Below are 461,373 nucleotides of genomic sequence, written 5' to 3' on the forward strand. Positions count from 1 at the left end.
CGTTAATTCAGTATCAACAATCTTCACCATTGTCGTTGGTGTGCGTCTGTCGTGCAACACGATAGTCAAGCGTTTTTTGTCGTTATAGGTCGTTGGTTTTTGATATAATAAACAAGCAACATGATAGAAAGTGAGGCAAGAAAATGTGTGGTTTTATTGGTTTGATACGCAATGACCCTGCGGTACCCAATGAGGAAGAGAAAAAATCGTTTAAACAGCAGAATAACGTAATGACACATAGAGGCCCTGACGATGAAGGGTATTATCATGATGCTTACGTTTCGTTTGGGTTCCGGCGATTAAGCATTATCGATCCTGACAGCGGTCAGCAGCCTTTAAGCTATGATGATGATACCATCTTAATCGTCTTCAATGGTGAAATCTATAATTATGTTGAACTTCGTCGTGATTTGACTGCAGAAGGTTATACGTTTACTACGGAGTCGGACACAGAAGTTATTGCAGCTTTGTTCAAAAAATATAAAGAAAAGGCATTTGCCCATTTGCGCGGCATGTTTTCCATTCTTATTTGGGACAAAGAACAGGAAACACTGTACGGCGCACGTGATCCATTTGGCATTAAACCGTTATTTTATCGGGAAACGGACGAGGAAATGGTTTTCGCTTCTGAGAAGAAAAGCATTCTCTCCATGTATGAACATGACGATGTCAACCTGGAGGCATTGCAGCATTATTTGAGTTTCCAATTTGTACCGGAGCCAATGACCATGACAACGAGCATTCAAAAAATGGAACCCGGACATTACTTTATAAAACGGCCGTCTGAAAAGATGACGCAGCATCGCTATTGGCAGGCGTCATTCTCCCCGGTATTGATGGACAAGCAGGATTGGATAAAACGTATCCGGGATGTCATGTCTGATTCGGTTAAGATGCATATGCGCAGCGATGTTCCGGTCGGATCGTTTCTATCCGGCGGTATTGATTCAACGATTATTGCCGCCATAGCAAAAGAAATAAATCCGGACATCAAGACATTTTCCGTTGGCTTTGAACGCGAAGGCTATTCCGAAGTTGATGTTGCTAAAGAAACAGCAGACAAACTCGGAGTGGAAAACATAGCTTATCGAATCACCCCGGAGGAATATGTGGCCAATCTCCCGAAAATCATGTGGCATATGGATGACCCGCTTGCTGATCCAGCTTGTGTGCCGCTATACTTTGTGGCACGCGAGGCACGGAAGCATGTCGCCGTCGTTTTGTCCGGTGAGGGCGCTGATGAACTGTTCGGCGGTTACAATATTTATCGTGAACCCGAATCATTGAAACTGTTTGACTCTATCCCGGCTCCCGCTAAACACCTGCTGCGCCGAGTCGCTGATGTCATGCCGGAAGGGGTACGCGGCAAAAGCTTCCTCCAGCGGGGAACCACCCCATTGCGGGATCGCTACATCGGCAATGCTAAAATGTTTGAAGATGATGAAAAGCAAACGTTCCTGAAGTCATTCCGGGATGACTTATCCTATCGGAAAATAACGGAGCCATTATATGATCAGATGAGCGATGGTCCGCTCATTAATCAAATGCAGTATATTGACATTCATACGTGGATGCGCGGGGATATTTTGTTAAAAGCGGATCGGACGACGATGGCTCATTCTCTGGAGCTTCGTGTACCTTTTTTGGATAAAGAGGTATTCCGAGTGGCAAGTCAACTGCCACCTCAATTAAAAACAGCCAATGGCACGACGAAAAGCATATTGCGTGAAGCGTCACGCGGTATAATACCAGATCATGTGCTCGATCGGAAAAAGCTTGGGTTTCCTGTTCCTATCCGCCATTGGTTAAAGAATGAATTGTATGATTGGGCAAAACAGTTGATTCATGACAGTTCCACAGATCATTTGCTGCATAAATCATACATCCTTGAACTGCTTGACGCTCATTGTCAAGACAAGGGGGATTACAGCCGCAAAATTTGGACAGTTCTCATGTTTATGTTATGGCATCAGATTTTTGTGGAGAATAAATATGATTTGAACGCATTGTCCCTGAGTGAACAAGATGTTGGAACTGTCGAAAAGACCGGATGAAATAATGTATATTAAAAACAGGCGGTTACGTTCGCTAACGATCGTAGCCGCCTGATTTATGTTCAATGAACTATTGATGAAAGATAAAAAACCGATAATTGACGTTTTACGTTATAAGAAGCTGTATGGTTAAAACGATTGGCCGGTATTGGTGTGATGTTTATAATACCGCCCTTTGTCAACATAGGATTTTCCAACGCGCGCCATTTCGTCATAGTCTTCTTTGGTCAATGCGCGAACAACCTTGGCTGGTCGTCCTAATGCAAGCGAATAGGGAGGTATGGTTTTGCCAGGTGGAACGAGACTTCCCGCACCGATAAAGGCATATTCTCCGATTTCGGCATCGTCCAGAATAAGGGACCCCATGCCAATCAGGGCATTGTTCCTGACTGTGCATGCATGCAGTGTGACTTGGTGGCCGATCGTTACATCATCCTCAATCGTTATCGGCAAGTCAGGGCTTTGATGGAGCAGCGACAGATCCTGGATATTAACTCTGGAACCGATTCTTGTCGGTGCCACATCGCCACGGATAACGGTTTTGAACCAGACACTGGAATCTTCCTGAATAGTAACGTCTCCGATTACGTCGGCATCGTGTGCAATGAAAACAGATGGATGAATCGTGGGTTCGGTTTGCTTAAAGTGGTCTATCATTTGAATCCGCCTCCAAAATATGGTGATATTAGTAGTATAGTGTTTGTGAAAGAAGGAGACAAACCGGATGTTTTAACAAATGCCAAAGTCCCTTGTCACTGAAGAAGGGGCTGAACTGTTGTCGAAGCTATTGGAGGGAATGGGTTGGGTTACAGCGTACCGAGAACACCTATGACATTAATGACTGCGGTGTATAGATACATCTTCCCAGCAGTCCGTCACGAATTAACACATTGGCAAACGCGTGCGGAACAAATACCGGATAATGAATTGCGGGATCAGGCCCTGGCAAGCATGGGTTCAAAGCGGTTTCATTGTATGGGTGGAGCTGTTTATGCTTTACTTGCCGGCTATCGATGGCATGAGGCGGTGCGTTTCATCGTTGCCTATCAGACGATAAGTGATTATTTGGATAATCTGTGTGATCGGAGCACGTCGATGGATCCGGACGATTTCCGGCAACTGCATCAAGCCATGACCGATGCATTGACTCAAGATAATCCCATTAAAAATTACTATGCATTTCATGATGAGCAGGATGATGGCGAATACTTGGCCGATTTAGTCCGGGAGTGTCAAAAAACGATGCGGAACATGGCCAACTACGGTATTATCCAGGAACACTTATCCGAATTGGAACATCTATACAGTGATTTGCAAGTCCATAAACATGTCAGGATGGATGAGCGAATCAGCCGGTTAACGGCCTGGTTCCATAACCACGAAGGCCCATCCTATTCGTTATACTGGCATGAGTTTGCGGCTGCTGCCGGTTCAACCCTGGGTGTATTCTGTCTCGTTTCCTATACCATGTGCGGCCGAATGAACGAAAACATGGCCACACGTATCATGGAAAGTTATTTCCCTTATATGCAAGGGTTGCATATTCTCTTAGATTATTATATTGACCAAAAGGAAGATACGCTTGAAGGTGATTTGAATTTCTGCCGTTATTATGAAAGCGTTGATCAGATGAAAGAACGATTCTGCTATTTTATCAGGCAGGCAGATCGTTATGTTCAACAGCTGATGGATAGACCCTTCCATAAAATGGTATATCAAGGCCTTATTGGGCTATATCTGGGCGACCCGAAAGTGAACAACCTAAACAACGGTAGGGATATGAAAACACTATTGTTTCGCGAAAGTGGCCATTCTTCATCCTTTTTTCACTGGAATGCGAAAGCTTATCATTGGTTCTGTAAAACAAAGGCCCGTTTTCCGGTAGGCCAAAAGGCAGCGAACCGGAAAAGCAGCAGGGAAAATTAATCGTTTATTCCGCATATAACGAACAGCAATCGTTTGTTATGGGCGTTTTCCTTTAATGTCTTTTTTGAATGGCCAGTATGAAGGGAGGCTCGTTTTTCTGATTGATAAAACCATAATATAAAACATGGTAGTATGTTTGATCGAGCAGACTTACATAATGCAGAAGGTGCTCTTTTTCCTGGTCCCCGCCTTTATGACCGTGATAAATAACAAGTACGATGAGTCCGTTTTGCTTTAAGTGGGACAGAATACCTTCCATCGCCAGAATCGTTGTTTCACTATTCGTAATAACGGTTTTGTCACTTCCGGGAAGATAACCAAGATTAAAAATAGCTCCGCCGAGACGGGTGAGACGGTCAACCGGAATGTGGTGGATAAAGTTGCTATGACTGTCGTGAATAATGGTTGCGTTAGTCAATTGTTCCCGAGCAAGGCGATCCCTGGTATGAATGATGGCCTGCTCCTGAATGTCGAAACCGTAAACATGTCCGTTAGTGCCGACAGTCTTGCTAAGAAAAACGGTGTCGTTGCCATTGCCGCATGTGGCATCGATAACGGTATCTCCCCCGGTAATCGATTCACTCAGCAAATGATGTGCATACTTGAGAATTCCCTTTATCATGAATGTTTGTACTCCTTTATGTAACGTGCTATGATTAGTTTAGCATGAAATAGAAACAATGGAAACGTTACACACTCGATAACATTTGACAAAGATTGGTGCATTAGCTAGAATGCGTTATACATAGCTGACCGTTGAAGAAAAGGAGCCGTAATGAATCGTTCCGGGTAAAGCAAGGCAGTAGCTAGTGTTATCTGTCCCCTGGGGGTTTGTGAACGCACCTTTAAGCTGCACGGACGAATCATCCATCAGTCGTCTTGTGCCGTCCATCTGCGTTAAGGAATAAGTGAACGCCAGTGCTGCGTTAATTTGGGTGGTACCGCGGGAGAAGCTTCTCGTCCCTTACAAGAGGGATGAGTGGCTTTTTTATTAAAAAATGACTGATGCAGACAAGCCCGTATGGAAATGCTGCTTGCCGTCCGTAAAAAAGAATAAGGGAGGACACGTGATGAGCTTCAATCATCAAGAAATCGAAAAGAAATGGCAGAATTATTGGGCTGAACATAAAACATTTAAAGCCGATACATTTTCGAATAAGGAAAAAGTGTATGCACTGGATATGTTCCCTTATCCATCGGGGGCCGGATTGCATGTTGGACATCCGGAAGGCTATACCGCAACGGATATTTACTCCCGGATGAAACGGATGCAGGGCTATGAAGTGCTTCATCCAATGGGCTGGGATGCGTTTGGCTTGCCGGCGGAACAGCATGCGATTGATACAGGCAACAGTCCGGCAGCATTCACAAACGAAAATATTGCGACGTTCAAACGGCAAATTAAAGAACTCGGCTTTTCCTACGACTGGGATCGTGAAATCAATACGACCGATCCGAATTATTATAAATGGACACAATGGATCTTCCTTAAATTGTATGAACATGGATTGGCTTATATGGATGAAATTCCAGTCAATTGGTGCCCGGCGCTTGGTACCGTCCTTGCCAATGAAGAAGTGATCGACGGTAAGAGTGAACGTGGCGGTCATCCAGTTGTGCGCAAACCGATGAAACAATGGATGCTGCGGATCACCTCCTATGCAGACCGTCTTCTGGATGATCTCGACGATGTTGACTGGCCGGATAGCATTAAAGAGATGCAACGAAACTGGATTGGCCGATCCGAGGGTGCTGAGGTGACATTTTCTATCGATGGTCAAACAGATGCATTCACGGCCTTTACAACCAGACCGGATACATTGTTTGGCGCAACGTATGCTGTCTTTGCACCGGAGCATCCGCTTGTAGAGAAAATCGTGACACCTCAGCAACAAGCAAAAGTGGATGCGTATCTAAAGGAGATAGAAACGAAGTCAGAACTGGAGCGAACCGACCTGGCTAAAGAAAAAACCGGTGTCTTTACAGGTGCTTACGCCATTAATCCGGTTAATAACGAAAAAATGCCAATCTGGATTGCCGATTATGTATTGATGGGTTATGGAAGTGGTGCCATTATGGCGGTTCCTGGCCATGACGAGCGCGACTACGCATTTGCTCAGCAATTTGAATTGCCGATTAAAGAAGTGGTTGCCGGTGGAGATCTTTCTGAAGATGCTTATACCGAAGACGGGGAACACGTTAATTCCGATTTCCTTAACGGTCTGTATACCGATGATGCCATTGCTAAAATGATTGAATGGTTGGAAACGAATGACATCGGAACACGAAAAGTGACCTATCGACTTAGAGATTGGCTGTTTTCCAGACAGCGTTATTGGGGAGAGCCGATTCCCATCATTCACTGGGAAGATGGCTCTATGAGTGCTGTCCCAGAGAATGAATTGCCGCTTGAATTGCCGGAAATGGATGAAATAAAGCCATCCGGAACCGGGGAGTCGCCACTGGCAACGAGTCCTTGGGTCCAAGTTCAGGATCCCGAAACAGGTATGAAAGGCCGGCGTGAAACGAACACTATGCCGCAATGGGCCGGAAGTTGCTGGTATTTCTTGCGGTTTATCGATCCAAATAACCCGGACGGATTAGCGGATCCTGACGCTTTAAAAGAATGGCTCCCGGTTGATATTTATATCGGTGGTGCTGAACACGCCGTGCTTCACCTTTTGTATGCGCGATTCTGGCATAAGTTTTTGTATGACATTGGTGTCGTACCGACGAAAGAGCCATTCATGAAGCTCTTCAATCAAGGAATGATCCTTGGTGAAGGCAACGAAAAAATGAGTAAATCCAAAGGTAATGTCATTAACCCGGATGATATCATTTCAACACATGGTGCCGATACATTACGGCTGTATGAAATGTTCATGGGTCCTTTGGAGGCAGCCGTTGCCTGGTCGACAAATGGTTTGGACGGAGCGCGCCGCTTTTTGGATCGCGTATGGCGCCTATTTGTGAATGAGCAGGGCGGGTTGTCTGAAAAGATTGCTGACACGGACGATGCTTCCCCGCTGGACAAGGTGTATCATGAAACCGTTAAAAAGGTAACCGAGGATTTTGAAAATCTACATTTCAATACCGGCATTTCACAGCTGATGGTGTTTATCAACGAAGGGTACAAAGCCGAAACGATTCCGAAAAAGTATGTGGAAGGATTTGTTAAATTGCTTTCCCCGGTTGCTCCCCATTTGTCTGAAGAAATGTGGGAGGTTCTGGGGTATCCGGAAACCATCAGTTATGCGGAATGGCCCGGGTACGACGAAAACAAACTTGTCGAGGATGAAGTGGAAGTTGTTCTGCAGGTGATGGGCAAAGTACGAGCCAAAATGACCGCACCAAAAGATATATCGAAAGAAGAACTGGAAAAACAAGCGCTTCAGCATGAAAAAATTCAGGAGTTTCTGGAAGGAAAAACGGTGCGCAAAGTAATTGTCGTGCCAGGGAAGCTTGTTAATATCGTGGCCAATTAACGTGATTTCGTTTATCAAAAGGATCTCGCCCAGTGTATGGGAGGAGATCCTTTTTTAATAATGGATTATTGCGGGTCAGTCGTCATAAAGCAGAAAGGGAGGACGTGATATTAATTGCTTGGTACCCATTCCGTCTTTAAAATAATCCATTGATCTTTTTCAAAATACCATAAGGTTTCCACCGTTCCGAGTTGATCACTGCGGAACGCGCCACTGATTCGTTGTTTACTTTTTAATCCATATCCTTTTTGCTTATTGATTTTAACTGGTTTAAAGGACGCAATCGGCTCAATCATGGGGGCGTTTTCTTCAATTAACTCTCCATTTTGATCATAAATACCGAGTTCAATGTAACGGGAATCTCGATCACTAATATCCACGATAGAGGGATCTTTATCAGGCGCAATTTTTACTTCCACTTGAAAATCATCTTTGAACATGGCTTGAATAAATGTTTGCTTTGGAAGCGGTATTTGTTTAAGTTGGTTTTTTTGTACGGTATGCAGTTGATAGTCATACAAATTGGCCTTTTTGTTAGATAAACTCTGATACAGAATATCCTTTACACCGTCATGATTTAAATCATGGAAATGCATTTGCGGTTCATAGCCGCCATCATACTGGATTTCCCATTCGCCTCCATCTTTAGAAGATAGGAAAGCCCAGGTATCCATGTAGTATTTTGTATCGTCTGCAAATGATACTCCTTTTAATGTAATGGTTTCCTTCTCCGTATCACCGGTTACATCGTTGTTATAGGAAGCAAGGTGTTTGGGAGCCGGTTTATTATTTTCTTCTGCCATCACCGTAAATGGAATCAGTAATAACGCAAACACTAGTAATCGAATACCATTTTTCATTTATATCACCTCGGACTGTCTGGTTGGATTACTTTGTTCCATTTTCATGCATATTATGTATGGTGTTTATTCAGGAAAAAATTCATTGAATTTCTTTGTTGTATACCATTGACTTTTTTCTTGTGAGGTAGTAATATAACTCTTGCTGCTTAAAAACAGCACACATTTAATTCACTCATTCATTCCATTGATCAATTTTATTTAAAAAAGTATTGACAGTCGGTTATGACGGTGATATAATAATTTTTGCTGTCGGGGAAAGACAGCGACAGACAATTCGTTGCTCCTTGAAAACTGAACAAAACAGCCAGTATGACAGATGGATGTCAGAGGCAGGAAGTCGGAATGCTGATGTGTATATCGGCTGAATGACTTACCCCTTGAAATCCACAAAAATAAGCGAAGCCAATGAACGGCTGATCGGTGTCAGTCGTATCCCAAACTTTTTTGGAGAGTTTGATCTTGGCTCAGGACGAACGCTGGCGGCGTGCCTAATACATGCAAGTCGAGCGCGGGAAGCAGACAATCGCCCTTCGGGGCGTGCGTCTGTGGAACGAGCGGCGGACGGGTGAGTAACACGTGGGCAACCTGCCCGAAAGACCGGGATAACTTGCGGAAACGTGAGCTAATACCGGATAATGCCTTTCCCCGCATGGGGGATGGCTGAAAGACGGCCTTTGTGCTGTCACTTACGGATGGGCCCGCGGCGCATTAGTTAGTTGGTGAGGTAAGAGCTCACCAAGGCGACGATGCGTAGCCGACCTGAGAGGGTGATCGGCCACACTGGGACTGAGACACGGCCCAGACTCCTACGGGAGGCAGCAGTAGGGAATCTTCCGCAATGGACGAAAGTCTGACGGAGCAACGCCGCGTGAGTGATGAAGGTCTTCGGATCGTAAAACTCTGTTGTCAGGGAAGAACAGGCGTGGTTCGAACAGGGCCATGGTTTGACGGTACCTGACCAGAAAGCCCCGGCAAACTACGTGCCAGCAGCCGCGGTAATACGTAGGGGGCGAGCGTTGTCCGGAATTATTGGGCGTAAAGGGCGCGCAGGCGGTCTTTTAAGTCTGATGTGACATCTCGCGGCTCAACCGCGAGCGGTCATTGGAAACTGGGAGACTTGAGTACAGAAGAGGAGAGTGGAATTCCACGTGTAGCGGTGAAATGCGTAGAGATGTGGAGGAACACCAGTGGCGAAGGCGACTCTCTGGTCTGTTACTGACGCTGAGGCGCGAAAGCGTGGGTAGCGAACAGGATTAGATACCCTGGTAGTCCACGCCGTAAACGTTGAGTGCTAGGTGTTAGGGGGTTTCCGCCCCTTTGTGCTGAAGTTAACGCATTAAGCACTCCGCCTGGGGAGTACGGCCGCAAGGCTGAAACTCAAAAGAATTGACGGGGGCCCGCACAAGCGGTGGAGCATGTGGTTTAATTCGAAGCAACGCGAAGAACCTTACCAGGTCTTGACATCCTCTGACAGCGGCAGAGATGCCGTGTTCCCTTCGGGGACAGAGTGACAGGTGGTGCATGGTTGTCGTCAGCTCGTGTCGTGAGATGTTGGGTTAAGTCCCGTAACGAGCGCAACCCTTAATCTTAGTTGCCAGCATTAAGTTGGGCACTCTAAGGTGACTGCCGGTGACAAACCGGAGGAAGGCGGGGATGACGTCAAATCATCATGCCCCTTATGACCTGGGCTACACACGTGCTACAATGGATGGAACAAAGGGACGCGAAGCGGCGACGTGATAGCCAATCCCACAAAACCATTCCCAGTTCGGATTGCAGGCTGCAACTCGCCTGTATGAAGCCGGAATCGCTAGTAATCGCGGATCAGAATGCCGCGGTGAATACGTTCCCGGGCCTTGTACACACCGCCCGTCACACCACGAGAGTTGGCAACACCCGAAGTCGGTGAGGCAACCATTTTGGAGCCAGCCGCCGAAGGTGGGGCCAATGATTGGGGTGAAGTCGTAACAAGGTAGCCGTATCGGAAGGTGCGGCTGGATCACCTCCTTTCTAAGGACGAATGAGAAAACGGATGTCATACATGGCTGTTTGGTTCAGTTTTGAGGGAGCAACCCTCATGAATCAGCCACCTTTGGTGGTTGTTGCACCTTGAAAACGGAATAAGAGCCATCCATTTCAATGATTAATAATGAAACAATGGTTAAGTGACCAAGGGCGCACGGTGGATGCCTTGGCACCGGGAGCCGATGAAGGACGGGACCAACACCGATATGCCCTGGGGAGTCGTAAGCAGACGTTGATCCGGGGATTTCCGAATGGGGGAACCCGCTGTCCGTAATGGGACAGCATGCGTATCTGAATTCATAGGATGCGCACGGCACACCCGGGGAACTGAAACATCTCAGTACCCGGAGGAAAAGAAAGCAAACGCGATTTCCCGAGTAGCGGCGAGCGAAACGGAACCAGCCCAAACCGGAAAGATAGCTTTCCGGGGTTGATAGGACACTCCATGGGAGTCATCAAGAAATGGCTTAGACGAAACGGTCTGGAATGACCGGCCGGAGAAGGTAAAAGCCCTGTAGTCGACAAGCCATTTCCTCCGGAGTGGATCCTGAGTACGGCGGAACACGAGAAATTCCGTCGGAATCTGGGAGGACCATCTCCCAAGGCTAAATACTCCCCGGTGACCGATAGTGAACCAGTACCGTGAGGGAAAGGTGAAAAGCACCCCGGAAGGGGAGTGAAAAAGACCCTGAAACCGTGTGCCTACAAGTAGTCGGAGCCCGTTAATGGGTGACGGCGTACCTTTTGTAGAATGGACCGGCGAGTTGCGTTCGTATGCAAGGTTAAGTGGCCAACACGGAGCCGTAGCGAAAGCGAGTCTGAAGCAGGGCGCATAAGTATACGGGCGCAGACCCGAAACCGTGTGATCTACCCATGTCCAGGGTGAAGGTCAGGTAACACTGACAGGAGGCCCGAACCCACGTATGTTGAAAAATGCGGGGATGAGGTGTGGGTAGAGGTGAAATGCCAATCGAACACGGAGATAGCTGGTTCTCTCCGAAATAGCTTTAGGGCTAGCCTCAAGGCATGCGTTCCGGAGGTAGAGCACTGATTGAACGAGGGGCCCTCATCGGGTTACCGAATTCAGTCAAACTCCGAATGCCGGCAACGTAACACCTTGGGAGTCAGACCATGGGTGATAAGGTTCATGGTCGAGAGGGAAACAGCCCAGACCGCCAGCTAAGGTCCCCAAGTATACGTTAAGTGGAAAAGGATGTGGCGTTGCCCGGACAACCAGTATGTTGGCTTAGAAGCAGCCATCATTTAAAGAGTGCGTAATAGCTCACTGGTCGAGTGACGCTGCGCCGATAATGTAGCGGGGCTAAACGTATCACCGAAGCTGCGGATTGTTCATGCGAACAATGGTAGGAGAGCGTTCCGGATGCTGCGAAGTCGGACCGTGAGGACCGGTAGAGCGTCTGGAAGTGAGAATGCCGGTATGAGTAGCGAAAAAAGAGTGAGAATCTCTTTCACCGAATGCCTAAGGGTTCCTGAGGAAGGTTCGTCCGCTCAGGGTAAGTCGGGACCTAAGCCGAGGCCGAAAGGCGTAGGCGATGGCTAACAGGTCGATAATCCTGTACCACCTCGTGAGCGTTGGAACGATGGGGGGACGCAGAAGGATACGGAAAGCGCACCGATGGATGTGTGCGTCCAAGCAGCAAGGGTGTTGGGCAGGCAAATCCGCTCAACGCATCCTGAGCTGTGACGGGGAGGGAAATCAAGTACCGAAGTTCCGGATTTCACACTGCCGAGAAAAGCCTCTAGTGAGTTCACAGGTGCCCGTACCGCAAACCGACACAGGTAGGCACGGAGAGTATCCGAAGGTGTTCGGGAGACCTCTCGTTAAGGAACTCGGCAAAATGACCCCGTAACCTCGGGAGAAGGGGTGCTCACTTACGTGAGCCGCAGTGACCAGGCCCAAGCGACTGTTTACCAAAAACACAGGTCTCTGCAAAGCCGAAAGGCGATGTATAGGGACTGACACCTGCCCGGTGCTGGAAGGTTAAGGGGATGCGTTAGCGCGCTCGGCGCGCGAAGCGTTGAACCGAAGCCCCAGTAAACGGCGGCCGTAACTATAACGGTCCTAAGGTAGCGAAATTCCTTGTCGGGTAAGTTCCGACCCGCACGAAAGGTGCAACGACTTGGGCACTGTCTCAACGAGAGACCCGGTGAAATTATACTATGCGTGAAGATGCGCATTACCCGCGACAGGACGGAAAGACCCCGTGGAGCTTTACTGCATCTTGATATTGAATGTTGGTGCAGCTTGTACAGGATAGGTGGGAGCCGTCGAAGCGTGAGCGCCAGCTTACGTGGAGGCATCCGTGGGATACCACCCCGGCTGTACGAACATTCTAACCCAGGGCCGTGATCCGGTCCGGAGACAGTGTCAGGCAGGCAGTTTGACTGGGGCGGTCGCCTCCCAAAAGGTAACGGAGGCGCCCAAAGGTTCCCTCCGAATGGTTGGAAATCATTCACAGCGTGCAAAGGCATAAGGGAGCTTGACTGCGAGACTGACACGTCGAGCAGGGACGAAAGTCGGGCTTAGTGATCCGGTGGTTCCGCATGGAAGGGCCATCGCTCAACGGATAAAAGCTACCCCGGGGATAACAGGCTTATCTCCCCCAAGAGTTCACATCGACGGGGAGGTTTGGCACCTCGATGTCGGCTCATCGCATCCTGGGGCTGTAGTCGGTCCCAAGGGTTGGGCTGTTCGCCCATTAAAGCGGTACGCGAGCTGGGTTCAGAACGTCGTGAGACAGTTCGGTCCCTATCCGTCGTGGGCGCTGGAAGTTTGAGAGGAGCTGTCCTTAGTACGAGAGGACCGGGATGGACACACCGCTGGTGCACCAGTTGTTCCGCCAGGAGCACGGCTGGGTGGCTACGTGTGGTCAGGATAAGTGCTGAAAGCATCTAAGCATGAAGCCCCCCTCAAGATGAAACTTCCCATCACGTTCAGTGAGTAAGATCCCTCCAAGACGAGGAGGTAGATAGGTCCGGGGTGGAAGCGTGGCAACACGTGAAGCTGACGGATACTAATCGATCGAGGACTTAACCACACATTTCACATTGGAATGGCCTAATGTTCTTATTCCGTTTTCAGGGTGCAATTGAAAAAAACCCTTGCATTTTTCGACGATAACGGCTATAATGATCCTTGGCCTTGATAAATATCGGGTTTGGGTATCCATTATCGTTGATTGTCACAACTTAGGTCTGGCGGTATTAGCGGAGAGGACACACCTGTTCCCATGCCGAACACAGCCGTTAAGCTCTCCAGCGCCGATGGTAGTCGGGGCCTTGCCCCCGCGAGAGTAGGACACCGCCAGGCAAACTGAAAAGTCAGTGTATCGAATATTTTCGAATACGCTGGCTTTTTTTATTTAGTAAATCATTGACCTTAAAAAGACCGTTAACGAAATCGGTAAACTTGCGCAGTTCTGCGGAAAGTTGCGCATTCAAGGATCAAGTCGCGCAATAATCGGTTAATTCGCGCAGCTTTGGATGAAGGTCACGCAGTTCAGAGCGAAAGTCGCGCGATAATAGGGTGAGGTTGCGCAGTTCGAGGCGAAACTCGCGCGATAACCACACAACTCGTGCGGTCATGGGGTAAGGTCGCGCAACTCAAAGCAAAATTCGAGCGACTATGATGAAAACTCACGCAGCTCAATCCACGCTATCCATAAAAAGCGCACCTATAGCTGATAGGTGCGCGAAAATAAATAATGGGAATCGATCCAGTTAAAACGGCTGACTTTTATTCATTTGAGAAACGACGGGAATCATTTGCTGCATGGCTTGTCCGAAATTACGATTGCTTCTCGTCATGCTATAATAAGTTGCCGCTCCAACACCGACCGATGCAACTAGGGGAAGCCACATATTATTGTTCTGCTGCATGATTGTTCCTTCCTTTCTGTTGGTTAAAAGTCCCCTTACATACTTAGTATGGTTGAAATAACAGAAAAGATGCCCGGAATCAACTGCCAAGAGAGGAAGCTTCCAATGCGGCATTCATCCCTGCGATACGTCCGGTTACCAAGGCGGATGTAATGTTATAACCGCCTGTATATCCGTGGATGTCGAGGATCTCACCACAAAAATACAGTCCATGCATAATTTTGGATTGCATCGTGTTGGGTACGATTTCTTTTATGGAGATACCGCCGCCGGTTACAAATGCTTTACGAAGTGGAAGAGAGCCATGAACATCAAAACGAAATTTCTTCAAATGCTGAACAAGGCTGCGAATCACATTATGAGCGACGCCAGCTGCTTTCTGATCACCGTCCACGTTATTTTGAGCAAGCATATGATCCAGCAGTTTTTCAGGGATCACATGTTTCAAAACATTTCGAATGGATTTTTTAGGGTTGTTTGTTATCGCTGTTATCATGGACTGGAATAATTGCTGTTCGGACTCATCAGGGAACACATCAAGCTGCATGGGAACAGCTTCCCGTCCTTTCATCAGCTCTTTGACAACGAATTGAGAACACCGCAGGACAGCTGGACCGGAAATACCAAAATGGGTGAAGATCATGTCCAGCTGGTGGGTGATCATTGGTTTATGTTTTTTATTCAGTACAGACAGTGCGACATTTCGTAATGACAATCCTTGTAAGTGTTTTTGCTTGATGAATGGTTCGTCTGAGGTTAAGGCTACTTCGGTCGGATAAAGTTCCGTCACTGTATGACCAGCTTTTTTTGCCCATTCATAGCCATCTCCGGTTGACCCGGTGTGGGGGACAGCTTTTCCACCCACAGCGATAATTACTGATGATGCCTGGATTTTTTCACCGGATTCAAGGATAATCGTATGTTCCTGCTCCCCGTAGTGAATGGCTTTCACCGGGGTGTTCATGCGAATGTCAATATTTTGTTCGCTGAGTTTGTTGATGAGTGCATTGACCACGGATTTGGCTGAATTAGATACAGGGAACATGCGTCCATTGTCTTCTTCCTTTAGATGGACACCCATATTCTCAAAGTAATCAATGATATCGTAATTATTGAAAACGGCAAAGGGACTGTACAGAAATTTTCCATTACCTGGGATGTGTCGAATCACTTCTTCTTCGGGAAGTCGATTCGTCACGTTGCAGCGTCCCCCGCCAGAGATGGCCAATTTGGTCCCCAGTTTTTTTCCTTTTTCAATTAAAATTGCTTTGGATCCGTGCTCGGCGGCAGCTATTGACGCCATTAATCCGGATGGTCCGCCACCGATGACTGCTGTATCGTAAGACAATAGGCTTCATTCCTTTCGTTGGCATTTTAGCACGGATTACGGCAAAAAACGACTGGATGTACATAAATTTATCTTTGGTATTATTCCACATTTGCAGGCTAATAAAGACCATTCCCAAAATGATATTCTCTTTATAATGATTTTTGTATGATGTATGCTAAAATAGCGAATGTGTAACTTATACGTGATGCAGGTGAAAACATGTCAAATATTATTAAAGGAACAATGATGCTTACCAGTGCAACATTTTTATCGAAATTATTAGGAATGATTTACGTTATTCCGTTTAATGCGCTCGTTGGGAAATCTGGTGGGACATTGTTCCAGTTTGCCTATACGCCTTATACGATTTTAATCAGTTTCTCGACCATCGGTGTACCAATGGCTGTTTCCAAATTTGTTTCAAAATATAATGCGCTTGGTGATTATGAAACAGGCATGCGTATGTTCAAAGCAGGCATGATGTTAATGGCGGCAACGGGTATCATTGCTTTTCTCATCATGTTTTCCAGTGCTAATCTTTTGGCTGAGCAAATGATTACCAATGAAAAGGAAGGAAGCATAGCTGCATCGGATGTCGCTATGGTGATCCGGATGGTAAGTATAGCGCTGTTGGTTATACCGTCCATGAGCATTGTTCGCGGATTTTTCCAAGGGTATGAATCCATGGAGCCAACAGCAGTTTCGCAAGTTGTGGAACAAATTATCCGGATTGGTTTTATTCTAAGCGCTGCATTTGTTATTACGGTGCTGCTCGACGGATCCAAGATTACTGCGGTGGGATTTTCCGCTTTTGCGGCATTCATCGGTGCGCTGGCCTCTAGTGCTGTTCTGTGGTGGTTTTGGCGGCGACGCAAAACACAAATATACGCCCAAATAAATAAACAAAACTACACGTATGATTTGTCGATGAAAAGGTTATTTGCCGAATTGTTTCGCTATGCTGGTCCGTTTGTCGTAGTTGGTGTTGCTGTTCCAATGTATCAATTGATTGACCAGTTCACATTTGAGCGGGCAATGACAGCTATTGGCAAAAAGGACCTGTTTGAAACAGCGAATGCGGCTATCAATTTTTACGGTCATAAACTGGTTATTATTCCGGTAACGATTGCGACCGGCCTGTCTTTGGCTATTATTCCAGCATTGACGAAAACATTCACACAAAAAGACCGGGCTTTAATGAATCAGCAAATCCATCAGGCATTACAAATTGTACTTGTTCTCGTTGTTCCGGCTGTTGCCGGCTTATCAATGTTGTCTGACGTTGCATATGGTTCGTTGTATGGCATGGATCAAATTGGGTATACCGGCAGCTTGCTTGGTTGGTATGCACCGGTCGGGTTATTGTTTGCCCTGTTCACCGTTACATCGTCCATCCTGCAGGGAATTAATGAACAACGATTTGCTATTATCAGTTTAGCCGGGGGTTTGTTGGTCAAAATGCTTTTAAATATCCAGCTGATTCATATGTTTGGTGCCAAAGGTGTGATCTTAGGCACGATGCTGGCTACAGGTACAGCGGTTGCTCTGAATTTATGGCGCATTCGCAAGGCTATTCGATTTCCGTTCAGACAGACCTATAAACGTTTTTTGCTTATTGGTATTTTCACCGCCATGATGTGCTTGGTTATTTGGATTGTCAAAGCGGTATTCGGAATGTTTTTGGCGTATGAAACGAAGCAGTTATCGGCTGTCATTGTACTTATTGCAGGTGTTGGCATCGGAGGCGGTATCTATCTTTGGTTCAGTTATCAGTCCACTTTGCTTGAACGGGTGCTGGGAGATCGTGTGAAGGTACTCGACCATTTATTTCGCAAATGAAGGAGGCTATCGAAATGCGCCTGGATAAATTGTTGGCAAACATGGGCTATGGAAGTCGAAAAGATGTGAAAGCACTGATTAAGAAAAAACAGGTGACCATTAATGGGAGAGCAGTCAAGAACACAGCACAGCAGTTAAATCCTGAAAAAGATACAACTGCTGTGAATGGAGAACCGATCATCTACCGGAAGTATGTTTATATTATGATGAATAAACCATCAGGCTATGTTTCAGCAACGGTGGATAATCGAGATCAAACGGTTGTTGACCTGTTGCCTGATGATTATTATGTTTTTGCTCCTTTTCCTGTCGGCAGACTCGATAAGGATACAGAGGGGTTGTTGCTTATAACGAATGACGGAGATTTGGCCCACAGGCTCACGTCTCCCCGAAAAAATATAGAAAAAACGTATTACGTAACAATTAGTGGGCCCGTGACCGAGGAAGATAAGCAGATGTTTGCCGATGGAATAACTTTGGAGGATGGCTATCAAACCAAACCGGCCGCGTTGACCATTCTGAGGACAGGGGGAACATCGGAAGCCGAAATAACGATCACGGAGGGAAAATATCACCAAATCAAACGAATGGTCGCAGCGGCCGGAAAAAAAGTGCTTTTTTTAAAACGGATCCGAATGGGGCCTTTAACATTGGATCCGGCTTTGGAATCCGGTAGCTTCCGTGAATTAACAGCAGGTGAAGTAGAAAAGTTGCAAAATGAAAATTGAAGCCGATAAGAGATATGTCAGCTAAAGACGGCTGGATATTCGAAACAGAACGCTCAGCCGAATAACACCCGCTGCTGGAAGGATACAATCGCTGAAATCGACTCAGGATATATGGACAGGTTTATCTGTTATTGTCCATTTACCGCGCACAGGACTTTCAACAAGTCCATTATGGGTTAAAATGTGTAAATCCCGTTGCACGGTCCGATCCGTCGTCCCAAATTCGTCGGCAATGTCACTGGTGGAAACAGTCCCTTTTTCTCTGATATAAAGGTAGACAGCTTTCACTCTTGTCAGCATACGCGATGTTGTTTGATTCAAAAAACCACTCCCTAATGAATGTCATTATCTCGTGGTGCTCGTGAATCGTTCTTGTTTACATTTTACACTTAATTTGGTAAAGACTAAAGTGAAAAGTAATTGTGTTGCGAAAACTTTTTCATTTTTAATAAAGTATACGATACATAATAGAAAAAAATGAGGGCTAATTATGAATTTATCTCATTATTTTATAGCCATTCCTCTATCAGAGCAGTGGAAGCAGTGGTTGGCTGTAAGACAGTCTGAGATCAAGAGACAACTACCGTATAAACAGTGGACACACCGTGACGATCTGCATGTGACCATGAAATTTCTCGGTCCCGTTGCCGACAGCGATCTTGATATGCTTCTGGAACAGTTACACGGGCTCGAAACAATATTTGCATTTCATGTTCATGCCGGGGAATTGGGAACATTCGGAAACCCTTCTGCACCGCGCGTGTTATGGACTGGTGTGGAAAAAACACCCGATTTGATTAACCTGCATCAGTGTGTGGAAGCAGCGGCCGCTGATGCGGGGTTCCAACCGGAAAAACGACCATTTAAGCCTCATATCACCCTGGCTAAGAAATGGAACGGGTCAAAAATGGACATGAAGCCGTGGCAAGAACGTTATAGTACGCAGCATGTGTTCACAGTTGACCAAGTGACTGTTTATCGCATTTTTCCGGCCCAGCTGCCTAAGTATCAATCGATCCGTACGTTTGATTTGCTAAAGGGTAACCATTAAGGGGGCAATTGATCAAGCAGCTAGACAACATCCGTGAAGCGTTCGAAATGAAAAAATGATGAATGTATGTGACACAGGGAAATAGGAAAAACTTCTTGGCGAAATGGGAATTTTGCTTGAAAATGCCCGGCATTTCCGATAATCTATTTTCATGTGTCTGTTTATGATTACAAACTTTGAATGATTTGAGGTATGTGCGGTGAATTGGCTTCAACAAGCAGTAGGAAAAGAATGGAATATTCATCCTGCCGGTGGACTGACAGGTGATGCGTATGTAGCGAAAAAAAATGAACAGCGTCTTTTCCTGAAGCGAAATTCCTCTCCATTTCTTGCTGTTCTGTCAGCCGTAGGGATTGTTCCCAAGCTTGTATGGACAAAACGCATGGAAAACGGGGATGTCATTACGGCTCAAGAATGGCTGGAGGGCCGGGAACTACATCCGGAAGAAATGCAGCATTACCGAGTTGCCGCGCTGTTGGCCAAAATCCACCAGTCGTCCGAGTTATTGCACATGCTCATGCGACTCGGCAAAAAACCGGCGACAGCAGATGACCGTTTTACAGAAATGATTGGGTACTTAAAAACAAATGGACTCATTGATTTGCATAAAGAAATCCGTGAGTCCATTGAGTATTTGCATCGTCTTTTGCCTGTCACGCGTAACCAACAGAAAGTTGTCTGTCATTGTGATTTGAATCATCATAATATGATTTGGACCAAGCAGGATCAGCTGTACCTTGTGGATTGGGATAATGCCATGATCGCGGATCCGGCGATGGATTATGGGTTTATATTAAAATGGTATATACCACGGGAAAACTGGAATGATTGGCTTTATCGATATGGCATCACGCATGATAATCAGTTGATTGAACGCATTCACTGGTATTTGATAATGGATTCGCTGTATTATTTAAACTGGCATTATGAACGGAATGAAATCCGGAAAGCGCATGAACGCTTGTCTGATCTGCGTGATTTGAACCATCATGTCAGAACCATTATTTTAGACTGATTCCGCTGATGGCGTTCACCCAACGATCGATATTTTCCTTGTTGGCATGGACGTGTTCTTCGTCATTATGGGCATTTTCACCTTGCCGGCCGTAGTTGTAAATCTCCGGTAAAAATTGAAGGAGCTGTTCGTCTGAGATACAATTATCAGCCATCATCGACTGAACCAGCCGTTTAATTTGTTGATACTCAGATATAGCGCCACAGCAATCCTCTGTTTGTTCTGTCAAAATGTCATGAAGAAGCTGCAATTGATTGTTTACCGTCAACGTCATTGGAATTCACCTCAACATACAGTATGGACAAATTTGGGATATTTATGCTTAGGAATAAAGGGAGGTGCATATGGAATGAGGCAACGCCATCGAGCTTGGGCGGATGACTTTCTGAGGAATAACACGAATTTGGTTATCCCAGAACCGGAAAAACAAAAAGGCCATTGGAGAGAGTTGTTTGCCCGGGACCTGCCTATTCATTTAGAAATCGGAACAGGGAAGGGTCAGTTTATCAATGGCATGGCTGAGCGCCATCCGGATGTTAATTTTATTGGCATTGAACTGGCGAAAAGCATTATCGTCATGGCGGGTTCCAAAATAAAAAATTCCGGTCGGACAAACGCTCTTTTAATCCATGCGGATGCATCTGACTTAACAGAATTATTCGCTGAAAATGAGATTGCTTCTATTTATTTGAATTTTTCCGATCCATGGCCAAAAAAACGCCATGCGAAGAGACGGCTGACGTTTCATACATTTTTACAACAATATCAACACATTTTGCAGCCCGGCGGGGAAATGACTTTGAAAACGGATAACCAAGGGCTGTTTGAATATTCCCTTGTCAGCTTCTCTTCGTTTGGACTCGAACTGAAAGACGTGTTTCTCGACCTGCACGATGCCAATGACCCGGAAAATGTTATGACCGAATACGAAGAGAAATTTGCTGCACAAGGCCAACCCATCTACTGCTGCCGCGCTCAATTTACATAACTTTTCTATCAAAGTTTATTGTTGCAATGGTTCTTATCGTTGACATAGTAAGCGGTATTCAAGAAAATGTTTAATCCGTGGGCATTTTAATTCCCACGGATGGGTTGTGGAGAACATTATTAATTGATGACGTTCTATTTCTCGCCTTTACGCCACTGATTGGTCCACATTCAGAGGCAAAACTATTATTCATTGGTTCATGCGTGATAAACTGACGATAGAGGTAAAGGAGGAGTTATATGGAATCATTGCAAATTGGGCGGGCTGAATTGACGTGGTTGAACGGCGGTGTTAACTTCCTTGACGGCGGGGCCATGTTTGGTGTTGTTCCGAAAGCACTTTGGGGAAAAAAGTACCCCTATAATGAGAAAAATCAGATTGAATTGCGGACAGATCCGATTCTCCTGCAGATTGATGGGAAAAATTATATCATTGATTCGGGAATGGGCAACGGAAAATTAACGGACAAACAAATTCGCAATTTTGGTGTCCGTGAAGAGTCATACATTGATCAGTCATTGGCTGAATTAGAGCTGTCAACCGATGATATCGATGCGATGTTGATGACGCATTTGCATTTTGATCATGCTTGCGGGCTTACGAAACCAACAGATAACGGCTATGAATCTGTTTTTAAAAATGCTGATATCTATGTTTCCCGGGTGGAATGGGATGAAATGCGCAACCCTAATATTCGATCGGCCAACACATATTGGGAGATGAACTGGAAATCTATACAGGGGCAAGTACAGCCATTTGAACAGGAATGGACGGTGACAGACGGTTTGAAGATGATTCACACGGGCGGTCACAGCGACGGTCATTCTATATTGCTGTTTGAAGATGGGGGCGAAACGTGGATTCATATGGCGGATATCATGCCGACGAACGCACATCAGAATAAACTGTGGGCGCTTGCTTATGATGATTACCCGGTAACGTCCGTTCACCAAAAAGAAAAGTGGATGGACTACGGGTATAAAAACCAAGCATGGTATACCTTTTATCATGATGCTTATTTCCGGGCCATTCAATTTAATGAATCCGGTAATAGGGTGAAGGCAGTGGAACGACAACGGCATGACTATGAGTGAGATGATCCAACCAACCGTCTGCTTACGAGTTCCACAGGGGATCGGTTCATGATGTTACCCTATTTTCCGACACCTGCCTAAACGGGAAAAAGCCATCTGCATGGCAAATGGCTTTTTCATAACGTTATGTCGTCTCAACAGCGTCGATGACGACTCCTGAGTCCGCATCAATGTAGAACTCATACTGTTTGTGTTCTCCATCAATGGTCCGGGTGATACCACCGCGGTAAGCGTTATACAGAAGATCGTGTTTTTCATATTGTTCCGGTTTCATGTAAATCCATGAACCACTGATGGGTCCTTGTTGTTTAAAAGTTTCTTTTGCTTTCTTAAGTGCTTTCTCCGGTGTCACTGTCTGGTAGCGATCCAGCTGCTGTTTTACCGTGTATCCTGCCGCAATGCCAGCAACAGCCGCAATAACGATATTTCTTTTCTTCATGTAACTATCACCTCTGGAATTTTTCAAGTACTTTTTCAATATATTTTTAGTATAACGGAAAATAGGAAAAATAAAAACCAATAGAATAATGTCGGTGGAAAGACGATATCTCTTTCCGTTATACTTGTTTTACTACATACACGTACTGTATAAGGAGGAACCATTCATGAATCAAGAAACCAAGGATTTGTTCAAACGTCTGACTGAATTGCCAGGTGCTCCAGGAGATGAGAACGCTGTACGGTCATTTATGCGTGGCGAATTGGAAAAATATGCTGATGACGTCATCCAGGATAATCTGGGCGGTGTTTTTGGAGTCAGAAATGGCGGCGGTCCGCGGATAATGGTTGCCGGCCATATGGATGAAGTAGGTTTCATGGTTACCCAGATCACCCAAAATGGCATGATCCGCTTTCAAACGCTTGGCGGTTGGTGGAGCCAGGTGATGTTAGCGCAGCGTGTGCAAATCATGACCGATGAAGGACGAGTCACGGGTGTCATTGGTTCGACACCACCGCATAATTTGACTCCTGAACAAAAGAAAAAGCCAGTGGATCCCCAAGACATGCTGATAGACATTGGCGCTGATGACCGTGACGACGCTGAGACAATTGGTATCCGTCCCGGCCAGTCGGTTGTTCCGATTTGTCCATTTACACCGATGGCCAATGAAAAAAAGATTCTTGCCAAAGCGTGGGATAATCGGTACGGTTGTGGGCTATCAGTAGAGCTGATGAAAGAACTTCAAGGTCAGTCCATTCCGAATACCCTGTATTCCGGTGCAACGGTGCAGGAAGAGGTAGGATTGCGGGGTGCCAAAGTTGCCGCCAATATGATTCAGCCGGATCTTTTCTTCGCACTTGATGCCTCTCCTGCTAATGATATGACTGGTGATGGCGAGGCATTCGGTCAACTTGGTAAGGGGGCGTTATTGCGGATCTTTGACCGGACGATGATCACTCATCGCGGCATGCGGGAATTTATACTCGACACAGCAGAGTCCAGCGATATCCCGTATCAATATTTCCTATCACAGGGCGGAACGGATGCCGGAAGTGTTCACACCGCTAACGATGGCATTCCATCGGCCGTTGTTGGTATATGTTCCCGTTATATTCATACGTCATCCTCAATCATTCATGTGGACGATTACCAGGCGGCAAAAGACTTGCTGGTGAAATTAATTCAATCGACGGATCAAAACACGGTGGAAACCATTAAATCGAAATAAGGTGACATGATGAAGATTGCAGTTGGTTCAACAAATCCTGCTAAAATAGCGGCGGTTCAGGACGTTTTTTTCTCAGACAGCGTCGTGGCCAACAATGTTCCGTCATTGGTAAACAACCAGCCGTTTTCAGACGCGGAAACAAGACAGGGTGCTATCAACCGAGCATCCGAATGCATGAAAACGACGTCGTCTGCTGATGTCGGGATTGGATTGGAAGGTGGTGTCATGACTGTCGGTGGTGTGCTGCATTTGTGCAATTGGGGCGCGCTCGTCACTGCTGAACATACCGTTTTCACTGCCAGTGGAGCTCGGATTCCGTTGCCTGAACATATAAAGAATGAACTCACAGCCGGAAGAGAACTTGGTGATGTGATGGACAGCTATGCCCAGCGGCAGAACGTGCGTCATGAGGAAGGTGCCATAGGAATTTTCACCAATGAGCATATGGAACGCAAAGACATGTTTGTTCACGTTATCAGGCTGTTAAATGGTCAGTGGGACTATTGGAAGTGAGATACTTCTTTTCTAGAGAAGCTTACTGACCTATTGCCATAAAGCATTCAATTGCTTTTCCCACTTTTGTGTTAACACGGAGCTGGGACAAAAGATGTTTAGTAAAATAAAAATCCGAACTATAATCCAAAAAAGTCTGAATCGGTTCGGATTTTTCGTTTAGCGTAGGAAAAACACGAAGACTCCTGCGGGATGAAAAGCCTAGATAAGACCCCGCAGTGCGACGAGCACGAGGAGGCTTATCAGCGCCCGCGGAAAGCGTAGTGTTTTTCCGGAGCGGTGACTACGTCTTAACTATATTGTTCGTGTTTAGAAGTGAGTTGTTTAGTCTTGTCCCAGTCCCGTTTTTTAATCGTACAAATAGTCAAGAACCTTAAGAGCTTGATCGATCGTTTCTACGGTGACATTTGCTTTATTGGACAATTCTTTCAGCGGATGGACTAACGAATCAGGTCGCACAATAATGGTTGGTTTGTTCATGGTGATGGCAGTGCTGGCATCCATGGCCGTGTTCCACTGTTTATAGTTTTCTCCGAATAGAGCAATAACGATGTCCGCTTTCTGCATCATCACCTCTGTGCGAAAGTTATTAATGGCGGATGCTGCATCGTCTCTGTACATATTTCCCGGCTGTTTTCCCAATATGTCCTCACCGATATTGTCGGATCGTTCGTGATTGGTCTGTGGGGCAACAAACGTTAATGGGAGCTTTTTTTCCGCAGCCTTTGATTTCAGCTGTTCTCGCCAGTCATCGTGAATCTGGCCTGCCAGATAGACCATCAGTTCCAAGAAAATCGCCTCCTTTTATCCTATCTTCCTCCATCTTAACTGGTTTTCTGAACAATGCAATCAAAAGAGGGATTCATGGAAATTTATCACCTTGCCAAATTAAAAAATCGTAGTATCATAAGATGAGGATAAGAAATGGACTTGGAGGCAAAACATTGCGAACAGTATATGTAATCCTGATCATCATAGGAAGTGTTCTTCTGTTGACAGGGTGTAATTTCATGCAATCGGAAAAGGAAGCTGTCAAAAATGCAGGGGAGGAAGCGAAAGAGCTATTTCATGCGGATAGTGATATTGAGAATAATCAAAAATTGGATACATTATCCATGTATGTACCATCTGGTTTAAACGTTGTCAAAGAAGAGGAAAATAATATTATTTTAAAAGATGGCGATCAAACATATATTGTTTTTTATAATAAGCTTGAAGGATCAAAAAGCAAACAGAGTTATAATGCAGCAAAAGCGAAATCAGATGAGGCATTGCTTCTGGATTCCTTTAGCGATAAAAAGAAATTCGGCTATATTCGAATTATGCCTGCTAATGACGATGATCAATATGAACTGCAAACAGGCATTGGTGGCGTTAAAATAACAACTCACACGCCGAAAAGAACGCTTCAAAGCGATGCTGAATCCATGATGAAAATGGCACGATCCATAGCTTTGAGCAACAATCAAAGTGAGTAACTATTTTTTAACAAACGGTGGAGCAAGCATCTTTCTGTCTTTTTTATTTGAATGTATCGGGAATGATTGCCATCAGGACGATTGAATCAGACGGGAATCTTGGATATGATGGGAATGGCAATGGAGGTGGATGGAAATGAAAACATTGGAATCAATGGAACAATTTCAATATTATATTGATAGCAAACACGTTGTTGCTGTATTTTCTGCTGATTGGTGCCCGGACTGCCGTGTTATTGAACCAATATTACCGGAAATTGAAGAAACTTACACTGATTATACGTTTCTTTTAGTCGACCGCGATCGGTTTATCAATCTGTGCCAGACGTATGATGTTTTCGGCATACCAAGCTTTATCGCGTTTCGTAACGGTAAAGAAGCAGGCCGGTTTGTCAGTAAAGATCGAAAAACAAAAGAAGAAATCGAATCCTTTATGGAGGAAGTGAACGGATGAACGGAGGTGCTAGCAGATGGCAAAGATGACCAGCCTAAAGATGAAAAAAATGATGGAAGCACGCCTTGCGAAGCCGGAATTTCGTACGTCATACAATCGCGACAAGGATACCTTCCGCATTGAATGGCAAGATACAGGGCAAGGAATAACGATCACCCTTCCCAATGTTGTCTCTAAATATAATGAGCGTGGCGAGGCTGCTGTTGACGATCTTGAGGAACATGTTATCGAAGCATTAAAAATCATGCATGAAGAGCATGACTTGTCGGGCAAAGAAAAACAGATTTATCCTGTCATTCGTGCAACATCTTTCCCGACGGAAACCAATGCTGGCTCCACGCTTGTTTTTAGAGAGCATACGGCGGAGACGCGTGTTTTTTATGCGTTGGATCTCGGTAAATCTTATCGGCTCATTGATGAAGCCTTGCTGGAGGAAGAAAATTGGTCTTACAGCTGGATTGATGAAATAGCTTCATTTAATGTACGGTCGCTGGACAACGATTTCAAAAAGGATACGGTGGCCGAAAATGATTTTTATTTTGTTGCGAAGCAGGATGGCTATGATGCGAGCCGAATTTTAAATGAAGCATTTTTGGAAGAAATGCTGGCCGATGCCAAAGGGGAACTTGCGGTGGCTGTTCCGCATCAGGATGTGCTCATTTTGGCGGATATACAAAATAAGGCCGGTTACGATATACTGGCACAAATGACGATGAAATTTTTTGCAGAAGGTCGGATCCCTATCACATCATTGCCGTTTATTTATGAAGACAAAACATTGGAGCCTGTCTTCATACTGGCCAAAAACCGACCGGAAAAGAATGAAAAAGAATGATATACGAATGGGAGTTTTTTAGACCCAAAATGCTGCCTGATTTCATGAACAACCTGTGTCTTTTGAGGCAAGGGTTGTTTTTTTGTACTCCCATTCGAGACAAAATATTGTTAAACTAAACATAGTGCTATTTTGATAGAAATGAGTGAAAATATATGTGGGATCGATGGAAAAAGAAAATCAGCAGCCTTTTATTTGCGGAAAACGAAGATAAACATGATACAACTTCAGCGGAATGGGAAGAAAGCAAACAGGAACTCCACACGAAAATGACATACCAATACCCTGCTAGAAAGCCATTTCGCTTTCCTGTCATCCCTGATCATCCATCCAGAGAGGAACCGAATAACACAGAACGACCAGCATACACTCGAAAACAATCAAACGAAACGGATTCGACTCAACAGCAGTCTGAACCGTTAGCAGAGCAAGATAGGAAAATCTATAAGCCGGATAATAGCGAGCCATTTGAACCGAGTGATGTTCCCTCTCCTATTTTTGGGTTTCAGCAACGTGAACAACCGGAAGAAAAAGATATCGATATTCCAGCCTATCAGCGGAAACAGGATGGCTACCAGGAACCTGAATTCAAGACAGCGCAGTCGGAGAACAACATAGCTGAAGACAGAATGGATCAAGCAGCTGCAACCGTTGAGCCGTCTCTTCCTGAAGAAAAAGAAGAAGAAAAAGAAGAAGAAAAACCAAAACATGTTGAAGACAAGACTGAAAACGAGCAGCATGAACCGGTGCAACAACCACAACCACAACAGCGAAAAACGGACCGGAACAAAAGTCGTTCTGCAAATAAAAAAGATAAACAACAAACGAATCAGCAGACTTTACCATTTAATGTCATGATGTCAACCAATGATAAGAGGAAGTCCCAAAGTCGGCCAAAGCCACAACCTTCCCGTGCGTCTGAACCGAATAAGGAAGCAGAAAAAGCTAGCGTTGTGCCGTACTATTTACTTGATGATCCTGAGCCTGAAAGTGTGCAGGATGAACAATGGTTAACCAGCGAAAAGGAACTTCTTGAACAAACGCTAGATCATTTTCATATACGGGCAAAAGTCGTTCGCACCACCCAAGGGCCATCGGTGACACGATTTGAAATACAGCCGGAGCCGGGTGTTAAAGTAAGCAAAATCAAAAATTTGAGTGATGATTTAAAAATGAATATGGCAGCGAAAGATATTCGAATGGAAGCGCCTATTCCCGGGAAAAATACAATTGGTATTGAAATTCCCAACCAGCATGCTCAAAAAGTGGGACTGCAGGAAATTTTCGACTCAGAGCCTTTTCAATCAAGTAAGTCCCCTTTAACAGTTGCTCTTGGACAAAGCATTGAGGGCGCTGTAAAGGTTACGGACATTCAAAAAATGCCGCATGGAATGATAGCGGGGGCAACCGGATCGGGCAAAAGTGTTTGTATCAATTCCATTTTAATCAGCCTTTTATATAAAGCGCATCATGATGACGTGAAATTTTTAATGATTGATCCAAAAATGGTTGAATTAGCACCGTTCAATGGTATCCCGCATCTTATATCACCGGTGATTACGGACGTTAAAGCAGCGACAGCAGCCTTGAAATGGGCGGTCAATGAAATGGAGGAGCGCTATGATGCCTTTGTTCGGGAAGGCGTCCGGGATATGGAACGATTCAATAACAAAATGGCTCGCGAGCACCGCCAGGACGAACGAATACCGTTTATCGTTATCGTTATTGATGAGCTTGCTGACTTAATGATGGCCGCGCCACAGGATGTGGAGGATGCTATTAGCCGGATTGCTCAAAAAGCGCGAGCTTGTGGTATTCATTTGTTACTAGCCACACAGCGTCCGTCTGTTGATGTTATTACCGGTCTGATTAAGGCAAATATCCCTACACGAATCGCTTTCAGTGTATCGTCACAAGTCGATTCAAGAACCATTCTCGATAACGGCGGCGCTGAAAAGTTGCTCGGTAACGGAGACATGTTGTTCACCGAAAATGGAGCGGGTAAGAGTGTGCGTATCCAAGGTGCTTTTGTTTCTGATGATGAAATTGATCGGGTCACTGATTACGCAAGGTCCATTGCCGAACCGGTATATCAATTTGAACAGGAGCAGCTGTTGGCTCAGGTCACCAACGATGATGAAACGGATGATTTGCTTGATGATGTCATTGACTTTGTTGTGCAGAACAATAGTGCGAGTACATCACTGTTACAGCGGCATTTCAAAATTGGTTATAACCGAGCTGCAAGATTGATGGATGCTATGGAAAACCAGGGTATTATTGCACAACAAAACGGGAGCAAGCCGCGCGATGTATTGGTGACAGCTGACCAAATAGAAAGCTATTAATTCATTTGTATGTTTTCGTATGATTGATATATCATAGCGTGTATGAAATAGTATTGATGATAGCCGGCTCGTATTAGCAGTTTTAAATTTTGGCAGAAAAAATCAACAGAAAATTGGCAAGAAGAACATTCGTGGTCACTAATGTATATAATGTGGTAAAGCGACCAGTTCTTCAGGGAAACAGAAACCGGTTATGTTTATCATGTAATAAATGGTTTCCTCCCGCAAAGAGATACAGAATAATAGGAAACTGGAATTACAGTCAATTACATGGTCCATATTTCATTCTGAGAAACATTTTGCTATAATTGCTGAATAGCTGTCGGCTAGCGGTCAGCGTTGGTTATTACGGCATTTGTTTCAGACATATTTTTGGAGGTTCTTTTTATGACAACTTACCATTTTATTGGTATTAAGGGAACCGGAATGAGCGCTCTTGCCCATATTCTTTATGACTCCGGCGAGAAGGTACAGGGCTCTGATGTGGAAAAACGATTTTTTACACAAAAAGCACTTGAGGAAAAAAACATTCCAATCTTCCCTTTTTCAGAAACGAACATCAATGATGGCTGCATCGTCATCGCGGGTAATGCTTTTTCTGAAAATCATCCTGAAATATTGGAAGCACGTCGAAAAGGTTTGACGTTCTATCGTTATCATGAATTTTTAGGGGAGTGGTTGGAACAATTTTTAAGTATTGCTGTGACAGGTGCTCACGGGAAAACATCGACGACAGGTTTGCTAGCTCATGTTCTTGATGCATCCTTTCCGACGTCTTATTTAATCGGTGACGGAACTGGAAAAGGGCATGTGAACAGCAAATATTTTGTGTTTGAGGCATGTGAATACCGCCGTCATTTTCTCAGCTATAAACCAGATTATGCGATCATGACAAATATAGATTTTGACCATCCGGATTATTTTACGAGTATAGATGACGTTTTTCAAGCTTTCCAAATGATGGCTGATCAAGTGAAAAAGGGAATCATTGCATGCGGGGATGATAAACAGCTGCAACAGATACAAACCAAGGTGCCGGTTATCCATTATGGGTTCTCGGGCACAAATGATTTTCAGGCACAACATGTAACGGAAACAGCACAAGGCACAGCATTTGATGTATTTGTTCGTGATACGTATTATGACACGTTCGAAATCCCGATGTTTGGGAATCATAACGTTCTGAACGCATTGTCTGTCATTGCTATTTGTCATTATGAAGACATGAAGACCGAAACGATCAAACATCTTCAAAACTTCACGGGTGTCAAACGACGATTCACAGAAAAACAAATAGGCCATCAAATCCTTGTGGATGATTATGCCCATCATCCAAAAGAGATTACCGCTACTATCGATGCGGCCCGGAGGAAATTCCCAAATAAAGACATCACTGCTATTTTTCAACCGCACACATTCACTCGTACAAAAACGTTTTTGCAAGAATTCGCCGACAGCCTAAATCTGGCTGATCAAGTCTATTTATGCGATATTTTTGGATCCGCAAGGGAAGACAGCGGAAAACTCACCATTTATGATCTGCAGAAGCGTATTGATGGCAGCACTATCCTAAATTTGTACAATACAGATTTGCTTTCGTGTCAAGAAAACAGTGTTCTTCTTTTTATGGGAGCAGGGGATATCCAGAAGTTTCAAGAAGCGTATGAGAACTATCTCACGTCTTTTATGAGTGGCCAAATGAATGCTTGAAAAAAGTGCCTGTGTGAAGCAGGCCTTTTTAATTTTTGTAATAAATTTCAGCATATTTATCGAAATTGAAGAAAAAATTCGTTATAGTAAGAGTGAGTGGTTGTGTGGAATGATGGTACGACTGGTATGTTTAAATTATTGGATGAAGGGAATGGGTTATTAGATTCTTTTCTTTCCTGAACAGCCAGTGTCGTCAGTCTGGACGTAAATACCCGATCATGCATCCAACTGACTGCTGAATGGAAGGAGCTGATTACAAAATGGAATTATTGCTGTATATTGCTGTACTTATTGCTGCTGTTGCATTTGCAGTACTTGTCATCTACACAGTCATGACATTGAAATCCATGCAGCGTACCATGATGAATGCTACGCAGACATTGGAAAATCTGGAAAGTCAGATGGAGGGGGTCACAACAGAAACATCAGAACTGCTGGAAAAGACGAATAAACTGGCCGATGATGTTAATCAAAAATCGGAGAAGTTAAATGGTTTATTTGACAGTGCGCAAGGAATTGGAAAAACAGCCAGTGACCTTAACGGATCCCTGCAGAAATGGTCTGACAGTGTTTCCAAAGCAGCTGCCTATGATCAGGACAAGGCTTCGGAAGCATTAAAGTGGGGAAATGCCGTTGTGGATTTTTGGAGAAAGAAAAAGAATAAATAAAAAATGAAAGCCAAAGGAGGAGAAATAATTATGGGGAACAATGAAGAAGAAGGATTTAACGGGAATGAATTTGCTCTTGGTGCTATGATTGGTGCTATTGGGGGTGCTCTTACAGCACTTCTGCTCGCTCCGAAGTCCGGCAATGAACTTCGTGATGACATAAATTCCGGAGCGTCGGATCTAAAGGTTCGTGCTGGCGATTGGAAAGGTAAAGCATATGAAAAAGGAACAGAAATAAAAGATACAGCCGTCAACAAAGGATCTGAATGGAAAGATAAAGCCTATGAGAAAGGCGCTGAGTTGAAGGAAAAAGCAGTCGATTCCAAAACGAAATTGACAGAGAAAGCACAAGCGATGACATCATCAAAAGACGGGGAAAACCAAAACAATGATGATGCACAGAGTGAAACAGCTGCAACAGATGAAGGAACAGAGCATACATTAACGTAAACACCCATCACTCGGGAGTTAACACAAAATACTATATGTGCAAATAAACATAGGAAGGCCGGTGAATGGTTCCCGGCCTTCATTTTGTCGGAATAAAATAATAACTCTTTCGTTAAAGTGTTAAACCGTGATAAAAGTATGAAATTTAAATGAAGGGATGACAATGAAAAAGCTATGCTATATAATTGTCTCTAATTATTCCAATCTAAATTATTTTCAGATCAACCATATAGTAGGAGGGTAATATCATGAGTAATGATTTGGAACAGCTCCGACAGCAATTAGACAGCATAAATGGACAACTGTTGGAATTGATCAGCCAACGTGCTGAAATTGCTCAAGAAATTGGCGAAGTGAAAAATAAACAAAGTATCAACCGATTTGATCCGGTTAGGGAACGCAAAATGCTGGATGAACTCAAATCGAAAAATGAAGGTCCATTTGAAGACTCAACCATTGAACATATTTTTAAAGAAATATTCAAAGCAAGCCTTGAGTTGCAGGAAGATGATCATCGTAAAGCATTGCTTGTCTCCCGCAAGAAAAAACCTGAAAATACCGTAATTAATATAAGGGGAGAGCAAGTAGGCGATGGCAATCTGCACCATGTTATGGGGCCTTGCTCCGTTGAAAGCTATGACCAGGTAATGGACGTTGCCAAAGCAGTCAAACGTAAAGGAATTAATTTACTGCGTGGCGGCGCATTTAAACCGAGAACATCGCCATATGATTTCCAGGGACTCGGGATCGAAGGACTTCAAATCTTGAAAAAAGTTGCCGATGAAATGGACATGGCTGTGGTCAGTGAAATTGTCAATCCTGCAGATATTGAAAAGGCTGTTGACTACCTTGACGTTATTCAAATCGGTGCCAGAAACATGCAAAACTTCGAGTTGCTTAAAAAAGCCGGCGAAGTGAGCAAACCTGTTCTTCTGAAACGCGGTATGTCTGCGACCATTTCTGAGTTTTTGAATGCAGCGGAGTATATCATTTCAAAAGGGAACGGTAACATCATCCTTTGTGAACGTGGTATACGGACTTATGAAAAAGCAACACGAAATACACTGGATATTTCAGCCGTACCTATTTTGAAACAAGAAACACACTTGCCTGTTATGGTGGATGTGACCCATTCCACAGGCCGGCGCGATCTGTTGCTTCCGACGGCGAAAGCTGCTTTGGCCATTGGTGCTGACGGGGTTATGGCAGAGGTTCACCCGGATCCAGCGGTAGCCTTGTCTGATTCGGCACAACAAATTGACATTCCGACATTCGAACAATTTATAGATGAACTGCAGGCGTATGCCAAACGCTGAACCGACTAATCGTTTTGCAATAAAAAGATTCACGGAATGACGACATCTGTCCCTCAAATATGACAGATGTCGTTTTTATGGTGAAAAGGCCATGAATACGGGGTTCAGTCTTTAAATTTTTTGTGTTTTACGGTAATATAGCGTATCATATTAGCAAAAGGAATCGAAATGGTAAACTGGCTAGGAGGAAAATCATGACTGTAACGATATACGATGTGGCAAGAGAAGCGAACGTATCTATGGCAACGGTTTCGCGAGTTGTCAATGGAAACCCGAACGTTAAACCGGTGACACGCAAAAAAGTTCTAACAACGATACAAGAGCTTGGCTATCGCCCGAATGCGGTGGCCCGCGGATTGGCGAGCAAAAAAACAACAACGGTCGGCGCCATTATCCCGGATATTTCCAGCATCTTTTTTGCTGAATTGGCACGTGGCATTGAAGATATTGCGACAATGTATAAATACAATATTATACTGAGTAATTCTGATCAAAATAAAGATAAAGAATTGCACTTGATCAATGCTATGTTGGAAAAGCAGGTGGACGGTATTTTATTTATGGGCGGTGATATATCAGAAGATCATGTGGAGCAGTTTCAAAGTTCATCGGTGCCGGTTGTTCTAGCAGCCACATACGACGAAACAAACAAAATTCCATCGGTGAACATCGACTATGAAGCTGCCGCATTTGAAGCAACAATGTATTTGCTGACCAAAGGAAATGATCGGGTTGCCTTTATTTCAGGTGTTGATGATACGTTGATTAATAGACAAAAATACAATGGCTATATGAGGGCGTTGGAGGAACAATCCATCTCTCCTGATGATGCATATATTCTCAAAGGTGACTATTCCTATGATTCAGGAATGGAAGCGGCAGAACAGCTTTTAACGAAAGAAGATCCGCCTGCTGCTGTATTTGTAGCATCCGATGAAATGGCACTGGGCGTTATTCATGGGGCACAGGATAAAGGCTATTGCGTGCCGAATGACCTTGAAGTTGTTGGGTTTGACAATACAAGACTGGCAACGATGGTCCGTCCAACGTTATCTACCATTGTCCAGCCAATGTATGATATTGGCGCTGTTGCCATGCGTCTGCTAACGAAATATATGAATAATGAAGAAGTCGAGGAGAATAAAGTCGTTCTTCCGCATCGGATTGTTGAAAGGGATTCAACAAACGAGTAAAAAGGCCGATATAAGAAAAGATGAAATGACCTTATGGCGGTTGCAACAGGTTATGGGTTGGAGAAATGCAAGGCAAGTGCCGGATAATGGAGAGCGACACTTGCCTTTCTACATGTTAATGGGGTTTTGTCGGGCGTATTTCATTGCACCTTGCATAATCTGCTCATTTTTTTCTGTTATTTCGGGTTCTCTTGGGATGTTTGGTACGATATGTTTTGAATCATGCCACATGTCTGGCAAAGTCACTGGTGATTCAGCTTGCCATTTCTTCAGCCACGGTTCCGGCAGCGCCCCTTGTTGAATGGTTCCCGTTTTCATGACATTCCAAATTTGAGCCCAAGTACGCGGTATGACTCGCCACATGTCGTACCCTCCCCCTCCGAGAGCTATCCAGCGTCCATTGCAGTATTCATGGGCTAATTCATGGGCAATCATCGGAATATGTTCAAATGTTGCGGTTGTAGCACATAAATGGGTGAGCGGATCGTATACATGAGCATCAGCCCCATTTTGTGTCAATATCACATCTGGTTTAAAAAACGCCGCCACATTTCGGAAGGCTGATTCGTAAACCGACAGAAAAGAATGATCTTCGGTGAAAGCATCAATGGGAATGTTGAATGAAAATCCATGCCCCTTTTTGATGCCGCGCTCATTAATACTTCCTGTTCCCGGAAATAGGTAGCGTCCGGTTTCATGGATGGAAAGCGTGCATACATTGGGATCATCATAGAAGGCTGATTGCACCCCATCACCATGATGAGCATCCGTATCCACATACAGCACTTTCAAATCATATTTTTCTCGAATGTATTGAATGGCAATGGCTCCGTCATTATAAATACAGAAACCGCTTGCTTTCTGTTTGAATCCGTGATGAAGACCACCGCCTAAATTCAATGCATGACACGATTCTCCTTGAAGAACTGTGTTCACAGCGGTCAATGTACCACCGACAAGATAACTGGATGCGTTATGCATATCGGAAAACATCGGCGTGTCCTCTGTTCCCAAACCGTATGCCATTCCTTGTTCCTCAGACAGTTGGCCAGTCCCTGCCTTTTTAACGGCATCAATGTATTCAGGTGTATGAAATAGCGCGATTTCATCGTCTGTTGCCTTTCGTGGTTCAATGATTTCTTGTGCTGTCAGTAAATCGCTAGCCTCCAGTAGATCCTTTGTCAAGGCGACCCGTTGTTGATTAAATGGATGATCTGAGTGAAAATGATACTTTATAAACTGATCTGTATAAATGAAAGCAGCAGTGCGGCATGTCATAGTTTGGGCTCCGCTATATTGTTCGGCCACATTAATTCGTAACCAGCATCACGCAAATCCTGTATTAACGGAACGGGGTTCATGGTTTGAACGCGAAAGACAAGTATTTTGTAATTAGGATCATCATTGAACGGGTACATGAGGACAGATGTTATATTTGTTTTGCGCTGTCCGAAAACGGCTGCCACTTCCGGTAGAATTCCGGGTTTGTGCGGAACTTTTACGTCGATCTGGGAACTTTGTACATTCGTTCCGGTTAATTGAATCATCGTATACAACATCTCTTTTTCTGTAACGATTCCTGTCAGCGTATCGTTGCTGACAACGGGGAGACAGGCAATGGCCTCATCATAGAAAACTTTGGCGATTTCTTCTACAAAATCCAATGGGTGGACGGTGATAACTGGTTGACTCATTATCGATTGCAGTTCATTTTTTAACAGGTGATGGTTGTTTTCCTCCATAAAAATAGATGGGGACGCCTCTTTAACATCACGGTCTGATACCAATCCGATCAATTGTTCATTATCATTAACTATAGGAATATGCCGGATATGATTTTCTCTTAACGTGTTTAAACCATCAGCTATTGTTGCTGTCGGGGGAAGCGTTATCACTTCTGTTTTCATAATCTTCTCAACGAGCATCTATAGAGCCTCCCTCATGTCATGGTATTGACTCCGTTGCAAAAATCGCAGTTCATCAAATTGGCTCACGGATGTTTCGGAAACGCGGGTGCCGATTCGAACCATCAAACAATTCGCCGGGTGAGAAATGATTTCCGGATCGTCGGTCGGTGCAGGAAGCAGACCGCCCGAGGCCATCATTTTTTCCATCACTTTCCGATAGTCCCATACACTCAGTCTCGTGCCATCAAGGTCCCAGTGCCAATAGTATTCGGTGGAAATAATGATATAGTTTTCCATGTATTCATCCATCATGGAGACGTCCAGCAGTCCTAAAGCTATCTTCGCACCTCGGTATTTAGGGATGACTTCTATGGCTCCCAATTCCATCAAATCTTCCATGTTGTATTCCGACCAACGTTCCATTGGATCAGGATGCAAATACGTAACATAACCTATGATGGTCCCCTCTGTTCTAGCAATAATAATCCTTCCTTCCGGGCAATCGGCGATGCTCTGGATGGCTTCAAATTGGTTGGGAGCCGGACGGAAAGCAACCAGATGTTCATGGAAATGGTACGTTCCTAATTCCGCTGATGAAAGTGGTCCTTCAATGACAATCGGACCATCAGGCGTATCGCGTATGTCGTAATGATATGTTTTCTCGTGCTTCAATGGTTCACCACCTTGTTTTTAACTGATCCTTCCTGTTTCTGGTTTCCATTATACAGAATAATAGTTTTATTTTTTAGTGTTGAAAAAATAAAAATGAAGAAAAAACGAAGAGGCATAGCGTTCCTCTTCGTTCATCAGTTGCTGTTTTAGTGCTAATCATTGGTCTCGTCATTATTTTTTTGACTGTCATCATTGTTATTCCCGTCTTTTTCATCATCGCCGCTTTTCTGTTCCTTACCAGGCTCAGAGACATTACCGGCAATGACGTCGTTGGATGTTTGTGATTCCAGCCCGAAATAATCAACGGCTTTAACACGGAACACCCCCTTTTGACCGGAAAACGTGAATGATGTTTCTGTTGTGTTACCAACAAGCTGAAAAGAATCGCCAGGCTTGCTGGCACGATAAATGCGATAACCGACAACGTCATTACTATTTGAATCCTGCCATGTCAGCTTGTTGCCGGAAATGGAAACGGAACCAGGTGCGGACGGGTTCTGACCATCATCCTCGATTGTTTTGCTGCTGACATCTGAGGGCGGTAGTCCAATCTTTTTCCAAGCATCTTGATTGGTGCTTGGATATAGCGCAGAAAGGTCATTGAGTTGGTCATACCCTTTCCTTTCCAGAAAATCGGGATTAAAGGTAATACCATCGCCTTCCACAAATTCATTAGGAGTATTGGCTCCGGCAATGACGGCTTTGCCATCCATCATGACAAAAGAGCCTCTCATCAGGCTGTCATCTTTCTCGGTTGGTACATATTTGGCATTAAATATATCAGTTTGGATCAATCCAGTTTCTTCACATAATTTGGATGGACGTTTCCCCGAAATGGCGCAGTAACTGCGGGAGACAATTCCACCCGGGCGTTCAAAGCTTTGATCAGGTGCCACCAGATCCGGATTGATATCCGATGCTGCATTGATCAATTTTGCCCACAGTTTTTCGTTTCTTTGGCTGTAACTTAATGAACACGAACGACATCGAATACTTTTTTCTTCGCTGTAGCCAGTCCAAACCCCCATGGAGACATTTGGATTCACTCCGACGAACCAAGCATCTTTATAATTTTGTGAGGTACCAGTTTTGCCGGCCCAATCAACACCATTATATTTTAGTTGTGATTGTAGATACGTCCCTGTTCCCCGGTCGATAACATCCCGCATGACATCCAACGTTAAGTACGCTGTCTGCGGTGAAAATACATCAACTGGATTTGGTTTATGCTCAAAAATGGTGTTGCCTTCCTGATCTGTTATCGTTTCAATGACATGCGCATCCACAAACTTTCCTTGGTTGGCAAAGGTTGCAAAGGCATTGACATTTTCTTCAACGGTAACGCCTGTATTTGTCCCCCCAATACTGAGCGACAGATGTTTGTATTCCTCATCACCAATGGTAGTAATCCCCATTGGATTCAGGAATTCATTGACCGGATCCTGATCTCTAATGCGATCATAGGTTTTCACCGCCGGGATGTTATATGAGTTGTAGAGAGCCTTTCTTGCTGGAACAATGCCGTGATAGCCACCGGCATAGTTTTGCGGTGTATAAGGCCCTGCTGATGTCGAATAGGTTGTCGGGATATCAGCAATCGGTGTTCCCGGTTGGACAATCCCTTTTTCAAATGCCGGTGCATAGGTGAGAATTGGCTTCATGGTACTTCCGTTTGATCGTTCACCCTGAAAGGCAAAATTGAAAGAACTGTTTTTATCAAAATTCCGTCCACCGACAAAGCTGATAATCCGACCGGTTTTATTTTCGATCAGAATACCGCCTGTCTGGATCTGCTGAGTGATTTTTTTTCGTTCGCCGGTTTCATCGTCCGTTATATACCCCGTCCAATCTGGGCCGTAATAATTATAGTTTTTAGCTGTTTTTTGAAAGGCGTCTTGCATATTTTGATTAATGGTTGTTTGAATGTCGTATCCATTTTGTCGAAGCGCCCGGTCAGCACGCGTGGCGTATTCTTCCATTAATTTATCATCATTCTTCAGATCCTGCATCGTATAACCATCATCTTTGGCCAATTTTTCCTGAATAATTTCTTTGGCACGCTTCTGTGCCAATTGGGTCAGGTATGGATACGCTTCAGCAGGTGTTGATGATTTTTCGGTAAAATCGTTTACAATGTCATAATTTCGTGCTTGGTTGTATTGTTTTTTCGTAATAAAGTCTGCATCATACATTCTTTTCAATACAGTATTCATCCGGTTGATTCCAGGCTGAATCCCTTTTTTGCTTTTTAGCCCGCCTTTGTTTTGAAAGGGTGTGTAGTAGGAAGGACTTTGCGGCAAACCAGCAAGATAAGCCGCTTGTGCCAGATTAATATCCGAAGCGTCTACACCGAATATGCCCTTTGCGGCAGTCTGAATGCCAGCAATATTGTCACCCGAAGCATTACGACCATAAGGAACAACATTTAAATAGGCTTCCAGGATGTCATCTTTGTCGAAGAAGCGCTCCAGGCGCATGGCAATTAAAATTTCTTTTGCTTTACGTTCAAAAGACACCTCGTTGGTCAGTATCTGATTTTTGACGAGCTGCTGGGTGATTGTGCTTCCACCTGATTGCGTTGAAGCACTTGTCACTTGTTGAACGAGGGCACGTACGATGGCTTTTGGCACCACGCCATCATGTTCGTAAAAATATTTATCTTCGGTGGCAATGACAGCATGTTGTAAAACGTCTGGCACTTGCTCCAGTGACGTTTCCTCACGGTACAAATCATTGCGTATATCCCCAATATATGTATTATCGGCAAAGTAAAGAGATGACGTTTCTTCATAGTTGTAAATGTTTTGTTCCATGCTGTCGTACGCCCGTACAGGTTCGTCTTTAACAAGGGATGCGAAATAGCCTGCACCGACACCGCCGACAAAAAATACACTTATAATTATAATCATTAGGAAAAATAAAATAATATTCCAAACGACATCATAACTAATGCGTGATGTTTGTTGAATTCGGCCTGATTGCCAGACGGATTGCGCTTTTTCTGTATAACGATGTGAACGAATTCTGTCCCATGTTGTTTGAAGTTTTTTTATATATTTTTGCCATGATTGCTTGATGTTCACTATAAAACCTCCCCTGAATCAAACCTATTATAGCATAGCAGCATCATCCGTTGTATATTAAGTTGCTGCAGAAATATTGCATTTATATGACAGATATGGTAAGAATGAATGGATAATAATAAATCATAAGCACTGAAAGATCGGAGTAGCTGTGCAAATCCCTTTTCAGAGAGCTGACGGGTGGTGGAAGTCAGTATATATTTGCAAGTGAATTACAATCTGGAGCTTTTCTTTTTTAGGAATAGGTATATATCTCGTTTGTTTGATTATGCCTTGTCCTTGAGAAGACGGCGTCAACACCGTTATGAATCCTGAAGTGGCACAACGATTCATGTGCAACAAGGGTGGTACCGCGAGTACAATACTCGTCCCTTAGCTTATGCAAGGGGCGTTTTTTTATTTTCGGTGAAGTGAAATGATGCGAGATTTGACAAAGTGGAGGTATAAAAATGGATATTCTACATGACCTTGAAGAACGTGGGCTTGTTCAACAGACAACAGACAGAGAAGCTTTAAGAACCCATTTAAACGAGAATCAGGTAACCTTGTACTGTGGATTTGATCCGACGGGCGACAGTTTGCATATTGGCCATTTGTTACCGATTATTATGCTGAAACGCTTCCAACGGGCCGGCCACAAGCCAATTGCTTTAATTGGTGGGGGAACGGGAATGATAGGCGATCCGAGCGGCCGGTCATCCGAGCGTTCTTTGAATGAAGCATCGGTAGTACTTAGGTATTCGGAAAACATTAAGCAGCAACTGGGCCGATTGCTTAACTTTGACAGTGGGACCAATGCAGCACGTGCTCGGAATAATCATGACTGGCTCAGCAATATGACGATTATTGATTTTCTCCGTGACGCGGGTAAACACTTTGGCATTAATTATATGCTAGGCAAAGAATCGGTGTCAGCCCGAATTGAAGAAGGGATTTCGTATACCGAATTCAGCTACATGATTCTCCAGTCGCTTGATTATCTGAAATTGTACCAAGAAGAAAACTGCAGCCTGCAAATTGGTGGCAGTGATCAATGGGGCAATATTACAGCTGGCATGGAACTGATCCGTCGTTCCCGGGAATCGGAAGAAGAAGACGCGGATGTATTTGGGTTGACCGTCCCGCTGATTACCAAAGCGGATGGCAGTAAATTTGGCAAGACAGCAGGCGGGGCCATTTGGCTTGATCCGCAAAAAACAACACCATATGAATTTTACCAGTTTTGGATCAATACGGATGACCGTGATGTCATGAAGTTTTTGCATTATTTTACATTCGTGGAGCAGGATGAATTGGATGAATTGCAGAAGGAACTGGACAACCGTCCGGAACAACGGTTAGCACAAAAACGGCTGGCTGAAGAAATGACCATAATGGTCCATAGTGATGAAGATATGCACCAAGCCCAAAAAATAACCGATTCTTTGTTCAGTGGTAATTTAAAAGATTTATCTGTGGATGATATTCAGCAAGGGTTCAAGGATGTACCGACCTATGACATGGCGAAGGAGGATATCGGTTTGATTGATTTGCTTGTAAATGCGTCCATTGCCTCATCTAAACGCCAGGCACGGGAAGATATCCAAAATGGAGCCATCTACATTAACGGCGAACGACGGCAGGATTTACAATATGTTGTGGGCGACTCCGACCGCATTGGAGGCCAATTTTCGATTATCCGGCGTGGCAAGAAAAAATACTTTTTAGTCCATTTCATCTAGAGCAACAACAGGATGCCTGAATTGGTTTCGAAAATAAAAACCCTGAACCTTCTTCGGAAAGGTTTCAGGGTTTTTATTTACTGAATTTGTTACATTAACGAGAGTAGAATTCAACGATAAGCGCTTCGTTAATTTCGGCAGGAAGCTCGGAACGTTCAGGATAACGGGTATAGCTCCCTTCCTTTTTATCCTCATCAAATGTCAGATAGTCCGGTACAAAGTTATTCACTTCGATGGCTTCATCAACGATGTCCAAGTTTTGAGAACGTTCACGAAGACTGATGACCTGACCAGGTTTTGTGCTGTAGGATGGGATATCAACACGTCCGCCATCCACTTTAATATGGCCATGGTTTACCATTTGGCGTGCCTGACGGCGTGTACGGGCAAGGCCAAGACGGTATACAAGGTTGTCCAGGCGGGATTCAAGGAGAATCATGAAATTTTCGCCATGAACACCTTTCATTTTTCCGGCTTTCATAAACAGGCTGAGGAATTGACGTTCATTCAGCCCATACATGAAGCGAAGTTTTTGTTTTTCTTGCAGTTGCAACCCATATTCAGACATTTTTTTGCGCTGATTAGGTCCATGCTCACCTGGAGCATAAGGGCGTTTTTCAAGTTCTTTGCCGGTTCCGGTTAATGAAATGCCGAGGCGGCGGGATTTTTTCCAGTCAGATCCCTTAATTGGTGCCATAGGACATTTCCTCCTTTGTTATTGGTTTATTTGCATAAAATAAACGACCGTGTTCCTGATCATTGTCCATTTTGTTTTCATGTACCATCGCTCCAGCAGCAGAGAGTTACGTGATACACCTCTTTCATAAATGGATTGATTCCGTATGTTATGCAGTGTCTGAGTCGTTTTTTGTTCCGTTTGCCATAGTTTATTTGCAAGAGGAACAAAATGGGGGCAATGCCGGTTCACATAGGCTACTTTTTTATTTTACACAACCAATAGTATATAACCTATAAATCGGGAAGTCAACCATTGTACTTTCTTTTTCGATTCCGCTATTCAAAGGTTCTGTATGGGCACTTTTAACAGAATGTCTTTACAATGAAAGCCGGTCAATAAAGTAAGGTGTTCTATTTTTCTGTGATAAATTGTTTTAACTCCGCTGTAAATGTCTCCAGATAAAATTGATCAGTTTCGTCAAAGCGATTGATGTTCGGACTGTCGATATCAAGAACACCAAAGATCTGACCATTCATAAAAAGTGGTACAACTATTTCCGACTGGCTGGCACTGTCACAGGCGATATGGCCGGGAAATGCTGCAACATCAGGAACCCTTTTTGTCACCTGTTCCTTAATGGCCGTGCCACAGACACCTTTTCCATAAGCGATCCGTATACATGCTGGAAGTCCCTGGAATGGGCCGAGAACCAATTCGCTGTCATGGTCATTCCAGATATAGAATCCGACCCAATTCACTTCATCAAGAAATTGGTTTAACAGTGCAGAGGCGTTCGATAACAAAGCAATTGTATCTGTTTCATCTTCGGATAGTGCCTGTAATTGGTTGATAAGACGTTTGTAATCGTTTGTTCGGTCACCTGAGTAAGAATCCCTTTGAAACATAATCATTTCCTTTCTAGTACCCATATCGTTTTATTGTTCGACAGGAAGATGATAATTGTCGAGCGATTATGGGAGGATTTTTGCTTATTTCGTCGTAAGAAGCAGGTAAGGAGTTGAATAGGCATGAAAAAGAATCCAACGAAACAAAACGTTATTGATGCAGCATCGTCGTTATTTTTTCAGCACGGTTTTCACGGAACATCCGTCAGAGATATTGCGGCCAAAGCCAATGTCAATGTGTCTTTAATCAGCTACTATTTCAACAGCAAGCAAGGGCTTCTCGAATATGCCGTCACCCAATATTATGAAACGTACTTGGAAACCATTGAGGCAAGCATGCAGCAAAATAAGTCACTGGCGCCCCTTCATCAGTTGAAGAATATAGTTGCAGATATCATACAGTACAAACAGGAGAACTATCAATTATCATGCTTTATACACCGTGAACTGTCACTTGACTCCGTATTTGTTCGAGAAGTGACCGTCACCTACTTGGCGAAAGAAAATTACTTGATCAGCCATGCGTTTTATGCCATTTTTGACGGGAAGAAGAGACACCAGCAAAAACAATTCTTTCTGATGCAATTAAAAGGGATGCTGGTGACTCCGTACGTCATGCGAAATGAATGGAAGGATCAGGTCATTGGTGACTTCTCTCACCAACAGTTTGTAAAACATTATACGCAAACAGTGGAGAAATGGCTTGATTTTGTCGTCTGGCAAGAAAACACGCAGAGTATTAAATAAAATGATTGTCAGAACGTGTGCAAAAAAGTTGTCGAATCAATTATTTTTTTGGATTTTTTTAGCCAAAAATGCTGTTGACGTGGTATTATTGCATTACTACTATTCTCGGTTTCAGAAAAAGAACTAAATTATTTTTATATTGAAAAATTCCTCTATCTGCTGGAATACGGTCAGGAGGCATTTTTATGGCATATGTCATAGGAATAATTGTATTAGCAGTCATTGCACTTATTATTGGATTGATTATGCGAAAACGTATTTATGATGTCGTTGATCGCCTTGAAACATGGAAGATGGATATTATGAATCGGAACATTGCCGCGGAACTGGGCCGCATTAAACGTTTGAATTTGTCCGGTGAAACACAGGATAAATTCGAGTCATGGAAAGCCCACTGGGAGCAGATTATCGCCAAAGACCTTCCTGATATTGAAGAATATTTTTTTGATGCGGAAGAAGCAGCGGACAAATATCGGTTTTCCAAGGCCAAAAAAACATTGCGGCATGCGGAGCAAACATTGGAAACGATTGAAAACGATATAGAAAAAATGCTTGGGGAACTTGAACATCTTATGAGCTCAGAGGAATCCGCACGCAAAGAGGCTGAAAAAATAGAACCAGATATAAAAGAATTGCGGAAATACCTAATTCAGAATCGGTTCTCATTCGGTGGAGCGGAGACAAGTTTTGAAGTGACACTGGACGAACTTGAAGACGAATTCAAACAATATTATGATCTTACCGAGGCAGGGAATTATTCTGAAGCCAGGGACCTTGCTGAACATGTAAAACAAAAATTGGATTCCCTTCATACTGAGATGGAGCAATTTCCTATTACCTACAAAAAATGCAAATATGACCTGCCGGAACAACTTGATGAGCTGTACAAAGGATTACGAGAGATGAAAAATGATGGCTACCGGATAGATCATCTCGATTTTGAAAAAGAATTATATGATTATCAGCACAGACTTACGGCATGCATGAAAGCTTTAGATAAAGGCGACACACAAGAAGCAAATAACATTATACCTGAAGTGGAAGAACGCATAGATGATATGTATCAGCTGCTTGAAAAGGAAGCACTCGCCAAAAATTATGTGGAAACGAAGATAAACAATTTCCGTGATCTGTTGCAATCCCTGGATAATGAATTCCAAATGACCAAAGAAGAAATAGAAACTTTGAAGCAAAGTTATTACGTTGAAGATAGTGATATGGAGAAATTTATCGCCTTGGATAGGTCCATAGCGCAACTGAAAAACCAGCTGGAAGAGATAACAAATGGATTGAAGCAGGAAAGTGCGGCGCATTCAGAATTACGGGATGAACTTGAACAGGGGTTTCAAGAGATAGAGGGGCTTCAGAAGACGCATGAATTATTAAAAGAAGGTATTCATAATCTGCGAAAGGATGAGATGGAAGCCAGGAAAAAGCTGGGGGAAATGAAAGATGAACTCTTTCATGTGAAGCGTAAATTAAAGAAAAGCAATATACCGGGGGTTCCGAGTTATATTTGGAATAAAGTGGAACATGCTGTTCAAAAAAATACACATGTATTTGACATCCTTGAAAAACAACCGCTTGATATGACAGAAGTGCAACAAGCTTTGTCCGAAGCGCAATCAGTTATTGGTGATGTCACAGAACAAACGGATACGATGCTTGATAAAGCCCATTTGACCGAACAGGTTATCCAATATGCCAATCGGTATCGAAGTCAAAATTCATCGTTGGCTTCTAAACTGTCGGAAGCAGAACGGCTGTTTCGTTCCTACGAATATGAACTCGCTCTAGAACAGGCTGCCAAAGCTGTTGAAGAGGCCGATCCAGGGTCGTTAAAACGAATCGAAGCATTTCAAAAGACTGCCAATTAACATGCCGTTTAAATAATGGTTCATTCCCCGGGTTATCCCGAAGTCATCAACTTAGATATAACGATAAGGAGTTATGCACATGATTTATTTGGACAATAGCGCAACGACGAGACCTGATCCTTCAGTTTTACACAGTTTTCAGCAAGTTTCTGAACATTTTTTTGCTAACCCCTCCAGTATCCATCCATTCGGCGGAGAAGCAGAGAAATTACTGCAGCGGTCAAAGGAACAGGCAGCCGAACTTTTGCAAGTGCAGCCGGATGAAATGATCTTTACTGCTGGAGGAACGGAGGGCAATAATCTTGCTGTTAAAGGAATTGCGTTGGAACACCGGAACCGGGGGAGCCATATCATTACAACGGAGGTGGAACATCCTTCTGTTCATGAAGCTTTTCACGGATTAGAGCGATTGGGGTTCACAGTTACGTATTTGCCGGTTGATGCTCAAGGTGTCGTATCTACTGATGATGTGCAGGACGCGATCACCGATGACACCATTTTAATCAGTGTCATGCATGTGAACAATGAAATTGGTTCTGTACAACCTGTTAAACAAATTGGAGAGGTCGCCAAACAGTATCCAAAGTTATTTTTCCATGTTGATAATGTGCAGGGAGTGGGCAAAGTGCCTTTGGATCTTGCTGAAAGTGGAATTGACTTATGCACGATTTCTGGACACAAATTGCATGGATTAAAAGGAACAGGCCTTCTTTATGTAAAAAATGGCACGACTCTTTTCCCGCTTTTTCATGGGGGTGGCCAGGAGAAGTCATTCCGGTCGGGAACAGAAAATGTCGCCGGTGCCGTATCATTGGTCAAAGCATTGCGACTGACCATTGAACGTCGAGAAGTCGGCATCCGGCATATGTCACAATTACAGGCACAGCTACGGGATAAGCTTTACACAATGGAAGATGTGCTGGTTAACACGCCTGAGCAAAAGGCAGCACCACATATTATGAACATATCGATTCCAGGTCTGAAACCGGAAGTTCTGATTCATATGCTTGGTGAGAAGGGCATTTATGTATCAACCAAATCAGCGTGTTCATCGAAAAGGGAAGACGAAAGCAAAATACTTGCAGCGTGTGGATATGGTCGGGATCGTTCCACATCGGCATTGCGCGTCAGTTTCTCGTATGATACAACAGAAGACGAAATAAATACCTTTTTTCAAGAGCTTAAAGAAGCCATCGGTCGATTTAAGGCAGTAATGGAGTAGATAGCAATGGAATACGATCATATATTAATACGCTATGGAGAAATGGCACTAAAAGGCAAAAATAGAAAAAGTTTTATACTTCAGCTGCAGAACAATTTAAAACAACAGCTGGAAGATTTCCCACATGCGGTGGTGAAACGGACTCAAGGAAGAATGTTTGTATTGTTGAATGGTCATGACTCGGAAGCAATCATTCACAAGTGTAAACAAGTATTTGGAATTCATAGCCTAAGCCCGGCTATTCAAGTCAGCAACGATGAAGATGAAATAAAGGCTGCTGCGCTTTGGGCATTACAACACGAACGTGATGTCCGCACGTTCAAAGTAACCGTAAAACGTATTGATAAAAACTTTCCAATCCGGTCACAGCAAATGAACCAAATACTGGGTGCTCATCTGCTCAGTTCTACCTCTGGTTTCTCGGTTGATGTCCATGAGCCTGATATGGAACTGAAGGTTGAAATCCGTAAAGAAGCAACGTATATCACGTCACGCATTATCCCCGGCCTAGGTGGGCTGCCAGTTGGCACATCCGGTAAAACGCTTCTGCTTTTATCCGGTGGAATCGACAGCCCAGTTGCAGGTTTTCTAACGATGAAACGCGGGGTCGAAATAGAGGCTGTTCATTTTCATTCTCCACCGTTCACAAGCGAACGTGCGAAACAAAAAGTGTTGGATTTGGCGGAAAAACTGACACACTATGGCAATACCATAAAGGTTCATATTGTTCCGTTCACCGATGTGCAGCAGCATATCCACCGTGAAATGCCTGAAAAATATGCTATGACAATTATGCGACGGATGATGATGCGTATCAGTGAGCAAATTTGCAAAAGAGAGTCGATTTTATCCATGTCTACCGGTGAAAGTCTGGGGCAAGTGGCAAGCCAGACGATGGAGAGCATGAATACCATCAATGAAGTGACGAATTACCCTGTTTTACGCCCGCTCGTTGCGATGGATAAAGATGACATCGTTAAGATTTCCAAGACCATTGCAACGTTTGATATTTCCATTCGTCCTTATGAAGATTGTTGTACCATTTTTGTTCCCAAGTCACCAAAAACAAGGCCTTCAAGAGAAAAGGTTAATGAGATTGAGGATCAGGCTGATTTTTCAGAACTACTGCGAAAAGCCGTTGATCACACCGATGTCGTCACATTAACCGGAAAAACAGGAACCGAAGATGTGTTTCACGATTTGTTTTAAATACAAAAAATAATTAACAGAAACTACCAGTTTAAAAAAGCCTCCCAGTACACAATATAGGGGTACAAGGAGGTGAAAAGACATGCCAAGTAATAACAGTTCAAATCAATTAGTCGTACCTGGTGCAGAACAGGCACTGAATCAAATGAAGACAGAAATTGCACAGGAATTTGGCGTTCAACTTGGTGCTGATACAACATCCCGTGGAAATGGATCTGTTGGCGGTGAGATCACAAAGCGCCTTGTGAACACTGCTGAACAACAATTTGGCGGCAACATGCCGCAATAACAACGATATAACAATGGCTGCGGGCTGTCCTTTGAAGGGCAGCCCGCTTTTAATGGTCACAAAAATGTGCGCTTCACGCGGTCCCAGTAAGAATTATGTTTCAATTTGACCGTTTTAACGACACTGTTACTTAATGTAATGGTCAAGTTTTGGATATTACGAATGGAATAGGCCTCGTTATCTAAACCGATAATCGGGTAATCATTGCCATCCTGAACCACGTCCAATGTCAATGTTCGGTCTTTGTTTAATATAAACGATGATCCAAGCGTCCGATATCGGTTGTTGTTAAGCGAGGCAATTTCAGAAACTTGGAAACAAGACAGTTTCGGGTCGACAACCGCACCGCGAGTGGATTTATTGTAGCCGGTGCTTCCTGTTGGCGTAGCGACAATAAGCCCATCACCACGAAACGTTTCAAAATGAATATGGTCGATATAGACATCCATAACCATTGTTTTAATTATGGTTGAGCGTATGCTTACTTCATTAAGGCATTGAAAAGTTGTTTCACCGTTCACTTGTACATCAATGGTCGGAAAACGGCGAACTTCCAATGCCTTATGCTGGATGGTATGCAACATGGTATCAAAATTATCGATATCAAAGTCGCAATACAGCCCGGATTCATCAGATTCGGTAATGCCGGTATATAAACAATCCTGGCGAAATCCGGTTGTGCGTACTGCCTGCAAAAAAGCTCCGTCACCACCTACGCTAACAATGATATTGGCATGCTTGGGATCGTCCACAATATGAAAATGGTTATCCCGGGCCAGTTTAAACAGCGGCTTCAGCTTTTGATCCAGTTGTCCATCTCGTCGATAGTAAAAATAAATATAATTTCGTTCCCACATGGCCGATCCTCTCTCTCCTATTTTAGTATGGTCACCCTACATTAGAGTGTACCATGTCTCTGTTCCCAATTGGCAATATATCAAACTGTATAAAAAAGGAAGGCAATGCTCATCATATTTATAAAGAGGTGATCGTTATTTATGGTCATTGGTTTAATCATCGCAATCATCATTAGCGGCATCGTATTCTTGCTTTGCTCAAGATTAAAAGCAGTATGCACTGTCACACTTAATCAGGAAGAGCAAATCCTTTACATAGCTGTTTATTTTTATCGGATACGGTTATTTTATCGTTCAGTTGATCTAATGGAAGAGCCTGCCGAGGAGCAATCCTTTCAGGAAACACTTTCATTATTGCATCAACTCGGCCATGGAGCCAGGCAAAAATGGAATCATTTGCGTACCATTATCTTGTTTGTATTAAAACATATTCGGGTTGATAACGTCAGCTGGACAACCGAAGCAGGAACTGGGAAAGCGGATACGACGGGAACGATTACGGGTGGAATATGGGCAATCAAAGGTATGGTGATGGGGCCGATCATGACCAATGGCACATTTGTTCACAAACCATCTGTTACGGTGACACCATTTTTTCAACAGCAAACATTTAGTTCTGTCTTTCATTGCATGATATCTATTCGCGCGGGGCAGGCTATGTATGTATTCTGGAGAGTGATTCGTAAGTTTCCTGTCAAACGAGAAGCAATGACATAGAAGGAGGATCAATCATGGATGACCATCCGATTCAAGGTTTAATGACGACGGCAATGGAAAACTTGAAAGATATGATTGAGGTTAATACGATTATTGGTGATCCGGTGGAATCTCCGGATGGAAGCGTAATTATTCCGGTTTCCAAATTGGGATTCGGTTTTGCAGCAGGCGGTAGTGAGTTCACAGCTGCTGATGATCAGAGCGATTCAAGCGGCGGATCTATGCCTTTTGGCGGGGGAAGTGGCGGCGGTGTCTCCATTACACCGATTGCGTTCTTAGTCATCAGTCAACAAGGTGTAAAAATGATTCATCTGGATGAAAGTACGCACATATACGAAAAGATGATGGAAGTCGCTCCGAAAGCTGTCGATAAAATGCAGCAGCTGTTAAAGGAATCCGGCCTTCAGGACAAAATGAACCAGCAATCTAAGCACAATAGTAACAATGACGAACAGAAGAAAGATAAATCGAAGCAAAAAAAGCAAGACTCCGACTCCGAACAGTCGGAAGATGATTCGTCGCAAGAATAATTTTCATCATACAAAATCAATGTAAATAATGAATTATTGGACAAATAGTGTAAGACGATTCATAATAAATTGAGAATCCAAATACATGGAGGTTTGATTTTTATTATGGCAAATGTCACATTTAATCAGGATCCCGTAACCCTTGCAGGAAATGAAATCAGTGTTGGTGATCAGGCACCTGATTTCACGGTGTTGTCCAATGATTTGAAAGAGGTTTCTTTAAATGACTATAAAGGCAAAGTAAAGTTAATTGCTGCTGTTCCATCCGTTGATACGGGGGTTTGCGCTGAAGAAACGCGACGCTTCAACGAAGAGGCTGATAAGCTTGATAATGTTCATGTCTTGACTATAAGTATGGACCTGCCTTTTGCTCAGTCACGTTGGTGTGCGGCAAACGGAATCAAAAATCTGGATACATTGTCTGATCATCGCGATGCTGACTTTGGCGAGAAATACGGTACATTGATCAAGGAACTCCGGCTTTTGGCACGGGCTGTTTTCGTCGTTGATTCGAATGATAACGTTACGTATGTGGAGTATGTGAACGAGGTAACCAACCATCCGGACTATGACCGGGCTCTTGAAGAAGCAAAGAAAGCTGAATAATGCCCTGCCATATACTCTCCTGCTTTGATCGCAGGGGAGATTTTTATCCGGTTCATATACAATACGACCGGTCCTTTGATACAATAAATATGCTTTTAGACCATGAATCGGAGGATTGGCACGATGGAAAAAACAGATGTGGAAATATTATATGAACAAATCGATGACACAACGGAATCCGTTCAGCAACATCGAAATGAAACATATTTGGACAGTCTCGCTGTAACGCTTGGGACTTTATTGGATCAACAAACACCCGAGGAGATGGAAGCTCCGTTAAAAAAGGAATTTCAAAAAACGATGGAGCGATTGGATGTAACATCTTATGAAACGACCGATGTCCGTAAAGCCATTCAACTCGCCATTCTTAAAGGGATGAAAGGTGCCACTCAGGAGCAGCATTTAATGACACCGGAGACGGTAGCCTTGTTTGTTGGTTATTTAGCCGGGAAATTGACGAGCGGCCTGGAACACATCCGCTTGTTTGACCCGACGAGCGGAACAGGCAATTTGTTAATGGCTGTTTTGGATCAGTTGGATAAAGCTGCTTCGGTTTATGCAAGCGAAGTGGATCCTACCCTCATTCGTTTGGCTATGCTTAATGCCAACATGCAGAAGAAGGAAGTCGAGTTTTTTCATCAGGATAGTCTGCGTCCATTTCTTTTGGATCCAGTCGATTTGGTTATCAGTGATCTTCCGGTCGGTTATTACCCGGACGATGTTCGATCTGAGGACTTTGAGCTGAAAGCAGATGAAGGGCATTCTTATTCCCATCATTTGCTGATCGAACAAGCCATGCGTTATACGGCTCCTGGAGGCTATTTAATTTTTGTTATTCCGGAATTTTTGTTTGACAGTGATCAATCCGATAAGCTGCATGCTTATCTTCAGGAGTACGCCCATATAATCGGTGTCCTGCAGCTTCCGGAGACGGCATTTAAGTCAGAAAAGAACAGAAAAAGCCTTCTCATTCTTCAAAAAAGAGGTCCGGATACCTCCAGTATCAAACAGCCACTGCTCGTCCAGGTTCCATCTTTTAAAAACACAAAAGCTATGGATGACATTCTTACACAAATGAATGCTTGGTTTGCAGAAAATATGAATATCTAAGGCTTGGGAGGGGGCCGAAACGTATATGTCCAATATTTTGGCAATTAATGCTGGAAGTTCGTCTTTAAAGTTTCAACTGATCCGGATGCCCGAAGAAGTGGTCGAGGCAAAAGGGTTGACGGAACGAATCGGCCTTTCAGGGACTGAATTCACTTTTGAAATGGGGGACAAAGAAGCGAAAAACGTTATCGATCTGTCTGACCACGAAACGGCCGTGAAGCATTTGCTTGATAAGCTAACCTCATCGGGTGTCATTCAATCCATGGATGATGTGGATGCTGTTGGACACAGGGTTGTCCATGGCGGTGAACGTTTTAGTGATTCGGCCGTGATTAATGATGACGTCATCCGGAATATTGAAGATGTGTCTGATCTGGCACCCTTGCACAATCCTGCTAATTTGACAGGTATACGTGCATTCCGGGAGAAGTTGCCGGGTGTGCCGATGGTGGCTGTATTTGATACGGCGTTCCACCAGACTATGCCTGAGAAGTCTTATCTGTATAGTCTTCCATACGAGTATTATGAACAATATGGTATTCGTAAATATGGGTTTCACGGTACATCCCATAAATATGTGTCCCGCCGTGCAGCTCAATTGCTAGGAATACCACTTGAGCAGTTGCGTCTCATCTCCTGTCATTTAGGGAATGGAGCAAGTATAGCGGCTATTGATAAGGGACAGTCCATTGATACATCGATGGGATTCACCCCCCTTGCCGGAATAACCATGGGAACGCGATCGGGCGATATCGACCCGGCTCTTATTCCGTTTATTATGGAGAAAACTGGTAAAACTGCTGAAGACGTTGTTCACATTTTAAATAAAAAAAGTGGAATGCTCGCCTTGTCCGGTTTTTCCAGTGACTTGCGCGATATAGAACAACAAGCGGATAAAAACGATCGGGCTGAATTGGCGCTGGATGTATTTGCGGCACGCATACACAAATACCTCGGTTCCTATGCAGCAAGAATGTCGGGTGTGGATGCCATTATCTTCACAGCCGGTGTTGGTGAAAATAGCACCGTTGTACGGGAAAAAGTACTAACGGGACTGGAATTTATGGGTGTATACTGGGATTCTTCGCGCAATGATATTCGAGGACAGGAAGCTTTTATTAATTATCCGCATTCGCCGGTGAAAGTGCTTGTCATACCAACGAATGAAGAAGTGGTTATCGCTAGAGATACCGTCCGCCTTACTGGACAGGATTAGGAGGGATTCATGTGTCTGTGGAAGAGCATAAAGACAGCAATACGTCCGTTCATTGCATGGTCGTGACGGTAAGTGATACACGAACGGATGCATCGGATAAAAGCGGCGATCTTATGGTTCGTTTGCTGAAAGAAGCAGGCCATTACAACGTGGTTAAGGAAATGGTCCCGGATGAAAGCAGCGCTATTGCCAATAAAATTTCTGCCGGGTGCACGAATCCAGACATTGACGTTATTTTATTGAACGGCGGTACCGGCATCGCCTATCGCGATGTAACAATTGAAACGGTTACGCCGATGCTGGATAAGGAAATGTCGGGCTTCGGTGAGCTTTTCCGGATGCTCAGTTATACGGACGATATCGGCTCAGCGGCGATTCTTTCCAGGGCAATTGGAGGTGTCATTGGTGATACTGCGGTTTTTGCCGTACCTGGGTCATCAGGGGCGGTGATGTTAGCGATGAATCGATTAATTGTTCCGGAGTTGGCCCACGTCGCCGGTGAATTGAAAAAAGACGGTCAAGCATTTGATGAAACAGGTTCATTCAGCAGTGATAAATCGTAAAGCAGGCGCGATCCATTGCTCGCGCCCGCCCCACGTCGGCCTCTGCATGATTTTAGCGGACGACCAGCACATCGCATTCGGCATGCCGAGTGATGCTTTCCGAAACACTGCCGATGAGAAACCGTTCAACCGCGCCCATTCCGGTTGCTCCACAAATAATCAAATCCGCTTCAAAGTTTTCCGCGACGTCTTTGGCGATTTTAACTTTTGGCGACCCGTACTCTACGCATCGTACTAAATTCGTTATCCCCGCACTGTTGGCATTTTCAACATAGCTGTCCACCAATTCTTTGGCATATTCTTCTGCACGTTCCGCCAGTGTCCGGTCATAGGCTTCCGCGGTTGCAAATGTCCGTGAATCAACGACATTAGCAATAATTAACCGGGCATCATTCCGCCGGACGATATCCAGCGATTTCTTGAATGCGTGTTCCGAAGCTTCTGAACCATCCACTGCAACAATAATGTTTTCATACTCAAAATCCATGTTATCACCCTTCCCTTTTGTACTATTGTAATCGCTTTTTGGTTAGCTGGCAATCACATTTACCGAAATTGGCAACGACAAAAATGGGATGATTCTCCTGTCTGTGAGCATACTAAGCATGGAGGTGATAGCAATGGGAAAGAAAAACCATCCATTCACTGAAGATAAAAAAGGTGTCGAAGCTGTTCAAAATCAATTATTTGAAAGTTATCAGAAGGGCGTTATTGAAGATAAAGAAAAGCTTTCCAATAACCGTAGTATTCACACGTATAATAATCAGAAGAAATGATCCAGGCAAAATCCACCCGCCACAGGGTGGATTTTGCTTATGAACGAACGCTACATATGTTAAAATAAAAGCTATGCTGTGTCGTCAAACGCATGAAAGGGGGAGGAACGATTTATGGGACATGCTTTAATAACAGCAGGAACGTCCGGTCTGGGAAGGCAAGTAACGGAAAAGTTTCTGATGGCAGGGCATCGGGTGACAGCTACATACCATCGTGACGGTGAAAAAGCTCAGGCTGTCAAAACGGAGCTGGCTCCTTATCGTGATTTGCTACATACGGAACAGGTTGATGTAACCGACAAACAGGATTTGACTCGTTTGACCGAACAAGCCGTAAATGTGCATGGTGGAATCGATTATTTGGTTAATAATGCCGGCCCGTTTATTTTCAACCATAAGAAACTTCTTGATTATACCGATGGGGAATGGCAAGAAATGGTCAATGGCAATCTTGATGCGGCTTTTCATCTGCTGCAATTAACGGTTCCGCATATGCGCCAACAACAATTTGGCCGAATTATTAACTATGGCTTTCAAGGGGCGAACCATGCTTCCGGCTGGCCGTACCGTTCCGCCTTTGCTGCAGCCAAAAGCGGTTTGGCTTCATTGACAAAAACCGTCGCCGCTGAAGAAGCACCCAATCGGATTACCGCCAACATGGTGTGCCCTGGGGATATTACCGGCGATATGAAAGAAGCGGGCATCGATGCCAGCAGGAATGTGCATGATGATACAACCCCCATTGGCCGACCAGGAACAGGGGAAGATATAGCCAGGACTATCATGTATCTTTGTGATCAGGATTCCGACATGATTACCGGTGCCATAATGGACATTACCGGCGGAGTTGATGTTAAACGTTAGCTTGTTTGGTACCGATTGGCCAGTATTGTTTATAGGTAGAAATATAAATCAATGGACGTTTATCTTTCAGTGTCAGAGGAATGAACGGGTTGTTCAATCCTTATCGTTAGGATGCGGCTGGAAGTTGGGATTAACGCCCTTTGAATACGTGAACAATGTCTCTCATTTGCTTGGGAGGCATTTTTTATTGACGTTCGTTTGAAAAGCATTTATATTAAGTATGTAGATCAGTGCATTACATAACTAATTCACTGGACTCCAAAGGAAGGAGCTCATGCCCAATGGTTGAGATGGAAGGGTCCAAACCGATCTATATCCAGATAGCCGAATGGCTGGAAAACCAAATGCTGAGTGGGTATTTTCAACCACATGATAAAGTCCATTCCCAATATACGTTAGCGGATTTGTTTAATATTAACCCAGCCACAGCAGCTAAAGGACTGAACATGTTGCATGACGAACATATTTTATACAATAAACGGGGGTTGGGAAAATTTGTAACCGGTGACGCGGTAGCCATCATTCGTAAAAAACGAAAGAACGATACATTAAAACGCATGCTCCGGGACGTGGTAACAGAAGCAACTCACTTGCAAATGGATGATGCGGAACTAATGGAAATGCTTAGAGATGCGATTCACGAACGGGGGGAGGATCAAGCATGAATGTTATTGAAGCGACGGACTTGACAAAGACATATAAAGGCGTGCCTGCTGTCGATGGCTTAACAGTAACCATAAAATCCGATGCCATTACCGGTATCATTGGCAGAAACGGGGCGGGCAAAACAACATTGTTAAAAATGCTCGTCGGTTTTATAAAGGAAACATCAGGTGAGATGAACGTGTTTTCCGAACATCCGTTTAACAGTTTGCATGTGTCGGCCAATAGTATTTTTATTGATGATCACATGCTTTTCCCCGATGCATTGACTCTTGGTGAACTTCTGAAGGAGGGGGAACGTTTTTATACTAATTGGGATATGACGTTTGCGAAGACGTTGTTCGACTATTTTTCGTTTCACCCGGATCAACACCACAACCAACTGTCAAAAGGGAAAAAAACGACATTCAACATGATATTTGGGTTGGCCACCCGATCGGAACTGACGATTTTCGATGAGCCAACGACCGGCATGGACGCTGCGGTCAGAAACGATTTTTACCGGGTGCTGTTAAAGGATTACTTGGCTCATCCGCGCACGATTTTAATCTCGAGTCATCATTTGGATGAGTTCGACCATCTATTGGAGGATGTGCTCTTAATGGATGAGGGGCAGCAGGTGCTGCATATGCCGATGGATGATTTAAAGGAATATGCTGTTAGTCTCACCGGTCCCGATGCTGTAGTCGGTCAATGGCTGTATGATAAAACAGTGCTTGCTAAAAAACAGTCTGCTCCCGGGATGATGCAAGCCGTGGTGAAACAGGACTTTGCCATTGAACAGGCAGAGAGATTGGGTATGAAAGCCACACCTGTCGCTGCGAGCGATGTATGTATTTACTTGACCGCCAAAACGAAAGGAGGAATTGATGATGTCCTTTAACAACGTGCCGATCACGCAAATTGTTCTCAAACAATACCGTTATAAACTCAGGGCGTACTATCAAGTATTCACATCGCTTGTTGTGATGCAGCTACTCGCATTGTTATTTTCTTCCGGGGGAATTATGACAAGCGGAGGCGGAAGTTATGGCGTTAATGCGCATCTAAACACATATACTGGTGATCTTATCATTATATTTACTTTCCTGTGGGGATTCATCAATGCAATAACCATTACAACAAAAGCCTACAGGGAAGACGACTTTCTATTTGTCACCAACCGGCAAAGTCAGCATCTTTCCAATATGCTTTTTTTGGCTACAGCGAGCGTCATTGGTGGGTTAACAGCAACATTGGCCGGTTATTTGCTTCGGGTTATTATTTATTGGACGTCAGATGAAGCAACATTTGCCGGTATGATCGATGACCCCACAACGTTTATCGATCCGTTGATCAGCATTGTTACAGTCGCTTTATATGTGGTAATGTTTTGTGCGTTTGGTTACTTGATCGGCAATATCATTCAACTGCACCGGTTATTCATGGTGATCATTCCCGTTTTGGTTGTGGGGGGATTGCTGTTCGATCCACCTATAACGTTAAAGATATATGCGTTTTTTGTCGGTGAAACGAATATACTGCTCTTTCTGTTGAAAACAGTGGTTACAACGGTGTTTCTATTCGCTTGTTCGTTTGTTCCACTTCGGCAAAAGGAGGTTCGACCATGAGTAACGTTTTGATTGGCATTATGCCTATTTTACTCTTGTTAGCTGTAATTGGCTTGTTGTTCGCTGTAGGCATGCGTCTTTTAAAATCCACTAAGCTATCAGGAATCGTCAGACGCTGGTTATTCCCGGGTTATTTGCTCATTCTTGTCATCGCATTTGGATTATCATTTGTTTTACCCCTTGAGGGTGATTCAGGTGCGTCGGGCGATCGGACGTTTCATAAGAAAAAGCTGCCCGACTTGTTCATGATCCCGCAAAATACCGGATCGATTGACATGCTTGATGACTATCTTGTGAATACATGGAAGTTGGAGACGGACGAGGAGACATTGCATCTTGTCATTCGAGGGCAAGAAAACTTAAACAATATTGCTGTAAAGCGAAAAAAAGCGGCTGATGGCGTTGTGGAAGCAGAACTTTATGTTACGCCATATGTCATTGATGGCATCGATATGACGACCGGGTTCCTTCCAAAGACACATATGGAAGTGCATGGACGTACCTTAGCTGTTGAAACACCGGATCGTAAGCGAGTTGATATATCGGTGTTCCAAAAGAACGTTTCTGTCCGTCAGTTCACACAAAAGGGATGGCTCAGTTCATTGGATGAAAGGGGAGGATTTGGTGTTTCAACCAGTGAAACAACCGGAAATAAGGCATCCTCGCCATGGGAATATAAAAACAATGGGCGTTTGCACAGTACGGAATTGCTTTATCTGGAAATACCGGCGGATGTAGAAATTGAAGGCAGAAACAATAAGAACATTTATATGGTTGGAAATGGGCGATAGGATGCGGTCTTTTTCGTAAAGGATTTAATGTAGTATGAAAAGGGGGGATCATTCCCCTCCTCATTCCCGCATTTGCGGTGGCCTCGCGGGCGGCTTGGTCGTTATCCCTGACAGCTGTTTCCACGCTCGATGCATCAATAGCTTTGTTTTTCGCGGTCAGCTTCTCGGCGAAGGGAATACTCGTGACGGTTTTTATCCTTTTAAATGAGCAAGTATGTCCTGTCCGGGTATTCAAAAGGGCCATTTTTTCACATATTCAGTTCCTCCCCCGAAAAGGAAGCAAATCGCTCCATTATATTTTTAAGATGTTGATAGTCCATCGAGGAAAGGCTATTTATATCTACGGCTTCTAACACATATTTAGTGAAACGCCATACTTCTTTTTGAATGGATTCCTCACTAACGATAGCAACTTTATATAACGTGTCTACGATACTATATACAACAGAGATGTCGTCTTTCCCGTAATGTTTAATTTGGTAAAAACTTTTAAATAAATAGTCTCTAAATTTCTTTTGTTCCATGATCAACCTTAAATTCCCATTATTATCGGAATAGTACGTGACAGAACGGTAATTGCCGCCTAACTCTGTAAGCAAACCACCAATGCGATGTATACAATTAATCGCTGTATTTGGATCATTCATACTGGGGGATAATGCCTTTACAGCAATTTCCACCAATTTTTCTATTGAAAATGGAATATCCTGAAGATCAGAACGTTCATCACCGATTGCTAAAAAATAGTCGTGCTTGGCTATTTCAACGTTAGTGTCACCTAAAGACCAATAATAAAATACCGGCATTCCTTTAGGAACATAATCACCGACTTGAAACGTTGCCTCTAATACCATATCGTTGTTAGCTGCCCAGTTAATCAAATAATTATAATCGACTTGTTGAATATAGCCTGATCGTCTGGCTTCTATTGTTTTTCTTTCTCTTTTTCTTATACTTTCCGTTTGCGAATGATCCCAATGTTGATGTTCACCGTACGATCTTTCTTGAAATGTTTCTTTAATTAAATTTGATGTTTTGTTTCGTATGACCCCAATCAAAAAGTTTACTTGTGCCCAGCGCGCCGAATAATGGATAAATAAAACAAAAAAGCCAAGCGAGATAATCGTGAAAATAACAGTGAAAAAGGGACTGAGCAAGTCTTTTTGTTTTGTTTCGGTTAATAGCCATAAATTGATTAGTACAAAAATAAAACCAAACGTGAAAACACCTAGCACGTGTTGTGTGAGTTTACTCTGCATAAAGTCCTGCAGTGCCCGAGGAGAAAACTGAGATGAGTACGTTGTTAGCATAACCATAATCGTCGAAAAGCTTATCGTTGTCATTGTTAGCATTGCTGTTATTAAAGCGGCATAAAGTTGTTTTGCTATACTTTGTCCTGTAAGAAGAATGCTTGGAATACCGCTGGATATTTTGGGAACAAGCCAAACATCCAAGGCTGTTATAGCCAATGCTGTAATGATTGAACATAGCCCATAAACGATGGGGAGAAACCAGAAACTATCACGAACGGTTGACCATTTGGTTTGATTCATGCTACCCCTCTTTTCTTAATTATAATGGCTCTATACCCTTCTGCAACTATATAAAAACTTAAGAGGACTGTATATTAAAAGAGCATCTTATATTTTTAGCCGAACGACGTATTACTATGAATAGGAATTTTTTAAAACGATGCATAAAAAAATGATAAAACGGGTAAAGGACTTATTGGGGCATTTATTGAAGGATAAAAGTGCACATCATTTAACAAAAGGAGCGATAAACATGGACGTATCTTATCATGGCCATTCTGTTGTTCGGGTGAAAACAGATAACCATACCATTTTGATTGACCCGTTTATTTCCGGTAATGAGACGTGTGACTTGGACGCCGGAACAGTTGAAACAGATGTTATTCTGTTGACGCATGGACACAATGATCATTACGGGGATACAGAAGAAATTGCAAAACGGAATGATGCATTCATCGTTGCCCCGAATGAATTGGCTGAGTATTTGGGCGGAAAAGGGTTCAATACGCACCCGATGCATATTGGAGGTGCACATGAATTTAATTTCGGCAAAGTGAAATTAACGCAAGCTTTTCATGGTTCTTCCTTTACAGAAGAAGACGGCACCATTATTTACACAGGGATGCCCGCAGGAATTCTACTGACAATTAATGGTCAAACGATTTATCACATGGGTGATACGGGGCTGTTCAGTGATTTGAAACTGATTGGTGATATGAATGATATTGATCTAGCCTTCGTACCAATTGGAGACAATTTTACGATGGGTCCTGACGACGCCTTGATCGCAACGGATTGGATAAAATCTGAAACGGTTGTTCCGATACATTATAATACGTTCCCTTTGATTGAACAGGACGGGAATCAATTTGCATCCAGCGTAAAAACCGGAAAAGGGCTGGCGATGAACATAGGCGATTCTGTAGAATTATAAGAAATCGAAAAAACGTGAGCGGGGCTGCTCACGTTTTTTTAAACTAAAATGAGTGTCTGCTTTTTTATGATTTAGAGAAAAATAATTCAACATATCCGATAACATGCTATAATGGAAGAAATATGCTTCTGTTGCCTTGCAGCGGATCCGTTTTTAATGTATTCTAAATTTTGGACAAGGAGTCAGACCTATGGACATTCTGTTGCTACTATGTTTCTTCCTGCTCGGCCTCGTTTTCGGCTCATTCTTTTATGTTGTTGGATTACGTGTACCTCAGAAACAGCCCTTCGCTAATGACCGTTCCATTTGTCCGCATTGCCGTCATACACTTACATGGTATGAACTCATCCCCATTTTATCTTACATAATGCAACGTGGGAGATGTCGGAGCTGCGGGCAACGTATAGCCATCACTTATCCCGTTGTTGAACTGGCGAGTGGTGGATTATTTGCTCTCAGTTATGCAGAGATCGGCTTTCAGGCGGAGCTTTTAACAGCCCTCTTGCTGATGGCAATGGTCGTCATTTTATTTATTTCTGATATCGTCTATATGCTTATTCCAAATACGATTTTATTATTTTTTTTGCCGCTATTTATTATCATGCGGGTGATACAGCCGCTTGATCCTTGGTGGTCATCCATCGTCGGGGTTCTTTTTGGAACTGGACTATTGGCACTGATTATTCTCATCAGCCGGGGTGGAATGGGTGCGGGGGATATGAAACTGTTCGGTGTGCTCGGAGTCGTTTTTGGGCTTGAAAAGATCATTCTTACATTTTTCCTGGCAACGATGATCGGAGCAGTGATTGGGTTGCTGATGCTTTTGCTTCAGAGGACACAACGTGGACAGGCTATTCCATTCGGTCCGTATATTGTTGTAGCTGCTGTGCTTGCTTACTTTTTTGGTGATGGTCTTCTGAATTGGTATCTTGGTATATTGAGTTAGGATCTTCTCTGTTCTTACAGGCTGTCCGTTATCATAGAATAATTGATAAAGGAGGGATATATGTGCGCCATTATGCTATATTACGACTATTGCTGGCGAGTTTTTTTCTTTATGTTGCCTGGCCGGTTATTCCGGAGGCTGTAACAACAGAAGCGACCCTGTTCTGGGGCTTGTGGCTGGGTTTTTTCCTGCTGGTGGCCGGTTCCAACTTCGCTTCCCTATTACAGATGGTCACACCCCCGGTAATGGAACAGGAAAATATCCAACGTCGTCAACGTGCTTAACTGTTGAGGTGTGACTGATTCAACTGTATAATAACACATGAGAAGAATGATTAGTACAGTTGAAAGTCGGTGAACGCAATGGCGACCAAGCACGAACAAATTATGCAACATATTTTGTCATTGGAAATTGGTCATAAAATTTCCGTCAGGCGGATTGCTAAATCATTGAATGTCAGTGAAGGTACGGCTTATCGTGCTATTAAAGATGCAGAAACACGTGGTATTGTCAGCACAATCGAGCGTGTGGGAACCGTGCGTATTGAAGAGAAAAAGAAAGATAACTTTGAACAACTGACATTTGCTGAAGTCATCAAAATTGTTGATGGGCAAGTTTTGGGCGGACGAACAGGATTGCATAAGACGCTCAGCAAATTTGTTATTGGAGCCATGCAACTTAACGCAATGATGCAATATACAGAAGCCGGGTCATTGCTTATTGTCGGAAACCGTGTGGAAGCACATGAGCTGGCATTGTATGAAGGTGCGGCTGTCCTTATAACAGGCGGGTTCGATACGGCTGAAGATGTTAAACGATTGGCTGATGAAATTCAGCTTCCGGTTATGTCCACAAGTTATGATACGTTTACAGTTGCCACCATGATCAACAGAGCCATTTATGATCAGCTAATCAAAAGAGAAATCGTTTCTGTTGGAGATATTTATACACCATACGATCATTCTTATTATTTGTACACGAAAGACAAATTGGGTCGATGGTATGAATTGAACGAACAATCAACCCATACCCGTTATCCGGTTGTGGATGAAAAAGGACGTGTAGCCGGCATTGTTACGTCCAAAGATGTTATTGGCAAAAATAAAGACATCTCCATTGAGAAACTTATGACAAAAAATCCGATGGTTGTCCAGGATAAATCATCACTTGCTAATGTTGCCCACATGATGGTTTGGGAAGGCATTGAGCTTGTTCCCGTTGCTGATGAATCGGACAGGCTGAAAGGTGTTATCTCGCGTCAGGATGTATTAAAAGCGCTCCAGGAAAGCCAGCGTCAGCCGCAAATGGGTCAAACGATCGATGATATTATTGCAAGCAGTTTGGTTCAGGAAGAAAGTGACACTACTATGTTTCGTGCTCAAGTTTCCCCGCAAATGTCAAACCAACTCGGAACATTATCCAATGGCGTTTACACGTCGCTGATGACAGAGGCAGCCGGCCGGTTGCTTCGCTATTCCCAAAAGGGGGATCTTGTCGTCGAGAATCTTACTGTCTACTTTTTGAAACCAGTGCAAATTGATGCAAACCTGCTTATTAAACCAGTCATATTGGATGCGGGGCGTAGTTATGCCAAGGTGGATGTGGAAGTGTTTAACGGACAAAAAATGGTTGGAAAAGGGATTCTAATGGCACAGTTAATGAACAGGTGAACAGGATCGGTAAGAGAAGGGATCCCATATGTTGTATTCATCGATCCTGTTTTAGCTGTTTTTTCATTTACGCCCTTAAAGCCTGGAACGGGAGTTAAGCACGCAGGCGCCTCCATTCATTTCTGTAATGCCTTGCTTCTTTCATCCCGACATATAGATGTAATCCGCCAAAGAAGAGGAAAACAATTCCAATGAACAGGGAGAGGCGGGTTTCATAGAACATATACTGGTTAATACCAAAGAAGAAAATGAGTGATCCGAGACAAACGCGGGATTTTGCGTTAAAATATTCCTTGGTCAGTCCGTCACCGCTTTTCAGAATGGCGACTTTGTAATAAATCCAGAAAACAGCGGAAAGCACAATAATAATAGGGAAAATGACCATATGAATCTGCTCCTAAATAGCTGAATTAAAATAACCGGATATACGGTTGCGTGTTGTTCCGTTGCCCCGGTTGAGGTACTGATATGCAATGGCGTCTGGGCATCGTTTATGTACCTTCAACCATTGTAGCTTGTTTTGATTCATGAGGAAAGTGAAAAATGTGACAAAGTAGGGAGAATATGATGCAACATATCCAATCAATTATTGAAGCCATTAAAGCATATGAAACGATTATTATTCACAGACATGTACGGCCGGATCCGGATGCATTTGGGTCTCAAGCGGCTTTGAAAGACATTATAAGCGAGTCCTTTCCGTCTAAATATGTCTTCATCACTGGAGAAGATGATCCATCACTTGAATTTTTAACGGTTATGGATGATGTTGATGATGAAACATATCAAAATGCATTGGTTATTGTATGTGATACAGCAAATGCTGAACGAATCAGTGATCAACGGTATCATCTCGGCCAGCAATTGATCAAAATTGACCATCATCCTAACGTAGGTCCATATGGAGATATATTATGGGTTGATACAGAGGCCAGTTCAACGAGTGAGATGATTTACGATTTGTATCTTTTCGGCAAGGATGACGGTTTGGTGATGACTGATGAATCAGCGCGCCTCATATATGCCGGTATTGTCGGTGACACAGGACGATTTCTGTTTCCGAGCAGCACGAAAAAAACATTCCAACATGCGGCTGAGTTGGTTGCCTATAATTTTGACCGTTCCAGACTTTATGATGGCCTTTACCGTATGAAAGATAATATTGCCAGACTGCGCGGCTATGTGCTGCAACATTTCACACGTTCGGCATCAGGCATGAGTACCGTAGTGCTGACTAAGGATATGCTCGACAGCTACGGTGTCCTTCCGATGGAAACAGGGCAGCTTGTTGGCGTTTTGGGTGATATTCAAGGTGTAAAAGCCTGGGCGTTTTTTATCGAAGAAGACGACTTAATACGGGTTCGTCTGCGTTCCAATGGGCCGGTCGTCAATGGTATTGCTTCTGCCTATAACGGTGGCGGCCACCCGATGGCGGCAGGTGCTTCGATAAGCACATGGGAACAAATGGAACACATCATGAGCGATCTGGATAATGCCTGCCAATCCTATACCGATGAATAAAACACTCATAAAGTGACATGTCCATTAGTGGGCGATAAAAAAAGAACTATTCCCGCAGTTGTTGTCGAGGTTATAGTTCTTTTGAATTTTTGGCCCATGGTATTAATACAACGGAATAAACCAGCAGCCTACATTGGTTTCATCATCATGTACAAGCAAATTTTCCCGTTCAATGCCGCGCTTCATCAGCCGAATTAATTCAGCTGATTCGGCGTATGCGGTTGTGCCTGCCTTCAGCTGTGCCATCTTTTCGTCTCGTAGTCGACGCTGATCCATTACATGCATGGTGAACAATCCTTTCTTGTTTAGTCATGTCAGCTTATGCATTATAGTATATGGAAAAGTGGGCTTTTGTGATGCTCATTTATCTCATTTTTTCGTAGAAATTTAACAATAAAGGACAATTGATTCAAGGCCCGCTGTATGATTCCGCTTTGACGGAAAGCTTTACGGTTGGGGTGATAATGAGCTTCCGTACTGTACATGTAAATGTAAAATCATCGATGGTAAATTCTTTGTTTTCAATGGTGGCCTCCAGCAATTCATCGCTTTCGGAAATGACGGACACCTCTTTTCCGACAATATGGTTAATTTCATCTTTTATTAACTCCTCCAATTCATGGGTGATAAGTCTATCCGGCAAATCGTCATCGTTGGTAATGGTTATGGTGATCGAGCCCACTTTCGCAGATTCTTTCGTTTTCTCATTAAGATCTTTTTTGTCATCAAGCAATGCGTCGTTTTCGTTTTTTAGTTCGGTCACCTCGGATTTTAACTCACGGTTTTCTTCAAGCATTTGCCCGTACATGGAGCCATACATATAAACGAATATCAAATAGCCAATAATCGAACCGGCAAATGCTCCCGCTAGAAACCTCTGCCATGTTGTTTTTTTATAGTAAGGGGGTATATGCATTATTCAACATCCTCCTGTATGACCCACCCAATAATTAATAGAGCTGTTTTAACACCGCCCATGGCAGACACAATGAGCATAATCTGTTTAAACAGGTCATAGGTGGAACCGGTAAAAATCCCTTTTTCAAAATTAGCAATGGCATCAAACGTACCACCGATGGCAGCAACAATTGCCCAAATCCGTAGACTAAGCGAAATACGTTTCATTTGGGTGAAGGGCGCATCTCCAGTGGCAAAAGCGCCGATGCTTCCGATAATAGTGCCACCTATAACGACACCAAATGCTATAAAAAAGCAATGAATGAATTGAGCTAGAAACCGTTCTTCCATGATTTTGGCCCCTTATGTGTGTACTGGTTCATTTTATGATAGCAATGGACAGGATATGTTATGATGCTCGATGTAATCATTGGAGACGCAGATGCTTATTGAGTAAAATAGGAGGCATGCATACATGGCAAAAGGAGGGGCAAGATGTCATTTACACATTTGCAGGTTCGTAGCGGTTACAGTTTCATGAAAAGCACCATGACAGTGGATAGACTGGTTTCCAAGGCACGCGAATTGCAGTTTGGCGCTTTGGCCCTTACGGATGAGGATGTTTTGCATGGCGTCATTCCTTTTTACAAAGCATGCAGACAAAACGGAATCAAACCTATCATCGGTATGAGTGTTACGGTTAATAATGCTGAGGATGGGAGTGACATGTGTGTTATTTTGGCGAAAAATAACGATGGGTATAAAAACCTCGTCAAAATTAGCACCCATGTGCAGATGTCGGGAGAAAATGGTATCAGCAAAGAGGATTTGGAACCGATGAGTGATGATTTAATCTGTATTCTGGTGACAGCAGTGTCCGACATCGGATCCTTACTACAACATGAAACGTATGACCGCGTAAAAACATATTTGAATGACGAATGGCGTATGTTCTATTCAGAGGACTTGTATTTGGGTGTACAGGATCATGGTGCTGAAACGGAGCGACGTGTGAACCAGTCTGTGCAGGCGTTCTGTGACAAATATTCGTTTCCCGCTGTGCTATTACAGGATGTGCGGTACCTCCATGAAAACGATGATTTTGCTTATGACTGCTTGCAAGCTATTGCAAAAGGACAAACATGGCAGATGAAAATAACAGATTCGTCCGTTCAAAATCGCCATATGCGTTCACAGGAAGAAATGAAGGAGGGAATTGGAGGCTCTTGGCCGGAAGTGATCCATGAAACGGAGCGGATTACGGAACGATGTAACGTTACGTTTGATTTCAACCGTAACATGTTGCCCTCGTACCCGGTTCCGGAACCAATGCATACGCATACATACTTAAAAGAGGTCTGCTGGGAAAACGTATTTGCGACGTATGATTCTGTTACGCATACAGTGAAAGAACGGCTAGCGCATGAACTGGAAGTCATTGAATCGATGGAATTCAGTGATTACTTTTTAATTGTTTGGGATTTTATCACCTATGCCAAAAAGAAGCGGATTTTTGTAGGTCCAGGGCGTGGATCAGCTGCCGGGTCGATCGTGGCCTATGTGCTTGGCATTACCGACGTGGATCCGATCAGCCATGGCTTATTATTTGAACGTTTCCTGAATCCAGAGCGAACGTCCATGCCTGATATAGATATTGATTTTTCCGATCACCGGCGTGATGAAGTCATCGATTATGTACGCTCCAAGTATGGAAGTAACCATGTTGCACAAATTATTACGTTCGGCACCTTTTCGGCAAGGGCGCTTTTAAGGGAATTGATAAAAACAATGCAAGTTGAATCACACGATGCCCGGTTTCTTTTGCAAGCGATTCCTGTACAGGCGAATCACACCATAGCAACATACGTACGATCCTCCAACGACTTGCAACAGTATATCAAACAGTCGGAAAAACTGAAAATGTTAGTTGCCGTTGCAACAAAGCTGGAAGGCATTCCAAGACATATGTCCACCCATGCCGCCGGTGTCGTTATCAGTGATGCTCCGTTAATGGAGACAGTTCCCTTAACGGCCGGCACGAATCACACTAATCTGACACAGTTTGCGATGAATGACCTGGAAGCACTTGGTCTCTTGAAAATGGACTTTCTCGGCTTGCGGAATCTAACATTGATGGAACGAATTACTCGTACCATCCGTTATACAGAAGGTGATAATGTATCATTGGCATCGATTCCTGACGACGACCCCGAGACGTATACGTTGCTTCAGCAAGGACGGACAAATGGCGTTTTTCAACTGGAATCCCAAGGAATGAAAGAAGTACTCAGGCGTCTGAAGCCGACCGTGTTTGAAGAAATAGCAGCGGTCAATGCGCTTTACCGGCCAGGGCCGATGGAACAGATTCCGGTTTATATTAATCGAAAACATGGGACAGAACAAGTGACTTATCCGCATCCGGATTTGGAACCGATTCTAAAGAAGACGTACGGTGTGCTTATTTATCAGGAACAAATCATGCAAATAGCGCACCGGATTGCCAACCTTTCGATGGGTCATGCTGATCTTCTCCGGCGAGCAGTCAGTAAGAAGGATGAGCAGCTGATGAATCAACAGCGCGTAGCTTTTATACAAGGGTGTCTGGATAACGGGTACTCGCAACAGGTTGCTGACGAAATATTCGAGTGGATTGTCCAGTTTTCGAACTATGGGTTCAACAAAAGCCACGCTGTTGCTTATAGTAAAATATCGTATCAGCTTGCCTATTTGAAAGCACACTATCCAGCAAGTTTTTTTGCGGAATTGCTGACGTCTGTCTCTTCTCAACAGGATAAAGTGACCATGTACAGAAAAGAGCTGGAAACACTGGGCATGCCATTGCTTCCGCCTTCAATCAATAAAAGTTTTGGAAAATACGTCGTGGAAGGATCAGGTATCCGAATGGGATTTTTGTCAATCAAGGGCATTGGTCATCAGGCAGGTAAAGAGATTATTCAAGTGAGAAAGCAGGGCCAATTCAAAAGTCTGTTTGATTTTTGCATGCGTGTGTCGCAGCAAACTGTCAACAGACAGGTTCTGGAAACATTAGTGATGGCAGGAGCGTTTGATGATGTTTACCCGAACCGGGCGGGTTTGCTTGCATCCATCGATCACGCACTGGAACAGGGCGAGTTGTTTAAAGAGTTCAGCGATCAATCGAATCTTTTTCAGGATACCATTCAATTAGAAGAAACCTATGTGAATATAGAAGATTTCAGTCTGATGCGTAAGCTACAGGATGAAAAAGAATTGCTTGGGTTCTATATGTCCAGTCACCCATTAAAAAAATTCCGCCGAGCACTGCAACAAGCCGGCTACACCTCGTTGAGTAGGGCCAAACATATGCCTCCCGGAGCGCGTAATCTATCCGGTGCAGCGGTTGTTCACACTATGAAAGTCATTCGTACCAAGCGCGGAGATACGATGGCATTTATGACAGTCGGAGATGAGACGGATGAAATAGAGACGGTTGTTTTTCCACCATTGTATCGCCAAGTGAATCGTTGGCTGTCTGAGGAAATGGTGATTACGTTCAACGGAAAAGTGGAAGATCGAAATGGGCAGCGTCAGTGGATAATGAATGATGTACAGCCGTTTAGCCAGACAGAGTGGGAACAAAAGCAACATCAGCGACTGTTTATCCAATTGACAGACACGAATGATAGCGAGGCATTAGCGACTATACGCAGTGTGGCAAAAGACTATCCGGGAAACACGCCGATTATCATTTATCAACAGACGGAAAAAAAGGCCTATCAACTGTCAGGAGAATACGGGGTTGATCCTCAGGCCCGTTGTTTACAGATGCTGCGTGATCGTTTCGGAAGTCAGAATGTGGCGCTGGATGAACGGAAAACAACCGGGTGATGGAAAGAGTGTCGTTCCAGTTGGGGCTTGTCTTAAGCCTCGTCGTCCCCGGAGATGTGATAACAATCTCATAAATGTACTCACTGAATGACGCTTTATGTTTAACTTTACAGATGATCTCCATCTGTTATAATGAATCCATTAATTGGTCAGACCACCTTCCGGGAGACATCTAATACATAAAAGGGAGTGACTATTTTGTCAAGACTGCGTGATGAAGCGTTGCATATGCATAAAGTGAACAGGGGGAAGCTTTCCACAGAGTCAAAAGTGAAAGTGCGGAATGCCAAGGATTTGAGTCTTGCCTATTCACCGGGTGTGGCCGAGCCCTGTAAAGAAATTTATGATAATAAAGAAACCGTTTACGACTACACGATGAAGGGGAACATGGTGGGCGTCGTCAGTAATGGTTCAGCGGTGTTGGGACTCGGCAATATTGGAGCGGAAGCTTCGTTGCCTGTGATGGAAGGAAAATCAGTATTATTCAAAAGTTTCTCGGGCATTGATTCTTTTCCAATTTGTCTGGATTCCTACGATATAGATGGAATTGTACAGACGGTGAAGATGATGGAACCAACGTTTGGTGGGATTAATCTGGAGGATATTGCTGCTCCAGACTGTTTTGTCATTGAAGAGCGTCTAAAAAAGGAAACCAGTATCCCGATTTTTCACGATGATCAGCACGGCACTGCTATCGTAACCGTTGCCGGATTGATCAATGCGTTGAAATTGAGCGGCAAGGCATTTTCGGATATTAAAGTCGTAGCCAATGGTGCGGGCGCAGCAGGTATTGCCATTATTCAATTATTGTATCATGTTGGTGTCCGCGATATGATTATGTGTGATTCAAAAGGGGCAATCTTTGAAGGCCGGTCGTATGGTATGAATGACGTCAAAGAGGAAGTCGCCAAAATGACCAACAAAGATAAAAAAGAAGGCGGCCTGGAAGATATGCTGGAAGACGCGGACGTTTTCATCGGTGTCTCTGTCGGCGGCCTGTTAAGCAAGGAAATGATTGAAAAAATGACAGATGACCCAATTATTTTTGCGATGGCCAATCCAGATCCGGAAATTATGCCGGAAGATGCCAAAGAGGCCAATGTGAAAGTGATCGGTACCGGGCGCTCGGACTTTCCGAACCAAGTCAATAACGTTCTGGCATTTCCTGGTATTTTCCGGGGGGCTCTCGATGTCCGGGCCACCAGGATTAATGAAGAGATGAAAATAGCCGCGGCCGAAGCGATCGCATCCTTGATTGCAGATGACGAGCTGCGTGACGACTATGTTATTCCTGCTCCGTTCGATCCGAGAGTGGCGCCGCTAGTTGCATCCCATGTCGCCAAGGCAGCGATGGAATCCGGTGTGGCCCGAATGGATACCGATCCGGAAAAGGTGGCCGAGAAAACAAGACGATTGACACGGATTGATGAGGACTGATGTACAATACTACCCATGTGCCGGCTGAGCGAGTTTGTCTCGCCGATCCGGCCATCTGTACACCGTATAACCTATAAAAGGGGTGACTCCGGCTGTGTCCATGCTACCAAAACAAAAAGTATACCATGGTATTTTACAGGAGCTTCGGAACTATATTGAAGCGAATCATCTGCAGCCAGGGGATAAACTTCCATCGGAACGTGTGCTCTCTGAGCAGCTGCAGGCGGGACGGTCATCCATCCGCGAAGCATTGCGTGCAATGGAGCTTTTGGGATTGATTGAAACCAGACATGGGGAAGGCACTTTTTTAAGCACATATCGGCCGTACCATACGGTAGAGGTGCTTTCCTCATTTATTTTGCAAAGAAATAGCACAAAAAATGATCTCTTAATTGCAAAAAGAATCATTGAAAAAGAAGCTGCAAAGATTGCCTATGATGATATGCAGGGTGAAGATATCGGTCAATTGATTGACATCGTCTGGGATCAATCACTCAACGAAAATGCCAAACATGTCGCCTTCTTTCAATACTTATTTTATAAGACAGAAAATTTGCTGCTTGCCAAAGTGTGGCAGCTCATGGATGAATTTTCGTATACCATTTCCAGCCTATCATACGATGAGTCCTTTTATTTGCGACTCATCGATCTTTATCAGGGCAACCACTACGCTTCCATCGAGGAATTGTTTCACGATTTGCCGGTGAAAAATAATTGATGTCTTCGATGATTGGTGTGTCCGACTGTTTAAAGCAGACAGTAACGGTCCGGGTTTGTTAGGAAAAGGAGGAATTCCCTTGCTAAAGGATTTTTTCAGCAAAAAAAGAAAATATGCTACCATTCCCAATGAAGATAGTAAAATTGATATTCCCGAAGGTTTAATGAAAAAATGTCATCATTGCAATAAAATATACTATCGAAAAGAAATGAATAAGAATATGAACGTCTGTCCGAACTGTGACTATCACCATCCGTTGAGAGCATGGGATCGGATAGGCAGTTTATTTGATGAGGAGACGTTGGAGGAATGGGATAGAGATCTAACGACGACTAACCCGCTTGAATTTCCCGGATACGAGGAAAAAGTGGACAAAGATCGCCAAAAAACCGGTCTCCAGGAAGGTGTTGTCACCGGCAAAGGTGTGATGAATGGACAGGAAACTGCTTTCAGTGTAATGGATTCCAGTTTTCGTATGGGAAGCATGGGATCGGTCGTTGGTGAAAAAATCACCCGTGCTATCGAGAATGCCAAAAATGAATCATTGCCATTTATCATTTTTACTGCTTCCGGCGGTGCCAGGATGCAGGAAGGTGTGCTCAGTCTCATGCAAATGGCCAAAACATCCGTTGCAGTGAAACGGTTTTCTGAAGCCGGTGGTTTAATGATCTCTGTTATGACGCATCCGACGACTGGCGGGGTTACCGCGAGTTTTGCATCCATCGGTGACTACAATCTGGCTGAGCCTGGGGCCATGATCGGCTTTGCTGGCCGAAGGGTGATTGAACAAACCATCCGTGAAAAACTGCCGGAAGATTTTCAGACATCGGAATTTCTTCTAAAGCACGGTCAGCTTGATAAAGTGGTACACCGTCATGATCTGAAGAACCTCCTGACCGTTCTTCTTTCCATGCATGCACAAGGGAGGGAGAATGCATGAATCAAGTGCTTGATTTTGAAAAGCCGATTGTCGATTTAAAAGAGAAAATTGCTGAGTTAAAATCGTTTACAAACGACAGCAATATTGATCTGGAAACGGAAATAGCAACACTGGAAAAACGGCTGGAAAAATTGGAGAACGATATTTACGGCAATCTGCAACCATGGCATCGAGTGCAAATGGCACGTCACCAAAAACGTCCGACAACAATGGATTATATCGAAGCATTGTTCACGAATTTCATTGAATTCCACGGTGATCGCTCGTTTGGAGATGATGAAGCCATCGTTGCTGGTATTGCTTTTTATCATGATCGACCAGTGACCGTTATTGGCCATCAACGTGGGAAAGAGACGAAGGAAAATATTCGACGAAACTTTGGCATGCCGCATCCGGAAGGCTACCGGAAAGCACTGAGACATATGCACCAGGCGGAAAAGTTCAATCGTCCCATCGTCTGTTTCATTGATACGAAAGGGGCTTATCCAGGCAAGGCTGCTGAAGAACGAGGTCAAAGTGAAGCTATTGCCCATAACCTCGTGGAGATGGCCGGACTTTCAGTGCCCATCATTTGCATCGTCATTGGTGAAGGTGGAAGCGGTGGTGCATTGGGATTGGGTATCGGGGACCATATTCATATGCTTGAGAATTCCACCTATTCCGTTATTTCACCGGAAGGAGCTGCAGCATTGTTATGGAAAGATTCGACTTTGGCCAGGAAAGCTGCTGAAACGATGAAAATCACCGCCTATGATCTGAAGGAATTAGATATTGTTGATGAAATTATTAGCGAGCCAAGAGGTGGTGCTCATCAGGACACGTATCAGCAAGCACAAAATGTGGATGCTGTATTGGCAAAATCCCTTGATGAATTGATAGCTAAGCCTGTTGATGAATTGCTTGAAATGCGATGGGAAAAATATAAGCAAATCGGTGAATACCAGGAAATGTAATATTCTGTATGTTTATAGATGCAGTGATAAAAGAGGTTGACAAACGTCAGCCTCTTTCACTTTATCATCCCCATCAGTATGGATCCGGCAACTGAAATGATTGATATTTTTTCGATTTACATATATCTTGTAGGGAGATAACAGTGTTTAAGTATGAGGTGAAACAATGAGGAAAGTTGGCATTTTGACAAGCGGTGGAGATGCACCTGGCATGAACGCGGCCATTCGTGCTGTTGTGCGTAAAGCTATCTATCATGGCATTGACGTTTATGGTGTGAAAAATGGCTTCCAGGGTCTTATTGATGGTTATATAGAGAAGATGGATATTGGTTCTGTTGGCGACATTATTCAGCGCGGTGGCACCATCCTCCACTCAGCCAGAAGTGAGGATTTCAAACACGATGAAGGGCAGCAAAAAGGGATGGAACAAATGGAGAAATATGGCCTTGAAGGATTGATTATCATTGGTGGGGACGGTAGTTTTCGCGGTGCGGAAAAACTGACAAAAAAGGGATATCCATGCATTGGAATTCCCGGAACGATTGACAACGATATTGCTGGTACGGACTTCACGATTGGCTTTGATACAGCGTTAAACACCGTTATTGACGCCATTGACAAAATTCGCGATACAGCATCGTCACATGAACGATCATTCATCATTGAAGTGATGGGCAGAAACGCTGGTGACTTGGCACTATGGGCTGGTCTTGCTGATGGGGCCGAGAGCATTTTGATACCGGAAAAACAAGATGAACTCCAAGAAATTGTCGATCGTCTCAATCGCGGACAAAACCGCGGGAAAAAACATAGCATTATTATCCTTGCTGAAGGTGTTGGAAGTGCGTTTGGCTATGCCGATAAAATAAAAGAACAGGCTGATTTGGAAACGCGTGTTACCGTTCTCGGCCATATTCAACGTGGCGGCTCCCCGACAGCCTCGGATAGGGTGCTTGCCAGCCGGCTTGGAGCACAATCCATCGAGTTGCTTTTAAACGGTGAAGCCGGGAAGATGGCAGGTATTCAAAACAATAGGCTGGTTGCCCATACGTTCGCGGATGTATTGGCACAAAAACACACCATTGATTTCAGCATGTACCAATTATCAAAAGAGCTGTCGATTTAAGGAGGCTGGAAAATGCGAAAAACAAAAATTGTGTGTACCATCGGACCATCATCGGAATCTGTTGAGACGTTGACACAATTGATAGATGCGGGAATGAACGTAGCGAGGCTGAATTTTTCCCATGGGAATTATGACGAGCATAAAATGCGGATTAACCAAATCCGGGAGGCAGCAGCCAAAACAGGAAAAACAGTTGCCATTCTTTTGGATACAAAAGGGCCGGAGATAAGGACGGGCTCGTTTATTAACGGAGAAGCCGACATTCTGAAGGATAGCATTGTTTATGTGACCATGGATGACATCGAAGGAACCGCCGAACGATTTTCCATCACGTACAGTGGACTCATTGATGATGTCCATCCGGGATCGAAAATTTTACTGGATGATGGATTGATTGAACTGGAAGTGCTGGAAATTGACCATGAAAGACGGGAACTGAAAACTAAAGCCTTGAATGAAGGTACTATAAAAAATAAAAAAGGTGTCAATGTGCCGAATGTTAGAATCAATTTGCCCGGAATCACTGATAAAGATGCGGCAGATATTAAATTTGGCATCGAGCAGGGTGTGGATTTTATCGCAGCATCCTTCGTTAGGCGCCCGTCCGATATACTGGAAATCCAGGAATTGCTTGAAGCATACGATGCCACTCATCTAAATGTCATTCCTAAAATCGAAAATCAGGAAGGTATTGACAATATTGAATCCATTTTGGAAGTCAGTGACGGTCTGATGGTGGCCCGCGGCGACCTTGGCGTGGAGACCCCCGCACAGGATGTACCGCTTGTACAAAAAGAACTGATTGCACAATGCAATACAGTTGGTAAGCCGGTTATCATTGCCACTCAGATGCTTGATTCCATGGAGCGAAATCCACGCCCGACAAGAGCGGAGGCCTCGGATGTAGCAAATGCTATTTTTGACGGAACGGATGCAATCATGCTCTCCGGCGAAACAGCTGCGGGAGATTATCCAATTGAATCGGTTCAAACGATGAATGCTATCGCGAGGAAAACCGAGACGGCTCTGGATCACACATTGATACTGAGCAACCGATCCAAGTCTTCCCATATGACAATCACCGATGCCATCAGTCAATCAGTAACTCATACGGCGATGAATTTATCTGTTAGTGCCATCATTACACCAACAGAAAGCGGACATACCGCCAGAATGATTTCCAAATATCGCCCGAAGGTACCAATAGTAGCTGTTACATTTTCCGAAGTAGTCAACAGGCAATTGGGGTTGGTCTGGGGTGTGCATGCTATAATGGGCAACAAAGCGCGTTCAACCGATGAAATGCTGGACATATCCATTGACCAAAGTTTGAGCACTGACTTGTTTGAACGAGGAAGCAGGGTGATTATTACAGCAGGTGTTCCAGTCGGCGAAAGCGGCACAACCAATTTGATGAAAGTTCATGTCATAGGAGATGTAATGGCTAAAGGTCAAGGAATAGGCCGCGGAAGTGCATATGGCAGAGCGGTTACTGCCCGGAATGCTGAAGATGCGCTCGCAAAGGTCGAAGAAAATGATATTCTTGTGACGTATGGAACAGATCGTGATATGATGGAGTCCGTTAAAAAAGCAGCCGGTATCGTTACCGAAGAAGGTGGATTGACGTCTCATGCAGCGGTCGTCGGTTTAAGTCTCGGAATTCCTGTTGTTGTTGGGGTGAAGGACGTGTTCACTCATATGGAAGACGGAATGGACATCACCATTGATGGTGCAAAAGGTGATATTTACCGAGGACATGCCAGTGTATTATAGAATGCCAATTCCGACTGAGCCATTGGCGTCACGATGTTTCATAACGGGGGAACCGTTTACTTTTTATCATAAATGTTATGAAAGCCGAAAAAACTAAAAGGGTGATAGCGTGCGTTGGCTGTTATTAGCTTTACTGATTATACCCGCTTTGGAAATAGGTGTTTTTATTTGGGCGGGCAACATCATCGGTCCCTGGTGGGTTGTCGCATTAATTATTTTAACCGGGGTTGCCGGTGTTTCCCTTGCTAAAAAACAGGGAACTGAGACGTGGCAGAGGGCTCAACGATCCATGAATAGCGGGCAGGTGCCTGCCGATGCTTTAATTGATGGCATCTGCATCTTTATTGGCGGTGTATTTCTGTTCTCCCCGGGATTCATAACTGATGCGGTCGGCTTTATGCTCGTGATCCCAATTACAAGACGTCCTTTCAAACGTATGGTCCAGCACCTATTACGGCACATGATGAATAACAGTAACATTATATACCGTCGATGGTAGACATGGATCAAGCCCCTTTTATGAAATGGGCCAACCAGTGGAAAGCGCCTGCTTGATAGAGAACTTTACCGACAACAGCTATGAATGGTCCTGCCAGCAGTCCGCCTGCACCCCATAATTGAAAACCGGCAAACATTGCCGTCAGTGTCGCCAGGGGGCTGAGTCCCACGTAGTTCGATAACAATTTTGGCTCAAGCAGTTCTCGTTGTACAACGACGATCGCATACAGGATCACCAGCTTAATTGTTATGGAATGATCGCCTGTCATAAATACGTAAATGATCCATGGGATGAAAACAATGCCTGTACCAATAAATGGCAGTATATCCAAACCTGTCGCAAGCAGCGCGATGGTCAGGGCATGATTGATACCGGCTGCCGAAAGCCCTATATAGATTGTCGCTGCTGTTATCGTAAGCAGTACTATTTGAGCTTTGATAAATCCGCATACAGCTCGTCTCAATTGAACCCAGATAGTGCTGCAGATGGTACGGACGGTTGCCGGAACCTTTTTATTCCAGGTGTGGGTCAAAGCATACCAATCGCTTGTCATGAAAAAAGCAGCCATGACAATAAACAGAAAAACGGCTACATAGCCAGGGAGTTTGGCTAATACTGCCGGGATTTGCATGAGAACATTCCGCAATACAACAGCAACGTCATTCGCCCATTGGCTGATCAGTTTATTGACGTGATCATAAATGGTGGTTTGCTGGTCGGAGCTCAATGAATGGAAAAAGGAGCTAAACTTTTCAAATAATGGAAACAGTTTGTCGTCGAACACATCACTTATAATAATCAGCAAATGCTCAAAATAAGCCGGGACGCGCTCAGCTAAATAAGTGGTTCCGTGAACCATTTCGGCCGTAATAAAATAAAGCGAGAACGCAGCCATAACGATAATCGCTGCCATCACAAAGAAAGCAGCCGGAGCGCGCGGCAGCCGAGCTTTATTTTCCAAAAATGTGACGATGGGATTAAGAACTATCGAAAGCAATATAGCAAGCAAAAAAGGGTATATGTAAGGCAATGTATGCTTCAACACTATGTACCCTGCTATAAAAACACCTATAACAACGCATGCGCGCAGCACTGGAAACAACTTTTCTTTGTACAATACCGCCCCTCCAAGTGCCCATTAGACTTGTACTATTTTACATATGATAAACAACGGCGAAATAGACGTCATCCAGCATTATTACATGATGAAAGACATAACTTTTTGTAAGAAGCTTCTTCTTAATGTAGAAATATTGCTGGTTTTAATCAGTTTTCATTCACATTAGTTGTATAATACTTTATAATTGGGCTTGGGGATGGCAATCACTTTGTAATAATCACGGTTACTTGAACTTGATGAATGAACCATTCATAGAAAAGGAGAGGGTTTGTTATGTCAACAGCAAAAGGGTTGGAAGGAATTGTGGCAACACAGTCGTCCGTCAGTTCCATTATTAATGATCAGCTCACCTATGCTGGTTATACGATTGATGATTTGGCTGAGAATTCAAGTTTTGAAGAAGTCGTCTTTTTATTGTGGAATTTACGGCTCCCGAATCAGTCAGAGCTCGATCAGTTTAAACATGATCTGTCTATCAACATGACATTGCCGGAAGCGGTTATTGACCATTTACATTCATATGATCTATCAACAGTTCATCCAATGGCTGCTCTCCGCTCTGCTGTATCAATATTGGGGTTGCATGACGATGAAGCTGATGTGATGGAACAAGCGTCCAATAAGCGAAAAGCGGTGCGCCTGCAGGCTAAAATTGCAACGATCGTAACGGCTTTTGCCCGCATCCGCAAAGGCAAAGAACCCATCCAACCAAAGGAAAATCTGAGCTTTGCGGCCAATTTCCTGTATATGTTGAATGGCGAGAAACCGAAAGACATCGAGGAAGAAGCCATCAATAAGGCGTTAATATTGCATGCGGATCATGAATTGAATGCATCCACATTTACAGCGCGCGTGTGTGTTGCAACACTGTCGGATATTTATTCCGGTGTGACCGCGGCTATCGGGGCATTAAAGGGACCGCTGCACGGCGGAGCCAATGAGCGTGTGATGGAGATGCTCACAGACATTGGTGACGAAGACAGGGCGATTCCATACGTCAAAGAGAAAATGGCCAATCAAGAAAAGATTATGGGAATGGGCCACCGGGTGTATAAAAATGGTGACCCACGTGCGAAATACTTAAAACGAATGTCGAAGGAGTTAACAAAAATTACTGAACAACCGAAATGGTATAACATGTCGGTTTCGATCGAAGACTACATCAAAGAAGAAAAAGGATTGCCGGCAAATGTTGACTTCTATTCCGCATCGGTTTATCACAGTTTGGGTATTGATCACGACCTGTTTACACCTATTTTTGCAACAAGCCGTGTATCCGGCTGGCTGGCTCATATACTGGAACAATACGATAATAATCGCCTGATCCGTCCGCGTTCTGAATATGTCGGACCAGAAACACAGACCTATATTCCCATTGAAAATCGCTGAAACCTTTGAGAACTTAATCATACAGCGCCGGGCTGATGCCATATCAAAAAAGCCCGGCTATTGTATGGCCAATCCGTTTGGTATATCAAGGTTTTACCGTGATACCTGACATTATGGTAAAATGAACGTGTATGAAATTAAACAGGAGGTAATCTTAATGACACAAGGTGAAAAAATTACTGTTGAAAACGGTGAAATGAATGTTCCCAACCACCCGGTTATTCCTTTTATCGAAGGTGACGGCACCGGTCCGGATATTTGGGCAGCGGCACGCCGCGTGATTGAGGCAGCCGTTGAAAAAGCTTATAACGGTGAAAAGCAGATTGAATGGAAAGAAGTCTATGCCGGTCAAAAATCGTATGATCGAACCGGTGAATGGCTTCCGGATGAAACCCTTCAAACCATTGATGACTATAAAATTGCTATTAAAGGACCACTCACAACACCAATCGGCGGTGGCATCCGTTCGTTGAACGTTGCGCTTCGCCAGGAATTGGATTTGTTTACATGCTTGCGTCCGGTACAGTATTTCAGTGGTGTTCCATCCCCGGTTAAACATCCAGAAGACGTAGACATGGCCATTTTCCGTGAAAATACAGAAGATATTTACGCTGGCATCGAATGGCAAAAAGGCACTGAAGATGTAGAAAAAGTAGTCCGTTTTCTGCAGGATGATATGGGTGTTGATAGTATCCGTTTTCCTGAAACATCCGGCATTGGTATTAAACCGGTATCCGAAGACGGATCAAAGCGCCTGATTCGTGCTGCCATTGATTACGCCATTAAGGAAGGTCGCCGAAATGTCACCTTGGTACATAAAGGCAATATTATGAAATTCACGGAAGGATCCTTTAAATCATGGGGTTATGAAGTTGCCGAACAAGAATATGGTGACAAAGTCTTTACATGGGCAGAGTATGACCGGATTGTTGAAAAAGAAGGCAAAGAAGCAGCCAACAAGGCGGAAGATGAAGCAGTTGCTGCCGGCAAATTGGTTGTAAAAGACGCCATTGCCGATATCTTTTTGCAGCAAATTCTGACCCGTCCAAAAGAATTTGATGTTGTTGCAACGATGAACCTAAATGGGGATTATATTTCCGATGCACTGGCTGCACAAGTCGGCGGTATAGGTATTGCGCCGGGAGCGAATATCAACTATGATACCGGTCATGCCATTTTTGAAGCAACCCACGGCACAGCTCCTAAATATGCCGGCATGGACAAAGTGAACCCATCTTCCGTCATTTTGTCAGCGGTATTGATGCTTGAACATCTGGAGTGGAGAGAAGCAGCCAACTTGATTTCAAAAGCGATGGACAAGACCATTGCTTCCAAAGTGGTTACTTATGACTTTGCACGTATGATGGATGGGGCTACTGAAGTGAAAACAAGTGGATTCGCTGATGAACTCATCAAAAATATGAATTGACTGTCAAATCCGGAGCACTCGGCATACTACATTTTCTTATTGGAAGGTGAAAGACTATGTCTATTAGACGCAAGAAAATAACTGTCATCGGTTCTGGATCCACTGGCGCCACCACTGCCCTGATGATGGCACAAAAAGAATTTGGTGATGTTGTATTAGTGGATATTCCGGATAAGGAAGACCCAACAAAGGGAAAAGCGCTGGATATGAAAGAAGCAAGTCCTGTTCAAGGATTTGATGCCAACATTATCGGAACGGCGGATTATAAAGATACAGCAGGTTCCGATCTGGTTATCATTACAGCCGGTATCGCGCGAAAACCCGGAATGAGTCGTGACGACTTGGTTAACACAAATGCCAAAATCATGAAATCCGTCACGCAGGACATTGTTGCTCATTCACCGGAGACGACTATTATTGTTTTGACTAACCCGGTGGATGCTATGACTTATACGGTATTTAAAGAATCCGGACTTCCGAAAGAACGGGTGATCGGTCAATCCGGCATATTGGATACAGCGCGGTTCCGCACGTTTATTGCAGAGGAATTAAACCTGTCCGTAAAAGACATCTCTGGTTTTGTCCTTGGCGGTCATGGCGATGACATGGTTCCATTGATTCGCTATTCCCATGCAGGCGGTATTCCGCTCGACAAGCTGATTTCTCAAGACCGCCTTGATGCCATTGTTGAGCGCACACGCAAAGGTGGCGGAGAAATCGTCGGTCTATTGGGCAATAGCAGTGCTTATTACGCACCGGCCGCTTCCCTCACCGTTATGGCTGAAGCCATTTTGAAAGATCAGCGGCGCGTCCTTCCATCCATTGCCTATCTCGAAGGGGAGTATGGTTATCGTGACATTTATCTCGGTGTGCCAACAGTTATTGGCGGGAATGGTCTGGAAGATATCATTGAATTGGATCTGACCGATGATGAAACAGCAGCGTTGGACCGGTCAGCCGAAACCGTAAAAAATGTACTTGATGTGCTTCGTTCATGACAATAATAGGAAAAGCTTCTCCTACCTTCTTCAAAGTAGAGAGAAGCTTTTTCTATATACCGAATGCAACCATTCATCACTAGCATAACCATGGCTTTTCTGTTACGATCTATTCACATCATTTCCTGTTCATTGTAAGATGAAAACAACTAAGCTGATGGGGAACGGAGAATGTGTCATGAAAAAACGGATTTTGGTTGTTGATGATGAATCATCCATTGTCACGCTTTTGACATTCAACCTGGAACAGTCAGGATTTGAAACGGATACGGCATATGACGGAAAAGAAGCAGTCCGAAAAACAGAAAAAGAAACCTATCATTTAATCATACTTGATCTGATGCTTCCGGAAATGGACGGGAGGGAAGTATGCAGACATTTGCGTTACAAACAGATTGACACACCGATTCTGATGTTGACGGCCAAAGATGATGAATTTGATAAAGTTCTCGGTTTAGAGCTTGGCGCAGATGATTATTTGACCAAGCCTTTCAGTGTGAAAGAAGTCACTGCACGGACGAAAGCGATATTAAGACGGACTGAAAAGACTGACAAAATTTCCGGCGCTTCATTGAACATAGGCAGTCTTGTTATTTTTCCAAATCGGTATGAAGCGGAAATGAATGGAAAACTTCTAACGTTTACCAAAAAGGAGTTTGAGTTATTACATTATCTTGTATTACATAAAGGAAATGTCTTATCACGTGAGCAGCTTTTACGTGCAGTCTGGAATTATGATTTCGCAGGTGATACCCGTATCGTTGATGTCCATATCAGCCGTTTGCGGGAAAAAATTGAACCGAATACCAGAAAACCAATCTATATTAAAACCATAAGGGGACTGGGGTATAAATTGGAGGAACCAACATAATGCGATTGCGTCCATTATTCACAAAACCATTGGCCGCCTATCATGCGAGTATTTTTATACTATTGATTGCAACAGGTGCGATCATCAGCCTACTGACAAACGAGTATATTATTCTCGGATCAATTTTGATTGTGGAATACGTAGGCTTGCTTATAATCATGCTACACGTTTATGAAAAATATATGAAACCCATCAAAAAAACTACAAAAGCTGTGAATGAATTCCTTAAAGGAAATTATCGAACCCGTATTCAACATACAGAAAGCGGTAATATTGGTGAATTAAATAACAAATTAAATGAACTGGCACGGAATTTAAGTGAATTTCGGATGCAAGAACAAATGAAGGAAGAGCAATTGTCCACGGTAATTGATAACACACAGAGCGGACTTGTTTTACTGGATGGAAAAGGGTATATCCATTTGGTGAATCGGAAATTTCTATCTATGTTCGGTGGCGAATCCGGGGATTACCGCAGTTTTTTATACTATGATGTGCTGGAAAATGAAACGATTCATGAAACTGTTCAACAAACGTTTCTGTATGAAAGAAATATTATTGAATCGTTTACACAAGTCATTGACGTCGATAAAAGGTATATTGAGATCATTGGTGCGCCCATTTTTAATGAACGGAATATGCTGAAAGGCGCCGTGTTGCTGCTTTATGACATCACCCATCTGAAGAAACTTGAATTGATGCGAAAAGATTTTGTAGCCAACGTATCGCATGAACTGAAGACACCGATCACCTCCATTACAGGATTTGCCGAAACATTGCTGAATGGGGCGATGAATGATAAAAAAACACTGCATAGTTTTCTAACCATCATCTATGACGAAAGCTATCGTCTGCAAGGGTTAATTGAAGACCTGCTGACGTTATCCGAATTGGAAAAAGATAATTTCAAACTTGCCAAAACAACGGTGCATATGGATAAATTGACAGGAGAGATTATTCCAATTATTCAACATCGTGCTGAACAAAAAGGGATTAACATGGAGATGAATGTTCAGGAAGGGATTACGTTGCAAGGCGATAGGGAGCGAATCAAACAGGTGGTTATCAACTTACTGACCAATGCTATCAATTATTCACCAGAAAATGGCGAGGTGATACTAACCGTGTTTGATGAAACGGAATATGTTCATGTGTCCGTGTCCGATAATGGCATTGGCATTGACCAGGCAGTAATCCCGAGAATTTTTGAACGATTTTATCGAGTGGATAAGGCCCGCAGCCGGAATACAGGTGGAACGGGACTCGGTTTGGCTATTGTAAAACATATTGTGGAAGTTCATGATGGCCATATATCCGTTGAAAGTGAACCGGATAACGGGTCAACGTTTCATGTTTACTTGCCCAAATAAAACAAAGCGGGGCTGGGACAAGACTGAACAAATTGCTTCTAAATACGAACGATATATTTAAGGTGTGGCCATCGCTCCGGAAAAACACTGCGCTTTCACCTTACCAGGCACAAGCGCGACATCTGTTCAAGCTTTCTTTGGTCGCTTTCACAGTGTCTTCTTTGCCGCGGGCGCTGATAAGCCTCCTCGTGCTCGTCGCGTTGCAAGCTTATTCGTCGAAGCCTACGCTCCTCGCAGGTCGAAGCCTACTCATGGAAGCTTTGCTTTGTGCTTATCGCACTGCGGGGTCTTATCTAGGCTTTTCATCCCGCAGGAATCTCCGTGTTTTTCCTACGCTAAACGAAAAATCCGAACTGATTCAGGTTTTTTCGAATCATAGTTCGGATTTTTATTTGACTAAACGTTTTTTGTCCCAGCCTCGTTTCTGTTTTTTGTAAATGATTTCTTTTACTGGTCTGAAAACCGGGAGATAATCTTTTGAATCAGGCATGGATAATGATAAACTATATTTACCAGGCAGACACGGATCGGAGGATTTGACGTATGTCGAACAAACTTGTATTGATTGATGGCAACAGTGTGATTTACCGGGCATTTTTTGCACTGCCGCTGTTAAATAACGAAAAAGGTGTCTATACCAATGCCGTGTATGGTTTTACGAATATGCTTCTAAAAATATTGGAGGACGAACAGCCGACTCACTTGCTTGTCGCTTTCGATGCTGGAAAAACCACATTTCGTCATGAAACCTATAAGGAATATAAAGGAGGACGTCAAAAGACACCACCGGAGCTGTCGGAACAAATTCCACTTCTGAAAGAAGTCTTGGATGCATTTCACGTAGCTCACTATCAGCTTCAACTATATGAAGCGGACGACATTATCGGTACACTCTCAAACCAGGCCCAGGAAAAAGGATGGGATATCACGGTCATTTCCGGAGACAGAGATCTGCTTCAGCTTGTATCGGAGCATGTCACCGTTCATTTAACCAAAAAAGGAATCAGTGACGTTGAACCGTATACCCCTGCTTTTATGAAAGAAAAAATGGACATTACCCCACATCAACTTATCGACCTTAAGGCATTGATGGGGGATAATTCGGACAATATCCCAGGTGTTCCTGGTATTGGTGAGAAAACAGCCACCAAACTTCTGAAACAATTTCATTCAGTCGATAACGTGTATGACCGGCTGGATGAGGTGAGCGGTGCCAAATTAAAAGAAAAATTGGATGATTATAAAGAAGAAGCTTTTATGAGCAAACAGCTTGTCACCATCGATCAATATTCCCCCATTGACGTGACGATAGATGATATTGCGTATAGTGGCTATGCGCAGGCGGATGTCCGAGCCATCTTTAAGGACTTGGGATTCCAGTCGCTTTTGAGCCGGATAAATAGTGAGCAGGCGGTTGAAGAAGACGACGAACAAACAGAACTCCGCGCTATTTCTTACGTGATTGCTGATGATGTTACTGAAGACATGCTTGGCGATAAATCGGCGCTGGTACTGGAGATGCTTGAAGACAATTACCATTATGCTGAGATAGAAGGCATCGGGATTGTGAATGCGACAAATGCTTTTTTTATTCCTACACAAACTGCTTTGAATTCCCATTTGTTTCAGACATGGGTCGAGGACAGCAGCAAACAGAAAATTGTTTTTGATGCTAAAAAAACGTTGGTTGCTTTACTAAACCGAGGCATTCACATCCAGGGAATTGTCTTTGATATGTTGCTGACGTCTTACTTGCTTAATCCCGCTGATAACAATCATGATATTCCAACCATTGCCCGTCGGTTGGGGGAAACCGATGTATTATTTGACGAAGAAGTGTACGGGAAAGGCGCCAAAATGAACGTACCTGAACAGGCTGAATTAAGCGACCATATCGTTCGTAAAGCGAGCCTTCTTTTCCGGTTAAAAGAGGATATGGAAACGCAGCTGAAAGACAATGAACAATATGAATTATTAAAGACACTGGAGTTGCCCCTTGCTCTTATTTTGGGTGAAATGGAATATACCGGAGTGTTAGTCGACACCGAACGCCTGCGGGAAATGGACAACAGTCTGAAGGAGCGTTTGCAGGATCTTGAAGAAGACATTCATCATTTGGCTGGTGAAGAATTCAATCTCAATTCACCAAAACAGCTCGGTCCGATTTTGTTTGAAAAGTTAGGGTTACCAGTCATTAAAAAGACGAAGACCGGCTACTCGACCGCCGCTGACGTTCTGGAGCAGCTGCAGCATGAGCATGACATTATTCCGAAACTCTTGCTGTACAGACAGCTCAGTAAGCTGCAGTCTACCTATCTGACTGGATTGCTACGGGTGGTGGATGCGAACACTCAAAAAATCCATACCCGTTTCAATCAGGCACTGACTCAGACCGGTCGGTTAAGCTCGATTGATCCCAATTTGCAAAACATTCCCATCCGGCTGGAGGAAGGACGCAAAATACGTCAGGCGTTTATTCCTTCCCAAACGGACTGGATCATGTTTGCAGCAGACTATTCGCAAATCGAACTGCGTGTTCTAGCGCATATAGCAAACGACAGTAAATTGGTAGAGGCATTCAGGAATAACTTGGATATCCACACCAGGACGGCCATGGACGTGTTTCACGTTGATAAAGATAATGTAACAGACAATATGCGTCGTCAGGCTAAGGCAGTCAACTTCGGGATTGTATATGGCATTAGTGATTTCGGTTTATCCCAAAGTCTTGGGATTACACGCAAAGAAGCGAAGCAGTTCATTGATCGTTATTTTGAAAGTTATCCGGATGTTAAACGATATATGGATGATATTGTTCAACAAGCCAAACATCAAGGATATGTGACGACGTTGATGAAACGAAGACGTTATTTGCCGGATATCACAAGCAGGAATTTCAACCGGCGTTCTTTTGCCGAGCGGACGGCTATGAATACCCCTGTCCAAGGAAGTGCTGCCGATATTATTAAAAGAGCCATGATCGATTTGAATCACACATTAAAAGATGAAAACATGCACGCACGTATGCTTTTGCAAGTGCACGACGAATTAATTCTTGAAGCACCGAAAGAAGAAATTGACTCTCTGAAGACAATGGTACCAGCTGTCATGGAATCCACCGTAGATTTGGATGTACCATTGGAAGTTGAATACGAATATGGCGACAGTTGGTTTGATGCCAAATAAGGGGAAGATAACATGCCGGAACTGCCCGAAGTTGAAACCATCAAAGAAACATTAAAACAGCTTTGTATTCATAAAACGATTGCTGACGTAACTGTTCATTGGTCTAATATCGTTAAGTGTCCGGATGATACCGATCAGTTTAAGTATCAGCTCATTGGGCAGACCATCCGGGATATCACCCGGAAAGGTAAATTTCTTCTATTTCAGCTGGACGATGTGGTGCTAGTCTCCCATTTGCGGATGGAAGGCAAATTCGGTGTTCACCCTGCACATAAACCGGTTCCCAAGCATACCCATGTCATTTTTGCGTTTAACAATGGGGAGGAGCTGCGTTATAACGACGTGCGCAAATTTGGAACGATGCATCTATTTGCTAAAGGGGATGAATGGGGCCATAAGCCGCTGAACCAATTGGGGCCGGATCCGTTCGATGCAACATTCACACCGGAATATCTGTATCAGCGGCTGAAAAAAACGGAAAGAGTTGTAAAAACGGTATTGTTGGATCAAACGGTTGTTGCCGGTCTCGGCAATATTTATGTTGATGAAACATTGTTTAAAGCCAATATCCACCCGTTGCATAAAGCGAACAAACTAAAGAAAAAGGAATCAAAAGCCATCTGGGAAGCGTCTATAGCAACATTGCGGGAGGCTGTTGATCAAGGTGGAACGACTATTCGCTCCTATGTTAATTCACAGGGGGATATAGGAATGTTTCAACAGCGTTTGTTTGTATATGGCCGGGATGGTGACCCTTGCAAAATGTGCGGCAGGGCAATCGTCAAAATGAAAATCGGTGACCGCGGGACACACGTTTGTGTTTCCTGCCAAAAAATGAAATGAGGGGCTTACAAATGACGTTGACAGTCGGACTTACCGGTAGTATTGCCAGTGGCAAGAGCACTGTTTCGTTAATGTTTGACGATTTCGGTATTCCAGTTATTGATGCAGATAAATTATCCAGAGATGTTGTGATGCCTGGAGAAAAAGCGTATGATCAGATTGTGGAAACATTCGGGGAGAGAATTCTCCGGAAAGACCAAACCATTAACCGCGACGAATTAGGCGCGATTGTTTTTGCTGATGAAGAAAAACGCCAACAGTTAAATCGTATGGTGCATCCCGCTGTACGAGAAAAAATGCTTGAAAAAAGAGATGTTGAAATCGCATCGGGGGCAACATGTGTTGTTTTGGATATCCCATTGTTGTTTGAAAGCAAATTGACTCATTATGTGGATAAGACCGTTGTTGTCTATGTTGATGAGCACGTACAATTAAACCGTCTTATGGAACGTGACGGTTATTCTGAAAAAGAGGCGTATCAGCGAATACATTCCCAAATGCCGGTCAGCGAAAAAGCAGCGTTGGCCGATGCTGTTATTGATAATAACAAAACGAAACAAGCATCCTTCGAGCAGATGGAAGCATTGCTTCAATCATGGGAAATCATATAATCCATGTAAATGAATTCGAAAAAAGTTGTCACATTCACCCTTAATTATGTTATACTATTTAATATAAAGCACTGATAAGTATAACATAATAGGAGGATCGTACATGAATAAGACCCGGATTGCAATTAATGGTTTTGGCCGCATCGGACGAATGGTTTTCCGTCAAGCGGTAACGGATGATAAATTAGAGGTTGTGGCAATAAATGCAAACTACCCTCCTGAAACGTTAGCACATCTTATTAAATATGACAGCGTTCATGGTATTTTTGGCAGGGAAGTGAAAGCGCTTGACGACAGCCTTGAGATAGACGGAAAAGACATCGCTATCGTCCATTCGCGTGAACCTGAAAAACTCCCATGGAACGATTATAATATTGATATTGTGATCGAAGCGACGGGCAAATTTAAAACAAAAGAAGACGCAGGCCGTCACATTCAAGCAGGTGCACAAAAAGTTGTTATTACTGCGCCTGGGAAAGACATTGATAAAACCATTGTTATGGGTGTTAATGATGATATGTATGACCCTGAAACCGATGATGTTATTTCCAACGCATCGTGTACAACGAACTGTCTTGCTCCAGTTGTCAAGGTTCTGGATGAAAACTTAACCATTATCAATGGGCTTATGACGACGGTTCATTCATTCACGAACGATCAAAAGAATCTGGATAACCCTCACAAGGACTTGCGCCGTGCCCGTGGTTGCACACAATCAATTATACCGACATCCACTGGTGCAGCGAAAGCACTTGGAGACGTCATGCCGCATTTAAATGGGAAAATCCACGGCTCAGCACTGCGGGTTCCAACACCAAACGTATCACTTGTTGATTTGGTTATGGATGTGGAAGAATCCGTCTCAGAAGAAATGGTTAATGATTTGTTCCGGAACGCCTCGAAGAATGGAATGAATGGCATTATCCAATACAGCGATGAACCACTCGTTTCCATTGATTACACGACGACGGAGTATTCTGCCATCATTGATGGTTTGTCAACCATGATTATGGATGACCGTAAAATAAAAATATTGGCTTGGTATGATAATGAATGGGGTTATTCCAGACGGGTGACGGACCTTGCCAGACATGTCGGAAGCCACATTTGTCATGATCAAATGGAAGTTAGCCGCTGATAATGGACTTCATAGTAGATTGACTGCTTTTATGAAAGAGCGTGTCAATCTTTTTTATTGGATCAATAATCAGTGTGAAATAAAAAACGACGTTTCACTTTATTTACTTCAACCATGATCATCATGTTATAATATAGTAATATAATAGAGAATCAAAACAATTGATCATAATATATATTTGAATGGTGTTATACGAAACGAATGTGACTGCTTATGAAGGTTCGTAGCAGTCTGCTCAACGATGATAGGAGTCAAACAACATGCGATGCTCAAACTGCCAGAACAAAAATACAAAAGTGTTGGATTCAAGGCCAATTGAAGAAGGACAGTCCATTCGACGGCGTAGGGAATGTGAACGGTGCGGATATCGGTTTACCACGTTTGAGCGTATTGAAGAGGTACCGCTTATTATTGTGAAAAAGGATGGCACCAGACAGGAATACAGCCGTGAAAAAGTGATACGTGGGCTTATTAAAGCATGCGAAAAACGACCGGTTCCGCTTGAATCCATTGAAGAAATAGCCCTGGAAGTTGAAAAAGAACTGCGCGACGAAGGCATTTCAGAAGTGGAAAGCAATGAAGTGGGTGAAATGGTTATGACGCAGCTCTCAACCATTGATGAAGTGGCATATGTTCGCTTTGCTTCCGTTTACAGACAATTTAAGGATATCTCTGTTTTTTTGGACGAATTAAAAGATCTTATCAAAACGGACAGAGAACAAAATAATCAATAACAACAGGGAATACGGTTAATATAGGGAAAGGGTTTGTGCCATGTATGATATTGGAAAAATAGTACCCATTGATGGGTATCGGGTGATACTCGAGAAAGAATTGCCGGCCGATTTTTCAAATGCACTGACCCATTTATACCAGCCGCTTATCGGCATCAGGGCAATGGCATTATATATGACGCTGTTAAATGACATCGAAATGCATCTGGATTCAACAGTGCAGACGCATCATACATTGATGAATTATATGAATATGCCGCTGGATGACCTTTACCGGGCAAGATTAAAACTAGAAGGAATTGGTTTATTAAAAACATTCCAGGAACAGATGGACGACTATAACACGTATACGTATGAGCTACACCCACCGTTTGCTCCGTCCCGATTTTTTGCAGATGATATGCTTGCGCAACTCTTGTATCATCACATCGGACAAGCCAAATTTGACAAGTTGAAAGATCATTATGTCAAACGTCCGTATAATAATAAGGGTGTTAATATGACAGCTTCGTTTCACGATGTTTTTCAAACCATTACTCCGGACAGTAAGACGCAGGGATCGGAACCGGACGCGTTAAATGAAGAGTCATCTGATTGGGTTGGAGAACCGGACTTTTCATGGATGGAACAAATGCTGCAACAACGTATGATTCCGAAAGATCAAGTGTTGACCCAGTCGAACCGGCAATTGATTGCACAAATGATGAGTGTGTATGATTTACCGGACTATGAGGTGGAAAAAGCTGTGCTATGGGCGCTGACTGAAGACAACAAACTTAATCGCAGCGAATTCAAAGACGCATGCCATGATTTGTTCAAAAATCATCAGGGAACTGTCAGGCTGACGGAAAAACAACCGGACACCACCTCCGCTGAAACGGTACAACAATTTGAAACAAAAGAGGATCAGTTAATTGCGGAATTGGAACGGATAACGCCGAAACAGCTTCTTGAGGATTTATCTAATGGGGGTCAGGCCTCTAGTCAAGATCTGAAAGTGATCCGGGAGGTGATGACAACTCAAGGATTGCCGTCTCCGGTCATGAATGTATTAATCCATTATGTATTGCTTCAATCCAACATGAAATTGTCCAAAGCCTATATGGAAACGATCGCCAGCCACTGGTCACGTGCGAATTTGCAGACAGCAAAAGAAGCCATGCGCTTTGCAAAACATGAAAAAATGCAACATCAGGAACGTAAGAACAGAAAAAAATCCGGGCGGAAATCAACATCCAATGATGTGGTCCCCGACTGGTTCACCGAAAGGAAAAAGAAACAGCAAGATACCGGATCGGAAACTGTCCAGCAGCATACCACTTCTGACGACGAGTGGCATGAAACAGAGCAGCTGTTGAAAAAGTTTTCCGGAAAAAGGAATAGTCAATCATAAGGATGATTCACATGAAGCCAGTACAATCCGAACTAAAAAAATGGATGCAGCAAAATAAAAACTTTAAGGAAAATTATCAGCGTGTGCGGGAGGAAGTGCTCAATAACCCGGAGATACAGACATTTTTGTCACAAAACTCCCAGCTCACACAGCAGGCAGTGGATAAACATCTTATTAAGCTTCATGAATATAAGACACAGTCCAAGCAGTGTGACAAATGTGCTTCATTTGGGCAGTGTGTGAACATGCTGCAAGGGTATTCCCCGGTTCTTCAAGCGGAAAACGGTGACATCAATCTAGTATATGAAAAATGTCATAATAGGATCGATATGGAAAAACAGTGGGAACAGCAACGCTTAATTCAAAGTCTGTACATGCCAAAAGAAATATTGAACGCGACGATAAGTGATATTGACCATGATGCGGAGCGCGGAGAAGGTATTCGTCAGTTGCTTCTATTTCTTAATAAAATCAGCGATGAATTGCCGGCAAAGGGCATTTATTTTCACGGCGCATTCGGGGTTGGTAAAACATATATGATGGGGGCACTAGCTAACGCGTTGAAAGAGTATAACTTATCATCCATGCTCATTTATATGCCTGAATTGGTACGGGAAATGAAAAGCTCTATTAAAGATGACTCAATCAATGAAAAAATCAGCTACTTTAAAGAGGCTGATGTGCTCATGCTTGATGATATCGGAGCTGAAACTCAGTCACCCTGGTTCCGGGATGAAATACTAGGCTCGATTCTGCAATACCGAATGATGGAAAATAAACCCGTGTTTTTTACCTCCAACTACAGTTTGAGTCAGCTTGAACAACAAATGGAAACGACGAACCGCGGCGGCAATGAAACGGTGAAAGCGGGACGGATTATCGAACGGATTAAGCAGGTTAGTATGGACGTCAAACTTGCCGGTAAAAACCGACGTGATCAATAACACGCCTTTACAACCCCTCCTTGATCATTTGGACAATACTCGTTACTAGTTTTCATGGATTATACATGATTCTGTAGTGATGTCCATATAATGTAACAGTTTGGTCTTGGATGAGGGTGATGTATTTGCTTGAAGTGTATTTTGAATCGGATAAAGAAGCCATCCGTTTTTGTGAGTATCTTTTTCAAATCAACAAAAAGATTGAACTTCACTGGAAAAACAATAGGGAATGGGGGAATCATTTACAGCTGGATTATCAAGTTCCCGGCAGTGATCTGATGGAAACAATCGCCGAGGCAATGGTCGGTGTGTTTGTATCGCACCGGCTGACGGCTATGCTCAACGGCATCATCAAAGATTATTATTATTATACAGATATGGATGAAACCGAACGTATCATGGATTTGTCCTACCGTATTGTCACGGGAGATATTGACGATGATCAGATCATAAGAAATAACAAGGATCCATGTCGACTGCTTTATGCGCTTTTTTTTGCCAACATTAAAAACTCCGGAGCGGTTCACTTTGATTCCATTGTCAACTTTCAATCAAAAATGTTTAAAGATCAGTTGGCTGATTATGTGGGACTTGCCATAGATGAATTTAAACGTGAAGAAGATCACCAAGCGTTTATTGACATGCTGCGTCACCATATCGGAAAATGCCATTCAATGTACCATGAAGTCCACGTTCTCCAGGGTGAGCCATTTTCATTTTACAAGCCGGAAGGAAAACGGTTTTCAACGATGGAATTACGGACTATCATGCAAAAGAAGCCGCTTTATATGGTCGGTCTTGATGAAAATGAATGGAATCTGGCGCCACTCATTGCCATGTGTCCCGATACGATCAATATCTACGGAGACAGCCCGTCGGATGCCAAAACAATGTCCATTATTAATATCTTTCAGGAGCGGGTCAAATTTCAACCAATGAGCCGTTTTCCATTTCCATATTCATTAACGTAAACATAATATAGAACTTGATTTAAGCCGGAATGGACGCTATAATATAATCAATAATGATGTTACCCCCAATAAAAAGTGACGATAAGGACACGATCATTTGCCTCCGGCAGCAAAGAGAAGGAGGTCATTGGCTGGAAGCTTCCACTGACCGGATAAATGATCACCCCCTTTGAACTCTGTTGTGGAACCTATGCAGTAAACAGCAGCGTGTGATCTGCGTTAATGATCAATGAGCCGTAATATTTATTGCGGAAAATAGGGTGGAACCACGTGACGTGAGCGCTCGTCCCTTTGCTTCAATGATGCAGAGGGACGGGTGCTTTTTTACGTGTGATGCATGATACTCATGAGAAATGGAAGGAGTATGAACGATGGAACAAGTAATGATTACGTTTCCGGACGGAACGACAAAACCGTTTCCGGCAGGGACAACAGGAGAGGATATCGCCGCTTCTATTTCACCGGGATTGAAAAAACAAGCCCTTGCCATTAAATTGGACGATACGTTAATGGATCTCCGGCGGGAATTGCCCCATGGTGGCACAATTGCGATTGTTACCTATGGGGATAGAGAAGGAGTGGACATCTTGCGCCACTCTACTGCACATCTGTTGGCACAGGCTGTCACTAGACTGTACGGCAATGTTAACTTCGGTGTCGGACCGGTGATTGAAGAAGGTTTTTACTACGATATGGATATGGACCATTCTGTGACGCCGGAAGACTTGCCTAAGATTGAAAAAGAAATGAAAAAGATTATCGACGAAAGCTTGGAAATAGAACGTGTGGAAGTTACACGCAACGAGGCTAAGGAAATGTTTCGGAAGATTGGCGATGAATTAAAAATAGAGCTTATTGACGATATTCCGGAAGATGAACAGGTAACCATTTATCAACAGGGAGAGTTTTTTGACCTGTGTCGCGGTGTTCATGTTCCATCCACAAGCAAAATAAAAGCATTCAAGCTGTTGAGTGTATCCGGGGCTTATTGGCGTGGGGACAGCAATAACAAACAGCTGCAGCGCATTTATGGCACCGCCTTTGAAAAGAAGGGGCAACTTGACGAGCATCTGCGTATTCTAGAAGAACGAAAAGAACGCGATCACCGCAAGCTTGGCAAGGAACTAGAAATATTTGACGTTTCTCAAAAAGTCGGACAAGGCCTGCCGCTGTGGCTGCCAAAAGGAGCGACCATTCGTCGCACGATTGAACGATACATTGTTGATCTGGAAGAACGCTTGGGCTATGATCATGTGTATACTCCGGTACTTGGCAGTGTCGACCTTTACAAAACAAGCGGTCATTGGGATCATTACCAGGACGATATGTTCCCGGCAATGGAAATGGATAACGAAGATTTGGTGTTGCGACCGATGAACTGCCCGCATCACATGATGGTTTACAAAAATCAACTTTGGAGTTATCGTAATCTTCCACTGCGAATTGCCGAACTTGGCACCATGCACCGCTATGAAATGTCCGGCGCACTGGCCGGGCTGCAGCGGGTTCGTGCTATGACTCTGAATGACGCACATATCTTTGCCCGTCCCGATCAACTGAAGGATGAATTTGTTCGGGTAGTAGAGCTTATGCAAAAAGTATACAATGATTTTGGAATTAATGATTACTATTTCCGCCTATCCTATCGCGATCCAGAAGATAAAGAGAAATATATTGACAACGATGACATGTGGGATAAAGCACAAGCCATGCTTAAGGAAACGATGGAAGAAATGAATGTTGACTATATCGAAGCAGTAGGAGAGGCCGCTTTTTATGGACCGAAACTTGATGTGCAAGTAAAAACAGCGCTGGGCAAAGATGAAACCCTGTCCACCGTTCAACTGGATTACCAGTTGCCGGAACGGTTTGACTTGACTTATATCGGGGAAGACGGCAACCAACATCGCCCCGTTGTCATTCATCGCGGTGTTGTATCCACCATGGAACGTTTTGTGGCATTTTTGATTGAGGAATACAAGGGAGCATTCCCGACATGGCTGGCACCTGTTCAGGTAAAAGTCATTCCGGTCGCCCCTCAGGCTCATTTGGATTATGCGTCAAAAGTTGCTGATCAATTGCGATACCAAGGTGTTCGCGTTGCAGTTGATGAACGTGATGAGAAGATTGGTTATAAGATCAGAGAAGCGCAGACGCAAAAAGTTCCATTTTCATTAGTGATAGGGGATAATGAAATCGATAATGACGCCGTAAACGTGCGTCGATATGGAGAGAACGATTCGAAGACATTACCATATGAGGACTTTGAACGATTGATTAAAAAAGAGATTGATCAAAAGGCACTTTACAAACAATAATAGACTGTTTCTTATTGTAGTGAAATGGGCGGTTTCTAAGATCTTCTGTTACGTAAACGTGCAGTTATTCTTGAAAAAACAGGCATTCAGATTTAATATATAATGACATAATTTTGTATGCCTGTCCCTGCCTATTTTCACACCTTGATTTAAGCACATGCCGAACTCAAAACATTACGACATCACGGCTTTCCGGTTATTGTGCGATTAAGACGTATCACCTGTATGAAAATACGTATGTAACGCATATAAAGGCAATTATAAAATACTAGCCGGAAAGGAAAGTGAACCTATGGCGAAAGTCAAAGCTGGCATAGTTGGCCCGGAAGATACCGCGAATGTCATCATGAATATATTGAAAGAATTTGAAGAAAGCATCGAACCGTCATTATTCACGTACACAACGGCGGAAGAAACCGTAGAGATTGTGGAAAAGAATCAATACATGGTTGATATGTGGTTGTTTTCAGGATTAACCCCTTATTCCCATGCAAAAAAAAGTAGCGTCCAACAACCTTTTTTCTACCTCGAATTAAATGGCACAAGCTTGACGAGTGTACTGGCTAAAATGCACTATCATGATCATCACGACATTAGCCGTGTAAGCATTGATATGATAAGACAGCGTGATGTTTATGAGGCGTATGATGACTTGCACCTTTCTGTTAATGATATATTTTTTCACGAATACCCAGGATATACAAATTTGGATGAAGTTTTAAACTTTCATCAACAATTATATAATGAAAACAAAGTAAATGTTTGTATGACTTGTTTACGTTATGTTTATGAAGAACTAAAAAAACAGAATATACCGGTCTATCGGGTGACACCGACAAAATCAAATATACGCTCGACGATAGAAACGTCTCTTCAACGGTGGGAAACCATGCAATTTAAACATTCGCAAATTGCGGTCATGCTTGTAAGAACGGGAAATATGGATAGTGGCCAAGACAAACATATTATATCTTATGATTCTCATCGTTTAAATTTGCAGCTTCAATCGGCCATTGTTGATTACGCAGAAGCGATTACCGGCTCGTTTGTCTCATTGGGAATTGGAGAATTTATCGTTTTTTCAACGAGAGGGTCAATCGAACAACACGTGTCCGAAGATTATACGCTTTTGGAGCGACTCGCTTTGATAACCGATCATCCTTCCCATATAGGAATAGGCTACGGAGATACAGCATTAACGGCTGAAGCCAATGCTCGTTTAGCAGTCTATCATGCACAAAACTATGATGAATTCTGTGCTTTTCTGGTTGATCATAATGGAACGATAGAAGGGCCTTTGCAAGAGAGGGAAAGTATTACGTATGGGTATCGTACCGATGATCAGGAAATGAACGAAAAGTTGGAAAATGCTGGTGTTAGTATCATGACATATAAAAAAATGTTATCCGTGCAAAGAAACAGTGGTAACCACAGTTTAACAGCTTTGATTGTATCGGAATGGTTAAAAATGACCGAACGTAATGCCCGGCGTATTTTGAATAGTTTAGTGAACCATGATCTGGCAGAAATTATTGGGAAAGAAACAGCGCAGGCAGGACGTCCAAGACAAATATATCGGATTCGTATCGACACTTAAATGTGTTGCATGAAAGGTACGCTAATCCAGGGGGAACAGTTATGAAAGTACGGGCTGGTATAGTGGGAGCTGATAACTCGGTGAAACGAGTCAGTCATCTGTCTGAATCAGAAGATGGGTTAATCATCATTCCACTTCCTTATCAACATAGTCAAGAGACAGTTGATATAATAAGACGATATGAACATACGGTTGACATTTGGGTGTTTACAGGGATTGTTCCTTATTTGCATGCTGTAAATCATGGCACAAGCCGTCTTTCCTTTTATTTAAAACTTGATTATTCGAGTCTTAAGCAGACGATGCTTGAAATGAGTTATCACCATAAAATGCCTCTGGAAAACGTTAGCTTTGATACCATCACTAAGGACTCGGTAACAAGTGTATATGAAGAATTAAACCTTCCAACCAATCAAATTTTTATCAAAGAATTATCCCACGACGTGAGAGGAATCAATGACATCATTCGTTTTCACGAAAATCTGTATAACAATGATGATGTGAACAGTTGTGTTACAAGTATCAAATCCGTTTATGATTCATTAACAGAAAAAAAGATTCCTGTCTTTAGAATCACACCATCCAAACAAACAATTAAGGAAACATTAACGTCTGCTTCGTTACACTTTCAAACACAGCAATTTAAAAAGTCACAAATCGCTATTATGTACATAAGCTTAGCAGACGATCGGGAGTATTGGTCTTCTCAAATTGATGTTGATAGTTACGACGCTTATCGGTTAAACCTGAGGATAAAAAAAGAAATACTGAATTATTCCGAATCGGTATCCGGAATTTATTATGCTGTGAACATGAATCAATTTATCATCTTTTCAACTAGGGAAAGTTTTCAAAACCCTGGAAAAATGGGGCGTCCTCTTCTTCAAACTATTACTGACATAACACATGCCATGGTCTTTATTGGCATCGGGTACGGCGATACAGCAAGTCATGCTAATCATAAAGCGGCGTTAGCCCTGCAATACGCAGAAGATCATCAGGCATCGTGTATTTTTTTGGGAGATGAAACAAATACGGTGGAAGGCCCCTTGGAAAAAAATCAATCCATTTCTTTCAGTTTTCACACCGATGACCCAAAGGTGATGGAAAAATTGAAGAAAAGTGGTGTGTCCGTGTCTTCTTATAATAAAATCATTTCTGTTCAGAAACAAAGCAAAGAACAAAGTGTAACGGCGTCTCAGCTTGCCACGTGGTTAAACATGACGCAACGCAATGCCAGACGGATATTAAATGGTCTTTTAAATGAAGGTCTTGCTGAGATAGCGGGAGAAGAAGTGCCGACTTCCAAAGGACGACCCAGAAAAATATATAGAATCCTGTGAGAGACATGCCAGTCTATAAATCAATGAATATATAAGTTTAAAATAATCAAAATATTATTGACAGTCTTAATGAGGGAATGTATACTTTTTTTAAGAACATTTAAGGATAATGTCTTTAATGAATTTGGGCCTTTAAAAAGGAGGGAGACTGGGGAACAGATATTTTAAAAACATTGTTATGTATGCGTTTACATTTGTGTTGGATACTAAAAACCGATTTTGGAACGAATTCAGCTAACAGACGAATATTAGTAAAAGAGATTGAAAGTGAGGTGTTGTTGAACGATGAGACCTTTAAAAGCGCTGATGATTATCCTTATCTTGGATATACTGATGTTGGTGGTTCCATTTCTTGCAGGATCCAGTATAACTGTGTTTCATTTACCTCTTAATGTATTTGTGCTATGGGTTTTATATTTAAGTGTTATCCCTACTGTATGGATTTTAATCCATAAAGTTAAAACTTAAAAAAGATAGTCTCGTTGATTAAAAAAGTATTTTTATGCAGGGGGATCACAGATGAATTCAATTATAGTCATTGTTATTCTTTATTTAGCAGCCATGATTTTCATTGGTTTTCTTTACAGAAACAAAGCATCAAAAGATGGGGAAAATTTTTTGGTTGCAGATAGAAGTATGGGACCACGACTTGGAGGTGGCGCACTAGCGTCTACGTATGCCAGTACGTCGAGCTTTCTTGGAACGTTGGGAGCCATGTACGCTTTCGGAGTAGCATTTGGTTTATGGCAAAATGCAGGTGTTATCATAGGGTTTGCATTGGCCACTATATTTATTGCTCCTAAATTTAGAAGTTATGGTGCCCTTAGTTTTTCGCAATTTTTTGAGATGCGCTATAATAAGAAAGTTCGTTTTGTAAGTGCGATTGTCACGATTGTCGCCATGTTTGTTTATATACTAGCGCAATTACAGGGCGGAGCATATGCGGTACAATATGTATTAGGAATCGATTATTGGATAGGAGTTCTTGTCATCGGTGCTGTTTTCATTACGTATGTGGTCATGGGAGGCAGCCACTCATCCATCATGGCGAGTTTTATACAGTTTATAATGATGGCGGTGTCAATGATTACCGTAGCTATCGTTGTGTTGAATGCAGAACCTTGGGGCAGCTCCACGGCACAAGCTCTTCAGAATAAGCCATTAGTATTTGATTTAAAAGGTGAAGAAGGGCTGTTATATGCAATCAGTTGTTTTATCATGATGACGTTGGGAGCCATGAGTGCTCCGTATGTCTATCTCATGTACATGTTTTCAAAATCTAACAAATCAGCACAAACGACTTCTGCATTAGCTACAACATACTTGAGTATATTTTATTTTGTCCTTTTGATTGTTGGGGTTTATATAATAGCTAATTTTCCGAATTTGGATAACCCGGATATGGGGTATTTCCATACACTTGACTTGCTTCCAACAATTGTAGCTGGAATTTTTGTAGCTGCTGTTTTAGCGGCTGCTATGTCCTCAACCGATGCGATGCTGCTCAATGCTACCTCGGCTATTACGAATGATATTTACAGTATTATTGCAGGGAAACATTTGTCTAGTGATGTTGTTGTTTTTGTCAATCGAATTGTCGCGGTGATCATTGGTGTTATTGCTGTTTTAGTAACGTTGAATCCACCTGATTTGATTTTGCTCGTAATGGCCTTGGCGCAATCCTTGATGATCGGAGCATTTTTGGTTCCGCTCGTCCTTGGTTTATGGTGGGAAAAAGCCACATCCCAGGGTGCGCTTGCAGGCATGATTGGCGGTTTTGCGGTGACGGTTATCGCACAGATTGTTCCTATGCCCACTCCTTTTATCGGAGGCCCTTTGGGAGCGATCACGTCACTGATTCTTATGGTAATTATCAGTATGAGAGATTCGCAAAATAAGGTCGGGTATGACAGCCAGACGATTAATCAATCGCAATAATATCGTTATGTTTCAAGTAATAATAATTCTTTTCTTACCTTATTTTTGAATCAGTGTTTCGATTAAATATGCATTAAAATGATGGTTTATTGGGGAGATTTCCTTTCTATGAATACAGTTGACGCATAATAGTCATAGAACAAGGATCTCCTTTTTTAGTTACGCTCCAACTATTGATTTGGTGTAAATAACTTTACACATTTGACGCTATCTTTCAAATTAAAAAAATAGTAGAAATAATATTGAAAGTTACACTTCTCCGCTGTATAATGCTGATAACAGAATAAATAAGGATATTTTCCGTTAATGGGCATATAGAAAGGAGATAACAACCTACGTCGTTGATTAATGTCATGAAGAATCGTAATATGTGAAGAGGAAGAAGTATATGGAGGTGGAAGGTTGAAAACGGGTTATATTTTTGACGAAAGCTATTTTTGGCATGATACAGGAAGCGGCACACTTTATTTAGCGTCAGGCGGATATTTGGAAAAGGATGAGTTTATTGAAGCTCCATCGACAAAACGCAGAGTGAATAATTTATTGGAAAGATCCAGATTTATGGATGAATTGGTGAACCTACGTCCGCGTTCTGCAACCAGAAGCGACATAGAATCCTGTCACACAGGTGCATACATCGATAAAGTGCATCATTTAAGCGATACAACAGGTGGCGATGCAGGGGATCACGCCATTGTAGGCAAAGGTTCGTATGAAATTGCATTGCTTTCCGCAGGAGGTGCGATGACGGCAGTTGATGCGGTAATGGAAGGACGTACGGAAAATGTGTATGCGCTTACCAGGCCGCCTGGTCATCATGCAGAAGCCGACTTCGGTATGGGTTTTTGTATTTTTAACAATGTAGCTATCGCTGCAAAGTATGCCAGAAAACACTATGGGTTAAATAGAGTATTGGTTTTAGATTGGGATGTGCATCACGGAAATGGTATTGAAAAAGCATTTTATAACGATCCGAGCACATTATATGTCTCCATACACCAGCATTTAAGTTTCCCAGAAGGCTCCGGTTATGCAGAAAATATTGGCGAAGAAGAAGGAGAAGGGTACAACGTTAACATACCTTTACCGCCAGGAACAGGAAATGCCGGTTACTTAACGGTTTTAGATTCTATTGTTCAACCATTGGCAGAGGAGTTCCAACCGGAGTTAATACTCGTCGCCGCTGGACAAGATCCAAGTATGTTTGATCCTTTGGGCCGGATGACCGTTACAGCAGAAGGGTTTGGAAAAATGACTACTAAAATGAAAACGATTGCTGAAAATGTGTGTGGTGGAAAATTGGCTGTATGTCATGAAGGCGGATACAGTAATGGATATGTTCCATTTTGCACACTCAGGGTGATAGAAGCGTTGAAAGAAAAGAGAAGCGACGTTGAAGACCCATTTGCGCCAGGAGAAAACGGTTATCCTGATAAAGTCTACCCGAATCAGCAAGAAGCGATCGACGACGTTATCAAAATTCAATCGGTATTTTGGAAAAGTCTAGTACGGCAAGAAGTTAGATAGTAGAACAAAACATACCAGTGTAATAACCCCCCTTCGTTTTGTTCATTTATTAGGAAAACATAACGCTTTTCTAATAGAAACAAAGGGGGACTCTCGTATAATTCCGGTTCGCAATTATTTCATGCTAATTAAGACCGTTCGAATGGAAATCAAGAGATATAGCTAAAAGGTATCCGATAAATGGAGGCGTTTACAATTTCGGGCAATACGAATACATCAATTGAAAGTAAAAGTTATGAGTATATACCATTGGAGCAAAGAGAGGGCAGTCCAAAGCAATTCTTTTTCACTTGGTTTGCTGCTAGCACGGTCTCAACAACGCTTGTAACTGGTGCATTGGCAATTATTGTAGGCTTAAATTTTTGGTGGGGAAGTCTTGCATTAATTCTTGGAAATGGAGTTGGAGCGGGCATCATGGCCGCACACTCTGCACAGGGTCCAAAGACAGGTACGCCACAAATGATACAAAGTAGGGTGCAGTTTGGCTATTTCGGTGTCATTCTTCCCATGGTTATTGCATTTATTATGTACTTGGGCTATGGGTCTGTAAATACCGTATTAGTAGGGCAGGGTATTAATGAAACATTAGGAATAAATCTTAATCTAGTTATTATTTTCAGTATAATTCCTATGGTGTTGTTAGCTATATATGGTCAAGGAATAATTGAACGATCAATGAAATTATATACCATTTTCTTTGCCGCTGTATTTATCGTCCTAAGTATACTTGTTATTAGCCAACTGTCAATGAAGTTATTAAATGAAGGAAGTTTTTCTTTCGCTCAATTTTTACTAGTAGTTTCCACTGGAATCACGTGGCAGCTGACCTATGGACCTTATGTTTCAGATCATTCAAGATATATGCATCCGGATAACGCAAAAAAGACATTTTTATATACTTATTTGGGAAGTTATATCAGCTCCACATGGTTAATGATTTTGGGTGCAGCGATTGCAACAATGACGATTAATGGAGAAGTCATGTCACAGATAAAAGATTTAGGGTTTGGTATCGGGCCTATTATAGCCTTTCTATTATCACTCGGCCTAATAGTGGTTAATTCGTTAAACATTTATGGTGCGGGGATTATTGCATTATCAATTGTCAGTAATTTTGTTAACTTCAAAACTACCATCAGGCTAAGGACTATTACATCTTCTGTAATAGGTTTATTGGTGGTGATGACTTCTTTATTTGGAGCTAATAATTTCATGGCTAATTTCCAAGTATATTTAGGCTTTATTTTGTTCTTCATCATTCCTTGGAGCGTCATTACATTAACTGATTTTTACATCTTAAAAAACACCAATTACGATCCTAGAGAATTAATGAAGAAAAATGGAATATTTGGAAAGATCAACATAAAGACCGTTTCAGTTTATATTGTAACGATAATATGTCAAATCCCTTTTATAAATACTGAAATTTATCAAGGGCCTATCTCCGAAGCATTCGAAGGACTGGATTTAGCTTGGCTGGTAGGAATCATTATGTCGTTCTTTTTGTATTATGCAGTTTCAAGAACAAGTAATACCCTAACATTTACCCAACAATCAGGAGATAAAGAAATGCAACGAGGAGGCTGATTAATGAGTAAACAAATGAAACGAACGGTGGGGTTATGGGGAGGTATTGCAACAGCAGTTGGAATTGTCGTTAGTTCAAGTGCCATGGTCTCTCTGGGAGAAGGATTTGGCTTAGGTGGATCCGGTTTTATTATCGCAATTGGGCTTGCGCTCATATTGAATCTTTTTGTAGCGTTATCGTTTTCTGAACTATCGGGCATCGTTCCCCGTGCAGGCGGACTCAATCATTACACACTTCCCGCAATGGGGCCATTAGTTGGAAATATTGCGGTTATTAGTGGCTATGTGCTGGTCACTGTTTTTTCCGGAAGCGCGGAGGCCGCTATTATCGGTAATGTGTTCACAGATGTGTTTTCCTTGAATGTTAGTCCACTTATTATATCGTTGTTAGCGGTGGCACTCTTAGGCTTCACAAATTTATTCGGAGTAAAAGTTTTCAGTTCCATTCAAGTAGTTCTGACAACTTTCTTAATTTCTTCTACTATTATTTTAGGAATCATTGCCATAACTGGGTCTGGGACCGGTGAAACAGTTTCAACAAATCTTGAATTTAACCCCATGGGTTGGAGTGTGTTAAGTTTAACAGCGCTTGCGTTTTGGCTTTTTGTAGGAGTGGAATTTGTAACGCCGCTTGCTGAAGAAATAAAAAGACCGAATATGTTCATTCCATTATCCATGGTGTTGGGATTGGTTATTATTTTCATAGCGCATACTCTTTTTGGTTTTGGGGCAATTAAATATGCTCCGTTGGATAATCTGGCTGAATCAGGATCGCCGCATGTCGTTGCAGCAGAAGCCATTCTTGGCCAAACAGGATACTTCTGGATGGGAATTGTTACAGTCCTGGCCACAACGAGCACATTAAACACATTGATTAATGCTATTGCGCGAATGATTTACGACATGGGTAGAGAAGGTCAAATGCCTAAAGTGTTTGGAAAGCTTAACCGATGGGGGACTCCATCAGCAGCTATTCTTTTCATGTCGTTTCTGTTTGTGTTTTTTCTAATAATCGGGTTTACTGAAGGAACATCCATCACCACATTTATATTGGCGGGTAGTTTATGTTGGATGATTGCCTACATTATCGCACATTTGAATGTCATTATTTTGCGTTTTAGGTATCCGGCGGCAAAAAGAGGATTTAAATCACCGTTCGGTGTAACATTCCAAATAATAGGTATAGTGGGGCTAATTTACATTATTTTTAATATTTCATCAGACCCAAGTCAAGCCGCTGATGTTTACAAATATTCGTTGATATTTCTGGGATTATCCGTCATTTACTCATATATATGGGTGAAATACGTAATGAAAAGACCTGTTTTTCAGCCGGTTCCGTTGGATGAACTAACCAACCATCGACAGCATTCAACTGAAGAACATTCCATAGACGATAAAGAAGATATAAGTAATGTATAAATGTCTCAGAAAAGATTATATACTGTTGACAAAAATTTAAATATTTATTAAAGTTAAAAATAGAGAATTTTTCTTTAAAGGTTCTTTAACCTTCATTAAAGATACATTATGGTGGTTCAGTGAATGAATAACCAAATTATACGATGTGCGGACAATTGGATGAAGGCGTTGAGACTTATTTGTATAAAGGAATATTTAAGGATTTTTTCCTTAATAGGTATACTGACACTTAAACGTGAGTGAATCAGGAAAGAAATTAGTTGATTTTGTTAATTGTAAAATGAAAGGGGGAGATTATAAAGAAGCTGTTATGTATACGTTTCCCTTAAACTCATCGTCAGTCCAAGGTAGACTGCATATGATTGAGTACACTTGAACCAATCAAAAACTCAAGGAGGTTATTATAATGAGTGATCTTTCACAAGGAATTTCAAAAGAACAAGAAATAGCTGAACTGGATAAAAAATATTATATACATCCAACAACTGTACCTAAAACATTTGTAGAGCAAGGTCCAAAGCTGGTTTTTGCTGAAGGCAATGGTATGAACGTAAAAGATGTAAACGGAGATACTTACATTGACGGCGTATCAATGCTCTGGAATGTTAATTTAGGTCATGGCAATCAAGAACTTGCTAAAGCTGCTTATGATCAAATGACCAATATTGCTTATAGTTCATCTTTCTATGGCTTTTCGAATGAACGGGCTGTTCGATTAGCTGAAAAAATCGTATCTCTTGCTCCGGGGGATTTAAATGCTGTTTATTTCACTTCAGGTGGTTCCGAAGCAAATGAAACCGCTTTTAAACTGGCAAGATTCTATTGGAGCCTAAAGGGACAAGATAAGAAGAGAAAAATTATTTCGGTTTCAAATGGCTATCATGGTGCAACTTCAGCTGCCGGAACAGCGACAGGGATCGATGCCTTTCATAGTTTCGCAGGATCAGAAGACACTAATATATTAAATGCGAAAGCCCATCTTACAAACTGTGAGGCCGGGGATAGAAATGATCCAAATTACGAAGGAAGTATACGTGATATCATTGAAAAGGAAGGTCCTGAAAATGTTGCGGCTGTCATAGTCGAGCCTGTTCAAGGTGCAGGTGGCATTCATATCTCACCCGACGGTTATTTGAAAGCTGTCAGAGATTTGTGTGATGAACATAACGTGCTGCTCATTTCTGATGAGGTTATTTGCGGATTCGGACGAACAGGAAAAATGTTCGGTGTGGATAACTGGGATGTTGTTCCTGATTTTATGAGCCTGGCAAAAGGCATTACGAGTGGGTATACACAATTGGGTGGCGTCCTGATGAGTCAAGAAATAAGAGATACCTTGGTGGAATACGATAAGATTCTTGGGCATGGATTTACGTATAGCGGCCATCCGACAGCATGTGCCATAGGTTTGAAAAATCTTGAGATTCTTGAACGAGATGGCCTTGTTCAAAATGCAAAGAATATGGAAGTTGAAATGAAAAGAGGCTTTGAATATTTAGAGGATAAACACCCACATGTTACAAAAACAAGAGCGCTTGGTTTGCTTGCCGGATTTGAATTACAACAAGATCCAAGTACAAATACGCCGTTTGATGACTCGGTAGGTGCTGCTGGTATTGTTGACGATGAATGCTTCAAACGCAATTTAATTTTACGTACAGCTGATTTTGAAAAAGGCGTGAATATTCTCGCTATTGCACCGCCATTAATCGTAAATAAGGAAGATATAGATAAAATCTTTAATATTATAGATGAAGCTCTGACAGCGTTTGAAAAGAAAATAAAGTAAAATGTGTCAGCTACAACTAACAGTTGATAAACAAGAGTTTTAACTTTTGTTTATCAACTTACATGAGTACAAAGGAGGAAACATAATGGAAACAAAAACAACTGAATTATACCCTAAGGTAAATAAGTTTTTGAATGATAAGAAGAAACTATATATAAATGGAGAATTTGTTGATTCCGACTCTAAATCAACTTTCAACACGCTTGACCCTGCTACTGGAGATGTTTTAGCTAAAGTAAGTGAGGCTGGTCAATCGGATATAGATAAAGCCGTAAATGCAGCCAGAAAAGCCTTTGAAGAAGGAGCCTGGCCAAAAATGAGTGCAGCTGAAAGAGGAAAATTAATGTTCCGATTGGCAGATCTCATGGAAGAGCATATTGATGAAATAGCTCAACTAGATACATTGGATAATGGTAAACCAATTAATGAAACACGTTATGTGGACATTCCCAATGCGATTGAACAGTTCCGTTATTTTGGTGGATGGACGACAAAACTTTTTGGTCAAACGATACCTATTTCCAATTCCTATTTTAATTATACTTACCATGAACCGGTAGGCGTGGCTGGACAAATTATACCGTGGAATTTTCCTGCTATGATGGCGGCTTGGAAGATCGCGCCTGCCTTAGCTACTGGGTGTACCGTTGTATTGAAACCAGCTGAACAGACACCACTCTCTGTTCTGTATCTTGCAGAACTTATCGAAGAAGCAGGATTTCCTCCAGGTGTTGTTAATTTTGTTCCTGGTTTCGGAGAGTCTGCTGGCGAAGAACTTGTGAAACATCCGGAGGTTAATAAAATAGCGTTTACAGGGTCCACAGCTATTGGAAAAAGGATCATGAAAATAGCAGCTGACACAATGAAACGAGTTACTTTGGAATTGGGAGGAAAATCTCCAAACGTTGTCCTTCCCGATGCAGATTTATCAAAGGCAACACCAGGTGTTTTCTCAGGAATAATGGCTAACCAAGGAGAAATTTGCAGCGCAGGATCAAGAGTTTATATTCCGAAAAATAACTTTGATAATGTTGTGTCCGATCTTGTTTCCTATGCTAAAAATGTTAAGCAAGGTAATGGATTAGATAGAGATACGGAGATGGGACCGCTTGTTTCAAAAGAACAACAGGATCGCGTCGTTAGTTATCTTGATAAAGGAAAGAACGAAGGCGCCGAAATTTTAGCTGGTGGGAACCATACTGATAAAGGTTATTTTGTTGAGCCAACCGTCTTCACCGATGTAGAAGACAAAATGTCGATTGCGCAAGAGGAAATTTTTGGACCAGTTGTTGTTGCAATGCCGTATGATAATATAGATGAAATTATTAATCGGGCAAATGATTCACCATATGGGCTTGCTGCTGGTGTGTGGACCGAGAATCTTAAAAATGCACATTATGTTGCAAGTAAATTAAAGGCTGGATCAGTATGGGTGAATTGTTATAGTGTCATCGATCCAGCTTCTCCGTTTGGCGGGTATAAACAGTCAGGATTTGGACGTGAAATGGGATCTTATGCCTTACAGAATTATACGGAAGTTAAAAATGTTTGGATTAATATGGATTAAGTTGTTTGATTAAATGTTAAATTTATATATCTAACGAAAACACTGCTTCCTGGGCTTTTTTCAGGTCTTTAGTGACTTGGCCTGGCTCGGGAAGCTATTAAAGGCATTCTGGGTCAATGCGGTGCTTAGTAGCACAACGTTCTCATTTTTTAAAAATTAAAATGGATAAGAGTCTGATATTTCAATAATTATATAGAGGGAGGAAACAGATTGACAGACATGAAATATTCAGAGAAAGCAGGGTTAGTATGACAACACCAAACATTAACATCGATGCACGTTTGGAGTATGATTTTTTAGGATCAAAGGAAGTGCCTGTTGATGCATACTACGGCATTCAGACATTGCGCGCAACAGAAAACTTTCCCATTACAGGGTATCATGTTCATGAAGAATTAATTAAAGCGATAGCGATTGTTAAAAAAGCTTCTGCCTTGGCAAATATGGAAGCGTCACGATTGGATCCGTCCAAAGGCAATGCGATTGTGCAGGCGGCTGAAGAAATCGTTGAAGGAAAATGGCATGACCAGTTTCTTGTTGACCCGATCCAGGGTGGGGCAGGAACGTCACTGAATATGAATGCAAATGAGGTCATTGCTAATCGGACACTTGAGTTACTCGGTAATGAAAAAGGGAATTATGACTATTTAAGTCCAAACAGCCATGTCAATATGTCTCAATCAACGAATGATGTATTTCCAACATCCATTCACATTGCAGCATTGTCCCTCTTGGAACAATTGTTGGAAACTATGACATCCATGCATGAGGTGCTAAATAAGAAAGCGGAAGAATTTGATTCTGTTATAAAAATGGGACGAACACACCTGCAAGATGCTGTTCCAATTCGGCTTGGCCAAGAATTTCAAGCATATAGCCGGGCTCTGCAGCGTGATATCAAACGCATTCAAGATTCACGTCAACATTTATATGAAGTGAACATGGGTGCAACAGCTGTTGGAACTGGGTTGAACGCTGATCCGGATTATATCGAAAGTGTTGTAAGGAACTTGGCAGATATAAGTGGATTTCCTCTGAGTGGTGCTGAACATCTTGTGGACGCTACGCAAAATACAGATGCGTATACGGAAGTTTCGGCTGCATTAAAAGTTTGCATGATGAACATGTCGAAAGTAACGAATGATTTAAGACTTATGGCTTCCGGTCCTCGGGCTGGATTAGGTGAAATATCATTGCCGTCACGACAACCCGGTTCGTCGATTATGCCTGGAAAAGTGAATCCTGTGATGGCTGAAGTTATAAATCAAGTAGCATTTCAGGTGATCGGGAATGATCATACCATTTGTCAAGCATCTGAAGCGGGGCAATTGGAATTAAATGTTATGGAGCCTGTTTTGGTTTTTAACCTGCTGCAATCAATCAGTGTGATGAACAATGGCTTTCAAGTATTTACGGATTACTGTTTATCGGGAATTACTGCTCATGAAGTCACATTAAAAGATTATGTTGAAAAGAGTGTCGGTACCATTACAGCTGTTAACCCTCATATCGGTTATGAAACGGCTGCCGGTATAGCCAGAGAAGCAGTAGATAATGGGCAATCAGTCCGTGAATTATGTTTAAAATATGGTGTTTTGAATGAAGAGGAATTGGACCTTATTTTAGACCCTTATGAAATGACACATCCCGGAATTTCCGGCGAACAACTGCTTAATAATAACGATTGACATGATAACCGTGTTTAATTGTTTGAAATAAATTAATAGTGAATAAAAAATGTATTGCAATATTGACAAATATTCGAAATCCATTTAGAATCGTAATTAAGGAACATTTAAAGACAATATCCTTAAATAAAAGGAGGAAGGGTTCCATGAGTGCTGAATTTACTGAAGTTGATTCCAATGGAAAACAATTTGTAGATCGTGACCTATATCGTGATGTCATTGGGCATTTTGCAAGCGGTGTCACAATTATTACAACCAGAAAAGATGAGACGGACTTTGGTATTACTGCGAGTGCAGTTGCTTCATTATCGATGGATCCACCGATGTTGATTGTGTGTGTTAATAAACAGACTGGAACATGTAATGCCATCTCTGAATCAAAAAAATTCGGTGTCAACATTCTTCATGAAGATCAGAGTGAATTGGCAAAACAGTTTGCGCGGGCCAATACAGATAAATTCCAAGGTGTAGATACCACATACGGTGAAATGGGAGAGCCTTTACTAAACGATGTACTTGCACATCTGGAATGCCGTGTGGCTGAAGAAGTAACAGGGGGAACACATTCTGTATTTTTGGCGGAGGTCCAGAATGCACAAGCCGAACAAGGGATGCCACTGGCCTATTTCCGTGGTAAATTCGGACATTTTCAAGATGCGAATGATGAACGGGTGTTCAGGGAAATTCGCAAAATGGTACTTGAACGTAATTTTCAACCAGACCAAACATTAAACATTAATGATCTCGCTTATCAGTTTGATGTACCACGTCAAGCCGTTTACTATGCAATGATACGGTTGGAATCAAATGGACTTATTAACCGTATGGAAGAAGATCATTATCGTGTGAGTCCACTTGATACCAAAACACTGAATGAGGCTCTGGATACTCGATCAGCCTTGGAAATTGCTGCTGTCGAGCAGACGGTGGGTCATCTGTCAGATCAGCAACTTGATGATTTGAAAAAACGCATGAAAGACACATTGCCGAAAAACGACGGTTCATTTTTATCAGCTGACCAATACACCGAGGCTAACCAATCTTTTCATGATTTCACAGTAGCCATAGCCGAAAACACCACGCTATTGAACTCATATCGTCAGGTAACAGCGGAAGAGGTGATGGCCAGCGCCATACGTGCTGCTTTGTTGGCCAATGATCAGACGGCTCACAATGAGTTGACCAGTCTTGCTGATGATCATATTGCATTGGTGGAAGCGTTTGAAGCTGGCGATAAAGAAAAAGCTATAAGCGCTATTAAACAACACACGGAAAATGCTAAACGTTTAGGACATTATTTGATTGACAGTGCCGGGGGCCATATCTAGAAACATGATATTTAAGTTAATTATAAATACTAAGGAGGAAAAATAATGGCTTTGATGACAGGCGAAGAATATAAAAAATCTCTTAATGATGGACGTGAAGTGTACATTGATGGCGAACAGATAACGAATGTTGCAGAACATCCTTCTTTCAAGCCCATTGTGGACGCAAAGGCGCGTATGTATGATTTGAATCATAAACCGGAACTGAAAGATAAAATGACAACAACACTTCCGGATGGGGAAGAAATTTGCCGAGCATATAAGCTGCCCACATCAAAAGAAGATTTAGAAGCGATTCGTACGTATGTTGAAACGGTTTTGGATGATTTAGGTGGAGTCGTCTACCGTATGGGTGATGAAACCATCGGAGAGATGTGGTCTTTATATGACGCACAAGATCAATTGAATGATGTTGATCCAAGATTTGCTAGAAATATAGAATATCACGTGGACCGGGTTGCACGGGAAGACTTATTTCACGTATCGGCTAACACGGATCCAAAAGGAGATCGGAGCAAACTTTTTGGCGGAAAAGATGGCGGCAAGCTTCTTCATGTAGTGGAAGAAAATGATGAAGGTATTGTTGTAAGAGGAGCTAAGTTTGAAACGGCAGCTGCTTATGCACACCAAGCATTTGTTAAGCCAACAATTCTTGATTGGCAAGCTAGTGAAGAAAGCATGGCCCCATTTGCTTGCGGATTCATTTGTGACATGGGTGCTCCTGGTTTAAAGCATATTTGCCGCAGTTCCTTTGGCGTTGATAAAAACGAAACGGATTATCCTATTTCAACCAATTTTGATGAAATTGATACACTATTAGTTTTTGATGATGTGCTCATTCCTTGGGATAATGTATTATTCCATCGTTCCCGGGAGTCTGCCGGTTATATCCGCAACACGCTGCACCGTTATTCAGCGTTTAATTATACACTTCGGATTCTGCGCAGAGCGGACTATTTAATCGGTACAGCTTTGTTGAATGCAGAACAAACAGGCTTAACGAAAATACAGCCTGTTAAAGAAAAGCTTTCAGAATTAATTACCTATCGTGAAGGAATTAACGCCCATTTAACGGCTGCCGTCAGCAACGCCGAAGAAAGTCCAGGTGGGTTGATGATGCCAAATCAATCACTGCTTTATACAGGTCGTATTTATGCTATTCAAAACTTTCCGGCTATGCAACATTTAACACGCGAACTGGTAGGTGGGCAATTGGCAATAACGCCTGACTCAGCAGCTCTGTTAAATCCGGATACGAAAGAGTATATAGACAAATATTATACTGTTGGTGAAGATGCTGGTGAAGTATGGACACCAGAAGAAAGGGCAAAACTCTTATATTTTGCTCGTGATCTATTAAATTCTTCATATGCAGGCCATCGTACAACGTTTGAACTGTTTGCCCAAAGTCCACCGTTTGCACAGCATATGGCAGCTTATAACAGTTTTGATATGGAAAAACAGCGTGAATTGGTGCGCAAAGGTGCTAACCTTTCCAGCAAAGAATATGCTAAGTAAATAATAATTTTCTTCCGATAAAGGATGGGAGTGGTTTTATGAAAGTCCATAGTGCTGATACCTTACAATTGCCGGAATCCTTAGTTACCATTGGAGCTTTCGATGGCGTGCATGTCGGTCATCAAACGCTTATAAAAAATGCACGTTTGCAAGCGAAGGCTTATAACGTTCCGTTGGTTGTATATACATTCGACCCTCCGCCTAAGGTTTATTTTCAGCATGCAATACTCCTTACACCTTTATCGGAGAAATTGAAAAAGCTGGAGAAATTAGGTGTGGATCACGTTATCACAGCGTCTTTTGATGCGGCTTTTTTATCAAGAGGTACAGATATGTTTATAAATGAATTGAAAGAGTTAAATCCAATAGAAATATGGGAAGGCCCTGATTTCCGGTTCGGCAGGGATCGGAATGGAGATATAAACACACTGAAAGAGTACTTTTCAGTTGAGGTTTTTGAACCGATTCATTGCGATGAAGGCGAAGTCATTTCTTCAACACGCATTCGTACTCTCCTCTTAAATAATCAAATTAAAGATGCACAACAACTGTTGTTGTTATCTCTGGACCGTACAGGTTCATAGTTGTTACTTATTTGATTCATAGAAATCTAATAAACAATGTCCGAATATAACATAAAAAGGAGATTTTAATAATGAAGATTGAACGAATCAGAACGTTTAAAACCAAAAACTATTATCCTAGTGATTTGGGGAAGCCTGAACATCACATCGATAATGAATTAAGTATGGCCGTAAAAGCTGGCAACAGAATTTTCTTGCGAGGTCAAACCGGTTTTGATTTTGAAGGCAATTTTCATGGTAAAGGTGATGTAGCCAAGCAAGCGGATAATGCATGCCACTGTGTTAAGCAATTAATTGAAGAAGCTGGCGGTACTGTTAATGATATCTGCAAAATGACTGTTTATCTTCTCAGTCGCGATGATAGAAGCAAGGTTTATCCTGTCATAGCTGAACATTTTGAAGATGTTTATCCGTGCAGTACAGGTTTGATTGTAAATGGTCTTGCGGTACCGGAAATGTTGATGGAAATCGATGTGGAAGCCGTAATAAGTGATGATGAATAACCAATTATCTTATAAATTTTACTACTGAATCTATGGAGGGAATTGTGGAATGGAAGCTACGAATACGTTTTCCGTTGCAGGCCGGTGTCCGGAAACTGGAGCATTGGGAGTCATTGTAACATCGAGCAGCCCAGCTGTTGGCTCTAGATGTGCTTGGGGGAAAAACGATGTGGGCGTTATTCTTCCCCAGAATGTAACGGATCCAAGACTTGCCACTGTTGGTCTTACAGCAATGGAACAAGGATATAATGCGGACGCAGCAATTCGGACAATGAAAGAAGCAAGTGATTACCCAGAATACCGTCAGCTCGCGGTCGTTGATAAAAACGGTGAATCTGCCGTTTTCACCGGTGACAAAGCACTGGGTGTATCGGGAGAATTTTGCTCAGATAATGTCGCCAGTATCGGAAATTTATTGAAAGACCCGGATATCCCACAGGCTATGGGAGAAAAATTTCTGCAAGAAAACAATCTTTCCTTGTCTGAACGGTTGATTTCAGCAATCGATACCGGTTTTGAGATGGGAGGAGAATTGGATCAAGAGCATTCCATTGCGCTCCTTGTGTATAAAGATGTCCCATTTCCATATGTGGATTTGCGAGTGGATTATAGTGAGGATCCACTTAATGACTTAAAGAACTTATGGGAAATTTATAAGCCACAAGCTGAAGATTACAAAGTTAGAGCACTTAACCCTGTAAAAGCGCCATCTTATGGTGTTAAAGGCGATGAATAGCGTTTCTCTTGATCGATCCCAAGCAGCATGCTGCTTGGGATCGATCGTTGATTATAAAAAAATGAATGGTAATTAGAATGAAAACAATATAATCAGTATTGAACCTCGGCACTCCACTTATCCGGCACTAACCTCAAAAAGAAACCCCGCTTTTTCGTGCGATGCACCACTGTCGAGGTTTTCTTGTCCAAAATTTTGAAATTGCCGTTAAATAGTTTTTAATAAATTTAAAAAATTACAATTTTTATTGACAATTATAAGAAAGATGTATACAATCTGAAATAAGGAATCATTAAGGAATTATTCCAATAGTATAGTAAAAAAGAGGAGGTTTTATAAGTTAATGATCATCAGAATTATTTCTTAATGTTGTTTTAAGCAAAATGACACCGCTTTCAATTTAGTGAGATTTTATCTTTCGGAAATGCTGTCGGGATATTCACTTCTCATACTTTTGGAACTCAATAGATAATAAAGAAATAAAAGCTATGCCTTGAAGTCAAGTTTGTTATGTCGATGATTTATAATTTTAGTCAGGAGGTACAAAATGAGCCAATTAAAACGAACAATAGGCTTATGGGGAGCAACGGCTATTGGAGTAGGCATTGTTGTCAGTTCAAGCGCATTAGTTTCGCTTGGACAGGGATTTGGAGCAGGAGGAACAGGCTTTATATTTGCCATGTTAGCAGCATTAATTCTTATGGTATTTGCTTATGCTTCCTTTACAGAACTATCGAGTATTATGCCCGTAGCTGGGGGGATCAATCATTATACATTACCTGCTATGGGTCCTTTTGTAGGAATAATTGCTGTCATTAGCGGGTATGTTTTAGTTAGTATTTTTTCTGGTGCTGCCGAAGCTGCTGTTGCAGGAATCATTTTTACTGATGTTTTTGCGCCGGGACTTGATCCCGTAATTGTATCAGTTACGATAACAGTGATTATTGCGTTAATCAACGTGCTTGGAGTAAAGGCGTTTAGTTCATTCCAAGTAGCATTAACAACCCTCTTAATAGGATCAACTGTTATTCTTGGAATATTAGGTATCTCTGGAATTGAACTTCCGGGAGAACCGGTACAGTATTCAATGAATATGGCAAGTGAGACTGGGTGGGGTGTTCTAGGATTAACCGCACTTGCTATTTGGCTTTTTATAGGTATTGAATTTATCACACCAATGGCTGAAGAAACTAAAAGACCTAATTTTACGATTCCTATAGCGATAGGAATCGGATTAACCGTTATATTTATTGCGAATATGTTATTTGGACTTGCTTCAATAAAGTTTGTATCGCTTGATATATTGGCAAATTCAGCATCTCCTCACGTTGAGGCTGCAAGTGCCATGTTAGGGAGAACGGGACAAATATGGATGGGTGTAGCTGCTATTTTTGCAACAGCAAGTACAATGAATACAATTATCGGTTCAGTTGCCCGAATGCTGTATGGAATGGGACAACGAGGTCAATTACCTAAAGTTTTTGGAAGTTTGAATAGGTTCGGAGCACCTTGGGTAGGTGTCGTATTTTTAAGTGCGCTTTTTCTGATTTTAGTATTATCCGGAACTGCCAATGGCGAAACGGTCGGTATACTTATTTTAGCTGGTTGTTTTTGTTGGTTAGTGACGTACTGTATAGCTCATATAGATGTTATGATTTTAAGATTTAAATATCCTGATGTTAAAAGAGGATTTAAATCCCCATTTGGTATAACGTTTCAGATATTAGGGCTGTTAGGGATGATTTATGTAATGTTTAATATGAGTCCAGATCCTGATGAAGCGAGACAAATATATAAATATTCGTTAATATTCTTAGGGATAACCGTTATTTTTGCTGCTTGGTGGGTAAAGTTTAAGATGAAAAAATCATTATTTGAGACGGTATCTTTAGAAAAAATAACAAATGACCCACACAATGAAGATGAAACTGCATAAAGCACACAATTATACGTATACATCATCTGAGTGGCAAAATGTCCGTTAACTAGATAGAAAATTAAGTAATTCCTGTCTCCGTATCTTAAAATTATTTACGCTTCTAGATACGTTGACAGGAATTATTCTAAAAAGTCAATAAAGTAGATGTTGTAATCAAATTTGCCGATATGATTTCATGTATGCAGTCAGGATAATTTAGCATCTGCACTGATAAGCGACTGTAATAGAACCTTTCCGGCAGCCTCTATATCATCCGGTCTGGTGTATTCCTCAGGACAGTGACTTTTGCCATCGATACTTTTAACAAAAAGCATAACGGATTTCGTGACCGATGACATATGCGCTGCATCGTGTACAGCCATGCTTGTTAATGTTAAGTGAGGTTCATTAACTTGTTCGGCCGATTGATTGAGAACATCGATCAAATCGTTGTCAAGCGGAATCGGATCCTGGTTAATAATAACATCCTCTTCCATTGTAATACCTCGCTTGCTTGCAATGTCTTTGCACTGCGACAGAATTTCCGATATGACGTAGTGAAACATTTCTTTATTGGTTTGACCGCGGACTTCAAATAAGAATTCAACTTCTCCAGGGACAATATTGGTGGCATTCGGATAAACATTTGCCTTTCCAACGGTACCGACGACATCGTTCTTATGTTCCTGGCAGACGTTTTCCACTTGAAGAATCATTTCGGAGGCAGCCGTTAGAGCGTCGGTACGTGAATCCATTGTTGTCGTGCCTGAATGATTTGATTCTCCTATTAATTTAATGTTATTCCTATAAACGCCAGCCATACGGTCAACGGATGCAACAGAGATATTTTGACTTTCCAGACGTTTGCCCTGTTCGATATGAAGTTCGAAAAATGCTTTTTTGTCCTCATATTGGCGGTACATTTCCGGATAAGAATCCAGATTTCCGTCCACTTCCAACAATGCATCTGTCAGTTTTGTACCTGTGCTGTCCGTTACATCTTTCAATTTTTCAAGAGGCAGTTTTCCTGTAAATGAACGACTTCCAAATGTCGATAGATTGAAATCATTGGATTCTTCCGCTGTGAAGCTTACAATCTCTAAATCATGGTCTAACTGTATATTGTGTTCTTCCAATGAAATGAGTAATTCTTTGGCCATTAAAACACCTAAAGGGCCATCAAATTTTCCTCCATTTGGAACAGAGTCAAGGTGAGAACCCACGACAATGGCTCCTGTTTTCATGCCGGTTCCTTTTTTTCTGGCCCATATGTTGGCAGCTCCATCCACGGTAATTTCCAAACCTAAATCCTTTAGTTCATTAATAAATTTATTCCTGACTTTTTTATCCTCTTCTGAAAAACTAGGGCGCGTAATTCCGCCATATTCATTTTTCCCATATTGAGCGTAGTCTTCTATGTTGCTCATTAATCGATCAATATCAATTCCGTGTAATTTGGATAAGGTCAATTATATCACTCCTTTATTAGGCTATAAAATTAATTTATGGAATTAATCCTTATATGTTCCTTAAATAAAATTATAATGAAAAATTGTCTGAATTACAAGTTATTTTAGATCAATTGCACTAATGATACACGCTTATCGAATGTTAAATGTCATGCGGTTCTGGATGTTGACAAAAAACGTGGACCATGCTACACTTTAAAAGTTAAACTTTATATGATCTGAGACAAGCAGAAGCACCCGCTTCTCACCTGATTGACGCATAAGATGCTGTTGACTGGTTTTCCTACTTTAAAGCAAACGACGGATACGTGTGGGTGCATAGTGTGCCCGCACGTTTTTGTTTGGATAGAAGGACCACTTGTCAATGACGGATCAACCAAACCAAAAATGGAGGTGGCTGGGAATTAGCAAAGAAATGAACGTCAATGAAAAAATTCGTGCCAAAGAGGTGCGTCTGATCGATTCGAACGGCGATCAGCTGGGAGTGAAATCACGGAACGAAGCGCTCGATGTTGCTCAAACGCAGAACCTTGATCTAGTTATGGTGGCACCGAACGCTAAACCACCAGTATGCCGGATTATGAATTACGGGAAATACCGTTATGAGCAACAAAAGAAAGAAAAGGAAGCACGCAAAAACCAAAAAGTCATTAATGTTAAAGAAGTGCGTTTCACTCCCGGAATTGGCGAACATGATTTCAAAACCAAATTGAACAACGCCAGGAAGTTTTTGTCCAAGGGTGATAAGGTGAAGGCATCGGTCCGTTTCCGGGGACGTGCCATCACACACAAAGACCTTGGGCGCGAAGTACTCAACCGTATGGCAAATGAAACAAATGATGTAGCAACAGTTGAGTCCAAGCCGAAGATGGAAGGCCGCAATATGTTTATGATGCTTGCACCAATTAAAGAAAAATAAAGCTTAGGCACAAGGAGGATACCAGTATGCCAAAAATGAAATCTCATAAAGGTTCACAGAAACGATTCAGCAAAACAGGCACAGGTAAATTAAAACGCGGACATGCGTACACAAGCCACTTGTTTGCGAATAAATCACCAAAACAGAAGCGCAACCTGCGTAAAACAACGACTGTTTCCAAAGGTGACTTCAGACGTATTAAAACAATGCTTCCTTATTAATAAGCATTGAACTGATTTTGCATAAAAACGACTATTTAATAGTACTCAGGAGGGATTGACTATGCCACGTGTAAAAGGTGGACCAGTAACACGACAGCGTCGCAAACGCGTATTAAAACTGGCAAAAGGATATTATGGTTCGAAACGGACGTTATTTAAACAAGCAAAACAACAAGTGATGAAATCCGGTCAATATGCTTATCGTGACCGCAGGCAGAAAAAACGCAATTTCCGCAAACTCTGGATTGCACGCATCAATGCTGCAGCACGCATGAATGATCTTTCATACAGCCGAATGATGCACGGGCTTAAACAGGCCGGTGTGGATGTTAACCGTAAAATGCTGTCCGATTTGGCCGTCAATGATGAGCAAGCGTTTGCTCAACTCGCTGATCAGGCAAAAGCGGCATTAAAATAAGATCATTTTTCGCGTTTCTCTCCAGCGTCAAAAGAGGTCAAATCCTTTAAACGGGTTTGGCTCTTTTTTTATTTGAAAGGGGAATATCGGAGTGGATAATACAAGCCTGATTATATGGTCTATAATAGGTGTCAACATTGTTTCATTTTTATTAATGGCAATTGATAAACGAAAGGCAAAAAAACATGCCTGGCGCATATCGGAGCGGACGTTTTGGATGATTTCGATTTTTGGTGGTGCGATCGGCACGTTTTTAGGAATGAAACAGTATCGTCATAAAACGAAACACTGGTCGTTCACCATTGGTATTCCTATGCTGATTATTCTGCAAGGAGCTTTTCTCCTCGCTGTGGCATTTCTGTCATAAAGGCTCGTCTATTGTCATATGGATATAGCGATGGTTGGAAAACAGAACAATATGTAGGAGGGAAGATATGGAGCCTTTTGGAAATTATTTGCTGGTATTTATTGAAAATGGCGGTCTGTTCGCACCGGTCTTATTTATCAGTTTTCATTTGTTGCGGCCGCTTTTTTTCTTGCCGGTTGTATTCATATGTATTTCAGGCGGCATTCTTTTTGGACCAGCAGCTGGAACACTGTATTCAGTTATAGGCATAACGCTGTCTAGCATGATGTTTTACGGACTTGTTCATCGGATGCCCCGAACCTTTGCAAAATTTAGCGGATTGAAACAGCGTCTCGTTGGCAGTCATGCCGCTTTTACGACGTCTCAAATTGCGATACTGCGGCTTGTTCCCTTTATCCATTTTCATTTATTGTCTTTGTGTCTTATTGAGATTTCGACAAACTTCCGTGACTATACCAAATCGTCACTTCTGACCAACATACCATTAGCATTTATTTATACCTCTGTCGGACAATGGATGTCACAATTGTCCCCTTTTCATACCCTCTTGTTTTTGTTCGCTCTCTTACCTTTTATCTATTTCCTGCGAAGAAAAGAAATGATTATTAAATGGGATGATTTTTTTCAAGTCAGCACATAAATGCACAATGCACATCCGTCCATACGGGTGTGCATGATTTTTTCACGCGGACAGAGACAACATGTTAAAATGAAGAAAAAGAGAAATGAGGAATATGCCATGGAATGGTCATCGTTATATGTTATGCAAAATCAATTGGATGAATATATTGCATCGCAGCACTACTTACAAAAAGAGGATTTGTTTCATAAAAAGTATCTCGCTCTGTTGACCGAATTAGGAGAATTGGCCAATGAGACACGTTGCTTCAAATTTTGGAGTACGAAATCAAGGAATGAACAGTCCATCATTTTAGAGGAATATGTTGATGGTATTCATTTCATCCTTTCATTAGGGCTGGAAAAAGGCTATCGAAATGAACCGGGTACGATTAACACCGAGTCTCCTAACGAACTCGAGCAATTTATCCGCGTTTATGATGCATGTAATGCTTTTTACCATCATCCATCCGAACAGCATTATCAGGAATTGTTTGGCGAGTATGTAAGGCTTGGGGAATTGCTTGGATTTGATGAACAGGCCATCATTGGTGCGTACCGGGAAAAAAATAATATTAATTATCAGCGTCAAGATGAGGGATACTAGTAGGGGCACTGCTTGTCATTGCCGCTGAAAGCGTTATAATGTAAGAGGATACTATGAGGAGGTTTGCATATGGCGAATTTAGATGAAACCAATACGATGCTGAAAGATTTGACCGATGCTAGAGGAATTCCAGGCAATGAAAAAGAACCAAGGGACGTGATGGAAACATATATTGCCCCGTATGCCGATGACATGTATACGGACAACCTTGGAAGTTTGGTTGCAAAGAAAACCGGAAAAATCGATGGACCGAAAATTATGGTGGCCGGTCATTTGGACGAAGTAGGTTTTATGGTGACCCGAATCGATGATAACGGATTTGTTTACTTCCAGACCGTTGGCGGCTGGTGGAGCCAGGTTATGCTCGCTCAGCGTGTCACCATCATGACTGCTAAAGGGGATGTTACGGGTCTTATTGGTTCTAAACCACCGCATGTTCTCTCCAGTGAAGAACGCAAAAAACCAGTTAAAATAGAGGACATGTTCATAGACATAGGTGCGGCGGACAAAGAGGAAGCGCAGGAATTTGGTGTACGGCCTGGTGACTCAATTGTCCCCTATTTTGAATTTACACAGATGATGAACGAGAAAATGCTGATGGCAAAAGCATGGGATAACCGGATTGGTTGTGCCATAGCGATTGAAGTGCTGAAACAGTTGCGAGAGGAAGATCATCCAAATACTGTTTATGGTGTCGGCACTATTCAGGAGGAAGTCGGTCTCCGCGGTGCACGCACATCCGCTCATGCCATTAAACCGGATATCGGCTTTGGCGTGGATGTCGGTATTGCAGGGGATATGCCTGGTGTTTCGGATAAGGAAGCGGATAGCAAACTTGGGAAAGGTCCGCAAATTATCATTTATGATGCATCGATGGTTCCGAGTAAGGGTGTCCGTGATTTGGTCGTTGATACAGCCGATGAAAAACACATACCATATCAGTACGCATCGTTAGCTCGTGGCGGTACGGATTCAGGATCCATTCATTTAACGGCAGATGGCGTCCCATCATTATCTATCACCATCGCGACCCGCTACATTCACTCGCATGCAGCGATTCTGCATCGTGATGATTTCGAAAATGCGGTGAAATTGGTAGTTGAGACCATTAAAAAGCTCGACAATGATAAGGTGAAGGAAATAAAACTGGGTTAAACAATATTCCGTTAGCATGTGACAATCACTAACTATTTCACATGCTAACGTTCTATCAGAACTTAAAAAAGGAGCTGGGACAAGAGACGTTTAGTTAAATAAAAACCCGAACTATTATTCGAAAAAAATTGAATAAGTTCGGATTTTTCGTTTAGCGTAGGAAAAACACGAAGACTCCTGCGGGATGAAAAGCCTAGATAAGACCCCACAGTGCGATAAGCACAAAGCAAAGCTTCCATGCGTAGGCTTCGACGAATAAGCTTGCAACGCGACGAGCACGAGGAGGCTTATCAGCGCCCGCGGCAAAGAAGACACTGTGAAAGCGACCAAAGGAAGCTTGAACAGATGTCGCGCTTGTGCCTGGCAAGGTGAAAGCGTAGTGTTTTTCCGGAGCGGTGACTACGTCTTAACTATATTGTTCGTGTTTAGAAGTGATTTGTTTAATTATGTCCCAGCCCCTTATGTGGAACTGGACTGCTTGACTCCCTGTTCCAGTGCCTCAATCATGTCCTGTCTATCCTGTTCGTCCGACTGTGTCCAAATTAATTCGAACAGCACGCCCAGACCGGGAAGCATTTTTTCTTCGCCTGCTTGAATGGCATCAACAATCGTTGCTTCCAGTTGTTCTTGATCATTGGTTGCAATATTGGATAAAATCGCTTTGCGTAAATTCAAATCCATATGAAACACCTCTTCTGAATGATAACGTTAGGGATAGTTTGACCTGTAAGGCTAGGAATATGTATGATAAGAGGGAAAAACGATCGCGTGGGATGAAGCATGATAGTGACATCACTGCAAAATGACAAAGTGAAACAATGGGTGAAACTGCATAAACGCAAAGGTCGGTCAAAAGCCGGCATGTTTCTTGCTGAAGGGTTTCATGTGGTGGAAGAAGCTTATGAAAACGGGTGGAATATAGTTGAAATCATTTTGCAGGAAGGGATTGACTGTCCGGGCTGGTGTCAATATTTACCGGTAACTTTCATCAGCAAAAGTGTGATGCAGCATGTTGCTCAGACAGAAACACCACAAGGCATTGCCGCCACTGTAACGATCAAAGAGTCGGAAAAAATCGATGGCGATACAGTGATCTTGCTGGACGGCTTGCAGGATCCCGGCAACGTGGGCACGATTATCCGGACAGCGGATGCTGCCGGTTTTGATAGTGTCGTGCTTGGAGAAGGTACTGTGGATTTGTATAATGATAAAGTCATCCGATCAACACAAGGGTCGCTGTTCCATTTACCGGTTGTACAGGCTGACCTGAAGGAAACCATTTCTTCGTTACAGCAGGAAGGATTTACGGTGTGGGCTGCCTCGGTTCAAAATGCCACGTCGTATGAACAACTGCCGACAACTTCGAAAACGGCGCTCATCGTCGGCAACGAGGGGGCTGGCATTCGTGAGGAGATCATTCGGATGAGTGATCAATCTGTCCGAATCCCAATCCGTGGAAAAGCGGAATCGTTGAATGTCAGCATTGCAGCCGGCGTGTTGATGTACTACATTAACAACTGATGCTTGCAAATTTAATGTAAACTATTTATAATTAAAGAGATTTCTTCGCATATGTTAGAAAGGCTTGGAAAGAGACGGGCTGTAAAACATTGCGCCAGCTAAAGGGAAAAGGTGTCACGGACTGAAAGCACCTTTGTGGGCATTTATAGTCATTTCACTCTGGAGCCGGCACTCGGACCGTTTAAAAAGTAAAGGTGCACCGGATGAGGAATCCGTTATCAAACAGAGCTGGACACTAAAGATGTGTGTCAATAAGGGTGGTACCGCGTTAATATAGCCTCGTCCCTTTTTTTATGGGACGGGGCTTTTTATATGGTCTGAGAAGGCTGGAAAGCAGGATAAGGAGGCATCGTGATGAAAGAACAATTAGAAGCAATTCGCCAGGAAGCACTCGATAACATCGAGGAAGCGTCTGATTTAAAGGCGCTTCAGGATATACGAGTGACTTATCTTGGAAAAAAGGGATCACTCACCAGTGTGTTGCGCGGCATGGGCAGTTTACCTGAAGAAGAAAGACCCGCCATAGGAGAAATGGCTAACGAAATTCGTAAAGCTATTACTGATGAAATTGCGAAAAAAATCGATGTGCTTGAACAAGAAGCTTTGGAGGAAAAACTGGAACAAGAAGCGATTGATGTGACATTGCCGGGCCGGCCGGTTCAGGTGGGCGGGGCCCATCTACTTACAGGTATCATCGAGGAAATAGAGGACTTGTTCATCGGTATGGGATTTGAAGTGCGGGAAGGTCCGGAAGTGGAAACCGATTACTTTAATTTTGAGGCCATGAATATGCCAAAAGGTCACCCGGCACGTGATATGCAAGATACGTTTTACCTAACCGATGAGTTGCTGCTACGTACACATACATCACCGGTACAGGCAAGAACGATGCAACAATATAGTGGATCGAAGGCCGTGAAAATGATTTGCCCGGGCAAAGTCTTCCGTCGGGATACAGATGATGCAACCCACTCCCATCAATTTACACAGATTGAAGGGCTTTATGTTGACGAACATGTCCGGATGAGTGATCTGAAAGGTGTTCTTAACGAATTTGCCAAACGTATATTTGGTGAAGATCGACGTATTCGTTTGCGGCCAAGTTTTTTCCCATTCACTGAACCATCGGTTGAAATGGATATTTCTTGTAAAGTATGCCAGGGAGATGGTTGTTCAGTCTGCAAGTACTCCGGATGGATTGAAATACTCGGAGCGGGAATGGTGCATCCGAACGTTCTGGAAAAGGCTGGTTATGATCCGGAAATCTATACTGGTTTTGCATTTGGCATGGGACCGGACCGTATCGCCATGCTGAAATATGGAATTGATGATATACGAAATTTTTATACCAATGACAAACGTTTTCTCACGCAATATCATTATGCAAAAGGAGGAACTTTATAGTGCTTGTGTCGGTAAACTGGTTGAATAATTATCTTGATACCGGTTCGGTAACTCCTGAAGAACTTGCCGATTTAGTAACCAGGACCGGTATCGAAGTGGACGGACTTCATAATATTGCCGATCATGCCAGCGATCTTGTTGTCGGCTATGTTGAGACATGCGAGCAGCATCCGAATGCTGATAAATTGCATCTTTGCCAGGTTGATATGGGGGATGAGAAACAGCAAATTATTTGCGGGGCACCGAATGTCAAGCAAGGACAAAAGGTGGCGGTCGCCAAACCGGGTTCCCGGCTTCCGGGCAATGTCAAAATAAAGAAAACAAAACTGCGCGGAGTGGAATCCAATGGCATGATTTGCTCTTTGCAGGAACTGGGCATTGCGGAAAAATATATTCCGAAAAATGCTGCGGATGGCATTTTTGTTTTTCCTGATGATACAGAAGTTGGAGCAGATGCCGGGAGACTTTTGAATCTGGATGACACCATTTTGGAATTCGATCTGACGCCAAACCGTGCCGATGCATTAAGCATGCTTGGCGTTGCGTATGAAGCCGCAGCGATATTAGATGTGCCATTAACCTTGCCAGACGAACAGATTCATCCGGACGCCAGGCAGACGACGACCGATTATATATCAGTCGATGTGGAGGCACCTGATTTAAATCCATACTACGGAGCATTTATCGTGAAAGATATCGATATAAAACCGTCGCCGCTATGGATGCGCAATGCTTTAATGGCAGCCGGAATCCGACCAATTAATAATGTCGTTGATATTACCAATTACGTGCTGCTGGAATATGGGCAGCCGCTCCATGCATTTGATTACGACCGTTTTGGCTCCACTAGCGTCGTCGTCCGCCGTGCGGGTGATGGTGAGCATATGGTCACACTGGATGGCGAAGACCGGGAGTTATCGAGTGATCATCTTGTTATTACAAATGGACAGGAGCCGGTTGCACTTGCCGGTGTTATGGGTGGTGCGGACACGGAGGTTAAGGAAGATACGACCACCATCCTGCTCGAAGCTGCCTATTTCGATCCACAGACTGTACGTACGGCTGTCAATGACACTGGATTGCGGAGTGACTCCAGTGTGCGTTTCGAAAAAGGGGTGGACCCCAATCGGGTGGAACGTGCTGGTTTCCGTGCATGCCACTTGTTTGAAAAATATGCGGGTGCAACGGTTCTGAGCGGATCTGCCGCTTTTGATGAACTTGATCGTTCCGAAAAGACGGTTAAAGTAAGTCAACAAGCGATCAATCATCGGCTTGGCACAGAAATAACATCAGCTGAAATGGAAACGATACTGAACAAGCTGCAATTTCCATTTGAGAAAACAGGCGATTGGTTTACGATAACCGTGCCGACACGGCGTGGGGATATTGCAATATTTGAGGATATGTTGGAAGAATTTGCTCGTATGTATGGGTATGATCATCTGCCTTATACATTGCCTGAAGGATCGTCGCAAGCAGGTGGATTAACTGCACGACAACAGCTGAAACGGGAGATAAGCGGCTATTTGCAGAGTGCCGGATTGATGGAAACGATCACGTATTCGTTGACGGATGAGTCTTCTGTGGGGCGGCTGATGAGTCCGGAATTGCGTGAGAAAGAGCCAGAACCTATAAAGCTTCCCATGCCAATGAGTGCGGATCATAATTATTTGCGCTTGACCATGCTTCCGGAACTGTTGAAATCATTAGCGTATAATCAGGCGCGAAATCAAATGGACATTCGTTATTTTGAAATGGGTAACGTGTTTGTTACGAGCGAACGAACACTTTCACAACTGCCGGAGGAAAATTTGCGGCTTGCAGGTGCCGTGACAGGCAAATGGGTGCATCATCCGTGGCAACATGAACAAAAGCAGGTGGATTTTTATCTTGTAAAAGGCATTATTGAAGGGTTGTTTGCCTATTTAAATATCCCGATTTCCCTTGAACAAACGCGCTTGCCTGAGATGCACCCGGGTCGCTGTGCTACCATTTTGACAGAAGGACGTGTGATCGGATTTCTGGGTGAGACACATCCGAATTTGGAGAAGGAAATGGATCTAAAAGAAACCTTTGTATTTGATCTTGATCTTGATCAAATAATTGAACGTTGCACGAATACAACTGGCTATCAACCGATTCCGAAATATCCATCGATTGCCAGAGATATTGCATTTATCGTTGATGAAGCTGTACAGGCTGGAGATATCAAGAAACAAATTGAAACAGAAGGCACACCGCTCGTTAAAAATGTTTATATTTTCGATGTGTATAGAGGGGATAACGTACCTGAGGGCAAGAAGTCTGTTGCGTTCAGTCTGTTCTATCAGGATCCGGAAAAAACATTGCAGGATGATGAAGTGGAAGAGTCCTATCAACAAATCATAGCATCCATTAATGAGACGTTTGATGCCTATGTGCGGACATGATCCGTGCATGATTTGTGTAGAAAGCAGTCACCTATTTGGTGGCTGCTTTTTGTGTATGGTATGAATGCAAAAATACATTTGCATTTCCTTGGTGGCAGTCTTTGTGTTACGATAAATGCGATCATTTTCGTTGATAGGGAGGGCCCTTGGTGACCCAGAATGATAAAACACGCGAAACTGTTGAAATATATAATCGCCATTATACCGTTATTGGTCATGAAAGCTCCAACCACGTCCGTTTAGTTGCGAGTCAGGTTGATTCGAAAATGCGTGACATTCATAACTCCAACCAGCAACTTACATCGACAGAGCTGGCCGTGCTTACAGCCGTGAACACGATGAGCGATTACATGAAGTTAAAAGAAGAATATGCTTCACTATTAGGGTCAATAAACAAGAAAGAGGATAACCGGCATGGTTGATTTCATTCTCATTGCTTTATTAGTATTTGGATTTTTTATGGGCTTGAAACGAGGATTCATCCTTCAGGCATTTCATCTAATAGGATTTATCGCTGCGTTTATTCTTGCCGCTCTTTACTATGATAAACTGGCACCGAAACTGACGTTGTTCATACCATACCCGGATTTGGAAAACGGCGGTGAATGGGCAGATTTCCTTCAATCTGTGCCACTTGAAGGTACGTTTTATAATGCCATTGCGTTTGCTGTTATCTTTTTTGCAACAAAAATGCTTTTGCAAATCGTTGCCTCCATGCTTGATTTTGTAGCGGAACTGCCGATACTGCATGCCGTTAATCGTTGGTTAGGTGCTGTGCTTGGATTTGCAGAAATTTATCTGCTGATCTTTATTGTTTTATACATATTAGCATTGGCACCTGTTCAGCAGATCCAGACTTGGATCAATGATTCGTCTGTTGCACTGATTATCCTGGAAAACACACCGATTTTATCTGAACAAATAAAATCGATGTGGTTCATGCATATGGACGATCTGATGAACATGTAGCTGTGAACTGGTAGCCATAGTGCAACAAGAACGTGATAAAAAGGGGAGAGCCATGACGGTTAATAAAAAAGATGTTATTAAGCTGCTCGAAAGAATAGCTCTTTATTTGGAACTGAAAGGGGACAACCCGTATAAAATTTCAGCATATCAGAAAGCTGCACAGGCACTTGAACGCGATGATCGATCTATTGCAGATATCGATGACGTCACCAAAATTAAAGGAATTGGTAAAGGAACAGGCGCTGTTATAGCAGCCTATATTGAAAATGGGACATCCGAAACATTAACGGAATTGGAAAAAGAAATTCCGGAAGGGCTATTGCCACTATTGAACGTTCCCGGTTTGGGCGGCAAAAAATTGTCAAAAATCTATCATAAACTCGAGGTGACCGATGCAGACTCACTTAAACAAGCTTGTGAAAACGGGCAAATAGAGTCCCTTGAAGGGTTCGGCAAAAAATCAGCTGAAAAAATAATAGCTGCACTGGATGAAGTCAATAAACGTCCAGAACGACTGCCCATTGCTTATATGCTGCCACTTGCTGAACGTGTAGAACAATATCTGGATACCATACATGACATAAGCGACTATTCGCGTGCAGGAAGTTTACGACGTTTTCGGGAAACAGTGCGGGATATCGACTTTATCATTGCTTCCGAACACCCTGCATCTGTCCGTGATCAACTTCTGGAACTGGATCGGATAAAAGAAGTGATAGCCAACGGAGAAACAAAGGTATCGCTCGTTCTTGCCGATGCCTATGATGTCAACGTGGATTTTCGGATTGTTGCCCCTGAGGAATTTGCAACGACGCTTCATCACTTTACTGGATCCAAAGACCATAATGTCGCTATGAGACAACTCGCCAAATCGAATGGAGAAAAGATTAATGAATATGGTGTTGAATCCGAAGAAAGCGGGGACGTAGTGACTTTTGTCAGTGAGGAGCAATTGTTCCGTCATTTGGGATTGCATTATATTCCGCCTGAATTACGGGAAAATACGGGTGAGGTGGAGTCTTTCCATGAATCTGTATCGTTGCTTGAACAGCGTGATATCCTTGGCGATTTGCATATGCATACCACATGGAGTGATGGTGGTCAATCAATTGAAGAAATGGTGAACCGTGCCCGCAATAAGCAATATCACCATATCGCGATCACCGATCATTCCAAGTTTCTTCGTGTGGCCAACGGCTTAAATGAAACAAGGCTTCGCAGACAACGGGAAGAAATAAATAGACTGAACGATAAATATGATGATATCCATATCTTTGCAGGAGTCGAAATGGATATATTGCCTGATGGATCGCTGGATTTTGATGACGCTTTTTTACAGGAGATGGATTTTGTCATTGGTGCCATTCATTCAAGCTTCCAGCAGTCTCAAGATGAGATTATGAACAGGTTGTTTGCTGCATTGGAAAATCCCAATGTATCACTTATCGCCCATCCGACTGGAAGACTTATCGGTCGGCGTCAAGGTTATCATGTTGACATCGACCGACTTATAGAGCGAGCGGCTGAGACAGGTACAGCTCTGGAAATCAATGCCAACCCAAATCGTCTCGATCTTTCGAGTCAATGGACTCGTCGCGCGCAAGAAGCTGGTACTAAGATTGCTATCAATACCGACGCCCATGATTATGATATGCTGGATCACATGACATACGGTGTAAGTACAGCCCGAAAAGGGTGGCTGAATAAGGAAACGGTTTTGAACACATGGTCCGTGGAAAAGCTAAAGGCGTTCATGAATCGTGATGGTCGGTGATTTAGCACAAGGGTTTTCTTTCAATCCTGCAAATTGGATTACGTGCAAAAGGGGATCGTTCTGATGAATGAACAAATATTGGAAACGTTAGAATTTAATAAAATACGGGATCTGTTGAAAAGCCAAGCCGCAACATCCAGAGGAAAAGAACGTGCAGCTAGTTTGCAACCATCAGTTGATATTGAAAAGGTCAATCAATTGCAGGCAGAGACGGATGAAGCACGTCATATTCTTCGACTTAACATGGATATACCGTTGGGTGGTGTTACCGACATTCGCGCAAGCGTTAATCGAAGTGTTATAGGCGGGACACTGACAGCCGAGGAGTGTCTTGATGTTTCTCAAACTCTTTATGCTGTCCGGCGGCTGAAGACGTTTTTTAATCAGTTAAACATTTCTTTACCGATATTGAACGATCTCAGCGAACAGCTTATCACCATACGTCAACTAGAAACCACCATAAACAGCTGCATTGATGACAACGGCCATATTATGGACAGTGCATCCGTCAAACTTCGTGGGATACGCTCATCCATCCGCAGCAATGAAAGCAGGGTCCGCGACAAACTCGATCATTACACAAAATCAAAAAGCAAGATGCTGTCTGATGCCATTATTACTATCCGCAACGACCGGTATGTCCTGCCGGTGAAACAGGAATACCGTGGATCGGTAGGTGGAATTGTGCATGATCAGTCTACATCCGGGGCTACCTTGTTTATGGAGCCGCAAGCAGTTGTTGATCTTAATAACCAGCTGCAAGAATCCAGGGCGAACGAGAAACAGGAAATGGACCGAATCCTTCATGAATTAAGCAATGATATAGCTGACCATGAAACATCTCTTATGGAAAATGTGCGTTTGCTTGCCGATATTGATTTTATCGCCGCACGGGGGAAATGGAGCCGGGATATGCATGCTGCTATGCCGGTGATGAATGATGATGGATGGATTAACATGAAACAAGTCCGCCATCCGCTTATCCCGCGGGAGGATGTTGTGCCGAATGATGTAGAACTTGGCCGGGAGTACACATCGATTGTTATCACGGGTCCAAATACGGGTGGTAAAACAGTGGCACTGAAAACGATTGGTCTGTGTACCCTCATGGCACAGTCTGGCCTTCAAATCCCAGCAGATGATGGTTGTGAAATGGCTGTTTTCACGGATGTCTTCGCTGATATAGGGGATGAACAGTCAATTGAACAAAATTTAAGCACGTTTTCCTCCCATATGAACAACATTGTATCCATTTTGGGGCAAATGGGTTCGAATGCATTGGTGCTGTTTGACGAACTTGGTGCCGGAACAGATCCACAGGAAGGTGCTGCCTTGGCTATGTCCATACTCGATGAAGTCATAGAACGTGGTGCGCGGGTTGTGGCAACGACACATTATCCGGAACTGAAAGCATATGGATTTAATCGTGACAACGCCATTAATGCTTCTGTGGAATTCGATGTGGAATCATTCAAGCCAACTTATCGTTTACTTATTGGCCTGCCGGGACGTAGCAATGCGTTTGATATTTCTGCCAAACTTGGTCTGAATGCATCGATAATCGAGGAAGCAAAAAATAAAATCGGAACCGATTCCCGGAATGTTGAGAATATGATTGCTTCTCTTGAAGAATCGCATCACCAAGCGGAAGCGGCTTATGAAGAAGCTCAAAACGTTCTTGAAGAAAGTGAACAGCTGCATGATGAACTGAAAAAAGCATGGAAACAATTTGAAAATCAGCGAGAAACCCTTTATAAAAAAGCAGAAGAAAAAGCTGAAAAGGCATTGACAAATGCGCGTGAAGAAGCAGAAACCATTGTTAATGAAATACGGAATATGAAAACAGAGGCAGAGTTGAAAGACCATGAATGGATTGAAGCAAAGAAAATGTTGGAAGAAGCAAAGCCTGATTTGTCATCCAAATCATCGCAAACCGTAAACAAACGGTCTGAACCGAATCGCGAACTTCATCCAGGCGATGATGTGATGCTTCTGTCAGCCAATCAGCAAGGAACAATTATCGAAAAAGTTAATGCAAAAGAGTATTACGTTCAAGTTGGTATGATGAAAATAAAAGTAAAAAGAAACGACTTGCAATTTATACAGAAACAGCCAACGGTGCAGGAAAAGCCGGTGACAGCAGTCAAAGGCTTCGGTCATCACGTAAAAACAGAGCTCGATTTACGTGGGGAACGCTACGAAGATGCAGTAAAAAAGTTGGAAAAATATATTGATGACGCACTGCTGGCCGGTTATACATCCGTTTCCATCATCCACGGTAAAGGAACCGGTGCGCTCCGGAAAGCAGTTAATGATGCTGCCGCTGGACACTCGCGTATTGCCTCCGCAAGGCCTGGAAAAGCTGGTGAAGGCGGGAACGGCGTCACCGTTTTACAATTGACGTAGAGCATCGGTCGATCGTTACAACCGAAAATCTTTTGTCAACAGCTGTGCGATGAAGCACAGCTGTTATTTTCATAATATAATTAAGGGGGGAGCAACGTGTTTCTTGATAAATTGGCAAAATACTTGATGGTAGTTGCTGTTGTATTCTTTCTGATTGGAATCATCTATTTGTTGTAATTTTTAATAGCTTTTTTTCGTAAAAAAATTCAAAAATAATAAAAATTCCGGTATAATGGGAGTATGCAGGATTAAAGGAGGTATAGGATGGCAGGGATAAAACGCTGGCACACCCATTATCCGGATGAGATTCCTTTGTCAATGTCGTATGATGAGAAGCCATTGCATACGTTCCTGGAATTATCTGCAGAAATATTCCCAAAAAGGAAAGCGCTTCACTTTATGGGGAAGGAAATGTCTTATGCAGATGTTTTGAGTGAGGTTAAACACATGGCAGGTTATCTTCAATCCATTGGTCTTCAAAAGGGAGACCGGGTCGCTATTATGTTGCCGAATTGTCCTCAGTCGGTTATCAGTTATTACGCAGTATTGATGGCTGGTGGCATCGTTGTGCAGACCAACCCTTTGTATAAGGAACGGGAACTCAGTTATCAGTTAAACGATTCTGGTGCTTTGTTCATCGTTTGTTTGGATGTGCTTTTTCCCGTGGTTGCCAAAGTACGCCGGAATACGGCTTTAGAACATGTTATAGTAACCGGTATCAAGGATTACTTGCCATTACCGAAGAACCTTATTTATCCTTTTATTCAACGAAAAGAGTATAAACAAATTGTAGACGTAGAACCATCAGGTGATACACACGACTGGAAGACGATGAGAAACAACAGTCATAACTATTTTACACAGGTTACCGTTGACCCAAATGATGATCTGGCCCTTCTGCAGTATACGGGTGGTACAACCGGGCGTCCTAAAGGCGTGATGCTTACTCATTTTAATTTAGTGGCGAATGGTCAAATGTGTCGTCTATGGTTTCATCATGCCACACCGGGTGAAGAGACAGTTATGGGGGTTTTACCGTTTTTCCATGTTTATGGAATGACAGCTGTTATGAATATGTCCATTATGTATGGTTACAAGATGATTCTCATGCCTAAATTTGATCCCGGCGAAGTATTGAAAACCATTCACAAACAAAAGCCCACTATGTTCCCGGGAGCGCCGACGATTTATATCGGACTGCTGCACCATCCCGATTTAAACAAGTATGACCTATCATCCATTGATGCATGCATAAGTGGTTCTGCCCCCTTGCCGAGTGACGTTCAGAGCCGTTTTGAACACGTAACAAACGGTAAGCTTGTGGAAGGGTATGGTTTGACCGAAACGTCACCGGTCACACATGCCAATTTTGTTTGGCATAAACGTATAACCGGCAGCATTGGCGTTCCCTGGCCTGATACCGATGCCAAAATCATGGATGTGTCATCTGGAAACGAAGCGGCTATTGGCGACATGGGAGAACTAGCTGTGAAAGGACCACAAGTGATGCATGGTTATTGGAATAATCAGGAGGAAACAGATCGTGTGATGAAAGATGGTTGGTTTTACACCGGCGATATGGGATATATGGACCAGAATGGTTTTTTCTACATTGCCGATCGTAAAAAAGATATCATCATCGCTGGCGGTTTTAATATTTATCCGAGGGAAGTGGAAGAAGTTCTTTATGAGCATGAATCGGTGCAGGAAGCTGTTGTAGCGGGGATACCGGATTCTTATCGTGGAGAAACAGTAAAAGCATATATCGTCTTAAAATCCGGAAGTGACGATGTGAACGAAGGTGCTTTGGATAGATTTTGCCGGGACCGGCTTGCCTCGTTTAAAGTGCCGCGAGTGTATGAGTTTCGCAGTGAGCTGCCGAAAACAGCAGTGGGAAAAATATTACGCCGAAAATTGGTGGAGGAAGATGAAAAACATGTTAATACGAGCACTCATGGTTGATACGTCTATTATTTGGAAAAGTGTGTCATTGACAACAATTGGTACTGGCTGTAAACTGATGGCATGAATGATTATTCATTCATGTACGGAATGATGTTGAGGGGATAGCCATGAAGAAACAAAGGTTAAAGTATAAACAGATTATCGAAGCAGCAGTGGAAGTCATAGCTGAAAATGGCTACCATGCGTCACAGGTTTCCAAAATTGCCAAAAAGGCCGGAGTAGCTGACGGAACCATTTATCTTTACTTCAAAAATAAAGAAGACATTCTTATATCTGTTTTCGAGGAAAAAATGGGACAGTTTATTGAACAGATTGCCAGCAGCATCCGCCATCAAAACAGAGCCGATGACAAACTGGAAACATTGATTGATAAGCATTTCCGTCAGCTTGCGGCCGATCATAACCTGGCTATCGTCACACAGTTGGAATTGCGCCAGTCGAATTCCGAAATCCGTCAAAAAATTAATCAGGTTTTAAAGCCTTATTTGGTCGTTATGGATGATATCATTACAGAAGGAATGGAGCAGAGGGTCTTTCGAGATGAATTGAATATCCCGCTTGTACGACAGATGATATTTGGTACTCTGGATGAAATTGTGACAAATTGGGTCATGAAAGAGCAAAAGTATAACCTCGTTGACCAGGTGCCACTTGTGCATGGATTCATCACGAACGGCCTTTCCGCCCAACAGGAGAGAGGAGGAGCAAATTGACGAAAATCGGTTATGATGTCAATAATCATATTGCGACACTGTCAATTGAAAGTCCGCCCGCTAATGCATTATCTGTTAATCTATTGAACTATATTAATGACACGCTTGATGAAATAGAAAATGATAACACTTTGAAAGTTGTTGTGATGAAAGGGGAAGGCAAATTTTTTTCAGCTGGTGCTGATATTAACGAATTCACTTCCTTGCAGGACTCGTCTGACTATAAGTCTCTGTCAGAAAAAGGACAGAAACTTTTTGACAGAATTGAGCATTTTCCGATTCCGGTCATTGCTGCGATTCATGGTGCCGCGTTAGGCGGTGGACTTGAACTGGCCATGGCATGCCATATTCGTATTGGTGCCGTCAATGCCAAGCTAGGACTTCCCGAAACAACACTCGGCATTATACCCGGTTTTGCCGGAACTCAACGCTTACCTCGTTTTGTCGGAACAGCAAAGGCGTATGAAATGATTTTAACCGGCCAGCCGATCACCGGAGAAGAGGCTGAAGCCAAAGGACTTCTGAACCAAGCTGTTGACGAGGAGTCTGTTTTGGATACGGCACATAATCTTGCCGAAACCATTGCAGCGAAAAGCAGGGTTTCGATAACATCCGTTATGGAATTGATTCCATATGCCAAAACGGAAACATTTCAACAAGGCCTCCAGAAAGAAGCGGCATCGTTTGCGGCTATTTTCGGCTCTGAGGATGCACAGGAAGGCATGCGGGCTTTTCTTGAAAAACGTAAACCGGATTTCAAAGATAAATAGTATCTACCGGCGTATTGATCCATATAATAGACTGGTACAATAAGCAAAGGAGGATGACATATGAACATTTATGTATTACTGAAACGAACATTTGATACTGAAGAAAAAATTTCAATATCGGATGGTCAAATTGAGGATGAGGGTGCTGAATACATTATTAATCCGTATGACGAATACGCTGTTGAAGAAGCGATTAACCAGCGTGATGCACACGGCGGGGAAGTAACCGTTGTCACTGTTGGTGACGAGGAATCGGAAAAACAGTTGCGGACAGCTTTGGCAATGGGGGCCGATCAAGCTGTTTTGATTAATACGGAAGATGACTTGGAAGATGGGGATTCGTTTACAACAGCTAAGATTCTTGACGCTTATTTTGGAGATAAGGAAGCCGATCTGATTCTAGCTGGGAACGTAGCGATTGATGAAGCAAGCGGTCAAGTTGGACCAAGGCTTGCTGAAAGACTGGGGATAAACGCTATTACCACCATCACGGCTTTGGAAATTGATGGAGAAACAGCAAACATAGATAAAGACGTGGAAGGCGATGTCGAAAAGGTTGAAACAAGCTTGCCTTTGTTGGTCACATGTCAGCAAGGATTGAATGATCCGAGATATCCATCGTTGCCTGGTATTATGAAAGCGAAGAAAAAACCACTGGAAGAGTTGGAACTTGATGATTTGGATCTTGATGAAAATGATGTTGAAGCCAAAACGGAAACGACGACTGTTTTCCTTCCGCCTGAAAAAGAAGCTGGTCGTATACTGGAAGGAGACGTTGATGAACAGGTTAAGGAACTGGTCTCTTTGCTGAAAGATGATAAAAAAGTACTGTAATCTTTGTATCAGAAAGGAGAAAAAGGATGGGCAATAAATCACTTGTGATAGGCGAAGCAAAAGCTGGCGCATTGCGTAATGTAACATTGGAAGCTATCGCTGCTGCTAAACAAATGGACGAGGACGCGGAAATAGTGGGCATGCTGTGTGGCGAGAGCGGTATCGGCGACCAGGCGCAGGAAATGATTTATCACGGCGCCGATCGTGTTGTAACGGTCGAGCATAACAATTTGCAAACTTATACACCGGAAGGATACGGTCAGGCGATCATGGCTGTGGCGGACGAAGAATCTCCTGATGCTATTGTAATGGGACATACAGCTATCGGCAAGGACATAACACCTAAAATAGCCAGTAAACTGGATTCAGGTTTAATTTCCGATGCTATTGGTATTGAACACGAAGACGGTGAAACGGTGTTCACCCGACCAATTTATTCTGGAAAAGCATTTGAAAAAAAGGTGATCAGAAGTGGAAGGACGTTTGTGACCATACGACCGAACAATATTAAACCTCTCGAACGTGATTCATCACAGTCAGGAACCGTGTCAACCAAAGATGTGGATGTAAAAGATATCCACACAGTGATTAAAGATGTTATCCGTAAAGGTTCGGAAGGTGTTGATTTATCGGAAGCCAATGTCATTGTTGCCGGTGGACGCGGTGTCAAAAGTGAAGAAGGATTTAAGCCGTTGTATGACCTGGCAGACGCTCTCGGTGGGGCAGTGGGCGCTTCCCGTGGTGCATGTGATGCCGAATACTGCGACTATTCATTGCAAATTGGACAGACCGGCAAAGTTGTCACACCTGACCTGTATATTGCTGTTGGCGTGTCCGGAGCGATCCAGCATCTTGCGGGTATGTCAAATTCAAAAGTCATTGTAGCCATAAATAAGGATGCGGAATCAAATATTTTTAACGTAGCTGATTATGGTATTGTCGGAGACCTGTTTGAGATTATTCCAACCTTGACAGAAGAAGTAAAGAAAATAAAATCATAACTGAAAAACCCGTGATTAACGTAGATGAATCCCGGCCAATCAACGAATACATTGCATAAGCATAGTGTTAGCGAGCACATACTAATGATGATATACTGAGCATAGTTTGATGAAAGAGGAGGGAAATGAAAATGGCAATTGAACATGTCACTGATCAAAGTTTCACTCAGCAGGTTTCCGAGGGGTTAGTGTTGGCCGATTTCTGGGCACCCTGGTGCGGACCTTGTAAAATGATTGCACCGGTATTGGAGGAAATTGACGGTGAAATGGAAGATAAAGTACAAATTGTAAAACTTGATGTGGATGAAAATCAAGAGACTGCTGGTAACTATGGTGTAATGAGCATCCCAACACTGCTATTATTCAAAGACGGTGAGGTTGTCGATCAGGTTGTCGGTTTCCAATCCAAGGAATCACTGGTTGAACTGATTAACAAACATGCAGCCTGACTTCATAACCCAATAACAATGTTTATCCAATCCCTTGTTACACAATGTGACAAGGGATTCTCTATCGAAGGGAAATTTGGTTCGGGGGATGAAATTGAGCATGAATCAGCAAATTAATGAAAAACTAGCCGTTCTTCCATCACAGCCTGGATGCTATTTAATGAAAGACAAGCACGATACTGTGATTTATGTTGGCAAGTCCAAAAAACTAAAAAACAGGGTCCGGTCGTATTTCACTGGGGCGAATGATAAAAAGACGCAGCGGCTCGTACTACAAATTTCAGACTTTGAGTATATTGTTACCACATCAGAGATAGAAGCGCTTATTTTAGAAATGAATCTGATTAAAAAGTATGATCCGAAGTATAATGTTTTGTTAAAAGATGACAAATCCTACCCGTATTTGAAAATAACGTCTGAACGTCATCCGAGACTGCTGATCACGCGCAATGTTAAAAAAGATAAAGGCAAATATTTCGGACCTTATCCGAATGTGCTGGCAGCTAAGGAAACGAAGCGGCTACTTGATAAATTATATCCACTGCGCAAATGCAACAACCCCCGGGGACGTGTCTGCTTGTATTACCATATGGGTCAGTGCTTGGCGTGCAGCACAGAACCTGCATCGAAGGAAACATATAAGGAAATCATTCAAAACATAACGTCCTTCCTGCAGGGAGGGCACAAAACCATTAAGAAAGATTTAACGGACAAAATGCATGAAGCGAGTGAGACACTTAACTTCGAGCGGGCAAAAGAACTTCGCGACATGATTCAGCATATTGAATCCGTGATGGAACAGCAGCGGATGACCATGAATGATCAAACCGATCGTGACATGTTCGGTTACAGTTATGACAAAGGTTGGATGTGTGTTCAAGTTTTTTTTGTTCGTCAAGGTAAATTGATGGAGCGGGATGTCTCGGTATTTCCGTTTTTTGATGACCCGGAGGAAACGTTTTTAAGCTATGTCGGTCGATTTTATTTACATCAGCACCATTTGAAACCAAAAGAAATTCTTGTGCCGATTGGATCGGAGACGACATTGTTGAAAGATCTTCTGGACGTCCAAGTGTACACACCATTCCGAGGCCAAAAAAAACAGCTGGTTGATTTAGCTGTTAAAAACGCTTCTATCGCTCTTGAGGAGAAATTCTCTCTGATTGAACGGGATGAAGAAAGGACAATCCAAGCAGTGGAAAAGTTGGGCGATGTGCTCCACATCGAAGTTCCGCACCGGATTGAAGCATTTGATAATTCAAACATCCAGGGAGCGGATCCAGTTTCAGCCATGGTTGTTTTTACAGATGGCCGTCCCGATAAAAAGGAATACCGGAAATATAAAATTCGCAACGTCGATGGACCGGATGATTATGAAACCATGCGGGAAGTGATTCGGCGTCGTTATAAACGTGTGTTGAAAGAGGAACACCCGCTTCCGGATTTAATTATCGTTGACGGAGGCAAGGGGCAGATGAGTGCTGCTTTGGATGTTCTGGAGAATGAACTTGGTCTGGATATCCCGTTGTGTGGTCTTTCCAAAGATGAAAAGCATAAAACAAGTGAGTTATTGTATGGCACACCGCCAGTGACAATTAATTTGCAGCGGAAATCTCAAGAATTCCATCTCGTTCAGCGTATTCAAGATGAGGTTCATCGTTTTGCTATTTCCTTTCACAGACAGCTGCGCGGAAAAAGCATGTTCCGATCAGAATTGGATAAAATACCTGGAGTCGGTGAAAAACGGAGACAGCTTCTGCTGCAGCATTTCACATCTGTTAATGATATACGAAAGGCCGCCATTGGAGATATAACGAAATTGGGTATCCCACACAATGTAGCGGAGACGATACTGGCTCAATTAAGCGATGAAAAAAGTGCCGAATGATGTTCCGCCGTTTTGTTGAAACGGCGGAACAGGAATTTCTCCAGATTTCCCCTGAATGTCACTTATTATTTTCAATCCGTGAAAATGGTTGTAAATTCTATCTGATGGATTTTTTTATGGATTTCCTCCCGGCATTCACACGGTCTTTGTTTAATGAGGCTAACACATTCGCTCAGGAATCCTGCTTCTAGACGGAACTCCGTGTCCAATGACGAATGCAACCGGTGAACGACAGAATCAGCCATCAGGTGAAACGTAAGTTCCTTCTTTGTTTCCTTTATCAGTTCTAAAAGACCGGTGAAAAACTATATTTTCTATCCATCGAAGATGTAATCAAAGACACGAATTTTTCTCGGATTCCCTTAAATATAAGGGAAATAAAGTGATTGTTGTGGTTTTTTTCATTCCGTTTTTTCGTTTCAGCGCATGCTGAAACACCGGTCCCGGGTCTTTTTCCTTTGAACCGGCTTAACTTCTTTAGATTCTGAACGATGGCGGTACAGAGTGCCTGCTCCTGCATGCAGTCGAGTTCTCTGCTTCTGGCACGATCCAGCCCATGCACTGTCTTGGCTTCAGCGAAGCCATGTTCACACTGGACACGCTTGTTTTGGATGTTCTGGTATTTGCCGTCAATCTGGATTTGCTTTGCTTGATTTTTGGCCTTGACGTTATTGACCTTTTCCTGCCGTTTTCTTTGGTGCTCAGGGTTATGGGTTTTCCTCTGCCAAGTCGGGGTCTCTTCCAATTCATGGTCTCGCAAAGAAATCAAAGGAATGATGCCTTGAGAAAATAGATAGGCCAAATATGCTGGTGTGCCATAGGCCTTGTCACCCGATAACGTCCGAATATGGATCTGCGGGTGCTGAAAACGAACAGCTGCCAGCTGTTGTTGGCTTATTTCTCTTTCCGCTTTACCGGAAGCAATGCTTGCATTGGTCTTTAAAATAACGCCTGACTCAACATCTGCCAGGTTGTGCACAAGGTAACGCGGATAGGCCTCCTGTCCTTTGCTCTTTTTGTACAGACGGGCATCCGGGTCTGTCGTACTCCGGTGGGTTTGATTGGAAAACGTTTTGCCGTGAAAGTCTTCATGGCTGGCATTTTCCTGAAGCTGATCCGATTTATTATTTTCCTTTGATTTCGGAGGCCGAGGGTTTTGGTCATCATCGTCGCTGTTCGGATTACCTGATGGTCTTAAAGACGCTTCATCACGTTGCTTTTTAACTTCCAGGTAAGCTTCAATGGTTTGAACCGGGGCCAGCTCTATTTCTTCCAGACTATGAATGGACGCGTTTGCATGCACTTGTGTGCCATCCACACCGGCATGAACGTCTGGGCGAACGAGGCCGGAAGCAATGCACTGATTAACGACATGCATCATGATATCATCAAAAATACCATGGCGACGCCAAAGCGCTCTTGTTTTAACAAGTGTTGTTCGATCAGGAAGTGACGACTCAAAATCCAGGCCGCAAAACCACAGGTAGCCTGCATGCATGGGGAGCGTTTCAAACAGTTCCCGTTCCGAGTGATTAAATAGATACTCAAGTACAACCAGCCGCACGACCAATTCAGCATTCGTAGATGGCCGGCCTGTCTTTTCGGAGTAGAGAGGTTTCACCCGATCGTGGACAGCTGAAAAGTCAATAGCATCTTTCACCCTTCTCAGGATATGGTGTCCGGGAACGAGATCCTCCATATCAATATATTGAAACATGTTAGGTTGAATGTGATTTTGCTTTGGCGAATGCATAAATGAATCACCCTTTTATAAGTGTTCTATAGACTATATTCGACATAAAGCAATGAAATTCCTAGTACAATTTGACTTTTTCACCGGACTTCTAAATATCCCCATCCTAATTTATCAAAGGCATAGACGATATCGGAAACAGACTGAAATACGAATTTTCTAGCTATGTTTTTTCCCATAAAGTAGAGCAATGTATTTGCTTGATGACCGAATACATCGGGCAGTCCGATATAGCGGACGATATCATAACCAGCCCCAACTGTATGAAATTCCTCGAGCGTTGTAATCGGCAGTGGAGTTTCATGATTTTTTGACATGGGTGTCATCCTTTCCAAAGTGAGCATGAATCTTTGTCGTATGTTTTCATCATTATTATCAATGGAAATCAACGTGCGTGCAACTGCTTTTTTCTCGGAAGGATATATTTATCACATCGTTTTCTTGACGGGTCTCATAGATAGAAGTACAATAAATATGTCATAAATGATACATTTTTTGGGCAATGACTAATAGAAGGCTTTGTCGAAAGGGTGTACCGTATCCAATTAACATATCATTTTTGAGGGGGGTAACGCATGGTCGAGCACCGCGAGTTTTTTTACCGCAGGCTCCATTCTTTGTTGGGAGTTATTCCAATTGGAATCTTTCTCATTCAGCATTTGGTTGTGAACCATTTTGCTGTTTATGGTGAAGAAAGCTTTAACAAAGCGGCATCATTTATGCACGATTTGCCGTTTAGGTTGGCATTGGAAATAATTGTTATCTTTTTGCCGATTTTATTTCATGCCATTCTCGGGGTTTACATTGTCTTTGTGACTAAAAGTAACACAAAACGTTATGGTTATTTCCGTAATTGGATGTTTGTACTTCAACGGATAACCGGTATCATCACCTTCGTATTTATTGCATGGCATATTTGGGAAACACGTGTGCAGATCGGCTTAGGAACGGAGGACCTGAATTATAATCTGATGGAAGATATTCTATCCAACACATTTATGTTCTGGTTTTATATTGTCGGTGTTATTTCAACAACGTTCCACTTTGCGAATGGACTTTGGAGCTTCATGGTAACATGGGGCATTACACAGTCACCGAAGTCGCAAAAAGTTGCTACATACGCCACACTGATTGTTTTCTTGGCCCTTAGCTATATCGGTGTACGGGCACTAATACAATTTGCTTACGGAGTTTAATATAACAATAAGGAGTGAGCATTTCATATGAGTAATCGAAAAATCATTGTTGTCGGCGGCGGGTTAGCCGGTTTGATGGCAACAATAAAGGCTGCAGAAGCAGGCGTGGAAGTTGACCTGTTTTCCATTGTACCGGTAAAACGTTCTCACTCTGTTTGCGCTCAAGGTGGTATTAATGGTGCGGTCGATACTAAGGGCGAAGGAGACTCACCATGGATTCATTTTGACGACACGATTTATGGCGGAGATTTTCTTGCCAACCAGCCACCGGTAAAGGCTATGTGTGAGGCTGCGCCAAAGATTATTCATCTATTGGACCGGATGGGAGTCATGTTCAACCGGACACCGGAAGGACTGCTCGATTTCCGACGTTTTGGCGGGACACAGCATCACCGTACAGCATATGCTGGCTCCACAACAGGCCAACAAATGCTGTATGCACTGGATGAGCAAGTTCGTCGCCATGAAGTCGAGGGTCTTGTTAATAAATATGAGAATTGGGAATTTATTGGTGCTATTACCGATGAGGATCAGGTTGGACGCGGGATTGTCGCTCAGGATATTCGGTCCCATGATATTAAATCTTTCCCGGCCGATGCTGTTATCCTGGCTACCGGCGGACCGGGAATTATTTTTGGAAAATCAACCAATTCGATGATTAACACCGGCTCAGCATCAAGTATTCTCTATAATCAAGGTGCTAAGTATGCGAATGGCGAATTTATTCAAATTCATCCCACAGCAATACCGGGCGATGACAAACTACGCTTGATGAGTGAGTCCGCGCGTGGCGAAGGCGGTCGTGTTTGGACTTATAAAGATGGTGAACCATGGTATTTTCTTGAAGAAAAATATCCGGCATACGGAAATTTGGTGCCGCGTGATGTGGCAACACGCGAAATTTTTGATGTTTGTGTTAATCAAAAACTCGGTATCGATGGAAAAAACCAGGTTTATCTTGATTTGTCCCATAAAGATCCAAAAGAACTTAACGTTAAACTGGGCGGCATTATGGAAATTTATGAAAAGTTCGTTGGTGATGATCCACGCAAAGTACCAATGAAGATTTTCCCTGCTGTTCACTATTCAATGGGTGGCATCTGGGTTGATTATGATCAGATGACAAGCATCCCGGGAATCTTTGCTGCCGGCGAATGCGACTATACACAACACGGTGCAAACCGCCTTGGGGCCAATTCACTGCTTTCATCGATTTATGGTGGATCCGTTGCCGGACCAAGTGCTATCAATTATATTGAAGGATTGGACAAACATGTGGATGACATGCCGTCCAAATTATTTGATGACCGCGAGAAAGAAGAGCAGGAACGTTTTGAAAACCTGATGAAAATGGATGGAGACGAAAACGCCTATCAAATTCATAAAGAATTAGGCGAATGGATGACTGATAACGTAACCGTTGTACGTCACAACGATAAGTTGAAACAAACAGATGAAAAAATTAAAGAATTGATGGAGCGATGGAATAATATTAATATCAATGACACGTCCCGGTGGAATAATCAAGGTGTCATGTTCACACGTCAGTTGGAAAGTATGCTTCATCTGGCACGGGTTATAACGAATGGCGCCCTTAATCGAAATGAAACGCGCGGTGCTCATTACAAGCCCGAATTTCCGGAACGTGATGACGAGAATTTCTTAAAAACAACCATTGCTCAACTGGATAAATCGAATGAACCGCATATTACGTATGACGATGTGGATGTTTCTCACATTCAGCCACGCAAACGTGATTACAGCAAAAACAAGTGAAGGGAGTAAGTGATGATGGCTGAACAAAGCACTGTTACATTTATTATCACCCGTCAGGACAGTCCGGAATCTTCTCCTTATCAAGAGACATTTAACATTCCGTATAAAAGAAATATGAACGTTATTTCCGGATTGATGGAAATACGTCAAAACCCTGTCAATGCAAATGGAGAAAAGACCTCACCCGTCCAGTGGGATATGAACTGTTTGGAGGAAGTTTGCGGAGCCTGTTCCATGGTCATCAATGGAACAGCGCGGCAATCTTGTGCGGCGCTTATTGATGAACTTGAGCAACCCGTTCGACTTAAGCCAATGAATACATTCCCGGTTGTCCGGGACTTATTCGTTGACCGTGAGCAAATGTTTGATTCGTTGAAGCAAATTAAGGCCTGGATTCCGATTGATGGAACGTATGATCTTGGTGAAGGACCACGGATGCCAGAGAAAAAACGGCAATGGGCATATGAATTGTCAAAATGCATGTCATGCGGTGTTTGTCTGGAAGCTTGTCCAAACGTCAATGACAAGTCAGACTTTATTGGACCGGCCGCTTTGTCACAGGCCCGTCTGTTTAATGCTCATCCCACAGGTGAAATGAATAAGAGTGAACGATTGGAAGGACTCATGGAAGATGGAGGAATCTCCGGCTGCGGTAATGCACAAAACTGCGTACAAGTTTGTCCTAAGGGTATCCCGTTGACGACATCTATTGCTGCTATGAATCGTGCAACTAACATTCAATCATTTAAGAATTTCTTTGGTAGTGATCATGCGCATTAAACTAGCAATCTATGAAAGAAAGGCCCTTGCCCCATGGTAAGGGTCTTTCTTATTTTGGGTGTCAATGGTGATAATAAATTATGCTTGACGGGTGGGGGACTAATGGTGAATCTGGATGCGGATTTCGGAAAACCTGTGCCATTATCGGAACAGGCAAAAAACAATCTTCTTTACTATTAAACGTAAATAAATAGTGTGGGAAGACTCCCACACTATTTGGAAGCTGTACCTCACCTAGAGTTGTAACTCCCCCATGCGAAGCAATTCCACTACAGCTTGTGAGCGCCCCTTAACACCTAACTTCTGCATTGAGTTGGAAATATGGTTTCGAACAGTTTTTTCAGATATAAACAGTTCCTGGGCAATTTCTTTTGTTGTTTTATCTTGTACTAGAAGATCAAATACTTCTTTTTCACGTTTTGTGAGCAGTTGCTTTGGTTTGTAGTTGCTGTCCTTCAAATGATAACCCCTCCTTGCTATCAAAGAGCTGCATATGAAGGGTGAATTATTTAGTCACTATAGTTTATGACATCACATGTAAACGGTGAGCACATTTTTCGATCATTATTAATAATATAACAATGCCACCAATTACGTGTTTAGGATCTGAAATTTATGTATACCTCTACAAACCAATAGTTATTAAATTATGATAAAGTGTTACTGTACAGAAAAAATGGGTCGAGCGTCCATAAAAATGATGATGCGACAAAGATCAAGAACAAACAGCGGGGAAGAGGCGATAGATTTGAACAAAGCAATTGGGGTTATTGATTCTGGTGTTGGCGGTCTTACAGTGGCTTATGAACTGATGCGGCAGCTTCCAAAGGAACAATTGATTTACTTGGGGGATACCGCACGATGCCCGTATGGACCAAGGGTCAATGATGAAGTGAGAACATTCACCTGGGAAATGGTTGACTTTTTAATGAAAAAAGATATAAAAATGCTTATCGTTGCGTGTAATACAGCTACGGCTTTTACATTAAATGAACTGAAGTCGAATATGTCTATTCCGGTGATCGGCGTTATTAAGCCGGGGGCACGTGCAGCGATCAACGAGACAAAAACGAATCATATAGGTGTTATTGGGACAGAAGGAACCATCAGGAGTAATGCTTATACAAAAGCATTGAACGACATTCATGCCGGCCTCCAAGTTCAATCCCTTGCTTGTCCATCATTTGTTCCTATGGTCGAGCAGGGAATGCTCAATGGTGAGCAAGCGGAAGCAATGGTTACACGCTCGCTTTATTCATTGACACAGCAGGAGGAATTGGACACGTTGATTCTCGGATGCACCCACTATCCTCTTATCAAACATACGATTCAGCACGTTATGGGAAGAGACGTTGCCATTATATCATCAAGTGAGGAGACTGCCCGAGAGGCAAGTACTATTCTGGAATTTCGCAATCTCTTATATAAAGGCCATAACACCCCATTTCATCAATTTTACTCGACGGGTCAGATGGAGGTATTTGCGACGATTACAGAAGAGATTTTCAAAGAATTTATTGATCATTTTCACTCGGTAACCATTGAAAAAGCTATTCTCTAATTGAAATCGAATCAGATTGCAATTTTTTTAGAAAGGTTGGTCTAAATCTTTGCTGCGCTCGTATATATAATAGTACAAACCATCGTAGGAGGGAAAATCATGCGAAAGCGCAGTCTATTGATTATTAGCCTGGCAATAACGCTTGCTGTTATGTTAACCGGGTGTTTTCAGGGCGGACAATCCCTGAATAATGAAGAAGAAATTGATCCGCCGAAAGATGCTGAAGCGGTCCACCATAACGATTCTACCGGTGAACAAAATAGTGACGAGGGTGAAGAAAAAGCAGATATATCCTCCGATACAGTGGAAAGACAATTGTATTTAATGGATGCGGATGGCATGATAGCACCACAAACATTGGAATTGCCACAACCGGAATCAAAAGAGGTGGCTTCCCAGGCATTGGAGTATCTTGTTAAGGATGGTCCGGTCACGTCGCTTTTGCCGAATGGGTTCCAGGCGGTGCTGCCTGTCGGGACAGAAATACTTGGTTTGAACCCAACGGATAATGGGCAAATGGTTGTCAATGTGTCTGACGAGTTTACAAATTATCAGAAAGAAAATGAATTAAAAATATTGCAGGCGATGACACACACGTTGACACAATTTAAACAGGTGGACGGCATGAAGCTGCAAATTGATGGACAACCTCAGGATACGATGCCTGTCAATGGCACACCAATTGGAAAAGGTGTTTCGCGGACAGATGGTATTAACCTTTTACAGCCGGACAGTGTGGATTTGATGAAGAGTGAACCGGTTACTTTGTATTATCCTTCTGTCCAGGGCGATAACCAGTACTTTGTTCCGGTTACGCAATACGTAGATGTAAGCGATCAAAATATTTATGGTTCGATGATTAACGCTTTATTGGATGGCCCCGATTTCAAAACCAATCTACAGCATGTCTTCAATAGCCAGACTAAGCTGGCGAACAATCCTAGCCTGCGAGATGGTGTTCTGGAAGTGATGTTCAGCCAGGATGTGCTTCAAGACAGTAAAAAACAGGATGGAAATAAACCTGTTATTTCCGACAAAGTGATGGAATCAGTTGTCCGGACATTAACACAGGACGAAGCAGTGGAAGCTGTAGAAGTGAAAGTGGAAAATATTGAAACACTTTTTAATGAGAATGGAAAACCATACAACGAACCGGTGACAAAGCAGAAATTCATGGAAACAGAGAAGCTTTAGATAAAAGAACAAATTGATTTAAATATGAGAACACGTTTGTTTTACTAAAATATCGGTATTATGTTAAATGGTGAATGCTGCCAGAACTGCTGTATTCTCGTACGAGACTGTTCCATACAGTCTTTTTTGTGTCAGATGATAAAACATGTGTCACTGGTTAAAATATGTTAAGATGAGCTTGGATGTATTGTGGGCTGTCATACCTTCCCGACTGTGCATGATGATAAGGGGGTGAACAGCCCTTTATTTCTTAATTTATTTCACTAAGTGGGAGGAAGCCCCTTCATTAAATAATGCTCACCTTATCATAAGGAGGTTTAAAGTCATTGCGAAAGGACAATCGAAAAACGAACGAATTACGGTCCATTTTAATGACATTGGATTACATAAAATACCCTGAGGGTTCGGTACTGATTGAATTTGGGGATACAAAGGTGATATGCAATGCCAGTATTGAAGATCGTGTTCCGCCATTTATGCGGGGACAGGGAAAAGGCTGGATAGCAGCTGAGTATGCAATGCTTCCACGGGCGACAGAAAAACGGAATATACGCGAGTCCTCCAAAGGTAAAGTGGGCGGCCGAACAATGGAAATACAGCGGTTAATCGGGCGAGCACTGCGCTCTGTGGTTGATTTGAACCGAATCGGAGAACGGACCGTTTGGGTCGACTGTGACGTTCTTCAGGCGGATGGCGGGACACGAACGGCTTCCATAACAGGGGCATTTGTAGCCGTCGTGCTGGCATTTGATCAATTAATAAAAGCAGGAAAGATAAAAAAGATGCCTGTCACCGATTTTTTGGCAGCGATTTCGGTTGGTATTTCCTCAAATGGCACCGAACTACTTGATTTAAACTATGGCGAAGACTCTGAGGCCTATGTTGATATGAATATTGTTATGACAGGTGAAGGTGAATTCGTTGAAATACAGGGAACAGGGGAAGAAGCAACATTTACCACCAATCAGCTGCAGGCTATGCTTGGACTCGCTTCTGACGGGCTGAAACGAATTAATGATATACAAAAAGATGCTCTTGGTCAGGCTGCCGGTAGCATCGGTGAGACGAAAAAAACAAAGGAAGACACACCATGAAAGAAATGATTATTGCTACGAAAAATGCCGGCAAAGCCAATGAATTTAAGACGTTTTTAGCTGACTATCAAATAGGCGCGATATCACTACTTGATTTGGATAGAGACGTGGATGATATCGACGAAACAGGGATTACCTTTGAAGAAAATGCGGCTATAAAAGTTGAACACATAGCAAACATGATGCAACGGCCGGTTTTGGCGGATGACTCCGGGATCGAGATTGATGCATTGCACGGCAGACCCGGTGTTTTTTCGGCACGCTATGCTGGTGAACCGAAAGATGATCAGGCGAACGTAGAAAAGGTATTACAGGAATTGGAAGGGTTGGAAGCATCGGAACGAACAGCACGGTTTGTCTGTGTATTAGCGGTGGCTATTCCAGGCGAAGAGACCATATTTAAGCGAGGCACTTGCGAAGGAGTTATTGCTTTTTTACAAGCAGGTGCGAATGGATTTGGTTACGACCCTATTTTTGTGCCAAGCGGTTACGACAGAACTATGGCCCAGCTTTCGTCGGATGAAAAAAATGGAATCAGTCACCGAAAAGATGCGATCATTCAGTTGGGTGAATGGTTGAAAAATTGGAAACAAATGGGGGGGGCGTATGCCGGAAGTACTGATTATAAGTGACAGTCATGGTTCGACGAAAGAGCTTAACGCGATTAAAGAGCGTCATTCACCGGAATTGATGATTCACTGCGGTGATTCCGAATTAGATATGGATGCTCCGGAATTGGACGGATTTATTAAAGTGGCAGGCAATTGTGATATGGATACAAGATTCCCTGAAGAACAAACAAGCACTGTCAACAGTCTCAATTTTTTTATTGCGCACGGTCATTTGCATCAAGTTAAAACCAATCCGATGGTGATTGCATACCGGGCAGAAGAGGTGGGAGCTAACGTCGTATGCTTTGGGCATACTCACACAGCAGGGGCCGAAAAATTGGGTCAACAATTATTGATTAACCCCGGCAGTGTCCTTCTGCCGCGCGGTCGCACTGAAAAAACATATGCCATTATGACATGGGATACGTTAGATGCCATTTGTGTCAACTTTTTCACTGTTGATGGTAATCACATAGAGAAATTGTCACGGCAAATATCTTTATCGTAAAATGAGTAGGCAGGGAAATCGGAATCACAGCCGATTTCCTGATCCCTTAGAAAAATATCTAAAGGTTGACAAATGATGATAAAGTAGATATAATTATTTTTGTCCGTCTATTAACATAGAAAAATGCGGGTGTAGTTTAGTGGTAAAACCTCAGCCTTCCAAGCTGATGTCGTGGGTTCGATTCCCATCACCCGCTCCATACATACCTATGTCCCAGTAGCTCAGTAGGATAGAGCAACAGCCTTCTAAGCTGTAGGTCGCAGGTTCGAATCCTGCCTGGGACACTCAGTTGAGAAACCTGTTTGACAGTAAATAGGTTTCTTTTTTCTTATTAAATGTAAAACGGAAGGGAAAAACGGGTTATATTCCCCTTGTCCCGGGAATTATGATAAGTAAACTGACGTTCAACTATAAAATGTAGTTTTTATCCTCGCCTTCATGTTGATGCCTGCGGTGGGGGTATGATAGCTCATTAATGTGTTTAAAAGGAGTGAGCAAATGGCCGAGAATTCCGAAAACGTCATTCTCTTTCCAAAGTGGCGGGCAACGCTAGAGGAAGAAAGTCTTCAAGCATTAAAAGAAACGCGATTCGACGAAGCACTTGTAAAACTGAATCAATTGCTTGATTACGGTGTACGCGATCATGAAATTATGATAGGCCGGCTCATATGCCTTATGGAACTGAATCGGTATCATGAAGCCCAGGATTTTTGTGAAGAGTTGCTTCTCGCTCCCGACGAGCATTATTATCAATATGTACATATGTATTTAACGGTTTTATTTCATACCAGTCAGTATCAACTGTTGATGGAACAAATTGAAAAGGAACTCGCCTCACATACGATTCCAAAAGAGATGGAAGACCCATTCACGCAGCTTTATGATATGAGTCGGAATCTACAAAAACAATTACGAGTGGAAAAGTCATCCGAATACATCGATGAATTGTTAAGATCTGTAAATGAACAGGATCACCGGAAACAGTACAGGTTGATTGAATACATGCGTACTATAAAAACCAATCCAACCCAGGATCTGCTTTCGCTATTACGTGACGACCAGGTTCATCCAGTGGTTAAAACGGCGCTATTGATATGGTATGAGGAACAGGAAATAAATGATAAAATGATGATCCATAAGTTAGGGGTGCAAATGGAGGTGAATCCATCAGAGCTGACACCGCTTGATTCGCATCCGGTGCTCAAACAGACCCGTCTTATCATTGGTGATCTGGAACAGGAAAACCCATCGTTGCACACATTAATCGATGAACTTATGTATCACTACTTTTATGTGAGGTATCCGATCATTCCGGGGGTTGCGCATGTTGAACACATAGCCCAGGCATTGATTAATATCGGTGAGGATTGTTTGAATATACATATGCGAAAGACAACAGAAGGTAATCAGTTAATAACAACTTATATGGAAGACATCAACATGTGCAAGGCATTATACGCAACCATAATGGATGCATAACCATAAGACGGGAGTGCCCGAAATGCTTGAAAGGCACAGTATATATGTTATAATGAGTTGGTTGCAAATTTGATCTTTATATGTATAAATTATTGTAGAAATTTCAAAACGAATTATAGATTTTGGAGGGTGTTTTATGTCTGCACAATGGGAAAAACAAGAGGGCAACCAAGGGATTCTGACAATACAAGTTGATGCTGAAGAATTTGATCGTGCTTTGGACCAAGCTTTTAAAAAAGTTGTAAAGGATGTTCAGATTCCAGGATTCCGCAAAGGGAAAGTTCCGCGTAAAATCTTTGAAAACCGTTTCGGTGTGGAGTCACTGTATCAGGATGCTGTTGATATCGTGCTGCCGGATGCTTATTCCAAGGCTGTCCAGGAAACAGGGATAGAGCCGATTGAACAGCCGGACGTTGACATTGAGGAGATTGAGAAAGGAAAAGATCTCATTTTTAAAGCAACCGTCAATGTTAAGCCTGAGGTTGACCTTGGTGATTACAAAGGTTTGGAAGTGGAAGAGCAGTCCGTTGAGGTAACGAATGAAGATGTTGACCAAGAACTTGAAAATCTGCGCGAACAGCATGCGGAATTGGTTGTAAAAGAAAGTGGTACAGTCGAAGAAGGCGACACCATTGTATTGGACTTTGAAGGATTTATTAACGGAGAAGCATTTGAAGGCGGTAAAGCGGAAGATCATTCGCTTGAAATTGGATCCGGCCAGTTTATCCCGGGTTTTGAAGAAAAATTGATCGGCATGTCAGCAGGAGAAGAAGCTGAAATTGAAATCACGTTCCCTGAAGATTATCATGCAGAGCATTTATCCGGACAACAGGCTGTTTTTGAAGTGACAATTCATGATATTAAAACAAAAGAAATGCCTGAATGGGACGATGAATTTGCCAAAGACGCTGATGAAGAAGTCGAAACCCTTCAGGAATTAAAAGAAAAGAAAAAAGATGAATTGCAAAAGCAACAGGAACAGGATGCGGAAAATCAAAAGCGGGAAACATTGATTGAAAAAGCATCGGAAAATGCAGAGGTTACGATTCCGGATGCCATGGTAGAGAGTGAACTTGATCGTATGCTGCAAGAATTCGAACAGCAACTGCAAATGCAGGGAATGACCTTGGATATGTATTATCAATTCTCCGGTCAGGACAAGGATGCGCTAAAGGATCAAATGCGGCAGGATGCAGAAAAACGCGTTAAAACGAACTTGACGCTGGAGGCCATTTATTATGCTGAGAATCTGGAAGTGACAGATGAAGATGTGGATCATGAACTCAGCAATATGGCGTCCATGTATGGTGTGGATGTCGATCAACTGAAACAAATGCTCGGCGGGAACACCGATGCCTTGAAAGAAGAGCTGAAAACGCGTAAGTCCATTGAATTTCTGGAGGAACACAGCACAGCTGTTGAATCCGAATCTGCATAACCGAACCATTGTCAACGGGAATGGTTTTAACCATGAAGAAACGAACGTCAAACAAGGTGCCAAATTAGCACCTTGTTTTGCATTATCCCATCCTTTACTTTAATACCACACCCTGTGCCCATCATTAATTTTAAGTTATGTATCCAGTTCAACTGTCATAAACTGATTGAAGAAACATCTGTCTGCTATTACATGATACATAACGTTAAGAAGCTGTTGCGTTAAAAGCAGCCACAATAAATCAAATGGATAACAAGAGTTATTGTTTTGTTTTCTCGATTTGATTTGATATGATGACGTTAAGTTGAAAAGTGTAGGGGAACTACTGGCAAGCAGATTTGACCTTTTAGGAGTGAATATCATGTTTAAATTTAGTGAGGAAAAGGGACAGCTGAAATGCTCATTTTGCGGCAAAAGTCAGGATCAAGTCCGCAAATTGGTTGCCGGGCCGGGCGTATATATATGTGATGAATGTATCGAACTTTGTACAGAAATCGTGGAAGAAGAGCTTGGTACGGAAGAGGAAACAGAATTCACAGAACTTCCGAAACCGAAAGAAATCAATGAAACGTTGAATGATTATGTCATTGGCCAAGATACAGCCAAGAAGAATCTTTCAGTAGCCGTTTATAATCATTATAAACGCATAAATGCACCGAAGAAAAATTCCGACGATGTTGAATTGGCTAAAAGTAACATTGCCATGCTTGGACCAACAGGATCCGGTAAAACGCTTCTTGCTCAAACACTGGCCAGAATACTGAATGTTCCATTTACCATGGCGGATGCAACGTCATTGACCGAAGCCGGTTATGTCGGCGAAGATGTGGAAAACATTTTGTTGAAACTGATTCAAGCCGCTGATTATGATGTGGAAAAAGCGGAAAAGGGTATTATTTACATTGATGAAATCGATAAAGTTGCCCGTAAGTCAGAAAATACGTCAATCACTCGCGATGTGTCAGGTGAAGGTGTACAACAGGCATTATTGAAAATCCTTGAGGGAACTGTTGCGAGTGTGCCTCCACAGGGAGGACGCAAACATCCGCACCAGGAATTCATTCAAATTGATACAACAAACGTATTGTTTATTGTCGGCGGCGCATTCGATGGTATCGATCAGATTGTGAAGCGCCGGTTGGGCAAAAAAGTTATTGGATTTGGTTCCGAGGACAAACAAGAGGATTTGGATGAAAGCGACTTGCTTGAAAAAGTGCTTCCCGAAGATCTTCTTCGCTATGGGCTGATTCCTGAATTCATTGGAAGGATCCCGGTCATTGGCAGTTTGACACCGCTGGATGAGGATGCACTTGTTGATATCTTAACTCGACCGAAAAACGCATTGGTGAAACAGTATGAAAAACTGTTTGACATTGATGAGGTCGAACTCGAATTTGAGGAAGGAGCACTTCGGGCAATTGCTCATGAAGCCATTGAACGAAAAACCGGAGCGCGCGGTCTGCGGTCCATTATTGAAAGTACCATGTTAGATGTCATGTTTGATCTTCCTTCCCGCGAGGACATTGATAAGTGCATTATTACCAATGAGACAGTCGAAAATGAAAATGGAAAGCCGAAACTGGTGTTCCAGGACGGCACTGTTCAGGATGAAAATGAAAAAATACCCAAAGAAAGTGCTTAACGAATTAGATTGAAATAAGTGTTCCGGGACTGACATTACATTTGACTCCTTATTTACCGTGAACGTAGATGGAGCTGTCCAAATGTTGATGTCAGTCTCTTTCTGTATTATCTGCAAAATCAGTCAGCAAACCTTCACAGAATACGTTTTACTTTATCTTCTGTGAGTAGTATTGTTATATGAGGCAATACTAAAAAAGCTATTGATATTTACAAGCATATCTTTTTTCTATAAACTTTACAGAATGAACACCTGCTGTACAGAAATTCCAGTAACAATGGAGGTACATATCGTTATGGCAACAGAATCTACCCAATTTCCTCTCCTTCCATTGCGCGGATTACTTGTTTTTCCATCGATGGTTCTGCATTTAGATGTGGGCCGGGATAAATCCGTAGCTGCCTTGGAAAAAGCCATGATGGATGAAGAGACCATATTCCTTGTCTCTCAAAAAGAAGTGAGCATGGAAAACCCTGAACCCTCAGACATTTACAGGGTGGGAACCGTGGCCAATGTCAAACAGATGCTCAATCTTCCGAATGGCACCATGCGTGTTTTGGTTGAAGGACTTTATCGGGGAGAAATCACCGAATTTATTGATGAAAACGAAGCATTTACAGTTGAAATTAAGCAGCTGGAAGAGGAACACGCTGAACAGGATGAAGAAGAAGCACTAATGCGTTCATTGCTCAAACAATTTGAACAGTACATAAATGTCTCAAGTAAAATTAATCAGGAGACACTATCAACCGTTTCTGATATTGAAGAACCAAGTAGGTTTGCGGATATCGTTGCATCCCACTTGTCCCTTAAAATTAAGGATAAGCAAGACCTATTGGAAATTGCCAATGTCAAAGACCGTCTGCAACATTTGCTCCATCTCATGTCCAATGAGAAAAAAGTGTTAGATTTGGAGCAAAAGATTGGTCAACGTGTCAAAAATTCCATGGAAAAAACACAAAAAGAATATTATCTACGGGAGCAATTGAAAGCTATCCAGAAAGAATTGGGAGAAAAAGACGGAACATCCGGTGAAGCGCAGCAACTGCGTCAAAAAGTACAGGCCTCCACTATGCCCGAGAATGTCGCTGAGACGGCTAAAAAGGAACTGGATCGGTTTGAGAAAGTGCCGCAAAGTTCTGCTGAGAGTTCCGTCATCCGCAATTACATTGAGTGGCTTCTCGCACTTCCATGGACTGAAGAAACACAGGACAGAATAGAAATTAACAAAGCCGAAGACATTTTGGAAGAAGACCATTATGGCCTTGAAAAAGTAAAGGAACGTATCATTGAGTATTTAGCGGTTCAAAAACTAACCGAATCCATTAAAGGCCCCATTCTTTGTCTTGTCGGGCCGCCTGGTGTTGGAAAGACGTCATTGGCAAAGTCTATTGCCCGTTCTGTTAATCGTCATTTTGTCCGTATCTCTCTTGGTGGTGTTCGTGACGAAGCTGAAATTCGTGGTCATCGTCGCACATATATCGGAGCTATGCCTGGTCGAATTATACAGGGAATGAAAAAAGCAGAAACAGTCAATCCGGTGTTTCTTCTGGATGAAGTGGATAAAATGGCCAGCGATCTCCGCGGTGATCCATCAGCAGCTATGTTGGAAGTGCTGGATCCTGAACAGAACAGTCAATTCAGTGATCACTACATTGAAGAGACATACGACCTGTCGAACGTGCTGTTCATTGCCACAGCTAATTACGTTCAAAACATCCCCGGACCATTGCTTGACCGTATGGAACTTTTAACAATTGCAGGTTATACCGAAGTAGAAAAGCAGCATATTGCTAAAGAACATTTAATCCCAAAGCAATTGAGGGAGAATGGTTTGAAAAAAGCCAATCTGCAAATTCGTGACGATGCCTTAATGAAACTGATCCGAACGTATACACGGGAAGCTGGCGTGCGCAATTTGGAACGACAATTGGCAACGTTGTGCAGGAAAGCAGCTAAGAAGATTATTTCCGGTGAGAAAAAACGGGTCATTGTAACAGAAAAAAGCTTGGAAGAACTGCTCGGAAAGCCGCTTTACCGTTACGGGCAAATGGAAGATGAAAATCAGGTTGGTGCTGCAACCGGTCTTGCTTACACAGCTGCCGGAGGCGATACATTGTCAATAGAGGTTTCTCATTATCCGGGTAAAGGAAAACTGACGCTTACTGGCAAACTCGGTGATGTCATGCAGGAATCGGCTCAGGCTGCCTTCAGCTATATTCGCTCAAGGGCAGAGGAGTTAAAGGTGAATCCAGACTTCCATGAAACCTATGATATTCATATTCATATCCCGGAAGGCGCTACACCGAAGGATGGCCCTTCAGCAGGCATAACAATGGCGACGGCTCTTGTTTCCGCATTAACCGGAAGAGCAGTTCGAAACGATGTCGGCATGACCGGCGAAATGACACTGCGGGGCCGTGTGCTTCCTATCGGCGGACTGAAAGAAAAATCGCTCAGTGCGCACCGGGCAGGAATTACAACGATTATTATACCGCAAGAAAATGAAAAAGATATAGAAGATATTCCAGAAAGTGTTCGGGACGGTTTGACGTTTATAAAAGTGACTCATTTGGATCAAGTGCTCGAACACGCATTAACGGAGGAGAAACATGAAAGTAACGGAAGCTGAACTGGTTATAAGTGCCGTCGGTCAAGATCAATATCCGAATGACGATTTGCCGGAGATCGCGCTTGCCGGTCGTTCCAATGTTGGAAAATCATCTTTTATTAATCAGCTTATCCAACGGAAGAGTCTGGCCAGAACATCATCCAAGCCAGGAAAGACACAGACAATCAATTTTTATAAAATAAATAACATGTTTTATTTTGTTGATGTACCAGGCTATGGGTATGCTCAAGTGTCCAAAACGGAACGGGAAAAATGGGGTGTCATGATGGAAGAATACTTTGACACACGACAATCCTTGAAAGCATGCGCGATGATTACCGACCTACGTCATCCACCAACAAAAGACGATGTTCAGATGTATGCCTTTTTGAAACATTATGAACTTCCGGTCGTTGTGATAGGGACGAAAATGGATAAAATCGCCAAGGGCAAGCGGGCCAGCCATTTGCAGCAAACCATCCGGACGCTGCAAGTGGGGACGGATGATACGGTTATTCCTTTTTCCGCTGAAACCGGAGAAGGAAAAAAAGAAGCCTGGCGGATGCTTAGCCAATATATGAACCATTAATAATATCCCCTTCCCGTCGTAGGGAGGGGTATTTATTGATATACTATAACTATGTATAAAACATACATTGCAATAATAACAAGGACATTTTCTGACTGAAACAACGATAAAGGGCAATCTGATTCCGCAGTCAAAAAGAAATACTGGTGCCAATCCGATTCACGAGGCTGGATGATTGAACTCAGTCTGAGGCATGTGATACGTTGCCAACAGTTTAAATGCGATCGTTACGAAGATCATTATCCGGACAGATGTTAAATGATGTTCACAAATCGATGCAAATCTGTTGGCAATCTGTGTTACACTAGAGGCAATTGACGTTTCATAGCGTTTTGGGGGTAATAACTGTGCATATTCTTAAAGTTGGCTTTCATTATCAGTCAGCCCCTTTGGAATTGAGGGAACAATTTACTTTTTCCGAAAATACGGCCGATCAGGCAATGGTGACATTGAAAGAGCAAAAGAGCGTTCTTGAAAATGTTATTGTATCGACGTGCAATCGTACAGAAGTTTATGCTGTTGTCGATCAGCTTCACACAGGACGACATTATATCAAACAATTTCTTGCTGATTGGTTTCAAGTGGATAAAGGGGCCTTCTCACCATATTTGCAAATCAGTGAAGGGGATAGTGCCGTTGAACATTTGCTGCGTGTATCCGCCGGAATTGATTCCATGATTCTTGGAGAGACACAAATACTCGGCCAGGTGAAACAAGCGTTTACGACAGCGCAGGAAAAGGAGACAACCGGCACAATTTTTAACGAATTGTTTAAACAGGCGATTACGTTTGCAAAGAAATCACATAAAGAAACATCCATTGGTGAGCATGCCGTATCGGTCAGTTATGCAGCTGTACAACTTGCTGAAAAAATCTTTGGGCAATTGCGGAGTAAAAAAGTGCTTGTTCTAGGTGCCGGAAAAATGGGCGAGTTGGCAGCGCAAAATATTGTGGACGCAGGTGCTTCTGATATAACGGTGATGAATCGTACATTGGAGAAAGCACAGACAATGGCTGAAAAATTTTATGCACGGGCCGAGTCCATTAGCCAATTGAATGCTCAGCTTCAGGACGCGGATATTTTGTTCAGCTCAACCGGTTCGCAGACAGCTGTATTAACAAAAGAAGATGTTGCGTCCATACAGAAGAAACGAAAAGGCAGACCGATTTTCCTGGTTGACATCGCTGTTCCCAGGGACTTGGACGCATCCATTGGCGATTTGGATAATGTGTTCTTATATGATATTGATGATTTGCAGCATATTGTTGATGAAAATTTAGCTGCTCGAAAAACAGCAGCAGAAAAGATCGAAATAATGATTGAGTCAGAAATTGTCGCTTTTGACGAATGGGTACAGACATTGGGTGTTGTTCCGGTTATATCTGCGTTACGCAAGAAGGCACTTGGCATACAATCGGAAACCATGAAAAGCATTGAGCGGAAAATGCCTGATTTAACCGCCCGTGAAAAGAAAGTGCTCAATAAACACACCAAAAGTATTGTTAATCAACTTCTCAAAGAGCCTATAACTCAAGCTAAAGAACTTGCTGCCCTTGATCGTAAAGAAGAAGCGTTGGAATTGTTTGTTGATATTTTCGGAATTGAAGATGAGGTACGTGAGGAATTGAGTAAACAGGTGAAACAAAATAATGAAACAGGAAAAACAGATGAAACGTTATCTTTTCCCTTTGTGAATAATAATCCATCCACCACTCAATAAGAAGAAAGGGTCACCACTATGGATGAAGCAAAATGGTTTTATGAATTGATTCTTATTACGTATGGGCTGAGTCTGGTGGGGTATTTCCTTGATTTTATACAACATAACCGGAGGGCAAACCGAGTCGCCTTCTGGTTACTTTGTATGGTTTGGCTTATGCAAACCACTTTTTTATTAAAACAGTGGCTCATTACCGAGAGCTTTCCTGTTATAACATTGTATGACGGCCTGTCATTTTATGCTTGGGTGCTCATGACGTTTTCGTTAATCCTCAGTAAATGGTTCCGAATACAATCTATGTTATTTTTTATGAACTTATTGGGATTTTTTATTTTATTACTTTATATTTCAGGCAAAGCCAAAGAAGACATGCACATACAGGGTGTGGAGTTCGTTCATGAAATGCTGATCGCACACATATCACTGGCTTTGATATCATATGGTTTTTTCACTGTTTCTTTCCTTCTTTCCCTTATGTATCTCGTACAATATAAGTTTCTAAAGGAAAAAAAGGGATTCCACTGGATATGGAGGCTCGGGGATTTAAACCTCCTGGATGCGATTTCATTCAGGGCTGTCACACTTGGTGTCCCTTTATTGACCATGTCTATTATACTGGGGGTAGTTTGGGCGTATGTGGCCAACGCCGAATTTTACTGGTTTGATTTGAAAACAATCGGCTCGATCCTTATGCTGATTGTCTATATCATTTACTTACTGCTTCGTTTAGGAAAAGGATATCTCGGAAAATCCATCTCCATTTATAATTCAGCGGCGTTTTTATTGTTGCTGATTAATTTCTTTTTGTTCAGCATGCTATCCAATTTTCATTTACAATAGAATTATTGAGGAGGACGCTTGAATGCGCAAAATTGTTGTTGGTTCCAGAAGGAGCAACCTTGCTCTGACACAGACCGATTGGGTGATTGACCGATTAAAGAAGGCTGGGGCAAGCAATGAATTTGAAGTAAAAAAAATTGTTACAACAGGGGATCAAATTCTGAACGTAACCTTGTCCAAAGTTGGCGGAAAACGATTGTTTGTTAAAGAAATTGAAAAGGCCATGTATGAAAAAGAAATTGATCTTGCTGTACACAGCATGAAGGATATGCCTTCAGAAATGCCGGAAGGTCTTGCCATTACGACTATTCCTGTCAGGGAAGATCATCGGGATGCCTATATCGCGAAAAATAATATTCTATTGAAGGATTTGCCCGCCGGAGCTGTTGTTGGCACAAGCAGTCTTAGGCGTAAGTCGCAAATTTTGGCGACGCGGCCCGACCTTGAGATACAATGGATTCGTGGAAATATTGAATCACGCATCCGAAAACTGCATGAAGAGAATTATGATGCCATTATTTTGGCTGTATCTGGTTTGAAACGTGTTGGCTTAAGTGAAGAGCTTATTACCGAGTACTTGGAATCTGATGTGTGTGTACCATCGGCCGGACAGGGTGCTCTAGCCATTGAGTGCCGTGACGATGATAATGACTTGCACGCATTGTTGCAACAGATTAATGATCCCGATACAGAAAAAACGGTGACGGCTGAACGGACGTTTCTTCAACTTCTGGAAGGAAGTTGTTCGGTACCCATCGGTGCGTATGCGCATCTCGAACATAACGCTATTATCATTACTGCCTTTGTTGGAACACCTGATGGTCAAACCATCCTAAAGGAAACTGTCAGAGGAACTGATCCAGAGGCCGTTGGGTCGGAAGTAGCTGAAAAGCTGATCAGCCAGGGTGCCAAAGACATTATTGAAAACGTGAAACAGGAGCTTGATCTTTGATGCCTCCCAAGCTGTATGGAAGAAACATTCTCATTACCCGGGAAAAACAACAGGCGCAGATCTTTTCCGATAAGGTGCTCGAGCGTGGTGGTAACCCCAGCGTTGTACCTCTGTTAACCATTTCATGCAAAAACCATCAGGACGTTATGAAACCTCTTCAGGAGAATACGTATTTTAGCTGGCTGTTTTTCACAAGTGTCAATGGTGTTCACTGTTTTTTTCAGCTTCTAAATTTTTACAACATAGATAAAGCGGTGCTAGCAGAAAGCAAGCTTGCTGCTGTTGGCCAAAAAACGGCCAAAGCATTGGATGAATACGGTTATCAGGTTGATTTTATCCCGTCTGTTTACAATGCGGAAACAATGCGAAATGAATTCAACTATTCGAATACACACACTGATGAACACATTCTTCTTATTAAAGGCAACCGGTCGCGTCGTGTTCTGCCGGATTGGTTCAAAGAGCAAGGGATTCCATTCGAACAAATGGAAGTGTACGAAACAGCCCGCAATGACGCCTCGAAAGACGAACTGAACAGACAATTGCGGTACAATCATCCGGATATTATTACATTTACCAGCCCATCATCAGTTGACGCATTTATGACCTTGAAAGAGACGGCGATATCGGTGAATGCCACTATTGCCTGTATCGGGACAACAACAGGGGAACGGGCACTTGATTTCGGTTTTCGTTGTCCCGTGGTCCCCAATGAATTTACGATTGATGGAATGCTGGACCAAATAGGCCAATATATTGAACAGAAAGGATGGATGGATGATGAGTGAATCATTTAAACGGCATCGCCGACTTCGTTCGTCAGCAGCCATGCGTTCGATTGTACGTGAGAATGAATTAAAGATGGACGATTTTATTTATCCGCTTTTCGTCATGGAAGGAAACGATATAAAAAATGAAGTGCCATCTATGCCAGGCGTTTATCAACTGTCACTTGACAACCTAAAAGAAGAGGCGGATGAATTGCTGTCACTTGGCATCAAAGCTATCATGCTGTTTGGAATTCCCAGTGAAAAAGATGAACAAGGGACAGGCGCTTTCAAGGAAAACGGCATTGTACAACAAGCAACCCGTCTTATGAAAAAAGAGGCTCCGGAATTGCTTATTGTTGCTGACACGTGTTTGTGTGAATACACATCACACGGCCATTGCGGTGTCATTCACCATGAAGATGTGGACAATGATGAATCGCTGAAACTGTTGGCAAAAACAGCTGTGTCACAAGCTGAAGCCGGTGCGGATATCATTGCGCCGTCAAACATGATGGACGGATTTGTTGCTGTCATTCGCGAGGCACTGGATGAAGCAGGATATAACAATATTCCCATTATGTCCTATGCCGTTAAATATGCATCAGCTTTTTACGGCCCATTTCGTGATGCGGCTGACAGCTCACCACAGTTTGGTGACCGCAAGACGTATCAGATGGATCCATCCAATCGACTGGAGGCACTGCGGGAAACAGAATCCGATATTGAGGAAGGTGCGGACTTCCTGATCGTTAAACCGGCCATGTCATTTTTGGATATTGTCCGAGATGTGCGGAATCATTCGAACACCCCGGTCGTTGCGTATAATGTAAGCGGTGAATATTCGATGGTGAAAGCCGCTGCGTTGAATGGATGGATTGACGAGAAAGAACTAGTGCTTGAAAAGTTGACGGCTATGAAACGGGCTGGTGCGGATTTAATTATTTCCTATTTTGCTAAAGATGTTGCAAAGTGGTTATAACCGATTAACACATTTTTCATTGAGGTGATAAACGATGGGAAACATTGATAAGTCCAAACAGGAATATGAAAAAGCAGTCGATCTGATGCCCGGTGGTGTCAATTCCCCTGTACGCGCGTTTAAATCGGTCGGTATGTCCCCGATTTTTATGGATCACGGGAAAGGCTCAAAGATTACGGATATTGATGGCAACGAGTACATTGATTATGTGATGAGCTGGGGGCCGTTAATCCTTGGTCACGCCGATGAACGAGTCGTTTCCAAACTGAAAGAAGCAGCTGAAGGCGGGACCAGCCTTGGTACATCCACTGTTCAGGAAAATAAAGTGGCACAAATGATCATTGACCGTGTTCCGTCCATTGAAATGGTCCGCATGGTCAACTCCGGCACAGAAGCAGGCATGAGTGCATTGCGTGTTGCCCGCGGCTATACCGGACGAAACAAGATCCTGAAGTTTGAAGGTAATTTTCATGGTCATAGTGATTCACTGCTTATCAAAGCCGGTTCCGGTGTTGCAACTCTTGGCTTACCTGATAGCCCGGGTGTTCCGTCGTCCATTGTGGAAAACACCATAACCGTTCCGTATAATGATTCGGAAAGTGTTCGGTATGCCTTTGAAGAATATGGTGATGACATCGCTGCAGTCATTGTTGAACCTGTATCCGGGAATATGGGAGTCGTTCCATCCACAGAAGATTTTCTGCAGGAATTGCGGAGGGTAACGAATGATTATGGCTCCCTTTTGATATTTGACGAAGTGATGACAGGATTTCGAGTCGGTTATAACTGTGCGCAAGGCTATTTTGGTGTCACCCCTGATATAACTTGTCTTGGAAAAGTCATTGGAGGTGGCCTGCCGGTCGGAGCGTATGGTGGTAAACGGGAGATCATTGAACAGGTTGCACCGACGGGTCCTGTTTATCAAGCCGGTACGTTATCCGGCAATCCATTGGCTATGACGGCCGGATACGAAACATTGAATGCTTTGGATGAATCAACCTATGAGGAATTAATCCGGAAAGTGGATCGATTAGTGGAAGGGTATAAACAAGCTTCCATAGATTATGACATTCCGTTGCAGATTAATCGGGCAGGAGCCATGTTTGGTTTCTTTTTCACCAATGAGCCCGTCTTTAATTTTGAAACAGCTCAAAATGCAGATCTCGACTACTTTGCTCAGTATTATCGAGCCATGATTGACGAAGGCATTTTTCTGGCGCCATCACAATTTGAAGCTGTATTCATGTCAACAGCTCATACGGATGAGGATATTGACAAAACCATTCAAGCCGTACGTACGGCCTTTTCCAAAATCGAAACAAAATAGGTTTTCAGTAAAAAAGCTGTTCTGCAAAAGCCAGGGCAGCTTTTTTATAGCTTCGCCGAGAAAAATAGCAGCATGTTTTGTTTCCGTAGGCATATACCATAGGCACCAGACATATAGTTGCAATGAGACATATAAGCATAAGGATTATCGATTGAGGGGAGGAAGACCGTTGGAAAATGATCGTAATGTTTTTCGTTTTGAATTAAACGAATCCCTCTTTTTTGCCAGAGGACAGGAAGTCAGTGACATGATGGGGGTCTCATTGGACCCGGAAATTTCCATAGATTCATTTAGTGATTACATTTCCATCCGGGGTGTGATCGAGCTCAACGGTACGTATCAAAAAGAAACGATAGATGTTGACGAAACAGAAGATCCTTATGATGTAGATGATGATCACGCCCGTAAATACATGGAAAGAGTGAATGATATTGATGATAACCAGGCTGAATTCACACACCGTTTTCCAGTCGAAATTTCGGTGCCTGCCAACCGTGTAACAGATTTGGACGACGTAACCGTTGGTATTGAATCGTTGGATTATGAAATACCGGATGAACAGCAGCTAAAGTTAAATGCAGTTATCGGGATACATGGTATTGCTGATGAGGTCGACGTTACAGATGGAGCATCTTCAGAGGTGGATTCATCGTCACCTCCGAGGGATGATGAAACATTTGCATTTGATATAAAAATGGAAAACGAAGAGGAGAACACCTCAGAAACGCTTCATGATTCGGAAACGGCGCCGATATGGCCTGAGGGATCTGTTGAAGAAAGTAATCAGGAATCAGTCGTGGAAGATATCGGAAACGATGTTCAGGGTACCGCAGATGACGTTCAGGATAACGAGGACAACGCCCAAGATACCGGAGACGACACAGTTAAGAAAGACGATGACACACCAAATGAGAAAGATCGTTGGAAAGGGAAAAAAACACAAACACTGGCTGAATTTTTTGGAACAGAAAACAAGAAAACGTCCGGAGATGACAGTGTGGAAGCTGATGAAACGGATGGACAGGATGATAATCAGGAAAATGTGGATGAATCACCATCCTTAGCAACGATTTCCGAGACAGCTGATGTGGACGAACAAGGCGAAAGCACGGATGCAATCGTGTCTGATGCAGAAGATGTTCGCTATTTGGCGGATATGTTCCGACGTGACGAGGAAGAATCATTCGCTAAAATGCGGCTGTGCATCGTTCAGGAAACCGATACCGTCGAATCGATTGCCGAACGTTACGGTATATCCGCCCTGCAACTGCTGAGACAAAATCATCTGGGAGAGGAAAGTTTGGAAGAAGGACAATTATTATATATCCCGTCGTAAACAGAAACATAAGGCAAAACGTCAAACAGTGGATGTTTTAATCGTTCGCAAATTGGTTGTGGAAATTGACCACTGTTTATTTCCCGCCCACACATGGATTGCTCCACGTTTAGAGTAGGTATAACGTCCTTTTATGCATGAAAGAAACCTTTCTCTGCTCATTCACTGGAGCCATCCGTTATGTGTCTAACTGCGTGGGCATCGTTCTATCTGATCGGCAAGGTGGTGACCTTACTGGTGACAATGATTGAAAAAGTAGCCAACATGTATGGTATCTATCCCCGTTATATGGAGCAAATATCACCTCGTTTATTCAAGGTGAACGACGGGCGCTATGATTACGCATTGAAAAAAAGCAAGCTGACCGAGGAAACGATTCCATTGTGGGAGCATGTATTCCATCAAGCGTATAAGTTGTCATTGAGAGGTGTTTTGCCTGTTTATTTAACGAAGGAATCCAATCTGTATGCATCGGTCGATGGCGTTTGTTATTATATGATGCCGTGGATGCAGCGCTCCGATTTGAATCATGAGCAGCATCTACGCGAATCTTTTAATATGATTGGGGAAATTCATGCTGAAACGAGACAGGCACAGTCACCGAATGCCACCTTGGTCGATGAGAGATTTCGAGATTATCGCAGCCAATGTCAAAACCAGCAGCAAACATTGCTTGACTTTGTACAGCAATTTGAGCAGAACCGATTCATGTCTCCGTTTGAATTGCAAGTGTGCACGGATTATCATGTACTAACCCATGCACTGACAGAGTTGGATAGGCAGATCGACCGTTTCCTGGATGCCTGGGAAGAGGATCATCATTGGAATGTCAATTTGTGTCACGGGCATTTGCAATCTGACCATATTCTTGGTCGGGAGCGTCTCTGCATCGTCAATTGGGAAGATGCTCACTATGATCATGCTGTTACTGATTTAGTCCCATTGTTACAGGAACAGGTTCGTTACTACGATCAGTCGACCGAGAAATTAGCGCAATTATTTTCTTCGTATGAGCAGAAAAACCCATTAACAACTAAGGAATGGCATTTTTTGATGATTCATTTGCTGGATGTTTCCCGATACATACAGCTTGTTACAGACTATCGTTCCGCGCAGTCCAGACACTCTATGATTATGCAGCAACAAAAGCTTTTGCACACCCGACGTCAATTGCAACTTGGTTTGGATTGGTCTCTTTCTGCAAATAACGATAGTGCGGATGATCAAGAATATCCCGATGAATCTTAAATCCATTCGAAATAAAAAGCAAAGAAAAGACCGGCGAAAAACCCTGTCAAAAATACATCCAGTGATGTTGGGAATAATAATGTACGAATCAATTGAAAAACCAATATGGGCAGAGTTATTTTTTCAATAACAATGATGCAGCGTCTTGCCCACGGTGGTAGTCGGTAGCGGTAAAAACGTGCCATATTTTCTTCACCTCTTCCATTTTGTATCATTGTATGCATAACTGGATGGCTTTTGTGCTTATGTGCAATGAGTGACATAACAGTTGATTTTACCGATTATAAACGGTAAAATGTAATAACATAAACGACATAGCACAAATGCAGCAATAAGGAATAGTAGGCAATGACTGCCCAGAAGAGAGGGAATGCTGGTGGGATTTTCCCGGGAATGGTCATTTCTGAAGTCGCCCTTTAAGCAGCTTCTCTGAAAGAAAGTAGGAGAATGCCGGTATCACCGTTAACGATCAACGAGTGCATAAATAATGATTGTTTATGAACAAAGGTGGAACCACGGAAAGCAAATCCTTTTCGTCCTTATAACAGGACGGAGAGGATTTTTTATTGGTGAAACAGTTTAATGGAGGAGGCATATGCCATGGAAGAAGAGAACAAAACCGTTATGTCATCCAAATATGACTCAGCTAAGGTGGAACGGGACCGTTACCGATTTTGGGTGGACGGGAATTTTTTTGAAGCGGATTGCGATAAAGAAAAAGAACCATTTACCATTGTGATTCCCCCGCCTAATGTCACCGGCAAGCTGCACTTGGGTCATGCGTGGGATACGACGATGCAGGACACCATTGCCAGAATGAAACGCATGCAGGGGTATGATGTGCTGTGGCTGCCGGGTATGGACCATGCGGGCATTGCTACACAAGCGAAAATCGAGGCGAGGCTGAAAGAACAGGGGCAAAGCCGACATGAACTTGGACGTGAAAAGTTTCTCGAAGCTGCCTGGGACTGGAAAGAGGAATATGCTGATTTCATACGATCCCAGTGGGAAAAACTCGGTCTTGGCTTGGATTATTCCCGGGAACGCTTCACTATGGATGACGGATTATCAGCGGCGGTCCGGGAAGTTTTCGTCACAATGTATGAGAAAGGGCTGATTTACCGCGGACAATATATCATCAACTGGGATCCTGTGACACAGACAGCTCTTTCTGATATTGAAGTTGAGTACGAGGAAGTCGAAGGTAAATTTTACCATATGCGCTACCCCATAAAAGGCAGCAATGAGACGATTGATATTGCCACAACGCGTCCGGAAACGATGCTTGGTGATACAGCGGTGGCTGTTCATCCTGACGATGTTCGGTATAAACATTTGATTGGTCAAACGGTTATTTTGCCGCTTGTCGGTCGGGAACTCACGATTGTTGCGGATTGGTATGTCGATATGGAAATGGGATCAGGGGCTGTGAAAATAACGCCCGCTCATGATCCGAATGACTTTGAAATCGGCAATCGACACAATCTTGAGCGAATCCTTGTCATGCATGAAGACGGGAGTATGAATGAAAACGCGCTGGATTATCAAGGGCTTGACCGGTTTGATTGCCGAAAACAACTTGTGCAGGACCTTCAGGAACAAGGATTTTTGTTAAAAATTGAAGATCACGTGCATCAGGTTGGGCATTCGGAACGCAGTGGCGCGGTGGTGGAACCCTATTTGTCCACGCAATGGTTTGTCTATATGAAGCCACTTGCAGATGATGCCATTGCCTTGCAGCAGCAGGATGACGAAAAGGTTCATTTTGTTCCGGACCGATTTGAGCGCACGTATCTGCACTGGATGGAAAATATTAGAGACTGGTGCGTTTCTCGCCAGCTTTGGTGGGGACACCGTATTCCGGCATGGTATCACAAAAAAACAGGTGACATGTATGTAGGAAGAGAAGCTCCCGATGACCTTGAAAACTGGGAACAGGATGACGATGTGCTGGATACCTGGTTTTCATCGGCATTATGGCCATTTTCAACGATGGGTTGGCCTGATGACGATGCAGAAGACTTGAACCGTTATTTCCCGACTGACGTCCTTGTCACCGGCTATGATATTATCTTCTTTTGGGTAGCACGGATGATATTCCAGTCGAAACAGTTCACCGGCAAACGGCCCTTTAGAGATGTCCTGATACATGGGCTGATCAGAGATGCGGAAGGACAGAAAATGAGCAAATCACTCGGCAATGGCGTTGATCCGATGGATGTTATTGATCAGTATGGTGCCGATTCATTGCGTTACTTTCTCCTGACAGGGTCAACCCCTGGACAAGATTTACGTTTTCATTGGGAAAAAGTGGAGGCTACTTGGAATTTCGCCAATAAGGTTTGGAACGCATCCCGATTTTCTTTAATGAATATGGACAACTTTAGATATGAAGACATTGATTTGAGTGGGGACAAATCACTGGCGGATAAATGGATATTGACACGACTGAATGAAACAATTGAACATGTCACCAGGAATACGGATAAATATGAATTTGGTGAAGCAGGACGCCATTTATACAATTTCATATGGGATGAGTTGTGTGATTGGTATATTGAAATGGCCAAGTTGCCGTTATATGGAGATGATGAACACGCCAAAAAGACAACCCGATCGGTACTGGCGTATGTGCTTGACCGAACAATGCGCATGCTGCATCCTTATATGCCGTTCATTACCGAGGAGATTTGGCAACAGCTTCCGCACAAAGGAGACTCCATAACGGTTGCTAAATGGCCGGAGCCCATAGCGTCTTTCCATGATGAGGCAGCGGCAGATGAAATGAAGCGGCTTGTCGCTATCATCAAATCGGTGCGCAATAGTCGCGCAGAAGTGGACACGCCTATTTCCAAACCGGTTCAATTATATATTAAGGCTGAATCCGAAGCTATCGTTCAGGAGCTTGAATATAACCGCGGCTATTTGGAACGCTTCTGCAATCCAAGTGAATTAGTCATAGATACCGACTTAAAAGCACCGGAAAAAGCCATGTCTGCGGTTGTCACAGGAGCAGAATTGTTTCTGCCGCTGGAAGGGCTGATTGACGTCGATAAAGAAATCAACCGGCTGGAAAAAGAATTGGCTAAATGGACAGATGAAGTGGATCGTGTCCAGAAAAAGCTGGCTAATGAAGGGTTCACCAGCAAAGCACCGCAGAAAGTTGTTGATGAGGAACGGCAAAAAGAAGCCGATTATCTGGAAAAGCAAGCCAAAGTGAAAGCACGACTGGACGAACTCCAATCATCCTAAACAGCCATCCGATGAGCGGAAACACCTATCAATAGGCGTTTCCGCTTTTAATATAGGCCAGGAAGTCTCGGACGATATTCTTATCCGATACGGCGCTAAGTGTACGGGAACCGACGACGTCCTCGATTTCGTTGAACAGCAAACCGCCTTCTGTATCGAGAAGAAAATCGATTCCAGCCATGCCAAACCGGAAATAGTCAGTCATTTGATTGATCCGTTTTTTATCTTTCTCCCGCAGCACATACCAGGAAGCCGAGCCTCCAAGCTTATAATTAGCTCGGAAGTCTGTTTCGTTTTCCCGAAGCACGGCACCAATAATGTGTTTCCCTATGACAAACACTCGTACATCTTTTCCAAGTTGTACGTTTTTGGCGGACTGAAAAATAAAGTCACTTCCGGTCGGCCATTGCTCCTGTAATTGGTTCCATGATGAACTATCTTTCACCAATTTGACCTGCTTTCCACCCCGTCCGCCAGTATCTTTTATAACGAAGGGGAATGTCAGAGGGGGCTCATCCGGCAAACTGTCTGTATTGGCTGCAAAAATGGTATCCGCTGTCGGTATCCCTAATTTGCTCACATGAAAATGGGTTTGTGCTTTGTTATTGCAAATTGCCGCTGTTTCAGACGGGTTATAAACGGTAACACCCAGGGACTCTAGTTGCATACTTAGCATCGGATCAATCGTTCGTACAACAGCAAAATCAGGCCATTCAGCCGGTTTATTCTGAAAAAGAATCGTTCGTTTGTTCTTGAAAACACCTACTGTCATGTCTTCTCTGCGAATGAAATGCAGGTTGATACGCTGCAACCGTGCTTCTTTCAAAAACCATTCGATAAATGATTTGTTCTGTTTTGCATCAGCGTCATTGTAGATTAGCCACCCTTGCAAAGCAGCACCTCATTTCATTTTTTTGCGGATGTCATCAATCATGAAATCAGCAATATTAATTCCCGTACAGTCGTACATACTCCGAATATGAGCGTTGGAATTGACTTCGCAAATAATCGGCCGGTCTTGCTCGCCAAACAACAAATCCACCCCGGCAAAATCGGCACCTATCGCTTTCGTTGCTGCAATGGCGAGCTGTTGTTCGTTTTCGGATGGATGATATGGCTGCATCGTCCCCCCGGCGGTGACGTTTGCTCGGAAGTGATTGAATGCCTGTCGTTTCATGGCTGCAGCAACATGATCACCGACAACATGCAACCGCATATCCTTGCCATAACTGGACGCGACAAATTCCTGCAGCATAAACGGTTTTCCCTGCATGTCATGTATTTTGGCAAAAAGTTCTGCTTCGGTGGATACCATATGAACTTGTTCCCCGAATGATCCGAATGCTTCCTTTACAATCATAGGTAGTCCCAGCTGTTCAATTGCCGCCTTATAGTCCGTTGCGCTTATATCTGTTGTACGATGAAACGCCTTTGGTGCAGCAATCGTTTTAGGAATGGATAATCCGTTGACAGCAAACCTTTGGTACGAGGCGATTTTATCGTCGCTGCGGGCGATCGCCTCTGCACTGTTAAAAAGCCGGACTCCCAACCACTCGAGCTGCCTTGCCAAATAAATATCTTTATCCGCAAACACTGCGAAATGCGGTAATTCAGCTTGTTTGATGTGGAGCAATCCTATGGAATCGGTCTCCATAACGCTAAGCAATTCATCATTGCGGTATATGTCTATGGAAATGTGTTGTTCAGCGGCAGCCTGCTGTATTGTTTCAGCAAAATCTAGAAACTTATTTCCTTCCAGGTACCCGTTATAAATGACCCAGCCATGCAGATTCAATTGCTTTCGTCCTTTCTTTAATTTAATCATTGCTGCTATAATAAACACATTGCCAACACAATTGCGGCTAGTAAGGTAATACATCAATTTAGAAAAAGCGGTGTCAATATGTTCAGTTATTATTATCAAGTGGAGACCTTTTTCCATGATCGTAAACAACTTGGAATGAAACCCGGCCTGGACCGAACTCAGCAATTGCTTCAATATCTCGGCAACCCGCAAAAGCAGGTCGAAGCGGTTCACGTTGCAGGAACAAATGGCAAAGGGTCAACGGTACAGTATATCAAAAGCGGATTAATGGCAAACAACGTCCGTGTTGGGGTGTTTCAGTCGCCAAGCATGGATGGGATCAAAGGTCATATTTCGTTGGGTCATCATTATATTCCGGAAGAAACCATCATATCATTAATGAATCAGTTATATCCATGTATTAAGCAGATGGATCAGAAGCACCATGCACCAACGATGTTTGAAATTATAACCGCAATCGCTTTTGTTTATTTTAAAGATCATGCCGATATTGCGATCATCGAGGCTGGCATGGGCGGCCGCTATGATACAACGAATTGTTTTCAACCACTTATAGCCATTATAACAAATGTTGAAAAAGATCATACGGCATTTTTAGGAGATACGATAGAAAAGATAGCGTGGCATAAGGCAGGAATCATCCAGGAAAACAAACCGATTATTACCGGGGAAATAACGGAAGAAGCATATAACAGCATCGTTGCAGAGGCGCAACAGAAGAATGCCCCTATGCTGTCGGCCGGACAAGCATTTCAGACGGAAACAATATATGCTGATAAGCATAACTGGACCTTTCGGTGGAAGGCCGCGCATGAAGGTGTGCTGAATGTCTCTATTAAAGCAAGCGGCAGTCATCAGATCAATAATGCATCTCTTGCCATGATGACACTGTCCATTATGAGACGACGTGGTTTTCAGCTTAATTGGGGTAAAACGTTGCAAGGGTTGGCCACCGCTGTCATCCCAGGGCGGTTTGAATATGTTTGTCAAGACCCCGTTGTTATTGTCGACAGTGCTCATAATCCGGCAGGCGCTCAAGCATTAACAAACACCCTCGCCGTTCAATGTGCCGGTATGAATTGCCACCTTATTTTTGCTGCGTTCAGAGATAAAGACATAAAAGAAATGCTTCGCAGACTGGAGAATCAGTTTGCCACGGTTACACTGACAACCTTTGTTCATCCCCGTGCCGCAAGCACCACAGAGCTGTGTCAATACAGTCAGCGCTCGGACGTTCGACTGATAGATGATTGGAAACAAGCTGTCGACAATGTATATCAATTACAACAAAACAGTTGCTATGTTATAACCGGATCGCTACATTTTATTGCCAGTGTAAGGAAATATTTTGAAGGATGAGCTGATAGGAGATTAATGTAGTTTAAAAGGAATGGTTGTGTGATTTCCGCTTATCATCCAGGATAGCCGGTATTTTTCGTGAATGGAAATAGCACTGTTATATTATGTTGAAAGATTTTTTGAGAGTTTGACAATAATCGCCTTACTTTTTGTTTTGCCTGTGCTAGGCTTGACCAAACTGATGCATAGGAGGAAATCGGTTTGGTCAAAAAGAACCTATTTGTTTGGATGGATGGTCAAAAAGCTAGACTGAAGAACAAACATGCCAGTCCGGATAAAAAATATACCATTAAAGAATTTAACAGGGAACAAGCAGCATCGATTGACGACTCCGATATCCCCGAGTTGGTAAAACGAAAAGGTGTTGATGGGAACGATAGTTATTATTCTAGCCGCAAATCCAAGCTGAAGCCATTCAAGCCTCTATTGCTTGCGTCCATATCAGCTATTATCATCGGGTCATTCCTCGGTATTGTTATGCTGCAATTGTTCGTGGACATTGATAAAAGAATGAGTCAGCAAAACGCCTCCATACCAATGGCTGATGATAATGATAAGAAAAATGAAACAGAACAGATGGAAACAGCAACAATAGAATCGCAAACCGCATTTGTATTGCAGGCAGGGAAATTCACTGAAAAACCAAATGCGGATAAAATGGCAAAAGCGTTTCAGCAGGCAGGATTTGCAGCTATGATCTGGAAAAAAAACGACTCCTTTTTTGTGCTCTCAGGCATCGCTGAAACGGAAGAGCATGCTTCTCATCTGGCTGATACGATGACCGATAAAGGTTTGAAAGTATATGTGAAACCATGGAAGACATCCGAAAAAGAAACGCGCCTGCAGCAAGCTGAAAAGAAATGGTTGCAGACGTATCGCACGCAATGGAACAAGGCGCTGGAAACCGTCAGCAAAGGAAATAATGTAGCCGCTGAAGGATGGAAAGGCGTCGTTGGAGCCATCCCCGAAAAACAGGAACATATTAAAGATCTCACATCTTCAGTAAAAAAAGCATATGAAAACATGAAAAAGACGGATAAATGGAAGGATCATGCGCAGGTGCTGCGATTATGGAAACAGTTTCATCAAACCGTTACAAACTAATTATACGGAAGGCGGAAAAACAAACATTAAGGTATTTTTCAAAATAGATGGTTGCTTAAAATGCATTATCAGCTGGGTGAAAAATAACTTTTTGTTTGTTTCAATTGGTCAAAACGATTTTTTTGCCATTTGTTCCCCCGAAGCGAAATGGGTACGATGGACGTATCATAGCTAAGGGAGGACCGTGTATGGAACCTACGTCTATTATGATCAAAGATGTTCCAAAAGAAGATAGGCCGCGTGAACGATTGGTGTCAGTTGGCCCTGGTCATTTATCTAATCAAGAACTTCTGGCAATACTAATTGCAAGTGGTACGAAAGATGAGTCAGTTATGGTGTTGGCTAACCGGGTATTAATGCATTTTGAAGGAATTAATTTGCTTAAAGATGCAACCATTGAAGAATTGACAGCGATCAAAGGCATAGGCGGAGCAAAAGCTGTTTTGCTTCTTGCTGCCATGGAATTGGGACGCCGTATGAATCGATTGCAACCGAATGAACGATATGTTGTTCATTCCCCGGAAGATGGGGCGGATTATATCATGGAGGAAATGCGCGGATTGAATCAGGAACATTTTGTTGTACTGTTTCTCAATACAAAAAATCAAATTATCCATAGACAGACAATGTTTATTGGAAGTCTGAATGCTTCAATCGTACATCCACGTGAGATATTCCGGGAGGCTGTTAAACGATCGGCTGCTTCCATCATTTGTGCGCATAACCATCCTTCAGGCGACCCCGCTCCTTCCCAGGAAGATGTTCATGTGACAAGACGGCTGGTTGAGTCCGGGAAAATGATCGGCATTGATCTTTTAGACCATTTGGTTATTGGAGATAGAAAATTTGTCTCATTGAAAGAAAAGGGGTATCTATAACACTATCTATGGATGCGATAACTCTTAATAAGATAAAAACATCAAAATATGATACTTCAATCACTATCCAATTTTGGATTTTTACCGTATAATTAAATAGACATTGTCCATAAGCGCCAGTTTTCAGCCTGTGATTGAAATTGGCGCTTTCTACTTTGGTATACATACCATTATTTACTTTGCTGTGGAAGATGGTAAAATAGCTGACGACATAGAGACTGCTTCAGCGAATGGTGGAAAGCCATTGCCATAAATGAATTGCTGCTTGGAAAGGAAGATTGTTTTGGGAAAAATCAGCTTGTCGCAAGATTTAGGAATCGATTTAGGAACCGCAAACACCCTTGTTTTTGTTAATGGTAAGGGAGTCGTTGTGCGGGAGCCGACAGTTGTGGCGAAAAATATCCAAACAGATGACGTGGAGGCTGTGGGCAGTTCAGCACATAATATGATCGGACGAACACCGGGGAATATTTCCGTGGTGCGTCCATTAAAAGATGGCGTTATTGCCGATTACGACACCACCGCCATTATGATGAAATATTTTATTAAAAAAGCCATGCGCATCAGGTCCTTTTTAGCCAGAAAACCGAATGTGATGATTTGCGTCCCATCCGGAATTACTATGGTAGAAGAACGGGCAGTTGTGGATGCGACGAAACAAGCTGGCGCGAAAGAAGCCTTTCCAATTGCGGAACCGTTCTCAGCGGCTATCGGTGCCGGACTTCCAGTATGGGAACCAACAGGCAGTATGATTGTTGATATTGGCGGGGGAACAACAGAGGTGGCAGTTATTTCCCTGGGCGGCGTTGTGACAAGCAAATCGGTTCGTACAGCCGGTGATGAAATGGATGACTCCATTACAAATTATATTCGAAGACACTATAATCTGATGATTGGTGAACGTTCCGCGGAATCCATTAAAATGGATATCGGTGTTGCTGGCGAAGTTGTGGAAAATGTCGAAATAGATATTAGAGGTCGTGATTTGTTGACAGGACTGCCGAAAACCATCACCATTACATCCGGAGAGATTGCAGTTTCATTGCGAGATACGGTTGAATCGATTGTTGAAGCTGTCAAAGACACTTTGGAAAAAACACCACCGGAGTTGGCTGCTGACATCATGGATCGCGGAATTGTCTTATCCGGCGGAGGGGCCTTGTTGCAAAATTTGGACAAGGTCATTAGTGAGGAAACAGAAATGCCCGTATTTGTAACGGATGATCCACTCGAAAGTGTTGCAAACGGAACAGGTAAATCATTGGAATATATCCAACATTTTCGGTCCCATCCGAATGTTTCCTCCCAGTCGATGTTCGAATAAGTAGGTGTACCTATGCCATTTTTTCATAAAAAAAGATTGTTTATATTTTTAATAGGATTTATTATTCTCGTTGCCTTGATTGGATTTTCTCTGCGTGATAGAGAAAATCCGACTAGTGTCGAACAATTTGTAAAAGACGCTGTTGGATGGACTCAAGGTCTTGTGCATGCCCCGATTGATTATGTTACAACTGTTTTTGACAATATAGACGATCTTCAGGACACTTTTCACGAAAACCAGGTGCTGAGAGAAAAGATAGCGGAATACAAAGGATTGTTTTATGACGTGCAGAAGCTGGAAGAGGAAAATGCTGAACTTCGTGACTTATTGGAAAAAGCCAATTCCATTCGATCTTACATACCAATTCAAGCCTCGGTTATTTCCAGATCACCGGAGCAGTGGATGGAAAAAGTAACGATTAATAAAGGAAATCAGGATGGTATTAAAAAAAACATGGCTGTTATTACAGCGAAGGGTATGATTGGTAAAATAGAAACACGTTCGAAATTCACGTCGACAGTGAAGTTACTGACGGGATTTGATCAATTCAATAGAATTTCTGCAACAATCGCCCGCGAAGATGACAGTGATATACACGGCATGATTGAAGGGTATAATCAAACATCAGAAAAACTTGTGTTTAAAATTATAGAGTCATCTGATTCAGACTTGAAAAAAGGTGAATTGGTGTCTTCCTCCGGTATGGGCGGATTATTTCCTTCAGGGCTGCCCATAGGAAAAGTGACAGACGTGAAACCGGATCAGTATGGACTGACACGAACCGCGTTTGTGGAGCCTGTAGCGGATATGTACGAAATTGATCATGTCATTGTTGTAGACCGTGAGCATGATACAGGTAACCAAAGCGGCTCCGGAAAGGATGTAACATCATGAGAAGAATCGTGATTCCAATCTTGCTTTTCCTCTTACTTGTATTGGAAGGCGTGGCACTTGATCTTCTCCCCGCATCGCTTGTCCGTCACGAATGGCAGCTTGTTCCACATTGGGTGTTGATTTTTTTAACCCTGAAAATCATGTTGTTCGACAAGGAAGACACCAATATATCTGTCATCCACGGGCTTATCTTCGGTCTTCTAATTGATGTCGTTTATACGGGGATACTGGGTGTTTATATGTTCAGCTACGGGATCGTTGTTTATTTGCTTTACGGACTGTCACGACTATTGCATGCCAACGTTTATACAACCATTCTGCTCAGTGTCATCGGAGTGGCTGTTGCTGATATGGTGATTAATATTCTATTTTCAGCTTCAGGGATAACGGATTTAATCTGGGGCCAATATTTGCTGTACCGTATGCTACCGACAGTTTTAGCCAACGTATTCTTTTTGTTAGTGTTGTACCCATTATTAGCCAAATGGCTGGAAAAATGGAAAGCGGAACGTTTCTCCAAAAGTTCCGCCTATTTTTAATGGTAATGTCAATGGAATGATTGGGGGAAACATCGTGCTTGATTCGAAACAGATGATTACAATTAAAGGAACAAAGGAAGGATTGACATTATTTATTGATGATCACAGTTCATTTGAGGATGTACTGAGCGAACTCAGTGATAAACTCTCGGAATACAGGCCCAAAAAAGATGAGCCTGTTGTTCCCGTTACCGTTAAACTGGGCGATCGCTATTTGAGTGATGATCAAAAAAGACAAATAAGTGAACAGTTAAGTTCCAAAAACAGCTTTGTTATCCAATCATTTGATTCTAATGTTGTCCACCGCGACGAAGCCTTAACATGGAAAAAGGAAAGTGATATCAAAGTTGTCAATCGAATTGTGCGTTCCGGTCAAGTGTTTGAATATGTCGGTGATTTATTATTGGTGGGCGATATTAATCCTGGGGGCAAGGTTATTGCAACAGGAAATGTTTTTATTATGGGGAGTTTGCATGGTATTGCCCACGCCGGATCGAACGGTGATCGTGATGCGGTGATTGCTGCATCATTTATGAAACCGAATCAACTCCGAATTGCCGACTATATCAGCCGCGCTCCGGACTATGATGCAGAAGGCATTTATATGGAATGCGGACTTATTGACGAAAAAGAGGATAAAATCGTGATTGACCGGTTGCAAGTTCTTTCACATAAACGGAAGGATATAAACGGGTTCGAAAGGAGAATGCTTAATGGGTGAAGCCATTGTGATCACTTCTGGTAAAGGAGGCGTAGGCAAAACGACGACAACTGCAAATATTGGTACTGCTCTCGCCTTGATGGAGAAAAAGGTTTGCCTGATCGATACAGATATAGGCCTCCGAAATCTTGATGTCATTATGGGGCTTGAAAATCGGATTATTTACGATATCGTCGACGTTATGGAACAACGTTGCAAACTCAAACAAGCATTGATCAAGGATAAACGATTTGATGACTTGGCGCTTCTGCCCGCTGCACAGACGAGTGAAAAGACGTCTATCACTATGGATGGAATGATGGCCATCATCAGTGAATTGAAACAAGACTATGACTATATTATTATTGATTGTCCCGCCGGTATCGAACAAGGGTTCCAAAATGCTGTGGCAGGGGCCGACAAAGCGATGGTTATAACAACACCGGAAAAGTCGAGTGTCCGGGATGCCGATCGTATTGTCGGATTATTGGAAAATGAATCGATTGACCCGCCAAAACTGGTTATCAACCGGATCCGGAATCATATGATGAAAAATGGGGACATGATGGATATAGATGATATTATTCAAATTCTCTCCATTGATCTTATTGGCATTGTCATGGATGACGATGAAGTGATCAAGGCTTCGAACAATGGTGAACCTATTGCACTTGAAGGAAATTTAAAAGTATCTATTGCCTATAGAAACATAGCCCGGCGAATATTGGGGGAGACAGTACCATTACAATCCTTGGAAGAAGACAAAGGAATGTTGAAAAAGGTTAAGCATTTTCTGGGCATACGGTCTTGAGCGACAAGTAAAAAGTACAGCAGAGTTCGGTTGAATGCTAATGAATCATTCGCTCGTCCATCATAGTTCGCAAACTTATCTCATATACTCGTACAAACGTGTGATAAGGGTTGTGAGATAAATGAGTAAAGGGATCAACAAAGTCAGAAAATCTATTAACCGCCGTAAAAGATTGCGGGGACCAACGTCTGATGAACGGGCGGATAAACAGTTATTATCGACGTCCTTTCCACAAGAAGAGGAAAAACACGGTTATTTTCCTGTGTTCACAGATCGTTCATCATTATCTCCGAAAAACAAAGACCGCAATATTTCCGGCATTGTCCTGAAAGGCATGCTGTCGGTGATGCTTTTCTTTGCTGCGGCTTTATTATTCGGAACAGACCATCCTATGCTGTCTAAACCGAAACAATGGACGGAAAATGCATTGACGGAAGAATTTCCATTTGCACGCGTGAATCAATGGTACCAGGAAACATTCGGTGCACCGTTGGCATTAACACCTGACGGTAACCAGACAAAGGATCAAGAACAAGCACTCGCATTTCCGGTTAACGGAAGTGTTTCTGAAACGTTCCAGGCGAATGGCACAGGCGTTATGCTGTCACCTGAGACGACATCTAAAGTTTCCGCATTACAGGGCGGTGTCGTTATATTCGCTGGAAATGATAAACAAAAAGGGAAAAAAGTTATCGTTCAGCATGCTGACAACAGTCAAACAGTTTACGGTCATTTAAATGCTATCGATGTTCATTTGTACCAATTTATTAAGGACGGACAAGCCCTGGGGACTTTTAATCCCAATAACGGCAGCAAAAATGTTTATTTTGCCATTGAAAAAGAAGACGCATATGTGGATCCTGTTCAGGTGATTAAAGTTGACGACGCTTCGTAAACTGCTGCCGTCCATTCATATACATCCTGTGCTGCTCGTGTTTATTATCATTTCTTTTTTAACAGGAACATTTGTGGAATTAATGACAATATTAAGCATTGTTGTTGTTCATGAATTCGGTCATTTTATCATGGCAAGCATCTTTCGCTGGCGGATACGAGGTATTATTTTGTGGATATTCGGTGGAGTGATGGATACAGACGAACATGGAACAAGACCGCTTCATGAGGAAGTGTTGGTTACCATTGCAGGCCCAATGCAGCACGTATGGATTTATATCATTCTGTTTCTGCTCTCCGGTAATCAGTTCGTTCCTGCTGGAATGATAGATATCGCTTTCTTTTACAATACGGTTATATTGCTGTTTAATTTGTTACCAATATGGCCACTCGATGGAGGGAAACTGGTCTTTCTGATTATGTCGGCGTTTTTCCCTTATCGCCAGGCGTATTATTCCATTATTTTATTTTCGTTGTGTTTGAATGTTTTGCTTATCGTTTTGCTATTGTCGGCTGTTCCGTTTACATTGAGTGCATTTTTGTTGTTTTCCTTTCTGACCATGGATAACCGAAAAAACTGGAAGGAACGATCGTATGTGTTTATGCGATTCCTTCTGCGCAGGTATCAAGGTGACATAAATGTAACACACACCGGTTTTATAGAAGTCTCTTGCTACGGCTTATTGATGGATGTGTTCCATAAGTTTTACCGGGATAAACAGCATACGATTCATGTCATATTTCCTGGGGGTATCCGTCAATCCATTAATGAAATGGATTGTTTACACAACTATTTCTATAAACGTCAGTACGATAAGCCAATGGGGGAAATCATGCGCCATATATCATGATGATTTATGTGCCGTTTATTGACACAGCCACCCGATCATGATATTATCTACACGTTATTTATCGTAGCACCAATGCTACAACCGCTCAGCAACAGGCTCATAAATCCTTGTCTGTACGGGGATGCCTGTGATGGCGAGTCTTGGTCATTAGGGAGGTGCAAGTATGTACGCAATCATTGAAACAGGCGGTAAACAAGTAAAGGTTACCGAGGGACAAGAAGTTTATATCGAAAAAATGAACGCAGACGCTGACGAATCTGTTACATTTGATAACGTCCTTCTTATCGGTGGGGACGATGTGAAAGTCGGTTCTCCATATGTTGATGGCGCTTCGGTTACAGCGAAAGTGGAAAAACATGGACGTCAAAAGAAGATTAATGTATTCAAGTACAAGCCGAAGAAAAACTATCAGCGTAAACAAGGACATCGCCAGCCGTATACCAAAGTAGTCATTGATCAAATCAATGGATAAGCAGGTATCGGTATGATTTATGTCGATATATATCGTCAACATAGTCAAATAAAACAGTTTACAGTAACCGGTCATGCCAAAAGCGGACCATATGGCTATGATTTAGTCTGTGCTGGAGTTTCAGCCGTAACATTTGGTTCTGTGAACGCGATAATGGAGTTGGGTGAAATGGACTTGCCAATCGAGCAGGGTGGTGAAGGTGGCTTTCTTCGCGTTACCGTTCCACAGAAAGTAACCGTTGATGCGATGAAAAAAGCCCAAACTTTGTTGGAAGGAATGGTTATTTCACTCAAGACAATTGAAAAAGAATACGGCGAGAATATTTATATTCACGACTAAAAAGGAGGTGCAATAGGATGCTACGTCTCGATTTGCAGTTTTTTGCTCAGAAAAAAGGTACTGGAAGCACGAAAAACGGCCGTGACTCAGAATCAAAACGCTTGGGTGCCAAGCTTGCAGATGGTCAGTTTGCAACTGGTGGATCGATTATTTTTCGTCAACGCGGTACGAAAATATATCCAGGAATGAACGTGGGTCGCGGAGGCGATGATACGTTATTCTCCAAAATTGACGGAGTTGTTAAATTCGAACGCATGGGCCGCCATCGTAAAAAAGTAAGTGTTTATCCGGTTGCTAAAGAAGCATAAGCTTAATAAGCGGAAAGAACAGACTCCAGTCATGTTTGGCTGGGGTTTTTGTATGATATTGGGACGGTTTTGGTATCATTTTTTCGTTGGTGGTTTTGTTTGCAAACAACTGGACCCATGAGTATGAGTCATGAGTCGAAGGGGGAAACCATGGAGGAACAGGATGTCATACAGTTGCTGCGACGGTATCGGCATGATGTATTGAATCAGCTCCAGGTTGTGGATGGCTATTTGAGTATGGAGAAATTGGAAAAAGCGAGAGCGAAACTAAAGGATTACACCCAACAATTACAGGAAGAAAGCAAACTGGTAAACTTGAATGCTCCTTTTTTTGCCTTATATGTTTTTCAATGGGATACATTTCATCCCAACTTTCGTTTAACCTATTCGATACATACGAAAAACAGGGATTTACAGTATATGGATTCGTTGCTGGTGAAATGGTGTAACGCTATCATGCACTCGGCAGAAAGCAAGGCTGATGTTTCGAAACTGTATGACATACATGTGCTTATTGATGACAACGATGAAGATATGCTGCAATTGAGATGGCTGATAACCGGCACATTTGCGGATTTACCGGCATTAAAGGATATGTTAAATAATATCGGACAAACGGTAAAAGCCATTGAACACGACAATGGCTTATTATGCACCGCAGACATTCCGTGTAAATGAGGTGACAAAATGTTTGTAGATCAGGTTAGTGTTTACGTAAAAGCGGGAGATGGCGGTGACGGACTTGCCGCTTACAGACGGGAGATATATGTTCCTAAGGGTGGTCCGGCCGGTGGAGATGGTGGTCATGGCGGTGATGTTATTTTTAAAGTTGATGAAGGCTTGAATACGCTGATGGATTTTCGTTATAACCGTCATTTCAAAGCCAAGCGTGGAGAAAATGGCATGAGCAAAAATAAGCATGGAAAAAATTCAGATCCACTTGTCGTCGCCGTTCCCCCTGGTACGACTGTAATGGATTCTGAAACAGATGACGTGCTGGCTGATCTGACGACGCATCAGCAAGAAGCGGTCATTGCCAAAGGCGGTCGGGGCGGACGTGGGAATACACGGTTCGCAACACCCAGAAATCCTGCTCCAGAATTGTCTGAAAACGGAGAGCCCGGTCAAGAACGGACAATTAAAGTGGAATTGAAAGTAATAGCAGATGTTGGCTTGGTTGGTTTTCCAAGTGTCGGCAAGTCCACCCTTTTATCCACTATAAGTGCAGCAAAACCTAAAATCGCTGATTACCATTTTACAACGTTGGCGCCCAATCTCGGGGTCATTGATACACAAGATCAGCGAAGTTTTGTTATTGCTGATTTACCCGGCTTGATGGAAGGTGCGCATGAAGGCGTCGGTCTTGGTTATCAATTTTTGCGTCATATTGAACGGACAAGAGTTATTTTGCATGTTGTGGACATGGCCGGTACTGAAGAACGTGACCCGTATGCTGATTGGGTGAAAATAAATCAGGAACTGGAAGCATATGATCCTAAGCTGATGGAACGGCCGCAAATTATCGCTGCCAATAAAATGGATATGCCCGGTGCTGAGGAGAACCTTCAAAAATTTAAGGCGACATTACGAAACAATGATTCGGTATATCCGATCTCTGCCGTGACAAAACAAGGACTGCAGGACATGCTGTATGCCATTGCTGATACGCTTGATGATATGCCGGCGCATGCATCCGAACCGGAGGAAGATGCAGATAAGGAGGTTGTCTACCGTTATCATAAGGAGGAAACTCCGTTCACGGTTACAAAGGATCCGGATGGTGCATTTGTTTTATCAGGTCCGCGAGTCGAGAAATTATATAAAATGACCGATTTTACACAGGATGAAGCTGTACAGCGTTTTGCACGACAACTGCGGAAGATAGGTGTGGATGATGAGCTGCGCCAGCGTGGTGCCCAGGACGGGGATATTATACGATTGCTCGAGACAGAGTTTGAATTTATGGATTAACCACAACAGGATTGATCGCAGAGGAGGACGAATTGATGGTGAAAATTGGCTACTTAGGTCCGCGTGGGACATTTACCAAATTGGCCGTTGATACAGCTTTTAATGGGGAAAATAAACAGAGCTTCGGAGCGATTCCGGAGTGCATTGACGCCGTAAATGACCGTCAAATCGATATTGGTGTGGTACCGCTTGAGAATGCCATTGAGGGAACGGTGCAATTAACTGTGGACTATCTGGTTCACCAGGTACGGCTTCCGATTGTTGCCGAGATTGTTGTCCCCATCGAGCAACATCTGCTTGTTACATCCGGTTTCAATGGGGACTTGTCATCTGTTGGTCATGTTTATTCCCATAGCCATGCTATTGCACAATGTCATCAATTTTTGCATGCACACATGCCGGATGCGGAGCTGCATTTCACATCTTCAACCGGGAAAGCAGCCGAAATGGTCAGTCACAGCGATGGTGGTATTGCTGCCATTGGCAACAAACTTGCTGCCAGTGAATACGGGTTGACTATCTATCAGGAAAACATTCATGATTACACAAATAACCATACTAGGTTTGCCGTACTAGCCAGTGATCAAGAAAAGGTTTTCATTGACCATGAGGTGCAGACAGAGAAGACAAGCCTACTGATCACACTTCCGAGTGACTATGCAGGAGCATTATATCAGGTGTTGGCTGCTTTTGCATGGCGAAATATGAATCTTTCCAAAATTGAATCGCGCCCCATGAAAACAGGCCTCGGCAATTATTTTTTCATTGTTGATGTCAATGAATCCTATGACGATGTATTGTTTCCGGGTGTGATCGCTGAGTTGGAAGCACTTGGATGTAATGTCACCATACTTGGTACATATCCGGTTTATCATATGGACATTTAGGCATTTCGTAAATGAAGCATCCATATTAACGGGTGCTTCTTTTTTATGTTTTATTACAGTTCAACTTTTGCCGCTTTGCTGCATATGCTGATAACGTGTGATTAGCCCAAATAGAAATGACAGGGAAAGGAGCCGGAATGGATTTGAAAATTCACATTGTCCAAAAAGGTGACACGTTATGGGAAATAGCGAAGGAGTATGATGTAGATTTTGAACAGGTGAAGAATATGAACCCGCAGCTTTCAAGTCCAGATATGATTATGCCGGGCATGAAGATTAAAATACCCGGTTCATCAAAGCCGGTTAAGACGCATGATACGGACCAGAAACACAAACAAAAACCAACGGAGAAACCATATAAAGATACATCTCCAAAGCCAACGCCTATCATGAAGGAAGATGATGATAAAAAACCAAGCTCCGTCCAACCTCAAGTGCCGAAGCAACAGACAGTGCAAGTGCCTATCATGGAACAAAGCACGGAGCAAGAACAAGACATGGATCAGGAAATAAATCATTACACAACCATTAATCTTCCACAGGTGCCAGCTTATAAAACACCGGAGAAAGCACCGGGGTCACCATCTAAAAAACAAGAAACCATGCCGTATCATCACCCATCACAGCCAGTGCCACAAATGCCGCCACAGCCACAACCGTTTCATGGTCAACCGTTTCCAGGTCCCCCCGCAACCGGAATGGGACCATATACTGGCCAACCCGACTGTGGATGCGGCGGCGCCAAACCAATGTATCACCACCCAGTGTATAAACCGATGCAGCAACCAATGCCGCATAAACCCGTCCATCAGCCTCAACCGAATTATCCCGGTATGCATCATCCCCAACCATATCAACCGATGATGGCCCCGTCAGCAAGCATGGGAATGCCGGCAAAACCAATGCATCATCCGATGACGGCCTATCAAACACATCAACCGCCATGTCCGCCAGCGCAACCAGGTATGAATTTTGGTATTCATGAACCCAAGCCACAGCTCACTTATCCATGTGCGCCGGATACGCATTATCAGCAACCGATGCCGCCAGGTTATAGAGACCCCCAATATGCTGCCTATGGCGATGATGGTGAATCACAGGGGCATGCGTAACTAAAACACAAAGGTACCATTAGTCGGCTTATAATGATTTAATCATCCGGAAAAAATATACGTCTTCAGTGTGAAAAAGCGGGTAAGACGTCACCATTCTTTTTAAATAATACAGTAAACATGATATGATTAACACAGAAACGAACCAAACAAGGGTGATGATTGTGGAAAAAATGATTGATGATATCGTGCAATGGCTGCGATCGGCTGTATATGATGCCGGTGTCAACGGTTTGGTGATCGGTGTGAGCGGCGGACTCGACTCAGCTGTTATTGCTCATCTTATCCAACGGGCTTTTCCGGATGATTCATTAGCTATTATAATGCCGCTTAACAATCATTCCGAGGATGTACAACATGCGGAAAGAGTGATCGAAACAAGTGGCATCAACCATTTGACTGTTGATCTGACGGAGACACACCAGATAATGTATGGTCACATACAGGAAAAATTGCAACAAAAAGAGGCTTTCCGATCTGAGCGTGACCAGATGTCCGATGCGAATTTGCGTGCGCGCCTGCGGATGAGCACCCTTTATACGGTTGCCTCCCATTACGGATATTTGGTTACAGGTACTGACAACGCTGCGGAATGGTATACAGGTTATTTCACCAAATATGGGGATGGCGGTGTGGATATATTGCCCCTTGTTGAATTTTTGAAGCGTGAAGTAAAAGAAATGGGGCAGTATTTGGGCGTGCCGCAGGAAATTCTGGCAAAACAGCCGAGCGCTGACCTTTGGGAAGGGCAAACGGATGAAAAGGAAATGGGGACAACGTATGCAACCATTGATGCTTATCTGAACGGGGAAGCCATCCCGGATAAGGATAAGCACATCATCGAGCGCATGCATCGCCGGACAGCGCATAAACGGAATCCGGCGAAACAGTTCCATCGTACGTTCTAAATTCCTTTAATTAACGGTTGTAAAAATATCTCCTTTATCCAAGCTAAGGATAAGGGAGGAATTCCATGCGAGGAATGAATTGGGTGGTAATACCACTAATGTCGTTCGTTTTGATTGGCTGCGGTACGGACGATGATCGTCAACAAACTCAGGATAACAATGATACACAGCCAATCAATTATGAAACAGAACAGGAACGAAAAGATCGGCAGGGCGTGGAAGATGAAAATATCGGTGAACGTGGCGGATATCCTCAGACGGAACAAAAGAGGCTGAATGATGGCGATGAAAATGCACAAAGCGATTCGTTCACCAATGAAATGTCCATGTCGATTGCTGATCAATTAAAACAAAAGCGTAAAGTGAAACAAGCGCAAGTGGCTGTCGCTGATGACCGTATCGTTGTCGGCGTTATGATCAATGCCTCTGCTCCACCGGATATGCGAGAACGTTTGGAAAAAGAAGTACAGAATATGGTCCCTGAGAAAGAGGTTTATGTCTATACGGATGATATCTTTTGGGATCGTATGCGCAATAAAGATTCCAAGCCGGATCAGTTGAATGGCGATATGGAAGAATTTATGCGAGAGTTTTTCAATCGGGACAGGAAAGAAGAAGATTTTTAACAACCGGAAAAATACCCATATGATTAAAGTGTCATGCGTATGGCACTTTTTTTGTACTGTCCTTTGCAGGAATTTCTTTATCCACAAGGCTATATTTGATATAGTGAAAAAGGAAATTCCGGAGAGAGGAGATTGTCCAATGGCTGGTCATTCCAAATGGAACAATATAAAAAAGCGCAAAAATGCACAGGATGCAAAAAAAGGGAAAATTTTTATGCGTCATGCCAAAGAAATCTATACGGCAGCCAAAGAAGGCGATGGGAATCCTGATACCAATGCATCACTGAGACTTGCTGTCGATAAAGCTCGTGCAGATAATATGCCGAATGACAATATTGATCGTGCCATTAAGAAAGCAACCGGTGGCTTGGACGGTGTTCATTATGAGGAAATTACCTATGAAGGATACGGCCCCGGCGGTGTTGCCATTATCGTCCATGTGTTGACCGACAGTAAAAATCGCACTGCGGGGGAAATCCGGCATGCTTTCAAGAAAAATGGCGGCAACCTTGGGGAAAATGGCAGTGTGTCATTTATGTTTGATCGGAAGGGCTACATCGTTGTTGAAGATACGAATGGCACAATTAATGAGGAAGAGATGACGCTTGAAGCCATTGAAGCAGGCGCAGAAGATATCGCTCTGGTGGAAGAGGCTTATGAAATTTATACAGCTCCTGAAGATTTTCAAGATGTGCGCGATTATTTGCGGGAGCATCAATATGAGCTTGCTGAGGCTGAAGTGACCATGTTTCCGCAAACATACGCAAATCCTAATGAAGAAGATATGGAAAAAATGATTCATCTGATTGATATGCTTGAGGACAACGAAGATACACAGGATATCCATCATAACATGGCAACGACAGAGTGACGCTATATACAACGGTTAAAGCATGTGAAACTTCTATTTCCGGCTGAAACAGGAAATGGAAGTTTCTTTCTTTCGTCGAACGGCAATTGTGTTAAAATAGGTAAAAGGGGAAGGTCGAATGATAGCGTATATTCATGGGATGCTTATCAGCGTTCAAACGGAAACGGTGATTGTGGATGTTCAAGGGATAGGTTACGAAATTGTCTGCACGAATCCATTCGCTTTTCAGGCTCACATTAACCAGCCGGTAACGATCAGTACATATCATTATGTTCGCGAAGATACACAAATTCTCTATGGTTTTCAAAACAATGAAGAAAAACAGTTATTCACAAAGCTGATAACCGTCTCGGGTATTGGTCCAAAGGGGGCATTGGCCATCCTTGGAAGCACAGATGCCGGTGGACTTGTGAATGCCATTGAGCGGGAAGATGACTCTTTTTTGGTACGCTTGCCCGGTGTTGGCAAAAAATCAGCCAGGCAAATCATCCTTGACTTGAAAGGGAAAATGCCTGTCATTACAGCGAGTGCCGACAATCATTCGAAGGCAGCGGAAGATGAACATGCTGCGCCGGAGACACTTCAGGAAACGGAAGAAGTCCTGCAATCGCTTGGTTATACGGACAGGGAGATCAGAGCGGTTGCGCCTAGGTTGCGTGAAGAAAACATCACCAATACGGATGAACTGGTGCGCAAAGCATTGGCATTACTAATGGAATAGTGATAAGGTGGGATAATGATGGAAGAACGGATGGTGACAGGGGAGCTGCAGCATGACGAAGACTCGGATGAACGGAGTCTCCGTCCCGCCAATTTGAGCCAGTATATTGGTCAACAAAAGGTGAAAGAAAATCTGAGCATCTTCATTCAAGCGGCCAGAATGCGAGAAGAGGCGCTGGACCATGTGCTCTTATACGGACCTCCGGGACTGGGAAAGACCACCTTGGCATCGATCATTGCCAATGAAATGGGTGTACAGTTCCGTTCGACGTCAGGTCCGGCCATTGAACGCTCCGGTGATCTGGCTGCGATTTTGTCCTCATTGGAACCTGGTGATGTTCTTTTTATTGATGAAATTCATCGGCTACCGAGGTCTGTTGAAGAAATTTTGTATCCGGCCATGGAGGATTTCTTTTTGGATATAGTCATTGGAACCGGTCCGAGTGCACGTTCCGTCCGGATTGATCTGCCGCCGTTCACGCTTGTTGGAGCAACAACAAGAGCCGGTTTGCTATCAGCGCCGCTAAGAGATCGTTTTGGGGTTATGAGCCGCTTGGACTTCTATGATCCGGATGCTTTGTGTGAAATTGTGGGACGCACTGCTGCTATTTTTGAAACAGCCATTACGAATGACGCCTCCGCTGAAATCGCTCGGCGCTCACGTGGGACCCCCCGTATTGCCAACAGGCTTCTGAAACGGGTTCGCGATATTTCCCAAGTAAAAGGTGAGCATCAAGTCAGCCTGTCGACGACAACGCATGCACTGGGAATGCTCCAGGTTGATGAGCAAGGTTTGGATCATATCGATCACATGCTGTTAACAGGCATCATTGATGGTTTTCAAGGAGGCCCGGTTGGGTTGGATACGATTGCTGCAACCATCGGGGAAGAGTCACAGACAATCGAGGACGTTTACGAACCCTATTTGCTGCAGATTGGCTTTATTCAGCGCACACCCAGAGGACGACTGGCAACATCGAAAGCGTACCAGCATCTTGGGTTAAAAAAGGATGACGGCTGAAATGGGAAAAATGTTTATCGTTATTGGCGTTATTTTCATCGCCATTGGCTTGATTTGGTCCCTCGTCGGGAAGCTTCCGGGAGATATTGTTATAAAAAAAGAAAATGTCTCCTTTCATTTTCCTATCATGACATCGATTGTTGTCAGCATTATTTTGTCCCTTATCTTTTATATTGTGGGGAAATTTCGTTAAAATAGTTAGGAGAACATCATGAACACAGAAGACTTCGATTTTGATTTGCCAGAAGAACTGATTGCCCAAACACCGCTGAAAAACCGGGATGCTTCCCGTCTGCTCGTGCTTGATCGAAATAAAAACGAACTGGAGCATAAACCATTTACTGCTATCACAGACTATTTGCAAAAGGGCGACTGTCTTGTTTTAAATGACACCCGTGTGCTTCCTGCCAGACTTTTAGGCATAAAGGATGATACCGGTGCGAACGTGGAAATGCTTCTGCTTCACCAGCAGGAAGCGGATCAATGGGAAGTGTTGGTTAAACCGGCGAAAAAAATAAAAATCGGGACTGTTTTATCGTTCGGCGATGGACAACTCCGTGCCAGGTGCACAGGCATGAAGGACCATGGCGGCCGTGTGATGCAGTTAGAGTATGAGGGGATACTTTATGAAATATTGGATGAGCTTGGTGAAATGCCGCTTCCTCCGTATATAAAAGAGCAATTATCAGAAAGAGAACGTTATCAGACGGTGTATGCCAAAGAAGAAGGGTCGGCGGCAGCACCGACCGCTGGATTGCATTTTACCACTGGGCTGCTTGATGAGATCCGGGCAAAGGGCGTCACCATTGCATTCATTACTCTCCATGTTGGTCTTGGTACGTTCAGACCGGTGAGTGTGGAGTCCGTTGATGATCATACCATGCACGCTGAATTTTATCACATGTCGAGGGAAACAGCAGCGATCCTATCCAATACAAGAGCAGCCAATGGTCGGATTATTGCCGTTGGGACAACGTCAACCAGAACACTGGAAACAATTGTCCGGGATAATGATGGCGAGTTCAAAGAGTCCAGTGGCTGGACAGATATATTCATTTATCCGCCATATCAGTTTCGTGCCATTGATGGATTGATCACTAATTTTCATTTGCCTAAATCGACGCTTATTATGATGGTGAGTGCGTTTGCGGGAAGAGAGCGGATTTTAAGCGCCTATCGGGAAGCAGTTGACAAACGTTACCGGTTTTTTAGCTTTGGAGATGCCATGCTGCTTCTGTAAGATATGACGAGCGGTCACCGAATATGGGACAGCCAGCAAGATTTAAAGACATCGTCAGCAAATGGGTTTGGTGGGTGTCTTAATAGATAGTGAAGGATCGGGTGACTATGACAGCTATTACGTACGAACATATAAAAACATGCAACCAGACAGGAGCCAGACTGGGACGGGTTCATACCCCGCATGGTTCGTTTGACACACCGGCATTTATGCCTGTTGGGACATTGGCCACTGTTAAAACAATGAGTCCGGAAGAGTTAGACGAGATGAACGCAGGTATTATCCTATCCAACACCTACCATTTATGGCTTCGACCGGGTGAAGATATCATCCGGGAAGCCGGTGGTCTGCACCGGTTTATGAACTGGGATAGTGCCATATTGACGGATTCAGGCGGATTCCAGGTTTTCAGCCTGAGTGATCGGCGTGATATCAAAGAGGAAGGTGTTCATTTCCGCAATCATCTGAACGGAGAGAAACTGTTCTTGTCACCGGAAAAAGCCATGACTATTCAAAATGCGCTTGGATCCGACGTCATGATGGCATTTGATGAATGTCCACCATACCCAGCTTCGCATGCGTATATGAAGGCTTCTGTGGAACGGACATCACGATGGGCGGAACGTTGTTTACAAGCGCATAAACATCCGGATGACCAAGGACTGTTTGGCATCATCCAAGGTGGTGAGCATGAAGACTTAAGAAAACAGAGCGCCCGGGACTTGGTTTCCCTTGATTTTCCGGGTTATGCCATTGGCGGTTTATCCGTTGGGGAACCGAAAAATGTCATGAACCGGATGCTAGAATTTACAACACCGCTAATGCCCTTCCATAAACCGCGCTATTTAATGGGAGTCGGGTCGCCGGATTCTTTAATTGACGGAGCTATACGCGGCATAGATATGTTTGACTGTGTGCTGCCGACGCGGATTGCCCGCAACGGTACCTGCATGACATCCTTCGGCAGACTGGTTGTCCGCAATGCTAAGTACGCCCGTGATTTTGGTCCGCTGGATGACCATTGTGATTGTTATGTATGCCGGAATTATTCAAGAGCTTACATTCGCCATTTAGTCAAATGCAATGAAACATTCGGATTTAGACTTACTACTTACCATAATCTTTATTTTCTGTTAGAATTAATGAAACAAGTGCGAACTGCGATAAGCGGGGATCGACTTGAAGATTTTAAGGAAGCATTCTTTGAACAATACGGTTTTCATGAAAAGGATGCAAAGAATTTCTAATAAAGGAGGGAATGGAAAATGGAGTCGTCATTATTAACGTTCTTGCCGCTCATTTTGATATTTGTGATCTTTTATTTCCTGCTCATTCGTCCGCAGCAAAAACGGCAAAAGCAGGTCAAACAGATGCAGGCGGATTTACAAAAAGGAGATAAAGTGGTAACTATTGGCGGGTTGCATGGATCGATTCATGCGCTTGATGAAAATACGGTTGTGTTGCAGGAAGAAAATGGTCCGAAGCTGACATTTGACCGTTCTGCCATTCGTGAAGTTAAAAACAGTGATCAATAATACTTTATGCATGTGTACATAAAGCCAATAAAAAAGCCGTCCCATCTGGATCGGCTTTTTTATTTGGTATTAGGATTGTTCGCCTTTGACCATATTGACACCGATAACGCCTCCAACAAGAGCAGCCAGGATAAATCCGGCATGGTTGATCGACTGTGCAGTGGAAAACGTCTGCTGATAGCCAAGAAATTGGATTAGAAATATGAACAATGTAAATCCAAGGCCCGTTGCGGCACCAATCGCCCAGCCTTTTTCTTTTCCTTTGACACCTGCTGTTATTCCTCCAATAAATAAAATAATCAATCCGGCGGTGAGTGTCACCCACGACAGCACATTTTGATCCATGGCTGTCAACTGAAAAAGCAAAGCAATAACGATGCTCGTTACGAACATTAATCCTAGGACTGCAATCCACCCGTACAGCAACGCGGTGAATGATTGTTTATGCATGCCATCCGTTCCCCCTTCTTCCTGATCATTTGTAGTACTACCATCCTATTCAGACAACCTCTGAAATAGACGGAAAATAATTATTGTTTTTGCATCATATAGTGTTACAAGGACGATTTTTAACAAAGGAAGAGGATGACGTATGGATGTCTTGTTGGCAGCAGTCATTTTCGTTGTCAGTTATCTGTTTATTATGATGGAAAAAATAAACCGTGCCATTGTCGCCCTTGCTGGTGGAATGCTTCTGCTATTGACGGGTGTGTATGATGTGAATGACGTGTTTTTTCAATATATTGACTGGAACACCATCGCATTATTATTTTCAATGATGGTACTTATTTCCATTACAGAGAGGACGGGCTTATTTTCATTTATTGCGGTTCGCTTAGCCCAGCAGGTCGGAGGGTCCCCCATTCCGTTAATGGCAGGTGTGTGTGGGTTGACTGCGCTGGGATCGGCATTACTGGATAATGTCACAACGGTTCTTATACTGGTACCGATTGTGCTGAAAATTACCAAGCAACTCCAACTTCCTGTATTCCCGTATTTGCTGGCTGTCATTTTCAGTTCCAATATTGGCGGTACTGCTACTCTTATCGGAGACCCGCCCAATATTATGATCGGACAAGCTGTAGAGCATTTTACATTTTTATCATTTGTTATTCATTTGGCTCCCGTTGCGGTCATTATGTTTATGATTATGATCCTTATGCTCGTGCCGATGTTTCGAAAAAAATTGCAGACGAAGGAAGCAAATAAGAAGCAACTGATGGAGATGGATGCATCACTCTATCTCGTTCATAGTCCGATGCTGTACCAGTCCATTACCGTCCTTTTGATGACATTGACAGGTTTTGTCCTTCATGCATTTCTTCACATTGATTTGACGGTTGTGGCACTCTGTGGAGCTATTCTTTTGCTATTACTGACCGAAAAAGAAATACCGACGGAACAAGTCTTTTCGCGTGTGGAATGGGTGACCCTGTTTTTCTTTGTCGGCTTGTTCGCATTGGTTGGCGGTTTGCAGGAAGCAGGCATTATTGATGAGCTGGCCAGAGGAATCGTACGATGGACGGACGGGGATTACGTCGGTACAGCCATTCTCATTTTATGGATGTCCGGATTGTTTTCCGGTATTGTGGACAACATTCCGTTTGTTGCGGCAATGATCCCCATTATTGAAGAATTTGAAAGCTATGGGATGGTCTATCTCGATCCGATATGGTGGGCACTGGCACTTGGTGCTTGTTTGGGAGGAAATGCAACCTTAATCGGTGCTTCAGCCAATGTCGTCGTTGCCGGTTTAGCAGAAGGAAATGGTGAAAAACTATCGTTTCTGCGATTCATGCTCTACGGTGTTCCCTTTGTTTTGCTGTCTCTTGGTGTCGCTACCCTTTATTTGTATGTCCGTTATTTAATTCCATATATGGGATAGAGATAAGTTTTCAATAAAAAACATAACGCCGAATCATGGCGTTATGTTTTTTAATGTATCCATTTTTGTAAAAACGGTATTTGTCTTAATTCTTCTTTGGTTATGAACCGTAATGCCAGCAACAATACAACATAGATGCAGGATAGAAAAAAGATGATAAGAATGAGAGCAAACAAATTTGATTCAAAACCTGTAAAGATATTTTTTAAATAGTGACCACATAACCATGTTGCGATCACTAGTACCATCATTTTTAAGAGATCATTCCATGGTATAAAGAACTTAATTTCCTTGTAAAGGCTTGCCAAGTGAAGTAAGGTGACGAGAATGACTCCGGCGGACATAGCGATGGCAACCCCATTGATTCCGAACGCCGGATTGGATGCAAGCAGGAAAAGCACTGATAGTTTCATAGCTGCCCCAATCAGGCTGTTCCACATGGCAGGCCGGGCTAAGTCCATTGCTTGCAGGGCCGCCTGCAGCGGAGACTGGATGTATAAAAGAAGAAAAAACGGCGCCATTAACACTAAAAAATGGCTTGCATCAGCGGTTCCATACATGAATGTCAAGATAGGGCTAGCAAACAATGTAAGAACAACCGTTGCTAATCCACCGGAGGCAAAGGAAATACGAATGGCCTGGCGAATACGATAATGGATAGTGTGTGTATGTTTATGGGCATCTGCTTCGGAAATGGTTGGAACAAGAGCAATTGATAATGAATTGGTAATAAACGTAGGCAAAAACAGCAATGGCAAAACATATCCGGTCAATTCCCCGTATTGTTTTGTTGCCATCGAACTGGAAATGCCTGCAAGTGCCAGACTTTGTGCTACAAGAATGGGTTCGAGAAAATGCGATATGTTTCCAATTAATCGGCTTCCCGTACTTGGCAGGGCAATCGAAAAAAGCTCCTTTATCGTTTGTTTGCTAGACGTGATATATTGGAAAAAACGATGTCTGATTCGTACGATTTTTTTTCGTTTAAACAACCAGATCAGAAACATCAGTGACGCAAACTCACCGAGGATTACACTAAACATAGCTCCTGCCGCCGCAAATTCCACCCCATAAGGAAGAAGTAAATGAATAAAAAACGCCACAAACGTAATTCGAACAGCTTGTTCAATAACGAGTGAATAACTCTGTGGTGTCATGTTTCGCCGACCCTGAAAATACCCCTTCAGAATCGATGATAGGGCAATAATAGGAACAATGGGACTAATGGCAATTAACGGATAGACTGTTCGTTCATCGGTGAGAAGGGTTGTCGCAATCAATGGTGCAGCGAGGATCATACCTGCCGTAAAAATAACACTCGCTATACTAGTCAAAACAAGGGATATGACTAGTATCTGCTTCACTTTGGCATGATTGTATCTAGCTTCCGCCTCGGCCACCCGTTTGGATATGGCGACAGGGAGTCCCAGCTGTGTCAAGGTAATGACAAGGAATAATGTTGGCAGTGCCATCATATAAAGGCCAACGCCTTCTTCTCCCATAACCCTGGCCACAACAAGTCGATTAATAAAGCCAAGTAATCTGGTTATCATACCTGCGATAATCAGGATTAATGTTCCCTGCAGAAATGTTTGTTTGGTCAATGTGGTCGACCTACCTTCTCAAAAAATAAAATTTCAGATACAATAATGTATATGCATTTGAGTGGGCCAAGCATGACAAGCATTCCAAAAGCGGATAAGGTCATAAAAAGGGAGAGAATTTTTGTGGGAACAATTAAAACGGTTCACGAATGGAAAACGGACGTAATGCCCGCACTGGAAAGCAAAGCAAATGAACTGCGGCTTTTGGGGTATCATCACGTAACGTCGGGCGATGTGTGGGAATGTTTAAACGAAAAGGTTTGGAAAAATAATCCAACTAAACGACTGTATGAAATTGTACAGGATATTTTTCAGTTGTCATCCAATACGTATATGAGTTACTTGACAATAAATGCCCATCAGGATGATAATTTAATGGCTTCCATTGCTGCACTGACCGAAAGCAATGCACATGAAACAGAATGATTATACATAATTGAATTGACGCAATTAAGGGAGGCTACCATTGGATGAAAAACAGAGGCAGAATTGTTGCCTTTTTTCTGATTGTATTACTGCTTGCAGGCACGATCGGAACAACGGTGACAGGAATTACAAAGAATGTTAACTTAGGGCTTAGTTTGCAGGGCGGCTTTGAGATTTTATATAAAGTGGAACCTGTGGAAAATAGTGGGGAAATTGACAGAGAATCACTTGAATCAACGGTCCGGATACTGAACGAACGCGTGAACCGTCTGGGAATCAGTGAATCGAATATTAACATAGAAGGGGACGACCGGATTCGCGTTCAGCTTGCCGGTATCGATAACCCGGAAGAAGCGCGGGAAATTTTATCGACGTCGGCACGAGTCTCGTTCCGAAATGTCAACGATAAAAAACTGATGGATGGAAGCAATTTGGTTAAGAATGGAGCGCAGCAGGACTTCAATTCTAAAACGAATCAGCCGATTGTTACATTAACGTTGAAAGACGCTTCGAAGTTCCGGGATATTACCAGTAAGCTGGCGAAGAAATATAAACCTGGTATCCCATTCCCGCAGCGCAAGGATCTCCTCGTCATTTGGATGGATTATCAAAAAGGCGATTCCTTCCAGGAAGAAGTGAAGAAAGAAGATCCAAAATATGTTTCCGCAGCCGGTGTTGATGAACCGTTGAATACAACGGATGTCATGATTACAGGCGATTTCACCGTTGAATCGGCACAGCGGTTGGCTGACATCATAAATGCCGGTTCACTGCCGGTTAATATGGAAGAGTTATATTCCAATACCGTAGGAGCACAGTTCGGCGAACAAGCACTCGATAAAACAGTGTTTGCAGGAATCATTGGTATCAGCCTCATCTTTTTATTCATTATGGCGGTGTATCGTTTTCCAGGTGTTATTGCTGCCATCAACTTAAGTGTATACATCTACTTGATTTTACTGGTCTTTAATCTGATGAATGGTGTGCTGACACTCCAGGGGATAGCCGCACTGATTCTTGGTGTTGGTATGGCTGTTGACGCCAACGTTATCACCTTTGAGCGGATCAAAGAGGAGCTTCGGGAAGGCAAATCCATTTTTGCATCGTTTAAGGCTGGTTCGAAAAACTCCTTAAGAGCCATTGTTGATGCCAACATTACGACGTTGTTGGCTGCTGTGGTATTGTTTACCTTTGGTACCAGCTCTGTTAAAGGATTTGCAACAATGCTTATTCTAAGTATTGTTATCAGTTTCGTGACCGCAGTATATGGTACTCGTTTACTGATGGGTCTGTGGGTCAGGAGCAAGTTTTTGCGGAATCGTCCGGGCTGGTTTGCTGTAAAACAGAGGGATATAAAGGATATATCCGACACTGCCGAATACGAACCGAAAATATTTAATAGAAAGCCGGATGTTGTTCCGCACCGAAAGAAATTTTTCATAGCTTCAGCAATTATGGTTGTTCTTGGCGGTGTTTCACTCGGTATCTTTCAGCTGAATCCGGGTATCGATTTCACTCACGGATCACGCATCCAGCTGGCAGCAGAGGACAGTCTCAGTACAGAGGAAATAAAAAATGGACTCGAAGAACTTGAGCTGCAGGCCAATTCCGTTGTCCTGACCGGCAATAATCAAGAAGGTGCTGTCCTCCGCTACGACCGAGTGATTGATGAGGACAGAATCGCTGATGTACAAGCGTATTTCAAGAAAAATTTTGATGCAGACACCAGTGTCAGTGTTGTCTCTCCAATCGTTGCAGAAGAATTGGTTAAAAATGCGCTTTATGCTGTGGCCATTGCATCGATTGGTATTGTTCTATACGTCACACTGCGATTTGAGCTGTTTTTTGCAATGACAGCCATTATCGCACTGGTCCACGATGCCTTTTTCATACTGGCTATTTTCAGTTTGACTCAGATTGAGTTTGATGTAACGATTGTTGCGGCCATACTCACCATCATCGGGTACTCGATTAACGATACGATTGTTACGTTTGATCGAATACGGGAGAATTTGCGATTAAAACAGCGGGTCAGATCGTTTAAAGAACTTGCCGGTGTTGTCAACAAAAGTCTGGTGCAGACGATGACCAGGAGTATCAATACAACCATTACAACCATGATTGCCGTTTTGGCTTTTCTGTTCCTTGGTGCACAGTCCATTACCGGTTTTGCTATTGCATTGTTCGTCGGGATGCTGGCAGGTACGTATTCCTCTCTGTTTTTGGCATCCCAACTGTGGCTCGTCTGGCGGGGCAGAAACATTAAAGACAAACCGGTTGACTTCAGTGAAAAGAAACGTACGGAAGGTCCCCAAGTATAATGGAACGAGGATGGACACAACCCCTGAAACAATTGTTTTGGGGGTTTCTTCAAGGTTGTACGATAACCAAGATGGAAAAATTCTGAAAATAACAACCTTATGATCAGGAGGAAAATCGATGAAGGGACAAAGCTATATCATTCTTTCCATTTTATTTGTCATTATCGTTTCAGCATTTTCAGTGGCCAACGTCGATTTAGTGGAAATCAATTATCTGTTTGGAACTGGAGAAGTACCACTGATTTTCGTTATTTTGTTTTCAGTATTAATGGGAGGATTAATTACCGTCTCAGCAGGTGCTGTGAAGCTATTTCAGCTGCAACGAAAATTGAAATCATTGCAGGCGGAACGGGATCAAATGGAGACGACGTTGTCAGAACATGGCCTCGAAGATATTGCGGCAGCCGGGACAGATGATCATCGTTCGACGGAAGAATAATGTACCAGGAAACGTCATTGATCCCGGTCATTATCTCTTGTATACTGTATTGGTCAGGAGTGACGACATGTTACAAAGCAAAATGAAATGGATGTTTCCGGATTCAAAAACAAAGACGGCACATTTGGATGCCGATAAATTCTCACCCCTTACCAGGGAATTATTAATACAACGGGGCATCACATCAACCGAAGAAGCTGATAAATTTTTATCGCCTGATCGGGCGGGTTTGTATCGTGCTGAACGGTTATCTGATATGAACAAAGCCGTTGATCGTGTACATAAAGCCATTGCAGACGGTGAAAAAATTCTTGTATACGGGGATTATGATGCAGATGGCGTCTGCTCAACAGCTGTTCTGATGGAAACTCTTCAGGAACTTGAGGCTGATTGTGACTATTATATCCCCAACCGTTTTACTGAAGGATATGGCCCAAATGAAGCAGCTTTCCGTACCGCTTATGACAACGATGTTCGGGTGATTTTAACGGTGGATACAGGCATTGCTTCTGTTCATGAAGCAATGATTGCCAAGCAACTCAATATGGACTTGATTGTTACCGATCACCATGAAGTGCAGACAGATGTGCCGGATGCGTTTGCCATCATTCATCCCAAACGATCACCGGATTATCCATTCAAAGAACTGGCAGGGGTCGGCGTAGCGCTTAAACTGTCGGAAGGTCTTCTGGGCCGTTTTCCCGAGCATCTGCTTGATTTAGCAGCTATTGGAACAATTGCTGACATGGTTCCATTAATCGACGAAAACCGAATCATTGCTCATGATGGATTAGAGCAGCTATCCAACACATCCAGACCCGGTTTGGAAGCTCTTAAGTACGTGTGTGGCTTGGACGCCCGTATTAATGAAGAAGATGTCGGTTTCTCGATAGGTCCCAGACTTAACGCAGTAGGCAGACTGCAGGATGCTACGCTGGCTGTTCAATTGTTGCTCTGTAAGCTGTCGGATGAAGCAGCTGAAAAAGCCCAATATATGGAAACCATTAACCAACAACGCAAAAAAATCGTCAATGACATAGTGAAAGAAGCCGAGGAGATGGCACATCCGGTTGACCGTCAAGGTGTCATTGTAGTTGCTAAAGAAGGCTGGAATGAAGGTGTGCTCGGCATTGTAGCGTCCAACCTGGTCCGGAAATACGATCGCCCGGCCATCGTCTTATCCCTTTTTCCGGAAAAAGGGGAAGTAAAAGGATCAGCCAGAAGTATCCCCGCTTTTGATTTGTTTGCAAACTGTATGAAAATAAGAGATGTTTTCACGCATTTTGGTGGACATGCTCAGGCAGCCGGCATGACACTGGCTTATGAAAACATCGAGCGTTTGAAACAGGAACTGGACTCTATGATCTTTCAGCAGCTTTCAGACGAAGACTTTATACAGGAATTGGAAGTATCGAAAACCATCACTGTCCCTGAGATAGATGACGAACTGGTGGCGGAAATTAATCAATTGGCGCCATTTGGCATCGCTAATCCAAAGCCGATATTCCATGTTAAAGATATGCCATCTGCCAAACGTCAGATTGGCAATGGAAAGAATCATTTAAAGATGCAATTTCAGAAAAACGATCGAGAACTGGATGGAATCGGATTTGGACTGGGTTACCTCTATCATCAGTTGTCACCGCAAACCCCCGTTTCAGTCGCTGGTGAGCTTGGTATCAACGAATGGAATGGTTTCCGAAAAGTTCAAATGATCATTCGCGATATGCAAATCGATGAATGGCAGTTGTTTGATCATCGAGGAGCAAACAGATTGGATATGTTGTGTTCGACACATAATACGATAGGAAAAGCAGCTGTTTTTCAACAGCTTCCCGATGAAGAACAAATTCCCGATCATGTTGTATGTTTGACCTACGACACCGACGTCAGCAGTTTGGAAGGGGTTCATACGTTGTACTTGTACGATATGCCTTCCAGCTTGCAACGACTGGAAGCCTTGGTGAAAGAACTCCATCCTGATACGATTCATGCGTGCTTTTATCTAAGGGATAGCGCGTTTTTGAAGGTTTTTCCGGCAAGGGAAGATTTTAAATGGTTGTATGCCTTGTTGAGCAAACGGCAAACAATTGACTTGCAAGATGACTTGCCGTTGATTGTGGATGCTAAGGGTTGGACAAATGATATGGTGATGTTTATGGTTAACGTGTTTTTTGAACTGAATTTTGTTAAAATAGAAGATAACATCATGCAATTGAACAGCAATCCATCACAAAAGGATTTACATGAATCATCTCTGTATCAGGAACGTCTGAACAGAACAGACATCGAAAAAACGCTTTACTATTCGCCCTATCACGAATTAAAAGCATGGTTTTCCCGCTGTCTGGAACAAAGGATGGAGCCCGAGGAGGAAATGATTGATGGATTATAAACAATATATAAAAATCGTTGAGGACTGGCCGCAAGAAGGTATTCAGTTTAAAGATATTACCCCATTAATGGATGATGGGAACGTTTTTAAATCAGCTGTTGATGACATCGTAACCTATGCACATAAGAAGAACATTGATCTTGTTGTTGGACCGGAAGCACGAGGCTTTATTATTGGTTGTCCGGTTTCCTATGCATTATCAGTTGGCTTTGCACCTGTGCGGAAGGAAGGTAAACTTCCGCGCGATGTGGTGAAGGTTGATTACGGATCGGAATATAGCGAAAATGTTCTAACTATCCATAAAGATGCTATCAAACCTGGACAACGCATACTGATCACCGATGACTTACTGGCCACCGGTGGTACGATTGAAGCAACGATTCAATTAGTAGAAGGATTGGGTGGCATTGTGGCCGGTTGTGCATTTTTGGTTGAACTGTCTTATCTGAACGGAGCGGATAAACTGAAAGGTTATGACATTTTAACGCTCACAAGTTTTGAATAATGATTCAAAGGGTCTGATCGATTGGTAGATCAGTCTTGTTGTTATTAAAGGAATCCGGCGAACACAACAGCTTAATGTTTGAGTTTATCTTTTTCAAATGTTTTTTAATACGATAGGGAAAAGATTGATGACGATTTTCCGAACGAACCACGGCTATGCAGTATAAGAATAGACAGCTTAGTATCCCGGGAAACCATCTTTTCCAACTGAATTCAGGTGATTGTTTATGGCAAAAGAAGAAATACTGACAAGTGAAGAAGTAATTGATCGGGCTCGTCAGTATTTGACAGAAGAAGATGCTGATTTCCTTCGGCAGGTATATGCATTCGCCAGGGACGCACACGATGAACAGTATCGGAAATCCGGCGAGCCTTATATTGTACATCCCGTCCAGGTTGCTGGAATACTTGTTGAACTCGGAATGGATCCGGTGACTATCGCGGGCGGCTTTCTGCACGATGTTGTGGAAGATACCGATGTGACACTGGAAGATCTGGAAGCGTATTTTGACCGGGACGTGGCGATGCTTGTCGATGGCGTCACCAAGCTCGGAAAAATTAAATATAAATCAAAAGAAGCTATTCAGGCTGAAAACCATCGGAAAATGTTTGTTGCAATGGCCAGGGATATCCGGGTTATCCTGATTAAACTTGCTGATCGATTACACAACATGCGAACGTTAAAACATTTGCCGCCGGATAAACAACGTCGTATATCGAATGAAACCTTGGAAATATTTGCACCGCTTGCCCATCGTTTGGGGATTTCCACAATAAAATGGGAGCTGGAGGATACAGCCCTGCGTTATTTAAATCCGCAACAATACTACCGAATTGTCCAATTAATGAGACAAAAGCGGAATCAGCGGGAATCCTATATTGATGAAGTTATCCAGGGAGTGGAAAAACAACTGGACGATGTAAATATTGAAGCGGATATTTCAGGACGACCAAAGCACTTATATAGCATATATCGAAAAATGGTTAAACAGAACAAACAATTTAATGAAATTTACGATTTGCTGGCCGTCCGTATTATCGTCAACAGTATTAAAGATTGTTACGCTGTTCTTGGGATTATTCATACATGTTGGAAGCCGATGCCCGGCCGATTTAAAGATTATATTGCCATGCCAAAACCAAATCTGTACCAATCCTTGCATACAACGGTTATCGGTCCAAAAGGGGATCCGCTTGAAGTGCAAATCCGGACCAAAGATATGCATGACATCGCAGAATACGGCATTGCAGCACACTGGGCTTATAAGGAAGGAAAGCGCACGTCGAAAGATAATCAATCATTTGAAGAAAAATTGACATGGTTCCGGGAAATACTCGATTGGCAAAGTGAGACGCATGACGCGGAAGAATTCATGGAAACGCTGAAAGTGGATCTGTTTTCGGATATGGTATATGTTTTCACGCCTAAAGGCGATGTTATTGAATTGCCTTCCGGATCGGTGCCCATCGATTTTGCTTACCGGATTCATACGGAAGTCGGGAATAAGACGATCGGTTCCAAAGTGAATGGAAAGATGGAACCACTTGATTATAAACTTAAAAATGGTGATATTGTAGAAGTCATGACGTCCCAACATTCATACGGTCCGTCTCAGGATTGGCTGTCCATCAGTCAGACATCTCAGGCGAAAAGCAAGATCAAGCAATTTTTCAAAAGACAGCGTCGCGAAGAGAACATCAGCAAAGGGAAAGAAGCCGTTGAAAAAGAAATTCGGACAATGGGTATTGAACCGAAAGACGCACTGACACAAACAAATATGAAACGTGTTTTTGAGAAATTTAATTTTGCCAATGAAGATGATATGTATGCCGCTGTTGGGTATCAAGGAATAACCGCCGCCTTGATTGCGACTCGTCTGACGGAAAAAATTCGTCAAACAAAGGAAAAAGAACAGAATCTTGAAGACACACTGGAAACAGTAAAAAGCGAGACAGCACCGAAAAAAGTTCAAAAGCGTGATTCCGGTGTCAAAGTGGAAGGCGTTGACAATTTACTGGTTCGTCTGTCCAAATGCTGTAATCCTGTTCCGGGTGATCCCATTACTGGTTATATAACAAAAGGCCGGGGTGTATCCGTACATAGGAAGGATTGTCCCAATGTTCAGTCAGATGGAGCTGAGAATCGGTTCCTGCATGTGGAGTGGGAAGAGAATCAAACGGAAAAAAAGCAATTCCATGTAGATCTCGAAATAACCGGATATGACCGGCGCGGCTTCCTGAATGAAATTTTGCAGGCGGTCAATGAAACGAAAACAAATATTACGCATGTCAATGGCCGATCTGACCGAAATAAAATGGCTGTTATTAATATTACCATTCTGATTCATAATACAGGTCATTTAAAGAAGGTGGTCGGACGTATTAAACAGATAAAAGATGTCTATTCCGTTCAACGGACGATTCAATAATGTATAGTTGAAGGAGCCATGAGACCATGAAAGCAGTCACCCAACGAGTGGAGAATGCCAATGTAACCATCAACGCCACAGAGTTCGGCGCCATCGAACAAGGTATGATGGTTCTGGTCGGGGTAACCCATGAGGACACAGAAGAGGATGCGGACTATTTGGCTAATAAATTGGTTCATTTGCGTATATTTGACGATGAAAATGGAAAAATGAATGATTCTTTAAAGGATATTGATGGTCACGTTTTGTCTATTTCCCAATTCACCCTTTACGCTGATACACGAAAGGGGAGGAGACCCAGCTATATGCAAGCGGCCAGCCCCGAACAGGCTAAAAGCCTATACCGTTATTTTAACCATCGTCTCGAACAGCAAAATATCAAAGTGGAAACGGGTCAGTTCGGTGAAATGATGAACGTTCAGCTTGTCAATTCAGGGCCTGTTACCATTATAATTGACAGCAAGGATCGATAAACATACGCATTGGCTTGAAAAGATGTTGCTTTCATCTTACCCCCCTTTTTATAAAATTTCTCCTTCACGGAAAAACTGAAAAGGAGTGAAGGAGGGATAGGGATGCGTGTGAACGAAAAACAATGGAACGCTGTTGTTTCTAAGAGTATATATGGTGCTGACTTTCATCGTTTCATGGAGATGGAAGACCAATCTCATCATATGGACATCGCCGAAGAACTTGGCATTAACCTTGGTGAGGTGAAACGACTGAAGAAAAAAATCACCCGCTCTTGACAACAGACGTAGGAAACATTAAGATAAGAATTATTCCAAGCGACGACGTTCATCACCAATGAGGGAAACAGTAGTCAGATCGCACATGCACAGAGAAAAATGTCAACGGCTGAAAACATTTGGCATGTTGCTCTGATGAATAACATTCCTTAGGTTCTATATCGAATTAACAAACGTAGATATAGACGTTCACAGGCGTTAACTGTGCAGAGTGGATGTTATCAAATGACATCAACCAGGGTGGCAACGCGGGCAGACTCCCGTCCCTTTTATCAAGGGATGGGAGTCTTTTTTATTTGTAGATTGATCCAAGGGGGTATACAGGATGAGCAGTATGAAAGCGCCACGCGGTACTGTTGACTTATTGCCGGAAGAAACGGCTAAGTGGCAATATGTAGAGAAAATGCTGAAAGATATTTGCAATAACTATCATTTTTATGAAATACGAACACCTTTATTTGAACATACAGAAGTTTTTCAGCGAGGGGTCGGTGATTCAACGGATATTGTCCAGAAAGAAATGTATACATTTGAGGATCGCGGCGGAAGGAGTTTGACACTCCGGCCGGAAGGAACAGCATCTGTTGTGCGTTCGTTTGTCGAACATAAGATGCATGGCTATGCTGATCAGCCGGTGAAACTTTATTACTTTGCACCGATGTTCCGGTATGAGCGCCCACAAAAAGGAAGAATGCGGCAATTGAATCAGTTCGGTGTCGAAGTTCTGGGCAGTTCTGACCCGGCCGTGGACGCGGAAGTGATTGATCTGGCGATGTCTTGTTATCAGGAGCTCGGCTTGAACTCACTGAAATTGATTATCAATTCACTTGGTGATCAAGAAAGTCGTGAAAGTCATCGCCAAGCATTGGTGGATCATTTTATGCCATATAAGGATGAATTATGCAGTGATTGTCGGGTGCGTTTGGAACAAAATCCAATGCGCATCCTGGATTGCAAAACAGACAAAGATCATGCAGCAATGGATACCGCTCCATCAGTTCTTGATCATTTAAATGCTTATTCCGAAGACTATTTCGAAAAAGTAAAAAACTATCTTACGTTAATGGGGATCGACTTTGAAGTGGATGCCAATCTTGTCCGAGGCCTTGACTATTATAACCACACTGCTTTTGAAATTATGAGTGAAGCGGAAGGTTTTGGTGCCATTACAACCCTTACCGGCGGTGGAAGATACAATGGTTTGACTGAAGAACTTGGAGGTCCTGCGACACCGGGAATTGGCTTTGGCATGGGCATGGAACGTCTGGTTATGGCATTGGAGGCGGAGCACGTAGCCATCCCTTCAGAAAACGAATTGGATTGTTTTCTTGTGGCAGTGGGTGATGAAGCAGATAAGGCATCTGTCCGGCTTATTCACGATTTACGAAAAAATGGCATTCAAATTGACAGAGACTATCAGGGACGGAAGATGAAAGCTCAGCTAAAAGCGGCTGACCGCTATCGTGCCAAATATGTTCTCATTTTGGGCGAGAATGAAGTGGACCAGCAATTGGTCAATGTGAAAGAAATGAAAACCGGCAATCAAGAAGAAGTGCCATTGAACCAAGCAGTGGCGTATATGCAGGAAAAACTGTCTGGAGGAAATAGCAATGAATGAACGAATAATGGCTGGAACGCTGAGTAAGAAAAATGTTGATCAGGAAATACAGTTGAAAGGTTGGGTACAGCGACGCCGGGATTTGGGTGGTCTAATTTTTATTGATTTGCGTGACAAGTCAGGTTTGGTGCAAATTGTTTTTAATCCAGATCATTCATCAAATGCGCTCAAAGTGGCGGAAACAGTACGAAATGAATACGTCATCGAAGTGCACGGCAAAGTCGTCGAGCGTGATCCGAATACAGTTAATCCGGAAATTGGAACCGGGACCATTGAAGTTCTTGCATCTGACGCCATCATTTGGAACAAAGCCAAAACCCCGCCTTTTATGATTCAGGAAGACACCGATGTGGCTGAGGATTTGCGTCTGAAGTACCGGTATATTGATTTGCGGCGACAAAACCTTCAGGAAACATTTAAGATGCGGCATCACATAACTCAGGCTATAAGAGTTTTTTTAAATGATGATGGGTTTATAGAAATGGAAACGCCCATGTTGACAAAGAGCACACCGGAAGGGGCACGGGACTATCTTGTACCGAGTCGTGTGCATCAAGGGGAATTTTACGCATTGCCACAATCCCCGCAGTTGTTCAAACAACTCATTATGATGAGTGGGTTTGAAAAGTATTATCAAATTGCGCGCTGTTTCCGTGATGAGGATTTAAGGGCTGATCGTCAGCCGGAATTCACTCAAGTGGATATTGAAACCTCTTTTATGACAGGTGAACAGATTATGACGATGACAGAAAAAATGATGAACCATGTCATGAAAAAGGTGAAAGACATCGATTTGCCCCCGTTTCCGAAAATATCCTACGATGAAGCCATGCAACGTTTTGGTTCCGATAAACCGGATACACGATTTGGCATGGAACTGATACACGTTTCAGACGTGGTTACGGATTCCTCGTTTAAGGTATTCAGGGAAGCGATTGAAACCGGTGGAAAAGTCGCTCTTCTTAATGTAAAAAATGAAGCGCAGACCTATTCACGCAAAGATATCGATCAGTTGACTGAATTTGTGAAGATTTACGGTGCAAAAGGAATGCCGTGGCTGAAAGTTCAGGACGGCGATCTCAGCGGCCCAATTGTTAAATTTCTGACTGATGAGGAAAAAGACGGTATCATGAAACGTGCAGAGGCGGAAAATGGTGATTTGTTATTGTTTGCCGCTGATAAATCATCTGTTGTTTTTGACAGCCTAGGTGCCCTGCGGCTGAAACTCGGGAAAGAATTAGGTCTAATTGATTCGGATAAGTTTCATTTCTTATGGGTGACGGATTGGCCATTGTTGGAATACGATGACGATCTCGAACGATATGTTGCAGCACACCATCCGTTCACAAGTCCGGTTGACGAAGACCTGGAAAAATTGGATACAAATCCGGGTGACGTACGTGCCAACGCATATGATTTGGTTTTAAATGGTTACGAGTTGGGCGGTGGATCCCTGCGTAACTATAAAAAAGAACAACAGGACAAAATGTTTGACGTACTCGGTTTTTCAAAAGAAGCAGCCGAAGAACAATTCGGATTTCTCTTGGAAGCATTGGAATATGGAACACCTCCGCATGGCGGAATTGCCTTAGGGCTTGATCGTATTGTCATGCTTTTTACCGGTCGGTCGAACTTAAGAGATACGATTCTATTTCCGAAAACCGCTTCAGCTTCCGACTTGTTGACGAATGCACCAAGCCATGTAAGCGGCGAACAATTAGATGAACTTTCCATTAACGTCGAAGAAAAAGAAACATGAGCAACCCAATCATTCAATAGGGATTCCTTTCCTCTATTAATGGTGTCATGCATTAACGTTTTGTGCGTGTGTTGACGCTACTGTTGATGAACGATTTATTTTTTTAAATTATATATTGCCTAGCCCCTAGGTGTATGTTATATTGAATACACAATAAAAGATTATGAGCCATGGCAATCCTGATGTGTACGTCTGGAGCATTCGTTTTGACCGAACAATTTTTATGAAAGGGAGTCCGCATAGGTTTTCATGTTGCGTGCATGCCTATATCTAGGAAGTGCAATAAACATGGAACAGGACACCCACCTGCCAAGAGCGGGATCAAAACTGAAAGCAGACGGCACTATTGGGATTGTTTATTGCATAAGGTAGAAAAAATCGGCTATTCGCCGATTTTTTTGCTATCTCTTATTGATGGGAAGACCCATCTGAAACCTGCTGAAGATTCCCGTTCTTATCCATTCGGAATGATGGAGCCTGTAAGGAATGTTGGTCTTCAAAAACAGTCATTTTACGGGCTCTGTCCATAATCTGCATAAAAACGTGATAGTCTTCCCGCAGCGATTCTAGTTGTTGTTCGGTTTTGGATAACTGTTCTTTCAGGTAGCCTACATCTTGTTTAAGTGTCTGATTCTCTCCTTCCAATTGCTCAACCGATGCTTTTGATTGATTAGAAGCATGATAGTCTGTTTCCACTTGTTTCAAAAACCGAATGACGTCATCCATCGTAAGTGTTGATGCCTTGTCTGTATTCGCCACTGGTTCAGTATTCGCGGTTGTCTTTTCTTTTTCAGGCATTTCAGGCATTTCAGGCATTTGTTCAACTGTTTCAGGTGTTGATTCTTTTTCAACAGGATTTTCATCCGGGGTCATTTGCGGCATGTTTACGATTGGTTGTTTCGCATTGACCGCATTTGCACGTTTCTTTTCTTTGCGTTGGCGTTTGGCCAATTCGATCGCATCCGTATATGTGTTTCTTACTTCGGCATTCCATCGAAAACCACAAGCGGCAGATGTCCGGTTCAGTTTGTCACCAACTTCCTCAAAAGCATTTAATTGGGTACTGCCCTCCCGGATATGCCGCAGAACAGTCTCCGCCAATAACAGATCATCTTCATGTGACCAAGCATCTTGTCTTATTTTAGCCAATTTGTTCAACTCCTTTTTCCATAACGGTAACGGCGATTGGTATAACAGTTTTAAAGGTTACAACGATCACGCAACTCTTTCCGTGTGAACACGTTTATTCATAGATTTTATCGTTATTGATTAGTGTGGCCGTTTGGAAAAGGGTTTATACGTCTATCATCTAGTATTATTTTTTTCAGTCTTTATATTATCGTGTACCTGTTTCAGAGCTTGCTCAAATTTACCGGTGTTTTTTGGCTCATAATAGTGACTGTTTTTTAAAGCGTCCGGTAAGTATTGCTGGTTCACCCATCCTTCTGTATAGTGATGAGGGTATTGATAGGTGATCCCTCGGCCCATTTCTTTGGCTCCCTGGTAGTGTGTATCTTTTAAATGTGCCGGCACATCACCACTTTTTCCGCTGCGTATATCGGAAAGTGCACCATCAAGCGCTTTATATGCTGAATTCGATTTAGGGGAAAGGGCAAGCTCGACAATAGCATTAGCCAGTGGTATGCGGGCTTCAGGAAATCCGAGACGATGAGCAGCATCAGCAGCGGCTACGGCACGTGGTCCTGCCTGCGGGTTTGCCAGGCCGATATCTTCATAGGCACAGACAATCATACGTCGCTCGATGCTGTCCAAATCACCGGCTTCAATCAATCTTCCTAAATAGTGAAGGGCTGCATCAACGTCACTACCTCTGATGGATTTTTGAAACGCAGAAAGAACATCATAGTGCGCATCCCCATCTTTATCATGTGTAAAACTTTTTTTCTGCATACATTCTTCAGCAGCATCCAATGTTATCGTAATAATGCCGCTTTCATCGGCTGGTGTCGATGAAACGGCCAGTTCCAATCCATTCAGTGCCGAACGCATGTCGCCGTTGGAAGCTAGAGCAAAGTGATCCAGTGCGTCATCCGTCAACCTTATTTTCTGGTCACCAAGTCCTTTTTCGTCATCCTGGGCCGCCCTATGCACAGCGGTTTTCATATGTTCTTCCGTCAGGCGGTGCAGTTCAAATAAATGGCATCTGCTGCGGATCGCGGGATTGATAGAATGATAAGGGTTGCTTGTCGTGGAGCCGATCAATATCACACGGTTGCTTTCAATGTGTGGCAACAAAAAATCCTGTTTTGACTTATCAAGCCTGTGCACTTCATCAAGCACGAGCACCACCTGACCGCTCATTTTAGCTTCTTCGGCAACAACTTCCATGTCTTTTTTCTTATCAACAACAGCGTTCAATTTTTTTACTGGAATGTCGAGACTTCTTGCCAAAGCAAATGCCAAAGATGTCTTGCCTGTTCCGGGTGGACCGAATAAAATCATGGATACAAGTCTTTTTGCCTGAATCATGCGATTGAGTATTTTCCCTTCATTTACCAGATGTTCTTGGCCAATAATATCGTCAATATGTTGTGGGCGCATGCGAAATGCAAGTGGTTGTTGGTCCATTGTGATCGTCCTTTATATAAGAATAGGTTATGTATAAAGCGTAATGGCGATTATGTTAAAATGCAAGAAACAGGCGATTCATGCTATAATGAGCTGTATTGTTATTTTAAGGAATGATGAACTGTTTATAGAGGTGTTGGGAATGAAAATATCGACAAAAGGACGATACGGGCTGACCATCATGCTGGCGCTTGCCAGAAAGCATGGGGAAGGTCCATTATCATTAAAAGCGATAGCACGGGAAAACGATTTATCCGATCATTATTTGGAGCAACTGGCGTCACCGTTGCGTAATGCCGGTTTGATTAAAAGCATTAGGGGAGCATACGGAGGCTATGTTTTGGCTAAGGATCCCGATGAGATCAAAGCCGGGGATATCATTCGTGTTTTGGAAGGACCTATTTCTCCTGTGGAAGGAATGGAAAATGAAGAACCGGCTAAACAAGCATTGTGGATTCGTATCCGGGATGCTGTAAAAGATGTCCTTGATACGACAACGCTTGAAGATTTACGACGTCATGAACATGATGGGTATCAGGATGCCTACATGTTTTATATATAGAACAACAGAAAATAGAAAGGATTGTAACCATGGAACGTATTTATATGGATCATGCCGCAACCACTCCAATGGACAAGCGTGTTGCTGAAGCGATGACTCCCATATTCACTGAAGTTTTTGGGAATCCGTCCAGTGTCCATGCGTTTGGACGATTGGCACGTCAGTATCTTGATTCGGCCAGACGTACCTTGGCCAGGAGTATCCAAGCACGTGAAAAAGAAATGATTTTCACAAGTGGTGGAACGGAAGCGGATAATCTGGCTATTATTGGAACAGCCATGGCGAACAGAGATAAAGGAAATCATATTATTACGACAATGCAGGAACATCATGCTGTTTTGGATGCGGTACAATATCTTGAGGAGCAGGGTTTTCATGTGACATATTTGCCGGTTAATGAAACCGGGATTGTTTCCGTGGATAAACTGAAAGAAGCATTGACCGATGAAACGATTGTTGTGTCCGTTATGTATGTCAATAATGAAACAGGTGTTATTCAGCCGATCGAGGCCATAGGTTCATTATTAAAAGATCATCAGGCTATGTTTCATACGGACGCTGTGCAAGCATTTGGATTATTGGATATTGACGTGAACCGAGAGGGCATTGATATGCTAAGTGCTTCTGCCCACAAAATCAACGGCCCCAATGGCATTGGTGTTTTGTATGCCGGTGATGACATAGCCATGGCATCGATGCAATTTGGTGGGGAACAGGAACGAAAACGCCGACCGGGTACGGAAAATATTCCGGCTGCCGTTGGATTTAAAAGGGCCTTGGAATTGGCCATGGAATATAAATTAGTAAGAAATGATGTGTACGAACAGTACAAACAAACGTTCTTAGAAGCACTTGCCAACCATAACATTCGTTATTACGTGAATGGTGACGCGGAACAAACGGTCCCATCGATTGTTAATATCAGTTTTCCCGGAACGAATGTGGAAACACTCTTAACAAACTTTGATCTGGATGGTGTTGCAGCATCCAGCGGCAGTGCATGCACTGCAGGCTCGGTGGAACCATCCCATGTTCTTGCTGCCATGTTCGGGCGAGGGGATGAACGGATCACGAATTCAATCCGGTTCAGTTTTGGTGCGTTTAATACGATTGACAATGTGTCTGAGGCTGCGGACAGAGTGGCTGAAATTATCAAGCGGCTGACCAATGAAAGGAGGCAGGAAACATGAAACGAAATGAAGATACACGCGTCGTTGTTGGCATGAGCGGCGGTGTCGATTCGTCTGTGGCCGCCTTGCTATTAAAAGAACAAGGCTATGATGTCGTTGGCATTTTCATGAAAAACTGGGATGATACGGATGACAACGGTGTCTGTACGGCAACAGAGGATTTTGATGATGTTGTACGGGTGTGCAATCAACTGGATATTCCGTATTTCGCTGTCAATTTTGAAAAGGAATATTGGGACAACGTATTCACGTACTTTTTGAATGAGTATCAATCTGGACGAACGCCAAATCCGGATGTTATGTGTAATAAGGAAATTAAATTCAAAGCATTTTTGAACCATGCCCTATCCCTTGGTGCCGATTATTTAGCTACCGGCCATTATGCACAAGTCCGGAATACAGGGTCATCTTTTGAGATGCTGCGCGGAGCAGACAACAACAAGGACCAGACGTATTTCCTGAATCAGCTGACATCGGATGTATTGGCCGAAGTCATGTTTCCTCTGGGCCATATGACAAAACAGGATGTGCGTGCCATTGCCAAAGAACGGGATCTAGTGACAGCATCTAAAAAAGACAGTACCGGCATTTGTTTTATCGGTGAAAAGAACTTCAAATCCTTTCTCCGTGAATATCTTCCGGCACAGCCCGGTTTGATGAAAACAATGGATGGTACGGAAAAAGGATGGCATGAAGGCTTGATGTACTATACGATCGGTCAGCGTCAAGGACTTGGAATCGGTGGATCCGGAGAACCATGGTTTGTGCTTGGCAAAAATTTGAAAGATAACATCTTATACGTTGGTCAAGGGTTTGATAATGATAAGTTGTACTCAGATGGATTAATCGCATCGGATGTTAATTGGATTAATAACATGACAGAAAAAACATTCACCTGTACGGCTAAGTTCCGTTACCGGCAAAAAGACAGTGGCGTCACTGTCACACAGATGGAGGACGGATGTGTCCGTGTGGCATTTCATGAAAAGCAGCGGGCCATAACTCCGGGCCAGGCCGTCGTGTTTTATGATGGACAGGTCTGTTTGGGCGGCGCCACTATTGATACGGTGCTAAAAGAAGGGGAAACGCTCGCTTATGTCGGATGATTCATCGGAAAGGAGCAAAACAATGGATAAGAATCAGCAGGCGATTGAACGGATGAAAGAACAGAAGTACGACGAAGCAGCGTCGTTGTTTAATGAGATTATCGAAGAAAACCCAAGTGATCCGGTTGGTTATATTAACTTTGGCAATCTGCTTTTGCATGTCCATGATGCAGAGCGGGCAGAACGGTTTTTCCAACGCGCATTGGAACTCGATGAAAAAGCTGCAACAGCCTATTATGGACTCGGAAGCCTTTGTTATGAAAAGGAGGACTACGCGAAGGCACAAGAACATTTTCAAAAAGCTATTGATATCGGTCTTGACGAAGCGGATGTGTATTTTTTGCTCGGGATGACATTCATTCATCAGGAGCATTATAAGCTTGCATTGCCATATCTCATGCGTGCATCGGAAGTGGCCCCCGATGATTCGGAGTATATGTTCCAGTATGGGCTGGCTCTGGCCCAGAGCGACTATACAACCGAAGCAAAGCCTATTTTTCAGCAGGTACTGGCTATTGATGAGCAGCATAGTGACGCCTACTACAATCTTGGTGTTATTGCGTTGTATAACGATGACCTTTCCACTGCCATGGGCCATTTTGACCAAGCGTTGACCATACAGCCAGAGCATGTTCTGGCAGCCAATGCCAAAAAACAGATCACGGATGCCATGAATTCGGACAATAGCTGAATGAGATAAGCGAGGTTGGTTGCAATGACGTCGGATAAACCATCCAACAACGACTGGACTTTTATAAAAGGCGAGCTTCTGTACACGATTTTTCGGAACGAGCAGGAGTATTTCACGATCGCTAAAATTAAGATACACGAAACAGACGAAGACTATCACGAGAATGAGATTGTGATCAAAGGCTATTTGGCGGATTTGCAGGAGTCCACTATTTATTCGTTTTATGGGACAATGGAATACCATGCGAAATTCGGGATGCAATATAAAGTCCATTCCTATCAGACATTTATCCCTGACACCAAAGACGGTCTCGTAAGCTACTTATCCAGTGATTTGTTTCACGGCGTTGGCAAAAAAACAGCCGAAAAAATTGTCACTCATCTCGGCACAAGCGCCATTACAAAAATCGCAAACGATCCGGATGTTTTGAATGAGGTGCCCGGTTTGAAAAAAGATAAAAAGGACCTCATTTCCAAAGCGGTGATGGAAAATCAAGGGTTTGAGCAAGTAGCCATCCATTTATCCAAATACGGCATTGGGTTGAAACTGGCCCAAACCATTTACCGCGAGTATAAAGAAGAAGCAATGGACGTGCTTCAAGATGACCCTTATCGGTTCGTATTTGATATTAACGGTTTCGGGTTTCAGACAGCCGATCAAATAGCCCGGCAAAATGGGCTCTCCCCTACGCACCCTAACCGGCTTGGGGCCGGATGTATTTATGTTTTGCAAAAAAATATACAGAACGGACACGTTTACTTGCCTGTTGATATGTGCATAAGCGAAGCAATGGCCATTTTGTCTGAACCGGATGGTATATTGACTAAGGATGTTTTAAATGAACGGTTGGAAGCGTTGAACAAGGAAAAACAGCTGATTATGATCGATGACAAGGTTTATCTGCCATCGCTGTATTATGCGGAAGATGGATTTGCTGCCCATGTCAACCGGCTTATAGCGAAACCTGTTGAGTATGAGATTCCCATTGCAGAGCTTATGAAAATTATTGGTGATATGGAAGAGCAAGAAACGATCAGCTATGGAAAAGAGCAATTTGAATCAATTAAGCAGGCATTGAATTCCAGACTTATGGTGGTGACCGGCGGGCCGGGAACCGGGAAGACAACCGTCATTAAAGGTATCCTCCACGCCTATGCAGCGGTGAACGCTATCAAAGCAAGTCCTGATGCTTATGATTCAGAAGCAGATTATCCGTTTATTTTGGCTGCACCGACAGGGAGAGCTGCGAAACGATTGAGTGAATCGACCGGTCTTCCGGCAGTGACGATTCATCGCTTATTAGGATGGGATGGGAAGACAGGTTTTGACAAAGACGATCAGGAACCGCTATCAGGTAAATATTTGATTGTTGATGAATTCTCCATGGTTGACATCTGGCTTGCTAACAGTCTATTTAAAGCAATTCCCGGAGACATGCAAGTACTCTTGGTTGGGGATGAGGATCAGTTGCCGTCGGTGGGGCCGGGACAAGTGCTGGCCGATTTGCTTGGAAGCGGACGTATTCCGTTTGTAAGCCTTCACGATGTCTACCGGCAGAAGGAAGGCTCCAAAATTATTGAATTGGCCCATTTGATAAAAAGGGATCGATGTGGACCGGATGCGCTTACAAATGATCAGGATTTCAGTTTTATCCCTTGTCATGAATCGCAGCTTCTGGATGCTCTGATGACTGTATTCCATAAAGCAGAAGCAAAAGGCATCGATCGGAAAGATATTCAGGTACTTGCACCCATGTACCGATCACAAACAGGAATACACACTATCAATAAACAATTGCAAAAACTCGTTAACCCCGAATCTCCCTCCAAACGAGAAGTGTTGACCAATGATGCCATCCATCGGGTGGGAGATAAAGTACTGCAGCTTGTTAATCAGCCCGAAGATGGCATTTATAATGGGGACATAGGGGAAATCGTCGCTATCTTTCGGTCCAATGAGACGGTTGATAAAACAGAACAGCTTGTCGTTTCCTTTGAAGGAAGGGAAGTTGTTTATGAAAGAAACGATTATATCAATATTATGCATGCATATTGTATTTCCATTCATAAATCTCAGGGGAGTGAATTTCCGATTGTTATTATGCCGGTTCTCCCTGCATACCGGCGGATGCTCAAAAAAAATTTGCTGTATACCGCTATTACGCGCAGCAAACAATCCTTGCTTATTTGTGGTGATCAGGACGCATTTTTACGCGGGGTACAGACACATGATTCCAATCAGCGTTACACCACCCTGCAGGAACATCTTCTCGATCGAGACCACGATACCAATCCAGAAGTTTCAACACATTCGGACGACAGTGGCATAACCCCTTATGACTTTTTATAACCAAGACGTATATTTTTATGCATTTGGGCAATCATAAATAAATAAAAAGGAGTATACGGGGTATGCTGATTTGTCCGAATTGCAATGAGAAAGACATAGGAAAAATAGGCACACATCAATTTTATTGTTGGAATTGCTTAATTGAGTTGGCCATATGGGAAGATACATTGACGATTCATGAAGTGGAAGCGGATGGATCATTGAGTTCATTGGATGATTTATTCACAGAAGAAGAACGGAAAATTCAATGGTAATGCATTGGTCATCTATTATCTTTCCCTCGAATTTCCCTCGAAGAAAGGATGCGGGACATGTTTCAAAACAGTAAGCCGTTAAACTTTCTTTTTTGGACGGCAGCAGGGATTCTTGTCTTTTTATTTTTCTATCTTCTCGTTAAGTTATTTCCGATGTATGATGCTGTCGTTTCGTTTCTATGGCATTTGCTCCTTCCTTTTTTAATTGCTGCTTTTATTGCTTATCTACTATACCCAGTCGTTGAAAAGATGCATCAGTGGAACATTCCGAAAAGCTTGGCCATTCTCCTCATCTATCTTATTTTCTTCGGCGGGGGCATCTATTTGCTTTATCGGGTTTATCCAACCGTTTTGCACCAATTAAGTGATCTTCGTGAGCAGTTGCCGCAACTTATAGAAATGTATCGCAATTTAATTTACAGCCTTTATGAGTATACATCGTTTTTACCGGAAACCGTCCACGATAATATGGATGATCTCATATCTGAATTTGAGGCATATATGGAAAATTTGCTGTCCGATATCGTCCGAGGATTTACTAAGATCGTCGATATGATTATCATTATCACCGTTATCCCGGTGCTTGTTTTTTATTTTTTAAAGGATTTCCGTGTGATAAAAACGTATGTTAAGAAATGGATTCCTCATAAGTATCACGAACGTGCAAGTGCTTTGTGCCACGCTATCAATGAAGGACTTGGCAATTATATCAGGGGGCAGTTGGTTGTTTGTCTGTTTGTCAGTCTTGCTGCTCTGATTGTGTTTCGCACTTTGGACATTCCTTATGGTCTGTTGCTGGCGATAATTATGGGGGTGACCAATATCATACCTTACTTTGGTCCGATTTTGGGTGCGGTTCCGGCAATAGCGATTACCGCGACAACTTCCGGCAAATTGGTGTTGATGGTCGTTATCAGTATTTTTATCATTCAAGTGATTGACGGCAATTTGTTATCGCCGTATATTGTTGGCAAAAGTGTTAAAATACATCCCATCGCTATTATATTTGCTTTATTACTGGGTGGGCAGTTAGTCGGCATTGCTGGTATGATTCTGGCGGTTCCGATTTTGGCCGTTTTGAATGTAGCCGTTCCACATATTTTAGCACTCAGACAACACAATTGACATTTTAAATAAGGTTGTCTATAATAATTTCATATATCAATCGCACCGTACTGGAAGGCTATATGTAAAAACAATGAAGGTTCCGAGTACATGTATCTCGATCATGCAGAGAGGGATTTCCACAGGCTGGAAGAAATCCCGGATGTTGAGCCATGGAATGCTAAGCTGGAGTATGGGTTAATACCTGTCGGTTTCAAACCGTTATCATGTGAAGCGATGAATGGACATCCATTCATAATTAGGGTGGTACCGCGGAGTGATCCCGTCTCTAACAATCATATGGAGAGGGGATTTTTTAATTGGTGTAATACATATTGGAATAGGATAATCGTCATGGAGGTAAAACATGGAACAGTTTACATCCGCACAAATACGTCAAATGTTTCTCAACTTTTTTAAGGATAAAGAGCATCGAGTGGAACCTGGTGCATCGCTTATACCACGCGAAGATCCAACACTTCTCTGGATTAACAGCGGTGTCGCAACGTTAAAAAAATACTTTGATGGCCGGGTGATTCCAGACAACCCGCGAATCGTCAATGTTCAAAAATCAATCAGGACGAATGATATTGAAAATGTCGGGTTTACGGCACGACATCATACGTTTTTTGAAATGCTCGGGAATTTTTCTATTGGTGATTATTTCAAAAAAGAGGCTATTGCATGGGCATGGGAGTTTCTGACAGATGATCGTTGGATTGGATTTGACCCGGATCGGCTTGCCGTTACTGTCCACCCGGAGGACGATGAAGCTTATCATATTTGGTTGAATGATATACAGCTTCCGAAAGAGCGAATAATCCGCTTGGAGGAAAACTTTTGGGATATTGGAGAAGGACCAAGTGGGCCGAATACCGAAATATTTTACGATCGGGGAGAGGACTACGGCAACAACGAGAATGATCCTGAACTCTATCCCGGTGGTGAAAATGAACGCTATTTGGAAATTTGGAATCTGGTGTTTTCCCAGTTTAATCATAATCCTGATGACACCTATACACCACTGCCAAAGAAAAACATCGATACCGGTATGGGACTCGAACGAATCGTTTCCGTCATTCAGGACGTGCCGACCAATTTTGAAACGGATTTATTCATGCCGATCATTCGGGAAACCGAAGCCATATCGGGAAAAACCTATGGTGAGACGCAAAACGATGATACCGCATTTAAAGTGATTGCCGATCACATCCGAACGGTGACCTTTGCTGTCGGTGACAAAGCTCTGCCTTCCAATGAAGGGAGAGGGTATGTTCTTCGCAGGCTCTTGCGCCGTTCCATACGGTTTTCCAAACAGCTTGGTATTGATGAACCGTTCATGTATAAGCTGGTACCGGTTGTTGGTGACATCATGCAAGAATTCTATCCGGAGGTTGTGAAGAGCCATGACCATATCAGTCAAGTTATACGATCAGAGGAAGAACGTTTCCATGAAACATTGAATGATGGATTGGAAATTCTCAGTAAAATCATTGACAAAGAAAAGCGTTCGGGAAGAGACGTTTTTCCAGGCCAAGAGGTATTCCGACTCTACGATACGTACGGTTTTCCAAAAGAACTGACGGAAGAGTACGTTCAGGAGCATGGATTCTCAATAGATGAACAAGGTTTTAATGAAGAAATGGAGAAGCAGAGACAACGAGCACGGAATGCTCAGCAACAGTCTGATTCCATGCAGGTGCAGGAAGGTGTGCTTAGGGATTTCACCTTGGAAAGCACCTTCGTCGGTTATGATAAACTTCAAACGGAAACCGTAGTGCAAGCCATTGTGGATGGAAAAGAATGGACAAATATTGCCCAGGCAGGTCAGGACGTGTTTGTCTTCTTAGAGGAGACACCATTTTATGCCGAAAGCGGGGGACAGATAGCAGATAAAGGCTGGTTGTACACGGAGACAGCCTCAGCATATGTTGGTGATGTGCAGTTGGCTCCACATAGTCAGCATGTGCACAAAATACATGTTCATGAAGGGGAAATCCGGACAGGTGATTCAATAAAGACATTGGTGGAAACGGACTTCCGCACTCACATCGTCAAGAATCACACAGCTACTCACCTGTTGCACCAAGCATTAAAAGATGTGCTGGGCGAGCATGTGAACCAAGCTGGTTCGCTTGTTGAACCCGAGAGACTCCGTTTTGATTTCACCCACTTCGGGTCAGTGAGTGAAACTGAACTGGAGCGGATTGAACAGCTCGTTAATGAAAAAATTTGGGCATCCATTCCGGTAACTGTTAACTATAAAACAATGGATGAGGCCAAAGAAATCGGAGCCACGGCATTATTCGGCGATAAATACGGTGATATTGTCAGGGTGGTTGAAATCAATGATTACAGTATTGAATTATGTGGTGGTTGTCATGTCCGGAATACGGCCGAAATTGGCATGTTCAAAATTGTGTCTGAGTCCGGTATCGGAGCCGGATCCCGTCGGATTGAAGCTGTCTCAAGCAAACAGGCGTATATGCATGTCAACGAAAAATTGCACATGTTGCAATCAGTTGCTCACATGTTGAAAACAAGCGATGATCAAGTGCCGGAACGAGTTGAGCACCTGTTTCAGGAAATAAAAGATTTGCAGAAAACAAATGAATCGTTGAGTGCTAAATTAACCAATGCAGAAGCTTCATCGATGACGGAACAAACAGAGACCATTAATGGTGTGCCCGTTATTACACAAAATGTTCATGTTAAAGATATGAATCAGCTTCGTCATATGGTGGATGAGTTAAAACAGAAATTGGGGTCTGGCGTTATTTTATTGGCTGCGGAAATAAATGAAAAGGTTCAGTTTGCAGCTGGCATGACACAGGATTGGACAGAAAGTGGTCTGCACGCGGGCCATCTCGTCAAACAAGCTGCTGAACGCTGCGGCGGTAGTGGAGGCGGTCGGCCGGATATGGCACAGGCCGGCGGCAAAAATCCCAGCAATATTAACGACGCACTTCTCGCGGCTAAGGAATACATTGAAACAGTAACAAGGAAATAAATGCGATTTTATCATTAAAAGAAAAACATGCACGAAGCAAGACAAGCATGTTAAAATGATAGATAAAGGCAATATATGGAATGGGGTGTCACGATGAGTTCTGATAAAACAATGAAATTTAACTTTTCAGAGGACCCTTTTGATCAAAATATTAAAGAAATTCTGTTGACCGTTCACAAAGCCTTGAAGGAAAAAGGGTATAATCCGAACAATCAGATTGTCGGTTATTTATTGTCTGGTGACCCTGCTTATATTCCTCGGTATAATGATGCACGGAGTTTGATGCGCAAAGTGGAACGGGATGAGGTTATCGAAGAACTTGTCAAATTCTACCTCAACGAACAGCAAGAAGGGAATTAGATGAAAATAATTGGTTTAGACGTCGGTTCAAAAACGATTGGAGTGGCTGTCAGTGACGCGTTTGGCTGGACGGCCCAAGGCATTAAAACGATTAAATGGGATGAAAACGACATTTTTTCGGCAGACAAGGAGCTGCAGGAAATAATAGATGACCATGAAATTGGGAAGGCTGTAATAGGATTCCCGAAAAACATGAATGGAACAGTCGGCGAACGTGGAAAGGCTTCGGAAACATACGCTAAGCATGTGGAAGACGTTTTTGGCATACCGACCGCTTTGTGGGATGAACGATTATCGACTGTCGCTGCTGAACGTGTATTGCTTGAGGCGGATGTAAGCAGAAAAAAAAGAAAAAAAGTGATCGATAAAATGGCAGCTGTAATGATTTTACAGGGTTATCTCGATCAGGAAAATCAAAAAGGAGTGTAGGCATGGCACTTGAAGAAAAAGAACGGATTATTATCCCCGATGAAAACGGAGAGGAACATCTCTTCGAAGTATTATTTACGTTTGATGTTGATAAAACAGGTTATTCCTATATTGCGGTAATGCCGGTTGATCAGCAAGAAAATGAAGAAGTGGAAGTGTATGCATTCCGGTATGAGGAACAGGAAAAAGATGATGATCTTTCTTTGTTCCCAATTGAATCGGATGAAGAATGGGAAATGGTGGAAGAAATGCTTAACACTTTGATTGATGAGGACCACGATGATCAGTAGCGTGCTTTGATTGGGGAAGCTGGTATCTCGGTGGGATACCAGCTTATTCCTTGATTGAGTGCAACGTGACACTGGGCATTGGGAAATCAGTTGTATCGGTTAATTATCATTTGACTTATCTTTACGGTGTTTGTCTTTAACGATTGGATTTATGTGGCTAATCCCGTTCTTTTTTAGTATAATATTCGTCGTGAAGGAGGGAAGCTGCATGTCCGATAAGAAAACACCGAATAATGATAAGGACAATCCGGTAACTAAACGTGACGATGCCGGAATCGTACGGCGGATTGCAGCGTTCATTATAATTGCATTCATACTTATTTTTATCATCTGTGGCATATCAGGGTTATGGTATATAAAATCGGCGCTTGAGCCGGTTGATCCTGAAAGCGATAAGGATGTATCAGTGGATATTCCGTTGGGTTCCTCTACATCAGACATAGCCTCACTTCTTGAAGAGAAAGGAATTATAAAGAACAGTACCATTTTTCGCTTTTATTTAAAGTTTAAAAATGAATCAGAATTTCAAGCCGGTGACTATACCCTTTCACCGTCTATGGAAATAGATGAATTAGTGAAAGTACTGAAAAAGGGGAAAGTACTGAAAGAACCCATGTACTCTGTTACGATCCCTGAAGGGAAAACCATCAAGGAAATGGCCTCGATTTATGCTGCTGCTTTGCCGTTCAGTAAAGAGGCATTTTTAAATAAGGTGAATGATCCACATTATATGGATAATCTTATCAATACGCACCCTGACATTTTATCCAATGCGATTTTAGATCCACAAATAAGAACACCATTGGAAGGTTATCTGTTTGCAGCGACATATAATTTTTACAGCAAAGAGCCGGGTGTTGAGAAGGTTGTCTCTAAAATGCTTGAAAAAACAGCCAAGGTTGTCAAGCCACGGCTGGACGACATAGCCTCACGGGACTTAACAGTGCACAAAGCGCTTACGATGGCTTCGATTGTGCAGAAAGAAGCACGTTCCAAAAAGCAACGACGAAAAATTGCGGGAGTATTTTATAACCGGTTGGAAAAAGATATGCCGCTGCAGACTGATCCAACCGTTTTGTATGCGCTGGGCGAACATAAAGAAAAAGTGTTACTGGAAGATCTGGAAGTAGAATCCCCCTACAATACGTATCATGTGGACACACTTCCTGCAGGTCCCATAGCTAACTTTTCTAAAACATCTTTTAATGCAGCGATCAATCCGGAAAATACAGACTATATATATTTCTTGCATGATGATAAAGGCAATATTCATTATGCAAAAACCCGAAAGAAACACAAACAGTTAAAGGCACAATATATTGATTAACGTTACTTTCGCAGGGATTAATCCGTTGTCATTTCTGTATTTGGTAAGACACGTCTACTGCATAACTTTTTAAATGAGGCTGATACGTATGTCTGATACCTTGACCCATTATTTAATGGCGTCGCTTGACGAACGAACAGATGAAATCAAAACGTTAGAGAGGCAAGCAAAAAATGACGGAATTCCTATTATGGATCCATTGGGAATGAACTTTGTCGTACAAATGATCCGGCTGACGAAACCAGAGCGTATATTGGAAATCGGTACTGCTATTGGTTACTCGGCTTTGCGTATGGCTCAGGCTCGCCCTGAAGCTTCGATTGTAACGATTGAACAAGATGGCGAGCGATACAGGTGTGCGTTGGAAAATATTCGCCATATGGGAAAACAGCATGCCATTGATGTGATTCCGGGTGATGCTGCAGAAGAACTGCCCAGGATGGCTGATAACACATTTGATATGGTACTTATTGACGCCTCAAAAGGGATGTATAAGGAATTTTTTCAGCAAGCAGAGCCGCTGTTATCATCCGGTGGCATCGTGCTGACCGATAATGTATTATTTAAAGGATATGTTGCCGATGCCAGCAAATCGCATCCAAGATATCAAAAGATTGCCGGAAAGATTAGAGAATATAACGACTGGCTTTTACAACGTCCGGACTTCACAACAACTATTATACCAATCGGGGACGGCATCGCCATCAGTCACAGAATGTAGGGAGAAGGCGAGTCGTCGAATGAGAAAAATTGCTGGGAAAAGTATTGAAAATTTAAACGCAATCTGCCATAGTGGTTTCTAAGTTATTTGAATTAAAAAGCATAAATATTTGTTATGAGTATGTTATCGTCATTTAATGAGGATAAAAGGAGTGTGTGTGAAGAATGGCAACAGAGAAAAGTTTTTATATGACACAAGAGGGAAAAGAGAAACTCGAAGAGGAGTTGCACTATTTAAAAACGGAGCGTAGGCAGGAAGTCGTGGAACGGATTAAAGTAGCGCGAAGTTTTGGAGACCTTTCCGAAAACTCCGAGTATGATGCTGCCAAAGAGGAACAGGCTTTTGTTGAATCGCGTATATCGCAAGTGGAACAAATGATCCGGAATGCCGTTATTATTGAAGACGATAACCAGAACCCGGACGTTGTGTCGCTCGGCAGGACTGTCACTTTTAAGGAAATGCCTGACGGCGATACGGAATCGTATACAATTGTCGGCAGTGCCGAAGCGGACCCATTCGAAGGGAAAATATCAAATGATTCTCCTATGGCCAGGAGTCTGCTCGGTAAGGAAATCGGGGCGGAAGTATCTGTAACAACTCCGGGTGGCGATTTGTTTGTACGTATTGAAAATGTCGAATGACTATACCATATTTTCCATTTGAAATCACATATATGCGCATCAAAAGGGGAGAGGCTGATGGGCTTCTCTTTTTTTGTAATCAAGATCTATTTGCCATAAATGTGCTTCTAATGGCATATAACGTTGATGAAAAAATATGATATTATCATAGAGAGATACGATTGGAGGGGTGAATCAGTGTCTGACGATGATCATTTATCAAGAATCAATAAATATGAAAAACGGCGAAAAAATACTAGATCGCTGTCTGTATTCATCGTGCTGGGAAGTATACTTCTAATCGCATTGGTGTTGGTTCTTATCTTCAGTGGAGGTGATGAATCGAACACCGGGACAGATGAATCATCAACATCGTCAAACAACGATACGGAGCAAAAGGAAGCGGAGCAACATGATGAAACCGGTCAGTCTCAGTCATCCAATGATCGTGTTGATTCCGAAAACAGTATGGATAAGCCTGCGAATAACAACAGCACGAACGACCAAACGGATGGAGATGACAGCGGCGATAACAACGACAATAATGATTCTATGGACAGTGTCGATACCGAGCAAGTGTCCCCATCCGATGACAATGTCATTAAGGCCTATACCGGAGATTGGAAACCGGTCGGTACTGACCAGTCGGGGCCGCACACTACTGACTATAATGAAGGATCGCAGGATAGAGAGGAAATGCGCGAAGCAGTTGCAGCTGCTACAGGCTTAAATGTGGATACATTTACTATGTGGTATGTTTCCAGAAATGGTGACCAGCAAGTTCTGACAACTGTTTCCAGTAACGATGAATCGACTGTTTATCGAGTTTATTTGTCTTGGATCAAACATAAAGGGTGGAAACCGACCAAAGTGGAACGATTAAAAGAAAACGATCAGAAATGGCGCTACGAATAATGGATATTGATCAGGAGGAAAAATGATGACGGTTGGTATCATTGGAGCAATGGATGAAGAAATAAATGCAGTAAGAGAAAACATGACAAACACTACTGAGGAAACAGTTGCAGGCTGCCTATTGATACATGGCAAACTTTTTGGACATGATGCCGTATTATTAAAGTCAGGGATCGGAAAAGTGAATGCAGCCATGGCAGCAACGGTCATGTTTGAACGGTTTCGCCCTTCACGGGTCATTAACACCGGTTCGGCCGGTGGATTCACGAAAGAACTGGATGTTGGGGATGTCGTTATTTCAACCAGCATTGTTCACCATGATGTGGATGCAACAGCATTTGCTTATACGTATGGACAAGTCCCTGGAATGCCATCCATGTATACAGCAAATTATGAACTGGTTGAGAAAGCGGAACAGGCTATACAACAGTTGGGGTTGACCTGGAAAAAAGGACTGATTGCAACTGGTGATTCGTTCATGGACAACGCCGATCGAATTGCGTTTGTCCGTGAACGATTTCCTGACCTGCTAGCTGCAGAAATGGAGGCAGCAGCGATTGCACAAGTGAGTTACCAGTATCAGACACCATTTGTAGTGATTCGAGCGTTATCGGATGTTGCCGGAAAACAGTCATCCGTATCTTTCGACGCATTCCTTGAAACAGCAGCTGAAAATGCAGCATCTTTAATTATGGCGATGACCGAATCGTTGCATTAGTAAACAACCACGATTTACCTCCGACCGCGAGTCGTTTTATATGTTATGATACGTCGTGGAAGGGGGAAAATGTATATGAAGCACCATAAGGAGAAACTGGCGCTTAAACTGCAGGATTTTCGTCGTTTTACGGCCACGCTGTTTATTCTAGCGATCTATTTATATATGGGAACGATTATCAACACGTATATCGATTACTCTCCTAACGGAAAAGGACTTGCATTATTGACGATGGCTGTCACTGTTGCTGCCGGCCTGTTTATAATACAGTCTCACCGTTTAAAGATTAAAATGTCTGAGGATGAGGGCTCAGAATAAAAATGAGCGCCTTCATTCTCTGCCTCTTTCTTTCCGATAGTATTCATGAAATACCTTCATTAACGCTCTTTTTTCAATTCTTGATACGTAACTCCTTGAAATATCCAGCATTTTCGCAATTTCCCGCTGTGTCATTTCCTTGTAATTATTCAGTCCGTAACGATACATCACCACTTCTTTTTCTCTGCTGTCCAGAACAGCTAAATACTCATTCATTTTTTCAATTTCCATATTCAGTTGAATGTATTCAATAATATTTTGGTTTTCAGCCTCCATAATATCCATCAAACTAATTTCGTTCCCTTCTTTGTCCTGACCAATTGGATCTTGAAGGGAAACGTCTTTCTTTACTTTTTTCAGAGATCGCAAGTGCATTAAGATCTCGTTTTCAATACAACGAGCTGCATACGTAGCCAATTTTGTCCCCTTATCTGAAGAATAACTTTCTATTCCTTTAATCAGTCCAATGGTCCCGATGGAGATGAGGTCCTCCATATCTTCTCCGGTGTTTTCAAATTTTTTTACAATATGTGCTACCAGTCGCAAATTGTGTTCAATAAGCTTATTTCTGGCGTCTTGGTCACCTTCCTGCATTTGTTGGATGTATCTCGCTTCTTCTTCAGGTGGAAGCGGTTGGGGGAATGCATGATTTTTCACATAGGAGACAAAAAAGAGTGTTTCTTTAATAAGTAAAGCCAAAAAACTTAAAATACTTGACACACAAATGCACCTCCTTCTTGTGGCCCGGGCTATTGCCTATATCATCATGTGTATGAAGAAGATGACGTTTTTGTGTCTGTCCCGATTGAAAAAGAAAATGGTGATTTTCATTTTCCGAGCGAAGAAAGGCAAAAATAGGGAGTAAAGGAAAAAGGTGCAAGTGCACAGTAAAAAAAGTGACCCGCTTGTGCAGCTGGCGTCACTTTTGTTTTTGCATATGTTGGTTTATCGTTCGTTCGTATTCATCGGATCGGTTCTTGACAACAGGCTTCACACCATTACGGTGCGCGGCGCGTGAAATCATATGTCCGGATACGGGTGCGGTTAGCAACGTGAAAATAATAGCGAGAAGCAATTTTCCACTGGCGATTCCGTGGGAGACATACATAAATAGAAAGGCACCGATCAATAAGCCGGCAATACCGAGTGTGGCAGCTTTTGTGGCTGCATGGAGCCGGGTATAAACATCTGGAAAGCGGACAATGCCAATGGAACTGGACAGAATGAAAAATGTGCCTGATAGCAAAAAAAACGCAACAACAATGTTCAGGATGATTTCAATCCATGTTTCGATCAATAATAACACCCCTTTCCAGATATTTGGCGACCGCTATTGTTCCAATAAATAAAAGGATTCCAATCAGTAGGATAATGTCATTGAATTTTGTTGTAACTATCAATATGGCCATCAGAGCGGCTAGTCCCATCAGATTCATACCAATGGAATCAAGTGCCACCGCACGATCGGCGTTGGTAGGTCCTATGATAATACGGTACACAAGCAGGAGTAAGGATACCGAAATCCCTGCAAGACTGACGAGCGTTGCAACATACAGAATCGTTTCAGTAAGAGAAAGAAAACTGTTCATTGTGTCACCTCTAAAATGGCTTTTTCAAATGTATTTTTAATGGAATGAATCGACCCATCGATATCATCAATATCCATTGCATGAATATAAATATAGGCATTATCGTGTGAAATGGCGACAGATAATGTTCCAGGTGTAAGAGAGATTAAATTTGCTAGAAGCGTCATTTCCCAGTCGGTCGTTAGATCAGTCGGCATTGCAAAAATACCGGGTTCAAATGTCGTATCTCGCTTATAAACCAACCGGACGATATCGATGTTCGATTGCACAAGCTCTTTAATAAACAAAAAGATCAATTTCATTATCTTCCAAACACGGCGCAAATAAAACGTCCCCGGTATGAATCGATTCAACAAAAGCAGCAACAGGATACCCAGTATGTAGCCGGAGAGAAAACTGGCAAGGGTATAGGTTTCACTTAAAAACATCCACATGACCGCTATGATCAAGTTAATAACAATTTGAAAGGTCATCATATATTACTCCTTCAAGATAGCATCGATATAGATTTCCGGCTGAAGCAAATCAGCGGATACGGATTCAATAAATGGGTAGATAAACTCCGCGCCTATTCCGAGGAAGACGGACAGCGCCAAGAGAATAACAATAGGAGCTATCCGCCCCTTTAACGAAATCGGTTGAATGGATTCGTCTTTTTCGCCCCAAAAGCTGTTGATGAAAATCTTCATAATGGAATAAAGAATTAAAAGACTCGCAAGCAGTCCAATAATAACAATGGCTATTTCTCTACTTGCCAAAGCACCTTTTAGCAACAGTAGTTTACCAATAAATCCACTGAATGGCGGGATACCCGCAAGGATAAACCCTGATAGGAATAACAGCCAGCCGAGAACCGGATAATAATGAATCAGCCCACTAACCTTTCGCAAATCGGACGTGCCGGCGGCATAAACGACCGTTCCCGCAAGCAAGAATAAACTGGATTTTATAAACATGTCATGAATCAAATAGTAGATGGACCCACTTAGCGCAAATTGATTAAAAACACCAATCCCCATTAAAATGAAGCCGATAGCAGGAATAATATTGTAAGCAATAATTAATTTAATATTATTTGTCGACAAAGCACCAATAATACCGAAAATCATGGAGAGTCCTGCGATCCAGATAAACATGTCATGTGTCAGTTCAACGTTATGTACGAAAATTAAAGAAAATACACGGATGATGGAATAGATGCCCACCTTGGTTAACAGGGCTCCAAATAATGCTGAAATAACCGGATTGGGTACGGCATAAGAGTTGGGCATCCAATAATACAAAGGAAATAGCGCAGCCTTGACGGCAAAGACAAAAAACATGAGGATGCCAATGGTTGTCAGAATCCCCTGTTGATCGACCTCATGTACACGCTGGGCAATCTGAGCCATATTAACAGTGCCGACGGTGCCGTAAACGAAGGCGACCGCTGTTACAAACAGCATAGACGAAAATAGGTTAATGAATACATATTTAATGGATTCGCGCAACTGTACCTTATCCCCGCCAAGAACGATCAGGGCATAAGACGCCATTAACAACACTTCATAGAAAACAAACATGTTGAATAAATCGCCGGTCAGAAAGGCGCCGGAAACACCGGATATTAAAAAGAAAAAGAACGAATAAAAATAGTACGTTTCTTTTCTATCTGTTAATGAGTGGGGGGCGTAGAACGAACAGGCTGCTGCAACAATATTTGTTGTAAAAACAAGAAGTGCAGCCAGTTTATCGGCAACCAGAACAATGCCGTATGGCGCCTTCCAGTCTCCGGTTTCCAAAATAGTGGTACCATTGGTGAAGACAACCCATACTAAGGCACCGGCTAAGATTAAATTGAAAAGGATAAAAAGCTTGGACAGCGGACGGACCCATTGCAATTTCTTTGGAAAAAACGCCAGGATAATGCCCGCAATCAGTGGTGTAATGATAGGCAAAACAACAAGATTATTCATTTTCGTTACCCCTTAATTGTTCCATATTATCTGTATCGTTTTCGTTTGCTGTCCGGTATGCAAGCACGAGGAGCAGGCTGGTAATCCCAAAACTGATCACAATTGATGTCAGTATGAGCGCCTGTGGCAACGGATCGGTATAGGGGCCGCCTTCTTCTGTTAATATTGGTGGCGCTCCCCGTTTTAATTTTCCCATGGTCAGGATGAATAAGTGGGCACCATGACTCAGCAGGACCGTTCCAATGATGACCCGCAACAGCTGTTTTTGTAACAAATTATAAATGGCTGTGCTAAATAAAACACCAGCCAAAATGGATATGATAAACTCCATTTATTTTGCCCCCCTATTGTTTTTCAGTTTGATGAGGCTGTAGATGGCAAGTGCTGCAATACCGAGAACCGTTATTTCAAATAGGGTGTCAAGGCCACGCATATCCACAAGAATAACGTTGACAACATTATCGCCGCCACCGAGAGAGTGTGATGTTTCCAAAAAGTAATCGGAAATAGAACTGAACCAGTCGCTGCTGTGGGCGGAGATGCCGATCAGTGTCATCAGAGCACCGAAACCGATGGACACAGTGCCGTTGATCCATCGTGTACGCACCTGTGGCTTTTCGTTACGCAGTTTCGGCAAATGATAAAAGCACAATAAAAAAAGTGCTACGGAAATGGTCTCAACCACAAGCTGAGTCAACGCCAAATCAGGTGCCCGGTAGATAACAAATAAGAGGGAAACTCCATACCCGACAACACCGGCAACCAATATAGCCCCTAGGTTATGTTTTGTAAAAATGGTTCCAACGGCAGCAGCAATAATGACAAGAACGACAGCTATTTCAGTGATGGTGACATCGGCGAGGTTGCTGAAATCGATGGTGAATCCACCTGTTGCCAGCATGAACCCAAACGTGATTAAAAATACAGTGCCCAGAATAATAGCCATATAACGACGCAGTGACCCTGTCATAATAAACGTATTAATATGTCGCGATCCGTTGTCCAATTGGGCGATGGCAGCGTCGTAAATATGGTTGGCACTTGCCCGGCCGGGAACAAAACTATAAATCATGCTCCACTTCCGTCTGGTTGAAACGAGAAGAATACCAGCGGCCACAACCACAAGCGACATTTGAAAGGCAGTGGAACCAAAGCCATGCCAAAAGGTGATTTCTTTGATAACCTCCGTTCCGGCGACGGATTCTGCTGCATGGGCAATAAATGCTCCATTGAATGCGTTGGGAAACAGCCCAATGATAATAACGCCCAGTACCAGAACAAGGGGTGCTATCAGCATTCCGACAGGGGCCTCATGCGGACGTTTAGGCAGTTTGTCCAGCTGCTTTTGGCCCCCAAACGTGCCAAACAGAAAATAGAGCGAATAGACAAACGTAAAGATACTGCCAAACACGGCCAGATACGGAATAACTTCCACAAGAAAGGTCGTTATAACATGCGTCCCTTCTGGAAGTTTCAGTGTAGATTTGAAAAACAGTTCTTTACTGTAAAAACCGTTAAGAAATGGCAGAGGAATACCTGCCATGGAAAACGTTCCAAAAAGGGCTAGTGCCGCGGACATTGGCATAAGCGTCATAAGTCCGCCAAGATTGCGTATATCACGTGTTCCTGCTTCATGATCGACTATACCTGCCACCATAAACAGACTGCCCTTAAACGTGGCATGGCAGAGGATATGAAACACAGCAGCAAAAATGGCCAACTTTGTACCGAAGCCGAGCATAGCCATGATCATACCCAGTTGGCTGATGGTTGAAAAGGCCAAAATAGCTTTCAAGTCTGTCTGATGGACGGCCATGTATGACCCCCAACATAATGTGACAATCCCTGCGATACTGACGATAATAAAAAACCATTCGAAACCGGCAAAAATGGGTGAAAACCGCGCCACCAAAAAAAGTCCCGCCTTCACCATGGTGGCCGAATGCAGGTAGGCGCTTACAGGCGTCGGTGCTTCCATCGCGTCTGGGAGCCAAATATGAAACGGGAATTGAGCTGATTTGGTAAATGCGCCCAGCAATATAAAGCCTAGGGCAAGCGGCATGTAAGGACTGTTCATAATAACTTCTGCATTTTGAATCATGATTTGAATACTCGATGTTCCTGTCATGACCGAGAGCAGAATAAATCCGCCAAACATGCTTAGTCCGCCCAAAACTGTTATAAGTAGGGATTTCAACGCACCGTATCTAGATTTTTCGTTAAAATGCCAATAACCGATCAGTAGAAATGATGAAATGGATGTCAATTCCCAAAACGTGTACAGCACAAAGATATTATCGGATAACACGATTCCAAGCATTGCTGACATAAACATCAACAAATAAACATAAAAATGACCGAGCCGCTCCTGACTATCCAGATAGTAAATGGAATATAAAACCACTAGGGCGCCGATTCCGCTGATAAGCAGTGCAAATAAAAGACTCAAACCATCAAGGTAAAAGTCAAAATTGATGCCGAGAGACGGTATCCAGTTGTACGATTGTCGCATAGGCTCAAAATTTGTACCAACAAAGCGGATAAAGTAAATAAAGATAGCTGATGGGATAAGGAGTACGGGAATACCTGTATGTATGTTATGTTTCATTTTGCTGATGAAAGGTATAAGACAGGCTAATAAAAGTGGTATAAGTACGACGTATAGCATTCGGTAAAAATCCTCCTCAAGAATAAAGGCAGTTTGTCTATTGTATATGTAGTTTAAGCCAGTGTTTTTGTCAGCATCATGGTCAGCTTATCATACTCCTGTCATGGAGAAAACAAAAAACTCCTGTCGATTTGATGACAAGGGAATTGGCGTCGATGTTGGTCAGTTGTACAATTTCATTTTATGCGTCAAATTCCTTCTGCTGATTTCTCTCTCAATAAGGTATATAAAGTCGGGGCTTAAGTTTAATTCGTTCGCTTTGTAATAGGCTTCCAAAAGCAGTTCATCTGACAAGTATTCCATGAACAGACCCCTCCTAATGAGTTGAACGGTTGCTGTAAGTCGTGATGATAGTTAACAATTTATCACGAAATAATAAACAGAACAAGCATTCTGTTATCCACATATGGATGTAGATAACTTGTGAACAAACATGAGAGGTGGGCGAAAAATGTTGATATATCAATGTGGATAATGTGTATGCAACTATCCACAACGCGAAACATGCGCGAAATTGTCGAACGTTTTTAAGCATAGGAGCTACTTGGTATAAAAATTGAAGGATAAAAAAGAGTTCTCTATATGGAAAGGTACCATTAATATACGTTATAATAGGCAAATGTTGTATGTTTTATTACAATTAAATGAAGAATGAACGTTTTTCAAAAAGGAAACATACCATTTGAAATAGAATCCATAAGAGGTGTGAATGGGTTGTTTAAATTACTATTGCCGAATCAGCACGTCAACAGTATTTTTGATATTCATCCGGCTGAACTGCAAAAAAACGGAATTAAAGGGATTATTACGGATTTGGACAATACGCTTGTCGCATGGGACGTTAAAGATGCAACACCGGAAATAACAGAATGGTTCAGACGGATGGATGACCATAATATAAAGGTGACAATTATATCTAATAATAAAATGGAACGGGTGAAGATATTTTCTGAACCGCTTGGAACACCATTTGTATTCAGTGCAAGAAAGCCGCTCAGCCACGCATACAAACGTACAACCCAAGAAATGGAATTATCGAAAGACGCGGTTGTCGTTATTGGAGATCAGATTCTAACGGATATTCTCGGCGGTAACCTTGCCGGATTTTATACCATCCTTGTAACACCTATTGTACAGACGGATGGGAAGGTTACCCGGTTTAACCGGAAAATTGAGCGTAAAATTTTAAGTTATATGCGCAGGAAGGGTAAAATAACCTGGGAGGAGTAACTATGGAAAAAAAGACTTGTCAGGGCTGTGGCGTTTCGATTCAGACAACCGACCCGGATCAGGACGGCTACACACCGGAAAGTGCACTCGAAAGGGATACGGTTTTATGCCAGCGTTGTTTTCGGCTGAAGCATTATAATGATATACAGAATGTGTCCCTGTCTGACGATGATTTTTTGGGAATGATCCATGAAATGAAGAAACAGGAAGGACTTGTCGTTCATTTGATCGATATTTTTGACGTGCAAGGGACAATTATAAAGAATTTGCCACAGATGATTGGTGACAAGCCGATTATATTGGCGGGGAATAAAATGGATTTACTCCCGAAATCGACCAATCGTCGAAAATTAACCCAATGGCTGAGGTCAGAAGCCAAAAAAGCGGGTGTACCGGTTAAAGATGTTTTTTTAATCTCATCTGTCAAAGGGCATGGTCTGGCTGATTTAACAGAGGCTATTGAGAATCGCCGCAACCGGAAAGATGTATACATTGTAGGAACGACGAATGTGGGAAAATCGACGTTTATTAATAAACTGATTGAGAAAACAACCGGTACAGATAATGCGATTACAACGTCTTATTTTCCTGGAACAACACTGGGTTTTATTGAAATTCCGCTTGATGAGACGTCATCGTTTATCGATACACCGGGTGTTGTCAATAAAGAACAAATGGCTCATTATGTTTCCGGCAATGATCTAAAAGTGATCACACCAAAAAAAGAAGTCAAACCCAGAGTTTATCAGTTAAACAGCCAACAAACTCTTTTCATTGGGGGATTGGCACGGCTTGATTTTCTTCAGGGCGAACGCCAGTCATTTGTTTGTTATTTCTCCAATGAACTGGCCATCCATCGAACAAAACTGCAAAAGGCGGATGATATTTATCAAAAGCACCTTGGGGAGCTTCTATCGCCACCTGACCATGAGACACTGGCTTCTCTTCCGGATATGCATGAACAATCATTCCGCCTGGATAATGAAAAGAATGATATTGTATTTCCCGGGCTCGGATGGATTACAGTGCCAGGAGACAATGTGATGGTATCTGCACACAGCCCGGAAGGCGTGCGGGTGTCCGTAAGAAAATCATTTACGTAGGAGGTTGCTAAATGCAATTACAACTCGGTCTCATCGGTTATCCTGTTCAACATTCCCTCTCACCCTGGATTCATAACCAATTTCTTGAAAAAGCAGGGACAAGCGGAACTTATTCGTTGTTTGAAATTAATCCTGATTCATTTGAAGAAGAAATAAAGACGTTGAAAACGAGAGAACTGAACGGGTTTAACGTAACGGTTCCGTTTAAGCAGCAGATTATTCCCTATCTTGATGAATTGGACCGAAAGGCGGAAATGACAGGTGCGGTCAACACGGTTGTCAAACGTGGCGGCAGATGGATAGGATACAACACGGATGGAGCGGGTTATGTATTTGGACTGACAGAAACGTATCCAACTGTTTCCAAACACACCGTGGACAGCATATTAATTATTGGAGCAGGCGGTGCTGCACGTGGCATATATCAAGCGTTGGCTGATGAGGGATTTGCTCATATAGACATAGCCAACCGGACGCGGTCCAGTGCGGAGGCAATTGCTGCATCAGGCCCTGACAGTGTTCGTACAACCGTCTTGGATTTGACAAAAGCCGAGGAAAACGTTGCTGATTATGACCTGATTATTCAAACAACCGCTGTTGGTATGAAGCCAAATACGCACGATCAGATTATGTCACTGGAGCGTTTGCGCGCAGACAGCATTGTCAGTGACATTATTTATCAGCCGATCACTACCCGATTTCTGCAGGAAGCACAGGAAAAGGGGGCATCGATTCAACAAGGGCACACGATGCTTTTATATCAAGCGCAATACGCATTTCAATTATGGACCTCGGAAAATGTTCCGATCGATGATATGGAAAATCAATTAAAAGAGAAATTGGAAGGAAGATAATATGCTGACCGGAAAACAAAGACGATACTTGCGTTCCTTGGCACACCACGAAAAGCCTATTTTTCAAGTGGGCAAATCAGGTGTGAATGATCATATGACAACTCAAATTAGCGAAGCTCTTGAAAAACGGGAACTTTTAAAGGTGGGTCTTCTGCAGAATTGTATGGAGGATAAGCATACTGTTGCCCACAAACTTTCCAATGGTACCGGAAGTGACATTGTCCAGATTATTGGACATAATATTATCCTTTACAAGGAGTCACAGGACAACAAGCACATTCATCTGCCATCAAGGAGCCAGCCATGAAGTATGTTGGACTATTGGGCGGTACATTCGATCCCCCGCACATTGGCCATTTGATCGTCGCTCAGGAAGTTCGGGAAACGTTGGGGCTTGACGAGGTATGGTTTATGCCGTCACAGCAGCCTCCTCATAAACAGCGTGCGGCTGCTAAAGCCCCGGATCGTGCAGAGATGGTCAGACGAGCCATTGCTGGCAATGGTTATTTTCACATAAGTACCGTTGAAATGGACCGTACAGGCAAATCATTCACATATGATACAATTATATTGCTGATGGAAAAACATCCTAATGTTTGTTTTTATTTTGTTATCGGAGCCGATATGGTGGAATATTTGCCGAATTGGAAACATATTGACAAGCTGATGGAAATGGTACAATTTGTAGGCGTGAAACGAAACGGATTTAATATAAAAAGCACTTATACGGTGACGGAGGTGGACACGCCGTTGATCAATATTTCGTCAACGGATATAAAAATGCGTATTGGCCGCGGGCAATCCATCCGATATTTGGTTCCGGAAGGTGTAAAGAACTATATAAAGGAGAACCATTTATATGAAGAAAGATGAAGCCATTGATATTGTAAGACCTCACCTTAAACAGGAACGCTTGGAACATACATTGCGCGTGACTGACACGGCTGTACAATTGGCGGAGAAATACGATGAGGATTCGGAAAAGATAGAATTGGCAGCCATTCTGCATGATTACGCCAAATATTTTCCACTTGAGGATATGAAACAGCTCATTAAAGAAAATGATCCAGCCAATGATTTGTTGGACTATCATCATGAATTATGGCATGGACCGGCAGCATCGGTTTTAGTCGAACAGCGACATGGTATAACCGATAAGGATATACGAAATGCCATATATTATCATACAACTGGAAGAGCCGACATGAGTCAGATGGAGACCATTCTGTTTGTGGCTGACTACATTGAACCAGGGCGGTCTTTTCCAGGGGTTGATGATGTAAGGGAAACGGCGCAGACAAACTTATACCGAGCAGCCTGGATGGCACTCAGAAATACCATTCAATTTTTGGTTGGTAAACATAATACCGTTTATCCCGATACATTCTATGCATACAATGATTTAACAAAACGTCTAAATGCTGGAGGTAGCGACATTTCATGAACAGTAAAGAAGTTATTCACCAATTGGCACAAACGTGCGATGATAAACAAGCAAAGAATATAACAGCGTTGGATATGCGCGATGTTTCCCTCGTAGCTGATTATTTTCTCATCTGTCATGGCAATAACGAGCGACAGGTTCAGGCCATTGCCAGATCGATTAAGGATGTAAGAGACGACATGGATTTGCCATTGAAACGAATGGAAGGGTTTGAACAGGGACGCTGGATTCTAGTCGATCTGGACGATGTCGTTTGTCACATTTTCCATAAAGATGATCGGTTGCATTATAATTTGGAACGATTATGGGGGGATGCGGAACGGATTGAGCTTTCCGTCAACAATGCAGGCGATAGCTATGACCTATGAGCAGATGGCGTATTATTATGATCTTTTAATGACGGAAGCCCCATACGATCAATGGAAATCATTCACTGAAGCCATGATCGAACAGACGAAAACATCGGTTTCTTCGATTATTGACTTAGGATGCGGGACCGGGCAGATTACGACTCGTCTAGCCGAATCGGGTTATCATATGACAGGTGTGGATTATTCCAGTGATATGCTTACGGTAGCCAAACAGCGCGCGGACAGCGAGCGGGTGCCAATACAGTTTATTCAGCAGGATTTACGAATGCTGGAAGGATTCCCCCTATATGATGCGGCCGTCAGTTATTGCGACGTCTTAAATTACATAACCGATGAAGAAGAGCTTCGTACCGTCTTTCAACGTGTGGCCGGTTTACTGCGCACAGGGGGGTTATTCATTTTTGATGTCCATTCGCTTCAACACGTACATAATTATTACAAGAACCAAACGTTTGCGGATGTTGATGATGACGTCGCGTATATATGGTTTTGTACACCTGGTGAAAGGGAAGGCGAAATGCATCATGACGTAACTTTTTTTGCCTGGGACCATAGCAGCGGCCATTACATTCGATTTGATGAATACCATCATCAACGAACATATTCCATTCATTTTTACAGGCAATTGTTGGATGAAGCGGGTTTTACAATACGTCATGTATCCAGCGATTTTTTAGAAGAAAATAATGCCATTGACGCGGAATCCGAGAGACTATTTATCACTGCTGCGAAACGGCCGGATGATTAACAACGTCCGGTCGTTTTAAAACGTTCACAAAAAATCAAAATAAAAAAGGATTTTGGCGGGTGATGTCGAATAGGATGAGTATACCTCTTTTTTGACTATCCTCAAACTCTTCAAAGGACGTGATGCCTCTTGTTCCATCCGCTAAAAAAATATCTATTTCCCATCATTCTTGTGTTGGCTGTTGCCGTCTTTTTATTCTGGAACATGGATAAGACCGGCGACGTAGATGTGGAAAAGCATACGGATGCTACTGAAAACGACACGGATATGACTGTGGACGGTAAAAAAGATGATCAACCTACTGCGATCATCGTGGACATAAAGGGTGAAGTCGTTGATCCCGGTGTTTACGACGTTAAGCCGGATTCCCGTGTTCATGATGTGATTCAAATGGCCGGCGGTTTCACCAAACAAGCTGACCGGACCACTGTCAATCTTGCCCAAAAAGTCCAGGACGAGATGGTTATTATGGTTTCAAGTAAGGCAAACAACAATCAAGTATCCCCATCGTCCCCTGAATCCGCCTCTGATAAAGTTCGCATCAATAATGCAGACCAAGCAACTATGGAAACGTTAAATGGAATCGGCCCCTCAAAAGCACAGGCTATCATTCAGTATCGTGACGACAATGGATTATTTAAAAAAGCTGATGATCTCCTAGACGTATCAGGCATTGGTGAAAAAACGTTGGAAGCATTAAAAGATGATATTCAAGTTCCTTAGTCAACCGTTTGCAACTGCTGTTTTACCTGCAACGAGCGTTATTGACGAATGGAAAAAAGCAGTTGTAAACTGACGATATAGTGAAAAGGTGGTAAACAATATGAAACGAATTTCATGGGATCAATATTTCATGGCACAAAGCCACTTGTTGGCTATGCGCAGTACCTGTACCAGGCTGATGGTCGGCGCTACCATTGTCAGGGATAAACGAATCATTGCCGGAGGATATAATGGCAGTGTCTCCGGTGGTGTCCATTGTATTGATGAAGGGTGTTATATTATTGATGGTCATTGTGTCCGGACCGTTCATGCCGAGGCAAATGCCCTGTTGCAATGTGCCAAATTTGGAGTACCGACGGACGGTGCAGAGATATATGTGACTCATTTTCCGTGTCTTCAGTGTTGCAAACAAATTATTCAAAGTGGTATCAAGGCCGTTTACTATGCCAACGATTATAAAAATCACCCATATGCGCTTGAATTGTTCGATGATGCTGGCATACATACAAAAAAAGTGGCGTTGACAGAGTTGTCAATCGATGAAAATTATCGAGAGAAAGAAACCTATATACAGAAGCTCTTAAAGGAATTGGAGAGGCAGACAGATGATCAGGAAAATTTGCAGACCTTGAAAGCCGAGGCTGACGCTCTTTTCCGATTATAGGTGCCCCTTATGCGAGGTTATTGGTATATTCCCGCATTGGGCATAATCAGCAGTTTATTGTCTATTTTATTCCAACATGTATGGATTATTGGGATATTCACCCTTTGGATCATCTGGCTCTATGCCCGCAAAAAGCTGGGGAAATGGCTCCTTATTATTTCTCTGGCCGCCTCCCTGCTCGCCTTTTTCTATCTTCCTGATCTTAATGACCCGCCACCGGACCTACCGTACAGCCAACAGCAGCCTATTACAGGACAGATAACAAGTCCAGTGAATAAAACAGAGACGACGGTTGACTTTACTTTGACTGATAATGGCACTGGAAAGGATTTTTTAATTACTTATTTCGGTGATGAGCTTGTGGATGAATCTGTGAAATTCGGAGCTTCATGCACCATTGAAGGTACACCGGAGCTTCCCGAAACAGGCAGGAATCCCGGACAGTTCGATTATCGTAATTACTTAGCTTCCCAAGGAGTATATTATCAGGTGATGCTTGATTCACCGGATGCTGTTACATGCAGTGGAGGGTCGATCATAGAGCCTATTTACCAGCTGCGGTCCGACTTAACGGAATATATCCATCAAAAGGTAAGTCCGAAGACAGCCATATGGCTCAATGCTCTTGTGTTGGGTGATGACAGTGGAATCAGCGATGAAACAAAAGAACGTTTCCAGCGCTGGAACTTAACTCATCTCTTAGCTATTTCCGGTTTGCATGTTGGACTGATTGTCGGTTTTCTTTATCTTTTGCTGGTGACCTATGCAGGTATGACAAAGGAAAAAGCACAATGGACGGTCATGATGTTTTTGCCGATTTACGCATTTCTCGCTGGCGGTGAACCATCCGTCTGGCGTGCCAGTACGATGGTGCTTTTATTCATACTGGCGCGCAAGCTTCATTGGCGAAGCAGTACATTGGATGTGCTGAGTATTGTTTTTATTGCGCTCATTTGCCTTGATAAATACATCGTGTACCAAATAGGTTTTCAATTATCATTCTGCGTTACGTTTGGACTGCTTTTATCAAAGGATTGGATAGCTGCGACGACGAATTCCTTTTTCTCTATTCTTAAAATAAGCTTTATTTCACAAATGATGATTCTTCCACTTCAAGCAGCGTATTTCTTCACCTTCCAACCTTTATCCATTCTAGTGAATACGGTTATCGTTCCTTATTTTACCCTGTTTGTTATCCCGTTAATGTTTGCTGTTTTGTTGCTTGCTCCCGTTGCAGGATTCCTTCTTCCGTTATTGGATGGTCTATTCGTTCAGATTCATGATTGGTTCCTTCTGTTTATGCAGTTGGTTGACCAGGTGGCGTATAAACCTCTGATTATTGGGTCGATTCCGCTCGCAGGTACCGTGTTATACTACATTATTTTCGTCTCGTTTATGATGAAAGCAGAAGCGGCCCGTCACAAAGCAGCGTTTGCGTGGGGATGCAGCTTGACACTTCTGCTCATCATCATTGTCAGTAAACCATATGTATCCCCTGATGGGAAGGTGACCATGCTTGATATTGGTCAAGGGGATGCCATCGTTGTTGAGCTCCCTTATCGGAAAAGTGTTGTTCTTATCGATGCTGGAGCAACAACCGATTATGATACAGGAGAGCCCTCTGAAAATGTTTACAAACAAAGGATTAAGCCCTATTTGCTGTCACAAGGCATTGGTAAATTGGATGCAATTTTTGTTTCGCATGGGGATATGGATCATGTAGGAAGTTTGCCGTATATAACTGCTGACTTCCCAGTCCAATACATTATTACTAGCCATTATGATTCGCTGGACGATTCGGTGCATGAAACGGTAAGAGGTACTGAGACAGACATCGTCCGAGTTGAATCCGGGGACGTTTTGACCATTAGTGGTCATGAGTTTAAAGTTTTGTCGCCGGATGAGGACAATGGATCTCCTAATGAAAATTCGCTTGTTCTATATTCGGAATTGGGTGGAAAGACATGGCTTTTTACGGGGGATATAGGAACAGAAACGGAAAGTGGCATCATCCGTGACTATCCAGGTTTACAGTCTGACGTTTTGAAGGTGGCTCATCACGGAAGCGGAACATCGACAGATTCAGCTTTTCTCAAAGAAATTCAACCCGCTTACGGGCTTCTATCCGTGGGCGAAAATAATATGTACGGTCATCCGGATGCTGACGTCATTCGTTTATTGAAGAAGGAAAACGTACAAAAGCTCAGAACGGATGAAGACGGAGCGATACAGTATCACTTCAGGGGGAAGGAAGGAACATTTTCCACGTTTTTGCCATAGGCTATAAGTGGCTGATGAAAAAAAGACTGCCGGCAGCAGTCTCTTTTCATCGGATAATACAGTCAACCTAGGGTGATCATGTGTGTCGTGTCGCATTCCGGAGATGGTACCAATGGCCAATCATGACCCTAAAACATTGAATATAACACCGATAGCAAAAATCAGTACAAAGAAAATAAATGAAAATCCAAACCCTTTAATGGAATCAACGACATCATTATTTTTTGATTGCACGTCCTGCTCAAATTCGTTCATATCCATCCCTCCTATACAGTTAACAGTTTAAATTAAATACATAAAAAAATCCACTTGTAATCAATAATGTCACAAAAATAAATGGCTTCATTAGAAAGACTTAACAACCATATTTTTAGTAAAAACGGTCAACCTAAAAGTACAAATCCCGTTTAGTATTCAGTTCCTAGGGCTGAACGCTAAACGTTTATATAGATTCAAGGGGGGGATGAAGGGCTTATGTCCCCCTTTGCCTGTATTGAAAATGATCCTGCCATGTCCTTTTTATGGCAGGATATGTCCATATAAAAATGCTTGCGACTTAGATGAATCCATTTTACCATATACCATACGGGGTGAAAAGTATGACATATATGGATGTTTTGCAGCAAGTAAAGAAAAAACAATTGGAATCGGTGTATTTATTATATGGTACCGAATCGTATTTCATACAAAAAATAACAACAGCGATTAAAACGGCCGTGCTATCCAATGATGCCAATTCGGATGAACACTTTACTATTTATGATCTGGAAGAAACGCCCGTGCAGGACGTAATCGCAGACGCAGAAACGTATCCATTGTTCGGTGGAATGAAATTAATTATCGCTACTAACCCAAGTTTTTTAAAAACAAAACCGGATAAATTACCATTTGAACATGACCTTGATAGGCTTACCTGGTATCTTCAAGAGCCTGTTGATTATTCCATCATCATATTTACTGCACCATATGAAAAAATCGATGAACGAAAAAAAGTGGCCAAGCTTTTGAAACAAAATGGTACTACTGCCGAATGCAATCCCATCAAAGAATATGATTTGCGCAGCTGGATTTCGAATTTCGCCAGCAGTATGGGGCTGTCCATACAAGATGATGTCTATGAATTACTCGAATCAGAATTGACGGCTGATTTGCATTTGCTGCGCAATGAATTGTACAAACTCAAACTGTATGTTGGTGAAAATGGTACAGTCACCAGGGAAATAGCGGAAAAGCTCGTTGCTTATACGGGAAACAGCACCTCGTTACGTCTCGTTGATGCCGTTATTGACCGGGACTTGCACCGGGCCATTTTGATCTATAAAGATTTGGAAAAAATAAACGAAGAACCAGTAGGTCTGGTAGCTCTTCTTGCATTCCAATTCCGTGCCATTCTTCGTGTGAAATTGTTGAACAGGAAAGGGTACAGTCAATCACAGATGCAAAAACAGCTAGGAACACATCCCTATGTCATCAAAATGGCCTTGCAGCGGGAAAAGAAATTCACTGCCACCCGTTTACAGGATATAATGGATAAGCTGGCGGAAACCGATCATGCCATGAAAGACGGGAGCATGGAGAAAGAGCTCGCTTTCGAATTATTACTGTATCATCTCGTTCAATAACGTATCATTTTCTCACTGTTGGTTACATATGAGCCATTAAAAAACGATCCTTGCACAAGGATCGTTTTTATTATAGGAATGGCTTATTTAAGCGCTCAAATTATTGACTTCTTCAGCCAGACGGGATTTTTCCCGGTTGCCATTGTTCTTGTGGACGCCGCCTTTTTGAACAGCTTTGTCGATCTTTTTGAATGTAACTGGCAAAGCCGCCTTTGCTTCCTCAGCGTCATTGGCTGCGATCATTTTTTCTAAACGCTTAATATGTGTGCGCATTTCGGTTTTGAAGTCTATATTTTCAGCGCGTTTCTTTTGGTTTACGCCCACACGTTTTTTTGCTGATTTAATATTTGGCATGTGTTTCACCTCCGTTGTCATCAATGCTATAGATTATTGGTAAGTTGCCTGATGTAGTTCAGCAAACTTCATTTTACCAAACGTTCATCTCCTTTTCAACAACTGGGCCCGCATTCTGTATGATTCGGGATGAAAACGTACAGTCTAGAGAATAAATGCATTGATCAATAAGGAGGATCAGAATGAACGACGAGGACCAGCGCTATCATGTACGGACTGATCTTGCTGTCGAAGCAAAGGATATGGTTGTGGAAAAGAATGAAAACAAGACAAAAAACGATATAGAGGGTGTGACTGTTCAAGAAAAACAAGAAGGAGATATTGCCATAACGTATGTGGATATTGATGGAAAGGGTGAAAAACAGATCGGCAAAAAACAAGGGTCGTATATCACGATCTATGCCGATGGTGTCAAAAATCAGGATACAGTCAGTCAAAAAGAGGCGGCGAAGGTTTTTAGCAAGGAATTGAAGGTACTTATGCAAAAAAATGGAATTTCACCGAGTGGCACCGGCTTGATCGTGGGTCTTGGAAATTGGAATGTAACCCCCGATGCACTTGGTCCTATGGCTATTGAAAAAACACTTGTGACCAGCCATTTATTTGCACTGGAACATGAATCTGTTTCCGAGGGGTATCGTTCGGTTGCTGCTGTTACACCGGGCGTTATGGGAGTGACTGGTATAGAAACGAGCAACATTATTTTTGGTATCACTGAAAAATTCAATCCTGATTTTGTCATTGCCATTGATGCACTTGCATCGCGGTCCGTTGAACGGGTCAATGAAACCATTCAAATGTCGGATGCTGGCATTCATCCCGGTTCAGGTGTCGGTAATAAACGGAAAGAGTTAAGTAAGGAAACACTTGGGGTGCCGGTTCTGGCTATCGGTTGTCCCACGGTCGTTGACGCGGTTACTATCACAAGCGATACGATTGATTTTATGCTGAAACACTTGGGAAAAGAGTGGCGTGAAAAAGATAGCCCTTCCAAATCGCTGACGCCAGCTGGATTATCGTTCGGCAGCAAAGAATTAAAAGATGAGGATTTGCCGAATGACGAGCAGCGCAAAACCTTTTTCGGAATGGTTGGAGGCCTGTCCGAGGAGGAGAAAAAGTCATTGATTAAAGAGGTTCTTACACCGCTTGGACACAATCTGATGGTCACGCCAAAAGAGGTGGATGGATTAATGAATGATATGGCTTTTCTGATCTCAACCGGTTTGAATGCTGCGCTGCATGAACGGGTGACAGTGGACAATGCTGCTTCTTATACACGGTAATACTATTTCTTCTCTATTACGGCGCCTGTAGAATCATGGATGGTTCTATTTTACCGCTTCCATTCATAGATTAAACAGAAAGCACATATAGAGGAGGAGGGAAAACGATGCGTTCCCTTATTGTTCTTTTACTGCTAATTTTGTTTTTTTTAACCGGTCTGATCGCAGGAATGGATCGTGGCAGTCATGATGCAGACACGGGTGAAGACGGTACTGTTGAAGGGACTGCAACGAAAGAAACCATCGAAATAACTACGGATAAACATAAGGATAAGACACATCATGAAGCCATAAAACCGGATGCGTCGGATCATTTTATTCAAAAAGCAGCTTCTTTTCTGGAAGCTTGTGTAACCGGGGTTTATGAAGGGATCGTCCGTATAGCATACCAGTTGGCAAACGTTTTTTTCTGATGTCGCTAGTCATGATCAGCACGTTCTTACTTGAAATGTTTGCTGTTCAATTGCTATAATCCACACTGGTGACAAATGTTGAAAATTGGCCTTTTACTGGTTGAATATCGGTAGGCATGTCAGGAGTGGACATCTTTTATGATAAGGAACCAAGCAAACGTACGTAATTTCTCCATTATAGCGCATATAGATCACGGTAAATCCACACTTGCCGATCGCATTTTGGAGAAGACACAAGCGTTGTCGCAACGTGAAATGAAAGAACAATTTCTGGATGGGATGGAACTGGAACGTGAACGTGGCATTACAATCAAGCTTAATGCGGTACGGTTGAGCTATACGGATAAACACAATGACGATTATTTGTTTCACTTGATTGACACACCTGGTCACGTCGATTTTACATATGAAGTTTCGAGAAGCCTTGCAGCCTGCGAAGGTGCTATTCTCATTGTGGATGCTGCGCAAGGAATTGAAGCGCAGACACTGGCCAATGTTTATTTAGCTCTGGATAATGATTTGGAGCTCATACCGGTTATTAATAAAATAGATTTGCCTAATGCTGATACCGATCGAGTGGCTCGGGAATTAGAAGATGTGATTGGTATTGATAGGGATGATGTGATTCTGGCGTCGGCAAAAGATGACATCGGCGTTGATGAGACGCTTGAGCGGATAGTATCGGATATCCCTTCTCCGGCCGGCAGTTCCGAAAACCCACTTCAAGCGCTTATATTCGATTCGCTGTATGACCCGTATCGTGGTGCTATTGCGTATATTTGTGTTCGCGAAGGCTCCGTCAAACTTGGTGACAAAATCAGATTGATGGCGAATGGAAAGGAATTTGAAATTAATGAAATTGGTGTATTTGCTCCAAATCCGGAAAAACGAGACGAATTGACTGTTGGGGATGTTGGTTATTTGACGGCATCCATAAAAAACGTCGGCGATACCCGTGTTGGTGATACGATAACCCATGCTAAAAACCCTGCTGAAAATCCGCTTCCGGGTTATAAACAATTGAATCCGATGGTGTTCTGCGGACTATTTCCGGTTAATTCCGGTCAATATAATGATTTGCGCGAGGCGTTGGAACGGCTTGAGCTGAACGATTCGTCTCTTCAGTATGAAGCGGAGAGCTCGCAAGCCCTTGGATTCGGATTTCGTTGCGGTTTTCTGGGATTACTGCACATGGAAATCATTCAGGAACGATTAGAGCGGGAGTTTAATATCAGTCTGATAACGACAGCGCCATCTGTCATTTATGAAGTGGAAAAAACGGATGATGAAACGATTGAAGTTGAGAATCCATCGGCTATGCCGGATGCGCAGCTCATTAAGGACGTTCGTGAGCCTTTTGTAAAAGCGACTATAATGGTACCGAATGACTATGTCGGATCAGTTATGGAAATTGCCCAGAAAAAACGTGGCGAATTTATCACTATGGAGTATCTTGATGAAGTCCGGGTGAATATTACGTATTATATTCCGCTTTCGGAAATAGTATTTGACTTTTTTAATCAGTTAAAATCTCGGACAAAGGGGTACGCCTCATTTGATTATGATATCTCCGGGTATCGTTCATCCAATCTTGTCAAGATGGATATATTACTGAATGGGGAAACGATTGATGCTCTGTCATTTATTGTTCACCGTGATTTTGCTTATGAACGGGGGAAGCATATAGTCGACAAATTGAAAGATCTGATACCGAGACAGCAATTTGAGGTTCCAGTTCAAGCGGCGATTGGAAATAAAGTTATTGCCAGATCAACAATTAAAGCCATGAAAAAGAACGTGCTTTCCAAGTGTTACGGTGGCGATATTTCACGAAAACGTAAATTACTGGAAAAGCAAAAAGAAGGTAAAAAACGAATGAAAATGGTCGGGTCTGTGGAAGTACCGCAAGAAGCGTTTATGGCCATACTTGAGATGGATGATGATTAATTAATTGTTGAAATGGGAAACATTTGCCAGACGCTTAAGTTATCCCTTTTCTTCGTATAGGAGCGAACATAATGAAAGCACAATCCGTTTATATCCACATTCCGTTCTGTCAGCAGATTTGTCATTATTGTGATTTTACCAAGTTTTTTTATGATGAGCAGTCTGCAGATGAATATATAGAAGCCTTGAAACATGAGGTGAATACTGCTATAGATGGTGAAAAGAACAGCGTGGAAACGATTTTTATTGGTGGTGGAACACCAACGGCTTTAACATTTCAACAGCTGAAATCCCTAATGCAGCTAATTGATACAAAATTTGATATTGCTGGGACTGTGGAATTTTCCATAGAGGCGAATCCTGGTGACTTTGACGGAGAAAAAGCAAAGTTGTTAAACAGTTATGGCGTGAATCGAGTCTCGCTTGGTGTGCAGGTATTTGATAATGCGATGCTCGAACAGTTGGGTAGGATCCATGAAGTGAAAGATGTTTATCATACCGTTGAATTGCTGAAAAAAAATCATTTTTATAATATCAGTCTCGATCTCATTTATGCCTTGCCGAACCAAACGTTGGACCATTTCCGCCAAACACTTAATGAGGCTGTTGCTTTTGATCTTCCGCATTACTCAGCCTACGCACTGCAGATTGAACCTAAAACCATTTTTTATCAGCGGTATAAGAAAGGCACATTACATAGACCTCCTGAAGAAGAGGAGGTATCCATGTATGAGCTGTTAAAGGATACTATGCGAAAAAATGGTTTGAATCACTATGAAATAAGCAATTTTGCCAAACACGGTTTCGAAAGCAGACACAACCTCACGTACTGGAATAATCAGCATTATTATGGTTTTGGAGCTGGCGCTCATGGATATTTGTCCGGGGTTCGCATGGGAAATATCCGACCTCTTCCACAATATGTGCAACAGGCAAAGGAAACTGGCAAACCGGTTTTGCATACAGAAGAAATTAGTAAGCGTGAAATGATCGAAGAAGAAATGTTTTTGGGACTTAGAAAGATGGAAGGAATTAATAAAGAGCAGTTTAAGGCAAAATATGGATTCCCTTATGACGATTTGTATGGGGATGTCATTAACGCACTTACGCAAAAGGGATGGATTGAGGATAGTGGAAAACAGCTCCGTCTGACTGATGAAGGTATGTTGTTTGGAAACGAGGTTTTTGCACAATTCTTATTGGAAGAGCATGACTTGAATCTTGTGCGTTGACAATAAATCACCAATCTGATAATTTAACAATAGCATTAGCACTCATTAGCTAAGAGTGCTAACAGAGGTGGTCATCATGTTAACGGAAAGACAATTATTGATTCTGCAAGTGATTATTGATGATTTCATCGAAACGGCGCAACCGGTTGGGTCACGTTCCATTGCAAAAAAAGAAACCATTAGGTACAGTCCAGCCACTGTGCGCAATGATATGGCCGATTTGGAAGACATGGGGTTTCTTGAAAAAACCCATTCATCATCCGGCCGCATCCCATCTGAGAAAGGTTATCGCTATTACGTCGATCATCTGGTGTCACTCAAAGAAACAATGAACAACATTAAAATTGTTGAAAACGTGATGCAGGAAGGTTTATTCGAATTTGAACAAATTGTTCAACACTCTGCGGAGATACTATCCGAGATCACAAACTATACATCGATCATCCTCGGTCCGGAAGTGTTTGAAACGCAATTGAAACAACTGCAGATGGTAACACTGTCACCATATACCGCTGTAGCCATATTAATTACCAATACTGGTCATGTTGAACACCGGTCATTTTCGGTTCCGGAGGAGATTGACACCTCAGATTTGGAGAAAATAGTGAATATCTTGAATGATCGCCTTTATGGCGTTCCGCTTATTCATTTGCATGAGAAACTCAACACGGAAGTTATCAATCTTATGGGATCGTATGTCAATGATTTTGAGAAGTCGTTTCAATACTTGAAGGCGGCGTTTTTTTCGGATAATCCCGTTAAGCTTTACTTTGGTGGCAAAACGAATATATTGATGCAACCAGAATTCAATGACATTGAAAAAGTGCGCTCATTTTACTCCATGATCGAAAACGAAGATCGATTAGCGGACTTGCTGAAAAACAATGCTGGCGGCATCAATGTTAGAATTGGGCACGAAAATCAAGCGGATGCCATAAAGGAATGTACGCTGATATCAGCAACGTATGAGTGGGATGAGGAACAGATGGGTACGATTGCATTGCTCGGGCCTACCAGGATGGAATATCGGAAAGTTATTGCTTTATTAAACGGCTTATCCAATGAGATGTCGAATGTGTTATATAAATGGCATAAAAATAGCTGACGGGGTCACTCCACAGCTTTTATGTATATTCATTTATTTACTGCAGAAATCATGTTATAGTCTTTCGTGACAATTTGATATTGGAGGTGGCAGGAGTGGCAGATCAAAAAGAAGAACATAACGTTGATGAAGAACAAAATCAACAGCAGAAGGATGCGGACGTTCATGAAGAAACAATAACAGAAGTCATGGATGCCGACGATCAGGTCGAAACTGAAGAAGGGGATACGGAAACAAAAGCAGAGAATTCGTCTTCGTTGCAGGCACAACTGGATAAGGAAAAGCAGGAAAAAGAGGAAATGCACCAACAAGTGCTTCGTGTCCAAGCAGAATTTGACAATTTTAAAAAACGGACGCAAAAAGAAAAAGAAGCGAATCAAAAATATAAAGCTGAAGAAATGGTGCAAGATTTGCTACCTGTAATGGATAACTTTGAACGTGCCTTACAGGTTGACGTTAATGAGGAGACTAAAAGCTTTGCAGATGGGATAACAATGGTCTATCGCCAACTGAAAGAAGCCTTGGCAAAACATGGTGTGGAGGAAATGGAGACAGTTGGAAAATCGTTTGATCCGAATATTCATCATGCCGTGATGCAGGTGGAAGATGATGAAGCGGAATCAGAAACAGTCGTTGAAGAAATGCAGAAAGGCTATTATCTAAAAGACCGCGTAATTAGACCAGCAATGGTCAAAGTAAATAAATAATCAATTGGATCAGCAGTGAAGGAGGAATTTGATTATGGGTAAAACAATTGGAATCGACTTAGGGACAACAAACTCTTGCGTAGCAGTGATGGAAGGTGGCGAATCGGTTGTTATACCAACACCGGAAGGCAACCGCACGACACCATCTGTGGTCGCGTTTAAAAACGGTGAGCGTCAAGTCGGTGAAGTAGCTAAGCGCCAGGCTATCACGAACCCGGATACCATTCAGTCCATCAAACGTCACATGGGCACGGAATACAAAGTAACAATCGGTGAGAAAGAATATACACCACAAGAAATCTCAGCGATTATTCTGCAGCATATCAAATCTTATTCCGAAGAATACCTTGAGGATACAGTGGATAAAGCTGTTATTACGGTTCCTGCTTACTTTAATGATGCGGAACGTCAAGCTACCAAGGACGCGGGCAAAATAGCCGGGCTGGAAGTTGAACGTATCATTAATGAACCAACAGCAGCATCGCTGGCCTATGGCATTGATAAAGAAGACCAGGATCAAACCATTCTTGTTTATGACCTTGGTGGGGGAACATTTGACGTTTCCATCCTGGATATTGGCGATGGTACGTTCGAAGTTATCGCAACAGCCGGTGACAACCGTCTTGGCGGTGATGATTTCGACGAAGTTATCATCGACCATATGGTTAAGGAATTCAAAAAAGAAAATGGCATTGATCTTTCCCAAGACAAAATGGCAAAACAGCGCTTGAAAGACGCTGCGGAGAAAGCTAAAAAAGAACTTTCCGGTGTTAGCCAGACTCAAATCTCATTGCCGTTTATTACAGCTGGGGAAAATGGTCCAATGCACTTGGAAATGAATCTCACACGTGCCAAGTTTGAGGAACTTTCATCCGACCTGGTGGAACGCACGATGGGGCCAACTCGCAAAGCCCTTCAAGATGCGGGTATGGCTGCTAAGGATATTAACAGAGTTATTCTGGTCGGCGGTTCAACACGAATTCCTGCCGTACAGGATGCGATTAAGAATAATATCGGCAAAGACCCGTCAAAAGGCGTTAATCCGGATGAAGTGGTAGCTGTTGGTGCAGCCATCCAGGCTGGTGTCCTTCAGGGCGATGTAAAAGATGTTGTTCTGCTTGATGTTACACCATTGTCACTGGGAATTGAAACGATGGGCAGTGTCACAACTAAGCTGATTGAACGTAACACAACCATTCCAACAAGCGAATCGCAAGTATTTTCCACTGCGGCTGACAATCAGACGGCTGTCGATATTCATGTCCTGCAGGGTGAGCGTGAAATGGCTTCCGACAACAAAACACTTGGCCGTTTCCAATTGACGGATATTCCGCCGGCACCGCGCGGAGTTCCACAAATTGAAGTGACTTTTGATATTGACGCCAACGGTATTGTCAACGTAAGCGCAAAAGATAAAGGCACAAACAAAGAGCAATCGATTACGATTAAATCCTCTTCAGGCCTGTCAGAGGACGAAGTGGAACAAATGGTTAAAGAAGCGGAAGAGAACGCTGAGGAAGACAAAAAACGCCGTGAAGAAGCTGACTTGCGCAATGAAGCCGATCAACTTGTTTTCACAACGGATAAAACTATTAATGACCTTGGTGACAACATCACCGAGGAAGAAAAGCAAAAAGCTGAAGAAGCAAAAGATGCATTGCAGCAAGCCATTGATGCGGATGATTTGGAACAGATCCGGGAGAAGAAAGATGCACTGCAAGAACAAGTGCAGCAGCTTTCCGTGAAAATGTATGAGCAAATGGCGCAAGAGCAGCAGGGTTCAGAAGACCAGCAGGGCGGATCTCAAGGTTCTGATGAAGACGTCGTCGATGCGGATTATAAAGAAGTTGATGACGAAGAAGATAAGGAAGATAAAAAGCAATAAACCGGTAGGACATGAAGGAAAAGTCAAAGTCAGGACTCTCTTGACTTTGACTTTTTTTCACTGAAAAAATAGCGTCTAAATCATGCTTGGTTGCTAGTAGAACACAACTAATGGTATGATAAAATGAATGCAATAGTGTCGGGAGAGTGATGCGAACGTGAGTAAACGCGATTATTATGACGTACTTGGTGTTGATCAAGATGCTTCCAAAGATGATATAAAAAAAGCTTACCGGAAACTGGCACGGAAATATCATCCCGATGTCAGTGAAGAAGAGAACGCATCTGACAAGTTTAAGGAAGCCAAAGAAGCGTATGAAGTGTTAAGCGACGAACAAAAACGTGCCCAATATGATCAGTTTGGTCATGCCGGAGCGCAAAGTCAAGGGTTTGGCGGTGCGCAGGATTTTGGTGATTTCGGTGGCTTCGGTGATATATTTGATATGTTTTTCGGAGGTGGCAGAAGACGGGATCCGAATGCACCGCAGCAGGGTGCTGATTTACAATATACGATGACATTGGACTTTGAGGAAGCCATTTTCGGCAAAGAAACCGATGTCAATATACCGACTGATGAAGAATGTGATACATGTCATGGGTCCGGTGCCAAACCCGGAACGAAAACTGAAACATGTTCTTATTGTAAAGGATCCGGCCAATTGAACATGGAACAGAACACGCCATTTGGACGTGTTGTGAACCGGCGAGTGTGCCACCATTGTGATGGAAGCGGAAAAATTATTCCGGAGAAGTGCCGTACATGCGGTGGAGCCGGTAAGGTGAAACAGAACAAATCCATTCATATTTCTATTCCTAAAGGGATTGATGAAGGTCATCAGATCCGTGTATCCGGAAAAGGTGAAGCGGGTGTCAATGGTGGCCCTCCTGGAGACTTATTTGTCGTTATTAAAGTCAGACCGCACGAATTCTTTGAACGGGATGGCGATCAAATATACTGCGAATTGCCTATAACGTTTGCTCAAGCCGCTCTTGGCGACGAAGTGGAAGTGCCGACGGTTCATGGTAAAGTCATGCTGACAATACCTGCTGGAACACAAGCAGGAAAAACCTTCAGACTTAAAGGAAAAGGGGCACCCAATGTACGCGGATACGGACATGGGGACCAGCAAGTGCAGACGAAAGTAATTACTCCAAACAATTTGACTGAACGACAAAAAGAATTGCTGCGCGAATTCAATGAAATCGGAGGCAATGAATCAACGGATGAACAAGGGTCATTGTTCCAACGTTTCAAAAACGCCTTTAAAAGCTAACGAAACGGACGACTGTGGTAACTTCTGCATGGCCCACTAAACGTGGGTTTTAGCAGAAGTTCTTTCATAGTATCTATTTAGTTATGATGAGCTCCACCATTCAAATCCCAAGCCACTATTTTTGAAGAAACGGGTGAACAACGTGATATGGTCTGAAATTTGTATTCAAACAACAAATGAAGCTATCGACCCAATCTCTAATATTTTGCATGAACATGGAACCAACGGTATTGCCATCGAGGATCCTGCTGATTTGAGTAAAGAACGGGAAACATTTTTTGGTGAGGTTTATGACTTGGATCCGGCAGATTATCCGGCTGATGGGGTTTATATCAAAGCCTATCTTTCAGAGAACACTTATCTGGATAAAACCGTGGATGCCATAAAGCGGGCGATTAACCAACTGCAGCAATACGGTATTGACCTGGGACGAAATCAAGTGACGATTAGTGACATCAATGAAGAGGATTGGGCTACGGCATGGAAAAAGTATTATAAGCCTGTTAAAATTTCCGATAAGATAACCATTATTCCGACATGGGAATCGTATCAACCTACTTCAGGGGATGAAGTAATTATCGAGTTGGATCCCGGCATGGCTTTCGGAACGGGGACCCATGCTACGACGGTCCAGAGTATACAGGCGATTGAACAATACATACGGAAACAGGATGTTGTTCTGGATGTCGGATGCGGTTCTGGCGTGCTGAGTATTGCAGCAGGACTGCTTGGAGCAGGAGACGTACATGCTTTTGACTTGGATGATGTCGCTGTGAAAAGCACAAAAATCAATGCAGAATTAAACCAAATAAATAACAAGATAACCGCGTCACAAAACCATTTGCTGCATGACGTAGCGTTACGAGCCGATATGGTTGTTGCAAATATTTTGGCGGATATCATTGTACGGTTAGCCGGTGATGCTTGGAATGTTCTGAAATCGGATGGGATTTTCATTGCGTCGGGCATTATTAAAGACAAGCAACAACTGGTGCAGGATACATTGCAAGATACAGGTTTTCGTATTCTTGAGGTGAATAAGATGGAAGACTGGATTTCCATTGTGGCTAAAAAGACTCCGAATGAAAGTGGTGCCTGATTTGCAGCGTTATTTCGTACCATCCGAAAACTGGGATGACCACAACGTTTATATTAAAGGTGATGACTTGCATCATATTAGCCGGGTTATGCGGTTCCGGACAGGCCATGACATTATCTGTAATCATCCGGATGGACAAGCGGCAATTTGTGAAATCACCGGGATGGATGAGCACCATATCAGTGCAGAGATCCGGGAATGGCTTCAGGAATCAACCGAAATGCCTATATCCGTGACCGTTGCCCAAGCGCTGGCAAAAGGTGATAAATTCGACCACGTTCTGCAAAAAGGAACAGAGCTCGGTGCATCAGCTTTTATCCCGATTCAGGCGGAACGGTCCGTCGTTCGGTGGGATGATAAGAAAGCAACCAAAAAAATGACCCGCTATTCCAGGATTGTGAAGGAAGCCAGTGAACAATGTCACCGCAATAAAGTTCCTCACCTGCATCCAGCGCAGACGATCTCGGATGTGCTGGCACAGAGTGATGATTTTGACCATAAGCTGTTTGCCTATGAAGAAGAAGCAAAAACAGACGCGTTTCAAACGTTTGCACAATCAGTGGGACGAATGACCTCAGGTGAGAGGGTGCTTTTGGTCATTGGGCCGGAAGGTGGTTTCTCACCGAAAGAGGTTGTGCTGATGAAACAGGAAGGGGTTACCCCTGTCCGTTTGGGCCCGCGCATACTAAGAACAGAAACGGCTGCCATGTATGCACTTGCAAGTATTTCCTATCATTTTGAAGAATGGGAGTGTACCTAAATGACAACAGTTGCGTTTCATACGTTGGGTTGCAAAGTGAATCAATATGAAACAGAAGGCATTTGGAACATATTTAAAGAAAACGGGTATGAACGGGTTGACTTTGATCGTCAATCGGATGTCTATGTCATTAATACGTGTACCGTTACTAATACCGGAGATAAGAAAAGTCGGCAAGTCATTCGAAAAGCCATCCGTAAAAATCCGGATGCGGTTGTTTGTGTGACGGGATGCTATGCTCAGACATCACCAGGTGAAATTATGGAAATACCGGGTGTTGATGTCATTGTTGGAACACAAAACAGAAAGAAAATGATCGATTATATTGAGGAACATAAAAAGACACGCGAACCGGTTAATGGTGTTTCCAACATTATGAGAACCCGTGTATTTGAAGAGATGGATGTACCGGCATTTACCGACCGTACGCGCGCATCTTTAAAAATTCAGGAAGGATGCAATAACTTTTGTACATTTTGTATTATTCCCTGGTCACGGGGGCTGCTGCGCTCCAGGGATCCCGAAAACGTACTGGAACAGGCGCAAAATCTGGTGAATGCCGGCTATAAAGAGATTGTGTTGACAGGTATTCATACGGCTGGGTATGGAGAAGACATGAACGATTACAATTTTGCGCGGCTTTTGCAGGACTTGGAGACAAAGGTTGATGGCCTGAAACGGATTCGGATCTCCTCAATTGAGGCAAGTCAGGTCACCGATGACGTCATCGATGTACTGGATAAGTCCGAAAAAATTGTCCGTCATCTTCATATCCCATTACAGGCTGGATCGGATAGCGTGTTGCATCGTATGCGCCGCAAATATTCCACGGACTTTTACAAACAAAAGATTGATAAAATTCGACAGGCCCTTCCGGGTCTTGCCATTACGTCGGATGTCATCGTCGGTTTTCCGGGTGAAACGGAAGAAGAGTTTTTGGAAACCTATCAATTTGTCCGTGATCTCGGATACTCGGAACTTCATGTGTTTCCATTCTCCAAACGAACCGGTACGCCTGCATCCCGTATGAATAATCAAGTCGATGACGATGTGAAAAACGAACGGGTCAATCAGATGATTGAGCTATCCAATCAGCTAGCTAAAACCTATGCCTCCCGGTATGAAAATGAGGTACTTGAAGTCATACCGGAAGAACAATCCGATGAGGATCCCAGCCTTCTGCAAGGATATACGGATAACTATTTGAAAGTTAAATTCAGTGGATCCCCTGATTTAATCGGCAGTATTGTACGCGTGAAAATAACGGAATCAGGCTATCCGTACAACAAAGGTGTTTTTGTTCGGGTCATGGATGACGCTGTCAAAACCATAACAACATCAGGATGACGGGACACATAGTCATTTGCGAAAGGGAGGTCACCCATGGACCAGGAACTGGCAGCGTATATTGATCATACGCAATTGAAACCGGAAACTAGTAAATTTACGATGAGAAACATTATTCAGGAAGCTCGTGATTACGGGTTTGCATCCGTCTGTGTAAATCCGTATTGGGTTACGTTTTGTCATGAAAACCTGAAAAACACAGATGTCAAAGTATGTACAGTCATCGGTTTCCCGCTTGGTGCAACAAGCTCGGCAACCAAAGCATTTGAAACCAGGCAGGCACTTGATAATGGGGCATCGGAAGTGGATATGGTGCTGAATATCGGTGAATTAAAAGCATCGAATGAATCTTTGGTAAAGAAAGATATGGAAGCAGTTATTGAAACGGCGGATGGAATGGCACTTACAAAAGTTATTATTGAGACATCGTTGCTGACGGATGAAGAAAAAATTCGTGCGTGTCAACTTGCCAATGCAGCGGGGGCGGATTTTGTAAAGACGTCCACTGGTTTTTCCGGAGGTGGTGCAACGGTTGACGATGTGCAGCTTATGCGCCGATCCGTCAGTGACGACATGGGTGTGAAAGCATCAGGCGGTATCCGGGACAGGAAAACTGCCTTGACAATGATTGAAGCTGGCGCAACCAGAATAGGTGCCAGCGCCAGTGTATCCATTGTTCATGAAAAAAATGGGTCGTCATCCTATTAATATGACTTATTTCCAATCATAGAACTATTTTTAAGTTGACCTTGGCATACGAATATATTATAATATGCATTAATATGTGGTGAGGTATCGCATATAGTCTTATTTTTGTTTTTGCTTCGGAGGGAGGGAAATTAGCATGTCAAATACAACTCGCGTTCGTAAAAACGAGTCTCTTGAAGATGCTCTTCGTCGCTTTAAACGCAACGTATCCAAAAGCGGTACATTGCAGGAATACCGTAAGCGTGAACATTATGAAAAGCCAAGCGAGCGACGTAAGAAAAAGTCTGAGGCTGCCAGGAAACGCAAGTAAAAAAGAAGGTGCAGGCATATGCCGCTAGTTGAACAGTTGAATGAGGACATGAAACATGCAATGAAGAACAAAGAAAAAGAAAAACTTGCTGTCATACGAATGATAAAAGCTTCATTGCAAAATGAAACCATTAAACTTGGTAAGAATAATCTTTCTGAAGACGAAGAGTTGACGGTTCTTTCAAAAGAATTGAAACAAAGGAAGGATTCCCTCCAGGAATTTGAATCAGCCGGACGCGATGATCTTGTCAGCAAGATTAATACGGAAATTCATGTAATAGAATCTTATATGCCATCTCAGCTCACTGATGAAGAGCTTGAGGAGATGGTTACATCAACCATTCAGGAAGTTAATGCATCTTCCAAAAAAGATATGGGAACAGTGATGAATACCATTATGCCCAAAGTAAAGGGCAGAGCTGACGGTGCGCGGATTAATAAACTTGTTCAAAAACATCTGAATGCCTGAGTAAGAGGCCCTGTCAAACTGGCAGGGCCTCTTTTCCATATGAGATGGTTTTAAAGAAGATATTCATTGTATATTCGGTCACATATTTTAACGAGCAGAAGAGATGGATTGGCAAGGGGGTTGGCGTGTGAGACGCTACATCATTTGTATAATGGCTTTTATGATAATAGGTATTTTTGTCTTTGGCTCTGTTTCAACTGCTCAAACAGGTGCGAAGAGTGGCAATGGCGATCTTGTATATATAATACCTATTGAAAAAGAAGTGGAAATGGGGCTAAAATCATTTCTCCAGCGCACAACTAGTGAAGCGGAAGAAAATGGTGCCGATCATATTATATTTGAAATTGATACGCCGGGAGGGGCTGTTGCGGCTGCTGAACAAATAGGAGAACTTATGCAGGGACTTAAGACAGAAACAACAGCCTATATCGTCAACAGAGCGCTTTCAGCCGGCTCTTACATCGCGCTCAATGCCGATCAAATCTATATGAGGCCAAATGCGACAATGGGAGCAAGTGGTGTGATTAATCAGGATGGAACGGCCGCGAATAAGAAAGCACAGTCGGCTTGGCTGTCGGCCATGAAAAGTGCTGCGCAATCCAAAGGAAGGAATCCAAGGTATGCGGCTGCCATGGCCGATCCGAGCATTAAACTCCCGAAATATGATGCGGGGAAAGGGAAATTTCTCACTCTTGGACCAAGAAACGCCAAAGAAGTCGGTTATTCGCTTGGCACGGTTGAAAATCGGAAATCGCTTCTGAAAAAGTTGGGATTAAGCGATGCTGAACGTGTTGAAAAAAGCCTGACTGTTTCGGAACATATTGCACGCTTTATCACAAATCCGGTTGTTGTCCCCATTCTTTTATCAATAGCTAGTCTTGGACTTATTACCGAATTGTTTTCACCAGGTTTTGGAATTCCGGGGGGGATAGGAATAGCCGCTTTGGTTCTGTTTTTTTACGGTCATGCTATTGCCGGACTGGCAGGAATGGAAGAAATCGTTTTATTGATTATCGGTATCGGCTTGATTGTTGCTGAATTCTTTCTGCCTGGGGGGATAGCAGGGCTCCTTGGATCAGGGGCCATAGTCTGGTCTCTGCTTCTTTCCGGTCAGGATTTGAGTTATATGGTAATGAGTATTAGCATTGCTTTTATTATCACGTTTATTGCTGCTATGATAATGATTAAGAAGATGGGAATGCGCAAAGGATTTTTTCGATATCTCATCCTTGAAGACCAGACATCATCGGAAAAGGGGTATGTGTCATCAGAAAGTCGACGGGACCTCATTGGTCTTGAAGGCAAAACGATTACCCCTTTGCGCCCGGCAGGTACTGCAGTGTTTCAGGATGAACGTTTGGATGTCGTAACGGAGGGGGGATATATCGGAAAGGATAAACGTGTCAACGTGATACGCGTCGAAGGTGTTCGTGTTGTCGTAAGAGAAGCGGAATAAGTATTATAGATAGGAGGAATCGATATGGAATTGGAATGGATGCCAATTATCATAGCATTAATCATTCTGATCGCATTGGCCATATTATTTACTTTCATACCGGTGATGCTATGGATCAGTGCGCTGGCGGCGGGTGTTAAAGTAGGAATTTTCACCCTTGTTGGAATGCGTTTGCGACGGGTTATACCGTCCAGAGTGATTAATCCGTTAATCAAGGCGCATAAAGCCGGATTGGATGTAACAACGAATGAATTGGAAAGTCATTATTTGGCGGGGGGTAATGTTGACCGAGTGGTAAACGCTTTAATTGCCGCCCAGCGAGCGAATATTGAATTGTCATTTGAGCGTACGGCAGCCATTGATTTGGCCGGACGTGATGTGCTTGATGCCGTTCAAATGAGTGTTAATCCCAAAGTGATTGAAACACCATTTATAGCTGGTATTGCGATGGACGGGATTGAAGTGAAAGCAAAAGCGCGTATCACCGTCCGGGCCAATATTGACCGTTTAGTCGGCGGTGCCGGTGAAGATACGGTTATTGCCCGTGTCGGCGAAGGTGTTGTCAGCACCATCGGAAGCTCACAAGCTCATACGAAAGTTTTGGAAAATCCGGATGCTATTTCGCATAATGTTCTTGGCAGTGGGTTGGACGCCGGAACAGCATTTGAGATTTTGTCCATTGATATTGCCGATGTGGATGTTGGCAAGAACATTGGTGCTACGCTGCAGACAGATCAAGCAGAAGCGGATAAGAATATTGCACAGGCGAAAGCAGAAGAGCGGCGTGCGATGGCTGTCGCTCAGGAACAGGAAATGGATGCCCGCGTTTCTGAAATGCGCGCAAAAGTTGTAGAAGCAGAAGCAGATGTGCCGCGCGCGTTGGCTGAAGCATTGCGATCAGGCAACATGGGTGTTATGGACTATATGAACTATAAGAATATCAATGCTGATACAGACATGCGTGACACCATCGGGAAATTGACCGAAGATCAGGATAATGAAGATAATCAGGATGACAAATAAGACATCACTATCTTTGAGCAAGGAGGGATATAGTGGAAATAATTCTAGTTATCCTTGCCATCATAGGAGCAATATCCGGCCTTTTTAAAGACCGGTCTGAATCCAGCGATCCCATTCCGAAACAAAATGATCGCACGCAGGAAACAGCGCCAAAAACTATGAACGATACCGACACGGATACTAATACTGACAACGACAGCCAGTCAACGGTTTCACCTGTTTCGATTGAAGAAATGCAACAGCAGCAGCGTGAGGACCTGGAGAAACGTATGAATCATGCCGAGACTGTTAATGAAGACACGGAACAGCGCCATGATGCAAATCTTAGTCATCATCCAAGACAGCCGGCCAATGATACGTCGGTTGAACGGCAAAGATTGAAAAAGCGTATGGTGACTAATTTGAACCGGAATGGTTTAGTCAATGGCGTCGTCATGTCGGAAGTGCTTGGCCAGCCGCGGGCACTTAAACCTTACCGCAGTATAATTGCCCAGCGGAAAAAATAAACCAATACGATTTTTAACGGTATATAGTTGCAGCACCATTATCGAGCATACCAAACGGTTGCTTGATAATGGTGTTTTTTTGTTCTTATTTCACAGACAAAATCATAAATATGGTGATGAGAGGGGGCTGCATCCGTGAGGAAATGGCAACAACAGATCGCTCCATGGCTTACCAAATATTTTTCACTTCCTTCTGACGCCATGATGGAACTTCCAAGGATTACCATTATTGGCGAATTGCATGTTTATATTGAGAATCATCAGGGATTGGCTGTGTATTCAGAAAATGAACTGACGTTAAAGACCAATAAAGGTTATGTACAAATAACGGGCTCATCATTTGTGCTGAAAATGATGCTCCCTGAAGAAATATTGCTGGAAGGAACAATTAAGGAAGTAACGTTCATCGCCGAATAACATTTGTCTGGGGGAAGATGGCATGAAACATATACAAGGTTCCTTCATCACTGGATCCGTTACTGTCCGGGTTGAGGGGTTGCGTCCGGAATTATTTTTTCAACAATGCACAAACAAAGGTATCGCTGTCTGGAATATTACAAAGAAATCGGACGATGTTTGCACCGGAAATATCAAATTGCAGGATGTTTCCGGATTACGAAAATTAAAACGAGGGACAAACTATAAACTGACATTTACGAAAAAGCGGGGGATCCCATTTCTCACGGGAAAGTTCTTCAGAAAAAAAGAACTCGTACTCGCTCTTTCCCTCAGTATACTGCTTATTTTTTGTCTTTCAAATATCATATGGGATGTCCGTATCACCAATGTCCCCAAAGATCTGGAGAAAAAAATAAGCGAACAGCTTGATGAATATGGTATTCGTCGCGGTTCATGGACATTTACGTTGGATTCGCCGAGCGATGTTCAACAACGATTAATGAATGATATTCCTGAATTGTTGTGGATTGGTGTGCAACAAAAAGGGACAACCTATGTGCTCGAAGGGGTGGAAAAAACGATTGTGGAAGAGGAGGAAGAACATGTTGATGGACCAAGAAATTTGATTGCAACCAAAAAAGGTGTCATTGAAAAAATGTATGTTTCCAAGGGACAACCCAAAGTTCGCGTCAATGACTACGTGAGTAAAGGCGATGTTCTTGTATCGGGCAAATTGCCGTTATCCGATGAAGAAGCCGCTGAAACGGATGATGACGAGGAAGATAAGGAAAAGAAGCATGAATTAACAAAAGCTGAGGGTGAAGTCATTGCAAAGACGTGGTATGAAACAGACGTAACGGTCCCTCTAAAAGCTAGTACGGAATTGCTGACGGGTGAACGGAAAACAAAATATCATTTAAAAATCGGCTCGTTTCAGTTGCCGATTTGGGGATTTGGCGATTCGAACTATAAAAACATTCACCGCGATAACACCGTAAAGGATTTATATTTTTTCAAATGGAAGCTGCCCTTAAATTTAAAAGAAACCATTATAAGTGAGAAAAAACAAAAAGCGAAAGAACGTAGTGTGGAGGAGGCGGTGGATATCGGAATCAAACAAGCGAAAAAAGAACTTCAATTAAAACTTGGTCCGGAGGCAAAAATTAAATCCGAAAATATTTTGCAACAATCCACCGAGAATGGTAAAGTAAAATTAATCTTGTATATGGTTGCTGAAGAAGATATTGTCAGACAGGAACCAATTGACCAAGGAGATTGATTATGGCCGAAAACTTGAAAACCATCGAGCTTCAACTTGCAAATTCCAATGAAGCACTAGCTTTATTCGGAACAAATGATAAGCACTTAAAACAGCTTGAACACTTACTGGATGTGTCCATCATAACAAGAGGAGAAGATGTGAGTGTTTCAGGCGCAAACGAAAACATTGCACTTGTGGAAGATATCCTGTTGACAGTACTGCCTATTATACAGAAAGGCATCGATATAACAGAACGGGATATCGTTTATGCTGTTGATTTAGCTAAAAAAGGCAAAATAAATCAGTTTGAAACATTATTTGAAGATGAAATAACGAAAAATGCGAAAGGAAAATCCATTCGTGTTAAGACACTGGGGCAAAAGCGCTATATCGCTGCCATGAAAACAAATGACCTTGTGTTCGGGATTGGACCGGCCGGAACCGGAAAAACGTATCTTGCGGTAGTTATGGCTATCCGTTCCTTAAAAAAAGGAGAAGTAAAGCGTGTGGTTTTAACACGTCCGGCCGTGGAAGCAGGAGAAAGCCTTGGGTTTTTGCCGGGAGACTTAAAGGAAAAAGTTGATCCCTATTTGCGTCCACTATATGATGCATTGCATGATGTACTGGGAACTGAGCATACGATGCGTCTGATCGAACGTGATACCATCGAAATTGCACCGCTTGCCTATATGCGGGGGCGAACACTTGACGATGCTTATGTCATTTTGGATGAGGCGCAAAATACGACGTCGGAACAGATGAAAATGTTTTTGACCCGTCTCGGTTTTGGATCGAAAATGATTATTACCGGGGACATTACCCAAGTTGATCTTCCAAATGGTGTTCGGTCCGGATTACGTGTAGCTGGCGACATCTTGGCATCAGTGGAAGGCATATCATTTATTTATTTAAATCAAACGGATGTTGTCCGGCACCCATTGGTTCAAAAAATTATTGATGCTTATGACGGAACGGAATGAGCTGCCGGTTTGGTATAAATGTGATCCATGTGGTTCATAAGCTGTAATATCAGCATACCGGCTCCAACAGAACTTCCGGAACATATATCCTTATGAAGGAGGCAGCATCATGCATATAGACTTTCAGGATGAAACACAGTCCGTCCACGCCGATAATATTGATCTGTTGCAGCGTCTTTTAACGTTCACAGCGGAAAAAGAGGTCATTGCCAGTGGCGCGGAGGTTTCTGTTATATTTGTGAACGATAAAGATATCCGTGAAATCAACCGAAATTATCGTCAACAGGACAAACCGACCGATGTCATTTCGTTTGCGATGCAGGAAACATCAGAGGATGAGACGGCTATTGTTGGTGCTGATTTACCGCTTATGCTCGGTGATATCGTTATTTCTATTGATAGAGCGAGGGAGCAAGCGGAGGAGTACGAGCATTCATTGGAAAGGGAACTTGGGTTTCTGACGGTGCATGGTTTTCTTCATTTGCTCGGTTATGATCATATGAACGATGATGATGAGGCACGCATGTTCTCAAAACAGGATTGGGTGCTAGGTGCGTTTGGCCTTGAACGATAACTCTAAAAAAAGAAGGATTGGCTTTGTTTATGCTTGGCAGGGCCTGAAAACAGCAATCAGAACAGAACGGAATTTCAGACTTCATGTGGTTGCTGCTTTCCTTGTCATAGCCACTGGCTGTGCTTTCCGGTTGGAAGCCCTTCAGTGGTCAATTTTGATGCTTGCCTCGGGAATGGTGTTGACTGCTGAGCTGATTAACACAGCTGTTGAAAAAATGATGGATCACCTGACCCCTGAATTCCACCCTTGTACGAAAGTCGTTAAAGATATGGCAGCAGCTGCTGTGCTTGTATCAGCCGTCTTTGCAGCTGCTGCCGGACTGTTTATCTTTCTCCCAGAACTATATGCACGAATAACTTAAGCCTTCCACTTGTGAAGGCTATTGCTTCAACCATTATTTGTCACTTCCTGTCGAAATAATGGTTGTTTTTAAAGGTTTTGTCCATACACATGAAATGGACAAGCTTTTATAGTATGATAAAACATAAGCAGATGCTTCGGAGGCAATAAATCATGCATAACACATTTAAATCAGGATTTATAGCAATTATTGGCAGGCCGAATACAGGAAAATCGACTTTTTTGAATTACGTGATCGGTCAAAAGATTGCCATTATGAGTGAAAAGCGACAGACGACCCGAAACAGGATTCAAGGTGTGATGACCAATGCGGATTCCCAACTCGTTTTTATTGATACACCAGGCATTCATAAACCGAAGCACCGTTTAGGAGACTTCATGGTGAAATCGGCTGAAGATACGTTGAATGAAGTAGACGCTATCCTGTTTATGGTAAATGCTGAAGAAGGATATGGAAAGGGCGATCAGTATATTATGGATCTTCTGCAAAAAGTTAATCGCCCAGTTTTTCTTGTTATCAATAAAATCGATCGTGTCCACCCGGATGAACTCCTTCCGTTCATAGATACGTACAGGGACAAGTATCACTTTGAAGCTATTTTTCCTATCTCGGCATTATACGGGAATAATGTCACCCATTTGATTGAAGAGCTGCAAAGTCATATGCCGGAAGGACCGCAATACTATCCCGATGACTATGTGACAGATCACCCGGAACGATTTATTATAAGCGAATTAATCCGCGAAAAAGTTCTGCAGCTGACATCAGAAGAGGTGCCTCATTCCATTGCCGTTGTTATTGAAAATTTGGAAGAGCGGGACTCCGGAGCCGTCTTTGTTCAAGCATCGATTATGACTGAACGGAAGACACAAAAAGGAATTATTATCGGAAACCAGGGAACCATGCTGAAAAACATCGGCCAAAGAGCCCGGGAAGATATCGAAGCACTGCTCGGATCCAAAGTTTATCTGGATCTGTGGGTAAAAGTTCAGAAAGACTGGCGTAACAGGCAATCGCAGCTTCAGGAACTCGGCTATCGCAGTGACGAATATTAGACTTGGTAAATTTTAATACTTATGGTTTCACCATGCATGGAAAACATAATACTGCAAGACGCTATCAACATGTAAAAGAAAGGCGGGTTTCTTGTGATCGACTTTACGTGGAAGATATTCAGTCAAACGGGAAATATTGAAACCTATTTATTGATGAAAGAACTGGAGAAACATCATTCCATTGCAAATAAGGCCGATCAGCAGGAAAAATCGAAAACATCGTCGGATATTTAAGATGGTCGGTATAGTCCATAGAAGGTGAACGATTTGCTTGAAAAAATGCAGGGTATTGTCATAAAGACACAAGATTATGGAGAAACGCATAAAATTGTCACATTGTTTAGCAATAAATGGGGGAAGATCGCTGCTATTGCCCGAGGCGCTAAAAAACCTAAAAGCCGAATGGCTGCTGTTACGCAGCCATTCATTAATGGTGAGTTTTTCATCTATGTCAACTCAGGATTGAGCACCATACAGCAAGGCGAGGTCCTGGACTCCAACAGGTGGATCCGTGAAGATATCATCAAAACGGCTTATGCTTCCTATGTTGCTGAATTGACGGATAAGTTAACGGATTCCCGACTCCCTGACCTGAATCTTTATAACCAGTTGCAAGGGACATTGAATTGGATAGGAGAACAGGACGATATGGATGTTCCCATTATGATGTATGAATTAAAACTATTTGCCAGAGCTGGCATTACCCCAGTTCTTGACAAATGCGTGCTTTGCGGTGAGGAAACAGGGCCATTTGCTTTTTCCATTGCGGAAGGTGGTTTTCTCTGTGAGCAATGTCAATATAATGACCGACAAACGTTTCCGCTTTCTCTCAAACAGACACAATTATTGCGACTATTTGCAGGAGTGGAATTGGAACGGGTTGGAACCATTTCTGTCAAAGACGAAAACAAACAGTGGCTCCGTAAACTCATCGATGCGTATTATGATGCTCATGGTGGGTACTATTTGAAATCAAAACGGTTTCTTCGGCAAATGGATCAATTGCGTTAGCACGGCGTTCTTGACAAACCAGACACTTTACGGTTATATTTTATACATAATGAAATGATACGCGCAAGGCGGGAGAATAGTACTTATTGAATCCTGTTACGAGCGAGTCCGGGGATGGTGCAAGCCGGATAACAGGCCTTTAAGGAATGGCGCTCCCAAGCGATTATGTGAAAGTGGCTCTTATCAAAAGGGCAAATAGGGTGGAACCGCGGATTGAACCCGTCCCTATGCCGTCGTATCGGCATAGGGACGGGTATTTATATGCACAGGAAGTGGAGGAAAAACTATGACCATACAGGAAGTCATTTTAACACTACAAAAACATTGGTCGGATCAGAATTGCGTCCTTATGCAAGCGTATGATGTTGAAAAAGGCGCCGGTACCATGTCACCGATGACGCTTTTACGCAGTTTGGGACCCGAACCGTGGAATGTCGCTTATGTAGAGCCATCAAGACGACCGGCGGATGGCCGCTACGGTCAAAACCCGAACCGCCTCTATCAACATCATCAATTCCAGGTTATTATGAAGCCATCACCGGACAATATACAGGATTTGTATCTGGATTCATTGAAAGCATTAGGGATCGATCCACTGCATCATGATATTCGTTTTGTAGAAGATAATTGGGAAAATCCAACCTTGGGGGCTTCAGGACTTGGTTGGGAAGTGTGGCTGGACGGAATGGAGATAACGCAATTCACCTACTTTCAGCAAATAGGTGGACTGGAGGCAAGTCCGGTTTCTGTCGAGCTCACCTATGGAATTGAACGGATAGCATCGTTTATTCAAGATAAGGAGAATGTCTTTGACCTGGAATGGACAGACGGTGTTACGTTCAATGACATCTTTTTTCAGCCGGAGTACGAACACTCCAAGTATACATTTGAAGAATCCGACACAGATATGTTGTTTGATTTATTTGCCAAATACGAAAAAGAAGCAGCATCTGCGATGGAAAAAGGGCTTGTTTTTCCGGCGTATGATTATGTGTTGAAATGCTCTCATACATTTAATTTGCTTGATGCCAAAGGCGTTATTTCTGTCACCGAGCGAACAGGCTATATTTCCAGAATACGCAGTCTGGCACGAAGCATTTCCAAGGAATATGTAAAAGAGCGGGAACGGCTAGGTTTTCCCATGCTGAAAGAGGAGGCAGAATGATGGCTGAAGATATATTGGTGGAAATTGGACTGGAAGAACTACCGGCACGATTTATTGATGATGCGGAAAAGCAATTTCTACAAAAGTCGCAACGATGGCTTGACGAACAGCGTATTGCCTATGATTCCATTACATCATTTTCAACACCGCGCAGGCTGGCTGTCATGGTAAACGGAGCCAGTGACTCCCAGACATCGATTCGGGAAGAGGTGAAAGGACCGTCAGAAAAGATTGCCAAAGATGAGAATGGTGACTGGACGAAAGCAGCTATTGGTTTTTCCAAAGGACAAGGAAAAACGGTTGATGACATCTATACAAAAGATGTCAATGGATCCAATTATATTTTTGTTGAAAAACAGATCATCGGTAAAGAAACACGGGATTTGTTGCCAGCGTTCAAAGATATTATAGAGTCGATTTCGTTCCCGAAAAACATGCGCTGGGCGGAGCAATCACTGCGTTATGCGCGTCCTGTCCGCTGGCTCGTGGCGCTCTTTGGTCGTGACGTTATTCCATTTGAAGTGGCGGATGTTCATACAGGTAACCATACATACGGTCACCGTTTCCTTGGCAACGACATAACATTGACATCCCCTACCGAATATGAGAAAGCTTTGCAGGAACAGTACGTTATTGCAAATCCGCAAAAGCGCCAACAGTTAATTGCCAACGGGATGACACAGCTTGAGTCAGATCATGGATTTCATATTCCGGAAGATGACGAACTGCTGCAGGAAGTGCGCAATCTGGTGGAGTACCCGACTGTTTTCACTGGTTCGTTTGATAACAATTATTTAAAGCTGCCGGAAGATGTGCTTATCACATCCATGAAGGAGCATCAGCGTTATTTCCCTGTCAAAGATAGCAATGGAGACCTGCTTCCATATTTTATAAGTGTGCGAAACGGCGATGATTATAAACTTGACACGGTAAGAAAAGGAAATGAAAAAGTGCTCCAGGCACGATTATCCGATGCGCAATTCTTTTTTGAAGAAGATCAAAAACAATCCATTGATTACTACTTAAACAAATTGGAACGCATTGTTTTCCAGGAGAAATTAGGAACTATTGGTGACAAAGTAAGACGCGTGCGGAAAATAACCGAACAGCTGTCACAGAGGCTCGCATTGGATGAACAGACACAAGCCAATGCCCTCAGAGCTGCCGACATCTGTAAATTTGATTTGCCGACACATATGGTCGATGAATTTTCCAATCTGCAGGGAATCATCGGAGAAACGTATGCGCGGAATGCCGGCGAAAACGAATCTGTAGCTAAAGCCATAGCGGACCATTATCTTCCTTCTCAAGCTGATGGAAAGTTGCCGGATACACTTGAAGGAGCCATGGTCAGCGTGGCGGATAAGCTGGACACGGTTGTCGGTTGTATGGAAGCAGGGCTGATACCCAGTGGGTCGCATGATCCATACGGTTTAAGACGGCAGGCTACAGGCTTGTTACGAATACTGCATGAACGGCATTGGGATATAACCGTTGAATCGTTACTGGAATTGGGGCAAAAGCTCTACCTGGATATTGGTATGGAACAAGTCGACCATGAAAAAGCAGCGTCAGAGCTGGATCAGTTCTTGAAACAGCGTGCTGCTTATCTGTTGCAAAACGTTGCATCCGGGCAGGATATCACCCAAGCTTTGTTGCATGATGATATCGGGGTGATGCCTTATACGATGGCCAAAGCGAAAGAATTATCATGGCAACGGAACAATTCAGCATTCACACCTGTTCATGAAGCCCTTGTCCGTACTCTTAATTTAGCCGGGAAAACCAATCGACAAAATGTGGATCCGGATGTTTTCCAAACAGCCTCTGAAAGCGACCTGTTCGCAGTACTTCAACAAGCTGAAAACATGTTTGCGTCTGCAAATTCTCGGCAAAATGCTCATCAGGCGTTACAAGAATTGGCACGACTCGCACAACCCATACATGCTTTCTTTGAACACAATATGGTCATGTCCGATGATGCGATTATTCGTGACAACCGTTTGTCCCTCGTAAACCGTATAGCTGCTTTGGTCTACAGTTATGCGGATCTGTCGGCAATTGAATGGAAACAGCAGTTTGAATCAGTATGACCAGCCTTTTCCTTTTCACCATGAATAGGCTATAATATTAATGAGTAGTATGACATATTGAAAGCACGGGTGGTGAATAAGGTGGAATTATCCAATCGACAGGAACAAATTATTGAAATCGTCAAAGAAAATGGTCCAATCACCGGGGAACATATAGCAGAGCGACTGCATCTGACACGAGCTACATTGCGTCCGGATTTGGCCATATTGACCATGGCAGGTTTTTTGGAGGCACGCCCCCGCGTGGGATATTTTTACACAGGCAAGACCGGAACCGAATTATTGACCGAAAAGATCAAACAATTCAAGGTGCATGAATATCAATCCGTTCCAATCGTCGTGAAAGAAGAAGCTTCCGTTTATGATGCTATATCCACAATGTTTCTTGAAGATGTAGGAACATTATTTGTCGTGAATGCACAAGCGGGCCTAACCGGTGTTTTGTCCCGGAAAGATTTGCTCCGGGCCAGTATCGGCAATCAGGAATTGGACGCGATTCCGGTTCATATCATTATGTCTAGAATGCCAAACATCACCATCTGTTACCGAGATGATTTAATAATTGATGCCGCCAAAAAACTGATTAATAATCAAATTGACGGATTGCCAGTAGTCAAGGAAACAGATAATGGAAAAGAGATTGTCGGAAGGATTACTAAAACAACGATTACCAAAGCGTTTGTGGAATTAATTATGGATGAGCATTAATAAGAGAGGAGCATATCCATGGATGATAAGCCACTTATTTACGTCCTGTCTGATTCGGTCGGCGAAACAGCAGAACTGGTTATAAAAGCAGGATTAAGCCAATTTAATAATGGGAACTATCGCGTGCAACGAGTTCCTTATGTGGATGATAGAAAAACCATTGATGATGCATTGCAGCTGGCAATGGAAGAACAGGCGCTCATTGGTTTTACGCTTGTCGATCCGGAACTGCGGACGTATCTGAATGAACAAGCTGCCGTTAAAAATCTAGAAGCGATTGATATTATGGGCCCGATGCTTAATGCCATGGAACGGGTTTTTCATCGGAATCCGCATATGCAGCCGGGTCTTGTTCATAAATTGGATGAAGATTACTTCAGACGTGTGGAAGCCATTGAGTTTGCAGTAAAATATGATGATGGCAGGGATCCACGTGGGATTGCCCGGGCCGACCTTATTCTCATCGGTGTTTCTCGTACATCCAAAACGCCATTGTCGCAACATTTGGCGCTTAAGCGATTGAAAGTCGCCAATGTTCCGATTGTTCCAGAAGTTGCCCCTCCGGAAGAATTGTTTAACGTTAACCCTGATAAATGCATCGGTCTGCGGATAAATGCTGAAAAATTAAATGATATACGGAAGGAAAGACTGAAAGCATTAGGACTGGACGATCACGCTACTTACGCAAACATGGAACGAATTCATCAGGAAATTGACTATTTCGATGATGTTGTACAAAAGATCGGCTGTAACGTTATTGATGTTTCCCATAAAGCAGTGGAGGAAACAGCTAATACTATTATGCGCATGATGAAATAATGTTGGTGAAAACATTCTGTTCGAAGCAGAATGTTTTCATTTGTTATTAACAATAAAAGAGTTTTTTACTGGTTTTTTTAAGTTGTTTGTATTATAATAGTTGTTTCTGTAAATATATATAATAAAGTGGTGTTACAAAGGGGCAATCACAAAAATGATTAAAACAATAAATCGTGACATTCATGCAGGAAAAACACGTCCGTTGTCGAATATATCTTGTACAAGATGTTAGAGGAGTATGTTTATCGAGGTGATTCAAGAGGTACAATAGTATATGTGTGGTAAATGATTGTTCTTTTTTTGTAAAACACTGTTTTGGTTTGGAAGGATTTTTTCTCGAGGTGATTAAAAAACTTGTCGAAATATGGAGGATTTTTATCTTCCATATCGAAATATGAAACATGGTGGTCCAAATGGCTGATCAACAATTTGATGAAGCAATCGAACAGGTGCGCACGTCTCATGATATTGTTGATATCATCGGAGAATATATTCAGCTGAAAAAACAGGGACGGAATTATTTTGGACTTTGTCCGTTCCATGGTGAAAAGACCCCCTCGTTTTCGGTGACACAGGATAAACAGATTTTCCATTGCTTCGGCTGCGGAAAAGGCGGAAACGTTATAACATTTGTCATGGAGATGGAAGGTTATACATTTTACGAAGCTTTGCAATTTCTCGCAGATAAGAGTGGAACAGATCTACCGGAGTCGTTTGGGCAAAAAGAGTCATCCGTATCTTCGGAAAACCAGCAAATACTTGCTGCCTCTGAATGGGTTGTGAAACTTTATCATCATTTGCTGCGTTTTACAAAAGATGGGAAAAAAGGTTATCAATACTTGAAAGACCGCGGAATAACAGATGAGACGATTGACGCATTCCAACTTGGCTTTGCGCCGGAAGCAAAGGATTTCACGGCTTCATTTCTTGATAAGAAGGGCTTTCATCAGCAGACGCTCATTAAATCAGGTCTCTTATCACAGCGTGATGATAACGGTGTGAGCGATCGATTCCGGGGAAGGGTCATTTTTCCAATCCGCAACCATCTGGGCAAGCCTATCGCTTTTGGAGGCCGGACATTAACGAATCAGGAGCCCAAGTATTTGAACAGTCCTGAAAGCGAACTATTTCAGAAAGGTCGGATGCTTTACAATTTTGATCTCGCCAAAAAACATATACGCAAGCAGGGAGAGGCCATTCTATTTGAAGGGTATATGGATGTCATTTCCGCTTACCAAGCTGGTGTCCAGCATGGTGTTGCAACACTGGGGACCTCGCTAACGGAAACACAGGCGCGACTTCTCAAGCGCTATGTTGACACGGTCATTATTTGCTATGACGCGGATGAGTCAGGCCATGATGCGACATACAAGGCCGCGGGGACACTGCAAAAGGCCGGATGTTCTGTGAAAGTCGCCAACTTAACGGACAACATGGACCCGGATCATTATATTGCAGAATTCGGCGGGGAATCCTTTTGGAATGATGTTATCACGTCCAGCCTAACATTTACAAGTTTTTACATGCGGTATCTTAAAAAAGACTTTAATCTTACTTTGGAAGGTGACCGCATAAACTATATAGAAAAGGTTCTCGAGCATCTCGCCATGATTGACAGTGCGGTGGAACGGGAATATTATTTGAAAGAGCTGAGCAATGACTATGATATTTCCATGGAGTCACTGACACAACAAATTCAATTCCATCGGCAGCAGAAACGGCTTGGCGGGGATAAAAGCAATAAGAACAGTCATACTAATCATGCACCCGGGATTCAACAGTCGAAAAGGCTATTGCCCGCTTTTCATAATGCGGAACGGCATCTGCTTGCATATATGTTGCAAGACCTGTCCATCATTGATAGAGTGCAGGAGGAAATAGGTGCATCCTTTACCATTGATGAGCATAAGATTATTGCTACGCACTTGTATGCTTTTTATGAGGAAAATAATGAAGCAGATGTAAGCAAATTTATCGAGATGGTGAATGACGACCAGGTTAAGAAGCTAGTTACAGAGCTTGCTATGATTTCTGTCCAAGACCATATGACGGATGATGTCATAAATGATTATATACGAATCATCCAAGCTGAAAATCATAAAAAACAAAACATCTATTCATTAAAAGAAGAACAAAAAATGGCTGAACAGCAAAACAATCCCATTAAAGCGGCTGAAATTGCTAAGCGAATTATGGATATGGAGAAACAACGGAAGAATATAAATTGAATGGAGTTGGAAGGAGGGGGACTCATGGCTGAAAACAAACCTTCACAAACAAAAGAGAATAATAACAATAATAATGAGCTTACACTTGACCAAGCAAAAGAACAATTGCTTGAAATGGGCAAAAAACGTGGTGTTTTGGCTTATGAAGAAGTTGCTGAGCGTCTGTCCAGTTTCGCTATTGAATCGGAACAGATGGATGAATTTTATGAGTACCTGACAGATCAGGGTGTAGAAGTAATTGGGGACTCTGAGGAAGACCCAAAAATGCAGGAAATCGCAAAAGAAGAAGAGTTCGACCTGAATGATCTGAGTGTTCCTCTCGGTATTAAGATAAACGATCCTGTTCGCATGTATTTGAAAGAAATCGGTCGAGTGGATTTATTGTCCGCTGCTGAGGAGATCGATCTTGCCCACCGGATTGAAAATGGTGAAGAAGAAGCGAAGCGACGTTTGTCGGAATCCAATTTACGCTTGGTTGTCAGTATTGCTAAACGGTATGTCGGGCGCGGCATGTTATTCCTTGATCTGATTCAGGAAGGCAATATGGGCTTAATAAAAGCGGTGGAAAAATTTGATTACCGCAAAGGATTTAAGTTCAGTACGTATGCCACATGGTGGATTCGTCAAGCCATCACGCGCGCTATTGCGGATCAAGCACGGACTATCCGCATACCCGTGCACATGGTGGAAACCATTAATAAGCTAATCAGAGTGCAGCGTCAGCTTCTTCAGGATTATGGACGCGAGCCAACACCTGAAGAAATCGGTGAAGAAATGGAGTTGCCACCGGATAAAGTAAGAGAAATTCTTAAAATTGCACAAGAACCGGTTTCTCTTGAAACGCCGATCGGTGAAGAAGACGATTCCCATCTTGGTGACTTTATTGAAGATCAAGAGGCTGTTTCACCGTCCGATCACGCATCTTATGAGTTGTTGAAAGAACAGTTGGAAAATGTTCTCGATACACTGACAGATCGTGAAGAAAATGTATTGCGCCTGCGGTTTGGCCTTGACGATGGACGGACACGAACATTGGAAGAGGTTGGAACAGTGTTTGGTGTGACCCGGGAACGTATTCGTCAAATTGAAGCAAAGGCACTCAGAAAGCTGAGACATCCTAGCCGCAGTAAACGATTGAAAGATTTTCTCGAATAGTATGTGTGCAGTCATTGAGCACCATTTTTTTGTGTGCAATGACTGTTCATACATATACAATCGGTTGAGATCTTATAGACCACTTCAATATAAATATCGTAACATAAAAAATGTCATAGTTCGATGATTGACCTTATAAAGTCAAACATCGTTTTTGTGAGGGTCTCCCTTCCTTCCCTTTGGAATGCTTGGATAATTGCGGAATGTAAGACGATATGCGACTGGACAAAGATAGTTACAATGGCGACATAGTTGTATTGTCAAGGGCGTGGCGTATGATTGCTAAAATGTTTTGTTTCCTGACCTCCTCTGTGGATTGATCCAACGTTTGTAAGCGGGAGTATGACAGGTTCGTTCGGTAATGTATGATAAACATGGTTGTTTTATAAATGTCACATCTTTTCCTTTAAAGTTAATAGCTTTTCAAGTAAAATAAAAGTATCGTCAACTTTTATCATAAAAGGGAATACATAAGGAGGAACAGCTATGAAGAAAAATCCAATCATGGCCTATGGTTTAATCGCCGGTCTCGGCATTGTTTTAGTTATTATTGTGTCGGTTGTCGGACTTAATCAGCAGCAAGCTAAGGATGAGCAAAATGGCGAGGAAAAACAAGGAGAGGAACAACAGCAGGACGAGTCCCAGGATAACGGTTCTGGTGGCGGCGGTGAAACAACTGCCAACGGTGAAGAAATTTTCAAGAGTAATTGTGCGTCCTGTCATGGAAGCGATTTGTCCGGTGGCATGGGGCCTTCCTTGAAAACCGTCGGCAATAAATATTCCAAAGATGAAATTAAGCAAGTTATTAAAGACGGCTTTCCTGACGCCGGGATGCAGCCGGGAATTGTTAAAGGCAAAGAGGCTGATGCTGTAGCTGAATTTCTTTCCAAACAAAAATAAGAGTGATTATGCCAGCGCAGGAAAGAGTAAGCTTACTGATATGATGCAGCAAGCTTGCTCTTTTGTACTTAGAAACTGTTAATAGATGAGGAGAACGAGATGGAACCTAGCACTAAACTTTCCAAACGCTTGAAAAAGGTTGCTTCATTTGTACTGCCGGGATCACGATTTGCTGATATTGGGTCTGATCATGCTTACCTTCCTTGCTATGTTTGCTTAAGGGATCCTTCGGCATATGCGATAGTTGGAGAATTGAATAAAGGGCCACTTCAGCGTGCACGACAGACCGTTTCATGGAATGGGTTAACGGATAGGATTGATGTTCGTTCAGGCGATGGTCTGGCTGTTTTCCATCGTGGTGAAGTGAACACAGTAGTGATAGCAGGAATGGGCGGTTCCCTTATCCATACCATTCTAAGCGATGGAGAGGCTCACTTGATGGGACTGGAGCGAATCATTGTTCAACCGAATACGGATGAACGGAATGTTCGTCAATGGTTTTCAACTCATGGTTACAGTATTATCGGTGAATCAATGGTGGAAGACAACGGACGTATATATGAAATTATTGTCGCTGATAAAATGGCTGGTTCACAACAATTGACAGGGAAACAACTACTGTTTGGCCCACATCTTTTGAAGCAGAAACCGGATTTGTTTTATCGAAAATGGGAAAAAGAACATATGAAGCAAAGACACATTATCGATCAGATGACGTATGCAAAATATCCTGATAATCCTAAAATTGCAATGATTGAAAAAGAAACAAAGTGGATAAAGGAGGAATTGGGTCATGACTGTCCGTAATATGGATGTATTCAACTCAATGGAAGCATGGGCACCAAAATGGCTAGCGTATGACTGGGATAATGTCGGGCTTCAGATTGGGTCTTATCAAACATCGGTGAATAAGGTAATGGTTACATTGGATGTTCTTGAGTCCACAGTTGATGAGGCGATTGCCAATAACGTTAATTTGATTATTGCCCATCACCCTTTGTTGTTTAAGCCGCTCAAGCAGCTGGATACTGATTCTCCGAAAGGTCGGGTTATTCGGAAATTGATCGCATGGGACATATCTGTATACGCCGCTCATACGAATCTGGATATGGCCAATGGTGGCGTCAATGATATGCTTTGTGATCGGATCGGCATTTATCATCGAGATATTCTTTCAGTCAACTATACGGAAAAAATGATCAAAATGGTGGTGTTCGTTCCTGAATCCCATGCTGATGAAGTAAGGGAAGCTATGAGTGAACAAGGCGCGGGTCATATTGGTGATTACAGTCATTGCACGTTTCAATCGGCGGGGCAAGGAACGTTTAAACCACTTGAAGGCACAGACCCCTATATCGGATCACAGGACACTCTAGCGTTTGTCGATGAAGTAAAAATGGAAACAATTATTCCACAGTACAAGCTTTCCTCTGTTGTGGATGCAATGATGGCAGCACATCCATACGAAGAGGCTGCCTATGATCTGTATCCAGTGGAAAATAGCGGTCCTTCCTATGGGTTGGGAAGAATAGGTGTTATGGATGAATCCATGTCCTTGAATGAACTGAGCGATAGGATCAAAAAAACGCTAAATATTTCTCGTGTGCGGGTTACCGGTGATTTGTCTGCAACGGTAAAACGCATAGCAGTTTTGGGTGGAAGCGGGGAAAAATATCTGCACGAAGCAAAAAAGGCGGGAGCTGATGTATATATAACCGGAGATATGACACTCCACCCCGCGCAGGATGCACAGGAAATGGGGCTTTCAATGATTGACCCAGGCCATTATGCGGAAAAAGTCATGAAAGATGATACAAAAGCCTATCTGGACAAAGAATTCTCTAAAGACGTATTGAACGTCATAGTATCCCAAGCCAATACTGATCCATTTCAAATCGTTTGATTGAGTTTACGCATAAAAAGGAGTAATCGATCATGACTGAACATTTCAGCCAATTTAATTTTCTGCCTGTCCTGACTGACGTTATTGACAAACTGCAATTTAAGCAGCCAACCTCTATCCAACAGCAAGTGATACCTGCCGTACTTGAAGGCAGGAGTGTCATTGCCCGTTCTCAGACAGGGTCCGGGAAAACACATGCCTACCTACTTCCGCTAATAAATGAACTTGATCCAGATAAACAAGAAGTACAACTGGTGCTGACAGCTCCGACTCGGGAGTTGGCATCGCAAATATACGATGAAGTGAAGACGATTATTGACTATGCCGGTAAGGGTGACGTATGGAAGGCCAAGCTACTCGTCGGAGGAACGGATAAACAACGAATGATGGAAAAACTGAAAGAACCACCTCATATTATTGTCGGTACTCCGGGGCGAATGTTGGATTTGGTAAGCGACCAAAGCCTTTCCATTTTTACGGCATCGGCATTTGTGATTGATGAAGCCGATCTCATGCTGGAACTCGGGTTTATCGAGGACATTGATCAATTGTTGGTCCGCACCCGTCAAAATGTCCAAATTCTCGCATTTTCTGCGACGATTCCTCAACAGCTTGAACAGTTTTACCATAAATATTTGGAAAATCCGCTGCATGTTAAAATAGATGATTCAATGGCACCAGAAACGTTGGAACATCGGTTCATTCCTTTGAAAAACAGGACGGAAACAGATGTGATTGTTTCCATCTCGAAAATGATTCAACCGTATTTGGCCATCATTTTCACGAACGGAAAGGAAGAAGCTGATGCATTGGCTGTTTCTTTGCAACAAAATGGGCTCTCTACCGGTCTTATCCATGGCGGCTTGGCATCAAGGGAGCGCAAGCGGGTACTGAAGGAAATTCAGAATCTCCGTTATCAGTATGTTGTAGCAACCGACCTTGCTTCTCGCGGCATGGATATTAAAGGTGTCAGCCATATTATCAATGCGCAACTTCCAAAAGAAACGGACTTTTATGTACATCGCGCGGGCCGGACTGCACGGGCTGGCATGGAAGGAATGGTTATAAGCCTTTATAAGGATGAAGACGTGCGGTTGTTGGAAAAGTTAAAACAAAAAGACATACCTGTTCCTTTTTGGGATATTAAAGATGGTGATTGGAAACCTGTCCATTATCGAAGTCAACGAAAAAAAGATAATACAGCTGATCATGATATGGATTCGTTAGCGTGGAATCAAGTCAAAAAATATAAAAAAGTTAAACCTGGCTATAAGAAAAAAATGAAAAAACAAAAGGAAAAAGTGAAAGATCAATTAAAGAAACAACCAAACCAAAAACGAAAATGATGTTGGGGTGAGGAAATGTTAAAAATAGGATCACACGTATCCATGAGTGGAAAGAAAATGCTGAAGGGATCGAGTGAACAGGCAGCATCATACGGATCCAATGTCTTTATGATTTATACCGGTGCGCCGCAAAACACAAAACGAAAACCCATTGATGAATTGAATATTGATGCCGGAAGACAACATATGGAAGCGAACGGAATCGTTGATGTTGTTGTACATGCTCCTTATATCATCAATATCGGCAATACCGTTAAGAAAGAAACGTTTGAACTCGGTGTGGAATTTTTACAAAATGAGATTGATCGTACAGCAGCGATTGGTGCCGAACAGATTGTATTGCATCCTGGCTCCCATGTGGGACAGGGAGCTGACAAAGGAATTGCGAAAATTGTGGAAGGTCTCAATGAAGTGCTTGATAAACATCAAGACGTCCAGATAGCACTCGAGACAATGGCCGGTAAAGGATCGGAAATTGGACGCACATTTGAAGAATTAGCTTCCATTATGGATGGTGTAACCCATAATGAAAAACTGTCCGTGTGTCTCGATACGTGCCACATTCACGATGCAGGGTATGATGTTGTTCATGATTTTGATGGTGTGCTTGATGAATTTGACCGCGTTGTTGGGCTTGATCGTCTGCAAGTTGTTCATGTGAATGATAGCAAAAACGTGCAAGGTGCTCGGAAAGACCGGCACGAAAATATTGGTTTTGGTCATATTGGATTTGAAGCGTTGAACCATGTTATTAAGCATCCAAAATTGGAAAACCTTCCTAAAATTTTAGAGACACCATTTGTAGGGGAAGATAAGAAGGATAAAAAGCCGCCGTACCAATTTGAGATAAATATGATTCGAAATGACTCGTTTGAACCGGATTTGAAGGAAAAAATTATAAAGCAATAAAAAAACAGGAATATCGCTTTGTGCACGATTCCTGTTAGGCATGGGGTTGATGCTCACTGAAATAAATGTTCCAGACCGTACGATTGGATCATTTTCTCAAACAGCTTCTGAGCTTTGTCTGCCGTGTGCTGATCCGTTATGCGGGCAAGCTCCTGAAGCATTTTTTCCCGGCTGTGTGGACTGAAAGGATCAACAGTATGCTCTTGTAAATAGTCAGTAATAGCTTCAGCCTGATTTCGCGTCACTGAAAAATGATAGTTGTGTGCGTATTGAAGAATCTCATCAGTCGTTAACCGCTTGAGTTTATTACGCACCACTTGTCTAATGAATGTTGACATACGCCTCTCCCCCTTAAAAAAGTGATCTGTTTTACTGTATGCACCAATTATAAAAACTTTCTTATTTACCCACCCTTTTTAACAATATGTACCAGTATATATGCATCCATCGTTCATAAACTATACATACACCTCGAAAGGAAAGAGAGGTCTTGACGATGGATGAAACGAACCGCAGAGCCAACAATTCAGAAAATGGTTCAAAGCTTGATGAACAATCGGATACGGGCGATATAGTCGAAACCAATTTTAACGATGGTAAACGGGACATGGATGAGGTTCAAAGTAGACGTGATGAGGAATTTGCCGCAGAAATAACCGCGGATGACGCAGAAGCTAAAAAAGATGATGATACCGATGCGACAAGTATTTATGGTTGGGTAGCTGTAGCATTGTCCATCATTTCTTATTTTCTGATGCCAATTATTCTTGGCGGTGCCGGGGTTATCCTTGGATTTATTTCTCGAAACAGGGGTTCAGAAACACTGGGTAATACTGCGATTGTAGCTGGTGGCATTTCCATCCTGATACGCTTATTTATACTGCCATATGTATAAACAAAAGGGGCTGATTCTAATCGGCCCCTTTTTTGTACAATGGAAAAAAATAATACTCACCTGATTTGACATGAAATGGATCAGTATCTGGGTTTATTGATCGAAAGTCATCCAGTATCTTTGAAACAGCCACTTGGTTATTTAGTTCATTGATACTTTCCACAATCGATAAAACGGTATCTCCTTTTCCTGCTTTCACCCGAACGACAGTCAATTTCTCCGTTTCATGTGTATTATCAGTGGTCAATTTCGATGACGTATCGGGGAGTATACCTGTTGTCATATCTTTATAAATGCTGATGACCAATAATATAATGAACATATATAGAATAAATCGTTTCATTACGTCATCACCCTTCACTCTACTTCCCTTTAATATAGTATGATCAACCATTCTGATTTATTACTGTTGGAAATGGTGTGGGTTGTGAAAAAGTGGAATGTAAACTTTATGTTAATTTTTCTAGATTTGCTTTACAAATCATGTCGAATTCTTTAATAATAGGGAAGGTATGTGACAGTTTTCAATAAGAAGGGTGGCGTTTTTTTGGATATCGATGTGCAGACACTGATATTTCAATTTATAGGCGGACTCGGTATTTTCCTGATCGGTATTAAATATATGGGAGAAGGCCTGCAGAAATCAGCGGGAGATCGTCTGCGAGATGTGCTTGATAAAACGACAAGTAACCCATTTCTTGGTGTGCTTTCAGGAATTGTTGTGACAATCCTTATTCAAAGCAGTTCAGGGACGACGGTATTAACTGTCGGCCTTGTCAATGCTGGATTTATGACTCTCCGGCAGGCCATTGGTGTCATAATGGGTGCCAATGTCGGTACAACGGTAACGGCATTCATTATTGGGGTTGATCTGGAAACGTATGCGCTGCCGATAATAGCAGTAGGCTGCTTACTCTTATTCTTCTTTAAAAACCAAAAAGTCCAGAATATAGGACAAGCCATTTTCGGCTTTGGTGCCTTGTTTTTGGGTCTCAGGTTCATGGGAGAGGCAATGGCGCCGCTGGAAAATGTTCAGGCATTCCATGATTTGACCTTAAGTATGAGTGAAAATCCTGTTTTAGGGGTTGTTATTGGAACAGTATTTACAGTTGTTGTTCAAAGCTCGAGTGCAACGATTGGTATTTTGCAGGGATTGTTTTCTGAGGGTGCGATTAATCTGAAGGCTTCATTGCCTGTTTTATTTGGTGACAACATTGGTACAACGCTCACAGCATTGCTGGCATCTATTGGAACCTCAATCGCAGCAAGACGCGCTGCTTTGGTTCACGTAGCATTTAACTTGCTTGGCACAACGCTAGGGTTATTACTGCTCGGCTTCTTCACGCAGTATGCTCTATATCTGCAGTCATCGTTACAATTGAATCCAGAGATGACCATTGCATTTGCTCATGGCAGCTTTAATATCGCAAATCTAATTATACAATTTCCATTTATTGGAGCGCTTGCGTGGTTAGTAACCAAGCTTGTTCCGGGCGATGACACCGTTGTTGAATACAAACCAAAACATTTGGACCCGATTTTTATTCAGCAATCATCCACATTGGCACTCGATCAGGCGAAAGCAGAAATTATTCGCATGGGCGAGTACTCGTACAAAGGACTTGAGGAAACCAATCTGTATTTAACAACGAAAAGTCAGAAGCATTCGGAAATGTCCATGCAAATCGAAGGCGCACTCAATAACCTCGATCGAAGGATAACGGAATATTTAGTGGAATTATCCGGTGAATATATGTCCGAATTGAATAGTGCCAAACATACGCTGCTGATGGACTCTGTACGTGACATTGAACGAATTGGTGATCATTTTGAAAACATTATTGAACTGATTGATTATAAAATAACCAACAAAGTCCATTTAACGGAAAAAGCACAAGAAGATTTAAATAATATGTTTGATTTAACCGTTATGACAGTAAAAGAATCCGTTGAAGCACTGGATAGCACCGACCGTGAAAAAGCATTGGGAGTTGTGCAGAAAGAGGATCAGATTGACAAGATGGAACGTGACTATCGGAAAAAACACATTATTCGTATGAATGAGGGTGTATGTACAGGATCAGCAGGCATCGTCTATGTTGACATCATCAGCAATTTAGAGCGTATTGCTGATCATGCGGTGAATATTGCTGAAGCTGTTTTGGACGAATAGAGAATATCGGCACTGAATTTATCAGCAGTTGCCGGTATTTTATCTGTTTTTGTTTTGGATATATGATGATTTTTTTGGATATTGTGTTTCTTGTTGAAAATAGGGGTTGAACATGCTATAGTTACTAATGTTGTTAATTCTTGCAGCGATATCAGTATCGTACATAATATCCCGGAATAGAGGGTTGACTAATTCCGGGAAGGGTGATAGAATGTATATCGTCGCTGTTGGGAAACAGGAAATAGAATTACTGATTATTCCACAGTAGCTCAGCGGTAGATCTATCGGAAGTTAACCGATCGATCGCAGGTTCGAATCCTGCCTGTGAAGTCATGTGGCGGTGTAGCTCAGCTGGCGAGAGCATACGGTTCATACCCGTAAGGTCGTGGGTTCGAACCCCTCCACCGCTATTCATTTTCTGATGGCGGCCGTGGCGAAGTGGTTAACGCACCGGATTGTGGCTCCGGCATGCGTGGGTTCGATCCCCACCGGTCGCCCCATATAAATAAAGCCAAGGACCCTTAGCTCAGCTGGTCAGAGCTATCGGCTCATAACCGATCGGTCGCAGGTTCGAATCCTGCAGGGTCCACCACTGACATTCGGAGGTATACCCAAGTGGCTGAAGGGATCGGTCTTGAAAACCGACAGGCGGGTCAAACCGCGCGGGGGTTCGAATCCCTCTACCTCCTCCATACATAACGTTGGCAACAACTATAACAAGATCATGTTATAAACGGCTCGATAGCTCAGTCGGTAGAGCAACGGACTGAAAATCCGTGTGTCGGCGGTTCGATTCCGTCTCGAGCCATCTTTTTAAAACAAGCATACATGCTTGTTTTTTTTATACCAAATAACGAGCATAGCTTTAGGTATTAGGAGAAATTGCGTATTGTTTGCAACAGTTTAAGTACTTTGATATATTAAAATTAAAAGGATGATACATAATCCTTTTAACAAATAAAGACAGGAAGGATGGATATAATGGCTCCATTTGAACTACCAGAACTACCATATGCATATGATGCTTTGGAACCGACGATTGACAAAGAAACCATGAATATTCACCACACAAAGCATCACAATACTTATGTCACCAAATTGAATGCCGCGCTGGAAGGTAAATCAGATCTACAGCAAAAATCACTTAACGATTTAATTGGCAATCTTGATGCTGTACCGGAGGATATTCGGACAGCTGTTCGCAACAATGGCGGTGGACATGCCAACCATAGCTTGTTCTGGAAGGTCATGTCACCCAATGGTGGGGGCGAACCAACTGGTGAACTTGCTGACAAAATTAAATCGACATTCGGCAGTTTTGACCAATTCAAAGAAGATTTTGAAACAGCCGCAAAAGGCCGCTTTGGTTCAGGCTGGGCATGGCTGATTGTTAATAATGGTAAACTGGAAATTACTAGCACACCGAATCAGGACTCCCCAATCATGGACGGTCAAACACCGATTTTAGGACTTGACGTATGGGAGCATGCTTACTACCTGAAATATCAGAACCGTCGTCCTGAATATGTCTCTGCATTTTGGAATGTTGTTAATTGGGACGAGGTTGCGAAAAACTATAACGAAGCTAAATAAGTAGCTTTAAAAACACGGGGTTAGCCTCCGTGTTTTTTTAATATAACTGGAAAATATCACTGTTGTAAGCCATCTTTTTCCCATGTTTGTTATTACATATCCGTGCTCTCATTTGTTTACACTATGAATGAACAAAAAGGAGCAATGGATATGCGTAACTATTTACAAGCCTTTACAGGAAAAATGGATATTAACCGGGATCTTATTTTGCTGCTTGTTATAGGCGGCTTGTACTCGTTGAGTATTTTTCTTTCCAATACTTTTGTGAACATATATTTATGGCGTCAGGCCGGTGATTACAGCACCATTGCCTTTTATAATCTGGCCATTTATCTGTTTCAGCCGCTCACCTTTATTCTTGCAGGAAAAATTGCTAAAAAAATTGACCGTGTTATTGTTTTACGTCTTGGTGTTATTGCTTTATCGCTCTTTTTCCTGAGTGTACTGCTTATTGCAGATAAAGCAGCAACGTACAACTTTGTGCTTGGCAGTGTGCTGGGAATAGGATTTGGATTTTACTGGTTGGCTTTTAATGTGCTTACATTTGAAATTACTGAACCTGAGTCAAGAGACTTTTTTAATGGGTTTTTAGGTGTTTTACAGTCATTAGCTGGTATGATTGGTCCGGTCCTCGCAGGGGCCATCATCGCCAGAATGGACGAGACGATTGGGTATACGGTTATTTTTTCAATTTCATTCTGCCTGTTTATTGGTGCGGTTGTATTGAGTTTTTTTCTGAAACGGCGTCAGGCAGAAGGGCGTTTTTATTTCAGGCGTGTCTTATCTGAATGGAAAGGCAATAAAAACTGGCGAAAAATATTGAATGCTCACATATCTCAAGGACTTCGGGAAGGTATTTTTTTATTTGTCATTTCCATATGGGTCTTTCTTGCCACAGGAAGTGAATTTTCGCTTGGGATCTTTAATTTGTTTCTTTCGGGATTATCTTTCGTTTTTTATTTCATCGTAACAAGATGGGTGAAACCGTACATGCGGAAAAAATTTGTACTCATAGGAGCACTGATCTTGTATTTCTCGATTTATATTATTTTGTTTGAGACTGGGTATGTGCAGCTGATGATTTATGCGGCACTCATAGGCACGGCTTATCCAATTGTCAACGTTCCTTACTTTTCCATGACATTTGACGTCATTGGAAAGGCATGGAAAGCAAAAGAATTAAGAGTGGAGTATATTGTCGTCCGTGAAGTATTTGCCAATATCGGTAGAGTGACGGCTATAGTCGTATTTCTTATTGCCATATCCATTTTTTCGGCGGAAACCATTATTCCATATCTGCTCGCCTTTTTCGGACTGGGTCATATTGTTATTTATATGTTTATTAAAGGTGTTCATTTGAAAACAAACACTAAAAACGAATCCATCACCACGGAATCTGTCACTGATGAAAAAAATCGGTGATCCCTGTTAGAAACAGCCGGAAAAAATGGTATAATAAAAACATACTATTTCCAAGGTGAAGGAGAGACATATGGCAGACGCGAAAAAGAAGAAAAAGAAAAAGGCGCAGTTGCCCTTTCGTTTAAATATATTGTTTTTTGTTGTTTTTTTGTTGTTTTCAATACTGATTCTGCAACTTGGCGTTGTCCAAATTCTAAATGGGAAAACGTTTCAAGCGGAAATCGACCGCACGTCCAATGATTACACGGAAATTTCTGTTCCCCGCGGTAAAATGTATGATCGGAATGGCGATTTAATTGTTGGCAATAATGCAGAATACGCTATCACGTATACACCGGACAAAGGCACACGGGCGAAAAAACGACTGGATGTTGCGGAAAGATTGGCCACTTATATCTCTATGGATGAAGGCGACGATGGAGATTACGGTGTTACGGAACGAAATCGGAAAGACTACTGGTATCTTAAAAACACGGAAGAAGCAAAAAGCAGGCTGACAGACAAAGAAGAAAATAACATGGATAACAGTGAGCAATACAGTACGATGATAGAACGAATTACGGATGAAGAAATTGCTCTAAGTAACTTTACCGATCAACAGCTTGAAGTGATGGCAATCAAGAAGGAAATGGACAAAGCAATGGCGCTGACGCCGCAAACAATCACAAAAGGCAATGACGTAACTCCCAGGGAATTTGCACGTGTTGCCGAACATTTGGATAAATTGTCAGGGGTGAACGCGACAACGGATTGGAACCGTAAATACCCATACGATAATACATTCCAGGCTTTTACCGGGCAACTGACATCGGAATCAGAGGGGATATTGGCTGAAAAAAAAGAATACTACTTGACAAGAGGTTACAACCGTAATGACCGTGTGGGCAGGAGTGGTCTTGAACAGGAATATGAGAGCATTTTAAGGGGACGCAAAGAAAAAATCCAATATACAACCAATAAGGAGGATACAGTAGTTGACTCTGATGTTGCTGTTGAAGGACAGCGTGGAAAGGACCTTGTTCTTTCCATTGATATGGAATTGCAGAAACAAGTGAATTCGATTCTTCGTAAGGAATTGAAGACCGCCATCCAAAATCAACCTTATGAGAATAAAGAAATGGACAGAGCTCTTGCGGTAATGATGGACCCACAGACAGGAGACATTCTCGCGGCCGGCGGGCAATATTACAACCGAAAGGAAAAGGAATTTCAAAATTCCGGGCTCAGCACCATACACAATGCATACAGCTTTGGTTCAGCGGTGAAAGGTGCAACGGTGCTGTCCGGTTATGAATCAGGGGTTATTAAGCCGGGGCGCTCCTTTTACGATGCACCAATCAAAATAAAAGGCACACCTGTGAAAAAATCTTATCATAACTTAGGGCAGGTCAACGATTTGGATGCACTAAGACTGTCATCCAACGTTTACATGTTCTACATTGCAATGCGCATGGGTGGAGATTTTAACTACCAGCCGAATGAACCGCTTAATTTTGACCCGGAGGCTTTTACGGAGATGCGCAGTTATTTCAGTCAATTCGGGCTTGGCATTTCAACCGGTATTGATTTTCCGTCGGAATCGACTGGATATGAGGGCAGTGACCCGCGCGCAGGAAATTTGCTTGACTTTGCGATTGGGCAGTATGATACGTATACAACGATGCAAATGGTCCAATATATTTCAACCATTGCCAATAACGGATACCGCGTGCAACCACATTTTTTGAAGTCCATACGCAACCCTGTGCCACACAGCGAGGAACTTGGTCCAGTATATAAAAACAATAATACCGAGATTATCAATAGGGTGGAGATGGATCAGAACTATATCGACCGTGTTCAGGAAGGGTTTCGTCAAGTGTTCCAGGAACCCGGCGGAACGGCTGAACGTTATTTTTCTGATCAGCCATATCAAGCGGCCGGTAAAACGGGTACCGCTGAAGCCGATGTTTATAAAAACGGGGAAAAAGTGCATGATGCGGAGAATTTAGCTCTTATAGGCTATGCGCCTTATGATGACCCGGAAGTAGCGTTTGCACTCATTGTACCCCAAGCAGGAACTGGAAACAAACACCCGATCAGCTATAAAATCGGTCAAGGGATTTTGGATGCGTATTTTAAATTAAATAATAAAAAAGATGAAGAGTAAAATGGTTATACCAGCCTGAGCACTCGTGCAGTGTTCAGGTTTTTTTATTTGCGCTATTCATAGGGGCGCGATTATTTACAGTATTTTTACATTCAATTCATAGGCAGTTAAAACTGTTTCGTTAATATGGGAACTGCAGAGAGGAAACCATCCTTTCTTCCTGACAAAAACAGAAACAGGAGGTTTTTAACATGAGGTCAATGTTTTTACTTGTGACCATTGCTATGTCATTGCTATTAGCTGCATGCGGCAATGCGGAAGAAAGCGCAAATGAACAGGGAAATGGCGGAGACAACAAAAATGCAGGAGACGGGTCGTCCGAAGTAATCGTGGATGGATCGTCCACCGTCTTTCCAATCATGGAAGCCATAGCTGAAGACTATCAGAAACAAAATCCTGATGCCCGGGTTAATATTGGTGTTTCCGGAAGCGGTGGTGGATTTGAAAAGTTTGCGGCAGGTGAAACCCATATTTCCAACGCTTCCCGGCCAATTAAAGAAGCAGAAAAGCAGACACTTCAGGATGCGGGTATTGACTACACCGAATTCGAAATAGCGCTTGATGGTCTTTCGATTGTTGTTAATAAAGAAAACAACTGGGTTAATAAATTGACGGTTGAACAGCTGAAAAAAATGTGGTCTAAGGATGGCGGTGTGGAAACGTGGGCCGATGTGAAAAAAGGTTGGCCTGAGGAAAAAATTGAGTTTTATAGCCCTGGAGCGGATTCCGGCACATTCGATTATTTCAGCGAAGTTGTTCTTGGAGATGCTCAGATTCGTAAAGATGCGTCATTATCAGAAGATGACAATGTCCTTGTGCAGGGGGTAATGGGCTCTCCTAATGGAATCAGTTACTTTGGATATGCTTATTACGCTGAGAACAAGGAAAACTTAAAAGCAGTACCGATTGTGAATAATGATGGGGAAGCCATTAAACCAAGCAAAGAAACCATTCAATCGGGTGCATATAATCCATTTTCACGACCACTATTCTTCTATGTAAAAAATGAAGCACTAAAAAAAGACGCTGTTTATAATTTCACCACATATGCTCTTAAAAATGCCGGTAAAATGGCAGAAACAGTCGGTTATGTCGGAAAACCGGAAAGTGCATATGAAGAAGCACTGCAAAAGGTTGATAAAATAGCCGGTAAATAGGCGAGAGGGATATGTGAGAAAAGTTTTTCTGCTTTTCTTACTTCCTGCGTTTGCCGTGACATATAGGTTATTCAATACAGAGGAGTTTTTGCATGACGGTAAATGTAAAAAACATGATCAGAAAGAAACAAACAAACCGTTTTTTCTTGCGTTTTACGGAAAAGGCTGCACCTGTATTCTTTCTATTGTGTGCGGCAATATCGGTGCTTACGACAGTTGGGATTATTCTGACATTGTTTGTGGAAACCATCACTTTTTTCAACAAGGTTTCTTTTATAGAGTTTATTACAGGAACACAGTGGTGGCCATTTGGCAGGAATCCAAGTTACGGCATTCTACCGCTTGTATCCGGAACTATGCTGATTACGATTATTGCCAGTGCGGTTGCCCTTCCCATCGGTCTTGCATCAGCTATTTATTTAAGTGAATTTGCCGGGGAACGGACACGGAAAGTGGTGAAACCGGTACTGGAAGTTTTGGCTGGAATTCCAACCATCGTTTACGGTTTCTTCGCTCTCACATTTGTGACGCCTGTTCTTGAAATGATTATTCCGGATTTGCCTGTTTTTAATGCGCTCAGTCCAGGGATTGTCGTCGGTGTAATGATTATTCCAATGATTGCGTCGCTGTCTGAAGATGCTCTCCACTCCGTCCCCATTTCGATGAGAGAAGGTGCTTTGGCCATAGGGTCCACACGTCTGGAAATGGCCATGAAAGTCGTTGTCCCTTCAGCATTATCGGGAATTATATCGTCATTTGTTCTTGGAATATCACGTGCCATTGGCGAGACGATGATTGTTGCGGTAGCTGCCGGTGCCACACCAAAGCTGACGTGGGATGTTACAGAATCCATCCAGACGATGACGGGCTATATTGTTCAGGTTAGTCTTGGGGATGTATCGTACGGATCCACAGCCTACTACAGTATTTATGCAGTGGGAATGACGTTATTTGTGTTCACATTAATTATGAATATTATATCGCATTATATTTCCCGTCGCTTTAAGGAGGATTACTAAAGATGAACCTCGTCGATAAACAGATTGTCCAAAAAAGCATGGGCAGGCGAATCCTCAAAAACCAATTGGGTAGAACAGTATTTTTCCTTGCTTCCGTTTTTGGCATTGCGATTTTGGCAGTATTGTTCTATCGTATTTTGTCAGAAGGAATGGGATATTTGGATTGGAACTTTTTAACCAATTTTGCTTCAAGATTTCCGGAAGAAGCAGGTATTAAAGCAGCCATTATAGGCTCGTTATGGCTGATGGCGGTTACGGCTCCCGTATCATTGCTGCTTGGTGTTGGAACAGCTATTTATCTGGAAGAGTATGCGAAAGACAATAAAATGACTCGGTTTATTCAAATGAATATTTCCAATCTTGCCGGGGTTCCATCTGTTGTCTTTGGTCTTTTGGGTCTTACCGTTTTTGTGCGGCTGATGGAGATGGGCAGAAGCATTATGGCGGGCGGATTGACGATGAGTCTGCTGATTCTGCCGATTATTGTTGTATCTTCCCAAGAAGCGATACGGGCTATCCCTAAAAATCAATATGAAGCATCTTTTGCGATGGGAGCAACGAAATGGCAGACGGTACTACGTGTCGTGCTGCCCGCTGCCATTCCTGGTATTCTGACAGGCGGTATTCTTGCCTTGTCACGGGCCATTGGTGAAACAGCGCCCCTTTTGATGATTGGTGCCCTGTCCTTTATTGCCTATTTGCCGGAAAATGTATGGTCCGGATTCACCGTACTGCCGATTCAAATATTTCATTGGACTGGGAGACCACAGGAGGAATTCCATTTGGTGGCTTCTGCAGGCATCATCGTACTGCTGGTTCTATTACTGCTGATGAATTCGATTGCGGTATTTATACGAAACAAGTTTTCCAAACGATCTTAATGGGAGGTTTTTTATGAGTCTGGCTGTAACGAATAAACGTACCTTTTCTGCTAATGCAGTTGAAAATAAAACGGAATTTGCAGCAAAAACGATTTATGACGTTGATAATTTTAACCTCTGGTATGGAAATGATCAGGCACTTTATGACGTCAATCTTGCTATACCAGAAAACCAGGTAACAGCGATCATCGGACCGTCTGGCTGCGGAAAATCAACTTTCATTAAGTCGCTTAATCGGATGGTGGAACTGATTCCATCGGTCAAGATAAGCGGAAATATCCGTTACGCCGGTGGTGATATATTCAGTCCTGGTTATAAAGTGGAACAATTACGAACCGATGTCGGTATGGTCTTTCAAAATCCGAACCCGTTTCCGAAATCCATTTATGAGAATATCGCCTATGGTCCGAAAATTCACGGCATTCGGAAGAAGAACGTACTTGATGAAATCGTTGCGAAAAGTCTTAAAGGGGCAGCACTATGGGATGAAGTGAAAGACCGTGTACAAGAAAATGCGTTTGGATTATCCGGCGGTCAGCAGCAGCGGTTATGTCTTGCCAGGTGCCTGGCTATTGAGCCGGATGTCATTTTAATGGACGAACCGACATCCTCCCTCGATCCAATAGCGACAGCTAAAGTGGAAGAACTTGTGCAAAGCCTGAAACGGGATTACAGTATTGTCATTGTCACCCACAATATGCAGCAGGCGGCTCGGATATCGGATAAAACAGCCTTTTTTCTTAATGGTGACGTAATCGAATTCTCGAGGACGGATAAACTTTTTTCCAACCCGGAAGACAAGCGGACTGAAGATTATATTGATGGCCGTTTCGGCTGATGGGGCGAAAGTGGGCTGGAAACATCCTATATCTTAAATCCCATAATCTTTATTGATAAATGATAAATAAAAGCTGTATTGCACGTGCAATACAGCTTAGCTTGTAATAGCCTCAGCAATTTCATTATGGCTCATATCACTATTCAATTCGAATGTTCCGAGCTGAACCAATTTGCTGTATCCTTCATTTTCCATGTATGTTGAGAATGCATCGGCATTTTCAATAATATTATGTTCTTGTAAAGTGTTACTAATGGTGGATGAAGCTGTGCCGGATTCAATGGTCAAGGTGTAAGTGTTTGTCTGGTTCGATTTAGACTCGTTTTCTTGACTGTCTTTATCGTTTGTATTGTCATCCTGGTTATTGCCGGCATTCGTACCGTTTTTGTTGTTTTCGTCCGATCGTACTGAAGCTGATATATATTCTGATTCGGTCATTACATGATATCCATTTGATTCGATTTTTTGAATCAATGCTTCTGTTGAACGCGCTGGATTATTTGGCTTATCATTTGAGAAATAAAAAACAGCAAGCATAATGATTCCGGCCGTCAACAAACCAAGTGCGAAAAAACGAATTGGTTGTTTCATCTTGTTCTCCTATCTTTCTGTTAATTGTTATTTTAGTCGCGATTTATGGTGCCTTCCGAACATTCATTTGTCGGCAGTTCTTCTTCAAGAGCTTTGATCTTTTGCTTCATTTGATAGTTTTCCTGCATGGTCGAAGTCGATATTTGTTCCAGTTCGCTTTCCAGTTGATCAAATTTATCATTCATGAAAAACGACAGGATCAATAGAACGACGGCAATGACAATAACGGTAATGATTACATAAAAAATCACGGTAGCCACCTCCCCCAATCATTTATCAATACTGTTATAACATATCATGTTGAAAAGAGAAATAATCAATTTTTAACAGCCACTTCTTGAATATTCTCCGGACATCTGCTATCATGATTAAGTCTGAAACGTCATAATAAACGTCTTTGAACAGCAAATTACCATGTTTGGAGGGAAAATAAATGCGCGTAAATATTACACTTGCTTGTACTGAAACAGGCGACCGCAACTATATTTCGACAAAAAATAAGCGGAACAATCCAGAACGTTTGGAGATTAGGAAATATAGCCCGCGTTTGAAGAAACATACACTTCATCGGGAAACCAAATAGTTCGAATCCTTTAGCTCTTGCCTTATTGCGGCAAGAGCTTTATTATAACATTAGGGTGATTTACACGTGTTCAGGAGTGTTTTCATTGCAAAAAAGAAACATGCGAAAAGACGCAAAGGACGAATTAAAAAAACTTTCGGATGCACATCGGATGCAAATCGAAAAAAAGCTTAAACAGAATCTCGTTTCTTCGGATGTGTGGAAACGTGCAGACAGAATCGGTATCACGGTGTCAAAAGGGATGGAGTGGGATACCAACCCCATTATCGAGGCGGCTTGGCAGGAAGGCAAAACCGTCGCTGTTCCGAAATGTTATCCGGATGAACGGAAACTGACTTTTTTTGATTTTCATACATATGACCAGCTCGAAACCGTTTACTATAATCTTTTGGAACCAAACCCCAACAAGACCGACAACGTTAACAAGGAGACTATTGATTTGCTTATTGTTCCTGGTCTTCTTTTTGATCAAGGAGGTTTTCGGATCGGTTTTGGCGGCGGGTATTATGACCGTTTCCTGGCTGACTTCCCGAACCGGACACTGTCACTTGCAGCAGACTTTCAGGTTGTGGAAAAGCTTCCGTCCGATTCGTATGATGTTCCCGTAGACAGTCTCATTACCGAACATGGCATGCTGGACCAAGGAGGTATGTAACGTGGATCTGGCACGGTATTCAAGACAAATGCTATTTGGTCCCATTCAAGAAACAGGGCAGAAAAAACTGACAGAAAGTTCGGTGCTCGTCATTGGTGCGGGTGCCTTGGGTAGTGTCATTTGCAACCAGCTCGTCCGGGCAGGGGTCGGTACCATTCGGCTTATTGACCGGGACTATGTGGAATGGAGCAACTTGCAGCGGCAAATGCTGTTTGATGAAGATGATGCCGTCAACGTTGTGCCAAAAGCGATTGCAGCTAAACAAAAACTCGAAAAAATGAACAGTCATGTGACGGTGGAAGCCATTGTTGGCAATGTGGCAGTAGCCAATATACGGGAACTGCTGGAAGGCATGGATGTTGTTCTGGATGGGACGGATAATTTTTCAACACGCTATTTGTTGAATGATGCCTGTTTTCAGAAGGGAATCCCATTTTCCTATGGCGGAGTGGTTAGTTCACGGGGAATGCAAGCTTTTTTTACACCGGGGGTGACCCCATGCCTGCGCTGTATGGCAAAAGGAGAAGCAGCGAGTGGTCAGACATGTGATACAGCGGGAGTTATTTCGCCCGCGGTCAATATGGTTGCATCCCATCAAGTGACTGAGACGTTGAAGTATTTAACCGGGAATCAGGATGCATTGCGGCAAACATTGAAAACGTTCGATCTCTGGCTGAATAATGGGTATGATATGAGACTATCAGCTTCTGCTCCCGACTGCCCGGTATGTCAGAACGAAGATTATCCATCTTTGAGAAAATCGGCTCAGAATGAGGAAACGGTTTTGTGCGGACGTGATACGGTTCAAATCCATCGTGAGACAAGCAGGGATTTGGAACAATGGGAAACCATACTCACTCCAACAGCTGCTTTGCAGCGCACCCCCTTTTTACTGAAAGCGGTATTCAATGATGACATTCAATTTGTTCTATTCCAGGACGGCCGTGTGCTCGTTCAAGGGACGGAAGATCCTGTTCAGGCACGGATTTTGTATGACCGTTATATCGGTTCCTAGTGCATAATTTCATATTAATGACGGATAACTAAGGACACCATATCATAAGAAAAGGGTGTCCGTTATGAGAGTATTTACTTTATTGACACTTATGGTAACCATAGCAGGGTTACTGTTCAAGTGGCGTTATCGTATTATGAACACACTTCTCGCCATTAGTTTTTTAAGACGTGCAGCAGTGATATTATCCATGAATATGCCAGTGATCCGCCAAAAGCTATTACCCGGTCTTTTTCAACGTTCAACCGAATAATGTATGTCAAAGCTGTCATTCAGGCAGCTTTTTTATGTGTGAAATGCCGTTCGCCTATATTAGGAAATTCCAGTCGGTTCGGGAACAAAAATAAGCACACGTCTGATATGATGGCCAAGAGGAGGAAGGTGCAATGGATCTGAAAGAGAAACACCGGATGTATCACTTGGCATATCATCTGGTCAGCATAGCGGGTTTTGATGTTATTGATTACAACGACGATGACATATGGATGGTAAGACATCATGGAAAAATATCCCAGATTGCCCGTCTATCTCATGGTGGTTTTGACTGGGCGAATCACTTAAAAAGAGATATAGCACACGTTTTTCAACGAGCAAAAACGATGAGACGGGATTTGCAAGGGAAATATATTGAAATACATAATGTTTACATTGCCGATCATGAGCCAGTGGATGATTGGAATATATTAAAAAAGCCAATGCAGTTGCAGGAACGGCATCCGATAAATATGTATGTATATTATTTGTCGAATACGAACAAGGAAGAAGAATTACAACGTCTGCAGTATGTATATGAAGACGCATTTCAGGATAACTCAGCCGACCTTTCGGAATCAGATTTGTCAGAACAGATCTCCTCTTATCAGAAAAAAATAGCCGAACAAATGAAATGGAAGCAACAGGATATGGAGAATTTATTTACAAAAGGCAAGCCGTTTATCACCTATGTGTTGTTGGCTGTCAATGTTTTTTTGTTTCTGCTGCTTGCTATAAATGGAGGCAGCACATCGACGGAAACATTAATCCGCTTTGGGGCGAAGTATAATCCGGCTATTCTGGAACAAGGAGAATGGTGGCGGATTGTCACATCGATGTTTTTGCATATCGGTATCGTGCATTTGGCTATGAATATGCTGGCTGTTTTTTACTTGGGATCGGCTGTGGAGAGCATATACGGGTCGGTGCGATTTGTTATGATTTATTTTCTGGCAGGTATCGGTGGTGGGCTTGCGAGCTTTGCATTTACAGCAAACATATCAGCTGGTGCCTCCGGTGCCTTATTTGGACTTTTTGGTGCGCTGTTATTTTTCGGTGTGATGCATAAGCAGGTCTTTTTTCGGACCATGGGGATGAATGTGATCCTGTTGGTTGGTATTAATATCATCTTCGGCCTCAGTGTGCCGCAAATTGACAATGGTGCCCATATGGGCGGGTTAATAGCCGGGTTTATGGCTTCGGCTGCAGTCCAGCTGCCCGGAAAAAAATGGCCCGGAATACAAATACCTGCATGGATTCTGTATGGATTGCTTGCGGTTGGATTGATTGTTTATGGAGTGGCAGCCAATACGTAGTCATGTTTCCGGTACCACCGCCCTTTTGCATGAGAGAAGTTTTGAAGGGGCTGGGACAAGACTGAACAAATCTTTTCTAAATACGAACGATATATTTAAGGCGTGGCCATCGCTCCGGAAAAACACTGCGCGTTCACCTTGCTAGGCACAAGCGCGACATCTGTTCAAGCTTCCTTTGGTCGCTTTCACAGTGTCTTCTTTGCCGCGGGCGCTGATAAGCCTCCTCGTGCTCGTCGCGTTGCAAGCTTATTCGTCGAAGCCTACGCTCCTCGCAGGTCGAAGCCTACTCATGGAAGCTTTGCTTTGTGCTTATCGCACTGCGGGGTCTTATCTAGGCTTTTCATCCCGCAGGAGTCTCCGTGTTTTTCCTACGCTAAACGAAAAATCCGAACTGATTCAGGTTTTTTGCGAATCATAGTTCGGATTTTTATTTGACTAAACGTTTTTTGTCCCAGCCTCGCCGGATCAAAAATCAGGGTACTGCTGGATGAGTTTTTTCTTCTCCCCGTTTATTTCAAAAAGGACTATCAGATGGGTCTTTTGTTTATCAAATAAAATAACCGGCACGAAGCTTGTCCATGTTTCGGATCTCGATTCTGTTGTGATGAACGGAATGACATAATTTTTGTATATTCCTTCCCACAATTGCCCGATAATTTGGTTGGTTTGTTGTTGCGTGAACGATGGGAGCGGTTCTTGATTGAATTGTTCCAGTTCAGTCAAGCCAACCGTTTTGTAAGAGTTCTTGTCAATCCCGTAATGATCCATTAGCTGATTCCATGAATAAGATAATTGTTGTTCGGTTGTATGCTCTAGTAAATGGGCCCAATCACGCTCATAATCGGTTGCAGCATGCTTGAATGAATGAGTTTCCGTGTTTGGGGAGTCAATCACATACAACTGATCGTCCGTCATTTCCTGGATACTGGTGATCGCTTCATTGGGATGGTGGATCTCACCGTGATGATACGATATCGCTTGGTAGTAGTTGCTGTCTTCTCCCGTAATCGATTCTTTCATTGCTATGGTATTCGTCTGTTCTTTCCATTTCGTTTTTACGCCACGCAATATGCCATTATGAAACAATAAGGTTGCGTCCTGCCGCAAATATAAGTCGTCTTTACTTTCTGATTGACTTTTCCACATGATGTCATAAGAGTCCTTGGTTTTTTGCGAAGCTAATTGCAGCGTGGTATCCGCTTGACGAAAATTTGCTCTTGGATCCTCCTTGAAATACGTGATGGCTGGAGCTGAGTTGGATGGCCATAAATACATAAAAACAATCGTGCACAGAGAAAGGGTTATTAACAGTACAGTCAGTTGCTTTTTCATCCTATCATCCTTAAAAAGATCTCTTGGTCTACAACAGTGGACACGCTTACGTCAACGCCATTGTATGATGGCACACGTAGGATTATGTATAGAAGGCCATATCCGGCGCACACTATGGGTCAGACTAAAATTGACAGGTGATAGGATGGAAAAAGACAAACAACCCTTATTTTCGTCATACAAACAAAACGTTGCTTACATGAAAGAACGACTGGCTGTCGATAAAAGTTTCGATGTTATTCATTTGGATCTCGAATATGCCGGCAGAAACATGGCGTTATTTTTAATTGATGGATTTGCCAAGGACGAAATATTGCACTATATTATGAAGCTTTTGGCCGATCTTGAACCGGAGCAGTTAGAACCAGATCCATTGGAAAAGCTGTTCAAAACCTATATCCCATATATTGAAGTTGATCATGTAAAGGATTTGAATCAGGCGTCTGACTTGGTTCTCGGAGGACCTGCAGCCTTAGTTGTGGAGGGCATTGATGAAATCATTATGATTGATGCCCGGACATATCCAGTTCGATCACCGGCTGAACCGGATTTGGAACGGGTTACCCGCGGACCAAGGGATGGCTTTGTCGAAACGATTGTGTTCAATACTGCCTTAACAAGAAGGCGAGTAAGGGACCGGTCACTTCGCATGGAATATTTACAAATTGGCCGCCGATCAATGACCGATGTTGCCGTATGTTATTTAGAGGATATTGCTGATCAGGAACGGGTGGACAATCTGAAAGGCGCTTTGAAGGATATCGATACAGATGGCTTGCCCATGGCTGAGAAGACGGTTGAAGAATATATCGGCGGCCGTCACTGGAACCCGTATCCGACAGTGCGCTACACGGAAAGGCCGGATGTGGCTGCTTCTCATTTATATGAAGGACATATACTCGTTATTATTGATGGTTCGCCAAGTGTTATGATTACCCCAGCAACTTACTGGCACCATTTGCAGCACGCTGAGGAATATCGGCAAAAACCAATTGTGGGAGCATACTTACGATTGGTGCGCTATATTGCCGTTTTTGCCTCAATTTTCCTTTTGCCGTTGTATTACTTGTTATCCACTAATCCGGACTTTCTTCCAGGTACGATTTCGTTTATAGGTCCTAGTGAAGAAGGGACCATTCCGCTTCTTCTGCAATTTCTTCTGGCCGAGCTGGGAATTGATATACTCAGAATGGCAGCTGTACACATACCATCATCACTGGCCACGGCTCTTGGACTTGTCGCTGCTATCCTGATTGGACAGGTCGCTGTTGAGGTCGGGCTGTTTTCAAATGAGGTTATCCTTTATCTAGCCATTGCTGCGATTGGAACCTATGCGACACCAAGTTATGAATTGAGTTTGGCAAACAGGCTTGTTCGGCTCTTTCTTCTAATGGTTACTGGGATGTTTGGTGCTATAGGTTATATGGTGGGAATCACACTCTGGCTGTTGTATCTCGTCCGCATGACGTCATTTCAGACAGCCTATTTTTGGCCGTTGATGCCATTTTCCTACCGTGCCTTTCGGGGTATGTTTATTCGTGCTCCAGTCCCGCTTAAAAACCGCAGACCTGTATTTTTAAACCCGAAAGATCCGGATCGTTGATAAACGTGATCCGGATCTTTATATTCCTTTTCTTATCATTCTTTGGTATAATATGATTTGGTGATTGATATGGAAACGATTTATGATGTAAGACAATTGTTAAAGCGATTTGGAACAGTTATTTATGTTGGTAACAGGTTGGCTGATATGGAATTGATGGAAGATGAAATCAAAGAATTGTATCAATCCCAATGTATTGACATAGAAACGTATCAAATGGCACTGCTCCTTTTACGTGGTGAAATGTCACGTCTTCGTGATGAAAAAGGAGCGAATGATCAATGACGATTTGGAAACGGTGGCAGTCGTACAAAAAAGCTGATCCATTGCTATCGGATCAGCTTTTACATTTATCACGCATGAAGGGCTTGTCATACCCATCTCCAAACATGAGTGAACCAATATTGTGATTGTATAAATTGGCGTCTGAGTAAAAGAAAAACGAACATAGCTTGTTCGTTTTATATAATGCCTAATTCCGTTATAATCGTTGCAATGGAGAAAAATCCGAATACCAGTACGGAAACTGCTGAGAAGCCAAGAGCAAATAAGTTTTTAATCCGCATTTGCCGTATAACGGACACAACGGCTAACAACGTAACAAGCAAAAAGATAACACCTAAAGTCATCGTTTAATATCCTCCTTGTCAATGAAAATGCAATACGTTTATTCGTAATATTATGTATCTAACCGTTTCCTATACTTATTTTATAGTATAAAATGGATTTTGTCGAGTTAAATTCATGGCAATTTCTTTTAACAAATTAAGAGGAGGAACTGTAATGAATGTTCATTGTATACCTGCCGGCCCATTGGGGACAAATTGCTATATCGTAAGGAACGGGACGGATGCGCTCATCATAGATCCCGGTGGCGATGAAGACCATATCATTCAATATTTAACAGATGCGGGCGTGACACCCAGGGCGATTTTTTTAACCCATGCACACTTTGATCATATCGGGGCTGTCAGTGCATTGCGATTTTACTATGACATCGACGTCCATATTCACGTCAATGAACAACATTGGTTAGACGACCCGGAAAAGAATGGGTCAAGCCTGTTTTTGGGACGTGGTATCAAAACGGAGCAAGCGGAACACGTTCTTGTTCCCGGTCGTCTTCAGGAAGGTTCCATGTCATTTGATGTTATTCATACACCGGGGCACTCGCCAGGAAGTGTCAGCTTTCTGTTTCATGATGAGCAGGTGATCATCAGTGGGGATGTGTTATTTAATGGTGGGATTGGACGGACAGATTTGCCGGGTGGAGACATACAGCAATTAGAGAGGAGCATACGCACGTCGCTTTATGGACTGCCGGATTCCTATGTTGTTTATCCAGGTCATGGACCGGAAACAACAATTGGCCAAGAGAAGCAACAAAACCCATTTTTTACAATTTAATCATATATGCGCGCATGTTGCGCGGGAAATCGCACAAAACTGCCAACCATCAATGCTGGCTGGCAGTTTTAAGGGGGATGTGCTCTTATCTTGTATTGGTTCAAAATAAAACGTTATTCTAAATTTAGATTATAAAGTCATGTGAACCATCTGTCAATAGTTAATTCAAGCGTGAATAAAAAACCCCAGACTGTTATGACATGCACAGTGGGGTTGTTTATTCAGCCAACCATACACATTCCTCAGAATCCCGGTACTAATATGAATTCCGAATACCAGGTAAAACCAATGAAAAACAGGGTGCAATAAGCTCCGAACAAATACATATACATGCGTTCAGATAATTTCAGATAGCCTATTGTCAGGAAAAATAACGTCTGAATCAGAAACAGTACAGCCGTCTTATTCATTTCCCCAATATAAAACATGACGGTGAAAATACCTGTCCAAAAGGCAAGGACACGAAACATCCGATCCATGTTTTCCTCCTCCTTTATGTAACCTTATCAAGGCTATTATAAACGACGAATCATATAATGTAAATGAATGATGTTGAACGGTTATTGAACATTTTTCCAAATACGTACCATTCACACCGTGAGACAATGTCCGATTTCCACTTAACCCAACTCGTTTATAAAGTTGGTAACATATCGCTTCAAAAAACATTTTCATACCATTTAGGTTAACCCTCAGAAACCATTTTATTCACTAGGTCGTTCAAGCTTAGGTATTTTAAGCCGGTTCCGTATGTTGTACTCAGCCCCTTTGTCGGTTTTGAGAAATAAAAACAGACGGTACTCGTTTTGTAATTTGGCATAGTGTACGACTGCATGGCCATATGGAAACGGATAGCGGACCGGATTCGGAATGTCTTTGTCATACGTTATATCATTTTTAAGTTGTACCCGGCTCATTTGCAATAATGTTTCCAGTTTCACCTGTTCATCATGGTCTTCAGCAATGCTCAATTCATCATGATACAATTGGGTACTGGCCGTAATGCTAATCAATGCAATTGCTATAAAGAAAAGAACAAAGGGGAGAATAAACCCTTTTTGATTATCGATATATAATGATATCTTTTTCATACGTATCCCCATCCGTCATGGTAATTGAAACGCGGAAACCGTGTTTTATGGTTTTAAAATGCACGTCCTGCACATCTTGAAGATAAATTTCAAACCCTGTCCGGTCCACTTTCCGAACGACCCTATTTCCGTGTTTTTCAATAGATGCTATGCTGCCATCCTGTTGTTTAAGATAGATTGTCGAGGATGCCACTGATATATCAGTGGAACGGACGACATCATCGCGTAAAAAATAAAAAAATTGCTGCACTGATAAATCATTGTAATTTGAAGAAAATGAGGTTCCTTTCGCAAGATATCCCATAAAGGGAAGCATCATCACCAAGATGCTCATGGTCAGAAGAACCTCTGCAAATGAAAATCCTTTATTATTGGTCCGGATAGCCGTATAGACAACTTGTATCGCCTCTTTTTTGCGCATTAGTCCATGTCACACATCCTTTAATAAGTTGTGCCTCCTTGGTGAAGGAAAAGATAGCCTCGGTTCCTTTTATACGTTTCGTTGATTCATTGGGAAGGGGTGGGTGATTGCCATTCCATAAATACGTTTGAAGTTCGCTGTGCAATTCATTAACAATGCTGCGTTTTTGTTGCTGTACCATGCGTTCTTTCATCAAAAGATCGGTAGCGGGAATGAGAGAAGTTATGATCATCATGAGAAGACTCGCCGCAACGACCGTTTCAATCAGAGTAAATCCGTTACTTTTCCGCAATGTAGCATCGTCCTTTCCCTAATGGACAAACAATGTTGTAGGTGCTTGATGATGTTTGAATGGAAAACGTGCCTGATTTACGAATCGTTCCTCTCTCGTTGAATGAAATGGCGGGCAATGTCCGTGGCTGAACATTCCATCCATCAGGCACCGTGCGGGTGACCACGATTTCACCACTGGAAGCAAATGTGACATCCTTAATGACGTAATGATGGTCATCAGGAAACGTTAAGCTATAGGTCGTGTCCGCATCATTATAAGACAGACTTTGTGTGTACAATAAATCCATTTGTAACGTTTCTAAAAAGTGTTTTTCTGTTTGTTTTTCCAGTACTGGCAATGGCATAGGGGCCACTAAAAGCAAAATGACCGACCAGACAGCAAGAACGATCAACATTTCAATCAGTGTAAAACCATCTTCATGATGACCATTCATGAGGAAGCATCCGTACCCGTATCTTTATATACCGTATTATTTTCATTAATCTTCAATGTCGTTTCGTCATCCGGGCATGTCGTTTGTTCTTCAGTAATATATCCATTTTCTTTTAATTCCTTGACCGTTTCCGGATAACTATTCATTTCAATATAGTACGCATCAGCCTGGGATTGGACGACACTAATAAGCGCTTCGCAGCCTTTTTTATTGATTTCCTCGCTTTTGTCACCCAGATTTGGTATAAGCAGCATGACCATTACCGATATAATCATCAGAACGACCAGCATTTCGATTAATGTGAACGCCTTTTGGTTTTTAAACATGGATTACATCTCCTTTTAAATGGTTAGTGACTAATTGAAGCATTGGACATAGAAAGGTAAAGCTTAGCCAAAAATAAGCTTCTGCATCCGCACACTAGGAATTCAGCGCCAAGGGCAATACAAAATAGTATGATAGATCGTCCTTCAAAAATCCATGACTAACATTGTCAGCCTGTTGAGACTGTCTAAGTAAGTCCTGAAAAAAGGTCGAGAAAAGAAGGGATGACTGAGCGTTGGATCTGGTCTTTCATTACCATCTCAATAAGCGATGGATTATATCTCTTAAGTGTTTGCCGTGCAAGATATACGATCAACAAGGCATCAGTAAACATAATGATCTAGTTCATACTAAAAGCGGGCTAAGTTTAGTTTGATATACAATCGCTACTTTTTTGTTTACCTGAACCTGCAATATGTCATTAACATCCTTTTCACTCTGATTTTATAGACTGACTACACTGCACGATCTTTCCTACAGAATTGTTTGCAACATTATGTAGAAAAGTGTGGTTTTTCCACTGTGGATGGGTCCTATAAACAGAATAATTCCGTTGCATTTTGTGATTCATTCCTTCTGTTATTAGCTGGTTTGGAAAAAAGAAAAAGCTTATAAAGGGTAATGTTTTTTGCGGAAGAACACGGGTTGCCGGGCCCTCTGTTTGATTGACCGGAAGTGTGGATAAATGAAGTGTGCTATGATTTTGCAGCTGTTCACGGCTAATTGTTCCCATTTTGCGGTTTTCAAAATTCACCTCTGTCCATTTCAGAATATAAACTTATAAATTATAATAAGTAATCAGTAATGGGTATTGGCTAATGAAATCAACTGATGGTGACTTTTTCCCAAGTACTCGAGAGTGGATATCTGCGTGATTGGAGAAAGGATAGAAGTGAATATCCGAAGCATTGGCATTAATAGCATATTGCAGAAGCTGTTCTGAGATTTTTGGAAGCTGTGTCCAAAGAAAATTTCACCTCCTTTGTTAAACTATATTCGACATGTTTTGCCAAACTCCTTCTTTTTTATAAAGAATTTCATAAAATTTTTAAAAGCAGGGAAAATGTGAAATCACTTTATTTAATAGTGGATTGGAAAAGCACTGTAGAGCCTCTTATGTTCTGTTGTATTCGTTTTTAGGCGAATCATTTGGGAATAAAACCCTGAATAAGCTTTGTGCACAACTTTGCTCATACAACAATAAAGTTGATACCACAATAAAAGTCATTTTTCATGGATTCTATGTATTTCCTAATACGAAATGTTTTCTAAAAGAAATGTACGATGTTTGGTTTTAAGATAAAAGTTTTTTCGGTTAAATGGTGCATTCGTAGAATAAGATCTGCGCCATTTATTGATTTATTGGGCCATTTTAGAATTGATTTTGCTACAGAATTTACACAAAATAATTCAAAGCCATTTGTCGAGGTAATAAACTATAAACATAAAGATTTAAAAACGTTAATAACTAATTAGAGGCTGCTGAGTATGAACCAACAAACCGCTGGGCAAGGATTATCTAGCAGTTTCCAAGCAAAAGCAACCGGGGCATAAAAACGTTCGACAAGCCGTTTGCAAACAGCTGGATTACGTTCAGAGAAACTTAAAGCATATCCCGTTCCTTGTGCAGAATATAGGCCTGTTATCCCTGGACAAGCCGCAATATCGTGAATTATTGGTCATACAGGAACTAACCCGTCAACAGCAGAACATGTGTGACCATAAGACACATCAAATATCAAATCGACCATCGCATTTTCAGTATCACCAGCCTTATGTATGTCCGATTGTACGTGGTAAAACAGATGCCAATGTTGAGTTCGGGGCCAAAAGCTCCGTAAGCATGATCAATGGTTATACCACACTGAATAAACTGTCATGAGACGCCTATCATGAAGGTGTCTATCTTCAGAAATCCATTGAAGCCTATCGCAGACGGAGGGGAAACAGTATTCAGCTTTAAGAAGAAATTCAATGGCCTGTGTAGCCCTTCCAACGTGCGGTTTGGCGATGGCTGAATCGCAACGGTATCTTCCTTCTTTAATTGACAAGATTGAAGTGATTTTGGAGGAAGTAGGTCTTATGGAAGAAGAAATTGTAATTCGCATGTCCGGCTGCCCAAATGGATGTTCACGTCCGGATCTGGCAGAAATAGCCTTTATCGGAAAAGCTCCCGGAAAATATAATATGTATCTCGGAGGCGGATTTACCGGAGATCGACTTAATAAACTTTATCGTGAAAATATAGGAGAAAAAGAAATACTGGAAACGTTAAAGCCGATTTTTAAACATTATGCAAAGGAACGTTTGGAAGGCGAACATTTTGGAGACTTCGTAATACGAGCCGGTTATGTCGAAGAAGTGCATTCAGGTCTGGATTTCCATGCAAAATAGAATGGTAGAAGAATAGATATACCGGCAGAAGCACCAGGATATCAGCACATGTAACTATTTAAATGATCAGAAATGGGGTTGAAATAATGGGAAAGGTTTATTTGGTGGGAGCGGGTCCCGGTGATGCGGATTTAATTACTGTTAAAGGGTTGAAAACGATTCAGCGTTCCGATGTTATTTTGTATGACCGTTTAGTTAATGAAGAATTACTGGATTACGCCCCTAAACGAACGGAATTGATTTTTTGCGGAAAGCACCCGGATCATCATGCGCTGACACAGCATGAGATTAATAACTTGCTTTGTGATTTCGCAAAAAAGGAAAGGTTGTTATAAGGTTAAAAGGCGGTGACCCTTTTATTTTTGGAAGGGGTGGCGAGGAAGCTGAAGTACTAAGCAAAAAAGGGATTGACTTTGAAATTATTCCGGGCATTATTTCCGGTTCTGCTGCGCCTGCTTATGCAGGGATTCCGTTAACGCACCGGAATTACAGTTCTTCTGTTGCTTTTGTCTCTGGAGTAAACAAAACAGAAGAAAGCAATGAAAAATACTGGGAGCACCTTGCCAAAGGTCCTAAGACCCTTTGTTTTTATATGGGGGTCAAAAACCTTGCAGCTATTTGTGAAAAGCTTGTTCGATATGGCCGTGATATTAATACGCCAATCGCTATAGTTCAATGGGGTACAACGGCAAAACAACAAACCGTAACAGGCACATTGGAAACGATTATGGATAAATCGTCTGCTGTAAAAAATCCAACGATAATTATTGTTGGGGAAGTTGTACGGCTAAGGGAAAAGCTTCATTGGTTTGCGCAGGAGTCTGATGAAAAAGCGATTGCTGTTTTAAGCAATTTTGCCTGATTCGGAGGGTGAGTATGTGCAAGGGATTTTATATATAAGCCTACACCATTAGCAGCCCGCGGCAGCAAAACAATGAAATGGTTTAAAAAACATGACCTGTCTGCAGCGTTTGTCTCAGAAGACGGTACGATAGACAATTTACTGAAATCGGTGGAAGACTCAAATGCTTTTGGAAACCATGTTTTTTTACAGGCTTACAATCAGGATGATGCATTATTAGAGCAAAGACTCCAGGAGTTGGGCTATACCGTTTATCTATCTAAACCTTATCAATACAGGGAACCGGACAAAAATACCTTTACCAATTTAATACAGGAAATTATCAATCAATCATTAGATGCTGTTATCTTTACAAGCAAAACACAGGTGCAAAATCTGTTTCATAACACCAGCGATGCAAAAGCTCTAACGGAGTCCTTTGATAACCATGTTTTAGCGGTTGCAGTCGGGAAAGTGACCGCTAGTGAACTTACAAATAACGGCGTATCAAATGTATGGTATCCGCGGGAACCAAAAATGGAGGCAATGGTTGTCAAACTAAGGAATTATATTTTGTATTATTCAAGGGAAAAAGCTGGACGTTGAATAAAATAGTTATCACAAATTCCTTGGTCGGATTAGTATGATGAGGTCTAAAATCAGTTGTCAGCAGACTGTTAAGATACAGTAAGGGGTAGGTTGATGATCAAGGAAAATTGGGGCTCAGTGATGAAGAAACCGTACTTGCCATCACGGAAAATCCATATCTGCAGTACTCATTTGTCTGCATTCGTTTCAGGAAAAAACGACATTTGACGCTTCTTCGATGACACATTTCCGCAAACGTTTTAACGCTGATTTTGTCAACGACCTCAATGAACATATCGTTGAATTGCGACGGAAAACAAAATCACAAAAGCAATCGAAATGTGATCCATCGGGGCATGATGATGGCCCTCTTTCCGCAAACGGAAATGAATCAAACAAGCCAGAAGTGAATCAAACAGGATGAGTTTGTTTCTAACTCACTTGTGTGGTTCATATGCCACGCATTTAGGCCCTATTGCTTTAAAAACAGCTGTTTCAGAAAAAATCAATCCGAAACAGCTGTTTTTTTAATATAAACTAAGTCTAATCCCGATTTATTCACAGCTCCAAATTAGAAATCGTTAGATTGAGCTCTTCTCATTATCAGAGCTTTTAGGTTCTGAAAGTCGAGTAAAACATGAATTCATGAATTCAAAAACGAAAATAGCTACTTATCATCAACAAACTCGCTGTTTTGGATACACAAAGCTGGATGCAAGCTTAAATGAAGGACCGTCCCGATCTAACCAGTTTTACTAGCCACTTTGACGTGCTTTGTACGAATGGTCTGTACCTGCATATTCTGGTGACCATTAGGGAAACAAAGTGTCCGCAGCTAGGTGGTAAGATTATACGTCAATAGACTCAACATCATTCGCACTTGGTTGGTTTAAAAGCATGACTACTCATACGATCCAGATAGAAGCCATTTTTCGCTTCCTGATATAATTTTCCACCGTGCTAATCAATGGTTATTGCGTTAAGCCAAATCAAAGGTTCGTAAATCTAGACGTAAGACCAGGCATAGGGACACAAACGTTGCCCATGCATTAGTGGGTTGATCCTTTACACTGTTGTTTCGAAGAGATGGGCAAAAAATATCTGTGATGTAACATGTGCTAGTAAACAAAAAGCTCGGCATGCTACGCAGGCGCTTTTCTTGTCTTTCCACTCGACAGCAAATAGCGATGAACCATGTACTCAGCAATCCCAATGATGATGGATGTTAACACTGCGCCCCAAAAGGTGACATTTGAATCATTAAATATGTTTGATATCACCCAGATTAATATAACTGCAACAACAAAATCTGAAATAACACTTGTCCATAATGAGCCTTTTTTAAGAAGCATGTATTCCATGGCTACGCCTACAATCGCAAGGATCACTCCGAGTACAACGGGGTGCCATATTGCGCCATAACCAACATTGTCGAATAGATACATTGCTAAAATAAGAATCAGCGGAAGTGCGATGATTTTAATTATAAAGCTTGTCATTTCATTTTTCACCTCCCTTTTCCCTGAGTATTTGTAGAAAGTATAAAACTATACCATGGAAAAATCTTGGTGTTGATTTAAAAATAAAGTCTAACCGTTAAAAAATGCTTCATTTGCTCAGACCCGAAGAATAGGTTCGAATGATGATGTAAGTAGTCGACTCTGCTCTGATCAAGTTGTATTATTGTTACCTTATGACGTAAAAACCTCCACCAATCAGATGGGGATCATCTTTGCTAAACAGTTCCCGAACAATATTTATTTTTATATGGATAGTAAGAATGAATTTTGTTAAGGGACTAGTGTGAAAGGAACTCCCTTAATATAGTAATCATTAAAACGATTATTTCATTAAAGCTGAAGGACAGCTTTATTTCACCTTTAACTGTAGGGTGAATTCTGCTGAATTCTTATCAATCGCTAAGATGTATCCCTTAATACGAAGGGCGCGATTGTGGAATAAAAAAATAAATATATTATAAAAAACTGCTTAATCGATATGAGCGGTTTTTTCGAGTTTTTACATGAACAAGAGATAAAAGCAAAGGGCTCTCAGTCAGCAGGAGCCCTTGTCTAATATAGGAAAACATGTTGAATATAAATAACATAACGCTTGAAATTTGCGAATTATAATTTATCTTGCTTGTTATATTTTTCTTTTCTTATCTTTGGATCATCATTGGAAAACAACCAAATAAAGTCAACATATTGCATTATGGCTGCTCAAATTTGGTCACTAAAAGTTTATAAACACATAAATCTGTGTAGTATTAAAAATTTCCATAAACGCTAAAAACATTAATATGAAGGTGGTTTATAGTGATTAGGAAAAACTAAAATGCTTAAATATGAAAGGGGCAGCATGATGTAATAAATGTTTGAAATTTCATTTAAAATTTGTATGCCACTTTCCACCTCTAATTATTTATGTAATAAATATCGTAACGGAAGCTTTCTCCCGCAGTAAATGGGAATGAATGAGGGTTCACCCCCAAAGCACCCCCGAAATACCCCCAAAATTTTAATAAACCTTAAACATGCATAAAATCAATTTTTACCGAAGTGCGGTTGTATCAAGGTTTTTAAAGTGATTTAAAATCGGATGAAGGCAAGGTACAGAATCCGCACTACTGTACAACTTTGAGAAAATTATAATGATCATAAGTGTGGCGATAAATTGACACCCACATTCGCTCACAAAGGATCGCTATAAATTTATAGAAGAGTATTTTTTATATAATGAGACTTTTGACAAGGTAGAGAACATTGTTGATGTGAAGCATAATGTAATTAAAAATAATCAAACCATTTGTTCTAAGATTAAAATTAAAAAAAGCAATAAGACCGTCTATAATGTATAGTGAGACGGTCGATTTTTAAAGAACATTCTTGTTTTTACGCCATGGGTAATTGCCTATAGATTAATGTGAACCCTTTTTGATTGTTGATCATCAAATTCATCTCTTTCTATGGTTAAATCGTTTTGATTAGCTGAAACATCGGCCACATAAGTGATGCATAAATGGCAACGATCATTCCACCGAGCATGATAAAAAAGACAGGCTGTATATAAGTGATGGTTTTCATGATTTTACGATGTGTTTCTTCTGTTTGTAATTCACTGTAAATGGACAAGTCCTTTTCCAATGCTTTTACGTCTGTATGTCTTTGGAATATGCTAGATAATTGTTTGTCAATGAGTGGCAATTGGGTTAATAAATGGGTCATATAAATACCCCTGGATAATTCGTCCGTGAGCAGAGAGGCATAATGGGCGAGTATAGGTTGTTTTTTCTGCCTGGCCATATTGATAAGGATGTCTTTCATGGAAAGGCCGCTCATTAATAAAGAACTGATGTGGACAGCAAAAAGAAATGATATTTGTGTTTGTTTGTACTGCCGGTAGATAGGGATTCTATTGTAAATGTTAATGCGCTTACTGATGTTGATCCTATTTCTGCTGAAACGCCATACAATCCATGCTATGCCGAGAATGATAAGAATCCCAAGAAGGAAGTAGCCTACCATATCAATGACTGCAACAGTGAGCATAACAGTCGGTGCCGTTTCTGTTGTCCCCTGGAAAAGTTTCAAAAATGAAGGGAGGATGGACTGTTTGATAAAGTATAGCAGGAACATAAAGATGACGAAGAGAATGATTGGGTACCGTGCCGTTTCATAAAATTTTTTTAAGTAAGTCAGTCGTTGTTCATACATAACTGCACATTTTTCTAAATTGGTCTCAAGGTCACCGTTATGACGGACGAAATAAAGGTAGGATGTAATGACTGGGTTGAAATGTATATGGTCTAATGCTTCATCCAATGGTTTGCCGTCTTTGAGAGAGTCAATGATGGCAGAGGCAATGGGTTTCAGTTGATCATCCCATTGCATCATATCAAGTGCTTCAACGATGGTGCAGCCATTTTTAAGCAACCTGGCCAACCGGTGCAAAAAACGCAGCTGTAGTTCTTTGCGCGGTGGTTTATGGTTAGTGTCCGGAAGACGATAGCGTATCTTCTGTAATAAACCCATATGCAAAGGCCTTCTTTCGTAAATGATGGAATGTGTCGAAGTGATCTGTCGCCTGTAGGCTGTCATTATTCAGAGTATGTTCAAGGGTTTGCCCGTCCAACATCTCCATAATAGCAGCACGCTCAGTATGATCCTTCAATTTGATTGGTAGCAACTCCAGCGCCGCAACTGCAATGAGCGACTGTTGCATATCGATGGTGCCGATGCCCATTTCCCATAACCGCTGGATGGTTCCTTCAGCACTGCCGGCATGGAGTGTACTGAGCACAAGATGTCCGGTCAGGGACGCATCAAATGCAAACTGTGCTGTAAAACGATCCCGGATTTCGCCAATCATAATGATATCCGGATCATGGCGCAAAGCCGCTTTTAACCCTGTCTGATAAGTGATGCCTGCTTTCTCATTTACCTGTACCTGCAGAATGTCGTGAATATCTTTTTCAACCGGATCCTCAAGCGTGATGGTTTGGTAGGACTTTTCGGCAAGAATGGTCTGCAGCAGAGTATACAGCGTTGTGGTTTTGCCACTGCCTGTGGGCCCTGTGAACAATATGATTCCATTACGGTTTTTTATCCAGCTTTTCAATTTTTTTAGTTGAAATTGGAAAAGGAAAAGTTTTTCAAGAGAATGGTGCTGATCCTGTGGGAGAATCCGAATGGCAAGGCTTTCTGTGCGGTTAAGCGGCAAGGTTGATAAGCGGAGTGCGCAGCGGTTGCCCTCAAGCTCATGAATAATGGTTCCATCTTGGGGTTTTCGTACTTCACCTATATCCATTCCTGATGTAAACTTGTAGTAGGTAAGCAACACGTCATATTGGCTGATGGGAATAGTTTTGTGATGAATACGGCCACCAAGCACCCGAAAATGGATCGTTGCATGGTCTGCAAAAGGAAAAAAATGCACATCTGAAGCGTTCGAGCTGATGGCTTCATGAAGAAGCTGTTCTGCGATTTTGGAAGCTGTGTCCAATGAATGATTCACCTCCTTACACAAGACTATATTCGACATGGTTTGCTGAACTCCTTCTTTTTTTATAAAATTATTTTAAAATTTCTCAAAGGCAGGGAATCATATGAAGCCTATTTATTTAATCGGATTCATGGGAAGTGGAAAAAGTACCATAGGAGAACGGTTGTGCACCAAATTGGATGTTCCGTTGGTAGATACCGATCAGATGATTGTGGATAAATACGGACCGATAACAACCATATTTCAGGAACATGGGGAACAAATCTTCCGTAAGTATGAAACCGAAATGCTTAAGCGCACCGGGGGAATGGAACAAATTGTTTCAACAGGTGGCGGCATGGTTGAACGAGAGGAAAACGTTGCGTTTATGACGCATCATGGCCTGGTTGTTCATTTGAACGCCTCTATGAATGCTATTGCTTCTCGATTGGGTGAAGACCCCAACAGACCGCTTTGGGGAAAAGACTCCAGCGAAAGGGTTCGTTTATACAATCGTCGCAAGGATCTGTACACAGAAGCGGCGGATGCGACTGTGTTGACTGATAACAAATCCATAGAGGCTATCGCAGAGGAAATAGCTGACCTCCAGGCATAAAATCGAGTACCATCGGTATAAAGTATGTGGCAGCAGTTGATAATAATGATACAAATAAGCGAAAGAGGTGTGGGCATTGTCTTTCAATGAGTATGTTAAGTACATGGTTCAGCGGTTCACCAAGTTGCTGGATACACCGGCAGAAGAAAGACAGTCACGCAAAACAGATCCCTCTGATGAGCCGAATCAGGCCATTTATACAACCCGATGGCTAGGGTTGCTGCCATTTGCGTGGAAAGTATTTTTCAATAAGGCTGATTGACAAGCCCCTGGCGTTAAGGGGCTTGTCTCATTTTTTAGCTTGCGTCTTCCGTCAGATAAAAAAGTCCTCCATTAACCACACTGAAATGAATGCATGGATAATAGCGTCTTTTAATTTCATCCATTTCCTTTCTTATGTCACTCTCCTGATCCTCTCCTTTATAAAAATGTCGCAGGAGACTTATTTCTTCCTCCATGGTTTCCAATGAACGTTCCGCCCAATCATGCTGTTGATTACGAATATAATCCTCGAGTACACGTTCGATACGTTTATATCCGCTCGACAAGGTAATCATCGGCGTCATGGTATAGCAGTAATCGGAGATGGATGCTTGTATCGTTTTGTTGCGCAATTCGTCCATCATATTCGCTTTCATCGTTCCGTTGATCAAGTGGAGCCCTATGGAGACCATTTCATCCATTTTTTGTTTTCCTTCATAACTGATTTTTACATTGGTGACCAACCATGGGAAAAGAGCGGTTTTCTGATTGGTATTTATTCGTTCAAATAGTTTTGTGTAGGTTTCATTGTCGTGTAAATGATTCAAAATCTGATGAAGACGTGGACTGCCAAAATGAATCCATTCATGTTTTCCATCGCGTTTTTCGGGATCTGTTATCAAGGTCAGTTGTTTTGGATCACCGGCATATCCCATTTTCTTGATATAATGCCAATAGAACGGACGATTCATTAACGCCCGATCCATAGCTTCCGTCAATTGAATCGTGAGCATACCTTCGTCATTATGTACAATGCTGCACTGATGGGCCGTGAAATACGATTCAAGAAAATGGTGCAAATCTTTAATGGCCATAGTGTTCCACCTCCTCGTGTATTGCGTCGTCATGTGTCTTTTGAATGATCGATGACAGATTATCCAGTTTTATTTTTGCTTCTCCGGTTGATGCGGATTCCGAAAAAATGGTTTGAATTTTGGATTCAATATCTTCAATATCTAACTCGGCCAGAATGCTGTCCAAATTGCCGATAATTTGTTCAAAAAGATTAATTTTTTCATACAGCAGTGTCATAATGTGCTCTTCCACTGTGCCACGGGTAGCCAAATTATATATGTGCACATCTCTCTCTTGACCATACCGGTGGATTCTTCCAATACGTTGTTCCAGACGCATTGGGTTCCATGGCAGATCATAATTAATTAAATGGTTGCAGAACTGAAGGTTAATGCCTTCTCCACCGGCTTCTGTGGCGATCAGCACTTGGGCATGATTTTCAAACAACTGTCGCATCCAATCTTTTTTACCTTTGTTAAAACCGCCACGGTATGGCACCGACGTGATTCCACTTTCCTTTAAATACCATTGCAAATAAAACTGTGTCGCCCGGTATTCGGTGAATACAATTACTTTTTCGCCACCGGCATTATTAATGAGATCGACCATTTTGGCTGCCTTCACATGGTGTGGAAGCTGTTCAATTTGTTCGGTGATCGGACGGATCCATTTGTCGTTTTCTTCCGTATCCATCATTTTTTGAAGGGATAGGTAACAGGCTTCTCTTGACGAACATAACTCTCGCAGCAACGTGACTTTTGAAAAGGCGGGAAGAGTTTCCACTGTGTTTTCCAATTGTTTGTAAACCCTCTGTTCATCTTCGGTAAAGTTTACCCAGACTGTTTCAATATGTCGCTTGATTTGATTAAATCGGGCGTTCTGTCGTGTGTTTCGAATCATTACTTTTTGGATGAGCTGCTTGAGATACCCGTCCTGACCAATCGTTTTCCGATCCTTGCCATATTGATTTAAAAATGTATCATAATCGCCGAGGTGTCCCGGCTTCAGGATGGATACGAGGTTAAATATTTCGGAAAGACGGTTTTGAACAGGTGTTGCTGTCAGCAGTAGGCAATACGTTTTCTTCAATTTCGTAATGAATTCGTAATTTTTTGTTTTGTTGTTTTTCAGTTTATGTGCCTCGTCCACTAATAAAAAATCATAGTCCTGCTCCAAAATGTGCTCGCGGTGCGGGGACCGTTTTGCCGTATCAATAGATGTAATGATAACGTCATACTGATCCCAAGGGTGGGTTTTCCTGAATGTCACCGCAGGGATGTAAAACTTTTCATTCAGTTCCTTGGCCCATTGGTTGACCAACGATGCCGGTACGATAATAAGGGCTTTTTTGACGAGACCACGAAGCATATATTCTTTTAAAATCAAACCTGCTTCAATCGTTTTCCCCAACCCCACTTCATCAGCCAAAATAGCACGTCCGTTCATCTCTTCCATCACTTGTTTGGCACAGGAAAGTTGATGATCCATAAATTCCATTTGCGGGAGATATTCCAGTGCTTTTAACCCATCAAATGATGGCGACATGGTTGTCAGAGCTGCCTCATAATTCATTTGGAACAGATTCCATGGGGCGAAAGGACCTTCTTGTCTCAGGGTCGTTTCCAATCCATCCACAAAATGAGGATCATATGATATATCCATCTGATTCATGTTATACTTCCTTTTTCAAAAAGTTGTGATCATCCCTATTTTTGTGAAGGGACCTATGGTATAATGCATTTAATTACATACTTGAGACGTATATTATCTAATACATAGTGTAACCAAAAAAATGCATATCATGATGCGAATGAATACAAGGGGAGAGCTTACTGTGTACAGTAACGCCGAAGGAGCAAACATATTACGTGAATCTCTCAGGCAAAAAGACTCTTGTAGGACGCGACTCTGGAGAGTGTCCGCCAATAGTATGGTGGACCACCCACGAAGCAAGCATTTTTGTTTTGACAAAAATGTACAACTTTCTGGTTGAAGGACAGAGATTTCCCCGGTGACGGGAGAAATCTCTGTTTTTTATGTAAAAACATAAATGTCTGCCGGGGAAAAGCCCATCAAGTGGGGTTTATTCATTTGATTTGTTGGAATAGTTTGTCTTTTATTTAACATGTTTATAAGGAGTGAAAGACATGAGCGCGTTAAAACAAACACCGCTTTTTCCAGAGTATGCCAAACTAGGTGGCAAAACCGTTGATTTCGGCGGATGGGAACTGCCTGTTCAATTCAGCGGCATCAAACAGGAACACCATACGACGAGAACGCAGGCCGGACTGTTTGATGTGTCGCATATGGGAGAGATTCTGATTGAAGGTCCGGACAGTGAGGCGTTTTTGCAATATGTTGTGACCAATGACATCTCCCGATTGACTCCAAACCGCGCCCAGTACACGTTTATGTGTTATGAGGATGGCGGCACAACAGATGACTTTCTCATTTACATGCTTGATGATGATCAATACCTGCTTGTTGTCAATGCGGCCAATACCCAAAAAGACTTTGAATGGCTGACCGGTCAAAAAGACAAGAGCCAGAACGTATCGATTGAAAACGTCTCAGCCGATTATGCCCAGCTTGCCCTGCAGGGACCATTGGCTGAAACCATCCTCCAAAAGCTGACGGAAACGGATTTGAGTCACATTAAATTTTTCCGCTTTGACAATCCGGTATATTTTTCGGCTATTGATGCCGAAGCCATTGTCTCGCGTACCGGCTATACGGGAGAAGATGGTTTTGAAATATATCTTGATGCAGCTAAAGCTCGTGATTTATGGAACATGATTCTTGAAGCGGGCAACGAATACGGCATAGTGCCAGCAGGCCTCGGGGCAAGGGACACGTTGCGATTTGAGGTGAATCTGCCATTATACGGCCAGGAACTTTCGGAAACAATTACACCGGTGGAAGCAGGCATGTCCTTTGCCGTTAAAGTCAATAAAGAAGCAGATTTTATCGGAAAAGACACGTTGAAAAAGCAAATAGAACAGGGGCCGGCAAGAGGATTAGTCGGAATTGAGATGATCGATAAGGGCATCCCCCGAACAGGGTATACCGTGCTGGATGGGGACAGAACAATTGGCTTTGTAACGACAGGAACTCAGTCGCCGACTTTGAAAAAAAATATCGGACTGATTCTCGTGGAAAGCACTTACACTCAACTTGGAACAGAAGTGTTTGTGCAAGTGCGCAATCGAAAATGCAAAGCTGTTGTTGTTAAAACACCGTTCTATCAACGGGATGAATAAAAGGGAGGTTTCCAAATGGAATTTCGCTATTTGCCTATGACCGAAACAGATAAGCAGGAAATGCTCGATGTTATCGGGGTCGATTCAACAGATGCACTATTTGCTGATATTCCCGAGAAAGTAAGGTTTTCCGGTGATTTAAATCTGAAAAAGCCGGCCAATGAACATTCGTTAAAAAAAGAACTCGCCGGAATGGCTGCCAAAAATGCCAATTTAAGCGAATACAGCTGTTTCCTTGGAGCCGGGGTATATGATCATGGCATCCCATCCGTTGTGGATCATGTTATTTCACGATCAGAATTTTATACAGCATATACACCATACCAGCCAGAAATGTCTCAAGGTGAACTTCAAGCCATATTTGAATTTCAGACCATGATATGCGAGCTTACCGGCATGGATGTGGCCAACTCCTCTGTATATGATGGAGGGACAGCGTTGGCTGAGGCAGTCACCTTGAGTGCCGGACAGACCAAACGAAAAAAAATCGTTGTATCAAAAACCGTTCATCCGGAGTCAAGAGACGTCATTCACACGTACGCAAAAGGGCACAATCTGAATGTTGTCGAAATTGATTATACTGGCGGACAAACGAATATCGAGCAATTGGAAAATGAAGTGGATGACCATACAGCCGGGGTTGTCGTTCAATATCCCAACTTTTTCGGTCAAATGGAACCTATGCAGGACATCAATGCCATCATTCGCCAGCAGCAAAAGACGATGTTTATCACTTCCAGTAACCCACTTGCACTGGGATACCTAACACCTCCGGGGGACTTTGGTGCGGACATTGCTGTCGGTGATACACAAGTGTTCGGAATCCCAGCGCAGTTTGGCGGACCGCATTGCGGTTATTTTGCAACAACCGATAAATTAAAACGTAAAATCCCCGGGCGTTTGGTTGGTCAAACGACGGATGAAGAGGGGGAACGTGGTTTTGTCCTCACATTGCAAGCAAGAGAACAGCACATCCGGCGTGATAAGGCAACATCCAATATTTGTTCCAACCAGGCACTGAACGCCCTTGCCAGTTCGGTCGCAATGACATCAATCGGAAAACATGGTCTTGGACACATGGCTGTTTTGAATATGCAAAAGGCTCGCTATTTAAAACGAAAATTGGAGGATATAGGACTATCAGCTGCTTTTGACGGACCATTCTTTAATGAATTGGTTGTCAAATTGCCGGAAAATGTCACCAATGTTAATGAAAAACTTTTTCAACATGGTATCATCGGTGGCTATGATCTGGAGAAGGCCTACCCGGAACTTCAGAATCATATGTTGATTGCGGTCACAGAAATCCGTACAAAAGCGGAGATAGACACGTTTGTAAATGAATTGGGGGATATTCATGGCTAATAAAGACTTTCCTTTGATTTTTGAACGCGGCCAGGAAGGAAGAACCAGTTATAGTTTACCAATGCTTGACGTACCGGAAACAGATTTGGACAGCGAATTTCAGGATGTCTATATCCGGACAGAAGCACCCGATTTGCCTGAAGTGAGTGAACTGGAGATTATGCGTCATTACACCGCGCTCTCGAATCGAAATTACGGGGTTGATTCCGGTTTTTACCCGCTTGGCTCCTGCACTATGAAATACAATCCGAAAATAAATGAGGACGTGGCAGGACTTAATGGCTTTAGTCAACTACATCCATACCAGGATCCGAAAACCGTTCAGGGAGCCATGGAAATGATGTATGATTTGCAAACGTCTCTGGCAGAGTTAACGGGCATGGATGCTGTTTCTCTACAACCGTCAGCAGGTGCACAGGGTGAATGGACCGGACTGATGATGATCAGGGCTTTCCATGAAGCTAATGGCGACTATAATCGGACAAAAGTGATTGTTCCGGATTCTGCTCATGGAACCAATCCTGCCTCCGTTGCGGTTGCCGGGTTTGATGTGGCAACTGTCCAAACAAATGAACACGGATTGGTTGATCTGGATGATTTAAAACGTGTGGTTGATGAAAAGACAGCCGCATTCATGCTTACCAATCCAAACACGCTTGGCTTGTTTGAAACAGATATTGTGGAAATGGCTGAGATTGTTCATGGTGCAGGAGGACGGTTGTATTATGACGGGGCTAATTTGAATGCCATTATGGGTTATACACGGCCGAAAGATATGGGTTTTGATGTTGTGCATTTAAATTTGCACAAAACATTCACCGGACCTCATGGCGGCGGAGGGCCGGGATCAGGCCCTGTCGGCGTGACAAGCGAACTTGCACCGTACCTGCCAAAACCACTGCTTGTCGAACAAAATGGTGAATACTTCTTTGATTATGACCGTCCGTCGTCCATAGGCCGAATTAAACCATACTATGGAAATTTTGGAATAAACCTACGGGCTTATACCTATATTCGTACCATGGGAGCTGAGGGTCTTAAAAAGGTTAGTGAGTATGCCGTTTTGAACGCAAACTACCTCATGCGTATGCTGGAAAACGAATATGCCATGCCATATCCGCAGCATTGTAAGCATGAATTTGTAATGTCGGGAAAAAATCAGAAAAAATTGGGGGTCCGGACATTGGATATAGCCAAACGCTTGCTGGATTATGGCTATCATCCACCGACGATTTATTTCCCGCTTAATGTGGAAGAGGCGATGATGACTGAACCGACGGAGACCGAATCAAAAGACATGCTGGATAGTTTCATTGATGCCATGTATACTATTTCTGAAGAGGCGAAAAATAGCCCTGAATCGGTTCAGGAAGCACCGTTCCATACATCTGTTAAACGATTGGACGAAACGACAGCAGCGCGTAAACCAATATTGCGTTATTAACCTAATACATGCGGTCTGCATCGCTTAGATCAAACAAAAAAGGACGGGATCTTGTCCCCCGTCCTTTTTTGTTTGTTTAAAACCAAACTGACTGGTTCTGCGTTTATTCGATCATTTCACTTTCCCGGTCCATTTTTTAAAACCGCCTTTTAGCTGGCTTAAATCCTGATATCCTTTTTTGTGAAGTAGCTGAGCAGCTCTGGCCGACCTTGTTCCGCTTTGACAGTAAAGATAGACCGGCTTATCTTTGCGGAGCTCTACAAGCCGCTGTTTCATCTGTGTCAACGGAATATTTCGGGCGCCGAGTATATGCCCTTTTTTAAACTCATTTGGTTCACGCACGTCGATAAGTTGCGCTTTACGGTAACCTTGTCGGAATTGATCTTCAGTCAAGGTTTTTAAAAAATTTCGTTGCCTGAAAAAGCGGAACATGATAAAAGCTAAAAGTGCAACAGCTATTATAATCAAATACTCCATAATCGATCCTCCGTCATTACCATACTTTCAAGTCCATTATAGGCTTTATTCGGTAGTTTTTCAAAGTCTTTTTTGCGTAAGGTCAGGTGCAAAAAAAAGACGAAAGATCATGAAAATGGTTTTCTTGTCGAAATAAGCTTGCTTACCCTTTTATCATCTTGATATACTTATTCTTTCATACCTTTGGCATACCTATTATCATCGTTCTTTTTTATCAATATATTGTATATATTTTTTGTTTAAACACTACATATTGTTTTTTGAGATTGGAGTATGATATGTTGAATGTAATAGCATGATAAAGCACTCATGACGAACAACCATATAAAGGAGTGATTTCATTTATGTCGACTGCTGCTGATTTTCAGCAAACCATCGATGTGCCATCACTAAATAATGATATAGAGCTATTTCCGCAAGTATATCCGGTTACCAACGATATGACCTTGACTCACGAAGGTGTTTCCAGACTCGTTATGCTGGATCGGTATGCATTTAAAGATACGGGTAAGCGGACACTGAAAGCTGGGGATTTTGTTGTTCTCACCGTTAAAGCGGATCCTAAGTTTCCGGCGCGCGGTCTGGGCTTTGTTCAATCCATCGATTGGGACAATTATAAAGCTGATATTCATGTGACCCCGGAATTTCATTCGGCTCTTGACGATGACGAAGAAGCATCCACAGGTGTTGTGCGGCGCTTTTTTGATGTGATTGATAAACCATTGGAGATTTATTATGAACAGATTGCCAAACGAAATGCAAAAGGATTGGCAGAAGTGGAAACATCGAAAAACAAACAGGACGAGTGGTTTGAAGCATTTAACCAGCAATTGAAATCCATGAATTTCATCCCTGCCGGACGCGTTCTTTATGGTGCCGGTGCGGATACGGATGTCACGTATTTCAATTGTTATGTCATGCCATATATAAAAGACTCCCGTGAAGGCATTTCGGACCATCGCAAGCAAGTCATGGAGATTATGTCCCGGGGAGGGGGTGTCGGTACGAATGGTTCCACCCTCAGACCCCGAAACACACTGGCCAGAGGGGTGAATGGCAAGTCATCCGGATCGGTATCCTGGCTCGATGATATCGCTAAATTAACACATCTCGTGGAGCAGGGCGGATCAAGACGTGGAGCCCAAATGATTATGCTTGTTGATTCTCATCCGGATATTATTGAATTTATTATTTCCAAGATGCAAAACCCGAGAATTTTGCGGTATCTTATTGAAAATACAGACGATGAGCATATTAAGAAATTGGCTCAAGAAAAGCTTAAATTTACACCGCTGACTGAAACAGAAGCCGATTTGTATCAGGGTATCGTCAATTATCGGTCCATGCCTGGGCAGGGTGGTTTCACCCAAGCGGCCATTCGTGAAGCGGAAGAGAAACTGTTGACCGGTGGAACGTATACGGTTCATAATCCTGAATTCCTCACTGGCGCCAATATTTCGGTTTGCATTACAAAAGATTTTATGGATGCCGTGGAAAATGATGAGGACCATGAACTTCGTTTTCCGGATGTTGAAAATTATACGGCCGAGGAAATGCGTGATTATAACGAACATTGGCATGACGTCGGTGATGTCCGAAAGTGGGAAGCAATGGGTTATGGTGTTCGTGTTTATCGCCGTATAAAGGCTAAGGAACTCTGGAATCTGATTAATATTTGTGCAACCTATTCAGCTGAACCGGGTATTTTCTTTATTGATAATGCCAATGAACTGACTAACGCTCAAGCCTATGGTGATCAAGTGGTAGCCACCAACCCATGTGGTGAACAACCGCTTGCACCTTATTCGGTCTGTAATCTGGCTGCGGTCAATCTGGCTGAAATGGCGGATAAACAAACGAAAACAGTGGATTTTGACAAGTTGAAACAAACAGTAAGGACTGGTGTGCGGCTTCAGGACAACGTTATTGATGCAACGCCATATTTTCTTAGAGAAAATAAAAAGCAAGCGCTTGGTGAACGGCGTGTCGGACTTGGTGTGATGGGTCTCCATGATCTCTTGATTTATTGTGAAACAAAATATGGTTCAGCGGAAGGCAACGCCCTTGCTGAAAGTATTTTTGAGGCCATTGCAACAACCGCCTATCGGGAGTCCATTGAACTGGCAAAAGAAAAAGGCAGCTTTCCGTTTCTTGTCGGTGAAACAGATAAAGAAACCGACGAATTGCGTGAAGCATTTGTCAATACAGGATACATGCAAAAAATGCCGGAGGATATTAAAGAAGCCATCCGCACCCATGGAATCCGCAATTCTCATTTGCTTACTGTTGCACCAACCGGAAGCACTGGAACTATGGCGGGTGTAAGCACCGGACTGGAACCATATTTCTCCTTTTCGTATTATAGAAGCGGCCGTTTAGGGAAATTTATCGAGGTAAAAGCGGATATTGTACAAGAGTACTTTGATGAACATCCTGAACGGGAATCGGATGAACTGCCGGAATGGTTTGTATCCGCCATGGATTTGACGCCTGAAGAACATGCGGATGCCCAATGTGTCATTCAACGTTGGGTGGATAGTTCCATTTCCAAAACGGTCAACGCGCCGAAAGGGTATACGGTTGATCAAGTGGAAAACGTATACCAGCGATTATATAACGGTGGTGCAAAAGGCGGAACGGTCTATGTTGATGGCAGCCGTGATACACAAGTACTCACATTGAAAGCTGAGGAAAAAACGACAACGGAACAAACCGAACTTTTTGACGATGAAAAGCCAAAAGTGGTTCTTATGGATACGATCCAGGAATTGGATAAAACGAATGTCACTATTGGATCCGACGTTGGTGATACGTGTCCGGTGTGCCGGAGTGGCACCATTGAAGAAATAGGCGGTTGCAACAGTTGTACGAGCTGTGGCGCTCAGTTGAAATGTGGTTTATAACGTTATAGAAAAAAGGATCGGTATAACAGCCGATCCTTTTTTCTGCATAAAAGCTTGTCTAATATGCGCCGATCATGTATGCTTTATACAGAAACAATGTTGCATAAAATAAAAAATATTCCCATGAAATGAGTGATTTAATGCCTACGCCGAGCATGGAGGATTATGTCGAACAAATTCATAATTTAATGCAATCAAAAGGATATGCCCGCGTATCCGATATAGCTGAAGCATTGGAGGTTCATCCGTCATCCGTAACGAAAATGGTGCAAAAACTAGATAAAGACGGCTATCTCAACTACGAAAAATACCGGGGCTTCATTTTAACAGCCAAAGGACAAAAATTGGGCAAACGTTTGGTTTATCGACATGAATTGCTTGAGGAATTTCTTGAGATAATCGGGGTCGACAGTGATAAAATCTATGATGATGTAGAAGGAATTGAACATCATCTTAGCTGGAACTCGATCGATCGCATTGGTGATCTCATTCAATATTTTAAAGCGGACAGTATACGAGTGGATCATCTGAGAGAAACCAATGAGGAAAGTGAAGCATAGCTATACCATCGACTAATCTGTCATGGCACCATCCATTTCCCGCACATTTTCCCATATATAAACATAGGAATAGATGAAGAGCATAAATGTTCCAAAAGAGTGGCGGGAGATGACAATATGAAAATTGATGGTGTGTTCTCCGGTGGCGGTGTCAAAGCATACGCCCTTGTCGGTGCTATAAGGCAAGTGTCCGAACATAATCACACCTTTGAACGAGTGGCTGGATCATCGGCAGGGGCCCTGATGGCTTCTCTGCTGGCATCCGGATTCAGCATTGATGAGATTGAGCAAATCGTTGAGGAACTGGATTTGCAGGAATTACTGGACCCACCGGCTTGGACTCTTTTCATTCCGTTTTCCAAATGGTTAAACCTTTATTTCCGGCTTGGTCTGTATAAAGGCAAAAAACTGGAACAATGGATTGACCATTTGCTGGCTCAAAAAGGTGTGTATACGTTCCGTGATATCAAGCCAGGTTATCTGAAAGTTGTTGTAAGTGATATTTCACTAGGGAAATTAGTAGTTATTCCGGATGATCTGCAACGTATATATGGTATGGATCCGAACCGATTTCCGATTGCTAAAGCTATTCGGATGAGTGCAGGTTTTCCATATTTTTTTATGCCGGAAAAACTTCAAGGTGATAAAAAACGAAAAAGTTTGATGGTTGATGGGGGATTGTTGAGTAATTTTCCATTATGGATATTCGAAAATGGAAGAGAACGGAAGGAACGACCGGTGTTAGGGATGAAACTGAGCGGTTATCCCGATGGATGTGAACCTCATAATATCGGGAACGGACTGGATATGTTTCATGCCTTGTTCAGCACGATGCTTGAGGCTCATGATGCTCGGTATGTTTCCAAATCGGATCAGCATCAGATTATTTTTATTCCTGTTGACCATATTCATGCAACCGAGTTTGCTTTGCCGGATGAAACCAAGAAACAATTGATAGAGACAGGAACAGAAGAAGCTCGTCTGTTTCTGAAACGGTGGCCAAATTAAAACCGGTCCAGTTTAAAAGCTGGCCCGGTTTTTTCGTTTCGACTTATTGCCATCGATGACTCTCAAGTGAGATGCGCGTTTATTCGTTTTTTTCTTTGTTGTGGGGGATTGCTGCTTGGATGTTGTATCATTTGGCTTGGGTTGTTTCTGGCTGTATTTTGATTTGGATTGTTTCACGGCCTGTTTATATTTTTTGGCGTCACTGGAAGAAGCACTGCTCTTCCGGAAAAAGATAAAGTAAACAAACGCAAAAACGACAACCGCAAGTCCAATCATGGTGAGTATACTCATCAGAAAGGAAGCAGTATTGGTGAACAGCTGTGTGATGATGCCAATAATGGCAAGACCAATAATCGCATAAACCACCAAAGAAAATTTACCGCGTATCACGTGAATTCCCCCTTTCATTAAAGCACTGCTTATTCATTGTATACCACGATTCAGCAATAAATATCAGCTGCGCCAGAAATATTATCAACAATATTTCCAATTCATTCGTCTGCTACCATTGTTGCCTGTCTGTTATAAAATATTCATTAGCTATCTAATTTCTATTTTACTAAAAAATCTTCCGGAAGACTAATTTTATTTCTTCACCGATTATTTTCAACAGGGATGATTGGATCTCTCTGCCATTGGTCACACTAAGCGTGGAGGTGTTATGAATTGGGAAATCAAGATAAACAACTGGAACAGAATAAAGAAGAGGAACCACGCTCACTGTTGTCCCGCTCACTGCTGACGGGGTTTATTGGAGGCGTGGTATTTGGGTTTTTTGGGATCGTCCTTTATTATTTCAATTTTTCGGAAGTGACACCGAGGAGCTATCTGCTGCGTTCATGGACATCCGAGGAATGGACAGAACGTTGGCATGGCTACGCATTGACGATCGTCTTAACCGGGTTGTTATCCATAGGGGTGGCGTTTATTTATTATGTCTTCTTTAAAAAAATGGAAACATTCGTAATGGGCGCTGTATATGGGTTGATATTGTGGGGAATTGTTTTTTATTTACTGCAGCCTATTTTCTCAAATGTTCCGCCTTTGGTTGACCTTAATGTGTACACGATTGTTTCGACTATCTGTTTATATATCATATATGGCACCTTTATCGGATATTCCATCTCGTATGACTACAATGATACATTGCACCAATTAAAAGCGAGTAAAGGGGAGCAAGGTTAGACATCGCCATTACCATTAGTCATCTGTCATTAGTGGTTTTTAAGCGTTACTATTATTCAAACGGTTCTGTTTATGATAAACTGTAACAGTCCACAGTTACTCAGAAATGGTAAAGGAATGAGTGCAATGAACCGCCTTTTACTTATGAATGGTCCTAATATTAATTTACTTGGAAAACGAGAAAAAGACGTTTACGGAGAGTTTACGCTGCAGACCATCGAGAAAGAACTGATAGATCTGGCACATCAATACGGGGGCGAAATGGATAGTTTTCAGTCCAATCATGAAGGTGATTTAACGGATTGCCTTCATGAAGCGAACGGTCAATATTATGGGATTTTGTTCAATCCAGCTGCTTACACTCATACGAGCATTGCCTTGCGTGATGCTATTGCGGCTATTGATACACCTGTTATTGAAGTTCATATATCCAATGTGCATGGGCGGGAAGCTTTTCGGCACCAGTCCATGCTGGCAGCTGAATGTTATGGGCAGATTGTTGGTTTTGGGAAAGACAGCTACAGACTGGCTGCATTGGCCTTTTTGGAAAAAATGGAAAGGACTGATTGAATGGGGAAAATAAACGATCTTCGTATAAAATTGGAGGAATCCGGTATTGACGCCATATTGGTGAAGAGTCCGGTGAACAGAAGATACTTGAGCGGATTTACTGGTACGGCAGGAGCGGTCATTGTCAGTCAACATGACGCGCGGCTGATCACCGATTTCCGTTACATAGAACAAGCAAACGAACAGGCAGTCGGATTTACTGTTGTGAAACAAACCAACCCGATTCATCAGGACATCGATTCTCAATTAAAACAGATGAATGTGAATCATCTCGGGTTTGAAAAAGATCATGTCACCTATTCGGATTATGAACTTTATCAGGAAACATTCATGGCTGAACTATCCGGGGTGAGTGGGTTAGTCGAAGATTTGCGTCTGATTAAAACCGAAGATGAGCTGAATGTTCTGAAACAGGCGGCTAACATTGCTGATCATGCCTTTGACCATATCCGGAATTATATTAAGCCGGGTGTTAAAGAAATCGATATTTCCAATGAACTGGAATTTTTCATGCGACAACAAGGTGCCGATTCGTCCAGTTTTGATATTATTGTAGCTTCCGGTTATCGTGGCGCCCTTCCGCACGGTGTCGCATCGGATAAAAAGATTCAATCCGGTGAACTTGTTACTATGGATTATGGTGCTTTATTCCAAGGTTATTGCTCGGATATTACGAGAACGGTTGCTGTTGGTGATATTTCAGCAGATCTGGCGGCTATTTATGACACTGTGTTGCAAGCGCAATTGCGCGGTGTTGATGGTGTGAAACCGGAGATGACCGGCAAGCAGGCCGATGCACTGACAAGGGATTATATTAATGACCAGGGGTATGGTGACTATTTTGGCCACTCCACTGGGCATGGGCTCGGTATGGAAGTGCATGAGGCCCCTGGCTTATCATTCCGTTCGGATAAGACATTGGAACCAGGCATGGTTGTGACGGTTGAACCCGGCATTTACATTCCCGATGTTGGCGGCTGCCGCATTGAAGATGACATCGTTATCACCGATTCCGGCAATGAACGTCTGACCGAAGCACCAAAAGAACGACTTCAAGTAGGTTGAAGGAGGATGTCGATATGATATCAGTGAATGATTTTAAAACGGGATTAACTATTGAAGTGGATAATGATATTTGGCAGGTTATTGATTTTCAGCATGTCAAACCAGGCAAAGGCGCTGCATTTGTCAGATCCAAACTTCGGAATTTACGGAGCGGAAATATTCAGGATAAGACGTTCCGGGCGGGTGAGAAAGTGAATCGTGCTCATATTGAAAGCAGCAAGATGCAATATCTGTATGCATCAGGCGATACGCATGCCTTTATGGATACCGACACGTATGAGCAGTTGGAACTGCAAACCAGTCAAATCGAAGACGAACTCCAGTTTATGAAGGAAAACATGGAAGTGACGGTCACCTCATATGAAGGGGAAATTATCGGTGTTGATCTTCCGAAAAACGTGGAATTAACGGTGGCTGAAACAGAGCCGGGTGTCAAAGGTGATACAGCAAGTGGTGGAACGAAGCCGGCCACCCTTGAGACGGGGTATGTTGTACAGGTCCCATTTTTCATTAATCAGGGCGATGTATTGCTCATCAGCACGTCCGAAGGCAAATACGTATCCAGAGCTTAATACTCTGTAAAGAGAACGGTCCTCAAAACAAAGGGCCGTTTTTTTTATGATGGTACAAAGTCATAATTCAAAGGAGCAGTCATATATTTGAGTAATAAGCTATTGTTAAAGCGAGGACATGCTATGGAAGAAATATTACGATTGTTTCCCGAACGAATAAGACAGGCCATCGATCATAAAGCCGCAAACCAATGGGGCTTTATTCAGGAAATACGTTTTCGGATTCAACAGCCTGTGGAACTGATTTTTGATGATCACACCGAGTGGATAGGGCACGTGCGACCGGACCGGAAAGACAGTTTATTTGTTGTGAATCAACTTAGTGAGTTTTCCTTATACCGCATGGAAGATGAACTCCGGGAAGGTTATGTAACGATTGAAGGTGGTCACCGTGTCGGACTATCAGGTAAAGTAAATACGATGCATGGACAGGTGAAAGCTATCCAGCATATTGCTTCCTTTAATATCCGGATTGCCAAACAAAAAATTGGTGCTGCCAAATCATTTATCCCATATCTGTACCGGAATCATTACGTCAATACGCTTCTGATCGGCCCGCCGCAAACAGGAAAAACGACGCTTATTCGTGATATATCTCGTCTGATCGGAACGGGATGGGGGAATGCCCGTGCTCGAAAAGTCTGCATCGTGGACGAGCGTTCGGAAATTGCCGGATCCAAAAAAGGCATTCCACAGCATGAGTTGGGCGTACGGACCGACGTTATGGATGCCTGTCCTAAAAAGGAAGGCATGATGATGATGATCCGATCGATGTCACCAGAAATTTTGATTGTTGATGAAATAGGAAGTACATCTGATGCCCAGGCGCTTATGGAGGCTGTTAATGCCGGCGTAACAGTAATCTGCACTATTCACGGAGAATCATTGATGGAATTGAAAAAACGTCCCTCACTTCAACCATTATTTGAATACGACGTCTTTGAGCGGTTTGTCTTGTTGAATAGAGATAAACGACCCGGAGATATCCATCGTATTTATAATCAAAAGGAAGAGAACCTGTTGACGAAATCGGGGGGCTTCAAAGATGAAGTGGATTGGCGCGCTTCTTTTTATCGCCACAACAACGCTGATCGGATTTGAAATCAGTCGAACATTCCATGAAAGGCCCAAACAAATACGACAAATGAAAAATGCTTTGCAAATTTTGGAGGCCGAAATTTTATACAGTCAGCTGCCTCTGCCGGAAGCTTTTGAAACGATATCTAAGCAAATACCGGAGCCCATAAGCACGTTTTTTTATAACATGCACATTTCCGTGCATGAGGCAGGGATGGACTTATATAACGTCTGGGACCGATGTGTTAATGATTTGCTGGAAACATCATCGCTGTCTGCCATTGAAGGGGAAATTATCAAGCAGTTTGGAAGAACACTCGGTCAGCATGACTTCGATCACCAGCAAAAGCAGATTCATTTAACCATCAATCATTTGGACCGGCAATTGGAAGAGGCGAGAGAAAATCAATTCAAATACGGAAAAATGGCGAAAAGCTTGGGCGTATTGTGTGGTTTATTTGTCGTGTTGCTGTTGATTTAGATGGGAAAGGAGCACACTTAATGTCTATTGATGCATCCATACTATTTCAAATTGCTGGCATAGGGATAATTGTTGCATTTATTCACACCATTTTGAAACAAATGGGAAAAGAAGACATGGCCCATTTTGCAACCGTTGTAGGTTTTGTCATTGTCATGGTCATGGTTGTTCAACAACTGGCAGACCTGTTTCAGCAGATAAAATCGGTATTCCTTTTCCAGGGGTAGTGCGTAATGGATATCATACAAATTGTCATCATTGGTATCATTGCGAGCATTCTTTATATAATCCTGAAAGATATTAATGCGTCCTACGCTTTTTTATTGGTCGTTATTACCGGAATTATGATTTTTCTTGTTGTCATTAAGGAAATCGGAGCGATTTTTCGGCTGATTGAATCGCTCGGTACGAAAGCAAACGTTGATGGAATGTATATGAAGACCATTCTAAAAATCATTGGCATTGCCTACATTGCTGAGCTTGGGGCAAATTTGACCAAGGATGCCGGGCTTGCTTCTGTGGCAGCAAAAATTGAAATGGCTGGAAAAATATTTATTCTGCTGTTGGCTATACCGATCATCAGTGCGCTGGCCGAAGCAATTATGCGCTTTGTCTCATCCGTATAGGCGTTGTCCGGAAAAGAGGTGATGTGCTCTGTGAAACAGACGAAATGGGCGATAAGTGTCTTGTTTATTTTGTTGGTATTCCTGATTGGACAACCAGTTTCAGCCGAAAAGAATCAGAGTGAAAAAAAGCCCTCTGAGATGGAGGATACACTGTTAAACGATATTTCTCTTGATGGAATTCGGTCGTTCTGGAACACGCTTGAACATGAGTATGGCGGCTATGTCCCCGAACTAGAAAAGACAAGCATTTATGAGTTCATTAAGCAGGATGGTTCGTTTTCCATTAAAAGTATATTATGGGGCTTTGTTGAGTTTTTGCTGCACGAGCTTTTTTTGAACGGAAAGCTCCTCGGCAAATTGTTAATACTAACGTTGTTTTCTGTTATTTTACAAACCATTCATACAGCTTTTGAACAAACTACTGTCAGTAAAATAGCGTACTATATTGTCTATATTGTTTTGATTTTCCTCGCGTTGAACAGTTTTTACGTAGTTGTTTCTTATGCCAGTGATGCCGTTAATACCATGAGTAGTTTCATGATAGCCCTTCTTCCTTTGATGTTAAGCATTATGGCAACGCTTGGAAATGTCGTGACGGTGGCTTTTTTTCAGCCAGTTATTGTATCGCTTATTCATTTGAGCGGGGTTCTCGTATCAAAGTTTATACTGCCTTTATTGTTTTTATCCGCCTTGTTGCTGATTGTCAGCACGTTAAATGATAACTACAGCGTATCCAAACTCGCGAATTTGATGAAACAGGTTGCCATGGGCACACTCGGCATTTTTTTAACGATCTTTGTCGGTGTCATGTCTGTTCAGGGAGCAACCAGTGCTGTACAGGATGGCGTGGCGATGAAAACGACCAAATTTATTACTGGAAACTTTATCCCCGTTGTCGGTCGAGCGTTTACTGATGCAGCTGATACGATTTTAAGCGCTTCACTACTTTTGAAAAATGCTGTTGGTATGGCTGGTGTGCTCATTATAGTTTTTATTGCTATATTCCCGGCAATCAAAATTTTTGCCATCGCACTTATCTATAAACTGGCGGCGGCTATATTGCAGCCCGTCGGGGATGGGCCGGTCATTTCCATTATGGATACGATCAGCAAGTATATAGTGTTTATTCTCGCATCGTTACTGGTTGTAACATTCATGTTTTTCCTTGCCATCGTTATCTTGGTGGCCGCAAGCAATATAACCATTCTGCTGCGTTAGGGGGCGTAACAATGGGCGCTTTGGTTGATTGGGTTACACAGATTATCCTGTTTTTACTGTTAGCATCTGTGGTCGACCTTATGATTCCGGCAACATCGATGAAGAAATACATCAAATTGATTGTTGGGCTGATCTTGATTCTTATTTTTTTGAAACCTGTATTCTATTTGTTTGATATGGACGTTAAACGTGCCCTGCAAGCCTCTTATACGGAAATGATGAATGAACAGCCGGAAAAAAAAGATCTTGAAAACACGATGGAAATGAAAAAAAGTGAAATACAAACCTCTCAGCGTGCATATATTGGTAAACAAATGGCTGTCCAATTAAAACAATTGGCGAATGAGCCCCTTGAGAAAAATTATGAGCAGCAAATTGCGTCTATTGACCCTCAATTTGCGAAAGAGGTGGATGATACGGATGAAGCCATGAAAAAGAAAATTGAACACATAACGGTTTATCTGAAAAAACCACAAACAGAAGAAGAGGAAGGGGAAGGGGGAGTCGCAGTTGTTGAAAATGTTGTCATAGATGGGGATAAACCGGAATCAGATGAAAACGGCATCGACACGAATGGAATTAAGAATTTATTACACGATGTATGGGGCATAGACAAGGAAAAAATGACCATCGCAAGGGAGGGAGAGCCATCGTGAAGAAATACTTGCAAAAGCTTCTCGGAATGTCAGGGGGCACAGGCAAACCTTCCAAAAAAGCCGGATATATCCTTGTTATTGGTTTAATTGGACTGCTGCTGCTTATTGTAGGAAATGTATTTTCCTCAACATCAAAACAAGACCCGTCCATTAGTGAAGAAATTCCGGGAGAGGTGAAAGAGGAGTCCACGGATGAAACAATGCTGGACAAGTCCAAGTCGTCCAGTTCCGGCGTCAAAGAAATTGAAACAAATTATGAGGAGGATCTCCGTGAACTGCTGAATAAGATACAAGGTGTTTCAGAGGCCGAAGTCATGGTCAATTTGAACTCCAGCAAGGTCAAGGTTTACGAAAAAAATCTGATCAAAAGTCAGCAATCAACCGAGGAAACAGATACAAACGGCGGTGAGAGAGATATAGAAGAAAATTCTGAGGAAACAGAAACTGTTCTGGTGCGACAAGGAGATAAAGAAGTGCCGCTCCTTATCCAGACAAAAAAGCCGGATGTCAGGGGGGTGTTTGTTGTTGCGAAGGGAGTTGATCATAAAAGTGTTGAAAAATGGGTGATGGAAGCTGTTTCCCGGGTGCTCGGTGTACCTGCACATAGAGTATCGGTAATGCCAAAAAATTAGGAGGGTGTAACGATGTTAAAAAAACAAACGGTATGGCTTTTAACAATGCTGAGTTTAATGATTGTGTTGAGTGTCTACTATATGACCTCCCCAAGCAGTGGCGATCTCGCTTACTTGCCTGAAGACGATGATTCCGCGGAGGAAACAGCCTCCGATGCGTCAGAAAATGATGACACAGACAAAAACGATAGTGGCGCCAATGTTGATGACATCTCCAACCTGGAAGAAAATCAGCTTTTCACATCGATTCGTATGGAAATCCGGGAAGAGCGCAGTGCGGCTAAAGAGCGGCTGGATGACGTCGTTGCTTCGAGTTCCGCAAGTATGGACGAGAAAAACGAGGCAAAAAACAAAATAAATAGGATGGAGGAAATATCCAGAAAAGAAAAAATGCTTGAACAATCAATTATTGCCTCTGCTGACTACAACGATGTGCTTGTACGTCATGAAGACGACCAAGTTTTCGTTCACGTAAAAGATAAAGAAAACCTTTCCAATTCTGAAGTGGTCAATATGATGCAAATGGTTCGCGATGAATTCGGAAACATTGAAGTGAAGGTGGATAATCAAGCAATGAATAAATGATGGCATGAATGATAACCGGGTGTATACAGACGCCCGGTTATTTTAATGAGAACAGGGACAAGAGACCGATTTGCCCAGATGTCCATAATTGTCTATTATCATACCGAAAGTCGTTCCGTTCTGGTTGCAGTATGGAATAAAGTTATCGTAAAATGTTAAGAGAAGTTAACAGTATCTATTATCAAACTGTTGTAAACGAAAGGGTGCCAGTAATGCTGAAGATACAAGAATTGCGTGAATTAATAAAAATCGTTGACGAGTCGGCCATTGACGAATTTTCTTATGAAGAAGAAGGAACCTCCGTTACCCTGAAAAAATCTGGTAACGGGACAACTGTTCCAACGGAGCCTACATCACCGGTGGAATACCGTGCTGAACCGATCAAACAGACCGCGCCTGAAACAGATGCTATGTCGGAAGAGCGTCCGGTAAAAGAACAATCGGATGCAGACAATAAGACGGATGATTCTGACCATGAAATTGTTTCTCCCATGGTGGGAACGTTTTATGCGTCACCGAATCCGGAAAGCGATTCTTACGTAACAACCGGTTCCGAGGTTAAAAACGATACCGTTGTCTGCATTGTAGAGGCAATGAAACTGTTTAATGAAATTGAAGCAGAAACAACAGGTGACATTACAGAAATTCTTGCAGAAGATGGTGAGTTGGTTGAATATGGACAACCGCTATTTCGAGTGAAGAAAAAGTAAGGGGATGTTTCGGGTGATCAATAAACTTCTGATTGCAAATAGGGGCGAAATTGCGGTGCGGATAATCCGCGCATGTCAAGAGATGGGCATTTCGACAGTAGCGGTCTATTCGGAGGCGGATAAAGACGCACTTCACGTGCAAATGGCAGATGACGCCTACTGTATAGGCCCCGCACTGAGCAAAGAGAGCTACTTGAATTTCACAAACATCATGAGTGTTGCCACATTGACCGAAGTTGATGCCATTCATCCCGGTTATGGTTTTTTGGCAGAAAACGCTGATTTTGCTGAGATATGTAAGGCATGCAATATTACGTTTGTGGGCCCTGCTGCGGAGTCCATTCAAAAAATGGGTGTGAAAGATGTGGCTCGTGAAACGATGAAAAAGGCAGGTGTTCCGACTGTACCCGGCTCGGAAGGGATTATTGAAAATGAGGAAGAGGCGATCAGACTTGCCGGGGAAATCGGGTATCCGGTTATTATCAAAGCGACTGCAGGTGGTGGCGGAAAGGGCATCCGTGTTGCCAAAAACCAGGATGAGTTAATAAAAGGCATTCGTGTGACCCAGGAAGAAGCTGAAAAATCGTTCGGTAATCCTGGCGTCTATTTGGAAAAATTCATCGAGGATTTCCGTCATGTGGAAATACAGGTTCTGGCCGACAAATATGGCCATGTTCTACACTTGGGTGAACGCGATTGTACCATCCAACGACGGTTGCAAAAATTAATTGAGGAAGCACCCTCACCAGCCATAACACCGGAGACTCGTGAAAAAATGGGCGAAGCAGCTGTAAAAGCCGCCAAAGCGGTTGATTATGTCGGTGCCGGCACCATCGAATTTATTTTTGACAGAAAAACCGCGGATTTTTATTTTATGGAAATGAATACACGAATACAGGTTGAACATCCGGTAACTGAAATCATCACCGGTATTGATTTGATTAAAGAACAGATAAACGTCGCAAACAATGAACCGTTGCCATTTCAACAGAACGATATTAACGTTAGTGGGTGGGCCGTGGAATGCCGTATCAACGCGGAGGATCCGTTTAAAGATTTCATGCCATCACCCGGGAATATAACGATGTACCTTGCTCCCGGTGGTCCCGGTGTCCGCAATGACTCAGCAGCATATCCGGGTTATCGCATTCCCCCGTTTTACGATTCCATGGTTGCGAAACTTATTGCGTACGGAGAAAATCGTGAAGAAGCTATCCAAAGAATGAAACGTGCACTCGATGAATTTGTTGTTGAAGGGGTTCACACAACGATTGCTTTCCACCGGGAAATTATGGATCATCCCGTTTTTGTGGATGGCGACTTCAACACCAATTTTCTGCAAGATAATCCCATACTGAAAAAGGATGATGGAGACTATGAGTGAACAGCCTTTGTTAAACGTCAGTGACGATGAAAGTTTGGGAACGGTCGAGATTGCACCGGAAGTGATTGAAGTCATAACAGGTATTGCTGCGTCTGAGGTGAAAGGTGTCTCGGAAATGCGCGGCAATTTTGCAACCGGTGTTGTGGAGCGATTCGGAAAAAAATCACATGGTAAAGGCGTTAAGGTAGACCTTACGGAAAATGGCATTTTGATTGATTTATTCGTGGTTCTGAATTTCGGTGTGTCCATCCCAAAAACAGCACAGGAATTGCAGGAAAATATTCGACACACATTAAAAACAATGACGGCGCTGGAAATGGATGAGATTAATGTTCACGTCGTTGGTATCCAAATGGAGAACACAAACGAGGGTGAATGAGTTCATGTGCCAAAAAGGAGGATGGGATAAGTAATTTGTTTTGTTTTTTCCCATCCTCCTTTGCTTGTGTCTAGCTTTTCCGCTTAAAGCCGTGTTATGATTTCATCAAGATACGAATTCAAAGGAGTTATGGATGATGAACCGGCATGCAGCAAGAGAGAACGCATTTCAAATACTGTTTCAGCTGGATATGAATGATAAGCAACCTGAACAGGCAATGAAAGACTACTTGGAGACATTGGAGATCGATCCATTTATCCATACGCTCGTCGAAGGAGTGGCAGCGAACAAACAGGCCGTCGATGATATCATTGCCGCCAAATTGGAACATTGGTCTATTGAACGAATTGCTTCGGTGGAGCGAGCCGTATTACGTATTGCTGTTTACGAAATCCGTTGGCAGGAAGATGTTCCTGTTAATGTATCGATTAACGAAGCCGTGGAACTGGCCAACGTGTATGGCGATGACAAGTCCGGAAAGTTCGTCAATGGGGTTCTTTCCAAACTTACAGTATAAACGACTGAAGGAAAGGAGATGGGGTTTATGACCGCCATTGAAATGAATGGAAAAGATCTGTCGCAAAAAGTCAGGTCGGATATAGCTGAGGACGTGCAGCAACTGAAAGAAAAAGGTATCACGCCACATTTAACGGTAATTATTATTGGTGACGACCCGGCTTCCAAATCTTACGTGCGGGGTAAAGAAAAAGCTTGTTCAGAAACAGGTATGTCCTCTGATATCATTGAATTGCCATCCTCTACGACGGAAAAGGACCTTCTGACCCGGATAGATGGACTTAACAAGGATGAAACGGTACACGGTATTTTGGTACAACTTCCGCTTCCCGACCATATCAATGAGCAAAACGTGATTGAATCCATCAGCCCGACAAAAGATGTGGACGGTTTTCATCCCATTAATGTTGGCAAATTAATGACCGGACAAAGCACTTTTCTGCCATGTACACCATATGGCATTATAACGATGCTCAACGCCTATGATGTGACGATAGAGGGTAAGCATGCTGTGGTGCTCGGGCGAAGCAATATTGTCGGAAAACCTGTCGGCCAGTTACTCCTGAATGACAATGCCACGGTAACGTACTGCCATTCAAGAACGAAAAACGTGACGGCCTTTACGCAGGAAGCTGACATCCTTATTTTAGCAACGGGACGAGCCAATAGTATTCGCGGCGAACATGTCAAAAGCGGTGCAGTCGTCGTTGATGTCGGTATTAACCGAATGGAGGACGGTACCCTGTCAGGAGATGCCGATTTTCCGTCGGTGGCTGAGAAAGCATCACTGATTACACCTGTTCCCCGGGGCGTGGGACCGATGACTATTACGATGTTGCTAAAAAATACCATTACGGCTGCTGAAGGATTGGATGCAGTTGGTAAATAGTTACTTAACCGTCACTGCGCTTACGAAATATATCAAACGGAAATTCGAATCAGACGCTCATTTGAAAGATATTTGGCTTCAAGGCGAAATATCCAATTTTAAACATCATAGTCGAGGGCATATGTATTTGACGATTAAAGATGATAACGCACGCATACAAGCTGTCATGTTTGCCGGGAATAACCGTCGTCTCAAATTCACACCCGAAAATGGCATGAAAGTGTTGATTAAAGGAGAAATCGGTGTATTCGAACCATTTGGCCAGTATCAATTGTATATACAGCAAATGGAACCGGATGGCCTTGGATCTCTCTATATGGCGTATGAGCAGCTGAAGGAAAAGCTACATAAACTGGGTTATTTTGATGAGACATACAAACAACCAATCCCCGCCTATCCACGGCATATTGGAATTATGACATCTCCAACAGGTGCTGCCGTACGTGACATAATTACGACTCTAAAACGACGGTACCCCATTGCTCAAACAACCGTCGTCCCGGTGCTTGTCCAGGGTTCCAATGCAACGGAATCGATTGCTGATGCGATTAAACGAGCAAATGAAAAAGATGTGTTCGACCTCCTGATAGTTGGGAGAGGAGGTGGATCTATCGAAGAATTGTGGGCTTTCAATGAAGAAATAACAGCCCAAGCGATTTTTAATTCGTCCATTCCGGTCATATCTGCTGTTGGACATGAAACCGACACGACCATCAGTGATTATGTGGCTGATGTCCGAGCCCCCACCCCGACAGGTGCAGCCGAAATAGCTGTGCCTTCCCAACTTGAACTTATCGAAAAACTGGATAATTCGCGGCGGTATTTAACCAACATGATGAATCAATGGATATCCCATGCTGGACAACATTTAAACCGGGTAAAGCAATCTTACGCATTCCGTTATCCAGAGCAACTGATGAAACAGAAAGAACAGGAACTGGATAAACAGGTTGATCGACTGGAAAAAATGGCGGATATGAAATGGCGGTTAAAGCGGGATGCTTTTGTGCAGATGAATACAAGATTAGCGGCGTCCCATCCGAAACAACAATTGTCCTATGCAGAAAAAGAGTTGGGGCAGTATCAGAAACAGCTGAAAGATCGGATGAACAGCTATTTGGAAAAAAATACGGATAGACTTCAAACAGCTATTGAAAAATTATCCCTGCTAAGCCCATTGGAGACGATGAAACGTGGCTATGCTATTACGTATCATTCGGCCGGCGGGCTGGTCAAGTCTGTCGATCACGTATCGTTGAACGATCATATTGCCGTGAAACTCGCGGATGGGTCACTCGATTGTCATGTAATGGATAAAAAGGAGGAGACCGATGGAGCAGGAGAATAAACTCTCATTTGAAGAGGCCATGCTTGAGCTTGAAAAAATTGTGGAAAAGCTCGAGAAGGGTGATGTGCCGTTAGAAAAAGCAATCACTTATTATCAGGAAGGGATGAAACTTTCCAAGGTGTGCAGCGATAAATTGACCGATGTACAGAAAAAAATGACACAAATCATGAATGATCAAGGCGAACTGGAAACCTTTAATATACAAGGGGATGAATAAGGGTGCAACAGGAGCTGAACGATTTCATGGATGAACAAAAAATAGCTATTGAACAGGAATTGCATTACCGATTGACCAATCTGGATATCCCGGAACGACTGAAAGATTCGATGCTTTATTCGGTTGAAGCCGGTGGAAAGCGACTCCGGCCTGTCCTTTTGCTCGCAGCTCATCGAGCATACAGCCATGGATCGGACGCACCATTCGGGCCGGCCATTGCTCTGGAAATGGTTCACACGTATTCACTTATACATGATGATCTGCCCGCTATGGACAATGACGATGTGCGGCGCGGACAGTCGACAAATCATAAGAAGTATGATGAAGCGACAGCAATTTTAGCTGGAGATGCATTGCTGACATATAGTTTTGAAATGATTGCCGGTGACCCGGGACTGACGGATAACCAAAAAGCGTCTATAACAACGTCCTTTACACAAGCAAGCGGTCCAAAAGGAATGGTGGCCGGGCAAATACTTGATATGAAAGCTGAGGACAGGGAAATCACCCTGGATGAGTTAGAACACATTCACATACTGAAAACAGGAGCACTGCTTCGTTTTGCCGTCAGTACTGGAGCTTATCTTGGCGGTGCCGATTCTGGGCAAATAAGACACCTTGACACATTTGCCTACTATCTTGGCTTAATATTTCAAGTGCAGGATGACATTTTGGATGTGACTGGTGAAGCGGAGAAACTTGGAAAGCCGGTCGGGAGCGATGCAGTTAATGATAAGAATACGTATCCCAAAATTCTTGGTTTGGACGGTGCCATTCGGAAAAAATTCGACTACGTGAAACAGGCGAAAGAAGCCTTAAATCAAGCCGGGGCCAAATCTACTTATCTTTCTATGCTCACCGATTATTTCAGTACAAGAGATTATTAATCGATCGTAGCCATCTTTTATTTTTTATGGTATAATACAATTATAAATGGAGTGGTGCAGTATTCTAGTCGGTCCTCCGTTCCTGAAGGCGGGCCTAAAAATCCGCCAAAGGGCATATCGATGAAGTTCCTTGTGCTGGCTTGAGGCGCCCAGCCTTGGGTCAGTGCTGGGAGTTAAGGTTTTCGGGCGATCCACAAAGGCATGTGGGCGTTGACCCGATTACCGTGGAGGCCCATATCTGTAATGGAGTCTAAGCCTAGGCTCCGTTATGGAATGGGGTATGAACCTGTATAATAGGGTGTGGGAGCCTTATTTGCAGCGTAGCCTGCCTTGAGTGGTGGTGAGGGGATTAGAGCACACACCATGGCTTTATCCGGGCGGCCACCGGTTAGGTTATGTATTCTCTATGAAATCATCACTGCAAAAGAGGCTAAGGAACGGTCAAAGGCTGTCGAGGAAAACTCCTAGACTGCTCAAAGGACATTTGAAAGGGATTATAGTGCGGACTCAGTGGTAATCCAGTCCGACTTTCCGGTGACGGGGTCGAGATGGATTTAAAGGGGAACCGCCTCTATGGCAACATGGGGTATCCATCTGGGAAAACCTACTGGACCTAAGCCGCAGTTTTTACCTTTCAAATGACCATTCCTTCTCTACATATTTTTAAAAATCCGAGGTTAATATGAAACCGCAAACTAAAAAATCGCTTCATTTCAGTGTTACTATAGCCGTTATCACGTTCGTGTTAGCGGCTATTTTTTCAGTGGTGTCCGAATCCATTTTAAGCAATGTGATTTGGGTATTGGGACTGGTCATTGTTTTTATCATTGTATGCATTGGTGTTACGTTTGATATGCTTGGAATTGCTGCTACTGCCGCTAATGAAAAGCCTTTTCATGCCATGGCTGCTGAAAAGATTACCGGTGCCAAGGAGTCTGTTAAAATTATCCGCAACGCTGATAAATTTGCTAGTTTTTGTAATGACGTAATCGGTGACATATCAGGTGTTGTTAGTGGTACTGCATCAGCAACTGTCGTCCTGCAGCTTGCAGAAATTTTTGGAAAGGGTGAGGGATCCGAACTTCAAATTATTTTGTCAGTTGTGCTTACCAGCTTGGTTGCTGCTTTAACAGTGGGTGGAAAAGCAGTCGGGAAGTACGCTGCGATCAATAGCTCCACATCCCTTATTTTCTTTGCAGGAAAAATGGTTGCATTTTTGGAAGGACGTTTGAAAATAAGAGTTCTCCCGAATAATAATAATAAAACTGGAAGAAACAAATAATTTCCGTTATTTTACAGAAGAAAAGGAAATAAAAATGAGCAAAAAACGTTTAGATGTGTTGTTGGTAGAGCGGGGGTTCATTGATACAAGAGAAAAAGCAAAACGAATGATTATGGCTGGCCTCGTTTTCTCCAATCAAACCCGTTTGGACAAGCCGGGCATAAAAGTAAATGAATCCATGTCTTTGACAATAAAAGGAAAAAGCATCCCTTACGTGGGACGAGGTGGGTTAAAACTTGAAAAAGCCATCGACCAATTTTCATTATCGCTAAAAAACAGCATTTTTATGGATATTGGGTCATCGACTGGCGGGTTTACGGATTGCGCCCTTCAGAATGGTGCCCAGTTAAGCTATGCTATTGATGTTGGCTACAACCAATTGGATTGGAAATTACGCAATGATGACCGGGTTATCGTCATGGAACGGACCAATTTCAGGTATGTTACACTGGACATGCTTAATAATGGGAAACCGGATATGGTAGCCATTGATGTTTCATTTATTTCGTTGAGACTTATCCTCCCTGTATTGAAGCTGCTTTTGCCACCGGGAAGCGATATTATAGCACTCATTAAACCGCAATTTGAAGCCGGGCGGGAACAGGTAGCGAAAAAAGGCATTGTTCATGATAAAAACGTGCATTTGGACGTTCTTAAAAACATAACGGATTATGCCCGCCGGGAAGGTTACCAGTTGATCGATTTGACGTATTCACCGGTAACCGGCGGTGATGGAAATATCGAATTTTTAGTCCATTTTGGATGGGATAAAATGGAAGACATGACTAAAATAACGCCCGACTTAAATAATATGGTGGAGGATGCCCACTGTGATCTCAGGGAGAATCGACAGCCAGAGACGAAAAAGGAATAACCTCAGGGAATCCATTTTTAATGGAGGTTTTTATGAGCAAACTTCAGCGCCATATTAAAATACGTGAATTGATAACAGAAAAAGAAATTGAAACGCAGGATGAACTGGCCGATCAGCTCCGGTCCGCTGGTTATGATGTAACACAGGCAACCGTTTCACGCGACATAAAGGAACTTCATCTGGTTAAGGTTCCATCGCTCACTGGAAATTATAAGTACAGTCTGCCGGCGGATAATCGTTTCCATCCGCTTGATAAATTAAAACGCTTAATCCGGGATGTTTTTGTCAAAATGGAGTATACAAGTCATTTTATTGTATTAAAGACCTTGCCTGGCAATGCGCATGCCCTCGGTGCTCTTATCGACAATTTGGAATGGGATGAAATTATGGGAACGATCTGCGGAGATGACACGTGTTTGATTATTTGCAGAAAACCGGAAGATCCGGCCATTGTCCATGACCGTTTTTTAGATATGCTGTGAACAGTGAGGTGACGCATGTGCTGACAGAACTGTCGATACAGGATTTTGCCATTATTGACGAAATATCCATTACATTTGATGAAGGATTAACGGTCCTTACTGGTGAAACAGGAGCAGGAAAATCGATTATCATCGACGCCCTTAAACTGTTGGCCGGCGGAAGAGGGTCAGTGGAATATGTCCGGCATGGAACAAACAAGGCTCAAATGGAAGGGTTGTTTACGCTGGACGACAATCATGGAACATTGTACGATATCGCCGATCAGTATGGAATTGACATCCAGGATAATATGATGGTATTGAACCGAGTGATTACGTCAGGCGGTAAAAGTATCTGCAGAGTGAACGGTAAATTAGTCACCCTTGCGATTTTAAGGGAGTTTGGAAAGCGCCTGATTGATATACATAGCCAGCATGAAACTCAATCATTGATGGAACCGGATAATCATATCCGATTGCTTGATATGTACAGTGAAAACCAACTCACACCAACAAAGCATGAATATGCTCGCTTATATGAAAAATTGTCATCACTGCAAAGCCGGTATAAAGAACTGAGTGCCAATGAGCAAGAAATGTCACAGCGATTAGATTTATTGCAATTTCAACAGAATGAAATTAAGCAGGCGAATCTGGTTCCTGACGAGGATATACAACTTGAAGAGGAACGGAGCCAACTTGCGAATTTTGAACGTATCTATAATGGTCTGCTGGATGCTTATAATGCTCTTTACGGTGAAGAGAGAGGTACTGAATGGTTGAACACGGCAAGTCAGGCGCTTCAGAATAGCAAAGACTATGACACGTTTATTGCTGAAAAAGCTGAAGAATTATCCAATCATTATTTCTTGGTGGAGGAACTGATGTATGATATCCGTAATTATGCAGATTCCCTGCATTATGATCCGGAACGTCTGAATGAAGTTGAATCCAGGTTAAATGAAATCGATCGGTTGAAAAAAAAGTACGGTTCTTCGGTAAATGATATTTTGGAGTACCTTGCTCATATTGAAGAAGAAATTGAGCAGCTTACTGACAAGGATACACATTTGGCAAAATTGGAAGAACAAATAAGGGAAACATATCAGGATGCTTATCTGGAAGCCAAAGAGCTCCATGATTTGCGTCAAAAATTAGCACAGTCCTTAACCACTCAGATACATGAAGAATTGGCGGATCTTTATTTGGAAAAAACGTACTTTTCCATCGCCTTTGAGGTTAAACCCGATACAGAATCAGGAAATGACGTTAAATTGCATCAAAATGGATTTGATTACGTTCAGTTTCTTATCTCCGCCAATCCCGGAGAACCACTTAAACAACTGCATAAAGTCGCTTCCGGTGGTGAATTGTCACGGATGATGCTAGCTTTAAAAAAACTTTTCGCCAAACATCAAGGTGTCACTAGTGTTATTTTTGATGAAGTTGACACCGGTGTCAGTGGACGAGTTGCGCAGGCCATTGCCGAAAAAATTTATCAAATTTCACGGCAATCACAAGTGCTATGCATCACCCATTTGCCTCAAGTGGCAGCCATGGCCGACATTCACAAGCTGATTGAAAAGCATGAAAAAGACGACCGAACAGCCACTGTCGTCGACGAACTGAATGAATATGGAAAAATGGACGAGTTGAGCCGGATGATTACCGGAACGGAATTAACAGAAACAACGAAAGAACATGCTAAAGAAATGCTTGAATTGGCTTCCAAATATAAACGGAAAAATTGAATTGGTTTGCAAAAAACCGACACATGAAAAGCTGGTGTTTTTTTGAAAGGAAAAGATACACAGCTTTTCTTTTTTTTCACCAGTTTAAAACAGGTACGGTTCGGTCAAATTAGAAGTACAAAGAAAAAATAATGGTTTGGGGTTGGCCGAGGAGAGTGAATTGGGTGAAGCAGCAACACAGTAACATTCGAATATGGCTAGGCATTTTTCTTTTAACAGCTGTATTGGCACTGCCTTTTATAAAACCAGTTCAGCAGTACCTTTCCATTCCGGACAAGGTTGTCACATTTTCTGACACCGCATCACCTTTGGATATACCTGCACTCGGCACCAATGTAACGATTAATTCCTCTGGAGACAGCGTCCAAGCAACGGATTCATCTGTATTTTATCCGGATAAGCAAGGAAATAGTCAACTTATGTATGAAGCAGCTGGAATTCCGCTTAAAAAAGTGGATGTTTCTGTCCTTGAAGATATTCGGGTTGTGCCCGGCGGACAGTCCATTGGTGTACAACTTCATACATTAGGGGTGTTAGTCGTTGGACATCATCAAGTTAAAAGTGAGGATGGCGAGAAGTCTCCTGGCGAGGAAGCCGATATACAGGTGGGGGATGTCATTTTAAAAATAAATGGTGAAAAAATAAAAGATATGAACGATGTCAAGCCTTTGGTTAAAGAAGCCGGAAAGAACAACGAAGAGCTTGAACTGACCATTAAGCGGGATAATGAGAAAAAGGAAACGACTTTGGATCCCATCAAAAATGAAAAAACAGATAGGTTTCAAATTGGATTGTATATACGTGATTCAGCAGCTGGTATTGGCACGATGACATTTTATGATCCGGAGACGAAAAATTATGGAGCACTTGGCCATGTGATATCGGATATGGATACACAAAAGCCAATTGAAATCCATAATGGATCTATTGTCCGTTCTGATGTGACGTCGATTGAAAAGGGCAATAACGGAACACCAGGAGAGAAGCAGGCAAAGTTCTCTGTAAATGATAAAGAAATCGGAAATATTACGAAGAACAGCCCCTTTGGTATTTTCGGGAAACTGAATAAACCGATTAAGAAAAATGGCGAATACGACAAACCAATGCCAATTGCATTATCGAACCAGGTGGAAGAAGGACCCGCTAAGATACTGACCGTGCTCGATGGAGAAAAAGTGGAAGCGTTTGATGTGAAGGTTGTCAGCAGCGTTCCACAAAAGTTTCCCGCTAAAAAAGGAATGGTTATTCAAATCACCGATGAGCGCCTTCTGAATGAAACAGGAGGTATTGTGCAAGGCATGAGTGGCAGTCCGATCATTCAGGACGACAAAATCATTGGTGCGGTCACACACGTTTTTGTTAATGATCCGACGAGTGGTTACGGTGTTCATATTGAATGGATGTTGCAGGAAGCCGGAATTGAAGTCAAAAGCCCGTCGGAGAAGGATAAAGATAAAGCAAGTTAAACAAAGCTTGTTATAGGGAGCTGTATTCCTATAACAAGCTTTTTTAATGACATTGAACCCATTTCGACAAAAAATGTCAAAAATGATCGAATCAACATAAAAATTGAAGAAAAAATGATCTAATCTAAGCAAAAGTAAAAAAATATAAAGTTTTTCAAATAAAAAAAGGATATTTGGAACTTGTGTCGAATATAGTGCATAAGAAAAATCGAATTTTTAAGGAGGAAACAACGTGGATAAAGATAAAATTTCAGTTTGCTTAGTTGATGATAACAGAGAACTCATTCAATTAATGGAAGAATACTTTGAAGATCAGGCAGACATCGATGTCACAGGGATTGCCCATGATGGACGGGAGTGTCTGGAAATGCTTGAGGAAAAAGAGCCTGATGTTCTTATTTTGGATATTATAATGCCTCATATTGATGGCCTCGGTGTATTAAATACGATTCGTGGAAGTGAAAATAACAATGATCTGAATGTCATTATGCTGACGGCTTTTGGTCAGGAAGAAGTTATGAAAAAAGCGGTTGATCTTGGCGTGTCCTATTTTATTCTTAAGCCATTTGAATTGGATAATCTGGCCGAGCAAATACGGCAAGTTTCCGGAGAAGGGGTGAATTCAGTTCATCCGCCGGCGTCAAAGAAACCCGCAGGCAAAGAACGCAAAAAGAAGGATTTGGAAGCAAGCATTACGAATATTATTCATGAAATTGGCGTACCGGCACATATCAAAGGTTATATGTACTTACGAGAAGCCATTACGATGGTTTATAATGATATTGAGTTGCTTGGTTCCATTACGAAGGTTCTTTATCCGGACATAGCTAAAAAGTACAATACGACGTCTTCCCGTGTAGAGCGTGCCATTCGTCATGCCATTGAGGTAGCCTGGAGTCGTGGAAATATTGAATCCATCTCAGCTTTGTTCGGATATACTGTAAATATTTCAAAGGCAAAACCGACCAATTCTGAATTCATAGCCATGGTGGCCGACCATCTTCGGCTGGAACATAAAGCAAGTTAATAAAAAACTGTATGTGCTGTTTGCACATACAGTTTTTTTATCCGAAATATGTCTCGTATAATGATTGTATCGCTTGATGAAGTTTGTTGGCTTTTATGCCAAACATCATGGAAACTTCGGAAGACCCCTGATTAATCATTTCAATATTAACATTGGCACCTGACAATGCTGAAGCTGCCTTATTGGCAATCCCTATTGTATTATTCATACCTTCTCCGACAACCATAATCATGGCAAAGTTGTGATCAATGGAAATCATATCAGGATTCAGTTCATTTTTAATCCGTCTGATGACCGTTTCTTCTTTGTTGGGCGTCAGTTGTGTTTCGCGAAAAATGACGGACATGTCATCGATTCCAGATGGAGCATGTTCAAATGAAATATTTTCTTCTTCCAGTATTTGCAGCAATTTCCGTCCAAACCCAACCTCACGATTCATTAAATATCTACTGATGTATAAACTCGCAAAGCCTGTATCACTGGCGATTCCAACGACACATTTTTCTTGTGGCATCTTATCGGCGACAATCATGGTTCCGGGAGAATCTGGATTGCCAGTATTTTTAATGCACACGGGAATCTTCGCTTCGAATGCAGGAAGCAGTGCTTCATCATGGAAAACGGAGAACCCGGCGTAAGAAAGTTCGCGCATTTCCCTATATGTCAATGTGCTTATTTCTTTCGGGTTATCGACAATGGTCGGATTAACGGTATAAACCGAATTGACATCAGTGAAATTTTCGTATAAATCGGCATTCACACCTGCAGCCACGATGGATCCGGTAATGTCCGATCCTCCTCTGGGAAATGTCATTAACTGTCCTTCTTTTGTAAAACCGAAAAAACCAGGTATGACAATAATGTTCTCTTGTGTGCGCAAACGGCTTAGTGCGTCAAAGCTTTCCTGCAAAATGCGTGCTTGCCCCGGCTCATTGCTGACGATAATTCCAGCATCTTTTGGACTCATGTAAACCGCTTGATAACCTTCTGTCCTAAGGTAAGCACTAATCAGTTTAGCGGAACTATCCTCGCCGACGGATTTTAAAGCGTCCATTTTCATATGTTCTGGCTGATCGCTTGCAAGAATTTGCTCGATTGTCTGTTTAATGTCATCAACAATATCTGAAGAAATCGAGAGCTCTTCTGCAATGGAAGAAAATCGGTTCAGGATTTTTTCTTTAAGTTCTCCGGTCGGTTCATTGGCAAAGGTTGCATTGCCCATTGCGATAAGCAAATCCGTTACTTTAGAATCATCTTTAAAGCGTTTGCCAGGTGCGGAAACGACCATTATTTTTCTATCCGGATCACTGGTGATGATGGATGTGATTTTTTTAATTTGTTCGCCGCTTGCTGCGGAAGTTCCTCCAAATTTTGCCACTTTCATAAACATCGCTCCATAACTTAATAGGATAAAAACTGACGAACTATGTCATTTTTTCCCTGTTTTTTTATCTTTCCACTTTTTCCTATCCCGGTGAATGATAAATCCGCCAATAAATGCCAAACCGCCGAGAAACAGCAACAAACCGGAAACAAACTGGATTCCCTGATTCATAAAGACCGGGATGAATGTATTAAACAGCGTGTCACGCATAAGTTTAATACCAATTGCCGACATCAAGCCGGGAATGACGAGCAGAAGCACGGCGATAATACGGATCATGTCTTTTCTCCTTTAATGCGTACATGCTGACTTGCCAAGTATAGCAACAAGTATAGCAAATGGCTGAAAAAATGGAAACAGAATGCACCGTATTTCTTTATATAGTGCATCTTTTTGGTTGGAAATTTGCATGCAAGTTATTGTTTGTTTACAATTATATAATCGAGTATACTTGAAATGCACAAATTGTTACAAGTATGGATTGCGATATGGTCATTTTCACGATACCACTAACGATGAAATGGGACTTTATAATCAGCGTGAGTTAAATGGACCGAATGGCAATCGTTATGATAAACGTAACCGTACCATATTGTCTGCTTGCCATCATTTTGATAACTGCATTATATAATGTCATTGCATTTAGCTACTAATGCGCTTTTATTTTAGTAAAAGTGCATGTTTTTTACTTAAAAATCGATGGTCATAAAAGATGTAGATGCAAACACCATTCCGATGCCATTGACAATGGCTGTTAGGACAGAAACAATCTGAACACTATGAGGAGGTTACAGATGAATATTTTTACATATATGGAAGATGAGGATTATGAACAATTAGTTTTTTGTCAAGATAAAAACTCCGGTTTAAAAGCTGTCATTGCTATTCATGATACAACACTTGGTCCGGCGTTGGGTGGGACAAGGATGTGGAATTATGATTCAGAAGCTGATGCCATTGAAGATGCACTCCGACTTGCAAGGGGCATGACATACAAAAATGCTGCTGCAGGCTTGAATCTTGGTGGCGGTAAGGCAGTTATTTTCGGTGATCCTCAAAAGGATAAGAATCCGGAAATGTTCCGTGCTTTTGGTCGCTATATTCAAAGTCTCAATGGACGGTTTATAACGGCGGAAGATGTGGGCACGACTGTAGATGATATGGACTTGATTTATATGGAAACAGACTATGTAACCGGCACATCTCCGGAATTTGGCTCGTCCGGAAATCCGTCTCCTGTTACCGGTTATGGCCTTTATATAGGGATGAAAGCCACTGCAAACGAAGCGTTCGGAAGTGACGCACTTGAGGGAAAAACGGTGGCCGTGCAAGGGATGGGCAATGTAGCCTATGAACTGTGCAGGCATCTGCATCATGAGGGTGCTGATTTAATAGTGACCGATATCAACCGTGAAGCGGTTCAGCGTGCTGTCGATGATTTCGGTGCCGAAGCAGTGGCACCTAACGACATTTACAGCGTTGATTGTGATATTTATGCACCTTGTGCGCTGGGAGCTGTTATTAATGATGAAACGATTCCTCAATTGACGGCCAAAGCCATTGCGGGGTCCGCGAACAACCAACTGAAATCAGATGAACATGGAGAAATGATTCATGAAAAGGGTATCGTCTTTGCTCCCGATTATGTTATCAATTCAGGTGGTGTTATTAATGTGTCCGATGAACTGAACAATTATAATCATGAGCGTGCGATGAAAAAAGTGAACAAAATTTACGATAATCTATCCGAAGTATTTGCCATATCCGCCCGTGATAATATTCCGTCCAGTATTGCTGCAAACCGGATGGCTGAGGAGCGTATACAATCATTAAAGGCATCTCGTAATCAGTTTTTGCCCAATGGCCATCATACATTAAGCAGACGTTAAACGATCCGACCGTATAAGTATCCATTCCGATGATGATCGAGAGGAGTATTCATGGCATGACAAAAGATTATGATTTAGTTGTCCTTGGCGGGGGTACAGGCGGATATACAGCAGCAATCCGGGCATCACAGCTTGGTATGAAAGTTGCTGTTGTCGAAAAAAAGGAACTTGGTGGGACATGTCTACACCGGGGCTGTATTCCGTCCAAGGCTTTGCTCCGGAGCGCCGAAGTGTTTAGACAGACGAAAGAGGCGAGCGCATATGGTATTGACACAGGAGCACCGACACTGCAATTTGCTCATGTGCAGGAACGTAAAAATCGTATTGTGCAGACTCTTCATCAAGGTGTTAAAGGACTAATGAAAAAAGGCCATATTGACGTTTTTAACGGATTCGGACGGATTCTTGGTCCAAGTATTTTCTCCCCCGTTGCAGGAACGATTTCCGTTGAATATGAAAATGGGGATGAAAACACTGTGATGGTACCCGAACATGTCTTGATCGCCAGTGGATCCTATCCAAATTCCCTTTCAGGTCTGACTATTGATGGGGATTATGTTTTGAGCTCCGACGAAGCTTTACATATGGAATCACTCCCTGAGTCCATGCTGATTGTGGGCGGAGGGGTTATAGGTATTGAATGGGCATCCATGCTGACGGATTTCGGTGTGGATGTTACGATTTTGGAGTATTTGGGACAAATATTACCGACAGAAGATAAAGAGATAGCCGAAGAGATGGAGAAACAACTGAGTAAAAAAGGCGTCCGTGTTGTTAAAGAGGCCCAAGTACTCTCTGAAACATTGCAAAAAGACAAAGGAGTATCCTTGGACGCAGATACAAGTGATGGTAAAGAAACGTTTATAGCCGATAAAATGCTTGTTTGTGTTGGACGTGCTGCCAACACCGACCATATTGGGCTGTCCAATACACGTATTGCTGCCCTCAGCGGTTCTATCCAGACAAATGATTTTTATCAGACAGAAGAACCGCATATATATGCTATTGGTGATGCCATAGGTGGTATGCAGCTTGCTCACGTGGCTTCCCGCGAAGGCATAGTGGCTGTGGAACATATGGCAGGCAAAAACCCACTCCCGCTGGATTATCATCATGTTCCAAACTGCATTTATTCCCATCCAGAGGCTGCTAGTGTCGGGTTAACAGAAAAACAGGCAACAGACAGGAATTTTGATGTTAAAATTGGTAAAATCCCATTTAGAGCAATCGGCAAGGCAATGGTATATGGCGAATCGGAAGGCTTCGTCAAAGTGATTGCCGACCGGACAAGTGATGACCTTCTCGGCATTCATATGATCGGTCCGCACGTCACCGATATGATTTCAGAGGCCGGTTTGGCTCAAGTGCTTGATGCAGCGCCATGGGAAGTGTCACATAGTATTCACCCGCACCCATCGCTTTCCGAAGTGATCGGAGAAGCAGCACTCGCCGTTGATGGCAAGCAACTACATGGATAATGATTAGACGTATAGGAAGATGAACAGTTACATGGTAAACCGTTGAAGGAGGGAGCACGCTATGGCAAAAAATCGTCATGAAACATTGGGTCTGTCTGATGAACAAGTACTGGATATGTACAGGCACATGCTATTGGCCCGGAAGCTTGATGAACGGATGTGGCTATTGAACCGGGCCGGAAAAATACCGTTTGTTGTTTCTTGTCAGGGGCAGGAAGCAACACAGATAGGTGCATCCTTTGCATTGGATCGGGAAAACGATTATACATCCCCGTACTACCGGGACTTGGGAATCGTTCTAGCGTTTGGTATGACAGCAAAGGAATTGATGCTTTCAGCGTTTGCAAAAGCGGAAGATCCCAATTCCGGTGGCCGTCAAATGCCGAGCCATTTCGGGCAGAAGAAGAACCGTATTCTCACACAGTCCTCCCCGGTAACCACGCAAATTCCACATGCTGTTGGTATTGCTTTAGCTGCCAAAATGGATAATAAAGATTTCGCATCGTTTGTAACATTGGGAGAAGGGTCAGCTAATCAGGGTGATTTTCATGAAGGCTTGAATTTTGCCGGGGTTCACAAGCTTCCGGTCATTACATTGGTTGAAAACAACAAGTACGCTATCTCCGTACCTTTGGATAAGCAGATTGCTAGTGAAAATGTCTCCGTTCGGGGGGAGAGTTACGGTATGCCGGGTGTTACGGTTGATGGCAATGATCCATTGGCTGTTTATGATGAGGTGAAAAAAGCAAGACAGCGTGCGGCCAATGGCGAAGGGCCTTCCCTTATAGAAGCAGTAGCCGATCGATTGACTGCTCATTCCAGCGACGATGATGATCGTCAGTACCGTGAAAGCAAGGAAGTGGAAGAAGCGAAAAAAAATGATGGGATAAATACATTTGCCGAATATTTGAGAGAAACAGGTGTCATGACAGAGACAAAAGAAAATGAGCTGATAGCAGACATTGATAACATCATCAATGAAGCTACGGATTATGCCGAAAATGCACCTTATCCCGAGCCGGAAGCTACTCTCGGGCATGTATATGAGGAATAAGGGAGGAACCATCAATGCCAGTCCAATCATACATTCAAGCCATTACAGCCGCATTAAGAGAAGAGATGCTGCGTGATGAGGACGTTTTTATTCTTGGGGAAGATGTGGGTATAAAAGGCGGTGTTTTTGGTACCACGAAGGGGCTTTATGACGAATTCGGCGAATACCGCGTACTCGATACCCCACTTGCTGAATCTGCTATTGCCGGTGTCGGTATCGGTGCAGCTATGTACGGCAAACGTCCTGTCGGGGAAATGCAGTTTGCGGATTTTATTTTTCCGGCCGTGAATCAGATTATATCCGAGGCAGCAAAAATCCGTTATCGCTCCAACAATGACTGGAATGCACCCGTGACTATTAGAGCGCCTTATGGCGGGGGTGTTCATGGTGCCTTATACCATTCACAATCCATTGAAGCCGTGTTTGCCAATCAGCCAGGACTAAAAATAGTCATGCCATCGACGCCATATGATGCCAAAGGCTTATTAAAAGCAGCCATACGTGACAATGATCCGGTTCTATATTTGGAGCATAAACGTGCTTACCGCTTATTAAAGGCAGACGTTCCGGAAGGTGATTATGTTCTACCTATTGGAGAAGCGGATGTGAAACGGGAGGGATCAGACGTTACCATCATCACATACGGTCTGGCTGTTCATTATACGTTGCAGGCCGCGGAAAAGTTGGAAGAAGAAGCGATAAGTACGCATGTTCTCGATCTTAGGACAGTCTATCCAATGGATCAGAAATCGATCATCGAGGCAGCGCAGAAAACAGGCAAGGTCCTGTTGGTTACGGAAGACAACAAAGAAGGAAGCATCACGGGGGAAATGGCGGCAATCATTGCTGAGAATTGCTTGTTTGAACTGGATGCTCCCGTACAGCGACTTGCTGGACCGGATACTCCCGCCATGCCATTTTCGGCGCCAATGGAGGACTACTTTATGATGAATCCGGATAAAATTGAAACAGCGATCCGCGATTTGGCGGAGTTTTAAATGACAGTTAATGTGTCGGAAGGAGGGTTATAATGGTGGCGACAGAAAAAATCAATATGCCGCAACTCGGTGAAAGTGTGACAGAAGGTACCATAAGCTCCTGGTTGGTTGGGGCGGGTGATCATGTTCAAAAATATGACCCGATTGCCGAAGTCATGACGGATAAAGTGAATGCGGAAGTCCCATCATTATTCTCAGGCGTTATCCATGAGCTTGTTGCGCAGGAAGGGGACACTGTTCAGGTTGGTGACCTTATTTGTTATATTGAGTCGGAAGCTGAAAACGGATCGGATAAACTTTCCGAAGCAAGCGTTGGCTATGCAGACGACCAACGATCCGCAAAGGAAATGACCGATGAAACGACATCCATGAAAAAACGATACTCCCCCGCTGTGTTAAAACTGGCACAGGATAACCATATTGATCTTGATCAGGTTGAGGGAACAGGCCGTGGTGGACGGATCACAAGAAAAGATATGGAGCGATTGGTTGCTGCCGGGACCAAATCACCGTCGGCCGAGTCGGCGAAAAGCACAGTTGCACCGGATACCAACAAGCAGGATGCATCACCAATGTTGCAGGAAACGTCATCACAGCAGACAACCAGTGCCGGCGACGTCGAAATTCCTGTATCCAATGTAAGAAAAGCCATTGCTCAAAACATGGTCCGTTCAACACAGGAAATTCCGCATGCATGGATGGCTGTGGAAGTGGATGTCACGGATCTGGTGACCTATCGTAATCAGATGAAAGATGCATTTAAAAAAGAGGAAGGGTTCAATCTTACATTTTTCACCTTTTTCATTAAAGCTATTGCACAAGCTTTAAAAGAATTTCCACAATTGAACAGTACATGGGCGGGAGACAAAATTATTCAGCACAAAGATGTTAATATATCCATTGCTGTGGCAAAGGGGCAGGAACTATATGTTCCGGTTATCAAACATGCTGATGAAAAAAACATTAAAGGAATCGCTAAATCTATTCATGATCTTGCGGCAAAAGCACGCTCCGATTCATTGACCGCCGATGATATGCAGGGTGGCACGTTCACCGTTAACAACTCAGGCTCTTTCGGATCTGTACAGTCGATGGGCGTTATCAATTACCCTCAGGCGGCGATTCTACAGGTTGAATCCATTGTTAAGCGACCGGTCATTGTCAATGATATGTTTGCTGCACGTGATATGGTTAATCTTTGTCTATCCCTTGATCATCGGGTGTTGGACGGACTGATCGTTGGACAATTCCTTGCACGTGTTAAAGAAATACTGGAAAATATCAATAAAGATACAACGAGTGTTTATTGATGGGTGCATCAGGAGGAAGTTGTTCGGATTGATAAATCTGGCTAAAGTTGATATGCTGAAGCTAGTCACACATAAAATTAACGCTTACAAGGAGTGTCTATTATATGGATTTTGACCTGTTCATGAAGGACGTTGTGGATGCTGCACGGAGCGATGTTAAAGAGGCAGGCTATGAAGAGTTGACAACACCTGAGGCGGTCGACGAAGCTATGAATCGTGACGGATCAACCCTGGTTATGGTTAATTCGACATGCGGCTGTGCAGGTGGTGTAGCACGACCGGCAGCTGCGAATGCCATCCATTATGATAAGCGTCCGGATCACCTCGTCACCGTATTTGCAGGACAGGACAAAGAAGCGACGGACAAGGCACGGGAATACTTCGGCGATTACCCACCATCATCTCCGTCCTTTGCCTTTTTGAAAGACGGAAATATTGTCACGATGCTGGAGCGGTCTGAGATAGAAGGTTTCAGTGCTGTGGATGTAGTCGGTAAGCTTCAACGAGTGTTTGATGACCATTGTGAAGAAATTTAAAACAACCGGTGCATAACTAACCGGTACCGAATTGAGGCTGGCTCCATTTGAACGGGTCAGTCTTATTTTGATCATATGATATATCACATCGCTCATGTCATGGCTAATGTGAGCCTGAATGAGTCAAATGTTTTTTCCAGCTAATTAAATATAAGGGGATATAATGGTGCGTATCGGTTACAGGACGATTAAAACAGCAATAGGCATTCCGATTTCCGTTTTAGCTGCACAGCTTTTGGGCATATCCAATTTCGTATCTGCAGGGATTTTAACCATTTTATGTATTCAGCCATCCCGTAAACGTTCCGTATTGAGTGCATGGCATCGTTTTCTAGCCTGTGTGGTCGCTTCATTGTTTGCGGTGATTTTTTTTGAACTGATAAGCTATAATCCGGTTGTTATCGGTATTATGATGCTTTTTTTTATACCTGTAACGGTTTGGTTAAAAGTTACCCCGGGCATAACAACAAGTTCTGTTATTATTCTGAATATGTATGGATCAGGAGGTGTTACCAGCTCATTTCTGATTGATCAGTTGTTATTAATTGTGGTCGGGATTGGCACAGGTCTTTTGATCAATTTGTATATGCCCAGTCTGGATAAACCGCTCAGGCGGAAACAGATTGAACTTGAAAACAATTTTCAGACGATATTGCGTGAGTTTGCATTATACATACGTGATAAAAACGAGAACTGGGACGGAAAGGAACTGAACAGAAGTGAAGAACTCTTGCAGGAAGCCATGAGTTTGGTGTCGCTGGACAAAGAAAATCATTTGCTGCGAACAGAGCATCCATATTATGACTATTTTGTCATGCGCAGAAAACAGTTTGAATTATTGCAAAAAATGCTCCCGTTAGTGACAAAGCTTCCGGAAACCGATGCTATTTCCATAGAGATTGCGGCATTTTTTGAAAAACTTTCTGATGCGGTGCACCCGGGTAATACAGCCGTCCTTTTTTTGGATGAGCTGGACAGGCTTCGTGAAAGTTTTGATCAGGAGGACTTGCCGGAGACGCATGACGTATTTATAACACGAGCCAATTTGTTTCGATTGCTGCATGAGATGGAAGATTATTTAGTGTTGAAGAAAAAATTTAAAGAAAGTGATGTGCCTGTTGGAAAATCAATAAAAAAAAGACCGCGATAGTTTTATCGCCAGTCTTTTTAACAATAATTGAGATTGCGAAGGAGATCAGCATCATTCTTTTCGCTTATATAAACGTGGCCAACCCCATTGTCACGGTGGATAATATCATTGCCACAATCATAAGATAGATGATGACTTTCATTCTGCGTTCACGCTTTGATTTTTTGCGGGGGGCTTGCCTGGTTGCTGGTTTTTGAGCCATTGGAATCCCTCCTTACTCGTATTCATACGTGTATTTTATCGTTAAACGGTATACAAGGCAAGTACCGGCTTATTATTATTTCCGTATCATTGAAGAGATGTATATTGAAATGCACCTTCTGATTATCATTAAAACCGGGCAATCTTGGTGACATGATGGAAAATACTCGACTGGAGCCTGATGGTCATGAAAGCACCAAAAAAAATCGCACATATTGGGATTGCAGTACATGATATGGATTACGTATTGCCTTTTTATACGGAAACGTTGGGTTTGGAATTGGAGCGTGTCGAAACAATCGATACAGAAATGGTAAAAACGGCCTTTTTGACCATTGGGGAATCAAGAATCGAATTATTAGAACCATCAAGCGAACTTTCGCCCGTTCAAACATTTCTTGATCAAAGAGGTGAAGGGGTTCATCATGTGGCTATTGAAACAGACGTTATTGATGACAGGCTGCAGCACATAAAAGACAAAGGACTTCCGCTGATTAATGAAGAACCGAAACAGGGAGCACACAATGCACGTATTGCTTTCATTCATCCAAAAGCGGCCAATGGTATTTTGTTTGAACTGTGTGAATCCCCTGTAAGGAACGATGACTGATGGGAATAGTTGAAATTAATGAATAGTCGGATCACTATTTGATAGGTGATGAATGATCAGAGGAGGAACGAACGATGGTGACGATCAACAGAGAACGATTACTAAAAACGTTTTTTGACCTTGTCCAAATTGATTCAGAAACAGGATATGAAAGTGACATAGCCTACACATTAACCAACCAATTCACGGAACTTGGTCTTGATGTGACCGAGGATAATAGCAAATGGGAAACCGGACATGGCGCCGGCAATTTAATATGCACGCTGCACCGCAATAAGGACGGAGCTGATCCGATTTACTTCACCTCTCATATGGATACAGTTGTGCCCGGGAAGGGAGTGGCACCTTCCATAGAGGATGGCTATATCGTCTCAGATGGTACAACCATCCTTGGTGCGGATGATAAAGCCGGTCTGGCTGCCATATTGGAATCCATTCGCACGTTAAACGAACACGATATGTCACACGGTGATATCCAATTTATTATCACTGTCGGTGAAGAATCAGGCATGGTCGGAGCCAAATCGCTCGATTCCTCACTTCTCCATGCTGAATACGGCTATGCTATTGATAGCAACGGCTCGGTTGGTGACATTGTTGCAGCGGCTCCCACACAAGCCAAACTGCATGCGGTTATGAAAGGTAAATCAGCACATGCCGGGTTGGCTCCGGAAAAAGGCATCTCCGCCATTACACTCGCGGCGAAAGCCATTGCCAAAATGCCACTCGGTCGTATTGATGACGAAACAACAGCCAATATAGGATGGTTTGAAGGTGGTAAACAGACCAATATTGTTGCTGATCATGTTGACATACTGGCTGAGGCAAGGTCGCTTGATCCAGTGAAAATGGAAAAGCAAGTAACCCATATGAAAGAAGCATTTGATTATGCGGCTTCAACGTATGGCGGCCACGCAGATGTAGATGTAGACATTGTGTATTCCGGCTTCAAACAGGGAGACGGTGATAAAGTGGTTGAGGTTGCCAAACAGGCCGCATCTTTCATAGGCCGTGAAAGCAACCTGCAGGCAAGTGGAGGCGGAAGTGATGCGAATGTTATCTCCGGATTGGGTATTCCCACTGTTAATTTGGCTGTTGGATATGAAGAGATTCATACAACGAATGAGCGGATTCCCGTTGAAGAATTAGTGAAGATAACCGAGCTTATCATTGCTATTATATCAGTTTCAGCAGATAGATAACGGTTAAAAAGGAACATAACGTCTGTTTTAGCTATGGTTTACTGGAAGAAAATTTATGTGAAGGAATGTCGCTTAATGGCACAACAGAGTTTAAAAAAAGCCAGGATTATATTCCATGTTGATATGAATTCATTCTATGCCTCAGTTGAGATGGCTTACAATCCACAACTGAAAGGAAAACCGTTGGCGATTGCCGGTAATCCTGAAGAACGAAAAGGAGTTGTTGTTACAAGCAGCTACGAGGCAAGAGCGAGAGGTGTCAAGACAACCATGCCGTTATGGAAGGCACAAAGACTATGTCCGGAGCTGATCGTTCGTCGCCCCGATTTTGACCGATATCGGTCCGTTTCCAAAAAAATGTTCCAAATGTTAGAAGACATCACTCCGTATATACAACCGGTGTCCATTGATGAAGGGTATATGGATGTGACCGGGACAGAGCAGTACAGAAGTCCCATTGAAATTGCCCAAAATCTGCAGCAAGCAATCAAAAATGAACTGGATGTACCTTGCAGTATCGGGATCGCCCCTAATAAGTTTTTAGCAAAGATGGCGTCTGATATGAAAAAACCGATGGGGATAACGATTTTACGGAAGCGGGACATTCAGGAAAAACTTTGGCCGATGCCCATCGAAGACATGTATGGGGTTGGCGAAAAAACGGCGTCTAAAATGCGCACCATAAATGTTAGCACCATCGGCGATCTTGCACAAAGTGATGGGTATCAACTCAAACAGCTATTCGGAATTAACGGCGAGCGACTGAAGAACAGAGCAAATGGTTTGGATGAGCGTTCGGTTGATCCGGATGCAGTGCATGAATTTAAAAGCATCGGCAGTTCACAGACATTACCTGCTGATACGGATGATGAAACCGAAATCAGCCAACTTATAGGAAAGATTGCTGAAAACGTGGAACGACGAATGAAACGAAAGCAGGCAGCAGGAAGAAGCATCCAGATTATGATCCGATACCATGATCGGACAACTGTTACCAGAAGCAAAAAACTGAACGATTATATCGAAAAAAAAGAAACCATTATGGATACAGCTGAGGAACTGTTTCAAAAGCATTGGAACCGGGAACCAATCCGGTTATTGGGGATCACGGTTCAGGAAACGGATGAAAAGCAAAACATCGCGAGGCAACTGGACTTATTCACATATGAGAAAGAAATGGAAAAAGAAAAACTTCAGATCACCATAGACCGACTGACCCGAAAATATGGAAAAGATACATTTAAACAAATGCAGGATGAAACGTCTCACGAGCTGCGCACCAGTTTTCAGAAGGATTTTCTTGATGACTATAAGAAATGATAGCTCAGTTGTTTGTGGATCTTTCTAAAACCTATTTTTCTCTGAATCATCAATAATATGACGAGCCTCTCCCATGAATCATCAGCGGTGGTACCTTCCATTAGCAGATTCAATGGTAATATGATAAAAATCGTCCGCCAGTTCCGTTTGCGGGAAAATGGTCCGGGCCTGCTTGAGAAGCATCTCTGCATCGGAGTTGCTCTGGTATCTCGACGATATATGCGTCAGGACAAGTTTGTTTACATTGCTTAGCCGGGCGAGCTGTGCCGCTTGGGTTGTGGTCGAATGAAAATAAGCGTGTGCCAAATCAGCCTTGTGTTTATCAAATGTAGCTTCATGAATAAGTACGTCCGAATGTGCTGCCAACGACCGGTAAGCCTCTGAAAAACGTGTGTCGCCCATGATCGTTACGATGCGCCCTTTTTTGTCCGGCCCGAGGAAATGATCACGCCGGATCACTCGCCCATTTCCCAACGTTACAAACTCGTTCTCTTTTATCTGCTGATAGACTGGTCCTGGCTTAATGCCCATTTTATCGAGTTTTTCAACGAGCAGCTTGCCTGGTTTATCCTTTTCTTTAATGCGGTAACCATAACTTTCTACGCCATGATCCAATTTTTGTGCTGTCACCGTAAAATTCGCATTATCATACACACAGCCTTCGTTGATCTCTACAATCTCAAGCGGATAGGTTAAATGAGTGCCGCTTACAGCAAGTGCTGTTTCAATAAAAGGTTTGATACCTTTTGGGCCATAGATGGTCAAAAGCTCATCACCACCCTGAAAAGACCGGCTGCTTAATAAGCCGGGCAATCCAAAAATGTGATCGCCATGCATATGGGTAATAAAAATTTTTGTGATTTTCCGTGGTTTGATACTGGTCCGTAAAATTTGGTGCTGTGTCGCTTCACCGCAATCAAACAGCCAAATACTGTTTTGCTCCTGCAATAATTTCAAAGCTATGCTGGAAACATTGCGTTCCTTGGATGGGACACCGGATCCGGTCCCCAGAAAAATGAGTTCCATATTATTGCCATCCTCGCTCATAGGAATACTTATACATTGATGACATATCATTCCGATTTTGAAGGGTGACAATGTTAAATAATCTGGTCATGGGATATCCTCCTGCGATGCTCATTAATTTTCGGTTCATTTCCGCTGCTCCAATGCGGTGTGTGGCACGTCGGTTATAATAGCGTCACAGCCTGATTGAAAACAGCGTCTCATAATGTCGGGACGATTGACAGTGTACACACGAAGGGGCATGTTCGCCTCATCGCTTTGCCTTAGAAGCCGTGGAGAAAGCAATCGATGGTTGATATGTAAAGACCCGGCTCCTAATTTTTCAGTGTATCCGACAAGATTTTTTGCCCTTTTGGATCTTAAGAAACCTATATTGGGTGAATCGCTGAGTAAACGTAATCGTTTGATACTGTGAGGATTCGATGTTGATAATATTGTCCGGTTAGTCAGCCGATACTGTTTCACTTGTTCATATACGAGATGTTCAAGATATTTATAATCGATTTTATTATTTTTCAGTTCAAGGTTTAAATATAATGATTTATTCCGAACCCAATTCAACAATGTCCCCAAAGTAAGAATAGAGACACCTGCATAGTCGGATGAAAACCACGATCCGGCGTCCAGCTTCTGTAGTTGTTCATAAGTGAAATTTTTAATGTATCCGTGACCATTGGTTGTCCGCTTAAGGTGCTCATCATGCATTAATACGGTTTCATTGTCTCTGGTAAGGTGTACATCGGTTTCAATACCTTCAGCCCCCAATTCATAGGCCAGTTTAAAGGAAGGCATGGTATTTTCCGGGGCCAGGCTGCTGGCACCCCTATGCGCAAAAATTGTCGTGGGCAATTCATTCACCTCTTATTTGATTGTGTTGCATTTCAGATGAGAAGTCAATATGAAAACATACCCATAATAACATTCTATTTTAGTCGCCAATTAACATCAAGGTTATTAATTGACATTTGCCAATATTATTGATAAATTAAAGTTAAACTATAATCGTTTTTCATTTCCACTGGGGGTGCCTTTTGAAAAGGCTGAGATCAAAGTGATAAACTTTGGGACCCTTAGAACTTGACGCGGTTAACACCGGCGTAGGGAAGTGGTGGGCTGAGATGGTTTATTTTAAAATAAAGCACACCAACCATTTTCCGATCCATTGAGGGAAGTGGTTTTTTGCGTTTTGCCGGGAATTCAGCAGGAGGGATAAAATGAAACAACATTATGATGTGATTATCGTTGGCGGGGGAATTATAGGAAATTCCATTGCCTATCAGCTGAGTAAACGAAATAAGCACGTTCTGATCATCGAAAAAGATGGACTGAATGAGAAGGCTTCCAGTGCGGCAGCAGGTATGTTAGGTGCACAGTCGGAGCTAGAAGGTGACAACCCGCTTTTTCAGCTGGCCCAAAAAAGCCGAGCTATGTTTCCTGAATTGGCTGAAGAATTACAATCCCTTTCCGGTATAGATATCGAACTCAAACAGAGCGGCATTTTAAAGGTAGCGCAAACAGACGATGAACGTGCCCATTTAGAATCGGTTGCAGCATTGCAGCAATCGATGGGGCAAGAAGCGGAATGGCTTTCGGCGGAAAAAATAAGGATGAAAGAACCGGAACTTTCTGATGCGGCTTTGGGCGGTTTTTATATACCTAATGACGGGCAAGTTTCCGCACCGCTATTATCTCAAGCGTTTGCTCAATCGGCAGCTGTTTTAGGGACAGATATCCTGGAACATATGAATGTGGACGATTTTTTACAGGAAGATAACCGTATCATCGGCGTAAAAACATCGTCTGACTCGTTTTATGCCAAAGAAGTAGTTGTTGCGGGAGGAGCATGGAGCAATGAAATCCTTCGAAAAGCCGGCGTATCACTTGATGTTCACCCTGTGAAAGGGGAGTGTTTTGCGGTGCGGCATGATCAACCAATTGTATCATCCAGCATCTTTTTGGAAAATGGCTATATTGTGCCAAAGTCTGGCGGAAGGATTATTATCGGAGCCACGCAAAAACCAGATGAATTCGATCAATCTGTTCAATTGCAGGGCGTATCAGGTCTGATAGAGAACGCCACAAACATTGTCCCAGCTTTACAGGAGGCCAGATGGGAAAATGCATGGGCTGGCATTCGTCCGCAAACAGGAGATGGATTACCTTATATTGGAAGACCTCCTCACGTCAATGGCTTATCGATTGCGGCCGGTCATTTCCGCAACGGAATTCTGCTTAGTCCGATTACAGGTATACGTGTAGCAGACTTGCTGGAAGATAAGCCAATCGATGCTGCGTTTGCGGTGGACCGTAAGCCTTTGGAGACGATAACGACGTGACATGGAAAGTTAAAAAGAGATTATGCACATGCTTAATATCATAATGGGCATGGATATCGGGTGTACAAAAACTGTTTTCGTGGTATAATGATTACAGATAGTCATATCATATTAAAAACCGCTCCATGTGCTGACATGGAACGGTACAATAGACCAACCCCAACAAGAGGGGATGGCACCATTGGGAATGAATCCCTCATGGCCGGGCTAAAGCACATGAGGGGTTATTTTTTATCGGACATGATCAACGCAATTAATACGCCGAAGGAAATCATCAGCGTTAATACATCGTTCATATCCATTGGCAACACCTCCCTTCCATGGGAAGTATCCCAGAAGAGAAGACGTGTGCCATAGTCCCTCATGTGAAGCCAGTCTATTGTAAAAATAATTATAACATATACGATCATATGTTCCTAGTGTAAAAATTTAAAGTGGATTCATTCACCTGTCATTCAGTAAAGGTCCTCACTATCAACAGTGTGCATAATCATGCTTGATGTCCTCCTATCTTTGAGCTTCGATCGATGGTAATGCCCGCTTTGGTATAGCTTGTAGCACGTAAAATGGCCGTGGGCCCGTATGCGGCTCGAATGTCATCCATTACATAACCGATATCTTTTTTTTGGGTCGTGTTGTCAAATAAACTCAATTGTTCATTTCCATCATCATCGTACAGATTGTTCAGTGTCACATATACATGTCTGATATCGCTTAGTCCATCATAAAATGTACTGAACAACTCCATGCAAACATGATACATGTCCATTGTACTGTTGGTTGACAGCGGAATGGATTTGGACCGACTGAATCCACCTCCTGATGTTTCGGAATAAGTTATGCCAAGGTGAATGGTTCGGCCGGCTTTGTTTGCTGTTCGCGCTCTTCTACACACTTCTTCGCACAAGTCGAGGATACAGACGGCGACATCATCTCCGGAATAATCGCGCAACAAAGAAATGCCGTGACCGAATCCTTTTTGCTCGGTTTTCGTGAAATGGCCAAGCACAGGGCTTAAGTCAATTCCCCAGGCATGCCAGTACAATTGTTCTCCCATAACGCCAAACCGTTTTCTTAATTGCTTGAACGGGAAACGAGCGAGCTGACCAAGGGTGATAATTCCCATTCGGTTCATATTGTGCTGCATTCGCCGGCCGATGCCCCAAATATCCTGGACCGGATGCGGCCACAGTTTTTCTTTGACATCGTCATATGTGCATTCCGCTATGCCTTCTTTTTTGGCGTATAAGTCCATCATCACTTTGGCCAGAAATTTATTGTCGCCTATTCCGATTGAACAAGTAATGCCGAAGTTTTCCAAAATATCCTGTTTAATGGAAGCGGCCATTTGCCACCGGGTACCGAATAATTTCTCCATTCCGTTCACCGTAACCCAGACTTCATCAACGGAATAGGGGTGAATCGCTTCTTTCGGGGCATATTGGTTCAGTAGTTTGGTGATTTCGATGGACACGTCCAGATAGTCGGCCATGTGTGCTGGTGCAATAACGATATTCGGGTCGTTGGGCAGTTCAAAAAAACGGCTGACATTACTTATTCCATGTTTTTCCTTTAATGCCGGAGAAGCGGCCAGGACGATACTTCCCGGCCTGTTCACATCCCCAACGACAGCCAATTGGGCAACCATGGGATCCAGCCCCCGTTTAACAGCCTCAATACTGGCGTAAAAGGAGCGCATATCAATGCACAGGACATTATTCCGCGGGTAACCAGTTTTCTCCATAGATATTCACCTCCAGAATAAGAACATTTGTTCCCTATTGTATACCTTTCGCAACATGGTATCAATGGAAATATGTCCCATTACTGGGGGACACTACTGAAATGGATTCCTCTATATAATAAACGTGGCACATACAATTTTTATGCCACGTCTCTCATCCGACAACCGATTATAAAAGGCTACCGATGATTCGTATACTGAATCGGTTTGGTCAGGTTTTGTATCGTTTTGTATGTTTCATCGTTCAGTGTGGTGTGGTCAAATTGGGTGTTTTCTGTGACTTGTTCCTTGGAACTTGCGCCAAACACGGCACTCGCAACCGCGGGATGCTTCAGCACATAGTTTAATGCCAGAGCATTCAGTGACTCATCGCCTGCAAGTTGTTCCAGTTTCTGCTGAATGGTTTCCAATTCTGCATGCGAATAATCAAGAAAACCGTCTTTTCCTTTTTTAGCAATTTGTTCGTGTGCGTGATTACTGAGCATGCCTTTTGCCAGAGGTCCACGCGTTAAAACACTAATATGATTGTCGTGCAAGAGATCCAATATTTCTTCTTCGGGACGGCGGTCAAGAAGATTATATTGCATCATAACCGCGTCAATATCTGAACGATGCACGTATTCGCGTATGACATTCGGCCGGATGGAAGAGAGGCCGTACGCCCGAATCAAACCGTCTTGTTTCAGGTTTTCAAATGCTTCTATGGTTTCATCGATTGGGTCATCAATCGTTCCGCCATGGAGCATGTAAAAATCGATATAATCTGTGCCCAAACGGTGCAGACTATCCTTGCATCCTTGTTCGATATGTTCTTTGGAAGGATCCCAAAACCAGTCTTGTTTATCCCTGTCGAAGTTGTTGCCCACTTTTGACGTTACAACCATTTGATCACGTTTATTTTTTATCGCATGGCCGACAACTTCTTCATTCCGGCCGAAACCGTACAGATCCGCTGTATCTAAATGATTGATACCGGCATCAAGTGCGCGGTCAATAACAGTTTGCGCTTGTTTGCTATCGGTTCCAAGCGACATGCAGCCGAGAGTTAGTTCAGAAACATACACGTCCGATTGCCCAATTGGATTCTTTTTCATATGACTGACCTCCATTACAATAGTTATTTTCATTGTAAAAGAGGAGTGAGGACAAGTACAATGATTGGTGTTAGAATAAACGTTAATCATGTTGACATAGAAGGGTGACGCTTATGAGTGAATGGGAAGAAAAGACGATTCGGACGGAATCTATTTATGACGGGAACATAATTCAGCTGCAGGTGGATGATGTCCTATTGCCTGACGAGAATATATCCAAGCGTGAACTCATCAAACATCCCGGAGCAGTGGGGATTATCCCGATAACAAAAGATAACAAAATTGTTTTTGTCAAGCAATACCGGAAACCACTGGAGAAAGCCCTTGTGGAAATTCCGGCCGGAAAACTGGAAGATGCTGAAGATCCGCAAGTGACTGCACGGCGCGAATTGGAAGAGGAAACAGGGTACAAAGCGGGTTCCCTTGACTTTGTCGTGTCGTTTTATACGTCACCTGGATTTGCTGATGAAATCATGCACCTGTATGTAACGAAAGACATTGAACCGCTTAAAGACGCCTTGCCGGGTGATGCGGATGAATTCGTGGAACGGGTGGAACTGACGCTTGATGAAGCAAAACAATATGTGAACGAACAGCGGATTCATGATGCAAAAACCAATTACGCCATTCTATACTTGGAACGCATGAAGGAGATGTAGTGAATGCTGCCATCGTTTTTTGCCGATATGCATATTCATATTGGACGCGACAGATACAATCATCCGGTGAAAATAACCGCAGCCGAGACATTAACGCTGACCAATGTTTTAAAAGAGGCTAGTCGGAATAAAGGCATTCATCTTGTTGGTGTGATCGACAGCCATGTGCCGGCCGTGCAGCAAGAGATGAAAGAACTGATCAAAGCAGAGCATGCCTATGAGTTGGATGACGGAGGAATCCGTTTTGAAAATGCAACCTTACTGCTAGGTTCGGAGATCGAAATTTATGATGACTATTGCCAGGGCCCCATCCATATTCTTTGCTTTTTTCCAACATTGGATGTAGTGGAGGAATTTTCTGAGTGGCTGACGACGAAAATGACGAATATAACGTTGAGTTCCCAGCGCTATTACGGTTCTGCTAAAGATTTGCAATATAAAGTAAAGGAACTTGCGGGTTTGTTTATCCCTGCCCATGTTTTCACCCCATTTAAAAGTATGTATGGAAAAGGTGTCGAACGATCATTGACAGAAGTATTCGACCCCGATTTGCTGGACGCGATTGAATTGGGTCTGAGTTCAGATACAGCCATGGCCGATCAAATAGCAGAACTGCACCATTTTACCTTTCTATCCAACTCTGATGCTCATTCTCTTCCCAAAATAGCCAGAGAATATCAGGAGGTAATAATGGCCGAAGCATCGTTCAAGGAGTTTTCCCGAGCGCTTCACCATGTGGATGGTCGGCAGGTGAAACGCAATTTCGGGATGAATCCCCATCTCGGGAAATATTATACAACTGTGTGCAGCCAATGTTTGGAGCCGCTTGCTGCCAATGCTTCAATATGTCATAACTGCGGATCGAAAAAAATAGTGAAAGGTGTGTTCGATCGTATTAAGCAATTGAAGGATACAGATTTCGAAAAGCCGGACCGTCCGCCGTATTTATATCAAGTGCCTTTGGAATATTTACCATCGCTTGGTCCCAAGACGTTCGCAAAACTGTTGCAGCAGTTTCAAACGGAAATGAATGTCATCCATCACGTTCCTTTTCATGAACTGAGAACGGTTGTGTCGGAAAAACTAGCATCAGCCATCACGGATATGAGAGAAGGGAAACTGACTATAAAGGCTGGTGGTGGCGGGAAGTACGGCAGTGTGTCACCACATTGATATCGTTTTGAAAAATCATTTGGTATGTTTGTATGGAATTCTTCATAGATTTCAATAGAGGATGTTCATCAAAGGACACCGAAAAATAGGGGTAATGGAGGATTCCAAATGTATAATAAACGGACACTGCTGATAGACCATGTAAAAGACCATGCAACCATTTACATTTTTATGGCGATCCTGTTTTTAACAGGAATTATCTTTGGTGCCATTATTGTAAATAGTATGAATTTTATTCAGAAGCAGGATCTGTTTTTCTATTTGGAACGATTTTTTGGTGGGATAACGGCTGACGAACAAGCTGCAAATAATGCGATATTGAAAGACAGTTTCTTTTATCATGTAAAATATTTGTTTATCCTGTTTGTTTTGGGTTTATCGGTTATTGGGTTGCCGGTTGTGTGGATTTTATTGTTTCTTAAAGGAATGATTGTTGGGTTTTCGGTCGGGTTCATGGTTAATCAAATGAACATGAAAGGCCTGTTTCTAGCATCCATGTCCATTGCACCGCAAAATATCATTATTATCCCTATCTATATCACAGCAGGCAGTCTGTCTATGATATTTTCCCTGACCCTTTTGGCCAAGCTCTTTTCCCGGAGAATGTCACAACCTGTTCTGCACCCACTCGGCAAGTATGTAACGGCATTCGCATCCTTGATCGCCCTTTCTTTGGCAGCTGCGGTGATGGAAGCTTATGTTGCCAACGAAGCCATGGAAATGATTATTAAGTCCTTTTATAAACAACAATAATTATTATATAATAACAGATATGGATAGCAATTTATAATAATTATATTTTGACACGTATCAGGTGCGTGCCTATAATATATATGGGGATTTATAGGGAGGAGACTTGCCATGGAACACCGCTTGGAACAAATAAAAAAACAACTCCATGCTCAAAGTTATAAACTGACACCACAACGAGAAGCTACGGTCAGAGTGTTGTTGGAACGTGAAGAAGATCATCTCAGTGCTGAAGATGTCTATCTGCTTGTTAAGGAAAAATCTCCCGAGATAGGGTTGGCTACCGTGTACCGGACACTGGAACTGTTATCGGAATTAAAAATCGTTGATAAAGTCAATTTTGGTGACAGTGTATCGCGTTATGATTTAAGAAAAGAAGGAGCAGAACATTTTCATCATCACCTCGTTTGTGTGGAATGTGGATCGGTTGAGGAAATTGAGGAAGACTTGCTGGAGGAAGTGGAACAGATTGTTGAGAAAGATTGGTGTTTTCAGGTAAAAGATCATCGTCTTACGTTTCACGGTGTCTGCCAACACTGTCAAGAATCAGTCGTTGAATCAACCAAATGACAATCGGATTATACGAGAGACCGCCTTTTTTCTGAGTGAGAAGAAAGGCTTTTTGTTTTTCGTTTACTTTTCGGGTGGAATAAGTTATTTTTAAAATGGAAATCTATTCATCCGTTTCCCCAAGCATGTATATTGTCATCTATTTTTGGCATAGATTTATGATAGATAGCCAAAAGAGGTGATGACGTTATGAAACAGTTGCTGTGGGATACGCTGAAAGTATTTGTTATTTTCATCATCTGCACGGTTCTTTTTTATGCAGGGTTAAGGTATATGCATGCTGAATACAAGCAATATAACCGGTATGATCCGCCGGAAGGTCCGTCAGAAAAAGTGTTTAATATAGATGATGATGAGACGGTTATCGACCGTTTGAACATATTTTTCCAGTTGGGGGAGTAATGATCATGCTCAAGCCCGCTTTTCATGAATTTATGCATTACCTGCAAATAGAGCGCGGGGTCTCGGAAAATACCTTGAAATCATACGAGCGGGATTTAAACCAATATGTGCTGTATATAGAGAAGGTGACTCACAAGTCTGCATGGAATGATATTGGACGGGCGGACATTACTGGCTTTTTATATAAGATGAAAGATGACGGAAAATCATCCTCCACCATTGCACGGGCGCTCTCATCGATTCGTTCCTTCCATCGGTTCCTCATCAGGGAACAGTTGACTGATCACGATGCCAGCATACATATTGAAACTCCTCGAAAGGAGCGCACATTGCCGTCCGTTCTGTCCAATCAGGATGTTGATGCGTTGCTTGCCATCAGCGGGAATACCCCCTTGGAAGTTCGCAACAAGGCGATGCTTGAAATGCTGTATGCAACAGGACTTCGGGTGAGTGAGCTGGTGTCGCTAAAGGTGAGCGATTTGCACTTGACCATGGGTTTTGTCCGTTGCTATGGAAAGGGATCGAGAGAACGCATTGTCCCGCTCGGTGATATGGCCAAAAATGCTATCGAAACGTATTTGCAGTCTTCACGCGCACATCTGGTGAAACGGAAACAGGATAAACATGCATTATTTGTTAACCAGCACGGACGTCCGTTGTCACGGCAAGGTTTCTGGAAAATTCTAAAAAAAGTCGTGCACGGTGCCGGAATTAAAAAGGAAATTACCCCGCATACATTACGGCATTCGTTTGCTACCCATTTGTTGGAAAATGGTGCCGATTTACGTTCTGTTCAGGAGATGTTGGGACACGCGGACATATCCACAACACAAATTTACACGCATGTCACAAAAGCCCGATTAAAAGATATTTATCAGGAGTACCATCCACGAGCTTAACCAACGATGAGGATGATAGAAAAAAGCGGAGAAACCAAGGATAGGAGGCCAAAGGTATGAAACATTTTAAGCGTGTTTTTTTAATTGTCATGGATTCAGTCGGAATCGGTGAAGCACCGGATGCAAAGGAATTCAACGACGATGGAGCAGACACTCTCGGACACATTGCTGAACGGATGAACGGACTTACTATGCCGAATATGGCAAAGATGGGGTTAAGCAATATCAGGGAGATTCCAGGTATTGAAAAAGCAGCATCGCCAATGGCTCATTATACCAAAATGCAAGAAGCTTCCAATGGCAAAGATACAATGACCGGGCACTGGGAGATCATGGGGTTACATATTCGGCAGCCATTCCGAACGTTCCCGGACGGATTCCCGGATGAGTTGATCACGGAATTGGAAATGAAAACTGGGAGGAAGGTGATCGGCAACAAGCCGGCCTCAGGTACAGCTATTATTGAAGAATTGGGCCAGGAACAGTTGGATACTGGAGCAATAATTGTTTATACATCGGCGGATTCGGTTCTGCAGATAGCTGCCCATGAGGAAGTGATTCCACTGGAGGAATTGTACGCCATCTGTAACATCGCACGTGAGTTGACGTTGGATGAAAAATATATGGTCGGCCGAGTCATTGCACGGCCATTCATTGGCGAACCAGGAAGCTTTGAACGAACATCAAACCGCCATGATTACGCACTGAAGCCATTCGGCCGCACTGTCATGAACGATTTAAAAGATGCTGATTTTGATGTCATTGCACTTGGAAAAATTTCGGATATTTACGACGGTGAAGGCATAACCGAAGCAATACACACGGAAAATAATGACGACGGAATGACGAAATTAATTGATTCCATGGCCGATGAGTTTACGGGGTTAAACTTTCTTAATCTGGTGGATTTTGACTCTAAATATGGGCATCGTCGTGACCCTGAAGGTTATGGAAAAGCTCTGGAATCCTTTGACGAAAGACTTCCGGACGTTTTGAAAAGACTGGACAAAGACGACCTACTAGTCATTACGGCGGATCATGGCAATGATCCGGTTCATCATGGCACAGATCATACGAGAGAATATGTGCCGTTGCTTGTTTATTACCCAGGCATGGAATCGGGATCGGAACTGCCAATTCGGAAAACATTTGCCGATATTGGTGCAACGATTGCTGACAATTTCCAAATTCAAATGCCGACACATGGCACAAGTTTTTTAAAGGACCTTCATAGAGCCGAGTAAAAGAGTTAGGTGGTAACTATGAGAATGTATGAGCTTATTGAAAAGAAACGTGATGGCTATGAACTGTCAAAGGATGACATCCGGTTTTTTATCCAAGGGTATACCCATGGGAATATTCCAGACTATCAGGTAAGCGCTTGGTTAATGGCTGTCTACTTTCAGGGTATGACGAGAGCAGAGCGTGCAGAATTAACCACTGCCATGGCCGCCTCGGGGGATCAGATCGATCTTTCGGCCATTTCCGGTATAAAAGTGGATAAACATTCAACAGGCGGGGTTGGGGATACAACAACACTGATTCTCGCCCCGCTTGTTGCATCTCTTGGTGTTCCAGTCGCCAAAATGAGCGGCCGGGGACTCGGTCATACCGGTGGAACGATTGATAAACTGCAATCCATACCAGGGTTTCATGTCGAGTTAACCAATGACAAATTTATCGATTTGGTTAATAAAAACAAGGTGTCAGTGGTTGGGCAGACAGGCAATCTTACTCCGGCAGACAAAAAATTGTACAGTTTGCGGGATGTAACGGCAACGGTCAGTTCTATGCCGCTCATTGCCAGTTCCATCATGAGCAAGAAAATCGCTTCCGGAGCTGATGCCATTGTGTTGGATGTTAAAACAGGCGCCGGGGCTTTTATGAAACAATACCACGATGCTAAAGATTTAGCCGAATCAATGGTTTCCATTGGCAATCATGTCGGCAAAAACACCATGGCGGTTATTTCGGATATGACTCAGCCGCTTGGAAAAACCATTGGGAATGCACTGGAGGTAAAAGAAGCCATTGACACACTGAAAGGCAGTGGCCCCGATGATTTGACGCGACTATGTCTGGAACTAGGCAGTCACATGACAGTTTCAGCGGGTATAGCCGATACTGCTGATGAGGCGAAAAAACGTTTGGCTGCCAATCTGTATAATGGTAAAGCACTCGAACGGTTCCAAACTTTTTTGGAATCACAGGGTGGTGATACGCGTGTCATTGATCATCCCGAATTATTGCCACAGGCAGCATACCGAATGGAGCTGACCGCCGGTAAATCCGGTAGCGTTTCCAAAATTGCTGCCGACACGATCGGTACAGCAGCCATGATGCTTGGGGCCGGAAGAGCAACGAAAGGTTCAGAAATCGACCTGGCCGTCGGAATTATTCTGCACAAAAAAGTCGGTGATCCTGTACGCAGAGGAGAGTCGCTTTTGACCATCCATGCCAATGAATCGTCCGTTGAAGCGGTGAAAGAAAAGCTGTATAACAGCATTGAACTGTCTGATAAAGCGGTTGACCCCCCTGATCTTATTAAAAATACTATATTTGAATAGAACATTGTCGAAACAGGGCTGGGACAAGGCTGAACAAATCGCTTCTAAATACAAACGATATATTTAAGACGTGGCCATCGCTTCGGAAAAACACTGCGCTTTCCGCGGGCGCTGATAAGCCTCCTCGTGCTTGTCGCACTGCGGGGTCTTATCTAGGCTTTTCATCCCGCAGGAGTCTTCGTGTTTTTCCTGCGCTAAACAAAAAATCCGAACTGATTCAGATTTTTCGCGAATCATAGTTCGGATTTCTATTTGACAAAACGTCTTTTGTCCCAGCCCCGTTTCATTATCAACATCATCAGATACGGTATAAACCCCTCCTCTAATGGCAATCCTATAATTATATTACATACTGGAGGGTGGAAAATGAAAACATTTGTCTTACTGACCGGTATTGTGTTTTTCAATTTTGTAATGCCGGGCACTTCTGTTTTTGCTGAGGACGATGACCAGAATGGGGAGGGTGAGCAAGAATTAAATTTGGTGCCGGACGCCAAATCGGCCATTTTGATGGAACGGGATACAGGCAAGGTGTTGTATAAAAAAAACACTGATGAGGAACTTGCTCCTGCAAGCATGACTAAAATCATGACCCTTTTATTAATTATGGAAGCCCTTGACAATGGGGAAATCGAAAAGGATGAAACTATACGCGTCAGTGAACGGGCTGCATCTATGGGAGGATCCCAGATTTTTCTTGAAAAAGGTGAAGAAATGAGTGTTGATGACCTTCTTAAAGGAATAGCCATTGCATCCGCAAATGATGCCAGTGTTGCGTTGGCAGAACGAATAGCAGGCAGCGAAAAAGCGTTCGTAAAGAAAATGAATCAAAAAGCCGACACATTAGGGTTGAATAATACACAATTTCAAAATTCCACGGGTCTCCCTGCCGACAATCATTACAGTACAGCACGTGACATGGCGTTAATTTCCAAAGAACTACTGACGTATGAATCGGTGACAAACTATACATCTATTTATGAAGACTATTTACGAAAAGGCGAAGAAAATGAATTCTGGCTGGTTAATACTAACAGACTGGTGAAATTTTATCCGGGTGTTGACGGGTTGAAAACCGGTTATACCAATGAAGCAAAATATTGTTTAACAGCAACTGCTGAAAAAAATGATATGCGCATGATTGCAGTCGTTATGGGGGCTGAAACAACGAAAAAACGCAATGCTGCCATAAGTAAGATGTTGGACTACTCTTTCAATCATTATGAGACTGAAAACTTATATGATAAAGGAGACACGGTAACAACGATTGACTTTTTGAAATCGGAACAGCAAACGGTTGATGTTGCTGTTTCTCAGTCCGTGAGCACCATCCATGAAAAAGGGGAAGCCGACAAACATGTGACTACGTCAACAGAGATGGATGCTGATTTGACATTGCCACTTCAGAAAGGGGATCAGGTTGGCCGTTTGGTTGTGAAGAATGATGGAAAAACCTTATCCACAACACCGTTGACGATTACAGATGATGTTGATAAGGCATCGTATATAACACTATTGAAGCGGACAGTGCAAAATATGGTGAGATAACGTGTATTCAGGCGAATTTCTTCTTCTTTTGTCAAGGGGCAGGAATTTCCTTTGACCAAATTGAATAGCTACTATAACGAAAAATAAGGAGGAACTGGAATGAGTCTGACTACGTCGTTTGATGTAAAACAAGATGTATTAATTGTACGCTTATCCGGTGAACTGGACCATCATGAATCCGAAACACTGCGAACGGAATGGAAGGAAATGATGAACAAAAACAACATCAGACATGTCATTGTGAATCTTGCAGATGTATCATTCATGGATAGTTCTGGGCTCGGTGTTGTCCTTGGCAGATATAAGGAAATGCTCCAGATTGGTGGAGAGATGGTGGTTTGTTCCGTTTCAGCACCTGTTAACAGATTATTTGAAATGAGCGGTATTTTTAAAATTGTCCGCTTGGAGGAGAACGAAGAACTCGCATTATCCGCGTTGGGGGTGGCTTCATGAAAAATGAAATGCATGTAACATTTTCGAGTGTCAGTGAGAACGAAGCATTTGCCAGAGTGACCGTGGGATCGTTCGTAGCGCAGCTGGATCCAACAATGGATGAACTGACCGAAATTAAAACCGTTGTCTCGGAAGCAGTGACCAATGCCATTATTCACGGGTATAGCAATGAGCCAGGTTATTTTGTGGCAATCACCTGTACATTATTGGACGATACAGTGGAAATAATGATAAAAGATGAAGGAACGGGCATCAATAATGTGGATGAAGCCCGGCAGCCGCTGTATACCTCAAAGCCTGAATGGGAACGGTCCGGAATGGGATTCACCATCATCGAAAATTTCATGGACAATCTGGAGATTATATCGTTACCTGAGAATGGTACAACGGTTCATATGAAAAAGCAATTATCAAAAAAAACGGTTTCTAAATAGGGATGTCTATGGATGTAAACGTTAAACATGAAAACAATCAGGAGTCGTTGACGAATGAACAGGTGAAAGCGTATATTTATAAAAGCCAGCAAGGTGATAATGACGCTCGTGACATCCTTGTTGAAAAGAATGTCCGGCTCGTTTGGTCAGTTGTGCAGCGATTCGTCAATCGCGGATATGATCCGGATGATTTGTTTCAAATCGGGAGCATTGGATTAATTAAGGCGATTGATAAGTTTGATTTGTCCTATGATGTCCGGTTCTCCACATATGCTGTACCAATGATTATCGGTGAGATACAGCGCTTTATCAGGGACGACGGCAGTGTGAAAGTAAGCCGTTCCCTCAAGGAAACCGGGAATCGCATACGCAAAAAACGTGATGAGCTAACAAAAACACTTGGCCGTTCGCCATCGGTGCTTGAAATTGCCGAAGCACTGGGTATTACGACAGAAGACGTCGTTCATGCTGAAGAGGCGTCCAAGTCACCGCATTCCATCCATGAGACTGTATTTGAAAATGATGGTGACCCGATTACACTACTTGATCAAATTGCTGATGATGATACGTCCTGGTTTGATAAACTCACATTACAGGAAGGGATCAGAGTTCTGGACGAACGTGAACGATTAATTCTGTATCTCCGGTATTATAAGGACAGAACACAGGCAGAAGTTGCGGAGCGCCTGGAGATTTCGCAGGTTCAGGTATCAAGACTTGAGAAAAAAATTCTGGATGATATAAAGGCGTATATAAATGGATGATGAAAACTGTTCCGCCTACAAAAGGCTGGAACAGTTTTTTTGATCCGTTTAATGCTGTTTTGCCTGTTACATACAAAAGAGTTATTGAGGATTGCTTACTTTTTCGGCGTTTTGACGTTTTTGATGGTCTTGAATCACATCCGCAAGTGCAGCCGATGCATTTCGCAGTTCGTTGCGGGTATTGTCAACACCGCCAAACTCAACGAGCATCGATCGCTTGGAGACATCTTGGTTATAGATACCATTGCCTTCTGATTTACTTTTTGGATAGACGCCTTTACTGAGATTAGGGTATTTTTCATTAATCATGCGACTCATTGTTTTTGCAAATGCCAGATTTTGTTCGTAATCTTTATGACCAGTACCTACCACAAAATACAGCTTGGCATACGACTTCCCATTGATGGTAACTGTCGTTGCATCTTTACGCTGGGCATCCCGGTGTACGTCAATAAAATAATCAACGGAATGGTTGGAAGCTGTTACTTCCTGTAAGGTTTGCCGGGAAAATTTATAGGAATCATTGAAATCCCATCCGCGTTCATGAAGTTTTGCCGTAACATTGGTTTTATCATGGACCGCGGTAACCCCCTGTTTTTCCAATTGTTTGGTGAGCATGGATCCCACCTGAACAATATTTTCATCATCTTTTATACTGGACGCTTCACTCGGCTTTTTATTTTTATCATCCATTAATGGCAAAAATGCTTCCCAGGCATGACTGTGATAAATGAATACATTGGCATTTTCCTTGGATTGTATATCTTCCTCTTCCTGCTCAGAGGTGGTCTGTTTCGTTTCGTCCTCAAGTAATTTCTCAAAATCGGGAGGCGGTGACTCGATAGCCATGGCTGTGCCGGATCCTTCCGTTTGTATTCCATTTGAAAAAGCATTCATACCGGGAAGTGTTACACCAAGTAACGTTGTAAAATTATGTGGAGTGATTCCGGATGAAAACTCAAACAATAAAGATGAGAGATCGGGTGCCGTAATATTATTGGCTTTCAAATTATTTTCCAGTTGAGGAATTTCCGAGCTCATCATTAATAATAGCGATTCGGAAATAAGCACCGATTCCGTCAACTCATTAACGATGGGCAAGTGGAAAAAACGCTGTTGACTTTTTGACAAAGATATAAATGATATAAGCAAAAATATAATGATCATGGCTGCCAGGTACCCAAGAATATGATATTTCCATTTCAGATTCATTTTATATCAACCTTCCCAGAATAAATGTACTGTTTTCGATTGTTCAAACGTATGTCTTCACAATTTCTATTAATAATCTCAGTAAAAAGATATGAACAAGATATATCTAATAGAACGATGAAATACATTTTATTAGTTAACATAAATCAAACGGATGGCATGGCATTTCTTTGTGATAATTTTTCTGTATCCGGCCAATACTATGAGAACGAATGCGTGATGAAAAGAGTGGTTTTTACATGGCACCGATCGTTTATGTACGTATGAAAAAAAATGTGGAATGGAAGGGGTCGCAAAACGTCAAACTTAAAGATGTCGCATTTATATCAGCCACATACCGATTTAAAAGAGAATTGGAAGAAACGTCTCTTTTTACTATTTCCAAAAAGAATCAGAATGTGGTTGTTATTGACAGTTTTTTGGTCATTGATCAATTGAACGAGCGATATAACGACACGGAATTTCAACTGATCGGACCAGCGCAAACCATCATTCATATTAAAATTGACAAAAAGCCACCCAATATCCTGCTTGTATCCATGGTATGGTTGCTTCTTTTCATTGGCACCGCCATGACCATTATGAACTTTCACTACGACGTCAGTATGCAGGAAGTTCAACAGAAATTGCATTTTTTGCTAACGGGTGAGAAAGAGAACTACCCGTTATGGATTCAGATTCCCTATTCTATCGGATTGGGTATAGGCATGCTTCTGTTTTTCAACCATTGGTTCAACAAGCGGTTCAATGACGAACCAAGCCCTCTGGACGTGGAAGTATTTAATTACCAGCAACATTTGGATCACTATCTCAGTCATCATGAAAATGAGCTGAATAATCGTGACCATTTGGATTAATCTGCTAGAAATATGGATTGGTTTTGCTGCTGGTATCGCTGTGGGGGGTGGGTTTGTTGCATTTTTGACACTGTTGGGGGTTATTCCTCGACTGATTCAGCTGAGTAAGTCAAGCGCCTATATAAAAGGATATATTGCCAGCATTATCAGTGGGTCTCTATTGGGTATTCATATGTCATTTGCGGATATAACGTGGGATCAGTCGGAGATACTGTTGCTCGTATGGGGATTATTTCATGGTGTGTTTAACGGTATGCTTGCAGCCGCATTGACGGAAGTGTTAAATGTATTTCCTATTTTGTCCAAACGTATACATATGAATGATAAACTGATGTGGCTTTTAATGGCCGTTGTATTCGGGAAAGTGGCCGGATCTCTTTTTCAATGGATAATTTTTGTCAAGTGACGGTTCGTTATCATCGTTTCGCTTCTGCATTATATGGCGCGGGACTTTGTCATACAGCGGATGCTGAACCAGTTTGTAATGAGTGGAGTGTTATATATGACGCAAGATAAAAAAAAGAATCCTGTTTATGCAAAGATTGAACAAAATGATGACTACTTAAAAAATCAACTCGGAATCGGCACCTCTTTTGATCTCGGTTTCCGTAAGCTGACCGTTCTTAAGAGGAACGTTCATCTATATTATTTGACCGGTCTTTGTGACAGCACGGTCGTACAGGACATTATTTGGCAACTGGTTGATATTAATGATAAAGAAAGCAATATGAAAAAAGTTCCGGAAATTATTGAAAACCGAATTGTCTATATGCAACTCAATAAAGCGGAAACGCTTGATGAAGCCGTTGATCAAATGTTGTCCGGTTTGGTTATTATATTTGTCGACGGCATTAAGTACGCATTTATTGCGGATACGCGCAATTATCCCGGACGGACACCACAGGAACCTGATACAGAACATGTCGTCCGAGGTTCGCGGGATGGTTTCACGGAAAATATTATTGAGAATACAGCATTAACAAGAAGACGGATTCGTGATGCAAGGCTCCGTCATGAAATGTTAAAGGTTGGGGAACGATCCAAAACGGATGTTTGCCTATGTTATATTAAGGATATCGCCAACGAAGGACTTATAAACGAAATCAGAGACAGGATTAATCAGATTGAAGTGGATGGGATTCCGATGGCGGATAAAACGCTGGAAGAATTCATCATTCACCGGAAGTGGAAACCTTATCCTTTAGTAAGGTATACGGAAAGACCGGATGTTGCATCGACTCACTTGATGGAAGGACATGTTCTTATCATTGCGGACACATCACCAAGTGTGATGATTCTGCCGACAACATTTTTTCATCATGTGCAGCATGCCGAGGAATACCGTGAAGCACCTGCCATTGGAACATTCATACGATGGGTAAGATTTCTCGCCATTATGGTTTCTATCTTCCTCTTGCCTTTATGGCTTTTGTTTGCCATGGAACCAACATTGCTTCCGGGTGAACTCTCGTTTATTGGACCAAAAGATGAAGGAACGATTCCGATTGCGTTGCAAATTGTTCTTGCTGATCTCGGTCTGGAATTTTTACGGATGGCCGCGATTCACACGCCCACGCCGTTATCCACTGCCATGGGGCTGATTGCAGCGGTGCTGATCGGTCAAATTGCCATTGATGTCGGCCTGTTCGGTCCGGAAGTTATTTTGTATGTAGCTCTAAGTTCCGTTGGTATCTATGTAACGCCGAGTTATGAACTGGGAGTGGCCAATAAAATGGTACGATTTGGATTAGTTATTTTAACCGGTCTATTTGGAATGGTTGGATTTACCATTGGGACAACGTTCTATATCCTTTGGCTTATCCAAATTAAATCAATCAGAACGCCATATATGTGGCCGCTGTTGCCATTTAATCCAAGAGCGATGATTGAAATTCTTTTCCGTGTTCCTATGCCATATTCCAATCGTCGTCCAAGCATTGTCCATCCGAGAAACGATTACCGGCAGCCGAGACACAAAAAATGATTATGTGTTTTCTTAAGTCAAAAGAAAAATATCGCTCAAGGCGTGTTGGTATATCCCCCCCTTTTATTTTTGTTGTTCCTATGGTAGAGTGTTTTTACGTTATACCATGTAAACAAATGTCAAAGGATGGCAGATAAGGAAGTCAGCACATGTCACTGTGTTGAAAATGGAAAAGGGGAAAGTGCATGATAACGGATAATCATCCATTTAAAATAAACGAAGCAGGACATCTGGAGGCGGGCGGCGTTGACCTGGTGAATCTGGCAGAAACGTATGGGACACCGTTGTATGTTTACGATGTATCGATCATCAGGGATAATTGCCGCCAGTTTATACAGACATTTAAGGAATTAGGTGTCCAGGCACAAGTTGCTTATGCAAGCAAGGCTTTTTCTGCTATTGCGATGCTGCAGGTAGTCAATCAGGAAGGAATGAGCCTGGATGTGGTGTCAAAAGGGGAATTATACACGGCACTTCAGGCAGACGTCCCCGTCAACAAAATCCATTTGCACGGCAATAATAAAAGCCTGGAAGAATTGACGATGGCTATTGATCACGACATCGGCTGTATTGTCGTCGATAATTTTTACGAAATTGATTTGATTGAGCGCATTCTTCATGACAAACATAAAACGATCCATGTGTTAATGCGCGTTACACCCGGAATTGAATCCAATACGCATCAATATATTATGACAGGAAATGAAGATTCCAAATTCGGCTTTAATTTGAGCAATGGACAAGCTGATCAGGCATTTTTGCGTTTGCGCCGTAATAGCCGAATTCATGTTAAAGGACTGCATTCCCATATTGGATCACAGTTGTTTGAATCAGACGGACCACTACTTGCAGCACAATTGCTGTTTCAAAAATTGGATTACTGGCATACGGAATACGGTTTTATTCCGGATGTACTCAATTTGGGAGGTGGTTTTGGCATCCGTTATACGGCTGAGGACGAACCGTTGTCTTATCCGGCCTTTGTAAAAGAATTGGTGTCCGCGGTACAACAACATGCTGCCGCCATCGAAATCCCAACGCCGGAGATATGGATTGAGCCAGGACGTGCCATTGCTGGCAATGCCGGGCTGACCTTATACACAGTCGGCGCCATGAAAACTGTTCCCGGCGTCCGTCATTATATATCTGTTGATGGCGGTATGACGGATAATCTTCGTCCCGCACTTTATCAGGCCGCCTACGAAGGCGTGCTTGCCAATAAAGCCTCTCTGCCAAACGTTCAAACTGTTTCAGTGGCTGGAAAGTGCTGTGAATCAGGAGATATACTTATATGGAATTTGCCATTGCCTGCTGTGGAACCGAACGATATTTTGGCTGTGTTTTCCACAGGGGCCTATGGGTATTCCATGGCTAATCATTATAATCGTTTTGCCAAACCTGCAGTGGTATTTGCGGAAAACGGAAAATCTCAAGAGGTAGTTCGGAGAGAGACATATGAAGATGTCGTTAAAAATGATAGATCCTATGAGTGACTGAATTCTTTTATCCAGACAGCTCGATGGGGCATAAAACGTATGGTTGCTACCTGTTAGTATGCGGCGTACAATAACCATTAACAAGGGAAAAATCAATGGTCAAAAGAGTGATATAGGCTGGTTCGATCCGGCACATTGATAAAATATTTCACACAATGGAGGTTCATTGTATAGAATGAATGAAAAATTGGCTCTGTCATGAATTCTGTACATGAGCACAATGGATACGATTGGGTGGTTTGCGCTTGTGTCTGGCTCAAGTCATTTCATAATGAGGGATAAGTATGTTAATTCGTTATAAAAAAAATCACGAAAAGATTGCAATGGGTTTGCTGTCGTTTATGCCTGAAGAAAAAGACGTGAAAAAATTGCAGCAGACTATTAAGGAATATGAAGCCAATCAAGATTGGCATCTTTTTCTTTGGAAAGAAGAAGATGTGATTGGTACCATCGGTATCCGGATTGAAGATGGTATAAACGCTGTTATACAGCATATCTCTGTGAATCCATCCCACCGCGATTCAGGAGTTGGCCAACAAATGGTGCAGGAAATCCGTCAAATGTATGGGGATAAATATGCAGTCTGTGCTGATGATGTAACGCAACACTTTTTCAATAAATGCAGTGATACCGATCAGCAAAACGGAAAAGATGATTAAACAAAAAGCCAGCTCCGGAAAGCTGGCTTTTTATCTGTGCATAAGCCGATGATAACAGTTGTGAACTGTTACATCCAAGCAGCACCAACGATAATCAGGAGAATAAACAATACGACGATAAGCGAAAATCCACCACCATAATTGTAACTCATAGTGATATTCCTCCTTTTTAATTTGACCGGATAAATGATTTTGATACCATTTATCTTGCATTAATAACCTATGACGGGAACGTCCTTGGTGTATAGGCGATTCCGCCATATTCACTTAATTTTTTACAACGACGACGATAAATGAATGGTTATCCAATAGGAATCAATCCGGGCGATGTGAAAAGCGAACCGTGAGAGGGAGGAGGGTAACCTGTGAATCAATCTTATTACGTTAAATTAGATGCGTTTGAAGGTCCATTGGATCTATTGCTTCACTTAATACATCAATACGAGATTGATATATATGATATTCCCGTAGCGCAAATCACGGAACAGTATATGGAGTATATCCATACCATGCAGCAGTTGGAGCTTAATGTGGCCAGTGAATATCTTGTCATGGCTGCGACGCTTCTGGAATTGAAAAGCCATATGCTACTGCCAAGACAAGAATGGCAAGACCCTGATGAAGAATATAGCGAGGATCCACGTGAAGAATTGGTGCAGCGTCTGGTGACGTATCGCACATATAAACAAGCAGCACAACAGCTTGGAGAAATGGAAAAAGGCACCAATCAAACATTCATGCGGCCTCCCGCTGTCCTTTCCGGTACCGAGCCATATGAACCTGTTCAGGAAAAGACGTTGTCCATTTATGATATGATACATGCACTGAAACGGATGAATGATCGTCACAGATGGAATGAACCTTTGGAGACGAGGGTTAAGACCGGTGAGATTCCCTTGGAAGAACGTATGACAGCAGTGCTTGAAACCGTTAAACATCATGACAATGGAATAGCGTTTACTCAGCTGTTTGTGTATCCGTCACGATCCTATATTGTCGTTACATTCATGGCTATTCTCGAGCTGATGAAAAACAATGACATTACATGCCGACAAGAAGAGTCTTTTGGAGAATTATATGTTTTTTATAGTTTGGGGGACTAATGGTGAAAATGAGCGAATTAAAAGCGATCACAGAAGGATTGTTGTTTGCCGGGGGCGATGAAGGTGTGACATGCAAACAACTAGCGGCAGTATTGGATATGACGATTGAGCAAACGGGCCATGTACTGGAAGAATTGCAATCTGATTATGAGCATACGAATCGCGGTATACTGCTTATGCAATCCCATCATGTATATTATTTAACGACGAAACCGGAACACAGTTCATATGTGAAGAAATTGCTGCAAACGTCATCATCCTCAAAGTTATCTCAGGCTGCCCTGGAAACATTAGCGATCATCGCTTATTTGCAGCCCATTACAAGGACGGAGATTGAGGAAATACGTGGGGTTAAAAGTGATCGTCCTGTACAAACATTGATAACACGGTCATTGGTTGAGGAATCCGGTAGAAAAGAGGAAGCGGGGCGTCCGATTCTATTTGTAACTACAAAAGATTTTCTGACGTATTTCGGCTTAGTGTCTCTGGAAGAATTACCACCGCTTCCGGAAACGATTAATGAACAAGAGATCGAACAAGAAGCCGACCTATATTTTTCAAATGGTCATGAACCGGCTGGCGAATAAGTGAATGAAATGTAGCGCTTTTTTCTTTCTTATAATTAGCAAGCCTGGCCGATTTCAGTCATATGTGTCTGCCCCGCACGCATAAACTGTAACGACAACACATCGGCAGGAGGAAAAGTTTATGCGTGGTTATGCCGTATTAATGATTATTTGTTTTTTTATGATAAGTCTGATTCATCCGTCAGTCGGACAAGCCAAGCCTGGAGTGTCAGCCAACAATGCTGTCCTGATGGAACAGTCCTCCGGGCGCGTCTTGTATAATAAGCAAGCACATAAACAACGGCCCATAGCAAGCATTACGAAAATCATGACAGCCATCATTGCTGTTGAATCGGGTAAACTGAATGAGACAGTAACCATCAGCGAACGGGCCGAGCAAGCCATTGGATCATCAATCTACTTGGAAAAAGGAGAAAACATAAAACTAAAAGATCTTGTTTATGGATTAATGCTTCGATCCGGTAATGATGCTGCCGTTGCGATAAGTGAACATATAGGCGGAAGTGTGGAAGGATTTGTCTATTTAATGAATAAAAAAGCAGAATGGCTGGGAATGACCAACACTGTTTTTGACAATCCACATGGGCTTGATGCAGACAACCATTACTCCACCGCGTATGATATGGCTCTTTTGATGAGCTATGCCATGGATAATGACATTTTTAGGAAAGTTGCCGGAACAAAAGTTTATAAAGCCGAAAACGGAGATTATGTCTGGCGCAACAAACATAAATTGGTCACCTCTCTTTATAGCCACACGACGGGGGGGAAAACCGGGTACACAAGTACTGCCGGTAGAACATTGATGACGGCTGCGGAAAAGGATGGCATGGAGTTGATTGCTGTCACACTCGATGCACCGGATGATTGGCAAGACCATATCGGGCTGTTCGAGTGGGGTTTTGAAACCTATGATATGACGACCATTGCCGAAAAGGGTGAGAATCGTTACGACATAAAGGATACCGACCATCAGATTGTTGGCTATTTGCATCATAATATAACCATTCCGCTTCGTGAAAAGGAACAGAATGCGATTGACAAACAATCGTTTATTCGTCAAGAATCCAAGTATCCAAATGGGCAAACCATCGGAAAGACCATTTTTTTTGCAAGGTCGCTACCTATTGCAGAAACGCCAATATATGCTGAACGAAGACAACCAGCATCATTTGTGAATACGATTGTAACTGTTTACAAGCAAATGATGGGGCTCGATACTTATGGTTAATGTCATATGGGCGTTGATGGCGGTTATTGGCATTGTGTACGCCATGTTTAACGGAACGATGGACGAGGTTAATGAAGCATTGTTCGATAGTGCCGAAGAGGCAGTCACCTTGTCCATCGGATTGATCAGTATATTGGTTTTTTGGCTTGGGATCATGAAAGTTGCAGAAGAAGCAGGGATTTTGGCGTTCCTTTCCAAGCTATTCAGGCCATTGATTATTCGAATATTTCCTGATATACCGAATGATCATCCGGCCATTGGTTATATTTTGTCCAATATTACCGCTAATCTATTTGGATTGGGCAATGCTGCAACACCAATGGGCATTAAAGCGATGGAGGAAATGAAAAAATTGAGCGGTTCGGACGAGGCTTCACGATCAATGATCACGTTTTTGGCATTAAATACATCGAGTCTGACCATCATCCCAACGATGGTTATCTCCATACGGATGCAAAATGGTTCGGCCTCTCCCACGGAAATTGTTGGTACAACCATCATTGCGACGTTTATTTCGACTGTCAGTGCCTTAGTGATTGATCGTGTGTTTTATTATAGAAGCATCAGGAGGAAATAACGATGGGAATTATCACAACCATCAGCACATGGCTGATCCCATGCTTTATTGCCATTGTCCTCATCGTATCCACATGGAAACGAGTGCCTGCCTATGAGACCTTTGTGGAAGGCGGAAAAGATGGTGTTCGGATGGCGTTTTCATTACTCCCCTTTTTAGTTGGAATGATTGTGGCTATTTCTATTTTACGCAGCTCCGGTGCTCTGGAAGCTTTTATTCAGCTTATTTCGCCGTTTCTGGTCAAAATAGGGGTGCCACCGGACATTATTCCGCTGGCACTGGTCCGACCTATTTCGGGAACAGCAGCACTGGGAATGACGACCGAATTAATCAGCACACATGGGCCTGATTCATTGGTGGGCCGACTTGCTTCAACCATGCAGGGAAGTACGGATACAACGTTATATATACTAACCGTTTACTTCGGGGCGGTTGGAATTCGCAAAATGCATTACGCATTAAAAGTTGGACTTCTTGCCGATTTGGTTGGTATTATAGCATCGATTGTTGTCGTTACCTTATTATTTGGATAATCTCTTCAACTAGCGTTAACATTAAGTTAACGCTATTATTATGGTTGGACTCAATGAAGGAAAATGGTGATATAATGACGAACACGAATGAACGACTGCAAAAAGTGATCGCAAAGAGTGGGGTGACATCCCGACGAAAAGCAGAACAACTGATTGTTGCGGGCAAGGTGAAAGTCAACGACAACGTGATAACGGAATTGGGAACCAAGGTGTCCCCCCGTGATAACGTGGAAGTCAATGGCGTTCGTTTGGAAAAAGAAGAACCGGTTTACTATCTTTTTTATAAACCAAGAGGTGTCATTTCCAGCTTAAACGATGATAAAGGCAGAAGCGTTGTAACGGATTATCTTGGTGAGGTTAAGGAACGGATTTATCCGATCGGCCGACTTGATTACGATACGTCAGGCATTCTTCTTTTGACCAATGATGGAAATTTCGCCAATCAGCTCATGCACCCGAAATATCAAATAGACAAAGTGTATGTGGCCAAAGTCAAAGGAATTCCAAGCAAAAAAGAGCTGTATCGAATGAAAAAAGGCATCCACTCTGACAGTGATTTATTAAAAGCCGTGACGTATCGAATGTATGAAGTGGATAAGAAAAACAATACGGCCATTCTGGAAATAACACTTCATGAAGGGAAAAATAGACATATCCGGCGTATGATGGATGAAATCGGTTATCCGGTTTTGAAATTGAAGAGGGAACAATACGGCATTCTTCATCTGCAAGGAATGCAGCCGGGAGACAGCAGACCGCTCACCCCACATGAGGTTAAAAGAATGCGTCATTTAGCATCCGATAAAAATGTTAAAAAATAGACAAATTCGTTTCTTTCGTTCCATGATACAATAAGATCGGGAGTGAATGACTATGGATACGGATAAAAGAAAAGCATCCAAAAAAAATAAAAAGAAAAACCGGCTTATATTCAGGTCCATTGTCTTAGCCGTTTTACTCGTTGCTGTCATCTACGCGCTCGTGTCGAATTTGACCAAGGATACGACTGATGTCAGTGTTGGTAGTCAGGCTCCTGATTTTAAACTGGAACAGATTAATAAAAATAATGAGCTTGACACTGTCAGATTAAGTGATTATGAAGGCAAAGGCGTTATGCTGAATTTCTGGGGTACATGGTGCCCGCCGTGTAAAAAAGAAATGCCTTACATGGAGTCGCTTTATCCGGAATACAAGAAAAAAGGTGTTGAAATCATCGCTGTCAACTTGGACAGGACGACATTTGTTGTCGATAAATTCATAAATGAGTATGATTTGACATTTCCGGTCCCGCATGATTCCAATAAAGAAGTACGGAATGCCTATCAGGTTGAACCGCTTCCAACTACATTTTTCATTGATCCGGACGGTAAAATTGTCGAAATTGTGGAAGGCGGCCTGACACTCGACAGGATAGAAGGGTATTTGCAGCAAATACAGCCTGAGAAGTAACTGAATGCACGGATTGTGAGGGATTCAAATGGAAAAAATAAAATGTGAGTGCGGCCATGTCAATCCGGAAGGAACAGTTCTCTGTGAAGCATGCGGCAAACCGGTTGAAGGCAATCAACATATTGACGGAAATGATAAACGGAAACTGTTGAACATGCGTTATGATGGCAGTGCACGCCGCTCGCAGACATATAATAAATCAATCATTGATAAAACATGGAATTTTTTCTCTTCCGTTAAAGTTGGGGTATGGTTGATTGTGTTAGCTTTGACTGCTTCAGCCATCGGGACGATTTTCCCGCAGGAACAATACATACCGGCAGATGCAACACAGGATCCGTCTATTTATTATGAAGCACAGTATGGCATCTTGGGACAGATTTACTACCAACTTGGCTTTCACAATCTATATGGGTCCTGGTGGTATATGCTCCTGATTGCCTTTATTGGTATGTCATTGGTTATTTCCAGTATTGATCGTTTCGTTCCGTTGTATAAAACATTGAAAATGCAAAAACCACGACGCCATGATACCTTTCTCAAAAGGCAGCGTTTATTCAGTGAGACGGAACACGTATCATCCGATGAAAAGAAAAAATTGGTTTCCGGTTTAAAAAAGCAACGTTATAAAGTATGGGAAGACAATGGGCACGTTCTGGCTGAAAAAGGGCGGTTTTCCCGTTGGGGACCGTATGTTAACCATCTTGGTCTTATTATTGTCCTTATTGCAGCGTTAATGCGGATGACATCATTTATGTATATGGATGAGTATGTTTGGGTACGCGAAGGAGAACAAACAGTCATCCCCGGTACAGACAAGGAATATTACATTGAAAATAAGGATTTCATTTTGGAAACGTATGACAAAGATGACGAACGATTTAAGAACGCGATCGAAAAACAAGGAAATGTTGCTAAAAATTATCAGACCAATGCCGTCATCTATAAAGAACAAGGGGACGATGTAGCCGGTGCCGATCCGGATTTAAAAAAAGTAACCGAAGATAGTATTCGCATGAATGAGCCGCTAGAGTTTGATGGATACACCCTTTATCAGTCCGGTTACCAGCAGAATGAATTTAAACGTATGTCGTTTAAAATTCATAAGACGGACGATCCTGAGGAAGCATCACTGGGTTCGTTCTCTATTGACTTGACGGATCCAAAAGAAACGTACCAATTGGATAATGGATTCCAGGTTGGAGTCACCCAATATTACCCGGATTACGAACTACAGGAAGAGGAACCGGCATCGAAGACACCTTATCCGAGAAATCCGGCGTTTGTTTTCACCATTCATCCGCCGGGAAATGAAGAACCGGAGACGAGTTTCGTCGGTATTGGGAAAAACATCGATGCAACGGGAGAAAATGACTACAAATTAGGTATAGAAGACTTTGAAACACGATATGCAAGCGGGTTGTCTGTCAAACGTGACTATACGTTGCCATTGTTTATCATCGGTGCAGTGATCTTTATGATTGGTGTCAGCCAAGGCATGTACTGGCAACATCGCAGAATCTGGCTACATCCAAAGGGGGAAGGCATCCTGGTTGCAGGTCATACGAACAAAAACTGGTTTGGCCTGAGGCAGGATATCGAACGTATGATAGCGGATACCAACGTGAACATGGTTCAAGATCAGCAAGAAACGGAATGAGCTTAAGAAGACTGCTTAAAGGAGGATATGACTATGGACTCATTAATTAACGTTAGCAGTGCCATGCTGTATACGGCCTTCATCCTTTATTTGATTGCCACTTTTTTCTTTGGTGCGACGATACGGGATAAAAATAAAAACTCCAATAAAGGTGTCGGTATTAGCGGAAAAATTGGAATCACACTGACCATTATTGGATTTTTGGCGCAGATTGTTTACTTTATTACGAGGTGGATTGCCAGTAAACACGCGCCTGTTAGTAATTTATTTGAATTTATGACATTCTTCGGGATGGCGCTTGTTTTTGCGTTCATCATCCTTTACTTTATTTATAGGCTAAATATTTTGGGACTATTCGCCTTACCGATAGCCATCATTGTCATCGCTTATGCCAGTGTATTCCCGACCGAGGTCGCACCACTTGTCCCATCGCTGCAGAGTAATTGGCTGTATATCCATGTGACGACAGTTTCACTCGGTGAGGCTATTTTATCGATCAGTTTTGTAGCAGGATTGATTTACTTAATCAGGCAAATTGATCAGTCTGTCAGAAGCAAGCGGACAATATGGCTGGAAGTCGTACTGCTTTCCATATTTATTTTCGCCGGTTTCAGCATTATTTCCACAGCATTTAATGTGTCGGGGTATTCGGCGGAATTTGAGTACAGTGTCAACGGCACGACACAAACAACCGACTATCATCTGCCACCGATAGCTGGTCCGAATGAAGGAGAACTGCTTACAGGTGACCGGATGAATCCATTATTTGAAGCGCCGGGCTGGATGAAAGGCGTCGATGCCGCCCGGAAGTTCAACACGGTTATTTGGTCTGTCATAACGGGATTGATATTATATGGTCTCGCTCGGTTGATTCTGCGTAAGCGCGTCGGCGCTTTCATTCAGCCGTTTCTGCTCAAAGCAAAGCCGGACATGCTTGATGAAATTTCGTACAGAGCTGTCGCCATCGGTTTTCCAGTATTTACACTGGGGGGTCTGATTTTTGCATCCATTTGGGCGCAAGAGGCATGGGATCGTTTTTGGGGTTGGGATCCCAAAGAAGTATGGGCCCTGGTAACGTGGCTCTTTTATGCAGCATTCCTTCATCTGCGCCTTTCGAAAGGTTGGCATGGTGAAAAATCAGCTTGGCTTGCCGTCGGAGGATTTGCCATCATTATGTTTAATCTGGTTGCTGTCAATCTGGTATTGGCCGGCCTTCATTCCTATGCGTAAAACATAAAAATCATACTGAGCTGTCGGCTGTTAGTCAGGGTGATGGCACAATAATGGAGGGATTCCATGAAGACAAACGCCAAAATTTTGGTTGTTGACGATGAAGACAGAATTCGGCGACTGGTAAGAATGTACTTGGAAAAAGAAGATTTCACAGTCGAGGAAGCGGTGGATGGAACAGAAGCGTTGCAACTTGCACTGGATCATGATTATGATGTTATTTTGCTTGATATCATGATGCCGGAGATGGATGGCATTGAGGTTGCAAAAGAATTGCGTAAACAAAAATCAACACCCATTATCATGCTCACGGCTAAAGGAGAAGAAGCCAATCGCGTCGAGGGTTTCGAAGTGGGAAGCGATGATTATATTGTCAAACCGTTCAGCCCTCGTGAAGTCGTGTTGCGTGTGAAGGCTGTGCTCAGGCGTGCAGCGTCACATGATTATCAGGAGGCGGAAACTCAGACCAAAAGTCTTATTGTCTTTCCTCATCTGACGATTGATTATGATGCCCATCGTGTAACAGCGGATGGTACAGACGTGAGTCTTACGCCAAAAGAATACGAATTATTGTGTTTTATGGCTGAAGATCCCGATAAGGTATTCAGCAGGGAAGTGTTGCTGAAAGAAGTTTGGCAATATGAATTTTTCGGGGATTTGCGTACAGTTGATACACATGTAAAACGGCTGCGTGAAAAACTGACAAATGTGTCCAAAGAAGCTGCTGATATGATTGTGACAGTGTGGGGCGTCGGTTATAAATTCGAGGTGGATGACGCATGATGTTTTGGCGCAGTGTTGTAGGGAAACTAGCAATGACCATCTTATTGCTAGTTTCTTTTGTATTATTTATTTTAACTATACTATTGCTTGAATTTTTTGAAAATTACCATGTTAATCAAGCGGAAAAAGATATGTTGCAAACCGCTAATCAAGTCTCAAGAATGGTTGTGCAATATGAAGATCAGCAATTGGCCCAGGAGAATGCTGAATTGGTCAAAGATCCGCTGAGTCGGGTAAGTGTCATTTATAGTGATGGAACGTCTTGGGCGTCGGACAGCACAGATAGCGACCTGAACAAACTGAATGCTGATTGGCTTCATGATGACGACGAACTGAAAGGTGCTTTCACAGACGACGAAAACGTTAAAAAGCAAACACTCCTTCCCGATACCAATATCGAAGCGATGGTTGTTGGAATACCAATTAAACAAAAGGGTGCTGTATTTGTCTATCAATCATTGGATATTGTCAACCAAACAAAGGCTGAAACAACAAAAATTATCTTGCTGGCTGCCGGGATTGCGATTATCCTTACGACCATATTTGCCTTTTTTCTTTCAACCAAGATTACATCTCCATTAATTAAAATGCGTGAAGCAGCAGTTGATCTCACAAAAGGTGAGTTTAATACCAAGGTTCCTATCCTTACCCGTGATGAAATTGGTGAATTGGCGATGGCATTTAACCGAATGGGGCGGCAGTTGAAGTTTCACATCAATGCCTTAAGGCAGGAAAAAGAACAAATATCCAGCATTGTCAGCTCCATGGCCGATGGCGTTATTACACTGAACCGTAATGGTGACATGCAAATTACGAACCGGCCGGCTGAATTGTTTATCGAGAATTTATACTACGAAAATGACTATGACATTGCTGAGGATCGATCCAAAGCCCCCGAGCCATTAACGAAACTGTTGGCGAGCGTTATTCAGGATGAAAGAGAAGCCACGGAGGAAATAACGACCCAGGGGCGTACATGGGTGATGATTATGACACCGCTTTACGATCAATCCCACGTACGTGGAGCTGTGGCTGTACTTCGGGATATGACGGAGGAAAGACGATCTGATAAACTTCGAGAAGATTTTATAGCAAATGTCTCGCATGAACTGCGAACACCCATTTCCATGCTGCAAGGGTACAGCGAAGCCATCGTTGACGGTGTCGCTGAATCGAAAGAAGAGAAAAATGAGCTTGCCCAGATCATTCGTGATGAATCAATGCGTATGGGCCGCCTTGTCAACGAATTGCTTGACCTGGCCCGTATGGAAGCAGGACATAATCAACTGAATAAAGAAACAATTGATGCCGGCGCCTACATCGATCGGATTATGAAAAAGTTTAAGGGTCTGGCCGAGGAAAACGATGTCACACTACATCTCGATAAACAATTGGAAACGGAATCCATTGTCATCGATCCCGACCGCATGGAACAAGTTTTTACCAATTTGATTGATAATGCTATCCGACATACAGACGATCATGGTTTTGTTGCGGTAACTGTTGAAAGTTCGGAAACAAATGTTTACGCCTCCATTAAGGACAATGGCGCAGGTATTCCGGAAGATGATCTGGCATTTGTATTTGAACGTTTTTATAAAGCTGATAAATCCAGAACTCGAAATGGAAAGAAAAAAGGAACTGGTTTAGGTCTTGCGATTGCTAAAAACATCGTGGAGGCTCACGGTGGTTCGATCACCGTTAAGAGCACGAAGAATGAGGGGACAACGTTTGAAATCCATTTGCCGCAGCAAGCATGACACGGTTGAATGCCCCACAAAGCTCATTGCAAAATACCAACGTATGATTGGTATTTTGCAGCTTTTTTTATCCTAACTGTAACGAAATAATGGATTCAGACGACTATAAAATGGAATGGGGGATTGGAATGGATTCCATTTTCGAGCATTTCTACACAAACTATCATAATGACTTATATCAATTTATCTTTTATATGGTTAAAGATCGGCATATATGTGAGGATCTCGTTCAAGATGTATATATCAAAGTAATGGAGTCGCATCACTCATTCCGTGGAGACAGCAGTGAGAAGACGTGGCTTTTTTCGATAGCACGCCATATCACCGTTGATTATTTCCGGAAGCAGAAGCGAAAACGTAAACGGATTTTGGATTTTTTTGACTGGAGCGAAAAAGGACATATTGTGCGTGATCAGCATTTATTACCCGATGAAATTGCTACGCAAAATGACATGATTCGCACAGTGTATTACTACTTGGACAAATGTACGCCGGATCAAAAGAGTGTTCTTCTACTGCGATATATGCAGTCGTTCAGTATTCAAGAAACAGCTGATATTTTAAATTTCAGCACAAGCAAAGTGAAGACGACACAGCACCGTGGATTAAAGCAATTGCAAAAGTATATGAACCAACATCATGAGGAGGAAGGGGGAAATGCGCCATGAAAAAACAGAACCGAAAAGACAAACATTTGCAAGAAACATTGAGACAAATGCCTGAAGTCAGGGACCATCTTGATAAAGACACTTTATTCCGGCGTATCTCTTCTAAGCAACGCATAAAAGATGCCTCACACAAAAAGAAATGGTTCGCTTTTTGGCCGATCATGGGCAGTGTTATAGCGCTCGGATTGCTGTTTGTCCTGGCCCCGTTGCTGCTGAATGGGGAATCCATGCAGCGGGCAGGCGAGGATAGTGCTGATAATGCATCAGACAGGGCTAATAGGGTAGAGGAAAGCAGTGGAAATGAAACGGACCGTCCGGAAATGTTTGATAATGAGAAAGAGCGTTCAACCATTGACCGATATGATAAGACACAACACCCCCTCGTTGTTCGGTCGTCGGAAAAAAATCGGACTGTTATACATGGTGCAGTAGCTGATGTTCAGGGACAATATGTTATTCCTCTGTCTTTTACGGCTCCGGCTGAAGTCAATAAAAATGACTATTTAAATGAATTGGGACAGTATATGCAGGAGAAAGCGTGGGGGACCAGTCATTATATGTTCGGGGAGACATCATTCCAATTGGATGAAGCCAATCAGCAAGTGAAAGCAACATTTCCGGAAAACTTCTTGCCCACAAAGCAAGGATCAAGCGGAAGTTATATGCTAGAAAATCTTCTAGCAAGCATGTTTAAGCCATATCAGGTGAACAAAGTGGTGTTTACAGAAGAGGTGGACCTTGGCAAAATTGGAAGAGTAAAACAGCTTCCCTTACGTTCCGGTAAAGTGGTTTATAAAATTCATAAGCCGGAAAAAGGAAATAGGACATTCCTCATCGAAGTGCCCGTTACAGACCAGACGGACTTCAGCGCTGCTTTGGATGAAATGAAAAACGATGAAAAAGCCTTTCACGTTTCCGGAAGTGTGCCGGAAAACACCAACCTGTCCGTCAGCGACAATGGACAGCAGCTCCTGCTTTCTTTTCGTTCAAATAAAAACGTGCCAAAAAATCAGGAGCTAGTCACAATGATTGATGCCATCCTCATGACGGCTAAACGTTTCGGTTACGAGGAAGTGCGATTTTCGCATGCCGGTGAAGAACAGGCAGGTCCATACGATTTAACCGAACCGTTAAACGTTCCTCTTGGCGCAAATCCAATATCTCGTTCCTTCTAATTTATGACAAGCGCCCTTATTGAAGAAATGATGTAAGGGTGCTTTTTTGACTTTTCAAATAGATATGTTTAAGATGAATTCAGAATGGTTTTGAATGGTTCCTTTGTATGTGATATCGTTTCAGGCTTCCTCAAACTTTAACGGATCTCCGTCAAAAGGGCTATCCGCAATTTTAATGGAATCGGTCGGACAGCCTTCATACGCATCCATCATATCATCCTGCAAGTGTTCCGGTATCCTGCCGGTTCCCTGATTATTGTCCCACATCACGTATGCAAGTGCCTCATCGTTATAATCAAATAGATTTGGTGCATTGAGACCGCAAGCTCCACAGGCAATGCATGTTTCTTGATCAACGATGGTAAATTTAGACATATGTCTCATCCCTTTGCTCAAACGCATTGATGACCGGAAATGTCCAGTTTCCTAGTGTCGTAAAACGGGAATCATCCGTATCCGTGCGTTTCTATAATGATTCCATATCGTTTATTGTAAATTGATCCAGTCGACATTTCAACTGGTTGCTGACGTGTTAAGATTGGAAATATATATGTATAAAGCAATTAATGCCGTGAAAAGGGGGAGGACGAATGCTGTTTGATGCGATTATTTTAACATGTTGCTCGCGGTTTCAAGGGGGACGGAGCGTATCCGCTATCTATCATCTGCTTAAGGGAAAGCGAGCTATCCAAACCGTGCAGGATGCCCGTCTCTATCAGTTGGAACAGTTCTATGGCATCCATCCCACACTCCGGAAACAGGATTTGGATCAGCTCGTATCTAAACTTAATATGGGGGACTATTTGAAGCTAACAAATGAATCCACAGCACTGCCGATGGAGAAGGGACGCCAATGGGTGAAGGAGCATATAGACGAGCTACCCGTAAATTGCTTTAACGGGCTTTTATACAGCCGGTCCGCCCCTATTTTTCAGGAACGATTGCTTTTGCTTATTCAAACATTGACTAATAGCAGAATGCAAAATATGACCTTTATCCCGGTTGTTGATAACCCGATTGTAACGGAGTGGGTGAAACGAACATTTTATATGTATCGGAATGAGCAAGAGTCGTTTCTAAACAATCTGTATGCCGAACTGCACTTGATGTTGACACATTTTAAAGAATGGGAAGCATCTATGTTTACCGATAGTTTGACAGGGTATCAGCATTATGGATGGAGCAGTTTTCAAGTAAGTGAAGTGTACGGTGTTAATAAACAGGATGTTCCATTATACAAAACAGCGATTGTTCATCGCATGATGGCGATTGCCAAAGAGAAACAGGTAATGTTTCCTCTTCTGGCACAATTTTTGAGAGAGCTTCCGAACGAATCAAAGCTATCGAAATCAGCCAAGAAAACAAAAATCTTATTGGATAATCACTTTACAGCTGAAAACATTGCCGATTACCGTAACTTGAAATTGAATACCATTTATGACCATCTTGTTGAAATAGCGCTGTATGATCATAACTTCCCATTCAGCATGTATGTTAATTTAGCTGAGCAGATGGAAATCAAAAAAGCCATGCAAACAACATTGACCTATAAATTAAAAGATATTAAAGAGGCGGTGGATGATTCGATCAGTTATTTTCAGATCCGTCTTGTTCTGGCTATGGAACGACTACCGCAATAAGTGAGCGGGAAGGGGGGAGACGGTTACATACTCCGTATCGAAACAAAATGACGAGGTTGAACTACGTAGAAATGGGGGATGACATTGGACATACATAAGTTGAAACAACAATTGTGGAAATACTTCAAAATAAGCTCATTCCGTCCTGGACAATCAGAAATTATAAGGGACAGCCTAGCTGGTAATGATGTACTAGGGGTTCTTCCGACAGGATCGGGGAAATCTTTATGCTATCAATTGCCGGCAACACTTCTGGGTGGTGTCACAATCGTTGTCTCGCCGCTTATTTCGTTAATGGAGGATCAAGTGAAACAGCTGAAAGCGGTCGGTTTTAAATCCGTCGTATCCTTAAACAGTTTCATGAATCCAGTGGAAAAAAAACATGTCCTGCAGGGGTTGGATCAGTATCAACTGATTTACTTATCTCCGGAACTTTTGCAGCAACGATCGATCATTCAATGGTTGCAAGAAATGACCGTTAAACTGTTTGTTATTGATGAAGCGCATTGCATATCGCAATGGGGACATGAATTCCGCCCGGATTACTTACGGCTTGCAGACGTTTTGAATCTGCTGAATCACCCGCCTGTCATGGCTTTAAGCGGGACAGCAACACCAGAAGTGCAGGATGATATTGCAACATCACTCAACCGACAGGAAATAAAAAAACATATATATCCGATGGACCGTGATAATATAACATTTTCTGTGAAAAAGGTAACCGGTGAACAAGAAAAACAGGACATTATTGTAAGTTTGTTAAAACGTTTCCGGGTACCAGCACTGATTTATTTCTCAAGCAAGCGCAAAACGGAAGAGGTGGCAGCATTTCTTTCGGAACATATGTCTTCACATCGTATAGCTTTTTATCATGGTGATATGGATCAAATGGACAGAATTACTATTCAGCAGCAGTTTATGAATGATCAAATAGATGTGATTTGCTGTACAAGCGCATTTGGAATGGGGATTAATAAACAAAATATCCGTATGGTCGTTCACTATCATTTTCCGATGCAGATGGCGTCATATATACAAGAAATCGGCAGAGCTGGACGTGATGGAAAGTCCAGTATCAGTTTGCTGCTTTATAGTCCGTCAGATCAGGCTATTCCGCATTCCATCATTGAAAATGAATTACCGAAAGCAGACGATTTGCCTCATATTGGAAGGCAATTGAGACAGTGGGAGCAATTACCGACCACAGAGGAATTGTTGCAGACACTAGGATTAAATGAAATCCAATGGCGTTTTTTGCACTATCAGATGGAATGGCATGGACTAATAAAGAACAATCAAATGATTTACGATCAGGGTTATTGGGATCGGGCCTTGCAACATATAGGAAAACTTATCGGCAATCGGTTGGAGTGGAAACATGAGAAATTACAGGAAATGCTCCGTTGGATTCAGGAGCGACATTGTCTTCGCCGTGAGCTTTACAAAGGATTTCAGGATTCGTATAAACCGCCTGTGTATGCATGCTGCAGTAATTGCGATTTTTCATTTAAACATTGGTCACCGGTACAGACAAGCCAGTACCGACCCAGTTTAACTTGGGAAACAAAATTAAAACATATATTTTTCGCTGAGGAGTCATATGCAAAAACAGAGCGAACTAATTAAACAATTATCGGATAGAGAATTAATGAAACAGGTGATCGTTACTCAACTGCTACTGGCTGGTGCCAGCCTCGTTCTAAGTTTGGTCTTTTTTGGAAATATGAATGTATGGCTTGATCTATTTCACATGCAAGTATATGAGATGGCGTATTATGGACTGCTCACAGGTGTCATTATTGTCATTGTTGATTTGTTTCTTATGGCCATTTTCCCAAAAACGTATTATGATGATGGTGGTGTGAATGAACGACTTTTTCATAACCGATCCATTCTAGGGATATTTGGACTGGCACTGGCAGCAGCTGTCAGCGAGGAATTGCTTTTCCGCGGGGTTATCCAGACAACATTCGGGTATGTCATTGCCAGTGTTTTGTTCGCTGTGATTCATATACGTTATCTAACCAAACCTGTATTGTTTATTTCTGTTCTCATGGTCAGCTTCTATATCGGCTATATGTTTGACATTACAAAAAATCTGGCTGTCGTGATCCTGGCACATTTCACAGTGGATTTTGTATTGGGTTTGATTATTCGTTTTCGAAAGGGAGGCGGGCGAGTTGCGCACAGAAATAAAAGATGATAACGATCAAGCCAAGGATTTGCGTGAATTGGTGGATGAAGTGGAAAGTGAAGAAAATAAAAAAGACGGTTGGAACGAAGGAACGAGCCAGGAAACAAATGAATCATCACGCAATCGCTCCAACATTCACGGCGTTGAGGCAATGTCGGAACATGAGAAAAGGGATACATCAGCACGGCAGCAGGTTGATATATTGGATTTGCCGCCACGCCGGGACGTGCATACTGTTAAACATAAACGTGTGAAAATGAAATTGAACCGAGCCAGTTGGAGGATGTTAAGCGTCATTATTGTGCTTCTGATACTGTTTGGTGGTGCGTTTTTCCTTTGGGATAACGAATTATTTGAACTCATTCAGCGCATGTAAAGGATAATATGCTCAACGTTATTCTCATTATTTTTCAATAACTTTTAATGCTACGGGTGAGCCTTCGGAATGCTTTTCTTTTGCGACAATCGTTAGTATAATAGGATTTTAGGAATAATAAACAGGAAAGCAGTTATAAATCTACATAGTGTCAATTATCATGTTCAATTATGGCTGTATTAGCATATAGTATAGTAAAGGATAATGCTGCCATAAGGGATGAATGTATTCAATCATAATAAGGCAGCATTGATATGTACTGGAAAAGGGGGATGCTTTATGCGCATTGAGCGAGTATCCGACAGCCAATTTACTATATTCCTTACGTTTGATGACTTGGTTGACCGCGGCTTTACAAAAGAAGATCTGTGGCATGATGCAGCAAATGTGCGGCATTTATTCAGCGATATGATGTATGAAGCAAGTTCCGAATTGGGTTTTGAACTGGAAGGTATGTTGCTCGTTCGGGTACAGTTAATGCAAGCACAAGGCATGCACGTTGTTGTCACACAAAAAACGAGTGAGTCGGACTTGGATTATGACTTTGTCGAGATGAAAGTAACCTTGGATGAGAGCAAGGAATTAATCTTTTCGTTTTCTGACTTTGAAGACATTATTCAAGTGTCGGCCTATCTCGCGGCATTGCCGGTAAAAGAAGGGCAAATATATCATATGAATGACCGTTATTATATGGTGTTGGAGGAAGCGGAACTTCAGCAAAAGGGCAGGGAAGATGTTATTGCCATCATGTCTGAATTCGGTGTCCCAAGCATTATTACTTCCCATAGGCTGAAGGAATATGGAAAGGTGATTATGGACTCATGTGCCGTCGGTAAAATAATGACTGCTTTTCATGAATGAACAAGAGCGGTTGCGGTCTAACAGGCGCAGCCGCTATCATCTGTAGTTCCTCGGGAAACGATCAGTTTGTTTTATTGCATATTTATGATGAAGGTGTATACTGAAGTCGGAGCGCAGCTGAATAAAATATTTTAGATCATTTAGGAGGTAAATGCATGGTAGCCGATAACGCAGCAGAATCTGCCAAGGATAAGACTGAAAATACGGACGTGTTGCATTCCACACACACTGTCATTAAAAATGCTTTGAATAAGTTAGGTTATCCTGACGAAGTTTTTGAATTGATGAAAGACCCGATGCGGCTGATGACAGTAAGAATCCCAGTGCGGATGGATAATGGTGATATCCAAATTTTCACCGGTTATCGCGCACAGCACAATGATGCTGTCGGTCCAACTAAAGGCGGGGTACGCTTTCATCCAAATGTGACGGAAAAAGAGGTAAAAGCTTTATCGATATGGATGAGTCTCAAAGCCGGTATTGTTGATTTGCCGTATGGTGGCGGTAAAGGCGGCATCATTTGTGATCCCCGTGAAATGTCATTTCGGGAATTGGAAGGGCTGAGCCGGGGTTATGTTCGTGCTATCAGCCAGATTGTTGGCCCCAATAAGGACATCCCTGCACCGGATGTGTTTACCAACTCACAAATAATGGCGTGGATGATGGATGAATACAGTCGCATTGATGAATTTAACAATCCAGGATTCATCACGGGGAAACCGATTGTTCTGGGTGGATCTCACGGCAGAGAGTCCGCAACGGCAAAGGGTGTCACCATTTGTATAAATGAAGCTGCCAAGAAGAAAGGCCTTAATATTGAAGGCTCCAGAATTGTTGTACAAGGTTTTGGAAATGCTGGCAGTTTCCTTGCCAAGTTCCTGCATGATGCCGGAGCCAAAGTGGTTGGTATATCGGATGCTTACGGCGGATTGCATGATCCTGATGGTCTTGATATAGATTATTTACTGGATCGTCGGGACAGTTTTGGAACGGTTACGAATTTATTTGATCATACCATTTCAAATGATGAACTGCTTGAATTAGATTGTGATATTTTAGTCCCAGCAGCCGTTCAAAATCAGATTACGGAACAAAATGCGAACAAAATCAAAGCCGGTATAGTCGTGGAGGCTGCCAACGGGCCGACAACATTGGAAGGAACAAGAATACTGTCTGAACGGGGGATTTTGCTCGTTCCGGATGTTCTTGCATCATCAGGCGGCGTCACCGTTTCTTATTTTGAATGGGTTCAGAATAACCAAGGTTATTACTGGTCTGCGGAAGAAATTGATGAAAAACTTCATGAAAACTTGATAAAATCCTTTAATAATATTTATAACACCTCCGAAACGAGACGTGTTGATATGCGTCTTGCAGCCTATATGGTTGGTGTACGGAAGATGGCCGAAGCCGCACGTTTTCGTGGTTGGGTTTAGACCAGATGATGGGTGCCGGGTGCCAACTGAATCCAATAAAAGTAGTGACGGAAAAACTCTTGTCATGTATCGCGGGATAAGAGTTTTTCCGTTCGTTCATTAAAAAATCATAACCGATATAACATTCTATGTTAAAATAGGGTGTCCGGAGAAGTTATGGCAAAAAGTTTTGATAAGGAAGTGTGTAAGTTGCAAAAAGAACATACAATTATTGTTGGTGGCGGTCCTTGTGGTATGTCCTGTGCCATCGAACTGCAAAAACAGGGGATAACTCCTTTGATTATTGAAAAGGAAAATGTCGTTAATACTCTTTACCATTTTCCGACACACCAAACGTTTTTCAGTTCAAGTGAGAAACTGGAAATAGGTGGAATTCCATTTATTACAGAAAGACAAAAACCGGTACGCAATCAAGCGCTGGCTTATTATAGGGCCGTTGCCAGCCGTGAGAATTTACGGATAAATGCCTTCGAAAAAGTTCAGGAAATCACATCGGATGTCAATGATTTTCACCTTAAAACACGGAAACAAAAGAATGGGGACGAATGCGTGTATGTGGCTCAAAATATCATTATAGCGACTGGCTATTATGATCAGCCGAATCACATGGGTATTCCTGGTGAAACATTGCCGAAAGTAATGCATTATTTTAAGGAAGCGCATCCTTATTTTAATAAAAACGTGACCGTTATTGGGGGTAAAAATTCAGCTGTTGATACCACACTGGAATTGCATAAAGCAGGTGCCAATATTACGGTGCTATATCATGGAGATGACTATTCCCAAAGCATCAAACCATGGATATTGCCGGAGTTTGAGTCATTGGTCCGAAAAGGAATTGTACAGATGGAATTTAATGCATGCGTTGAACAAATTACAGATGATAAAGTGATTTATACAGTCGGTGATACAACCAAAGAAGTTGACAATGATTTTGTTTTCGCCATGACTGGATATAAACCCGATCATGACTTTTTGAAAGACGTGGGTATTGCAATTGATGAAGAAACTGGGCGTCCCCATTTTGACAGCGAGACCATGGAGACGAATATAGACGGTATATATGTCGCAGGTGTTGTTGCCGCCGGATACAATAATAACGAAATTTTTATTGAAAATGGCCGTCATCATGGAAACATGATCGCTGAATCCATTGTTGACAAACAGGTCATGCATACGAAGAGTTAGCTGTTGAATCAAGGTGTTTAGAAGGCTGGATCTTAATGACGATATCGAGGAAAATCCGAACGATGATTCAGATCTGTCCGTCAGATTTGAATCCCGTTCGGATTTTTACGTGTTGAATGTTGAAACAGTGTTCCTGACCTTTTGTTGCTGGTTTTAAAGCAAACCGTATCCGGATTAATGTGCTTGTTCGAATATTTGTTTAAGTTTTTTAGGATTCCCAGTTTCCTCCAGGGCCATCAGCAATTCTATTCTTGCTTTGGGGCCTGTTAATCCGCCAGCAAATATAATCCCCATCTCTTTTAACTGTTTTCCGCCTCCTTCATACCCATAAGTGGGTTGAACCATTCCGGTATGACACCGTGAAACCATTAGGACCGGTATATTGTCATTTACAAACGACGTCAGTGATGCAACCGTATTGTTCGGCAAATTTCCCTCTCCAAGCCCCTCAATCACGATCCCGTCCGGCTTGGCTTGCTTCACTGTTTCCAACAATTCCTCGTCCATCCCTGCATACCCCTTACACAAAAACACTTTTTTTGTCAAGTGGTTTATTCGGTATGTATGCCGCTTGAGAATAGCATGGTAAAAAAGAATCGACTGTTTTGTGATCATGCCGATTGGTCCACTTTGCGGACTCTGAAACGTTGCCACATTGCTAGTAGACGTCTTTGAAACATGGCGTGCTGTATGTATTTCATCGTTCATAACAACCAGCACTCCCTGATCCCATGCCTGTGGGTGTGCCGCTGTACGAATGGAACTGATCAAATTGTATAATGCATCGGATCCTATTTCGTTGGCAGAGCGCATCGCTCCAGTAATAATGATCGGTTGCTGCACAGATGTTGACAAATCAAGAAAATAGGCCGTTTCTTCCAATGTATCCGTTCCATGTGTTATGACAAATCCGTCGTATGTGTCAGATAGTTCATGGATCTTTTGAGCTAGCTGCAACATGTGCGCGGGCGTTATTTGCGGCGATGGAAGTGAAAATGGTATGTATTCAACCACATTTGCAATTGATTGAAAGTAATACGTAAGATCTGTCATCGGATGTTTATTTGCGGTCGTTACGTCCCCACTTGCCTTATCTGTCCTCATGGAAACCGTTCCTCCGGTATGAATCAATGCAATTGTTTTCAAAAGAATCACCTTCGTTTTTTGTGTTTTCTTTCCCAAACCCATCATACGACAATGCTGCGTTAATAGGAAGGGTTGCGAATGTCTCTCTCAGAATCTTTTCTTCTGATGTATCGTTTTATGGTAGTGTTTTTGATGATACGTAATCCTGATGAATAAAAAGGTTGTTATGTAAAAAAATAAAATTAACATGATACTTGACTATCAGGAGGATATAAGATGACCTATAAAAAATGGTTCCTGTTTACCATGTTATGTTTTTTAATTGTGGGATCGCAAACAACCTCTTCTCCAAATCCGGCGAATGCATTTACGTCGCAGGTTATTCAGCAAGGTGCGACCGGAGAAGATGTAATTGAACTGCAGGCAAGATTGCAATATATCGGATTTTACAAAGGAAACATAGACGGTGTGTTCGGATGGGGTACATACTGGGCACTCCGTAACTTTCAGAAAGATTTCGGTTTGACAATTGACGGGTTGGCCGGACAGAAGACGAAACAGAAATTGGCTGATGCGTCCAACTATGATGAAGGCTTTGTTAAAAAACAAATACAAAAGGGAAATGAATTCACATATTATGGTGGTGTGGATCCGTCTAAACAAACGAAACCCGATTCTGGTGGCGACGCGGAACAAAATCAAAATACATCTAACAATGTGGAACCAAGTGCCGCAAACGTTCCGCAGGGTTACTCCAAAAATGATATTCAATTGATGTCCAATGCGGTACATGGAGAGGCACGAGGAGAACCTTATGTCGGACAAGTAGCTGTTGCTTCTGTTATTTTAAACCGGGTCGAAAGCTCGACATTCCCTAATACGGTATCAGGGGTGATTTTTGAACCGAGAGCATTCACTGCTGTTGCGGATGGACAAATTTGGCTGGAACCGAACAAAACAGCAAGAGAAGCAGCTCTCGATGCCATTAACGGCTGGGATCCTTCCGGCAATGCGTTGTATTATTTTAACCCGAATACGGCAACATCGGATTGGATATGGTCCAGGCCGCAAATTAAAAAGATCGGAAAACATATTTATGCTAAATAGGAAGGAGCGATCAGTATGTTGCGCTGGATAGTGATATCCGTTCTTGCATTGGGTGTTGCAGGCACTGCATTTTGGGGCTACCAGGAGCATCAGGAGAAAAACTCCATCCTGATACAGGCTGAAAATAATTATCAGCGAGCATTTCATGAATTATCTTATCATATGGATATTCTCCATGATAAAATAGGAACAGCATTAGCTATGAACTCAAAAGAAAGTCTGTCCCCGCAAATGATTGACATATGGAGGCTCACCTCAGATGCAATATCAAATGTTGGGCAACTTCCATTGACATTAATGCCATTCAACAAAACGGAAGAATTCCTGTCCAAAATAGGTGACTTTACGTATCGGACGGCTGTCAGAGATTTAAATAAGAAACCGTTAAGCGATAAAGAAATATCAACGTTGGAGAGCCTTTACAAACAATCCGGTAACTTGAAGGATGAACTGCGACGTGTTCAAAATACAGTGTTGGAGGAAGATCTTCGTTGGATGGATGTTCAAATGGCTTTGGCTACCCAGGATGAGCAATCGGATAATACGATTGTTGATGGGTTTAAAACAGTGGAAAAGAAAGTGGAAGGGTTTTCTGAAAGCAACGTTGATTCATCACTTACCGGGACCTCTTCAAAAGAACACGAATATAAAAATCTCAAAGGAAACAATATTGGACAAGAGGAAGCCATCAAACGAAGTAAACAAATGTTTGACATTGACAATGATAATAAATTGAAAGTTACTGAAAGCGGAAAAGGCGCCAATTTACCGATTTACAGTATTTCGTACAATAATGGCGATGAAAACGGGTATTTGGATATGTCGAAAAAAGGTGGACACCCACTCACACTATTAGTGAACCGGGAAGTCAGCAAAAAGAATCTAAGCCTGAATGAAGGATTGCAACAAGCAAAAGGCTATTTGAATCAATTTGATTTTGACGATATGGTATCGTTTCAAAGCAATCAATTCGACAATGTCGGTGTTTATTCGTTTCTTTATAATCAGGATGGTGTCCGGATATACTCCGATGCGATCGAAGTAAAAGTTGCGTTGGATAATGGGGATTTGCTGGGACTGACATCCAGAAATTATTTCATGAACCATAAAAAGCGTGATATTCCGGAACCTGAGCTGTCGCCAGAAGAAGCGAAAGAGAAAGTCAATCCCGAAGTAACAATTAACGAAGAAAACATGGCAGTGATTGACAATGATATTGGTGAGGAAGTACTGGTCTACGAATTTCTTGGTGTGCTTGAAAATGAGACATACCGTATTTTCATCAATGCAATAAACGGTAAGGAAGAAAAAGTGGAAAAATTGGACGGCACGGAAATAAATTTTGCATCCGTTTCAGAGGGAAGAGTTGTTTCTTCCCTTTTTCCTTGATGTTTGTACCATGCAGACGGGTTGTTGCTGCATGATGGCAGAATCTTTCACATTGTTATCAGCTCCTACGATAATCTATATAAAAAGATTGAATGGCAACAGTCAAAAAAAGAATGGCATATATAGATATTTCGAGTAGAACTTTTATTCTTATATATGTTATCATTTTGGTTAACGGATACATAAAGTTGCCGTCAGGATTGATATGAGAGGAATGAATAATAAGCAATGGCAGGTATGGAAGCGAAAGGGATCAGGGTTGCTATTGATGGGCCGGCTGCTGCCGGAAAAAGCACCGTGGCCAAAATCGTTGCAGAAAAATCATCATTTATCTATATAGATACGGGCGCTATGTATCGGGCATTGACATGGAAAGTGCTTCAGAACCGGATATCTCCGGAAGACAGCCAATCTATTGTTGACTTGCTGGCGAAGACGGATATAGATCTGGAACAGGGTAAGAGTGGTCAGCGTGTTCGAGTGGATGGCGATGATGTGACGGAAGCTATTCGCACCGAACAGGTGACAGGCAGCGTGTCTCATATTGCGAAACACCCAAACGTACGTGAACAAATGGTTCAGCGTCAACGTAAACTGGCCAATAAACACGATATTGTTATGGACGGACGGGACATCGGAACTCACGTTATTCCAAACGCAGAGGTTAAAGTTTTTTTAAAAGCATCGGTTGAAGAACGGGCAAGACGACGCTATGATGAGAATATGCAAAAAGGATTGACCACCGATTTTGAAACATTAAAAAACGAAATTGAAGAGCGAGACCGGATTGATTCCAATCGAGAGACTGCCCCGTTGGTAAAAGCAGATGATGCCATCGCGTTGGATACAACGGATTTAACTATCGATGACGTTGCCTCATCCATTCTTGAGAAAGTTAATCAAGCCATTATTAACGAGGGAGGGTCTGGATGAGTTTATACAAAACTGCAAAAGCCATTGTTTCCGTCATTTTTTTTCCTTTATACCGTATTCGTGTTATTGGAAAAGACAATATTCCCGATCAAGGACCGGTCATTATTTGCTCCAACCATATTTCGAATCTGGATCCACCGGTTGTCGGAATCACTTCCCCGCGGGATATTTCCTTTATGGCCAAGGGAGAACTGTTTGAACGCCCATTATTGGGAACGTTGTTAAACGCTATTCGTGCGTTTCCCGTGAAAAGAGGGGGAACCGACCGTTATGCATTGCGTCAAGGTCTGGACATACTGAAGGACGGCAATGTACTGGGACTATTTCCAGAAGGGACCCGGAGTAAAACGGGTACGGTTGGCAAACCTTTGGCAGGGGCCGGTTTTTTCGCGCTGCGATCCAATGCCGTTATTGTTCCATGCGCCATTATAGGCTCCTATAAACCCGGGAGGAGACTGACGGTAATTTATGGAAAACCCATGGACATGGAGACACACCGTTCGGCGAAAACGGCCGCTAAAGATGCAGCTGAAGCCATTATGGAAGAAATTCAGAACCTGATCGATTATTCTCAGCATGCATCTCTTGACAAATAATTATAATTATTAGAAGTTATAGATACAATATTTTTTAAGTTAGGTTGTTTGTATTTTAAGGAGGGCGAAGGTATGAGTGAATCAAGTAATGACATGCCACAATTGAATATAGGTGATATTGTAACAGGGACTGTCGTGAAAGTGGAAGAAAAACAGGTTCTTGTGGATGTCGGCTATAAAACAGAAGGGATTGTTCCCATCAGTGAATTGTCCAGTCTTCATATTGAGCAAGCTAGTGACATCGCACAAGCCGATGATGAGATTGAATTGTATGTCAAAAGAATGGAAGATGATGAGGTTATCCTGTCTAAAAAAGCAGTAGATGCCGAAAAGGCATGGGAATCTTTGGAAGAACAGTATAATAATGGCGACGTTTTTGAAACGGAAGTGAAGGAAATTGTGAAAGGCGGCCTTGTTGCTGATGTTGGGGTGCGCGGTTTTATTCCAGCTTCACTGGTCGAAACGTACTATGTGGATGACTTTTCCGATTACATTAATCAACCATTACGTGTGAAAATAGTTGATTTGGATAGAGAACAAAACCGGGTTATTCTTTCCCATAAAGATGTCGTTCAGGATGAATTAAATGAAAAGAAACAGGAAGTTCTCCAATCATTGGAAGAAGGGCAAGTTCTCGAAGGAGTGGTTGAGCGGATCACCAATTTTGGTGTTTTTGTAAATCTTGGCGGAATTGATGGGTTGGTACATATTTCCCAATTGGCACATGAACACGTGGAAAAGGCATCCGATGTTGTCAGTGAAGGTGACACAGTGAATGTGGAAGTCCTTTCCGTTGACCGCGATAATGAACGCATTTCCTTATCCCGCAAAAGAACACTGCCTGGTCCATGGGCCAATATTGAAGATCGTGTGAGTCAGGGCGACATCCTTGAAGGAACAGTTAAACGGCTTGTGAACTTTGGTGCATTTGTTGAAGTCTTTCCTGGTGTTGAAGGATTGGTTCATATATCACAAATTGCCAACCGCCATATAGGAACACCGCAGGAAGTACTGGAAGTGGGTGAGGAGATTAACGTGAAGGTTCTTGATGTCAGTCAAAGGGATGAACGCATATCGCTCAGTATTAAAGAATTGGAACAAGAACAAGAAGCTTCTGACGTTAAAGAATATCAAAAAGATGACGATGAACCAGGATTTCAACTTGGTGATTTCATTGGTGACAAATTGGACAAATATAAATAGTCGGGACGAATAATGACGTTTCGCGGCATAATAAAAAAGGGCTTTTTCCCGTTTGGAAAGAGCCCTTTTTATGTTTAATGTTAAAAAAAGCTTGCCATACTTATAATGGTAGGTGTTTTTTTATGAATGATGGACTTATTTTTTATTGGCTCGCTTGGGCCGGCTGTATTATTGTTGCATGTTTTATGCCGGAAGGAAAAACCCGGACTACTTTTACGTGCTTCGTATTAATACTGATTCTTTTTGCTGATGTTCAATTGCCGTTTGGTATATTCCATTTTTCCCTAAGTTATGTTGTTTTGCTGACGGTAACCTTTTATCAGCTTGCCCGCCTTAACCGTTTTCTGTTTTCTTTGTTGGTATCATTTACTATCATGATAGGGTATACGGGTCTGCTTATTTGGTACATGCTTTCTCCGATCGGGCTGTTTTTGCCTAAGATTGTATGGATTCCTTTGTTTATTCTATTGCTGACCATTTGGATGATCCGCACGTTCCGAAACAGGCTGTTCTGCTGTATTGCTGGAATAGTAGGGGGAGAATGGCTATACAGTCTGATTTTGACAACATATTCATTTTCGGATGTCATTGGTGATATGGTTTTTCTGGATACCGTCTCAATCGTTACAGCTGCTTTGATTGGACAGCATCTTTTGAATACTGGAACACGTAAATTAAATGAACAACTGAAAAACGCTGCATTAAGGCGAGGAACGTTTATAAAAAAGAAAGCACAGTAGTTATTCCGATTGTGTGAAGGATAGCAAGACCTGAACGGAAAGAAGCTTTATAATATAATTGTGCTCATCCCGTTCATTTGCTAGAATATTTACTTAGTATGATGCAGAGAGAAACGGAAAGGATGGCCTTTTCATGAGGAAATCGGTTGTAGCAATTGTAGGAAGACCGAATGTGGGAAAATCAACTATTTTCAATTGGCTTGTCGGGGAACGCATTTCCATTGTGGAAGACACACCAGGCGTGACACGCGACCGGGTCTATGCCGAAGCTGAATGGCTCACAACATCGTTTAATGTTATTGACACTGGCGGAATTGAAGTGAGCAATGAACCACTGCTGGTACAAATGCGGCATCAGGCTGAAATTGCCATTGAGGAATCGGATGTCATTGTTTTTATGCTTAATGGCCAGGAAGGAATAACGGCAGCTGATGAAGAAGTTGCCAAAATTCTTTACAAATCAAACAAGCCTATTGTTATAGCTGTCAATAAAATGGATAACCCCAAAATGCGTGAGACCATTTACGAGTATTACGCATTGGGTTTCGGTGAGCCGTACCCGATATCGGGAGAGCACGGACTGGGTCTGGGGGATTTGCTGGATACTGTTATCGGGTATTTTCCTGAACAGCACGTTGCTAGTCGTGATGATGATACAATTTATTTCAGTGTCATTGGACGGCCGAATGTAGGCAAATCATCGCTTGTCAACGCGCTTCTGAACGAAGAACGTGTCATTGTCAGTGACATTGAGGGAACAACACGAGAAGCCATTGATACCCGTTTACATAAAGATGACCAGGATTTTGTCATTATTGATACAGCGGGTATGCGAAAACGCGGGAAAGTTTATGAAGCGACGGAAAAGTACAGTATCCTCCGGGCTTTGAAAGCCATTGAGCGATCCGATGTTGTTCTGGCGTTGATCGATGCTGAAACCGGTATACGAGAACAGGATAAAAAGGTTGCCGGTTACGCCCACGAGTCCGGAAAAGCGATGATCCTTGTTGTCAACAAATGGGACACAGTCGATAAAGATGAAAAATCGATGAGGGAATTTGAGAAAAAGGTCCGCTCTCAATTTCAATATTTGGATTATGCCCCTATGGTATTTCTGTCAGCTAAGACCAAAAAACGGATACATACATTGACTCCAGCCATCAAAACGGCCAGTGAAAATCATGCGAAACGTGTTCCAACAAATGTTTTGAATGATGTTATCAATGATGCACTCGCATTAAATCCGGTGCCAACAATCAAAGGCAAACGTCTGAAAGTGCTTTATGCAACACAGGTGGCTGTTAAACCGCCATCATTTGTCATATTTGTCAATGATCCATCGTTAATGCACTTTTCATTTGAACGCTTTTTGCAAAATAGAATCAGAGAAGCGTTTGGTTTTACTGGAACACCGATTAACATTTTCGCTCGTAAACGTGCTTGAAAAGGGGGAATATGATTGCAAAAAATAGCCGTATTAGGTGCCGGCAGTTGGGGTACCGCATTAAGCATAGTGTTGGCGGATAACGGTCATGATGTTCGACTATGGACCCATCGTAGCGAACAGGCAAAGGAAATCAATACATTCCACACAAATGAAACGTATTTACAGGTACAGTTGCCGATGAAGCTAAAGGCGTATGATAAGCTTGAAGAAGCTGTTGAGGATGTGTCGGCAATTGTTATAGTGGTGCCGACGAAAGCCGTTGATGACGTTTGCCGTAAATTAAACAGCCTTGTCCACCATCAACCGGTCATTATCCACGCAACAAAAGGTATTGAGCCGGAATCACTTAAACGTGTCTCACAGTTAATTAGTGAGGAAATGGATGCCTATTCCTATGAAGATATTGTTGTACTTTCAGGCCCCAGTCATGCTGAGGAGGTTGGTAAGCGCCAGCCCACCACTGTCACTGTATCATCGATGAATGAGGAAAATGCGGCATTCGCACAGGATTTGTTTATTAACGAATCATTCCGGGTTTATACAAGCACAGATATGGTAGGCATTGAGTTGGGAGGTGCATTAAAAAACATTATTGCTCTGGGAGCAGGTATTTCCGACGGCTTAGGGTATGGTGACAACGCTAAATCTGCCCTTATTACGAGAGGGCTCGCGGAAATAACCCGGCTTGGAGCATCCCTAGGGGCTAACCCCATCACCTTTTTAGGACTTCCAGGGGTGGGAGACCTGATTGTTACATGCACAAGCACCCATAGCCGCAACTGGCGTGCAGGAAACATGCTTGGTCAGGGCTGGAAGCTGGATGATGTGCTGGAACAAATGGGGATGGCTGTTGAGGGTGTCCGAACAACCAAAGCCGCGAGCCAATTTGCACACCAGCAACAAATCGAGATGCCGATAACGAATGGACTTTATCAGGTTCTGTTTGAAGATAAAGCCCCTGGGGATGTGGTCGATCAGCTTATGAATCGTCATAAACGGGAAGAAATGGATGATTTATCAGGATTTATCCGCACAGATTGCTCAGACTGACACGTCATCGTCTGCCATGCATATAATATGTTGAAGTTAATATGCAAGGAGGCGAGCATGTGAGTCATTTTCAGGGTAATCCTTTTGATAAGGTGAAGCAGCAAACGAATATAGACCCGAATGATATTCATAAAGTGGCAAACTCTGTGAAAAACGCTGACTTTTCAGATGAAAAAACGGTTCGGGATCTTGTTCAACAGTTAGCAACGATGGCTGATAAACCCATTTCCAAATCAAAAGAAGACCGGATCGTTGAAACGATAACGAAAAACAATATGCCAATGGATATGGACACGTTAAATGAGATGTTAAAACGATAGATATATCTGGGCAAGTGAGGAGACATTGTTTTGCATGCTTGCATAAACTAAATCGCACAAGCATTCATGGCTGGAGCTGCTGTGGGTATTTATTTAGTCAATCCGGGATGAAGACAGCCCCTCTTCGCCCGGATATTTTTATGTATCTGCCCTTATCGATTATGTTATAATGCATGTTGTTTGCAGCAATGAATTGAGGTGAGTTAAATGTCTGAAGGAATGCTGAATATGTGGATTTCGTTCATCGGTATGGGGCTGCTGCTTTTAGCCATGGGGCTTATTCTTGTTAGCAGATACAAACTAAAAGGATGGGCGTCAGGCATTGTGTCTATTTTGGCCTATTTGTCCTTGATCATTGGCGCTGTCATTATTTTATACATCGTGTTCAGCGGTCCAACACGCTAGGAGGTTTCCTATATGATTAAGCATACATATACAGTTCTTTATTTGACGGTTATGGTTATTTTTTTGACCGGGTGCCTCTATCCGGAAAGTGAAATGTCTAAAAACAACGTACCGAACGAGTCCCAATTGAAAAAGGTACAGACAGCGGTTGATCAGTATCAAAAAGAAACAGACGGACTGCTGCCGATTAAGACAAAATCAAAGGACACACCGATTTTCCGAAAGCATCTAATTAGCTTTCAGGACTTAAAAGATCGGAATTTGTTGTCAGAAATCCCTGGAACGGCGTATGAAAATGGTGGTATTTATCAATATACGATTATAACACCGGATGAGAACCCGAGAGTGAAGCTGATTGATCTGCGGATGGCTGATGCCATAAGAGAAGTGATCACAAAAGTACAAATGTATCGTAAAGAGAATAAATATCCTCCATTCGGTCATGAAATTTCGAAAGGCGTTTACCGGATTAATTATAAAAAACTCGGATTGGACAAGCGTCCCTATGTAAAAAGTCCCTATTCCAAAGAAAATCTTCCCATCGTGATGGATACCAACGGTGATTTGTATGTTGATTATAGTGTAGATTTGAATCGGGCACTGCAGAAATATGATCATCATTATCAAATAGGGGACGATATAAGGTATTTGCTTGCGGAAAACACCCCTTTTGTCCCGGCATACTCCCTTCCATACACCATTCAGGACGGCAAACCAGTATTCCAGGTTTCCGTTAATAAAAATCAATAATCAATCATAATCGATCCTTTGTAACATATAGTGTGTTGCAAGGGATTTTTATTATTGTTTTAAATCAGATTCATCTTTTTCACTCTTTTCGTCAGGATCAGGGCATATTTTGATGGGACAACATCATATATTTATAATGTCTATATTTTTCAGGTATTTATGATTATGCAATAGGAGATCGGGAGGGGATCACTTGGAGAAAGTTGATATTTTTAAAGATATTTCGAAGCGGACAAACGGCGATATTTACCTTGGAGTCGTGGGCGCGGTCCGGACCGGAAAATCAACATTTGTTAAACGATTTATGGAACTGGGAATCATGCCGAATATATCTGATGAAGGTGAACGGGACAGGGCTCATGATGAATTGCCGCAAAGTGCTGCTGGACGAACAATTATGACGACGGAACCGAAGTTTATTCCCAACCAGGCCGTGTCTATCCATGTTGACGAAGGGCTTGATGTAAATGTCCGTCTGGTGGATTGTGTCGGTTATGCTGTGGAAGGGGCAAAAGGTTTTGAAGATGAAAATGGACCAAGGATGATCAATACACCGTGGTATGAAGAACCGATTCCATTTCATGATGCCGCCGAGATTGGTACGAGAAAGGTTATCCAGGAGCACTCAACCATTGGCGTCATCATAACAACAGATGGGTCGTTCGGTGATATTGAACGTAGCGATTACGAGGAGCCGGAAGAAAAAATCGTTGAGGAAATGAAAGAAGTCGGCAAACCCTTTATCATGGTTGTCAATTCATCGCAACCTACAAGTGATGAAACGGAACAATTGCGACATGATCTGGCGGAAAAATATGACATACCCGTTTTGTCCGTCAACATTGAATCAATGTCGGAGCATGATGTTTATAATGTGATGCGTGAAGCCTTATATGAATTCCCTGTGTTGGAAGTTAATGTGAACCTTCCTAGCTGGGTGATGGTGCTGCATGATGATCACTGGCTGCGCAAGGATTATCAGGAAGCCATTCAGACAACGGTGAAAAACATCCGAAGGCTTCGGGATGTGGATAGCATTGTCGGTGACTTTGACGGTTATGATTATATTGACAGCGCCAATCTTGCTGGTATGGAAATGGGAGAGGGCGTAGCGGAAATTGACCTCCATGCCCCCAACTATTTATATGACGAGGTTCTAAAAGAGATAGTCGGGGAGGAAATACGTGGCAAGGAACATTTGCTTGAATTAATGCAGGAATTTGCCCATGCCAAACGGGAATATGATCAGGTTTCAAGCGCCTTGCAAATGGTGAAGCAAACCGGTTATGGAATCGCTGCTCCGCAATTGGAAGATATGCAGCTGGATGAACCAGAAATTATACGACAAGGGTCTCGATTCGGTGTACGACTGAAAGCCATTGCTCCTTCCATTCACATGGTCAAAGTGGATGTTGAATCGGAATTTGCCCCTATTATCGGAACGGAAAAGCAAAGTGAGGAATTGGTCAGGTATCTGATGCAGGATTTTGAGGAGGACCCGCTGTCGATTTGGGAATCCGATATATTCGGGCGATCATTGAATTCCATCGTCAGAGAAGGTATACAGGCGAAAATCTCCCTTATGCCGGAAAATGCAAGGTATAAATTGAAAGATACACTGGAACGGATTATCAATGAAGGTTCCGGTGGTTTAATAGCCATTATTTTATAGCAGCTAGCCATAGTTGCTATTTTTTTGTCTAATGTTTTTTTTTAATATGGGCATACCTTAAGATTTTTAATCAAAGGCAGGATTTCACATCTTTATGTCGTATATAGTTTGTATGGGGCGGTATGATGCATTCGGGGACACATCGCACTTCATTTTACCATTAATATCCATCATTCGTAATCGGAACAAGAAACATAACCAAAAAAAGAAATAAATATGGATAAATTATATGTATATTGTTGAATTTTGGTTTCATCTCGTTTAACATAAGCCTTGTCATCATTGATTTGATGGTGTTGGGTTTAAAAATGCACGATTTGGAAACAAATGGTTGTACATGATAAGATGTTTCTATACCGTTTGGAAACTTCATGGGAGGAGGTGAATGTCATGAATAAAACAGACTTGATAGATGCTGTTGCAGAAAAAAGCGACCTTTCCAAAAAAGATGCTACAAAAGCTGTGGATGCAGTTTTTGACTCTGTCATGGATTCACTTAAACAAGGTGAAAAAGTACAATTAATCGGCTTTGGCAACTTTGAAGTGCGTGAACGTTCGGAACGGAAAGGACGCAATCCGCAAACAGGAGAAGAAATAAAGATTCCTGCAAGCAAAGTTCCTGCGTTCAAACCAGGCAAAGCCCTTAAAGAAAGTGTTCAATAATTTTCTTACATAGGGCATAAGGGCACGTTCAGACGTGCTCTTTTTTCACTTTAATACCTTTTTAAACATCTCACCATTGATAAAGGTTTAAGATTTATTCATGAATCTGTTGGTCAGAGATCAGATATGATGGTGTACTGGGAGTGTTAAAATGGAAAAAAATGACTTTTTTGTTATAAAAGCGTTGGAAGATGGTGTGAATGTAATTGGTTTGACAAGGGGCAGTGATACACGCTTCCATCATTCGGAAAAACTGGATGCAAATGAAGTGATGATCGCACAGTTCACAGAACATACGTCGGCTGTAAAAGTGAGGGGAAAAGCTGTTATTCAAACAAGTCACGGGGAGATGGAAAACGGCTAGCCGGTAAGAACGGTCCCCTTCTGCCACGTCTTTTCGATTTTTTGTTATGGAACATGCCGAGATTATGCTATAATATATGTACAATTTGCAGCAAATAAGAAGGGTGCCGATGGTTATGTTGGACAGATCCAGTATGAACATGAGCGATCTAAAAGAGCTGATTCGTGATAAAATACATAATCCGCTGATTGCAAAATATGTACAGGTTCCGTATTTGAATGATGATAAATTATATATACTAACCACCATCCTTAACAATACATTATTATCGGATGAAACGAAGAAAAATTATATTTTGGCAACCATGCTTGTTCAAACAGCGTTGGATATACATGATACAGTGCCTGAAACCAATGAACGTCCGCATACGGAATGTGAAGAGAAATCCAAACAATTATCCGTCCTGGCCGGTGATTATTACAGCAGTCTATATTACCTGCTTCTTTCCGAGACAGAGGATATTGGACTGATTAGCGTGCTGGCAGCGGCTATTAATGAAATCAATGAAACGAAAATGCAATTATATTATGAAAGAAATCATGAGTCGTTTAATTTAGTCCTCCAGCGTATTAAAAAATTGGATTCACTCTTAATTACACGGGTTGCTGATTTTGCTGGAGAAAAAACCATCCGGAGTGTTGCCCCGGAATGGCTTGCCGTCAAAAAGCTGGCTACTGCGAGAACATCCATAAAAAATGCCGATGTAGCATCGTTTGATATATGGAATGAATATATTGCAGCTGAAAATGATCAGACCATTGTATCGTTTCTTAATAGGGAGTTGGAAGCAATGGATACTTGTTTGCGGCAATTTCCGGCCGATTTTGCGTGTTTGAGTGCTGAGCTCAGAAATACTAGTAATGAATCCTTATCCGAAAGCGGATCGATTGCGGAAGAAGGGTAGAGGTATGAAGCCATCACCGAAAGAAGAACGGGTACATCATGTGTTTGAAAAGATTTCGGATCGATATGATAAGATGAACTCGATTATTTCCTTTCAACGCCATAAAGCCTGGCGCAAAGATGTCATGAAACAAATGAACGTGCCGGAAGGGGCATCAGCATTAGATCTATGCTGCGGTACCGGGGACTGGGCTTTTTCTCTCGCGGGAGCTGCAGGCGAATCCGGTCATGTGATCGGTTTGGACTTTAGCAACAATATGCTGGCTGTGGCTAGATCAAAAAAAGACACGGCTCAACACAAACAGTTGACTTTTATGCAGGGTAATGCCATGGAGCTTCCGTTTGAAAGCCATTCATTTGATTATGTCACCATTGGTTTTGGACTGCGTAACGTTCCTGACTATATGAGAGTACTTGAAGAAATGCATCGTGTTGTTAAACCGGGCGGATCAGCTGTATGTCTGGAGACTTCTCAGCCAACGCTGATTGGCTTTCGACAAGCCTATTATTTTTATTTCCGTTTTATCATGCCGTTGCTGGGAAAATTATTTGCCAAAAGTTACAAAGAATATGCATGGCTGCATGAATCAGCAAAAGATTTTCCTGATAAACAAACACTGAAACAAATGTTTTATACGGCCGGTTTTGACTATGTCAAGGTGAAGCCGTATACGGGAGGAGTGGCTGCTATGCATATGGGAATGAAAAAGGACCAGGATGGGTAAGTGCTTTCCGCACAGCACAATGACGTTTTTATATCGATGTTGTGACGGATGAGTCCGCTTTTGCTATTGGATTATACAGGTGAGACAGGACATCCAGTCAATACAGGATTAAAGGTGACATGCATGAAGTTGACGAAAACATACGGGCATTTAAAAAAAGAATTGGATATCATTGAACATGCTCTCGCTGATACGATTCAAGCCGATCATGATATATTGCGTGAAACGTCCACACAATTGTTGCAGGCGGGGGGAAAACGCATCCGCCCTGTTTTTGTCTTGTTGTGCGGCCAGTTTGGAGAATATCATACTGAGCGCATTAAAACAGTTGCTGTATCGTTGGAATTGATACATATGGCATCACTCGTACATGATGATGTGATCGATAATGCTTCATTACGGCGGGGCAACCCTACCATTAAATCGCTATATGGCAACCGCACAGCTATGTATACCGGTGATTTCATTCTGGCCAAGGCATTGGAAAACATCACCAAGCTGGAAACGCCTGCTGCACACCGCATTCTTTCCCGGACGATGGTTCAAGTTGCCAAGGGCGAAATTGAACAAATCAACGATAAGTATAACTTTGAACAAACCTTGCGTGATTATTTGCGAAGAATCAAACGCAAGACGGCATTGCTTATTGCCGCCAGTTGCAAACTTGGTGCCATTGCATCCGGTATCCCTGATAGACAGGCGGACAGGTTATTCCGCTATGGTTATTATATTGGTATGTCTTATCAAATTATTGATGACATCCTTGATTTCACCGCATCGGAACAGGAATTGGGAAAGTCCGCCGGAAATGATTTAATGCAAGGGAATGTTACCTTGCCAGTGCTTTTTGCAATGAAAGATCCATCGTTTGAGAAAAAACTGCGCGAAACATTCAGTAATCCGTCGCAGGTGACCGCTGCATCCATGGATCCATTGGTCAAATCATTAAAGCAGACCCATGCTATGAATGCTTCTTACCGGGTCAGTGATCACTATTTGCAAAAAGCGCTGATGCAGTTGGAATATCTTCCACATGATAAAGCAAAGCACACATTGCAACGCATTGCGAAGTATATTGGTAAAAGACGTTCTTAAGCATGTTGTTATTCAACCGGAAGTCTGATAAAATTTTTTACGGTTCGTTTGAACAAACTACATAAAAAAAGAGGTGCACAAAATGGAAAAAACATTTTTAATGGTAAAGCCGGATGGCGTTCAACGCAATCTGGTCGGTGAAATGGTAAGTCGATTTGAGCGTAAAGGATTTAAATTGGTCGGAGCAAAGCTTATGCAAATGTCTGATGATATGGCAAAAACACATTATGACGAGCACCAAGATAAACCATTCTACGGGGAATTGGTTGAATTCATCACATCCGGACCTGTTTTTGCAATGGTGTGGGAAGGAGAAAATGTCATTGCGATAGCACGCGATATGATGGGCAAAACCAACCCACTTGAAGCAGCTCCCGGCACAATTCGCGGAGACTATGGTATGACGGTCGGAAAAAATATCATTCATGGATCCGATTCTCCTGAGAGTGCTGAAAAAGAAATCAATCTTTTCTTCCAGGACAATGAAATTAAAACTTATTCCAAACAGGATAGTGAATGGATTTATTGAGTGTTGGGCCTCCGTTTTTGAACGGAGGTTTTGTATACACGAAAAACATACCTAACCGTTTGATGTGATGCAAACGTATTTTTTTTACCAGTCAGAAGATGCGGTAAATTTTTTAATGAAAACTACCAATAGTGAGCTTTGATATGATATAGTAATACAAAATTCCGTGAAGGAGGAAGTGACATGCGGTACATGACAGCCGGTGAGTCTCATGGTAAACAAATGACGACAATTGTGGAGGGCGTCCCTTCCAATATGCCGTTGCTTCAGGAAGATATTAACGGATCATTGGTCCGGAGGCAAAAAGGGCATGGTCGTGGCAAACGAATGCAAATTGAAAAAGATATGGCGGAAATCACAAGCGGTGTAAGGCATGGGTATACCCTCGGTTCACCGATATCGCTGGTCATACATAATGATGATTTTAGACACTGGGTTGACATCATGGGTGAAGACCCCGTTGAGGACGACAAACAATTGCGGCGGAAAGTATCACGTCCAAGGCCAGGACATGCTGATTTGAATGGAGCGCTGAAATATGGTCACCGTGATATGCGGAACGTTCTAGAGCGTTCATCAGCAAGAGAAACGGCTGCACGTGTTGCGGCTGGTGCGGTTGCCAAAACGCTGCTTAAACAGTTGGACATCCATATTGCCGGTTATGTCAAAGAAATAGCCGGAATTACAGCAGAAGACGACAGTTCCTTAACCATTGCCGACAGACAACGGATTTCTGAAGATTCCCCTGTCCGAACCCTTGATGAAAATGTCGAGCAACCCATGAAGGATGCCATCGATCAAGCCAAAAAAGATGGCGATTCCATAGGTGGTGTTGCGGAAGTGTATGTTGAAGGATTGCCAGCAGGCATCGGATCATACGTTCATTATGATCGTAAATTGGATGGACGAATAGCGGGCAACGTTATGAGTATTAATGCATTTAAAGGGGTTGAATTCGGGCTGGGATTTGAAGCAGCTCGAAAACATGGCAGTCAGGTTCACGATGAAATCACGTGGAGTGAGGAAGCTGGTTATTATCGAAAGACAAACCGACTTGGAGGATTGGAAGGCGGAATGTCAACCGGTATGCCGCTTATCATAAAGGGGGTTATGAAACCCATCCCAACGCTGTATAAGCCACTTCAAAGCATTGATATCGAAACAAAAGAAGCCTTTAATGCAAGCATTGAACGGTCTGATTCCTGTGCTGTGCCTGCTGCATCCGTCGTCATGGAGCATGTTGTGGCTTTTGAAATTGCTAAAGCTATAACGGAGCAATTTCCGCATGATCAATTCCCGAAACTACAGAAAGCAATTAACGATTATCGTGAAGAAATAAGGTGCTTCTGATGGATGTTTTGAATGTAAAGGCCGCTTCCAGGACATACCCCATATACGTCGGAGAAGGTATTCGTCGTGACATCAATTATTTGTTGCCCGGATCCTATACGTCCGTACTGATTATTACGGATGAAGCAGTCAGTGGCCATTACCTGGAAGATGTTAAAGAAGGATTGGACCAGTCCCGTGTTTTCACCCATGTTATTCCAGTGGGCGAACAAGCAAAAAGTGTCGACATATTTTATCAACTCCACACCAAAGCCATCACATGCGGACTTGACAGACAGTCACTGATTATCGCGCTTGGGGGCGGAGTTGTAGGGGATGCGGCAGGCTTTGCAGCAGCAACTTTTATGCGCGGAATTGATTTCATTCAAATGCCGACGACCATTCTTGCTCATGATAGCAGTGTCGGTGGGAAGGTTGCTATTAATCATGAGCACGGGAAAAATTTGATTGGCAATTTTTATCCACCGAATGCCGTCATTTATGATATACAAACATTGCACACACTCAATAAGCAGGAAATACGGTCAGGTTATGCGGAACTTGTCAAAGAGGCGCTACTTTCTGATGCCGATTTTTTTCACACACTGATGAATCGAAATTTAGCATCATTGACCAATAACGAACTTACTGAGGATATTATGAGAGGTATTCGTATAAAAGCATCCATTGTTGAAACGGATGAATACGAATCAGGTGTCCGCACATATCTCAATCTGGGTCACACACTGGGACATGCGCTGGAAGCTTTGCTCGGTTATGGAAAATGGACACATGGGGAGCTAGTGGCCATTGGGTTGTTATTTGCCATACGGGTCAGTGAGGGAGCCTATGATACAAATCTTCCATTGGAAAAGCTATATACTTGGTTGAAAACAAACGACTATCCATTAGAATTGCCGGTAATTGATGCAGAGACGATCATTACAAAGATGAAACTGGACAAAAAAGCAAACAATGCCTCCATCCGAATGGTTCTTTTGAAAGAAGTGGGTCACCCATGCACCGATAACATCGATGATGCAGATTTACGAGTTCACTTGACATCTTTTCTGGATGAACTGGCAAAACAAGCAAAGAATGGGGGATGAGACGATGAGGAATAAAGATATACTTGAACAAATGACACCATATAAACCCGGCAAACGAATAGACGACGTGAAGAACGACTATGGGTTGAACCGGATTGTCAAACTGGCGTCCAATGAAAATCCATACGGCTGTTCCGATCAAGTATATACATATATGGCTGGGGCAACGATTCCGTATCATTTTTATCCGGATGGTTATGCATCGGAATTGCGGAAGACTTTAGCGTCTAAATGGCATGTATCCGAAAAGCAGTTGCTGTTTGGAGCTGGAACAGATGAGATTGTACAAATGATTGCCCGAGCTTTTTTATACCCTGGTGCAAACACCGTTATGGCTGCACCAACTTTTCCCCAATATAAGCACGGGGCGTGGATTGAGGGAGCAGAAGTGACGGAAGTGCCCCTAATTGATGGGTATCATGATTTATCTGGGATGCTTGATGCGATTGATGATCGGACGACTGTTGTATGGCTTTGCTCGCCAAATAATCCGACGGGATGCGCTATCCCTGAAAATGATTTTTATACGTTTATGAATGCTTGTCCATCTGATGTTCTCGTTGTACTGGATGAAGCTTATTACGAATACATGAGCAAAGATGCTGATCCTCATGTGCTGAACAATTTGGATAAGTATGATAATTTGATTGTTCTCCGCACATTTTCCAAGGCTTACGGTTTGGCGGGCTTAAGAGTGGGATACGGCATAGCATCTGAATCATTGATTAAAAAGTTGGATGTTATTAGAGGGCCATTCAACGTATCGTCTTTAGCTCAGGAAGCGGCATCCGTGGCGATCCAGGATAATGTGTTTCTTGAGCAGACACTACAAAATACACACGCTATTAAAAATTCATTTGAGCACTTTTTGGATACGATTGGATGGCAATATTATGATTCGGAAACAAACTTTTTACTCATATCAACACCTATAAGCGGTACGCGTGTGCATCAGCATTTACTGGAGAATGGGTTCATTGTTAAAGCAGGGGAAGACATCGGTGCACCCCGTACCATCCGTGTAACGATTGGTGAGGAAAACGATATGGAAGATATGAAAGGCGTTCTGCGCCAAATGAATGGCAAACTGGATAAGGAGTAATCATTGTGAACAAAACTGTTTTTGTAATTGGTTTGGGATTGATTGGCGGCTCATTAGCTAAATGTTTTACCAAATCAGACGATTATCACGTTATCGGATACGACATAAACCAGAAAACTATCGATTTTGCACGATTGCACGGTATCATTCACGAGTCTGGGACAGATATAACGGCTTCAGCCAAGAAAGCAGACTTAATCGTGTTGGGTGCCCCGATTACAGAAACGATTAAAATGATGCATAAACTCGACGCCATCACGTTTGATCATGATGTCTTGGTCAGTGATGTGTCATCGGTTAAAGAACCAGTCATGGCTGAGGCCAACCATTTGCAAAACGACCGCATTCAATTTATAGGCGGACATCCCATGGCCGGTTCGCACAAAAAGGGAGTCAATGCAGCGAAAGACCACCTTTTCGAGAATGCCATTTATGTATTAACGCCAACGGAATCGACCGATGAATCCGCACTATCTCAGCTGCGGGACATGCTTCAAGGAGCCAAAAGCCATTTTTTATATTTAACAGCAAATGAACACGATGAAATGGCTGGTGTCATATCACATTTTCCGCATTTGATAGCTTCTGCACTTGTCCAGCAGGCCAATAAATGGCAAAAAACCCATGCATACATTCCTAAACTTGCAGCTGGAGGATTTCGAGACGTGACCAGAATCGCCTCTGGGAGTCCTGAGCTATGGCAGGATATTTTCTATCATAATAAATGGAAAATGATTGAATTAATTGACGATTGGATGGAAGAAATGGCGTCCTTAAAACACATGCTTTTTGAGAATGATAAAGAACAGCTCACCGGCTATTTGAAACAGGCAAAAGAATACCGGGACGGGCTTGGTGCTAAGAAAAAGGGTGCCATCCCGTCATTTTATGATCTTTATGTTGATATACGGGACCAAACAGGCGCTATTGCCTCTGTGGCCAGTGTGCTGGCTGAAGAAAATGTCAGTATTACCAACATACGAATCCTTGAAATAAGAGAAGGTATAACAGGTGTGTTACGTCTTAGTGTATCAACGAAAGAAGAGCAACAGAAAAGCTATCAATTGCTGCATGACAAAGGATATGAATTAATGCTTGAAGAATAGCACGAAAAGGGCGTGAACGAATTGAGTGAAATGGCTCTTACCCCAATTTCATCACCAATAACAGGGGAAATGCAGGTGCCAGGGGACAAATCGATCTCCCATCGGTCGATTATACTGGGAGCCCTTGCAAACGGTACAACAACCATTACACAATTTCTGACCAGTGAAGACACGAGGCGCACGATCGAAGCTTTCCGGCAGATGGGGACCCTGATTGAGGAAAACGAAACATCACTGATTATTCATGGAAAAGGCACATCATCATTGTTGGAGCCGGAAGAGCCAATTTATTTCGGCAATTCAGGGACAACGGCCAGGTTAATGCTTGGAGTTCTGGCCGGATTACCGTTTTTTACTTCCGCGTATGGGGACCCGCATTTAACACGCCGTCCCATGGATCGAGTCGTCAAACCGCTTTCGACAATGGGTGGACATTTTGACGGGCGCAACAACGGGAATTATTTACCACTAGCCATTAGAGGCGGGAACCTCCAAGGCATACATTACAGGCTCCCGGTGAAAAGTGCCCAGGTGAAATCGGCTGTACTTCTGGGTGGATTATTCGCAACAGGAACGACCGAAGTGATTGAAGAAACGCCTTCGCGAAACCATACCGAAAACATGCTCCGCGCATTTGGTGCAGACATAACAGCAAACGGTCACAGCATTCAAGTGTCCAGTGACAAATCGTTAACGGCTGCAGACGTGGCTGTTCCTGGTGATATTTCTTCCGCTGCGTTTTTTATGGTTGCTGCAGCCATTGTTCCTGGAAGTGAATTGACCCTTCGCCGTGTCGGTCTTAATCACAGCCGGACAGGGATAATGGATGTTTTAAGCAGCATGGGAACAGAAATCCATATCACAAATAAACAAACTACAGGCGGTGAACCATTGGGCGATATTACCATTCGGCAACGTCCTCTGAATGGTACTGTTATCGAAGGAGATATGATTCCAAGGCTTATTGATGAAATTCCAGTACTCGCTTTGGCAGCGACGCAAGCGGATGGTGAAACAAAGATCCGTGATGCCGAAGAACTACGTTTGAAAGAGACTGATCGGATAAAAGCAACAGCGGACGAGTTGAACAGAATAGGGGCATCCATTCGGCCAACAGATGATGGAATGGTGATTAACGGTACATCCGTTTTGACCGGAGGCAGGACTATAACATATAACGATCACCGCATGGCTATGATGCTTGCCATTGCGTCGCTAATTGCAGAAGAAACACTTGTTATCGATGATATTTCACCCATTGCTATTTCTTATCCTGACTTTTTTCAACATTTGCGCCGGATCACTCATTCGTAATCGCGATCATTGCAGTCTGATTCGTTTGCGATTGAATCAACCTATTGTATTCTGTATGATGGATGAATGAGTTTGAGGCAGAAAGGATGTTCCGGATGGATACCACTATAATGGAAGCCGTTCATTTAATGGAAAATAAGCAAATGGAAAAAGCCATAGCCCTCCTTGAGGACTACCTTCCGAAAGCCGATGATGAAGAAAAATTCACGATTGCCGAACTATATGTGCAATGGGGATTTTTAAATGAGGCAGCCGACATTTTAGATGAACTGATGCATCAATTTCCGAAAGAAAATGAAATAAAAATTATGCTAGCGGACGTTTATATCGAACAGGATTATGATGAAGAAGCCATTAATCTTCTGAATGAGGTGGGAGAGGATGATCCCGATTATGTTCAGGCGTTATTACAGTTGGCCGATCTCTATCAAACGCAGGGTCTGTTCGAGGTAGCTGAACAAAAGTTGTTGACGGCAAAACATTTCGACCCCAATGAGCCGATTATCGACTTTGCACTTGGAGAGCTGCTATTTTCAAACGGTGATTACCGAAAAGCCATTACGTACTATGAAAAGGTTTTGCCCGTTATGAAAGAAGTCAACCATGTATCGGTCAATGATCGACTTGCTGAAGCATACGCAGCGTCCGGTGAATATGAGATTGCACTCGACATATTTCAGGAGGTTGACTCTGAAGATCCTGATACGTTATTTAAATATGGGTTCACGGCACTGCATGCTGGGCGCAGGGATATCGCCATCAAAGCATGGAAACATGTGTTGGAACAGGACGTATATTATCATTCCGCGTATTATCAATTGGCTAAAGCATATGAATCCGAGGAAATGATTCAGGAGGCATATGACACCGCCTTACAAGGTATTCAAGTGGATGAATTCAATAAAGAATTATACTTTTTCGCAGGCTCCATGGCCCATCAGCTTAAAAACGATAATGAGAGCGAAAAGTGGGTACGTGAGGCCATTACCCTTGACCCGGACTATAAAGAAGCTGTTCTGTTTTTAATTCAGCTGTTAAAACAGCAGGATAAACATGATGATATTATCGAATTGCTTACGGAAATAAGTCAGGAAGAAGGAAAAGACCCCATTTATGAGTGGGAGCTTGCACGCGCCTATAACGAAACGGAATCTTATAACCATGCATTAAACCATTATAAAGAGGCATATAATAGCTTAAACCAAGACAGTGACTTTCTGAGGGAATACGGCTATTTTCTTGCCGAAGAAGGGAGGTTTGAGGACGCGATTGAATTGTTAGAAACATATCTGCAACTGCAGCCGCTCGATGCTGACATAGAAGAGTATGTTTCCAGGCTGAAAGATACGCGTGATGCGTAATGATCCAAATGGAGCGTGAGGGAGGTTATTGTGATGCAAACTCCTGTTTCCGTACAAGACAAAAAAAGCTTTATTCGGTGGTTTTTAAATCATTATCAGTTAAAAAAACGGGAAAGTGTATGGATTTTAAATTATATAGTCAATTATCCCAATTTGTTGGAAAACACTCACTTTGTTCGTGAAGCAAAATATTGCCCAAGAGGACTCATCATAACCAGCCAATGCTCAGAGGACGTTCCTTTCCGTTTCTATAAAAAACAGCTTGTCACAACGGATGCTGAGAAATCGTTTCATGATATTCGCATGAACCGGCAAGATTCATTATATATTCAATTAAATTTCAAAAAATCCCATCAGAACAGTCGTTATGCGGCCGTTCTTGAGGAGAATCCGTTTATTTCGGATGACTATTTCATTACCAACCATGATAAAGATGCAGCGAAACAAATACTTGATTTCACCATATATACGTATCGACGCACAGTTTTGGAGAAAAGAATTGATTATGCACTTGATAAAAGAGACCGACATACGTTTTTCGACCTTGTCGACCAGCTTAATCATGTCGATAATAGCAGATTAAATCAGCCTGATTTCTGATTGGATAGGTTGATTTTTTTTTGGTTCCTTCGCATAATAGACAATAATGATCATTTTCCATGATGGAGAGAATAGATACTGAAGCAGGGAGGACACTATGGAATGGATGAAAAATGATTTGCAGCAATTTGTTCAGGCAAAGGAATATGTGGATACAGCCATTGTACCATTGCTTCCTTTTCAATTATCTTATGATGCAAGTCTTGAAAAGGATGCATTTCAATCTGAAGCACAGGCGGTGTTTTTACGCGAATTGGAAAGAGAACTTACCGGCAGAATAATGATGATACCTGGTTATCGGTATTTAAAATCCGCCGATAAAGAATCGGAATTGAATCGTCTGCGTACTTGGATTCGGGATATACAAGCTCAGCCGTTTTTCCATGTTTTTTTTATAACGTCCGATTCCGGTTGGAAAAAGCATGAACAAGCACTTCCTGGAACCTTGATCTGGTTGCCTTTAACAGCTGGTAATGATTCCGATCCTGAGAATATGCAACCAATTATTAAAGAGCAGGTGGGAGAGGTCAGTGATCTTATTAAAAGTTATTGGCATGACGATCTGAAAACATAGCTCAATCGTCATCCGTAACAATGAATTTATATTGACCCGCCACATCGTTTGCGCTATCATGGTAGTGTCCTAGTAAACTGATTTCATAATTTTGTCCGTGAAAAATGTATAGAGGGGGGAAAATCATGAGTGAAGACAAAAAATCGGTATCCCGCCGGCAGTTTCTGAACTATACACTTACTGGAGCAGGAGGCTTCATGGCTGCCGGATTGATTGTTTCACCACTTCGCATGGCGATTGACCCGGTACTTCAGAAAAGTTCCGCATCCGGTGACTACACAAACGTAAAACTGGCTGTTGAGGACATTACAAACGAACCGCAGCGTGTCGAGTGGAAGATCGATCAAGTGGATGGATGGTATGAATCCAAAGTGACGAAAGCCGCTTGGGTTTATAAGAAGGAAAATGGAGATATCGTTGCACTTTCCCCGATTTGTAAACATTTAGGCTGTTTTGTTTCATGGGAAGGCAGTGATGATTATCCCGATGAGTTTTATTGCCCTTGTCATGGCGGGCGCTATTACAAGAGCGGTGTGAACGTCCCGAATACGCCACCGACCGCAGGATTGGACATCTATGAACATAAAGTCGAAAACGGGATGTTATACCTTGGTAAAGCACAGCCAAGAGAGGAGGAGTAGAAAGCGATGCTGCAAAAGATCTATGACTGGATAGACGAGCGTGTTGACGTTACGCCCATATGGCGTGATATTGCGGACCACGAAGTTCCGGAACATGTTAATCCGGCCCACCACTTTTCTGCCTTTGTTTATTGCTTTGGAGGATTGACATTTTTCGTGGTAGTCATCCAAATTATATCAGGTATGTTTTTGACCATGTATTATGTACCGGATATTGAAAACGCATGGCGTTCTGTTTATTATTTACAGACAGAAGTTGCACATGGACAAATCGTTCGGGGCATGCATCATTGGGGAGCCAGTGTTGTTATCGTGATGCTCTTGTTACATACATTGCGTGTATTTTTCCAGGGAGCCTACAAAAAGCCGCGTGAATTGAATTGGATTGTAGGAGTACTTTTGTTCTTCATCATCCTCGGTCTTGGTTTTACGGGTTATCTGCTGCCTTGGGATAACAAAGCCTATTTCGCAACTGAAGTCGGTTTGAACATTGCAGAAGATGTTCCTATTGTTGGTCAAGAAATCAGGTCACTGTTGGCTGGAGATGAAGAAATTGTTGGCGCACAGACGCTTGCCCGATTCTTCGCCATTCATGTTTTCTTCCTGCCTGCAGCAATGTTCGTCCTGTTGGGCGCACACTTCATATTGATCCGCAGACAAGGAATATCCGGACCATTATAAATAAAGGAGGTTAAGCTGTGCATAAGGGTAAAGGAATGAAGTTTGTCGGGGATTCACGTATATCCTCTGAACGCAAATCAAATATACCAAAAGACTATTCAGAGTACCCTGGAAGAACGGAAGCGTTCTGGCCCAACTTTTTGTTAAAAGAATGGCTGGCAGGTTCTGTATTTTTGGTCGGTTTCTTGTGTATGACACTTGCCAATCCTCCTTCGTTGGAAGGTTTGGCGGACCCAACTGCTGCCGGATACATTCCATTACCGGACTGGTATTTTCTGTTTCTGTATGAATTGCTTAAGTTTGATTTTGCCAGTGGACCTTATGTTTTAATCGGTATTCTGGTTATACCCGGATTGGCATTTGGTGGACTGCTCCTGGCTCCATTTCTTGATAAAGGGCCGGGAAGAAGGCCGCATCAGCGACCGATTGCAGTCGGTATGATGCTTTTGGCACTCACCTCCGCCATGTGGCTAACATATAAATCAGCGGCGGATGTTGATTGGGAACAACGTGCCGAAGCTAACAAGCCGATCCCTCCATCCGAACAAGCTAAAATTGATAAAGATTCCGAAGGTTATGGCCTCTATAAAAACAATTGCATGAGTTGTCACGGTAAAGAACTTCAGGGAGGTATGGGACCCTCGCTTGTCGGTGTCGACCAATCCGCTGACGAAGTTGCTAAGATTGCACGAGATGGTATAGGTGATATGCCGCCCGGGCAATTCACAGGGTCGGATGAAGAACTGAAAAAATTGGCAGATTTCATTGTATCTGTCGGAAAAGAATAGAATGAACGGACGTATTATGATGGGAAACACCTTTGCCAAACTGATTGGTGAAGGTGTTTTTTAAGGTTGATCTGATCATTCATGAGAACGTTAGCAATGCTGTTTCTTATTATGCTTATCATAAAGAAGGGATTTGAAACATGATACGGTACATTACACGTTACATCCTCGTCGATAAACGTTTTTTGTTTACTCTGTTTTGGATAAATTTATTAGGCACTATTTATGGCTTTTACTGGTATCGTTATCAAGTATATGAAACACCGGACATCTTTGTTCCGTTTGTTCCGGATAGTCCGGCAGCCAGCCTATTTTTTACCATATTTTTGCTATTTTTTCTGTTTAACCGGAATATCCCCTATATCGAAGCCCTTGCAATGATAACGCTATTCAAATATGGCATTTGGGCTGTTCTCATGAATGGGTTGACATTAATTATTGACGGCTCACTTGAATGGACAGGTTATATGCTTATGGTTTCGCATGGAGCTATGGCTGTTCAAGGATTGCTCTATGCACCGTTTTATGCCATTAAATGGCGTCATATTGTTGTCGCCGCAATCTGGATACTGCACAACGATGTCATTGATTATGTGTTTGAACAAATGCCTGTTTATGAATCTATTCAAATGTATATGAATGAAATTGGCTATGTCACTTTTTGGCTTAGTATTTTGTCAATTGGGGTCGCTTACTGGCTCACCATTAAACGAAAAAATGTGTTGGCTTAACTGTTATATATTGGTGAATCCGCTCATACATTAGTGTTGAAGATGTTATGTGAGGTGACACCATGAATAGAATGTTTGTTGTCAGGTGCATACTGATTGCTGTTTCAGGCGTATACATCAGTTTGCTGTTACGTACACCATTACTTGTTTCTGCAGAGCATTCGTATACCGCATCGAAAGCAGCCGGCGATGTTAAGATGATCCCCTTTTACTGGATTGTCGGAATCGTTGGCGGGTCCATTGCTATCACATTAACCTATGTCGGCTGGAAAAAATATAAGGCAGAAGCAAAAAAGCAAACAGATGACGATGAAAATAGTTGACTTACGTTCATTGTTTGACTATAATTGACCATATAGAATTCGCATTACAATGGAGGAATGACAATGCTTGGTGGACTGGGTGGCTATTTAATATACATTGCACTATTGATGATTATACCTTTATGGGCGCAATCCAAGGTAAAAAGCACGTATAAAAAATACTCCAAAAAAGCGACATCATCCCATATGACCGGTGCAGAAGTTGCCCGTCAAATTCTTAATGATAATGGTATTTTTGATGTAACGGTAAAGGAAACAAAGGGGTTTCTTTCCGATCATTATGACCCAAGGAAAAAAACAGTGAACCTTTCACAGGATAATTATCATGGTCAGTCAATGGCATCTTCGGCCATCGCAGCGCACGAAGTTGGTCATGCTATTCAGGATGCACGGGATTACGCGTTTCTGCGTTTTCGATCTTCATTGGCTCCTATCGCGTCAACAGGGTCGAATATGGCTATTTTCCTGATTATTGCTGGAATGATTTTCAGTCAGGGACTCTTTCTATTGGGCATTGTGTTCTTTTCGGTTGCTGTGTTATTTCAATTGGTCACATTGCCAGTTGAATTTGATGCGTCCAATCGGGCCATGACACAACTTGTTTCCACAGGCATCATACGAAATAATGAAGAACGGGAAACGAAAAAAGTGCTTAATGCTGCAGCGATGACATATGTAGCTGCTGCACTTGTAGCTGTTGCTGAATTACTTCGGTTTATTTTACTTTACGCAGCAAGTGGTGAATAATCCCCTGCTAAACGTTATGGGTTATATATGCAACAAAGTGCCGTGTTCTGTTCAGGATTGCGGCACTTTTTAAATATAAGCGACCATTCTCAGTCGTTCAACGGATTTTTGTTTTCATCAAGCGTGAACCCTTCCCCTGCAACATCGTGTACGGAACTTATCGCAACAAACGCATGGGAATCGATATCCGTGATAATGTTCTTCAGCTTGACAATCTCATTTCTTCCGACGATGCAATACAGCACTTCCCGGTCTTTACCTGTGAAGCTTCCTTTGCCATTTAACACTGTTACACCGCGATCCATTTCTTTAAGAATATTCTCCGCTATTTGCTCACTTTTGCTGGAAATGATGGTAGCCCCGCGTGCTGCATACGCACCTTCTTGGATAAAATCAATGACCCTTGCACCAATATAGACCGCCACAAGCGTATACATCCCTTGTACCATATCAAGAAATGTAAAAATCGACGTAGCAATAACACAAAAGTCAAAAAGAAACATTGTCCGTCCCATGGTCCAGCCTGCGTACTTATGAACAATTCGGGCGATAATATCTACACCGCCTGTTGTTCCGCCATAACGGAATATGATACCAAGGCCTATGCCGATAAATACGCCTGCGAACAAAGCGACAAGTGTCATATCGGATTCCAAATCCATGTCAAATGGATTAATTTGAAAAATAGAGAGAAATAATGATACAGCCAACGTTCCAATAATTGTATACAAAAATGCGTTGCGTCCAAGATACTTCCAACCGATAAAAAAGATAGGCACGTTCAGGACGATATTTGAAATAGCAGGATCCCATCCCCAGAGAAAATAAAAGAGGAGTGTAATACCGGTGAAGCCGCCCTCACCAAGGCTATTTTGCATGTTAAAATGAACGATGCCAAATGCAAATATTGCTGAACCCAATAAAATAAAAGCAATATTTTTAACGTTTAAACCAAAAATCAATGGGTCATACCTCCGTTCAGCTGCGTTTCCATTAGGATTTACGTGCGCTTTTCCTATTATAGCCAATTTAAAGCAAAAGAACAACGCGATGCTGATCAAGTGTATGATTTGTCAAATGGACGCCTTTTAGCTACCATAATAGAAGATTGTATATCCAAAAAAACAGATGAGGAGCGATACAGATGTCATCGTCTGAGAAATCGTTATACCGTACCAATGACATACAGAATCGGGTTCATCAGTACATAGGACAATTCAAAGAGGGATATTTCTCACCGCTCAGTTTAATGGCACGACTGAGTGAAGAAACCGGAGAACTTGCCCGGGAAGTCAATCACTTGTATGGGGAAAAACCGAAAAAAGCGTCTGAGCATCCAAAAGCGATGGAAGAAGAACTTGGCGATGTTCTGTTTGTTCTTACATGTTTTGCCAATTCACTTGATATAGATATGTCAAACGCATTCGATCGGTCCATGCAAAAGTTCGAAACGAGGGACAGTGACCGGTGGACGAAAAAGGATTCATAAAGGCACGATATGCTGTTCAGCAGGAGGGTAATCAATGACTAAAAAAATAATTATAGCAGGACCAAGAGGGAAGATGGGAGCCGAGGCCGTCCAGATGGTTGATAAAGAACCATCCTACGATCTTATCGCCTGTATTGATCGCAAAAACGGTGGGAAAAGCATAAAGGATATTCAAGATACTAATGGACTTCCAGCACTGGATGTTCCTATATTTGAAAATCCGGAAACATGTTTTCAAGAAATGGATGCTGATGTGTTTGTTGATTTAACGGTTCCCGGCGCAGGTTTTGAACATACAAAACTGGCTTTATTGTACGGCATCCGCCCAGTTGTGGGCACATCAGGTTTTTCGGATGACCAATTGGCTGCGTTACAGGATTTATCAATGACACATGGGACGGGGTGTATCATCGCACCAAACTTTGCTGTTGGAGCGGTGTTAATGATGCAATTTGCCAAAACAGCCGCCAAGTATTTGCCTGATGTGGAAATTATCGAGAAACATCATGATCAAAAGCTGGATGCACCATCGGGAACGGCTGTTAAAACAGCTGCTATGATGCAGGAAAATCGGGAAAACAAGCAGCAGGGCCATCCCGATGAAAAAGAAACACTTGACGGTGCACGGGGTGCCGAAACAGACGGCATTCATATTCATAGCGTCCGTCTTCCAGGGCTTGTCGCTCATCAGGAGGTACTGTTCGGCAGTCCCGGGCAAGGGCTCACCATTAAGCATGATTCTTATAATCGTGCCTCATTTATGGAAGGGGTGAAACTTTGTATCCGAAAAGTGGAAGATTTGGACAGGCTGGTTTATGGATTGGAAAACATACTTGATTAGGCGGGATGCCCATGAATATTGCATTGATTGCACATGATAAAAAGAAAGAAGACATCATTCATTTTACTGTGGCGTACCGTGATGTACTATGGAACCACCGCCTTTTTGCCACCGGAACGACAGGCAAACGAATTGGTGAAGAAACCGGCCTTTCAGTACATTGTTTTCAGTCAGGTCCGCACGGTGGTGATCAGCAAATTGGAGCTAAAATTGCGAGCAAAGAAATGGATGCTGTTATTTTTTTCAGGGACCCGCTAACAGCACAGCCGCATGAGCCTGATGTCAGTGCATTAATGCGTCTTTGTGATGTTCATTTAATCCCACTGGCTACGAATCGTGCTGCGGGTGAGATTTTGATTGCTGCGTTAGAACGCGGTCAAATCGTTTCGTCTGAAGAAACAAATATAACTGAACGAGAAGGTAATGACCCATGAAAAAAATAGGAATAACGTGTTATCCGACGCTGGGGGGATCGGGTGTGATTGCCACAGAATTAGGGATGAAAATGGCTGAACTCGGTCATGAGATTCATTTTATCACAACGAGTCTACCATTTCGGTTGAATCATATTCATCCCAACATTTTTTACCATGAGGTGGAGGTCAGTCATTATCCTGTTTTTCAATACCCTCCGTTTGACCTTGTCCTGGCCAATAAGATGGCTGAGGTGATCGATCAGGAAAAACTGGATATTTTGCATGTTCACTATGCTATGCCGCATGCTATTTGTGCGATTTTAGCAAGAGACATTGCTGAACGTGATGTGAAAATTGTAACCACCTTGCATGGAACTGATATTACAGTTCTTGGTATTGACAACGCGCTTCAGAAAATGATTCAGCATGGCATTGAACAGTCTGATGGTGTCACAGCTGTTTCTAAAAGTCTTGTCAACCAAACAAAAGAGATGCTCGGAGTAAGTAAAGACATTGACGTTATTTATAATTTTGTCAATGAGGAAAACTATGAGAAAAAAACGTTGCCCGGAATACGCCGGCAATATGGCATACAACCGAATGAAAAAGTAATTATCCATACATCTAATTTCCGAAAAGTGAAACGTGTTCAGGATGTTATTTATACATTCCGCGATATCCATGATAAAATGAGTGCTAAGTTGCTTTTAGTTGGGGATGGTCCGGAATATTCATCCATGTACCAGTTAGTCCGTCAGTTGGGTTTAACAGAAAGTGTTCTGTTTTTAGGCAAACAAAAAAATGTCAGTGACTTATTTTCCATTTCCGATTTAAAATTGCTTATGTCTGAAAAGGAAAGTTTCGGTCTGGTTCTCCTGGAAGCGATGTCGTGTCAAGTACCCTGCATCGGAACCAACGTCGGCGGGATACCTGAAGTGATTAAACACAATGAAACCGGATTTGTTGTTGAATTAGGTGATACAAACAGCGCCGCTGATTATGCCGTTTATTTGCTTCGAAACGAAAGCGAACTGGAACGCTTTTCTCAAAATGCATTGCTACATGCCAGGGAAAACTTCTATTCACAATCAATTGTGCAGCAGTATGTTGATGTATATGATAGACTGATGGATTAAGAAAGAAAAATGGGTGATACGGTGATATTTCCTGAACGATTGACCCAAGCAATGGATATACTAATGATCTTACAAAACAATGGGTATAAAGCGTATTTTGTGGGTGGATGTGTCCGTGATTTATTGAATGGTCAGGATATAGGCGATATTGACATTGCGACTTCTGCTTCTCCGGAAAACGTTCGACAGATTTTTGATAAAGTGATCCCGGTCGGATTAGAACATGGCACAGTTATCGTTCGTTATGCCCATCAGTCCTATGAGGTGACCACATTCCGTACGGACGGTGATTATTCGGATCAGCGCCATCCCGACACCGTTCGGTTTATGCAAACAATTGATGCAGATCTAAAACGGCGAGATTTCACCATAAACGCACTTGCTATGGATATAGACGGCCATATTGTTGATTTATTTAACGGGCGTGAAGATATTCGGAAAGGGTTGATACGCACCGTTGGCAATGGAGTGGACCGATTCCGGGAAGATCCTTTGCGCATTATTCGTGCCATTCGCTTCTCCGGTCAACTCGGATTTTCGATTGCTCCGGAAACACGGGATGCCATGATAGCCGTTAAACAAGACATTGAAACAGTCGCTGTGGAACGGATTGCTGAAGAAATGGGAAAATTTTTTTCTGGTGCTTGTGTACAAATGGGAATGGACGATTTACGTGTAACCGCCATTCACAACCATATGCCCATTATTGGCGCTTACCCCAATCTAATAGATAAACTACCGGAACCGGTTATGCCATTACAAACGTTTGGTGCCGTTATTACGATGTTTTACAGACTGGAGCCCGATGTCTCCATTCACGAATGGGTTAAGAGATGGAAATGTTCCAATAAAGTGAAACACCAAGCGAGTGAACTGCATGAAGCGATGAGTCGTTTTGAGACTGACGGGCTGAGTCGGTGGCTTGTCTATTGTTTGCCTGCTGGTTGTTATAAAGATTTCACAGTATTGATAAGGATGTTTTTCGACTCAATTTATTGTCAGCAGGATATTACGGCTATCGAACACGAATTGCCAATTGACTCCAAACGTAATCTGGCAATAGATGGCACAGATATTCGAGCGCTTTTTCCAAATAAAGAACCAGGTTCCTGGATAGGCGATCTGTTGAACAAAATTGAAAAACATGTCGTTACCGGTCATTTGCACAATGATAAATATGGAATAAGGGACTGGATAAAATGGCATCAACACGTTATCGATTGATTGAATTGTTAAATATGAATGAACATCATTATATTTCCGGTCAAAAGCTATCCGAGGAATTGCATATTTCCCGCAGTGCCATTTGGAAACATATGAAGGAATTAGAAAAGGATGGCTATGTCATTGAAGGGGTTCGTCGAAAAGGGTACCGGATTGTCAGATCACCGGATAAAGTCAGTGAAAACACCATTTTTTGGGGTTTGAAAACACAATGGCTCGGAAAAAATATGACGCATAAAAAAGTCATGGATTCCACACAATCCGCTGCTCATCAAGAAGCACTCCATGGAGCGCCGAATGGAACAGTAGTCATAGCTGATGAACAGACATGGGGAAAAGGAAGAATGGACAGACAATGGCATTCCGCAAGCCATCAGGGCATTTGGATGAGTGTCATACTGCGGCCGGGAATCCCCCCTGTCCATGCTCCTCAGCTAACCTTGATGACAGCTGCTGCTATTGCCGATGTTCTGGCGTCATACACGGATGCAGAACCAAGCATTAAATGGCCGAATGATATTCTCATTAATCATAAAAAGGCAGCGGGCATATTGACTGAAATGCAGGCGGAAGAGGACAGAGTACAATATGTCGTTATCGGGATAGGTGTCAATGTGAATCACACACAGGGTGACTTCCCAGCGGAACTGAATGAAAAAGCAACATCAATTAAGCGGGAAACAGGGGACCATTACCAAGTCAAAGGCTTAATTCAACATATGTTACTGCGCTTGGAACAATTGTATGATACGTTTATGCAATCTGGGTTTCAACCGATCAGGGCCAAATGGGAATCTTACGGGTATAGGTTAGGGGAAACCATCCGCATCCGAACAGCACGGAATGTATGGACTGCAGTATTTTCCGGAATTGCGGATGATGGTGCGCTACTGGCACAGATGGATGATAATGAACCAAAAAAGATATATTCGGGTGAAATGGAATGGTTCCCCGATGACGCATAAATCATTCTAAATTAGCGGCAACATGTATGAAAGAGAGTAAGGTGGCGTTATGGATAATAGATACGTGGTAATGGACTTGGAAACGACAGGCCATTCACCGGCAAATGGTGATAAAATTATTGAAGTTGGCATCGTTGTTATTGAGGGGGATGTTATTTCAGACGAATTTTCTACATTTTTGAATCCAGATATGTCTATCCCACCTTTTATTACGAATCTAACAGGGATTACAGATCGGGATGTGGAACATGCCCCATTTTTTCAAAATAAAGCGTCCGACATAACGGCCCTTTTAAGCAGTAGTTGGCTGGTGGCACATAATGTGACTTTTGACTCGGGCTTTCTAAATGAGGAACTGGCAAACCATGGATTCTCCTGTCTCCAAAATCCGATCATTGATACAGTAGAACTGTCACGCATCCTTTATCCGGAGGCACCAAGCTATAAACTGGCACAATTGGCCGCTTATTTGGACATTGGACATGATGATCCTCATCGTGCTTTGATGGATGCCTATGTAACGGCTGAGCTGTTCCTTGCTTTAAAAAATAAACTGCAATCATTACCGTATGAAACGATTGCTCATCTATTTGAACTGGAAAAAGGGTTACATTCCGATTTATATCAGTTGTTGGACTGGCAAAAACAAAAACGGATGTTCTCCATTCACGAAGATAAAGCCATAGAAATAAATAGAGGATTGGCCATTAAAAAACAAACGAATGTCAAACAGGAAGCAATGCATCCGGATATGTCTTTCGGATTCTTTCTGGACGGGATTTATGAGACAGGCGGATCAATGCAGCAGCATATGCCCCATTATGAGAAACGAAGCGGTCAGCGTGACATGTCCGAAACCGTTTATGATGCATTTCAGTCGCACCATCATGCACTGATCGAAGCGCAAACAGGGACAGGCAAAACACTTGCATACATGCTCCCTGCCATATACGAAGCCATCAGCCAACGGAAGCGGCTAGTTATTAGTACATACACGACACAGTTGCAATCCCAACTTCTGGATGATGAAATTCCATTAATCAGGCATCTCGTGCCTTTTCCATTTCGTATTGCGCTGCTGAAAGGAAAACAACATTATATCAGCCTTGAAAAATTTGCACAGTCCTTAGTGATGGACCAGGGGGATAACTATGATATCATTCTGACCAAAGCAATGATCCTCATCTGGCTGACCGAGACGGATACAGGTGATATTGATGAAATTCAGCTCCCGTCCAATGGTTATTTGTTTTTTAAAAAAGTGTCCAGCGCCATGGAAGAGACAACGCATCGTTCATCACAGGAATTCACCAGATCTTATTATCAGCGGGCCCACCAAAAAGCACAGCAGGCCGATATTTTAATTACTAATCACGCGTTCTTATGCACTGATATCGTTAATAAATATCAGTTGCTTCCTGCATACAACAAAGCGATCATTGATGAGGCCCATCATTTGGAAGAAACGGCGGCCAAACATTATGGTGCTGCACTGGATTATGTATCTGTGCAAAATATATTGAACCAAGTGGGGGAGACATCCGATCATTCGTGGCTCGGACAATTGCTTAAGGGCAGGCCGGAATTATGGGATATGTTCGCAGCTGAATACTGGGATGATATGTTTATCAAGGCCAAGCATGAAACAGATGACGTATTCCGTATGCTATTTCAGTATGTATTGGATCGAAGACAAAAGGATAAATCGTTAAGCGACATTGGCCGGGTTCAATATCGATTTGAAAGTGAAAACGAACGATCAGATAAATGGACCGCTATTACCGAAATGGCAACAAGGCTTACCTATTATTTGCGCGATTTAATTCATGCACTTTCACCGCTCACACAGCTGAAAACATTCGATTCCGGGGAAGATGATGAATTAAACAAGCATATGGATGATATCCAGATGGTCATTGATAAGATGGAACACTTGTTTTTAACCGCTGAAACCGGTCAGGAAGTGAAATGGATTGAAATTGAGGCGTACGGTGCGAAAAATGCTGTATATCTTTACAGTGAACCCGTGTCGATGGCACCGTTGTTGAACAATGACTTTTTCCAGAAAAAGGAAAGCATCATTTTGACTAGTGCCACATTAACGATGAAAGATTCCTTCAATTTTATGCAACAGAGACTTGGTTTGTCGACAGAAAATGTGCTGACAGCTAATATTAAATCACCGTTTTCGTATCCATCTCAGGTTCAGCTTATGATACCGAATGATTTCCCTGATATTAAACACGGGAACCCAGATGATTTTGTTGAAGCTGTAAGTGAAGCTGTTATTTCCATGGCACATATAACAGGCGGACGAATGCTTGTGTTGTTTACATCTTATGATATGCTTAAGAAGTCTTATTATTTGCTAAAAGAATTGTTAGATGTGCATGAATATATGCTGATTGCCCAAGGTATTTCTAGTGGGAGCAGATCCCGACTGAAGAAAAATTTTCAAACCTTTGAAAAATCTATTTTGCTGGGCACAAGCTCCTTTTGGGAAGGAGTTGATATCCCCGGAGATGATCTGTCCTGTGTTATGATTGCGAGGCTCCCATTCCAGCCACCAAACCATCCTGTGTATGAAGCCAAATCCAATCATTTAAAACAGGAAGGGAGAAACCCTTTTGTGGAATTAGCTCTTCCGGATGCTGTTATCCGGTTTAAACAGGGGTTTGGCCGTTTGATTCGTTCAGCCGAGGATCGCGGTATTGTTTTTGTTTGTGATGCACGTATCAAAAAAGCACGCTACGGCCATTATTTTACGGCGTCCATACCGGACGTACCTGTGACATATGATTCCACACAAACCATTATGGAAAAAGCAGACGAATGGTTTAGAAATCATGATTGAGCAGACGTTTTCCAATTTATTCAATATGGAAAAAACTGATGCACCTTAGTGATGCATCAGTAAAATAATGGAATGAGGCTGGAATTTTTAGTTCATGAGTTATACGGTCCATTGCCGTATGCTTAGTATTGGATTGATTGGCGATACTATAAGCGGCAAAATGTGATAAAACATGAAGCTTCTGACTGGGAGCGGAAAAAGATGAGGCATCATGTTTCTGAATGGTGGTCGTTATGAACAAACGTCTTTTACGAATGACTGTTCCGGCATGGCTGAAATGGCTGACAGGTATAACATGTTTAATGACTGTTGTCTTACTTATTGCCGGCATCTATCTATACTCGGCTGTACAGGGAGAACGGACAGCTGAGTTTGATCAAATAAAGCAAAAAGTGGAGAATGAAACTGACATAACCAACGTCAATCGAATAGAACGATTTCACGGACGGAAAGCTTATTATGTTATTTATGGTGAAACAAACGATCAGCAGGACGCCATTATGTTTTACCCTTTTACTGAGAATAATGCGGAAACGAAACTGATTAAGCATTCTGAAATCGTACCGGAAAAAACGGTGCAGAAAAAATGGCGCAATGATTGCCATCATTGCACCCTTTTCTCCGTCAAACCAGCTCTTATTACCGAAAACAAGCTTCCTGCATGGGAAATGACTTATGAAAATGAAGACGGTCGTTATATCATGGAGTATGTCTCCATTTATGATGGTGAATTAATCGAAATGATTGGATTTAAACAAAAGTTTAACTAGGAGTTGATTGAATGGAACTGGCAAACAGAGTGAAAACACTTTCACCTTCATCAACATTGGCCATTACTGCCAAAGCGAATGAATTGAAAAAACAAGGACATGATGTGATTGGCCTTGGTGCCGGAGAGCCGGATTTCAACACACCGGATTATATTCTGGATGCAGCGATGAACGCCATGAAAAATGGCCACACCAAATATACACCATCCGGCGGGATCCCGGAGTTGAAGCAAGCCATTGCGGACAAATTTAAGACGGATAATGGTCTTTCTTATACACCGGAAGAACTCATCGTCACTACGGGAGCGAAACATGCTTTGTATACGCTTTTTCAAGTGTTATTGAATGAAGGAGATGATGTTATTGTTCCTGCTCCATATTGGGTAAGCTACACGGAACAAATCAAATTAGCCCAAGGCAACCCAGTGATTGCTCATGCAACAGAACAGACCAATTTTAAAATAACACCGGAACAACTTGAAGCCACTATAACACCAAATACAAAGGCATTAATTATTAATTCACCGAACAACCCGACCGGCATGGTTTATAGCAGAGAAGAATTGCAAAAACTAGGCGAGGTCTGTTTAAAGCATGGTGTTCTCATTGTATCTGACGAAATTTATGAAAAACTGATTTATACGGATGACAGTCATGTTTCCATTGCAGAACTTTCGCCATCATTGAAAGCCCAAACGATTATTATCAATGGGGTTTCCAAGTCCCACGCCATGACAGGATGGCGTATCGGATATGCCGCGGGTCCGATGGAGATTATAAAGCCAATGACCAATCTCGCATCTCATTCAACATCAAACCCGACATCGATCGCTCAGTATGCAGCGCTCGCCGCTTATCGTTCCAATAAAGATTCCAGCAAGGACATGCGACGCATTTTTGCCGAACGATTGGAATTATTGTATGACCTGTTAAACGATATTCCGGGCATCTCCTGTGTTAAACCAAAAGGAGCTTTTTATTTGTTTCCAAATGTGCGTGAAGCAATGAATATGAATGGGTTTAAGACAGTAGATGAATGGGTGAAAGCGTTGCTGGAAGAGGAGAAGGTAGCCCTTGTTCCCGGAACCGGATTTGGAGCACATGAAAATGTTCGCCTATCTTACGCAGTGTCCACTGACGCCTTGAAAGAGGCAAGTAAGCGCATCAAACGTTTTGTCATGAATCACCAATCGTCAACGCAACAATAATCAGTAAAATCCCTTGCGAATGCAAGGGGTTTTAACATCTCGGGAAAATGATGCGTTATAGATAGTAAGAAATGAGGTGTGCACGTATATGACAAAATTCATTTCATTTCAAAACATATTACAGAATCAGGTGCAAGTACCCGCCCGATTATTTGAACACTATGTATCACTCGGTTTGAATGAAACAGAGGTAATGGTCATTTTGCAGCTTATTCGATTTATGCAAGCCAATAACGAATTCCCGACGCCAGAAGAAATAGCCAAACGTATGAAAATTAATGAAAAAGACTGTGCCCATATACTTCGGAAGCTAATTCAAAATCATTTTTTATCTATTGAACAATTGAAAAATGATCAAGGTCAAATAACTGAGGCTTATAACTTGAACCCGCTCTGGGAGACATTATTCGCTGAACAACAGCAGGCCCCCGTTGCAGAACATGATGGCACCATTTTCGTTTTGTTTGAACAGGAATTTGGCAGGCCATTATCGCCATTTGAAATTGAGATGATTAATGCATGGCTCGATGAGGACGAACTTGCGCCAGCTTTGATCAAAGCCGCATTGCGAGAATCGGTTTTAATGGGCAAACTCAACTTCAAATACATTGATCGGATTCTTCGCGAATGGAAAAAGAAAGGCATCCACACTGTTGAAGAGGCCAGAGATGCCAGCAAGGCTTTTCATGAGGCGCAGACAGCAAAAAAAGATGATACAGATAAAAAACGGGATACATCGATTTATTATAATTGGCTTGAGGAGGAATAGGGGGCATGCTGAACAAAAAGCAAGTGTTACACTGCCTAGATGTTATGGAAGACATGTATCCGAATGCACAGTGCGAGTTGAATCATCGGAACCCATTCGAACTTGTCATTGCCGTCTTATTATCGGCCCAGTGCACCGATAACCTGGTCAATAAAGTGACACCGGGACTGTTTGAAAAATATAAAACACCCGAGGACTATCTGGCGGTAACTTTGGAAGAACTGGAACAAGACATTAAATCAATCGGACTTTACCGTAACAAGTCGAAAAATATTCGGAAATTGTGTCAAATGCTAATTGATGATTATGGTGGGGAAGTACCACGAACAAAAACAGAGTTGATGCATTTGGCCGGAGTTGGACGGAAAACAGCCAATGTCGTTGCTGCAGTGGCGTTTAACGAACCAGCGATTGCTGTTGATACGCATGTAGAACGTGTGGCAAAACGGCTAGGTATATGCCGTTGGAAAGATTCCACTCTGCAGGTGGAAGAGACACTGATGCAAAAGATTCCAAAAGACGTATGGGCAGACACGCACCACCGGATGATCTTTTTTGGCAGATACCATTGCAAAGCACGGAATCCGCAATGCGCGGAATGCCGATTGCTTGATCTTTGTCGGGAAGGGCAAAAACGGATGCGAAAACGAGAAACCGTGAAAAATTGATTAAAAAAAGCAGTCCTCCTTTTTGGAGGCTGCTTTTTTTGATCAGTCGGACGCTTCACCATCATGGTTATTGCTGGAATTTCCTTGGACTGAATCGGCTTCATCAGGTACGGATGTTTTAGTACTTTTTGTTAAGCCTTTAACACCTTTGTTTGCACCCTCTTGTCCAACAGGGGTGACGGTGATGGTATACGTTTGGCCAGGGCGGACACCGTCACCTTCTAAAACAATGCCCTTGGAACGTACGGTTTTTGTCTGAATGTCCGATCCCGATCGCGAAACAACTACTTCGTATTGAGCTGGGGGACCATTGTATTGCCAACTGACGTCAATGGAAGACGCAGTCGGTTTGGCTTGTAAGGAATCAACGGATGGTATGTTACCTTGTTCATTGTTGTTTTCCTCTTCATCTTCTTCCTCTTCCTCGTCATCCTCGTCATCTTCCATGTCCTCTGGAATACTTACTGTGGTTGTTACTGGTTCACTGGCATCAATAGCCGATTCATGACTTGAAGCGATGACTTCGATTTCATAATCAGAACCAGGTTCCACATTTGTTATTTCCATGGATGTTTCTTCGGTTGATGATAACTTTTGTTTCTCATCGCCATCAACACGAGCGCTCACTTCAAATGAGACACTCTGTTTTGAATTGTACTCCCATGTCACTTGAATTGCATTCGCCTCGTTGTCAAACGTTGCTTCCAAATTGTTCACAGGTTCGAGTTGATCATATTTTTCGGATGTTTCCGTTGGTGCTGTTCCTTTTACGAACAGTTCGGTGACAATCTGGGATTCTGGTGTATAATTACTTGGCAATTTAGCCGGTCTGGATCCTTTTTCAACGGCTTGTTCGACGACTGAATCAGGTTTTGTAAAGTCAGGTGTTTCGATGTTTTTGGATAGTTCCATCATGGTATGTTTGAATAATCTTTGTGATACGTTTTTAAACTTATCATCTATTGGTATATTGTTATTATCATAACCGGTCCAAATTGACATCGTATAGTTGGTGCTGTACCCGCTAAACCAGGAATCCGGCGAACCATTAACGTCAGGACGTGTCGTTGTTCCGGTTTTTCCTGCCACCTGAAGCCCAGAGATATTGGCTGACGTACCGGTTCCCTCAGTAACCACATTTTTGAGCATATCCGTAATCATGTAAGCCGTGGAATCAGCCATAACAGCTTCAGGTTCCGGTTTCAAGTTCACGGTTTTTCCACTTCCCGGGAATTCAACCTTCGTTACGGTGTACGGTTTATTGTAAATACCTCCGTTGGCAAAAGCCCGGTAAGCGCCGGCAAGTTCCAGTGGGTTTGTGCCAATATCTCCGCCGCCAATGGCATCTGTCAACTTAATTTTTTTGTCACCAAATGTTATACCCAATTTTTCAGCAAAGGCTTTCGCATTTTGACGGCCAACTTCTTCAAACGTTTTGATAGCGGGAACGTTTAACGATCGCTGAAGTGCATATCGCGCAGTTACCCAGCCGTAGTAGGTGCTATCCCATGTTTCAACTTGTTTGTCGGATCCTTTTATATCATACGGTCCGTCGTCATTGAGCTGATGATACGTGGACCATTGCATATTTTCAATGGCAGGACCGTAATCCACAATGGGTTTAAATGTTGAACCGGGCTGACGGTCTATTTGAGTTGCGTGATTAAAGCCTTGATTTTCCAGTCCGCCATGTGCACCGCCGATAGCACGAACCGCACCCGTTTTGGTATCCAAAACTGTCATACCAGCTTGCAAATCCACTTTTTTGCCTTCATCACTTTTCGGATTCACGACAGGTTCTGGATAGTTGATCGGATTATCGTCTTTGTCAGAGAGCAAAAATTCCACATATTTTTGTGCGTCTGTGTCAATGGTTGTGTAAATTTTTAATCCGTCCGTGTAAATATCGGCACCATCGACGTTCTTTTTGACTTCCTTTTCCACTTGCTGCAGAAATGCTTGATATGGCGTTGAATCCGGTTCATCTTCCGTAAGAAGCGAGGCGATCTCAACTTGTTTTGCTTCTTTGGCCTGTTTTTCCGAAATTTTGTCATGCTGCACCATTAATTGCAGAACGGTACTCATTCGGTCTTTCATTAATTCCGGGTTCTTAAACGGGTTATACGCCGATGGCCGCTGTGGTAATCCAGCAAGTATCGCAGCCTCAGGCAAAGTCAATTCGCTTAAATCTGTCTTTCCGAAATAAACTTCAGCAGCTTTTACGACACCATAGGCGCGTTTGCCGTAATAAATTTTATTCAGATACATCTCCATAATGCGTTCTTTATTATACTTCTGTTCCAACTGTAATGCGAGCCACATTTCCTGAACCTTAAGACTGATTTTTTTATCCGGTGGAAGGAATGATTTTTCCACCACTTGCTGAGTGATCGTACTGGCACCCTCGGAACCAAAACCGTCTGTAATATTGGCGACAATAGCACCGCCAATTCGCCATATGTCGATTCCAGGATGGTCAAAAAATCTCGCATCCTCGGTTGCAATCACTGCATCAATCAATACATCGGGCAATTCATCATATTCAACTTTTGTTCGCTGCTTCTTTCCTAAGTCAGCGAATTGTTCGCCATCTTTATCGTAAAATTTTGATGAAAACGGTGTATCCAATTTGGATGCATCAATATTCGGTGCGGTGGCAATATAATAAGTAAAAAGACCTCCAACACTTATTCCAATTGCCAAAATCGCAATAAGTGTCCATAATAATATCTTTTTCCATAATGGCTTTTTGGACGCTTTTTTTTGTTGTCTTCTTGCCGTACGTGACTGGCCATTTGTTGCCATTCGTCGTTCTCCTCCATTCTAAAAATAAAGCTTATCGATGATGGCTAGGTAGTGAACCCTTGCCTGGTAATGAAATGGTACGATGTGACCCTCGTTTGCAATGGTTTCATACCGGATGGACTTCTTACCGCCATTTATTTGGTCGTCCCAATAACGAAATAACGTTTCGGCGGGCATATAGAACGTTTCACCGTGTGCAGAGAACCGTATGATAAGAAAACAGATGCCGCCATGATTGATAATGGATTTCATATGCCTAATTTGGTGTTCATGAATATTGGCCAGTGGAAATCGCGTTTTATTTTTCGTTTCTTTCGCTTCAAAATCGATATGCCTTCCGTGATAAATACCATTGTAATCTGTTGTGGAAGGCTGTTTGAAATAACCTTCCGTAATGACAGCAGCACTCCGCTTCGGGTAATGGACATTTACCACCTGTATAGGTGTAGGTTTTTTATGAATGCTAGCTTTGCCTGTATCACGATAAAAAGCATTAGCCGCATTAATATCTTCTTCCAACGTCATGCCCCGATTGCTGAATGCATGTGATTTGCTAACATTTGCCAGTGTTTTTTGTGTCTGGTCGTTCTTTTTTCCATTCGGATAATGCATTGTATATTCCCCCCGCATGTTACTGTATCATATCAAAAAAAGCCGGCCTTGACCATTTGTTTTGAAAGGAGGAATTCTGCATGATTTATTTTTCAGAAAAGGATCTTCACCACTATATACGAATGAAAACAAATAAACATAACGTAGATAATATTTCCCGGACGAAAGCTTATCAAAACATATACATGTGTTATCCGAAAATAAAATGGGCATTTTTAGCCAGCATCGTTTCTCGTAATGCCGGTTGGAACATGACGGATCTGTATCTGTCATCGCTTAGGAATATATTATCTGAAAAACAACGATGTCGGTTCTTTATGACGTATGAACGGGCGAATTGGCTTATCTTTTCTGATGCCTATCCACAGCTTCTTCTTTATGAACTGTCCGTTCTATATAATCAGCCCATGTTTCATCTTTTACCACACATGGCTGTTTCACGTTTTATGAAGAAGGAATGGGATCATTTCTGGAAATATGGTGACCAAAACCGTCTCATGATTGCTATGATTATTAACGAACAAAACGTTATCCATTCTCCAGTTATTCAACAAGATTATTTCCAGCATCGTATTTTTAGGCGCTTGCCATACTTGATGCAGGACAAGCTTTGGCTTAATGCCGTTCTGCTTCCGACGAGGACTGGTAACGTATTCGGTGCATTTGTACACGACTTTACAAATATTCATAAACGCATCGAACTGGGAAAACGGATTGCTTCAATTATGTTTCATCCGCACGTTTATCATTTATTGTTTGATTTTGCGTTATCCATAGATCATACAGGATCACGTCGGGATTATGAACAGTTTTTAGAGAAACAGTTGGAAGGAACACCTTTTTTACGGACTGTTTATCCTGTCATAGCTCATCAGGATAATATTCGAAAGGATTGGTATCGTTTCAGGGGGGTGAAACGAAAATGGTTTCGAAATCGGATTGTTGAGCCTGATTCCAGCATAAAAAATGCATTTTATAATCGAAGAAAATTGCTTGGTGCTTATGGTTACTTCAGAGGCATGGCGACACAGAATAAATCATTATCCTGATCAAAACATCGGCATCCAAAAATCGTGTGAATGCCGATGTTTCGCATTTCGGCTTACGTGGACGGCTGATTGGGCCCATCCAATTTTTTATTTCGGCCGCGATTTTCACTTTTTTGATGATGTTTCTTTGTTTTTTGCTGGGATGGTCTACGTTCGTGTTCCAATCTGATACCCTCCTTTCTTTATTAGTTTGTCTGAGCAGGAGGGAATCTACACTATTTTTGCCATTATTCTTCTAGTTCTGTCGAGCGGGCAGGGACGTTCATGTTTTTGCCGAAATAGTGATATAACTCATGAATGGGAAGGTGAATCGGATGACAAACTTGCGATTAATCACGAAGTCGGTGGAGAGAACTAATAAACATGAATTTGAACATGCGATAGATTATGTCGCTAATCAGTTGCGTTTGATGGAGCAAAAAATGGCCATAACTGCCGAGAACAGTGTTAAGAAACAGTACCGCTCCAACAGGGATGACATAAGCCGGTCGACATACCAGGTTGAAGATCTTGCCAAAAAGTATAAACATGTCCAATATAACCCATCGTATCCAATGCCAGCTTCGTCATCGACAGATCAAAACAAAATCAGAGTCTGACAGATGTGTTCATCATACAAACGTGATATAGTGATCATACGGAGAAAGTATTGATGAAAAGGCAGGCTTAACATATGGAACTATTGGAACAAACGGAGCAATTAATAACCCATCTTGAAAATATGCAAACCATATATAGAGCAAATAATCCGCCCGAAAGCAAAAACGATAAAGCGTTTTTTCAAAAGGTCAAAACGTATACCGCTCCTATTTACGATCTTCTGAGCGAATGGGAAGATCAAGCTTTGCATATGGTAAAAGCACGTCAACTCAATCTTCATCCACAGCAGATAACATCCACCAAAGAAAACATGGAAACGTTGATGTTGCACAGTCTTTATGTAGACATAAAACGGAAGCCATATATGGAAATGGTACACTCAACGCGTTTTATTCTTGATAAAATGTTGGACGATTTGAGGAAACAATGAAAGGTTATACAGAGACATCATCCCTTTATCATTGGCTTTTAAAAGGAGGATTCCGATATGGAGCGTGAGAATCTGATTGCCAAAGCTAAAAACATGCGTGCAACAGCCTATGTTCCATATTCGCAATTCCCCGTCGGTGCAGCGATAAAAACCGCATCCGGCAACATTTATACAGGATGCAATATTGAAAATGCCGCGTATCCGGTAAGCTGCTGCGCGGAACGAGTAGCGATTTTCAAAGCCGTTGCCGATGGAGAACAATCGTTTCGTGAGATGGCTGTATCGGCTGGTACGGAACGTCCTGTTCCACCGTGCGGTTCTTGTCGTCAAGTAATGAGTGAGTTTTTTGGTAGCGACACGACCATTTATTTGACAAACACAGCGAATGAAATAAAAATAGTAACAATGAATGATTTGCTGCCGTTTTCTTTTCACTCAGACGATATCAATACAAGTCAAAAAAGAAGCTGATGTCTCAGCTTCTTTTTTATGCTGCCACGATTTCAATAAGACAAAGATCGTTTTCCATGTTATACTGACAATGAGCTGAAAAAGCCAGAAAAACAACATAATTGATAGATGATGCCAATAAAATAAAATAACGAATATTTCTCAAGTTTTAATTAAAAAACCAACTGTTATGTAGAGGTGACTGCGAAATGAATTCAAACCAACTGACAGGTAAAGACATATTGGATAAAGAATTTAAAACAACCATGCGTGGCTACAATCAGGAAGAAGTTGATGCATTTCTGGATACAATCATACAGGATTACGAAGCGTTTCAACAAGAAATTGATAAACTCCGTCAGGAAAATGAACGGATTCAAAAACAGTCTGAACAGACAAAAAACCGTGCAGCAGGACCTAATCGCCAAGTTAATTATGATATTTTGAAACGAGTGTCCAACTTGGAAAAAGCCGTATTCGGAAACAAGTATGCTGATACATAATGACAGACTGGCTTGTTTTACCAATGCAATAACATAAATAATATGTTATTCTATACTTAGAATGAAATTGATACTCACGTAATCGCTGTATAAGTTTTTTATGCAGAGGAAAGTCCATGCTCACACAGGCTGCGATGCCTGTAGTGTTCGTGCTTGACGAAATCATAAGTCAAGGTAGCCATGCGGCTAACGGCAGTGAAAAATCCTGATTCTGATGATATGGATGAGTACACTTGAAAGTGCCACAGTGACGGAGCCGGATTGGAAACGATCCGGGTGGAACGCGGTAAACCCCACGAGTGAGCAACCCAAAATTAGGTAGGGGCACCCTTGATCAGGGAAATGAACCGAAAAAGGGGTAAGTATGTTAAGTGTACTTGCAGATAGATGATTACGACCGTTGTACGAGGCTGACCACCGTTGAAGTACAACGGAACAGAACATGGCTTACTGAGTATTCAATGGTCCACTAAATAATAACTGAACAACCCCCTTTTCGTTTGTTATAAAATCGGAAAGGGGGTTTTTAATTTCATTTTTGTTTAAGAATACATAATGTGGTAAACTATGACTGCTTGTACAATGGATATGAAAGGAACGACCGCCATATGGTTCAGCAAATAACATTAATTGCCACAGCTGCTATGGGACTGGAATCAGTAGTGGCCAGTGAAGTGAAACAACTTGGTTACGACGTGCAAGTGGAAAATGGGAAAGTGACGTTTGAAGCACCGGTTAATGCTGTTCCCCGTTGCAATTTATGGTTGAGAAGTGCTGACCGTGTTAAATGGCAAGTGGGCCGTTTTCATGCTGTAACATTTGATGAATTATTCGAGAAAACAAAAGCGTTGCCATGGGAGAGTATTATTTCGGAGGATGGATCATTCCCGGTCACTGGTAAATCCATTAAATCAGGGTTGCATAGTGTTCCGGATTGTCAGGCCATTGTGAAAAAGTCCATCGCCGAACGTCTGAAATGGAAATACGGTGTCGCCGGTCATTTGGCGGAAACAGGAGCTCTTTTTAAAGTGGAGGTTGCCCTGCACAAAGATGAAGCTACACTCACCATTGATACTTCCGGTTCCGGATTGCATAAGCGCGGTTATCGCGTTAACCAAGGGGAAGCTCCACTGAAAGAGACAATGGCCGCAGCGCTTATTCTCCTGACCAACTGGAAACCGGACTACACGTTGATTGATCCATTTTGTGGCTCTGGAACCATTCCGATAGAAGCCGCACTTATTGGGCAAAACATTGCTCCCGGGTTTAATCGTTCGTTTGCCTCTGAAGAATGGGGATCGATTAAAAATAAATATTGGAAAGAAGCCTTTGAAGAAGTGGAAGATAAGGCAGATTATGACCGACCACTTGCCATCACTGGATCGGATATTGATGAGAATATGGTGCGATCAGCACATGACAATGCCATGGAAGCTGGGCTCAGCGATTTAATTACGTGGAAACAAATGCGCGTTCAGGACCTTTCCATCCAAAATAAAAATGGTTATTTAATAGGGAATCCACCATACGGTGAACGCGTTGGGAACCGGGATGAAATAGCGGATATATACCGGCAACTTGGACGTACTATGAACCATTATCCGTCTTGGAGCGTCTACTTAATGACAGCATTTGACGATTTTGAGAAAGAGTATGGACAACAAGCAACCAAAAAACGAAAATTGTTTAACGGGTTTATCGAGACAAATTATTACCAGTATTTTGGTGTAAAACAGCATTAATTAGAAAAAACAAAGCCAGGCATAAGCTTGGCTTTGTTTTTTGTTTATTCGCATATTTGATAAGCCAGTCAAAGGATGATACTCCCTGGGTGTTTTGGATGATATTAATGAATACAATGAAAAAATTATGTAATAGTTTTGTGAAAATCATCCAGACTAAACAAATAAAACGATATTTAAAAGAATTGAGGGGGGATGGATTTGATTGGGTCCATTGGTTTGGGGATTCCTTCGCATGACATGTCGCAGCAATTCATTAAATCATTTGTCGGCGATCTATTTCATAACTCGGCTTCCAAGCTGATACAGCGATTACTGCCGGTTTTTGATAATGCGCAGATAAATAGAAGGCAATTTGCTGTTGATCAGGAATGGTTGAAAAATGATCACTCCTTTGAGGAAAAGAACGATTGGTATCATCATTTTGCACAACTGTATTCGCTCCAGGCAGTAGATGCGTGTTTAAACAATGATCGTTTGTTAAGTGAACCAATACCATATGAAGCGATTGATATGATTATATTTGTTTCCAGTACAGGTATTGCTACCCCGTCCATAGATACCTATATTATGAACGAACGTCCATTTCGGGAAGATATGGTAAGGATGCCTCTATGGGGTCTTGGCTGTGCAGGAGGTTCGATCGGCTTATCCCATGCTTCCCATTGGATTCGAGCTCATCCGGATAAAACGGTACTTCTTGTGTGCTGTGAGTTGTGCAGCCTTACATTTCAAAAAGATGATCTCCGCAAAAGCAATATCGTTGGATCCGCTCTTTTTGGTGATGGTGCTGCCGCTGCTGTGATGATAGGAAATCAGTCCAAGTGGCGTGCGGCAGTAAAAAACGATAAAACAAAACCACAAATAGTCCGTACCGGTTCGGTCACGAAGAAAAACAGCAATTCCGTTATGGGATGGAACGTGACCGATCGAGGAATGGAGGTTATTTTTTCTAGAAGTATTCCAGCACAAGTCCGTACGTTTTGGAAACATCATATAAACAGATTCTTGGCCGAACAGAAATTATCCGAGCAGAGTATTCATTCTTTTGTTGCACATCCTGGAGGGCAAAAGGTGCTTGAATCCATGGAAAATGTGTTGATGGCATCCTGGGAAAAATTTAAGTATTCCCATTATGTTCTCCGTGATCATGGAAATATGTCTTCTGCAACAGTGCTCTATGTACTGTATGAATGGATGAAAGAGGGAGTTCCGGAAAACATGCTGAGTGTTGTATCGGCTTTGGGACCTGGATTCAGTTCAGAATTATTGCTATTGGAGTGGAATGAACAATGACGATATGGATGTGGCTATTTATTTTAGCAGTTATAGGGCAGCGTCTTGGTGAATTGTATATTGCCAAACGGAATGAAATTTGGATGAAAAGCCTGGGAGGGATTGAAAAAGGAGAGAAGCATTACAAATGGTTTGTCGTTCTTCATTGCCTGTTTTTCATATCCGTTATAACAGAAGCATCTTTAAATTCGCAGACAAATGCTCAGTTTAATTATTTTCTGCTTGGATTGTTTTTACTGACGCAGGTGGGGAGGATATGGTGTATACATACATTGGGCCGGTTCTGGAATACAAAAATTATTGTTCTTCCAGGAGTGAGTGTCATCAAAAAAGGACCTTACCGTCATGTGAAGCATCCGAACTATATCATCGTGGCAGTCGAATTATGTGTGATTCCATTGCTGTTTGGTGCGGTGTTAACTGCTTTTTTATTTCCGTTTTTCCATTTTCTATTATTAAGGGCACGGTTACCGCACGAAGAAAAAGCGCTGACGCGAGTGACGTGATTTAGGTATAACGTCATTAAAAAAGCGGCAACCCAATTGGGTTGCCGCTTTCAATTTATGGTTGCATTATACTTTGACTACGTTAGCAGCTTGTGGCCCACGGTCGCCTTCCACGATATCAAATGTAACGTTTTGACCGTCTTCAAGTGTTTTGAATCCTTCTTCCTGAATAGCAGAATAGTGGACGAATACATCATTTCCTTCTTCTACTTGAATAAAGCCATAGCCTTTTTCTGCGTTAAACCATTTTACTACGCCGTTTTCCATTTGTAAATTTCCTCCTAAAACCTTTCACGTAAAACGTGTTAATACAAATCAGATAGGTGGAATATAAAAAGGCAACTTGCCAGCGAAGTCATGGATCATTTAATGCATCCTTCCACTGGAAGCTGCCTGTTCTTCATGATTCCATACATCTTCATTGCTTGTTTCTAATATAGCTTATTTCCCACCCTCAGTCAATAAATTACCCGATTTAATTGTTTTTATACGGATATGTCATTTTTAAGATGGAAGAGGATGTATAAAACAGACAATCAACAGCCATCCGGTGAGTTTATTGCGGGGATAAAGAGACGTGATCATGGGGAAGAACCAATTGATAATAAGGGTTGCTATTGCACTCTTCTGGCTCCCAAATATCGCTCCTTCCAGTATGAATTTCCCAATTTGCTTTTTTCTACACCACGCGATTCACCGGCATGAATAAATTTGTTATCACCAACATAAACCCCCATATGGGATGGCCCTGATTGATACGTTTCAAAAAACACGAGATCACCAACGGATGGTTTGCTGATAGGTTCTGTGGCATTCCATACATCACTGACAGTACGGGGAAGTTTAATATCTTCCAATTGAAAAATGTATTGAATAAATCCGCTGCAGTCAAAACCGGATGGCGATTCCCCTCCCCAGACGTATGGTGTACCGATTTGGGCATAGGCAGCTTCAACAGCTCCGGAATAAGAGGGTTTGCTTACCTTGACTTGTTTTGTCTTTTTCTTGGTTTCATTTTTAGTTGATTCTGTATTATTTTTTTTCGTTTCTGATTGGGAAGTTGTTTGGAGTTTTGATTCGGAAGGTGCATTGGCCGTTTGTGTTTCTTTCTGGTTTCTTCGTTCGGCTTGTTTTTCTGCATACATTGCTTTCAATGCATTATCATCAACAAGTTCCAAGTCCAGTTTATCTTCGGCTGTTTCCAGTGCCTTCTGTGTCAGTGGGCCATAGAGGCCATCCACTTCACCTTCGTAATAACCGAAATATTGCAAGGACCGCTGAACTGTTTTAACGTCATCATGGTTCATTTCCGGTTGAATCGTGTCTGCCATATCTTTCAACTGATTGGAATGGTGTTTTATTTTCTCAACCATTCCTCCCCCTGATATCTGATTTGACATATCAATGTTATGATCTTTTTTAAACTGCTGGAGGGCACGTTCTGTTAAAAGATTATCATTATGGTCGACCTTTTTATACAAATCAGATTTATGTTGTTGAATTCGGACGG

General features: G+C 42.6%; 458 protein-coding genes, 8 tRNA genes, 3 rRNA genes, 2 other RNA genes, 3 pseudogenes, 2 riboswitches and 5 other annotated features (2 of these 481 only partly in view). Of the genes and pseudogenes, 392 read left to right on the forward strand and 82 right to left on the reverse strand.

The features are described 5' to 3' along the window. Both ACZ5Q7_RS09035 and asnB read left to right on the forward strand, forming a co-directional pair. Window positions 1-6: the end of a QueT transporter family protein gene (locus ACZ5Q7_RS09035; RefSeq protein WP_343751783.1), read on the forward strand. It extends 486 nt beyond the left edge of the window; 6 of the gene's 492 nt are visible here — the last part of the coding sequence; the start codon falls outside the window, past its left edge; the stop codon is at window positions 4-6. A 137-nt stretch (window positions 7-143) separates the two neighbouring features. Beyond that, complete coding sequence (asnB, locus tag ACZ5Q7_RS09040; protein ID WP_343751784.1) at window positions 144-2,054, forward strand: asparagine synthase (glutamine-hydrolyzing); 1,911 nt, start codon at window positions 144-146, stop codon at window positions 2,052-2,054. 129 nt (window positions 2,055-2,183) lie between these two features. On the opposite strand, the gene ACZ5Q7_RS09045 is transcribed toward asnB, so the two are convergent. Beyond that, window positions 2,184-2,711 carry a gamma carbonic anhydrase gene (locus ACZ5Q7_RS09045; RefSeq protein ID WP_343751785.1) on the reverse strand — a complete coding sequence of 176 codons (528 nt, stop codon included), beginning with the start codon at window positions 2,709-2,711 and terminating at the stop codon, window positions 2,184-2,186. Between the two features lie 144 nt (window positions 2,712-2,855). On the opposite strand from ACZ5Q7_RS09045, the gene ACZ5Q7_RS09050 reads away from it, so the two are divergent. Continuing rightward, window positions 2,856-3,980, forward strand: coding sequence for a tetraprenyl-beta-curcumene synthase family protein (locus tag ACZ5Q7_RS09050; protein ID WP_343751786.1), 1,125 nt, complete (start codon window positions 2,856-2,858; stop codon window positions 3,978-3,980). 52 nt (window positions 3,981-4,032) lie between these two features. On the opposite strand, the gene mnmM is transcribed toward ACZ5Q7_RS09050, so the two are convergent. Next, a complete protein-coding gene (gene mnmM / locus ACZ5Q7_RS09055; RefSeq protein ID WP_343751788.1) occupies window positions 4,033-4,602 on the reverse strand; it encodes a tRNA 5-(aminomethyl)-2-thiouridylate-methyltransferase MnmM in 570 nt (189 codons plus the stop codon). A 448-nt stretch (window positions 4,603-5,050) separates the two neighbouring features. Between mnmM and leuS the strand changes: the two genes are divergently transcribed. Beyond that, the gene (gene leuS, locus ACZ5Q7_RS09060; protein WP_343751789.1) at window positions 5,051-7,465 is read left to right on the forward strand and encodes a leucine--tRNA ligase; all 2,415 of its coding nucleotides are present in this window, start codon (window positions 5,051-5,053) and stop codon (window positions 7,463-7,465) included. A gap of 110 nt (window positions 7,466-7,575) precedes the next feature. Here the strand turns inward: leuS and ACZ5Q7_RS09065 are convergent, their stop codons facing one another. Further along, window positions 7,576-8,325 (reverse strand): hypothetical protein, encoded by a 750-nt coding sequence (locus ACZ5Q7_RS09065; RefSeq protein WP_343751790.1) that lies wholly within the window; start codon window positions 8,323-8,325, stop codon window positions 7,576-7,578. A 444-nt stretch (window positions 8,326-8,769) separates the two neighbouring features. Here ACZ5Q7_RS09065 and ACZ5Q7_RS09070 point away from each other — a divergent pair. The 3 genes from ACZ5Q7_RS09070 (at window position 8,770) to rrf (ending at window position 13,684) form a co-directional block, all read left to right on the forward strand. Continuing rightward, window positions 8,770-10,338, forward strand: a 16S ribosomal RNA gene (locus tag ACZ5Q7_RS09070). 149 nt (window positions 10,339-10,487) lie between these two features. Then, window positions 10,488-13,412 (forward strand): 23S ribosomal RNA (locus ACZ5Q7_RS09075). Window positions 13,413-13,568: 156 nt separating this feature from the next. Beyond that, window positions 13,569-13,684, forward strand: a 5S ribosomal RNA gene (gene rrf / locus ACZ5Q7_RS09080). Together the 16S, 23S and 5S rRNA genes form the textbook arrangement of a ribosomal RNA operon. Window positions 13,685-14,094: 410 nt before the next feature. Here rrf and ACZ5Q7_RS09085 read toward each other — a convergent pair. Together ACZ5Q7_RS09085 and ACZ5Q7_RS09090 are read right to left on the reverse strand one after the other, a co-directional pair. Beyond that, complete coding sequence (locus tag ACZ5Q7_RS09085; RefSeq protein WP_343750689.1) at window positions 14,095-14,253, reverse strand: hypothetical protein; 159 nt, start codon at window positions 14,251-14,253, stop codon at window positions 14,095-14,097. Between the two features lie 79 nt (window positions 14,254-14,332). Then, window positions 14,333-15,601, reverse strand: a complete 1,269-nt coding sequence (locus ACZ5Q7_RS09090; RefSeq protein WP_343750688.1) for a BaiN/RdsA family NAD(P)/FAD-dependent oxidoreductase — start codon at window positions 15,599-15,601, stop codon at window positions 14,333-14,335. A 201-nt stretch (window positions 15,602-15,802) separates the two neighbouring features. Between ACZ5Q7_RS09090 and ACZ5Q7_RS09095 the strand changes: the two genes are divergently transcribed. Both ACZ5Q7_RS09095 and ACZ5Q7_RS09100 read left to right on the forward strand, forming a co-directional pair. After that, complete coding sequence (locus ACZ5Q7_RS09095) at window positions 15,803-17,422, forward strand: putative polysaccharide biosynthesis protein (RefSeq protein ID WP_343750687.1); 1,620 nt, start codon at window positions 15,803-15,805, stop codon at window positions 17,420-17,422. Between the two features lie 14 nt (window positions 17,423-17,436). Beyond that, on the forward strand, window positions 17,437-18,150 hold the full coding sequence (locus ACZ5Q7_RS09100; protein ID WP_343750686.1) for a pseudouridine synthase: 714 nt from the start codon (window positions 17,437-17,439) through the stop codon (window positions 18,148-18,150). A gap of 102 nt (window positions 18,151-18,252) precedes the next feature. On the opposite strand, the gene ACZ5Q7_RS09105 is transcribed toward ACZ5Q7_RS09100, so the two are convergent. Next, a complete protein-coding gene (locus ACZ5Q7_RS09105) occupies window positions 18,253-18,471 on the reverse strand; it encodes a DeoR family transcriptional regulator (protein ID WP_343750685.1) in 219 nt (72 codons plus the stop codon). Between the two features lie 169 nt (window positions 18,472-18,640). Here ACZ5Q7_RS09105 and thpR point away from each other — a divergent pair, with 169 nt between their 5' ends. Next, a complete protein-coding gene (gene thpR, locus ACZ5Q7_RS09110; RefSeq protein ID WP_343750684.1) occupies window positions 18,641-19,201 on the forward strand; it encodes an RNA 2',3'-cyclic phosphodiesterase in 561 nt (186 codons plus the stop codon). Between the two features lie 199 nt (window positions 19,202-19,400). Continuing rightward, on the forward strand, window positions 19,401-20,216 hold the full coding sequence (locus tag ACZ5Q7_RS09115) for a phosphotransferase family protein (protein WP_343750683.1): 816 nt from the start codon (window positions 19,401-19,403) through the stop codon (window positions 20,214-20,216). Here the strand turns inward: ACZ5Q7_RS09115 and ACZ5Q7_RS09120 are convergent. Beyond that, on the reverse strand, window positions 20,203-20,490 hold the full coding sequence (locus ACZ5Q7_RS09120; RefSeq protein WP_343750681.1) for a YtzH-like family protein: 288 nt from the start codon (window positions 20,488-20,490) through the stop codon (window positions 20,203-20,205). The genes ACZ5Q7_RS09115 and ACZ5Q7_RS09120 overlap by 14 nt on opposite strands. Before the next feature lie 75 nt (window positions 20,491-20,565). Between ACZ5Q7_RS09120 and trmB the strand changes: the two genes are divergently transcribed. Further along, window positions 20,566-21,204, forward strand: coding sequence for a tRNA (guanosine(46)-N7)-methyltransferase TrmB (trmB, locus tag ACZ5Q7_RS09125; protein ID WP_343750680.1), 639 nt, complete (start codon window positions 20,566-20,568; stop codon window positions 21,202-21,204). Window positions 21,205-21,443: 239 nt separating this feature from the next. Beyond that, window positions 21,444-22,298 carry a YtnP family quorum-quenching lactonase gene (locus ACZ5Q7_RS09130; protein WP_343750679.1) on the forward strand — a complete coding sequence of 285 codons (855 nt, stop codon included), beginning with the start codon at window positions 21,444-21,446 and terminating at the stop codon, window positions 22,296-22,298. Between the two features lie 124 nt (window positions 22,299-22,422). Here the strand turns inward: ACZ5Q7_RS09130 and ACZ5Q7_RS09135 are convergent, their stop codons facing one another. Next, window positions 22,423-22,737, reverse strand: coding sequence for a PepSY domain-containing protein (locus ACZ5Q7_RS09135; protein WP_343750677.1), 315 nt, complete (start codon window positions 22,735-22,737; stop codon window positions 22,423-22,425). A 166-nt stretch (window positions 22,738-22,903) separates the two neighbouring features. Here ACZ5Q7_RS09135 and ACZ5Q7_RS09140 point away from each other — a divergent pair, with 166 nt between their 5' ends. Together ACZ5Q7_RS09140 and ACZ5Q7_RS09145 are read left to right on the forward strand one after the other, a co-directional pair. Continuing rightward, entirely contained in the window at window positions 22,904-23,968 is a 1,065-nt protein-coding gene (locus ACZ5Q7_RS09140) for a M42 family metallopeptidase (protein WP_343750676.1), read from the forward strand. A gap of 6 nt (window positions 23,969-23,974) precedes the next feature. Continuing rightward, entirely contained in the window at window positions 23,975-24,481 is a 507-nt protein-coding gene (locus ACZ5Q7_RS09145) for a DUF84 family protein (protein WP_343750675.1), read from the forward strand. Between the two features lie 348 nt (window positions 24,482-24,829). On the opposite strand, the gene ACZ5Q7_RS09150 is transcribed toward ACZ5Q7_RS09145, so the two are convergent. Next, window positions 24,830-25,270 carry a YtoQ family protein gene (locus ACZ5Q7_RS09150; protein WP_343750674.1) on the reverse strand — a complete coding sequence of 147 codons (441 nt, stop codon included), beginning with the start codon at window positions 25,268-25,270 and terminating at the stop codon, window positions 24,830-24,832. A gap of 155 nt (window positions 25,271-25,425) precedes the next feature. Between ACZ5Q7_RS09150 and ACZ5Q7_RS09155 the strand changes: the two genes are divergently transcribed. The 9 genes from ACZ5Q7_RS09155 (at window position 25,426) to ccpA (ending at window position 34,933) form a co-directional block, all read left to right on the forward strand. Further along, the gene (locus tag ACZ5Q7_RS09155) at window positions 25,426-25,959 is read left to right on the forward strand and encodes a hypothetical protein (RefSeq protein ID WP_343750673.1); all 534 of its coding nucleotides are present in this window, start codon (window positions 25,426-25,428) and stop codon (window positions 25,957-25,959) included. 136 nt (window positions 25,960-26,095) lie between these two features. After that, entirely contained in the window at window positions 26,096-26,413 is a 318-nt protein-coding gene (locus ACZ5Q7_RS09160; protein WP_343750672.1) for a thioredoxin family protein, read from the forward strand. A 16-nt stretch (window positions 26,414-26,429) separates the two neighbouring features. Then, window positions 26,430-27,248, forward strand: a complete 819-nt coding sequence (locus ACZ5Q7_RS09165; protein ID WP_343750671.1) for a DUF1444 domain-containing protein — start codon at window positions 26,430-26,432, stop codon at window positions 27,246-27,248. 155 nt (window positions 27,249-27,403) lie between these two features. Continuing rightward, window positions 27,404-29,596, forward strand: a complete 2,193-nt coding sequence (locus tag ACZ5Q7_RS09170; RefSeq protein WP_343750670.1) for a DNA translocase FtsK — start codon at window positions 27,404-27,406, stop codon at window positions 29,594-29,596. 387 nt (window positions 29,597-29,983) lie between these two features. After that, window positions 29,984-31,306 (forward strand): UDP-N-acetylmuramate--L-alanine ligase, encoded by a 1,323-nt coding sequence (murC, locus tag ACZ5Q7_RS09175; protein ID WP_343750669.1) that lies wholly within the window; start codon window positions 29,984-29,986, stop codon window positions 31,304-31,306. Window positions 31,307-31,566: 260 nt separating this feature from the next. Further along, window positions 31,567-31,974: a DUF948 domain-containing protein gene (locus ACZ5Q7_RS09180; protein WP_343750668.1), complete on the forward strand. Its 408-nt coding sequence runs from the start codon at window positions 31,567-31,569 to the stop codon at window positions 31,972-31,974. 30 nt (window positions 31,975-32,004) lie between these two features. Next, window positions 32,005-32,424 (forward strand): YtxH domain-containing protein, encoded by a 420-nt coding sequence (locus tag ACZ5Q7_RS09185; protein WP_343750666.1) that lies wholly within the window; start codon window positions 32,005-32,007, stop codon window positions 32,422-32,424. A 248-nt stretch (window positions 32,425-32,672) separates the two neighbouring features. Further along, window positions 32,673-33,740 carry a bifunctional 3-deoxy-7-phosphoheptulonate synthase/chorismate mutase gene (locus ACZ5Q7_RS09190; RefSeq protein WP_343750665.1) on the forward strand — a complete coding sequence of 356 codons (1,068 nt, stop codon included), beginning with the start codon at window positions 32,673-32,675 and terminating at the stop codon, window positions 33,738-33,740. A 194-nt stretch (window positions 33,741-33,934) separates the two neighbouring features. Next, entirely contained in the window at window positions 33,935-34,933 is a 999-nt protein-coding gene (ccpA, locus tag ACZ5Q7_RS09195; RefSeq protein ID WP_343750664.1) for a catabolite control protein A, read from the forward strand. 108 nt (window positions 34,934-35,041) lie between these two features. On the opposite strand, the gene ACZ5Q7_RS09200 is transcribed toward ccpA, so the two are convergent. From ACZ5Q7_RS09200 to ACZ5Q7_RS09215, 4 genes are all read right to left on the reverse strand, one after another. Continuing rightward, a complete protein-coding gene (locus ACZ5Q7_RS09200) occupies window positions 35,042-36,211 on the reverse strand; it encodes an acetoin utilization protein AcuC (RefSeq protein WP_343750663.1) in 1,170 nt (389 codons plus the stop codon). Beyond that, window positions 36,208-36,858, reverse strand: coding sequence for an acetoin utilization AcuB family protein (locus ACZ5Q7_RS09205; protein WP_343750661.1), 651 nt, complete (start codon window positions 36,856-36,858; stop codon window positions 36,208-36,210). Before ACZ5Q7_RS09205 ends, ACZ5Q7_RS09200 begins: the two co-directional genes overlap by 4 nt. Further along, the gene (locus ACZ5Q7_RS09210) at window positions 36,859-37,512 is read right to left on the reverse strand and encodes a GNAT family N-acetyltransferase (protein WP_343750660.1); all 654 of its coding nucleotides are present in this window, start codon (window positions 37,510-37,512) and stop codon (window positions 36,859-36,861) included. It lies immediately after the preceding gene. Window positions 37,513-37,664: 152 nt separating this feature from the next. Continuing rightward, a complete protein-coding gene (locus ACZ5Q7_RS09215) occupies window positions 37,665-40,595 on the reverse strand; it encodes a transglycosylase domain-containing protein (protein ID WP_343750659.1) in 2,931 nt (976 codons plus the stop codon). A 123-nt stretch (window positions 40,596-40,718) separates the two neighbouring features. Then, window positions 40,719-40,971, forward strand: a binding site (T-box leader). Between the two features lie 73 nt (window positions 40,972-41,044). On the opposite strand from ACZ5Q7_RS09215, the gene tyrS reads away from it, so the two are divergent. After that, window positions 41,045-42,316 (forward strand): tyrosine--tRNA ligase, encoded by a 1,272-nt coding sequence (gene tyrS / locus ACZ5Q7_RS09220; protein WP_343750658.1) that lies wholly within the window; start codon window positions 41,045-41,047, stop codon window positions 42,314-42,316. A gap of 94 nt (window positions 42,317-42,410) precedes the next feature. Here tyrS and rpsD read toward each other — a convergent pair whose 3' ends face one another. Both rpsD and ACZ5Q7_RS09230 read right to left on the reverse strand, forming a co-directional pair. Then, complete coding sequence (gene rpsD / locus ACZ5Q7_RS09225) at window positions 42,411-43,013, reverse strand: 30S ribosomal protein S4 (RefSeq protein ID WP_343750657.1); 603 nt, start codon at window positions 43,011-43,013, stop codon at window positions 42,411-42,413. 392 nt (window positions 43,014-43,405) lie between these two features. Next, on the reverse strand, window positions 43,406-43,900 hold the full coding sequence (locus tag ACZ5Q7_RS09230) for a GAF domain-containing protein (RefSeq protein WP_343750656.1): 495 nt from the start codon (window positions 43,898-43,900) through the stop codon (window positions 43,406-43,408). A 123-nt stretch (window positions 43,901-44,023) separates the two neighbouring features. Here ACZ5Q7_RS09230 and refZ point away from each other — a divergent pair, with 123 nt between their 5' ends. The 5 genes from refZ to ACZ5Q7_RS09255 all read left to right on the forward strand — a co-directional run bounded on the left by refZ (window position 44,024) and on the right by ACZ5Q7_RS09255 (window position 49,244). Further along, window positions 44,024-44,647 carry a forespore capture DNA-binding protein RefZ gene (gene refZ / locus ACZ5Q7_RS09235; RefSeq protein WP_343750655.1) on the forward strand — a complete coding sequence of 208 codons (624 nt, stop codon included), beginning with the start codon at window positions 44,024-44,026 and terminating at the stop codon, window positions 44,645-44,647. 185 nt (window positions 44,648-44,832) lie between these two features. After that, entirely contained in the window at window positions 44,833-46,524 is a 1,692-nt protein-coding gene (ezrA, locus tag ACZ5Q7_RS09240) for a septation ring formation regulator EzrA (protein WP_343750654.1), read from the forward strand. Between the two features lie 79 nt (window positions 46,525-46,603). Then, window positions 46,604-47,746, forward strand: a complete 1,143-nt coding sequence (locus ACZ5Q7_RS09245) for a cysteine desulfurase family protein (protein ID WP_343750653.1) — start codon at window positions 46,604-46,606, stop codon at window positions 47,744-47,746. Between the two features lie 6 nt (window positions 47,747-47,752). Then, window positions 47,753-48,955: a tRNA uracil 4-sulfurtransferase ThiI gene (gene thiI / locus ACZ5Q7_RS09250; protein ID WP_343750652.1), complete on the forward strand. Its 1,203-nt coding sequence runs from the start codon at window positions 47,753-47,755 to the stop codon at window positions 48,953-48,955. Window positions 48,956-49,037: 82 nt separating this feature from the next. Continuing rightward, complete coding sequence (locus ACZ5Q7_RS09255; protein ID WP_010532381.1) at window positions 49,038-49,244, forward strand: alpha/beta-type small acid-soluble spore protein; 207 nt, start codon at window positions 49,038-49,040, stop codon at window positions 49,242-49,244. A 56-nt stretch (window positions 49,245-49,300) separates the two neighbouring features. Here ACZ5Q7_RS09255 and ACZ5Q7_RS09260 read toward each other — a convergent pair whose 3' ends face one another. Continuing rightward, window positions 49,301-50,101, reverse strand: coding sequence for an NAD kinase (locus ACZ5Q7_RS09260; RefSeq protein WP_343750651.1), 801 nt, complete (start codon window positions 50,099-50,101; stop codon window positions 49,301-49,303). Window positions 50,102-50,242: 141 nt separating this feature from the next. On the opposite strand from ACZ5Q7_RS09260, the gene ACZ5Q7_RS09265 reads away from it, so the two are divergent. The 6 genes from ACZ5Q7_RS09265 to ACZ5Q7_RS09290 all read left to right on the forward strand — a co-directional run bounded on the left by ACZ5Q7_RS09265 (window position 50,243) and on the right by ACZ5Q7_RS09290 (window position 54,843). Further along, window positions 50,243-50,818: a DUF2953 domain-containing protein gene (locus tag ACZ5Q7_RS09265; protein ID WP_343750650.1), complete on the forward strand. Its 576-nt coding sequence runs from the start codon at window positions 50,243-50,245 to the stop codon at window positions 50,816-50,818. A 14-nt stretch (window positions 50,819-50,832) separates the two neighbouring features. Further along, window positions 50,833-51,348, forward strand: a complete 516-nt coding sequence (gene ytfJ / locus ACZ5Q7_RS09270; RefSeq protein ID WP_343750649.1) for a GerW family sporulation protein — start codon at window positions 50,833-50,835, stop codon at window positions 51,346-51,348. A 105-nt stretch (window positions 51,349-51,453) separates the two neighbouring features. Further along, the gene (gene tpx / locus ACZ5Q7_RS09275; protein WP_343750648.1) at window positions 51,454-51,954 is read left to right on the forward strand and encodes a thiol peroxidase; all 501 of its coding nucleotides are present in this window, start codon (window positions 51,454-51,456) and stop codon (window positions 51,952-51,954) included. Window positions 51,955-52,077: 123 nt separating this feature from the next. After that, window positions 52,078-53,064 (forward strand): class I SAM-dependent methyltransferase, encoded by a 987-nt coding sequence (locus ACZ5Q7_RS09280; protein WP_343750647.1) that lies wholly within the window; start codon window positions 52,078-52,080, stop codon window positions 53,062-53,064. Window positions 53,065-53,089: 25 nt separating this feature from the next. Then, on the forward strand, window positions 53,090-54,280 hold the full coding sequence (locus ACZ5Q7_RS09285) for an acetate kinase (RefSeq protein ID WP_343750646.1): 1,191 nt from the start codon (window positions 53,090-53,092) through the stop codon (window positions 54,278-54,280). An 11-nt stretch (window positions 54,281-54,291) separates the two neighbouring features. Next, window positions 54,292-54,843 (forward strand): MogA/MoaB family molybdenum cofactor biosynthesis protein, encoded by a 552-nt coding sequence (locus ACZ5Q7_RS09290; protein ID WP_343750645.1) that lies wholly within the window; start codon window positions 54,292-54,294, stop codon window positions 54,841-54,843. 52 nt (window positions 54,844-54,895) lie between these two features. On the opposite strand, the gene ACZ5Q7_RS09295 is transcribed toward ACZ5Q7_RS09290, so the two are convergent. Then, window positions 54,896-55,330: a universal stress protein gene (locus tag ACZ5Q7_RS09295; protein WP_343750644.1), complete on the reverse strand. Its 435-nt coding sequence runs from the start codon at window positions 55,328-55,330 to the stop codon at window positions 54,896-54,898. Between the two features lie 133 nt (window positions 55,331-55,463). On the opposite strand from ACZ5Q7_RS09295, the gene ACZ5Q7_RS09300 reads away from it, so the two are divergent. From ACZ5Q7_RS09300 to ACZ5Q7_RS09325, 6 genes are all read left to right on the forward strand, one after another. Then, window positions 55,464-55,619: a hypothetical protein gene (locus tag ACZ5Q7_RS09300; protein ID WP_343750642.1), complete on the forward strand. Its 156-nt coding sequence runs from the start codon at window positions 55,464-55,466 to the stop codon at window positions 55,617-55,619. 114 nt (window positions 55,620-55,733) lie between these two features. Next, window positions 55,734-56,483, forward strand: a complete 750-nt coding sequence (locus tag ACZ5Q7_RS09305; RefSeq protein ID WP_343750641.1) for an SDR family oxidoreductase — start codon at window positions 55,734-55,736, stop codon at window positions 56,481-56,483. 281 nt (window positions 56,484-56,764) lie between these two features. Next, on the forward strand, window positions 56,765-57,148 hold the full coding sequence (locus ACZ5Q7_RS09310) for a GntR family transcriptional regulator (protein WP_343750639.1): 384 nt from the start codon (window positions 56,765-56,767) through the stop codon (window positions 57,146-57,148). Then, window positions 57,145-58,029, forward strand: coding sequence for an ABC transporter ATP-binding protein (locus tag ACZ5Q7_RS09315; protein ID WP_343750637.1), 885 nt, complete (start codon window positions 57,145-57,147; stop codon window positions 58,027-58,029). Before ACZ5Q7_RS09310 ends, ACZ5Q7_RS09315 begins: the two co-directional genes overlap by 4 nt. Further along, window positions 58,016-58,756, forward strand: coding sequence for a hypothetical protein (locus ACZ5Q7_RS09320; RefSeq protein ID WP_464432789.1), 741 nt, complete (start codon window positions 58,016-58,018; stop codon window positions 58,754-58,756). Before ACZ5Q7_RS09315 ends, ACZ5Q7_RS09320 begins: the two co-directional genes overlap by 14 nt. Continuing rightward, window positions 58,753-59,547, forward strand: a complete 795-nt coding sequence (locus ACZ5Q7_RS09325; RefSeq protein ID WP_343750634.1) for a hypothetical protein — start codon at window positions 58,753-58,755, stop codon at window positions 59,545-59,547. The genes ACZ5Q7_RS09320 and ACZ5Q7_RS09325 overlap by 4 nt, the downstream gene beginning before the upstream one ends. 248 nt (window positions 59,548-59,795) lie before the next feature. Here ACZ5Q7_RS09325 and ACZ5Q7_RS09330 read toward each other — a convergent pair whose 3' ends face one another. Next, window positions 59,796-61,100: a DUF2254 domain-containing protein gene (locus ACZ5Q7_RS09330; protein WP_343750633.1), complete on the reverse strand. Its 1,305-nt coding sequence runs from the start codon at window positions 61,098-61,100 to the stop codon at window positions 59,796-59,798. Window positions 61,101-61,332: 232 nt separating this feature from the next. On the opposite strand from ACZ5Q7_RS09330, the gene ACZ5Q7_RS09335 reads away from it, so the two are divergent. The 4 genes from ACZ5Q7_RS09335 to ACZ5Q7_RS09350 all read left to right on the forward strand — a co-directional run bounded on the left by ACZ5Q7_RS09335 (window position 61,333) and on the right by ACZ5Q7_RS09350 (window position 64,629). Next, entirely contained in the window at window positions 61,333-62,013 is a 681-nt protein-coding gene (locus tag ACZ5Q7_RS09335; RefSeq protein ID WP_343750632.1) for a metal-dependent hydrolase, read from the forward strand. Between the two features lie 190 nt (window positions 62,014-62,203). Then, entirely contained in the window at window positions 62,204-62,959 is a 756-nt protein-coding gene (locus ACZ5Q7_RS09340) for a prepilin peptidase (RefSeq protein WP_343750630.1), read from the forward strand. Between the two features lie 62 nt (window positions 62,960-63,021). Further along, entirely contained in the window at window positions 63,022-63,243 is a 222-nt protein-coding gene (locus ACZ5Q7_RS09345; RefSeq protein WP_343750628.1) for a hypothetical protein, read from the forward strand. Window positions 63,244-63,321: 78 nt separating this feature from the next. Next, window positions 63,322-64,629, forward strand: a complete 1,308-nt coding sequence (locus ACZ5Q7_RS09350; RefSeq protein ID WP_343750627.1) for a DRTGG domain-containing protein — start codon at window positions 63,322-63,324, stop codon at window positions 64,627-64,629. A gap of 94 nt (window positions 64,630-64,723) precedes the next feature. On the opposite strand, the gene ACZ5Q7_RS09355 is transcribed toward ACZ5Q7_RS09350, so the two are convergent. Then, window positions 64,724-65,014: a YtpI family protein gene (locus tag ACZ5Q7_RS09355; protein WP_343750626.1), complete on the reverse strand. Its 291-nt coding sequence runs from the start codon at window positions 65,012-65,014 to the stop codon at window positions 64,724-64,726. A 179-nt stretch (window positions 65,015-65,193) separates the two neighbouring features. On the opposite strand from ACZ5Q7_RS09355, the gene ACZ5Q7_RS09360 reads away from it, so the two are divergent. Next, window positions 65,194-66,150 (forward strand): DHH family phosphoesterase, encoded by a 957-nt coding sequence (locus tag ACZ5Q7_RS09360; RefSeq protein ID WP_343750624.1) that lies wholly within the window; start codon window positions 65,194-65,196, stop codon window positions 66,148-66,150. 102 nt (window positions 66,151-66,252) lie between these two features. Here ACZ5Q7_RS09360 and ACZ5Q7_RS09365 read toward each other — a convergent pair whose 3' ends face one another. The 3 genes from ACZ5Q7_RS09365 to ytrH form a co-directional block, all read right to left on the reverse strand. Beyond that, window positions 66,253-66,435 (reverse strand): hypothetical protein, encoded by a 183-nt coding sequence (locus tag ACZ5Q7_RS09365; RefSeq protein ID WP_343750623.1) that lies wholly within the window; start codon window positions 66,433-66,435, stop codon window positions 66,253-66,255. A 124-nt stretch (window positions 66,436-66,559) separates the two neighbouring features. Further along, a complete protein-coding gene (ytrI, locus tag ACZ5Q7_RS09370) occupies window positions 66,560-67,066 on the reverse strand; it encodes a sporulation membrane protein YtrI (RefSeq protein WP_343750622.1) in 507 nt (168 codons plus the stop codon). After that, entirely contained in the window at window positions 67,066-67,398 is a 333-nt protein-coding gene (gene ytrH / locus ACZ5Q7_RS09375) for a sporulation membrane protein YtrH (protein WP_343750621.1), read from the reverse strand. The genes ytrI and ytrH overlap by 1 nt, the downstream gene beginning before the upstream one ends. Window positions 67,399-67,542: 144 nt before the next feature. On the opposite strand from ytrH, the gene dnaE reads away from it, so the two are divergent. The 8 genes from dnaE (at window position 67,543) to ACZ5Q7_RS09415 (ending at window position 78,360) form a co-directional block, all read left to right on the forward strand. Next, window positions 67,543-70,914: a DNA polymerase III subunit alpha gene (gene dnaE / locus ACZ5Q7_RS09380; RefSeq protein WP_343750620.1), complete on the forward strand. Its 3,372-nt coding sequence runs from the start codon at window positions 67,543-67,545 to the stop codon at window positions 70,912-70,914. A gap of 228 nt (window positions 70,915-71,142) precedes the next feature. Further along, window positions 71,143-72,351, forward strand: a complete 1,209-nt coding sequence (gene ystJ / locus ACZ5Q7_RS09385; protein ID WP_343750693.1) for an NADP-dependent malic enzyme — start codon at window positions 71,143-71,145, stop codon at window positions 72,349-72,351. Between the two features lie 100 nt (window positions 72,352-72,451). After that, the gene (locus ACZ5Q7_RS09390; protein ID WP_343750692.1) at window positions 72,452-73,069 is read left to right on the forward strand and encodes a FadR/GntR family transcriptional regulator; all 618 of its coding nucleotides are present in this window, start codon (window positions 72,452-72,454) and stop codon (window positions 73,067-73,069) included. A 79-nt stretch (window positions 73,070-73,148) separates the two neighbouring features. Next, the gene (gene accD / locus ACZ5Q7_RS09395) at window positions 73,149-74,009 is read left to right on the forward strand and encodes an acetyl-CoA carboxylase, carboxyltransferase subunit beta (RefSeq protein WP_343750619.1); all 861 of its coding nucleotides are present in this window, start codon (window positions 73,149-73,151) and stop codon (window positions 74,007-74,009) included. Then, window positions 74,006-74,962 carry an acetyl-CoA carboxylase carboxyl transferase subunit alpha gene (gene accA / locus ACZ5Q7_RS09400; protein WP_343750618.1) on the forward strand — a complete coding sequence of 319 codons (957 nt, stop codon included), beginning with the start codon at window positions 74,006-74,008 and terminating at the stop codon, window positions 74,960-74,962. The genes accD and accA overlap by 4 nt, the downstream gene beginning before the upstream one ends. Window positions 74,963-75,128: 166 nt before the next feature. Beyond that, complete coding sequence (gene pfkA / locus ACZ5Q7_RS09405; RefSeq protein ID WP_343750617.1) at window positions 75,129-76,088, forward strand: 6-phosphofructokinase; 960 nt, start codon at window positions 75,129-75,131, stop codon at window positions 76,086-76,088. 12 nt (window positions 76,089-76,100) lie between these two features. Further along, window positions 76,101-77,861 (forward strand): pyruvate kinase, encoded by a 1,761-nt coding sequence (gene pyk / locus ACZ5Q7_RS09410; protein WP_343750616.1) that lies wholly within the window; start codon window positions 76,101-76,103, stop codon window positions 77,859-77,861. Window positions 77,862-77,970: 109 nt separating this feature from the next. Then, a complete protein-coding gene (locus ACZ5Q7_RS09415; protein WP_343750615.1) occupies window positions 77,971-78,360 on the forward strand; it encodes an FxsA family protein in 390 nt (129 codons plus the stop codon). Window positions 78,361-78,367: 7 nt separating this feature from the next. Here the strand turns inward: ACZ5Q7_RS09415 and ytvI are convergent, their stop codons facing one another. Further along, entirely contained in the window at window positions 78,368-79,477 is a 1,110-nt protein-coding gene (gene ytvI, locus ACZ5Q7_RS09420) for a sporulation integral membrane protein YtvI (RefSeq protein WP_343750614.1), read from the reverse strand. A 276-nt stretch (window positions 79,478-79,753) separates the two neighbouring features. On the opposite strand from ytvI, the gene citZ reads away from it, so the two are divergent. From citZ to ACZ5Q7_RS09565, 29 genes are all read left to right on the forward strand, one after another. Beyond that, on the forward strand, window positions 79,754-80,869 hold the full coding sequence (gene citZ / locus ACZ5Q7_RS09425; RefSeq protein WP_343750613.1) for a citrate synthase: 1,116 nt from the start codon (window positions 79,754-79,756) through the stop codon (window positions 80,867-80,869). Window positions 80,870-81,026: 157 nt separating this feature from the next. Beyond that, window positions 81,027-82,298 (forward strand): NADP-dependent isocitrate dehydrogenase, encoded by a 1,272-nt coding sequence (icd, locus tag ACZ5Q7_RS09430; RefSeq protein WP_464432794.1) that lies wholly within the window; start codon window positions 81,027-81,029, stop codon window positions 82,296-82,298. A gap of 56 nt (window positions 82,299-82,354) precedes the next feature. Next, window positions 82,355-83,296: a malate dehydrogenase gene (mdh, locus tag ACZ5Q7_RS09435; RefSeq protein ID WP_343750611.1), complete on the forward strand. Its 942-nt coding sequence runs from the start codon at window positions 82,355-82,357 to the stop codon at window positions 83,294-83,296. A gap of 178 nt (window positions 83,297-83,474) precedes the next feature. Next, window positions 83,475-84,167, forward strand: a complete 693-nt coding sequence (locus ACZ5Q7_RS09440) for a response regulator transcription factor (RefSeq protein ID WP_343750610.1) — start codon at window positions 83,475-83,477, stop codon at window positions 84,165-84,167. Continuing rightward, on the forward strand, window positions 84,167-85,537 hold the full coding sequence (gene pnpS / locus ACZ5Q7_RS09445; RefSeq protein WP_343750609.1) for a two-component system histidine kinase PnpS: 1,371 nt from the start codon (window positions 84,167-84,169) through the stop codon (window positions 85,535-85,537). The genes ACZ5Q7_RS09440 and pnpS overlap by 1 nt, the downstream gene beginning before the upstream one ends. A 543-nt stretch (window positions 85,538-86,080) precedes the next feature. Then, window positions 86,081-88,723: a DNA polymerase I gene (gene polA / locus ACZ5Q7_RS09450; protein ID WP_343750608.1), complete on the forward strand. Its 2,643-nt coding sequence runs from the start codon at window positions 86,081-86,083 to the stop codon at window positions 88,721-88,723. 12 nt (window positions 88,724-88,735) lie between these two features. Further along, the gene (mutM, locus tag ACZ5Q7_RS09455; protein ID WP_343750607.1) at window positions 88,736-89,566 is read left to right on the forward strand and encodes a DNA-formamidopyrimidine glycosylase; all 831 of its coding nucleotides are present in this window, start codon (window positions 88,736-88,738) and stop codon (window positions 89,564-89,566) included. 11 nt (window positions 89,567-89,577) lie between these two features. Next, window positions 89,578-90,177: a dephospho-CoA kinase gene (gene coaE / locus ACZ5Q7_RS09460; RefSeq protein ID WP_343750606.1), complete on the forward strand. Its 600-nt coding sequence runs from the start codon at window positions 89,578-89,580 to the stop codon at window positions 90,175-90,177. A gap of 103 nt (window positions 90,178-90,280) precedes the next feature. Then, window positions 90,281-91,315, forward strand: a complete 1,035-nt coding sequence (locus ACZ5Q7_RS09465) for a glyceraldehyde-3-phosphate dehydrogenase (protein WP_343750605.1) — start codon at window positions 90,281-90,283, stop codon at window positions 91,313-91,315. A gap of 260 nt (window positions 91,316-91,575) precedes the next feature. After that, window positions 91,576-92,049: a transcriptional regulator NrdR gene (gene nrdR, locus ACZ5Q7_RS09470; RefSeq protein ID WP_343750604.1), complete on the forward strand. Its 474-nt coding sequence runs from the start codon at window positions 91,576-91,578 to the stop codon at window positions 92,047-92,049. A 40-nt stretch (window positions 92,050-92,089) separates the two neighbouring features. Further along, window positions 92,090-93,442: a replication initiation and membrane attachment family protein gene (locus ACZ5Q7_RS09475; RefSeq protein WP_343750603.1), complete on the forward strand. Its 1,353-nt coding sequence runs from the start codon at window positions 92,090-92,092 to the stop codon at window positions 93,440-93,442. Window positions 93,443-93,453: 11 nt separating this feature from the next. Beyond that, entirely contained in the window at window positions 93,454-94,386 is a 933-nt protein-coding gene (gene dnaI, locus ACZ5Q7_RS09480) for a primosomal protein DnaI (RefSeq protein WP_343750602.1), read from the forward strand. A gap of 119 nt (window positions 94,387-94,505) precedes the next feature. Then, the gene (ytxC, locus tag ACZ5Q7_RS09485) at window positions 94,506-95,357 is read left to right on the forward strand and encodes a sporulation protein YtxC (RefSeq protein ID WP_343750600.1); all 852 of its coding nucleotides are present in this window, start codon (window positions 94,506-94,508) and stop codon (window positions 95,355-95,357) included. Window positions 95,358-95,728: 371 nt separating this feature from the next. Beyond that, window positions 95,729-97,675: a threonine--tRNA ligase gene (gene thrS / locus ACZ5Q7_RS09490; RefSeq protein ID WP_343750599.1), complete on the forward strand. Its 1,947-nt coding sequence runs from the start codon at window positions 95,729-95,731 to the stop codon at window positions 97,673-97,675. 292 nt (window positions 97,676-97,967) lie between these two features. Further along, window positions 97,968-99,272 carry a hypothetical protein gene (locus tag ACZ5Q7_RS09495; RefSeq protein WP_343750598.1) on the forward strand — a complete coding sequence of 435 codons (1,305 nt, stop codon included), beginning with the start codon at window positions 97,968-97,970 and terminating at the stop codon, window positions 99,270-99,272. A gap of 41 nt (window positions 99,273-99,313) precedes the next feature. Continuing rightward, on the forward strand, window positions 99,314-100,615 hold the full coding sequence (locus ACZ5Q7_RS09500; protein ID WP_343750597.1) for a helix-turn-helix domain-containing protein: 1,302 nt from the start codon (window positions 99,314-99,316) through the stop codon (window positions 100,613-100,615). A gap of 519 nt (window positions 100,616-101,134) precedes the next feature. Then, entirely contained in the window at window positions 101,135-102,553 is a 1,419-nt protein-coding gene (locus ACZ5Q7_RS09505; RefSeq protein WP_343750596.1) for a sodium:solute symporter family protein, read from the forward strand. A gap of 402 nt (window positions 102,554-102,955) precedes the next feature. After that, window positions 102,956-104,080: a class II histone deacetylase gene (locus tag ACZ5Q7_RS09510; protein ID WP_343750595.1), complete on the forward strand. Its 1,125-nt coding sequence runs from the start codon at window positions 102,956-102,958 to the stop codon at window positions 104,078-104,080. A 180-nt stretch (window positions 104,081-104,260) separates the two neighbouring features. Then, window positions 104,261-105,667: a purine-cytosine permease family protein gene (locus ACZ5Q7_RS09515; RefSeq protein WP_343750594.1), complete on the forward strand. Its 1,407-nt coding sequence runs from the start codon at window positions 104,261-104,263 to the stop codon at window positions 105,665-105,667. Between the two features lie 3 nt (window positions 105,668-105,670). After that, the gene (locus ACZ5Q7_RS09520) at window positions 105,671-107,089 is read left to right on the forward strand and encodes an APC family permease (RefSeq protein ID WP_343750592.1); all 1,419 of its coding nucleotides are present in this window, start codon (window positions 105,671-105,673) and stop codon (window positions 107,087-107,089) included. Window positions 107,090-107,495: 406 nt separating this feature from the next. Beyond that, window positions 107,496-108,878, forward strand: a complete 1,383-nt coding sequence (locus ACZ5Q7_RS09525) for an aminotransferase family protein (protein WP_343750591.1) — start codon at window positions 107,496-107,498, stop codon at window positions 108,876-108,878. Window positions 108,879-108,963: 85 nt separating this feature from the next. Further along, complete coding sequence (locus ACZ5Q7_RS09530; RefSeq protein ID WP_343750590.1) at window positions 108,964-110,445, forward strand: aldehyde dehydrogenase family protein; 1,482 nt, start codon at window positions 108,964-108,966, stop codon at window positions 110,443-110,445. Window positions 110,446-110,693: 248 nt separating this feature from the next. Continuing rightward, on the forward strand, window positions 110,694-112,133 hold the full coding sequence (gene aspA, locus ACZ5Q7_RS09535) for an aspartate ammonia-lyase (protein ID WP_464432803.1): 1,440 nt from the start codon (window positions 110,694-110,696) through the stop codon (window positions 112,131-112,133). A 146-nt stretch (window positions 112,134-112,279) separates the two neighbouring features. Continuing rightward, complete coding sequence (locus ACZ5Q7_RS09540) at window positions 112,280-113,461, forward strand: flavin reductase (RefSeq protein WP_343750588.1); 1,182 nt, start codon at window positions 112,280-112,282, stop codon at window positions 113,459-113,461. A gap of 45 nt (window positions 113,462-113,506) precedes the next feature. Further along, complete coding sequence (locus ACZ5Q7_RS09545) at window positions 113,507-114,979, forward strand: 4-hydroxyphenylacetate 3-hydroxylase family protein (protein WP_343750587.1); 1,473 nt, start codon at window positions 113,507-113,509, stop codon at window positions 114,977-114,979. Between the two features lie 38 nt (window positions 114,980-115,017). Next, window positions 115,018-115,563 (forward strand): FAD synthetase family protein, encoded by a 546-nt coding sequence (locus ACZ5Q7_RS09550; protein ID WP_343750586.1) that lies wholly within the window; start codon window positions 115,018-115,020, stop codon window positions 115,561-115,563. 71 nt (window positions 115,564-115,634) lie between these two features. Next, a complete protein-coding gene (locus ACZ5Q7_RS09555; protein ID WP_343750585.1) occupies window positions 115,635-116,066 on the forward strand; it encodes a RidA family protein in 432 nt (143 codons plus the stop codon). A 49-nt stretch (window positions 116,067-116,115) separates the two neighbouring features. Continuing rightward, complete coding sequence (locus ACZ5Q7_RS09560; protein WP_343750583.1) at window positions 116,116-116,802, forward strand: DUF1028 domain-containing protein; 687 nt, start codon at window positions 116,116-116,118, stop codon at window positions 116,800-116,802. A gap of 547 nt (window positions 116,803-117,349) precedes the next feature. Further along, window positions 117,350-118,738 carry an APC family permease gene (locus ACZ5Q7_RS09565; protein WP_343750582.1) on the forward strand — a complete coding sequence of 463 codons (1,389 nt, stop codon included), beginning with the start codon at window positions 117,350-117,352 and terminating at the stop codon, window positions 118,736-118,738. A 188-nt stretch (window positions 118,739-118,926) separates the two neighbouring features. Here ACZ5Q7_RS09565 and ACZ5Q7_RS09570 read toward each other — a convergent pair whose 3' ends face one another. Further along, complete coding sequence (locus ACZ5Q7_RS09570) at window positions 118,927-120,189, reverse strand: M20 family metallo-hydrolase (protein WP_343750581.1); 1,263 nt, start codon at window positions 120,187-120,189, stop codon at window positions 118,927-118,929. A gap of 219 nt (window positions 120,190-120,408) precedes the next feature. Beyond that, window positions 120,409-120,534 (forward strand) — a sequence feature (ribosomal protein L20 leader region). Window positions 120,535-120,604: 70 nt separating this feature from the next. On the opposite strand from ACZ5Q7_RS09570, the gene infC reads away from it, so the two are divergent. From infC to ACZ5Q7_RS09605, 7 genes are all read left to right on the forward strand, one after another. Continuing rightward, window positions 120,605-121,108 (forward strand): translation initiation factor IF-3, encoded by a 504-nt coding sequence (gene infC, locus ACZ5Q7_RS09575; RefSeq protein WP_343750691.1) that lies wholly within the window; start codon window positions 120,605-120,607, stop codon window positions 121,106-121,108. A gap of 26 nt (window positions 121,109-121,134) precedes the next feature. Next, the gene (gene rpmI, locus ACZ5Q7_RS09580) at window positions 121,135-121,329 is read left to right on the forward strand and encodes a 50S ribosomal protein L35 (RefSeq protein ID WP_343750580.1); all 195 of its coding nucleotides are present in this window, start codon (window positions 121,135-121,137) and stop codon (window positions 121,327-121,329) included. 61 nt (window positions 121,330-121,390) lie between these two features. Beyond that, a complete protein-coding gene (gene rplT, locus ACZ5Q7_RS09585) occupies window positions 121,391-121,747 on the forward strand; it encodes a 50S ribosomal protein L20 (protein WP_343750579.1) in 357 nt (118 codons plus the stop codon). A gap of 91 nt (window positions 121,748-121,838) precedes the next feature. Next, window positions 121,839-122,114 carry a DUF1294 domain-containing protein gene (locus ACZ5Q7_RS09590; protein WP_343750578.1) on the forward strand — a complete coding sequence of 92 codons (276 nt, stop codon included), beginning with the start codon at window positions 121,839-121,841 and terminating at the stop codon, window positions 122,112-122,114. A 67-nt stretch (window positions 122,115-122,181) separates the two neighbouring features. After that, on the forward strand, window positions 122,182-122,754 hold the full coding sequence (locus ACZ5Q7_RS09595; protein WP_343750577.1) for a TVP38/TMEM64 family protein: 573 nt from the start codon (window positions 122,182-122,184) through the stop codon (window positions 122,752-122,754). Window positions 122,755-122,853: 99 nt separating this feature from the next. Then, the gene (locus tag ACZ5Q7_RS09600; protein ID WP_343750575.1) at window positions 122,854-123,339 is read left to right on the forward strand and encodes a dUTP diphosphatase; all 486 of its coding nucleotides are present in this window, start codon (window positions 122,854-122,856) and stop codon (window positions 123,337-123,339) included. Between the two features lie 69 nt (window positions 123,340-123,408). Next, window positions 123,409-124,494, forward strand: a complete 1,086-nt coding sequence (locus tag ACZ5Q7_RS09605; protein ID WP_343750573.1) for a M42 family metallopeptidase — start codon at window positions 123,409-123,411, stop codon at window positions 124,492-124,494. 459 nt (window positions 124,495-124,953) lie between these two features. Here the strand turns inward: ACZ5Q7_RS09605 and sspI are convergent, their stop codons facing one another. After that, window positions 124,954-125,175, reverse strand: a complete 222-nt coding sequence (sspI, locus tag ACZ5Q7_RS09610) for a small acid-soluble spore protein SspI (protein ID WP_343750571.1) — start codon at window positions 125,173-125,175, stop codon at window positions 124,954-124,956. A 102-nt stretch (window positions 125,176-125,277) separates the two neighbouring features. Between sspI and ACZ5Q7_RS09615 the strand changes: the two genes are divergently transcribed. The 14 genes from ACZ5Q7_RS09615 to uvrC all read left to right on the forward strand — a co-directional run bounded on the left by ACZ5Q7_RS09615 (window position 125,278) and on the right by uvrC (window position 142,617). Beyond that, window positions 125,278-126,015 carry a TrmH family RNA methyltransferase gene (locus tag ACZ5Q7_RS09615; protein WP_425542324.1) on the forward strand — a complete coding sequence of 246 codons (738 nt, stop codon included), beginning with the start codon at window positions 125,278-125,280 and terminating at the stop codon, window positions 126,013-126,015. A gap of 354 nt (window positions 126,016-126,369) precedes the next feature. Next, window positions 126,370-127,419, forward strand: coding sequence for a phenylalanine--tRNA ligase subunit alpha (gene pheS / locus ACZ5Q7_RS09620; protein WP_343750569.1), 1,050 nt, complete (start codon window positions 126,370-126,372; stop codon window positions 127,417-127,419). Beyond that, window positions 127,419-129,848 (forward strand): phenylalanine--tRNA ligase subunit beta, encoded by a 2,430-nt coding sequence (gene pheT / locus ACZ5Q7_RS09625; protein WP_343750567.1) that lies wholly within the window; start codon window positions 127,419-127,421, stop codon window positions 129,846-129,848. The genes pheS and pheT overlap by 1 nt, the downstream gene beginning before the upstream one ends. 149 nt (window positions 129,849-129,997) lie before the next feature. Next, a complete protein-coding gene (gene zapA / locus ACZ5Q7_RS09630) occupies window positions 129,998-130,270 on the forward strand; it encodes a cell division protein ZapA (protein WP_343750566.1) in 273 nt (90 codons plus the stop codon). Continuing rightward, on the forward strand, window positions 130,263-130,817 hold the full coding sequence (locus tag ACZ5Q7_RS09635; RefSeq protein WP_343750565.1) for a CvpA family protein: 555 nt from the start codon (window positions 130,263-130,265) through the stop codon (window positions 130,815-130,817). Before zapA ends, ACZ5Q7_RS09635 begins: the two co-directional genes overlap by 8 nt. A gap of 52 nt (window positions 130,818-130,869) precedes the next feature. Further along, a complete protein-coding gene (gene polX / locus ACZ5Q7_RS09640; protein ID WP_343750564.1) occupies window positions 130,870-132,591 on the forward strand; it encodes a DNA polymerase/3'-5' exonuclease PolX in 1,722 nt (573 codons plus the stop codon). Between the two features lie 63 nt (window positions 132,592-132,654). Further along, entirely contained in the window at window positions 132,655-134,997 is a 2,343-nt protein-coding gene (locus ACZ5Q7_RS09645; RefSeq protein ID WP_343750563.1) for an endonuclease MutS2, read from the forward strand. 264 nt (window positions 134,998-135,261) lie between these two features. Further along, on the forward strand, window positions 135,262-136,959 hold the full coding sequence (locus ACZ5Q7_RS09650; RefSeq protein WP_343750562.1) for an AMP-binding protein: 1,698 nt from the start codon (window positions 135,262-135,264) through the stop codon (window positions 136,957-136,959). A 110-nt stretch (window positions 136,960-137,069) separates the two neighbouring features. After that, window positions 137,070-137,675 carry a TetR/AcrR family transcriptional regulator gene (locus ACZ5Q7_RS09655; RefSeq protein WP_343750561.1) on the forward strand — a complete coding sequence of 202 codons (606 nt, stop codon included), beginning with the start codon at window positions 137,070-137,072 and terminating at the stop codon, window positions 137,673-137,675. Beyond that, window positions 137,672-138,445: an enoyl-CoA hydratase gene (locus ACZ5Q7_RS09660; RefSeq protein WP_343750559.1), complete on the forward strand. Its 774-nt coding sequence runs from the start codon at window positions 137,672-137,674 to the stop codon at window positions 138,443-138,445. Before ACZ5Q7_RS09655 ends, ACZ5Q7_RS09660 begins: the two co-directional genes overlap by 4 nt. A gap of 60 nt (window positions 138,446-138,505) precedes the next feature. Then, window positions 138,506-139,279, forward strand: a complete 774-nt coding sequence (locus ACZ5Q7_RS09665; RefSeq protein WP_343750557.1) for an electron transfer flavoprotein subunit beta/FixA family protein — start codon at window positions 138,506-138,508, stop codon at window positions 139,277-139,279. A gap of 26 nt (window positions 139,280-139,305) precedes the next feature. Continuing rightward, window positions 139,306-140,280 carry an electron transfer flavoprotein subunit alpha/FixB family protein gene (locus ACZ5Q7_RS09670; RefSeq protein WP_343750555.1) on the forward strand — a complete coding sequence of 325 codons (975 nt, stop codon included), beginning with the start codon at window positions 139,306-139,308 and terminating at the stop codon, window positions 140,278-140,280. Between the two features lie 131 nt (window positions 140,281-140,411). Next, complete coding sequence (gene trxA / locus ACZ5Q7_RS09675; RefSeq protein WP_343750554.1) at window positions 140,412-140,729, forward strand: thioredoxin; 318 nt, start codon at window positions 140,412-140,414, stop codon at window positions 140,727-140,729. A gap of 100 nt (window positions 140,730-140,829) precedes the next feature. Continuing rightward, complete coding sequence (gene uvrC, locus ACZ5Q7_RS09680) at window positions 140,830-142,617, forward strand: excinuclease ABC subunit UvrC (protein ID WP_343750552.1); 1,788 nt, start codon at window positions 140,830-140,832, stop codon at window positions 142,615-142,617. Window positions 142,618-142,688: 71 nt separating this feature from the next. Here the strand turns inward: uvrC and ACZ5Q7_RS09685 are convergent, their stop codons facing one another. The 3 genes from ACZ5Q7_RS09685 to ACZ5Q7_RS09695 all read right to left on the reverse strand — a co-directional run bounded on the left by ACZ5Q7_RS09685 (window position 142,689) and on the right by ACZ5Q7_RS09695 (window position 144,687). Beyond that, on the reverse strand, window positions 142,689-142,862 hold the full coding sequence (locus tag ACZ5Q7_RS09685) for a hypothetical protein (RefSeq protein ID WP_464432812.1): 174 nt from the start codon (window positions 142,860-142,862) through the stop codon (window positions 142,689-142,691). Window positions 142,863-142,903: 41 nt separating this feature from the next. Continuing rightward, window positions 142,904-144,370, reverse strand: coding sequence for a transposase (locus tag ACZ5Q7_RS09690; protein ID WP_464432814.1), 1,467 nt, complete (start codon window positions 144,368-144,370; stop codon window positions 142,904-142,906). Between the two features lie 80 nt (window positions 144,371-144,450). Further along, the gene (locus tag ACZ5Q7_RS09695; RefSeq protein WP_343752614.1) at window positions 144,451-144,687 is read right to left on the reverse strand and encodes a DUF2507 domain-containing protein; all 237 of its coding nucleotides are present in this window, start codon (window positions 144,685-144,687) and stop codon (window positions 144,451-144,453) included. A gap of 258 nt (window positions 144,688-144,945) precedes the next feature. Here ACZ5Q7_RS09695 and ACZ5Q7_RS09700 point away from each other — a divergent pair, with 258 nt between their 5' ends. Genes ACZ5Q7_RS09700 through sdhB form a run of 3 tightly spaced genes read left to right on the forward strand, consistent with a single transcriptional unit; the run spans window position 144,946 to window position 148,122 of the window. Next, a complete protein-coding gene (locus ACZ5Q7_RS09700; protein WP_343752616.1) occupies window positions 144,946-145,566 on the forward strand; it encodes a succinate dehydrogenase cytochrome b558 subunit in 621 nt (206 codons plus the stop codon). 27 nt (window positions 145,567-145,593) lie between these two features. Continuing rightward, window positions 145,594-147,342 (forward strand): succinate dehydrogenase flavoprotein subunit, encoded by a 1,749-nt coding sequence (gene sdhA / locus ACZ5Q7_RS09705; protein WP_343752618.1) that lies wholly within the window; start codon window positions 145,594-145,596, stop codon window positions 147,340-147,342. A 15-nt stretch (window positions 147,343-147,357) separates the two neighbouring features. Continuing rightward, window positions 147,358-148,122: a succinate dehydrogenase iron-sulfur subunit gene (gene sdhB / locus ACZ5Q7_RS09710; protein WP_343752620.1), complete on the forward strand. Its 765-nt coding sequence runs from the start codon at window positions 147,358-147,360 to the stop codon at window positions 148,120-148,122. A 234-nt stretch (window positions 148,123-148,356) separates the two neighbouring features. Here the strand turns inward: sdhB and ACZ5Q7_RS09715 are convergent, their stop codons facing one another. Next, window positions 148,357-148,581 carry a helix-turn-helix domain-containing protein gene (locus ACZ5Q7_RS09715; RefSeq protein ID WP_343752621.1) on the reverse strand — a complete coding sequence of 75 codons (225 nt, stop codon included), beginning with the start codon at window positions 148,579-148,581 and terminating at the stop codon, window positions 148,357-148,359. 289 nt (window positions 148,582-148,870) lie between these two features. On the opposite strand from ACZ5Q7_RS09715, the gene racE reads away from it, so the two are divergent. The 20 genes from racE (at window position 148,871) to ACZ5Q7_RS09815 (ending at window position 170,022) form a co-directional block, all read left to right on the forward strand. Next, window positions 148,871-149,683 carry a glutamate racemase gene (gene racE / locus ACZ5Q7_RS09720; RefSeq protein ID WP_343752622.1) on the forward strand — a complete coding sequence of 271 codons (813 nt, stop codon included), beginning with the start codon at window positions 148,871-148,873 and terminating at the stop codon, window positions 149,681-149,683. Between the two features lie 99 nt (window positions 149,684-149,782). Then, complete coding sequence (locus ACZ5Q7_RS09725; RefSeq protein ID WP_343752623.1) at window positions 149,783-150,877, forward strand: GerMN domain-containing protein; 1,095 nt, start codon at window positions 149,783-149,785, stop codon at window positions 150,875-150,877. Window positions 150,878-151,203: 326 nt separating this feature from the next. Continuing rightward, window positions 151,204-151,971 carry a ribonuclease PH gene (rph, locus tag ACZ5Q7_RS09730; RefSeq protein WP_343752624.1) on the forward strand — a complete coding sequence of 256 codons (768 nt, stop codon included), beginning with the start codon at window positions 151,204-151,206 and terminating at the stop codon, window positions 151,969-151,971. After that, window positions 151,968-152,603 (forward strand): XTP/dITP diphosphatase, encoded by a 636-nt coding sequence (locus ACZ5Q7_RS09735; RefSeq protein WP_343752625.1) that lies wholly within the window; start codon window positions 151,968-151,970, stop codon window positions 152,601-152,603. The genes rph and ACZ5Q7_RS09735 overlap by 4 nt, the downstream gene beginning before the upstream one ends. After that, complete coding sequence (locus tag ACZ5Q7_RS09740; protein WP_343752626.1) at window positions 152,578-153,090, forward strand: metallophosphoesterase; 513 nt, start codon at window positions 152,578-152,580, stop codon at window positions 153,088-153,090. The genes ACZ5Q7_RS09735 and ACZ5Q7_RS09740 overlap by 26 nt, the downstream gene beginning before the upstream one ends. A gap of 125 nt (window positions 153,091-153,215) precedes the next feature. Next, a tRNA-Gly gene (locus ACZ5Q7_RS09745) sits at window positions 153,216-153,289 on the forward strand. Between the two features lie 11 nt (window positions 153,290-153,300). After that, window positions 153,301-153,374, forward strand: a tRNA-Arg gene (locus tag ACZ5Q7_RS09750). A gap of 214 nt (window positions 153,375-153,588) precedes the next feature. Then, complete coding sequence (locus ACZ5Q7_RS09755) at window positions 153,589-154,569, forward strand: DUF3196 family protein (RefSeq protein ID WP_343752627.1); 981 nt, start codon at window positions 153,589-153,591, stop codon at window positions 154,567-154,569. A gap of 136 nt (window positions 154,570-154,705) precedes the next feature. Next, window positions 154,706-156,007 (forward strand): trigger factor, encoded by a 1,302-nt coding sequence (gene tig / locus ACZ5Q7_RS09760; protein ID WP_343752628.1) that lies wholly within the window; start codon window positions 154,706-154,708, stop codon window positions 156,005-156,007. A 361-nt stretch (window positions 156,008-156,368) separates the two neighbouring features. Next, window positions 156,369-157,649, forward strand: coding sequence for an ATP-dependent protease ATP-binding subunit ClpX (gene clpX / locus ACZ5Q7_RS09765; RefSeq protein WP_343752629.1), 1,281 nt, complete (start codon window positions 156,369-156,371; stop codon window positions 157,647-157,649). A gap of 295 nt (window positions 157,650-157,944) precedes the next feature. After that, window positions 157,945-160,281, forward strand: coding sequence for an endopeptidase La (gene lon, locus ACZ5Q7_RS09770; RefSeq protein ID WP_343752630.1), 2,337 nt, complete (start codon window positions 157,945-157,947; stop codon window positions 160,279-160,281). Next, on the forward strand, window positions 160,262-160,849 hold the full coding sequence (gene yihA / locus ACZ5Q7_RS09775; protein ID WP_343752631.1) for a ribosome biogenesis GTP-binding protein YihA/YsxC: 588 nt from the start codon (window positions 160,262-160,264) through the stop codon (window positions 160,847-160,849). The genes lon and yihA overlap by 20 nt, the downstream gene beginning before the upstream one ends. A gap of 347 nt (window positions 160,850-161,196) precedes the next feature. Further along, on the forward strand, window positions 161,197-162,570 hold the full coding sequence (hemA, locus tag ACZ5Q7_RS09780; protein ID WP_343752632.1) for a glutamyl-tRNA reductase: 1,374 nt from the start codon (window positions 161,197-161,199) through the stop codon (window positions 162,568-162,570). An 18-nt stretch (window positions 162,571-162,588) separates the two neighbouring features. Next, window positions 162,589-163,410: a cytochrome C assembly family protein gene (locus tag ACZ5Q7_RS09785; protein ID WP_343752633.1), complete on the forward strand. Its 822-nt coding sequence runs from the start codon at window positions 162,589-162,591 to the stop codon at window positions 163,408-163,410. Window positions 163,411-163,432: 22 nt separating this feature from the next. Continuing rightward, a complete protein-coding gene (gene hemC / locus ACZ5Q7_RS09790) occupies window positions 163,433-164,362 on the forward strand; it encodes a hydroxymethylbilane synthase (protein WP_343752634.1) in 930 nt (309 codons plus the stop codon). Further along, window positions 164,362-165,150: a uroporphyrinogen-III synthase gene (locus tag ACZ5Q7_RS09795; RefSeq protein ID WP_343753710.1), complete on the forward strand. Its 789-nt coding sequence runs from the start codon at window positions 164,362-164,364 to the stop codon at window positions 165,148-165,150. The genes hemC and ACZ5Q7_RS09795 overlap by 1 nt, the downstream gene beginning before the upstream one ends. After that, window positions 165,143-166,111 (forward strand): porphobilinogen synthase, encoded by a 969-nt coding sequence (gene hemB, locus ACZ5Q7_RS09800; RefSeq protein WP_343752635.1) that lies wholly within the window; start codon window positions 165,143-165,145, stop codon window positions 166,109-166,111. Before ACZ5Q7_RS09795 ends, hemB begins: the two co-directional genes overlap by 8 nt. Before the next feature lie 34 nt (window positions 166,112-166,145). Further along, window positions 166,146-167,438, forward strand: coding sequence for a glutamate-1-semialdehyde 2,1-aminomutase (gene hemL / locus ACZ5Q7_RS09805; protein WP_343752636.1), 1,293 nt, complete (start codon window positions 166,146-166,148; stop codon window positions 167,436-167,438). Window positions 167,439-167,607: 169 nt separating this feature from the next. After that, the gene (gene spoVID, locus ACZ5Q7_RS09810; RefSeq protein WP_343752637.1) at window positions 167,608-168,774 is read left to right on the forward strand and encodes a stage VI sporulation protein D; all 1,167 of its coding nucleotides are present in this window, start codon (window positions 167,608-167,610) and stop codon (window positions 168,772-168,774) included. Window positions 168,775-168,954: 180 nt separating this feature from the next. Then, window positions 168,955-170,022: a phosphotransferase gene (locus tag ACZ5Q7_RS09815; protein ID WP_343752638.1), complete on the forward strand. Its 1,068-nt coding sequence runs from the start codon at window positions 168,955-168,957 to the stop codon at window positions 170,020-170,022. Here ACZ5Q7_RS09815 and ACZ5Q7_RS09820 read toward each other — a convergent pair. Next, on the reverse strand, window positions 170,019-170,207 hold the full coding sequence (locus ACZ5Q7_RS09820; protein WP_343752639.1) for a hypothetical protein: 189 nt from the start codon (window positions 170,205-170,207) through the stop codon (window positions 170,019-170,021). The two genes, ACZ5Q7_RS09815 and ACZ5Q7_RS09820, sit on opposite strands and share 4 nt — an antisense overlap. Before the next feature lie 134 nt (window positions 170,208-170,341). Further along, window positions 170,342-170,566: a binding site (T-box leader), on the forward strand. A 56-nt stretch (window positions 170,567-170,622) separates the two neighbouring features. On the opposite strand from ACZ5Q7_RS09820, the gene ACZ5Q7_RS09825 reads away from it, so the two are divergent. After that, window positions 170,623-173,274 (forward strand): valine--tRNA ligase, encoded by a 2,652-nt coding sequence (locus tag ACZ5Q7_RS09825; protein ID WP_343752640.1) that lies wholly within the window; start codon window positions 170,623-170,625, stop codon window positions 173,272-173,274. Window positions 173,275-173,302: 28 nt separating this feature from the next. On the opposite strand, the gene ACZ5Q7_RS09830 is transcribed toward ACZ5Q7_RS09825, so the two are convergent. Then, the gene (locus tag ACZ5Q7_RS09830; protein ID WP_343752641.1) at window positions 173,303-174,166 is read right to left on the reverse strand and encodes an ATP-grasp domain-containing protein; all 864 of its coding nucleotides are present in this window, start codon (window positions 174,164-174,166) and stop codon (window positions 173,303-173,305) included. Between the two features lie 9 nt (window positions 174,167-174,175). Next, a complete protein-coding gene (locus ACZ5Q7_RS09835; protein WP_343752642.1) occupies window positions 174,176-175,198 on the reverse strand; it encodes an ATP-grasp domain-containing protein in 1,023 nt (340 codons plus the stop codon). Here ACZ5Q7_RS09835 and ACZ5Q7_RS09840 point away from each other — a divergent pair. The 26 genes from ACZ5Q7_RS09840 (at window position 175,178) to yajC (ending at window position 196,463) form a co-directional block, all read left to right on the forward strand. After that, window positions 175,178-176,458, forward strand: a complete 1,281-nt coding sequence (locus ACZ5Q7_RS09840; RefSeq protein ID WP_343752643.1) for a bifunctional folylpolyglutamate synthase/dihydrofolate synthase — start codon at window positions 175,178-175,180, stop codon at window positions 176,456-176,458. The two genes, ACZ5Q7_RS09835 and ACZ5Q7_RS09840, sit on opposite strands and share 21 nt — an antisense overlap. A gap of 201 nt (window positions 176,459-176,659) precedes the next feature. Beyond that, complete coding sequence (locus ACZ5Q7_RS09845) at window positions 176,660-177,562, forward strand: SPOR domain-containing protein (RefSeq protein WP_343752644.1); 903 nt, start codon at window positions 176,660-176,662, stop codon at window positions 177,560-177,562. 188 nt (window positions 177,563-177,750) lie between these two features. After that, the gene (gene radC, locus ACZ5Q7_RS09850; protein ID WP_343752645.1) at window positions 177,751-178,440 is read left to right on the forward strand and encodes a RadC family protein; all 690 of its coding nucleotides are present in this window, start codon (window positions 177,751-177,753) and stop codon (window positions 178,438-178,440) included. Window positions 178,441-178,693: 253 nt separating this feature from the next. Beyond that, complete coding sequence (locus tag ACZ5Q7_RS09855) at window positions 178,694-179,764, forward strand: rod shape-determining protein (RefSeq protein WP_425542374.1); 1,071 nt, start codon at window positions 178,694-178,696, stop codon at window positions 179,762-179,764. 12 nt (window positions 179,765-179,776) lie between these two features. After that, on the forward strand, window positions 179,777-180,658 hold the full coding sequence (gene mreC, locus ACZ5Q7_RS09860; protein WP_343752647.1) for a rod shape-determining protein MreC: 882 nt from the start codon (window positions 179,777-179,779) through the stop codon (window positions 180,656-180,658). Then, complete coding sequence (gene mreD, locus ACZ5Q7_RS09865; protein WP_343752648.1) at window positions 180,655-181,197, forward strand: rod shape-determining protein MreD; 543 nt, start codon at window positions 180,655-180,657, stop codon at window positions 181,195-181,197. Before mreC ends, mreD begins: the two co-directional genes overlap by 4 nt. Before the next feature lie 34 nt (window positions 181,198-181,231). Continuing rightward, entirely contained in the window at window positions 181,232-181,918 is a 687-nt protein-coding gene (gene minC, locus ACZ5Q7_RS09870) for a septum site-determining protein MinC (protein ID WP_343752649.1), read from the forward strand. Beyond that, window positions 181,911-182,708, forward strand: a complete 798-nt coding sequence (minD, locus tag ACZ5Q7_RS09875; protein WP_343752650.1) for a septum site-determining protein MinD — start codon at window positions 181,911-181,913, stop codon at window positions 182,706-182,708. Before minC ends, minD begins: the two co-directional genes overlap by 8 nt. 121 nt (window positions 182,709-182,829) lie before the next feature. Next, window positions 182,830-183,603, forward strand: coding sequence for a M23 family metallopeptidase (locus ACZ5Q7_RS09880; RefSeq protein ID WP_343752651.1), 774 nt, complete (start codon window positions 182,830-182,832; stop codon window positions 183,601-183,603). Next, window positions 183,587-184,453 carry a site-2 protease family protein gene (locus ACZ5Q7_RS09885; RefSeq protein WP_343752652.1) on the forward strand — a complete coding sequence of 289 codons (867 nt, stop codon included), beginning with the start codon at window positions 183,587-183,589 and terminating at the stop codon, window positions 184,451-184,453. Before ACZ5Q7_RS09880 ends, ACZ5Q7_RS09885 begins: the two co-directional genes overlap by 17 nt. Before the next feature lie 69 nt (window positions 184,454-184,522). Next, window positions 184,523-184,604, forward strand: a sequence feature (ribosomal protein L21 leader region). 12 nt (window positions 184,605-184,616) lie between these two features. Next, window positions 184,617-184,925, forward strand: coding sequence for a 50S ribosomal protein L21 (rplU, locus tag ACZ5Q7_RS09890; RefSeq protein ID WP_343752653.1), 309 nt, complete (start codon window positions 184,617-184,619; stop codon window positions 184,923-184,925). A gap of 12 nt (window positions 184,926-184,937) precedes the next feature. Beyond that, a complete protein-coding gene (locus ACZ5Q7_RS09895; RefSeq protein ID WP_343752654.1) occupies window positions 184,938-185,264 on the forward strand; it encodes a ribosomal-processing cysteine protease Prp in 327 nt (108 codons plus the stop codon). A 17-nt stretch (window positions 185,265-185,281) separates the two neighbouring features. After that, on the forward strand, window positions 185,282-185,572 hold the full coding sequence (gene rpmA, locus ACZ5Q7_RS09900; protein WP_343752655.1) for a 50S ribosomal protein L27: 291 nt from the start codon (window positions 185,282-185,284) through the stop codon (window positions 185,570-185,572). A 150-nt stretch (window positions 185,573-185,722) separates the two neighbouring features. Continuing rightward, window positions 185,723-186,250 carry a Spo0B domain-containing protein gene (locus ACZ5Q7_RS09905; RefSeq protein WP_343752656.1) on the forward strand — a complete coding sequence of 176 codons (528 nt, stop codon included), beginning with the start codon at window positions 185,723-185,725 and terminating at the stop codon, window positions 186,248-186,250. Between the two features lie 9 nt (window positions 186,251-186,259). Beyond that, on the forward strand, window positions 186,260-187,543 hold the full coding sequence (gene obgE, locus ACZ5Q7_RS09910) for a GTPase ObgE (RefSeq protein ID WP_343752657.1): 1,284 nt from the start codon (window positions 186,260-186,262) through the stop codon (window positions 187,541-187,543). A gap of 35 nt (window positions 187,544-187,578) precedes the next feature. Further along, complete coding sequence (gene pheA, locus ACZ5Q7_RS09915) at window positions 187,579-188,430, forward strand: prephenate dehydratase (protein WP_343752658.1); 852 nt, start codon at window positions 187,579-187,581, stop codon at window positions 188,428-188,430. A gap of 137 nt (window positions 188,431-188,567) precedes the next feature. Further along, window positions 188,568-189,542, forward strand: a complete 975-nt coding sequence (gene safA, locus ACZ5Q7_RS09920) for a SafA/ExsA family spore coat assembly protein (RefSeq protein WP_425542375.1) — start codon at window positions 188,568-188,570, stop codon at window positions 189,540-189,542. Window positions 189,543-189,715: 173 nt separating this feature from the next. Further along, a complete protein-coding gene (nadE, locus tag ACZ5Q7_RS09925) occupies window positions 189,716-190,450 on the forward strand; it encodes an NAD(+) synthase (protein WP_425542381.1) in 735 nt (244 codons plus the stop codon). Window positions 190,451-190,515: 65 nt separating this feature from the next. After that, window positions 190,516-191,076, forward strand: a complete 561-nt coding sequence (locus ACZ5Q7_RS09930) for a YhcN/YlaJ family sporulation lipoprotein (protein WP_343752660.1) — start codon at window positions 190,516-190,518, stop codon at window positions 191,074-191,076. Between the two features lie 139 nt (window positions 191,077-191,215). Beyond that, window positions 191,216-191,947 (forward strand): YebC/PmpR family DNA-binding transcriptional regulator, encoded by a 732-nt coding sequence (locus tag ACZ5Q7_RS09935; RefSeq protein ID WP_343752661.1) that lies wholly within the window; start codon window positions 191,216-191,218, stop codon window positions 191,945-191,947. 118 nt (window positions 191,948-192,065) lie between these two features. Continuing rightward, window positions 192,066-192,668 carry a Holliday junction branch migration protein RuvA gene (ruvA, locus tag ACZ5Q7_RS09940; RefSeq protein ID WP_343752662.1) on the forward strand — a complete coding sequence of 201 codons (603 nt, stop codon included), beginning with the start codon at window positions 192,066-192,068 and terminating at the stop codon, window positions 192,666-192,668. An 18-nt stretch (window positions 192,669-192,686) separates the two neighbouring features. Continuing rightward, window positions 192,687-193,688, forward strand: coding sequence for a Holliday junction branch migration DNA helicase RuvB (ruvB, locus tag ACZ5Q7_RS09945; protein WP_343752663.1), 1,002 nt, complete (start codon window positions 192,687-192,689; stop codon window positions 193,686-193,688). 1 nt (window position 193,689) lies between these two features. Then, window positions 193,690-193,881, forward strand: a complete 192-nt coding sequence (locus tag ACZ5Q7_RS09950; protein WP_343752664.1) for a DUF2905 domain-containing protein — start codon at window positions 193,690-193,692, stop codon at window positions 193,879-193,881. 18 nt (window positions 193,882-193,899) lie between these two features. After that, window positions 193,900-194,928, forward strand: a complete 1,029-nt coding sequence (queA, locus tag ACZ5Q7_RS09955; protein ID WP_343752665.1) for a tRNA preQ1(34) S-adenosylmethionine ribosyltransferase-isomerase QueA — start codon at window positions 193,900-193,902, stop codon at window positions 194,926-194,928. 107 nt (window positions 194,929-195,035) lie between these two features. After that, window positions 195,036-196,175 carry a tRNA guanosine(34) transglycosylase Tgt gene (gene tgt, locus ACZ5Q7_RS09960; RefSeq protein WP_343752666.1) on the forward strand — a complete coding sequence of 380 codons (1,140 nt, stop codon included), beginning with the start codon at window positions 195,036-195,038 and terminating at the stop codon, window positions 196,173-196,175. Window positions 196,176-196,193: 18 nt separating this feature from the next. After that, entirely contained in the window at window positions 196,194-196,463 is a 270-nt protein-coding gene (gene yajC / locus ACZ5Q7_RS09965) for a preprotein translocase subunit YajC (protein WP_343752667.1), read from the forward strand. Between the two features lie 69 nt (window positions 196,464-196,532). Here yajC and ACZ5Q7_RS09970 read toward each other — a convergent pair whose 3' ends face one another. Further along, window positions 196,533-196,913 carry a TIGR04086 family membrane protein gene (locus tag ACZ5Q7_RS09970; RefSeq protein ID WP_343752668.1) on the reverse strand — a complete coding sequence of 127 codons (381 nt, stop codon included), beginning with the start codon at window positions 196,911-196,913 and terminating at the stop codon, window positions 196,533-196,535. A 142-nt stretch (window positions 196,914-197,055) separates the two neighbouring features. On the opposite strand from ACZ5Q7_RS09970, the gene ACZ5Q7_RS09975 reads away from it, so the two are divergent. Further along, on the forward strand, window positions 197,056-198,348 hold the full coding sequence (locus ACZ5Q7_RS09975) for an ArsB/NhaD family transporter (RefSeq protein ID WP_343752669.1): 1,293 nt from the start codon (window positions 197,056-197,058) through the stop codon (window positions 198,346-198,348). A 50-nt stretch (window positions 198,349-198,398) separates the two neighbouring features. Here ACZ5Q7_RS09975 and spoVB read toward each other — a convergent pair whose 3' ends face one another. Next, window positions 198,399-199,952 (reverse strand): stage V sporulation protein B, encoded by a 1,554-nt coding sequence (gene spoVB, locus ACZ5Q7_RS09980; RefSeq protein ID WP_343752670.1) that lies wholly within the window; start codon window positions 199,950-199,952, stop codon window positions 198,399-198,401. A gap of 123 nt (window positions 199,953-200,075) precedes the next feature. Here spoVB and ACZ5Q7_RS09985 point away from each other — a divergent pair, with 123 nt between their 5' ends. From ACZ5Q7_RS09985 to ssrS, 11 genes are all read left to right on the forward strand, one after another. Then, window positions 200,076-200,378 (forward strand): post-transcriptional regulator, encoded by a 303-nt coding sequence (locus tag ACZ5Q7_RS09985; RefSeq protein WP_343752671.1) that lies wholly within the window; start codon window positions 200,076-200,078, stop codon window positions 200,376-200,378. Window positions 200,379-200,422: 44 nt separating this feature from the next. Beyond that, complete coding sequence (secDF, locus tag ACZ5Q7_RS09990; protein ID WP_343752672.1) at window positions 200,423-202,699, forward strand: protein translocase subunit SecDF; 2,277 nt, start codon at window positions 200,423-200,425, stop codon at window positions 202,697-202,699. A gap of 118 nt (window positions 202,700-202,817) precedes the next feature. Further along, entirely contained in the window at window positions 202,818-203,138 is a 321-nt protein-coding gene (locus tag ACZ5Q7_RS09995) for a LapA family protein (protein WP_343752673.1), read from the forward strand. Between the two features lie 67 nt (window positions 203,139-203,205). After that, the gene (recJ, locus tag ACZ5Q7_RS10000; protein ID WP_343752674.1) at window positions 203,206-205,533 is read left to right on the forward strand and encodes a single-stranded-DNA-specific exonuclease RecJ; all 2,328 of its coding nucleotides are present in this window, start codon (window positions 203,206-203,208) and stop codon (window positions 205,531-205,533) included. Beyond that, window positions 205,523-206,038: an adenine phosphoribosyltransferase gene (locus tag ACZ5Q7_RS10005; RefSeq protein ID WP_343752675.1), complete on the forward strand. Its 516-nt coding sequence runs from the start codon at window positions 205,523-205,525 to the stop codon at window positions 206,036-206,038. Before recJ ends, ACZ5Q7_RS10005 begins: the two co-directional genes overlap by 11 nt. A 226-nt stretch (window positions 206,039-206,264) precedes the next feature. After that, window positions 206,265-208,466, forward strand: coding sequence for a RelA/SpoT family protein (locus ACZ5Q7_RS10010; protein ID WP_343752676.1), 2,202 nt, complete (start codon window positions 206,265-206,267; stop codon window positions 208,464-208,466). A 26-nt stretch (window positions 208,467-208,492) separates the two neighbouring features. Further along, the gene (gene dtd / locus ACZ5Q7_RS10015; RefSeq protein WP_343752677.1) at window positions 208,493-208,939 is read left to right on the forward strand and encodes a D-aminoacyl-tRNA deacylase; all 447 of its coding nucleotides are present in this window, start codon (window positions 208,493-208,495) and stop codon (window positions 208,937-208,939) included. A 102-nt stretch (window positions 208,940-209,041) separates the two neighbouring features. Next, entirely contained in the window at window positions 209,042-209,215 is a 174-nt protein-coding gene (locus tag ACZ5Q7_RS10020; protein WP_343752678.1) for a hypothetical protein, read from the forward strand. Between the two features lie 49 nt (window positions 209,216-209,264). Continuing rightward, window positions 209,265-209,486: a binding site (T-box leader), on the forward strand. Window positions 209,487-209,549: 63 nt separating this feature from the next. Then, entirely contained in the window at window positions 209,550-210,833 is a 1,284-nt protein-coding gene (hisS, locus tag ACZ5Q7_RS10025) for a histidine--tRNA ligase (RefSeq protein ID WP_343753714.1), read from the forward strand. After that, window positions 210,826-212,592, forward strand: coding sequence for an aspartate--tRNA ligase (gene aspS / locus ACZ5Q7_RS10030; protein WP_343752679.1), 1,767 nt, complete (start codon window positions 210,826-210,828; stop codon window positions 212,590-212,592). The genes hisS and aspS overlap by 8 nt, the downstream gene beginning before the upstream one ends. Window positions 212,593-212,765: 173 nt before the next feature. Continuing rightward, window positions 212,766-212,949: non-coding RNA, 6S RNA (ssrS, locus tag ACZ5Q7_RS10035), on the forward strand. Between the two features lie 51 nt (window positions 212,950-213,000). Here the strand turns inward: ssrS and ACZ5Q7_RS10040 are convergent. Together ACZ5Q7_RS10040 and ACZ5Q7_RS10045 are read right to left on the reverse strand one after the other, a co-directional pair. Then, entirely contained in the window at window positions 213,001-213,741 is a 741-nt protein-coding gene (locus ACZ5Q7_RS10040; protein ID WP_343752680.1) for an RsfA family transcriptional regulator, read from the reverse strand. 156 nt (window positions 213,742-213,897) lie between these two features. Next, window positions 213,898-215,181 (reverse strand): replication-associated recombination protein A, encoded by a 1,284-nt coding sequence (locus tag ACZ5Q7_RS10045; RefSeq protein ID WP_343752681.1) that lies wholly within the window; start codon window positions 215,179-215,181, stop codon window positions 213,898-213,900. Between the two features lie 142 nt (window positions 215,182-215,323). Between ACZ5Q7_RS10045 and cymR the strand changes: the two genes are divergently transcribed. The 17 genes from cymR to ACZ5Q7_RS10130 all read left to right on the forward strand — a co-directional run bounded on the left by cymR (window position 215,324) and on the right by ACZ5Q7_RS10130 (window position 231,145). Continuing rightward, window positions 215,324-215,743 carry a cysteine metabolism transcriptional regulator CymR gene (cymR, locus tag ACZ5Q7_RS10050; protein WP_343752682.1) on the forward strand — a complete coding sequence of 140 codons (420 nt, stop codon included), beginning with the start codon at window positions 215,324-215,326 and terminating at the stop codon, window positions 215,741-215,743. A gap of 29 nt (window positions 215,744-215,772) precedes the next feature. Further along, window positions 215,773-216,933, forward strand: a complete 1,161-nt coding sequence (locus ACZ5Q7_RS10055) for a cysteine desulfurase family protein (protein ID WP_343752683.1) — start codon at window positions 215,773-215,775, stop codon at window positions 216,931-216,933. Continuing rightward, entirely contained in the window at window positions 216,930-218,039 is a 1,110-nt protein-coding gene (mnmA, locus tag ACZ5Q7_RS10060; RefSeq protein WP_343752684.1) for a tRNA 2-thiouridine(34) synthase MnmA, read from the forward strand. Before ACZ5Q7_RS10055 ends, mnmA begins: the two co-directional genes overlap by 4 nt. A gap of 22 nt (window positions 218,040-218,061) precedes the next feature. Further along, complete coding sequence (locus ACZ5Q7_RS10065; protein ID WP_343752685.1) at window positions 218,062-218,730, forward strand: tetratricopeptide repeat protein; 669 nt, start codon at window positions 218,062-218,064, stop codon at window positions 218,728-218,730. Window positions 218,731-218,754: 24 nt separating this feature from the next. Further along, on the forward strand, window positions 218,755-221,079 hold the full coding sequence (gene recD2 / locus ACZ5Q7_RS10070) for an SF1B family DNA helicase RecD2 (protein WP_343752686.1): 2,325 nt from the start codon (window positions 218,755-218,757) through the stop codon (window positions 221,077-221,079). A gap of 62 nt (window positions 221,080-221,141) precedes the next feature. After that, window positions 221,142-221,333, forward strand: a complete 192-nt coding sequence (locus ACZ5Q7_RS10075; RefSeq protein WP_343752687.1) for a hypothetical protein — start codon at window positions 221,142-221,144, stop codon at window positions 221,331-221,333. Between the two features lie 57 nt (window positions 221,334-221,390). Continuing rightward, on the forward strand, window positions 221,391-222,458 hold the full coding sequence (locus tag ACZ5Q7_RS10080) for an AI-2E family transporter (RefSeq protein ID WP_343752688.1): 1,068 nt from the start codon (window positions 221,391-221,393) through the stop codon (window positions 222,456-222,458). Between the two features lie 346 nt (window positions 222,459-222,804). Next, complete coding sequence (alaS, locus tag ACZ5Q7_RS10085; protein ID WP_343752689.1) at window positions 222,805-225,447, forward strand: alanine--tRNA ligase; 2,643 nt, start codon at window positions 222,805-222,807, stop codon at window positions 225,445-225,447. Window positions 225,448-225,540: 93 nt separating this feature from the next. Then, entirely contained in the window at window positions 225,541-225,807 is a 267-nt protein-coding gene (locus tag ACZ5Q7_RS10090) for an IreB family regulatory phosphoprotein (RefSeq protein ID WP_343752690.1), read from the forward strand. After that, a complete protein-coding gene (gene ruvX / locus ACZ5Q7_RS10095; protein WP_343752691.1) occupies window positions 225,808-226,236 on the forward strand; it encodes a Holliday junction resolvase RuvX in 429 nt (142 codons plus the stop codon). It begins immediately after the preceding gene. 2 nt (window positions 226,237-226,238) lie between these two features. After that, window positions 226,239-226,526: a DUF1292 domain-containing protein gene (locus tag ACZ5Q7_RS10100; RefSeq protein WP_343752692.1), complete on the forward strand. Its 288-nt coding sequence runs from the start codon at window positions 226,239-226,241 to the stop codon at window positions 226,524-226,526. A 208-nt stretch (window positions 226,527-226,734) separates the two neighbouring features. Further along, window positions 226,735-227,853 (forward strand): endolytic transglycosylase MltG, encoded by a 1,119-nt coding sequence (gene mltG / locus ACZ5Q7_RS10105; RefSeq protein WP_343752693.1) that lies wholly within the window; start codon window positions 226,735-226,737, stop codon window positions 227,851-227,853. Window positions 227,854-227,941: 88 nt separating this feature from the next. After that, on the forward strand, window positions 227,942-228,574 hold the full coding sequence (locus tag ACZ5Q7_RS10110) for an O-methyltransferase (RefSeq protein WP_343752694.1): 633 nt from the start codon (window positions 227,942-227,944) through the stop codon (window positions 228,572-228,574). Between the two features lie 164 nt (window positions 228,575-228,738). Beyond that, complete coding sequence (gene greA, locus ACZ5Q7_RS10115) at window positions 228,739-229,215, forward strand: transcription elongation factor GreA (protein ID WP_343752695.1); 477 nt, start codon at window positions 228,739-228,741, stop codon at window positions 229,213-229,215. A 177-nt stretch (window positions 229,216-229,392) separates the two neighbouring features. Continuing rightward, window positions 229,393-230,109 (forward strand): YrrS family protein, encoded by a 717-nt coding sequence (locus tag ACZ5Q7_RS10120; protein WP_343752696.1) that lies wholly within the window; start codon window positions 229,393-229,395, stop codon window positions 230,107-230,109. Window positions 230,110-230,134: 25 nt separating this feature from the next. Further along, window positions 230,135-230,827 (forward strand): 5'-methylthioadenosine/S-adenosylhomocysteine nucleosidase, encoded by a 693-nt coding sequence (gene mtnN, locus ACZ5Q7_RS10125; protein WP_343752697.1) that lies wholly within the window; start codon window positions 230,135-230,137, stop codon window positions 230,825-230,827. Window positions 230,828-230,902: 75 nt separating this feature from the next. Then, the gene (locus ACZ5Q7_RS10130) at window positions 230,903-231,145 is read left to right on the forward strand and encodes a YrhC family protein (RefSeq protein ID WP_343752698.1); all 243 of its coding nucleotides are present in this window, start codon (window positions 230,903-230,905) and stop codon (window positions 231,143-231,145) included. A gap of 12 nt (window positions 231,146-231,157) precedes the next feature. On the opposite strand, the gene sigK is transcribed toward ACZ5Q7_RS10130, so the two are convergent. The 8 genes from sigK to ACZ5Q7_RS10170 all read right to left on the reverse strand — a co-directional run bounded on the left by sigK (window position 231,158) and on the right by ACZ5Q7_RS10170 (window position 237,660). Beyond that, a complete protein-coding gene (gene sigK / locus ACZ5Q7_RS10135) occupies window positions 231,158-231,865 on the reverse strand; it encodes an RNA polymerase sporulation sigma factor SigK (protein WP_343752699.1) in 708 nt (235 codons plus the stop codon). Window positions 231,866-232,064: 199 nt separating this feature from the next. After that, window positions 232,065-232,442 carry a monovalent cation/H(+) antiporter subunit G gene (gene mnhG / locus ACZ5Q7_RS10140; protein WP_343752700.1) on the reverse strand — a complete coding sequence of 126 codons (378 nt, stop codon included), beginning with the start codon at window positions 232,440-232,442 and terminating at the stop codon, window positions 232,065-232,067. After that, on the reverse strand, window positions 232,423-232,734 hold the full coding sequence (locus ACZ5Q7_RS10145) for a Na(+)/H(+) antiporter subunit F1 (RefSeq protein ID WP_343752702.1): 312 nt from the start codon (window positions 232,732-232,734) through the stop codon (window positions 232,423-232,425). Before ACZ5Q7_RS10145 ends, mnhG begins: the two co-directional genes overlap by 20 nt. Continuing rightward, window positions 232,731-233,207 (reverse strand): Na+/H+ antiporter subunit E, encoded by a 477-nt coding sequence (locus ACZ5Q7_RS10150; RefSeq protein ID WP_343752704.1) that lies wholly within the window; start codon window positions 233,205-233,207, stop codon window positions 232,731-232,733. Before ACZ5Q7_RS10150 ends, ACZ5Q7_RS10145 begins: the two co-directional genes overlap by 4 nt. 6 nt (window positions 233,208-233,213) lie before the next feature. After that, window positions 233,214-234,689: a Na+/H+ antiporter subunit D gene (locus ACZ5Q7_RS10155; protein WP_343752706.1), complete on the reverse strand. Its 1,476-nt coding sequence runs from the start codon at window positions 234,687-234,689 to the stop codon at window positions 233,214-233,216. After that, the gene (locus ACZ5Q7_RS10160; RefSeq protein WP_343752708.1) at window positions 234,682-235,020 is read right to left on the reverse strand and encodes a Na(+)/H(+) antiporter subunit C; all 339 of its coding nucleotides are present in this window, start codon (window positions 235,018-235,020) and stop codon (window positions 234,682-234,684) included. The genes ACZ5Q7_RS10155 and ACZ5Q7_RS10160 overlap by 8 nt, the downstream gene beginning before the upstream one ends. Further along, a complete protein-coding gene (locus tag ACZ5Q7_RS10165; RefSeq protein WP_343752710.1) occupies window positions 235,021-237,357 on the reverse strand; it encodes a Na+/H+ antiporter subunit A in 2,337 nt (778 codons plus the stop codon). 162 nt (window positions 237,358-237,519) lie between these two features. After that, window positions 237,520-237,660, reverse strand: a complete 141-nt coding sequence (locus ACZ5Q7_RS10170) for a sporulation histidine kinase inhibitor Sda (protein ID WP_343752712.1) — start codon at window positions 237,658-237,660, stop codon at window positions 237,520-237,522. A gap of 411 nt (window positions 237,661-238,071) precedes the next feature. Here ACZ5Q7_RS10170 and ACZ5Q7_RS10175 point away from each other — a divergent pair, with 411 nt between their 5' ends. The 11 genes from ACZ5Q7_RS10175 to ACZ5Q7_RS10225 all read left to right on the forward strand — a co-directional run bounded on the left by ACZ5Q7_RS10175 (window position 238,072) and on the right by ACZ5Q7_RS10225 (window position 246,774). Next, window positions 238,072-238,587 (forward strand): YqeG family HAD IIIA-type phosphatase, encoded by a 516-nt coding sequence (locus ACZ5Q7_RS10175; RefSeq protein ID WP_343752714.1) that lies wholly within the window; start codon window positions 238,072-238,074, stop codon window positions 238,585-238,587. A gap of 2 nt (window positions 238,588-238,589) precedes the next feature. After that, window positions 238,590-239,690 carry a ribosome biogenesis GTPase YqeH gene (yqeH, locus tag ACZ5Q7_RS10180; protein WP_343752717.1) on the forward strand — a complete coding sequence of 367 codons (1,101 nt, stop codon included), beginning with the start codon at window positions 238,590-238,592 and terminating at the stop codon, window positions 239,688-239,690. Window positions 239,691-239,701: 11 nt separating this feature from the next. After that, window positions 239,702-240,544, forward strand: a complete 843-nt coding sequence (aroE, locus tag ACZ5Q7_RS10185; RefSeq protein ID WP_343752719.1) for a shikimate dehydrogenase — start codon at window positions 239,702-239,704, stop codon at window positions 240,542-240,544. 1 nt (window position 240,545) lies between these two features. Then, on the forward strand, window positions 240,546-240,851 hold the full coding sequence (yhbY, locus tag ACZ5Q7_RS10190) for a ribosome assembly RNA-binding protein YhbY (RefSeq protein WP_343752721.1): 306 nt from the start codon (window positions 240,546-240,548) through the stop codon (window positions 240,849-240,851). Continuing rightward, entirely contained in the window at window positions 240,848-241,417 is a 570-nt protein-coding gene (locus tag ACZ5Q7_RS10195; protein WP_343752723.1) for a nicotinate-nucleotide adenylyltransferase, read from the forward strand. Before yhbY ends, ACZ5Q7_RS10195 begins: the two co-directional genes overlap by 4 nt. After that, entirely contained in the window at window positions 241,404-241,988 is a 585-nt protein-coding gene (yqeK, locus tag ACZ5Q7_RS10200) for a bis(5'-nucleosyl)-tetraphosphatase (symmetrical) YqeK (protein ID WP_343752725.1), read from the forward strand. The genes ACZ5Q7_RS10195 and yqeK overlap by 14 nt, the downstream gene beginning before the upstream one ends. Continuing rightward, complete coding sequence (gene rsfS, locus ACZ5Q7_RS10205; RefSeq protein ID WP_343752727.1) at window positions 241,985-242,356, forward strand: ribosome silencing factor; 372 nt, start codon at window positions 241,985-241,987, stop codon at window positions 242,354-242,356. The genes yqeK and rsfS overlap by 4 nt, the downstream gene beginning before the upstream one ends. Continuing rightward, window positions 242,313-243,107: a class I SAM-dependent DNA methyltransferase gene (locus ACZ5Q7_RS10210; RefSeq protein ID WP_464432853.1), complete on the forward strand. Its 795-nt coding sequence runs from the start codon at window positions 242,313-242,315 to the stop codon at window positions 243,105-243,107. The genes rsfS and ACZ5Q7_RS10210 overlap by 44 nt, the downstream gene beginning before the upstream one ends. A gap of 129 nt (window positions 243,108-243,236) precedes the next feature. Continuing rightward, window positions 243,237-243,830 (forward strand): helix-hairpin-helix domain-containing protein, encoded by a 594-nt coding sequence (locus tag ACZ5Q7_RS10215; protein ID WP_343752731.1) that lies wholly within the window; start codon window positions 243,237-243,239, stop codon window positions 243,828-243,830. 100 nt (window positions 243,831-243,930) lie between these two features. Next, a complete protein-coding gene (locus tag ACZ5Q7_RS10220) occupies window positions 243,931-244,494 on the forward strand; it encodes a ComE operon protein 2 (protein WP_343752733.1) in 564 nt (187 codons plus the stop codon). A 9-nt stretch (window positions 244,495-244,503) separates the two neighbouring features. After that, on the forward strand, window positions 244,504-246,774 hold the full coding sequence (locus tag ACZ5Q7_RS10225; protein ID WP_343752735.1) for a DNA internalization-related competence protein ComEC/Rec2: 2,271 nt from the start codon (window positions 244,504-244,506) through the stop codon (window positions 246,772-246,774). A gap of 120 nt (window positions 246,775-246,894) precedes the next feature. On the opposite strand, the gene ACZ5Q7_RS10230 is transcribed toward ACZ5Q7_RS10225, so the two are convergent. Continuing rightward, a complete protein-coding gene (locus ACZ5Q7_RS10230) occupies window positions 246,895-247,029 on the reverse strand; it encodes a YqzM family protein (RefSeq protein ID WP_343752737.1) in 135 nt (44 codons plus the stop codon). A gap of 344 nt (window positions 247,030-247,373) precedes the next feature. On the opposite strand from ACZ5Q7_RS10230, the gene holA reads away from it, so the two are divergent. Then, window positions 247,374-248,396 (forward strand): DNA polymerase III subunit delta, encoded by a 1,023-nt coding sequence (holA, locus tag ACZ5Q7_RS10235; protein ID WP_343752739.1) that lies wholly within the window; start codon window positions 247,374-247,376, stop codon window positions 248,394-248,396. An 87-nt stretch (window positions 248,397-248,483) separates the two neighbouring features. On the opposite strand, the gene rpsT is transcribed toward holA, so the two are convergent. Continuing rightward, a complete protein-coding gene (rpsT, locus tag ACZ5Q7_RS10240; protein ID WP_343752741.1) occupies window positions 248,484-248,750 on the reverse strand; it encodes a 30S ribosomal protein S20 in 267 nt (88 codons plus the stop codon). 182 nt (window positions 248,751-248,932) lie between these two features. Here rpsT and gpr point away from each other — a divergent pair, with 182 nt between their 5' ends. The 36 genes from gpr to ACZ5Q7_RS10420 all read left to right on the forward strand — a co-directional run bounded on the left by gpr (window position 248,933) and on the right by ACZ5Q7_RS10420 (window position 285,139). Further along, window positions 248,933-250,033, forward strand: coding sequence for a GPR endopeptidase (gene gpr / locus ACZ5Q7_RS10245; protein WP_343752743.1), 1,101 nt, complete (start codon window positions 248,933-248,935; stop codon window positions 250,031-250,033). 107 nt (window positions 250,034-250,140) lie between these two features. Further along, window positions 250,141-250,446 (forward strand): hypothetical protein, encoded by a 306-nt coding sequence (locus ACZ5Q7_RS10250; RefSeq protein ID WP_343752745.1) that lies wholly within the window; start codon window positions 250,141-250,143, stop codon window positions 250,444-250,446. Between the two features lie 138 nt (window positions 250,447-250,584). Next, a complete protein-coding gene (gene lepA, locus ACZ5Q7_RS10255) occupies window positions 250,585-252,393 on the forward strand; it encodes a translation elongation factor 4 (protein ID WP_343752747.1) in 1,809 nt (602 codons plus the stop codon). Between the two features lie 71 nt (window positions 252,394-252,464). After that, the gene (gene hemW, locus ACZ5Q7_RS10260; protein ID WP_343752749.1) at window positions 252,465-253,625 is read left to right on the forward strand and encodes a radical SAM family heme chaperone HemW; all 1,161 of its coding nucleotides are present in this window, start codon (window positions 252,465-252,467) and stop codon (window positions 253,623-253,625) included. 76 nt (window positions 253,626-253,701) lie between these two features. After that, window positions 253,702-254,730 carry a heat-inducible transcriptional repressor HrcA gene (gene hrcA / locus ACZ5Q7_RS10265; protein WP_343752751.1) on the forward strand — a complete coding sequence of 343 codons (1,029 nt, stop codon included), beginning with the start codon at window positions 253,702-253,704 and terminating at the stop codon, window positions 254,728-254,730. A 95-nt stretch (window positions 254,731-254,825) separates the two neighbouring features. Further along, window positions 254,826-255,437 carry a nucleotide exchange factor GrpE gene (gene grpE, locus ACZ5Q7_RS10270; RefSeq protein ID WP_343752753.1) on the forward strand — a complete coding sequence of 204 codons (612 nt, stop codon included), beginning with the start codon at window positions 254,826-254,828 and terminating at the stop codon, window positions 255,435-255,437. A gap of 34 nt (window positions 255,438-255,471) precedes the next feature. After that, a complete protein-coding gene (gene dnaK, locus ACZ5Q7_RS10275; RefSeq protein ID WP_343752755.1) occupies window positions 255,472-257,322 on the forward strand; it encodes a molecular chaperone DnaK in 1,851 nt (616 codons plus the stop codon). A gap of 157 nt (window positions 257,323-257,479) precedes the next feature. Further along, window positions 257,480-258,595, forward strand: coding sequence for a molecular chaperone DnaJ (gene dnaJ, locus ACZ5Q7_RS10280; protein ID WP_343752757.1), 1,116 nt, complete (start codon window positions 257,480-257,482; stop codon window positions 258,593-258,595). 142 nt (window positions 258,596-258,737) lie between these two features. Then, window positions 258,738-259,694: a 50S ribosomal protein L11 methyltransferase gene (gene prmA, locus ACZ5Q7_RS10285; RefSeq protein ID WP_343752759.1), complete on the forward strand. Its 957-nt coding sequence runs from the start codon at window positions 258,738-258,740 to the stop codon at window positions 259,692-259,694. Further along, window positions 259,678-260,454 carry a 16S rRNA (uracil(1498)-N(3))-methyltransferase gene (locus ACZ5Q7_RS10290; protein ID WP_464432860.1) on the forward strand — a complete coding sequence of 259 codons (777 nt, stop codon included), beginning with the start codon at window positions 259,678-259,680 and terminating at the stop codon, window positions 260,452-260,454. The genes prmA and ACZ5Q7_RS10290 overlap by 17 nt, the downstream gene beginning before the upstream one ends. Then, complete coding sequence (mtaB, locus tag ACZ5Q7_RS10295; RefSeq protein WP_343752761.1) at window positions 260,455-261,801, forward strand: tRNA (N(6)-L-threonylcarbamoyladenosine(37)-C(2))-methylthiotransferase MtaB; 1,347 nt, start codon at window positions 260,455-260,457, stop codon at window positions 261,799-261,801. It abuts the gene before it with no gap. Window positions 261,802-261,837: 36 nt separating this feature from the next. Continuing rightward, window positions 261,838-262,509, forward strand: coding sequence for a deoxyribose-phosphate aldolase (gene deoC / locus ACZ5Q7_RS10300; RefSeq protein ID WP_343752763.1), 672 nt, complete (start codon window positions 261,838-261,840; stop codon window positions 262,507-262,509). Between the two features lie 136 nt (window positions 262,510-262,645). Next, window positions 262,646-262,819 carry a 30S ribosomal protein S21 gene (rpsU, locus tag ACZ5Q7_RS10305; RefSeq protein ID WP_188631227.1) on the forward strand — a complete coding sequence of 58 codons (174 nt, stop codon included), beginning with the start codon at window positions 262,646-262,648 and terminating at the stop codon, window positions 262,817-262,819. Window positions 262,820-262,837: 18 nt separating this feature from the next. Next, the gene (locus tag ACZ5Q7_RS10310) at window positions 262,838-263,287 is read left to right on the forward strand and encodes a GatB/YqeY domain-containing protein (RefSeq protein WP_343752767.1); all 450 of its coding nucleotides are present in this window, start codon (window positions 262,838-262,840) and stop codon (window positions 263,285-263,287) included. Window positions 263,288-263,438: 151 nt separating this feature from the next. Continuing rightward, window positions 263,439-264,743 carry an NfeD family protein gene (locus ACZ5Q7_RS10315; RefSeq protein ID WP_425542382.1) on the forward strand — a complete coding sequence of 435 codons (1,305 nt, stop codon included), beginning with the start codon at window positions 263,439-263,441 and terminating at the stop codon, window positions 264,741-264,743. A gap of 24 nt (window positions 264,744-264,767) precedes the next feature. Continuing rightward, a complete protein-coding gene (floA, locus tag ACZ5Q7_RS10320; protein ID WP_343752769.1) occupies window positions 264,768-265,766 on the forward strand; it encodes a flotillin-like protein FloA in 999 nt (332 codons plus the stop codon). A gap of 32 nt (window positions 265,767-265,798) precedes the next feature. Beyond that, window positions 265,799-266,272 carry a hypothetical protein gene (locus tag ACZ5Q7_RS10325; protein WP_343752771.1) on the forward strand — a complete coding sequence of 158 codons (474 nt, stop codon included), beginning with the start codon at window positions 265,799-265,801 and terminating at the stop codon, window positions 266,270-266,272. Window positions 266,273-266,407: 135 nt separating this feature from the next. Further along, window positions 266,408-266,689, forward strand: a complete 282-nt coding sequence (yqfC, locus tag ACZ5Q7_RS10330) for a sporulation protein YqfC (protein ID WP_343752773.1) — start codon at window positions 266,408-266,410, stop codon at window positions 266,687-266,689. Window positions 266,690-266,711: 22 nt separating this feature from the next. Beyond that, window positions 266,712-267,950, forward strand: a complete 1,239-nt coding sequence (gene yqfD / locus ACZ5Q7_RS10335; RefSeq protein WP_343752775.1) for a sporulation protein YqfD — start codon at window positions 266,712-266,714, stop codon at window positions 267,948-267,950. Between the two features lie 2 nt (window positions 267,951-267,952). Next, window positions 267,953-268,912 (forward strand): PhoH family protein, encoded by a 960-nt coding sequence (locus ACZ5Q7_RS10340; protein WP_343752777.1) that lies wholly within the window; start codon window positions 267,953-267,955, stop codon window positions 268,910-268,912. A gap of 109 nt (window positions 268,913-269,021) precedes the next feature. After that, window positions 269,022-269,486 (forward strand): rRNA maturation RNase YbeY, encoded by a 465-nt coding sequence (gene ybeY, locus ACZ5Q7_RS10345; protein WP_343752779.1) that lies wholly within the window; start codon window positions 269,022-269,024, stop codon window positions 269,484-269,486. Further along, window positions 269,476-269,847, forward strand: coding sequence for a diacylglycerol kinase family protein (locus ACZ5Q7_RS10350; RefSeq protein WP_343752781.1), 372 nt, complete (start codon window positions 269,476-269,478; stop codon window positions 269,845-269,847). Before ybeY ends, ACZ5Q7_RS10350 begins: the two co-directional genes overlap by 11 nt. 152 nt (window positions 269,848-269,999) lie before the next feature. Then, window positions 270,000-270,902 (forward strand): GTPase Era, encoded by a 903-nt coding sequence (gene era / locus ACZ5Q7_RS10355; protein WP_343752783.1) that lies wholly within the window; start codon window positions 270,000-270,002, stop codon window positions 270,900-270,902. 93 nt (window positions 270,903-270,995) lie between these two features. Continuing rightward, window positions 270,996-271,136, forward strand: coding sequence for a YqzL family protein (locus ACZ5Q7_RS10360; RefSeq protein ID WP_343752785.1), 141 nt, complete (start codon window positions 270,996-270,998; stop codon window positions 271,134-271,136). Window positions 271,137-271,160: 24 nt separating this feature from the next. Then, window positions 271,161-271,913 carry a DNA repair protein RecO gene (recO, locus tag ACZ5Q7_RS10365; protein WP_343752787.1) on the forward strand — a complete coding sequence of 251 codons (753 nt, stop codon included), beginning with the start codon at window positions 271,161-271,163 and terminating at the stop codon, window positions 271,911-271,913. A gap of 286 nt (window positions 271,914-272,199) precedes the next feature. Further along, complete coding sequence (gene glyQ, locus ACZ5Q7_RS10370) at window positions 272,200-273,078, forward strand: glycine--tRNA ligase subunit alpha (RefSeq protein WP_343752789.1); 879 nt, start codon at window positions 272,200-272,202, stop codon at window positions 273,076-273,078. Further along, on the forward strand, window positions 273,078-275,171 hold the full coding sequence (glyS, locus tag ACZ5Q7_RS10375) for a glycine--tRNA ligase subunit beta (protein ID WP_343752791.1): 2,094 nt from the start codon (window positions 273,078-273,080) through the stop codon (window positions 275,169-275,171). The genes glyQ and glyS overlap by 1 nt, the downstream gene beginning before the upstream one ends. An 81-nt stretch (window positions 275,172-275,252) precedes the next feature. Continuing rightward, on the forward strand, window positions 275,253-275,879 hold the full coding sequence (locus ACZ5Q7_RS10380; protein ID WP_343752793.1) for a helix-turn-helix transcriptional regulator: 627 nt from the start codon (window positions 275,253-275,255) through the stop codon (window positions 275,877-275,879). A gap of 18 nt (window positions 275,880-275,897) precedes the next feature. After that, window positions 275,898-276,698, forward strand: a complete 801-nt coding sequence (locus tag ACZ5Q7_RS10385; RefSeq protein ID WP_343752795.1) for a pyruvate, water dikinase regulatory protein — start codon at window positions 275,898-275,900, stop codon at window positions 276,696-276,698. 413 nt (window positions 276,699-277,111) lie between these two features. After that, entirely contained in the window at window positions 277,112-278,926 is a 1,815-nt protein-coding gene (dnaG, locus tag ACZ5Q7_RS10390; RefSeq protein WP_343752797.1) for a DNA primase, read from the forward strand. A gap of 24 nt (window positions 278,927-278,950) precedes the next feature. Further along, entirely contained in the window at window positions 278,951-280,081 is a 1,131-nt protein-coding gene (gene rpoD, locus ACZ5Q7_RS10395; protein ID WP_343752799.1) for an RNA polymerase sigma factor RpoD, read from the forward strand. 486 nt (window positions 280,082-280,567) lie between these two features. Next, window positions 280,568-280,981, forward strand: a complete 414-nt coding sequence (locus tag ACZ5Q7_RS10400; protein ID WP_343752801.1) for a c-type cytochrome — start codon at window positions 280,568-280,570, stop codon at window positions 280,979-280,981. Window positions 280,982-281,080: 99 nt separating this feature from the next. Continuing rightward, the gene (locus ACZ5Q7_RS10405) at window positions 281,081-281,788 is read left to right on the forward strand and encodes a tRNA (adenine(22)-N(1))-methyltransferase (protein ID WP_343752803.1); all 708 of its coding nucleotides are present in this window, start codon (window positions 281,081-281,083) and stop codon (window positions 281,786-281,788) included. Next, window positions 281,775-282,884: a Nif3-like dinuclear metal center hexameric protein gene (locus ACZ5Q7_RS10410; RefSeq protein WP_343752805.1), complete on the forward strand. Its 1,110-nt coding sequence runs from the start codon at window positions 281,775-281,777 to the stop codon at window positions 282,882-282,884. Before ACZ5Q7_RS10405 ends, ACZ5Q7_RS10410 begins: the two co-directional genes overlap by 14 nt. Window positions 282,885-282,916: 32 nt before the next feature. After that, window positions 282,917-284,230, forward strand: coding sequence for a DEAD/DEAH box helicase (locus ACZ5Q7_RS10415; RefSeq protein ID WP_343752807.1), 1,314 nt, complete (start codon window positions 282,917-282,919; stop codon window positions 284,228-284,230). A 15-nt stretch (window positions 284,231-284,245) separates the two neighbouring features. Beyond that, the gene (locus tag ACZ5Q7_RS10420; RefSeq protein ID WP_343752809.1) at window positions 284,246-285,139 is read left to right on the forward strand and encodes a deoxyribonuclease IV; all 894 of its coding nucleotides are present in this window, start codon (window positions 284,246-284,248) and stop codon (window positions 285,137-285,139) included. A 53-nt stretch (window positions 285,140-285,192) separates the two neighbouring features. On the opposite strand, the gene ACZ5Q7_RS10425 is transcribed toward ACZ5Q7_RS10420, so the two are convergent. Then, window positions 285,193-285,477 (reverse strand): DUF2624 domain-containing protein, encoded by a 285-nt coding sequence (locus ACZ5Q7_RS10425; protein ID WP_343752811.1) that lies wholly within the window; start codon window positions 285,475-285,477, stop codon window positions 285,193-285,195. A gap of 158 nt (window positions 285,478-285,635) precedes the next feature. Between ACZ5Q7_RS10425 and ACZ5Q7_RS10430 the strand changes: the two genes are divergently transcribed. Continuing rightward, window positions 285,636-286,034, forward strand: a complete 399-nt coding sequence (locus tag ACZ5Q7_RS10430) for a hypothetical protein (protein WP_343752813.1) — start codon at window positions 285,636-285,638, stop codon at window positions 286,032-286,034. A gap of 16 nt (window positions 286,035-286,050) precedes the next feature. On the opposite strand, the gene ACZ5Q7_RS10435 is transcribed toward ACZ5Q7_RS10430, so the two are convergent. Next, window positions 286,051-286,377 carry a hypothetical protein gene (locus ACZ5Q7_RS10435; protein WP_343752815.1) on the reverse strand — a complete coding sequence of 109 codons (327 nt, stop codon included), beginning with the start codon at window positions 286,375-286,377 and terminating at the stop codon, window positions 286,051-286,053. Between the two features lie 204 nt (window positions 286,378-286,581). On the opposite strand from ACZ5Q7_RS10435, the gene ACZ5Q7_RS10440 reads away from it, so the two are divergent. From ACZ5Q7_RS10440 to pstB, 14 genes are all read left to right on the forward strand, one after another. After that, the gene (locus ACZ5Q7_RS10440; RefSeq protein ID WP_343752817.1) at window positions 286,582-288,207 is read left to right on the forward strand and encodes a Na/Pi cotransporter family protein; all 1,626 of its coding nucleotides are present in this window, start codon (window positions 286,582-286,584) and stop codon (window positions 288,205-288,207) included. A 258-nt stretch (window positions 288,208-288,465) separates the two neighbouring features. Continuing rightward, window positions 288,466-288,537: transfer RNA gene (locus tag ACZ5Q7_RS10445), tRNA-Asn, on the forward strand. Between the two features lie 6 nt (window positions 288,538-288,543). Then, a tRNA-Met gene (locus tag ACZ5Q7_RS10450) sits at window positions 288,544-288,617 on the forward strand. A gap of 14 nt (window positions 288,618-288,631) precedes the next feature. Then, window positions 288,632-288,707 (forward strand) — tRNA-His (locus tag ACZ5Q7_RS10455). A gap of 15 nt (window positions 288,708-288,722) precedes the next feature. After that, window positions 288,723-288,799, forward strand: a tRNA-Ile gene (locus ACZ5Q7_RS10460). Between the two features lie 9 nt (window positions 288,800-288,808). Next, window positions 288,809-288,899, forward strand: a tRNA-Ser gene (locus ACZ5Q7_RS10465). A gap of 43 nt (window positions 288,900-288,942) precedes the next feature. Then, a tRNA-Phe gene (locus tag ACZ5Q7_RS10470) sits at window positions 288,943-289,015 on the forward strand. A gap of 173 nt (window positions 289,016-289,188) precedes the next feature. After that, window positions 289,189-289,800 (forward strand): superoxide dismutase, encoded by a 612-nt coding sequence (locus ACZ5Q7_RS10475; RefSeq protein WP_343752819.1) that lies wholly within the window; start codon window positions 289,189-289,191, stop codon window positions 289,798-289,800. Between the two features lie 150 nt (window positions 289,801-289,950). Beyond that, a complete protein-coding gene (locus tag ACZ5Q7_RS10480) occupies window positions 289,951-291,222 on the forward strand; it encodes an MFS transporter (protein ID WP_343752821.1) in 1,272 nt (423 codons plus the stop codon). A gap of 70 nt (window positions 291,223-291,292) precedes the next feature. After that, window positions 291,293-293,371 carry a peptidoglycan D,D-transpeptidase FtsI family protein gene (locus tag ACZ5Q7_RS10485; protein WP_343752823.1) on the forward strand — a complete coding sequence of 693 codons (2,079 nt, stop codon included), beginning with the start codon at window positions 291,293-291,295 and terminating at the stop codon, window positions 293,369-293,371. A 191-nt stretch (window positions 293,372-293,562) separates the two neighbouring features. Further along, window positions 293,563-294,528, forward strand: a complete 966-nt coding sequence (locus ACZ5Q7_RS10490) for a PstS family phosphate ABC transporter substrate-binding protein (RefSeq protein ID WP_343752825.1) — start codon at window positions 293,563-293,565, stop codon at window positions 294,526-294,528. A 92-nt stretch (window positions 294,529-294,620) separates the two neighbouring features. Then, the gene (pstC, locus tag ACZ5Q7_RS10495; protein WP_343752827.1) at window positions 294,621-295,547 is read left to right on the forward strand and encodes a phosphate ABC transporter permease subunit PstC; all 927 of its coding nucleotides are present in this window, start codon (window positions 294,621-294,623) and stop codon (window positions 295,545-295,547) included. A gap of 2 nt (window positions 295,548-295,549) precedes the next feature. Then, window positions 295,550-296,428, forward strand: a complete 879-nt coding sequence (gene pstA / locus ACZ5Q7_RS10500; RefSeq protein ID WP_343752829.1) for a phosphate ABC transporter permease PstA — start codon at window positions 295,550-295,552, stop codon at window positions 296,426-296,428. 13 nt (window positions 296,429-296,441) lie between these two features. After that, window positions 296,442-297,266, forward strand: coding sequence for a phosphate ABC transporter ATP-binding protein PstB (gene pstB, locus ACZ5Q7_RS10505; RefSeq protein ID WP_343752831.1), 825 nt, complete (start codon window positions 296,442-296,444; stop codon window positions 297,264-297,266). Window positions 297,267-297,362: 96 nt separating this feature from the next. On the opposite strand, the gene ACZ5Q7_RS10510 is transcribed toward pstB, so the two are convergent. Then, window positions 297,363-297,857, reverse strand: coding sequence for an endolytic transglycosylase MltG (locus ACZ5Q7_RS10510; protein ID WP_343752833.1), 495 nt, complete (start codon window positions 297,855-297,857; stop codon window positions 297,363-297,365). A gap of 32 nt (window positions 297,858-297,889) precedes the next feature. Continuing rightward, the gene (locus ACZ5Q7_RS10515) at window positions 297,890-298,108 is read right to left on the reverse strand and encodes a hypothetical protein (protein ID WP_343752835.1); all 219 of its coding nucleotides are present in this window, start codon (window positions 298,106-298,108) and stop codon (window positions 297,890-297,892) included. Window positions 298,109-298,290: 182 nt separating this feature from the next. Between ACZ5Q7_RS10515 and rpmG the strand changes: the two genes are divergently transcribed. The 5 genes from rpmG to ACZ5Q7_RS10540 all read left to right on the forward strand — a co-directional run bounded on the left by rpmG (window position 298,291) and on the right by ACZ5Q7_RS10540 (window position 301,678). Then, window positions 298,291-298,440, forward strand: coding sequence for a 50S ribosomal protein L33 (gene rpmG / locus ACZ5Q7_RS10520; RefSeq protein ID WP_343752837.1), 150 nt, complete (start codon window positions 298,291-298,293; stop codon window positions 298,438-298,440). A 76-nt stretch (window positions 298,441-298,516) separates the two neighbouring features. After that, window positions 298,517-299,095 (forward strand): 5-formyltetrahydrofolate cyclo-ligase, encoded by a 579-nt coding sequence (locus ACZ5Q7_RS10525; RefSeq protein ID WP_343752839.1) that lies wholly within the window; start codon window positions 298,517-298,519, stop codon window positions 299,093-299,095. A 1-nt stretch (window position 299,096) separates the two neighbouring features. After that, entirely contained in the window at window positions 299,097-300,110 is a 1,014-nt protein-coding gene (locus tag ACZ5Q7_RS10530; RefSeq protein WP_343752841.1) for a ThiF family adenylyltransferase, read from the forward strand. Window positions 300,111-300,174: 64 nt separating this feature from the next. After that, entirely contained in the window at window positions 300,175-300,363 is a 189-nt protein-coding gene (locus tag ACZ5Q7_RS10535) for a hypothetical protein (protein ID WP_343752843.1), read from the forward strand. 133 nt (window positions 300,364-300,496) lie between these two features. Then, the gene (locus ACZ5Q7_RS10540; protein ID WP_343752845.1) at window positions 300,497-301,678 is read left to right on the forward strand and encodes a rhomboid family intramembrane serine protease; all 1,182 of its coding nucleotides are present in this window, start codon (window positions 300,497-300,499) and stop codon (window positions 301,676-301,678) included. A 465-nt stretch (window positions 301,679-302,143) separates the two neighbouring features. Here ACZ5Q7_RS10540 and ACZ5Q7_RS10545 read toward each other — a convergent pair whose 3' ends face one another. Further along, entirely contained in the window at window positions 302,144-303,010 is an 867-nt protein-coding gene (locus ACZ5Q7_RS10545) for a hypothetical protein (RefSeq protein ID WP_343752847.1), read from the reverse strand. A gap of 145 nt (window positions 303,011-303,155) precedes the next feature. Between ACZ5Q7_RS10545 and ACZ5Q7_RS10550 the strand changes: the two genes are divergently transcribed. Beyond that, window positions 303,156-304,613 (forward strand): spore germination protein, encoded by a 1,458-nt coding sequence (locus tag ACZ5Q7_RS10550; protein ID WP_343752849.1) that lies wholly within the window; start codon window positions 303,156-303,158, stop codon window positions 304,611-304,613. Between the two features lie 69 nt (window positions 304,614-304,682). Next, window positions 304,683-304,898: a YqgQ family protein gene (locus tag ACZ5Q7_RS10555; protein ID WP_343752851.1), complete on the forward strand. Its 216-nt coding sequence runs from the start codon at window positions 304,683-304,685 to the stop codon at window positions 304,896-304,898. A 176-nt stretch (window positions 304,899-305,074) separates the two neighbouring features. On the opposite strand, the gene ACZ5Q7_RS10560 is transcribed toward ACZ5Q7_RS10555, so the two are convergent. Further along, window positions 305,075-305,242, reverse strand: a complete 168-nt coding sequence (locus ACZ5Q7_RS10560) for a DUF2759 family protein (RefSeq protein WP_343752853.1) — start codon at window positions 305,240-305,242, stop codon at window positions 305,075-305,077. A gap of 154 nt (window positions 305,243-305,396) precedes the next feature. Between ACZ5Q7_RS10560 and ACZ5Q7_RS10565 the strand changes: the two genes are divergently transcribed. Beyond that, window positions 305,397-306,020 carry an MBL fold metallo-hydrolase gene (locus ACZ5Q7_RS10565; protein WP_343752855.1) on the forward strand — a complete coding sequence of 208 codons (624 nt, stop codon included), beginning with the start codon at window positions 305,397-305,399 and terminating at the stop codon, window positions 306,018-306,020. 242 nt (window positions 306,021-306,262) lie between these two features. On the opposite strand, the gene ACZ5Q7_RS10570 is transcribed toward ACZ5Q7_RS10565, so the two are convergent. The 6 genes from ACZ5Q7_RS10570 to comGC all read right to left on the reverse strand — a co-directional run bounded on the left by ACZ5Q7_RS10570 (window position 306,263) and on the right by comGC (window position 308,586). After that, window positions 306,263-306,499, reverse strand: coding sequence for a DUF2626 domain-containing protein (locus ACZ5Q7_RS10570; protein WP_343752857.1), 237 nt, complete (start codon window positions 306,497-306,499; stop codon window positions 306,263-306,265). 225 nt (window positions 306,500-306,724) lie between these two features. Continuing rightward, window positions 306,725-307,111 carry a hypothetical protein gene (locus ACZ5Q7_RS10575; protein ID WP_343752859.1) on the reverse strand — a complete coding sequence of 129 codons (387 nt, stop codon included), beginning with the start codon at window positions 307,109-307,111 and terminating at the stop codon, window positions 306,725-306,727. After that, a complete protein-coding gene (locus tag ACZ5Q7_RS10580) occupies window positions 307,083-307,532 on the reverse strand; it encodes a ComGF family competence protein (protein ID WP_343752861.1) in 450 nt (149 codons plus the stop codon). The genes ACZ5Q7_RS10575 and ACZ5Q7_RS10580 overlap by 29 nt, the downstream gene beginning before the upstream one ends. Next, a complete protein-coding gene (gene comGE, locus ACZ5Q7_RS10585) occupies window positions 307,480-307,824 on the reverse strand; it encodes a competence type IV pilus minor pilin ComGE (protein ID WP_343752863.1) in 345 nt (114 codons plus the stop codon). The genes ACZ5Q7_RS10580 and comGE overlap by 53 nt, the downstream gene beginning before the upstream one ends. Beyond that, window positions 307,811-308,260, reverse strand: a complete 450-nt coding sequence (gene comGD, locus ACZ5Q7_RS10590; RefSeq protein WP_343752865.1) for a competence type IV pilus minor pilin ComGD — start codon at window positions 308,258-308,260, stop codon at window positions 307,811-307,813. The genes comGE and comGD overlap by 14 nt, the downstream gene beginning before the upstream one ends. Beyond that, window positions 308,257-308,586: a competence type IV pilus major pilin ComGC gene (comGC, locus tag ACZ5Q7_RS10595; RefSeq protein WP_343752867.1), complete on the reverse strand. Its 330-nt coding sequence runs from the start codon at window positions 308,584-308,586 to the stop codon at window positions 308,257-308,259. Before comGC ends, comGD begins: the two co-directional genes overlap by 4 nt. Before the next feature lie 1,933 nt (window positions 308,587-310,519). Here comGC and ACZ5Q7_RS10600 point away from each other — a divergent pair. The 3 genes and pseudogenes from ACZ5Q7_RS10600 to ACZ5Q7_RS10610 form a co-directional block, all read left to right on the forward strand. Continuing rightward, a pseudogene (locus tag ACZ5Q7_RS10600) lies at window positions 310,520-310,978 on the forward strand (sulfite reductase); the annotation flags it as partial. Between the two features lie 86 nt (window positions 310,979-311,064). Next, a pseudogene (gene cobA, locus ACZ5Q7_RS10605) lies at window positions 311,065-311,840 on the forward strand (uroporphyrinogen-III C-methyltransferase). 72 nt (window positions 311,841-311,912) lie between these two features. Next, on the forward strand, window positions 311,913-312,425 hold the full coding sequence (locus tag ACZ5Q7_RS10610) for a uroporphyrinogen-III synthase (protein WP_464432863.1): 513 nt from the start codon (window positions 311,913-311,915) through the stop codon (window positions 312,423-312,425). Window positions 312,426-313,084: 659 nt separating this feature from the next. Here the strand turns inward: ACZ5Q7_RS10610 and ACZ5Q7_RS10615 are convergent. The 4 genes and pseudogenes from ACZ5Q7_RS10615 to comGA all read right to left on the reverse strand — a co-directional run. After that, window positions 313,085-313,366, reverse strand: a pseudogene (locus ACZ5Q7_RS10615) (transposase); the annotation flags it as partial. A gap of 183 nt (window positions 313,367-313,549) precedes the next feature. Further along, window positions 313,550-313,906 carry a DUF2512 family protein gene (locus ACZ5Q7_RS10620; RefSeq protein ID WP_343752869.1) on the reverse strand — a complete coding sequence of 119 codons (357 nt, stop codon included), beginning with the start codon at window positions 313,904-313,906 and terminating at the stop codon, window positions 313,550-313,552. Window positions 313,907-315,379: 1,473 nt separating this feature from the next. Beyond that, a complete protein-coding gene (gene comGB, locus ACZ5Q7_RS10625; protein ID WP_343752871.1) occupies window positions 315,380-316,441 on the reverse strand; it encodes a competence type IV pilus assembly protein ComGB in 1,062 nt (353 codons plus the stop codon). Further along, entirely contained in the window at window positions 316,398-317,450 is a 1,053-nt protein-coding gene (gene comGA / locus ACZ5Q7_RS10630) for a competence type IV pilus ATPase ComGA (RefSeq protein WP_343752875.1), read from the reverse strand. Before comGA ends, comGB begins: the two co-directional genes overlap by 44 nt. 64 nt (window positions 317,451-317,514) lie before the next feature. Here comGA and ACZ5Q7_RS10635 point away from each other — a divergent pair, with 64 nt between their 5' ends. Further along, window positions 317,515-318,006, forward strand: a complete 492-nt coding sequence (locus ACZ5Q7_RS10635) for a shikimate kinase (RefSeq protein ID WP_343752876.1) — start codon at window positions 317,515-317,517, stop codon at window positions 318,004-318,006. Window positions 318,007-318,082: 76 nt separating this feature from the next. Next, entirely contained in the window at window positions 318,083-318,268 is a 186-nt protein-coding gene (locus tag ACZ5Q7_RS10640; RefSeq protein WP_343752878.1) for a YqzE family protein, read from the forward strand. A 34-nt stretch (window positions 318,269-318,302) separates the two neighbouring features. On the opposite strand, the gene ACZ5Q7_RS10645 is transcribed toward ACZ5Q7_RS10640, so the two are convergent. Together ACZ5Q7_RS10645 and ACZ5Q7_RS10650 are read right to left on the reverse strand one after the other, a co-directional pair. After that, complete coding sequence (locus ACZ5Q7_RS10645) at window positions 318,303-319,082, reverse strand: YqhG family protein (protein ID WP_343752880.1); 780 nt, start codon at window positions 319,080-319,082, stop codon at window positions 318,303-318,305. Then, on the reverse strand, window positions 319,072-320,733 hold the full coding sequence (locus ACZ5Q7_RS10650; protein WP_343752883.1) for a DEAD/DEAH box helicase: 1,662 nt from the start codon (window positions 320,731-320,733) through the stop codon (window positions 319,072-319,074). Before ACZ5Q7_RS10650 ends, ACZ5Q7_RS10645 begins: the two co-directional genes overlap by 11 nt. Window positions 320,734-320,872: 139 nt before the next feature. After that, a riboswitch (glycine riboswitch) is annotated at window positions 320,873-320,965 on the forward strand. A 244-nt stretch (window positions 320,966-321,209) separates the two neighbouring features. Here ACZ5Q7_RS10650 and gcvT point away from each other — a divergent pair. From gcvT to gcvPB, 3 genes are read left to right on the forward strand one after another with little or no spacing between them, the layout of a single operon-like run. Continuing rightward, window positions 321,210-322,322, forward strand: coding sequence for a glycine cleavage system aminomethyltransferase GcvT (gene gcvT / locus ACZ5Q7_RS10655; protein ID WP_343752885.1), 1,113 nt, complete (start codon window positions 321,210-321,212; stop codon window positions 322,320-322,322). 15 nt (window positions 322,323-322,337) lie between these two features. Continuing rightward, entirely contained in the window at window positions 322,338-323,687 is a 1,350-nt protein-coding gene (gene gcvPA, locus ACZ5Q7_RS10660; protein WP_343752887.1) for an aminomethyl-transferring glycine dehydrogenase subunit GcvPA, read from the forward strand. Then, window positions 323,680-325,131 (forward strand): aminomethyl-transferring glycine dehydrogenase subunit GcvPB, encoded by a 1,452-nt coding sequence (gene gcvPB, locus ACZ5Q7_RS10665; protein WP_343752889.1) that lies wholly within the window; start codon window positions 323,680-323,682, stop codon window positions 325,129-325,131. Before gcvPA ends, gcvPB begins: the two co-directional genes overlap by 8 nt. A gap of 111 nt (window positions 325,132-325,242) precedes the next feature. Here the strand turns inward: gcvPB and ACZ5Q7_RS10670 are convergent, their stop codons facing one another. Continuing rightward, a complete protein-coding gene (locus ACZ5Q7_RS10670; RefSeq protein WP_343752891.1) occupies window positions 325,243-325,608 on the reverse strand; it encodes a rhodanese-like domain-containing protein in 366 nt (121 codons plus the stop codon). A 344-nt stretch (window positions 325,609-325,952) separates the two neighbouring features. Between ACZ5Q7_RS10670 and ACZ5Q7_RS10675 the strand changes: the two genes are divergently transcribed. The 3 genes from ACZ5Q7_RS10675 (at window position 325,953) to ACZ5Q7_RS10685 (ending at window position 330,079) form a co-directional block, all read left to right on the forward strand. Further along, window positions 325,953-328,511 (forward strand): vitamin B12-dependent ribonucleotide reductase, encoded by a 2,559-nt coding sequence (locus tag ACZ5Q7_RS10675; RefSeq protein WP_343752893.1) that lies wholly within the window; start codon window positions 325,953-325,955, stop codon window positions 328,509-328,511. A 140-nt stretch (window positions 328,512-328,651) separates the two neighbouring features. Then, the gene (gene mntR / locus ACZ5Q7_RS10680; protein WP_343752896.1) at window positions 328,652-329,071 is read left to right on the forward strand and encodes a transcriptional regulator MntR; all 420 of its coding nucleotides are present in this window, start codon (window positions 328,652-328,654) and stop codon (window positions 329,069-329,071) included. A gap of 117 nt (window positions 329,072-329,188) precedes the next feature. Next, window positions 329,189-330,079 (forward strand): patatin-like phospholipase family protein, encoded by an 891-nt coding sequence (locus ACZ5Q7_RS10685; RefSeq protein WP_343752898.1) that lies wholly within the window; start codon window positions 329,189-329,191, stop codon window positions 330,077-330,079. A gap of 12 nt (window positions 330,080-330,091) precedes the next feature. Here ACZ5Q7_RS10685 and ACZ5Q7_RS10690 read toward each other — a convergent pair whose 3' ends face one another. Continuing rightward, window positions 330,092-330,469, reverse strand: coding sequence for an SA1362 family protein (locus ACZ5Q7_RS10690; protein ID WP_343752900.1), 378 nt, complete (start codon window positions 330,467-330,469; stop codon window positions 330,092-330,094). Between the two features lie 276 nt (window positions 330,470-330,745). Here ACZ5Q7_RS10690 and ACZ5Q7_RS10695 point away from each other — a divergent pair, with 276 nt between their 5' ends. The 26 genes from ACZ5Q7_RS10695 (at window position 330,746) to spo0A (ending at window position 351,937) form a co-directional block, all read left to right on the forward strand. Continuing rightward, window positions 330,746-331,264, forward strand: coding sequence for a YqhR family membrane protein (locus tag ACZ5Q7_RS10695; RefSeq protein ID WP_343752902.1), 519 nt, complete (start codon window positions 330,746-330,748; stop codon window positions 331,262-331,264). Between the two features lie 126 nt (window positions 331,265-331,390). Then, window positions 331,391-331,834, forward strand: coding sequence for a type II 3-dehydroquinate dehydratase (aroQ, locus tag ACZ5Q7_RS10700; RefSeq protein ID WP_343752904.1), 444 nt, complete (start codon window positions 331,391-331,393; stop codon window positions 331,832-331,834). Continuing rightward, a complete protein-coding gene (locus ACZ5Q7_RS10705) occupies window positions 331,835-332,899 on the forward strand; it encodes a M24 family metallopeptidase (protein WP_343752906.1) in 1,065 nt (354 codons plus the stop codon). Between the two features lie 14 nt (window positions 332,900-332,913). Further along, window positions 332,914-333,471: an elongation factor P gene (gene efp, locus ACZ5Q7_RS10710; RefSeq protein WP_343752908.1), complete on the forward strand. Its 558-nt coding sequence runs from the start codon at window positions 332,914-332,916 to the stop codon at window positions 333,469-333,471. A 123-nt stretch (window positions 333,472-333,594) separates the two neighbouring features. Beyond that, on the forward strand, window positions 333,595-334,572 hold the full coding sequence (gene spoIIIAA / locus ACZ5Q7_RS10715; protein ID WP_343752910.1) for a stage III sporulation protein AA: 978 nt from the start codon (window positions 333,595-333,597) through the stop codon (window positions 334,570-334,572). Then, window positions 334,517-335,029, forward strand: a complete 513-nt coding sequence (gene spoIIIAB, locus ACZ5Q7_RS10720) for a stage III sporulation protein SpoIIIAB (RefSeq protein WP_343752912.1) — start codon at window positions 334,517-334,519, stop codon at window positions 335,027-335,029. Before spoIIIAA ends, spoIIIAB begins: the two co-directional genes overlap by 56 nt. Before the next feature lie 20 nt (window positions 335,030-335,049). Continuing rightward, on the forward strand, window positions 335,050-335,256 hold the full coding sequence (spoIIIAC, locus tag ACZ5Q7_RS10725; protein WP_343752914.1) for a stage III sporulation protein AC: 207 nt from the start codon (window positions 335,050-335,052) through the stop codon (window positions 335,254-335,256). A gap of 6 nt (window positions 335,257-335,262) precedes the next feature. Further along, window positions 335,263-335,655 (forward strand): stage III sporulation protein AD, encoded by a 393-nt coding sequence (gene spoIIIAD, locus ACZ5Q7_RS10730; protein WP_343752916.1) that lies wholly within the window; start codon window positions 335,263-335,265, stop codon window positions 335,653-335,655. 21 nt (window positions 335,656-335,676) lie between these two features. Further along, entirely contained in the window at window positions 335,677-336,873 is a 1,197-nt protein-coding gene (spoIIIAE, locus tag ACZ5Q7_RS10735) for a stage III sporulation protein AE (RefSeq protein ID WP_343752919.1), read from the forward strand. Window positions 336,874-336,884: 11 nt separating this feature from the next. Beyond that, complete coding sequence (gene spoIIIAF / locus ACZ5Q7_RS10740) at window positions 336,885-337,529, forward strand: stage III sporulation protein AF (protein WP_343752921.1); 645 nt, start codon at window positions 336,885-336,887, stop codon at window positions 337,527-337,529. After that, the gene (spoIIIAG, locus tag ACZ5Q7_RS10745) at window positions 337,526-338,161 is read left to right on the forward strand and encodes a stage III sporulation protein AG (protein WP_343752923.1); all 636 of its coding nucleotides are present in this window, start codon (window positions 337,526-337,528) and stop codon (window positions 338,159-338,161) included. Before spoIIIAF ends, spoIIIAG begins: the two co-directional genes overlap by 4 nt. Before the next feature lie 12 nt (window positions 338,162-338,173). Then, window positions 338,174-338,746 carry a SpoIIIAH-like family protein gene (locus ACZ5Q7_RS10750; protein ID WP_343752925.1) on the forward strand — a complete coding sequence of 191 codons (573 nt, stop codon included), beginning with the start codon at window positions 338,174-338,176 and terminating at the stop codon, window positions 338,744-338,746. 212 nt (window positions 338,747-338,958) lie between these two features. Beyond that, on the forward strand, window positions 338,959-339,456 hold the full coding sequence (gene accB, locus ACZ5Q7_RS10755; protein ID WP_343752927.1) for an acetyl-CoA carboxylase biotin carboxyl carrier protein: 498 nt from the start codon (window positions 338,959-338,961) through the stop codon (window positions 339,454-339,456). 13 nt (window positions 339,457-339,469) lie between these two features. Next, a complete protein-coding gene (accC, locus tag ACZ5Q7_RS10760) occupies window positions 339,470-340,840 on the forward strand; it encodes an acetyl-CoA carboxylase biotin carboxylase subunit (RefSeq protein WP_343752929.1) in 1,371 nt (456 codons plus the stop codon). Then, window positions 340,833-341,219 (forward strand): Asp23/Gls24 family envelope stress response protein, encoded by a 387-nt coding sequence (locus ACZ5Q7_RS10765; RefSeq protein ID WP_343752931.1) that lies wholly within the window; start codon window positions 340,833-340,835, stop codon window positions 341,217-341,219. The genes accC and ACZ5Q7_RS10765 overlap by 8 nt, the downstream gene beginning before the upstream one ends. 136 nt (window positions 341,220-341,355) lie before the next feature. Beyond that, a complete protein-coding gene (nusB, locus tag ACZ5Q7_RS10770) occupies window positions 341,356-341,736 on the forward strand; it encodes a transcription antitermination factor NusB (protein ID WP_343752933.1) in 381 nt (126 codons plus the stop codon). Between the two features lie 27 nt (window positions 341,737-341,763). After that, the gene (folD, locus tag ACZ5Q7_RS10775) at window positions 341,764-342,624 is read left to right on the forward strand and encodes a bifunctional methylenetetrahydrofolate dehydrogenase/methenyltetrahydrofolate cyclohydrolase FolD (RefSeq protein WP_343752934.1); all 861 of its coding nucleotides are present in this window, start codon (window positions 341,764-341,766) and stop codon (window positions 342,622-342,624) included. Further along, window positions 342,614-343,972, forward strand: a complete 1,359-nt coding sequence (xseA, locus tag ACZ5Q7_RS10780; RefSeq protein ID WP_343753722.1) for an exodeoxyribonuclease VII large subunit — start codon at window positions 342,614-342,616, stop codon at window positions 343,970-343,972. The genes folD and xseA overlap by 11 nt, the downstream gene beginning before the upstream one ends. Beyond that, window positions 343,956-344,189, forward strand: coding sequence for an exodeoxyribonuclease VII small subunit (locus ACZ5Q7_RS10785; RefSeq protein ID WP_343752935.1), 234 nt, complete (start codon window positions 343,956-343,958; stop codon window positions 344,187-344,189). The genes xseA and ACZ5Q7_RS10785 overlap by 17 nt, the downstream gene beginning before the upstream one ends. Before the next feature lie 2 nt (window positions 344,190-344,191). Beyond that, on the forward strand, window positions 344,192-345,076 hold the full coding sequence (locus ACZ5Q7_RS10790; RefSeq protein ID WP_343752936.1) for a polyprenyl synthetase family protein: 885 nt from the start codon (window positions 344,192-344,194) through the stop codon (window positions 345,074-345,076). Between the two features lie 682 nt (window positions 345,077-345,758). Next, window positions 345,759-346,358, forward strand: a complete 600-nt coding sequence (locus ACZ5Q7_RS10795) for a hypothetical protein (RefSeq protein WP_343752938.1) — start codon at window positions 345,759-345,761, stop codon at window positions 346,356-346,358. A gap of 28 nt (window positions 346,359-346,386) precedes the next feature. Next, the gene (locus ACZ5Q7_RS10800; RefSeq protein WP_425542383.1) at window positions 346,387-347,232 is read left to right on the forward strand and encodes a TlyA family RNA methyltransferase; all 846 of its coding nucleotides are present in this window, start codon (window positions 346,387-346,389) and stop codon (window positions 347,230-347,232) included. 32 nt (window positions 347,233-347,264) lie between these two features. Continuing rightward, window positions 347,265-347,714: a transcriptional regulator AhrC/ArgR gene (gene ahrC, locus ACZ5Q7_RS10805; RefSeq protein WP_343752942.1), complete on the forward strand. Its 450-nt coding sequence runs from the start codon at window positions 347,265-347,267 to the stop codon at window positions 347,712-347,714. Between the two features lie 17 nt (window positions 347,715-347,731). Beyond that, window positions 347,732-349,444 (forward strand): DNA repair protein RecN, encoded by a 1,713-nt coding sequence (gene recN / locus ACZ5Q7_RS10810; protein WP_343752944.1) that lies wholly within the window; start codon window positions 347,732-347,734, stop codon window positions 349,442-349,444. 131 nt (window positions 349,445-349,575) lie between these two features. After that, window positions 349,576-350,910 carry a SpoIVB peptidase gene (gene spoIVB / locus ACZ5Q7_RS10815; protein ID WP_343752946.1) on the forward strand — a complete coding sequence of 445 codons (1,335 nt, stop codon included), beginning with the start codon at window positions 349,576-349,578 and terminating at the stop codon, window positions 350,908-350,910. A 292-nt stretch (window positions 350,911-351,202) separates the two neighbouring features. Beyond that, complete coding sequence (gene spo0A / locus ACZ5Q7_RS10820; protein ID WP_464433199.1) at window positions 351,203-351,937, forward strand: sporulation transcription factor Spo0A; 735 nt, start codon at window positions 351,203-351,205, stop codon at window positions 351,935-351,937. 37 nt (window positions 351,938-351,974) lie between these two features. Here spo0A and ACZ5Q7_RS10825 read toward each other — a convergent pair whose 3' ends face one another. Beyond that, the gene (locus ACZ5Q7_RS10825; RefSeq protein ID WP_343752950.1) at window positions 351,975-353,321 is read right to left on the reverse strand and encodes an aspartate kinase; all 1,347 of its coding nucleotides are present in this window, start codon (window positions 353,319-353,321) and stop codon (window positions 351,975-351,977) included. A gap of 45 nt (window positions 353,322-353,366) precedes the next feature. Next, on the reverse strand, window positions 353,367-353,600 hold the full coding sequence (locus ACZ5Q7_RS10830; RefSeq protein WP_343752952.1) for a DUF2627 family protein: 234 nt from the start codon (window positions 353,598-353,600) through the stop codon (window positions 353,367-353,369). Between the two features lie 515 nt (window positions 353,601-354,115). On the opposite strand from ACZ5Q7_RS10830, the gene ACZ5Q7_RS10835 reads away from it, so the two are divergent. From ACZ5Q7_RS10835 to ACZ5Q7_RS10865, 7 genes are all read left to right on the forward strand, one after another. Further along, window positions 354,116-355,210 (forward strand): Leu/Phe/Val dehydrogenase, encoded by a 1,095-nt coding sequence (locus ACZ5Q7_RS10835; protein ID WP_343752954.1) that lies wholly within the window; start codon window positions 354,116-354,118, stop codon window positions 355,208-355,210. A gap of 56 nt (window positions 355,211-355,266) precedes the next feature. After that, window positions 355,267-356,688 carry a dihydrolipoyl dehydrogenase gene (gene lpdA, locus ACZ5Q7_RS10840; protein WP_343752956.1) on the forward strand — a complete coding sequence of 474 codons (1,422 nt, stop codon included), beginning with the start codon at window positions 355,267-355,269 and terminating at the stop codon, window positions 356,686-356,688. Window positions 356,689-356,749: 61 nt separating this feature from the next. Then, window positions 356,750-357,742, forward strand: coding sequence for a thiamine pyrophosphate-dependent dehydrogenase E1 component subunit alpha (locus ACZ5Q7_RS10845; RefSeq protein ID WP_343752958.1), 993 nt, complete (start codon window positions 356,750-356,752; stop codon window positions 357,740-357,742). Between the two features lie 14 nt (window positions 357,743-357,756). After that, entirely contained in the window at window positions 357,757-358,740 is a 984-nt protein-coding gene (locus ACZ5Q7_RS10850) for an alpha-ketoacid dehydrogenase subunit beta (RefSeq protein WP_343752960.1), read from the forward strand. A 35-nt stretch (window positions 358,741-358,775) separates the two neighbouring features. Beyond that, on the forward strand, window positions 358,776-360,050 hold the full coding sequence (locus ACZ5Q7_RS10855) for a dihydrolipoamide acetyltransferase family protein (protein WP_343753724.1): 1,275 nt from the start codon (window positions 358,776-358,778) through the stop codon (window positions 360,048-360,050). 104 nt (window positions 360,051-360,154) lie between these two features. Then, complete coding sequence (locus tag ACZ5Q7_RS10860; protein WP_343752962.1) at window positions 360,155-360,586, forward strand: BrxA/BrxB family bacilliredoxin; 432 nt, start codon at window positions 360,155-360,157, stop codon at window positions 360,584-360,586. A 166-nt stretch (window positions 360,587-360,752) separates the two neighbouring features. After that, window positions 360,753-361,736 carry an aromatic acid exporter family protein gene (locus ACZ5Q7_RS10865; protein WP_343752964.1) on the forward strand — a complete coding sequence of 328 codons (984 nt, stop codon included), beginning with the start codon at window positions 360,753-360,755 and terminating at the stop codon, window positions 361,734-361,736. Window positions 361,737-361,800: 64 nt separating this feature from the next. Here ACZ5Q7_RS10865 and prli42 read toward each other — a convergent pair whose 3' ends face one another. Next, window positions 361,801-361,938: a stressosome-associated protein Prli42 gene (gene prli42 / locus ACZ5Q7_RS10870; RefSeq protein ID WP_343752966.1), complete on the reverse strand. Its 138-nt coding sequence runs from the start codon at window positions 361,936-361,938 to the stop codon at window positions 361,801-361,803. 186 nt (window positions 361,939-362,124) lie between these two features. Here prli42 and mce point away from each other — a divergent pair, with 186 nt between their 5' ends. The 3 genes from mce to ACZ5Q7_RS10885 all read left to right on the forward strand — a co-directional run bounded on the left by mce (window position 362,125) and on the right by ACZ5Q7_RS10885 (window position 365,069). Next, window positions 362,125-362,547 (forward strand): methylmalonyl-CoA epimerase, encoded by a 423-nt coding sequence (mce, locus tag ACZ5Q7_RS10875; RefSeq protein ID WP_343752968.1) that lies wholly within the window; start codon window positions 362,125-362,127, stop codon window positions 362,545-362,547. Between the two features lie 74 nt (window positions 362,548-362,621). Then, entirely contained in the window at window positions 362,622-363,749 is a 1,128-nt protein-coding gene (locus ACZ5Q7_RS10880; protein ID WP_343752970.1) for a M20/M25/M40 family metallo-hydrolase, read from the forward strand. A 75-nt stretch (window positions 363,750-363,824) separates the two neighbouring features. After that, on the forward strand, window positions 363,825-365,069 hold the full coding sequence (locus ACZ5Q7_RS10885; protein WP_343752972.1) for a DNA polymerase IV: 1,245 nt from the start codon (window positions 363,825-363,827) through the stop codon (window positions 365,067-365,069). 81 nt (window positions 365,070-365,150) lie between these two features. On the opposite strand, the gene rnz is transcribed toward ACZ5Q7_RS10885, so the two are convergent. Together rnz and ACZ5Q7_RS10895 are read right to left on the reverse strand one after the other, a co-directional pair. Then, window positions 365,151-366,095 carry a ribonuclease Z gene (gene rnz, locus ACZ5Q7_RS10890; protein ID WP_343752974.1) on the reverse strand — a complete coding sequence of 315 codons (945 nt, stop codon included), beginning with the start codon at window positions 366,093-366,095 and terminating at the stop codon, window positions 365,151-365,153. A gap of 126 nt (window positions 366,096-366,221) precedes the next feature. After that, window positions 366,222-366,953, reverse strand: coding sequence for a glycerophosphodiester phosphodiesterase (locus ACZ5Q7_RS10895; RefSeq protein WP_343752976.1), 732 nt, complete (start codon window positions 366,951-366,953; stop codon window positions 366,222-366,224). Between the two features lie 152 nt (window positions 366,954-367,105). After that, window positions 367,106-367,216, forward strand: a riboswitch (TPP riboswitch). A 93-nt stretch (window positions 367,217-367,309) separates the two neighbouring features. Here ACZ5Q7_RS10895 and thiO point away from each other — a divergent pair. Then, the gene (gene thiO, locus ACZ5Q7_RS10900) at window positions 367,310-368,431 is read left to right on the forward strand and encodes a glycine oxidase ThiO (protein ID WP_343752978.1); all 1,122 of its coding nucleotides are present in this window, start codon (window positions 367,310-367,312) and stop codon (window positions 368,429-368,431) included. 490 nt (window positions 368,432-368,921) lie between these two features. Here the strand turns inward: thiO and ACZ5Q7_RS10905 are convergent, their stop codons facing one another. Next, window positions 368,922-370,175 (reverse strand): DNA polymerase IV, encoded by a 1,254-nt coding sequence (locus ACZ5Q7_RS10905; protein WP_343752980.1) that lies wholly within the window; start codon window positions 370,173-370,175, stop codon window positions 368,922-368,924. A gap of 179 nt (window positions 370,176-370,354) precedes the next feature. Then, window positions 370,355-371,269: an aldo/keto reductase gene (locus ACZ5Q7_RS10910; RefSeq protein ID WP_343752982.1), complete on the reverse strand. Its 915-nt coding sequence runs from the start codon at window positions 371,267-371,269 to the stop codon at window positions 370,355-370,357. Between the two features lie 113 nt (window positions 371,270-371,382). Between ACZ5Q7_RS10910 and ACZ5Q7_RS10915 the strand changes: the two genes are divergently transcribed. The 12 genes from ACZ5Q7_RS10915 (at window position 371,383) to sigF (ending at window position 381,488) form a co-directional block, all read left to right on the forward strand. After that, entirely contained in the window at window positions 371,383-371,928 is a 546-nt protein-coding gene (locus ACZ5Q7_RS10915) for an NUDIX hydrolase (protein WP_343752984.1), read from the forward strand. Window positions 371,929-371,931: 3 nt separating this feature from the next. Beyond that, on the forward strand, window positions 371,932-373,101 hold the full coding sequence (locus tag ACZ5Q7_RS10920) for an endonuclease Q family protein (RefSeq protein ID WP_343752986.1): 1,170 nt from the start codon (window positions 371,932-371,934) through the stop codon (window positions 373,099-373,101). A gap of 108 nt (window positions 373,102-373,209) precedes the next feature. Further along, a complete protein-coding gene (gene spoIIM, locus ACZ5Q7_RS10925; RefSeq protein WP_343752988.1) occupies window positions 373,210-373,854 on the forward strand; it encodes a stage II sporulation protein M in 645 nt (214 codons plus the stop codon). Between the two features lie 108 nt (window positions 373,855-373,962). Continuing rightward, the gene (gene fur, locus ACZ5Q7_RS10930) at window positions 373,963-374,421 is read left to right on the forward strand and encodes a ferric iron uptake transcriptional regulator (protein ID WP_343752990.1); all 459 of its coding nucleotides are present in this window, start codon (window positions 373,963-373,965) and stop codon (window positions 374,419-374,421) included. Between the two features lie 189 nt (window positions 374,422-374,610). Then, window positions 374,611-374,823, forward strand: coding sequence for a DUF4227 family protein (locus ACZ5Q7_RS10935; RefSeq protein ID WP_343752992.1), 213 nt, complete (start codon window positions 374,611-374,613; stop codon window positions 374,821-374,823). 5 nt (window positions 374,824-374,828) lie between these two features. After that, window positions 374,829-375,722, forward strand: coding sequence for a site-specific tyrosine recombinase XerD (gene xerD, locus ACZ5Q7_RS10940; RefSeq protein ID WP_343752994.1), 894 nt, complete (start codon window positions 374,829-374,831; stop codon window positions 375,720-375,722). A gap of 56 nt (window positions 375,723-375,778) precedes the next feature. Continuing rightward, window positions 375,779-376,966: a phosphopentomutase gene (gene deoB / locus ACZ5Q7_RS10945; protein WP_343752996.1), complete on the forward strand. Its 1,188-nt coding sequence runs from the start codon at window positions 375,779-375,781 to the stop codon at window positions 376,964-376,966. Window positions 376,967-376,984: 18 nt separating this feature from the next. Then, window positions 376,985-378,289, forward strand: a complete 1,305-nt coding sequence (locus ACZ5Q7_RS10950) for a pyrimidine-nucleoside phosphorylase (protein WP_343752998.1) — start codon at window positions 376,985-376,987, stop codon at window positions 378,287-378,289. A gap of 366 nt (window positions 378,290-378,655) precedes the next feature. After that, window positions 378,656-379,837, forward strand: coding sequence for a D-alanyl-D-alanine carboxypeptidase family protein (locus tag ACZ5Q7_RS10955; protein WP_343753000.1), 1,182 nt, complete (start codon window positions 378,656-378,658; stop codon window positions 379,835-379,837). A gap of 99 nt (window positions 379,838-379,936) precedes the next feature. After that, the gene (gene spoIIAA, locus ACZ5Q7_RS10960) at window positions 379,937-380,290 is read left to right on the forward strand and encodes an anti-sigma F factor antagonist (RefSeq protein ID WP_343753002.1); all 354 of its coding nucleotides are present in this window, start codon (window positions 379,937-379,939) and stop codon (window positions 380,288-380,290) included. Continuing rightward, a complete protein-coding gene (gene spoIIAB / locus ACZ5Q7_RS10965) occupies window positions 380,287-380,724 on the forward strand; it encodes an anti-sigma F factor (RefSeq protein ID WP_343753004.1) in 438 nt (145 codons plus the stop codon). Before spoIIAA ends, spoIIAB begins: the two co-directional genes overlap by 4 nt. Window positions 380,725-380,732: 8 nt before the next feature. Continuing rightward, window positions 380,733-381,488: an RNA polymerase sporulation sigma factor SigF gene (sigF, locus tag ACZ5Q7_RS10970; protein ID WP_343753006.1), complete on the forward strand. Its 756-nt coding sequence runs from the start codon at window positions 380,733-380,735 to the stop codon at window positions 381,486-381,488. Window positions 381,489-381,569: 81 nt separating this feature from the next. Here sigF and spoIIP read toward each other — a convergent pair whose 3' ends face one another. Beyond that, on the reverse strand, window positions 381,570-382,700 hold the full coding sequence (spoIIP, locus tag ACZ5Q7_RS10975) for a stage II sporulation protein P (protein WP_343753008.1): 1,131 nt from the start codon (window positions 382,698-382,700) through the stop codon (window positions 381,570-381,572). Between the two features lie 212 nt (window positions 382,701-382,912). Between spoIIP and ACZ5Q7_RS10980 the strand changes: the two genes are divergently transcribed. The 5 genes from ACZ5Q7_RS10980 to ACZ5Q7_RS11000 all read left to right on the forward strand — a co-directional run bounded on the left by ACZ5Q7_RS10980 (window position 382,913) and on the right by ACZ5Q7_RS11000 (window position 387,696). Continuing rightward, the gene (locus ACZ5Q7_RS10980) at window positions 382,913-383,557 is read left to right on the forward strand and encodes a stage V sporulation protein AA (RefSeq protein WP_464432864.1); all 645 of its coding nucleotides are present in this window, start codon (window positions 382,913-382,915) and stop codon (window positions 383,555-383,557) included. Further along, entirely contained in the window at window positions 383,535-383,963 is a 429-nt protein-coding gene (locus tag ACZ5Q7_RS10985; protein WP_343753726.1) for a stage V sporulation protein AB, read from the forward strand. Before ACZ5Q7_RS10980 ends, ACZ5Q7_RS10985 begins: the two co-directional genes overlap by 23 nt. 96 nt (window positions 383,964-384,059) lie before the next feature. Next, complete coding sequence (locus ACZ5Q7_RS10990) at window positions 384,060-385,541, forward strand: spore germination protein (protein ID WP_343753012.1); 1,482 nt, start codon at window positions 384,060-384,062, stop codon at window positions 385,539-385,541. Window positions 385,542-385,726: 185 nt separating this feature from the next. Beyond that, window positions 385,727-387,034 carry a diaminopimelate decarboxylase gene (gene lysA / locus ACZ5Q7_RS10995; RefSeq protein WP_343753014.1) on the forward strand — a complete coding sequence of 436 codons (1,308 nt, stop codon included), beginning with the start codon at window positions 385,727-385,729 and terminating at the stop codon, window positions 387,032-387,034. 287 nt (window positions 387,035-387,321) lie between these two features. Continuing rightward, on the forward strand, window positions 387,322-387,696 hold the full coding sequence (locus ACZ5Q7_RS11000) for a GNAT family N-acetyltransferase (protein ID WP_343753016.1): 375 nt from the start codon (window positions 387,322-387,324) through the stop codon (window positions 387,694-387,696). A 68-nt stretch (window positions 387,697-387,764) separates the two neighbouring features. On the opposite strand, the gene ACZ5Q7_RS11005 is transcribed toward ACZ5Q7_RS11000, so the two are convergent. Then, window positions 387,765-387,848 (reverse strand): YjcZ family sporulation protein, encoded by an 84-nt coding sequence (locus ACZ5Q7_RS11005; protein WP_188632618.1) that lies wholly within the window; start codon window positions 387,846-387,848, stop codon window positions 387,765-387,767. A gap of 213 nt (window positions 387,849-388,061) precedes the next feature. On the opposite strand from ACZ5Q7_RS11005, the gene ACZ5Q7_RS11010 reads away from it, so the two are divergent. The 13 genes from ACZ5Q7_RS11010 to ACZ5Q7_RS11070 all read left to right on the forward strand — a co-directional run bounded on the left by ACZ5Q7_RS11010 (window position 388,062) and on the right by ACZ5Q7_RS11070 (window position 400,452). After that, the gene (locus ACZ5Q7_RS11010) at window positions 388,062-388,799 is read left to right on the forward strand and encodes a segregation/condensation protein A (protein ID WP_343753018.1); all 738 of its coding nucleotides are present in this window, start codon (window positions 388,062-388,064) and stop codon (window positions 388,797-388,799) included. 2 nt (window positions 388,800-388,801) lie between these two features. Next, on the forward strand, window positions 388,802-389,386 hold the full coding sequence (scpB, locus tag ACZ5Q7_RS11015; protein ID WP_343753020.1) for an SMC-Scp complex subunit ScpB: 585 nt from the start codon (window positions 388,802-388,804) through the stop codon (window positions 389,384-389,386). A gap of 121 nt (window positions 389,387-389,507) precedes the next feature. Beyond that, window positions 389,508-390,617, forward strand: coding sequence for a D-alanyl-D-alanine carboxypeptidase family protein (locus tag ACZ5Q7_RS11020; protein ID WP_343753022.1), 1,110 nt, complete (start codon window positions 389,508-389,510; stop codon window positions 390,615-390,617). Beyond that, window positions 390,610-391,194, forward strand: a complete 585-nt coding sequence (locus ACZ5Q7_RS11025; RefSeq protein WP_343753024.1) for a nucleoside recognition domain-containing protein — start codon at window positions 390,610-390,612, stop codon at window positions 391,192-391,194. The genes ACZ5Q7_RS11020 and ACZ5Q7_RS11025 overlap by 8 nt, the downstream gene beginning before the upstream one ends. Window positions 391,195-391,196: 2 nt before the next feature. Then, window positions 391,197-391,727 carry a spore maturation protein gene (locus tag ACZ5Q7_RS11030; protein ID WP_343753025.1) on the forward strand — a complete coding sequence of 177 codons (531 nt, stop codon included), beginning with the start codon at window positions 391,197-391,199 and terminating at the stop codon, window positions 391,725-391,727. Window positions 391,728-391,801: 74 nt separating this feature from the next. Continuing rightward, a complete protein-coding gene (locus tag ACZ5Q7_RS11035) occupies window positions 391,802-392,548 on the forward strand; it encodes a pseudouridine synthase (RefSeq protein ID WP_343753731.1) in 747 nt (248 codons plus the stop codon). A gap of 52 nt (window positions 392,549-392,600) precedes the next feature. Beyond that, on the forward strand, window positions 392,601-393,176 hold the full coding sequence (gene resA / locus ACZ5Q7_RS11040; protein ID WP_343753027.1) for a thiol-disulfide oxidoreductase ResA: 576 nt from the start codon (window positions 392,601-392,603) through the stop codon (window positions 393,174-393,176). Between the two features lie 28 nt (window positions 393,177-393,204). After that, window positions 393,205-394,836 carry a cytochrome c biogenesis protein ResB gene (resB, locus tag ACZ5Q7_RS11045; RefSeq protein ID WP_343753029.1) on the forward strand — a complete coding sequence of 544 codons (1,632 nt, stop codon included), beginning with the start codon at window positions 393,205-393,207 and terminating at the stop codon, window positions 394,834-394,836. 33 nt (window positions 394,837-394,869) lie between these two features. Next, on the forward strand, window positions 394,870-396,066 hold the full coding sequence (gene ccsB / locus ACZ5Q7_RS11050; protein ID WP_343753031.1) for a c-type cytochrome biogenesis protein CcsB: 1,197 nt from the start codon (window positions 394,870-394,872) through the stop codon (window positions 396,064-396,066). 66 nt (window positions 396,067-396,132) lie between these two features. After that, window positions 396,133-396,849 (forward strand): response regulator transcription factor, encoded by a 717-nt coding sequence (locus ACZ5Q7_RS11055; protein WP_343753033.1) that lies wholly within the window; start codon window positions 396,133-396,135, stop codon window positions 396,847-396,849. After that, window positions 396,849-398,609: an ATP-binding protein gene (locus tag ACZ5Q7_RS11060; protein ID WP_343753733.1), complete on the forward strand. Its 1,761-nt coding sequence runs from the start codon at window positions 396,849-396,851 to the stop codon at window positions 398,607-398,609. Before ACZ5Q7_RS11055 ends, ACZ5Q7_RS11060 begins: the two co-directional genes overlap by 1 nt. Before the next feature lie 128 nt (window positions 398,610-398,737). Continuing rightward, window positions 398,738-399,277, forward strand: coding sequence for an RNA polymerase sigma factor SigX (locus ACZ5Q7_RS11065; protein ID WP_343753035.1), 540 nt, complete (start codon window positions 398,738-398,740; stop codon window positions 399,275-399,277). Next, window positions 399,274-400,452, forward strand: coding sequence for a hypothetical protein (locus ACZ5Q7_RS11070; RefSeq protein ID WP_343753037.1), 1,179 nt, complete (start codon window positions 399,274-399,276; stop codon window positions 400,450-400,452). Before ACZ5Q7_RS11065 ends, ACZ5Q7_RS11070 begins: the two co-directional genes overlap by 4 nt. A gap of 120 nt (window positions 400,453-400,572) precedes the next feature. Here the strand turns inward: ACZ5Q7_RS11070 and ACZ5Q7_RS11075 are convergent, their stop codons facing one another. Beyond that, window positions 400,573-400,827: a ferredoxin gene (locus tag ACZ5Q7_RS11075; RefSeq protein ID WP_343753038.1), complete on the reverse strand. Its 255-nt coding sequence runs from the start codon at window positions 400,825-400,827 to the stop codon at window positions 400,573-400,575. A 215-nt stretch (window positions 400,828-401,042) separates the two neighbouring features. Between ACZ5Q7_RS11075 and ACZ5Q7_RS11080 the strand changes: the two genes are divergently transcribed. The 7 genes from ACZ5Q7_RS11080 (at window position 401,043) to ACZ5Q7_RS11110 (ending at window position 408,147) form a co-directional block, all read left to right on the forward strand. Further along, complete coding sequence (locus ACZ5Q7_RS11080) at window positions 401,043-402,092, forward strand: YpbB family protein (RefSeq protein ID WP_343753040.1); 1,050 nt, start codon at window positions 401,043-401,045, stop codon at window positions 402,090-402,092. A 78-nt stretch (window positions 402,093-402,170) separates the two neighbouring features. Continuing rightward, window positions 402,171-403,718, forward strand: coding sequence for a RecQ family ATP-dependent DNA helicase (locus ACZ5Q7_RS11085; RefSeq protein ID WP_343753042.1), 1,548 nt, complete (start codon window positions 402,171-402,173; stop codon window positions 403,716-403,718). Beyond that, window positions 403,693-404,295, forward strand: coding sequence for a CPBP family intramembrane glutamic endopeptidase (locus ACZ5Q7_RS11090; RefSeq protein WP_343753044.1), 603 nt, complete (start codon window positions 403,693-403,695; stop codon window positions 404,293-404,295). The genes ACZ5Q7_RS11085 and ACZ5Q7_RS11090 overlap by 26 nt, the downstream gene beginning before the upstream one ends. Next, window positions 404,273-404,662, forward strand: a complete 390-nt coding sequence (locus ACZ5Q7_RS11095) for a hypothetical protein (RefSeq protein ID WP_343753046.1) — start codon at window positions 404,273-404,275, stop codon at window positions 404,660-404,662. Before ACZ5Q7_RS11090 ends, ACZ5Q7_RS11095 begins: the two co-directional genes overlap by 23 nt. Before the next feature lie 279 nt (window positions 404,663-404,941). Beyond that, complete coding sequence (locus ACZ5Q7_RS11100) at window positions 404,942-405,523, forward strand: genetic competence negative regulator (protein ID WP_343753048.1); 582 nt, start codon at window positions 404,942-404,944, stop codon at window positions 405,521-405,523. Between the two features lie 155 nt (window positions 405,524-405,678). After that, the gene (locus ACZ5Q7_RS11105; RefSeq protein WP_343753050.1) at window positions 405,679-406,959 is read left to right on the forward strand and encodes a Glu/Leu/Phe/Val family dehydrogenase; all 1,281 of its coding nucleotides are present in this window, start codon (window positions 405,679-405,681) and stop codon (window positions 406,957-406,959) included. 189 nt (window positions 406,960-407,148) lie between these two features. Continuing rightward, window positions 407,149-408,147, forward strand: coding sequence for a YpdA family putative bacillithiol disulfide reductase (locus tag ACZ5Q7_RS11110; RefSeq protein ID WP_343753735.1), 999 nt, complete (start codon window positions 407,149-407,151; stop codon window positions 408,145-408,147). Window positions 408,148-408,321: 174 nt separating this feature from the next. Here the strand turns inward: ACZ5Q7_RS11110 and ACZ5Q7_RS11115 are convergent, their stop codons facing one another. Beyond that, window positions 408,322-409,293, reverse strand: coding sequence for an asparaginase (locus ACZ5Q7_RS11115; protein WP_343753052.1), 972 nt, complete (start codon window positions 409,291-409,293; stop codon window positions 408,322-408,324). A 216-nt stretch (window positions 409,294-409,509) separates the two neighbouring features. Between ACZ5Q7_RS11115 and sleB the strand changes: the two genes are divergently transcribed. The 32 genes from sleB (at window position 409,510) to ACZ5Q7_RS11275 (ending at window position 437,530) form a co-directional block, all read left to right on the forward strand. Next, entirely contained in the window at window positions 409,510-410,340 is an 831-nt protein-coding gene (gene sleB / locus ACZ5Q7_RS11120) for a spore cortex-lytic enzyme (protein ID WP_425542376.1), read from the forward strand. 15 nt (window positions 410,341-410,355) lie between these two features. Next, entirely contained in the window at window positions 410,356-411,729 is a 1,374-nt protein-coding gene (ypeB, locus tag ACZ5Q7_RS11125) for a germination protein YpeB (RefSeq protein WP_343753054.1), read from the forward strand. Between the two features lie 237 nt (window positions 411,730-411,966). Continuing rightward, complete coding sequence (gene cmk, locus ACZ5Q7_RS11130; RefSeq protein WP_343753739.1) at window positions 411,967-412,662, forward strand: (d)CMP kinase; 696 nt, start codon at window positions 411,967-411,969, stop codon at window positions 412,660-412,662. Next, on the forward strand, window positions 412,659-413,258 hold the full coding sequence (locus ACZ5Q7_RS11135) for a lysophospholipid acyltransferase family protein (RefSeq protein ID WP_343753056.1): 600 nt from the start codon (window positions 412,659-412,661) through the stop codon (window positions 413,256-413,258). The genes cmk and ACZ5Q7_RS11135 overlap by 4 nt, the downstream gene beginning before the upstream one ends. Window positions 413,259-413,330: 72 nt before the next feature. Further along, a complete protein-coding gene (gene rpsA / locus ACZ5Q7_RS11140) occupies window positions 413,331-414,461 on the forward strand; it encodes a 30S ribosomal protein S1 (RefSeq protein ID WP_343753058.1) in 1,131 nt (376 codons plus the stop codon). Window positions 414,462-414,583: 122 nt separating this feature from the next. Then, window positions 414,584-415,201 (forward strand): YphA family membrane protein, encoded by a 618-nt coding sequence (locus ACZ5Q7_RS11145; RefSeq protein ID WP_343753060.1) that lies wholly within the window; start codon window positions 414,584-414,586, stop codon window positions 415,199-415,201. Between the two features lie 133 nt (window positions 415,202-415,334). Then, on the forward strand, window positions 415,335-416,645 hold the full coding sequence (der, locus tag ACZ5Q7_RS11150; protein WP_343753062.1) for a ribosome biogenesis GTPase Der: 1,311 nt from the start codon (window positions 415,335-415,337) through the stop codon (window positions 416,643-416,645). A gap of 15 nt (window positions 416,646-416,660) precedes the next feature. Beyond that, window positions 416,661-417,698 carry an NAD(P)H-dependent glycerol-3-phosphate dehydrogenase gene (locus ACZ5Q7_RS11155; protein ID WP_343753064.1) on the forward strand — a complete coding sequence of 346 codons (1,038 nt, stop codon included), beginning with the start codon at window positions 416,661-416,663 and terminating at the stop codon, window positions 417,696-417,698. Window positions 417,699-417,757: 59 nt separating this feature from the next. Next, window positions 417,758-418,018, forward strand: coding sequence for a stage VI sporulation protein F (locus ACZ5Q7_RS11160; protein WP_343753066.1), 261 nt, complete (start codon window positions 417,758-417,760; stop codon window positions 418,016-418,018). 207 nt (window positions 418,019-418,225) lie between these two features. After that, window positions 418,226-418,423 (forward strand): DUF2768 domain-containing protein, encoded by a 198-nt coding sequence (locus ACZ5Q7_RS11165; protein ID WP_343753068.1) that lies wholly within the window; start codon window positions 418,226-418,228, stop codon window positions 418,421-418,423. A gap of 12 nt (window positions 418,424-418,435) precedes the next feature. Continuing rightward, window positions 418,436-419,173 carry a hypothetical protein gene (locus ACZ5Q7_RS11170; protein ID WP_343753070.1) on the forward strand — a complete coding sequence of 246 codons (738 nt, stop codon included), beginning with the start codon at window positions 418,436-418,438 and terminating at the stop codon, window positions 419,171-419,173. Window positions 419,174-419,366: 193 nt separating this feature from the next. Then, window positions 419,367-420,845, forward strand: coding sequence for a stage IV sporulation protein A (gene spoIVA, locus ACZ5Q7_RS11175; RefSeq protein ID WP_343753072.1), 1,479 nt, complete (start codon window positions 419,367-419,369; stop codon window positions 420,843-420,845). A gap of 390 nt (window positions 420,846-421,235) precedes the next feature. Beyond that, on the forward strand, window positions 421,236-421,508 hold the full coding sequence (locus ACZ5Q7_RS11180) for an HU family DNA-binding protein (RefSeq protein ID WP_343753074.1): 273 nt from the start codon (window positions 421,236-421,238) through the stop codon (window positions 421,506-421,508). A 151-nt stretch (window positions 421,509-421,659) separates the two neighbouring features. Then, window positions 421,660-421,872, forward strand: a complete 213-nt coding sequence (mtrB, locus tag ACZ5Q7_RS11185; RefSeq protein ID WP_343753076.1) for a trp RNA-binding attenuation protein MtrB — start codon at window positions 421,660-421,662, stop codon at window positions 421,870-421,872. Between the two features lie 109 nt (window positions 421,873-421,981). Then, window positions 421,982-422,776, forward strand: a complete 795-nt coding sequence (locus ACZ5Q7_RS11190; protein WP_343753078.1) for a heptaprenyl diphosphate synthase component 1 — start codon at window positions 421,982-421,984, stop codon at window positions 422,774-422,776. A 4-nt stretch (window positions 422,777-422,780) separates the two neighbouring features. Beyond that, on the forward strand, window positions 422,781-423,500 hold the full coding sequence (locus ACZ5Q7_RS11195; RefSeq protein WP_343753080.1) for a demethylmenaquinone methyltransferase: 720 nt from the start codon (window positions 422,781-422,783) through the stop codon (window positions 423,498-423,500). A gap of 123 nt (window positions 423,501-423,623) precedes the next feature. Then, window positions 423,624-424,595: a heptaprenyl diphosphate synthase component II gene (hepT, locus tag ACZ5Q7_RS11200; protein WP_343753082.1), complete on the forward strand. Its 972-nt coding sequence runs from the start codon at window positions 423,624-423,626 to the stop codon at window positions 424,593-424,595. 82 nt (window positions 424,596-424,677) lie between these two features. After that, on the forward strand, window positions 424,678-425,124 hold the full coding sequence (gene ndk / locus ACZ5Q7_RS11205) for a nucleoside-diphosphate kinase (RefSeq protein WP_343753084.1): 447 nt from the start codon (window positions 424,678-424,680) through the stop codon (window positions 425,122-425,124). A 183-nt stretch (window positions 425,125-425,307) separates the two neighbouring features. Next, the gene (aroC, locus tag ACZ5Q7_RS11210) at window positions 425,308-426,474 is read left to right on the forward strand and encodes a chorismate synthase (protein WP_343753086.1); all 1,167 of its coding nucleotides are present in this window, start codon (window positions 425,308-425,310) and stop codon (window positions 426,472-426,474) included. Further along, window positions 426,474-427,562, forward strand: coding sequence for a 3-dehydroquinate synthase (aroB, locus tag ACZ5Q7_RS11215; RefSeq protein WP_343753088.1), 1,089 nt, complete (start codon window positions 426,474-426,476; stop codon window positions 427,560-427,562). Before aroC ends, aroB begins: the two co-directional genes overlap by 1 nt. A gap of 4 nt (window positions 427,563-427,566) precedes the next feature. Continuing rightward, window positions 427,567-428,664: a histidinol-phosphate transaminase gene (gene hisC, locus ACZ5Q7_RS11220; protein WP_343753090.1), complete on the forward strand. Its 1,098-nt coding sequence runs from the start codon at window positions 427,567-427,569 to the stop codon at window positions 428,662-428,664. 5 nt (window positions 428,665-428,669) lie between these two features. Further along, on the forward strand, window positions 428,670-429,770 hold the full coding sequence (locus ACZ5Q7_RS11225; RefSeq protein WP_343753092.1) for a prephenate dehydrogenase: 1,101 nt from the start codon (window positions 428,670-428,672) through the stop codon (window positions 429,768-429,770). 30 nt (window positions 429,771-429,800) lie between these two features. Then, complete coding sequence (aroA, locus tag ACZ5Q7_RS11230) at window positions 429,801-431,084, forward strand: 3-phosphoshikimate 1-carboxyvinyltransferase (RefSeq protein WP_343753741.1); 1,284 nt, start codon at window positions 429,801-429,803, stop codon at window positions 431,082-431,084. Between the two features lie 95 nt (window positions 431,085-431,179). Further along, window positions 431,180-432,445, forward strand: coding sequence for a tetratricopeptide repeat protein (locus ACZ5Q7_RS11235; protein WP_343753094.1), 1,266 nt, complete (start codon window positions 431,180-431,182; stop codon window positions 432,443-432,445). A 33-nt stretch (window positions 432,446-432,478) separates the two neighbouring features. Beyond that, on the forward strand, window positions 432,479-433,045 hold the full coding sequence (locus ACZ5Q7_RS11240; RefSeq protein ID WP_343753096.1) for a ReoY family proteolytic degradation factor: 567 nt from the start codon (window positions 432,479-432,481) through the stop codon (window positions 433,043-433,045). Window positions 433,046-433,142: 97 nt separating this feature from the next. Next, window positions 433,143-433,619, forward strand: a complete 477-nt coding sequence (locus ACZ5Q7_RS11245; protein WP_343753099.1) for a DUF2487 family protein — start codon at window positions 433,143-433,145, stop codon at window positions 433,617-433,619. Window positions 433,620-433,744: 125 nt separating this feature from the next. Beyond that, on the forward strand, window positions 433,745-434,260 hold the full coding sequence (locus tag ACZ5Q7_RS11250; protein WP_343753101.1) for a QcrA and Rieske domain-containing protein: 516 nt from the start codon (window positions 433,745-433,747) through the stop codon (window positions 434,258-434,260). Between the two features lie 6 nt (window positions 434,261-434,266). Next, a complete protein-coding gene (gene qcrB, locus ACZ5Q7_RS11255) occupies window positions 434,267-434,941 on the forward strand; it encodes a menaquinol-cytochrome c reductase cytochrome b subunit (RefSeq protein WP_343753104.1) in 675 nt (224 codons plus the stop codon). Between the two features lie 17 nt (window positions 434,942-434,958). Then, complete coding sequence (locus tag ACZ5Q7_RS11260) at window positions 434,959-435,729, forward strand: menaquinol-cytochrome c reductase cytochrome b/c subunit (RefSeq protein WP_343753106.1); 771 nt, start codon at window positions 434,959-434,961, stop codon at window positions 435,727-435,729. A 140-nt stretch (window positions 435,730-435,869) separates the two neighbouring features. After that, window positions 435,870-436,460, forward strand: a complete 591-nt coding sequence (gene lhaT, locus ACZ5Q7_RS11265; RefSeq protein ID WP_343753108.1) for a lipoprotein heptaprenylglyceryl N-acetyltransferase LhaT — start codon at window positions 435,870-435,872, stop codon at window positions 436,458-436,460. Window positions 436,461-436,522: 62 nt separating this feature from the next. Then, window positions 436,523-436,783, forward strand: a complete 261-nt coding sequence (locus ACZ5Q7_RS11270) for a sporulation protein YpjB (RefSeq protein WP_343753110.1) — start codon at window positions 436,523-436,525, stop codon at window positions 436,781-436,783. Between the two features lie 63 nt (window positions 436,784-436,846). Then, a complete protein-coding gene (locus ACZ5Q7_RS11275) occupies window positions 436,847-437,530 on the forward strand; it encodes a zinc metallopeptidase (RefSeq protein ID WP_343753112.1) in 684 nt (227 codons plus the stop codon). 89 nt (window positions 437,531-437,619) lie between these two features. On the opposite strand, the gene ACZ5Q7_RS11280 is transcribed toward ACZ5Q7_RS11275, so the two are convergent. Further along, window positions 437,620-438,492, reverse strand: a complete 873-nt coding sequence (locus ACZ5Q7_RS11280) for a YitT family protein (RefSeq protein ID WP_343753114.1) — start codon at window positions 438,490-438,492, stop codon at window positions 437,620-437,622. A 182-nt stretch (window positions 438,493-438,674) separates the two neighbouring features. On the opposite strand from ACZ5Q7_RS11280, the gene ACZ5Q7_RS11285 reads away from it, so the two are divergent. From ACZ5Q7_RS11285 to nth, 11 genes are all read left to right on the forward strand, one after another. After that, window positions 438,675-439,019: a nucleotide pyrophosphohydrolase gene (locus ACZ5Q7_RS11285; protein WP_343753116.1), complete on the forward strand. Its 345-nt coding sequence runs from the start codon at window positions 438,675-438,677 to the stop codon at window positions 439,017-439,019. 34 nt (window positions 439,020-439,053) lie between these two features. Then, a complete protein-coding gene (dapB, locus tag ACZ5Q7_RS11290) occupies window positions 439,054-439,860 on the forward strand; it encodes a 4-hydroxy-tetrahydrodipicolinate reductase (protein ID WP_343753118.1) in 807 nt (268 codons plus the stop codon). 11 nt (window positions 439,861-439,871) lie between these two features. Continuing rightward, window positions 439,872-440,294: a methylglyoxal synthase gene (locus ACZ5Q7_RS11295; RefSeq protein WP_343753120.1), complete on the forward strand. Its 423-nt coding sequence runs from the start codon at window positions 439,872-439,874 to the stop codon at window positions 440,292-440,294. After that, complete coding sequence (gene bshA, locus ACZ5Q7_RS11300) at window positions 440,291-441,412, forward strand: N-acetyl-alpha-D-glucosaminyl L-malate synthase BshA (RefSeq protein ID WP_343753122.1); 1,122 nt, start codon at window positions 440,291-440,293, stop codon at window positions 441,410-441,412. The genes ACZ5Q7_RS11295 and bshA overlap by 4 nt, the downstream gene beginning before the upstream one ends. A 9-nt stretch (window positions 441,413-441,421) precedes the next feature. Continuing rightward, window positions 441,422-442,636 carry a CCA tRNA nucleotidyltransferase gene (locus ACZ5Q7_RS11305; protein WP_343753124.1) on the forward strand — a complete coding sequence of 405 codons (1,215 nt, stop codon included), beginning with the start codon at window positions 441,422-441,424 and terminating at the stop codon, window positions 442,634-442,636. After that, window positions 442,612-443,601, forward strand: a complete 990-nt coding sequence (locus ACZ5Q7_RS11310; protein WP_343753126.1) for a biotin--[acetyl-CoA-carboxylase] ligase — start codon at window positions 442,612-442,614, stop codon at window positions 443,599-443,601. The genes ACZ5Q7_RS11305 and ACZ5Q7_RS11310 overlap by 25 nt, the downstream gene beginning before the upstream one ends. 49 nt (window positions 443,602-443,650) lie before the next feature. Continuing rightward, a complete protein-coding gene (dinG, locus tag ACZ5Q7_RS11315) occupies window positions 443,651-446,455 on the forward strand; it encodes an ATP-dependent DNA helicase DinG (protein ID WP_343753128.1) in 2,805 nt (934 codons plus the stop codon). 233 nt (window positions 446,456-446,688) lie between these two features. Continuing rightward, entirely contained in the window at window positions 446,689-447,225 is a 537-nt protein-coding gene (locus ACZ5Q7_RS11320; protein WP_343753130.1) for a cell wall elongation regulator TseB-like domain-containing protein, read from the forward strand. Between the two features lie 11 nt (window positions 447,226-447,236). Then, on the forward strand, window positions 447,237-448,433 hold the full coding sequence (locus ACZ5Q7_RS11325) for a pyridoxal phosphate-dependent aminotransferase (protein WP_343753132.1): 1,197 nt from the start codon (window positions 447,237-447,239) through the stop codon (window positions 448,431-448,433). A gap of 88 nt (window positions 448,434-448,521) precedes the next feature. Next, complete coding sequence (locus ACZ5Q7_RS11330; protein WP_343753134.1) at window positions 448,522-449,202, forward strand: DnaD domain-containing protein; 681 nt, start codon at window positions 448,522-448,524, stop codon at window positions 449,200-449,202. A gap of 5 nt (window positions 449,203-449,207) precedes the next feature. Next, window positions 449,208-449,870, forward strand: coding sequence for an endonuclease III (nth, locus tag ACZ5Q7_RS11335; protein WP_343753136.1), 663 nt, complete (start codon window positions 449,208-449,210; stop codon window positions 449,868-449,870). A 42-nt stretch (window positions 449,871-449,912) separates the two neighbouring features. Here nth and ACZ5Q7_RS11340 read toward each other — a convergent pair whose 3' ends face one another. Both ACZ5Q7_RS11340 and recU read right to left on the reverse strand, forming a co-directional pair. Next, entirely contained in the window at window positions 449,913-452,675 is a 2,763-nt protein-coding gene (locus tag ACZ5Q7_RS11340; RefSeq protein WP_343753138.1) for a PBP1A family penicillin-binding protein, read from the reverse strand. Window positions 452,676-452,693: 18 nt separating this feature from the next. After that, on the reverse strand, window positions 452,694-453,287 hold the full coding sequence (gene recU / locus ACZ5Q7_RS11345; protein WP_343753139.1) for a Holliday junction resolvase RecU: 594 nt from the start codon (window positions 453,285-453,287) through the stop codon (window positions 452,694-452,696). 80 nt (window positions 453,288-453,367) lie between these two features. Here recU and ACZ5Q7_RS11350 point away from each other — a divergent pair, with 80 nt between their 5' ends. The 9 genes from ACZ5Q7_RS11350 to ACZ5Q7_RS11390 all read left to right on the forward strand — a co-directional run bounded on the left by ACZ5Q7_RS11350 (window position 453,368) and on the right by ACZ5Q7_RS11390 (window position 459,863). Further along, on the forward strand, window positions 453,368-454,336 hold the full coding sequence (locus tag ACZ5Q7_RS11350; protein WP_343753141.1) for a DUF2515 family protein: 969 nt from the start codon (window positions 453,368-453,370) through the stop codon (window positions 454,334-454,336). Between the two features lie 314 nt (window positions 454,337-454,650). Continuing rightward, window positions 454,651-454,935 carry a hypothetical protein gene (locus tag ACZ5Q7_RS11355; protein WP_343753143.1) on the forward strand — a complete coding sequence of 95 codons (285 nt, stop codon included), beginning with the start codon at window positions 454,651-454,653 and terminating at the stop codon, window positions 454,933-454,935. Window positions 454,936-455,009: 74 nt separating this feature from the next. Beyond that, entirely contained in the window at window positions 455,010-455,366 is a 357-nt protein-coding gene (locus ACZ5Q7_RS11360) for a DUF1798 family protein (protein WP_343753145.1), read from the forward strand. Window positions 455,367-455,423: 57 nt separating this feature from the next. After that, window positions 455,424-455,837, forward strand: coding sequence for a cytidine deaminase (gene cdd, locus ACZ5Q7_RS11365; protein WP_343753147.1), 414 nt, complete (start codon window positions 455,424-455,426; stop codon window positions 455,835-455,837). Between the two features lie 188 nt (window positions 455,838-456,025). Further along, the gene (gene gpsB, locus ACZ5Q7_RS11370; RefSeq protein ID WP_343753149.1) at window positions 456,026-456,319 is read left to right on the forward strand and encodes a cell division regulator GpsB; all 294 of its coding nucleotides are present in this window, start codon (window positions 456,026-456,028) and stop codon (window positions 456,317-456,319) included. A gap of 70 nt (window positions 456,320-456,389) precedes the next feature. Then, an RNA gene (gene rnpB / locus ACZ5Q7_RS11375) (RNase P RNA component class B) lies at window positions 456,390-456,774 on the forward strand. 153 nt (window positions 456,775-456,927) lie between these two features. After that, the gene (locus tag ACZ5Q7_RS11380) at window positions 456,928-458,061 is read left to right on the forward strand and encodes a THUMP domain-containing class I SAM-dependent RNA methyltransferase (protein WP_343753151.1); all 1,134 of its coding nucleotides are present in this window, start codon (window positions 456,928-456,930) and stop codon (window positions 458,059-458,061) included. A gap of 195 nt (window positions 458,062-458,256) precedes the next feature. Then, window positions 458,257-459,357 carry a type III polyketide synthase gene (locus tag ACZ5Q7_RS11385; protein ID WP_343753153.1) on the forward strand — a complete coding sequence of 367 codons (1,101 nt, stop codon included), beginning with the start codon at window positions 458,257-458,259 and terminating at the stop codon, window positions 459,355-459,357. Next, window positions 459,354-459,863: an isoprenylcysteine carboxyl methyltransferase family protein gene (locus tag ACZ5Q7_RS11390; RefSeq protein WP_343753155.1), complete on the forward strand. Its 510-nt coding sequence runs from the start codon at window positions 459,354-459,356 to the stop codon at window positions 459,861-459,863. Before ACZ5Q7_RS11385 ends, ACZ5Q7_RS11390 begins: the two co-directional genes overlap by 4 nt. A 66-nt stretch (window positions 459,864-459,929) precedes the next feature. Here the strand turns inward: ACZ5Q7_RS11390 and ACZ5Q7_RS11395 are convergent, their stop codons facing one another. Both ACZ5Q7_RS11395 and ACZ5Q7_RS11400 read right to left on the reverse strand, forming a co-directional pair. Beyond that, window positions 459,930-460,130 carry a cold-shock protein gene (locus tag ACZ5Q7_RS11395; RefSeq protein WP_343753157.1) on the reverse strand — a complete coding sequence of 67 codons (201 nt, stop codon included), beginning with the start codon at window positions 460,128-460,130 and terminating at the stop codon, window positions 459,930-459,932. A gap of 347 nt (window positions 460,131-460,477) precedes the next feature. Next, window positions 460,478-461,373 carry the 3' portion of a C40 family peptidase gene (locus ACZ5Q7_RS11400; RefSeq protein WP_343753159.1) on the reverse strand. Its footprint extends 157 nt past the window's final position, so the window shows 896 of its 1,053 coding nt (coding positions 158-1,053); the start codon falls outside the window, past its right edge; its stop codon occupies window positions 460,478-460,480.

The sequence above is a fragment of the Lentibacillus halophilus genome (assembly GCF_055395055.1).

Bases quoted from the DNA above. Each gene is read 5' to 3' on its own strand.
- asnB (WP_343751784.1), top strand. From the start codon at position 144: ATGTGTGGTTTTATTGGTTTGATACGCAATGACCCTGCGGTACCCAAT.
- ACZ5Q7_RS09045 (WP_343751785.1), bottom strand. From the start codon at position 2,711: ATGATAGACCACTTTAAGCAAACCGAACCCACGATTCATCCATCTGTT.
- mnmM (WP_343751788.1), bottom strand. From the start codon at position 4,602: ATGATAAAGGGAATTCTCAAGTATGCACATCATTTGCTGAGTGAATCG.
- leuS (WP_343751789.1), top strand. From the start codon at position 5,051: ATGAGCTTCAATCATCAAGAAATCGAAAAGAAATGGCAGAATTATTGG.
- ACZ5Q7_RS09065 (WP_343751790.1), bottom strand. From the start codon at position 8,325: ATGAAAAATGGTATTCGATTACTAGTGTTTGCGTTATTACTGATTCCA.
- ACZ5Q7_RS09085 (WP_343750689.1), bottom strand. From the start codon at position 14,253: ATGCAGCAGAACAATAATATGTGGCTTCCCCTAGTTGCATCGGTCGGT.
- ACZ5Q7_RS09095 (WP_343750687.1), top strand. From the start codon at position 15,803: ATGTCAAATATTATTAAAGGAACAATGATGCTTACCAGTGCAACATTT.
- ACZ5Q7_RS09100 (WP_343750686.1), top strand. From the start codon at position 17,437: ATGCGCCTGGATAAATTGTTGGCAAACATGGGCTATGGAAGTCGAAAA.
- thpR (WP_343750684.1), top strand. From the start codon at position 18,641: ATGAATTTATCTCATTATTTTATAGCCATTCCTCTATCAGAGCAGTGG.
- ACZ5Q7_RS09120 (WP_343750681.1), bottom strand. From the start codon at position 20,490: ATGACGTTGACGGTAAACAATCAATTGCAGCTTCTTCATGACATTTTG.
- trmB (WP_343750680.1), top strand. From the start codon at position 20,566: ATGAGGCAACGCCATCGAGCTTGGGCGGATGACTTTCTGAGGAATAAC.
- ACZ5Q7_RS09130 (WP_343750679.1), top strand. From the start codon at position 21,444: ATGGAATCATTGCAAATTGGGCGGGCTGAATTGACGTGGTTGAACGGC.
- ACZ5Q7_RS09135 (WP_343750677.1), bottom strand. From the start codon at position 22,737: ATGAAGAAAAGAAATATCGTTATTGCGGCTGTTGCTGGCATTGCGGCA.
- ACZ5Q7_RS09140 (WP_343750676.1), top strand. From the start codon at position 22,904: ATGAATCAAGAAACCAAGGATTTGTTCAAACGTCTGACTGAATTGCCA.
- ACZ5Q7_RS09145 (WP_343750675.1), top strand. From the start codon at position 23,975: ATGATGAAGATTGCAGTTGGTTCAACAAATCCTGCTAAAATAGCGGCG.
- ACZ5Q7_RS09160 (WP_343750672.1), top strand. From the start codon at position 26,096: ATGAAAACATTGGAATCAATGGAACAATTTCAATATTATATTGATAGC.
- ACZ5Q7_RS09165 (WP_343750671.1), top strand. From the start codon at position 26,430: ATGGCAAAGATGACCAGCCTAAAGATGAAAAAAATGATGGAAGCACGC.
- ACZ5Q7_RS09170 (WP_343750670.1), top strand. From the start codon at position 27,404: ATGTGGGATCGATGGAAAAAGAAAATCAGCAGCCTTTTATTTGCGGAA.
- murC (WP_343750669.1), top strand. From the start codon at position 29,984: ATGACAACTTACCATTTTATTGGTATTAAGGGAACCGGAATGAGCGCT.
- ACZ5Q7_RS09180 (WP_343750668.1), top strand. From the start codon at position 31,567: ATGGAATTATTGCTGTATATTGCTGTACTTATTGCTGCTGTTGCATTT.
- ACZ5Q7_RS09185 (WP_343750666.1), top strand. From the start codon at position 32,005: ATGGGGAACAATGAAGAAGAAGGATTTAACGGGAATGAATTTGCTCTT.
- ACZ5Q7_RS09190 (WP_343750665.1), top strand. From the start codon at position 32,673: ATGAGTAATGATTTGGAACAGCTCCGACAGCAATTAGACAGCATAAAT.
- ccpA (WP_343750664.1), top strand. From the start codon at position 33,935: ATGACTGTAACGATATACGATGTGGCAAGAGAAGCGAACGTATCTATG.
- ACZ5Q7_RS09200 (WP_343750663.1), bottom strand. From the start codon at position 36,211: ATGACATGCCGCACTGCTGCTTTCATTTATACAGATCAGTTTATAAAG.
- ACZ5Q7_RS09205 (WP_343750661.1), bottom strand. From the start codon at position 36,858: ATGCTCGTTGAGAAGATTATGAAAACAGAAGTGATAACGCTTCCCCCG.
- tyrS (WP_343750658.1), top strand. From the start codon at position 41,045: ATGGATATTCTACATGACCTTGAAGAACGTGGGCTTGTTCAACAGACA.
- rpsD (WP_343750657.1), bottom strand. From the start codon at position 43,013: ATGGCACCAATTAAGGGATCTGACTGGAAAAAATCCCGCCGCCTCGGC.
- ACZ5Q7_RS09230 (WP_343750656.1), bottom strand. From the start codon at position 43,900: ATGTTTCAAAGGGATTCTTACTCAGGTGACCGAACAAACGATTACAAA.
- refZ (WP_343750655.1), top strand. From the start codon at position 44,024: ATGAAAAAGAATCCAACGAAACAAAACGTTATTGATGCAGCATCGTCG.
- ezrA (WP_343750654.1), top strand. From the start codon at position 44,833: ATGGCATATGTCATAGGAATAATTGTATTAGCAGTCATTGCACTTATT.
- ACZ5Q7_RS09245 (WP_343750653.1), top strand. From the start codon at position 46,604: ATGATTTATTTGGACAATAGCGCAACGACGAGACCTGATCCTTCAGTT.
- thiI (WP_343750652.1), top strand. From the start codon at position 47,753: ATGGAATACGATCATATATTAATACGCTATGGAGAAATGGCACTAAAA.
- ACZ5Q7_RS09255 (WP_010532381.1), top strand. From the start codon at position 49,038: ATGCCAAGTAATAACAGTTCAAATCAATTAGTCGTACCTGGTGCAGAA.
- ACZ5Q7_RS09260 (WP_343750651.1), bottom strand. From the start codon at position 50,101: ATGTGGGAACGAAATTATATTTATTTTTACTATCGACGAGATGGACAA.
- ACZ5Q7_RS09265 (WP_343750650.1), top strand. From the start codon at position 50,243: ATGGTCATTGGTTTAATCATCGCAATCATCATTAGCGGCATCGTATTC.
- ytfJ (WP_343750649.1), top strand. From the start codon at position 50,833: ATGGATGACCATCCGATTCAAGGTTTAATGACGACGGCAATGGAAAAC.
- tpx (WP_343750648.1), top strand. From the start codon at position 51,454: ATGGCAAATGTCACATTTAATCAGGATCCCGTAACCCTTGCAGGAAAT.
- ACZ5Q7_RS09280 (WP_343750647.1), top strand. From the start codon at position 52,078: ATGGAAAAAACAGATGTGGAAATATTATATGAACAAATCGATGACACA.
- ACZ5Q7_RS09285 (WP_343750646.1), top strand. From the start codon at position 53,090: ATGTCCAATATTTTGGCAATTAATGCTGGAAGTTCGTCTTTAAAGTTT.
- ACZ5Q7_RS09295 (WP_343750644.1), bottom strand. From the start codon at position 55,330: ATGGATTTTGAGTATGAAAACATTATTGTTGCAGTGGATGGTTCAGAA.
- ACZ5Q7_RS09300 (WP_343750642.1), top strand. From the start codon at position 55,464: ATGGGAAAGAAAAACCATCCATTCACTGAAGATAAAAAAGGTGTCGAA.
- ACZ5Q7_RS09305 (WP_343750641.1), top strand. From the start codon at position 55,734: ATGGGACATGCTTTAATAACAGCAGGAACGTCCGGTCTGGGAAGGCAA.
- ACZ5Q7_RS09310 (WP_343750639.1), top strand. From the start codon at position 56,765: ATGGTTGAGATGGAAGGGTCCAAACCGATCTATATCCAGATAGCCGAA.
- ACZ5Q7_RS09315 (WP_343750637.1), top strand. From the start codon at position 57,145: ATGAATGTTATTGAAGCGACGGACTTGACAAAGACATATAAAGGCGTG.
- ACZ5Q7_RS09320 (WP_464432789.1), top strand. From the start codon at position 58,016: ATGATGTCCTTTAACAACGTGCCGATCACGCAAATTGTTCTCAAACAA.
- ACZ5Q7_RS09325 (WP_343750634.1), top strand. From the start codon at position 58,753: ATGAGTAACGTTTTGATTGGCATTATGCCTATTTTACTCTTGTTAGCT.
- ACZ5Q7_RS09330 (WP_343750633.1), bottom strand. From the start codon at position 61,100: ATGAATCAAACCAAATGGTCAACCGTTCGTGATAGTTTCTGGTTTCTC.
- ACZ5Q7_RS09335 (WP_343750632.1), top strand. From the start codon at position 61,333: ATGGACGTATCTTATCATGGCCATTCTGTTGTTCGGGTGAAAACAGAT.
- ACZ5Q7_RS09340 (WP_343750630.1), top strand. From the start codon at position 62,204: ATGGACATTCTGTTGCTACTATGTTTCTTCCTGCTCGGCCTCGTTTTC.
- ACZ5Q7_RS09350 (WP_343750627.1), top strand. From the start codon at position 63,322: ATGGCGACCAAGCACGAACAAATTATGCAACATATTTTGTCATTGGAA.
- ACZ5Q7_RS09355 (WP_343750626.1), bottom strand. From the start codon at position 65,014: ATGGTCATTTTCCCTATTATTATTGTGCTTTCCGCTGTTTTCTGGATT.
- ACZ5Q7_RS09360 (WP_343750624.1), top strand. From the start codon at position 65,194: ATGATGCAACATATCCAATCAATTATTGAAGCCATTAAAGCATATGAA.
- ACZ5Q7_RS09365 (WP_343750623.1), bottom strand. From the start codon at position 66,435: ATGCATGTAATGGATCAGCGTCGACTACGAGACGAAAAGATGGCACAG.
- ytrI (WP_343750622.1), bottom strand. From the start codon at position 67,066: ATGCATATACCCCCTTACTATAAAAAAACAACATGGCAGAGGTTTCTA.
- ytrH (WP_343750621.1), bottom strand. From the start codon at position 67,398: ATGGAAGAACGGTTTCTAGCTCAATTCATTCATTGCTTTTTTATAGCA.
- dnaE (WP_343750620.1), top strand. From the start codon at position 67,543: ATGTCATTTACACATTTGCAGGTTCGTAGCGGTTACAGTTTCATGAAA.
- ystJ (WP_343750693.1), top strand. From the start codon at position 71,143: ATGCATAAAGTGAACAGGGGGAAGCTTTCCACAGAGTCAAAAGTGAAA.
- ACZ5Q7_RS09390 (WP_343750692.1), top strand. From the start codon at position 72,452: ATGCTACCAAAACAAAAAGTATACCATGGTATTTTACAGGAGCTTCGG.
- accA (WP_343750618.1), top strand. From the start codon at position 74,006: ATGAATCAAGTGCTTGATTTTGAAAAGCCGATTGTCGATTTAAAAGAG.
- pfkA (WP_343750617.1), top strand. From the start codon at position 75,129: ATGAGGAAAGTTGGCATTTTGACAAGCGGTGGAGATGCACCTGGCATG.
- pyk (WP_343750616.1), top strand. From the start codon at position 76,101: ATGCGAAAAACAAAAATTGTGTGTACCATCGGACCATCATCGGAATCT.
- citZ (WP_343750613.1), top strand. From the start codon at position 79,754: ATGTCAACAGCAAAAGGGTTGGAAGGAATTGTGGCAACACAGTCGTCC.
- icd (WP_464432794.1), top strand. From the start codon at position 81,027: ATGACACAAGGTGAAAAAATTACTGTTGAAAACGGTGAAATGAATGTT.
- mdh (WP_343750611.1), top strand. From the start codon at position 82,355: ATGTCTATTAGACGCAAGAAAATAACTGTCATCGGTTCTGGATCCACT.
- ACZ5Q7_RS09440 (WP_343750610.1), top strand. From the start codon at position 83,475: ATGAAAAAACGGATTTTGGTTGTTGATGATGAATCATCCATTGTCACG.
- pnpS (WP_343750609.1), top strand. From the start codon at position 84,167: ATGCGATTGCGTCCATTATTCACAAAACCATTGGCCGCCTATCATGCG.
- polA (WP_343750608.1), top strand. From the start codon at position 86,081: ATGTCGAACAAACTTGTATTGATTGATGGCAACAGTGTGATTTACCGG.
- mutM (WP_343750607.1), top strand. From the start codon at position 88,736: ATGCCGGAACTGCCCGAAGTTGAAACCATCAAAGAAACATTAAAACAG.
- coaE (WP_343750606.1), top strand. From the start codon at position 89,578: ATGACGTTGACAGTCGGACTTACCGGTAGTATTGCCAGTGGCAAGAGC.
- ACZ5Q7_RS09465 (WP_343750605.1), top strand. From the start codon at position 90,281: ATGAATAAGACCCGGATTGCAATTAATGGTTTTGGCCGCATCGGACGA.
- nrdR (WP_343750604.1), top strand. From the start codon at position 91,576: ATGCGATGCTCAAACTGCCAGAACAAAAATACAAAAGTGTTGGATTCA.
- ACZ5Q7_RS09475 (WP_343750603.1), top strand. From the start codon at position 92,090: ATGTATGATATTGGAAAAATAGTACCCATTGATGGGTATCGGGTGATA.
- dnaI (WP_343750602.1), top strand. From the start codon at position 93,454: ATGAAGCCAGTACAATCCGAACTAAAAAAATGGATGCAGCAAAATAAA.
- ytxC (WP_343750600.1), top strand. From the start codon at position 94,506: ATGTATTTGCTTGAAGTGTATTTTGAATCGGATAAAGAAGCCATCCGT.
- thrS (WP_343750599.1), top strand. From the start codon at position 95,729: ATGGAACAAGTAATGATTACGTTTCCGGACGGAACGACAAAACCGTTT.
- ACZ5Q7_RS09495 (WP_343750598.1), top strand. From the start codon at position 97,968: ATGGCGAAAGTCAAAGCTGGCATAGTTGGCCCGGAAGATACCGCGAAT.
- ACZ5Q7_RS09500 (WP_343750597.1), top strand. From the start codon at position 99,314: ATGAAAGTACGGGCTGGTATAGTGGGAGCTGATAACTCGGTGAAACGA.
- ACZ5Q7_RS09505 (WP_343750596.1), top strand. From the start codon at position 101,135: ATGAATTCAATTATAGTCATTGTTATTCTTTATTTAGCAGCCATGATT.
- ACZ5Q7_RS09515 (WP_343750594.1), top strand. From the start codon at position 104,261: ATGGAGGCGTTTACAATTTCGGGCAATACGAATACATCAATTGAAAGT.
- ACZ5Q7_RS09520 (WP_343750592.1), top strand. From the start codon at position 105,671: ATGAGTAAACAAATGAAACGAACGGTGGGGTTATGGGGAGGTATTGCA.
- ACZ5Q7_RS09525 (WP_343750591.1), top strand. From the start codon at position 107,496: ATGAGTGATCTTTCACAAGGAATTTCAAAAGAACAAGAAATAGCTGAA.
- ACZ5Q7_RS09530 (WP_343750590.1), top strand. From the start codon at position 108,964: ATGGAAACAAAAACAACTGAATTATACCCTAAGGTAAATAAGTTTTTG.
- aspA (WP_464432803.1), top strand. From the start codon at position 110,694: ATGACAACACCAAACATTAACATCGATGCACGTTTGGAGTATGATTTT.
- ACZ5Q7_RS09540 (WP_343750588.1), top strand. From the start codon at position 112,280: ATGAGTGCTGAATTTACTGAAGTTGATTCCAATGGAAAACAATTTGTA.
- ACZ5Q7_RS09545 (WP_343750587.1), top strand. From the start codon at position 113,507: ATGGCTTTGATGACAGGCGAAGAATATAAAAAATCTCTTAATGATGGA.
- ACZ5Q7_RS09550 (WP_343750586.1), top strand. From the start codon at position 115,018: ATGAAAGTCCATAGTGCTGATACCTTACAATTGCCGGAATCCTTAGTT.
- ACZ5Q7_RS09555 (WP_343750585.1), top strand. From the start codon at position 115,635: ATGAAGATTGAACGAATCAGAACGTTTAAAACCAAAAACTATTATCCT.
- ACZ5Q7_RS09560 (WP_343750583.1), top strand. From the start codon at position 116,116: ATGGAAGCTACGAATACGTTTTCCGTTGCAGGCCGGTGTCCGGAAACT.
- ACZ5Q7_RS09565 (WP_343750582.1), top strand. From the start codon at position 117,350: ATGAGCCAATTAAAACGAACAATAGGCTTATGGGGAGCAACGGCTATT.
- infC (WP_343750691.1), top strand. From the start codon at position 120,605: ATGAACGTCAATGAAAAAATTCGTGCCAAAGAGGTGCGTCTGATCGAT.
- rpmI (WP_343750580.1), top strand. From the start codon at position 121,135: ATGCCAAAAATGAAATCTCATAAAGGTTCACAGAAACGATTCAGCAAA.
- rplT (WP_343750579.1), top strand. From the start codon at position 121,391: ATGCCACGTGTAAAAGGTGGACCAGTAACACGACAGCGTCGCAAACGC.
- ACZ5Q7_RS09595 (WP_343750577.1), top strand. From the start codon at position 122,182: ATGGAGCCTTTTGGAAATTATTTGCTGGTATTTATTGAAAATGGCGGT.
- ACZ5Q7_RS09600 (WP_343750575.1), top strand. From the start codon at position 122,854: ATGGAATGGTCATCGTTATATGTTATGCAAAATCAATTGGATGAATAT.
- ACZ5Q7_RS09605 (WP_343750573.1), top strand. From the start codon at position 123,409: ATGGCGAATTTAGATGAAACCAATACGATGCTGAAAGATTTGACCGAT.
- sspI (WP_343750571.1), bottom strand. From the start codon at position 125,175: ATGGATTTGAATTTACGCAAAGCGATTTTATCCAATATTGCAACCAAT.
- pheS (WP_343750569.1), top strand. From the start codon at position 126,370: ATGAAAGAACAATTAGAAGCAATTCGCCAGGAAGCACTCGATAACATC.
- ACZ5Q7_RS09635 (WP_343750565.1), top strand. From the start codon at position 130,263: ATGGTTGATTTCATTCTCATTGCTTTATTAGTATTTGGATTTTTTATG.
- polX (WP_343750564.1), top strand. From the start codon at position 130,870: ATGACGGTTAATAAAAAAGATGTTATTAAGCTGCTCGAAAGAATAGCT.
- ACZ5Q7_RS09645 (WP_343750563.1), top strand. From the start codon at position 132,655: ATGAATGAACAAATATTGGAAACGTTAGAATTTAATAAAATACGGGAT.
- ACZ5Q7_RS09650 (WP_343750562.1), top strand. From the start codon at position 135,262: ATGGCAGGGATAAAACGCTGGCACACCCATTATCCGGATGAGATTCCT.
- ACZ5Q7_RS09655 (WP_343750561.1), top strand. From the start codon at position 137,070: ATGAAGAAACAAAGGTTAAAGTATAAACAGATTATCGAAGCAGCAGTG.
- ACZ5Q7_RS09665 (WP_343750557.1), top strand. From the start codon at position 138,506: ATGAACATTTATGTATTACTGAAACGAACATTTGATACTGAAGAAAAA.
- ACZ5Q7_RS09670 (WP_343750555.1), top strand. From the start codon at position 139,306: ATGGGCAATAAATCACTTGTGATAGGCGAAGCAAAAGCTGGCGCATTG.
- trxA (WP_343750554.1), top strand. From the start codon at position 140,412: ATGGCAATTGAACATGTCACTGATCAAAGTTTCACTCAGCAGGTTTCC.
- uvrC (WP_343750552.1), top strand. From the start codon at position 140,830: ATGAATCAGCAAATTAATGAAAAACTAGCCGTTCTTCCATCACAGCCT.
- ACZ5Q7_RS09685 (WP_464432812.1), bottom strand. From the start codon at position 142,862: ATGGCTGATTCTGTCGTTCACCGGTTGCATTCGTCATTGGACACGGAG.
- ACZ5Q7_RS09690 (WP_464432814.1), bottom strand. From the start codon at position 144,370: ATGCATTCGCCAAAGCAAAATCACATTCAACCTAACATGTTTCAATAT.
- ACZ5Q7_RS09695 (WP_343752614.1), bottom strand. From the start codon at position 144,687: ATGTCAAAAAATCATGAAACTCCACTGCCGATTACAACGCTCGAGGAA.
- ACZ5Q7_RS09700 (WP_343752616.1), top strand. From the start codon at position 144,946: ATGGTCGAGCACCGCGAGTTTTTTTACCGCAGGCTCCATTCTTTGTTG.
- sdhA (WP_343752618.1), top strand. From the start codon at position 145,594: ATGAGTAATCGAAAAATCATTGTTGTCGGCGGCGGGTTAGCCGGTTTG.
- sdhB (WP_343752620.1), top strand. From the start codon at position 147,358: ATGGCTGAACAAAGCACTGTTACATTTATTATCACCCGTCAGGACAGT.
- ACZ5Q7_RS09725 (WP_343752623.1), top strand. From the start codon at position 149,783: ATGCGAAAGCGCAGTCTATTGATTATTAGCCTGGCAATAACGCTTGCT.
- ACZ5Q7_RS09735 (WP_343752625.1), top strand. From the start codon at position 151,968: ATGAAAGAAATGATTATTGCTACGAAAAATGCCGGCAAAGCCAATGAA.
- ACZ5Q7_RS09740 (WP_343752626.1), top strand. From the start codon at position 152,578: ATGCCGGAAGTACTGATTATAAGTGACAGTCATGGTTCGACGAAAGAG.
- ACZ5Q7_RS09755 (WP_343752627.1), top strand. From the start codon at position 153,589: ATGGCCGAGAATTCCGAAAACGTCATTCTCTTTCCAAAGTGGCGGGCA.
- tig (WP_343752628.1), top strand. From the start codon at position 154,706: ATGTCTGCACAATGGGAAAAACAAGAGGGCAACCAAGGGATTCTGACA.
- clpX (WP_343752629.1), top strand. From the start codon at position 156,369: ATGTTTAAATTTAGTGAGGAAAAGGGACAGCTGAAATGCTCATTTTGC.
- lon (WP_343752630.1), top strand. From the start codon at position 157,945: ATGGCAACAGAATCTACCCAATTTCCTCTCCTTCCATTGCGCGGATTA.
- yihA (WP_343752631.1), top strand. From the start codon at position 160,262: ATGAAAGTAACGGAAGCTGAACTGGTTATAAGTGCCGTCGGTCAAGAT.
- ACZ5Q7_RS09785 (WP_343752633.1), top strand. From the start codon at position 162,589: ATGGATGAAGCAAAATGGTTTTATGAATTGATTCTTATTACGTATGGG.
- hemC (WP_343752634.1), top strand. From the start codon at position 163,433: ATGCGCAAAATTGTTGTTGGTTCCAGAAGGAGCAACCTTGCTCTGACA.
- ACZ5Q7_RS09795 (WP_343753710.1), top strand. From the start codon at position 164,362: ATGCCTCCCAAGCTGTATGGAAGAAACATTCTCATTACCCGGGAAAAA.
- hemB (WP_343752635.1), top strand. From the start codon at position 165,143: ATGAGTGAATCATTTAAACGGCATCGCCGACTTCGTTCGTCAGCAGCC.
- hemL (WP_343752636.1), top strand. From the start codon at position 166,146: ATGGGAAACATTGATAAGTCCAAACAGGAATATGAAAAAGCAGTCGAT.
- ACZ5Q7_RS09815 (WP_343752638.1), top strand. From the start codon at position 168,955: ATGTGTCTAACTGCGTGGGCATCGTTCTATCTGATCGGCAAGGTGGTG.
- ACZ5Q7_RS09820 (WP_343752639.1), bottom strand. From the start codon at position 170,207: ATGGCACGTTTTTACCGCTACCGACTACCACCGTGGGCAAGACGCTGC.
- ACZ5Q7_RS09825 (WP_343752640.1), top strand. From the start codon at position 170,623: ATGGAAGAAGAGAACAAAACCGTTATGTCATCCAAATATGACTCAGCT.
- ACZ5Q7_RS09840 (WP_343752643.1), top strand. From the start codon at position 175,178: ATGTTCAGTTATTATTATCAAGTGGAGACCTTTTTCCATGATCGTAAA.
- radC (WP_343752645.1), top strand. From the start codon at position 177,751: ATGGAACCTACGTCTATTATGATCAAAGATGTTCCAAAAGAAGATAGG.
- ACZ5Q7_RS09855 (WP_425542374.1), top strand. From the start codon at position 178,694: ATGAATTGCTGCTTGGAAAGGAAGATTGTTTTGGGAAAAATCAGCTTG.
- mreC (WP_343752647.1), top strand. From the start codon at position 179,777: ATGCCATTTTTTCATAAAAAAAGATTGTTTATATTTTTAATAGGATTT.
- mreD (WP_343752648.1), top strand. From the start codon at position 180,655: ATGAGAAGAATCGTGATTCCAATCTTGCTTTTCCTCTTACTTGTATTG.
- minD (WP_343752650.1), top strand. From the start codon at position 181,911: ATGGGTGAAGCCATTGTGATCACTTCTGGTAAAGGAGGCGTAGGCAAA.
- ACZ5Q7_RS09880 (WP_343752651.1), top strand. From the start codon at position 182,830: ATGAGTAAAGGGATCAACAAAGTCAGAAAATCTATTAACCGCCGTAAA.
- rplU (WP_343752653.1), top strand. From the start codon at position 184,617: ATGTACGCAATCATTGAAACAGGCGGTAAACAAGTAAAGGTTACCGAG.
- ACZ5Q7_RS09895 (WP_343752654.1), top strand. From the start codon at position 184,938: ATGATTTATGTCGATATATATCGTCAACATAGTCAAATAAAACAGTTT.
- rpmA (WP_343752655.1), top strand. From the start codon at position 185,282: ATGCTACGTCTCGATTTGCAGTTTTTTGCTCAGAAAAAAGGTACTGGA.
- ACZ5Q7_RS09905 (WP_343752656.1), top strand. From the start codon at position 185,723: ATGGAGGAACAGGATGTCATACAGTTGCTGCGACGGTATCGGCATGAT.
- obgE (WP_343752657.1), top strand. From the start codon at position 186,260: ATGTTTGTAGATCAGGTTAGTGTTTACGTAAAAGCGGGAGATGGCGGT.
- pheA (WP_343752658.1), top strand. From the start codon at position 187,579: ATGGTGAAAATTGGCTACTTAGGTCCGCGTGGGACATTTACCAAATTG.
- safA (WP_425542375.1), top strand. From the start codon at position 188,568: ATGGATTTGAAAATTCACATTGTCCAAAAAGGTGACACGTTATGGGAA.
- nadE (WP_425542381.1), top strand. From the start codon at position 189,716: ATGATTGATGATATCGTGCAATGGCTGCGATCGGCTGTATATGATGCC.
- ACZ5Q7_RS09930 (WP_343752660.1), top strand. From the start codon at position 190,516: ATGCGAGGAATGAATTGGGTGGTAATACCACTAATGTCGTTCGTTTTG.
- ACZ5Q7_RS09935 (WP_343752661.1), top strand. From the start codon at position 191,216: ATGGCTGGTCATTCCAAATGGAACAATATAAAAAAGCGCAAAAATGCA.
- ruvA (WP_343752662.1), top strand. From the start codon at position 192,066: ATGATAGCGTATATTCATGGGATGCTTATCAGCGTTCAAACGGAAACG.
- ruvB (WP_343752663.1), top strand. From the start codon at position 192,687: ATGGAAGAACGGATGGTGACAGGGGAGCTGCAGCATGACGAAGACTCG.
- ACZ5Q7_RS09950 (WP_343752664.1), top strand. From the start codon at position 193,690: ATGGGAAAAATGTTTATCGTTATTGGCGTTATTTTCATCGCCATTGGC.
- queA (WP_343752665.1), top strand. From the start codon at position 193,900: ATGAACACAGAAGACTTCGATTTTGATTTGCCAGAAGAACTGATTGCC.
- tgt (WP_343752666.1), top strand. From the start codon at position 195,036: ATGACAGCTATTACGTACGAACATATAAAAACATGCAACCAGACAGGA.
- yajC (WP_343752667.1), top strand. From the start codon at position 196,194: ATGGAGTCGTCATTATTAACGTTCTTGCCGCTCATTTTGATATTTGTG.
- ACZ5Q7_RS09970 (WP_343752668.1), bottom strand. From the start codon at position 196,913: ATGCATAAACAATCATTCACCGCGTTGCTGTACGGGTGGATTGCAGTC.
- ACZ5Q7_RS09975 (WP_343752669.1), top strand. From the start codon at position 197,056: ATGGATGTCTTGTTGGCAGCAGTCATTTTCGTTGTCAGTTATCTGTTT.
- secDF (WP_343752672.1), top strand. From the start codon at position 200,423: ATGAAAAACAGAGGCAGAATTGTTGCCTTTTTTCTGATTGTATTACTG.
- ACZ5Q7_RS09995 (WP_343752673.1), top strand. From the start codon at position 202,818: ATGAAGGGACAAAGCTATATCATTCTTTCCATTTTATTTGTCATTATC.
- recJ (WP_343752674.1), top strand. From the start codon at position 203,206: ATGTTACAAAGCAAAATGAAATGGATGTTTCCGGATTCAAAAACAAAG.
- ACZ5Q7_RS10005 (WP_343752675.1), top strand. From the start codon at position 205,523: ATGGATTATAAACAATATATAAAAATCGTTGAGGACTGGCCGCAAGAA.
- ACZ5Q7_RS10010 (WP_343752676.1), top strand. From the start codon at position 206,265: ATGGCAAAAGAAGAAATACTGACAAGTGAAGAAGTAATTGATCGGGCT.
- dtd (WP_343752677.1), top strand. From the start codon at position 208,493: ATGAAAGCAGTCACCCAACGAGTGGAGAATGCCAATGTAACCATCAAC.
- ACZ5Q7_RS10020 (WP_343752678.1), top strand. From the start codon at position 209,042: ATGCGTGTGAACGAAAAACAATGGAACGCTGTTGTTTCTAAGAGTATA.
- hisS (WP_343753714.1), top strand. From the start codon at position 209,550: ATGAAAGCGCCACGCGGTACTGTTGACTTATTGCCGGAAGAAACGGCT.
- aspS (WP_343752679.1), top strand. From the start codon at position 210,826: ATGAATGAACGAATAATGGCTGGAACGCTGAGTAAGAAAAATGTTGAT.
- ACZ5Q7_RS10045 (WP_343752681.1), bottom strand. From the start codon at position 215,181: ATGGACCAACAACCACTTGCATTTCGCATGCGCCCACAACATATTGAC.
- cymR (WP_343752682.1), top strand. From the start codon at position 215,324: ATGAAAATATCGACAAAAGGACGATACGGGCTGACCATCATGCTGGCG.
- ACZ5Q7_RS10055 (WP_343752683.1), top strand. From the start codon at position 215,773: ATGGAACGTATTTATATGGATCATGCCGCAACCACTCCAATGGACAAG.
- mnmA (WP_343752684.1), top strand. From the start codon at position 216,930: ATGAAACGAAATGAAGATACACGCGTCGTTGTTGGCATGAGCGGCGGT.
- ACZ5Q7_RS10065 (WP_343752685.1), top strand. From the start codon at position 218,062: ATGGATAAGAATCAGCAGGCGATTGAACGGATGAAAGAACAGAAGTAC.
- recD2 (WP_343752686.1), top strand. From the start codon at position 218,755: ATGACGTCGGATAAACCATCCAACAACGACTGGACTTTTATAAAAGGC.
- ACZ5Q7_RS10075 (WP_343752687.1), top strand. From the start codon at position 221,142: ATGCTGATTTGTCCGAATTGCAATGAGAAAGACATAGGAAAAATAGGC.
- ACZ5Q7_RS10080 (WP_343752688.1), top strand. From the start codon at position 221,391: ATGTTTCAAAACAGTAAGCCGTTAAACTTTCTTTTTTGGACGGCAGCA.
- alaS (WP_343752689.1), top strand. From the start codon at position 222,805: ATGGAACAGTTTACATCCGCACAAATACGTCAAATGTTTCTCAACTTT.
- ACZ5Q7_RS10090 (WP_343752690.1), top strand. From the start codon at position 225,541: ATGAGTTCTGATAAAACAATGAAATTTAACTTTTCAGAGGACCCTTTT.
- ruvX (WP_343752691.1), top strand. From the start codon at position 225,808: ATGAAAATAATTGGTTTAGACGTCGGTTCAAAAACGATTGGAGTGGCT.
- ACZ5Q7_RS10100 (WP_343752692.1), top strand. From the start codon at position 226,239: ATGGCACTTGAAGAAAAAGAACGGATTATTATCCCCGATGAAAACGGA.
- mltG (WP_343752693.1), top strand. From the start codon at position 226,735: ATGTCCGATAAGAAAACACCGAATAATGATAAGGACAATCCGGTAACT.
- ACZ5Q7_RS10110 (WP_343752694.1), top strand. From the start codon at position 227,942: ATGTCTGATACCTTGACCCATTATTTAATGGCGTCGCTTGACGAACGA.
- greA (WP_343752695.1), top strand. From the start codon at position 228,739: ATGGCAACAGAGAAAAGTTTTTATATGACACAAGAGGGAAAAGAGAAA.
- mtnN (WP_343752697.1), top strand. From the start codon at position 230,135: ATGACGGTTGGTATCATTGGAGCAATGGATGAAGAAATAAATGCAGTA.
- ACZ5Q7_RS10130 (WP_343752698.1), top strand. From the start codon at position 230,903: ATGAAGCACCATAAGGAGAAACTGGCGCTTAAACTGCAGGATTTTCGT.
- ACZ5Q7_RS10145 (WP_343752702.1), bottom strand. From the start codon at position 232,734: ATGAACAGTTTTCTTTCTCTTACTGAAACGATTCTGTATGTTGCAACG.
- ACZ5Q7_RS10150 (WP_343752704.1), bottom strand. From the start codon at position 233,207: ATGACCTTTCAAATTGTTATTAACTTGATCATAGCGGTCATGTGGATG.
- ACZ5Q7_RS10155 (WP_343752706.1), bottom strand. From the start codon at position 234,689: ATGAATAATCTTGTTGTTTTGCCTATCATTACACCACTGATTGCGGGC.
- ACZ5Q7_RS10160 (WP_343752708.1), bottom strand. From the start codon at position 235,020: ATGGAGTTTATCATATCCATTTTGGCTGGTGTTTTATTTAGCACAGCC.
- ACZ5Q7_RS10165 (WP_343752710.1), bottom strand. From the start codon at position 237,357: ATGCTATACGTCGTACTTATACCACTTTTATTAGCCTGTCTTATACCT.
- ACZ5Q7_RS10170 (WP_343752712.1), bottom strand. From the start codon at position 237,660: ATGGAATACTTGTCAGATGAACTGCTTTTGGAAGCCTATTACAAAGCG.
- yqeH (WP_343752717.1), top strand. From the start codon at position 238,590: ATGGAAAAAAAGACTTGTCAGGGCTGTGGCGTTTCGATTCAGACAACC.
- aroE (WP_343752719.1), top strand. From the start codon at position 239,702: ATGCAATTACAACTCGGTCTCATCGGTTATCCTGTTCAACATTCCCTC.
- yhbY (WP_343752721.1), top strand. From the start codon at position 240,546: ATGCTGACCGGAAAACAAAGACGATACTTGCGTTCCTTGGCACACCAC.
- ACZ5Q7_RS10195 (WP_343752723.1), top strand. From the start codon at position 240,848: ATGAAGTATGTTGGACTATTGGGCGGTACATTCGATCCCCCGCACATT.
- yqeK (WP_343752725.1), top strand. From the start codon at position 241,404: ATGAAGAAAGATGAAGCCATTGATATTGTAAGACCTCACCTTAAACAG.
- rsfS (WP_343752727.1), top strand. From the start codon at position 241,985: ATGAACAGTAAAGAAGTTATTCACCAATTGGCACAAACGTGCGATGAT.
- ACZ5Q7_RS10220 (WP_343752733.1), top strand. From the start codon at position 243,931: ATGAAACGAATTTCATGGGATCAATATTTCATGGCACAAAGCCACTTG.
- ACZ5Q7_RS10225 (WP_343752735.1), top strand. From the start codon at position 244,504: ATGCGAGGTTATTGGTATATTCCCGCATTGGGCATAATCAGCAGTTTA.
- ACZ5Q7_RS10230 (WP_343752737.1), bottom strand. From the start codon at position 247,029: ATGAACGAATTTGAGCAGGACGTGCAATCAAAAAATAATGATGTCGTT.
- holA (WP_343752739.1), top strand. From the start codon at position 247,374: ATGACATATATGGATGTTTTGCAGCAAGTAAAGAAAAAACAATTGGAA.
- rpsT (WP_343752741.1), bottom strand. From the start codon at position 248,750: ATGCCAAATATTAAATCAGCAAAAAAACGTGTGGGCGTAAACCAAAAG.
- gpr (WP_343752743.1), top strand. From the start codon at position 248,933: ATGAACGACGAGGACCAGCGCTATCATGTACGGACTGATCTTGCTGTC.
- ACZ5Q7_RS10250 (WP_343752745.1), top strand. From the start codon at position 250,141: ATGCGTTCCCTTATTGTTCTTTTACTGCTAATTTTGTTTTTTTTAACC.
- lepA (WP_343752747.1), top strand. From the start codon at position 250,585: ATGATAAGGAACCAAGCAAACGTACGTAATTTCTCCATTATAGCGCAT.
- hemW (WP_343752749.1), top strand. From the start codon at position 252,465: ATGAAAGCACAATCCGTTTATATCCACATTCCGTTCTGTCAGCAGATT.
- hrcA (WP_343752751.1), top strand. From the start codon at position 253,702: ATGTTAACGGAAAGACAATTATTGATTCTGCAAGTGATTATTGATGAT.
- dnaK (WP_343752755.1), top strand. From the start codon at position 255,472: ATGGGTAAAACAATTGGAATCGACTTAGGGACAACAAACTCTTGCGTA.
- ACZ5Q7_RS10290 (WP_464432860.1), top strand. From the start codon at position 259,678: ATGAAAGTGGTGCCTGATTTGCAGCGTTATTTCGTACCATCCGAAAAC.
- mtaB (WP_343752761.1), top strand. From the start codon at position 260,455: ATGACAACAGTTGCGTTTCATACGTTGGGTTGCAAAGTGAATCAATAT.
- deoC (WP_343752763.1), top strand. From the start codon at position 261,838: ATGGACCAGGAACTGGCAGCGTATATTGATCATACGCAATTGAAACCG.
- rpsU (WP_188631227.1), top strand. From the start codon at position 262,646: ATGTCAAATACAACTCGCGTTCGTAAAAACGAGTCTCTTGAAGATGCT.
- ACZ5Q7_RS10310 (WP_343752767.1), top strand. From the start codon at position 262,838: ATGCCGCTAGTTGAACAGTTGAATGAGGACATGAAACATGCAATGAAG.
- ACZ5Q7_RS10315 (WP_425542382.1), top strand. From the start codon at position 263,439: ATGGCTTTTATGATAATAGGTATTTTTGTCTTTGGCTCTGTTTCAACT.
- floA (WP_343752769.1), top strand. From the start codon at position 264,768: ATGGAATTGGAATGGATGCCAATTATCATAGCATTAATCATTCTGATC.
- yqfD (WP_343752775.1), top strand. From the start codon at position 266,712: ATGAAACATATACAAGGTTCCTTCATCACTGGATCCGTTACTGTCCGG.
- ACZ5Q7_RS10340 (WP_343752777.1), top strand. From the start codon at position 267,953: ATGGCCGAAAACTTGAAAACCATCGAGCTTCAACTTGCAAATTCCAAT.
- ybeY (WP_343752779.1), top strand. From the start codon at position 269,022: ATGCATATAGACTTTCAGGATGAAACACAGTCCGTCCACGCCGATAAT.
- era (WP_343752783.1), top strand. From the start codon at position 270,000: ATGCATAACACATTTAAATCAGGATTTATAGCAATTATTGGCAGGCCG.
- glyQ (WP_343752789.1), top strand. From the start codon at position 272,200: ATGACCATACAGGAAGTCATTTTAACACTACAAAAACATTGGTCGGAT.
- glyS (WP_343752791.1), top strand. From the start codon at position 273,078: ATGGCTGAAGATATATTGGTGGAAATTGGACTGGAAGAACTACCGGCA.
- ACZ5Q7_RS10385 (WP_343752795.1), top strand. From the start codon at position 275,898: ATGGATGATAAGCCACTTATTTACGTCCTGTCTGATTCGGTCGGCGAA.
- dnaG (WP_343752797.1), top strand. From the start codon at position 277,112: ATGGCTGATCAACAATTTGATGAAGCAATCGAACAGGTGCGCACGTCT.
- rpoD (WP_343752799.1), top strand. From the start codon at position 278,951: ATGGCTGAAAACAAACCTTCACAAACAAAAGAGAATAATAACAATAAT.
- ACZ5Q7_RS10400 (WP_343752801.1), top strand. From the start codon at position 280,568: ATGAAGAAAAATCCAATCATGGCCTATGGTTTAATCGCCGGTCTCGGC.
- ACZ5Q7_RS10405 (WP_343752803.1), top strand. From the start codon at position 281,081: ATGGAACCTAGCACTAAACTTTCCAAACGCTTGAAAAAGGTTGCTTCA.
- ACZ5Q7_RS10410 (WP_343752805.1), top strand. From the start codon at position 281,775: ATGACTGTCCGTAATATGGATGTATTCAACTCAATGGAAGCATGGGCA.
- ACZ5Q7_RS10415 (WP_343752807.1), top strand. From the start codon at position 282,917: ATGACTGAACATTTCAGCCAATTTAATTTTCTGCCTGTCCTGACTGAC.
- ACZ5Q7_RS10420 (WP_343752809.1), top strand. From the start codon at position 284,246: ATGTTAAAAATAGGATCACACGTATCCATGAGTGGAAAGAAAATGCTG.
- ACZ5Q7_RS10425 (WP_343752811.1), bottom strand. From the start codon at position 285,477: ATGTCAACATTCATTAGACAAGTGGTGCGTAATAAACTCAAGCGGTTA.
- ACZ5Q7_RS10430 (WP_343752813.1), top strand. From the start codon at position 285,636: ATGGATGAAACGAACCGCAGAGCCAACAATTCAGAAAATGGTTCAAAG.
- ACZ5Q7_RS10435 (WP_343752815.1), bottom strand. From the start codon at position 286,377: ATGAAACGATTTATTCTATATATGTTCATTATATTATTGGTCATCAGC.
- ACZ5Q7_RS10475 (WP_343752819.1), top strand. From the start codon at position 289,189: ATGGCTCCATTTGAACTACCAGAACTACCATATGCATATGATGCTTTG.
- ACZ5Q7_RS10480 (WP_343752821.1), top strand. From the start codon at position 289,951: ATGCGTAACTATTTACAAGCCTTTACAGGAAAAATGGATATTAACCGG.
- ACZ5Q7_RS10485 (WP_343752823.1), top strand. From the start codon at position 291,293: ATGGCAGACGCGAAAAAGAAGAAAAAGAAAAAGGCGCAGTTGCCCTTT.
- ACZ5Q7_RS10490 (WP_343752825.1), top strand. From the start codon at position 293,563: ATGAGGTCAATGTTTTTACTTGTGACCATTGCTATGTCATTGCTATTA.
- pstC (WP_343752827.1), top strand. From the start codon at position 294,621: ATGACGGTAAATGTAAAAAACATGATCAGAAAGAAACAAACAAACCGT.
- pstA (WP_343752829.1), top strand. From the start codon at position 295,550: ATGAACCTCGTCGATAAACAGATTGTCCAAAAAAGCATGGGCAGGCGA.
- pstB (WP_343752831.1), top strand. From the start codon at position 296,442: ATGAGTCTGGCTGTAACGAATAAACGTACCTTTTCTGCTAATGCAGTT.
- ACZ5Q7_RS10510 (WP_343752833.1), bottom strand. From the start codon at position 297,857: ATGAAACAACCAATTCGTTTTTTCGCACTTGGTTTGTTGACGGCCGGA.
- rpmG (WP_343752837.1), top strand. From the start codon at position 298,291: ATGCGCGTAAATATTACACTTGCTTGTACTGAAACAGGCGACCGCAAC.
- ACZ5Q7_RS10535 (WP_343752843.1), top strand. From the start codon at position 300,175: ATGAGAGTATTTACTTTATTGACACTTATGGTAACCATAGCAGGGTTA.
- ACZ5Q7_RS10540 (WP_343752845.1), top strand. From the start codon at position 300,497: ATGGATCTGAAAGAGAAACACCGGATGTATCACTTGGCATATCATCTG.
- ACZ5Q7_RS10545 (WP_343752847.1), bottom strand. From the start codon at position 303,010: ATGAAAAAGCAACTGACTGTACTGTTAATAACCCTTTCTCTGTGCACG.
- ACZ5Q7_RS10550 (WP_343752849.1), top strand. From the start codon at position 303,156: ATGGAAAAAGACAAACAACCCTTATTTTCGTCATACAAACAAAACGTT.
- ACZ5Q7_RS10555 (WP_343752851.1), top strand. From the start codon at position 304,683: ATGGAAACGATTTATGATGTAAGACAATTGTTAAAGCGATTTGGAACA.
- ACZ5Q7_RS10560 (WP_343752853.1), bottom strand. From the start codon at position 305,242: ATGACTTTAGGTGTTATCTTTTTGCTTGTTACGTTGTTAGCCGTTGTG.
- ACZ5Q7_RS10565 (WP_343752855.1), top strand. From the start codon at position 305,397: ATGAATGTTCATTGTATACCTGCCGGCCCATTGGGGACAAATTGCTAT.
- ACZ5Q7_RS10570 (WP_343752857.1), bottom strand. From the start codon at position 306,499: ATGGATCGGATGTTTCGTGTCCTTGCCTTTTGGACAGGTATTTTCACC.
- ACZ5Q7_RS10575 (WP_343752859.1), bottom strand. From the start codon at position 307,111: ATGAAAAAGATATCATTATATATCGATAATCAAAAAGGGTTTATTCTC.
- ACZ5Q7_RS10580 (WP_343752861.1), bottom strand. From the start codon at position 307,532: ATGCGCAAAAAAGAGGCGATACAAGTTGTCTATACGGCTATCCGGACC.
- comGD (WP_343752865.1), bottom strand. From the start codon at position 308,260: ATGAATGGTCATCATGAAGATGGTTTTACACTGATTGAAATGTTGATC.
- comGC (WP_343752867.1), bottom strand. From the start codon at position 308,586: ATGTTTAAAAACCAAAAGGCGTTCACATTAATCGAAATGCTGGTCGTT.
- ACZ5Q7_RS10610 (WP_464432863.1), top strand. From the start codon at position 311,913: ATGAAATGGTTTAAAAAACATGACCTGTCTGCAGCGTTTGTCTCAGAA.
- ACZ5Q7_RS10620 (WP_343752869.1), bottom strand. From the start codon at position 313,906: ATGACAAGCTTTATAATTAAAATCATCGCACTTCCGCTGATTCTTATT.
- comGB (WP_343752871.1), bottom strand. From the start codon at position 316,441: ATGGGTTTATTACAGAAGATACGCTATCGTCTTCCGGACACTAACCAT.
- comGA (WP_343752875.1), bottom strand. From the start codon at position 317,450: ATGTCGAATATAGTCTTGTGTAAGGAGGTGAATCATTCATTGGACACA.
- ACZ5Q7_RS10635 (WP_343752876.1), top strand. From the start codon at position 317,515: ATGAAGCCTATTTATTTAATCGGATTCATGGGAAGTGGAAAAAGTACC.
- ACZ5Q7_RS10645 (WP_343752880.1), bottom strand. From the start codon at position 319,082: ATGGCCATTAAAGATTTGCACCATTTTCTTGAATCGTATTTCACGGCC.
- ACZ5Q7_RS10650 (WP_343752883.1), bottom strand. From the start codon at position 320,733: ATGAATCAGATGGATATATCATATGATCCTCATTTTGTGGATGGATTG.
- gcvT (WP_343752885.1), top strand. From the start codon at position 321,210: ATGAGCGCGTTAAAACAAACACCGCTTTTTCCAGAGTATGCCAAACTA.
- gcvPA (WP_343752887.1), top strand. From the start codon at position 322,338: ATGGAATTTCGCTATTTGCCTATGACCGAAACAGATAAGCAGGAAATG.
- gcvPB (WP_343752889.1), top strand. From the start codon at position 323,680: ATGGCTAATAAAGACTTTCCTTTGATTTTTGAACGCGGCCAGGAAGGA.
- ACZ5Q7_RS10670 (WP_343752891.1), bottom strand. From the start codon at position 325,608: ATGGAGTATTTGATTATAATAGCTGTTGCACTTTTAGCTTTTATCATG.
- ACZ5Q7_RS10675 (WP_343752893.1), top strand. From the start codon at position 325,953: ATGTCGACTGCTGCTGATTTTCAGCAAACCATCGATGTGCCATCACTA.
- mntR (WP_343752896.1), top strand. From the start codon at position 328,652: ATGCCTACGCCGAGCATGGAGGATTATGTCGAACAAATTCATAATTTA.
- ACZ5Q7_RS10685 (WP_343752898.1), top strand. From the start codon at position 329,189: ATGAAAATTGATGGTGTGTTCTCCGGTGGCGGTGTCAAAGCATACGCC.
- aroQ (WP_343752904.1), top strand. From the start codon at position 331,391: ATGAACCGCCTTTTACTTATGAATGGTCCTAATATTAATTTACTTGGA.
- ACZ5Q7_RS10705 (WP_343752906.1), top strand. From the start codon at position 331,835: ATGGGGAAAATAAACGATCTTCGTATAAAATTGGAGGAATCCGGTATT.
- efp (WP_343752908.1), top strand. From the start codon at position 332,914: ATGATATCAGTGAATGATTTTAAAACGGGATTAACTATTGAAGTGGAT.
- spoIIIAA (WP_343752910.1), top strand. From the start codon at position 333,595: ATGGAAGAAATATTACGATTGTTTCCCGAACGAATAAGACAGGCCATC.
- spoIIIAB (WP_343752912.1), top strand. From the start codon at position 334,517: ATGAAGTGGATTGGCGCGCTTCTTTTTATCGCCACAACAACGCTGATC.
- spoIIIAC (WP_343752914.1), top strand. From the start codon at position 335,050: ATGTCTATTGATGCATCCATACTATTTCAAATTGCTGGCATAGGGATA.
- spoIIIAD (WP_343752916.1), top strand. From the start codon at position 335,263: ATGGATATCATACAAATTGTCATCATTGGTATCATTGCGAGCATTCTT.
- spoIIIAE (WP_343752919.1), top strand. From the start codon at position 335,677: ATGTGCTCTGTGAAACAGACGAAATGGGCGATAAGTGTCTTGTTTATT.
- spoIIIAF (WP_343752921.1), top strand. From the start codon at position 336,885: ATGGGCGCTTTGGTTGATTGGGTTACACAGATTATCCTGTTTTTACTG.
- ACZ5Q7_RS10750 (WP_343752925.1), top strand. From the start codon at position 338,174: ATGTTAAAAAAACAAACGGTATGGCTTTTAACAATGCTGAGTTTAATG.
- accB (WP_343752927.1), top strand. From the start codon at position 338,959: ATGCTGAAGATACAAGAATTGCGTGAATTAATAAAAATCGTTGACGAG.
- ACZ5Q7_RS10765 (WP_343752931.1), top strand. From the start codon at position 340,833: ATGAGTGAACAGCCTTTGTTAAACGTCAGTGACGATGAAAGTTTGGGA.
- nusB (WP_343752933.1), top strand. From the start codon at position 341,356: ATGAACCGGCATGCAGCAAGAGAGAACGCATTTCAAATACTGTTTCAG.
- folD (WP_343752934.1), top strand. From the start codon at position 341,764: ATGACCGCCATTGAAATGAATGGAAAAGATCTGTCGCAAAAAGTCAGG.
- ACZ5Q7_RS10785 (WP_343752935.1), top strand. From the start codon at position 343,956: ATGGAGCAGGAGAATAAACTCTCATTTGAAGAGGCCATGCTTGAGCTT.
- ACZ5Q7_RS10795 (WP_343752938.1), top strand. From the start codon at position 345,759: ATGAAACCGCAAACTAAAAAATCGCTTCATTTCAGTGTTACTATAGCC.
- ahrC (WP_343752942.1), top strand. From the start codon at position 347,265: ATGAGCAAACTTCAGCGCCATATTAAAATACGTGAATTGATAACAGAA.
- spoIVB (WP_343752946.1), top strand. From the start codon at position 349,576: ATGGTTTGGGGTTGGCCGAGGAGAGTGAATTGGGTGAAGCAGCAACAC.
- spo0A (WP_464433199.1), top strand. From the start codon at position 351,203: ATGGAAGAATACTTTGAAGATCAGGCAGACATCGATGTCACAGGGATT.
- ACZ5Q7_RS10825 (WP_343752950.1), bottom strand. From the start codon at position 353,321: ATGAAAGTGGCAAAATTTGGAGGAACTTCCGCAGCAAGCGGCGAACAA.
- ACZ5Q7_RS10830 (WP_343752952.1), bottom strand. From the start codon at position 353,600: ATGATCCGTATTATCGCCGTGCTTCTGCTCGTCATTCCCGGCTTGATG.
- ACZ5Q7_RS10835 (WP_343752954.1), top strand. From the start codon at position 354,116: ATGAATATTTTTACATATATGGAAGATGAGGATTATGAACAATTAGTT.
- lpdA (WP_343752956.1), top strand. From the start codon at position 355,267: ATGACAAAAGATTATGATTTAGTTGTCCTTGGCGGGGGTACAGGCGGA.
- ACZ5Q7_RS10845 (WP_343752958.1), top strand. From the start codon at position 356,750: ATGGCAAAAAATCGTCATGAAACATTGGGTCTGTCTGATGAACAAGTA.
- ACZ5Q7_RS10850 (WP_343752960.1), top strand. From the start codon at position 357,757: ATGCCAGTCCAATCATACATTCAAGCCATTACAGCCGCATTAAGAGAA.
- ACZ5Q7_RS10860 (WP_343752962.1), top strand. From the start codon at position 360,155: ATGGATTTTGACCTGTTCATGAAGGACGTTGTGGATGCTGCACGGAGC.
- prli42 (WP_343752966.1), bottom strand. From the start codon at position 361,938: ATGGCTCAAAAACCAGCAACCAGGCAAGCCCCCCGCAAAAAATCAAAG.
- mce (WP_343752968.1), top strand. From the start codon at position 362,125: ATGAAAGCACCAAAAAAAATCGCACATATTGGGATTGCAGTACATGAT.
- ACZ5Q7_RS10880 (WP_343752970.1), top strand. From the start codon at position 362,622: ATGGTGACGATCAACAGAGAACGATTACTAAAAACGTTTTTTGACCTT.
- ACZ5Q7_RS10885 (WP_343752972.1), top strand. From the start codon at position 363,825: ATGGCACAACAGAGTTTAAAAAAAGCCAGGATTATATTCCATGTTGAT.
- rnz (WP_343752974.1), bottom strand. From the start codon at position 366,095: ATGGAACTCATTTTTCTGGGGACCGGATCCGGTGTCCCATCCAAGGAA.
- thiO (WP_343752978.1), top strand. From the start codon at position 367,310: ATGAAACAACATTATGATGTGATTATCGTTGGCGGGGGAATTATAGGA.
- ACZ5Q7_RS10905 (WP_343752980.1), bottom strand. From the start codon at position 370,175: ATGGAGAAAACTGGTTACCCGCGGAATAATGTCCTGTGCATTGATATG.
- ACZ5Q7_RS10910 (WP_343752982.1), bottom strand. From the start codon at position 371,269: ATGAAAAAGAATCCAATTGGGCAATCGGACGTGTATGTTTCTGAACTA.
- ACZ5Q7_RS10915 (WP_343752984.1), top strand. From the start codon at position 371,383: ATGAGTGAATGGGAAGAAAAGACGATTCGGACGGAATCTATTTATGAC.
- ACZ5Q7_RS10920 (WP_343752986.1), top strand. From the start codon at position 371,932: ATGCTGCCATCGTTTTTTGCCGATATGCATATTCATATTGGACGCGAC.
- spoIIM (WP_343752988.1), top strand. From the start codon at position 373,210: ATGTATAATAAACGGACACTGCTGATAGACCATGTAAAAGACCATGCA.
- fur (WP_343752990.1), top strand. From the start codon at position 373,963: ATGGAACACCGCTTGGAACAAATAAAAAAACAACTCCATGCTCAAAGT.
- ACZ5Q7_RS10935 (WP_343752992.1), top strand. From the start codon at position 374,611: ATGAAACAGTTGCTGTGGGATACGCTGAAAGTATTTGTTATTTTCATC.
- xerD (WP_343752994.1), top strand. From the start codon at position 374,829: ATGCTCAAGCCCGCTTTTCATGAATTTATGCATTACCTGCAAATAGAG.
- deoB (WP_343752996.1), top strand. From the start codon at position 375,779: ATGAAACATTTTAAGCGTGTTTTTTTAATTGTCATGGATTCAGTCGGA.
- ACZ5Q7_RS10950 (WP_343752998.1), top strand. From the start codon at position 376,985: ATGAGAATGTATGAGCTTATTGAAAAGAAACGTGATGGCTATGAACTG.
- ACZ5Q7_RS10955 (WP_343753000.1), top strand. From the start codon at position 378,656: ATGAAAACATTTGTCTTACTGACCGGTATTGTGTTTTTCAATTTTGTA.
- spoIIAA (WP_343753002.1), top strand. From the start codon at position 379,937: ATGAGTCTGACTACGTCGTTTGATGTAAAACAAGATGTATTAATTGTA.
- spoIIAB (WP_343753004.1), top strand. From the start codon at position 380,287: ATGAAAAATGAAATGCATGTAACATTTTCGAGTGTCAGTGAGAACGAA.
- sigF (WP_343753006.1), top strand. From the start codon at position 380,733: ATGGATGTAAACGTTAAACATGAAAACAATCAGGAGTCGTTGACGAAT.
- spoIIP (WP_343753008.1), bottom strand. From the start codon at position 382,700: ATGAATCTGAAATGGAAATATCATATTCTTGGGTACCTGGCAGCCATG.
- ACZ5Q7_RS10980 (WP_464432864.1), top strand. From the start codon at position 382,913: ATGCGTGATGAAAAGAGTGGTTTTTACATGGCACCGATCGTTTATGTA.
- ACZ5Q7_RS10990 (WP_343753012.1), top strand. From the start codon at position 384,060: ATGACGCAAGATAAAAAAAAGAATCCTGTTTATGCAAAGATTGAACAA.
- lysA (WP_343753014.1), top strand. From the start codon at position 385,727: ATGATAACGGATAATCATCCATTTAAAATAAACGAAGCAGGACATCTG.
- ACZ5Q7_RS11000 (WP_343753016.1), top strand. From the start codon at position 387,322: ATGTTAATTCGTTATAAAAAAAATCACGAAAAGATTGCAATGGGTTTG.
- ACZ5Q7_RS11005 (WP_188632618.1), bottom strand. From the start codon at position 387,848: ATGAGTTACAATTATGGTGGTGGATTTTCGCTTATCGTCGTATTGTTT.
- ACZ5Q7_RS11020 (WP_343753022.1), top strand. From the start codon at position 389,508: ATGCGTGGTTATGCCGTATTAATGATTATTTGTTTTTTTATGATAAGT.
- ACZ5Q7_RS11025 (WP_343753024.1), top strand. From the start codon at position 390,610: ATGGTTAATGTCATATGGGCGTTGATGGCGGTTATTGGCATTGTGTAC.
- ACZ5Q7_RS11030 (WP_343753025.1), top strand. From the start codon at position 391,197: ATGGGAATTATCACAACCATCAGCACATGGCTGATCCCATGCTTTATT.
- ACZ5Q7_RS11035 (WP_343753731.1), top strand. From the start codon at position 391,802: ATGACGAACACGAATGAACGACTGCAAAAAGTGATCGCAAAGAGTGGG.
- resA (WP_343753027.1), top strand. From the start codon at position 392,601: ATGGATACGGATAAAAGAAAAGCATCCAAAAAAAATAAAAAGAAAAAC.
- resB (WP_343753029.1), top strand. From the start codon at position 393,205: ATGGAAAAAATAAAATGTGAGTGCGGCCATGTCAATCCGGAAGGAACA.
- ccsB (WP_343753031.1), top strand. From the start codon at position 394,870: ATGGACTCATTAATTAACGTTAGCAGTGCCATGCTGTATACGGCCTTC.
- ACZ5Q7_RS11055 (WP_343753033.1), top strand. From the start codon at position 396,133: ATGAAGACAAACGCCAAAATTTTGGTTGTTGACGATGAAGACAGAATT.
- ACZ5Q7_RS11060 (WP_343753733.1), top strand. From the start codon at position 396,849: ATGTTTTGGCGCAGTGTTGTAGGGAAACTAGCAATGACCATCTTATTG.
- ACZ5Q7_RS11065 (WP_343753035.1), top strand. From the start codon at position 398,738: ATGGATTCCATTTTCGAGCATTTCTACACAAACTATCATAATGACTTA.
- ACZ5Q7_RS11070 (WP_343753037.1), top strand. From the start codon at position 399,274: ATGAAAAAACAGAACCGAAAAGACAAACATTTGCAAGAAACATTGAGA.
- ACZ5Q7_RS11075 (WP_343753038.1), bottom strand. From the start codon at position 400,827: ATGTCTAAATTTACCATCGTTGATCAAGAAACATGCATTGCCTGTGGA.
- ACZ5Q7_RS11080 (WP_343753040.1), top strand. From the start codon at position 401,043: ATGCTGTTTGATGCGATTATTTTAACATGTTGCTCGCGGTTTCAAGGG.
- ACZ5Q7_RS11085 (WP_343753042.1), top strand. From the start codon at position 402,171: ATGACATTGGACATACATAAGTTGAAACAACAATTGTGGAAATACTTC.
- ACZ5Q7_RS11090 (WP_343753044.1), top strand. From the start codon at position 403,693: ATGCAAAAACAGAGCGAACTAATTAAACAATTATCGGATAGAGAATTA.
- ACZ5Q7_RS11100 (WP_343753048.1), top strand. From the start codon at position 404,942: ATGCGCATTGAGCGAGTATCCGACAGCCAATTTACTATATTCCTTACG.
- ACZ5Q7_RS11105 (WP_343753050.1), top strand. From the start codon at position 405,679: ATGGTAGCCGATAACGCAGCAGAATCTGCCAAGGATAAGACTGAAAAT.
- sleB (WP_425542376.1), top strand. From the start codon at position 409,510: ATGACCTATAAAAAATGGTTCCTGTTTACCATGTTATGTTTTTTAATT.
- ypeB (WP_343753054.1), top strand. From the start codon at position 410,356: ATGTTGCGCTGGATAGTGATATCCGTTCTTGCATTGGGTGTTGCAGGC.
- cmk (WP_343753739.1), top strand. From the start codon at position 411,967: ATGGAAGCGAAAGGGATCAGGGTTGCTATTGATGGGCCGGCTGCTGCC.
- ACZ5Q7_RS11135 (WP_343753056.1), top strand. From the start codon at position 412,659: ATGAGTTTATACAAAACTGCAAAAGCCATTGTTTCCGTCATTTTTTTT.
- rpsA (WP_343753058.1), top strand. From the start codon at position 413,331: ATGAGTGAATCAAGTAATGACATGCCACAATTGAATATAGGTGATATT.
- ACZ5Q7_RS11145 (WP_343753060.1), top strand. From the start codon at position 414,584: ATGAATGATGGACTTATTTTTTATTGGCTCGCTTGGGCCGGCTGTATT.
- der (WP_343753062.1), top strand. From the start codon at position 415,335: ATGAGGAAATCGGTTGTAGCAATTGTAGGAAGACCGAATGTGGGAAAA.
- ACZ5Q7_RS11165 (WP_343753068.1), top strand. From the start codon at position 418,226: ATGTCTGAAGGAATGCTGAATATGTGGATTTCGTTCATCGGTATGGGG.
- ACZ5Q7_RS11170 (WP_343753070.1), top strand. From the start codon at position 418,436: ATGATTAAGCATACATATACAGTTCTTTATTTGACGGTTATGGTTATT.
- ACZ5Q7_RS11180 (WP_343753074.1), top strand. From the start codon at position 421,236: ATGAATAAAACAGACTTGATAGATGCTGTTGCAGAAAAAAGCGACCTT.
- mtrB (WP_343753076.1), top strand. From the start codon at position 421,660: ATGGAAAAAAATGACTTTTTTGTTATAAAAGCGTTGGAAGATGGTGTG.
- ACZ5Q7_RS11190 (WP_343753078.1), top strand. From the start codon at position 421,982: ATGGTTATGTTGGACAGATCCAGTATGAACATGAGCGATCTAAAAGAG.
- ACZ5Q7_RS11195 (WP_343753080.1), top strand. From the start codon at position 422,781: ATGAAGCCATCACCGAAAGAAGAACGGGTACATCATGTGTTTGAAAAG.
- hepT (WP_343753082.1), top strand. From the start codon at position 423,624: ATGAAGTTGACGAAAACATACGGGCATTTAAAAAAAGAATTGGATATC.
- ndk (WP_343753084.1), top strand. From the start codon at position 424,678: ATGGAAAAAACATTTTTAATGGTAAAGCCGGATGGCGTTCAACGCAAT.
- aroC (WP_343753086.1), top strand. From the start codon at position 425,308: ATGCGGTACATGACAGCCGGTGAGTCTCATGGTAAACAAATGACGACA.
- aroB (WP_343753088.1), top strand. From the start codon at position 426,474: ATGGATGTTTTGAATGTAAAGGCCGCTTCCAGGACATACCCCATATAC.
- hisC (WP_343753090.1), top strand. From the start codon at position 427,567: ATGAGGAATAAAGATATACTTGAACAAATGACACCATATAAACCCGGC.
- aroA (WP_343753741.1), top strand. From the start codon at position 429,801: ATGGCTCTTACCCCAATTTCATCACCAATAACAGGGGAAATGCAGGTG.
- ACZ5Q7_RS11235 (WP_343753094.1), top strand. From the start codon at position 431,180: ATGGATACCACTATAATGGAAGCCGTTCATTTAATGGAAAATAAGCAA.
- ACZ5Q7_RS11240 (WP_343753096.1), top strand. From the start codon at position 432,479: ATGCAAACTCCTGTTTCCGTACAAGACAAAAAAAGCTTTATTCGGTGG.
- ACZ5Q7_RS11245 (WP_343753099.1), top strand. From the start codon at position 433,143: ATGGAATGGATGAAAAATGATTTGCAGCAATTTGTTCAGGCAAAGGAA.
- ACZ5Q7_RS11250 (WP_343753101.1), top strand. From the start codon at position 433,745: ATGAGTGAAGACAAAAAATCGGTATCCCGCCGGCAGTTTCTGAACTAT.
- qcrB (WP_343753104.1), top strand. From the start codon at position 434,267: ATGCTGCAAAAGATCTATGACTGGATAGACGAGCGTGTTGACGTTACG.
- lhaT (WP_343753108.1), top strand. From the start codon at position 435,870: ATGATACGGTACATTACACGTTACATCCTCGTCGATAAACGTTTTTTG.
- ACZ5Q7_RS11270 (WP_343753110.1), top strand. From the start codon at position 436,523: ATGAATAGAATGTTTGTTGTCAGGTGCATACTGATTGCTGTTTCAGGC.
- ACZ5Q7_RS11275 (WP_343753112.1), top strand. From the start codon at position 436,847: ATGCTTGGTGGACTGGGTGGCTATTTAATATACATTGCACTATTGATG.
- ACZ5Q7_RS11285 (WP_343753116.1), top strand. From the start codon at position 438,675: ATGTCATCGTCTGAGAAATCGTTATACCGTACCAATGACATACAGAAT.
- dapB (WP_343753118.1), top strand. From the start codon at position 439,054: ATGACTAAAAAAATAATTATAGCAGGACCAAGAGGGAAGATGGGAGCC.
- ACZ5Q7_RS11295 (WP_343753120.1), top strand. From the start codon at position 439,872: ATGAATATTGCATTGATTGCACATGATAAAAAGAAAGAAGACATCATT.
- bshA (WP_343753122.1), top strand. From the start codon at position 440,291: ATGAAAAAAATAGGAATAACGTGTTATCCGACGCTGGGGGGATCGGGT.
- ACZ5Q7_RS11305 (WP_343753124.1), top strand. From the start codon at position 441,422: ATGGGTGATACGGTGATATTTCCTGAACGATTGACCCAAGCAATGGAT.
- ACZ5Q7_RS11310 (WP_343753126.1), top strand. From the start codon at position 442,612: ATGGCATCAACACGTTATCGATTGATTGAATTGTTAAATATGAATGAA.
- dinG (WP_343753128.1), top strand. From the start codon at position 443,651: ATGGATAATAGATACGTGGTAATGGACTTGGAAACGACAGGCCATTCA.
- ACZ5Q7_RS11320 (WP_343753130.1), top strand. From the start codon at position 446,689: ATGAACAAACGTCTTTTACGAATGACTGTTCCGGCATGGCTGAAATGG.
- ACZ5Q7_RS11325 (WP_343753132.1), top strand. From the start codon at position 447,237: ATGGAACTGGCAAACAGAGTGAAAACACTTTCACCTTCATCAACATTG.
- ACZ5Q7_RS11330 (WP_343753134.1), top strand. From the start codon at position 448,522: ATGACAAAATTCATTTCATTTCAAAACATATTACAGAATCAGGTGCAA.
- nth (WP_343753136.1), top strand. From the start codon at position 449,208: ATGCTGAACAAAAAGCAAGTGTTACACTGCCTAGATGTTATGGAAGAC.
- ACZ5Q7_RS11340 (WP_343753138.1), bottom strand. From the start codon at position 452,675: ATGGCAACAAATGGCCAGTCACGTACGGCAAGAAGACAACAAAAAAAA.
- recU (WP_343753139.1), bottom strand. From the start codon at position 453,287: ATGCATTATCCGAATGGAAAAAAGAACGACCAGACACAAAAAACACTG.
- ACZ5Q7_RS11350 (WP_343753141.1), top strand. From the start codon at position 453,368: ATGATTTATTTTTCAGAAAAGGATCTTCACCACTATATACGAATGAAA.
- ACZ5Q7_RS11355 (WP_343753143.1), top strand. From the start codon at position 454,651: ATGACAAACTTGCGATTAATCACGAAGTCGGTGGAGAGAACTAATAAA.
- ACZ5Q7_RS11360 (WP_343753145.1), top strand. From the start codon at position 455,010: ATGGAACTATTGGAACAAACGGAGCAATTAATAACCCATCTTGAAAAT.
- cdd (WP_343753147.1), top strand. From the start codon at position 455,424: ATGGAGCGTGAGAATCTGATTGCCAAAGCTAAAAACATGCGTGCAACA.
- gpsB (WP_343753149.1), top strand. From the start codon at position 456,026: ATGAATTCAAACCAACTGACAGGTAAAGACATATTGGATAAAGAATTT.
- ACZ5Q7_RS11380 (WP_343753151.1), top strand. From the start codon at position 456,928: ATGGTTCAGCAAATAACATTAATTGCCACAGCTGCTATGGGACTGGAA.
- ACZ5Q7_RS11385 (WP_343753153.1), top strand. From the start codon at position 458,257: ATGGATTTGATTGGGTCCATTGGTTTGGGGATTCCTTCGCATGACATG.
- ACZ5Q7_RS11390 (WP_343753155.1), top strand. From the start codon at position 459,354: ATGACGATATGGATGTGGCTATTTATTTTAGCAGTTATAGGGCAGCGT.
- ACZ5Q7_RS11395 (WP_343753157.1), bottom strand. From the start codon at position 460,130: ATGGAAAACGGCGTAGTAAAATGGTTTAACGCAGAAAAAGGCTATGGC.